This window comes from Brevibacillus laterosporus (assembly GCA_007833815.1).
Taxonomy (GTDB): Bacteria; Bacillota; Bacilli; order Brevibacillales; family Brevibacillaceae; genus Brevibacillus_B; species Brevibacillus_B laterosporus_D.
In genome coordinates this window covers 3,986,443-4,447,815 of sequence record CP033464.1, presented here as the reverse complement: position 1 = coordinate 4,447,815, position 461,373 = coordinate 3,986,443, and the positions used below count along the sequence as shown (strand labels likewise).

General features: G+C 39.1%; 438 protein-coding genes, 5 tRNA genes, 24 pseudogenes and 5 riboswitches (1 of these 472 only partly in view). Of the genes and pseudogenes, 378 read left to right on the top strand and 89 right to left on the bottom strand.

Translation table 11 applies throughout. The annotated features are described in order from the left end of the window. From EEL30_21775 to EEL30_21700, 16 genes are all read left to right on the top strand, one after another. Positions 1-190, top strand: partial view of a hypothetical protein gene (locus tag EEL30_21775; GenBank protein QDX94673.1) — the 3' end only. Its footprint begins 200 nt before the window's first position; only the last 190 of its 390 coding nucleotides appear in the window; its start codon lies beyond the left edge, outside the window; its stop codon occupies positions 188-190. A gap of 27 nt (positions 191-217) precedes the next feature. Further along, on the top strand, positions 218-784 hold the full coding sequence (locus EEL30_21770) for a hypothetical protein (protein QDX94672.1): 567 nt from the start codon (positions 218-220) through the stop codon (positions 782-784). A gap of 163 nt (positions 785-947) precedes the next feature. Next, positions 948-1,148: a hypothetical protein gene (locus EEL30_21765; GenBank protein ID QDX94671.1), complete on the top strand. Its 201-nt coding sequence runs from the start codon at positions 948-950 to the stop codon at positions 1,146-1,148. Between the two features lie 16 nt (positions 1,149-1,164). Continuing rightward, entirely contained in the window at positions 1,165-1,842 is a 678-nt protein-coding gene (locus tag EEL30_21760; GenBank protein QDX94670.1) for a hypothetical protein, read from the top strand. Positions 1,843-1,878: 36 nt separating this feature from the next. Next, positions 1,879-2,094, top strand: coding sequence for a hypothetical protein (locus EEL30_21755; protein ID QDX94669.1), 216 nt, complete (start codon positions 1,879-1,881; stop codon positions 2,092-2,094). Positions 2,095-2,153: 59 nt separating this feature from the next. Further along, positions 2,154-2,777, top strand: a complete 624-nt coding sequence (locus tag EEL30_21750; GenBank protein ID QDX94668.1) for a hypothetical protein — start codon at positions 2,154-2,156, stop codon at positions 2,775-2,777. Between the two features lie 94 nt (positions 2,778-2,871). Beyond that, entirely contained in the window at positions 2,872-3,780 is a 909-nt protein-coding gene (locus tag EEL30_21745; GenBank protein ID QDX94667.1) for a hypothetical protein, read from the top strand. Between the two features lie 15 nt (positions 3,781-3,795). Continuing rightward, positions 3,796-4,227: a hypothetical protein gene (locus EEL30_21740; protein QDX94666.1), complete on the top strand. Its 432-nt coding sequence runs from the start codon at positions 3,796-3,798 to the stop codon at positions 4,225-4,227. Then, the gene (locus tag EEL30_21735) at positions 4,227-4,580 is read left to right on the top strand and encodes a hypothetical protein (GenBank protein QDX94665.1); all 354 of its coding nucleotides are present in this window, start codon (positions 4,227-4,229) and stop codon (positions 4,578-4,580) included. The genes EEL30_21740 and EEL30_21735 overlap by 1 nt, the downstream gene beginning before the upstream one ends. A 37-nt stretch (positions 4,581-4,617) precedes the next feature. Then, the gene (locus EEL30_21730; protein ID QDX94664.1) at positions 4,618-5,556 is read left to right on the top strand and encodes a hypothetical protein; all 939 of its coding nucleotides are present in this window, start codon (positions 4,618-4,620) and stop codon (positions 5,554-5,556) included. 24 nt (positions 5,557-5,580) lie between these two features. Beyond that, positions 5,581-6,255 carry a DUF1273 family protein gene (locus EEL30_21725; protein QDX94663.1) on the top strand — a complete coding sequence of 225 codons (675 nt, stop codon included), beginning with the start codon at positions 5,581-5,583 and terminating at the stop codon, positions 6,253-6,255. Positions 6,256-6,282: 27 nt separating this feature from the next. Next, the gene (locus EEL30_21720) at positions 6,283-6,681 is read left to right on the top strand and encodes a hypothetical protein (protein QDX94662.1); all 399 of its coding nucleotides are present in this window, start codon (positions 6,283-6,285) and stop codon (positions 6,679-6,681) included. Between the two features lie 506 nt (positions 6,682-7,187). Continuing rightward, a complete protein-coding gene (locus EEL30_21715; GenBank protein ID QDX94661.1) occupies positions 7,188-7,442 on the top strand; it encodes a hypothetical protein in 255 nt (84 codons plus the stop codon). Then, on the top strand, positions 7,435-7,881 hold the full coding sequence (locus EEL30_21710; GenBank protein QDX94660.1) for a hypothetical protein: 447 nt from the start codon (positions 7,435-7,437) through the stop codon (positions 7,879-7,881). Before EEL30_21715 ends, EEL30_21710 begins: the two co-directional genes overlap by 8 nt. A gap of 30 nt (positions 7,882-7,911) precedes the next feature. Then, positions 7,912-8,094, top strand: coding sequence for a hypothetical protein (locus tag EEL30_21705; GenBank protein QDX94659.1), 183 nt, complete (start codon positions 7,912-7,914; stop codon positions 8,092-8,094). Positions 8,095-8,125: 31 nt separating this feature from the next. Then, positions 8,126-8,362: a hypothetical protein gene (locus tag EEL30_21700; protein ID QDX94658.1), complete on the top strand. Its 237-nt coding sequence runs from the start codon at positions 8,126-8,128 to the stop codon at positions 8,360-8,362. A gap of 226 nt (positions 8,363-8,588) precedes the next feature. Here the strand turns inward: EEL30_21700 and EEL30_21695 are convergent, their stop codons facing one another. Next, complete coding sequence (locus tag EEL30_21695) at positions 8,589-9,269, bottom strand: hypothetical protein (GenBank protein ID QDX94657.1); 681 nt, start codon at positions 9,267-9,269, stop codon at positions 8,589-8,591. 368 nt (positions 9,270-9,637) lie between these two features. On the opposite strand from EEL30_21695, the gene EEL30_21690 reads away from it, so the two are divergent. The 14 genes from EEL30_21690 to EEL30_21625 all read left to right on the top strand — a co-directional run bounded on the left by EEL30_21690 (position 9,638) and on the right by EEL30_21625 (position 22,184). Then, complete coding sequence (locus EEL30_21690; GenBank protein ID QDX95855.1) at positions 9,638-10,066, top strand: hypothetical protein; 429 nt, start codon at positions 9,638-9,640, stop codon at positions 10,064-10,066. An 80-nt stretch (positions 10,067-10,146) separates the two neighbouring features. After that, entirely contained in the window at positions 10,147-10,440 is a 294-nt protein-coding gene (locus EEL30_21685; GenBank protein QDX95854.1) for a hypothetical protein, read from the top strand. Beyond that, complete coding sequence (locus EEL30_21680; GenBank protein ID QDX94656.1) at positions 10,427-10,825, top strand: hypothetical protein; 399 nt, start codon at positions 10,427-10,429, stop codon at positions 10,823-10,825. Before EEL30_21685 ends, EEL30_21680 begins: the two co-directional genes overlap by 14 nt. A gap of 116 nt (positions 10,826-10,941) precedes the next feature. Beyond that, on the top strand, positions 10,942-11,202 hold the full coding sequence (locus EEL30_21675) for a hypothetical protein (protein QDX94655.1): 261 nt from the start codon (positions 10,942-10,944) through the stop codon (positions 11,200-11,202). Positions 11,203-11,232: 30 nt separating this feature from the next. Further along, positions 11,233-11,958 (top strand): hypothetical protein, encoded by a 726-nt coding sequence (locus EEL30_21670; GenBank protein ID QDX94654.1) that lies wholly within the window; start codon positions 11,233-11,235, stop codon positions 11,956-11,958. 19 nt (positions 11,959-11,977) lie between these two features. Next, complete coding sequence (locus EEL30_21665; GenBank protein QDX94653.1) at positions 11,978-12,217, top strand: hypothetical protein; 240 nt, start codon at positions 11,978-11,980, stop codon at positions 12,215-12,217. Next, a complete protein-coding gene (locus EEL30_21660) occupies positions 12,214-12,474 on the top strand; it encodes a hypothetical protein (protein ID QDX94652.1) in 261 nt (86 codons plus the stop codon). The genes EEL30_21665 and EEL30_21660 overlap by 4 nt, the downstream gene beginning before the upstream one ends. Positions 12,475-12,647: 173 nt before the next feature. Then, positions 12,648-13,745: a hypothetical protein gene (locus EEL30_21655; GenBank protein QDX94651.1), complete on the top strand. Its 1,098-nt coding sequence runs from the start codon at positions 12,648-12,650 to the stop codon at positions 13,743-13,745. Positions 13,746-13,754: 9 nt separating this feature from the next. After that, entirely contained in the window at positions 13,755-14,765 is a 1,011-nt protein-coding gene (locus EEL30_21650) for a hypothetical protein (GenBank protein QDX94650.1), read from the top strand. A gap of 62 nt (positions 14,766-14,827) precedes the next feature. Beyond that, a complete protein-coding gene (locus EEL30_21645) occupies positions 14,828-15,433 on the top strand; it encodes a hypothetical protein (GenBank protein ID QDX94649.1) in 606 nt (201 codons plus the stop codon). A gap of 13 nt (positions 15,434-15,446) precedes the next feature. After that, positions 15,447-16,913: a helicase gene (locus tag EEL30_21640; protein QDX94648.1), complete on the top strand. Its 1,467-nt coding sequence runs from the start codon at positions 15,447-15,449 to the stop codon at positions 16,911-16,913. After that, positions 16,903-17,943: a DNA primase gene (locus EEL30_21635; GenBank protein ID QDX94647.1), complete on the top strand. Its 1,041-nt coding sequence runs from the start codon at positions 16,903-16,905 to the stop codon at positions 17,941-17,943. The genes EEL30_21640 and EEL30_21635 overlap by 11 nt, the downstream gene beginning before the upstream one ends. 13 nt (positions 17,944-17,956) lie before the next feature. Further along, positions 17,957-19,060 carry a hypothetical protein gene (locus EEL30_21630; GenBank protein ID QDX94646.1) on the top strand — a complete coding sequence of 368 codons (1,104 nt, stop codon included), beginning with the start codon at positions 17,957-17,959 and terminating at the stop codon, positions 19,058-19,060. A gap of 4 nt (positions 19,061-19,064) precedes the next feature. After that, complete coding sequence (locus EEL30_21625) at positions 19,065-22,184, top strand: DNA polymerase III subunit alpha (protein ID QDX94645.1); 3,120 nt, start codon at positions 19,065-19,067, stop codon at positions 22,182-22,184. Between the two features lie 338 nt (positions 22,185-22,522). Here EEL30_21625 and EEL30_21620 read toward each other — a convergent pair whose 3' ends face one another. Further along, a complete protein-coding gene (locus EEL30_21620) occupies positions 22,523-22,735 on the bottom strand; it encodes a hypothetical protein (protein QDX94644.1) in 213 nt (70 codons plus the stop codon). A 65-nt stretch (positions 22,736-22,800) separates the two neighbouring features. Between EEL30_21620 and EEL30_21615 the strand changes: the two genes are divergently transcribed. From EEL30_21615 to EEL30_21575, 9 genes are all read left to right on the top strand, one after another. Continuing rightward, positions 22,801-23,196 carry a hypothetical protein gene (locus EEL30_21615; protein ID QDX94643.1) on the top strand — a complete coding sequence of 132 codons (396 nt, stop codon included), beginning with the start codon at positions 22,801-22,803 and terminating at the stop codon, positions 23,194-23,196. Positions 23,197-23,254: 58 nt separating this feature from the next. After that, positions 23,255-23,506: a hypothetical protein gene (locus EEL30_21610; GenBank protein ID QDX94642.1), complete on the top strand. Its 252-nt coding sequence runs from the start codon at positions 23,255-23,257 to the stop codon at positions 23,504-23,506. 40 nt (positions 23,507-23,546) lie between these two features. Beyond that, the gene (locus EEL30_21605) at positions 23,547-23,795 is read left to right on the top strand and encodes a hypothetical protein (GenBank protein QDX94641.1); all 249 of its coding nucleotides are present in this window, start codon (positions 23,547-23,549) and stop codon (positions 23,793-23,795) included. 38 nt (positions 23,796-23,833) lie between these two features. After that, positions 23,834-24,100: a hypothetical protein gene (locus tag EEL30_21600; GenBank protein ID QDX94640.1), complete on the top strand. Its 267-nt coding sequence runs from the start codon at positions 23,834-23,836 to the stop codon at positions 24,098-24,100. 366 nt (positions 24,101-24,466) lie between these two features. After that, a complete protein-coding gene (locus tag EEL30_21595; protein ID QDX94639.1) occupies positions 24,467-24,835 on the top strand; it encodes a hypothetical protein in 369 nt (122 codons plus the stop codon). A 125-nt stretch (positions 24,836-24,960) separates the two neighbouring features. Continuing rightward, complete coding sequence (locus EEL30_21590) at positions 24,961-25,371, top strand: hypothetical protein (GenBank protein ID QDX94638.1); 411 nt, start codon at positions 24,961-24,963, stop codon at positions 25,369-25,371. Further along, a complete protein-coding gene (locus EEL30_21585) occupies positions 25,372-25,656 on the top strand; it encodes a hypothetical protein (GenBank protein QDX94637.1) in 285 nt (94 codons plus the stop codon). It abuts the gene before it with no gap. Further along, positions 25,646-25,897: a hypothetical protein gene (locus tag EEL30_21580; protein ID QDX94636.1), complete on the top strand. Its 252-nt coding sequence runs from the start codon at positions 25,646-25,648 to the stop codon at positions 25,895-25,897. The genes EEL30_21585 and EEL30_21580 overlap by 11 nt, the downstream gene beginning before the upstream one ends. Before the next feature lie 6 nt (positions 25,898-25,903). Next, complete coding sequence (locus EEL30_21575; protein ID QDX94635.1) at positions 25,904-26,107, top strand: ATPase; 204 nt, start codon at positions 25,904-25,906, stop codon at positions 26,105-26,107. A gap of 118 nt (positions 26,108-26,225) precedes the next feature. On the opposite strand, the gene EEL30_21570 is transcribed toward EEL30_21575, so the two are convergent. Continuing rightward, positions 26,226-27,068, bottom strand: coding sequence for a DNA polymerase LigD (locus EEL30_21570; GenBank protein ID QDX94634.1), 843 nt, complete (start codon positions 27,066-27,068; stop codon positions 26,226-26,228). A 284-nt stretch (positions 27,069-27,352) separates the two neighbouring features. On the opposite strand from EEL30_21570, the gene EEL30_21565 reads away from it, so the two are divergent. The 7 genes from EEL30_21565 to EEL30_21535 all read left to right on the top strand — a co-directional run bounded on the left by EEL30_21565 (position 27,353) and on the right by EEL30_21535 (position 29,795). Beyond that, positions 27,353-27,580, top strand: coding sequence for a hypothetical protein (locus tag EEL30_21565; GenBank protein ID QDX94633.1), 228 nt, complete (start codon positions 27,353-27,355; stop codon positions 27,578-27,580). A 24-nt stretch (positions 27,581-27,604) separates the two neighbouring features. Continuing rightward, positions 27,605-27,817, top strand: a complete 213-nt coding sequence (locus EEL30_21560; GenBank protein ID QDX94632.1) for a hypothetical protein — start codon at positions 27,605-27,607, stop codon at positions 27,815-27,817. After that, the gene (locus EEL30_21555) at positions 27,814-28,053 is read left to right on the top strand and encodes a hypothetical protein (protein QDX94631.1); all 240 of its coding nucleotides are present in this window, start codon (positions 27,814-27,816) and stop codon (positions 28,051-28,053) included. Before EEL30_21560 ends, EEL30_21555 begins: the two co-directional genes overlap by 4 nt. A gap of 14 nt (positions 28,054-28,067) precedes the next feature. Next, on the top strand, positions 28,068-28,421 hold the full coding sequence (locus EEL30_21550; protein QDX94630.1) for a hypothetical protein: 354 nt from the start codon (positions 28,068-28,070) through the stop codon (positions 28,419-28,421). Positions 28,422-28,580: 159 nt separating this feature from the next. Beyond that, positions 28,581-28,874: a hypothetical protein gene (locus tag EEL30_21545; GenBank protein ID QDX94629.1), complete on the top strand. Its 294-nt coding sequence runs from the start codon at positions 28,581-28,583 to the stop codon at positions 28,872-28,874. Between the two features lie 20 nt (positions 28,875-28,894). After that, positions 28,895-29,497 carry a hypothetical protein gene (locus tag EEL30_21540; protein ID QDX94628.1) on the top strand — a complete coding sequence of 201 codons (603 nt, stop codon included), beginning with the start codon at positions 28,895-28,897 and terminating at the stop codon, positions 29,495-29,497. Further along, positions 29,487-29,795: a hypothetical protein gene (locus tag EEL30_21535; protein ID QDX94627.1), complete on the top strand. Its 309-nt coding sequence runs from the start codon at positions 29,487-29,489 to the stop codon at positions 29,793-29,795. Before EEL30_21540 ends, EEL30_21535 begins: the two co-directional genes overlap by 11 nt. 6 nt (positions 29,796-29,801) lie before the next feature. On the opposite strand, the gene EEL30_21530 is transcribed toward EEL30_21535, so the two are convergent. Then, entirely contained in the window at positions 29,802-30,074 is a 273-nt protein-coding gene (locus tag EEL30_21530) for a hypothetical protein (GenBank protein ID QDX94626.1), read from the bottom strand. Between the two features lie 124 nt (positions 30,075-30,198). On the opposite strand from EEL30_21530, the gene EEL30_21525 reads away from it, so the two are divergent. The 9 genes from EEL30_21525 to EEL30_21485 all read left to right on the top strand — a co-directional run bounded on the left by EEL30_21525 (position 30,199) and on the right by EEL30_21485 (position 35,456). Beyond that, positions 30,199-30,705 (top strand): hypothetical protein, encoded by a 507-nt coding sequence (locus EEL30_21525; protein QDX94625.1) that lies wholly within the window; start codon positions 30,199-30,201, stop codon positions 30,703-30,705. A gap of 58 nt (positions 30,706-30,763) precedes the next feature. Then, positions 30,764-31,114 (top strand): hypothetical protein, encoded by a 351-nt coding sequence (locus EEL30_21520; protein QDX94624.1) that lies wholly within the window; start codon positions 30,764-30,766, stop codon positions 31,112-31,114. An 8-nt stretch (positions 31,115-31,122) separates the two neighbouring features. After that, positions 31,123-31,431 (top strand): hypothetical protein, encoded by a 309-nt coding sequence (locus EEL30_21515; protein ID QDX94623.1) that lies wholly within the window; start codon positions 31,123-31,125, stop codon positions 31,429-31,431. A 212-nt stretch (positions 31,432-31,643) separates the two neighbouring features. Continuing rightward, positions 31,644-31,886, top strand: a complete 243-nt coding sequence (locus EEL30_21510; GenBank protein QDX94622.1) for a hypothetical protein — start codon at positions 31,644-31,646, stop codon at positions 31,884-31,886. A 46-nt stretch (positions 31,887-31,932) separates the two neighbouring features. Further along, positions 31,933-32,679, top strand: coding sequence for a hypothetical protein (locus EEL30_21505; protein QDX94621.1), 747 nt, complete (start codon positions 31,933-31,935; stop codon positions 32,677-32,679). Between the two features lie 43 nt (positions 32,680-32,722). After that, positions 32,723-33,199, top strand: coding sequence for a hypothetical protein (locus EEL30_21500; protein QDX94620.1), 477 nt, complete (start codon positions 32,723-32,725; stop codon positions 33,197-33,199). 77 nt (positions 33,200-33,276) lie between these two features. Next, positions 33,277-33,474: a hypothetical protein gene (locus tag EEL30_21495; protein QDX94619.1), complete on the top strand. Its 198-nt coding sequence runs from the start codon at positions 33,277-33,279 to the stop codon at positions 33,472-33,474. Between the two features lie 193 nt (positions 33,475-33,667). After that, positions 33,668-34,018: a hypothetical protein gene (locus EEL30_21490; protein QDX94618.1), complete on the top strand. Its 351-nt coding sequence runs from the start codon at positions 33,668-33,670 to the stop codon at positions 34,016-34,018. A gap of 679 nt (positions 34,019-34,697) precedes the next feature. Beyond that, positions 34,698-35,456, top strand: coding sequence for a site-specific DNA-methyltransferase (locus tag EEL30_21485; protein ID QDX95853.1), 759 nt, complete (start codon positions 34,698-34,700; stop codon positions 35,454-35,456). Positions 35,457-35,543: 87 nt separating this feature from the next. On the opposite strand, the gene EEL30_21480 is transcribed toward EEL30_21485, so the two are convergent. Both EEL30_21480 and EEL30_21475 read right to left on the bottom strand, forming a co-directional pair. Further along, complete coding sequence (locus EEL30_21480) at positions 35,544-35,768, bottom strand: hypothetical protein (GenBank protein ID QDX95852.1); 225 nt, start codon at positions 35,766-35,768, stop codon at positions 35,544-35,546. A 160-nt stretch (positions 35,769-35,928) separates the two neighbouring features. Then, the gene (locus EEL30_21475) at positions 35,929-36,546 is read right to left on the bottom strand and encodes a hypothetical protein (protein QDX95851.1); all 618 of its coding nucleotides are present in this window, start codon (positions 36,544-36,546) and stop codon (positions 35,929-35,931) included. A gap of 847 nt (positions 36,547-37,393) precedes the next feature. On the opposite strand from EEL30_21475, the gene EEL30_21470 reads away from it, so the two are divergent. From EEL30_21470 to EEL30_21335, 28 genes are all read left to right on the top strand, one after another. Beyond that, a complete protein-coding gene (locus tag EEL30_21470) occupies positions 37,394-38,413 on the top strand; it encodes a hypothetical protein (protein ID QDX94617.1) in 1,020 nt (339 codons plus the stop codon). 496 nt (positions 38,414-38,909) lie between these two features. Next, the gene (locus EEL30_21465; protein QDX94616.1) at positions 38,910-39,098 is read left to right on the top strand and encodes a hypothetical protein; all 189 of its coding nucleotides are present in this window, start codon (positions 38,910-38,912) and stop codon (positions 39,096-39,098) included. A gap of 26 nt (positions 39,099-39,124) precedes the next feature. After that, positions 39,125-39,331 carry a hypothetical protein gene (locus EEL30_21460; GenBank protein ID QDX94615.1) on the top strand — a complete coding sequence of 69 codons (207 nt, stop codon included), beginning with the start codon at positions 39,125-39,127 and terminating at the stop codon, positions 39,329-39,331. Then, positions 39,331-39,525: a hypothetical protein gene (locus tag EEL30_21455; GenBank protein ID QDX94614.1), complete on the top strand. Its 195-nt coding sequence runs from the start codon at positions 39,331-39,333 to the stop codon at positions 39,523-39,525. Before EEL30_21460 ends, EEL30_21455 begins: the two co-directional genes overlap by 1 nt. Before the next feature lie 17 nt (positions 39,526-39,542). After that, positions 39,543-39,800 carry a hypothetical protein gene (locus EEL30_21450; GenBank protein QDX94613.1) on the top strand — a complete coding sequence of 86 codons (258 nt, stop codon included), beginning with the start codon at positions 39,543-39,545 and terminating at the stop codon, positions 39,798-39,800. Positions 39,801-39,817: 17 nt separating this feature from the next. Then, complete coding sequence (gene nrdI, locus EEL30_21445) at positions 39,818-40,204, top strand: class Ib ribonucleoside-diphosphate reductase assembly flavoprotein NrdI (protein QDX95850.1); 387 nt, start codon at positions 39,818-39,820, stop codon at positions 40,202-40,204. Continuing rightward, a complete protein-coding gene (nrdE, locus tag EEL30_21440; GenBank protein ID QDX94612.1) occupies positions 40,164-42,263 on the top strand; it encodes a class 1b ribonucleoside-diphosphate reductase subunit alpha in 2,100 nt (699 codons plus the stop codon). The genes nrdI and nrdE overlap by 41 nt, the downstream gene beginning before the upstream one ends. A 13-nt stretch (positions 42,264-42,276) precedes the next feature. Continuing rightward, a complete protein-coding gene (nrdF, locus tag EEL30_21435; protein QDX94611.1) occupies positions 42,277-43,248 on the top strand; it encodes a class 1b ribonucleoside-diphosphate reductase subunit beta in 972 nt (323 codons plus the stop codon). Positions 43,249-43,260: 12 nt separating this feature from the next. After that, the gene (locus EEL30_21430) at positions 43,261-43,875 is read left to right on the top strand and encodes a hypothetical protein (GenBank protein QDX94610.1); all 615 of its coding nucleotides are present in this window, start codon (positions 43,261-43,263) and stop codon (positions 43,873-43,875) included. A gap of 252 nt (positions 43,876-44,127) precedes the next feature. Beyond that, the gene (locus EEL30_21425; protein ID QDX94609.1) at positions 44,128-44,430 is read left to right on the top strand and encodes a hypothetical protein; all 303 of its coding nucleotides are present in this window, start codon (positions 44,128-44,130) and stop codon (positions 44,428-44,430) included. 42 nt (positions 44,431-44,472) lie between these two features. Beyond that, complete coding sequence (locus EEL30_21420) at positions 44,473-45,798, top strand: hypothetical protein (GenBank protein ID QDX94608.1); 1,326 nt, start codon at positions 44,473-44,475, stop codon at positions 45,796-45,798. 18 nt (positions 45,799-45,816) lie between these two features. Further along, positions 45,817-46,215, top strand: coding sequence for a hypothetical protein (locus EEL30_21415; GenBank protein ID QDX94607.1), 399 nt, complete (start codon positions 45,817-45,819; stop codon positions 46,213-46,215). Between the two features lie 35 nt (positions 46,216-46,250). Beyond that, complete coding sequence (locus EEL30_21410) at positions 46,251-46,547, top strand: hypothetical protein (GenBank protein QDX94606.1); 297 nt, start codon at positions 46,251-46,253, stop codon at positions 46,545-46,547. Positions 46,548-46,568: 21 nt separating this feature from the next. Next, entirely contained in the window at positions 46,569-47,075 is a 507-nt protein-coding gene (locus EEL30_21405; protein QDX94605.1) for a hypothetical protein, read from the top strand. A gap of 82 nt (positions 47,076-47,157) precedes the next feature. Next, complete coding sequence (locus EEL30_21400) at positions 47,158-47,940, top strand: thymidylate synthase (GenBank protein QDX94604.1); 783 nt, start codon at positions 47,158-47,160, stop codon at positions 47,938-47,940. A gap of 95 nt (positions 47,941-48,035) precedes the next feature. Further along, a complete protein-coding gene (locus tag EEL30_21395) occupies positions 48,036-48,323 on the top strand; it encodes a hypothetical protein (GenBank protein QDX94603.1) in 288 nt (95 codons plus the stop codon). 275 nt (positions 48,324-48,598) lie between these two features. Then, complete coding sequence (locus tag EEL30_21390; GenBank protein QDX94602.1) at positions 48,599-48,964, top strand: hypothetical protein; 366 nt, start codon at positions 48,599-48,601, stop codon at positions 48,962-48,964. Between the two features lie 13 nt (positions 48,965-48,977). Then, positions 48,978-49,241 carry a hypothetical protein gene (locus tag EEL30_21385; protein QDX94601.1) on the top strand — a complete coding sequence of 88 codons (264 nt, stop codon included), beginning with the start codon at positions 48,978-48,980 and terminating at the stop codon, positions 49,239-49,241. 41 nt (positions 49,242-49,282) lie between these two features. Further along, complete coding sequence (locus tag EEL30_21380; GenBank protein ID QDX94600.1) at positions 49,283-49,555, top strand: hypothetical protein; 273 nt, start codon at positions 49,283-49,285, stop codon at positions 49,553-49,555. A gap of 90 nt (positions 49,556-49,645) precedes the next feature. Next, entirely contained in the window at positions 49,646-50,056 is a 411-nt protein-coding gene (locus tag EEL30_21375) for a hypothetical protein (protein QDX94599.1), read from the top strand. Next, positions 50,046-50,462 carry a hypothetical protein gene (locus EEL30_21370; GenBank protein ID QDX94598.1) on the top strand — a complete coding sequence of 139 codons (417 nt, stop codon included), beginning with the start codon at positions 50,046-50,048 and terminating at the stop codon, positions 50,460-50,462. The genes EEL30_21375 and EEL30_21370 overlap by 11 nt, the downstream gene beginning before the upstream one ends. 22 nt (positions 50,463-50,484) lie before the next feature. Continuing rightward, a complete protein-coding gene (locus tag EEL30_21365) occupies positions 50,485-50,685 on the top strand; it encodes a hypothetical protein (protein QDX94597.1) in 201 nt (66 codons plus the stop codon). A gap of 57 nt (positions 50,686-50,742) precedes the next feature. Beyond that, the gene (locus EEL30_21360) at positions 50,743-51,030 is read left to right on the top strand and encodes a hypothetical protein (protein QDX94596.1); all 288 of its coding nucleotides are present in this window, start codon (positions 50,743-50,745) and stop codon (positions 51,028-51,030) included. 268 nt (positions 51,031-51,298) lie between these two features. Then, positions 51,299-51,862, top strand: coding sequence for a thymidine kinase (locus tag EEL30_21355; GenBank protein ID QDX94595.1), 564 nt, complete (start codon positions 51,299-51,301; stop codon positions 51,860-51,862). Positions 51,863-52,128: 266 nt separating this feature from the next. Next, the gene (locus tag EEL30_21350; GenBank protein QDX94594.1) at positions 52,129-52,350 is read left to right on the top strand and encodes a hypothetical protein; all 222 of its coding nucleotides are present in this window, start codon (positions 52,129-52,131) and stop codon (positions 52,348-52,350) included. Next, positions 52,337-52,603, top strand: a complete 267-nt coding sequence (locus tag EEL30_21345) for a hypothetical protein (GenBank protein QDX94593.1) — start codon at positions 52,337-52,339, stop codon at positions 52,601-52,603. The genes EEL30_21350 and EEL30_21345 overlap by 14 nt, the downstream gene beginning before the upstream one ends. 22 nt (positions 52,604-52,625) lie before the next feature. Next, positions 52,626-53,222 carry a RusA family crossover junction endodeoxyribonuclease gene (locus EEL30_21340; protein ID QDX94592.1) on the top strand — a complete coding sequence of 199 codons (597 nt, stop codon included), beginning with the start codon at positions 52,626-52,628 and terminating at the stop codon, positions 53,220-53,222. Between the two features lie 267 nt (positions 53,223-53,489). Next, positions 53,490-55,100 carry a recombinase family protein gene (locus tag EEL30_21335; GenBank protein QDX94591.1) on the top strand — a complete coding sequence of 537 codons (1,611 nt, stop codon included), beginning with the start codon at positions 53,490-53,492 and terminating at the stop codon, positions 55,098-55,100. A gap of 38 nt (positions 55,101-55,138) precedes the next feature. Here the strand turns inward: EEL30_21335 and EEL30_21330 are convergent. Beyond that, positions 55,139-55,525: pseudogene (locus EEL30_21330) on the bottom strand (peptidylprolyl isomerase). A gap of 57 nt (positions 55,526-55,582) precedes the next feature. On the opposite strand from EEL30_21330, the gene EEL30_21325 reads away from it, so the two are divergent. After that, positions 55,583-55,840 carry a hypothetical protein gene (locus EEL30_21325; GenBank protein ID QDX94590.1) on the top strand — a complete coding sequence of 86 codons (258 nt, stop codon included), beginning with the start codon at positions 55,583-55,585 and terminating at the stop codon, positions 55,838-55,840. Between the two features lie 66 nt (positions 55,841-55,906). Here the strand turns inward: EEL30_21325 and EEL30_21320 are convergent, their stop codons facing one another. The 8 genes and pseudogenes from EEL30_21320 to EEL30_21285 form a co-directional block, all read right to left on the bottom strand. Then, positions 55,907-56,059 (bottom strand): hypothetical protein, encoded by a 153-nt coding sequence (locus EEL30_21320; GenBank protein ID QDX94589.1) that lies wholly within the window; start codon positions 56,057-56,059, stop codon positions 55,907-55,909. Beyond that, a pseudogene (locus EEL30_21315) lies at positions 56,056-56,447 on the bottom strand (hypothetical protein). The gene EEL30_21320 and the pseudogene EEL30_21315 overlap by 4 nt, the downstream one beginning before the upstream one ends. 168 nt (positions 56,448-56,615) lie before the next feature. Next, positions 56,616-57,305, bottom strand: a complete 690-nt coding sequence (locus EEL30_21310) for a Crp/Fnr family transcriptional regulator (GenBank protein QDX94588.1) — start codon at positions 57,303-57,305, stop codon at positions 56,616-56,618. 457 nt (positions 57,306-57,762) lie between these two features. After that, positions 57,763-58,470 carry an iron-sulfur cluster repair di-iron protein gene (gene ric, locus EEL30_21305; GenBank protein QDX94587.1) on the bottom strand — a complete coding sequence of 236 codons (708 nt, stop codon included), beginning with the start codon at positions 58,468-58,470 and terminating at the stop codon, positions 57,763-57,765. Positions 58,471-58,850: 380 nt separating this feature from the next. Beyond that, positions 58,851-59,042 (bottom strand): annotated as a pseudogene (locus EEL30_21300) (peptide ABC transporter substrate-binding protein). A 429-nt stretch (positions 59,043-59,471) separates the two neighbouring features. Then, positions 59,472-59,909: a M23 family metallopeptidase gene (locus EEL30_21295; GenBank protein ID QDX94586.1), complete on the bottom strand. Its 438-nt coding sequence runs from the start codon at positions 59,907-59,909 to the stop codon at positions 59,472-59,474. Continuing rightward, the gene (locus EEL30_21290; protein ID QDX94585.1) at positions 59,909-60,160 is read right to left on the bottom strand and encodes a hypothetical protein; all 252 of its coding nucleotides are present in this window, start codon (positions 60,158-60,160) and stop codon (positions 59,909-59,911) included. Before EEL30_21290 ends, EEL30_21295 begins: the two co-directional genes overlap by 1 nt. Before the next feature lie 21 nt (positions 60,161-60,181). After that, complete coding sequence (locus EEL30_21285) at positions 60,182-60,568, bottom strand: hypothetical protein (protein QDX94584.1); 387 nt, start codon at positions 60,566-60,568, stop codon at positions 60,182-60,184. Between the two features lie 231 nt (positions 60,569-60,799). Between EEL30_21285 and EEL30_21280 the strand changes: the two genes are divergently transcribed. From EEL30_21280 to EEL30_21270, 3 genes are all read left to right on the top strand, one after another. Next, entirely contained in the window at positions 60,800-62,083 is a 1,284-nt protein-coding gene (locus tag EEL30_21280) for an XRE family transcriptional regulator (protein QDX94583.1), read from the top strand. A gap of 434 nt (positions 62,084-62,517) precedes the next feature. Continuing rightward, the gene (locus tag EEL30_21275; GenBank protein ID QDX94582.1) at positions 62,518-62,703 is read left to right on the top strand and encodes an aspartyl-phosphate phosphatase Spo0E family protein; all 186 of its coding nucleotides are present in this window, start codon (positions 62,518-62,520) and stop codon (positions 62,701-62,703) included. A 101-nt stretch (positions 62,704-62,804) separates the two neighbouring features. After that, positions 62,805-63,698 (top strand): hypothetical protein, encoded by an 894-nt coding sequence (locus EEL30_21270; GenBank protein QDX94581.1) that lies wholly within the window; start codon positions 62,805-62,807, stop codon positions 63,696-63,698. A gap of 321 nt (positions 63,699-64,019) precedes the next feature. On the opposite strand, the gene EEL30_21265 is transcribed toward EEL30_21270, so the two are convergent. Then, positions 64,020-64,229 carry a hypothetical protein gene (locus EEL30_21265; GenBank protein ID QDX95849.1) on the bottom strand — a complete coding sequence of 70 codons (210 nt, stop codon included), beginning with the start codon at positions 64,227-64,229 and terminating at the stop codon, positions 64,020-64,022. Positions 64,230-65,069: 840 nt separating this feature from the next. Between EEL30_21265 and EEL30_21260 the strand changes: the two are divergent. Continuing rightward, a pseudogene (locus tag EEL30_21260) lies at positions 65,070-65,631 on the top strand (Crp/Fnr family transcriptional regulator). Between the two features lie 7 nt (positions 65,632-65,638). On the opposite strand, the gene EEL30_21255 reads toward EEL30_21260, so the two are convergent. The 3 genes from EEL30_21255 to EEL30_21245 form a co-directional block, all read right to left on the bottom strand. Then, positions 65,639-66,043, bottom strand: coding sequence for a DUF4386 domain-containing protein (locus EEL30_21255; GenBank protein ID QDX94580.1), 405 nt, complete (start codon positions 66,041-66,043; stop codon positions 65,639-65,641). Positions 66,044-66,064: 21 nt separating this feature from the next. Next, positions 66,065-66,358 carry a DUF4386 domain-containing protein gene (locus EEL30_21250; GenBank protein ID QDX94579.1) on the bottom strand — a complete coding sequence of 98 codons (294 nt, stop codon included), beginning with the start codon at positions 66,356-66,358 and terminating at the stop codon, positions 66,065-66,067. Between the two features lie 1,176 nt (positions 66,359-67,534). Continuing rightward, positions 67,535-67,933 (bottom strand): hypothetical protein, encoded by a 399-nt coding sequence (locus EEL30_21245; protein QDX94578.1) that lies wholly within the window; start codon positions 67,931-67,933, stop codon positions 67,535-67,537. A gap of 430 nt (positions 67,934-68,363) precedes the next feature. Between EEL30_21245 and EEL30_21240 the strand changes: the two genes are divergently transcribed. Further along, the gene (locus EEL30_21240; protein ID QDX94577.1) at positions 68,364-68,588 is read left to right on the top strand and encodes a hypothetical protein; all 225 of its coding nucleotides are present in this window, start codon (positions 68,364-68,366) and stop codon (positions 68,586-68,588) included. Positions 68,589-68,711: 123 nt separating this feature from the next. Here EEL30_21240 and EEL30_21235 read toward each other — a convergent pair whose 3' ends face one another. Further along, the gene (locus EEL30_21235) at positions 68,712-68,972 is read right to left on the bottom strand and encodes a hypothetical protein (protein ID QDX94576.1); all 261 of its coding nucleotides are present in this window, start codon (positions 68,970-68,972) and stop codon (positions 68,712-68,714) included. A gap of 47 nt (positions 68,973-69,019) precedes the next feature. Here EEL30_21235 and EEL30_21230 point away from each other — a divergent pair, with 47 nt between their 5' ends. After that, positions 69,020-69,301 carry a hypothetical protein gene (locus EEL30_21230; protein QDX94575.1) on the top strand — a complete coding sequence of 94 codons (282 nt, stop codon included), beginning with the start codon at positions 69,020-69,022 and terminating at the stop codon, positions 69,299-69,301. A 332-nt stretch (positions 69,302-69,633) separates the two neighbouring features. Next, positions 69,634-69,897: pseudogene (locus EEL30_21225) on the top strand (hypothetical protein). A gap of 129 nt (positions 69,898-70,026) precedes the next feature. Here EEL30_21225 and EEL30_21220 read toward each other — a convergent pair. Further along, entirely contained in the window at positions 70,027-70,350 is a 324-nt protein-coding gene (locus EEL30_21220) for a hypothetical protein (GenBank protein ID QDX94574.1), read from the bottom strand. An 18-nt stretch (positions 70,351-70,368) separates the two neighbouring features. Continuing rightward, positions 70,369-71,166 carry a hypothetical protein gene (locus tag EEL30_21215; GenBank protein QDX94573.1) on the bottom strand — a complete coding sequence of 266 codons (798 nt, stop codon included), beginning with the start codon at positions 71,164-71,166 and terminating at the stop codon, positions 70,369-70,371. 151 nt (positions 71,167-71,317) lie between these two features. On the opposite strand from EEL30_21215, the pseudogene EEL30_21210 reads away from it, so the two are divergent. From EEL30_21210 to EEL30_21200, 3 genes and pseudogenes are all read left to right on the top strand, one after another. Then, positions 71,318-71,641 (top strand): annotated as a pseudogene (locus tag EEL30_21210) (YolD-like family protein). Between the two features lie 161 nt (positions 71,642-71,802). Then, a pseudogene (locus EEL30_21205) lies at positions 71,803-72,232 on the top strand (N-acetylmuramoyl-L-alanine amidase). A 37-nt stretch (positions 72,233-72,269) separates the two neighbouring features. Then, positions 72,270-72,764, top strand: a complete 495-nt coding sequence (locus EEL30_21200; protein ID QDX94572.1) for a hypothetical protein — start codon at positions 72,270-72,272, stop codon at positions 72,762-72,764. An 87-nt stretch (positions 72,765-72,851) separates the two neighbouring features. On the opposite strand, the gene EEL30_21195 is transcribed toward EEL30_21200, so the two are convergent. Both EEL30_21195 and EEL30_21190 read right to left on the bottom strand, forming a co-directional pair. Then, a complete protein-coding gene (locus EEL30_21195; protein QDX94571.1) occupies positions 72,852-73,061 on the bottom strand; it encodes a hypothetical protein in 210 nt (69 codons plus the stop codon). Positions 73,062-73,530: 469 nt separating this feature from the next. Continuing rightward, positions 73,531-74,190 (bottom strand): DJ-1/PfpI family protein, encoded by a 660-nt coding sequence (locus EEL30_21190; protein QDX94570.1) that lies wholly within the window; start codon positions 74,188-74,190, stop codon positions 73,531-73,533. 149 nt (positions 74,191-74,339) lie between these two features. On the opposite strand from EEL30_21190, the gene EEL30_21185 reads away from it, so the two are divergent. The 13 genes from EEL30_21185 (at position 74,340) to EEL30_21125 (ending at position 85,739) form a co-directional block, all read left to right on the top strand. Further along, positions 74,340-75,227: a LysR family transcriptional regulator gene (locus tag EEL30_21185; protein QDX94569.1), complete on the top strand. Its 888-nt coding sequence runs from the start codon at positions 74,340-74,342 to the stop codon at positions 75,225-75,227. Positions 75,228-75,450: 223 nt separating this feature from the next. Next, complete coding sequence (locus EEL30_21180; protein ID QDX94568.1) at positions 75,451-75,945, top strand: MarR family transcriptional regulator; 495 nt, start codon at positions 75,451-75,453, stop codon at positions 75,943-75,945. Between the two features lie 104 nt (positions 75,946-76,049). Continuing rightward, positions 76,050-76,436, top strand: a complete 387-nt coding sequence (locus tag EEL30_21175; GenBank protein ID QDX94567.1) for a DoxX family protein — start codon at positions 76,050-76,052, stop codon at positions 76,434-76,436. 241 nt (positions 76,437-76,677) lie between these two features. Continuing rightward, a complete protein-coding gene (locus tag EEL30_21170) occupies positions 76,678-77,301 on the top strand; it encodes a nitroreductase family protein (protein ID QDX94566.1) in 624 nt (207 codons plus the stop codon). A 333-nt stretch (positions 77,302-77,634) separates the two neighbouring features. Continuing rightward, complete coding sequence (locus EEL30_21165) at positions 77,635-78,420, top strand: thymidylate synthase (GenBank protein ID QDX94565.1); 786 nt, start codon at positions 77,635-77,637, stop codon at positions 78,418-78,420. After that, entirely contained in the window at positions 78,420-78,938 is a 519-nt protein-coding gene (locus EEL30_21160; GenBank protein QDX94564.1) for a dihydrofolate reductase, read from the top strand. The genes EEL30_21165 and EEL30_21160 overlap by 1 nt, the downstream gene beginning before the upstream one ends. Before the next feature lie 192 nt (positions 78,939-79,130). Continuing rightward, complete coding sequence (locus EEL30_21155; GenBank protein ID QDX94563.1) at positions 79,131-79,706, top strand: sigma-70 family RNA polymerase sigma factor; 576 nt, start codon at positions 79,131-79,133, stop codon at positions 79,704-79,706. Continuing rightward, positions 79,696-80,796 (top strand): hypothetical protein, encoded by a 1,101-nt coding sequence (locus tag EEL30_21150; GenBank protein ID QDX94562.1) that lies wholly within the window; start codon positions 79,696-79,698, stop codon positions 80,794-80,796. The genes EEL30_21155 and EEL30_21150 overlap by 11 nt, the downstream gene beginning before the upstream one ends. A gap of 14 nt (positions 80,797-80,810) precedes the next feature. Further along, positions 80,811-83,117 (top strand): hypothetical protein, encoded by a 2,307-nt coding sequence (locus EEL30_21145; protein QDX94561.1) that lies wholly within the window; start codon positions 80,811-80,813, stop codon positions 83,115-83,117. Next, positions 83,117-84,043 (top strand): ABC transporter ATP-binding protein, encoded by a 927-nt coding sequence (locus EEL30_21140; protein ID QDX94560.1) that lies wholly within the window; start codon positions 83,117-83,119, stop codon positions 84,041-84,043. Before EEL30_21145 ends, EEL30_21140 begins: the two co-directional genes overlap by 1 nt. Continuing rightward, entirely contained in the window at positions 84,043-84,918 is an 876-nt protein-coding gene (locus EEL30_21135) for an ABC transporter permease (protein QDX94559.1), read from the top strand. Before EEL30_21140 ends, EEL30_21135 begins: the two co-directional genes overlap by 1 nt. A gap of 66 nt (positions 84,919-84,984) precedes the next feature. Beyond that, positions 84,985-85,179, top strand: coding sequence for a hypothetical protein (locus EEL30_21130; GenBank protein ID QDX94558.1), 195 nt, complete (start codon positions 84,985-84,987; stop codon positions 85,177-85,179). A 260-nt stretch (positions 85,180-85,439) separates the two neighbouring features. After that, positions 85,440-85,739, top strand: coding sequence for a DUF1292 domain-containing protein (locus EEL30_21125; GenBank protein ID QDX94557.1), 300 nt, complete (start codon positions 85,440-85,442; stop codon positions 85,737-85,739). A 79-nt stretch (positions 85,740-85,818) separates the two neighbouring features. On the opposite strand, the gene EEL30_21120 is transcribed toward EEL30_21125, so the two are convergent. Further along, positions 85,819-86,208: a Heat induced stress protein YflT gene (locus EEL30_21120; protein QDX94556.1), complete on the bottom strand. Its 390-nt coding sequence runs from the start codon at positions 86,206-86,208 to the stop codon at positions 85,819-85,821. 180 nt (positions 86,209-86,388) lie between these two features. On the opposite strand from EEL30_21120, the gene EEL30_21115 reads away from it, so the two are divergent. The 7 genes from EEL30_21115 (at position 86,389) to EEL30_21085 (ending at position 95,541) form a co-directional block, all read left to right on the top strand. After that, positions 86,389-87,135, top strand: coding sequence for a YebC/PmpR family DNA-binding transcriptional regulator (locus EEL30_21115; protein QDX94555.1), 747 nt, complete (start codon positions 86,389-86,391; stop codon positions 87,133-87,135). A gap of 113 nt (positions 87,136-87,248) precedes the next feature. After that, complete coding sequence (locus EEL30_21110) at positions 87,249-87,440, top strand: hypothetical protein (protein ID QDX94554.1); 192 nt, start codon at positions 87,249-87,251, stop codon at positions 87,438-87,440. Between the two features lie 107 nt (positions 87,441-87,547). Further along, on the top strand, positions 87,548-89,515 hold the full coding sequence (locus EEL30_21105) for a DNA gyrase subunit B (protein QDX94553.1): 1,968 nt from the start codon (positions 87,548-87,550) through the stop codon (positions 89,513-89,515). Between the two features lies 1 nt (position 89,516). Beyond that, positions 89,517-91,988, top strand: a complete 2,472-nt coding sequence (gene parC / locus EEL30_21100) for a DNA topoisomerase IV subunit A (GenBank protein ID QDX94552.1) — start codon at positions 89,517-89,519, stop codon at positions 91,986-91,988. Positions 91,989-92,085: 97 nt separating this feature from the next. Beyond that, complete coding sequence (locus tag EEL30_21095) at positions 92,086-92,415, top strand: hypothetical protein (protein ID QDX94551.1); 330 nt, start codon at positions 92,086-92,088, stop codon at positions 92,413-92,415. 210 nt (positions 92,416-92,625) lie between these two features. Then, positions 92,626-92,829, top strand: coding sequence for a hypothetical protein (locus EEL30_21090; GenBank protein QDX94550.1), 204 nt, complete (start codon positions 92,626-92,628; stop codon positions 92,827-92,829). 264 nt (positions 92,830-93,093) lie between these two features. Beyond that, positions 93,094-95,541, top strand: a complete 2,448-nt coding sequence (locus tag EEL30_21085; GenBank protein ID QDX94549.1) for an AAA family ATPase — start codon at positions 93,094-93,096, stop codon at positions 95,539-95,541. Between the two features lie 135 nt (positions 95,542-95,676). On the opposite strand, the gene brnQ is transcribed toward EEL30_21085, so the two are convergent. Next, the gene (gene brnQ / locus EEL30_21080) at positions 95,677-97,023 is read right to left on the bottom strand and encodes a branched-chain amino acid transport system II carrier protein (GenBank protein QDX94548.1); all 1,347 of its coding nucleotides are present in this window, start codon (positions 97,021-97,023) and stop codon (positions 95,677-95,679) included. 262 nt (positions 97,024-97,285) lie between these two features. Here brnQ and EEL30_21075 point away from each other — a divergent pair, with 262 nt between their 5' ends. Both EEL30_21075 and EEL30_21070 read left to right on the top strand, forming a co-directional pair. Further along, a complete protein-coding gene (locus tag EEL30_21075) occupies positions 97,286-98,341 on the top strand; it encodes a type III polyketide synthase (protein QDX94547.1) in 1,056 nt (351 codons plus the stop codon). Continuing rightward, on the top strand, positions 98,335-98,907 hold the full coding sequence (locus EEL30_21070) for an isoprenylcysteine carboxyl methyltransferase (protein QDX94546.1): 573 nt from the start codon (positions 98,335-98,337) through the stop codon (positions 98,905-98,907). Before EEL30_21075 ends, EEL30_21070 begins: the two co-directional genes overlap by 7 nt. 68 nt (positions 98,908-98,975) lie before the next feature. Here the strand turns inward: EEL30_21070 and EEL30_21065 are convergent, their stop codons facing one another. From EEL30_21065 to EEL30_21050, 4 genes are all read right to left on the bottom strand, one after another. Continuing rightward, a complete protein-coding gene (locus tag EEL30_21065) occupies positions 98,976-99,806 on the bottom strand; it encodes an ABC transporter ATP-binding protein (protein ID QDX95848.1) in 831 nt (276 codons plus the stop codon). A gap of 98 nt (positions 99,807-99,904) precedes the next feature. Continuing rightward, positions 99,905-100,669: an ABC transporter permease gene (locus EEL30_21060; protein ID QDX94545.1), complete on the bottom strand. Its 765-nt coding sequence runs from the start codon at positions 100,667-100,669 to the stop codon at positions 99,905-99,907. Then, positions 100,666-100,962 (bottom strand): MTH1187 family thiamine-binding protein, encoded by a 297-nt coding sequence (locus EEL30_21055; GenBank protein ID QDX94544.1) that lies wholly within the window; start codon positions 100,960-100,962, stop codon positions 100,666-100,668. Before EEL30_21055 ends, EEL30_21060 begins: the two co-directional genes overlap by 4 nt. 33 nt (positions 100,963-100,995) lie before the next feature. Beyond that, positions 100,996-102,024 (bottom strand): ABC transporter substrate-binding protein, encoded by a 1,029-nt coding sequence (locus EEL30_21050; protein QDX94543.1) that lies wholly within the window; start codon positions 102,022-102,024, stop codon positions 100,996-100,998. 72 nt (positions 102,025-102,096) lie between these two features. After that, positions 102,097-102,207, bottom strand: a riboswitch (TPP riboswitch). Between the two features lie 198 nt (positions 102,208-102,405). On the opposite strand from EEL30_21050, the gene EEL30_21045 reads away from it, so the two are divergent. From EEL30_21045 to EEL30_20995, 11 genes and pseudogenes are all read left to right on the top strand, one after another. After that, entirely contained in the window at positions 102,406-103,713 is a 1,308-nt protein-coding gene (locus EEL30_21045; GenBank protein QDX94542.1) for a sodium:proton antiporter, read from the top strand. A gap of 287 nt (positions 103,714-104,000) precedes the next feature. Continuing rightward, a complete protein-coding gene (locus EEL30_21040) occupies positions 104,001-104,564 on the top strand; it encodes an ESX-1 secretion-associated protein (protein QDX94541.1) in 564 nt (187 codons plus the stop codon). 126 nt (positions 104,565-104,690) lie between these two features. Continuing rightward, positions 104,691-105,443, top strand: a complete 753-nt coding sequence (locus tag EEL30_21035; protein QDX94540.1) for a VWA domain-containing protein — start codon at positions 104,691-104,693, stop codon at positions 105,441-105,443. Between the two features lie 16 nt (positions 105,444-105,459). Next, positions 105,460-106,343, top strand: a pseudogene (locus EEL30_21030) (hypothetical protein). A 27-nt stretch (positions 106,344-106,370) separates the two neighbouring features. Further along, entirely contained in the window at positions 106,371-107,186 is an 816-nt protein-coding gene (locus EEL30_21025; GenBank protein ID QDX94539.1) for a hypothetical protein, read from the top strand. Positions 107,187-107,207: 21 nt separating this feature from the next. Beyond that, a complete protein-coding gene (locus EEL30_21020) occupies positions 107,208-107,627 on the top strand; it encodes a hypothetical protein (GenBank protein QDX94538.1) in 420 nt (139 codons plus the stop codon). A gap of 24 nt (positions 107,628-107,651) precedes the next feature. Beyond that, on the top strand, positions 107,652-111,854 hold the full coding sequence (gene essC, locus EEL30_21015; GenBank protein ID QDX94537.1) for a type VII secretion protein EssC: 4,203 nt from the start codon (positions 107,652-107,654) through the stop codon (positions 111,852-111,854). 168 nt (positions 111,855-112,022) lie between these two features. Next, on the top strand, positions 112,023-112,289 hold the full coding sequence (locus tag EEL30_21010) for a WXG100 family type VII secretion target (GenBank protein QDX94536.1): 267 nt from the start codon (positions 112,023-112,025) through the stop codon (positions 112,287-112,289). Positions 112,290-112,423: 134 nt separating this feature from the next. Next, positions 112,424-114,538 carry a hypothetical protein gene (locus EEL30_21005; GenBank protein QDX94535.1) on the top strand — a complete coding sequence of 705 codons (2,115 nt, stop codon included), beginning with the start codon at positions 112,424-112,426 and terminating at the stop codon, positions 114,536-114,538. 132 nt (positions 114,539-114,670) lie between these two features. Continuing rightward, positions 114,671-115,577: pseudogene (locus EEL30_21000) on the top strand (LysR family transcriptional regulator). A gap of 53 nt (positions 115,578-115,630) precedes the next feature. Further along, complete coding sequence (locus EEL30_20995) at positions 115,631-116,632, top strand: lipoate--protein ligase (GenBank protein QDX94534.1); 1,002 nt, start codon at positions 115,631-115,633, stop codon at positions 116,630-116,632. A 76-nt stretch (positions 116,633-116,708) separates the two neighbouring features. Here the strand turns inward: EEL30_20995 and EEL30_20990 are convergent, their stop codons facing one another. The 3 genes from EEL30_20990 to EEL30_20980 form a co-directional block, all read right to left on the bottom strand. Further along, positions 116,709-117,536, bottom strand: a complete 828-nt coding sequence (locus EEL30_20990; GenBank protein QDX95847.1) for an ammonia-dependent NAD(+) synthetase — start codon at positions 117,534-117,536, stop codon at positions 116,709-116,711. A gap of 126 nt (positions 117,537-117,662) precedes the next feature. Continuing rightward, positions 117,663-119,426: a UbiD family decarboxylase gene (locus EEL30_20985; protein QDX94533.1), complete on the bottom strand. Its 1,764-nt coding sequence runs from the start codon at positions 119,424-119,426 to the stop codon at positions 117,663-117,665. A 151-nt stretch (positions 119,427-119,577) separates the two neighbouring features. Continuing rightward, on the bottom strand, positions 119,578-120,159 hold the full coding sequence (locus EEL30_20980) for an N-acetyltransferase (protein QDX94532.1): 582 nt from the start codon (positions 120,157-120,159) through the stop codon (positions 119,578-119,580). A gap of 543 nt (positions 120,160-120,702) precedes the next feature. On the opposite strand from EEL30_20980, the gene EEL30_20975 reads away from it, so the two are divergent. The 9 genes from EEL30_20975 to EEL30_20935 all read left to right on the top strand — a co-directional run bounded on the left by EEL30_20975 (position 120,703) and on the right by EEL30_20935 (position 127,626). Continuing rightward, positions 120,703-121,059: a hypothetical protein gene (locus tag EEL30_20975; GenBank protein QDX94531.1), complete on the top strand. Its 357-nt coding sequence runs from the start codon at positions 120,703-120,705 to the stop codon at positions 121,057-121,059. 115 nt (positions 121,060-121,174) lie between these two features. Further along, a riboswitch (TPP riboswitch) is annotated at positions 121,175-121,284 on the top strand. 307 nt (positions 121,285-121,591) lie between these two features. After that, entirely contained in the window at positions 121,592-122,314 is a 723-nt protein-coding gene (locus tag EEL30_20970) for a thiamine phosphate synthase (protein ID QDX94530.1), read from the top strand. A gap of 21 nt (positions 122,315-122,335) precedes the next feature. After that, positions 122,336-122,536, top strand: coding sequence for a sulfur carrier protein ThiS (thiS, locus tag EEL30_20965; GenBank protein ID QDX95846.1), 201 nt, complete (start codon positions 122,336-122,338; stop codon positions 122,534-122,536). Between the two features lie 4 nt (positions 122,537-122,540). Beyond that, a complete protein-coding gene (locus tag EEL30_20960; protein ID QDX94529.1) occupies positions 122,541-123,317 on the top strand; it encodes a thiazole synthase in 777 nt (258 codons plus the stop codon). After that, on the top strand, positions 123,314-123,994 hold the full coding sequence (locus EEL30_20955; GenBank protein QDX94528.1) for a thiamine phosphate synthase: 681 nt from the start codon (positions 123,314-123,316) through the stop codon (positions 123,992-123,994). The genes EEL30_20960 and EEL30_20955 overlap by 4 nt, the downstream gene beginning before the upstream one ends. 31 nt (positions 123,995-124,025) lie before the next feature. After that, positions 124,026-124,715 carry a thiaminase II gene (gene tenA / locus EEL30_20950; GenBank protein ID QDX94527.1) on the top strand — a complete coding sequence of 230 codons (690 nt, stop codon included), beginning with the start codon at positions 124,026-124,028 and terminating at the stop codon, positions 124,713-124,715. Continuing rightward, positions 124,706-125,521 (top strand): ABC transporter permease, encoded by an 816-nt coding sequence (locus tag EEL30_20945; GenBank protein QDX95845.1) that lies wholly within the window; start codon positions 124,706-124,708, stop codon positions 125,519-125,521. Before tenA ends, EEL30_20945 begins: the two co-directional genes overlap by 10 nt. 111 nt (positions 125,522-125,632) lie before the next feature. Continuing rightward, positions 125,633-126,610 carry an ABC transporter substrate-binding protein gene (locus EEL30_20940; protein ID QDX95844.1) on the top strand — a complete coding sequence of 326 codons (978 nt, stop codon included), beginning with the start codon at positions 125,633-125,635 and terminating at the stop codon, positions 126,608-126,610. Between the two features lie 107 nt (positions 126,611-126,717). After that, a complete protein-coding gene (locus EEL30_20935) occupies positions 126,718-127,626 on the top strand; it encodes a hypothetical protein (GenBank protein QDX95843.1) in 909 nt (302 codons plus the stop codon). A 95-nt stretch (positions 127,627-127,721) separates the two neighbouring features. On the opposite strand, the gene EEL30_20930 is transcribed toward EEL30_20935, so the two are convergent. Further along, positions 127,722-127,844 (bottom strand): hypothetical protein, encoded by a 123-nt coding sequence (locus tag EEL30_20930; protein ID QDX94526.1) that lies wholly within the window; start codon positions 127,842-127,844, stop codon positions 127,722-127,724. 319 nt (positions 127,845-128,163) lie between these two features. Between EEL30_20930 and EEL30_20925 the strand changes: the two genes are divergently transcribed. From EEL30_20925 to EEL30_20910, 4 genes and pseudogenes are all read left to right on the top strand, one after another. Next, positions 128,164-129,924 (top strand): aromatic amino acid hydroxylase, encoded by a 1,761-nt coding sequence (locus EEL30_20925; protein QDX94525.1) that lies wholly within the window; start codon positions 128,164-128,166, stop codon positions 129,922-129,924. A gap of 220 nt (positions 129,925-130,144) precedes the next feature. Next, a complete protein-coding gene (locus tag EEL30_20920) occupies positions 130,145-130,852 on the top strand; it encodes a cytochrome c biogenesis protein CcdA (protein QDX94524.1) in 708 nt (235 codons plus the stop codon). A gap of 14 nt (positions 130,853-130,866) precedes the next feature. Further along, on the top strand, positions 130,867-131,514 hold the full coding sequence (locus EEL30_20915) for a TlpA family protein disulfide reductase (protein ID QDX94523.1): 648 nt from the start codon (positions 130,867-130,869) through the stop codon (positions 131,512-131,514). Positions 131,515-131,523: 9 nt separating this feature from the next. Further along, positions 131,524-131,622, top strand: a pseudogene (locus EEL30_20910) (DUF962 domain-containing protein). A 20-nt stretch (positions 131,623-131,642) separates the two neighbouring features. Here EEL30_20910 and EEL30_20905 read toward each other — a convergent pair. Further along, a complete protein-coding gene (locus EEL30_20905) occupies positions 131,643-132,737 on the bottom strand; it encodes a spore coat protein (protein QDX94522.1) in 1,095 nt (364 codons plus the stop codon). 148 nt (positions 132,738-132,885) lie between these two features. Between EEL30_20905 and EEL30_20900 the strand changes: the two genes are divergently transcribed. The 23 genes and pseudogenes from EEL30_20900 to EEL30_20790 all read left to right on the top strand — a co-directional run bounded on the left by EEL30_20900 (position 132,886) and on the right by EEL30_20790 (position 153,705). Next, complete coding sequence (locus EEL30_20900) at positions 132,886-133,980, top strand: glycosyltransferase (protein QDX94521.1); 1,095 nt, start codon at positions 132,886-132,888, stop codon at positions 133,978-133,980. A gap of 98 nt (positions 133,981-134,078) precedes the next feature. Continuing rightward, positions 134,079-135,035 carry a gfo/Idh/MocA family oxidoreductase gene (locus EEL30_20895; protein ID QDX94520.1) on the top strand — a complete coding sequence of 319 codons (957 nt, stop codon included), beginning with the start codon at positions 134,079-134,081 and terminating at the stop codon, positions 135,033-135,035. A 157-nt stretch (positions 135,036-135,192) separates the two neighbouring features. Beyond that, positions 135,193-135,765, top strand: a complete 573-nt coding sequence (locus EEL30_20890; protein ID QDX94519.1) for a thioredoxin family protein — start codon at positions 135,193-135,195, stop codon at positions 135,763-135,765. A gap of 55 nt (positions 135,766-135,820) precedes the next feature. Continuing rightward, positions 135,821-135,994: a YycC family protein gene (locus EEL30_20885; GenBank protein QDX94518.1), complete on the top strand. Its 174-nt coding sequence runs from the start codon at positions 135,821-135,823 to the stop codon at positions 135,992-135,994. A gap of 154 nt (positions 135,995-136,148) precedes the next feature. Further along, positions 136,149-136,463: a sterol carrier protein gene (locus EEL30_20880; GenBank protein QDX94517.1), complete on the top strand. Its 315-nt coding sequence runs from the start codon at positions 136,149-136,151 to the stop codon at positions 136,461-136,463. A 204-nt stretch (positions 136,464-136,667) separates the two neighbouring features. Continuing rightward, positions 136,668-136,750 (top strand) — tRNA-Leu (locus EEL30_20875). Between the two features lie 42 nt (positions 136,751-136,792). Then, a tRNA-Thr gene (locus EEL30_20870) sits at positions 136,793-136,868 on the top strand. A gap of 6 nt (positions 136,869-136,874) precedes the next feature. Further along, positions 136,875-136,959: transfer RNA gene (locus EEL30_20865), tRNA-Tyr, on the top strand. Between the two features lie 4 nt (positions 136,960-136,963). Beyond that, positions 136,964-137,038, top strand: a tRNA-Gln gene (locus tag EEL30_20860). An 11-nt stretch (positions 137,039-137,049) separates the two neighbouring features. After that, a tRNA-Leu gene (locus tag EEL30_20855) sits at positions 137,050-137,132 on the top strand. Between the two features lie 651 nt (positions 137,133-137,783). Next, a complete protein-coding gene (gene lsa, locus EEL30_20850; GenBank protein ID QDX94516.1) occupies positions 137,784-139,262 on the top strand; it encodes an Lsa family ABC-F type ribosomal protection protein in 1,479 nt (492 codons plus the stop codon). Positions 139,263-140,024: 762 nt separating this feature from the next. Then, a complete protein-coding gene (locus EEL30_20845) occupies positions 140,025-140,186 on the top strand; it encodes a cytochrome c oxidase subunit 2A (GenBank protein ID QDX94515.1) in 162 nt (53 codons plus the stop codon). Positions 140,187-140,221: 35 nt separating this feature from the next. Further along, positions 140,222-140,689, top strand: a complete 468-nt coding sequence (locus EEL30_20840) for a cytochrome C oxidase subunit II (protein ID QDX94514.1) — start codon at positions 140,222-140,224, stop codon at positions 140,687-140,689. 25 nt (positions 140,690-140,714) lie between these two features. Further along, on the top strand, positions 140,715-142,394 hold the full coding sequence (locus tag EEL30_20835; protein ID QDX94513.1) for a b(o/a)3-type cytochrome-c oxidase subunit 1: 1,680 nt from the start codon (positions 140,715-140,717) through the stop codon (positions 142,392-142,394). A gap of 265 nt (positions 142,395-142,659) precedes the next feature. Then, entirely contained in the window at positions 142,660-144,279 is a 1,620-nt protein-coding gene (locus tag EEL30_20830; protein QDX94512.1) for an ATP-binding cassette domain-containing protein, read from the top strand. 63 nt (positions 144,280-144,342) lie between these two features. Next, positions 144,343-147,432, top strand: coding sequence for a DEAD/DEAH box helicase (locus EEL30_20825; GenBank protein QDX94511.1), 3,090 nt, complete (start codon positions 144,343-144,345; stop codon positions 147,430-147,432). Then, on the top strand, positions 147,429-148,304 hold the full coding sequence (locus EEL30_20820) for a hypothetical protein (protein ID QDX94510.1): 876 nt from the start codon (positions 147,429-147,431) through the stop codon (positions 148,302-148,304). Before EEL30_20825 ends, EEL30_20820 begins: the two co-directional genes overlap by 4 nt. Next, positions 148,301-149,005 (top strand): 4'-phosphopantetheinyl transferase superfamily protein, encoded by a 705-nt coding sequence (locus tag EEL30_20815; GenBank protein ID QDX94509.1) that lies wholly within the window; start codon positions 148,301-148,303, stop codon positions 149,003-149,005. Before EEL30_20820 ends, EEL30_20815 begins: the two co-directional genes overlap by 4 nt. A gap of 167 nt (positions 149,006-149,172) precedes the next feature. Beyond that, positions 149,173-150,693: an aldehyde dehydrogenase family protein gene (locus tag EEL30_20810; GenBank protein QDX94508.1), complete on the top strand. Its 1,521-nt coding sequence runs from the start codon at positions 149,173-149,175 to the stop codon at positions 150,691-150,693. A 49-nt stretch (positions 150,694-150,742) separates the two neighbouring features. Continuing rightward, positions 150,743-151,084: a DUF779 domain-containing protein gene (locus EEL30_20805; protein QDX94507.1), complete on the top strand. Its 342-nt coding sequence runs from the start codon at positions 150,743-150,745 to the stop codon at positions 151,082-151,084. A 163-nt stretch (positions 151,085-151,247) separates the two neighbouring features. Then, a pseudogene (locus tag EEL30_20800) lies at positions 151,248-151,581 on the top strand (hypothetical protein). Positions 151,582-151,696: 115 nt separating this feature from the next. Continuing rightward, positions 151,697-152,392, top strand: a complete 696-nt coding sequence (locus EEL30_20795) for a histidine kinase (protein ID QDX94506.1) — start codon at positions 151,697-151,699, stop codon at positions 152,390-152,392. 17 nt (positions 152,393-152,409) lie between these two features. Next, complete coding sequence (locus tag EEL30_20790; GenBank protein QDX94505.1) at positions 152,410-153,705, top strand: serine dehydratase subunit alpha family protein; 1,296 nt, start codon at positions 152,410-152,412, stop codon at positions 153,703-153,705. 206 nt (positions 153,706-153,911) lie between these two features. Here the strand turns inward: EEL30_20790 and EEL30_20785 are convergent, their stop codons facing one another. Beyond that, positions 153,912-154,778 (bottom strand): alpha/beta hydrolase, encoded by an 867-nt coding sequence (locus tag EEL30_20785; GenBank protein ID QDX94504.1) that lies wholly within the window; start codon positions 154,776-154,778, stop codon positions 153,912-153,914. Positions 154,779-155,001: 223 nt separating this feature from the next. Between EEL30_20785 and EEL30_20780 the strand changes: the two genes are divergently transcribed. From EEL30_20780 to tag, 13 genes and pseudogenes are all read left to right on the top strand, one after another. Continuing rightward, on the top strand, positions 155,002-156,648 hold the full coding sequence (locus tag EEL30_20780) for a PucR family transcriptional regulator (protein QDX95842.1): 1,647 nt from the start codon (positions 155,002-155,004) through the stop codon (positions 156,646-156,648). A 183-nt stretch (positions 156,649-156,831) separates the two neighbouring features. Beyond that, on the top strand, positions 156,832-158,064 hold the full coding sequence (locus EEL30_20775) for an allantoate amidohydrolase (GenBank protein ID QDX94503.1): 1,233 nt from the start codon (positions 156,832-156,834) through the stop codon (positions 158,062-158,064). A gap of 55 nt (positions 158,065-158,119) precedes the next feature. Next, positions 158,120-159,361, top strand: coding sequence for an MFS transporter (locus EEL30_20770; protein ID QDX94502.1), 1,242 nt, complete (start codon positions 158,120-158,122; stop codon positions 159,359-159,361). A 112-nt stretch (positions 159,362-159,473) separates the two neighbouring features. Then, on the top strand, positions 159,474-160,238 hold the full coding sequence (locus tag EEL30_20765) for a (S)-ureidoglycine aminohydrolase (protein QDX95841.1): 765 nt from the start codon (positions 159,474-159,476) through the stop codon (positions 160,236-160,238). A gap of 122 nt (positions 160,239-160,360) precedes the next feature. After that, positions 160,361-161,410, top strand: a complete 1,050-nt coding sequence (locus EEL30_20760; GenBank protein QDX94501.1) for an ureidoglycolate dehydrogenase — start codon at positions 160,361-160,363, stop codon at positions 161,408-161,410. Between the two features lie 37 nt (positions 161,411-161,447). Then, positions 161,448-162,497, top strand: a complete 1,050-nt coding sequence (locus tag EEL30_20755) for an ureidoglycolate dehydrogenase (protein ID QDX94500.1) — start codon at positions 161,448-161,450, stop codon at positions 162,495-162,497. 122 nt (positions 162,498-162,619) lie between these two features. Continuing rightward, a complete protein-coding gene (gene fdrA / locus EEL30_20750; protein ID QDX94499.1) occupies positions 162,620-164,362 on the top strand; it encodes an acyl-CoA synthetase FdrA in 1,743 nt (580 codons plus the stop codon). 82 nt (positions 164,363-164,444) lie between these two features. Beyond that, a complete protein-coding gene (locus EEL30_20745) occupies positions 164,445-165,710 on the top strand; it encodes a DUF1116 domain-containing protein (protein ID QDX94498.1) in 1,266 nt (421 codons plus the stop codon). Positions 165,711-165,736: 26 nt separating this feature from the next. After that, positions 165,737-166,651 carry a DUF2877 domain-containing protein gene (locus tag EEL30_20740; protein QDX94497.1) on the top strand — a complete coding sequence of 305 codons (915 nt, stop codon included), beginning with the start codon at positions 165,737-165,739 and terminating at the stop codon, positions 166,649-166,651. Then, a complete protein-coding gene (gene arcC / locus EEL30_20735) occupies positions 166,633-167,592 on the top strand; it encodes a carbamate kinase (GenBank protein ID QDX94496.1) in 960 nt (319 codons plus the stop codon). Before EEL30_20740 ends, arcC begins: the two co-directional genes overlap by 19 nt. A 95-nt stretch (positions 167,593-167,687) precedes the next feature. Continuing rightward, positions 167,688-168,157 (top strand): annotated as a pseudogene (locus EEL30_20730) (hypothetical protein). A 33-nt stretch (positions 168,158-168,190) separates the two neighbouring features. Then, complete coding sequence (locus EEL30_20725) at positions 168,191-168,571, top strand: RidA family protein (GenBank protein ID QDX94495.1); 381 nt, start codon at positions 168,191-168,193, stop codon at positions 168,569-168,571. A gap of 159 nt (positions 168,572-168,730) precedes the next feature. Further along, positions 168,731-169,303: a DNA-3-methyladenine glycosylase I gene (gene tag / locus EEL30_20720; GenBank protein ID QDX94494.1), complete on the top strand. Its 573-nt coding sequence runs from the start codon at positions 168,731-168,733 to the stop codon at positions 169,301-169,303. A 431-nt stretch (positions 169,304-169,734) separates the two neighbouring features. On the opposite strand, the gene EEL30_20715 is transcribed toward tag, so the two are convergent. Next, a complete protein-coding gene (locus tag EEL30_20715; protein ID QDX94493.1) occupies positions 169,735-170,898 on the bottom strand; it encodes an MFS transporter in 1,164 nt (387 codons plus the stop codon). Positions 170,899-171,062: 164 nt separating this feature from the next. Between EEL30_20715 and EEL30_20710 the strand changes: the two genes are divergently transcribed. From EEL30_20710 to EEL30_20685, 6 genes are all read left to right on the top strand, one after another. Then, on the top strand, positions 171,063-172,001 hold the full coding sequence (locus EEL30_20710; protein QDX94492.1) for a 3-hydroxyacyl-CoA dehydrogenase family protein: 939 nt from the start codon (positions 171,063-171,065) through the stop codon (positions 171,999-172,001). A gap of 87 nt (positions 172,002-172,088) precedes the next feature. Then, on the top strand, positions 172,089-173,246 hold the full coding sequence (locus EEL30_20705; GenBank protein QDX95840.1) for a hypothetical protein: 1,158 nt from the start codon (positions 172,089-172,091) through the stop codon (positions 173,244-173,246). A gap of 298 nt (positions 173,247-173,544) precedes the next feature. After that, positions 173,545-173,757 (top strand): small acid-soluble spore protein Tlp, encoded by a 213-nt coding sequence (tlp, locus tag EEL30_20700; GenBank protein ID QDX94491.1) that lies wholly within the window; start codon positions 173,545-173,547, stop codon positions 173,755-173,757. A 200-nt stretch (positions 173,758-173,957) separates the two neighbouring features. Then, the gene (gene mnmA / locus EEL30_20695) at positions 173,958-175,088 is read left to right on the top strand and encodes a tRNA 2-thiouridine(34) synthase MnmA (GenBank protein ID QDX94490.1); all 1,131 of its coding nucleotides are present in this window, start codon (positions 173,958-173,960) and stop codon (positions 175,086-175,088) included. Positions 175,089-175,105: 17 nt separating this feature from the next. Continuing rightward, positions 175,106-175,441, top strand: a complete 336-nt coding sequence (locus EEL30_20690) for a hypothetical protein (GenBank protein QDX94489.1) — start codon at positions 175,106-175,108, stop codon at positions 175,439-175,441. A 229-nt stretch (positions 175,442-175,670) separates the two neighbouring features. Beyond that, a complete protein-coding gene (locus EEL30_20685; GenBank protein ID QDX94488.1) occupies positions 175,671-177,281 on the top strand; it encodes an acyl--CoA ligase in 1,611 nt (536 codons plus the stop codon). Between the two features lie 213 nt (positions 177,282-177,494). Here EEL30_20685 and EEL30_20680 read toward each other — a convergent pair whose 3' ends face one another. Further along, a complete protein-coding gene (locus EEL30_20680; GenBank protein QDX94487.1) occupies positions 177,495-177,605 on the bottom strand; it encodes a YjcZ family sporulation protein in 111 nt (36 codons plus the stop codon). 154 nt (positions 177,606-177,759) lie between these two features. Between EEL30_20680 and EEL30_20675 the strand changes: the two genes are divergently transcribed. The 11 genes from EEL30_20675 to EEL30_20625 all read left to right on the top strand — a co-directional run bounded on the left by EEL30_20675 (position 177,760) and on the right by EEL30_20625 (position 189,068). Continuing rightward, complete coding sequence (locus EEL30_20675; GenBank protein QDX94486.1) at positions 177,760-177,993, top strand: group-specific protein; 234 nt, start codon at positions 177,760-177,762, stop codon at positions 177,991-177,993. A 400-nt stretch (positions 177,994-178,393) separates the two neighbouring features. Further along, positions 178,394-178,717 carry a thioredoxin gene (locus EEL30_20670; GenBank protein ID QDX94485.1) on the top strand — a complete coding sequence of 108 codons (324 nt, stop codon included), beginning with the start codon at positions 178,394-178,396 and terminating at the stop codon, positions 178,715-178,717. Between the two features lie 113 nt (positions 178,718-178,830). Next, positions 178,831-179,877, top strand: a complete 1,047-nt coding sequence (locus EEL30_20665) for an ABC transporter substrate-binding protein (GenBank protein ID QDX94484.1) — start codon at positions 178,831-178,833, stop codon at positions 179,875-179,877. Between the two features lie 32 nt (positions 179,878-179,909). Then, a complete protein-coding gene (locus EEL30_20660) occupies positions 179,910-180,821 on the top strand; it encodes an ABC transporter permease (protein ID QDX94483.1) in 912 nt (303 codons plus the stop codon). 5 nt (positions 180,822-180,826) lie between these two features. Continuing rightward, a complete protein-coding gene (locus EEL30_20655) occupies positions 180,827-181,624 on the top strand; it encodes an ABC transporter ATP-binding protein (GenBank protein ID QDX94482.1) in 798 nt (265 codons plus the stop codon). Positions 181,625-181,691: 67 nt separating this feature from the next. Further along, positions 181,692-182,915 carry a branched-chain amino acid ABC transporter substrate-binding protein gene (locus tag EEL30_20650; protein ID QDX94481.1) on the top strand — a complete coding sequence of 408 codons (1,224 nt, stop codon included), beginning with the start codon at positions 181,692-181,694 and terminating at the stop codon, positions 182,913-182,915. A 70-nt stretch (positions 182,916-182,985) separates the two neighbouring features. Then, positions 182,986-183,096: riboswitch (SAM riboswitch) on the top strand. A 144-nt stretch (positions 183,097-183,240) separates the two neighbouring features. Next, the gene (locus tag EEL30_20645; protein ID QDX94480.1) at positions 183,241-184,320 is read left to right on the top strand and encodes a LacI family transcriptional regulator; all 1,080 of its coding nucleotides are present in this window, start codon (positions 183,241-183,243) and stop codon (positions 184,318-184,320) included. A gap of 79 nt (positions 184,321-184,399) precedes the next feature. Continuing rightward, positions 184,400-185,893: a sugar ABC transporter ATP-binding protein gene (locus EEL30_20640; GenBank protein ID QDX95839.1), complete on the top strand. Its 1,494-nt coding sequence runs from the start codon at positions 184,400-184,402 to the stop codon at positions 185,891-185,893. Positions 185,894-185,895: 2 nt separating this feature from the next. Beyond that, positions 185,896-186,897 (top strand): ABC transporter permease, encoded by a 1,002-nt coding sequence (locus EEL30_20635; GenBank protein ID QDX94479.1) that lies wholly within the window; start codon positions 185,896-185,898, stop codon positions 186,895-186,897. Between the two features lie 102 nt (positions 186,898-186,999). Continuing rightward, positions 187,000-188,091, top strand: coding sequence for a dipeptide epimerase (locus EEL30_20630; GenBank protein ID QDX94478.1), 1,092 nt, complete (start codon positions 187,000-187,002; stop codon positions 188,089-188,091). Next, complete coding sequence (locus EEL30_20625; GenBank protein ID QDX94477.1) at positions 188,088-189,068, top strand: peptidoglycan endopeptidase; 981 nt, start codon at positions 188,088-188,090, stop codon at positions 189,066-189,068. Before EEL30_20630 ends, EEL30_20625 begins: the two co-directional genes overlap by 4 nt. A 614-nt stretch (positions 189,069-189,682) precedes the next feature. Here EEL30_20625 and EEL30_20620 read toward each other — a convergent pair. After that, entirely contained in the window at positions 189,683-191,197 is a 1,515-nt protein-coding gene (locus tag EEL30_20620; GenBank protein ID QDX94476.1) for a long-chain fatty acid--CoA ligase, read from the bottom strand. A 379-nt stretch (positions 191,198-191,576) separates the two neighbouring features. Here EEL30_20620 and EEL30_20615 point away from each other — a divergent pair, with 379 nt between their 5' ends. The 9 genes from EEL30_20615 to dacB all read left to right on the top strand — a co-directional run bounded on the left by EEL30_20615 (position 191,577) and on the right by dacB (position 203,663). After that, complete coding sequence (locus EEL30_20615) at positions 191,577-192,800, top strand: alanyl-tRNA editing protein AlaX (GenBank protein ID QDX94475.1); 1,224 nt, start codon at positions 191,577-191,579, stop codon at positions 192,798-192,800. Between the two features lie 67 nt (positions 192,801-192,867). Beyond that, positions 192,868-193,050 (top strand): hypothetical protein, encoded by a 183-nt coding sequence (locus EEL30_20610; GenBank protein QDX94474.1) that lies wholly within the window; start codon positions 192,868-192,870, stop codon positions 193,048-193,050. A gap of 274 nt (positions 193,051-193,324) precedes the next feature. Next, positions 193,325-194,299 carry a carbohydrate kinase family protein gene (locus EEL30_20605; protein QDX94473.1) on the top strand — a complete coding sequence of 325 codons (975 nt, stop codon included), beginning with the start codon at positions 193,325-193,327 and terminating at the stop codon, positions 194,297-194,299. Between the two features lie 189 nt (positions 194,300-194,488). Then, positions 194,489-194,683, top strand: a complete 195-nt coding sequence (locus tag EEL30_20600) for a hypothetical protein (protein QDX94472.1) — start codon at positions 194,489-194,491, stop codon at positions 194,681-194,683. A gap of 395 nt (positions 194,684-195,078) precedes the next feature. After that, positions 195,079-196,896, top strand: a complete 1,818-nt coding sequence (locus tag EEL30_20595) for a SpoIID/LytB domain-containing protein (protein ID QDX94471.1) — start codon at positions 195,079-195,081, stop codon at positions 196,894-196,896. Positions 196,897-197,141: 245 nt separating this feature from the next. After that, positions 197,142-198,986, top strand: coding sequence for an LTA synthase family protein (locus tag EEL30_20590; protein ID QDX94470.1), 1,845 nt, complete (start codon positions 197,142-197,144; stop codon positions 198,984-198,986). Between the two features lie 142 nt (positions 198,987-199,128). Continuing rightward, positions 199,129-199,818: a metal-dependent hydrolase gene (locus tag EEL30_20585; GenBank protein QDX94469.1), complete on the top strand. Its 690-nt coding sequence runs from the start codon at positions 199,129-199,131 to the stop codon at positions 199,816-199,818. Continuing rightward, positions 199,818-200,456 (top strand): CoA pyrophosphatase, encoded by a 639-nt coding sequence (locus tag EEL30_20580; protein QDX94468.1) that lies wholly within the window; start codon positions 199,818-199,820, stop codon positions 200,454-200,456. The genes EEL30_20585 and EEL30_20580 overlap by 1 nt, the downstream gene beginning before the upstream one ends. A 318-nt stretch (positions 200,457-200,774) precedes the next feature. Further along, positions 200,775-203,663 carry a D-alanyl-D-alanine carboxypeptidase/D-alanyl-D-alanine-endopeptidase gene (dacB, locus tag EEL30_20575; protein ID QDX94467.1) on the top strand — a complete coding sequence of 963 codons (2,889 nt, stop codon included), beginning with the start codon at positions 200,775-200,777 and terminating at the stop codon, positions 203,661-203,663. A 23-nt stretch (positions 203,664-203,686) separates the two neighbouring features. On the opposite strand, the gene EEL30_20570 is transcribed toward dacB, so the two are convergent. Beyond that, entirely contained in the window at positions 203,687-204,676 is a 990-nt protein-coding gene (locus EEL30_20570) for a spore coat protein (protein QDX94466.1), read from the bottom strand. Positions 204,677-204,846: 170 nt separating this feature from the next. Between EEL30_20570 and EEL30_20565 the strand changes: the two genes are divergently transcribed. The 3 genes from EEL30_20565 (at position 204,847) to EEL30_20555 (ending at position 207,788) form a co-directional block, all read left to right on the top strand. Beyond that, positions 204,847-205,632: an alpha/beta hydrolase gene (locus EEL30_20565; GenBank protein ID QDX94465.1), complete on the top strand. Its 786-nt coding sequence runs from the start codon at positions 204,847-204,849 to the stop codon at positions 205,630-205,632. A 150-nt stretch (positions 205,633-205,782) separates the two neighbouring features. Beyond that, positions 205,783-206,331, top strand: coding sequence for a cysteine hydrolase (locus EEL30_20560; protein ID QDX94464.1), 549 nt, complete (start codon positions 205,783-205,785; stop codon positions 206,329-206,331). Positions 206,332-206,345: 14 nt separating this feature from the next. Continuing rightward, entirely contained in the window at positions 206,346-207,788 is a 1,443-nt protein-coding gene (locus EEL30_20555; GenBank protein QDX94463.1) for a nicotinate phosphoribosyltransferase, read from the top strand. Between the two features lie 75 nt (positions 207,789-207,863). Here the strand turns inward: EEL30_20555 and EEL30_20550 are convergent, their stop codons facing one another. After that, entirely contained in the window at positions 207,864-209,714 is a 1,851-nt protein-coding gene (locus tag EEL30_20550) for a HAMP domain-containing protein (GenBank protein ID QDX94462.1), read from the bottom strand. Between the two features lie 22 nt (positions 209,715-209,736). Next, entirely contained in the window at positions 209,737-210,735 is a 999-nt protein-coding gene (locus EEL30_20545; protein ID QDX94461.1) for a BMP family ABC transporter substrate-binding protein, read from the bottom strand. A 334-nt stretch (positions 210,736-211,069) separates the two neighbouring features. Here EEL30_20545 and EEL30_20540 point away from each other — a divergent pair, with 334 nt between their 5' ends. Continuing rightward, complete coding sequence (locus EEL30_20540) at positions 211,070-212,767, top strand: M3 family oligoendopeptidase (GenBank protein QDX94460.1); 1,698 nt, start codon at positions 211,070-211,072, stop codon at positions 212,765-212,767. Between the two features lie 132 nt (positions 212,768-212,899). Here the strand turns inward: EEL30_20540 and EEL30_20535 are convergent, their stop codons facing one another. Beyond that, positions 212,900-213,208, bottom strand: coding sequence for a hypothetical protein (locus tag EEL30_20535; GenBank protein QDX94459.1), 309 nt, complete (start codon positions 213,206-213,208; stop codon positions 212,900-212,902). Between the two features lie 18 nt (positions 213,209-213,226). After that, positions 213,227-213,931, bottom strand: coding sequence for a sprT domain-containing protein (locus tag EEL30_20530; GenBank protein QDX95838.1), 705 nt, complete (start codon positions 213,929-213,931; stop codon positions 213,227-213,229). A 190-nt stretch (positions 213,932-214,121) separates the two neighbouring features. Between EEL30_20530 and EEL30_20525 the strand changes: the two genes are divergently transcribed. From EEL30_20525 to EEL30_20495, 7 genes are all read left to right on the top strand, one after another. After that, positions 214,122-214,526, top strand: coding sequence for a DUF2203 family protein (locus EEL30_20525; protein ID QDX94458.1), 405 nt, complete (start codon positions 214,122-214,124; stop codon positions 214,524-214,526). Positions 214,527-214,785: 259 nt separating this feature from the next. Next, positions 214,786-215,853, top strand: coding sequence for a PAS domain S-box protein (locus tag EEL30_20520; GenBank protein ID QDX94457.1), 1,068 nt, complete (start codon positions 214,786-214,788; stop codon positions 215,851-215,853). Positions 215,854-215,971: 118 nt separating this feature from the next. After that, positions 215,972-216,910, top strand: coding sequence for an LD-carboxypeptidase (locus tag EEL30_20515; protein QDX94456.1), 939 nt, complete (start codon positions 215,972-215,974; stop codon positions 216,908-216,910). 107 nt (positions 216,911-217,017) lie between these two features. Next, entirely contained in the window at positions 217,018-217,728 is a 711-nt protein-coding gene (gene deoD / locus EEL30_20510; protein ID QDX94455.1) for a purine-nucleoside phosphorylase, read from the top strand. Between the two features lie 124 nt (positions 217,729-217,852). Continuing rightward, positions 217,853-218,035 (top strand): hypothetical protein, encoded by a 183-nt coding sequence (locus EEL30_20505; protein ID QDX94454.1) that lies wholly within the window; start codon positions 217,853-217,855, stop codon positions 218,033-218,035. A 148-nt stretch (positions 218,036-218,183) separates the two neighbouring features. After that, positions 218,184-218,696 (top strand): hypothetical protein, encoded by a 513-nt coding sequence (locus EEL30_20500; GenBank protein QDX94453.1) that lies wholly within the window; start codon positions 218,184-218,186, stop codon positions 218,694-218,696. 290 nt (positions 218,697-218,986) lie between these two features. After that, positions 218,987-219,097 (top strand): NAD-dependent epimerase/dehydratase family protein, encoded by a 111-nt coding sequence (locus EEL30_20495; GenBank protein QDX94452.1) that lies wholly within the window; start codon positions 218,987-218,989, stop codon positions 219,095-219,097. A gap of 201 nt (positions 219,098-219,298) precedes the next feature. Here the strand turns inward: EEL30_20495 and EEL30_20490 are convergent, their stop codons facing one another. From EEL30_20490 to EEL30_20480, 3 genes are all read right to left on the bottom strand, one after another. Continuing rightward, a complete protein-coding gene (locus tag EEL30_20490; GenBank protein QDX94451.1) occupies positions 219,299-219,757 on the bottom strand; it encodes a hypothetical protein in 459 nt (152 codons plus the stop codon). 86 nt (positions 219,758-219,843) lie between these two features. Continuing rightward, the gene (locus EEL30_20485) at positions 219,844-220,740 is read right to left on the bottom strand and encodes a hypothetical protein (GenBank protein ID QDX94450.1); all 897 of its coding nucleotides are present in this window, start codon (positions 220,738-220,740) and stop codon (positions 219,844-219,846) included. A 14-nt stretch (positions 220,741-220,754) separates the two neighbouring features. Next, the gene (locus EEL30_20480; GenBank protein QDX94449.1) at positions 220,755-221,501 is read right to left on the bottom strand and encodes a MerR family transcriptional regulator; all 747 of its coding nucleotides are present in this window, start codon (positions 221,499-221,501) and stop codon (positions 220,755-220,757) included. A gap of 187 nt (positions 221,502-221,688) precedes the next feature. Here EEL30_20480 and EEL30_20475 point away from each other — a divergent pair, with 187 nt between their 5' ends. The 5 genes and pseudogenes from EEL30_20475 to ypdA all read left to right on the top strand — a co-directional run bounded on the left by EEL30_20475 (position 221,689) and on the right by ypdA (position 225,353). After that, positions 221,689-222,132 carry an NAD-dependent epimerase/dehydratase family protein gene (locus tag EEL30_20475; GenBank protein ID QDX94448.1) on the top strand — a complete coding sequence of 148 codons (444 nt, stop codon included), beginning with the start codon at positions 221,689-221,691 and terminating at the stop codon, positions 222,130-222,132. A 71-nt stretch (positions 222,133-222,203) separates the two neighbouring features. Then, positions 222,204-222,302, top strand: a pseudogene (locus tag EEL30_20470) (histidine phosphatase family protein). 197 nt (positions 222,303-222,499) lie between these two features. Next, positions 222,500-222,889 (top strand): VOC family protein, encoded by a 390-nt coding sequence (locus EEL30_20465; GenBank protein ID QDX94447.1) that lies wholly within the window; start codon positions 222,500-222,502, stop codon positions 222,887-222,889. A gap of 514 nt (positions 222,890-223,403) precedes the next feature. Beyond that, positions 223,404-224,177 carry a hypothetical protein gene (locus EEL30_20460; GenBank protein ID QDX94446.1) on the top strand — a complete coding sequence of 258 codons (774 nt, stop codon included), beginning with the start codon at positions 223,404-223,406 and terminating at the stop codon, positions 224,175-224,177. Positions 224,178-224,375: 198 nt separating this feature from the next. Continuing rightward, a complete protein-coding gene (ypdA, locus tag EEL30_20455) occupies positions 224,376-225,353 on the top strand; it encodes a YpdA family putative bacillithiol disulfide reductase (protein QDX94445.1) in 978 nt (325 codons plus the stop codon). A gap of 87 nt (positions 225,354-225,440) precedes the next feature. Here the strand turns inward: ypdA and EEL30_20450 are convergent, their stop codons facing one another. Next, the gene (locus tag EEL30_20450; GenBank protein ID QDX94444.1) at positions 225,441-226,313 is read right to left on the bottom strand and encodes an MFS transporter; all 873 of its coding nucleotides are present in this window, start codon (positions 226,311-226,313) and stop codon (positions 225,441-225,443) included. A gap of 88 nt (positions 226,314-226,401) precedes the next feature. Between EEL30_20450 and EEL30_20445 the strand changes: the two genes are divergently transcribed. The 5 genes and pseudogenes from EEL30_20445 to yidC all read left to right on the top strand — a co-directional run bounded on the left by EEL30_20445 (position 226,402) and on the right by yidC (position 233,200). Continuing rightward, positions 226,402-228,828: a DUF1343 domain-containing protein gene (locus tag EEL30_20445; protein ID QDX95837.1), complete on the top strand. Its 2,427-nt coding sequence runs from the start codon at positions 226,402-226,404 to the stop codon at positions 228,826-228,828. Between the two features lie 26 nt (positions 228,829-228,854). After that, the gene (locus EEL30_20440; protein ID QDX94443.1) at positions 228,855-230,957 is read left to right on the top strand and encodes a glycoside hydrolase family 3 protein; all 2,103 of its coding nucleotides are present in this window, start codon (positions 228,855-228,857) and stop codon (positions 230,955-230,957) included. An 11-nt stretch (positions 230,958-230,968) separates the two neighbouring features. Then, positions 230,969-231,835 (top strand): annotated as a pseudogene (locus EEL30_20435) (divergent polysaccharide deacetylase family protein). A 274-nt stretch (positions 231,836-232,109) separates the two neighbouring features. Beyond that, positions 232,110-232,400 (top strand): hypothetical protein, encoded by a 291-nt coding sequence (locus EEL30_20430; GenBank protein ID QDX94442.1) that lies wholly within the window; start codon positions 232,110-232,112, stop codon positions 232,398-232,400. A 20-nt stretch (positions 232,401-232,420) separates the two neighbouring features. Next, complete coding sequence (gene yidC, locus EEL30_20425) at positions 232,421-233,200, top strand: membrane protein insertase YidC (GenBank protein QDX94441.1); 780 nt, start codon at positions 232,421-232,423, stop codon at positions 233,198-233,200. Positions 233,201-233,354: 154 nt separating this feature from the next. On the opposite strand, the gene EEL30_20420 is transcribed toward yidC, so the two are convergent. From EEL30_20420 to EEL30_20405, 4 genes are all read right to left on the bottom strand, one after another. Next, a complete protein-coding gene (locus EEL30_20420) occupies positions 233,355-233,546 on the bottom strand; it encodes a hypothetical protein (GenBank protein ID QDX94440.1) in 192 nt (63 codons plus the stop codon). A gap of 288 nt (positions 233,547-233,834) precedes the next feature. After that, the gene (locus tag EEL30_20415) at positions 233,835-234,617 is read right to left on the bottom strand and encodes a hypothetical protein (protein ID QDX94439.1); all 783 of its coding nucleotides are present in this window, start codon (positions 234,615-234,617) and stop codon (positions 233,835-233,837) included. Between the two features lie 68 nt (positions 234,618-234,685). Next, positions 234,686-236,050, bottom strand: coding sequence for a sensor histidine kinase (locus tag EEL30_20410; protein QDX94438.1), 1,365 nt, complete (start codon positions 236,048-236,050; stop codon positions 234,686-234,688). Further along, positions 236,051-236,743, bottom strand: coding sequence for a DNA-binding response regulator (locus tag EEL30_20405; protein QDX94437.1), 693 nt, complete (start codon positions 236,741-236,743; stop codon positions 236,051-236,053). Between the two features lie 547 nt (positions 236,744-237,290). On the opposite strand from EEL30_20405, the gene EEL30_20400 reads away from it, so the two are divergent. Continuing rightward, positions 237,291-237,815, top strand: a complete 525-nt coding sequence (locus EEL30_20400; protein QDX95836.1) for a peptidoglycan endopeptidase — start codon at positions 237,291-237,293, stop codon at positions 237,813-237,815. A 524-nt stretch (positions 237,816-238,339) separates the two neighbouring features. On the opposite strand, the gene EEL30_20395 is transcribed toward EEL30_20400, so the two are convergent. The 3 genes from EEL30_20395 to EEL30_20385 all read right to left on the bottom strand — a co-directional run bounded on the left by EEL30_20395 (position 238,340) and on the right by EEL30_20385 (position 241,586). Further along, on the bottom strand, positions 238,340-238,690 hold the full coding sequence (locus EEL30_20395) for a hypothetical protein (protein QDX94436.1): 351 nt from the start codon (positions 238,688-238,690) through the stop codon (positions 238,340-238,342). 100 nt (positions 238,691-238,790) lie between these two features. Next, on the bottom strand, positions 238,791-240,068 hold the full coding sequence (locus tag EEL30_20390) for a LysM peptidoglycan-binding domain-containing protein (protein QDX94435.1): 1,278 nt from the start codon (positions 240,066-240,068) through the stop codon (positions 238,791-238,793). A gap of 342 nt (positions 240,069-240,410) precedes the next feature. Beyond that, positions 240,411-241,586 carry a radical SAM protein gene (locus EEL30_20385; protein ID QDX94434.1) on the bottom strand — a complete coding sequence of 392 codons (1,176 nt, stop codon included), beginning with the start codon at positions 241,584-241,586 and terminating at the stop codon, positions 240,411-240,413. A gap of 134 nt (positions 241,587-241,720) precedes the next feature. Here EEL30_20385 and EEL30_20380 point away from each other — a divergent pair, with 134 nt between their 5' ends. The 3 genes from EEL30_20380 (at position 241,721) to EEL30_20370 (ending at position 244,925) form a co-directional block, all read left to right on the top strand. Next, positions 241,721-242,239, top strand: a complete 519-nt coding sequence (locus tag EEL30_20380; GenBank protein ID QDX94433.1) for a cation-binding protein — start codon at positions 241,721-241,723, stop codon at positions 242,237-242,239. Between the two features lie 28 nt (positions 242,240-242,267). Continuing rightward, positions 242,268-243,365: a TIGR04053 family radical SAM/SPASM domain-containing protein gene (locus EEL30_20375; GenBank protein QDX94432.1), complete on the top strand. Its 1,098-nt coding sequence runs from the start codon at positions 242,268-242,270 to the stop codon at positions 243,363-243,365. 267 nt (positions 243,366-243,632) lie between these two features. Then, the gene (locus tag EEL30_20370; GenBank protein ID QDX94431.1) at positions 243,633-244,925 is read left to right on the top strand and encodes a NarK family nitrate/nitrite MFS transporter; all 1,293 of its coding nucleotides are present in this window, start codon (positions 243,633-243,635) and stop codon (positions 244,923-244,925) included. Between the two features lie 60 nt (positions 244,926-244,985). On the opposite strand, the gene EEL30_20365 is transcribed toward EEL30_20370, so the two are convergent. Next, complete coding sequence (locus EEL30_20365) at positions 244,986-245,711, bottom strand: Crp/Fnr family transcriptional regulator (protein ID QDX94430.1); 726 nt, start codon at positions 245,709-245,711, stop codon at positions 244,986-244,988. A gap of 204 nt (positions 245,712-245,915) precedes the next feature. On the opposite strand from EEL30_20365, the gene EEL30_20360 reads away from it, so the two are divergent. The 6 genes from EEL30_20360 to EEL30_20335 are packed head-to-tail and all read left to right on the top strand — an operon-like array spanning position 245,916 to position 250,837. After that, entirely contained in the window at positions 245,916-246,956 is a 1,041-nt protein-coding gene (locus tag EEL30_20360) for a hypothetical protein (protein ID QDX94429.1), read from the top strand. Then, positions 246,943-249,117, top strand: a complete 2,175-nt coding sequence (locus tag EEL30_20355) for a nitrite reductase (protein QDX94428.1) — start codon at positions 246,943-246,945, stop codon at positions 249,115-249,117. Before EEL30_20360 ends, EEL30_20355 begins: the two co-directional genes overlap by 14 nt. 19 nt (positions 249,118-249,136) lie before the next feature. Further along, positions 249,137-249,676: a 4Fe-4S dicluster domain-containing protein gene (locus tag EEL30_20350; protein QDX95835.1), complete on the top strand. Its 540-nt coding sequence runs from the start codon at positions 249,137-249,139 to the stop codon at positions 249,674-249,676. Positions 249,677-249,693: 17 nt separating this feature from the next. Continuing rightward, positions 249,694-250,224: a 2Fe-2S ferredoxin gene (locus EEL30_20345; GenBank protein QDX94427.1), complete on the top strand. Its 531-nt coding sequence runs from the start codon at positions 249,694-249,696 to the stop codon at positions 250,222-250,224. Further along, complete coding sequence (locus EEL30_20340) at positions 250,214-250,399, top strand: hypothetical protein (protein ID QDX94426.1); 186 nt, start codon at positions 250,214-250,216, stop codon at positions 250,397-250,399. Before EEL30_20345 ends, EEL30_20340 begins: the two co-directional genes overlap by 11 nt. A gap of 30 nt (positions 250,400-250,429) precedes the next feature. After that, positions 250,430-250,837, top strand: coding sequence for a hypothetical protein (locus EEL30_20335; protein QDX94425.1), 408 nt, complete (start codon positions 250,430-250,432; stop codon positions 250,835-250,837). A gap of 103 nt (positions 250,838-250,940) precedes the next feature. Here EEL30_20335 and EEL30_20330 read toward each other — a convergent pair whose 3' ends face one another. Continuing rightward, the gene (locus tag EEL30_20330; GenBank protein ID QDX94424.1) at positions 250,941-253,292 is read right to left on the bottom strand and encodes a helicase; all 2,352 of its coding nucleotides are present in this window, start codon (positions 253,290-253,292) and stop codon (positions 250,941-250,943) included. A gap of 570 nt (positions 253,293-253,862) precedes the next feature. Here EEL30_20330 and EEL30_20325 point away from each other — a divergent pair. Then, positions 253,863-254,315, top strand: a complete 453-nt coding sequence (locus EEL30_20325; protein ID QDX94423.1) for a hypothetical protein — start codon at positions 253,863-253,865, stop codon at positions 254,313-254,315. Between the two features lie 95 nt (positions 254,316-254,410). Here the strand turns inward: EEL30_20325 and EEL30_20320 are convergent, their stop codons facing one another. Then, entirely contained in the window at positions 254,411-256,393 is a 1,983-nt protein-coding gene (locus EEL30_20320) for a chitinase (protein ID QDX94422.1), read from the bottom strand. A gap of 346 nt (positions 256,394-256,739) precedes the next feature. On the opposite strand from EEL30_20320, the gene EEL30_20315 reads away from it, so the two are divergent. From EEL30_20315 to EEL30_20275, 9 genes are all read left to right on the top strand, one after another. After that, the gene (locus EEL30_20315) at positions 256,740-258,761 is read left to right on the top strand and encodes a PRD domain-containing protein (protein QDX94421.1); all 2,022 of its coding nucleotides are present in this window, start codon (positions 256,740-256,742) and stop codon (positions 258,759-258,761) included. An 8-nt stretch (positions 258,762-258,769) separates the two neighbouring features. Then, positions 258,770-259,903, top strand: a complete 1,134-nt coding sequence (locus EEL30_20310; GenBank protein ID QDX94420.1) for an amidohydrolase/deacetylase family metallohydrolase — start codon at positions 258,770-258,772, stop codon at positions 259,901-259,903. After that, complete coding sequence (locus EEL30_20305) at positions 259,894-260,271, top strand: PRD domain-containing protein (protein ID QDX94419.1); 378 nt, start codon at positions 259,894-259,896, stop codon at positions 260,269-260,271. The genes EEL30_20310 and EEL30_20305 overlap by 10 nt, the downstream gene beginning before the upstream one ends. A 12-nt stretch (positions 260,272-260,283) precedes the next feature. Further along, a complete protein-coding gene (locus EEL30_20300) occupies positions 260,284-260,643 on the top strand; it encodes a hypothetical protein (protein QDX94418.1) in 360 nt (119 codons plus the stop codon). A gap of 13 nt (positions 260,644-260,656) precedes the next feature. Beyond that, complete coding sequence (locus EEL30_20295; protein QDX94417.1) at positions 260,657-261,007, top strand: DUF4312 family protein; 351 nt, start codon at positions 260,657-260,659, stop codon at positions 261,005-261,007. Between the two features lie 23 nt (positions 261,008-261,030). Continuing rightward, on the top strand, positions 261,031-261,819 hold the full coding sequence (locus EEL30_20290; protein QDX94416.1) for a DUF4311 domain-containing protein: 789 nt from the start codon (positions 261,031-261,033) through the stop codon (positions 261,817-261,819). Between the two features lies 1 nt (position 261,820). Then, positions 261,821-262,471, top strand: coding sequence for a DUF4310 family protein (locus EEL30_20285; GenBank protein ID QDX94415.1), 651 nt, complete (start codon positions 261,821-261,823; stop codon positions 262,469-262,471). A 93-nt stretch (positions 262,472-262,564) separates the two neighbouring features. Continuing rightward, a complete protein-coding gene (locus tag EEL30_20280) occupies positions 262,565-263,665 on the top strand; it encodes a DgaE family pyridoxal phosphate-dependent ammonia lyase (protein ID QDX95834.1) in 1,101 nt (366 codons plus the stop codon). A 10-nt stretch (positions 263,666-263,675) separates the two neighbouring features. Then, positions 263,676-264,398, top strand: coding sequence for an oxo-acid lyase (locus tag EEL30_20275; GenBank protein ID QDX94414.1), 723 nt, complete (start codon positions 263,676-263,678; stop codon positions 264,396-264,398). Between the two features lie 161 nt (positions 264,399-264,559). Here the strand turns inward: EEL30_20275 and EEL30_20270 are convergent, their stop codons facing one another. The 3 genes and pseudogenes from EEL30_20270 to EEL30_20260 all read right to left on the bottom strand — a co-directional run bounded on the left by EEL30_20270 (position 264,560) and on the right by EEL30_20260 (position 266,835). Then, positions 264,560-265,321, bottom strand: a complete 762-nt coding sequence (locus EEL30_20270) for a class I SAM-dependent methyltransferase (protein ID QDX94413.1) — start codon at positions 265,319-265,321, stop codon at positions 264,560-264,562. A gap of 181 nt (positions 265,322-265,502) precedes the next feature. Beyond that, on the bottom strand, positions 265,503-266,189 hold the full coding sequence (locus tag EEL30_20265; protein QDX94412.1) for a VUT family protein: 687 nt from the start codon (positions 266,187-266,189) through the stop codon (positions 265,503-265,505). A 391-nt stretch (positions 266,190-266,580) separates the two neighbouring features. Further along, a pseudogene (locus EEL30_20260) lies at positions 266,581-266,835 on the bottom strand (molybdenum ABC transporter ATP-binding protein). Between the two features lie 158 nt (positions 266,836-266,993). Between EEL30_20260 and EEL30_20255 the strand changes: the two are divergent. The 27 genes from EEL30_20255 to sucD all read left to right on the top strand — a co-directional run bounded on the left by EEL30_20255 (position 266,994) and on the right by sucD (position 294,065). After that, positions 266,994-268,424, top strand: coding sequence for an NAD(P)/FAD-dependent oxidoreductase (locus EEL30_20255; protein QDX94411.1), 1,431 nt, complete (start codon positions 266,994-266,996; stop codon positions 268,422-268,424). A gap of 91 nt (positions 268,425-268,515) precedes the next feature. Continuing rightward, positions 268,516-268,633: riboswitch (cobalamin riboswitch) on the top strand. A gap of 92 nt (positions 268,634-268,725) precedes the next feature. Then, complete coding sequence (locus EEL30_20250) at positions 268,726-269,121, top strand: DUF4430 domain-containing protein (GenBank protein QDX94410.1); 396 nt, start codon at positions 268,726-268,728, stop codon at positions 269,119-269,121. Continuing rightward, a complete protein-coding gene (locus tag EEL30_20245) occupies positions 269,111-269,662 on the top strand; it encodes an ECF transporter S component (protein ID QDX94409.1) in 552 nt (183 codons plus the stop codon). Before EEL30_20250 ends, EEL30_20245 begins: the two co-directional genes overlap by 11 nt. A gap of 268 nt (positions 269,663-269,930) precedes the next feature. After that, positions 269,931-271,070, top strand: coding sequence for an iron-containing alcohol dehydrogenase (locus tag EEL30_20240; protein QDX94408.1), 1,140 nt, complete (start codon positions 269,931-269,933; stop codon positions 271,068-271,070). Between the two features lie 190 nt (positions 271,071-271,260). Continuing rightward, positions 271,261-271,614: a BMC domain-containing protein gene (locus EEL30_20235; protein QDX95833.1), complete on the top strand. Its 354-nt coding sequence runs from the start codon at positions 271,261-271,263 to the stop codon at positions 271,612-271,614. Positions 271,615-271,616: 2 nt separating this feature from the next. Continuing rightward, positions 271,617-272,054 carry a EutP/PduV family microcompartment system protein gene (eutP, locus tag EEL30_20230; GenBank protein QDX94407.1) on the top strand — a complete coding sequence of 146 codons (438 nt, stop codon included), beginning with the start codon at positions 271,617-271,619 and terminating at the stop codon, positions 272,052-272,054. Positions 272,055-272,100: 46 nt separating this feature from the next. Beyond that, the gene (locus tag EEL30_20225) at positions 272,101-272,673 is read left to right on the top strand and encodes an ANTAR domain-containing response regulator (protein ID QDX94406.1); all 573 of its coding nucleotides are present in this window, start codon (positions 272,101-272,103) and stop codon (positions 272,671-272,673) included. Continuing rightward, positions 272,666-274,090, top strand: a complete 1,425-nt coding sequence (locus EEL30_20220; GenBank protein QDX94405.1) for an ethanolamine utilization protein — start codon at positions 272,666-272,668, stop codon at positions 274,088-274,090. Before EEL30_20225 ends, EEL30_20220 begins: the two co-directional genes overlap by 8 nt. Before the next feature lie 131 nt (positions 274,091-274,221). Next, positions 274,222-275,652, top strand: coding sequence for an ethanolamine ammonia-lyase reactivating factor EutA (gene eutA / locus EEL30_20215; protein QDX94404.1), 1,431 nt, complete (start codon positions 274,222-274,224; stop codon positions 275,650-275,652). A gap of 29 nt (positions 275,653-275,681) precedes the next feature. Continuing rightward, on the top strand, positions 275,682-277,046 hold the full coding sequence (eutB, locus tag EEL30_20210) for an ethanolamine ammonia-lyase subunit EutB (protein QDX94403.1): 1,365 nt from the start codon (positions 275,682-275,684) through the stop codon (positions 277,044-277,046). An 18-nt stretch (positions 277,047-277,064) separates the two neighbouring features. Continuing rightward, complete coding sequence (gene eutC, locus EEL30_20205; protein ID QDX94402.1) at positions 277,065-277,976, top strand: ethanolamine ammonia-lyase subunit EutC; 912 nt, start codon at positions 277,065-277,067, stop codon at positions 277,974-277,976. A 17-nt stretch (positions 277,977-277,993) separates the two neighbouring features. Further along, on the top strand, positions 277,994-278,647 hold the full coding sequence (gene eutL / locus EEL30_20200) for an ethanolamine utilization microcompartment protein EutL (protein QDX94401.1): 654 nt from the start codon (positions 277,994-277,996) through the stop codon (positions 278,645-278,647). 11 nt (positions 278,648-278,658) lie between these two features. Next, complete coding sequence (locus EEL30_20195) at positions 278,659-279,321, top strand: BMC domain-containing protein (protein QDX94400.1); 663 nt, start codon at positions 278,659-278,661, stop codon at positions 279,319-279,321. Positions 279,322-279,323: 2 nt separating this feature from the next. After that, entirely contained in the window at positions 279,324-280,790 is a 1,467-nt protein-coding gene (locus EEL30_20190; protein ID QDX94399.1) for an acetaldehyde dehydrogenase (acetylating), read from the top strand. Positions 280,791-280,910: 120 nt separating this feature from the next. After that, the gene (locus EEL30_20185) at positions 280,911-281,192 is read left to right on the top strand and encodes a BMC domain-containing protein (GenBank protein QDX94398.1); all 282 of its coding nucleotides are present in this window, start codon (positions 280,911-280,913) and stop codon (positions 281,190-281,192) included. Positions 281,193-281,314: 122 nt separating this feature from the next. Further along, positions 281,315-282,082, top strand: a complete 768-nt coding sequence (locus EEL30_20180) for a cobalamin adenosyltransferase (protein QDX94397.1) — start codon at positions 281,315-281,317, stop codon at positions 282,080-282,082. 10 nt (positions 282,083-282,092) lie between these two features. Further along, the gene (gene pduL / locus EEL30_20175) at positions 282,093-282,728 is read left to right on the top strand and encodes a phosphate propanoyltransferase (protein ID QDX94396.1); all 636 of its coding nucleotides are present in this window, start codon (positions 282,093-282,095) and stop codon (positions 282,726-282,728) included. A gap of 12 nt (positions 282,729-282,740) precedes the next feature. Continuing rightward, complete coding sequence (locus EEL30_20170; GenBank protein ID QDX94395.1) at positions 282,741-283,421, top strand: ethanolamine utilization protein; 681 nt, start codon at positions 282,741-282,743, stop codon at positions 283,419-283,421. 12 nt (positions 283,422-283,433) lie between these two features. Further along, positions 283,434-283,706, top strand: a complete 273-nt coding sequence (locus EEL30_20165; GenBank protein ID QDX94394.1) for an ethanolamine utilization protein EutN — start codon at positions 283,434-283,436, stop codon at positions 283,704-283,706. Continuing rightward, positions 283,699-284,244, top strand: coding sequence for a BMC domain-containing protein (locus EEL30_20160; protein QDX94393.1), 546 nt, complete (start codon positions 283,699-283,701; stop codon positions 284,242-284,244). Before EEL30_20165 ends, EEL30_20160 begins: the two co-directional genes overlap by 8 nt. Positions 284,245-284,262: 18 nt before the next feature. Further along, positions 284,263-285,378 (top strand): ethanolamine utilization protein EutH, encoded by a 1,116-nt coding sequence (eutH, locus tag EEL30_20155; GenBank protein ID QDX94392.1) that lies wholly within the window; start codon positions 284,263-284,265, stop codon positions 285,376-285,378. Between the two features lies 1 nt (position 285,379). Then, positions 285,380-285,853 carry a DUF861 domain-containing protein gene (locus EEL30_20150; protein QDX94391.1) on the top strand — a complete coding sequence of 158 codons (474 nt, stop codon included), beginning with the start codon at positions 285,380-285,382 and terminating at the stop codon, positions 285,851-285,853. Positions 285,854-286,135: 282 nt separating this feature from the next. Beyond that, positions 286,136-287,596 carry a DASS family sodium-coupled anion symporter gene (locus tag EEL30_20145; protein ID QDX94390.1) on the top strand — a complete coding sequence of 487 codons (1,461 nt, stop codon included), beginning with the start codon at positions 286,136-286,138 and terminating at the stop codon, positions 287,594-287,596. Positions 287,597-287,760: 164 nt separating this feature from the next. Then, positions 287,761-290,601 carry a 2-oxoglutarate dehydrogenase E1 component gene (locus EEL30_20140; GenBank protein QDX94389.1) on the top strand — a complete coding sequence of 947 codons (2,841 nt, stop codon included), beginning with the start codon at positions 287,761-287,763 and terminating at the stop codon, positions 290,599-290,601. 5 nt (positions 290,602-290,606) lie between these two features. Continuing rightward, positions 290,607-291,845, top strand: coding sequence for a 2-oxoglutarate dehydrogenase complex dihydrolipoyllysine-residue succinyltransferase (gene odhB, locus EEL30_20135; GenBank protein QDX94388.1), 1,239 nt, complete (start codon positions 290,607-290,609; stop codon positions 291,843-291,845). 138 nt (positions 291,846-291,983) lie between these two features. Then, the gene (locus EEL30_20130) at positions 291,984-293,144 is read left to right on the top strand and encodes an ADP-forming succinate--CoA ligase subunit beta (protein QDX94387.1); all 1,161 of its coding nucleotides are present in this window, start codon (positions 291,984-291,986) and stop codon (positions 293,142-293,144) included. Positions 293,145-293,162: 18 nt separating this feature from the next. Then, positions 293,163-294,065, top strand: coding sequence for a succinate--CoA ligase subunit alpha (gene sucD, locus EEL30_20125; GenBank protein ID QDX94386.1), 903 nt, complete (start codon positions 293,163-293,165; stop codon positions 294,063-294,065). A gap of 96 nt (positions 294,066-294,161) precedes the next feature. On the opposite strand, the pseudogene EEL30_20120 reads toward sucD, so the two are convergent. From EEL30_20120 to EEL30_20110, 3 genes and pseudogenes are all read right to left on the bottom strand, one after another. Then, positions 294,162-294,263, bottom strand: a pseudogene (locus EEL30_20120) (GNAT family N-acetyltransferase). A gap of 186 nt (positions 294,264-294,449) precedes the next feature. Further along, positions 294,450-294,641, bottom strand: a complete 192-nt coding sequence (locus EEL30_20115; protein ID QDX94385.1) for a hypothetical protein — start codon at positions 294,639-294,641, stop codon at positions 294,450-294,452. Positions 294,642-294,981: 340 nt separating this feature from the next. Next, positions 294,982-296,349 carry an MFS transporter gene (locus EEL30_20110; GenBank protein QDX95832.1) on the bottom strand — a complete coding sequence of 456 codons (1,368 nt, stop codon included), beginning with the start codon at positions 296,347-296,349 and terminating at the stop codon, positions 294,982-294,984. 485 nt (positions 296,350-296,834) lie between these two features. Between EEL30_20110 and phnD the strand changes: the two genes are divergently transcribed. From phnD to EEL30_20070, 8 genes are all read left to right on the top strand, one after another. Further along, entirely contained in the window at positions 296,835-297,755 is a 921-nt protein-coding gene (gene phnD, locus EEL30_20105) for a phosphate/phosphite/phosphonate ABC transporter substrate-binding protein (GenBank protein QDX94384.1), read from the top strand. Next, the gene (locus EEL30_20100) at positions 297,752-299,212 is read left to right on the top strand and encodes a sensor histidine kinase (protein QDX94383.1); all 1,461 of its coding nucleotides are present in this window, start codon (positions 297,752-297,754) and stop codon (positions 299,210-299,212) included. The genes phnD and EEL30_20100 overlap by 4 nt, the downstream gene beginning before the upstream one ends. Next, positions 299,181-299,849 carry a DNA-binding response regulator gene (locus EEL30_20095; GenBank protein ID QDX94382.1) on the top strand — a complete coding sequence of 223 codons (669 nt, stop codon included), beginning with the start codon at positions 299,181-299,183 and terminating at the stop codon, positions 299,847-299,849. The genes EEL30_20100 and EEL30_20095 overlap by 32 nt, the downstream gene beginning before the upstream one ends. 484 nt (positions 299,850-300,333) lie before the next feature. Then, positions 300,334-300,495: a hypothetical protein gene (locus EEL30_20090; protein QDX94381.1), complete on the top strand. Its 162-nt coding sequence runs from the start codon at positions 300,334-300,336 to the stop codon at positions 300,493-300,495. Continuing rightward, the gene (locus EEL30_20085) at positions 300,477-300,602 is read left to right on the top strand and encodes an aspartyl-phosphate phosphatase Spo0E family protein (protein ID QDX95831.1); all 126 of its coding nucleotides are present in this window, start codon (positions 300,477-300,479) and stop codon (positions 300,600-300,602) included. Before EEL30_20090 ends, EEL30_20085 begins: the two co-directional genes overlap by 19 nt. A 111-nt stretch (positions 300,603-300,713) precedes the next feature. Beyond that, positions 300,714-301,277: a hypothetical protein gene (locus EEL30_20080; protein ID QDX94380.1), complete on the top strand. Its 564-nt coding sequence runs from the start codon at positions 300,714-300,716 to the stop codon at positions 301,275-301,277. Between the two features lie 3 nt (positions 301,278-301,280). Then, positions 301,281-301,859, top strand: coding sequence for a hypothetical protein (locus tag EEL30_20075; GenBank protein ID QDX94379.1), 579 nt, complete (start codon positions 301,281-301,283; stop codon positions 301,857-301,859). A 153-nt stretch (positions 301,860-302,012) separates the two neighbouring features. After that, positions 302,013-303,056, top strand: coding sequence for a site-specific integrase (locus EEL30_20070; protein ID QDX94378.1), 1,044 nt, complete (start codon positions 302,013-302,015; stop codon positions 303,054-303,056). Between the two features lie 245 nt (positions 303,057-303,301). Here EEL30_20070 and EEL30_20065 read toward each other — a convergent pair whose 3' ends face one another. The 4 genes from EEL30_20065 to EEL30_20050 form a co-directional block, all read right to left on the bottom strand. Beyond that, positions 303,302-303,649: a hypothetical protein gene (locus EEL30_20065; GenBank protein ID QDX94377.1), complete on the bottom strand. Its 348-nt coding sequence runs from the start codon at positions 303,647-303,649 to the stop codon at positions 303,302-303,304. A gap of 76 nt (positions 303,650-303,725) precedes the next feature. Next, a complete protein-coding gene (locus tag EEL30_20060) occupies positions 303,726-304,229 on the bottom strand; it encodes a hypothetical protein (protein QDX94376.1) in 504 nt (167 codons plus the stop codon). A 211-nt stretch (positions 304,230-304,440) separates the two neighbouring features. Continuing rightward, positions 304,441-304,995: a hypothetical protein gene (locus EEL30_20055; GenBank protein QDX94375.1), complete on the bottom strand. Its 555-nt coding sequence runs from the start codon at positions 304,993-304,995 to the stop codon at positions 304,441-304,443. Between the two features lie 12 nt (positions 304,996-305,007). Continuing rightward, the gene (locus tag EEL30_20050; GenBank protein ID QDX94374.1) at positions 305,008-308,844 is read right to left on the bottom strand and encodes a hypothetical protein; all 3,837 of its coding nucleotides are present in this window, start codon (positions 308,842-308,844) and stop codon (positions 305,008-305,010) included. Positions 308,845-309,000: 156 nt separating this feature from the next. Here EEL30_20050 and EEL30_20045 point away from each other — a divergent pair, with 156 nt between their 5' ends. The 4 genes from EEL30_20045 (at position 309,001) to EEL30_20030 (ending at position 310,704) form a co-directional block, all read left to right on the top strand. Then, positions 309,001-309,432, top strand: a complete 432-nt coding sequence (locus EEL30_20045; GenBank protein ID QDX94373.1) for a hypothetical protein — start codon at positions 309,001-309,003, stop codon at positions 309,430-309,432. An 82-nt stretch (positions 309,433-309,514) separates the two neighbouring features. Next, entirely contained in the window at positions 309,515-309,802 is a 288-nt protein-coding gene (locus EEL30_20040) for a hypothetical protein (protein QDX94372.1), read from the top strand. After that, a complete protein-coding gene (locus EEL30_20035; GenBank protein QDX94371.1) occupies positions 309,799-310,083 on the top strand; it encodes a hypothetical protein in 285 nt (94 codons plus the stop codon). The genes EEL30_20040 and EEL30_20035 overlap by 4 nt, the downstream gene beginning before the upstream one ends. Before the next feature lie 108 nt (positions 310,084-310,191). Beyond that, entirely contained in the window at positions 310,192-310,704 is a 513-nt protein-coding gene (locus EEL30_20030; protein QDX94370.1) for an SOS response-associated peptidase, read from the top strand. Positions 310,705-310,931: 227 nt separating this feature from the next. On the opposite strand, the gene EEL30_20025 is transcribed toward EEL30_20030, so the two are convergent. Continuing rightward, positions 310,932-311,711: an alpha/beta hydrolase gene (locus EEL30_20025; protein QDX94369.1), complete on the bottom strand. Its 780-nt coding sequence runs from the start codon at positions 311,709-311,711 to the stop codon at positions 310,932-310,934. Between the two features lie 267 nt (positions 311,712-311,978). Here EEL30_20025 and EEL30_20020 point away from each other — a divergent pair, with 267 nt between their 5' ends. After that, a complete protein-coding gene (locus tag EEL30_20020) occupies positions 311,979-312,374 on the top strand; it encodes a hypothetical protein (protein QDX94368.1) in 396 nt (131 codons plus the stop codon). 685 nt (positions 312,375-313,059) lie between these two features. On the opposite strand, the gene EEL30_20015 is transcribed toward EEL30_20020, so the two are convergent. The 3 genes from EEL30_20015 to EEL30_20005 are packed head-to-tail and all read right to left on the bottom strand — an operon-like array spanning position 313,060 to position 316,682. Next, positions 313,060-313,440 carry a transposase gene (locus EEL30_20015; protein QDX94367.1) on the bottom strand — a complete coding sequence of 127 codons (381 nt, stop codon included), beginning with the start codon at positions 313,438-313,440 and terminating at the stop codon, positions 313,060-313,062. Further along, positions 313,433-315,517, bottom strand: coding sequence for a transposase (locus EEL30_20010; GenBank protein ID QDX95830.1), 2,085 nt, complete (start codon positions 315,515-315,517; stop codon positions 313,433-313,435). Before EEL30_20010 ends, EEL30_20015 begins: the two co-directional genes overlap by 8 nt. Positions 315,518-315,542: 25 nt before the next feature. Continuing rightward, positions 315,543-316,682 carry a transposase gene (locus EEL30_20005; protein QDX94366.1) on the bottom strand — a complete coding sequence of 380 codons (1,140 nt, stop codon included), beginning with the start codon at positions 316,680-316,682 and terminating at the stop codon, positions 315,543-315,545. 443 nt (positions 316,683-317,125) lie between these two features. Here EEL30_20005 and EEL30_20000 point away from each other — a divergent pair, with 443 nt between their 5' ends. The 19 genes and pseudogenes from EEL30_20000 (at position 317,126) to EEL30_19910 (ending at position 330,592) form a co-directional block, all read left to right on the top strand. Further along, entirely contained in the window at positions 317,126-318,469 is a 1,344-nt protein-coding gene (locus EEL30_20000) for a transposase (protein ID QDX94365.1), read from the top strand. Positions 318,470-318,546: 77 nt separating this feature from the next. Then, positions 318,547-318,789 (top strand): hypothetical protein, encoded by a 243-nt coding sequence (locus EEL30_19995; protein ID QDX94364.1) that lies wholly within the window; start codon positions 318,547-318,549, stop codon positions 318,787-318,789. 47 nt (positions 318,790-318,836) lie between these two features. Continuing rightward, on the top strand, positions 318,837-319,151 hold the full coding sequence (locus tag EEL30_19990) for a hypothetical protein (protein ID QDX94363.1): 315 nt from the start codon (positions 318,837-318,839) through the stop codon (positions 319,149-319,151). Between the two features lie 35 nt (positions 319,152-319,186). Next, positions 319,187-319,417, top strand: a complete 231-nt coding sequence (locus EEL30_19985) for a hypothetical protein (protein ID QDX94362.1) — start codon at positions 319,187-319,189, stop codon at positions 319,415-319,417. A 186-nt stretch (positions 319,418-319,603) separates the two neighbouring features. Beyond that, complete coding sequence (locus EEL30_19980) at positions 319,604-320,122, top strand: hypothetical protein (protein ID QDX94361.1); 519 nt, start codon at positions 319,604-319,606, stop codon at positions 320,120-320,122. A 360-nt stretch (positions 320,123-320,482) separates the two neighbouring features. After that, positions 320,483-321,421 (top strand): hypothetical protein, encoded by a 939-nt coding sequence (locus EEL30_19975; GenBank protein ID QDX94360.1) that lies wholly within the window; start codon positions 320,483-320,485, stop codon positions 321,419-321,421. Positions 321,422-321,753: 332 nt separating this feature from the next. Further along, the gene (locus EEL30_19970; protein QDX94359.1) at positions 321,754-322,047 is read left to right on the top strand and encodes an XRE family transcriptional regulator; all 294 of its coding nucleotides are present in this window, start codon (positions 321,754-321,756) and stop codon (positions 322,045-322,047) included. A 30-nt stretch (positions 322,048-322,077) separates the two neighbouring features. Next, on the top strand, positions 322,078-322,362 hold the full coding sequence (locus tag EEL30_19965; protein QDX94358.1) for a hypothetical protein: 285 nt from the start codon (positions 322,078-322,080) through the stop codon (positions 322,360-322,362). Between the two features lie 91 nt (positions 322,363-322,453). Beyond that, positions 322,454-323,059 carry a hypothetical protein gene (locus EEL30_19960; protein ID QDX94357.1) on the top strand — a complete coding sequence of 202 codons (606 nt, stop codon included), beginning with the start codon at positions 322,454-322,456 and terminating at the stop codon, positions 323,057-323,059. 148 nt (positions 323,060-323,207) lie between these two features. Beyond that, complete coding sequence (locus EEL30_19955; protein ID QDX94356.1) at positions 323,208-324,536, top strand: hypothetical protein; 1,329 nt, start codon at positions 323,208-323,210, stop codon at positions 324,534-324,536. Between the two features lie 522 nt (positions 324,537-325,058). Beyond that, on the top strand, positions 325,059-325,334 hold the full coding sequence (locus tag EEL30_19950; GenBank protein QDX94355.1) for a hypothetical protein: 276 nt from the start codon (positions 325,059-325,061) through the stop codon (positions 325,332-325,334). 66 nt (positions 325,335-325,400) lie between these two features. Next, positions 325,401-326,801 (top strand): hypothetical protein, encoded by a 1,401-nt coding sequence (locus EEL30_19945; protein QDX94354.1) that lies wholly within the window; start codon positions 325,401-325,403, stop codon positions 326,799-326,801. Further along, positions 326,794-327,804 carry a hypothetical protein gene (locus EEL30_19940; GenBank protein QDX94353.1) on the top strand — a complete coding sequence of 337 codons (1,011 nt, stop codon included), beginning with the start codon at positions 326,794-326,796 and terminating at the stop codon, positions 327,802-327,804. The genes EEL30_19945 and EEL30_19940 overlap by 8 nt, the downstream gene beginning before the upstream one ends. Positions 327,805-327,984: 180 nt before the next feature. Then, positions 327,985-328,167 carry a hypothetical protein gene (locus EEL30_19935; GenBank protein QDX94352.1) on the top strand — a complete coding sequence of 61 codons (183 nt, stop codon included), beginning with the start codon at positions 327,985-327,987 and terminating at the stop codon, positions 328,165-328,167. A gap of 37 nt (positions 328,168-328,204) precedes the next feature. After that, the gene (locus EEL30_19930; GenBank protein QDX94351.1) at positions 328,205-328,420 is read left to right on the top strand and encodes a hypothetical protein; all 216 of its coding nucleotides are present in this window, start codon (positions 328,205-328,207) and stop codon (positions 328,418-328,420) included. Positions 328,421-328,489: 69 nt separating this feature from the next. Continuing rightward, positions 328,490-328,903: a hypothetical protein gene (locus EEL30_19925; protein ID QDX94350.1), complete on the top strand. Its 414-nt coding sequence runs from the start codon at positions 328,490-328,492 to the stop codon at positions 328,901-328,903. Positions 328,904-328,906: 3 nt separating this feature from the next. Beyond that, positions 328,907-329,533, top strand: coding sequence for a hypothetical protein (locus EEL30_19920; protein QDX94349.1), 627 nt, complete (start codon positions 328,907-328,909; stop codon positions 329,531-329,533). A 37-nt stretch (positions 329,534-329,570) separates the two neighbouring features. Next, complete coding sequence (locus tag EEL30_19915; protein QDX94348.1) at positions 329,571-329,903, top strand: hypothetical protein; 333 nt, start codon at positions 329,571-329,573, stop codon at positions 329,901-329,903. A 254-nt stretch (positions 329,904-330,157) separates the two neighbouring features. Next, positions 330,158-330,592, top strand: a pseudogene (locus EEL30_19910) (hypothetical protein). A 134-nt stretch (positions 330,593-330,726) separates the two neighbouring features. On the opposite strand, the gene EEL30_19905 reads toward EEL30_19910, so the two are convergent. Continuing rightward, positions 330,727-331,134, bottom strand: a complete 408-nt coding sequence (locus tag EEL30_19905; protein QDX94347.1) for a hypothetical protein — start codon at positions 331,132-331,134, stop codon at positions 330,727-330,729. A gap of 512 nt (positions 331,135-331,646) precedes the next feature. Here EEL30_19905 and EEL30_19900 point away from each other — a divergent pair. The 18 genes and pseudogenes from EEL30_19900 (at position 331,647) to EEL30_19815 (ending at position 343,691) form a co-directional block, all read left to right on the top strand. After that, entirely contained in the window at positions 331,647-331,901 is a 255-nt protein-coding gene (locus tag EEL30_19900) for a hypothetical protein (GenBank protein ID QDX94346.1), read from the top strand. Continuing rightward, a complete protein-coding gene (locus EEL30_19895) occupies positions 331,894-332,313 on the top strand; it encodes a hypothetical protein (protein ID QDX94345.1) in 420 nt (139 codons plus the stop codon). The genes EEL30_19900 and EEL30_19895 overlap by 8 nt, the downstream gene beginning before the upstream one ends. A 61-nt stretch (positions 332,314-332,374) precedes the next feature. Continuing rightward, on the top strand, positions 332,375-332,602 hold the full coding sequence (locus tag EEL30_19890) for a hypothetical protein (GenBank protein ID QDX94344.1): 228 nt from the start codon (positions 332,375-332,377) through the stop codon (positions 332,600-332,602). A 27-nt stretch (positions 332,603-332,629) separates the two neighbouring features. Continuing rightward, on the top strand, positions 332,630-332,998 hold the full coding sequence (locus EEL30_19885) for a hypothetical protein (GenBank protein QDX94343.1): 369 nt from the start codon (positions 332,630-332,632) through the stop codon (positions 332,996-332,998). Further along, a complete protein-coding gene (locus EEL30_19880; protein QDX94342.1) occupies positions 332,995-333,321 on the top strand; it encodes a hypothetical protein in 327 nt (108 codons plus the stop codon). The genes EEL30_19885 and EEL30_19880 overlap by 4 nt, the downstream gene beginning before the upstream one ends. Before the next feature lie 69 nt (positions 333,322-333,390). Then, positions 333,391-333,741 (top strand): hypothetical protein, encoded by a 351-nt coding sequence (locus EEL30_19875; GenBank protein QDX94341.1) that lies wholly within the window; start codon positions 333,391-333,393, stop codon positions 333,739-333,741. Position 333,742: 1 nt separating this feature from the next. Then, entirely contained in the window at positions 333,743-333,943 is a 201-nt protein-coding gene (locus tag EEL30_19870) for a hypothetical protein (protein ID QDX94340.1), read from the top strand. 1,270 nt (positions 333,944-335,213) lie between these two features. Next, positions 335,214-335,492, top strand: a complete 279-nt coding sequence (locus tag EEL30_19865) for a hypothetical protein (GenBank protein ID QDX94339.1) — start codon at positions 335,214-335,216, stop codon at positions 335,490-335,492. 206 nt (positions 335,493-335,698) lie between these two features. Beyond that, positions 335,699-335,965 (top strand): hypothetical protein, encoded by a 267-nt coding sequence (locus tag EEL30_19860; GenBank protein QDX94338.1) that lies wholly within the window; start codon positions 335,699-335,701, stop codon positions 335,963-335,965. Positions 335,966-336,416: 451 nt separating this feature from the next. After that, on the top strand, positions 336,417-336,722 hold the full coding sequence (locus tag EEL30_19855; protein ID QDX94337.1) for a hypothetical protein: 306 nt from the start codon (positions 336,417-336,419) through the stop codon (positions 336,720-336,722). Positions 336,723-336,768: 46 nt separating this feature from the next. Beyond that, complete coding sequence (locus tag EEL30_19850) at positions 336,769-337,197, top strand: hypothetical protein (protein QDX94336.1); 429 nt, start codon at positions 336,769-336,771, stop codon at positions 337,195-337,197. A gap of 257 nt (positions 337,198-337,454) precedes the next feature. Then, a complete protein-coding gene (locus EEL30_19845; GenBank protein ID QDX94335.1) occupies positions 337,455-338,552 on the top strand; it encodes a hypothetical protein in 1,098 nt (365 codons plus the stop codon). A gap of 9 nt (positions 338,553-338,561) precedes the next feature. Beyond that, on the top strand, positions 338,562-339,572 hold the full coding sequence (locus EEL30_19840) for a hypothetical protein (protein ID QDX94334.1): 1,011 nt from the start codon (positions 338,562-338,564) through the stop codon (positions 339,570-339,572). Between the two features lie 62 nt (positions 339,573-339,634). Then, a complete protein-coding gene (locus tag EEL30_19835) occupies positions 339,635-340,213 on the top strand; it encodes a hypothetical protein (GenBank protein QDX94333.1) in 579 nt (192 codons plus the stop codon). Between the two features lie 78 nt (positions 340,214-340,291). Further along, positions 340,292-341,591: pseudogene (locus EEL30_19830) on the top strand (transposase). Between the two features lie 363 nt (positions 341,592-341,954). Continuing rightward, on the top strand, positions 341,955-342,329 hold the full coding sequence (locus EEL30_19825) for a hypothetical protein (GenBank protein ID QDX94332.1): 375 nt from the start codon (positions 341,955-341,957) through the stop codon (positions 342,327-342,329). A gap of 460 nt (positions 342,330-342,789) precedes the next feature. Continuing rightward, a complete protein-coding gene (locus EEL30_19820; GenBank protein ID QDX94331.1) occupies positions 342,790-343,254 on the top strand; it encodes a hypothetical protein in 465 nt (154 codons plus the stop codon). 128 nt (positions 343,255-343,382) lie between these two features. Further along, positions 343,383-343,691 carry a hypothetical protein gene (locus EEL30_19815; GenBank protein ID QDX94330.1) on the top strand — a complete coding sequence of 103 codons (309 nt, stop codon included), beginning with the start codon at positions 343,383-343,385 and terminating at the stop codon, positions 343,689-343,691. Between the two features lie 6 nt (positions 343,692-343,697). On the opposite strand, the gene EEL30_19810 is transcribed toward EEL30_19815, so the two are convergent. Beyond that, a complete protein-coding gene (locus EEL30_19810) occupies positions 343,698-343,973 on the bottom strand; it encodes a hypothetical protein (protein QDX94329.1) in 276 nt (91 codons plus the stop codon). Positions 343,974-344,806: 833 nt separating this feature from the next. On the opposite strand from EEL30_19810, the gene EEL30_19805 reads away from it, so the two are divergent. The 3 genes from EEL30_19805 (at position 344,807) to EEL30_19795 (ending at position 345,727) form a co-directional block, all read left to right on the top strand. Further along, positions 344,807-345,007 (top strand): hypothetical protein, encoded by a 201-nt coding sequence (locus EEL30_19805; GenBank protein ID QDX94328.1) that lies wholly within the window; start codon positions 344,807-344,809, stop codon positions 345,005-345,007. 179 nt (positions 345,008-345,186) lie between these two features. Next, positions 345,187-345,435 (top strand): hypothetical protein, encoded by a 249-nt coding sequence (locus tag EEL30_19800; protein ID QDX94327.1) that lies wholly within the window; start codon positions 345,187-345,189, stop codon positions 345,433-345,435. A 19-nt stretch (positions 345,436-345,454) separates the two neighbouring features. Next, positions 345,455-345,727 (top strand): hypothetical protein, encoded by a 273-nt coding sequence (locus EEL30_19795; GenBank protein QDX94326.1) that lies wholly within the window; start codon positions 345,455-345,457, stop codon positions 345,725-345,727. An 80-nt stretch (positions 345,728-345,807) separates the two neighbouring features. Here EEL30_19795 and EEL30_19790 read toward each other — a convergent pair whose 3' ends face one another. Further along, the gene (locus tag EEL30_19790; GenBank protein ID QDX94325.1) at positions 345,808-346,086 is read right to left on the bottom strand and encodes a hypothetical protein; all 279 of its coding nucleotides are present in this window, start codon (positions 346,084-346,086) and stop codon (positions 345,808-345,810) included. A gap of 489 nt (positions 346,087-346,575) precedes the next feature. Continuing rightward, the gene (locus tag EEL30_19785) at positions 346,576-347,067 is read right to left on the bottom strand and encodes a hypothetical protein (protein ID QDX94324.1); all 492 of its coding nucleotides are present in this window, start codon (positions 347,065-347,067) and stop codon (positions 346,576-346,578) included. A gap of 351 nt (positions 347,068-347,418) precedes the next feature. On the opposite strand from EEL30_19785, the gene EEL30_19780 reads away from it, so the two are divergent. From EEL30_19780 to EEL30_19670, 23 genes and pseudogenes are all read left to right on the top strand, one after another. Next, positions 347,419-348,510 carry a recombinase family protein gene (locus EEL30_19780; GenBank protein ID QDX94323.1) on the top strand — a complete coding sequence of 364 codons (1,092 nt, stop codon included), beginning with the start codon at positions 347,419-347,421 and terminating at the stop codon, positions 348,508-348,510. Positions 348,511-348,527: 17 nt separating this feature from the next. Beyond that, complete coding sequence (locus tag EEL30_19775; protein QDX94322.1) at positions 348,528-348,761, top strand: hypothetical protein; 234 nt, start codon at positions 348,528-348,530, stop codon at positions 348,759-348,761. Positions 348,762-348,941: 180 nt separating this feature from the next. Beyond that, positions 348,942-349,188: pseudogene (locus tag EEL30_19770) on the top strand (SDR family oxidoreductase). A gap of 429 nt (positions 349,189-349,617) precedes the next feature. After that, the gene (gene sbnA / locus EEL30_19765) at positions 349,618-350,562 is read left to right on the top strand and encodes a 2,3-diaminopropionate biosynthesis protein SbnA (GenBank protein ID QDX94321.1); all 945 of its coding nucleotides are present in this window, start codon (positions 349,618-349,620) and stop codon (positions 350,560-350,562) included. A gap of 44 nt (positions 350,563-350,606) precedes the next feature. Continuing rightward, entirely contained in the window at positions 350,607-351,860 is a 1,254-nt protein-coding gene (gene fabD / locus EEL30_19760) for a [acyl-carrier-protein] S-malonyltransferase (GenBank protein QDX94320.1), read from the top strand. A gap of 62 nt (positions 351,861-351,922) precedes the next feature. Next, complete coding sequence (locus tag EEL30_19755; protein ID QDX94319.1) at positions 351,923-355,660, top strand: amino acid adenylation domain-containing protein; 3,738 nt, start codon at positions 351,923-351,925, stop codon at positions 355,658-355,660. A gap of 24 nt (positions 355,661-355,684) precedes the next feature. Continuing rightward, entirely contained in the window at positions 355,685-361,756 is a 6,072-nt protein-coding gene (locus EEL30_19750) for an SDR family oxidoreductase (protein QDX94318.1), read from the top strand. A 29-nt stretch (positions 361,757-361,785) separates the two neighbouring features. After that, complete coding sequence (gene ectB / locus EEL30_19745) at positions 361,786-363,066, top strand: diaminobutyrate--2-oxoglutarate transaminase (GenBank protein ID QDX94317.1); 1,281 nt, start codon at positions 361,786-361,788, stop codon at positions 363,064-363,066. A 37-nt stretch (positions 363,067-363,103) separates the two neighbouring features. Further along, positions 363,104-364,072 carry a 2,3-diaminopropionate biosynthesis protein SbnB gene (locus EEL30_19740; GenBank protein ID QDX94316.1) on the top strand — a complete coding sequence of 323 codons (969 nt, stop codon included), beginning with the start codon at positions 363,104-363,106 and terminating at the stop codon, positions 364,070-364,072. 32 nt (positions 364,073-364,104) lie between these two features. Continuing rightward, positions 364,105-371,868: an amino acid adenylation domain-containing protein gene (locus EEL30_19735; GenBank protein ID QDX94315.1), complete on the top strand. Its 7,764-nt coding sequence runs from the start codon at positions 364,105-364,107 to the stop codon at positions 371,866-371,868. Positions 371,869-372,134: 266 nt separating this feature from the next. After that, a complete protein-coding gene (locus tag EEL30_19730) occupies positions 372,135-379,901 on the top strand; it encodes an amino acid adenylation domain-containing protein (protein QDX94314.1) in 7,767 nt (2,588 codons plus the stop codon). A gap of 108 nt (positions 379,902-380,009) precedes the next feature. Next, complete coding sequence (locus tag EEL30_19725) at positions 380,010-392,918, top strand: amino acid adenylation domain-containing protein (protein QDX94313.1); 12,909 nt, start codon at positions 380,010-380,012, stop codon at positions 392,916-392,918. 247 nt (positions 392,919-393,165) lie between these two features. Beyond that, a complete protein-coding gene (locus tag EEL30_19720; protein ID QDX94312.1) occupies positions 393,166-397,176 on the top strand; it encodes an amino acid adenylation domain-containing protein in 4,011 nt (1,336 codons plus the stop codon). Positions 397,177-397,203: 27 nt separating this feature from the next. Beyond that, entirely contained in the window at positions 397,204-402,894 is a 5,691-nt protein-coding gene (locus EEL30_19715) for an LLM class flavin-dependent oxidoreductase (GenBank protein QDX94311.1), read from the top strand. Between the two features lie 21 nt (positions 402,895-402,915). Further along, positions 402,916-404,520, top strand: coding sequence for a serine hydrolase (locus EEL30_19710; protein ID QDX94310.1), 1,605 nt, complete (start codon positions 402,916-402,918; stop codon positions 404,518-404,520). A 42-nt stretch (positions 404,521-404,562) separates the two neighbouring features. Beyond that, positions 404,563-408,519, top strand: a complete 3,957-nt coding sequence (locus tag EEL30_19705) for an amino acid adenylation domain-containing protein (GenBank protein ID QDX94309.1) — start codon at positions 404,563-404,565, stop codon at positions 408,517-408,519. Positions 408,520-409,036: 517 nt separating this feature from the next. Next, positions 409,037-409,612, top strand: a complete 576-nt coding sequence (locus EEL30_19700) for a hypothetical protein (GenBank protein QDX94308.1) — start codon at positions 409,037-409,039, stop codon at positions 409,610-409,612. Positions 409,613-409,809: 197 nt separating this feature from the next. Then, positions 409,810-410,319 (top strand): hemerythrin, encoded by a 510-nt coding sequence (locus tag EEL30_19695; protein QDX94307.1) that lies wholly within the window; start codon positions 409,810-409,812, stop codon positions 410,317-410,319. 153 nt (positions 410,320-410,472) lie between these two features. Continuing rightward, positions 410,473-412,056 carry a long-chain-fatty-acid--CoA ligase gene (locus tag EEL30_19690; GenBank protein QDX94306.1) on the top strand — a complete coding sequence of 528 codons (1,584 nt, stop codon included), beginning with the start codon at positions 410,473-410,475 and terminating at the stop codon, positions 412,054-412,056. Positions 412,057-412,345: 289 nt separating this feature from the next. Then, positions 412,346-412,459, top strand: a pseudogene (locus tag EEL30_19685) (hypothetical protein). 1 nt (position 412,460) lies between these two features. Continuing rightward, positions 412,461-412,681 (top strand): annotated as a pseudogene (locus tag EEL30_19680) (tagatose 1,6-diphosphate aldolase). 279 nt (positions 412,682-412,960) lie between these two features. Then, the gene (locus EEL30_19675) at positions 412,961-414,502 is read left to right on the top strand and encodes a PTS glucose transporter subunit IIB (GenBank protein QDX94305.1); all 1,542 of its coding nucleotides are present in this window, start codon (positions 412,961-412,963) and stop codon (positions 414,500-414,502) included. A 5-nt stretch (positions 414,503-414,507) separates the two neighbouring features. Then, complete coding sequence (locus EEL30_19670; GenBank protein ID QDX94304.1) at positions 414,508-415,212, top strand: N-acetylmannosamine-6-phosphate 2-epimerase; 705 nt, start codon at positions 414,508-414,510, stop codon at positions 415,210-415,212. A gap of 110 nt (positions 415,213-415,322) precedes the next feature. On the opposite strand, the gene EEL30_19665 is transcribed toward EEL30_19670, so the two are convergent. Continuing rightward, positions 415,323-416,135: a MurR/RpiR family transcriptional regulator gene (locus tag EEL30_19665; GenBank protein ID QDX94303.1), complete on the bottom strand. Its 813-nt coding sequence runs from the start codon at positions 416,133-416,135 to the stop codon at positions 415,323-415,325. Positions 416,136-416,503: 368 nt separating this feature from the next. Here EEL30_19665 and EEL30_19660 point away from each other — a divergent pair, with 368 nt between their 5' ends. The 6 genes from EEL30_19660 (at position 416,504) to EEL30_19635 (ending at position 425,052) form a co-directional block, all read left to right on the top strand. After that, positions 416,504-419,785 carry a helicase SNF gene (locus EEL30_19660; GenBank protein ID QDX94302.1) on the top strand — a complete coding sequence of 1,094 codons (3,282 nt, stop codon included), beginning with the start codon at positions 416,504-416,506 and terminating at the stop codon, positions 419,783-419,785. A gap of 280 nt (positions 419,786-420,065) precedes the next feature. Further along, complete coding sequence (locus EEL30_19655) at positions 420,066-420,377, top strand: hypothetical protein (protein QDX94301.1); 312 nt, start codon at positions 420,066-420,068, stop codon at positions 420,375-420,377. Positions 420,378-420,914: 537 nt separating this feature from the next. Then, positions 420,915-421,115: riboswitch (cobalamin riboswitch) on the top strand. A gap of 261 nt (positions 421,116-421,376) precedes the next feature. After that, the gene (locus EEL30_19650) at positions 421,377-422,474 is read left to right on the top strand and encodes an iron ABC transporter permease (protein QDX94300.1); all 1,098 of its coding nucleotides are present in this window, start codon (positions 421,377-421,379) and stop codon (positions 422,472-422,474) included. A 1-nt stretch (position 422,475) separates the two neighbouring features. Further along, positions 422,476-423,276 (top strand): ABC transporter ATP-binding protein, encoded by an 801-nt coding sequence (locus EEL30_19645; protein ID QDX94299.1) that lies wholly within the window; start codon positions 422,476-422,478, stop codon positions 423,274-423,276. Between the two features lie 34 nt (positions 423,277-423,310). Then, positions 423,311-424,342, top strand: coding sequence for an ABC transporter substrate-binding protein (locus EEL30_19640; GenBank protein ID QDX94298.1), 1,032 nt, complete (start codon positions 423,311-423,313; stop codon positions 424,340-424,342). Positions 424,343-424,710: 368 nt separating this feature from the next. Continuing rightward, positions 424,711-425,052 carry a hypothetical protein gene (locus tag EEL30_19635; protein ID QDX94297.1) on the top strand — a complete coding sequence of 114 codons (342 nt, stop codon included), beginning with the start codon at positions 424,711-424,713 and terminating at the stop codon, positions 425,050-425,052. A gap of 206 nt (positions 425,053-425,258) precedes the next feature. Here the strand turns inward: EEL30_19635 and EEL30_19630 are convergent, their stop codons facing one another. Beyond that, a complete protein-coding gene (locus EEL30_19630) occupies positions 425,259-426,119 on the bottom strand; it encodes a polysaccharide deacetylase family protein (GenBank protein QDX94296.1) in 861 nt (286 codons plus the stop codon). 222 nt (positions 426,120-426,341) lie between these two features. Here EEL30_19630 and EEL30_19625 point away from each other — a divergent pair. After that, a protein-coding gene (locus tag EEL30_19625; protein QDX94295.1) for an IS3 family transposase occupies positions 426,342-427,531 on the top strand; the annotation gives its coding sequence in 2 pieces (ribosomal slippage) (positions 426,342-426,642 and positions 426,642-427,531; 1,191 coding nt in all). A 57-nt stretch (positions 427,532-427,588) separates the two neighbouring features. Here the strand turns inward: EEL30_19625 and EEL30_19620 are convergent. After that, positions 427,589-428,980 carry a hypothetical protein gene (locus EEL30_19620; GenBank protein ID QDX94294.1) on the bottom strand — a complete coding sequence of 464 codons (1,392 nt, stop codon included), beginning with the start codon at positions 428,978-428,980 and terminating at the stop codon, positions 427,589-427,591. A gap of 396 nt (positions 428,981-429,376) precedes the next feature. Here EEL30_19620 and EEL30_19615 point away from each other — a divergent pair, with 396 nt between their 5' ends. Both EEL30_19615 and EEL30_19610 read left to right on the top strand, forming a co-directional pair. Next, a complete protein-coding gene (locus tag EEL30_19615; protein ID QDX94293.1) occupies positions 429,377-430,195 on the top strand; it encodes a purine-nucleoside phosphorylase in 819 nt (272 codons plus the stop codon). A 53-nt stretch (positions 430,196-430,248) separates the two neighbouring features. Further along, positions 430,249-431,457 carry a NupC/NupG family nucleoside CNT transporter gene (locus EEL30_19610; GenBank protein QDX94292.1) on the top strand — a complete coding sequence of 403 codons (1,209 nt, stop codon included), beginning with the start codon at positions 430,249-430,251 and terminating at the stop codon, positions 431,455-431,457. A 115-nt stretch (positions 431,458-431,572) separates the two neighbouring features. Here EEL30_19610 and EEL30_19605 read toward each other — a convergent pair whose 3' ends face one another. Then, positions 431,573-432,373: a DeoR/GlpR transcriptional regulator gene (locus EEL30_19605; GenBank protein ID QDX94291.1), complete on the bottom strand. Its 801-nt coding sequence runs from the start codon at positions 432,371-432,373 to the stop codon at positions 431,573-431,575. 384 nt (positions 432,374-432,757) lie between these two features. Between EEL30_19605 and mtnA the strand changes: the two genes are divergently transcribed. From mtnA to EEL30_19590, 3 genes are all read left to right on the top strand, one after another. Continuing rightward, positions 432,758-433,819 (top strand): S-methyl-5-thioribose-1-phosphate isomerase, encoded by a 1,062-nt coding sequence (mtnA, locus tag EEL30_19600; protein ID QDX94290.1) that lies wholly within the window; start codon positions 432,758-432,760, stop codon positions 433,817-433,819. Between the two features lie 34 nt (positions 433,820-433,853). Next, positions 433,854-434,696 (top strand): class II aldolase/adducin family protein, encoded by an 843-nt coding sequence (locus EEL30_19595; protein ID QDX94289.1) that lies wholly within the window; start codon positions 433,854-433,856, stop codon positions 434,694-434,696. A 165-nt stretch (positions 434,697-434,861) separates the two neighbouring features. Continuing rightward, positions 434,862-436,121 (top strand): MFS transporter, encoded by a 1,260-nt coding sequence (locus EEL30_19590; protein ID QDX94288.1) that lies wholly within the window; start codon positions 434,862-434,864, stop codon positions 436,119-436,121. Positions 436,122-436,223: 102 nt separating this feature from the next. Here the strand turns inward: EEL30_19590 and EEL30_19585 are convergent, their stop codons facing one another. Next, positions 436,224-436,562: a histidine triad nucleotide-binding protein gene (locus EEL30_19585; GenBank protein ID QDX94287.1), complete on the bottom strand. Its 339-nt coding sequence runs from the start codon at positions 436,560-436,562 to the stop codon at positions 436,224-436,226. A 308-nt stretch (positions 436,563-436,870) separates the two neighbouring features. On the opposite strand from EEL30_19585, the gene EEL30_19580 reads away from it, so the two are divergent. The 5 genes and pseudogenes from EEL30_19580 to EEL30_19560 all read left to right on the top strand — a co-directional run bounded on the left by EEL30_19580 (position 436,871) and on the right by EEL30_19560 (position 441,022). Then, positions 436,871-438,136 carry a Glu/Leu/Phe/Val dehydrogenase gene (locus tag EEL30_19580; protein QDX94286.1) on the top strand — a complete coding sequence of 422 codons (1,266 nt, stop codon included), beginning with the start codon at positions 436,871-436,873 and terminating at the stop codon, positions 438,134-438,136. 300 nt (positions 438,137-438,436) lie between these two features. Next, the gene (locus tag EEL30_19575; GenBank protein ID QDX95829.1) at positions 438,437-439,303 is read left to right on the top strand and encodes a D-alanyl-D-alanine carboxypeptidase family protein; all 867 of its coding nucleotides are present in this window, start codon (positions 438,437-438,439) and stop codon (positions 439,301-439,303) included. A 99-nt stretch (positions 439,304-439,402) separates the two neighbouring features. Continuing rightward, positions 439,403-439,621, top strand: coding sequence for a hypothetical protein (locus EEL30_19570; protein ID QDX94285.1), 219 nt, complete (start codon positions 439,403-439,405; stop codon positions 439,619-439,621). A gap of 148 nt (positions 439,622-439,769) precedes the next feature. Then, a pseudogene (locus EEL30_19565) lies at positions 439,770-440,162 on the top strand (amino acid permease). A 17-nt stretch (positions 440,163-440,179) separates the two neighbouring features. Then, positions 440,180-441,022, top strand: a complete 843-nt coding sequence (locus EEL30_19560; protein QDX94284.1) for a GNAT family N-acetyltransferase — start codon at positions 440,180-440,182, stop codon at positions 441,020-441,022. Between the two features lie 121 nt (positions 441,023-441,143). Here the strand turns inward: EEL30_19560 and EEL30_19555 are convergent, their stop codons facing one another. Continuing rightward, positions 441,144-442,025, bottom strand: a complete 882-nt coding sequence (locus tag EEL30_19555) for a YitT family protein (GenBank protein ID QDX94283.1) — start codon at positions 442,023-442,025, stop codon at positions 441,144-441,146. 288 nt (positions 442,026-442,313) lie between these two features. Here EEL30_19555 and EEL30_19550 point away from each other — a divergent pair, with 288 nt between their 5' ends. From EEL30_19550 to EEL30_19515, 8 genes are all read left to right on the top strand, one after another. Continuing rightward, on the top strand, positions 442,314-442,739 hold the full coding sequence (locus tag EEL30_19550; protein ID QDX94282.1) for a MerR family transcriptional regulator: 426 nt from the start codon (positions 442,314-442,316) through the stop codon (positions 442,737-442,739). Positions 442,740-442,798: 59 nt separating this feature from the next. Next, positions 442,799-444,127 (top strand): HlyC/CorC family transporter, encoded by a 1,329-nt coding sequence (locus EEL30_19545; protein QDX94281.1) that lies wholly within the window; start codon positions 442,799-442,801, stop codon positions 444,125-444,127. A 392-nt stretch (positions 444,128-444,519) separates the two neighbouring features. After that, on the top strand, positions 444,520-445,902 hold the full coding sequence (locus EEL30_19540) for a glycine--tRNA ligase (protein ID QDX94280.1): 1,383 nt from the start codon (positions 444,520-444,522) through the stop codon (positions 445,900-445,902). A gap of 308 nt (positions 445,903-446,210) precedes the next feature. After that, positions 446,211-446,510, top strand: a complete 300-nt coding sequence (locus EEL30_19535) for a hypothetical protein (protein ID QDX94279.1) — start codon at positions 446,211-446,213, stop codon at positions 446,508-446,510. A gap of 79 nt (positions 446,511-446,589) precedes the next feature. Next, the gene (locus tag EEL30_19530) at positions 446,590-446,910 is read left to right on the top strand and encodes an ABC transporter ATP-binding protein (GenBank protein QDX94278.1); all 321 of its coding nucleotides are present in this window, start codon (positions 446,590-446,592) and stop codon (positions 446,908-446,910) included. 182 nt (positions 446,911-447,092) lie between these two features. Further along, complete coding sequence (locus EEL30_19525) at positions 447,093-447,422, top strand: antibiotic biosynthesis monooxygenase (GenBank protein QDX94277.1); 330 nt, start codon at positions 447,093-447,095, stop codon at positions 447,420-447,422. A gap of 236 nt (positions 447,423-447,658) precedes the next feature. Next, positions 447,659-448,714, top strand: coding sequence for a sporulation integral membrane protein YtvI (ytvI, locus tag EEL30_19520; GenBank protein ID QDX94276.1), 1,056 nt, complete (start codon positions 447,659-447,661; stop codon positions 448,712-448,714). A gap of 236 nt (positions 448,715-448,950) precedes the next feature. Next, positions 448,951-449,184, top strand: coding sequence for a hypothetical protein (locus EEL30_19515; GenBank protein QDX94275.1), 234 nt, complete (start codon positions 448,951-448,953; stop codon positions 449,182-449,184). 178 nt (positions 449,185-449,362) lie between these two features. Here the strand turns inward: EEL30_19515 and EEL30_19510 are convergent, their stop codons facing one another. After that, on the bottom strand, positions 449,363-449,992 hold the full coding sequence (locus EEL30_19510; protein ID QDX94274.1) for a pyridoxamine 5'-phosphate oxidase family protein: 630 nt from the start codon (positions 449,990-449,992) through the stop codon (positions 449,363-449,365). A gap of 316 nt (positions 449,993-450,308) precedes the next feature. Here EEL30_19510 and EEL30_19505 point away from each other — a divergent pair. From EEL30_19505 to EEL30_19495, 3 genes and pseudogenes are all read left to right on the top strand, one after another. Then, a pseudogene (locus tag EEL30_19505) lies at positions 450,309-451,650 on the top strand (methyl-accepting chemotaxis protein). A gap of 50 nt (positions 451,651-451,700) precedes the next feature. Next, entirely contained in the window at positions 451,701-451,889 is a 189-nt protein-coding gene (locus tag EEL30_19500; protein QDX94273.1) for a hypothetical protein, read from the top strand. Next, positions 451,829-452,245 (top strand): hypothetical protein, encoded by a 417-nt coding sequence (locus EEL30_19495; protein ID QDX94272.1) that lies wholly within the window; start codon positions 451,829-451,831, stop codon positions 452,243-452,245. Before EEL30_19500 ends, EEL30_19495 begins: the two co-directional genes overlap by 61 nt. A gap of 78 nt (positions 452,246-452,323) precedes the next feature. On the opposite strand, the gene EEL30_19490 is transcribed toward EEL30_19495, so the two are convergent. The 3 genes from EEL30_19490 to EEL30_19480 all read right to left on the bottom strand — a co-directional run bounded on the left by EEL30_19490 (position 452,324) and on the right by EEL30_19480 (position 453,666). After that, positions 452,324-452,533 carry a DUF2905 domain-containing protein gene (locus EEL30_19490; GenBank protein QDX94271.1) on the bottom strand — a complete coding sequence of 70 codons (210 nt, stop codon included), beginning with the start codon at positions 452,531-452,533 and terminating at the stop codon, positions 452,324-452,326. Between the two features lie 40 nt (positions 452,534-452,573). Continuing rightward, the gene (def, locus tag EEL30_19485) at positions 452,574-453,095 is read right to left on the bottom strand and encodes a peptide deformylase (GenBank protein ID QDX94270.1); all 522 of its coding nucleotides are present in this window, start codon (positions 453,093-453,095) and stop codon (positions 452,574-452,576) included. A gap of 166 nt (positions 453,096-453,261) precedes the next feature. Continuing rightward, positions 453,262-453,666, bottom strand: coding sequence for a VOC family protein (locus tag EEL30_19480; protein ID QDX94269.1), 405 nt, complete (start codon positions 453,664-453,666; stop codon positions 453,262-453,264). A gap of 393 nt (positions 453,667-454,059) precedes the next feature. Between EEL30_19480 and EEL30_19475 the strand changes: the two are divergent. The 4 genes and pseudogenes from EEL30_19475 (at position 454,060) to EEL30_19460 (ending at position 457,601) form a co-directional block, all read left to right on the top strand. Then, positions 454,060-454,167 (top strand): annotated as a pseudogene (locus tag EEL30_19475) (short-chain dehydrogenase). 152 nt (positions 454,168-454,319) lie between these two features. Further along, on the top strand, positions 454,320-455,093 hold the full coding sequence (locus tag EEL30_19470; GenBank protein ID QDX95828.1) for an ABC transporter substrate-binding protein: 774 nt from the start codon (positions 454,320-454,322) through the stop codon (positions 455,091-455,093). Positions 455,094-455,185: 92 nt separating this feature from the next. Next, positions 455,186-455,887 (top strand): amino acid ABC transporter permease, encoded by a 702-nt coding sequence (locus EEL30_19465; protein QDX94268.1) that lies wholly within the window; start codon positions 455,186-455,188, stop codon positions 455,885-455,887. Between the two features lie 64 nt (positions 455,888-455,951). Continuing rightward, entirely contained in the window at positions 455,952-457,601 is a 1,650-nt protein-coding gene (locus EEL30_19460; GenBank protein QDX94267.1) for a M20/M25/M40 family metallo-hydrolase, read from the top strand. 121 nt (positions 457,602-457,722) lie between these two features. On the opposite strand, the gene EEL30_19455 is transcribed toward EEL30_19460, so the two are convergent. The 3 genes from EEL30_19455 to EEL30_19445 form a co-directional block, all read right to left on the bottom strand. Beyond that, the gene (locus EEL30_19455; protein ID QDX94266.1) at positions 457,723-459,297 is read right to left on the bottom strand and encodes an FAD-dependent oxidoreductase; all 1,575 of its coding nucleotides are present in this window, start codon (positions 459,295-459,297) and stop codon (positions 457,723-457,725) included. A gap of 115 nt (positions 459,298-459,412) precedes the next feature. After that, positions 459,413-460,351 carry a TIGR03943 family protein gene (locus EEL30_19450; protein QDX94265.1) on the bottom strand — a complete coding sequence of 313 codons (939 nt, stop codon included), beginning with the start codon at positions 460,349-460,351 and terminating at the stop codon, positions 459,413-459,415. A gap of 15 nt (positions 460,352-460,366) precedes the next feature. Then, positions 460,367-461,368 carry a permease gene (locus EEL30_19445; protein QDX94264.1) on the bottom strand — a complete coding sequence of 334 codons (1,002 nt, stop codon included), beginning with the start codon at positions 461,366-461,368 and terminating at the stop codon, positions 460,367-460,369. Positions 461,369-461,373 lie beyond the last annotated feature (5 nt).

Below are 461,373 nucleotides of genomic sequence, written 5' to 3'. Positions count from 1 at the left end.
AGAAAGAGCAGACCAGATGTTTGAAAAGGTAGCAAATCAAGCAAGAAAAAACGGGAGTGTAAGTATTAGTTGGGTTCAAAACGTTTTTCGATTAGATTATTACACATCAGCTACTATTGTTGATCGAATGGAAGATGAAAAAATTTGTGAGAGATACAAAGGGGAAAGTCATCGAAAGATTATCGGTTAGAGACATAATTTTAAAGGAAGGTAGCTAATGAAAGTTGAGATAGAACTAACAAATGATGAAGTATATTTTTTGAGACGAATTCAAAACGACTATCAGATTCAGCAAGAAAATGAGCTGGTTCCTACTCCGAATCTTTATGTGTTGGTTGACTACAAAGAAGTTATTGTAGATCGGGATTTTGAAAGTGACTATGAGACTACATATAATGATTCAGAAAATGGAGAGTATGGCATTAGGATTTCTGAATTAAAAAAATACTTAACTGAAAATCATAAAGAAGAAATCGATGAGTTTATAAATAATGATGAATACATAGACAGTGTAACTGGTGAAAGTTTATTTGACTGGGAAGATGAAGATCATATTGACGAATTGATTGAGTATCTTCACATGGATATGTACAAAGCTGATACTACATTGAAAAAAGAGGACGTTCAAACTTTCCTTACACATGAAGCTGCTCAAAAACATTTAGAGTCCAATTACTACAATTATCATAGAAATGCGTTTATTGATAGACGCAAGCCTTGGAGAAGCTTTGAGATGGAAACATTGATAAAGTTACTATATAGAATCTCTGTAGAAAAGGAGTGATAAATTGAATCTAACTAACTTAGAAAAATTGAAAATTATTCAATGGTTTAACTACATACGTTCAACAAATCCAATTCATCTAAACGAAAGTGATTTTAAAGTTGTAAAGAAAATTCGAAAGTCAATGTTAGACAAATAAACATTGGTTGTTTGAGGAGGAATTATGTTTTCAATATTTAGAAAAAAACCAAAATGCAAACATAGTTGGATATTGAATGACATTCATGTCCAATATATTAATTCGTATATTGAAGTGTCGGGTGACGATAGATTTGTTCTTTACTGTACTGAATGCAAACGTGAGAAAACTGTACGTGAACATGAATTAATGCAAATGGAGAGTTATGGCTTAGTAAACAAATGAAATATGGGGGTTAGAAATGAAATTTACAAGTAATCACATTGCAGGAGTTCTAGAGCATAAGCGTCAAGTTGGAAATGAGTTGAATAAATTTTCATCAGAGCTATTCAAGAGAGGAGTCAGTCATGATTATTCAAAGTTTAGCGATGAAGAAATGCTTATTTTTGAACAAGTTACACCAAATTTAAAAAAGCTTACATATGGATCAGAAGAATACAAAGCTCAACTGAAGGCAATTGAGCCAGCGTTGAATCATCACTATGCAAATAATAGTCATCACCCAGAATATCATCAGAATGGTATTCAAGATATGAATCTAATGGATATCGTTGAAATGTTATGTGATTGGATGGCGGCAGTTAAGCGACATGAAAATGGTAATATTTTTAAAAGTATAAATATTAATCAAGAACGATTCGGCTATTCTAATGAACTAAAATCTATTCTTCTTAATACTGTTAGATCATTACATAAATATTGTATTGAATGGAGCTGTTGCGATGGTAGAAAAGGGGGATATGTAGCGGATAATATTACAGATTTACATGAACAGATTGATAACGATGTAACTATTGAAGAAGACCTGAAAAATGATTTGAAATATGGTTTTTTTAGGGAATTTCAAAATCAAGACTATATAACCAAAAGCGCATGCTGGGATAACGATTTTTCTATTCAGTGGACTATTAATAGTTAGAAATGGAAATTTAATAGAGAGGTGTAAAGTGAACTTTTGAATAGAGTAATCAGAAATGTTCGCCAAGAATCCGCAGCAGGGTGGTATATAGGTGGTTTAGAGTTTTTAGAGGACAATGTAGTGTGTTGGGATAAAGAAACTGGTTATTTTCCATCAGAGGATATTCTAAAAAATCATTATCCCTATTCTATCAGTACGGAAGAAGCATGTATAAAAGCGAAGCAGTATAAATGGATAGATTGGGAAATCTAATAGGATGAAATAGTGATTTTAATTGGTACATATAAAATAAAAAATGAAGAGGGATGAAAATGAGCAGTAGTAGTATTTATTTGCTAGATCAGAGTTTTAACGGTGTTGTAGATGAAGAATACAAAAATTCTTGGTTGTTTAGTCCAATTATTTGGGATGTGTTACTGGAAAAATATATGTATGATGAAATTCAAACACCATATGGCTATAAGAAAGGCATTATCGGATTCGGGGGAGATCAATTGCAACGGCAGTTAAACGAAATTATTAATAATTGTGATAGTGTCTCTGATCGTATTTGTTGGGAACTTTCAATGCAACAAATTTTCTTTTCGAAAGACAAGGAAATAGTAGCACAGGGAATTAAAGATTTCCTTGTAAACAACAATAAGTTTCATCTAACTGATGAAGGTGTTTCATATTTAGCACTTGAACATATCGCAGAAAGATTTAATCAAATTGCTGATGACATATTTAATAATGATGAAAAGGAGTATCCGTACTTTGTATTTAAAAATACGAGCGTTGATGATGGTGTTGAATACTGGTTCGAGCAGTATGACGAAGAGACTGATGAATATAAAGATAAATCTTTAAGGGATTGGGATACTGTTATCACCGAATTTGTAAAAATTGACGATGGGAAAATCAGCTTTATCAATAATATTGATTATTTCAAATAAATGATTGGATTAATTGGATAACATTTATTCACGATTTAAGTTTATGATTTTGAATTAAATAAAAAATAAAAATTAAGAAAGTAGGTATTTTTGAATGGAACGTAAAAAGTATATGGATATAATTCGTTATGGTCATAAAACTACAGTTGGAGTTTTAAATGAAGGTGATCAGATTGTTATACAGGAAAAAATAGATGGAGCTAATGCCTCTTTTATGTTTGATGAGAACAGTGGAAAAATTCGTGCCTTCTCACGTAATACTGAACTAGATGAAGAAAATACATTGGGCGGCTTTTATCAATGGACTCAGCAGCTTAACCCAAATGAATTATGTATTGGCGGTATTTACTTTGGTGAATGGCTGAATCCACATAAGGTAAAGTATACAAAATATGAAAAACAATTTTTCTTATTTGATATTTATAATACATACACAAATGAATATGTAGATTTCTCGATGGTTATAGAAGAAGCTGAACGGCTAGATTTAAATCCTGTTCCTGTATTTTATCAAGGAGAGTATAAGGGATATGAACATCTTAAGTCATTTGTTGGCAAAACATTGCTTGGCGGTAAGCTTGGTGATTTAGAAACCGGAGAAGGGATTGTCGTAAAGAATATTGACTATAAAGACAGATTTGGAAAGCAATTATTTGTGAAATTGGTGACTGACAGTTTTCGAGAAGTACAAAAACAAAAAGCACCTAAAGACCCAAATCAATTAAAGACTCCAGAGATGTTATTTGTTGAGCATTATGTAACACAGGCAAGAGTTGAAAAGTTCTTGTATAAGCTAGTTGACGAAGGAATTCTAGATGAAAATTTCGGTATTGAGGACATGGGTGTAATTTTAAAGAATCTAAACGTTAGGATTTACGAGGATTTATTAAAAGAGGAAAGTGATTACTTACCAAAAGAATACGAAGAAAAAATTATGCGTAAAAGCTTGAGTAGATTGTTGCCAGACCTAGTAAAAACTATTTTTTTAAGCCATGCTGCCTAATCAAGAGGAGTGGTAATGATGAACACAGGAAAGCAAATAGTAGAGTGCTTAAAGCATGGTATATCAATCTATTCAGATAAGATCTATACATATGGGCTATCACATACATATGACATTGAGAAAAGAACACTATACGTTCAATCAAGAATTAATCCTATACACATGGATGCATTAATTGCTTTCATTCAATTTGAGATGAGTGAAAAGGTTGATGAGTGTTACAGTATGAATCAAGAAGATGTGATCAGTGTGCTACACAAGTTTTTTGGGGTAATAAAGTTAGATAATAAACAAAAATATAGTAAATCATTTGAGATCGACTTATATTGCAACTGGGAAAGCTGGTGCGGTAGCAGAGTTTGGGAAGTTGAACAATTTAAAATAGAGGGCATGATTGAGGAGCTTCAGAAGATTTATGATACCAATAAAGAGAGTAGGCTGAGTTGATGTTTTTAGCTTGGGATGATAATAGACAAAAATGGATTACAAAAGATGTGATTATAACTAACGATGGAATTTACAAAGATTTTAGAGATTATTTAGATGGTATTGCTACCAAAGAGGTTGCTATTTTAAAAAATGTTGGCATTCCTGATAAAAATAACAAACAGGTCTATGAGGAGTACATAGTACATCATGAATTTTATGGGCAACTTATCGTTAAATGGCTTACTGAGCAAGCTTACTTTTATTTGCACGATCCACATTATAGTGATCCATATGAAGAGGGAGAACATCATACGGCTGAATTAATTCGTGAGTGTGAGGTAATTGGCAATACATTTGAAGATATCTATTAAAAGACGTGTTTTATCAGATAAAAAGGGGGCTTATTTTTTGAAAGTTAAACTATTTACACATACAGATTTAGACGGTGTTGGCTGTGCTATTGTAGCAAAATGTGCATTTCAAGATGTAGATGTTGAATATTGTAATTACGATGAGATTAACTTGAAAATAGAAAAATTTACTGCTACTGAGCAATATAGGCACTACGATAAGGTGTTTATTACAGACATATCAGTTAATGAAAAAGTAGCAAATTTAATCGACTTTTCAATATCAAGGGATCTTAGAGCAAAAGATAAATACAAGTTGATTGACCACCATGTAACCGCAAAGTGGCTTAATAAATTTGACTGGGCAGAAGTAAATGATTTGGAAATAAGCATCTATCCTCCCGAAGAGTACATGAAATCTAGTGGAACAAGTCTCTTTTACCATTACATATGGGAGAATTATGAAATTAATATTTCAGATCTTTTACGGTTTGTTGAGCTAGTTAGACGATTTGACACATGGGAATGGAATACAAAATTTAAAGATAAACATGCAAAACAGTTGAATGATTTGCTTACTATTATAGGTAGAGACAAATTTATTGAGCGATTCGAATTAGTACAAATTGTAGACTTCAGTCGATCAGAGAAAATGCTACTAGATATTGAGGAAAAGAGAATTAAGGAATACATAGAACAAAAAGAAAAAGAGCTAATAGTAAAGAACGATTCCAATGGTGTCGCTGGTATAGTTTTTGCGGAACGATATCATTCAGAGCTAGGTAATGAACTTGCTAAGAATCACCCAGAGGTTGATTTTATTGTAATGGTCAATATGGGTGATAAGAAAATTAGTTATCGGGGAATTAAAGATGATTTCCATCTAGGAGATATAGCAAAACGGAAATACGGTGGCGGAGGTCACGCTAAAGCTGCTGGTTGTCAATTAAATGAAAAAGTAATTAGTGATGTATTAGAGGGGATTTTGCAAATATAAATCACAAATTAAGAGGTGAAGTGTTTGGTAGATTTCAGGAAGATTCTTGAACAAAGAAACTCAGAGGAGTATAAGCTTGAGCAAGCCGCTAAAGTAGAACGTAAGCGACTAAAAGAAGAACTACGTAAGAAGACAGCTTGTTTTACTGGGCATAGACCGGACAAACTTGGTGGCTATGATATGAAGAATCCTACAATGATGAAGTTAAAAGAGAAATTAATAGAGACGATAGAAGCTGTAATTAAACAAGAAGGTATAACTCGTTTCATTTCGGGTGGAGCTTTAGGGACTGATACATTAGCATTTTATTGTGTTCATCGCCTGAAGAGTAAATATCCACATATCCAAAACATACTGTCAGTACCCTTTGAAAATCAAGATAAGGTATGGAGTGTCGAGCAAAAGAAATGGTATAGAAAAATGTTTGATCTAGCAGATGAGGCAATATACGTAGATACCTTAAACGAATACATAGTCAAAGACACTGTTACTGGTGACTATCATCCTACTAAATTGCAAAAGAGAAATGAGCATATGATTGATCGTAGTAGTGTTGTAATTGCTGTATACGATGGAAATAAAGGTGGTACAGCAAATTGTCTCTGGTATGCCAGAAAGAGCGTTGATAGCCGAGTAGTCTATCGATTACATCCAAACTATGATTTTGAACTAGATATAAGTTATATGGGATATTGCTAATGATCATATGAAATGGAGAGATTAGGATTGATTTCATTTTGGAGCAAGAGACGTGTCAGAGAGTTAGAATATGAGAATGAAAAATTACGAAAGAGAAATGAAGAACTAGGCGATAAGCTTCGAGAGGTAACTAAATGGAGAGAAAAACCTGATTGGAGAAAGAGCATTACAGTTTCACCTTATATTTTTGAAAAATACATACGTAAAGAATCACAGAATCGCATAGTGCACTATTCTTGGAAGGGATACGATGTAAAAATAGATAAGAACATGTCAGATGGATATGTAAGGTATGAAGAAGCAATAGAATTTCCTCATGATAATTGTAAGAATTGCGGAATTAATTTTAAACTTATTTTTGGATATCCAAGTGGAACAGGAGATTTTTGCTCAGTGAAATGTTACAGAGAAAAATTGATGAAATGAATATTTTATCAAAAATTTGAAGGGGAATTAATGAGTTCAGAAACGACAAAAAGGTTGTGTGAATTGAAAACATTGCTCAACAACCTTTTGCCAAATGAATTATTCATAAGAGTTTTAGAGGGAGAGGTAATACTCCCAATAAAAACGATTTTGGAAAAACAGGAAGTGACTGTAGTGAAGCTATGAGGCTCTATCTGGAAGGTCAAAAAATTGTTATTGATGTGCCAAATGTGGGAAGTCAAGTATTTTGCAAAGAATATGGAAAACAAAAATTTGTAGACTTTACTATAGAAGAAATTGCAAATGCGAAATGGGCTTTAATTATTAAATAAGGCAAATTTAATGAAAAATGGCTTAATTTGTCAATGGACTGATTGGTTAAAATATGAGAGTAATTCGAAACAAAGTAAAGAGTTCGGTTATCTTGATTATGAATATCGAATGATTATCAACAGAGGCTTATTTTGATATGAATAAAAAAAAAATCTATTCAATGGAGGTAAATCATGAGAGATACGAGTATTGAAGTTGAATTGAAATTTGAGGACGAAAGTAGCTTTGAGTATCAAGCAAATGTAATACCAAGAGTAGGTGAAATTATAGACATTAACGTAGATGATATGATAGGTAATTTTGAAGTTTTGAAGGTCAAACATTGCGTATTTAAAAATAAAAGACCATATGGCATGCCATCTCAGATTTTATCTTATGTGACTGTTTATATAAAAAATAAAAATAGTGGAGATATAGAAAATGATTAAAATAAAGAAAACTAATATTAGTGAAGTGGTCGTCATACCTGAAAAACCTTGGTTGAGCGAAAGAAGTGAGGAAGAGGAGTATAAAAAGGCTGAAGAGTTAAAAGCCAGTATTGAACGACATGTTGATGATATTGGAGAAATTTATATAAACACCAAATGTATGTATGGAAATGAAAGAGGAGGTGAATTTAATACACTTTATGATGTTCTTGCGAACCAGTACTATTACATTGATGAATGTTATGAATATCAGTATGTTCTTCCTAATGCTGACTTAGGGATAAGAGAATGCGCTTTTAGTTTTAGAGAGTTAATTGAAACGGCATATAGACATCCATGGCAATTTGAACTAAAAGAGTCGAGCGTAGAATTAACACAAGAGAAAAAAATGTTCTTACAAAAAGTAATCGAAGTTGGCTTAAAGGATACAAGCAAATAAAAGTATATTTTACGGAAAAGAGATGCGCTAATGGATCAGGAAACAAAAGATATAACAGTAATGTTTCTCTTCATAATTCTAATTTTTGCATTAGGTGGACTGGCTGTACAAGGTGTTTGCCTGATATTTGGGATACCTCAGTTTAGTTACTTACAAAGTGTTGGAATATTTACAGCAATAATATTTTTTCTGACTTCAGCAGCAACAACATGATAAAAGAAGGATTTCATTAGGGGGATAGGTGGTGGTACTGGTGGTAGACATTGTATTGAAAGATGGTACAACAATAAAGGAATGTTCCATCTACAACGAAGGAGTAATTGGAGAAATGTCTATACAAAATGTAGAAAAGCTGATAAGTAAATTTCAAGTGCAGTCATGGGAAAATGAACGGAAAGTAATACCTTTTCAAACAAGAATGATGAAAGGCTACATACCAGTTCCTAATGTAGAGTCTTATATGATTAGAACTGTTGACTAAATATATGATTAAGGAGGCACTAGAATGTGAGAAATAAAGTTTTGAGGTTTGGGATCATGTCGTCAAAGTGAGGTCGTACAGAAAACCGAACAATTTGACGACATGATTGGATTCCGGTTTTCCCATTATCCGTAAACATGCAATACACCAAACAAAAAATCGCTGACTATAAAGTTAAACTATATAGAAACAAATGATAGGTAGTATTTAAATCGTTTTAAAATCCCTATTTATATAATCCAAAGTTGACTTTATATGAAACGGATAGCTCTTGCCCTGCATACATATATACTAATGTTGCTTCCTTTGAAAAATCAATTTGATCTAATGGGAAAGAAGCTACGATAATTGCTCTATATGAAGGTGTTTTAGGATAGTATTCTGTATATGATGGCATTTCATCTTTACCATCAATAGATAAAGGTTGAATGACCTTATTGCCTTGTTTGAGGACTGCGCTAGATGAATCTAAGTAATTTACATCGTTGCCATATGTAGTTATGGAAAAAGGTATGTAGCCCTTAAAACTAGCTGCCGTTTGTTTAGCCTGAGCTAGTGTATAAGGTTTCATTTGTTGATTATAGTAGTAAGACTCTGAGAATACTAGATTATAGGGGGTAACAACTTCTGCCGTTGGATTAAAAAGCTTGATCTTGTTTTCTATTACAGGAAGGTCGTATGATTTCATAAATAAGTTATATTGTTCTGAAGTTTTCTTGCCGTCTTTTATCGCTCCATTCAAAGTAGGGTCTGATAATTTGAATATCTTATCTCTCACAATTTGGCTTTGATTAGTCTGAACTGTTGCCTTTTTTACAGGTAGTTGAGCTGCAAAGCTAGTCCCTGCATTGGCACTAATGATAGATAAGATAGAGAGAGAGATTGCGAGGTGTTTTTGTATTTTCATAATTTCCTCCTTAGTATTATAGAAAATAATGTTATATCTTTTATTATCAACTAATAAATACCAATATTCAAGAAAAGGTTGATATGTTTTGTATAAGCATAAAAAGGAATAATCTAATGATAATGTCCCTGACGAAGTATACGATCAGATACGTATAAAACGTGAGTCACTACAGGAGATAGATGCAATGGACAAGGCGCAAGTAAATCTTATTTCTTGGATGTATGACTTTATTGTTGTTCAAATGAAGCTTAACCCTGAGAAATGCAATAATAGGGACATTGAGTTACTTCAGCAAGCCATCAAAAGGAGATTCCCGAAGTACTATCACGCAATTGTCAATGAGCTTTGTAAAGGTGAGTGAAGAAATGCTATATCATGAGATAAATGAGCAGCTAAAAGCTGGAGATATTGTATACATATGTGATTATCGTTTTAACAACATAGATCAGCAACCGATTCGTCATGTGGAACCACAAAAGGTAATGGTATTTAGTAATAGTGACTTACCAAGGAATAAAAATGTATATTATTCTGAACATCATTTTAGACCCTTGAATAAAAAAGGTAAGTCGTCGAGTAGAATTATTGCACCATATGACAACACAGGATATCGGCATTATACGGGAGTTTCATTAAACATCTTCTTTAGTGAAGAGGAATGCATTAAACATTATTGGCGACAATGTAAGCAAATTCTTAAGAGATTTGAACAAGCTAAAATCGACAAAGTAAATTACTATGAAAGCAAAATAAATGAAATTAACGAGGAGATGCTTCACCAAGTGCAAGGATAAACATAGAAGTAATTGATGTATAAATGAATACTGCAATTAGAGTAAGAGTCTAAATGAAAGCAAATGGAGGGGGATTTGATATTTCGTATACAGCATATGAACGTGAGACAGTATTGACATGTGATGATGAGACTAAAATGTGGACAATTTACACGTTACAGCCGCCAATTATCACAAGGTTAAGAAAAGCTGGAATAGAGCCGTTTCAGATTGATAAGGATGGGGGACATCATTACAAAGAAGTAGCTTTTAGGCAGGTGTCTTTCAGATCCAAAAGCAAAGGACGGGAGATGACAGATGAGCAAAGAAGAGAAGCTGCTGAACGATTTAAGAGAGCTAGAGAGGAGAAAGAGGTGGAGGGTGATATTAAGTAAAGAGAAGTGTCAGGTTCTTTGGAAAATTGAGGATGAAATCAAGGAATTAGCAAAACAAAATCATAAATACATATCCTCAACTTATTTAGCCAAATCAATCAATGAAAGTGAATCAGATGTGCTGGAATGTTTAATGCACCTTCAGCAACAAAAGAAACCAAATAAGGGAGGTCTGATGTTTAAAGTCATTTGCCCAGCACATGACAAAGTAATTGAAGAGATAAGAGATGTATGGTTGAACGGATTGACTGTGGAGTTAAAAGATAGATATTGGTGTGGGTGTTGTATTGAATATAGACCAATGAATCTTGATGAGATAAGAGTTTCATTTGAAATCAGCGACCAGTATCTTGGCTACATTAGGGACTATCAGTTAAAAGGATGATTATATGCAGATTAATACATATGCTGAGAACGTGTGCTTCAAAATTTTCGAGGCATTAGGAATAGTAACTCGCAATAAAATGATGTTTTTATCAGACAACCAAAGGAGGAATGGTCATGGCTAAATATCGTAAAAAACCTGTAGTTATTGAAGCAGTACAGTGGTTCGAAGGAATGGATGTTGAAGGTGTATTTGACCTAGCAAGCGTGTCTGAAGCTTGGTTTAATAAAACAGATGCGGATGGAAGATATTTTATCCAGACACTAGAAGGACAGATGTCTGTTAGAAATGGTGATTACATTATCACAGGCATTAAAGGTGAAAAATATCCATGTAAACCAGACATTTTCGAAGCTACATATGAATTAGTTAAATAAGAAAGGACTCATCATCGAATTTTGGAAAAGATGATCAATCAATGTAAGGAGGAAGAAATTATTAAGAGTGCAATTCAATTTCATAATGGCTCAAAAATTATCCTTAAGAAAGAGTATGCTGCGATAAGAGGAAAACAGAGCTTAAAATTTTATGAGTTTAATGGAAAATGGCAAAGGAGAGGTTGCATGAAAGAAGAATTGATGAATAATCTTGAAGATATAGAGTTAGTCCGCCAATTAGTTAATGAATTGCAAATCAGAGATTCTAGTAAGAACATTATTAAGTTAGCAATTAGTGATGCATTTAGAACTGTAAATAAGAAATTGTACATTATCGAAAGTAGAGAAAAAACAAAACTTGAAACTAAAATGATTGATAATCATAAAGTTACAATTCCTAAAGGGCTATACAGTAATAAAAATGCTGTTTATTACTATGGAAATGGCGTCATTTATCAAATCAGCAAACCAAGATTTGACCAAGATAAAAGCTTTCACATGATAAATTGCGTTTGGATTGATGAAGTTAATAGGCAAACAAAACTAATAGTTCGTACTCTAGGTGGAGATAACTACGGAGATAGATATTCTTTGGAAGCAAGTTACTTTAAGGATATAAGGGATGAATATCCGCATTTGACTAAGGCGATTAGACGTAGTAATTATAAATATAAAGAATATGTAGAAAAGGTTTTGGCATACATAAGAGAGTTTAATGGATTTGAGAATTTCCATGTAAAAGGGAAAACAAAATAAAATGGAAAGAGAAAGACACATGAACTCTACAAATAGTCTTAGTGAGGCTACACACTGGAAAGCTACTTTTGATTCTAATTGGGAATGTAAAGAAACGTTATCATGCGTGACATTAGGAAAGGTATATGAATTAAAAAGAGGACAAAAAGAAGAGTTATATGTTATTGATGATAAAGGTGATTTGAGTACAATATTTCTTTGTCACAATGGAGAATTAGTTAAGATAAAAAATTTATATGGAAGTGAGTCAGGTGCATGACTGAGTATTATGTCAAAAAGCATCCAGAATTGAAAGAGGTGGTTGATAAACACAATCTTAAGTTTGACTTGGACAGTTGGGGTATGGGAGTAATAGTTTTTTATGAGGGGGAAGAAATCGGATATTGGTTTCAGAGTTTAAATGGGATAAGTATGCAGTACGCAATAGGATTTGGACTTCATAATGATTTTCATGAAAATTTTACACTATTGAGCGAAGGTATTGATTACAGAATTAATACGTACTTAACCAAATGAAAAATTCATTTCATTAGGGTGAAATATAAAATAAAAATATGTATTTACATAAGATATGTCGGTGTGATATTATTAATTTTATAAGAGAGGTGATTGAGTGGGATAGAGTTGAACAAGAGTCCTCCTGAAGTTTATAAAAAAATAAAAAATTAAAAAACAGAAGGGGATATATAATGGCTAATCAAAACCAAACGTTTGGTAATTTCGAAGTTAAGGGCTTCATAACTATAACGCCAGACACGTTCCAAATTGATCTGAAAGGTAAAAATACACCTACATGGAATTACTCTAGGATCAATATGAAAATGGAAGATGGTAATGGAAAGAGTTTTTATTTAAATGCTCAGGATGGATTTGATTCAATAAATGGAAAAACAATCTTTGCACAAATCAAAGACAGCAAAGAGCAGCTTCAAATTGCTTTTGCCGACCGAAATAATTCTGAAATTCTTTCGTATGTAGACGAATCATCTTATATTCGTGTGGCACTACGAAAAGTAGAAAAGTCAGAAGGCAAGAAGGAATGGGAGTACAACAACTTTTTAACTCTTTACGATGCAATTAATTTCCTTAAGCCACGACTTGAAACGGGAATGAAGTTGTCTGTATGGGGTAGAACAAAATATAGTCCGTATAACGATTCTCTAAACAAGGAGTTCCAAATTCAATCAATTTATTTATTGCCAGAAGACGATACGACAACACTTGGATTTAAATTTTATCAAAATGTACTATTGACAACCGAATCGTTAATTGATGATAAGTGGGAAGAAGAAGGCATAGCTACGCTGAAAGCAAAAGTAATTCAAAAAGTTAAGAAGAAGTTGACAGTTCTGCATATCCCACTAGTGATACGTAGCACACCAGAAAACAAAGAGAAGGTTCGGAGTGTTATTGAGAAATTTTATAAAGTTGATGGAGATAACGTTAGACGCATTCGTTTAGAAGGAAAGTACAGTGTTGGCTATGTATCTGGTCAAGTTAAAGAAGAGGATTTTCCACTTGAAGTAATTGAGTTAATCAATGATGGTATTTATACCAAAGAAGAAGTTCTCAAGATGTATGTAAATCGTGACTATGTAGATGAAATGACAGTAATTCGACCAGTAGTTAATAAAGATAGAGATACTAATAAAATAAAAGCCGACTATAGCGATACTGAGTACACGTTGGATGATCTGAATAATTTAGATAAAGAACCAGAACCAGTAGTTATTGCATCTAATCAATTGAAAGATGACGATTTCTCCTTTTTAGATGAATTAGAATAAGGTTTATACATATTAAATAAAAATAACATTAAATTGGAGTGTAAAAATTTGACTTTAAAATTTCGTAAACCAGAAGAACGTAAGCAAGGCTTGAAGATCCTATTCTATGGAGAAAATGGTTCAGGGAAATCGTGGACGGCACTTACATTTCCTAAAAATGCAGTTGTTGATTCTGAGTCTAAAATTGGAGTGAACGAATCAAACCCACGTTTTAAAGATAATATTGTTGGTATTGCTGATACCTCAAATTATTATGATGTAGTAGAACTAATGGAGCAGGTATTAAAAGACCCAAAAATTTGTAAGACATTTACTGTTGATTCTTACACTAAAGTCTATAATTCTGTTCAAGTTAGTGCAATGGAAGTTGAAGAGGAACGTGCTCGTAAAAAAGGCGGTAACGTTGATGATCAAACCATTTCTATGCGTGGTCATGGGAAAGTCAAACTAAATGTAGTACGACTAGATGATTTCATTGCTCAAGCTTCTGCAAAAGGTATCAATGTAATTGCAGTTGCACATAAAGAGGACGTAAAACAAAAATCAGGAGATAACTGGATTAAAATTGGAGAAAAGCCTGACTTACGCAAGAACGCTGAACATACATTCGATGTCGTGTTTCGTTTCTATAAAGAAAAAGATATTGTGACAGGAGAATATAAATATTGCGCTGATGTTGAAAAGGATACTACAAATACATATAAACTCGGTACAAAAATTGAAAATGTGACTTATGAAAACTTTAAAGAATATATTGAGCGAAATTCGAAAGCAAAGATAATTGATTCCAATTATGATAAAACTATTCAAACTAATATGGAAGGTATGAAAAAAGAACAAGAAGATTTTGAAACAATTGTGAAAGAGTTTAAAGATTTATATAAGAGACTAGGGGATACCGATCCAGAAAACAAATCAAAGATTGGTAAGCTAATGAAGGAAAAAGGTGTTGAGAAATACAATGATCCATTAATGGCATCTCAACTCAAAGAAGTTATTGAAAAGATGAAGAAGATGTAACTATTGTTTTATATGGGTGAGGGGATAAATCTCTCACCCATATTTCTAAAAGAGGTGAGTTTGTGAAATCTACGGTTAAATGTTATCAGTGTAAGGAAGATGTTCAAAAAGTTGATGCCATTATAGAAAGATATAAAACTTTAAAAAACGAGTATAATAGATATTTTCATTCGGATAATTGTCACCGAGTATACATCCAAATGATGGAAGAAGAGAGGAGATGGAAATCACTTTATCAATATATAAAAGTAGAAATCTTTAGATATGACACGATGCAATCTCTTAGTAAACACTGTGTAAGTAGACTTAAAGGGTTACGAAGTGGAAATTATGGGGTGAGGAAGAATACAAAGGTTTCGTTGAGTGAACATGGATATCCTTATGAAATTATACATATGACTTTTAAAGTAAAAAAGGTAGATATCTTAAATTCATTTGCAGATAAATCTAAGTTTTCTTCTGAAGAACATCAAGTCGATTATATGATGGCTATTATACAAAACTATATTAATGATGTTTATCAAAGAGTCAAAGAACGTGAGGAAAACGATAAAAAATTAAAGAGATTTATAGTACCACAATTTGATACAGAAATAAGTGCTGAATTCGTTAATAAGACAAAAATTGATAAAAATAAAGTAGCAAATAAATTAAAACATTTGTTTTAGTTGAGGTGGATAGGTGAGCATCAAGGAGAAAATTAAAGATATCTTAAAACCAATAGAAGCTAATGTTGTTGGGGTGTTTTGGAAGAGTCCTGAGCTTTATTTTGATTACCACGATTTATCTAAAGAACTGTTCAAGAATCCAATATGGCTATTTTTTTATACACTGGGTCAGAAAGTAGCACGTAAGGGCATAAAAATACTTGATGAAGTATCTGTAGAGGTATTCTTACAGGATAAAAGTAAATCGCATGAAAAGTATAAAGAATATGGTGGATACGATGTCATTGAAAACCTTAATTTCTATTCGACCATAGAAAATGCCGACTCATACATAAGTGAATTAAAGAAATGGGCTGCTCTATATGAAATAGCAGATAAATTAATCATCAATGAGAATACAATAAGTAATTTATCAGATCTAAATGTTAATGAGCTTTATGATTATTTTAATGCTCAACTGAATAACATCTTTATAAATGCTGACGATGGAATTGAGACACATAATCTTGAAGACGATCTTCTTGAAATTATCGATGAGGCTGATAGCGGATTAAACGTTGGGATGGAAATACCAAGTAAGATTTTAAATAGCGAAATTGGCGGAGTAATGGATGGGCAAATCTATCTTTTGGGAGGTTTAAGTGGAACTGGGAAAACAACTGCAACTATCCAATTAATATTATCTGCTGTTTTTGAAAATGAAGAAGCGTGTGTAGTAATGCTAAATGAGCAAGACCACGTTAAATGGAAACAAGAATTATTGACTTGGATTATAAATAATAAAATTGATCGAAATGAGATGCCTTTCTTCAATAAGAAAAGGTGGAGGCAAGGAAAGTTCACTAAAGATGAAAGAGTGCTGCTTGCCAACGCTAAGGATTACCTTGAACAAAAGATGATCAATAACAAAATCATTCTTTGCCACTTTAAATCATACTCTCGAAAGCAATCCGAAAAGATAATAAAAAAGTACGCTTCGTTGGGCGTTAAGAAGTTCGTATTAGATACTTTTAAGATTTCTTCAGATAGAGATAATAACGAATCATTCTGGCTATCAATGCAAGAAGATATGAGAAAGTTTGATGATCTTATAAAAGCTTCAAACTTAAATGTCCACTTATGGATTACATTACAGTTACAAAAAGGTAGTGTACTGAAGAGATATTTGACCGGTGATAGTATTGGTATGGCAAAAAATGTAATAGACGTTGCCACTGTAGGAATGTTAATGCGTAGGGTTAGAAATGATGAATATGCAGGTGGAAAATGGGAACTTAAAGTAATCGAACCAATTGGTACTAATTCGTCTATAACAACAGGTAGAGAAGTTGTTCTTAATCCAAATAAAAAATATGTAATTATATTTATTGAGAAAAATAGGAACGGAGAAAGTCAAGCATATCAAATTGTTGCTGAACAAGATTTAGGAAATATTATTTACAAGGAGGTTGGGATTTGCGATATTCCGTTTGACTCCTAAGTTAGAGGTGATTATCTCTGTGGATTATAAAGAATTGAAGAAATACATAATAAAAAATGATTTGCTTGAAGATTTACTTCATAAAATCGGATGTCATACGTTGAGTGTGTATTCAAAAGAAATAAGATGTGCATTGCCACAAGATGATGACAACAGTAAAGTATCTATATTTTTAAATGAAGAATTAAACGTAAGGATATTTACTAAAGGTAAAACAGTTTATGGAACAATATATGACTTAATAATGTTTATTTTTGATATCGGATTCAAGGATGCATATCAAAAATGTGCTATTTTACTAGGAGTCAGTGACATAAGTTGTCAAATGAAAAAGAAAATAAATCCATTGGATTGCTTTAAAGGCATAAAGAAAATCAAAACAGATATTATTGAACAAGAACAATATTACGATATATCTATACTATATCAATACTCAAAAACACCACATATCGACCTAATTAGAGAAGGAATATTACAAAGTGTTATTGAGAAATACTCCATTTGTTTTGATGAAAGAACTGATAGAATCGTTTTCCCACATTTTAAATATGACGATAAGGGTAAAATAGCAGGGTTGATTGGACGAACAGTAATTAAGGCTTATAAAGAACTCCATATACCTAAGTATTTCTCAATGGAAGGCATTAAGTATGAGAAAAGCAAAAACTTGTATGGTTTATGTCATAACATTGACGAAATAAAAAAAAGAGGAGTTATTCTGGTTTTTGAATCTGAAAAAAGTGTACTGAAAGCAGATATCTATCGACATCCAATTGGTATTGCAATTGGATGTCATGACTTGTCAGTATTTCAGAAGAGGCTGTTATTATCTTTAAATGTTGAGATTGTGATCGCTTTTGATAAGGATGTGGATGAGAATCATATTTTAACCTTATGTAAAGAGTTGAGCCTTTATCGTAAAGTCTCATATATAAAAGATAAATGGGGGCTATTAAAAGAGAAAGATTCACCTACCGATCGTGGGTATAAAAGATTTGAATATTTACTTAGAAATCGAGTAGTAGTATAGAAAGGAGCGAAATGTGGGTAAAAGAAAACAAGTTGTCGTACCTAAAAGATTTATCGATAGATTTGGTGAGAACCCGAATTTGTGGAGTTTTAGTAAGATCAATACGTTCGAAAATTGTTCGTTTGAGTATTACCTTGCAAGAATCAAAAAAGTTGAAAGTAAGGACAACATATACACAGTAGCAGGGTCGTGTTCTCATGATATACTTGAAGATTTCTATAATGGGAAAATCAAATATGAAAATATGATAAATAGATTTGAAGATGGATTTTTGGACATAGAGATTTCTGATTTTAGGTTTAGCAACGATGAAGAGAAGAATATTAAGATGAGAAAAAAGTACAAGGAGAGTATAGTTCATTTTTTTAATAACCATAAACCAGTAAATACAAAAGTCATTTCTGAGCAAACCGTATGGATTGATGTTAACGGAAATCTTTTTCTTGGGTATATTGATTCCATACATAAAGAAGATGAGTGTTACATTATCACTGATTATAAAAGCAGCAGTATCTATAAAGGTAAGAAAATTCAGGATCAGGCAAAGCAATTAAGGCTATATGCTTTAGGCTTGCATCAATACGGAGTTGAATTGGAAAAAATTAAGGTAAGATGGAATTTTATAAAATACACTAATGTTACTTACAAGTTAAAGAATGGAAAATTCAAGACAACAAGTGCTGAAAGAAACGGTTGGGTTAAAGCAATTGAAACTCCTTTAAAAAAGGATATTAAAAGTGTATACAATATAGAAAATTGGGAAGTTGATTTAAAATTTGAGGAATGTGTAAAAAATAATTCACTTTCACAATTACATGACGAAATAAAAAACAAATATGAAGTTGGAGATTGTTATGTCTATCCAGAGATAAACCAGAAAATTCTCGATGAACTTGTAGTTGAATTTGAGAATAGCATCAATATAATTAACAGTCGGACGGATCTAGAAGATGACTGGGAAAGAGAAGAAATTGGTCAAAAGGATTCCTTTTATTGCTCAGTATTATGTGGAGTTAAGAGTCATTGTAAGTACTATAAGAAACATTTGAATAACAACGGATGTAAAGCGAAGAACGAAGAGAATACTTTAAATGATTTAGACTTACCTTGGGAGTGATAAAGTGAATAATTATGTTACATACCATCTTCATTCTGATCTCAGTAATCCTACGGTTTCAACAGGGGCTGATAGTACCACAAAATACAAACAGTATCTTGATAAAGCTGTTGAATTAGGTATGACATCAATCGCTTTTTCAGAGCATGGGAATATCTTTAACTGGGTACAAAAGAAGCAGGAGACTGAAAAACGAGGGTTAAAATATATTCATGCAAATGAAATTTATCTAACTGAGCATATTGACAAAGAGAAAGGGTTAATTCGTGATAACTACCATTTTATGCTTATTGCGAGGAATCTAAATGGAGTCAAAGAATTGAATGCTTTGACCTCCAAATCGTTTAATCGTGAAGATGGTCATTTCTACTATAATCCTAGACTTTCATTTAATGAGTTATTTTCCACAAGCGATAATTTACTAATGACGAGTGCCTGTCTAGCGTCCCCACTATGGAGAGCAATAAAAAGAGAGAATAAACAAGTACTGCAATCACTACAAGATTTTTTTGAAAAGAATAAACACAGAATGTTTCTTGAAATTCAATATCATTTACACCCTGAACAAGTTGAATTCAATAAATGGCTATATCAGTTTTCAAAAGAAGCTCAAATTCCTCTTATTGCAGGAACAGATACTCACTCACTAAATAAAGAGCATCAGGCAGCGAGAAAGATTCTTATGATGGCAAAGGGTGCAACGTATGGCGATGAAGATTTATTTGATCTTACTTTTAAATCCTATAATGAACTTGTGCAAATGTTTAAATCGCAAAATGCAATTCCAGAAGATGCGTACCTAGAAGCAATATATAACACTAATATTATGGCTAATATGGTTGAACAGTTTTCATTAGATAGTAAGCCAAAATACCCAAAACTGTACGATAATCCTATTAAAGTATTCAAAGAAAAAATTGAATCAGGAATTAAGAGTCGAAATGTAAATTGTCTGTCAAAAGAAGTTAGACCAAAGTACATTGAACGTATCAAAGACGAGTTCGCTGTATACAAAAAAACCGATACTATAGATTATATGTTACTTCAGACTAATATTATTGATTGGTGTAAGAATAAAGGCATCTATCAAGGATATGGAAGAGGATCGGTTAATGGTAGCCTTATTGCCTATTTACTTGGTATTACCGAGATGGACTCAATAAAGCATAACCTAAACTTTTTCCGTTTTCTTAACCCAGAGCGTGTAACACTAGCAGATATCGATATTGACTTTCCACCGAGTAGACGACAAGAAGTTATTGACTATGTTGCCAACTTAAGAAAAATTCATTTTAGTGAGATTATAACGTATAATACAATTGCTCTAAAGGGAGCGATTCGTGAAGTTGGAAGGGCTTTAAAAATTCCATTGTTTGAAGTAGACGAAATAGCAAAATCAGTTTATAAAGATGATGAAAAAGGCGATGTTGTTAACCAAAAATATAGAGACAAATATGCAGAACTTTTTAGTTATGTGGATTTATTAAATGGAGTAGTTATAAGTATAGGATCTCATCCTTCTGGATTCTTGGTTTCACCTATAACATTAGATGATAATATTGGGCTTTGTTATACAAAGGAAAGTAAGTATGCAGTTAGTCAGATTAATATGAAAGAGCTTGAAAGTCTCAATTTTGTTAAATTAGATATTCTGGGATTAGCAAACATCGAGATTATTAATGACACATGTGAACTTGCAGGAATTGAAAGATTAACTCCCGATAATATCAATGAAAATGACATCGACGTTTGGAGCGCTCTTACTGATAGTACATTAGGGATATTTCAATGGGAGTCAGAGACAGCTTATAATTATATTAAAAAATTATTAGATAAGGAAACTATAAAAAAAATTAAAGTAAAATTACCAAACTATAAATTGATTGATTTACTCTCAGTTGGTAATGGAGCAATTCGTCCTTCTGGAGCCTCATATCGTGATAATCTTGCTCAGGGTATATTTAAAGACAATGGTCATGAGGGGCTTAATGAGTTGTTGTATGATACTTTAGGATATCTTGTTTATCAAGAGCAAATCATGCGCTTTCTAACTCAGTTTTGTAACTTTTCTGACGCGCAATCTGATAGTGTTAGACGTGGTTTAGCAAAGAAGGTTGGAACCGAGCAATACTTAGGAGACATTCAAAATGGATTTTTTAATTTTATGAAATCTAAGTATGAAATTGATCAGGATAGAGCTTCAGAGTTGCTTTCTTCTTTCCTTGATGTTATTAGAGATGCTTCTGATTATGGATTTTCGGTAAATCATTCGCAACCATATTCCTACACAGGATATATATGTGGGTATCTTCGTTATCACTATCCTTTAGAGTTCTTAACTGTAATGTTGAATATTAATAATGACGACAAAGAAAAGACAGCAAAGATTTTTGAGTATGCAAAGCAAAAGGGTATACAAGTTAAAAGTATCCGATTCGGTAGATCGAGAGCAAATTATTCTGTAAATCAAGAGGAAAAGGTAATCTATAAGGGTGTCGGATCAATTTCTTTTCTTAGTAGCATTGTTGCAGAAGAACTGTTTAAAATTAGCACGGAAAACTATAATTCATTTGCAGATTTACTATTCCACATTCACTTAAATACGAGTGCTAATTTTAAACAAGTACGCATCCTAACCTCTTTGGGTTACTTTGATATGTTTGGTAAGAACAAAAAATTATTGGCAATTGTCGATGAGTATGAGAATAGATTAAAAAATAAAAATCTCAAAGAAGAAACGAAACAGAAAAGGCTTCAATTAATAAGAGAGTTTGAATCATCGGAAGAAGATATATCTCTTGGGGTAAAAGAGCAAATTAAAGCTGAAATTGATTATTATGGATATGAAGTAACTACATTCGAAAAATCTCCTTTGAGTGTCTTCATTATCACTGAAATAAACACTAAATACGCTCCAAAGATACGGTTATATAATTTGAAAAGTGGAGAAGTGTTGGTTCTCAAATGTAATAAGAATGATATGAAGAAAAACTTGTTTGGTGAGCTATCAATTATTCAAGTTAAGATGATCTTGGAGAGAGCTAAGAGAAGAAAAGTGAATAATGAATGGATTGATACGGGGGAGAAAGAAAAGTATTTGTCAGATTGGACAGTTCTAAGATAGTAAATAAAAATATGTATACAAAATAAAACTGATGTGTTAATGTATAAATATAGAAATTGAAAGGAGGAATCATATGAAGGTATTACCTACACAACATATTGCAGACCGAAAAGCACATACATATATAATGAATCGTAAGAACACTAAAAAAGAAGGACAAGGTTTTCAAGAACAATTTATAAAGGCTCTTGAAAATAAATCAAAGCTGAATCGAATGTATATCTGATGAAATACATATTTCATTATATTAATTAAAATAATGAATTGATACATAATTTAAGAAGAGGTAATTTTGAAAAAATGGGTTTGACGTTGCGAGAATGGGCAGAGAGAAAGAATTACTCTCCAGACAAGGGATAAGCTTCACCAACCCTTCCAAACACCAAATGCACGACATGATACTGCCGTACAGGTAAATCAGGAAACACAAACCGGACGTTATCGCTGTTTCGGATAGCTTCAATGTCAAAAGGGATACCGTGTCGTCGAAACTTTCTCACTAACCTAGCAGATCGGCTACACGGCACTAGATAATAAAACGATTTTTGCATGATATATCACTCCTTTTGATAGAGCATATCTCTATCATTTGGGACAAAAAAAGGAGGGCAACTTCATGAAGATAAAGGCGATTTTAGAAGTAGAAATTGATATTGATGAATCTACGTATAACAGCCTTGATGTGAATGTAATAGATGCGGTGGGGGATGCGGAGGCTTATAAAGAAATTGAAGACAGGGCTAGATCAATCACTACACAATGCATAAGTGCAGAGATAATCGAGGAAGAAGTTGGTCTATACGCGCTATTTAAACGAACTTTTGGCTTTGAGCCATGCCAGCATACCATTGATGCAATTAAGGAAGATGTTAGTTATGCAGTAATTGATGAAGGGGCTTCTCTTAAAAGAGTGTTTCAACTCGCTAAAGATTTTTACGACGAACATAAGTCACATCAGGACGACATAGCTTATTGCTTTGAGATAGCGCTCGCTGATGAAGTGCTGATTTAATAAGCCATATGCAACGCTGCTATGAAAGTGGTTGCTTAATAAACGGTAATTTAGATAAATGGAGGTGATCGTTATTGAAAGGATAAAACATTTTTTTCGAAAAATGGAATGTCACATTGACGGACATTACTTCAAAGGAAAAATGCACCACAATTCAGAGGACAATATCTATCAACATGAATATCGAGAAAAGTGTGAACGCTGTGGCGGAATAAGAGTGCAGGAAATATGCTTACGCAAGATTTGGATTGGAGATGTAGGCTATTGGTCGTACTGGTACATCAAAGAAACAGGTAAAAGAATTTGGTGATTTAACAAAACAAACAACCTGATAAATGGAGGTATTGATTATGAGAAAAAGACCTGCAATGTGGGCAATTGGTTTCAAGCATCAGGAAGCTGCATTTTACAATTTCATGAAAGGTGAAGAAGATACCAACCTAACTTTTAATCATCTAGTCCCAACAAAAGATATGGCTGAGGATTTTCTTGAGGATTACTTGGCAATTTCATATGTGCCAATTCCTGTAACGATTATCAGTTATTCCGAGGATGGAACTTTTGCCTATGCCTATGATCCACTTCATGAATGGGAGTAATCGTAGAAACCATTGCTTGTGATAAGGGAGGATGCGGAATGAACGAATACAAACTATTTAAGGTTAACGAAGAATATCCAGAGTACATCGTTGCTCAAACAGCAGAAGAGGCTCTAAATGATCATAACGAACGTGGCGGTAAAGAAGGTGCTGTGGTAACAATTGACGAGGTTAAAGAAATATCGCTCGATACAGTTGGTAATTTCGAGCAAGAGGACAGCAGCCGTAAACTGATGAGCTTTCGAGATTTTCTTGGACAAGATTTTGCTTATAAAGAGCCAACATGCATTTGCTGGAACGACTAGGAGGATAAAAGATGATTAGTGCTTGGTGGTTGGTATTAATAGTCCCGTTGTCCGCATCTTTTGGGACTCTCCGAACTTGCAGCTATTTGAAGGAGGATGAGGAATGATCGGTAGGTTATCGCAACACCTGTTCAAGCATGCGACAAACACAAAAGAAAGTCGGGATTCTTTGAGCAGATAGGAGATGTAAATACATAGCGAGGTGAAGTGTAAATTGAATTGGATGTTCCAAGGTATGAAATGGTATCAAGTATTATTATTCATTGTTAAATTGCCATATTTCATAGCTGTAGAAAAAGGATGGCTACCAAAAAAATTTGATCATAGAAAGTAATATTAAGTCAAAAATTTTAGGGGCGCTGATACATGATAAAGGAAGAGATTAATAAGAAATTATTTGAGATTCTGGGTCTAGTAGAAAAGGATAATGGGTTTTGGTGTTACGTTGAACGAATTTTGGACAATGAAATAGTTGCTGAAGGTTATGAGGGACATTTCTCTTTTCTTACAGGTGATGGCATGTTGCTATTGATTGAAGAGGCAAGAAAAGAGAATATTCGTTTTGAAATAACTACGCACGTTGAATTGAATTTAGTACTATGCGGAATTGATGTAGTTGAACATAATTCTTTTACACATGTTGCAAGTCACATCCATTTACCTACAGCAGTAGCCCTAGCCTATCTAAAAGCTAAAGGCGTGGACATTACGCCGAATGTGGAGGGAGTGGCATGAATGGATCAATGCCCACATTGTAAAGGATGGTTTGTGCAGTGCCCATGCTGTGGTGAAAGTTTTTGTGAGGATTGTAGGCTACTAGAACGGGATGCAGTAGATACTGAAGAGGGAGTTCATGATTAATGAGCAGAGAGATTGACGCTAAAGTGGCGGAGTGCTTGGGTTGGACAGAAATTAATCCACATCAAGAGCTGATAGCAGGTGGGCATGGAATAGGCGTTAGAAAGGGAGAGGTTAACACAAATTTAAAAGGGTCTTTACTAAGAACCCCTATCCCCTACTATTCATCATCTGGCGAAGATATGTTATGGCTAATTGCTGATGCAAGAGAAGATGGATATCTATTTGAAATGAGCGAATCGCCTATAGATTCTGCTTGTAAAGTATCGAAATGGAATGAGACAGAAAAAACATTCGAACTACTATCGGTCTTTCACCTAGAAGAGATCAATTATTTGCCAGCAGTTGTAGCACTTGCATATTTAGAAGCTAAGGGTGTGGATATCACGCCTTATCTAAAGGAGGAAAAATAAATGACCAATAAAGAAAAAATTGATCTATTAAACTCTTTACATGACAAGGTTGTCGACTGGGAATGTAGTGGAAACGAGTGCTACTATATCATGATTCATTTAGATGATGAGGCAAAGGCAGTATTAAGTAAACTAGGTGTCGATCAACAATACATACTAGAAAATCAAGTTATGTGTAGTGACGGTGAGATTGCTTTAGATATTGTATATATAGGTTTTAATGATTGTGGAGCAGTCTATTGGAACTGTGAAACTGGCTTTAAAGAAAAGGTGAATGAAAATTAAAAAAATATTTGAAGAAATTCTTTATTTCACGTTTGCCTTTTCTCTAGTACTTGGACTGTCGGCATGTATGTACGGAATCGGTTGTATTGTTGGAAGTTTTATAGGTGAAACAGAAACATTCTCAATAGTTGGCTCTTTTGTAATTGTAATGTTGCTGTGGATACTAGCAGAAATTATAGAGATAAATAACAGCCATTTAATTAATGAAGAATATTTGAATATTGGTAGAGAAAGGAGATAAATATATATGTCATACTTCCGTATTGATGATCAAGTTGAGATTATTTCGACTAGCTATGATACAGAAAAGCGTAAATTTTATGGATCAGTAGCTAGAGTGATTGATATCAAGAAGTCAAACAATGGTGGATGGACTGACACTGATCTACGACTAGTATTTAATGATGGTTATGAAACATGGCTGGCGGCAGAGGATTGTGTAAACCATTAAGAAATCTCTGAAAGATTATACCAAGCTTTAAACTCATTCTATGCCTTTGAAGTTATGACAGCTTTAGGAGGGGGAGTAGTAAATCAATTTAAAAAGCAAAAAGCCCCCATGTAGGGAGCTAAGATACAAAACGAACAAAACTAGGGGATCGCAAAAGTCTTGACTTGGTGTAGCACTGAAACTTAATTTCACATTTTATCAGTGGTTGTACGTATTTCCATTTGTCAGTATCTTTTGTAACTATTTGATCTGAAATTTGATAGAATTGCTTCCTTGCATCAGGCGGAACGAATTCCATGACTCCAAGATAATTACCATCCTTAGACAAAGACCATCCAAACTCATTTTTCCTAATTCCAGTGATAGTCACTGTTTCATATAGATAAGCTTTTGTTTTGAGCCAAAAATGACTACGTGTATCTAGTAGGTAGGGACTATCCAAGTCTTTTGAGACAATGCCTTCAAGTCCAAGTTCTTTTGTTTTATTGAACAATCCTACGCCATCATTTGAAGATGGGCATATAGAAATCTCATTTGAGGGAGATATCACTGAATTTAAAATATCAAGTCTCTCATACAGAGGTAGTTTAGTTAAATCTTTATCATTCAAATAGAGTATGTCAAAGGCTACAAAGTGGCTAGGCAATGTATGAGATAAACGTTCAATTTGTTGGTCGTTTTTAGTCATCAAACGCTTCATGACAGATTCAAAACAAGGTTTTATTCCTTCCATTACAACCATTTCGCCATCAAAAATAGCATTCTTTATGGGGAAGGATGGTCTAATCTCAGGAAAAGGTAATGTGCATTCGTTCTGATGTCGAGTGAAGAGTCTGGTATTTCCATTATCGTATGACATGATGCAGCGAAAACCATCAAATTTGAGTTGGTGTGTGAGATTGCCATGAGGTGGTAAATCAGACTTATGCAACAACATAGGCTTTATAGGCTTATTTATCATAGCAGCATTCCTCCAAGATTAGAGTAACACTTTGAGGGATGATAATTTATATAAAAATATTGGAAGTGATATACAGTGATTAAGAACAAGTTTGAAATAATCTGTAATAATTGCGGACAGGCTACAGTTTTTACACAAGATCAAGATAATAGAGATAAGGTAATCACCAGCAACGATTTCATTACAATATGGTGTTGTTACGGAGAATGGATGGTTAGTTGCGAGTGCGGAGTAGACATTAATAATAGATATGAAAATTAAGACGCATAACTAGGGGGATAACTATGAAGATTTATCTTGTTTACAGTATTGACTGCTCTGATGATTATCCGCAATTAATTAGCGGTCATAAAAGTGAACAAAATGCCAAGAAAAAAGTTGAATCCTTAACGAGAGCTGAATTGGAAAGAGTGGCAAATTGTAGCGACTGGGTTAGTACGGGGATTGGATCAATGCCCGAACTTCCATATGAATGTACTTATACACATGTAGCTATAGACCTTGAAGATTAAAAAAATATATGTGGAGGTGTTCTATTGAAGAGCTATCATCCAAGCTATCCTCAAGAGAGCTTCGTTTGTGGAAGTATATTAACTTTCAGCAAGAGGGAAGAAAAAGAAATATCACTGATAACTGGTACGGTGCTTAGTAATAGCAAATGGACGCAAGATGGCGAACCATATATTGAAGTAGGATTTAACCAAAAGATTTGTAAATACATTACAAATTGGGATATGATGAAAGATTGATTTTATCACTAAAAAAAGAAGGACGTGTTCAAATGAGTATTGAAATTTACTTCAAAGTAGACAAACTATATGAGTATCTGTGCGATGTTCCCGAAGATTCAACAAAAGATAAACTTAACGAAGCAATTGATAAAGCTATCAGCATTGTTGAAGAAATTAAAGATGATGTATATGAGTTACGAGGAGAACTTGAGGGAGTAAGTATTACAATTCAAAATATTGTTCGAAATATCTAAAGGAGAAGATACAAATGGGAAAAGTTAAATTACCTAAAGAAGTTGCAGAAGCAGTTGAGTGGCTTATAAAAAATGGTTATTCAAAAGAATGGATTGCAAGAGAACATTTAAAAAATCCAAGAGATTGGTGCAACGGGGCTGTAGAGTTGAGAGGATTAGAACTTGATATATTATTAAAAGCATTATTTATAGGTTATGAAGTTGAAATGACACCAGAGGAAAAATTGTATCAACTATACAAAGAATATGAAGACAAATACCTGACAAGCTCAAAAGACGAGCTGTCACAGAAGTACAACCTTATTTGTCAAGGAATAGAGATTGCTGTGGACAAGCTAGGATATAAAATTGGAGGCATCAATGCCTGATGAAATTGTAGTTTTATTAGAAAGGGAGATGACGTAAGATGAAGATCATTACCAGTAAGAATATTAATTTCGTAGTCGGAATGGCTGGGAAAGCAGGAGAAATTAACGAATACCTAAAATTAAATAAAAATAAAAAATAAAAGGAGAATATTGTAATAAATGATGATTGTAAAGCCTTACGTAATTACATGGGAGAGTCTAAAGGAAAGAAGTTTAATTGAATGTATTGATATCCCAATGTATGCAGAAATTCTTTCATTTGAAGTAAATAACCGTGAATTGATAATGAATGTACTTCAAGATAATGAGCAGAAAGAAAAACACTCTGTAAAAATTGCATTAATTCAAAGCGGAATTGATGTCACCGATATGATTGAAAAGAATCTCATCTTCTATCAAACTATCCGTTTCAACAACAAATCTTACCATGTCTTTTGTAATGAATTTATTTAAGTATCAATAAAGGAGGCGCAATGCTAACACAGCTATTTACCTTATCATTGTTTCTTCAATTAAATGCTATTGGAGTTGACGAAGCACTAGTGGCATTAAACGAGAAACAAGTTGATAAACAAGAAGTGCGTGCAGCGACTGAAGAGATAAATACATATAAGCAATACGACATTCCATTGTCAAAGGACTTGCAGCAATATATACATAAACAAGCGGAAAAGTATAATTTAAGTTACGAATTGATGTTAGCTTTAGCTCATACAGAGTCAACCTTCAGAACTGATATTGTATCGTATGATGGATCAAGCGTTGGACTATTCCAAATCAACACAAGAAATACGATTGATTGGCTCGGTGACAATGTAGGACTAAGTAAGCCCAATGCAAAGAGTCCATATCACTCAGCTCAGATGGCGAGTTGGTATGTGAATTACTTAAAGGAAAAGTATTTTAATGAAGGATACAGCGAAGAGACAGTTATTAAAAGAGTATTGATTGGCTATAGATATGGAATTAGTAAAAGCGCAAAATATGTAAGACAAAATGGATTACACCATAAATACATAGACAAAGTATTGGCATATAAGAACAAGCTTGAAAGTGGGGAACTGGATGCAAAATAAAAAATTTGAGGAACTTGGCAAAGAAATTGGGGCATTTACAGGCTTAAAACAAGAAGCATATGGGAATAGCGTAGATAAGTCATTTGAACTGATGAAAATTTTCCTTAAAGAATATAAAAATAATGATGATACATATACAATACCAGAAGTTCTTTTAAAACACTTGTTGCTACAGGTTCGGATGATCGACAAACAGAATCGGATTTTTTCAAATCCAAAAGGAGATTTAATGGGAGAGTCACCTTATAAAGATTTAACTGGCTATAGCTTAATTGGGGTAGAAATGGATAACTTTTAAAGCTATTTAGTAGGAGTTAAAATTTTCTTTGGTGTATCTTTTCCAAGGGATTTGTGAAGGGTGAATAGCACGCAAGAGATTAACAACATCTCTTCTCCCTTTATAATGGAGCATTCCAATGGTATCTTGAGTGGCTAATATAACATCGTATGAATTAAAGTAACGAGCGTAATATCTCATTGCTTTATCTGAGGCAAACTTACTGTTAAATTCACTCTTAGGTATCAGCACGATTGGAAAAGATACACCACAATGTGTAATAACAGTTGCTTTAAACATCATATTCTTCACCTCATGAGATGATTTATTTAAAGTTTCCTCCTAACCCTTATTTTATTGTTCAAGAAGAAGAAATATTCAGGATAAAAAATGGTGGAAGCTACATTTAGGAGGGATACTTATTTTGAATTTCTTCAATGTGTTTAAAAGAAAGTCTAAACCTGAAATTAACTTAGAACAAATGTGTCAATTGGTGCGTAACCATAGTGAGATTGTAAAGGAGTATAGATACACTAAAATTTTTCATTATGACATTCTATATAAAACTAAAATTGACGACCTTTGTTTTGAGCTGTTCGAATATCGTTTAGATAAGAAGTTCTATTTAAAAATTTATCTAGAAGATGACTTTGGTAAATTACTTATATTTAATTCTGAATTGATTACGTATGAAGAATCGCCATATCGCTTTAGTGGAAGATGGAAGAATATGATTTTACTATATTTCAAAATAATGGAGGAAGAAATCGATATAATGAATGATCTTCTTGCAGAAGAAGAGATAATAAGAGCAAGAAAGAAAAAAGAGGAAGAAATAACGAAAGCTAGAGAGATAAAAGAGGAAGAGGAAATTTTACATGTGCACTTTGAAAACGAATATGAGTCTATTTTAACTCAATTAGAGAACTAGAATTCTACATACCTAAATTTGTTTTCTTTATCTGATTATTAATTTAAGGAGGTTTTTTGTGGAAAAGATTCAGCTTCACGAACTTAAGGATATCTACAGGCTTGATCACGGCATTATTCTAGAAGTGAATAAATACAAACCATTAGGCAACTTTCTTAGCTCAGAATATAAGAAGAAATCGAAGAAGGTTAAAGGTCTTACACAGGGATATGAACTGAAAGAAGAATATAAGGGTTATCCAAAAGGAACTATTATTTTATATGACCATCCAGTAGAAGCTAAAAGTGACATAAAAAACTTCACGTTTGAATTGAAATTAAGTGGTGGATCATTTCTTGGGGATTATTTGAAGCATAGAAACATATATCAACAGATTGAAAAAATCATTGCTTCATATGAAGCGGAATAGAGGGAGACATGAAACGATTTAAGGTTACTGTACAAAGAGAAGATGTATACATAATTGAATTGAATGAGCTGCTATTTAGTGAAGATTGGATGAAACAGTTTAGAGAAGAATTCTATGATTTCCATACCTTAGAACAACACGCTGAACACATCGCTCAATTAAGAGCAAGATTTGGAGGGGGGCGTTTGGAAGGATACGGAGTACCGTTGATAAATGGCAAGACACAAAACTTTTATGATCATCCTGAAGCGGGAATCAATATTAACATAGTAAGTGAAGATGAAGAATGTGATGCATATACAGAAGAATTAAAATAAAACAATTTAGTGAGGGAGATAAACAAAGTATACGAAGAGGGGATTATGGTGTGCTGGTATTATAAATGCAATCTATTCGATGTGGAATTTCCCAATTTAGAGCCACGTCTTATCGAAAAAAATTAGCAGATAGACTACTGAATGACTTTTTGAACTCCGTAGACTACATGCCTATGCTCAATAAATTAAATAATAGCGTAAGGAGATAGTCTATGAGAATTTTATCAGAAATAATTGATGATGTGATTGATGGAAAAATGCCTGCTCATGAAGAATGTTATTACGCTTTGAAGGTGTATAGAGCCATGTTAAATATCGACCACCGACAACTTAGGGAAGAATTGTTGAGCGAAAAGCGTTCGCCTGAGTTTATCAGAAAAATGAAAGCAGAAACCTCATTTGATATGTACAAAGGTGCATTGTCAAAGACTCCTAAAGAATGGCTACGAGAGTAAACTTTTAAGCAAAATAAAAATTCACTAAAAATCTGGGGGAAAGTGTATGACAATTGAGCAAAGCATTAAAGATGTAATTTCTAAGAAACTGGAAGATGGTACTGTTGAAAAGTTAATTGAAGAACAACTAGAGAAAGGCATTAACAATGCCTTAAATAGCCTGTTCGGTTCATATGGAGATGTCACTAAAGTTATCGAAAAGAAGGTTAAGTCGGTTATGATTCCTTATCTAGAATCGTATGACTACTCGGAATACATTGTAAAGCTAGACAGTGTTCTTACCGATGTCTTGAAGCATTCTGCTCTGGAAAATAAAAAGCTGCTGACAAATTTCAAATCGCTGATAGAGCCTAGTGAACATGAAAAGTCGCTTAAGGTAACTGACTTGTATGAGAGATGGATGGATTACGTAGCAAAGAATGTCAATACAGATGATCTGAAAATTGATTATGATGATGGTGTTAGTTATGAATATATTGATGTAAGGTTTGAGGTTGATTACAACGAGAATCGAAATTGGGATATTTATGAGTATGCAGTACTATCTTTTGAATGTGAACAAGATAAGGAAATGAATTTCTCTATTAGGTTATCTCGATGGAAAGAGGGATCAGATAAGGGATGGAATATGAATTTTGACTCTGTTCACGAACTAAGCTCATTAAGACACTTAAAAGAGTTTGAAATCCAGTTGATGAAGTTGGCTCAGAACCATACCAAAATCATACTTGATAAAGATTATGATCAAGATGTAATTCAGCCAGAAGCTGAACCTGAAGCTACGTATAGTTAAAATATGGTTTTCAAGTCCATTAGAAGAGATAAGGGGAGTTTAAATGAAGTCTATCATTAAAGGAGAAAAAGTAAAAAAAGAATATTATTTGGGTTGTTACCAAGGAAGCAGTTGCTTTGGCTACGAGCCTGTTTATTACAAAATAGATGTAAACTATCCTAGTGAAAAAAATGGGGAAATTTCATCAAGCGAAGAATTTCTTGAATATATCACAGTGAAAGAGACTGAAAATATAAATAGAATTCTAAGAGAAAAAGATACAATTTTAGTTGACGAACAACACCTTAAAATTTATAAAGTTGTTCATGACACTGAAGGAAATGTCATTTACTTTACTGACTATAAAGAAGTAGTAGAGGACTTAGACTCTAAAACTGAAGCTGAGAAAAATTTTGAATTAAGGAAGTTATTTCTTGAGGAAAGAAAAAAAGAAAAATCTCAAGTCAATCAAGAAACACAACTAAATAATAATAACTTGCCAAAAAATAGTCGTAAGCGTTGGTGGGAATTTAGTGAATAAAAAATTATAGCAGTTGACGACTGCAAACTACTCGGAAGGATAATAGCAATAGCTTACTGTGAGAGGAGTAAAATCTAATGTTGAGTCGAGGGGATTTAATTGAACTGGGAAATTTAGTTGAGGATAAGATTAAGATTTGCAGAGAGACAAGCGGAAGGTTTAATAGTTCCATATTGGGTAAGCAGCTAGATGAAAGTAGAAAAAAAGAAATTTTAAAATATGAAAGATTAAAAGTGAAAATCCATGATCAGATGGGTGATTTTGATGAGCAATAAAAGTTGTGAAGACTGTGTGCATCATAGAGTATATACATGTAAAAATGATATAGCTGGTTGGTATTCATATTGTACTGGAGTCATATTACAAAATGGTCAGAGCAAAAAGAGTGAATGGATTAATAGTTTATCTGAAGCCCAAGAATGTGATTTTTATGATGAAGACTCATGGATGAAATGAGGGGGATGACAATTGGAGATTCTATTAAAAGCATTTGCACAAATGATAGGATTCACAACAGGTATCTTGTTTATTGTTTGGTTTATGAATAGAAAAAGCTCAAAAGAAGTTTATTATCATTATGACTATATGGATTACATACTTTTCAAGGAAATTGTAGAAGTCTACAAAATTATTGGTGGGGATTATGGAAGAGTAGCATTGGAAACTGAAAAAATATTGAAAGAATACAAAAAAGATTGGAGTAGTAAGACTTTGAAAGAGGCACATGATGTAATAAATTCAATAAAAATCCCTGATGATGATGTGTGGCAAGAGGCTTGTCTCAAATGGGCTGAAGTTAAGTATAAAAAGGAGATATAAAATGAAAAAGGCATTGGGTATTGTGATGTTTATTAGTGGACTGTTATTAGGGCTTTATGTGGGTGGTTGAATATGTTTTATAGGTGGCATAACAGAATTAGTTGATATTGTATCCAATGCGATGAATGGGAATGAGATAAATGGATTATCAGCAGCATTAAACATTGGAAAGCACGATGCGATTAGAAATGCAATTGATAAGCTTGAAGTAATTAGAGACATAAAATAAGAAGTTAAAGGAGGATTCATTGTGTATCAATGCCCAGAATGCAAGGAAAAACTTGTATGGCTCTCAGATCAAGACAACGGAGGCATTATAAGTAATGAGTACTGCTGCAATACATGCAACATTGAAGTTATCAAGTATAGAAATCCAAAATCAACAACTGAAGAGTAATGGAATCAAGAATTTATTATGCACCAAGGGAGGGAGTTTAGTCTAATGAGCCTTAAAGGTAAAGGAATCAAAGAAATTAAAAATGTTTCATTGTTTGATTCAAATAGAGAAGTTATTTATGTATGGAAGTCAATTTTTAAATCCAATCTATCAAACGATATAATTTATTCAAATGAAGAGGAATAGAAAGAGCTGATATTTAAATAGAAGGAATGATAGTGGGGGAGTGAATATTTGGAGAAAGAACAATTAGGAAGCTTAGAAATTAACCGTATTTATCATATGGATTGTTTAGAAGGAATGAAACTAATACCAGATAAAAGTATAGATATGATACTGTGTGACTTGCCATATGGTCAAACCGCAAGAAACAAATGGGATACTGTTATTCCTTTTAAGCCTTTATGGGAACAGTATGAAAGAATTATTAAAAGTAATGGAGCTATTGTGTTATTCGCCAATGGAATGTTTACCGCAGATTTGATGGCAAGTAATAAAAAAATGTGGAGATATAACCTAGTGTGGGACAAGGTATTACCAAGTGGATTTTTAAACGCAAAAAAGATGCCATTGAGAAGTCACGAAGATTTATGTGTTTTTTACAAGAAACTTCCTTTGTACAATCCCCAAATGGTTGAAGGAGACGAATGTCACAGTAGAGGTAAAGCAGTAGGGAAATCTCAAGAAGATTTTTCAAGAAACACAAATTATGGACAATTCCAAGCAGTAAATACTAAAGGTAATCTAAAATATCCTAAGTCAATCTTAACATTTAAGAAACCACATCCATCAACTACACAGCATCCAACACAAAAATCAGTAGAATGTATAGAGTGGCTGATTCGTACTTACACCAATGAAGGGGACATTGTACTCGATAATTGTATTGGATCAGGCACTACAGCAGAAGCAGCAATAAATACCAAAAGAAGTTTTTTAGGATTTGAAACTGAATATAAATACATAGAAATTGCAAATCAACGAATTGAAAGTACATATTACGAAATTGCTGATCAAAAATTACTTAATATTACTCAATGAAAAGTGAGTTTTATTATATACATTACGTTGATTCTAACTAAAAAAATACCTCCCTCAGAAACTGTTCTTGAAGGAGGTATTTTTACCTTAATCCATTGTTCTTTTATCAAACGTATCTTTTCTAACATCAAGCGATCTGCCATTTATTCTTATATGAGTGTCATCCGTCCATTCAACATCAATATTTGATTCTTTCCAACTCCAATAAATAAGCTTGTCACCAAAAAAACCGACATTTACATCTACTCTCAGCCCACCTTCATCCCCAAAGCGATAAACTTTTGCAGTGTATGTATTATTAGGAGAGTTCACTACTTGAACTAAATTGCCCTGTTGTAGAAACAGTGTAGAATAGAATGCTAAATATACGACTAGAGATAGAAACACTATTAAAGAGATTAATATTATCAGTAGTCTTTTGAATAGTGTCTTCATAGCGCTTCGCTCCGTTTTTTAGGTTAAAGTTTTTTATTTATTCAAAACTATCGTTCAAGTACCAATTAATTCCTCTACGAATAGCTTTTTGATCAGTTGGATCATCAAAGTATGTATCAAACCAACTTAACCTTGCTGTACCAGACAAGATTTGAACCATCCCTGCTGCACTGAGGAGAGTTTTAGTGCCAAAGTGATATCTACCTACATAGCCAAAGTGAATATTTCCAATGTCTTCCCCAGTGAGATAATATGTTTCTCCGTCAATTCTTACAGTTCTTGTTTTATCCCATCCGATTTCTCTTTTTAAGTCCCAAGCTCCTCCTGATCTTACTTGTACGGCAAAATAAGAAGCTGTTGCTAACCAAGGATCAATACTAGGGTTAAAGCGAGCTGCTTGTTCATAAGCTTTTTCTTTGCCCTTTAAATCGTCAAGGTTTGCATATGCTTTGCTTGCAAGTGGATACTTTGCAGGTTCGTCAGGAATGGCTCTGGCAGTTATCTCGTCATCATTTGGCTTAGACTCTTCAACATGGGACAATGCCTTTAATTCTTCCACAGTTGCAACTGATAATTCAAAATCTGAGTTATACTTTAGAATACCTTCCTCAACACCTTCATTTACAGAGCTTACAACTTCTTTGTAGGAATCCACAAGTTCTTTGTTTAAATTTCCAAAGTCAATTTCAGAAATATTTAGGGTTCCATCCTTGTTCAAGTTAATGTCTTCCTTAAGATTGTTTGTAATGTACTCATGAAGGTCAGTTACATTCTTAATGTTCGGAAAAGTTTCCTCCTGTGCATTTACTTGTGAATAACCAGTAAATAACATCAAAACAGCTAACGTAGCACTTAGTATCTTTTTCATAAAATTCCTCCTATTGATTTAATTGGATAACTTTTCTAATTTTACTATTATCTTAATGTTAATGCAATTATAAAGACAGACCCAATAAACTTGCTAGACAGATTATGAGCGGAATAGTACGGCAGGCAGATGGAACCGTCAAGCCAAGTCGTGCAAACAGTAAAGCCGTAGCGGAGTTCGGGTCTAGGTCAAACGTATGGGGATACTCAACAGGAGAAGGTAAGTCTTCGAGAGATGATATAGCTTTCAGGCATCCAGCTATCTTCCCCGAAGCCTTTGTGCGAGATCATATCTTATCGTGGTCTAATGAAGATGGAACCGATCTACATCGACGGCGATGAACCTCAACTTATCACTTGTGGAACGGATATCACCACACTTTCTGAACTTTTTGAGAGGGGCGAATTTTAGTGGCTAATCCCACTATTTTCACCTCGAAAGTTAAATACCCAGAAAACGAAAATATGAGACAATAGACTATTATGTCCTTTATAAATAAATTATTATTATAGCTTTTCTATAAGTATTTACCTCCAAATATTTTATTGTTTGGGGGTTTTGTGTGTTATTCTATCTATTTACATATATTACAAATAATGGTATATTAAATTGGTAAAAATTGAGAGGAGCGATTATGTTGAAACGAAAATTTCTTCCTGTTGCAACTTTGGCACTTGCTTCTGTACTTATGATCCAGAATAATCATAACGTTTTAGCAGAGCGTAACAACGAATTGAATAATGATATTGAAGCTGATGAGCATTCTTTAGGTGCAGATGAAAAAGAAATATTAGCAGAAAAGGCACAGAAATATCAAGATGAGGAAAACGAAATTATTGAGGATGAACGAAATAGGTTTAATGAAGAAGTGGAAAAGTACATAGAAAAGCAAGAGGAAAAACAAAGCTTGGATATGTCTTTATCCTCAGATGATGGATTGGATCACATAAAAAAAGAAAGTGCTGCCAGACTCAAAAAGAAATTAGACAGCTTATCGAGGAAGCAGGGATGGGTAGACTTAAGCCCTGAAGAGACAAAAGGAATTGTTCCATATTCGGAAGAAGGAAGTCTAAACCTCACTGACTACAAAATACAATATATAAAAGAAGACAAAATGTACAAATTCAGTGCTGAATGGGAGTTTGAAGATCCTGACGATTGGGACATTTATGGTGACGGAAAAGACTTTGCAGCCCTGAGAAGCACAGAGCCATTAAACTTCATTAGATCATTTTGCAGATCGCAACAATATGTAGTTGAGAAAAGGTCAGGTAGAGTTTTGCAGAAGATAAACAGTGGTTATGATGAAGATGGCAAATCAGAAGGAAACACCATTACAAAGAAATACGAAAATCTTCATGGTGTTATTTGGAATGTACGAGATTACGTATATGAGACGGATGATATACACCATCCAACCCATATTGTGAATGATACAGCATGGGGAAGAGCCTCTACTTTCTTTCAACTAAGGAAATCTTCTGAAAGACCAAAACTTTTCATGGATTACGAACATAACTGGTTAAATTATAAATGGTCTACTTCATTTAGCATTTCAGGGGTAAATTTAACTGGTAGTGGTATGAGCATTAGCTATGATGAAAAGCCTAATCGAATGTTTAAAACAAGCAAAGGAAGAGCTTTATCTCTATAATTCATTACTCTTTGATTATTGTGTCATTAAAATTTTTGGAGTATAGTTGTAAAGCGCTCTAATTTCTAGGAGGAGTGAGTCTTCTGTGAAATTTCTATACTATCTTTGCGGAATTGTCGTTGCCACTTTTGTACTGCTTAATGTTATTGGACTATTTGATTTTAGCAGTTCGGACAAAGAGACAGTGTTGCTTACTTCTCTTATCGCAACTAATTTAATCATAATTTTTATTTTGACCAACAAAGAGTAGAATGTGGCTTTTAGACTATGCATAACCGTAAAACAGAGTGGCTTAAAAGACTAACTCTATAGAAGATGGCTACATGTGAATGAATATCACAAAGTCATCTTCTTTTATTCTTTTCTATAGAAAAAAAGAAACAAAACAATATATTAATTAAAAATTTTTGAAAAGGTATTGAAAATAAAAATATGTATTGTATAATACTAATTAAGGAGGTGATCAACATTCAAAACATCACATTGAGAACGATGAGTGGAGATAGAGGCATCTTTACAGATAAAAGAAGGAGATATTTTAATTCAGAAAATACCTGAAAATTATCCACTAGAAGAAGCTCAAAAGGTGCACGATTTTCTAATGAACACCCTTGAAAAAAGCTCTAAGGTAATTACAATAGGACAGGGTATTGAGTTACAAGTTTTAAGTGTCAATAATAAATAACATAAAAATAATGAAGGGTGATAATTTTGTATATTAACTGGTCAAAAATTTCTAATAAAGAGTCTAAATTTGCTGAAGTGAAACACAACGGTATTAATTATTACGGGATTGGTTCTAAAGGAAAGGTGATTGACTACTTTGGTAAAACTCGCTCTGAAGCTAAAGCATTTATTGAGACTGAACTGGCTTTATATGGACAAGAGCTAGGTTTCTTAGGAGCTTATCAATCTTAATGACAAAAGACGTGCCTTCTATAGAAGATGCTAGAGAATACATAGAAACACTAAAGAAGAAATGCAAGATAGATATTGATAGGGCTTATGAATTATCAAAAGGTGATTTTACATACGGATATGAGGGAAAAGAACAAAAGAGAGCTTTGAAGAACTTAGAGAAGGCTTACTGGGAGTTAACTCAAAACACATAGAAAATTGAGGTGTGCAAATGGAAAGGTATGTTGCCCAACTTAGGTATGTCAATGCTATTCAAATGACAAGAGATTTTTCATTTCAAAACGATAATAGACTTTTTAAAGGAGAAATTGGAGATTATATCGTAACAGAAAACGGTTATCAATATGCATTGCCTAGGAACGTGTTTGAAAATCTTTTCAAGAAATCTACAATACCTGAAAGTCTACATCAAGTTGATTTTGAACAAGCCTACAAAGAAACATACGATTTATTTGAAAAGGTATATTAAACAAAAATATGAATAATATATTTATTGTTTACGATTCTTTAACAGGTAACGTAGCTAGATTTGTATCACGATTAGATTTTAAGAAAGAAAAAGTGTCCCCTAAATTAGAAGTAAGTCAACCATACTTTCTAGTAACTTACACTACTGGGTTTGGCGAAGTGCCAGAAAGTACTCAGGAATTCTTACATCGCAATCACAGTAATTTACTTGGAGTAGCTTCGAGTGGCAACAGGAACTGGGGACAGCTATTTGGGAAAAGTGCTGATATTATATCATTGCAATACAATGTCCCAATATTGTGTAAATTTGAGTTGTCTGGCACATACAACGATACAGAGCGTTTTACTCAGGAGGTAAATAAGATTGTCCAATTTCATTCCAAAGTGGATAGAGTTAAACAATGAATTAGTCATTAAGAAGAATGATCAGTTTCAATTCAATAAAGATAAGGAAGCAACTAAGAGCTATTTCATTGATTACATTAATCAAAACACCGTGTTCTTTCATGATTTAAAGGAAAAGCTAGATTACCTAATAGAAAATGATTATTACGAGACAGAGTTTCTAGCTAAATATGCATATCAAGAGATTAAAGAAGTGTTTGATTTAGCTTACGAGAAGAAATTCCGTTTTCCTTCGTTTATGAGTGCGTTCAAGTTTTATAATGGCTATGCTTTAAAAACTAACGATAAGCAAAAAATTCTTGAGCGTTATGAAGATCGGAATGCAATTGTTGCATTATTTCTAGCAGACGGTGACTTTAAAAAAGCGATACAATTTATTAAGTTGCTTATTAATCAAGAGTATCAACCTGCAACTCCAACGTTTCTTAATGCAGGACGCAAAAGACGTGGCGAGTTAGTAAGTTGCTTTCTATTAGAAGTTAATGACTCCCTAAATGACATTTCAAAAGCAATTGAAACAGCGATGCAACTTAGTAAAGTGGGCGGGGGTGTTTCCCTAAATTTAAGTAAATTAAGAGCAAAAGGTGAGTCGATCAAAGGGGTAGAGAATGCAACAAAAGGTGTTGTAGGAGTTATGAAGTTATTAGATCATGCTTTTAGATATGCTGATCAAATGGGGCAACGTCAAGGAAGCGGAGCAGTATATTTAAATATCTTTCATGTAGACATCAATGACTTTTTGGATACGAAAAAGATTAACGCTGATGAAGATGTTCGAGTAAAAACCCTATCAATTGGTGTTGTCATTCCAGATAAGTTTATTGAGCTTGCACGAGAGGATAAAGCTATGTATGTTTTCTATCCTCATACGGTTTATAAAGCTTACGGAGTACACTTAGATGAAATGAATTTGAATGAAATGTATCAACAGTTAGTTGATAATCCAAGTGTCCGCAAAGTAAAAATAAACCCACGCAAACTGTTAGAGAAAATAGCGATTATACGCTATGAGTCAGGGTATCCATACATAATGTTTGAAGGTAATACGAATAAGGATAATGTGTTGAACGAAATTTCTAGAGTTAAATTTAGTAATCTGTGTTCAGAAATTCTTCAACCTTCATTAGTTTCTACATATAGAGACTATGGGGAACAAGATGAAATCGGGCTGGATATCTCTTGTAACTTAGGATCACTTAACATTGTAAATATAATGGAAAACAAATCAATCAAGAAGTCAGTTAAGTTAGCTATTGATGCCCTAACTACAGTATCTGAAAAAACTTCAATTACTAATGCTCCAGCAGTTCAAAGAGCGAATGAATTAATGAGATCAATCGGATTAGGAGCATTAAATCTGCATGGATATCTTGCTAAGAATAAGATTCGATATGAAAGTGAAGAAGCGAGGGATTTTGCCAATACGTTCTTTATGATGGTGAATTATTATTCTCTTGAAAGATCGATGGAGATTGCAGGAGATACTGGCATAAAATTCTATGGCTTTGATAAGTCAACATATGCAACAGGTGAGTATTTCGATATGTACATCCAAGAAGAATTTGCTCCAATAACAGACAAAGCTAAGGGGCTATTTGAGGGAATTTACATTCCAACTAAAGAGGATTGGATTCATTTAAAACAACAAGTTATGAAAAATGGGATCGCCCATAGCTATAGACTAGCAATTGCTCCTACAGGCTCAATTTCTTATGTTCAATCAGCTACAGCTTCAGTAATGCCAATTATGGAACGTATTGAAGAACGTACATATGGGGACTCCAAAACATATTATCCAATGCCATATTTATCTCCTGAGAATTGGTTCTATTATACAGAAGCATATGACATGGATATGTTCAAAGTAGTAGATATGATTGCAACGATTCAAAAACACGTTGATCAAGGTATATCATTTACAATCTTCTTAAAAGACACTATGACAACAAGAGATTTAACTAAGATTGATTTATATGCCCATCATAAGGGTGTAAAGACACTCTACTATGCACGAACAAAAGATACTACTAGAGAAAACTGCTTATCATGTCAGGTTTAAAGGAGTTGTATATTTGAGTAAAGTTTACGATGCTGCTAACTGGTCAGTACATGAGGATAACTACACGCAATTATTTTATGAACAAAATGTTCGTCAATTTTGGCTCCCAGAAGAAATTAGTTTAAATGGGGATTTGCTTACTTGGAAAACTCTTAGTAAAGAAGAGCAGGACACTTACAAAAAAGTATTAGGTGGGTTAACTTTACTTGATACAGAGCAAGGAAATGTGGGTATGCCATTGATTGCTCAACATGTAAAAGGACATCAAAGAAAAGCTGTGCTAAATTTTATGGCTATGATGGAGAATGCTGTTCATGCTAAGTCTTATTCTAATATCTTTTTAACATTAGCCTCTATAGAAGAAATTAATGATGTCTTTGAATGGGTTAAAGGAAATAAATATTTGCAACACAAAGCGGATATCATTGTTACCTATTATAAAAATATCGAACCTGATGACATTATAAGTCTTTACAAAGCAATGGTCGCTTCTGTGTACTTAGAAAGCTTCTTGTTTTATAGTGGTTTTTACTATCCATTATACTTCTATGGTCAAGGTAAGTTGATGCAAAGTGGAGAAATTATCTCTCTTATTATTAGAGACGAAAGTATTCACGGAATTTACGTTGGTATATTATCACAAGAATTGTTTAAAAGGTTAAAAGAAGATACTCAAGAAGAGTTAAAACAATTTTCCTATGATTTGCTAAACAAACTTTATCTCAACGAATTGCTGTATACTGAAGACCTCTATAATCAAGTTGGTCTTGCCCATGATGTAAAGAAATTCTTACGTTACAACGCTAACAAGGCTTTGATGAATCTAGGTTTTGATCCTTATTTTGAGGAAGAAGAGATTAATCCAATTGTCTTGAATGGATTAAACACAAAAACCAAGTCTCATGACTTCTTCTCAATGAAAGGGAATGGATACGTTAAAGCAAAAGTAGAACCAATTCGAGATGAGGATTTTTATTTTGACTAAGGGAGATTATCAATGAGTAAAATGGATGAGCAGATTTTAGTAGTAAAACGAACGGAACTATTTGATAACGAGAGACTAGTGTTTCAAGGTATTGAAAAGGAACCTGACAGAATCACGAAGTTAATGAGTAATATCTCAAATCATTACTGTGTAATGAGACGTGGAGATGCAGAGGAAAATCCAAGTTTTAAGCAACAAATTCCTTATGTTGTTATCCGCAAGGGAAATGAGCTGTTCATGTATAAACGCCTTTCAGGTGGAGGAGAAACACGTCTACATGACAAGCTATCGTTAGGTACTGGTGGTCATATGAATCAAGAAGATACTAACAGTTTTGAAGAAGTTCTAGAGGCGAATCTACTCAGAGAGCTTGAAGAAGAATTAGACATTCAAGCAACAGATAGAGAATTTAACACGATTGGCTTTATCAATGACGATCTAGAAGAAGTGGGTAAAGTACATATTGGGTTGCTTGTAACACTTGATCTAGATGGAAGTGCAACAGTAGATGTTAGAGAAACAGAGCAGCTAGAGGGCGAATGGACAACCATTGATGAGCTGTTGAAGCCTAATACATATGAAAGATTAGAAAGCTGGTCTAAGTTTGTAGTAGATGTATTAAAGTAGAACTGATGGGGGATTTATTTCCCCCACATTTATCAAGGTTTAATTATAAACTAACGATAGGGGGCTGAAATGGTTCGAGAGTATTTATATAGTTTCTGTAAAAGACATATATGCTTTGGTATCGCTTGTCTTCTAAGTTTATTTATTGAACAAGGCTTAAATCTAGGAACTATTATCTTGTTTGTTTTTGCAATAATCAGTGATGAAATACATAAGTAAAACAGTTTTTTATCAGAAAGGATGAGGTTATAAATGAAAAAGATATTGGTGAAGTCGGATTTTAGTTATAGTGATTATGCCCTTGGGCTAGTCGCTTACGAAATTATTACTGAAGATCAATGGCAAGTTATTCAAAAGGCTATGAAAGATGGGCTACCAATTTATTTAGGCGAATATGCTGGGAAACATTCAGAAGTAAGATTCTGCCTTGAGGAGAATGATGTAGAGCTTGTTACGGATGACCAAAGTAAAATTCAATTCTTTGAAGAGATGTTTGATTCAAGCTTCATCGGCAATTATAGTTTGGTGGATAAAATATTTGAAGAGTCAGAATAAAACAATGATTTCATTGGGAAAAGAGGAGGGTCTTACAAAAATATGCTGTCTTATAAAGACAAGATAGAAAACTTTAAACAAGAAATACGCAGCTCAGGTTGTCAAACATACAAATCTGCTAATAAGACTGGTAAATTACTAGGTACAATGTATATAAAAAATAAAATGGATTATGGATTTCATTTGTATTATATTCATGAACCAAGTAAAACTGATCCATTGGCAGGTAAAAACGGAACAGTATCTGAAATGTACTATGATTTAAGAAATAAGAATTTCTGGATTAAAAGAAATCTCAAAGAAGTTAGATTTAGTATCAGAAACGTAGATAGTATATTCCCAAAAGACTACGATCAGAGAAATGAAATATTTAACATACTCTCTACTCCTGCAAATCAAGGCTTGTATAACTCAGCATTTCATTTCTTAGGGGCAATGGGGAAAGAGCAAACTGAAATGTTTGGAAGGTTCTTTCATAGGTTAATTACAGAATTTAGCTATTACGAACTGTTACATAAGGCAGGAGTTAGAATCGATTCTTATACCCACATAGCAAATCCAAATGGAAAATCGCCCATGGAGATTTTAGGACTAAGTAAAACCCAATGGAAGATGATTACTAAATACAACATATCAATCAAAAATTTCAAGGAAATAAAAAACGATAGCGCAGATAATAAAATGATTAACTTTTTGTCTTATATTAAGACGTTAGAGGATGAATTTGGAATCAATAGAACAGTTGATTTTTTTAATAACGAATTTGGTCATGTCTATGAAGATCGCGTTTATAGGTCAGCATTGCAGATTGCAGAGCAATATAATTTACCAATTAAAAAGTTTATTAAATACATATATTTTGAGTGTGATGTTTCTCAAGGATTAAATGCCACATCTGCGATAATTGAATATGCAGATTATATTAGAATGACTACAGAAATGGGTTATGAAAGGTTTGATCGATACCCTAGATTTTTGAGAACAGTGCATGATATTGCAAGCAGAAATTATAAGGTTAAATTAAATGAAAAAGAAATGAAAGAATGGGAAGCATCTTATGAAAACAATAAACATTTTGAATATGCATATCAGGGTTTCAAAATCTTCTCTCCTAAAGAACCATCAGATTTAATAAGAGAAGGAAACGTTTTAGGTCATTGTGTTGGTTCATATGTTGACAAGGTTAGAAAAGGAATTTCAACTATTTTATTCCTTAGAGAGCGAGATGATATTGGAACTCCATTGGTAACTATTGAAGTTAAAGAAAATCGAATTGTTCAGGCTAAAGGAAAAATGAATTATCCACCAAGTAAAGATCAAAATGAAATTATTAAAAAGTTTGCTGAAAAGTACAAGCTTGCTATCTAATTTGAGGAGGAATAACTTATGAAAATTGAAGTGGGGATGAAATGTAAGCAAGTTGTAGTTATCGAGGAGTTCGACTTCGATTATGTTGATCAAGAATTTGAGATCACTAAAGTCACAGATACAGTTATTATGGGCAAGAGGCTGGAAAGTGGAGTTGGCTTTGGAATTGAACCTAATAAATTTGAAGAGTATTTTGAATTGCTTCATGAAATTAAAACTGAAAATACATATATCAAAGATAATATTAAAGTAATTCAAAATGACAGAGTTACAATCGTTATTCTTCCCGATGGCAGCAAGGGTGTTTCAAAATGTTTACCACAAGATACATATGATGCAACAAAAGGATACGATATTGCCTACATTAAAGCAAAAATCAAGAGTCTTAAAAAGCAGTTAAAACAACTAAGTAAGTAATTAAAGAAGATCATATCATACTAGGAGGATAGCAAATGAAAATAGAAATTGGATTGAAAGATGGAACTACCATATATACTAACACCTTTCAGGAAGGGATGGGTTTTCTTAAGCCTATGGATGAAAAAGATTGGCTTGTAACTAAGGGAGCCGTAGTTCCATATAAAAATATTGAATATATAAAACGACTTAAAGAGAAAAACGAAGCAACAAACTGTGAAAAAATAACATATAACATCAGTAATATCCAATCTGATAAAGAAATTTCTATAAACAACTTGGCAGAGAACATAGTGGGAAAAATTCAAAAGAGAAATAACAATCAAATTTAATACATAGGAGGATAATCTATAGTGCGACATAGCAAATATGGTAGACGAGAAGTAATCGACTTATCCATTTATGATGAGAATGGGAGGTTTATAACAAAACTAGACTCTCTCAAAAATAGCTATATTGGCTCAAAGGGAACTAAGGGATTGGTGAAAGTACAAGACGCTTTGGTTGATCAATTTTTAATTGCCTTTATAGGAGAATACGAAAAAAGTAGTCTCAGTGACTTTCAAAAAGATATCCATAATGGATTAAAAAAACATACATATATTATCAACTTAAAATCAAGAAAGAAATGTAAGTTAGTTGCAACTACTTTATGGCGTAATGAAGATAGCGAGGAAAAAAAAGTAATTTTTGAGATTCCTAATGCCATAACAGTTAATAATACAAAATTTTATAATGATGGTATTATTCCATCGCCACTTGATGTAATTTTTGAGTTTTATCCATATAACGATAAAGGACACATTTATAAGATTCATATTGAATCCGATCCAAGTGACTCAGAAGATAGATTCGTTTAATTCCTATCAGATTTAGCAGAAGGAAAATAATTAGGAGGATACATGAATACAATTATTATTAGTAGGTTAAGGAGAGATTACGATTCAAGTAGATAAGCAATATTTAGAATTGGTGGAAGATATTTTAGAAAACGGATATTATGATAACAATCGGACAGGCATAGCCACGAAAAAGCTGTTTGGTAAGCTACTAAGCTATGATTTACAGAAAGAATTTCCGATCTTAACAACTAAATTTGTTGCGTTTAAGACAGCAGTCAAAGAATTGTTATGGATTTATAAGCATCAAAGTAATGATGTGAAGCTGTTGCAGGAAATGGGTGTACGGGTATGGGATGAATGGGCTTGGGAAGATGGAACGATTGGAAAAGCATACGGTTATCAAATCGCAAAGCACAAGCAGATAGATAAGTTGATCGATGGGCTGAAAAATAATCCACAAGGGCGCAGACATATTATTAGCTTATGGGACATGAATGATTTAGAAGAAATGGCTTTGCAACCTTGCGCTTTTCAGACAATATGGGATGTATCAGACGGCTATTTAAACTGTACACTTGTACAACGCAGCGGTGATATAGGCTTAGGCATTCCATTTAATACTACTCAATATGCCGTACTTATTTATATGATTGCTCAAGTCACAGGTTTAAAAGTAGGAAAATTTAATCATTACATTAACAATGCACATATCTACGAAAATCATTTTGAAGGCTTACGTACCCAATTAACTAGAGAGGCGTACCCTGCTCCAAGCTTCTGGATTAATCCTGAGATCACTGATTTTTATGATTTTACACCTGATGATGTGAAAGTAATTGATTATAAACATCATCCAAAAATTGATATGGAAGTAGCGGTATAAATATTATGAATCAACAATTGTAAAAACAACCCATTATATGGTATTTTTTGTACAAGGAGTGCACATCCTAATATATTAGTTTTGGGGGTATTGTAATGAGGAAAAAACTTTTACTGTCTATGGCATCTGCTTTGTCAATCTTAGCTATTTCTTCTGCTGTTAGTGCAAGTGAGGTAGAACGCATTAACACAAAACAAAGTGTAGTTGTTAAATCTTGCCGTACTGTTATTTACAACGAGAGATATGATTTAGATGAAGATGTTAAGATATACATTACTAGAACGATTGAAGGACAGGAAGTTAAATTTAAACTAAAAGAGTTTGGAACTAGAAAAGGTGAGAACTTCCAGTGGGCTAAATACGAAGGTACTTTGTGTAACTAATTAGTTTTAATAATTTGAATAGTCGACTCAGTTAAAGGTCGGCTATTCAAAGCTTAAATAAAATAAAAAATAAAAACAGTTTATACTTGCAAACTATTTTGAGGTGAAAAGTGAACGACCATTGTACAGTCATTAATCAATTTGCAGAACTCCCTGATAGCCCAGTAGTTGGTGATATATACTTTGTCTGTGAAGCAGAGCATCTATTTGATACAACAGTTATCTTTGTCTGGTGCGGAGATGGATGGGAGATATTAAACTATGGAGGGATTTAGATGACAAAAACTATTGTTCTTACAAATACACTTATTAACACTTTGAATGAATTAGAGCAGCTTGAAAAGTCAACAAATCAAAAACTAAGCGATTTAGATAAAAGGTTATCTGACGCTCATCAAGACTTAGAGAATGTAAATTTAAATGCATGCCAAGGTTATAAGGTGGCAAAGCTTATCCAAGAAATTCTTCAAGAAAGAAGACTAGTAAAGAATGAACACCACTGCATTCAGAGCGCTATGGCATCACTTGATATAACTAAAATGAAAAATAAGGCTATTTCAATGAAACAAAGGGTAGATTCTATCTACAATAGAGAGTTAAGCAAAACAAAGTTACATGGTGCTTTTAAAGATATTATTTAACTGGAGGACTTAAATGACTCTTACAGAGATACATAGTGAATACAAAAAATTAAATAAGCTAATTGATACATATAGAGGTAAAAAGTTTTTGCTTGATGGCTCAGTAATCGGATTGCATGGAGAAATCCAATGTAAAGTTGAATGCATTGATATGGCAGAGGATTCTGTTGGACTGGTGTTTTATTCTCCTGAAGAGGGATACGATGAGAAAGATCAATGGGCTGTAGAGTGGATTACTATATCTACATTAGAAAGGCATGCGAAATGGCTTGAGTAATGAAATGTCCATTTTATCAAACATAGAAGGAGTGAAATTGTTTGCTTAAACAGATATTTGGATTTGACCAAGATACATTAAAGAAAGGGCAGGCTGTAAGGATAGAGGATAAAAAAAGAGTTTACCCAAGTAGAAGTTATCGTGATCCTAATGACACTGAATATGAATATGAAAATTTAGCTGGCAATTACTTAGTTTATGATGTGGAAGTCCTTCTTTTAAAATTAACCACCAGTGCAGGTGGGACAATAAATGTTCCAATTAAACATTTTACAGGTGAGAATCCACGAATGACTATTAAAATACTGGGGTAAAAATTATGCATAAAAATTGGAATGAGCTATCAGCAGAAGAAAAGAAGTGGTTGTTTGAATGGAATATAAGAAATGTCAGAAAGGAGGATGATGGGCATAAAAAGAGTATTGGATCGAATTAAATTTCAGTATCTTTACTGCATTGAGTCTAAACCGAAGTTTTTTCTTCAATTAATAATATTATTGTTTGTCTCGAATTCAGTTGTATGGCTTTTGACTATTAATAATCATTTTCCTGATTGGCGCATGGGATTAATGTGGTCGATATTAGCTAGTATCGGAGCATTATTTGGAACATTCGATTCTCACGTAATGAAAGGCTATCGCAAAATTGCATTAAACAGACTAAATAAGTTCAAACAAAAAGCACTATTAAATGAAACGCAATACACAATCACAGAGCTATTTGAAGGAATTGAAAATGATATTTTGAAAGATAATTTTATTGAAGCTTTGTATCACTCTAATTTAGGAAAGGAGTTTAGAATAGGTGATCGTTAATAAAAGTGCAGAAAAATTTATGGGGTATATTGAGTATTCTTATAGACCTGATCCAAATGTTTGTTTTACATATGGATTCACTGAAGAAGATGAGGAAATTCCATTTGAGAGCGACATCTTTTATTCTTTAGAGGAATTATTAAATAAAGTTTCTCAGACAAGGCTAGATGAATTCAAAAAAGAATATGATGCAGATAAAGTTTGGATTTCCTGCATTTCATTTAAAGCTAAAAGTGAGGATGAAGAAACTGCCGCAGACATTTCATTGTTTGAATGTAGAAAGTCAATGGGGGTTATAAGCACAAAAATCAGCAACGAAGATATAACTAATCGTGCATTAACAAATATCAAAAAATTAAAGGAAATTATTGATAATACATTAGAGCAATATCCAGTTAAATATTAGCAATACAAGGGAGGATGTTTCAATGAGAAAATTTAAGATCGTATATGACTATGAGTTTGGTGAAGATGGCTGTGTAACAACTTTATACGATGAAAACAATTCAATAATATTAAGTGGAGACTGGTATCATCATAAGATAACCCATCAAGTTGAAGGATTTTTCCATTGCTTAGATTATCTGGAAATTCAATATGAGAATATTTCAGAAGATATAAATAATTAGAGCAATCAATTAGCTAGTAAAATGTATTTTAATCAGACACCAATGGGAGATGAATGCATGAAATCAGTTCCTGACGATTCAACTAAAAGAAATGTATATTATTGCGAATATAAAGGAAAAAACAACTTGTTTCACTCGACCGTAACTGATGATTATGAATATGCTTTATCGCTTGATTCTAAAGCTCAATTAGCTACATTAGACCAACTTAAATTTTATGCGAACGCAGGAGAAGTATTCTATGGTTTATTAAATACATATGATGGAACTGTTGAATGGAAAGAGTATACATATACTGATAAATTCGGTGAAGAAGAAATATTTGAAGACTATATCCTAATTTAAAGATGAACTCAAATTTACAAGTCTTGTTTTTACATATTATAAGGATGAAAATGTATTGTGATTACTTATCGAGGAGTGGACATCATGACAAACAATACAGAAGACTATCAAGAGTTTAAATTAAACTTTGCTAAGGTTGTAAGTAAAATGTCTACATATGAACAGAAAAAGCTATTTAAACTGATCAGAAGGGAATCAAAAAGATATCCTGTAACCAAAAGGCTACAGCCTTAAATGGTTACAGGATATCAAGAAGGAGGTAGAAGGCATAGCAAAACTTATATTTAAGTATGGACAAATGAACAGTTCTAAAACCATGAATTTGTTATCAACAGCTCATAATTTTGAAGAAGGTGGTAAAACAGTATTAATTTTAACTTCATCAATTGATAATCGGTACGGTGTAGGGAAAGTCACCTCACGAATAGGTATCCAGAGAGATACTATTTCAGTTGATGAATCTGTTAGGGTGTATAAATTAATTGAAGAAATTTACCCTGACTATGTTTTAGTGGACGAAGTTTCTTTCTTGAAAAAGGTAACAATCATGGAACTCATAAAAGTGGTGGATGAATTAACAATTGATGTCATTTGTTATGGGTTACTAAAGGACTTTAGGGGTGAATTATTTGAAGGCAGCTATCATTTATTGGCTCATGCGGACAAGATTGAAGAGATAAAAACAACATGTCATTTTTGCAAAAAGAAAGCAACACATATTTTAAAATTTATAGAAGGCAAGCCCACTTACACTGGAGAGCAAATAGAAGTAGGCGGTAATGATACATATAAGTCGGTTTGTAGACAGCATTATTTCGAAGGTGGGAATTAAATAAAAATATGTAAGCGGTGATTCGTTGGATAGATTTAATTTTAAAGATGAAAGTGGATTAGTGGGGCGATGCTTACTTTCTAGTTGCAATGAAGAATGCTATGAAGGAAACAGTGTATATTTCACTGATGAAGGCATCATTTGTTCCGATTACTGTTTAATTAGATACGCAACTAATCGATTGAATATTGCTTTAGGTACTCTTGATAAAAACGGGCAACTGAAAATGGAATTTCCAATATGACAAAGGAGAAAAAATACAACATTTGAAAACAGAAAAGAAAAGATATTACTACCCAACAGCGTGTGATAACGAAATTGTATACATAGTTACGAAATGCACTCTTGAAGAAGCAAAAGAAAAAGGATATTTAGACAGACATCCAAGCAAGAAATGCTCACATAAAAGTTATGTAGGTTTAAGCAGCACAGCTTCTCTATATAACCTGCACAGAGATTTAAAGGGAAGATATCATGGATATGAATGACATAATAATACGGGGGAATAAGATGGATATAAATAACGAAAGTGTCTCTAAGTATTACAATTATTTAATGACAAAATATTGCAACAGAAATTTAAGCGAACAAGATCGAATAATAGCCAAAAGTAAAATGGATGTCATTCAGGATTTAGTTGGTATTTATGAACATGGATATGAAGAGGATTTGTTTTGGAATGAAATGGGAAGACCAGCACTTCCAGAAGAAATAAAAGCTGCAATAAGAAAGCTTAATTAATACATATAAAATAAAAAGTAGGATGGTCTTATTGAATAAAAAGAAATTTAGACTTACATCGCCAATGCCACCATCAGTAAATCACTATCTGGGATATAGAGCAGTCCCCAAAAAGAAGAAAGGTAGAACAGTATATATTGTAGTCCCATATCTCACAAAAGAAGCAAGAGATTACAAAGAAATGTTTTCAAAATATGCCATAAAACAGGTGAAAGAACAAGGATGGGATATCGAGGGGACGAGAAATAGACATTACTATATGGACTGTGTTTATTACTTCCCACGTATCGATATGGACGAACAGAATTACTTTAAATGCATGTGCGATGCCCTTAACGGAATTGCATACATAGATGATAATTTTATCCTTACTAGGACAAGTCGGATATATTACGACACTAAAAACCCAAGAGTTGAAATTGAAATAAGTGAAGTTGATTACATAGGAATTTTTGATAGTGAGAAAGAGTTAATGGAGTTTGAAAATAAATGCAAGACATGCAAAAGGTATAAGCGAAATTGTTCAATTTTAAAAGAGTCAAAGGAAGGTCGGATTCGAGAAGAAATTGATGGGGAAAAGAAGTGTGTTAAATTTTCAAGAATTAAAAAGGGGAGATAATTACGGAAAGTATCAATGTAAAAGGAGATAAATATATAATCACACATAATCCTGATGGTACAGCGCAGGCTGAATGCAAGAAAAATAAAAGAGGACTTCATATAATGCTTACTTTTACTAATTGCAAAAGTAAAAATAAGATTGCTACGGACTCACTAAGGAGATTCTTAATTAATACATAATGATTAAGCCTTGAACTAATAATTCAAGGCTTTTTAATTTTTTATTTTACATTTATAATTAGTTTTATAAGGAGGGTTATTTAAAATGAAAAAAAGAGTATGGGCATTGTACAGAGTATCAACTGATCGTCAAGTTACCGAAGAAGATATTCCCATGCAAAGAAAGGCAGTACATCAGTTTATGCAAAGTAAGTCGAACTGGGTACTTGAAAAAGAACTCAGTGAATTAGGGGTTTCTGGGTACAAAAAAAGCGTATCAGAACGTGACAAGATTCAATTAATAAAAAAAGGAGCTGAGAATAAAGAGTATGATATTTTATTAGTCTGGAAAGACGATAGGTTAGGTAGGAATAAATTTGAAATTCCTTTTATGTTGGAATATTTAAAGAAAAATGGAATCGAAGTTTGGTCAGTTGTAGATGGAGTGCTAAATAAAGATGAGAGACATGAAGATAGCTTAGTGAGCTTTCTTAGATTTTGGGTTGCCGAAGGTGAGAGTAAGAAAACATCAACAAGGGTTACAGAGGCAATTAAGCAAATGAATGAGGAAGGGAAGTGGACAGGAGCAAGAGTTCCTTATGGTTATGAGGTTTATGATACCAATCAAAAACATCCCAAACATGAAAAAACGATGAAAAATATCAGAATAAATGAAGAGCAATCTAGAATAGTTAAGCTTATGTTTCTCCTTGTGTTAGAAAAAGGGTATGGAGCGGATAGAATTACGAATTATTTAAACGAATGCGGTATACCTTCTCAAAGCGGTGTCAAATGGAGAAACAATGTTGTTAGACGGATTTTGCGTAATCCTATTTACAAGGGCGAGCAACGATACGGAACCACGTATAGCAATAATAAGCTAAAGCCTGTTGAAAAGATTAAGCTAAAACCTAAGAGAGATGATTTAGTAATTATTTCTGATGAGATTTTTGATGAAGTGCAAAATATTATTGATTCTAGAAAAATTCAAAAAGATGAATCTGAATATAAAGTTGTTGCACCTAGCAAGTATTTGCTTTTAAATGGTTTAGCAAAGTGTGGGTATTGTGGTTCAAGGCTATTTGTGGATTCTTCAACAAAGACAAAAATAAAGAAGAATGGAGAAAAAAGCAGCTATACTTATTGGAGATATATTTGCCGAGAAGGAACTAATCATAGAGAGACACATCCAAAATGTTACTTCGGGGCAAAAAAATATGACTACGAAACTGAGGAAGTAATTATAGAAACAATGAAATTAATTGAACTCAATGGATTAGAAGAAGCAGTCAATGAATCAAAAAAGTTGAAAATAGAAAATGAATTGATAGTTAGAAAAAACATCATCAAAGAGATAGATGAAACAAAAAAGCAGCTAGAGGCTTTGAAAAAATTAATAATAAAAATTGCTATGGGTGAAAGTAAATTATCAGAAGAATATGTTGAGGAACAGATCAACAATAAAGAGGAGGAGTTAAAAGAGTATCAGAGAAGACTAGATGAATGTAATGAAAAAATTGCAGACCTAGAGAATGAAAATAAAAAGACTATTAAAATTAAATCTGAGCTTTGTAATTGGGAAGAAAAATATAGAAATGCTGATTGGGATTCTAAGAAGACAATGTTATCTAAAGTATTGGATAGTGTGGAGTATGGTGATGTCATAAAAATTAATTTTAATATCATAATAAATGAGCTTTTAAAGCAATCAATGTAGCCCCATCATGATAATAGTAGGCGTATTTACATAACGATGCCATCGCCTTTCGGATCACCGGTTTGGATCATGAAGCTCTGGATGATTCGGTGAAAGACGACACCATCGTAGAAATGATCATTCGCTAGGAAGACAAAGTTGTTTACGGTTTTAGGAGCATCCTTGGCAAACAACTGGATGGTAAATGATCCTTTGTTTGTTTCTACAACAGCCTCATAATTTTTGTTAGGATCAATTTTCATGTCAGGAGCCTTGTCATATTGTTTGCTAGGCTTCTTGGCGGTTTCATCTTTTTTGTCTGTAGGGCTGGTTTGACCAGAAGTAGCGTTATTTTGTTGCTGATCAGTAGCTGGAGCTGTTTTTGTCCCACACCCTGTTACGACGAGAGTGAAGCCCAATAATAGTGCGAGTGGTAGACGTTTCATGAAGAACCTCCTTATTTTTTCTTTATTGTACCAGACAATCTATGCAGAGGTGAAATGATGGTAGCTAAATCTCAATATACACAAAACGAAGTTAATAGCTGGCTTGAAAGTTATCAATGTAAGCTGTTAAGCCCCTATGTGAATCAAAAAAGTGAATTAGTATACTCATGCAAATGTGGAAAAGAAATACGCAGTACATTTCAGCGTCTAAAGAAATACTGTAAAGACCCATATTGTATCAATTGTCGTAGAGAGGAAAATCGTAAAAAGATTTATGAGGAAGTCATTGAGGTTATAATGAAGTACAATTTATAGGGTATGAGTTTTCCACATAAACAAAAAAATCCCCTTCCAGCATATAGCCAGAAGGGGATAACTATTTTACTTCATTTGTTTGTTCAATTCATCTTTCCATTCACGAAGAGTAGATTCAATCAATGCTTTAACTTCTTCATCGGTTACTTTAATTTTATTACGACTCATACTTGCAACAAAGTACTTAACAGCTTCATTGTATTTTTCTGTACCTTTCATATTAACAAAGGCTTGTTCTGCGTATTGCACAGCACAGATTTGAAGTCTTCCAAGAGTTTTTCAACGTGATGAACGCTTTTCGGAGGATGGCAGTTTTGGACCGTTCTGCCAATTACTGCTTTTGTGCGGGCATAAATTCGCTCTTTTCCATGGGAGTAGTAGCATACAACATCATCCTTGTCAATGAACGTAATATCCACATGCAAGAGATTCATCGTCAGCTCTAATTATAAGGAAAAAGAAGATTCTCTTTACGGCTGTAATGTTTATCGATATCCAATAACAGATGTAAGTCTCCCATTAGTTTATAGACGTTTTCTTCACTATCTTCTTTTTCGAATTGTTCATAGTGAAGCTGAAGCTTGAAGTTAACAAGAATATCTATTTTTTATTTTAAAAGAAGAGATATAATTATTAGCGATTGACAGGCTTACGATAATTCTTTCGAAAGCCTGTTTTTTCTCTTTAGTTATTGCACGTACTATTCTTTCTTTATCTATCTAATATTGAACTATTAAGGTGTTTTTATTTAATTGATGAAGTGATTGGCATTCGATTAGATGATTTCTTCTTCTAATTTCCCTGGAATAATAATGAAACAGCCGTTTTCATCAATATCAATTAATTTCTTTCTTTTTAACTGACTAATTGTGCGACTAATCGTTTCCCTTGATGTTCCAATCATATTGGCGAGTTCTCGATTTGTAAATTGGGTCGTTAATTTATATTTGTCATTTATCTGTATACCATTTGATTTACATAAGCGAAGTAATAACATAATAATTTGTTCATACGTATCATGAAGAATTTGTTCTTCTAATCTATTCTGGAGATCCACAATTTTTTCTTCAAGAACTTTAAACAATTTAATACATAGTTGAGGATACTGAATCAAAATATTCTCAAAATCAGCGATGGGAAAAACGATTAATTGTGCAATCTCAAGTATCTCAGCATGTGCTGGGAAAGTACCTTTTCGGAAGAAACCGGCGTGGGGAAACATTTCTCCAGCTTGAAGGACAGAAACAATTTGTTCCCTTCCAGTTACATCCGTTTTTTGAATTTTCACCTTACCTGAGTGGATAAAAAAAACGCGATCAAGTGTGTCACCCTGCATAAATACAAAAGATCTTGCTTTATAAATTCGTATTTGAGAAATATCCACAATGGACTGAAGTTCTTCTTCTGAAAGTTCTTTAAAAAGGGGAACTTCCCGTAAATGTTTTTTGATCATTCCTTCTTTCATATATAGCAACTCCTTAATAATTCTAGGCATATTCTTTCCATAATAAAAATATATCAAACGGCTAAATGAAACAGTGAAATGAATCAATTAAGGGAGGGAGGATCTCATTCCAGAGCTTATGCCATGACTGGAGATTACATGGGAAAGTGAACCTTTCTGTATATACATTCAAATAGTATTATGAAATTTGAAAAAATATATAAAAATGGGACATGAGCACTTTTTACTCTTGTCCCATTTTTTATGGATAAGTAGCTATCTAGAGTTTTTGTTTATTCATTATTAAAATCTATGAGTTCAATGAAAGATTGTTTTTATGCAAAATAAGAATGTCAATCAAAGTCATTGATATTGCGAAAATTATTTCGCAAGGGTAACTTAAAAGAGGGTGCTATTCCTTTTTTTAGTTACCCCCACAACCATCAAGTTAAAGATTCATCCGCTTCTTTTTTCTTACTTAAGCTTGTGCAATTGCACGTGGAAACAAAACATTATTTTCTAAATGAATATGCTGGAACAGATCAGATTCAAGGGCTTCAAGTCGTTGATAGACAAGACGATAAGTACCGCAAGCTCCTTTTGGAGGAGTAAAGTCATTCGTAATTGTACGAAGTTCTTTAATAATATCGCCAGCATGGCTATGCTCACTCTCCAATGCTTCCACCACTTTGCGTAATTTCGTATAAATTTCATCAGTTGAATTTTGCTCAAATGCTAAAATCAACGGGAAATCCTCTGTTTCTTCTTTAATTAAATGTTGCTCTAACTCTGTTTTTAATTCATGAAATAACTTGTGAATTTTAGCTAAATGTGGTTGTTCTGATCCATGAACGCGTAACACTTTTGTTACGTATGGACTTAACTGCGGCAACTCTTCATTTAAATAGCGATGGTGCTTATTTATAATATAGTCAATTAATTCACTATAAGAGGCGGTCTTCCAATCAATTTCAGATTCATTTAAAAGTTTTGTTTCATGATAAAGAGTATTTAAGTTTGTGATAACCTCTTCTGTTGATAAATTTCTCTCATTAATCGCGTCGATAAGGGGTCTATTACCGCCGCAGCAAAAATCTATTCTATATAATTTGAAAAGGTCGCTTGCCTTCGGAAATTTCGTAACAATATCACCAATAATAGAAGTCTCAGTAAATGTATGTTCCATATGAATGCCTCCATAAAGTTTAAATTTTGTATCTAGATTAAGAATATGAATAATTTTGAGTTAACGTCGTGATATCAATCACTTATAATGTGTTAATTTCATCACCATTTATTATTACTGATAAAAATAGGTAAAAAAAACTCTAATAATTTTAGAGCTTTCAGACTGTGGAGAAATCCATTTATCTTTTAACTCACGACTGATCCTAGTTTCCAAGATCATACGTATACATTGACTGCTATCAAAAAATAGACGTTCTACATAAGTTGAAATCAAAAAGGACTTTGAAAAAACAAAAGGTTTATTTGGTGTGGACAACTGTTAGGAAAAACCTTTTGTTTTTATACTCTCGGACAGCACCATTCGTTGACTAACAGGTATTAAACCAAATGACACGCCACATAATGATGGGGACCAACTTCCAGATACCTTGGAGCTTGGTTGGAGCACAAAGGAATTACATATGGACATCTTGTATGAAATTTGCACCCAGAGGGGGGATTTGCCGGACTGGGGATTTCACCTTGCAAAACGATTCGCTCTCGTCTAACTGTAGGATTGGGAACAGGAACGGTTGGTGAAAGAAGCCTCGGCTATCCAGACGCGGGAGCCTTTGCATTGGGTGTCATCTTCACGGAGTTAGCTCAAGTCATAGAATGAACCGATTATAGCTGATTGTTATATTCAAATGATAATACTAAGGGCTGTCCCAAAAATCATGAAATATGACTGAAGGTAGCCACGTAAACCTTCGAATGGAAGATTTTTCTTCTTTAAAGGGGAATAGCGAATGTATACATATTTATCCTGGAACTTCATCCAGAAATCCTCACAATCTTTGTTACGTAAGAGCATATTCCTTTTTAATTTTACCTTTGAGAAACGTAACCAAATAAAAAATAGCCCATGTTCCTACTGCTAACAGTAGAAGATGAGCTACATCTAATACAATTTTACCTAATAAAATACTCATTTTATCATACTCCTTTTTATTTTTACTTTTATTCTCTGTGATCTGAAATTCGATCAAGCAACAGTAGGGTCATCCAAGGAAGTTCTTGATAAATCTCACCATTCTCTACACGTTTCTCCCAGTCGCTAGGACTGTTTAAGTAACCTTTCTTAGATAAACTGTTGATTGCTTCTTTTGCATAAGATTTACCTTGTTCTGACATAATGAATTTCATGAATTCTTCCTCCTTATTTTTAATTGGTGTGACTGGTGAAGCAATAGGTTGTTCTTTTTTATAGTGCTTATCTAGATATTCAATAGGGTTAATGTCGTTGCCAAATCCACCACTTGGTGAACACTTGGCTCTAACTTCAAAGTGTAAATGCTTACCTGTTGAACGACCTGTGCTACCTTGTAAGCCAATGACTTGATTTGCTTTTACCTTGTCCCCAACTTTAACAAACGACTTAGATAGGTGAGCGTACATTAAATTATGGTTATTATTATCTTTAATGGCGACTGCAAGCCGGAGCCTCCATAGCCTGTACCTCTAATGTTATCAGGTATTTCTTTAGAGAAAATTACAACTCCATCTGTAAAAGATTCTATGGGTGCATTCTTACCACCTGATCTTTTTACCAAGTCAATTCCAGTATGATGAACCTTATTACCATTGAAAGGATCAGATCGTCTCCCATAGGGGGAAGTTACTCTGTATGGGGTTAAAAAATCACTCATATGTATTTCTCTCCTACGAATTTATTTAAAAATATCAACCACTTGAGTACTAATTCCAAGAGAAGCCAAAGCTCCCAACAGAATCATACTGAATAAAAGTAAAAGCTGCTTAGTTGTACTTTGAAGAAATTTCTTATCATCATTTCCCTGTGATGCTTTAGCCTCTCGAATCAATCTGATTTCTTCACGTTGTTGATCAGCAATTGTCGTTAATCTTGTAATATTTTCTGTCATAGTGACAATCGCCTTATTAAACAACTTCTCATTTCCCTTAATGCTGCTACTGCTATTGATTTCCTTGATGTCTTCTTTTGTCTCTTCCTTAAGCTCATATAGTTCTCTGTGTAGATTCTCAATTTTCACTTCTAAAACTTGATTATTTGACATTGTAATAGTTCCTTTCAACATGGTGTCGTGTGTAACATGAGCAATATTTGATTAACCTCCTTTCCAACGTATAGGAATTGATTTATGAGATTTTGGATTCAGAATTTATGAAGACCACCTTTCAAGTTGCTATATGTAAAAAAAATTATTTAATCCAATAATTTTTATTGTTATTTACAAAATTATACAATAAAGTTAGAATTGAGTTAAGATTAATAAAGGAACTACTGATAAATTGGGAAGGGGATTGACATGGTTGACAGTCTAACTTTCACAACATTGGGGGAACTGATAAAAGGGAAAAGAACAGAGATGGGTATTAGTCTATCGGAACTGGGGAGAGTGTCAGGAGTTAGTAAGGGGGTCTTATCGAAGATTGAATCTGGGGAAACGAAACGTCCAGAGCTTCGGACATTAAAACCGATTGCAGATGTTTTAGGAATCCCCTATGAAGAGATCATTGAACGCTATATTGAAATAGAACACCGGATTGAAGTCTTGGATGATATATTACAGTTGTGCATTGAAGTCTCAAGCTCTTCTTTGATGACTAAAGTGGCAATGAAATTCCTTGAGAATTCTAAAGAAGAAACATATGTATTATTAGAGCATGTATTTTGTCTTGCTAATAATACTGCAAACAATGAAGTTAGACTGTCGCTTTATAATACAATTATTAAATACTCAAGAGTACACGGAATACCACCATATATAGCCAAACCATCCTTGCAAAAATATCTAATTGAAAGACAAGATTTAAAAAATATGGAGGAATCATTTAAAATTGGTGAAGAGGTTGTTCACTATGCAGATTTTTTATCTGAAGAGGAACAGATAATTTTATATTTTAGAATGGCACTTCAAGCATATGCTATAAAAAAATACGAAACATGTATTGAACTATGCCAAGCTGGAATAGTTCTAGAAAAAAATGATACTGAGCTGAAGGCTAGAGCATATTTAGCTATGATTAATTCATATTCTGACTTACATAATTATGACTCTGTTGAAGATTTGTTGGATATTTTCGAAAGATTCGAATATAAATTCGTTCAGGAATCATCCATGATTACACGAGCTATCACCAAAGCAAAGAAGAAAGAGTATGAGATAGCGATTCCAATGTTAAAAAAATCTATGGATGAATTAAGCAAGGAAAATAAAATACATGTAATAAATGAATTGCTTGGGATATATGTTCATTTCAATATTGCAGAATCAATACATGAAATAATAAACAAGGAAAGGGAATTATTACCCGATAATGCACATACACCTTATAAATTAACATCTCTTGCAAGGTACTACCGTCAAAAAGGCGCTTTCCAAATAAACAAAGGACTTCTTGCGGAAGGCATGGAAAGCTACATTAACAGCATAACAACGTACGGGAAAATAGGTGATCACATCGAAAGTACAGAATGCTTACAAGAAATTTTCAAATATTTCTCAAAAAATTCAAGACCAATTGATTTGCAATATGTAAAAAAGTTAGAAGAGGCGTATAATGAAATAAATGGGAAAAAGAGTAAGTGAAAGGGGGATTCCAATGAGAAAAAAAATTGTTCTAATGTTATTATCTTTAGGTTTAATTACAAATATTGGTTTTGCTTCAGTTAAAATAGAAGAAGCAAATAATCTGGAGCTTTTCAGTATGCGTGCAAATAATGCTGATCCAGGCTATTGATACTTTTGTTATTTCCGAACGCTATCCAATGGCGTTCTTTTTTTATGTTTTTTCGCCGATATTTTGTCGTAATTTGTAAAACGTTTCAATTTGATGATTTTTTAAGGGAAATTTAGAACGGGATGGTAAAATAATACACAGGAGGAAGAAAGGAGGTGTCGCTTTCAATCTATATGATTTGTTAACTAAAAGGGGCGTTCCCGTTAGTTTGCACACCATCGGAACGCCCCCAGCTTGAGGAACAAAAAATGTTTCTCAAGTTTATTTTACCACTCACTGATAAGTGAAGAAAGCAGGAAATTTAAAATTAGAAAACGATTTACAGAAGCTTATAGAAGTCCTCCGTAAAGAGTTAGAGCATCGGTATTTCAAAAAAGGTTCATTTTTACATCCAGAAGTATTGCAGATGAGCCAACAACTAGATGAGTACATTGTTGTCTTTCAAAAGCTTTGCTTACAAAATGACTGAAGTAGATGTCAGATGAAAATAGGTTGTACGAAAGTCTTTTAGAATAAACTACAAGAATCTACTTCAACATATAAAAAACAAAAATATCAGGAGGAATTTATATGAAAAAATTAGCAGGTTTGGCTCTGTCTACTATGTTAGCTTTAAGTGCTTTCTCCATAGTTCCTGAAGCATACGCAAAAGAGCTTAATAAGGAAAAGGAAGACACAATTTCAGTTGTTAAAGACTACATGGATAAACACGTTCCTGAACTTATACATGATTTGGAAAAATTGAAATCAAAGAAGATAGAAAACTCGGAAGAAATTGAAAAAGTTATTGAGGAACACTACAAAAAATTCCCAGCACCACAAGAGATGAATGATTCATCTCTAAGTGTTGAAGATGTTTTCCCAGAAAAGTCAAAAGCACTAAAGCTTTATAATGCTAAGAATAAAAATAAATTTTCTGTAGGAAATTTTATGGAAAAACATAATAGTCCGGCTGGTTATGGTCAATTTATTGATTTTAATAAGAAAGATGGTGAATTAGTCGTATATGTAGGAGACGCAGGTGAGGTAATTATTCAATCTCTTAGCACAATTGAAGAGCCATCGTTAAACGCTAAAGAAGTCAAAGCAAGCGCTACAGCTAAAAAAACAGAAAGGAAAGAGTCTAGATACGAATTTTATAATGGATGGGGGTTAAAAGCTTTAGAAGTGTGGGCAAAGGGTCAATTTGAATATGACGGGAAAAAAGTAAAAGCAGTTTATAATGATGGAGATTGGAAAAAATATGTTGGTGGCACGATACTAACTGTTGATGAAAGAGCTTTGGGGAAAGTAAGAAACTTCTCTGAAGAAAAAGAGGAGTATTGCGAAGTATACACAAGACTAAGAGCAGAGGGTATCATAGGGTGGAAGTACTTTGGGATCACCCTAAATACCGAAATATTTGAGGTTTATGTAGGGTCTACAGTTAAGGGAAGTACTTATGGTGGAATAAACGAACTGTAATTAATAAAAAAAGGCTAGGTTATATTATCTAGCCTTTTTCCCCTTATAATAAAATGAATATGCAATTAGCATTAATAAAATTATTGTCATAATAATTTGAGTGAAAATAGCTCCTTTTGGAAATAACAAGCCGACAAGTACTATTACTGCAAATAAGGCTATAATTATAATGGTTAGCTTTTGCATCAGTCGTAAATACACCTAAACCCCTCCTTCCACACTTTACAATATAATAACATATTTTTCTTGTTTTTAAAATAATAACCTCCAGCAGTCTAAGCTAAAGGGAGGTCATGAGTTGTTTTAGAGCCTCAGCATCTCCTACAAAATAAACACATAGCCAGCATCTGCATCATATTGAAGATTCCTCACTGTAATCCTCGCATGTATGTCACTAATTCTTCTTACTCGCACCGTAATACTAGTTGGAAGTGTAGTATCACGGTATCCTCTAACTTTAATCTCTGCATTTAAGAATCCTGAATTAACTTGAATACTACATGGGAAATCTCTAACATGTCGAACAGACATTTGACTAGGGAGCAACTTCCTTGACGGAATAACAATTGAACTACCTAGTTTTTCGTTACCTTTTTGTCTAACAGTCAATAAACATGTGAGTTCACGATTTCTTTCCTTCTTCTCAATACTGAAAGTAGAAAGCAAACTCTTCACATAGGCAACTTTAATATTGGCACGAAGCTCTTTTAATCGCTCTTTCTTTTCAATAGTCAAGTTGGAAAATAGTTCTTGATGTCTTGCCACACGTACAGTCAATGAAGCGTCTAACTGGTTCATACGTGGCTTCTTCTCAATACTTATTGAACTTAATAAGGATGAAGCTTCTAACCTTCTTACTGTAAGTTCAGCAGGAACTACAGTTTCTCTGAGCTTCTTCTCAATGGTTAAAGAAGCTGACATTGAACTATTCCGTTTACCTACCACATCCATAGAACAACTCAATTCAGTACCAACTGATTTTCTTAGAATGGATAACTGAGCTGGTAAACCTTCAATTTTGTATTTACTGTTTACATCAATAGAAGCAGCAAGAGTATTCTCATCCTTAGCACGCACAGATAAAGTTGCAGGTAACTTACCCAAAGCTAGACTTGAAATAATCTTATAAAAGCCAACTTCTAAGATAGGAGGCGTTGAGGATTCTTTAGTTTGTAACTGAATAGTTGATTGCTCATTCTGTTCTTCTGCAAATAAAGGGTCCAGGGTTTGTTCCTTGCAAGATGGCTTCAGATCAATAGTACATCAAGACAGAGGACTGATGGTGAGTATATAATGATTAATGTATTGACAGTAAGCAGTAATCTACGAGATGAAAGGAGAGCAAAATGAAAAGAATATTGTTCAAAGTATTTGACTAGATTTACATCACTTAACGAAGAAGAACAACAGGCTATTGCTGAAGATATACTTATTGAGGAATATAAAAAAGGAACAGTTCTCCTTAGACAAGGAGATGTTCCCACTAAATGTTATTTCGTGTTGAAGGGATGCGTAAGGCAGTATTCGATTGATGAAACGGGAAAAGAGATCACATCCAATTTCTACACAGAAGAGCAAGCAAGTTCGATTTTCAATCATCATAAACTAGATAAGTCATCCGAGTACACCATTACGTGTCATGAAGACTCCGTATTGGTCGTTGGTGACCTAGATACCGAAAAAGACATGTATAACAAATACACTCAATTGGAATCAATGACACGCAAGATGATAGAGGAAAACTTTGGTCAGGTGCAAGATGAATTCGCTGCATTTATCGCTTCTACACCTGAAGAACGCTTCAAAGCACTATTACTGAAACGAACCTCATTTAATCGATCGTGTACCCCAACATCAATTGGCGAGTTATCTCGGTATTACCCCAGAGTCATTAAGCAGAATCAAGAAGCGGGTCCATAAAGATAATAATTAGGCAGATGTCACGCCTTTATAGAGACTTTTCCTCCTCTTAACAGCAACCATAATCCAAAGCCTAATTCTCCTACAATCATTGGCACAGTAAATACAAGTTTAAGTATCGTAATGATCCCATCGTATTGTGGAAGAAACGTATTACAGAGGTGAATGACAATATAGCCTATTGAAGCAATCAACAATAAGATGCTAATGACTTTAGGTATGTTGACTGATTTGAAAGCCAAACAGCCCACAATCAATAGATGCCCGCCAAAAATTAGTAAACCAATAGACCAGATCGAATCAAATGCTTCCAAATACAGCATCACATGTGCTTGAAGTTGATCGGTTTTAAATAATAATAAATAGTCTGTACTGTTTGAGAGAAGCAACACAAATATTAAATTCAGTATGGCAATTCCCAATATAGTCGCATAGGTAAGACGGAGCTATGCACCGAGCAATGAAAGACTTTTATTAATTGGCTTCAGGAAAATATAGAAAGCCCAGGCGACCACTATGTCACAGATCAGGATGATGACCCAACCAAAGATTTCAGCTTTGAAAAGCATATTTGATGACATGATGTTATGAAATGTGGTGCTGGCATCCTCTTGCACCACAAGGCTTCCATGGACAAAGCCACACGAAAAAAATGCAGCAAGTGTCATAATGATAAGCGATGTCCCAGCAGTTAGAGCAGTTTTTCGCTGATCTGTTAGTTCTTTTCCTGAGGTAACCATCAAATAACCCCCTATTTTTCTGAATTAATTTCATTGTAATACGCGGGTTATGACGGTTCATTGACTTAAATCAAGGGTGCGTATCATTTGGGGTTCATCATTATTTACAGACTGCGCGGTGAACCGTACCATAAGTAGATAAATCCCATTATTCCCCAAATTATAAAGTTTCAGGAGTAGAATTAACAGAAGAGCAGGTGACATTTTTTGAAAAAGGAATTAAAGCTGGTTTAAAGGATACAAGCAAATAAAAATTTCGAAAGGGGGGGCCAATGGATACATGCTGATAAGTATGAAAAAGCATTTAATCTATGGATTGAATATCTCTACTTTACCGAGTTTTACGATCAGGGAGTCTGTTCTTCTCGTTCTGAACGTGATGGGTCTGCCTTACCAGGCAATTCATTGGAGTATGGCATGATCAATCAACATGCACGATGGCTCTATAAGAAATTACAGGAAAAGCAAAAGAGTTAAAAATTGATGATGATACGTGGAGACAAGCAAAAATTGCGGCAAGCAGGTACAGCCAAGTAGAAGTTGAACGAATATATAAAAATAATAAGATGGAATGATGTTTTTATCAGATCATTTAAAGGAGCAATCAGTGATAGCAGAAAATAAGCATGCGTCCCATACGTCTATGGAAGCCTTTGAAGCAGAAGTAAAGTTTTATTGCTACCTCTATTTTTTATAGCGTAATTTTATCTATTAATGCAAATGGGGATTGAACCAATATTATGTAGGAGGAGTAACAGTGGCTCCCAGAGAAAATATGATAAAGTTTTTAAAACTGTGTATAAGAAGTTGGATACTATCGAAAGAAGAGAAGAAGCAATATATTTTGTAGATAGAATTTTAGCTTACGTTAAATATATTGCAAGTCACGCTGTAGAAAAAGAAGAGGTTGAATTTATTCTTTGACTCTGTTATACAACAATGTTGATAATTCATCAAAAAGAAAAAGGACCCGTTTTGAGGTCCTGTTCAATAAAATAAATAGGTGCTTTCACTCAGGTTTCTATGGTTTTGTTGGTTGAGCGGAAAGACCAATTATATCTGTGGAACCAAATAATAGCAATGCAATTAAAATAATTATTAATATTAATTCCGAGAAACCCTCTCCATCAAAATTATTCATTATGAGTTCACCCTTTTCCTTTCTTAAAAAACTCATCAATTATCCATTTTCTTTTTAAGTGCCTGAATAATCTCATCTACGGTCATATTTCCATTATCGTTAAGAAATTTCATCATGTTATCTACATTTTTATTGTTCAAATCGCCTAATGTAATGTACTTTCCCGTTAAGCTGACAATCATCGTAGCTTGTCTAAACAATTGAACAGCATCTACTCTTAACTTACCAGTTAAAAGAAGAACAGCCACAATGAGTTCTAAATTATTGCCATTCAGGCAGTGTAAAATTGATGAATTATTGGTTGACTGTTTCTTTTTTTTATTGGTTGACTGTTTCTTTTTTGCATTACTTGATGAATTATTGGTTGACCGTTTCTTTTTTACATTACTTGATGAATTTTGTGTTAACATATTATTTTTTTGAAAGGAATCCATTTATTCTTCCTCCCACCAAACATAGTTATTGCTCATACATATCGGTGTGAGGTGAGACTGTAAACTACAATTTCGCAAGTTTCACCCTTTAGTACAAAACAAATCCAGCAAGTGTACACACTGACTTTTTCATATAACAATCATATTCAAAGAACCGATTTATTGTGCTTGGTAAAAATTTTTTATTGCGTTAAACTGCCCGTTAGCTGAATAACAATTCAACAACATTCTTTAACAGAGCCTATTTTTTAGGAAATGGGAACGGGCAGACCCTTTTAATTCTTGATAATTATGTACATAACAAATTTGCATTCACACTATTTGCGTACAGTTATTTTTATGGTGATACACAAATATATTAGATCGAGACATTATAAACTCCGAATGGACTATCTACAATAAGAAGCTATCTAAGGAAGAAAAATGTCTATTGGAAGTTATAAAAAAACTAGATGATAAATCAGTTAGTATTCTTGAAAGTGTAGTTATTGCAATGCATCATTCACAAAATTCTGAGTGTACAGATCAATTAATATTTGTGTTTGTCCAAGTTTCGGAAACTAGCGGTTACTTTTCATCTATTGGTTTTGAAAAAGTTAGTCTTTTAAAGGGAATAGAGGTAGAAGTATGGTCTAAACGCTTTCCTTTCTGGTGAAGCCAATTACTATCATACCTCTTCCTAAATAGAAGACTTCATAATAAAAAGTTGATTTTATCAGATTAAATTTAATGAAGGTTTTTTAAAAGAACAGGAAAAGAGGTACTTCTGACTTCAGAACTATTTCAAACTGTCAATTGCAGTGGTAAGTTCTTTTTCGTTTATTGAAGGTAGTGACTCTGTTTCAAAAACATTTTTATACTCATTGTTCGAAGAGTCATGAGCATCTAAGCTGTTTTGTTCATTCAGCTTAAATAGCTGATTTGGCGTGTTGGGGATTAAAATGTTCTTTTTAAGTTCCTCATCATACTCACCATTTAAGAATAGTAGATAGTTGCCCTGTTCAATTTCTTGATTTTTCTCATCTACAATATTTGCCATAGCATTACCAGTGTCGAAACCGAAAATTAAGGAGAAGACTGGAGAACATGAAGTATTTAATCACTTTTATTTATATCGTTGTGGGAAAAATTCTCTTGTTTACATGTTTCGATCCCAAATTTTTTGGCTATACAATCCAGTACTATTTCAGCATCAGCATTTTTTATCTAATCCTTTTGGGAATTATAGTCATTTCAATAAAACGCATTTTGAACAAAAAAGTAGACAACGATCGTACTAATGTTTTTTTGTCATTAGCTATTTTCGTAAGTTATTGTTTCTTGACTTTGTGTGTAGGTAAATATATTGAACGCCACAATGCGAGCTAGCCACCCGTATTGTGGTCTTTTTTGCTCATGGCTCTGTCGTGGCGGCTGATGAATAGACCCCACCCAGTGCCGAATGAACCTATCATTCCACCAATAACATACTTAACCCATGTAATACAGCTACAAAGAATTTTCCAATTTATTTGTACTCACAAGAAAAGCTTAAATATTATACCCTAAATAACGCTTTAGCGTTACGTTGAACAGGTCGATTATGGTCAGATATCACCATGATTAACCTGTTTTTTGTTATTTTCGCTTTCTCTTACGGTTTTTTCAAATTCATTCGTAACTGTAGAATACCCTATAACGATATAGAGAGTGTGAGGGGCGTGAAGCGCAACTTTCAAGATGGACAGCACGACAACTATAGCGGGGGCGGTCAAAAGCCAATCATTGAAGAGGACGAGCTAGCCGAGTTTTGTTACAGGATACCTGACTCACGTCAGTATGACTATGCAATAACAATTAGTTGGTGGAAAGAGACAAAAGAAGGTCGAGGAGTAATTGAATCTGCATGGGGATGGGTAGAGAAGTTTGATTCAACGTTTAAACAGATCAAGTTAAAGAATGATGAGGATTTCTGGTGGATACCTGGTAACAAGGATACAGAAAACCCGTCAGTGCTACCGCTGACGGGAATTTTTTTATACTATATTATTTTCACACTATTTTTTTGGTGTCCACTTACTGGTAGCTTAACCCGATTAGTTTACTTTACATTGCTAATTATCGTCACTTATTTTAGAAAAAATCATATCAAACCAATTGCTCTCTATTAGGTGATTTACAACCTTTTCAATAGTTTCTCTCTTTGTATTATCGATAAGGACCATATCGCTAGACCAATAAAAAGTCCCATGCAATTTTTCTCCAGTTTCCTGATTTTGTTTTCTTAGTGATTCAATGTTTTGATAAGTAAAAAAAGAGGCAATCCATCGTGTGTTATCTGAAAACGTGATGATCACATCTGTGTTATCATCAAATACATCGGGAGGAGTTGCAAATTCTTCTCTCTCTATCCAAATCTTCTTAATTGATTTTTTCATAAGTAGTCCTCCTTTCAACTAATCATATAGTTTTCTTAAGCGTTTTAAAACTGTATCTTGATTATCCTTATTTGATTTACCTAATATTTCAAATGTATCGTTTTTAATTCTATAATACACTCTTGCTCCTGAATCTCCCCGAAGCTCCCAAACATCCCCGAATAAATGTCTGCTACCTTTTCCTGATTTCCCCCCTGCCAAAAACCTTTTTACTAAATTATTTGCATCGTCTTGTACTCGTTTATCTTTCATTGCTCTTTCTGTCTCCCGTAAGATGAGAGAATCTTCATCGATCCTAGATTTTACAAAATATTTACCAATCTTCTGTCGTCCTTTGAGGACATCATTTGCAAGATCGACTACATCATCACCGTATTTCTTCAGTAGGTCATACGTTTTTTTTCCGGCTTTCGCTCCTTTTCCAGCAGGGAATAGAGAGAGAATTGCGAATCCTTTCTCTACATCACTAGCTTTTGGATCAAAAATTGTTTTTACATCATCTAGAATTAAGAAATCCAGTCCTGCTTTGGCAGCGTCTAATAAAAAATTACCAGCATCAACTAACCATCTCTTACTAGAATCAATCCAATCAGAAGCCGTATCCTTTAAATCATCCCACCATGAATTAGAACTAGCTGAAGCGCTAGCTAGATATAACTGTTTACCTTCTTTTGATATTTGTACACTATCATTTTGAATATTACCTTGTAGATGATCATTGTTACGTTGCTCCTGTTGATTTTTTACAGCCATTACTTCTCTTGCGCTGTTCATATTTTGTCTGTAAGAATTTGAAGCACTAGAAACTGATAACATGTTAATCCTCCTAATATTTTTTTGAATAATAGTGAATATACAAATATATCCAAATAGTATATCGGAAGATTTGATGGGAATATTTAGTATAAAATAAAAAAATATATTTTTTAGTAAAAAAATGCATATATATAAATATATCGGAAAAATGATAGCTTCCTAAATTCTTGATCCACTTTTGCCAAAGCATGCTGAGATGTTGCGTCAACTTCACGAGGATAAAAAGCTGATTGAAAAGCCAATCATTGAAGAAGATGGGCTAGCCGAGTTCTGTTATCGGATATCTGAATCACGTCAGTTTGACTACGCTCTTACAATCAACTGGTGGAAAGCTACAAAAGGGGATAGAGGAGTAATCGAAACAGCGTGGGGATGGGTAGAGAAGTTTGATTCAACGTTCAAGCAGATCAAGCTAAAGAATGATGAGGATTTCTGGTGGATACCTGTTGAGGATGTAGTGAGCGTTGTTATTTAATGAGGAAAGTCGTCTCCTTTAATTAAGGAAACGACTTTTTCTTTTGAAAACATTGCAAACCATTTTGCAAACCAACTTCAAGGAACGCAAAGGAACACAACGGTATCAAAAATATGTAAGAAGTGACGTTTATGCTGACATGAAGGAGCGGAATGAAACAAAAAGATATTGCTCATCTAGTCATTCATGTAATGGAAGGTACATATGCTGGTTCCATTAGTTCGGCGCAAAAAGACCATGGTAGTAAAGGTGCTTCTTCTGCGCATTACTATGTAAGTGATGACGGAGATATCACTCAAATGGTTGATGATAGGAATATAGCAAGAAGTGCAAATCCATATACAATTGGTATTGAAAATGAAGGGTATGTTGATGATCCAAAATGGTTTACAAATATCATGTATAGAGAATCTGCAAAACTAGCAGCAATGTTAGCTTATACTTATGATATCCCTATAGTCAGAAAACACATTAAAGGGCACAGTGAATATCCGAATCAAACACACACTGATCCGGAAACATTGGCACTGGGATTACTACATGAAAAAGGTAAAGGTAACTTATGATAAATTTGTAGATGATGGTAGATAGTGAATTATAACTGCTATCAAATAAGGAGGATCGCAAATTGAAGAATCTGTTTTATTTGTTGGCAACATTTATTTTTCTTACAGGCTGTGGACAGGAAACGTCAACATCTCAACAAGAGCAAGAGTACAGGTTTCAATTCAATGGAATATCGTTAGGGGACTCTTACAATAAAATTGTAGGGTTATACGGAAAGCCGGAATCAGAAGATGAAAAGGGTGATATTAAATTAATCGCTTATAGAAGTAAAAAGGGGCTGTCAAATACTATTACTCTACAAAAAGATAAGGTAATAAAAAGTACCTCATACATGGAGTATCTTGAAGAAGAGAAATTGCCAAGAACAAAAGAAGATGTATTCAAAACGTATGGCACAGAATATAAAATGAAATTAAAGGATTGCTATGAATCAACTAAGTGTGAAAATTATGTTTACACATTTGAGAATGAGATTTTAGAATTTTTAACGTATTGGGATAACCAAAAGATCGATGTGGTAACGTTAAAAACGAAAGAATTTGATACTGCTCAGTAAAGAAGAACTCAAGTAATTCCACGTATCCTTTTGGTTTATGAATTCGTGGGTATTTTCAATAAGCTGAGAAACTGAATTCCAACATCCTTACATGAAAAATACATAGCTAGCATCTGCATCATATTGCGTATTCCTCACCGTAATCCTAGCATGTAAATCACTAATTCTTCTTACTCGTACTGTAATACTCTCTAGAATGGTAGTATCACGGAATCCTCTGACTTTAATTTCTGCATTCAGGAAACCAGAATTAACTTGAATACGACATGGAAAATCTCTAACATGTCGAACAGACATTTAACTAGAGAGAAACTTCCTTGATGGAATAACAATTGAGCTACCTAGTTGATCACTGCCTTTTTGCCGAACAGTCAATGAACATGCAAGATCACGATCTCTTTCCTTCTTCTCAATACTCAAACTGGAAAGTAGACTCTTCATAAGAACAACATTTATAAAGCTCCTTTAATCTCTCTTTCTGTCCTTTTTCTAGGGTGATCCTGAACGATTGCAGAATCGAATGGAGTGGGATTAATGGCTATAACTTTCGTTCTGTTAATTGGATAATCACTTTCAAGTCTTACAACACCAGAACAAGAAGAACAACGACGAAAAGATTGAGCATACATTTTAAAAAATTGAAAATCTATGAAAAAACGCGATCTTATCCCGTATGTTACGGAAAGAATCGCGTTTTTTATTCTTGAGACAACATGTTGTCTTAGCTTGATAGGCGTGATGTTAGAACATACATCCACTCAATAGGTTAGGCTTTAAAATATTCAATGTCATTTTTGTAATTGTCGTATGCAGCTTTATACTCCATAACGCGAGCTACTTCAGAAATAAAGGTTTCATCATAACCAGCTCTTCTCAACAAATGAAAGCCCATTTCCATGCCAGAAGCGATACCACCTGCAGTTACGATTCTGCCAGTATCGACTATGCGAGCACGACTGATTTTGCAGGCTGGTGCGATTTCCGCTAATCGATCGATTGGCACCTTGCCCATGTTTGTCGCTTCCAAATGATCTGGCTCTTTACGGTTTGTTGCAGGAATACCGTCCAAGAGTCCCATCCTACCGTAAATCCATGAACCAGTACATACACTTGTAAGTAGAGTTGTTTCGGGAAGAGATTGGATGTATTGGTGTAGTCGCTTATTATTCGTTTCTTGACGTGTGCCAAAGCCGCCAGGAATTAAAAATGCATCCAAATCGGGCATATCATTGAAGCTGTAGTTAGGGTGTACAGTAAGACCGGCTTGTGTCTGAATTGGTTTCATAGCGTCTGCAACAAGAAAAGCATCCAATTCTGGATCAAATCTTCTTGCCACCGAAAATACACCGTATGGGGCTGCGTAATCAATAACTTCTGCGTCCTTAAAAACGTACACACCTAATCTAAATCCTTGTTTTTTGTTCATTGTTTGTTTCTCCTTTTGCATTCTTATATTTTTGGGAGCAGTCTTTCATCTGCACGAAAATTAATATATCATTGAATTAACAATTTCACTTATGAATATATACAATAAAAGCTATTTTGTTTTTCGATATCAAGGAGGTTGTTTATACGATGATTGAATTATTGGAAGGGAAGTTTTTTAAGACATTTATTGCAGTGATTGAAGAAAATAGTTTTAGTCGAGCCGCAGATAAATTAGGGTATGTTCAATCTACTGTAACCACTCATATTCAGTTATTGGAACAAGCCTGTAAACAAAAATTGTTTCATCGATTATCCAGGGGTGTAAAACCTACAGAAGCTGGTTTGAGGCTTGCTACATTTGCGTACCAATTTATTCATTTAGGCATGTCTTTACAGGAGGCAATGAACGAACTGGATCAACCACAAGGAATTGTACATATTCGTATGCAAGAATCTTTCTTCTTAACGCGTATGTCTTCCCTTATTCAAGAATTTTTAGGTCAATATCCAAAGATAAAAGTAAGACTGGAAGCAGGATTTCAGCCAGATATTCTGAATCACGTTTTAAAACACGCTGTAGATTTTGGTATTGTTCCTCAAAATCCGCATCGTAATGATATTGTTTTCTATCCTTTAATAGAGGAAAAGCTAGTTTTTATCGCCTCTGATGCACTGGTACAAAGAGTTGAATCTAAAGGTCTAGATGCTCTAAATGATGAAATAGTAATAAGCTTCGGGACAAACTGTTTATACCATACTCAAGCTAGCAAGATTTTGCAGGAAGCTGGAATTGAGGGGAACACTGCACTGGAGTTTCCAAGTATTGAAATGATAAAACAATCTGTGAAAAGTGGAATTGGTTTTGCATTAATTCCGGAAATAGGTGTAAGAAAAGAACTTGAAGAAGGGCAATTCAAAACCTTGCCCTTATGTCCGCCAATTTTCTCGACACACGGACTTATTGTCCATAAAGATAGGGAGTTAAGCTTTCCTGCAAAATTATTCAAGTCGAAAATAATCAATCATTTTTCCTAGGAGACGAATACGTAACCGACACTGTGTAAATTTTTTATTTAGAAGAGTGAAAGCCTAATGTGGCTTAGTATAAACAATGAGTAAGTAGCAATAAAATGTTGACAACGGATGGAAAAGATAGTATTCTTCAGATATCTCAAATTTAAGATATCAAAAAATGAGACATATAGATTTGATAGTTGCAAAAGGTAAGATTAACTGTAAAAAGAAAGGAGAAAACAAAATGTTGAACAAGCAGGCAAAACAAATTGACTTGGAAACAGTCGATTCAAATAGAAATCAAGAGCAATCCCTCCATTTGTTCGTCGTGCTATCCCGTGCTTTTAACTGGGCGTCTGCTCACGTTCAGAAAGATATTCGACAATATGACTTAAATCCCACTGAGTTTGGCGTCTTAGAATTGTTATTTCATAGAGGCAGACAACCTCTTCAGCAGATTGGTGACAAGATTTTGATCTCCAGTGGTAACATTACCTATGTGGTAGATAAGTTAGAGAAAAAAGGATATTTGCTTCGTAAGCCTTGCCCAAATGATCGACGCGTTATCTATGCGGAATTAACGCAAGATGGAGAGCAGTTCTTACAAGATATTTTTCCGAAACATCAAGAGAAGCTGGCAGAAGCGCTCAATGGTCTTTCTTCAGAAGAAAAAGAGATTGCGATCGTTTTATTGAAAAAATTAGGGAAGTCAGCCCAAATGAATTTTGCTGATAAGTAGTGATGACGGTTGAGATAATAAAAAGAAGCATATTATCCATCTTTCGTATATATCTTTAATTAAAGATACTCAAAATAAAACATATTCCTAAGGAGGAAAAGAAAATGGATGCAGGACTTTTACTTATTCGATTAGTTGTAGGTCTCTTGTTTATTGGTCATGGTACACAGAAATTGTTTGGATGGTTTGGTGGGCACGGTTTAAAAGGTACGGCAGGCTGGTTAGAATCAATCGGTGTGAAACCTGGCTTGTTGATGGCATTCATGGCGGGAGCTAGTGAAGTGGTGGGTGGGCTATTATTTGCATCCGGTGTGTTTACTTGGGTAGGAGGAGCACTAATCGCTGTGACCATGTTGATCGCCATTTTCACTGTACATGGAAAAAATGGATTGTGGGTTACTCAAAACGGAATGGAATACAATCTGGTTTTGTTAGCGGTGGCTATAGGTGTCGCATTGATTGGACCAGGCGCTTATGCTTTATTCGCATAAGGTTGATCAGAAAATAGAGTAGTATCTACATTCACTCTCCATTATTGTATAGTAAAGAGGTAAATGACCACGTTTGCCAAGGTAAGTCCTGTAGGAAAAGGGCAATTGATGAAGCAAGAACGAAGTAGGTAGGAAGTGGCAGGAGAGAGTGAGGTAATTGTGGAGAGAACTTACTGTCCTCTCGCTTTCCTCCTCTTCCTGTAACTAATCGTTATACATAAAATGAGAAGAGGTAGTATACATGAATGATTTTACAAACATAGTTAAAAGTCGACGTTCCGCTAATAATTTCATAGAAGGGGTGGAAATCCCACAATCTGATCTTGAAGAGATTTTTGGTTTAGTTAAATATTCTCCTTCTGCCTTTAATCTTCAGCATACACATTACTTGGTAGTGACAGATCCTATCTTAAAAGAAAAGATTTATGAATCGTGCAAGCAGTATAAAGTACATACGTCTTCAGCGGTTATTCTGGTATTGGGGAATCGGAACGCTTATCAAGGAGTGGCTAAAATTAATGAAGGCATGCACAATCTCGGAATTCTGAGCAAACAAGAGCTAGATCGTACAATTGAAATTGTGACAGGGATGTATGAAGGTAGAGGCGAAACATTTATGAAAGAAGACGCGATTCGTAATGCAAGCCTATCTGCTATGTTGTTTATACTATCCGCAAAAGAAAAAGGTTGGGATACGTGCCCGATGATTGGGTTTGATCCAAGTGCTATTAAAGAAATTTTACAAATTCCTGATGAGTATGAAACCGTGATGATGATTACCATGGGAAAAGAAAAGATTTCGAGTCAACGTCCACGTGGCTATCGCAAGCCAAATGGAGAGTTTGTAAGCTACAACGGTATGTGAGTCGTAAAAACATTGCTAAAGCTGTCAAATCCGACATGCTTCAGCAATGTTTTTTATATAAGAGAATAAAAATCTAACAAATGACATCCCTACCTGTCTTCTGTCTTTTACTCCTTTTAACTATTTCGTTATATTTTTACTATCAACCAGCTGTGGTAATGAAATAATGTTATTTATCTGAATGAGATGGGAGTGTTAGCATCATGATTTTGGCGAAATTCCTGTTTTTCCAACAGAGTTTGATCAACAAAGCACATTTTGCGAAAAGCTTTTCAAGAACGCGATGTTTCGTTATACTGTCTTAGAGTTTGTAAGAAGGACGTGAACATAACGATGAGTCAAGCAGACATACAATACCTTGCTTTGGTGGAAGATATTTTAGAAAACGGATATTATGATAACAATCGGACAGGCATAGCTACGAAAAAACTATTTGGTAAGCTACTAAGCTATGATTTACAGAAAGAATTTCCGATCTTAACAACTAAATTTGTTGCGTTTAAGACAGCAGTCAAAGAATTGTTATGGATTTATAAGCATCAAAGTAATGATGTGAAGCTGTTGCAAGAGATGGGTGTACACGTATGGGATGAATGGGCTAAAGAGGATGGAACGATCGGAAAAGCATACGGCTATCAGATTGCAAAACACAAGCAAATTGACAAGCTAATCGATGGTCTGAAAAATGATCCTCAAGGACGCCGACATATTATTAGCTTATGGGATATGAACGATTTAGAAGAAATGGCGTTGCAACCATGTGCTTTCCAAACCATGTGGGATGTAGCGGATGGTTATGTAAACTGCACTCTTGTACAACGTAGCGGTGATATGGGCCTAGGTATTCCGTTTAATACTACCCAGTATGCTGTGCTCATTCATATGATCGCGCAAGTCACAGGTCTAAAGCCGGGAAAATTCCAACACTATATTAATAATGCACATATTTATGAAAATCACTTTGAAGGCTTACGCACACAACTAACTAGGGAGGCCTATCCAGCTCCTAGCTTCTGGATTAACCCCGAGATTACCGATTTTTATGATTTTACACCAGATGATGTGAAATTAATTGACTATAAACATCAGCCTAAAATTGCCATGGAGGTGGCTATTTAGTGCTATCAAGTATTTTTGCTATGGGAAAAAATCGAGTCATTGGTCAAGATAACCAACTACCTTGGCGGTTACCAGAAGATCTTAAGTATTTTCGCCGAATCACCACTGGGCATGCCGTTATCATGGGACGGAAAACGCATGAATCTATTGGGAAACCTTTACCTAATCGACGCAATATCGTGCTGACGACACAAACAAATTATCAGGCGGATGGCTGTGAAATCGCTCATTCGATTGAAGATGTTCTTGCACTGGTAGATAGCACAGAAGAAGCTTTTATTATTGGTGGGGCGGAAATCTACAAGCTGCTATTGCCGTACACGAATAAAATGTATATCACTCAGATTCAGCAGGAATTTAAGGGAGATGCTTTTTTTCCTACTTTTGATGAATCAGAATGGGTGCTAACAGAGAGGGCACCTGGTGTACAAAACGACGAGAATCCATATAAGTATGAATTTCAAATATATGTTCGTAGTGTATTGAATTGTAAAGAGTCTGAGAAATCAGGCCACTAGCAAGGGCAACAACTAAACATCTTTGCTCCCTTATTTTACTGGGAACAAGGATGTTTTTTTCTGTGCGTTTCTTTTTTTTTCCTTACGTATAAGAAAAAGTGCATATTTCACACTTTTTTTGATTCTGTCTGTGACCTTTTTTAGATATGATGCGTCAATTGGAGTAGAAACATACAGTGTGGAGGAAGAGGGATGGTAATGGCCGTTAAGCAGGACGGTAAGGAAAACCCGTCTGTTGCGATAGAGATTGATTACTATGAAGCGAGAGATTTCCCTGAGTTATATGATGAATATTTTGATCGAGTCAATCGATATTTACGATGTCGTGTACATAGTTCGTGGGATGCAGATGACTTGACCACCAGCGTATTTTTAAAAGCACTGGAGAAATTTGATCAATATAGCCGTAGAAGTCCATTTGCATCTTGGATTTTTCGTATCGCTCATAATACGTTTATCGATTTTGTCCGTAAGATTCGTGAATATCCTACAGAAGCAGAGGAATTATTGTTTATAGAAGCAGATGATGAGTATCAACCAGAACTGCGCGCTTTATCTAAAGAAGAAATGACTTTGTTGCGGACAAGGTTAAATATGTTATCACAGGATCAGCGTGATGTTTTGACGCTTCGTTTCTTTGCCGATCTAAAGATTTCACAAGTTGCGGAAGTGTTAGCTAAAAGTGAATCGTCCGTTAAGATGATCTCTCACCGCGGAATTAAAGTCTTGCAGAGTTTGTATGAGGAAGGTGATTGCCATGAAGGATGATCTACGTAATGCATCAGATCAGACAAATGAACATGAACAGACCGTGGTTGAACTCTTGTCGCATCTAAGTGATATGCGGAAGGCGGTTCCTGTTAACTATCGGTTAAAAGAAGATTTAAAGCGTAAATTAATGGAGCAAATGCATGGGCAAAAACAACCACAGCTTACGGTAGTTCGCCAGGAAGAAATGAAGCATAAAGATAAAAAGAGAATTAATCGTAAAAGAGGCTGGTATATGCTGGGGGGAGTAGGAACAGTTGCTTTGGCTGCTTTTTTGTATGTAAATGTGGCTCAAGCGGATGTTGATCTTGCCATATCTAAGTCATCTATCACTATTCCTAAGCTGTCTACTGATACGGCCGTGCTATCCTCAGACCTGCAAGTCGCTTATTTGCAAGCTGATAACAAATTACACATTATCAGTCAGTATGGTAGTGAAATAGATGCTCCTATTGAACTTCCACAACAAATTGGTACGTATGACTCCATAGCATGGAATTCTACAGGTAAGAAACTAGCTTTGACAGAGAACAGTAAAGATAAAAGTAAATTATGGATTGTGCAACTCAATCAGAGTAAAGAACAGAGTTATGCACCGCGACTTCTGTTAGAACAGGAGAATCGTCCATTGGTTGACCCTTCATTCGATCCTAAAGATGAATTTTTAGCCTATACAGTATTTATGCAAAATAATCCTGAGATTTGGGTGACCAATCTGCGTACTTTTGGCAAAGAAAAGGTAGCTGACGGTTCGAAGGCGACCTGGTCTCTCAATGGTCGTTACCTCTCTTTTGAACAGAATGGAGAAGTTAGTATTTTTGATCGGCAGACAGCGGAAATCAAGGAAAAAGTGAAAGGAAGCTCTCCGTCCTGGTTATCAGCTAAGCAACTTACGATTCTTTCACCAGAAGGAGTCCTGTTAATGGGTACGATGGATGAAACCATAAAAAACTGGAAAAAAGTAAAATTACCATCCAGTATTCATAAAGAATCAGTGAAGCGGGCTGAATGGACGAGCGATGGAAAGCACCTTTTAATTGTCACCACTGATCAACAAGATTTTATGTTTACGCCGCTTGATTTACAATAATAGGAGGAACATATATGTGGAAATGGATGGTAGCGATTGCGCTCGCTTTCATGGGATTTCAAGCTCCTGTTGCGTATGCGGCGGACAGAATTGAAATAAAGACAAAGGTCCCATTTGCTGAAGTAACGAGCCAAGATAATTTAATTCGCGTATATGCGGATATTACCAATAACGGAGATGCAGTTACTGGCGAACTACGATTTACGATTGAGGAGCTTTATGGAAGTAAAAGAAAGCTTCCTTATTTAAAAGAGATTACTATGCAAAAAGGGGAGACAAAGCACGTTTTCTTTGATTTACCCAGTGAAGATATACTAGATAATGGTAGTAGATTACGATTGGGGTTCTATCAAGGAGATCAATTGCTTGCCAAGGTAACACCCAGTTATCAGGTTAGAGAAAAACAGTCGGATCAAGTAAGCGTTGTTGTACTAGATCAACACGAAAATAGTATGCAATTTTTAAACCAAGTAAAACAAGAAAGTGACATAGACGACCAAAATAAAGAGTTTACGAAAGAATTGACCTGGAATAGTATGCTGGTCAGTAATATTATTCCAGAAGAGCTTCCTACCGAAACTCACGTCCTAAGTAATATCAATATGTTAGTGATTGGAGATATTTCAAAAAATAGTTTGTCATCTAAACAGATGGAAGGAATCAAAGAGTGGGTATATGCTGGAGGTAATCTATTGGTTTCAGCTGCTACCCCCTCTGAAATATTGGAATCTTTTAAAGAGTGGATGCCTGCTTTGATCAAGCAGCCTGGTGTCACAAAAGATCTATCTCCTTTTACAGAAATGGGTAAAAAGTCCGTTTTACCTGTTCAACAAATAGAGGTGTATAACAAGTCCTTGCCATTGTTCTCGACCCAAAAAGTGGGTTTAGGTACATTATTCTTTGCCAACTATGATGTGAATGCCCAGCCTTTGGCCTCTTGGGAATTTAATCGTCAGTTGTGGAGTAAACTGGTGTCTCAATATGAACTAAATAGCCAAGTCCGCTTTCCTTATTTAAATCGAAATCCTGCCTTCTATAATTTGGCTAATCATATTCCAGATGTTCATGTGCCTTCTGCCTCGTTGCTATTCTTAGTCTGGATCGGTTATGTATTACTAATTGGACCTATCCTGTATGTATTGTTAAAGCGTAGAGATCGTCGGGATTGGGCATGGGGCATTATCCCTGTCTCTGCCTTACTTGTTAGTGTTGGAGCACTTTCTTTTGGTAAGAATTTAATAGCGCCGAATGATAAGATCTACACAGTAAACCAGATTATTTCGATTAAACCTGATTTAGCGATTTTAAAATCTGATGCAACCGTGTTGAAACGTTCTGGGGGCGATATCAGATTAGATTCAAAAGATGGCTTGATTGTTCCAGGAAATCTTATGAAATACACACAAAAAAAAGATAGAGACAACCTAGCCTATACGATTCGTCAAAACGATCAAGGCCAATTTCAAACAACGATAAACCAAATTCCTTATATGACGCAAAAGCCGATTAATGGCGGAGGTTTGGTTAAAGATGTTGGCGAGATACAAGCTGATTTGTTATTTGAACAAGAGCATATCAAAGGCACGATCACAAACAAGAGTGTTTTTGATTACCAAGAGTTGTATCTTACGATGGGCGAGCGAAGAATGGAGCTAGGCTCTCTCGCAAAAGGGGAGACTAAGCAGATAAATGAAGAGGTAAAACCATTTTATAAACAAGATTTTTCCTTTGAAGAAAAGGCATATCCTACCCAAAATGAACGGCAAAAGGCTTTATTATACAATGATTCGTTGCAAGGGATGAGTAGTGTCAGCGGATTAAATCTGGTAGGCGTAAGTGAGAGCCCATATAAAGTGTTTACTACATCTGAACAAGGCTTTATACAAAACTATCTAACATTTGTTCAACAACCAATCCTGCTGAAACATGCTCAAACCAACCACATCACTTATCCATATGGGACGTTACGGGTTCGGATTCTTAGTACGGAAGGTAAAGTAGTAAGAGAAGATAATGAGACAGTCACTATGTTTAAGGGAAAAGTAACATATGGAGTACAAATTCCATCCAATGTAGAACTAACGAACGTGCTAGCTCCACTGGATAATCTTGCTTATCAATCTGTGAAGAAAGCTGTGTACCATGCGACTTCTCGAGAATGGAAAATACTTGATAGTAATAGCTCTTTGCAGTTAAAAACCAACCCACAAGAATATGTAAATAATGAAGGGTTTGTTTTGATTAGATTCATCTATGAAGGAGATTCACCTGTCTCCATTCCACAACCTGTCTTCCAGTTGGAAGGGAAGGAGAAACGATAATGATACAGACGCAGAATCTCTCCAAGCAATATGGGAAATTTGAAGCGCTAAAAAATGTGAATTTGTCCATCCAAAAAGGCAGGGTGTATGGATTTATTGGACCAAATGGTGCAGGAAAAAGTACGACAATGATGATTCTGGCTACCCTCCTGCCAGCCACCAGTGGGAAAGCTTATGTTGGTGGATATGATGTAGAGAAGGAGCCTAAAGAAGTTAAACAGTTACTAGGTTATATGCCTGATTTTTTTGGTGTTTATGATAACTTAAAAGCAACGGAATATCTTGACTTTTATGCACGTGCATACAATATTCCAGCGCGTAATCGTTCGAATTTAATAGCTGATCTGTTAGATTTGGTTAATCTCAGTAACAAAGCAGATGCCTATGTCGATCATTTGTCTCGCGGAATGAAACAGCGTCTTGGTTTAGCGCGTTGTTTGGTTCATAACCCAGAGGTTCTTATTTTGGACGAACCTGCTTCAGGTCTGGACCCACGGGCACGCATTGAGATGCGGGAGATCTTAAAGAAATTACAAGGAATGGGCAAAACGATTCTGATTAGCTCACATATCTTGCCAGAATTAGCAGAGCTCTGCGATGAAATTGGAGTTATTGAAAAAGGTCAGCTTATTGCAAATGGAGCCGTTAATGAGGTGAGCACGGAGACACGAGGTATCTCCATTATGCAACTAAAAACGTTGGGTAACCTAGAGCTTGCTGAACAAATTTTGCTTGCTTCTCCCTTTGTGAAACGCTTAGATAACAAAAATAGTCATTTCCGTTTTCATTTTACTGGTTCGCCGGAAGAAAAGGTTGTTCTATTGCAGCAGCTCATGCAGGCAAATGTTCCTGTAACACATTTTGCTGACTCACAAGAAAACCTGGAAGATGTGTTCCTAGCGATTACGGAAGGAGTTGGGAACTAATGGGTCATTTTTTTGGTAATCCGCTTATTTCGAAAGAATTGCGGGAGAGATTTCGCTCTAAAAAGACAATCTGGATTCTTTTCAGTTATTTAATGGTGTTTGGAGCTGTTTTGTTGGGGTATTTGACCATCATTGAGAAAACGGACACGGTCTTTTTAGGGCAAGGTGACAATCTATTTTTTGCAATGTCAGCTTTGCAATATGCCTTGATTTGTTTTATAGCCCCAGCGTTAGCAGCAGGGACTATTAGTGGGGAAAGGGAAAGGCAAACCCTTAATATTCTATTAACTACCCAGTTATCGCCTCGGCGGATTATTTTAAGCAAGCTGGTTACTTCATTGTCATTTATGTTTCTCTTGATTGTGGCTTCTCTACCACTTTACAGTTTTGTATTTTTGTATGGAGGAGTATCGCCATCTCAAATTTTTAGTATGATCCTATTTTTTGCTATCAACATTATGTTTTTTGGTTCGTTAGGTATCTTTTGTTCAACTTGGGTCAAACGAACAGGTGTAAGTACGATTACTGCCTATGGAATTGCCTTTTTCTTTGTGGTAGGTACAGCGTTTCTCTTGTACTTCTTGTTAGCGATTATTCGTTACTGGTATCCGGACACCGATTATGGAATAGAAAGCTTTTTTCTATTAAAGTGGCTATCCTATATTAATCCGTGTCTAGTCGGATCGCGCATTCTTGGCATCGATGTTTTTTCTTCCATTTCTATGAGTGAAGATTACTATTGGATCTATTTCGCCAGCTTTTATCTGGTGCTTAGCGTAGGGTTATTATGCTGGTCTGCTTACTTATTAAAACCAGTACGCCGACCATGGACAACACGTGAACAGGAAAGCAAGAGTGAAGGTGCTAGAGAATAGCCTGCGTGGTTGGTTTCATGCTATACTACCCAAAGAATGACAGAGAGAACACAGGGGGTAATAGCCATGGCACAACAACAAAAGAATCAACAAGATGTACAAGTGTTAGACTATGAAGAGATGTTGCAATTCGTAGAAAAAAAACTTGCTGAGGGTGGCATGAAAGTAGGACGCAAAGAGATTATTGCAATCTTGGAAGCGGAGGAAGCTTTTTTGATCGAAAAAGGTGTCATTGAGGAAATACCTTACGAAGCTAACTAGTTGGACTAGTAACCCCGCAAATACAGCAGTTGTGTTGATCTGACCGTCTTCTTCAAGGAGACGGTCTTTTGTGGTGAGGAACTTCTCATGGACTTTTCCTAAAAAGAAAGGTATGCTAATAATGATGTCGGGGAAAACTGGTTGGGACTGGTGTCAGAGCTAGTACCAGCCTGTTATGTAAACCCACACGTTCGTATGAGTGCTGTCTGAATGGACGACGATACATAACCCAAGCGAGTAAAAGCAGGAGGCATATACACATGGAAAACGAAAAAGATTTGGCTTTAGGCGATATCATCACTCTAGACGATGAAAACGGCGAAGATATGGGCGACTTTGAAGTAATCGCGATGTTTGAACTAAATAACAAACAATTTGTTGCGCTAACAGAAGCAACAGAAGAAGAAGAGATTGATGAAGAAGGCGAAATCGACATTTATGTGTTCGGCATTGAAGAAGGCGAATTGGTTCCGTTGCTAGAAGAAGAGGAAGAAGCTGCTCATGCTAAATTGCATGAAACAATGGAAGGCATTGAACTGATTGACCGTACGCACGACTAAGAAGCATTACGTTCAAAAAAGAGAAAGCAAAACCCGGAGTTGCTCATCGACTCCGGGTTTCTTGTTGGTTTTTGAGTATCTACTGGTTATATTGCGTGTTCATCTCAATAATATTATCTTTTAAATCATGTACAGCTAAAATGCAGGTTTTGTCCGTGTCTTCCAGTTCACGAACTAACGCCGATGCTTCATCTTTGGTTAATCCGATATGTTCGAGCTTGGAGCGTAACTCTTTTCCGCCATTGTCAAAAAAATGGGCTTTGGTGTCGATATGACCTTTTGCTTTTTCAAAGTGAGTACTGTATTTGTAAAAGTTGTCGCGTTGATTGGAATGGTTTTTGTCCGGATTCCACTTCAACACATAAATGTCATCTTTAGCATATCCAGATGAATTGAGTGCTTCAATGTCAGCTACCAAATGCTCATCGTACTTATGCAGCTTTACAAACGGCTTTGTTGCACTTAGCACAGGTTCATCCTCCTCGCAAATAGGTATGGTTACATTATCTAGCTTGCCCTGTAATTATGTCTTTACCCTGACGAACTTTGTGCCAATAAGATGACCTAGCCTTGTCTGAAGCGTTTCTTTTTGCTACAATAAGTTATTATTTCATACCCAAGCAGACATTTCTGGTGAGGAGAGTTTCACATGCCAAAGTTTAAGTTATTTGCAGGAAAAAAAGGTGCAGCCGATCAAAAACGAAACAATCAATATGTTAAGTTAGCTCGTCAAATTTATGTGGAAGCGAGAAACGGCGGACCTGACCCCAATGCAAACCTGAAACTAAAAGCAATTATTGCCAATGCGCGAGCTATTAATATGCCCAATGACAATATTGAGCGTGCGATTAAAAAAGCTACGGACAGTGGTCAAGGGGATAATTACGAAGAAATCCGTTATGAAGGATATGCGCCAGGTGGCGTTGCTGTCATCGTAGAGTGCTTGTCTGACAATCGAAATCGTACAGCAGCTGATGTTCGTTCGATTTTTGGTAAACGCGGTGGTAATATGGGTGAAACAGGCTCTGTAAGCTTCATGTTTGACCGTAAAGGTGCTATTGTTATTGATCGTGAACAATTTGAAGCTGATGAAGATACAATGCTGATGCAAGCATTAGAAGCTGGTGCAGAGGATTTAGTCGTGACAGAGGAAGAATATGAAATCATTACGCATCCTCATGAATTGGATCAAGTAAAGCATGCTTTGGAAGCAGAGGGATACAAATTCGCTAATGCAGAAGTACAATGGATTCCGCAAAACACAGTCAAAGTCACAGGTGAAGATGCTGAAAAAATCCTGAAGATGATGGAAGCATTTGAAGATAATGACGACGTGCAAAATGTGTATGCAAATTACGACATTGATAAAGAAGAGCTGGAACGTATTCAAGGCTAATTCTTTCAGCCATCTTGTCCATACGGCAGGATGGCTGTATTTATCTACAAAAAACGAACGAATGTTCTTGTTATTCCTCAGAAAGTAGGATATACATAAGAGAGACTCGTTTTATGAAAAGTTTGGATTTGCAAAAAAATACATATGGACAAGCAGGAAGAACGTTACCTTTGTTAGAAAGGGATAAAGATGGCTATTCTTCTACCAGACTAGGGAAAAGCAATAAAGAAGGTGAATTTTTCCTGTATGCAGGTTTGTTACTGTGGAACAACAAGCAAAATACATGTATAGTAGCAACTATGTAAGAGCTTTCATGTAAAAGAGTTTTTTCTTTTCATGAAATGAGATAAAATAGCGATTAGGTGTTCGCTTAAGGAACGTTGATTGCGAGTGTGTAAGAGGGGAGAACAGAATGGCTGATAATCGAGCACTATCATATACCGAAGACGACATTCAGGTCTTGGAAGGCTTGATCGCCGTCCGTAAACGACCTGGTATGTATATAGGCTCCACCGGATCACGCGGTCTGCACCACTTAGTGTGGGAGATCGTGGATAATGCTAAGGATGAAGCTTTGGCTGGCGTGAACGATCGCATTATTATCACTCTTTATCCGGATGGTAGCGTTAGCGTGGAGGACCATGGTCGCGGTATTCCAACAGGTATGCATAAATCTGGACGACCAGTGCCAGAAGTCATTTTTACTACGCTTCATGCAGGTGGTAAATTTGGCGGTGGCGGGTACAAAAAAAGCGGAGGCTTGCACGGAGTAGGCTCTAGTGTTGTTGTTGCTTTATCTCGCTGGTTAGAAGTAGAAATTCACCGAGAAGGAAACATCTATAAGCAACGCTTTGAATACCTAGTGGACAAGAATGGTCAAGAACTTGTAGGTAAAGCGGTAACCGGTCTTGAGATTGTAGGGAAGTCCAAACGTACAGGAACAACCGTAACGTTTAAACCTGATCCAGAGGTATTTACCACCACTAAATTTGATTACGAAACCTTGCGTGACCGCTTCCGTGAAACAGCTTTTCTGTTGAAAGGTTTACGCTTGGTGTTAATTGATAAACGTACACCAGAAATACGCAAAGAAGAATTTTATTATGAAGATGGCATCAAATCTTATGTAGAGTATTTAAACGAGGGTAAGAACGCGTTACATTCCGTTGTCTATTTTGACGGAGAAAAAGATAATGTGTATGTAGAGCTAGCCTTCCAATACAATGATGGCTATACAGAGACGTTGGCTTCTTATGTGAACTCGATCCCTACAAATGATGGTGGAACGCATGTCACTGGGTTTAAAAATGCCACAACTCGAATTTTCAATGATTTTGCCCGCAAGAAAGGGTATATCAAGGAAAAGGATCCTAATTTGACCGGTAACGATTTGCGTGAAGGTTTTTTAGGTGTGTTATCTTTGCAAATGTCCGATGTCCAGTTTGAATCGCAAACGAAGGATAAATTAGGTAATGAAGAGGCACGTACCATTGTTGAACAAATTATCTCCGAAAAGCTGGGCTTCTTCCTAGAAGAGAATCCAGAGATCGCCAAGCTGTTAATTGATAAAGCGTTAAAATCTATGCAGATTCGTGAGGAACTTCGCAAACAACGAGAAGCATTACGCGGAGATAAAAAGGGAAAGGGTGCTAAGAAACGCAGATCCATTTCTGAAAAATTTGCGCCACCTCAATATAAAAATCCTAGTATTAATGAACTGTTTCTAGTTGAGGGTGATTCAGCAGGTGGCTCGGCCAAGCAAGCACGCAACTCTGAATATCAAGCGATCTTTGGTTTAAAAGGAAAGCCGTTGAACACAGAGAAGGCCAAACTATCCGAGGTTTTATCTAACGAAGAGTTTCGGACGATTTTAGAAGTGTTGGAGACGGATATCGGTGAAGAATTTTCCATAGAAAATTGTGCGTTTGATAAAATTATTATCATGTCTGACGCCGACGTGGATGGTTCGCATATTCAAGCGCTTCTGTTAACCTTCTTCTTCCGTTATATGCAGCCGCTTATCGCCTCTAATAAGCTTTATATTGCTCAGCCTCCTCTCTATCAAGTAGCTAAAGATGGTGGGAAAGGCAAGAAGAGCGCAGAATCCTACTACTGTTGGGACGACCAAGAATTGGAAACAGCTCTGAAAAAGTTAGGTAAAGGGGCTAAAATCACTCGTTACAAAGGTTTAGGTGAGATGAACCCTAATCAATTGTGGGAGACGACAATGGATCCTGAGAATCGGAAGTTGATTCGAGTGTCTCTTGCAGATCGGGCTCACTGTGAAAAATTAATTACGGTTTTAATGGGCGATAAAGTCCCTCCTCGTCGTGAATGGATCGAGACCCATGTCACATTTGAAGTAGGAGAGGATGAGTAACATGTTTTCTAATCGTTTAATTGAACAAAGCTTTGCAGAGATTATGGGGAAACGCTTTGGGGATTATGCCAATCTGGTTATCCTCTCTCGCGCTATTCCTGATGCTCGTGATGGCTTAAAGCCGGTACAGCGCCGGATTTTATATTCGATGTACGAAGAGAATAACACCTTTGATAAACCATACCGTAAATCAGCAAAAACGGTTGGTTCTGTTATGGGTACCTATCATCCGCATGGGGATGCCTCTATCTATGAAACGATGGTACGAATGGCGCAATGGTGGAAGATGCGTCATGTGTTGATTCAGGGTCAAGGTAACTTTGGTAGCCTTGATGCGGATCCTCCTGCTGCTATGCGTTATACCGAAGCACGCTTATCTGCGCTTGCTAATGAGCTATTACGGGATATTGAAAAGGATACGGTACCATTTATCCCGAACTATGATAACTCCACAGAGCAGCCTGCTGTTTTGCCAGCACGGTTCCCTAACTTGTTAGTGAATGGAGCTTCTGGTATTGCTGTAGGTTTTGCCACGGATATCCCTACACATAATCTGGGAGAAGTAATTGACGCTACGATCGCAATGATGCGCAAACCATCCATCACGACTGATGAGCTGATGGAGTTCGTTAAAGGTCCGGACTTTTCCAATCGGGGGATTGTCCAAGGTATATCAGGTATTAAAAAGGCATTTGAAACTGGTAGAGGTCAGTTTATCATTCGTGGACGAGCAGACGTCGAAGAGGCAAAAGGAAACAAACACAAACGCATTGTAATTAGTGAGATTCCTTATGATGTTGTCAAATCCAAGCTGGTTGCTCAAATTGATGAGCTAGTTATGGAACGTAAAATTGAAGGTGCTATAGCTGTTCGAGATGAGACCGGACGTAAAGAAGCTGAGTTGAAGAAGGTTCGTGTCGTTATCGACCTGAAAAAAGAAGCTGACGCACAGGCTATTTTACATTATTTGTATAAAAATACTGATTTACAGATTTTCTACAACTACAACATGAATGCGATTTATGAGGGTACCATCAAGCAGATGGGGCTCAAGCATTTATTAGATGCGTATATTACGCATCAAAAAGAAATGGTGACACGTCGTTCTCAATTTGATTTAGATCGAAAAGAGAATCGTTCCCATATCGTCGAGGGCTTGATCCACGCTAAATCAATACTTAGACAAATTGTTGATACGATTATGGATTCGGAAGATCGTGCAGATGCGAAAAAGAATATTATGGAAAAATTTAGATTTACCGATCTGCAAGCTGACGCTATTTTGAGCATTCAACTAGCTTCTCTTACACGAATTGATATTGTGAAGCTTGAAAAAGAGTTACAGACGCTCGCAAAGGAAATCGAGGAGCTGAAGGCTATTCTTGGTAGTGAGAAAAAGCTTATCTCTGTTCTGGTTGCTGAACTAAGTGAAATTAAGAAGAAATATAGTGAGCCACGTATGACTGAGATTCAGGGTGAGATTGAGGAAATTAAGCTCGATCTATCCATGCAAATCCAGATAGAAGATTGTATTGTGACACTGACACATGAAGGGTATGTTAAGCGTGTTAGCCCACGTTCCTTTAAATCAATGGGTGGCTCTATTGAAACCTGTGGGGTGAAAGAAGGGGATAAGGTACGGACATTCTGTGAAACCAATACCTCCCATACAGCACTGTTCTTTACCCAAGACGGTAAATATTTCGCTATTCTGGTTAACGATCTTCCTGATGCGAAATGGAAAGATATCGGAACAGCGCTCGTGAATGTGCTCTCCTTGGAAAAGGGTCAAAGAATTGTTGCCGTACATATTGTCGATAGCTTTGACAAACCCCTGTATGTCTGCCATTCAACAAAAAGTGGTTTAGTTAAAAAGACAGCCTTAAAAGAGTATGGAACGAACCGCTCGGGTGCAATTGTTGCTATTAAATTAAAGAGCAATGAAGATGAAGTGAATCATGTCCATTTGATTAACGACGAGGGAGCATTTGTTGGTGTAACCCAGGAGGGAATGGTTATTCGCTTTTTACAAAATGAAGTATCGGCAACAGGTCGAGCTTCAAGTGGTGTCAAAGCGATTAATTTATCAAAAGATGACCAATTAATTGATCTGTTGGTGACTGGCATAGAGGATAACCGTGTATTGCGAGCGTTAACCACAGAAGGGGTAGTGAAACGTACTTCAATTGCTCAAATTCCTCTACAGGGTCGCGCTGGTAAAGGTTTACTTCTCATCCGTAAGAGAAAGATGAATCCGCACCAAATCAGAGCAATTTTGCTGGAGGACCCCAACTCTCCTAAATGGATACTTGTGACCAAACGTGGTGATATAATATCGGTTGAAGCAGATCAGGTACCTATAAATGAACAGGGTGGAATTGGTCGCTTAGTAGTTGAGGAAGCTTATGAACAAATTTTGTTAGAGGCTACAATTCCATCCCAAGATGGAAAAGAGTCGGATGACGAAAGATAAAGTTGAATCAATATTACAAAAGAGTACTTTTCATCCAGCTAAGAGAAACAGCCAAGAGAAACCTTATACGGGAACATCATTGAAGGGATGACGGAGAATGTTAAAACCATTTGAGCGGTTTACAAGTGAATTGAACTGGCAACAGTTATCGTTGTTGCTTGATACCGTAATGTATTTTGAAGATGCTTTAAAATATCTATCTATTCCGAGCCAGTCAGGGGAATCAATCTCTGTACCCTTGCATCCTGAGACGTTACGTCTGATGTTGGAAGAATTTGAGGAAGAGCAAGCGTTTGAGAAGAAAAGTGTTACGTTTGATTTTACCTGGACGAGTGAAGAAGAGAGCCATGGTCTTGTGCACGTTACATTGCCGTCTGGACGTGAACTAACCCAACGTACCAATATAAAAGAATTTTCTATGGTATAGAAGAAAAATCAAAGCAAATCAGTAAGGAAAGCCGTTGTCCCAACATGGACAACGGCTTTTGCATGAAACATTAATCGTATGCGGAGAAAAAGAACCATCTTATTTCCGGGGGAATGATATTTCCGTTCATTTCAGCAAATAAAACAAAGTCAGGGGAAATTCGTAATGCTTTTTTCATAGCTGGGACAAACTAAAGACGAGGTGATCATCGTGGAAAAAAGTCTGCACGTAAACGGAAGAGAATTTCATTTTGCAACAACCTACGATGGGGATTCTCAATATGATGTACAGGTGCGTAGTGGTGAAAAAATTGTCAGCTCATTTAAAATCTATGCTGAAACTGAGCGTGATGTTTTCCCGGTAGCATTAGCGCATATGGAATCTGATATCGAAATGGGAAATTTGCAAGTATAACCAGCAACAGTAACGGTGTCATTTGAACAGAACAAACAAGCAGGGCAGCAGTTGCTTGCTTCTACAGAGCGGTTATCTATGGTACATCAAAAGCCCGGAGTAAAGGATAACCCGGGTTTTTTGTTGTGAGGAAGCAATCTACTTTCTAATACAGTTGAGTAAAACGTGGTATAGCTGGCTGTCTCGCATGTTATCCTCTTTCTTTTTAGTTAAAAAAGTGATAAAACAAGGAGAAGGAGCAAGATAACGGAGGACAATAAAACGATGAATATAATAGAGGAACAAACATGGATAGATAAGATGAAAGAATGGCAACAAGCAGATAGTATTTCGCCACAGGTGACAGAAGTAGAGGCTATTCAAATCTTGCAATATATAGAAGAAAAACGGGAACAGTTGCTACATACGTACACAGATTCTGATGAACACCAGGATGAGCAAAAACAAATGGTAGGAGTAGATCAACCTGAATTGGATCAAGCTGAAGCTACAGTACTCACCATCCTAGCACAGATACGTTGGAAGAAGACACAACAAATCTCGTTGGTGGAGGAGTGGTTAAAGAAAGCGAGGAGATTGGATCCAAATAATCAACAAGCCGCTTCTTTACAAGCAGAAATATATCTTCATTCCTTATTGCAATCCTTAAAAGAAACAGCCCAATTTCCCCCTATACGTGAGACTGACAACGCAGCTACACGAAAAAAAGTAACAGCTCAATTCGTTACGCAGATTCAGGAGCGTCTGGATGATTTAGTTAATTGGGAGGATATGCTGCAAGCGGGTACGAAAGGGGCCCAACTCTCTTCCAATGCCATCCTTCAGCAGAAATACAAGTCATTGCGTGAAGGCACACTTGAGCTAGAGGAAACATTAATCTTGTTACATAAAGAGGCGCAGGGATATGCAAACTCGGTACAAGGACTATTTTACTCTTCAGAATTGTTGGCTCGACTCCAACACGCCAATAAAAAACTGCGAGAAATCGAGCAGTCGATACGTGAACAGCTAACGCCTACACAAACAGACGACGAATTACAAGATCATGTGCCAGCGATCGAGCAAATTGATCAATTGGTTGGCCTAACCGATATGAAAAAGCGAGTAAAGCAATTAGCCCAATTTTTACAGTATCAGCGCATTCGTACAGAAAAGGGCTGGGAGTTGGCCGATCCATTGGAATTGCACGCCGTTTTAATGGGGAATCCTGGTACGGGGAAAACGACATTGGCGCGCCTTTTAGCCACACTTTATCATGAATTGGGCTTATTAGAACGGGCAGAAGTGGTAGAAGTTGATCGTTCTCAGTTGGTGGGAGCTTATGTGGGACAATCGGAGCAAAGAACGATGGAAGTGATTAAAAAAGCGGTAGGCGGTGTTTTGTTTATTGATGAAGCCTATAGTTTAAAACGGGCGGAGTCAAGCGACAGTGATTACGGTCAGGTTGTCATTGATACGCTTGTCTCTGCAATGACAAGTGGGTATAGCGGTAAGTTCGTGCTGATTTTAGCAGGTTATCCTGAAGAAATGCGAAACTTCTTAAGGGCAAATCCCGGTTTGCGTAGTCGCTTCCCGGAAAGTAATCACTTTACATTACCCGACTTTACCACGGATGAATTATTACAGGTAGCTGAGCAAGTGGCCGAGCGTAATGATTTTATACTACGTTCTGATACCAAAATTTCTATTCAACAACGCCTAGAGCGAGAGCGGGTTGATGAAACCTTTGGGAATGCCCGTACTGCCAAAAATATTATTTTGGATGCCATCTTTGCTAAGGGAAGTCATGTGGAAGATACAGAATCGATCAAAATTCCCGATTTTACAATTCTTACGCCAGCGGATGTGGAAGCTAATTCGTCGTGTGGTGAAGTACAGGTTAACAATCTTTCCGCAAAACAACGATTGGATCAGATGATAGGACTTATGGAAATGAAAGCTGAATTAACCAAAGTGGCGGCTTTTGTGTCCATTCAACGTTCACGTCAAGAAAAAGGATTGCCAGCTGTTCCCGTTGAACTGCATGCTGTTTTTACAGGAAATCCAGGTACGGGAAAAACGACGGTAGCACAACTATATGCACAAATTTTACACGAAGTAGGCTATCTCAAACGAGGGCATCTCGTCACAGTGGGTCGCGCTGATCTCGTTGCTAATTATGTTGGGCAGACAGCTAGTAAAACCAAGCGAAAAATCAAGGAAGCATTAGGTGGTGTTTTATTTATTGATGAAGCGTATGCCCTGATGTCTTCTAGCGAAAATGATTATGGGCAAGAGGCTGTAAATACGCTGGTAGAAGAGATTAGCAAGCACGGAGAAAATCTGGTAGTAGTCCTAGCAGGCTATCCATACGATATGCAAAAATTTATAGATAGTAACCCAGGTCTTTCCTCGCGTTTTAAAAAGTATTTCCGGTTTCCAGATTATACAGCTCTCGAGCTATTATCTATTATTACGCAATTTATTCAGGGAAATAGCTATGAGTTAACGGATGAAACGCAAGAACTCTTAGCAGAAAAATTAGAAGTGTGGAGTGAACAAGGAAAGATCAGAGGCAATGGACGTTTCGCTAAAAATGTGGTTCAAGAAGCGATGCAAGAGCAAGCATTGCGCCTAGCGGCAGAAGAAAAGATGGACTGGACAAAAGAGGAATTAAGCTTACTCACGTGGGAAGATTTTAGTAAAGCGATTCAGCGTATCATACCAACGTAATCATATAAAAAGACAGGGATATGTGAGAGTATCCCTGTCTTTTTTTGAATCAATACGAGTAAGTTTTGTCTACGAGAAACTGGACAAAATCAAGTATTTTACTAGCTACTATGCTACTCGTCCAAGTCGTCTACATTATTCGGTTTGAGTGGAAGGATTCACAGTATCTTGAGATTTCAAAGAACCTAAAATATATCCGATGATCGCTCCTACAATCGCAGGAACAACCCAACCGATTCCTTTTGAATATAGAGGAAGGAATTGTAGCCACTCTGTAATTCTCCCTAAGGGAAAGCCAAAGGCATGCAGGCAATCCACTAGACTAATGATTCCAGCGAATAGGACGCTCCATACATATACTTGTTGATATCCTTTTATTTGTTTGTGAATCAGCGACAAAATAATCAGTACGATCGCGATTGGATATAATCCGGCCAAAACAGGCACAGAGAAAGAAATGATTTGATTTAATCCCAGGTTAGCAATCACTAAGCTAAATACACACAGAATGCTAATCACAACTTTATAGCGTAATGCAGGAATCAGGGTAGAGAAAAATTGACCGCACGCTGTAATGAGTCCAATGGAAGTTGTTAAGCATGCTAAGGTAATAGCTGTACCAAGTAACACGACGCCAGCTTGACCAAACAGATAAGATACAACTGCTGTTAAAATTTGACCACCATTTGTAGAGACACCTAGTATAGAGCTACCTGCTCCCAAATAAGCTAAAGTCATATATACGAGCGCCAAAGCAACGCCAGCAATGGAACCTGCTTTAACCGTAGCCATTCTAATGCTGTTTTTATCCGTAATTCCTCGACTTTGGATAGAAGAAATCACGACAATTCCGAAAACTAAGGCACCTAATGTATCCATGGTCAGATATCCTTCGAGGAATCCTTTGAAAAACGCACCGTCCATGTAGGCCTCCGAAGGTGTGGGAAAAGCACCTAACGGCTTAAAAATGCTCCGAACAAACAATATTGCGATAATTAGCAATAGTGTGGGTGTTAAGATTTTTCCGATGCGATCGATTAATTTAGTAGGGTTCAGACATAGCCAAAATGTGATTGACATATAGACGATCGAATAAAAAAACAAAGGTAAGCTGCTTTCTTTTACAGATGCGGACAGCAGAGGAGAAAGACCAATCTCATAGGCAACGCTTGCTGTTCGCGGAATTCCGAAAAATGGGCCAATAGCTAGATAAATTAAGGTGGGAAAAATAATGCCGAATAGCGGATGAACCCGGTTTGCTAAAACTTTTAAATCGCCTCCTGATGTTGCGGTAGCAGCGACGGCTAAAACAGGAAGACCTACGCCAGTTAATACAAAGCCGAGAATGGCTACCCAAACGCTTGTCCCAGCGGATTGCCCAAGTAAAGGTGGAAATATCATATTGCCTGCGCCGAAAAATAGAGCAAACAGCATCAATCCAATAGTCACTGTTTCTTTCATTGATAGTTGCTTTTGTTTCATAAGATAGATAGACTCCTTGCGATATATTTTGTTATTCAATTAATTTATCACACATTGAAAAAAGCATACGTGTTAAATTTTTTAATAATGTTACCATTTTGTGAATAAAATCTGTTTTTATTGATAATTCCTACTTTTTTGTTTGAAGGTTTATACTATTAAGAATTGTTTATGGTCATTTTTCCTGATGTTACCACTTTATTACATAAGGAAAAGTCTTTGGGAAAGAATAGAAGGAAAACAACGGAAAGTAGGAGAAATGATGCCGCGAATCGTATCAATCGGCACAGCAAATCCACAATATATTGTCGCGCAACATGAGAGCAAGGAATTTGCGCGTCGTTTCTTTCAAGATCATTTTCGTGATATCGACCGCCTATTACAAGTATTTGAATCGGCTGAGATTGAAAGTAGAAGTTTCGCCACTCCGTTAGAGTGGTTCGAACAGCCACGTGATTGGGCCGAAAAAAACCAGTTATACGTACAGCAAGCCCTAGAATTAAGTGTAAGTGCTATTGAGCAGTGTTTAGAAAATGCAGGTGTTTCAGCTGACGCTATAGATCATGTAGTCATGGTCAGCTCAACAGGAATAGCCACCCCTAGTTTGGATGCCCTCCTATATAATCGCTTGCCGTTTCGCTCAGATTTGAAGCGAACACCTGTATGGGGACTAGGGTGTGCTGGAGGAGTAGCAGGATTAGCTAAAGGATATGCTTTTGCGAAGGCTCATCCAGAGGAACGTATACTGGTCTGCTGCGTAGAATTGTGTGGGTTAACTTTTGTTCATGGGGATCGAAGTAAAAGTAACTTGATTGCCACTAGTTTGTTTGCCGATGGGGCGGCTGCAGTATTGTTGTATGGAGATGACCGAGAAGTCCATGAAAATGCACCTTCTATTCTGTCTACACAATCAACTATATGGCGGGACACGGTTGATGTTATGGGCTGGGATGTGAGAGAAGAAGGCTTGAGGGTAATCTTTTCGAAGGATATTCCGTCACTGGTAAAAGAGAAAATAAAGCCGGAAATGGAGAGCTTCTTAAGAAAGAAAGGAAAGACTACTTGTCGTATTGATCGTATGATTGCACATCCAGGGGGGAGTAAGGTGCTACAAGCCTATGAGCAGGCTCTACAACTTCCACCGGATAGATTGCGCCATGCAAGAGAGGTACTACGGGATCATGGAAATATGTCATCTTGTACCGTCTTATTTGTTTTGGAAAGAGAGATGAGAGAAGAGCATTTACCAGGAGAAACAGGATTGCTATTAGCTCTTGGTCCGGGATTTTCATGCGAGCAGGTGCTATTGGAATGGTAATCGTATTTATTATGGTGATAGCGATGGTAATTTGTCAGCGCTGTGCAGAGTTGTTGGTAGCGAAAAGAAATACGCGCTATATCAAGGACGCAGGAGGATATGAAGTAGCGGCCGAGCACTACAAATGGATTGTAAGCTTGCATGTTAGCTTTTTCCTGAGTTTGATTGGAGAGGTGTCGCTACGTGCGTCTACTGTTCCTATATCATTTTACTTTTGGCCGTTTTTAGTGTTTTGTCCAGCCCAGCTACTGAGAATCTGGAGCATGCGAAGTTTGGGGCGTTTTTGGAACACGAGGATTTTTGTCTTGGCGGGTAAACAGCCGATCGTATGTGGGCCTTATCGCTTTATCCGTCATCCGAACTACTTGGTGGTTTTGTTAGAAGTAGGAATGCTACCTCTTACATTTGGTGCTTGGAAAACGGCACTGTTCTTTACTGTAGCCAAGATAATGATACTTAAGGTTCGTATTGCAGCAGAGGAGCAAGCGTTACAAAAGGCATATCAGTATGAAGCATGGATGGGGGAAAAAGGGAGATTCGTTCCAGTAAGAAAACAGAGAGGCTAATCGGACATGATATACATAAAAAACTCGGCTATCGCATATGTAAGTAGCAATAGCCGAGTTTTGGTTGATTACGATTGCTGGGAATGACGTAACAACTGTAAGATTTTCTCTTTCACAAGCATAAACTCTGGAGATAACAACATTTTTTCCTGGCGTGGTCGCTCAAATGGCACTAAAATTGTGTCAGCTACCTGTGCTGGTTTGGCCGTAAGTACATAAATTTTATCAGATAAAAAGATGGCTTCGTCAATGCTATGTGTAATTAAAAGTACAGAACGTTTATGCTTTTCCCAAATGGTTAATAACCAATTTTGCATGTCAGTACGACTAAGTGCATCCAAGGCCCCAAAGGGTTCATCTAAGCAGATTAGCTCTTGTTTGCTTAACAAGGCGCGCAAGAAAGCGACTCTTTGTTGCATCCCACCAGATAACATGTGAGGATAAGCTTTTTCATAACCGTCTAATCCTACCTTTGGTAACCATTCACGTGCTAATTTCACCGTTTCTTTACGTGATACGCCTTCTACTTCTAGGGCTAATCCGACGTTTTCTTCTACAGTGCGCCAAGGAAGTAAGCTAGAGGATTGAGGCATATAGCTAATGTGCCCTGTTTCACCGGTAACCTGCTTACCTTCAATGGTAATGGTACCATGCGAGGGTGATAATAGACCTCCGATAATATGAAATAACGTACTTTTTCCGCTCCCAGATGGTCCGATCAAGGAGACAAATTCCCCCTTTTTTACTTCTAAGGAGATCTGATGAAGCACGTCAATGGTACTGTTGGACTCTGTAAAGGAGTGTGAGACTTGTTCAACGACAAGTGTGGAAGGGGTAACAGAGGCGTGAGTCACCGAAGCCATATGCAATTCAGATATTGTTGTAGATGTGGAAGCCATATCTCGTTCTGTAGTTAAGTTCGTACTGATAGAGGTTTGAATGTCATTACTCACGCTAGCTCACTCCTTTCTGTTTGACCTCAAATGCTCTAGCTGCCTTACTTGTCTGATTGCCAACGGATCGCCCAGCGTTCTATGAGACTAATCAGGCCAAATAACAGACAACTGACAATCACAATGAGAAACATCGTCACAAATACGCGGTCAGCGCGAAATGATGATTTTGCCATCAGCATGTAGACCCCAATGCCTTTTTGTGCCCCTAACCATTCGGAAATGACGGCACCCATTACGCTGTAGGTAGCGGATATTTTAAGACCAGAAAACATGGAAGCAAGGGAGTGAGGTAACTCTACCTTCCAGAAAATCTGTTGACGGGTAGCGCCAATCATAAGCATGTAACGTTTCATTTGAGGATCGGTTTGTGCAAGTCCAGTCATTGTGGATAAGGTGACTGGGAAGAAACAGACCAACGTAATCAAAATCATTTTAGGTAATAAACCAAAACCAAACCAAATCATCAAAAGAGGTGCTAGAATGATAGTTGGTATGTTTTGACTTAGGATTAGTAACGGATACAAAGCAGCTTTAATGGGTGGCGTCACATGTAATAAAAAGGCGAGAATTAGCCCAGCTGTGCTCCCTATTGTAAAACCTAACAGGGTGATTTGTAAGGTAGCCCACAAATGCTGTGTAAGCTGAGGCGCTTGTTGCCAACCTTCTTGGAAAATGGCAAGGGGACTTGGCAAAAACCATGCCTCAGGCTTCCAGATGAAGGTTGCGAGCTGCCAGATAAAGAGAAACAGGAAGACCGCGAGAACGGGCGGCCATCCTGTTGTAAATAAACGACGATTCTTAATCATGGACGATATTTCTCCGTCAAAACATCCATGGAAGCAAGTCCATCAGCGCGGTGATAGATTTTAATCTGTGAGATTACGGACGGGCAACCTGCTTCAACCATGACATCATTCATTTTTTTTACGACAGCAAGCAGTTCTTCCAAATCGCCTTCCATCGTGGTTTCTAACGGACTAACAAGATGCTTTACCCCTGATTGTTGAATGACTTCGATTGCTTTGTCTACAAAGGGAATGACCCCTTCACCTTGAGGTGTGGTAGGGATAATTTGAATGCTAACCAAGGCGTTTGCCATCTGTAATCGCTCCTCTATGTGATATGTCTATCTTTATGGTTTTGGTAAAAAGTCATTCGTGAAAGCTTTGTCTACATCAAGTGGTTTTTCCAATAACTGATGTTCAACCATCCAGTCTGAGTAGCCTTGCCATACATCACGTTTTTGTTCTCCCCAACGTGGTGCATCATCTTGATAGCGAGGACTTAACCATTTTTGACTTGCCTTTACCAATTTTTCGTCCAGATCTGGAACATGCTTTAGAAGAATGCTAGCTGCTTCTTCGGGATGTTTACTTGCATACTGATATCCCTGTGAAGTAGCTGCCATGAAAGCTTTCACTACCTCGGGTTTCTCTTGAATCATTTTTTCATTAGTAATGAGAACGGGGGTATAATAATCTAGTTTATCCGAATATTTATTAACGTATATCATGTTTATTGGTTCGTTGCGTAATTCTGCTTCAATGCCAGTCCATGCATAAAAAATCCAAGCGAAGTCAATATCGCGTTTTACGGCAGTAAAGTAATCCGCATCGCCTACATTAATGATATTTAGCTTGTTCACATCGGCTTTATCTAAGCTCATCAGAGATTGTAAAACAGCTTTTTCACTAGGGGCACCATAGCCTCCATAGGTTTTTCCTTCAAAATCTTTGGGAGACAAAATGTTCTTGCTCACAGGTGAGGCAAACCCAGATGTATTATGTTGTATGACGGCAGCAAGTGAAACAATGGGTACGTTTTGAGTTCGTGCTTGCGTGACGCCTTCTTGATAGCTTACTCCAAATGGAATTTCACCGGTGGCTACCATTGTATCGGCTCCGTTCATACCAGGCTGAACGATTTCCACATCCAGACCTTGTTCGGTAAAATAGCCTTTTTCTAGGGCGACATATAACCCGGTGTGATTGGTATTGGGTGTCCAGTCGAGAACCACCTTACTAGGAGTTTTGGCAGGGGGTGTTTCAGCTGTCGTTTTGTTATTTGATGCATCTGGGGAAGCAGATTGTCCGCAAGCTGTTAAAGCGAACAAAAGCAAGCCAGATAGTAAAGTAGCAGTATAGCGTTTACCATTTCTCATAAATCCCGTAACCTCCATGTTGTTTGGTAGACAACAAAAAAACGCAACCTGTTCTGGAAGCGTTCATGTAAGAAGATATCAGAAGCTTACTTCCCTACGCTGGCATTATCCAGATCAGGTTATGGGTCAGTATTAAAGGCAATACACTCTCAGCTGGCCAATTCCAGCTCCCCGAAGCGTTATGTAGTTGTTATCATTACTGCCATCATATACTCAATTGAATCGTTTGTCTAGAAAGCCATACAATTAAAGAATGAGTTTAGAATCGATATGTATTTGATTGCTGTATGCTCTGTACATCGAGCTACAAAGCTCTTGTCACAAATACTTTAGTATGGTATAACTTTAGTTAGCTAATATACTAAAGCGTAGGTGAACGTCATGCTATTATTAAATGGAGTTATACTCTCTGTGCTTGTGATCGTCATATTGTCGTTGTTGCGACTAAACGTCATCTTTGGATTGATCGCCGCTTCCATAACAGCTGGTTTGGTAGCTGGTGTTTCATTAACCGACACCATTCAAATGATGGTTCAGGGAATGAGTGGACAATTAGAAACAGCACTCAGCTATATTTTACTTGGGATGTTTGCTGTCATGATTGCCAAGTCTGATATTACCTCCTTATTGGTAAAAAAATTATTAGTGGTATTGCGTGGAAAACGTGGTATTCTGCTGATGTCAATTGCCACAGCGGCCTGCTTGTCACAAAATGCGGTACCAGTGCATATTGCCTTTATTCCGATTTTAATTCCACCTTTATTGACCTTGTTTACAAAAATGCAAATAGACCGCCGTGCTGTTGCTTGTGCTTTAACATTTGGCTTACAAGCACCTTATATCATGATTCCAGCAGGTTTTGGACTAATCTATCATCAGATCGTTGTTTCTGAAATGGGTAAGGCTGGAATGACAATCGCTGTAACCGATTTTCCAAAAGCGATGCTTATTCCTGGGATTGGTATGATTGTAGGATTATTGGTGGCACTATTCATAAGTTATCGAAAATCACGCATCTATCAAGAAACGTCAATGGAGGTTGAGAACCAGGAAGAGAAGCGTGTATTACGTTTTACCAAGCGTCATGCATTCACCCTAGTAGCCATTCTCATAGCATTGACAGTTCAATTATTGACCAAATCACTTATAATCGGCTCGCTTTCTGGAATTGTATGTTTATTTGCCTTTCGCGTGGTACCATGGAATTTTGGGGACGAGGTGGTGCAACGAGGTGTTGCTATGATGGGGTTTATCGCTTTTGTCATCTTGCTTGCTTCTGGATATGCTACTGTTTTAAAAGAGACGGGATCTGTTCAGCAATTGGTAGAGACTGGAGTGGCGTTTTTTGGTCAAAATCGTTTGTTAGCTAGCATAGTTATGCTATTGATCGGTTTACTCATTACAATGGGAATTGGTTCTTCATTTGGTACAGTCCCAATTATTGCAGCAATTTTCGTACCGCTCTGTGCTGGCTTGGGGTTTTCTGTACTGGCGACGGCTGCTTTAATTGGAACAGCGGGGGCTTTAGGGGATGCAGGATCTCCGGCCTCAGATAGTACCCTTGGGCCTACCTCAGGACTGAATGCAGATGGGCAACATCACCATATCTGGGACACATGTGTACCTACTTTTCTTCATTATAATATTCCCTTGTTTCTATTCGGATTACTAGCTTCCTTTCTCATATAAATAAGTACGTGTATATGTTATAATCAAGTGCGAAATAATGCAAAAAGTCTTTTTCATTGAAAAAGACTTTTTTTTGTATCTATCTACCTATACATGGAGAAAAAAACAGGTCTAATTACTCTAGTATGAAGTTACTGGTTCTGTGAATCTAAAAATATAGGAGAAATCTCTGATGTTCTTCCAAATATCTTGTCAAGTAAGCATCATGATTGATTTCCAAGGTCACGAGTAAATAAAATTTCGTATTACCTGTTAAAACGAGTATGAGTAATCAGGGGAGATAAGAGATGTCGCGAATACTAGTACACCCGCATCTGTTGCAAGAATTGGGGAACGAATACAAGCGAGCTGCACAGGAGTGGAGTGAAATAGAAGGACGTTTGCATCATGCGATGGAAAGTCTGGCCTGGGAAGTCAGGCAACAGTCACATTTGGAAGACAACTGGCGTGCGGCCCGTGTTTTAATGGGACAACTGCAAGAGCACTCCAGCGATATAGCTAAGCGTCTGATAGAGTCAGCAGAACGCTTCCAACAGGTGGATAGAGAAAGTGCGGAACGATTATCGCTAATGATGGAGCATGTTCGACATCAATTGAGAGAGCAGGAAACAGTGCTGACCGTAGCAGGCTCTCCTCGATTTTTTCCGCAACAGGATATTCAACGGCATTTAGCAACATTAGGTTCAAAGGAAGAGCTGCCAATTACAAGGGTTCAATTTGTACGTGAAAACTTACAATTTCTTGATGCTTCTATACACGATGGATATGGTAAGAATACAATTGCAGAAGAACAGGCTGATCCTTCTGTATCTGGATTGGTTAAGGTAAATGAAAAAATTCCACCATACTAATGGCTTACCTTACTTTAGGAAAACGAAGCAGATGAATGCTTCCAAATCCTTTGCGGTACTACGGAGGCTGTGTTCAAACAGCTTCTTCCCTGGTTTCTTACAACAGGTGCATAAGGAGAGTCGGTTATGAGTTATGATTTACAAGCGACACATCGAACTCCAGCTCTTATCATTTATCTCATTGATGTGAGTGGTTCCATGTGTCTACCTATGGGGGACAGACGCCGAATTGATGTGGTGATGGACGCTTTATCTGCTGCCATTCGACAGATGATTTTTCGCTCTACCAAAGGAACTCGTATGTCACCGCGTTACCGCATAGCTTTATTGGCTTACAGCGATGAAGTGTACGATTTGTTGGATGGGGTACGAGGAATAGATGAAGTAGCTCGGTTGGGCAAGTTGCCTGAAATAAGCCCCCGCAGATTGACAGACACGGCCAAAGCATTTAAACAGGTTGAAAAATTATTGTTAGAAGAGCTCCCTTTTCTACAGGATTCTCCTGCTCCCTTGATCTGTCATATGACGGATGGGGCGGCAACTGGAGAGGATCCAGAGCCTGTGGTCAAAAGAATTATGCAAATGGCTGTTCCCGATGGTCAGGTGCTTGTTGAAAATATTTTTATTTCCGAAGATGTATGTGATGAGCAGATTGGCGATGTAAAACGCTGGGATGGGATCATGCCTGATACGATAATGAGTGACGAACATGCGAATAAGCTCCGTGCGATGTCTTCTGTCCTACCAGAGAGCTATCGTGAAATGATGAGTGAATCTATGTATCAATTAAAAAAGGGGGCGTTGCTCATGTTCCCGGCTACCAGTCCTGAATTGGTGTCTTTAGGTTTTCAAATGTCGGCAGCAACCCCCGTTCGATAAAGACAGGTGATGTGTCATGAAACAAGCCTATCGATATGGAAAGGTACATCAACAAGCAGAGCTTATTGTAACGAGAGTAACGGAACAATTTGTCTGGAGATACGCTTACGCCCGGGCTTCGGAAACGCAAAATGTTCGGGAGAAGGGCCAGGATTACCTTACGTTTGCTAGAAACGAGGAATCTTTTTTATTTGCATTGTGTGATGGCGTGTCACTTTCTTACTGTGGGGAGCTTGCAGCTAAAATACTAGGAGATTCACTGCTGGATTGGCTTGCTTCAGATGTCATAGATCAAGAGGAGCAGAAAGAATTCCTTTTACAGCATTTGAACAGACATTTACAAGCATTAACCACTGTATCGAGTAAAATCGTTGTCACCCATCCACTACCCTCAAGTATTACAGGTATGCTAAAAGATGTATTAGAATCAAAGCGGATGCATGGTAGTGAAACGATGTATATTTGTGGACGCATTGATCTACCCTCGCTTTCCTTTCCAGAGGGAAGAATCCTATTCGCCTGGCAGGGGGATTTGCGTCTACGATTATTTAGTCAAGAACAGGAAATAACAGAATGTTTAAAAGGAACATTTCATACACAAGAGCGTTGGTCAACATTACATGGACCTGTGGGTGGAAAACCTCATTTATTTCAATCCAGTTTGGCTGGTCAGCATTGTGTTACACGAATGATAGCCTATACAGATGGCTTAGCCACATTAGATAAATGCTATCCCCTCCCGACAGACAACGAGTTACAGTCTATGATTCTCCAAGCTAGTGATAGTCCGCTCAGCGATGATATAGCGTTGCTGGATGTTTGCTGGAATCAGATAGACTCGTTTACCCCAAATAATAAGACGGGACACAGAGAGAGTGGTTCGCTTGGCTTGCGCGATAAAATCAATAGCATTGTAAGGAGGCTAGTATGAAAAGTCCGATTGAATCTATTTCAATCACGGATAAACAGCTATATTTTTTAGCATGCCTAACTGGTGCTGATCAAGTATTGGGTATAGCAGAGCCTTATGCTGGGTATCTGACAGAAGACTTGCAAGAAGAATGGGACTTAATAAAGACAGAGCTTTTGCAAAAAGGCTATATATTTGAGGATGAAACAGGTCTGTACATAAATGAGGTAGTAAATACGCTTGTGGCTCCTTGTGGACATGCTACAACGTGTTGTTACTTCCGTTACACCGATGAACAAAAAGAGACATACGAGGGATACTTCCATTTCGACCCTGAAGTCGTGGTTGAGAAGATAGCGGCATCCGGTGGGAAAAATGTATATGAGCTAAGAGCACTAGGCAAACCAGTACAAGCTAGTAAAACAATGTGCAGCCGTATCAAGAAAAATCCTGAGGAAAAAGTTATGGTTCCATCTATTGAATTACCAAATGCTATCTTTCAACAAATCAGAGGAATGGTAGACACGGCTTCTATAAATGAGATTTGCGCCACGTTATTGGATCATCATTGCCATATAGAGGCAGCGGAGGCTTTTGCTCAATCTTTAAAAAAACAATGGTGTGAAGGGCAACTGATTACGATGTCATGGCATCAAAACGAATGGAGTTTAAATGGCATGACGTTTCTTACAGCTAGTAATGCAAACTGGTTAATTCGTCTTTTTGTTAAGGAACGAGAGGATTGGGTATGTATCAATCCTAGTTCCGATCTGGAAGTGGATGAGATTTTGCAGGAAATCATCTTAGAAAAGTTAATCGTTCAGACGATCTAAATAAAAAACAATGGTGAGGAAATGAATAAAGTCATTGTAACGATTGTAACAAATTCTGATAAGAGTAAGTGGTTTGATTTTGAATTGCCTTCTGATATTCCCAGTCAATTGATTGCTGAGAAGATATCCCTCGTCTTAAAAGAAGGAGAGCCACATTTGTTGACTGACCTGACGTATCTACTGGAAGTGAAAGTGGGGAGAAGCGAATGGAAAACCCTTTCGACAAGAGCCACATTGTCACAGGCAGGTGTCAAGTCTGGAGCATATCTGAGAGTACAACGTAGCTTTTCTACAGGTAACGAAAACAAAAACCAACCAATTGAAGGATGGCGTTCTTTGTACCAACAACAAGTACCTGTCAGTGAGCACGTACACACTCAATATGAGAAAAAAGAAAAAGAATTGAACGAGCTAAAAGGGTATGTATGGAAGACTTTGTAATAATAAATGGAAGGGGGAGCAGGAATGGCCAATGACTATTTTCAACGATCACCACGCTTTAGGCGTACGTTACCCAAACAAACAGTAGAAATCCATCGTCCTCCTCTTGTTCCCCATCCTCCTGCTTTCTCTATCATTTCTATCTTATTTCCCATCGTTATAACGGGAATTTCGCTTTTTGCGTATTTATATCTCGGATCACGAATTAATGCGGGTAGCAAAAATTTTTTAGTGTTTCAGATGATTTCTATGAGTGCGATGATTATTTCGTATACGATTCCGCTGTTTACCTATTTATATAATAAGAGAAATTACCGAAGGCAGATAGAAACGCGAGCAAATAGTTATCAAGCACAGTTGGAGAAACATAGACAGGAATTAAAAGCGTTACAAGAGGCACAGCAAACCATTATGCACGAAATGAACCCGTCTGTGGAGCAGTGTATAAAGAGAGTAGAAGAGCGAAGCAGTTCTTTATGGGAGCGTTCCATGCGCGATGAAGATTTTTTGCGTCTGCGTATGGGAGTAGGAACCCTACCAGCTAGCTATCAGATTACTGTGCCAAAACAGGAAGGTTATGAGACAGATCCGTTAATTGAAGAGGCACAAGATGTAGCTCAAACATTTGGTGAGGTTGAATCGGTTCCTGTCCAACTACCCCTGTATCAATCTAAAGTCATAGGCGTGGTAGGCGAGCAGGAAGCCGTTTTGAATGCTATTAGAGTTATAGTACTGCAGATGGTTACACACCATTCTCCTGATGAAGTGAAGATCGCTGCCTTTTATCCAGAATGGGAAGAAGAACAATGGAAATGGCTACGCTGGCTACCGCATACTTGGGATGACGAACAGACAATGCGGTTTATTGCTCAGGAAAAAAGGAGCGCTCATCTATTACTCGACTTTTTGTATGGGCAACTAATCCGGAGAAAAATGGCGCGGGCAACTGATTTGAGTAAAGCGGTTGAAATACCTTGCTGGGTGTTTATACTGTCAGCCCCTCATCTCATTGAGGATGAGCCTATTTTGCCTTTACTATTAAAAGAGGCAGAAGCAATCGGTGCATGCACGATTTTACTTGCGGATAGTAAAAACTCACTTCCTATGCAGTGTCAGTTGATCGTAGAGTTGCAAGGAGATCACGGTTCATGTAAAGAAACGGTGACAGGTGATGCAACTGATATAGGGGATCTGGAAAGGGAATTTACAGTAGACAATCTTCCAGTAGATGCGGCGGAGCATGTTGCACGCATGATGGCAAGTCTGAAGGTAAAGCGCTCTACATCATCAGAAATACCTCAGGTATTGTCGTTGTTTGACCTATTGGATATTAAGAAGATAGAAGAATTAGATGTAGCTACTCTCTGGCGTAGAAATCGTTTTCCTGACTCATTACCAGTCCCAGTAGGGGTGAGGACTGGCGGTAAAAAAATTCTATTAAATCTGCATGACAAAATGGAGAGACGTGGACATGGTCCGCATGGTTTAGTGGCTGGTACGACAGGTTCTGGAAAAAGTGAGGTTATTCAATCAATCGTTGCGTCACTAGCTGTCCACTACCATCCATATGAGATGGCCTTTTTATTAATTGATTATAAAGGCGGGGGGATGTCTAATACTTTTAGCGATTTACCTCATTTGGTGGGCTCGATTACCAATCTAGATGATCGCATTCTAGAAAGAGCAAAGATTTCGTTACGAGCTGAGCTAATCCGTCGACAAAAAATCTTAAATGAAGCGGGAGATCTTCAGCACATTGATGAGTATTATGAAACGGCATGGCGAGCCACTCATCCTCTCCCTCATCTGATTATTATTATTGACGAGTTTGCGCAATTAAAAAAAGAGCAGCCTGAGTTTATGAATGAACTAATATCGATTGCAGCTATTGGAAGAACCTTAGGTGTCCATTTGATCCTAGCTACCCAAAAGCCTGGGGGTGTCGTGGATGATAAAATTTGGAGTAATGCCCGTTTTCGCATTTGTCTTAGAGTGCAGGATGATGCAGACAGCCGGGAGATGTTAAAGGTACCGGATGCTGCTTGGATTACAACGCCTGGGCGTGGCTATTTACAGGTGGGCAGTAATGAGGAATTTGATCTGGTCCAATTTGCCTGGAGTGGTGCTCCTTACCATGTAAACCAAAACAATCAGCAAAATTGTCTGGAGATATATGATGTTTCATTAAATGGTAGGCGTACGAAACGAGAGGCAAAAGGAACCCTAGCCAACAGAGAGTATACTAGAAAACAAAAGAAGCAACTTCAGATTCTGATGGAATACTTGGCAAAAACAGCAGATCTAGAAGGAATCGGGCGCTTGCCAAGCCCATGGCTTCCACCGTTACCTGAACAGCTTTTTTTAGAAGATATATCCGATCGCAGACATGGCTGGAATGGTAGGGAATGGATAGCAGGGGCATCGAGCCTTTCTGCTATTGTAGGCTTGGTAGACGATTTGGCGAATCAACGACAAGAACCGTTGATGATATCACTAGAGGAGGGGCATTTACCTATCTATGGTATGCCAGGAACAGGAAAGACTACTTTTTTGCAGACGTTACTACTATCGTTGGCGACTCGTCATTCACCTGAACACCTCCACTTTTATTTGTTGGATTTTGGACGAATGTTGCGAGATTTTGCGCACTTACCTCATGTTGGTTCCTTCATTTCAGATGATGAAAAGGATAAAATTAGGCGTTTATTTCGTTATCTGTTACAGGAATTAATAAGACGACGTGAGCTACTTGCAGCTAGCGGGGCGAAAACACTGCGAGCATATCAGATGTCAACTGGCATCATTGTGCCTAGGATTGTCGTTTGCATAGATGGTTATCTGAACTTCCGAAATCAGTACTCCCATGAGCATGATCAACTGGAGCAGTTAGTAAGAGAAGGAGCGAGCGTCGGTATTACCTTTGTAGTGACAGCTAACCGTGTTACTGATATTTTGGAGCGAGTGCGAAGTAGCTTTTCACTGGGAGTTACCCTTGAGCTATCTGATCCAAGTGACTATTATTTTGCGGTGGGGCGTCCAACAAAACCGCCTGTTCATTTACCAGAGGGACGTGGGTTAGTAAAAGGTCAGTTGCCGCCGCTAGTGTTTCAGACCGCTTTACCGATAACAGGGGAAGACGATATGCAACGCTCGATTCTTCTTCGTAACATCATGGAGCAGATGAGCAGTACTTGGGAAGGGGATCGTCCAAAAGAGATTGTGCCACTACCCGAGGTTGTTTTATTGGAAGAATTATTTGAGGTAGAATCAGTCTATAATAGTGCATCCTCTACTTCTACTACTTCTGATATTCCGATTGCCTCTTCTCACTCTTTAAAGGTTCCCGTCGGTATTTATGTGGATGATTTAACTACCTTTGAAGTAGATTTGAGAGAAGGACCATATTTTGTGGTAGGTAGTCCTATGGAAGGGGGAAAAACCTCCTTTTTGCTTACATGGGTGCTATCTCTATGTCATAGGGTTTCTCCGCAAGACTTGGAAATTTTCTTTATTGACTTTCGGCGCGGTCCCATAGCTTTGACCTCTTTAGGTGGTTTACCGCATGTAAAAGGTGTAGCGACTGTAGAGAGTCAGCTTGGGGATTTGCTTACTACCTTGAGTACTAAAATAAAAATGCGTCAGAAGCACGATGAGTATCTAAAAAATCAACAACCTACGGGAGAGCAACAGATTTCTGATCAGATGTGGAAAGAGAAACAATCCGAACAGGTTAAATCGTCACAAACTGCTGAGGAATTGGAACAGCCAATTGGTAAGGAGCCAGCTCTTTTGTTGGTTATTGATGATGCAGATTTGTTTTTTAAGCAGATAACAGATTATCAGGTAAAAGATCAATTAGCACAGCTGGTTCGAAAAGGACGCGACCGTGATCTATATGTAATCATCTCTGGGGTACCATCTGATTTTCCTTATAGCAGTAATGATTGGTTATCAGAGATTAAAAATATGCAAACGGGCTTTTTATTTGGCAGTATTGACGTAAATGATCTGTCCTTATTTAAGATTCCATCGACTGAATCGAGTCAATACCCACATGCTACCTTCAACAAAATGTTGCCATCGGGTCAAGGCTACTTTGCTAAAAGACGTTATCAACGTGTTAAAGCAGCCCTACCTTTTGGAGGGGAGCGATCTCTACAGAATTTGCTTCTATCTATCAATCAAAAATGGTTGCAGGAGCACACTTATGGGTATAACGATAGATGACAAAATCACTTACAGGTGATGTTTTGGACAAAAGTCCTGTGTGTTTACTAGTAAATCTAGGTGATTCTTTCTAGTTGTACATACTCAAAAAATGGGAATTGTTTGTAAAAATACTCTAGGCTACAATAAGACAAAAGAGAATGTGAACGACTTGGGGGGAATAAGAACATGTCACGCATTTTAATTTCACCTGATCAAGTAGATGAAGTAGCAAATCAATTTCAGCAAAGCAGAGAACAAAGTCAACAGGTTATTGATCGTCTCAACCAACAAATCCACCAGATGGAAGGGCAATGGGACGGGATGACTAAACAAAAATTCTTCCATGAATTTCAAGAAGCGAACAGGCAAATGACTAGTTTTGTGCTATTGCTTGAAAGTATTTCACATGAGTTACACGCAATCGCGACGAAGTTCCGTCAAGCGGACTCTTAATAAAGCTAGACAAGGAAAGAAGGACTAGGTGGGAAAGATAGCCTGGTCCTTTTCCCTATGAGAGTTTACATACGAAAAAATCAAGGTAGGTCTTTGGAAGAACATTTTATAGGTAAGAAAGAGAGGAAGCCCTCATGGTATTTCAGCCGAGAGTAGAAGAAGAACTTCATCTACACGGAATTACATATACAATCGGCGAGCATCCAGTTGCTCCTCATGTTCCCTATGGTCAGGAAGGACGTCAAGGTATTGTCTATCAATTGATTCCGCGAAAAGAAACAGCTTCTAGTTGGAAAGCATTAAAGGTGTTTCGTCATCAATATAAAGATCCTAAACAAGTTTACTTGTCCGAGCAGATCAGAGATTTTGCTACTCTACCAGGGCTTTCTGTCTGTGATCGAGTTATATTGACGCCTCAGCAACATGGAGAGCTGTTAAGTAAGCATCGTGACCTGATGTACGGTGTGGTCATGCCGTGGATAGAAGGTCCTACTTGGATGGATGTCATACTAGATAAACGGGCATTAACCCGAGCAGACAGCTTGACATTAGCACGTTCACTAGCTAAGGTGCTATCGACGATGGAACAACAGGGATTGGCCCACTGTGATTTATCTGGTCCTAATTTGATCTTGCCAAGGTTGGTTAAAGATAGCATAGAAGATGGCTTTTCCTATGTGGAGTTGGTGGACGTAGAGCAATTATATGGACCTAGATTGGAGCGCCCTGATGTTTTGTTTGCGGCTTCACCAGGCTACTCCCCTCCACAAGCCTCTCAATCTGGTTTGTGGAGTAAATATGCTGATCGTTTCTCAGGAGCTATTTTGCTAGCGGAGATGTTAGGCTGGTATGATGAAGCGGTTAGGGAGGCAGCCTGGGGAGAAAGTTATTTTAAGCCAGAAGAGATTTCCTACAGCAAGGAAAGATATCCGTTGTTGATAGGTTCTATTCGCAATCATTGGGGGGAAGAGATTGCTACCTTACTTGATCGTGCATGGCAGAGTAAGGAATTGAACCAATGCCCTACATTCGGTGAATGGTTACTTGCATTAATGGATATAGAAGAAATATCAGTATCAAAGAAACAAAAGCGAGCTAGCAAACCAATCATTCAGGCAGCTTTGCCGCATGTGATCATTTCTCCACCCGAATCAGAAGTAAATACGGAACAAGTGCTTGCTCCTTATGCTTTAAAGGAAGGTAAGAGCGAGCAAAGTCATGATGCGTACCTACCTTTTATATATAAGCAGATGGAACAAGCTAAGCAATGGGAAGAACATGGGGATTGGGAACGTGCGATAGAAATTTATCGAACTGTACAGAAGCAGGTCCAACCTCAACATGCCCTAGCCCAGGATTTGTGGATGATCATTGCTGAAGTGGAAACAAGATTACAGGAAAAACGGCTTCCTGAAGAGGAGACAGCTTCACAATCAGCACAACAAAAGTTATCAGCGCCCCAGAAGACATTTGGTAAAAAGCAACTTGTAATAGGTACGGCTATTGCCATTCTGCTGGTAGCTGGCAGTGGACTTATGTGGGCCAACGAAAAGGTTAAGACGCAAGCAGTAATCAATATGCAGATGGAACAGCATGCGATAAAGGAAAAAATAGAGAGGGAAGCTCGCGAACGTTTGGAAAAAGAAGCTTTGGAACACGTAGAAGCTATTGAAAAACAACAAGAGACAGTGTTGCAACAAGAGCGGCAAGCTAAGTTGAAAGCAGAACAAGATGCCAAAGCAAAGGCAGAACAATTGAAAAAAGAGCAGATGAATCAGCAACAAACAAAAAAAATAGAGCCCTTAGTACAAACAGAGAAGAATAAGAAGGATTCGTCAGTAAAGGAAGGAGCACAAAGTAAAGCGAGAGCAGAGCAAGAAGCACGTACTAAAGCAGAAGCTCATGTACAAGGAAAAGCTAAGGTAGAGGATAAAACAAAGATTAGCACACCAAAACAACGTACTCCTATTCCAAGAGAGAGAGCAGGAAAGTGGGGATTTGTCGAGTTAGATTCAGTTGCTTCTGGCTCTGTTAACATTGTTGTTGACTATCAGTATGACTATGCGCTTGCTTTTTCCGAGGGCTTAGCTGTGGTTAAAAAGAATGGTAAGTTTGGTTACGTTAATACTTCGGGCCAGGTGGTCATTCCGCTACGCTATGATTGGGCATCTAGCTTTCAGAATGGGAAGGCTACTGTGAAGAAGGATGGAGAAAATAGCATCATTACTCCACAGGGGAAAGAAGTATAATAGAATCTAGTCATTTTAGTGACCATAGATACATGAAAACACGAAACCTCTTCTACTAGCTGCTGGAAGGGGATTTAGTGTTGATAGGGAATAAGGAAGAGAACAGACAAGCCAGAGGAGGCCTTCTGAGCCATGAATTTCGATTCCCTACGTATTTTTGTAAAGGTAGTAGAAAAACAAAACTTCTCCCGAGCTGCCGAGGAGCTTAATCTGTCGCAACCCGCGGTCAGTTTACATATTCGTCACTTAGAAGAGGAATACGATACCAGCTTTATTATTCGTTCCCCCAAACATGTGAGGGTGACTAAAGCAGGTGAGTTTTTTTATCAGAAAGCAAAGCAAATCCTATATGCAGTAGATGAAACACGCTCGGAATTGCAAGCCCTCAAGCAGGAAGTAAGTGGCCCACTTACTCTAGGTGCGAGTTATACGGTTGGTGAATATTTTTTGCCTAAGCAATTGGTTATGTATACGAAGGAATATCCCAAAGTACAGGCGCAGGTTAAAATTAATAACACACGAGAAATTATTGAGGCATTGTTAGATGAGAAAATTGATGTGGGACTAATCGAAGGCTCGAGTAGTAGCCCAGACGTAGATGTGCAGGTTTTTATGGAAGATCAACTGGTGTTGCTTGTGCCAAACGATCACTCTTTGGCACGTAAAAAAGTAGCTACCCAAGTAGATTTAGAGAATCAAGTGTGGATTTTCCGTGAATCGGGGTCAGGGACACGTGAGCAAAGCGATGGTATTATTCAAGAGCTAGGTGTTCATGTAAAGCGTTATTATGAATTTAGTAGTAGCCAAGCGGTTAAGGAAGCAGTCATGGCAGGCTTAGGCATTTCAATTGTCTCTGGACTGATTGCTAAACGGGAAGTTTTTTTGAAAGAATGTAAAGCGTTAGCTATCAGCGCAAAGCCTCACAAACGTCTTTTCTCGCTCATTACCAAAAAAAATAGGCCAAAAAGCAGGGCCGCTCTCGTTTTCGAAGACATGATATTGCAATCTCCTGAGGCTTGAGCAACAGAGCAAGAGATGAGATAATAGATTGAAAATCATTCTTACTGAGAACTGGCACTGGAGGGCGTCTATATGAAATTCATTGACAATCAAGGCATCACAGACCCACGAATTAATTTAGCTATTGAGGAATATGCCTTAAAACACCTGCCGGCAGATGACGATTATCTGTTATTTTACATAAATGAACCATCCATTATTATCGGTAAAAATCAAAACACGATCGAAGAAATAAACGCAGATTATGTGGATGAACACCATATTCACATTGTCCGTCGCTTATCAGGTGGTGGGGCGGTCTATCACGATTTAGGCAACTTAAACTTTAGTTTTATTACTAATGACGATGGGAAGTCGTTTCACAACTTTAAAAAATTTACTCAGCCAGTCGTGTTAGCTTTGAAAGAAATGGGTGTAGAGGCTGAATTAAGCGGGCGAAACGATATTCAAGTAGGCGAACGTAAAATTTCTGGCAATGCTCAATACTCGACAAAAGGACGTATGTTTAGCCACGGTACACTCTTGTTTCATTCTGAAATGGAGAACGTTGTATCAGCACTGAAGGTGAATGCAGCCAAAATTGAATCAAAGGGTATTAAATCAATCCGTAGCAGGGTAGCTAATATCACAGAATTTTTACAAGAGCCAATGACGATCGGAGAGTTTAAACAACAGATCTTACGCTCCATTTTTGCTCAAGGTGAAGTGAGCGAATACGTGTTTACAGAAGAGGATTTGAAAAACATTCACGAGCTATCCAAGGAACGCTATCAGAATTGGGAGTGGAATTATGGAAAATCACCTAAGAGCAACTTCCAACAAACCAAACGTTTTCCGGTAGGAACGATTGAGCTACGCCTAGATGTGGAGAAGGGAAAAATCAAACAAGCTAAAATTTATGGCGATTTCTTTGGAGTAGGTGAAGTAGCAGATATCGAGCAGAAGCTGGCTGAAATTCCGATGGAAAAACAAGCAATCCGTGAAGTATTGGAGTCACTTCACTTGCCAACCTATTTCGGAGCCATTACGGTTGAGGAGTTATTGACGCTGTTTTTTGATCATGAACAGGAATAACTAGCAGTTGAGGAAGCAGTATTCGTGTAAATAAAAACAGGTTAGCTTTACAAACCTGCTAACCTGCTCGAATTCTTTATTTTTGTTCCTTCCACCATGAATCAAATGGGGTAACAGGTAGGTGACGCTTGTGAGCTGTACGTATGTATCGCTGGTCAATCTTTTCGGCAATATCGGCGGGGACGGATTTACCCTCCAAATAATCATCCAATTGCTCGTAGGACATGCCAAGCGCTGTTTCATCAGGCAAAAGTGGTTTATCGTCTTCAAGATCTGCTGTTGGTACCTTTACATATAGGGCTTCCTCTGCACCAAGAGCATGTAGCACTTGTTTACCCTGACGCTTGCTAAGGCCTGCGAGCGGTGTTACATCACAACCACCATCTCCGAACTTAGTGAAAAAGCCAGTAACAGCTTCAGCCGCATGATCTGTCCCGATAACCAATAATTGGTAATTGGCACCTAGATCATATTGAACTTTCATGCGTTCGCGTGCTTTAATGTTTCCTTTTAGGAAATGAGATAATGGTTCTCCAGTCGCTTCCTCAAAGGCTTGCACGGAAGCATCCACTGCTGGCTTTATATTAACTGTTACCGTACGATCAGGCTTAATAAAAGCTAGAGCACGCTGGGCATCATCTTCATCTTGTTGAACTCCATATGGCAAACGAACAGCGATAAAGCTATAATCCTTGCCGGTTTCTTGTCGGATCTCTTCCACAGCAAGTTGGGCGAGACGTCCTGCCAGCGAGGAATCTTGTCCGCCACTGATACCAAGTACATAGCCTTTTGTGTGAGTAGCAAGCAGATACTCTTTTAAAAATTCTACTCGTGATCGGATCTCTTGTTGCGGATCGATGGTCGGTTGCACACCAAGTTCCGCTTGGATTTGTTTTTGTCGCATGCTTATCCCTCCATTGCCCCGTCTCTCTTCTTTTATATTATATGGGTTTTCATTGCAAAGTAAATCTGACATCAGAAAACCTCCTCACCACTTTTGCAAGAGGTAGGAGGTTTTCTGATCATCATCTTATAGATGAGGGAAATATTCCTTCCAACGTCTGCTGACCAATTTGTCGATGTCAGGACGTGTTTCTACTTCTGCTGGATAGAATGGCTTCATACGGGCATCCACGATTAATGGCCCCTCATAACGAATTTTGTTCCGAACAATGTTTGACTTGGCATATAGGTCGTTCGCTGGATCGAATCGAGTAAAGACAGTCCATAGGAAGCTACTTTCTTTGCGAGAGATAGCTGCATCATCTACGATACAAATCATTGGCCAGTCAGCTAGATGTTCGTTTGCATAGGCAATCAAACTCTCGCCTAATTGCGGATCATCTTCAAATTTTGGCCCAGAAATCACGAGACAGCCTGGACAAAAGACTTCCACATGCGGAAAACGCGGGATGTCTGGTCCGTTGTATGTGTGCAAGAGATCACGAACAGGGTCACCAATGCCTAGCATTACGCCTTTGCTACCATGGTTAAATTTGCGACCAGTATAATCAAGTGTATCATTGGAGGTATCGTTGACGATTAATAGATCACGTTCAGGTTGGAAACGTGCTAGAACGATTTCTAAAAACTTACTGAACTGAGACAGATCGCAGTGTACATCCGTTACCATTAAAAACTTAGTTAATGTAAGCTGACCCTCGCCTAATATTCTAAAGGCATGGGCCATCGCTTCTTTGTAGTAGCTTTCTCGTACGATTGCACCTGCTAAGGCATGGAAGCCTGTTTCTCCATACGTCCAAAGAGCTTTAACCCCAGGCATAACGACAGGGAATAGTGGTGACAGCAGGCTTTGAAGATACTCACCAATAAAGAAATCTTCTTGACGGGGTTTACCAACCACGGTAGCTGGATAGATAGCATCTTCTCTACGCCACATCTGTTGTACATGAAAGACCGGGAAGTCGTGAGCTAAGGAATAATAGCCAAAATGGTCGCCAAAAGGACCCTCGGGACGACGGACGTGCGGAGGGACAATCCCACCAAACACGAACTCTGCTTCCGAAATAATTTTATGTGGATGATTAGCCACCTCGGTCATCCCAAGCTTGTCTCCCATTAATAGGGAGGAGAAAATGAGCTCCGGTACCATTTCCGGTAGAGGAGCGATAGCAGAGACAATCAGAGCAGGCGGTCCACCTACTGTCAGGGTAACAGGTAGGGCGCGATTACGTTTTTCTGCCTCGTAATAGTGGAAGCCCCCGCCTTTATGAATTTGCCAGTGAATACCGGTTGTATTTTCATCATAAAGCTGTATACGGTACATCCCTAGGTTGTGTTCCTTATTCACGGGATGCTCTGTGTAGACAAGTGGTAGTGTAACGAACGGGCCACCATCTTCATGCCAGCTAGTAATTGCAGGTAGTTCATTTAAATTCACTTCTGTCGTATGTACCTGACCGACAGGAGCATTTTTAAGAGATACGTTTTTCGTACCTGTTTTCATGACACTTAGCAAGGGGTCACGCAATCCCCAAAGAGAAGAGAGCTTAGGGGGCATTAGCTTGTCCATGTTGCTTACTAATTGTTGAATAATCTTTTCAGGTTTTGGCCCGAATGCCATATCGACGCGCTCACGGGTTCCAAATAGGTTGGTTACGATGGGAAAGTCTTTTCCTTTTACATTTGTAAACAATAGAGCTGGTCCTTGTTCGTCGATCACTCGACGGTGTATTTCAGCCAATTCCAAATAAGGATCAACAGGGGTGTCAATCTGCACCAGTTGTCCTTCATCACGCAGTTGCTGGATAAAAGTTCGTAAATTTGTATGCATGAAAAGAGGTCACCTCATTAATCAATCATCGCTTGTTGATATCTATTCTTAACTGTACACGAACTGGATGCATTGATCTAGCCTAAGATTGTACAAAATGAGCGAAATAGGGAGTTTTTTTGGTTTAGGGGATATTCCCTATGAACGAACGCTATAACATACGGGCTAGCTTTTCTTTTACTTGATCCCATTCGCTATCAATAATGGAAAACATGACGGTATCACGGACAAAACCATTTGCTAGACGCATATTCTTGCGTAATGTTCCTTCATACGTAGCTCCGATCCGGCGAATAGCTCGCTGTGAGTTCTCATTGCGTGAATCCGTTTTAATTTGAACACGCACACAACCAAGCTGTTCAAAGCAATAGCTCAGCAACAAAAATTTACATTCCGTATTAACCCCCGTTTTCCAAACGCGTGGAGTGAGCCAGGTTGAGCCAAGTTCTAAGTGATCATCCTTACTGGAGATGTTAATGAAGCGAGTTGAGCCAATAATTTCCCTAGAGGAGCACTCCCTAATGATAAAGGGAAATTCCAATCCTGCTTCCTTTGCATCATATGCTTTTTTAAAATAAGCCTGCCAATCCTCGTTGGTGACATTCGCTTTCGGTAAAAAGGTCCAAATTTCTGGGTAGCTTCCTACTTGTTGTAGTTCCGCTTCGTGCTCAGGTTGAAGTGGTTCAATCAGGACTAGTGTTCCTTCTAATTGGACGGGATCAATAACGAGCATGTAGTTTCCACCTATCTATGTGAATTCTGAATGTTGTTACTAAGATTAGGATAAAAGGTAATTACCCTAGGAGCAAATCATTTATAGAAATTTATACATTTACAAAGGTGACTATTTATGAGTGTACATGTACCATATGCGTAACTTCCGCAAACATCGGAGAAACTAAACCGATCGAGCGGGAGGTGAGAGAAGCTATGTCCAGTAAGAACAACAAATCTCAAAATAAGTCGAAAAACAGAGGCAAAACTCTAGATACCAATGATCAAAACAGTAACATTCGTGACAATGGAAACACACATAAAGAATAAAAGGAATGTAGCACAGAAGAAAAAGTCCCCTTTTTAAACAAAAGGGGACTTTTTCTTCTGTATAATAATTTCAATAATATAATATACTTTGTAATACTTAGATTATTGTTATTTATAATGAATGCAAGCTAACAGTAGGTAGAACTGGGCAAAATGCCACCTAGAGGAAACATTCATGGTATAATAACAGTAAATCTACGGCAGATAGATGGGAAGAGACGGAGGCATACTTGTGGAAGACTCAATGATGCATCTACATACAAACGAAGTGATACTTAGCACGCAGGCATTTTTAATCTTGTGCCGTTTGTATGATAGCTTTTACGATGAATTAAGACAGCATGAGCAATTAAATGAAGTGGCTGAAAAGACAGCGGCAGTTCTATTAGATGGCGTTGAAGCCTTAAAAGAACAGACGCAACCGCCTAAACAAGTGGTTATGGCTTTAGACTTCTCCAGTCTATTTTTAGTCAAAAAGCTGGTAGAACAAGCGTATCAAGAAGTAAGAGAAGTACCAGAGCAAGCCAAGGCCTTGGGATGGTTGGAAGAGTGTATGCAGGCAATGAATAAAGGAATGATCAAACACTAATGTGGATCGATGACACCATGTGGGCAAAGGGTGCTGATTTTTCGTAAAGAAGATCAACCTGTTTACAAATAAGTAGTGACGTGGTACTGTAAGAGCGAATTCAAAACTTTATAACTTTGTACCGAGCGGGGGCCGAGCTGTCGGCTGAGATTGTAACGATATGCGTTACTGACCGTTGAACCTGATCTGGTTAATACCAGCGGAGGAAGAGGGCGCAAGAACAGAGAAGAAAGTAGCTTTGTTCTATAGATGCATACGAAACCATCCGCTACGGGTGGTTTTTCTTTTTGTGAGAAAAACAAGCTGTAGCAGATTGTATAGCATGTATCGACAAAAGTAGTAAGCAGGTTCCTTTACTTGCTTTCTAAACAGCTAGTTAGCCTTAGCCTCCGCTGTCTATTCGGAACCATCCGAAAAGGAAGTGGAGGCTTTTTTGACGTCTAGACCTGTAAATTCCTAGGTAGGATGGGCAAATGAAAGCTTTGTTTTCTGAACAGAGGTACTTTTATTTATTGCGAGGGGAGTTGAACTTTTGCGAGCACGCTCGCTTCATCTCATTACTACAGGTCGTCAAACGTTGCGAGAAACGTTGTCCATTGTTCAGATGGCTGAGCAGGCAGGTGTTGATTATTTACACATTAGGGAAAAAGAGCGCTCAGCACGTGAAATAGAGGAATGGATCATCCACTTATCAGATGTGTTTCCAAGGGAGCGAATCATCGTGAATGATCGCGTGGATTTGGCAGTTGCGTACCATTGTGGAGGTGTACAGTTAGGACATCAGAGCATGCGGACCAGCTCTGCAAGTCGAATCTTGCCTGCCCACCAATTGCTTGGTTGTTCCGTTCATAACGAACAAGAATGTTTGGCTGTACAACCAGAAATGGTGCAAACCTCTCTCCATCAAGATTCTTTAGTAGGGAATGACTCCTTACAGAGCCGTTTTCCTACCTTTGTGCTGGTAGGACACATCTATCCAACAGAATGCAAGCCAGGTGTCGAAGCCCGTGGTCTTCCTTTTGTAACACGTATGCGAGCATTGCTACCTTCTTGCATATCATTAATCGGGATAGGCGGTATTAATCCTAATCATGTACAGGAAGTGATGGGGGCTGGAGCAGATGGCATCGCTGTTATGTCGGGCATCATGCAGACAACAGAGCCACAAAACATGATGAAAGCCTACCGTGAACAGCTAGATGATTCGTTTTTTTTAAAAGACAGTGAAAAACCAACACGAAACAAAGTGAGGTGACCACCTTTGCAAGTTAAAACAGTGCGGATTCAAATTAATGGAAAAATAACTAATTTAGAAGAAAACGTGACTGTGGAACAAATACTTACCCACTATGGGTTGGAGCAAAGAATCGTAGTGGTGGAACACAACGAGATAATCCTTGATCGTGCTAGCTACGCACATACACCAATCATGGATGGTGATCGTATTGAAATTGTTCATTTTGTTGGAGGAGGATAAAGCGATGAAAGACACGACTTTACGTATTGGACATTATGAGTTTACTTCACGTTTTCTAATTGGTACCGGTAAATGTAGTGATTTAGAAATCCAGCGAGCAGCTGTAACGATCTCAGAAGCACAAATTATCACTTTTGCGGTTCGTCGATTGAATTTGGAAAAAGTGAATGAGCCTACTTTATTAGAATCGCTAGATCTTTCCGCTTATACACTGCTTCCCAATACAGCGGGAGCAACGACAGCGGAGGAGGCAGTACGCATTGCCCGCTTAGCTAAAGCTAGTGGTTTATGTGACATGATTAAAGTAGAGGTAATTGCAGACCAGAAGACTTTGTTACCAGACCCGATAGAAACGTTGCGAGCATCTGCTTTGTTGGTAGAGGAAGGCTTCACAGTGCTAACCTACACGAATGATGACCCAATTCTTGCTCGAAAATTACAAGAAGTAGGTGTTCATGCCGTAATGCCTGGTGCATCACCGATCGGTTCTGGGCAAGGAATTCTTAATCCGCTACATCTCAGCATCATGATCGAAGAGGCGACGGTTCCCATCATTGTGGATGCTGGAATTGGTTCGCCGACAGATGCGGCGCAAGCGATGGAACTGGGAGCAGCTGGCGTGTTATTAAATACAGCAGTAGCGTTAGCAGACGACCCTGTATTAATGGCAGAAGCGATGAAGCTAGGGATTCAGGCTGGACGAAAAGGCTTTTTAGCAGGTCGCATTCCCCGTAGACGCTATGCTTCTGCCAGCAGTCCGAAAGAAGGCATGTTGACATGAAGTTAGCTCGTATAGCTACCTTATCTCAAAAATGGAGCATTTATTTGGTGATTGGTAGTCAGGATTGTGGGAACTCCGTTGAAAACATGTTCCGTATAGTGTCAGATGCTCTCCAAACAGGAGTCGGATGTGTACAGTGGCGTGAAAAGGGACTTGGTTCCATTAGTGATCCAATTCAAAGAAAGAAAATTGCAATCCGTATGAAAACGCTGTGTCATACATACGACGCCATTTTTCTAATTAATGACGATGTTACATTGGCCTGCCAGATTCGAGCGGATGGAGTGCATGTTGGGCACGAGGATATGCCGTTTGCTCAGGTAAAACAATTGGTTCCTCCTGAAATGATCATTGGTATCTCAGCCGGTAATCTAGAGGAGGCTCATATCGCTATCACGTATGGAGCCGATTATCTGGGTGTAGGTCCCATGTATGCGTCCAAAAGCAAAGCAGATGCTGGAGGCCCGATCGGACCAAGTGGACTTACAACGATTCGAAAATTCGTGGGTGGCTATCCGATTGTAGCTATTGGCGGAATTGGACCAGAACATGTCGGTTGCTTGCGAAAAAGTGGGGCAGATGCTGTCGCTGTCATTTCGGCCATTACGCAGGCACCTGATACGAAAAAAGCGGTACAGGAATTCATGTATCATTTTCATAAAAAGTCTCGTTTATAAATAAATCCGAATAATAGGAGGCTGTAAACAGATGAATACGCAAGCAATGGAAATATCTACTTTTACCGAGCTTTTATACGCAGAAGCAAAGCCGATTTGGGAAAAAACGCATGTTCATCCTTTCATTACTGGCATTGCTAATGGAAACCTACCAGTCTCTGCGTTTATCCACTACATGAAGCAGGACTATCTCTTTTTGCAGGAATACGCGAAACTGTTTGCCATCGCAAGCATCAAGGCGACTCGTTTGGACTGGAGCGGTAGATTTGCTCAGATAATGACCTCAACTTTACAGGAAGAAATGTCATTGCATCGCGAATATGCTCAACGTTTAGGGATTTCTCACAATGAATTAGAAACGGCTGAACCTTCATTTGTCATGCTTGCCTATACAAGTTATATGCTACAGGTAGCTCATCAAGGGAGTTTGGGAGAAGGAGTGAGCGCCTTGCTTCCGTGCATGTGGAGTTACCAAGAAATCGGAAAAAGATTGGTGCAAAAACCAGGGGTGACCAATCATCCGCAGTATGGAGAGTGGGTGCGGATGTATAGCTCGGATGAATTTGCTAGCTCGACGAATTGGGTCAAAGGTGTACTTGATGAGATTGCCCGTGACAGTAACGAACAGGAACGTGCCCGAATGAAACAACATTTTATAGCCACATGCAAAATGGAGTATCTGTTTTGGGACATGGCTTACTTGGAACAAGTATGGCCTTAATCAAAGAGCCAAGCAGTCAAAAATTACAAAAGGTGTGGCGCAAAAAAAGGGACGTAGGGTGGTTTTTAGTGTCAGCATGCAGTTTACTACTGATGTGGGAAGCTGGTTGTCGCTTACTTGAGGTACCTACATTTATTTTACCGCCACCCTCTGTTATTGCTATTGCTTTCTGGGACGTACGCAGTCAGTTGTTGACTACACATCTGTGGATTACGTTACAAGAAGCGTTATTGGGCTTAGCAATCTCTATGTTCGTAGGTACAGGACTTGCCATATGTATGCATCTTAACAGGACGATTAAAAAGATCATGTACCCTCATGTCATCATTTCGCAAACGATTCCCATTTTAGCACTCTCGCCCGTTTTCATGATGTGGTTTGGCTATGAGTTACCAGGGAAAGTGGCAATTGCTGTACTGTTCACTTTTTTCCCTATTGTAGTAAGTACTTATGATGGATTACTCGTTACAGACTCCGAACGGCTTACGTATTTTCGCATGATTGGGGCTAATCGTTGGCAAATCTTTTGTAAGTTGGAAGTGCCGAGCGCTTTGCCGTCCTTCTTTAGTGGAGTTAAGGTTGCAGCAACATTCAGCGTATCAGGGGCCACGGTAGGTGAGTGGCTTGGTGCAAGTGCAGGTCTCGGTTATTTTGGCAGACGGGCGTCAGGTAATTTTCAGGCGCCTGTTCTGTTTGCTTCCGTCTTTTTATTATGTTTGTTGGGTCTTGGATTGTTTTGGACCATGAATATGCTAGAGAAACGCTTTCTTATCTACAACCTTTATGGAAAAGAGCCGAGGCAGTAAGCGTTTGAGCATGAACCATCTAATAAGGGAGCAAATGAATTGAACAAATCAATTGTACATAAAAGAAAAGCTGTAAAAAATGTGATACTAATCTTCCTTGCTAGCATTAGTATGTTAGTTTCAGGGTGCGCCTCTAATGTTACCTCCGTAAAAGGAAAGGAACATACCTCCACATCTGGAGCTAAAACACCAGAGAAGCTCACAATCGCCTTAGATTGGTATCCTAATGCTGTTCACAGCTTCTTATATGCAGCAGAATCACAGGGATATTTTCGCGATGCCAACCTGCAAGTGGAGCTAAAAATGCCGTCGGATGCCAATGATCCGTTGAAGCTTGCAGCTACTGATCAAGTAGACTTGGCGATTAGCTACCAAACACAGGTAATTCAAGCGAAGGCGGAAGGTTTACCTATTAAATCGCTAGCTGCCATCGTTCGCGAACCGTTGAATGTAGTAATGGTGCGAGCAGATAGTCCTGTTCAATCCCCTAAGGATTTGACTGGTAAAAACGTAGGGTATCCTGCTCTTCCACTCGACATTGAAATTGTTAAACATATGGTCAAAACCGATGGAGGAGAGCCTTCAAGTATTCGTTTTATCGATATTGGTTTTCAACTAATACCAGTTCTTTCAACAAAGCAAATGGATGCTACCATTGGTGGATATATCAATCATGAGCAATTGATCTTAGAAAAAAATAATGTCCCTGTTCGTCTTTTTCGATTGACTGACTATGCCGTGCCCCGTTATTATGAGTTGGTGCTTGTTACAAGTGACCAGACTGTAGTACAAAAGCGAGAGGCATTGGATCGATTCCAGCAAGCTATGCAAAAAGGGCAGGCCTACGTTATTTCTCATCCAAAAGAAGCATTAGAAGGACTTTTACAACAGGAAGCCAAAGAATTTCCTTTAGATAAAGAGATCGAACAAAAAAGTCTTGACGTCCTACTCCCATTGATGGATGCAAAAGACAAACCATTTGGTAGCCAGGATAAAGCTCAATGGCAACAGGTTATTGATTGGATGGCAACTAAGAAGCTGATTCCCGAGGCTTTCCCAGCAGAGGAGATTCTTCCTGTTGCAAAATGATGTATAATAAAAAATGAAGGAGAAAGCGCCTGTCCATGGCGCTTTTTCTAGTCTGTTCAACATGGATTTTTTAAGGAACATAAGTAATTATGGAGGTGTACGTCATTTTGAAAAAAAGCATTTATCGCATCGGCTATGAGCTTGTTTCCAGACGCGAATTACTGGAGCGTTTAAACATAGAAGTTGGATTCATGTTGCAACATGATCGCCTCCATCCTGTACATACAGAGAAAGAAGAAGTGGCGCCAGAATGTGAGCAACATCAGATATTGGTTCGGTATCAGCATCGACCAAGCGAATGGATAACATTTAGCGGTACGTATCAAATCCAAGTAAGAGAACCAATACCATGGATTGATGCTCCCTTAGAATACCATTTATTTGGTGAGCAACTAATTCCAGGTAATTATCGCCGAGAAAAAGCACCACAAGCTCGAATTCCAGCTAGGACGAAGCTTCAAATCACAGCCATTCGTGATGGGATGGTATACGTCATGGTACCGAATCATCAGTCCAGACGATATGAAATGAAGCTGGAAGATGCTAGGTTTGCCCGTAATTTTCCGACAGAGTTAGAGATGAGATTGCAATACTACTCTTTTCCCCCTCATCCAGACATTTTGGTGGACTGGCTGTTGCAGGAGGGAAGGAAACGTGGCATGATGTCGCGTTTAAATGGTGAGCATACAGAGCGAACTGCTTTTGAGGTGTGGGATGATCTGCGTAAGGAATATCGTTTAAGTGTTAGCGCAGCGATTTTAGCCATTAAGCAGGCACTGGTCGTAATGGATAGGGCGGGGGTTGAGACTGATTTTCCTTACCCTGTTCGAAGTGCAGATATATCCAGTTACAGTGAAGAAGAACGGGATGCCTTTTTTTCTTATCAGACCGTGCGTGCGGCGCTCGCTGCTGTTTCAGCTTTATTGACGATCGACCCGATGGATCAATTACAGGATCATTTGTTGGTAGACGTCATGTTGGAGCAACAACAGAATCGGCGTTCATCCAAGGAATAATAATAGAGTAAAAAATCAAGAAGGTAGCTTACTGAAAGCCCATTAACAAGTAGACCCCAAATCCATTTTCTAAGGTTGGGGGTCTACTTGTTGTTTTACTTTTTACGGTAATGTAGCATGGCTATTTGGTTCATGCGCGTAATGTCTACCAACTCCAAATTCTGCTCTGGGAAGCCTTTGCCAAAAAGCGGGATGCCAGAACCAAGCAAGATGGGCATAATGGCAATCTCATATTCATCAACGAGATTGTTTTACGTAAAAATCAACAAGGTATTGTAGTATAGTTGACGTATGAACTAGTTGATTCTTAACATAAATAATCCCTTTTGCTAAATGTGGTTTACATTCCTAAAAGTGGAAAGAGCAATGCTTTTTTGTTACATGCATCAACGCGTTACAGTAAAATAATAATTGGGCTTTTGATAGGCAAACTTTTTTACACCATTTCCCTCAAAAAGATGATATAGTAAACCATATAATGATAGCGCTTACTTGTACCAAAAACATCGTTATTTTCTCTAGGGGAGGTACAGAGTTATGAGTCACATCGAGTCTAATTTTTCGTTGGTCAACATACCCATACATTTAAAGCAATTCGTTGTCGACCAAGACTATGACAAGTATACACCAGTGGATCAAGCAGTTTGGCGATACGTCATGCGTCAAAACTATAATTTTCTAGGAAAAAGAGCGCATACCGCTTACCTAGAAGGCTTAAAAGCATCTGGTATCAGCATTGAGAAAATACCGAATATTTTGGAAATGAATCGGTGCCTGTCGGAAATTGGATGGGGAGCAGTCAGCATTGACGGTTTTATACCAGGAGTTGCATTTTTTGACTTTCAAGCTCATAATATCCTCCCAATTGCTTGCGACATCCGCACTTACGATCACGTGGCTTATACACCTGCACCTGATATCATTCATGAAGCGGCGGGACATTCACCGATCATTAAAGACGAGAAATATCGTGAATATCTTAAAGTCTTTGGAGCAATTGGTTCCAAAGCCATCTCATCACGTGCAGATTATGAATTGTATGAAGCAATCCGCTATCTATCTATTGTAAAAGAGGATATCAATGCGACTGCTGAACAGGTACTGGCAGCGGAAGAAGAACTAGCTCAAAAAACAGCGGCTGTCACCGAAATATCGGAAGCCACTCAATTATCCCGTCTTTACTGGTGGACAGTCGAATATGGTTTGATTGGCGAGGTTCATAATCCGCAAATCTATGGAGCTGGATTATTGTCCTCTGTTGGGGAGAGCATGAGCTGCTTAACAGATGAGGTCAAAAAAATCCCGTTTTCACTTGATGCTTGCATTGAGACAGATTTTGATATCACCAAACCTCAGCCGCAACTCTTTGTTTGTCGTGATTTTGATCAGTTAATTGAAGCTGTTTTGGAAATGAAGGAGAGAATGGCCTTGCATATTGGAGGCACGGAAAGTTTGCATAAGGCGGTTAAAAGTGGTCAGACCACTACTAGCGTATACAGCTCCGGTCTACAGGTAAGCGGGACCTTGCACCATATCATTTCAGATGAGCAGGGTGAAGCGATTTACTTAGCAACAGAGGGACCAACTGCCCTTGCGCATCAGAATACCGAGCTTGTTGGGCATGATAAATCCTACCATAGCCATGGATTTTCTTCTCCTATTGGTAAAATAAAAGGGGTAGAGAAACCATTAGAAAATTGGACCGATGAAGAGCTCGAAGCATATGGTTTAGTGATAGGTAGTAAAACGGTGGTATGTTTTACTTCAGGAGTCGAAGTTGTAGGGCGTGTTTCATATATTGATCGTATAGAGAATAAAGTGGTGTTAATTGGATTTGATGAATGCACCGTGCGTTATCAGGAGCGTGTTTTGTTCCAAGCTGAATGGGGTATCTATGATATGGCAGTAGGAGCTGAGATTGTCTCTGTTTATGCAGGAGCAGCTGATCGCGAGAAATTTCAATCGGGTACTCATCAACCATCAGAAACACAAACTCGTCGTCCCATCTACACCGAGGAGCAAAAAAGACAACAACAATTGTATCAAATTGTTCGTAATTTACGGATAGAAGAAGGGGCGGAAGAGGAATTACCAGAGAGTTTGCAAGCTATCTTGCAAGAACTAGATGCTTCTTACCCGACCGATTGGCTGTTACGTTTAGAAATTCTGGAAATCATGTTGCAGCATCAATTCCCTGAAGTGGACTGTCAGCAACTACGCTCCCAATTAACAGCTATTGGGGAAGCTGACCATGAGTTGGCGGGCTTGATTGAAAATGGCCTTTCGTTGCTTGGATAACGTATCAAGCATTTTGATCAGTTTAACCAAAAGAAACGACCGCTCTTGAGCTTTCAAAAGTCAGGCGGTCGTTTTGTATGTATAATCATTGAAGGTAATAACAATAATCTTGTGAGCTTTGTCACACTTCGTTCACCTGATGCGCATATAGAAGCATGAATGAATGTCTATGAACTAGAATACATAACAGAAAGAGCAGTTTGGGAAATGGGGGCAGAGTATGGATACACAAATTACAGTATGGCTGGCGCTAGCAGCAGGATTTCTCTCGTTTATTTCACCTTGTTGTTTGCCGTTGTACCCATCTTTTTTATCCTATATCACAGGGGTTTCGGTTTCGGAAATGAAGCAAGGAAAAACCGTGTTTCAGCGTCAGGCTTTGTTACACACGTTGTTTTTTATTCTAGGATTTTCGCTTGTTTTTATCGCGCTAGGATTATCAACCTCATGGATTGGTAGTTTGTTTGCATCTAAAAAAGACTTGATTCGGCAACTGGGTGCTATTTTATTAATCTTTATGGGACTAGTTATCACAGGGGTCTTAAAGCTTGATTTCATGATGAAAACATGGAAGAAGGACATAAATCATAGACCGCTTGGGTATACTGGTTCTATCTTGGTGGGAATTACCTATGCTGCGGGATGGACCCCATGTGTAGGTCCGATTATGTCAGGGATTATTGCACTTGGAATGGCGAATCCAGAGAGTGCTCTTACCTATACACTTGCCTATACGTTAGGGTTTGCCCTGCCATTCTTCGTAATGACGTTCTTCATTAGTAAAATTGGATGGATCATGAAATACTCGGATAAGTTGATGAAAATCGGCGGAGGAATCATGGTTCTGTTCGGGATTTTGCTATATTTTGACAAGCTTACGGACATTTCCATCTACTTAATTAAAATTTTTGGAACGCCAAGTTTATAAAGGAGCTGGAATAAATGCGGCAGATGTTAATCATTCTTAGTTTGCTGGTTCTGGGTGGAGTAGCTACCTACCAAAGCGAGGTCAAAACCAAAGCGAAGCCTACTCCTGAGGCAACAATTGGACAGCCTGTAGAATCAATGCAAAAGGGAATGAAGCAAGACAAAGGGATGTCAGAAAATCCAGTAGCACAAGAGGTTTCTAGTCACATAGAACAACAACCTAGCCAAACGATTGTAATGGGAGCCAAGGCTCCTGCCTTCGAACTACCTGGTATGGATGGAACTACTTACAAGTTCTCGGGACCAAGACAGAAGCCACTGATTCTGAACTTCTGGGCAAGCTGGTGTGGTCCATGTAAAATGGAAGCCACAGATTTACAAAAGATTTACGAAAAGAATAAGGACAACGCAGATTTTTATGCTGTTAATCTGACGAAAAGCGATGATCTAGATTCTGTCAAAGCTTTTGTCGATACGTACAAGCTGACGATGCCTATCCTGTATGACCAAAATGAGACAGCAGCAAAGCTTTATCAGATCCTCGCTATTCCGACTACATTTATTATTGATCAAAACGGAGTCGTTACGTATAAGGTGATGGGTCCGATTCAGCCCGGAATGTTTCAGTCAGAAGTAGATAAAGTGGTTAAAGCTAAAAAATAACGTACTTTTGGGATTCCCATGATTGTGATTTCACTCCCCTTATTTTTCTGGAGTTGGAAATGGGCCTTATGGTTATCTGTGATAGGATGGATATTACAATTTATTGGTAGGCCGGTGTATTTCTTTTTTTAAAAGGTACCAAGTTGAACTTTTAAAAAGTGATTTCGGTCTTTAATAAAACGACAGATGTAATCAGGCTCGGCGTCAAAGACGCTGAGCTTTTCTTTTTTATACGGATCAAGCTGATAGTAGGGACGTAGCAAGTGATGCAGGTATTCTACACGAGGTCCCATATAATCGGGAGTGAACCATGAATGTAGCGTTTCAGCCATTCTTTCTTTATAGAGCTGTTTGTAAGTAGAGATGTCTAATAAACGAGCGCTCAAGGTATTATACCCGTCTATGTCAATAAAGTCGTAAGCCATTTCTTTTCCGTTACAATCACGTCCCCAGGTGGCGTCATAATCCCATGGGATCATCTCAAATAAACCTGTCTCACTATTTCGATATAAAGCGTAATTATGAATAAAACCGTCAAAATTTTGGGTACATACAGCTCCCACTAGCCAACTTACATATTTGTTGACGTTGAGATAACGTGCGATGATCTCTTCAAAATCAGCTCTGGGAGTTGTGTTAATTACGTAGATCAATTCACGTAACCAATTCATATCTTCTTCTCGACCGTATTTGAGCCGATATCCAGCATCAAGACTTGGTTTGACTTCTTCGCTTTTGGGACTTAACAAGGAAAAATTGGCGTTTCCGCTCACGGCGTAGTAAATCGGGCCAAGTGGAAGATGACGTTTTTGTAAAAAGGATTCATCAACGGATTCCAATTGGAGATAGAGGCCTTCACAAATCCCATTCCGACATAGCACCACATAGGTAGTAGCAGGAACTAACACATCGAGGCGTTCAAAAAAGGTAAAGGATAACACATTTCGCATCAGAGAGGGGTCTAGCATTTCTGCATTAAGATGAACCTCGCGTTGCCCATGAAAGCGTTCATCGTCAGGGAAGTAGATGGTATATGACTTTTTTGCCAATTCGCGTGTATGGGCTCCTCGATAGGAAACTTGGACGGGGTAGTCTTTCTGTTGAATGGAGAGGAAAGCATCTATGCGAACATCCGCCTTTATATGTTCATCCAAGTAGGAGATCCCTTCGTCGGTGACAGTCAGGTAATAGACTTGTGGTAAATCATGCGACTGAATTTCCATATAACCCCTTCCTTTCTTTTTCATCTTATGGGGAATACAAGCATTTGCACCACTTTTAAACGAGAATAAAGAAGGAAATCAGTTCACCTTTTTGTTTGAGAGAATATACATACAAAAGTGAGCAAAAATAGCGACATGAGGTGACACCATGATCACAATCAGTTTATGCATGATCGTGAAAAATGAGGAAGATAGTTTAGCAAGATGCTTGGATTCGGTAAAGGACTTGGTAGATGAAATTAATATTATTGATACGGGTTCTACGGATGGCACAGTAGAGCTTGCGAAAAGGTACACCGATCGAATCTTTCATTTTGAATGGATCGATGATTTTTCAGCAGCCCGCAACTTTGCTTTTACCAAAGCAACACAACAATATATTTTGCATCTTGATGCAGACGATTTTCTGCTGGAGATTGACCGTGAGCGTTTGCGAACACTAAAGGAAACATTAGATCCAGCCGTTGACTCTGTTACGATGAAATACCACATTGCATTTGATGAATATGATAATCCTATTATGTCTTTTCGACGGAATCGTATGGTGAAGCGAAGTAATAATTTTCAATGGTATGGCGCTGTACACGAGTATTTGTCGGTTTGGGGACATATTATCGACAGTGATATTGCGGTAACACACAAAAAGATTCATCAGGATGAGGGATATTCGAAGCGTAACTTGCTCATTTATGAAAAAAAACTGGAGCGCGGTGATGAGTTTACCATAAGGGACCTTTATTATTATGCAAATGAGCTACGCGATCACTCCTTTCATGAGAAAGCGATTGAATATTACATCAAAATGCTTGATTCTAAACAGGGCTGGATAGAGGATGAGATTAATGCGTGCTACAAAATCGCTGATTGTTATTATGCTTTAGGTGACAAAGAGAAGGAATTAGAGTATGCAATCAAAGCATTTGCGTACGACATCCCACGAGCGGAGGCTTGTTGCCGAATTGGCTATATCTTTTTCACCAGAAACGAATATCTTAAAGCAATTTTCTGGTATGACCTAGCTACAAAGCTGAAAAAACCGGATACGTGGGGATTTTTTACAGAAGCGTGCTGGACGTGGCTCCCGCATTTACAATTATGTGTCTGCTACAATCGGATTGGGCAAAACGAGAAAGCTCTTGAACACAACGAACAAGTAGGGAAGTATCGACCAGATGATCCAAAATATTTGTTCAATAAAGAGTTACTAGAACGTTTAATGAACAAAGAGGATTCAAATAGCTAATTTTATACTCACGAAAAGTGACCTTCTTTCCGTCCCCTTCATACAATGTGAAAGTTGGGTTTATCTGTAAGTTTTTGGACGGAAAGAAGGGATGTGGAGTGAAAGTAGGAGTGATTGGGACCGGCGTAATGGGCAAACATCATGTACGTGTCTACTCCTCACTCATTGACCAGTGCCAGTTGGTAGGCGTTTATGATGCAGATCAAAAGCGAGCGCAAGAGATCGCGCGGGAATATGATATTCTTTCGTTTGCTACTCTAGACGAACTGCTGGAGCGAGTAGACGCAGTGAGTATCGCTGTTCCGATACCTGCCCATTATGAGGTGGGGATGGCTTGTATTCGTCATGGGGTGCATATGTTAATGGAAAAGCCGATTACCGCGACTGTAGCGGAAGCAGGTAAACTGATCGATAGAGCTAAAGAAGCTCATCTTCAATTGCAAGTGGGGCACATCGAACTGTTCAATCCAGCAATTGCGGTGTTACGCTCCATTTTGGAAGGTGAAGAGATTATCGCCATTGATATGCATCGCATGAGTCCGATGGAACCACGTATACAAGGAATTGATGTGGTATTGGATTCTATGCTTCATGACATATATATTTTGCAGCATATACAGCCGGGGGCATTAGACAGATTGCATGCGGTCGGTCAATATTATCAAGGAGCGATCAAACATGCTGTGGCTTTGTTTCAATTTGAATCTGGAGTTATTGCTCAAATAACCGCGAGCCATTTAACGGAAGAAAAAGTACGAACCTTGCGGGTGGTTACCAGACGGGCGTTTGTCCAAGTCGATCTTCTCGATAAAAAGGTGGTCGTTTCCCGTGCCACCAATTTCTATTTAGAGAAACAAAGTGATGGTTATAGTCAACAAAACATTTTGGAAAAAGTGATTGTACCAGGAGTTGAGCCGCTACGGGCAGAATTATTAAATTTTTTACAAAGTATAACTGCGAAAAAGCCGGCTTTGATCACAGGCGAGTCAGGTCTACAAGCATTACGATTAGCAACAGAAATTACCCAACAAATCGAGCGAAATGTATCAGCTTGATCTGATACTAATAAGGAAACCTGTGTTATTTTTGCACAGGTTTTTTTGATGTTATTTGATATCGCCCAAAACACTTACATAAGGGAACCGAAAAGGGAGATGGCCGCGTCCTAGCGAATTGAGAACAGAAGAAATCAATACGCAAGGAGGATTTATCATGGCGATCAATTTGCAATTAAAAAAAGGGACAGGAATTAGCATGCGGCAATTCATGGACACGATGAATAAGAATAAAGAGACATTCCTAGACTGGTATCAAAGATTTTCGTGGGAAACAGAGGAGGAGCGCTCGCAAATAGAAGCGGCTGTTCAACAAGGAGGGTTTCAAGCATTTTTATTGAGCGCAGAATGGTGCGGGGATGTAGTTCGTAATGTACCGGTATTGTTTCGTGTGGCAGAAGCAGTCAAGTTACCCGTTGAAGTATTAGTCATGGAGGATCATCTCGATGTGATGGATCAATTTTTGACTATGGGTGGCCGGGCTATTCCTGTTTTCATCATTTGTAACAAGGCAGGAGATGTGCTTGGAACATGGGGGCCGCGACCAGCGCATGTTCAGAAGATTATGATTCAGTTTAAACAAGAGAATCCAGATCGGGAAGCTACTGATTATCAAGATAAAATCATGGTCGCTCGTAAAGAGATGCTTACTCAATACGGCGAAGATACAGGCTATCAACAGGTTATCGTGCACGAATTATCCGACTTATTCCGCCAGATACAATCATAAGTTGCTAGCATGGTATAATGTAAAAAAACGAAACAGAACAGCAAGAGGTGAGATGATGAGACCTTTACAAATTTCAGCGGAAACAGCTGTTAAGTTAGCAGAACAGCTTGGGGTACCTTTGGAAAGATTAATGCACATGCCTCAACATATATTGATGCAAAAGCTTATGGAGATTTCTCAACAGGAAGCGACAGAAAAGCAACAGGCAGAGACGGATGAGAAAGAATAACTGCTTCTCAAACTTACTACAGTATAGGTGCCCTTTGAGGCACCTTTTTTAAATGATCAAGAAATTTTAGCTAATCGGCATATGCTTTGATATTTCTGAATAGTATATTATGGTGAAAAAATCAGGTTTACATTGAAAAAGGGGGAGTTCCATCGTGTTGCAAGAACTGGAGACGCTTGCTGAACGAATAAATCAAAACCCTTCTGTCATTGAAGGGTGGTGGGCAGTTTATCAATTTGATGTGAGTGGAGAGCAGGGAGGTACCTATCAGGTTCAATTTAATAACAACCATGTTCAAGTAACAGAAGGGAAACCCAACCAATCACAATGTACTCTCCAACTATCCGATTCCAATTTTAAAAAACTCTTACAAAAGCAATTAAATCCTACGACTGCTTTGATGCTGGGTAAAATAAAGATAAAAGGAGATATAGCGTTAGCGTTACGATTGCAAAGTTTATTTGCATAAAACGAGTAGAACGATTGTTATACGGGTTATTAAACGTAGTGATAGGATGGTTACAATTGATCTTTTTTGATTAATTGTGGCTATCTATTTTTTCGTAAAAAAACCTTGATTTTTATTTTGATAGTATGCTATATTAAAAAAGCCAAAACGGTACTGAGAAAAACAACATGATTGAGAACAGGTTGTTAACCGTTTAGCTCACATGCGGGTGTGGCGGAATTGGCAGACGCACCAGATTTAGGTTCTGGCGGGCGACCGTGGGGGTTCAAGTCCCTCCACCCGCACCATTTTACATACATAACAGCAAGACAAGCTTTCTATATAAAAATGCCGGTGTAGCTCAATTGGTAGAGCACCTGACTTGTAATCAGGGGGTTGTGGGTTCAAGTCCTATCGCCGGCACCATTTTATGGGGAGATAGTGAAGTGGCTAAACACGGCAGACTGTAAATCTGCTCCCTCCGGGTTCGGCGGTTCGAATCCGTCTCTCCCCACCACTTTTGGGGTATAGCCAAGCGGTAAGGCAACGGACTTTGACTCCGTCACTCCTAGGTTCAAATCCTGGTACCCCAGCCAACTTTATATATGCCGGTATGGCGGAATTGGCAGACGCGCGCGACTCAAAATCGTGAGGGAAACCGTGGGGGTTCAAGTCCCTCTACCGGCACTACAATAAAAAAGCGGAATTTACGTTAGATGCGTAAATTTCGCTTTTTTCGTTATGTTCTTTGACTTGTCTTGTCATTTGCCATGAGGGGAGTAAATTTTTGATGCTCCTTTATCCTCCAACTTGTTACAAATCCATTGTAATTGAGTGTAAACCTATGGATAAAAACAAGAAACAGACTGCCGATTATACCTTCTTCCCAGTATCAAACATGCCCACAATTATTTTCAAAATGAATATCCAATTTTGTACAGTTTAAATCATGAAGGTAGAAAAAAATAGTACACTTTGTCGTTTAATCTATACTAATAGTAGCAACGATCACAATTACGGGAAGTTCCGCTTCAAACCGTATCAAACCTCGATTGTCCAGGATTTATTTGTTGAAATTAAAAAATGGGTATGATAAGATACGTTTAATTTAATGATTGGAGTTGAAAAGCATAATGTAATTTTTCTTGCTAATATAAAACAATAAAAGCGATATTTTTCGCATGTTTTATTCTTTATAGGCAAGAAAGTTACTAAATCTTTTCACTCAAACAATATATCCTTATCTAACTCCATAGTGGGTTGGATTTGCTGTATTTATTTGAGCTACAAGAAAGTAACTTTCTTGTAGCTTTTATATTTATCATACAGGAGGATAATTTCATGTCATTAATAAATGTTACAAACCTGACGTTTGCCTATGATGGCAGTTTCGATAACATATTTGAAAACGTAAGTTTCCAAATAGATACCGATTGGAAATTAGGATTTACGGGAAGAAACGGTAGAGGTAAGACAACATTTCTCAACTTGTTGCGTGGTAAATATGAATACAGCGGAAATATTTCTGCTAATGTCAGTTTCGAATATTTTCCTTTCCTTGTCGAAAACAAGGAAAATAATACCCTTGATGTAATCAACGACATTTTTCCAGACTATCTTCACTGGAAATTAATGCGTGAACTTTCATTGCTAAAGGTTTCTGAGGATGTTTTATATCGGCCCTTTGATTCATTGTCCAACGGAGAGCAAACGAAAGTGTTGTTGGCTACATTATTTCTTAAGGAAAATAGTTTTCTGTTAATTGATGAACCAACCAATCATCTTGACATGAATGCAAGAAAACTTGTCAGTGATTATCTCAATTCCAAAAGCGGATTTATTCTTGTGTCTCACGACAGATCATTTCTTGATAACTGCGTAGATCACATACTTTCAATCAATAAGACCAACGTAGAAATTCAAAAAGGTAATTTCTCCGATTGGTGGGAAAATAAAAAGAGACAAGATAACTTTGAGCTTGCAGAGAACGAAAAGCTAAGAAAAGACATTAAACGCTTGTCGGATTCTGCTAAACGAACGAGCAACTGGTCATACGAAGTGGAAAAAACGAAAAATGGTACAAGAAATTCCGGTTCCAAGGTAGATAAAGGGTATATTGGTCACAAGGCTGCTAAAATGATGAAACGCTCTAAAGTAATTGAGCAAAGACAACAATCTGCTATTGATGAAAGGTCTAAGCTCCTTAAAAATATTGAAAACCCTGACAGCTTAAAGATTTCACAACTTGCTTTTCATAAAAACCAACTTGCTGAGCTTGAAAATGTTTCGATTTATTACGGTGAGAAGATGGTTTGCACAGATATAAGTTTTACTATTGAGCAAGGTGAGCGAATTGCGCTTTTAGGGAAAAACGGTTCCGGAAAATCAAGTATTATCAAACTTATTTGCGGTGAGAATATCAACTATACTGGCCCTTTCAGAAAGGGAAGTCAGCTTAAAATATCCTATGTTTCACAGGACACCTCACATTTACAGGGCAATTTAACGGACTACGCTAGAAACAATGGGGTTGATGAAAGCCTTTTTAAATCTATTTTAAGAAAACTTGATTTTTCCAGAGTTCAATTTGAAAAGGATATTTCAGCTTTTAGCGGCGGCCAAAAGAAGAAAGTGCTGATTGCAAAAAGTCTTTGTGAGAAAGTTCATTTGCATATTTGGGATGAACCGCTTAATTTTATTGATATTATTTCTCGCATGCAAATTGAAGAGTTACTGCTTGAATACTCACCAACCATTCTTTTTGTGGAGCATGACAGTGAATTTTGCAAAAATATTGCTACAAAGATCATTGAACTCTAACGGAGATCGATAGCTTACTATAGGCAGCGGTAGTCTAGGACTTTATTTTCGCGTCCGAAGTTACCACTGCCTTTTTATTTGAGATCAGTCTAAGACTTTATTTTTCTTTGAACAACAAGTACTCCAGTCATCGAATTTCAAGTTCTGCGCGGTGCTACGGTTTTTAGTAGTAAAGAACTGGAACAAACTCGTTTGGTGCTACGTTACGTGTATAAGTCATGTTGATTTAACCGATGGAATCGGTACTGTTACGATAATCATATGCATTTCCTAGCAGTCACACTGTAAGAGCGGACGCTTCAATACTTTCCTTTGTTTTCTTCGTAATATCTTGCTAATGAAAGCATTGAATCAACAATAAAAGTACTGCTTGCTACTTTATACTTGATTATTGCTGATTTAAAGTATCTATCGTAAGCGGGTACATAGCCTAAAGTGAATTATATTTTGGGATATTCAGTTCTTTCACTATATCCTTGTGAACCTTATAGTCTTTCTGTAGTAAAAATGAGGACCCTTTGATAAAAATAAATAGTAATCATTTTTCTCACAAAAAGAGTCTTTTTTAACGATTGATTTTTATAATAAATAGAATTTTGTCAAAACGTTGACAATGAATAAAACCAGATAGCTCTAAAGGGCTAAAAGTGATAAATCTCACACCCTTTACAAATGTGAGAATGGTTTAATCAAATCGTAAACATTACAAATTCCTTTTTGCAAAAAATGGGTGGTAAGGAAAAAAAGAGAGGAGGTCATCGGATGAGCGGTCCCCAAACTCAACCTAATCAACAGGAAGAGAAAGAGAAGCATCAGGAAGGCGAACTAAATTTGAAGGGAACTTTAGCTTCGGTCTTTCTGGTAGGTCTGTTTATCGCAGTGACTTGGTTTGCTGTTTTTTGGATTTTCCTAAGCAGAGGGTAGCTGATATAGAGAGGGAATGAACGGGAGGGTATGTTATGCATTTACACCGCTTTGAAAAAATTTGGCTGATTGTTGGGGGAGCAACATTGGTGCTTTTTTTAATCGTCTTATCTGTCAATGCCTATGCAATGGGCATGATGCCGCCAAGCCATATGAAAATGATTGATCCCAAAAAAGTTGATGAAACAGCTCCATTTGATAATCTAGGACTGCATAAAACGGGTGATAACGAATACGATCTTGTCATGACATCATTTATTTTTACATTCCAACCTAATCAAATTGAAGTTCCAGTCGGTGCCAAAGTTAAATTTGTTGTAACTAGTAAAGACGTGGTACACGGCTTCGAAATACCAAAAACAAATGTGAACATCATGGTGTTACCTGGTCATATCAGCGAAGTCACTCACACATTCAACAAGCCAGGAACGTACTTGATTCTCTGTAACGAATATTGTGGAGCTGGTCACCAGTTGATGGCAGCTACAATCGTTGTGAAGTGATTCGGAAAGGTAGTGACGATAAAGTATGGTAGCGGAATTAAAGAATTTGAATAAAACGCAACCGGTGGTAAAAGTAGACGCCGCCGCTGCAAAACTTTCGTTGGTACATGTGTATGTAGCTTATATTGGATTTGCGATCGCTATTCTGTGTGGCTTACTTCAAGGTCTTGTTCGGGGTGGAATTATTACCTTACCATCTTGGCTAGGCTATTATCAGATTTTAACAGCGCATGGGGTTTTATTAGGTTTAGTTTTTACAACATTCTTTATTATTGGTTTTTTCATATCAGGCTGTGCTCGAACGTCAGAGGGAAAGTTGACTCCTCTTGCTTTAAAATTAGGCTGGATCGGTTGGATTCTAATGACGGTTGGTACAGCAATGGCGACAGTAGCCATTCTATCCAATGAGGCATCTGTCCTGTACACTTTCTATGCACCGATGAAAGCTTCGCCGCTGTTCTATATTGGGTCAGCTCTGCTAGTCGTAGGTAGCTGGTTTGGTGGATATTCAATTTTTGCTAATTATATTCATTGGAGAAAAACACATAAAGGAAAAACGTCCCCGCTCTTTCAATTTATGGCCGTTTCTACGATGATCTTGTGGCAGATTGCGACGCTAGGGGTAGCAGCAGAGGTCTTGTTACAGCTTATTCCATGGTCCTTGGGCTGGGTACCAGAAGTTAATGTATTGTTAAGCCGGACTTTATTTTGGTATTTCGGTCATCCACTTGTTTATTTTTGGTTAATGCCCGCTTATGTTTGTTGGTATGTTAATATTCCAAAAATCATTGGTGGGAAAGTATTTAGTGACTCGCTTGCGCGTTTATCATTTATCCTACTTATTCTGTTTTCTATTCCGGTAGGCTTTCATCACCAGCTAATGGAACCGGGAATCTCTGACAAATGGAAAATGTTGCATGTTATCTTAACTTTAACCGTAGTATTCCCATCGCTTATGACGGCATTCTCTTTATTTGCCGTATTTGAGACATCTGGACGTAAAAAAGGTGCGAAAGGCTTGTTTGGCTGGTTTTGGAAATTGCCTTGGAAGGATGCTCGTTTCTTTGCGCCTATGCTCGGTATGCTAGCTTTTATTCCAGCGGGTGCAGGCGGGATCATCAATGCTAGTAACCAAATGAATGCGGTTGTGCATAACACAATCTGGGTAACGGGACACTTCCACTTAACGGTAGGAACAAGTATTGCTCTCACGTTCTTTGGAATTACGTATTGGTTAATGCCCCATTTAACAGGCCGCAAGATGACTCCTGCTTTGCATCGATTGGGTATTTTACAAGCCGTCATGTGGATGGTTGGTATGCTACTTATGTCAGGTGCAATGCATTATCTCGGCTTGCAAGGTGTGCCGCGTCGTACAGATTACACTACCTATTTTAACAATGCGGAAGCTCTTAGCTGGATACCTCCACAGCAGCTCATGGGCTTTGGTGGTGCTATCCTGTTCTTTGCGGGAGCATTGATGGTAGGTATCTTGTTTTATCTGATCTTTAAGGCACCAAAAGGAGAAGAAGAGTATCCTATCGCTGAATCCCAAGAAGCAGTCGAGCATACTCCAAAAATTTTGGAGCGTTGGTCCTTATGGCTAGGGATTGCAGTATTCCTGATTCTTGTGGCATATGCGTATCCGATCTATCAATTGATTGACCATGCACCGCCTGGATCAAAACCGTTTATTACTTGGTAAAAAAGTAAAAAAGTCATCTGTTGCATGTACCTTTTACAAAAAGGAGTACATCGGCGGATGGCTTTTTATTGTGGGAACAAAAATGGTTACGTTCATATCCAGTGATAGAGAGGACTTGAGGCTATGTTGTTCTAAAAAAAGTGGGGGATTTACTTGCTATAATTGCCTTGTTAGATGTTAATAAATAGAAGGGGTTAATTTTTAGTAATAAATGTAGTAAAATATACGTTTGAAGAAGAAAATGTATGAATAAAGGATGAGATTAATGATAAGTACAAATGGTGTTACCCTGCGATATGGGAAACGCGCTTTGTTTGAAGAGGTAAATATCAAGTTCACACCCGGTAACTGCTATGGATTAATTGGGGCAAACGGAGCTGGTAAATCTACATTTCTGAAGATTTTATCCGGCGAAATCGAACCAAACCAAGGGGAGGTTATCTTAACTCCTGGTGAACGTCTTGCCGTTCTAAAGCAAGATCATTATGTGTTCGATGAATGCGAAGTCCTGAAAACGGTAATGATGGGTCATAGCAGATTGTATGACATCATGGAAGAGAAAAATGCTCTGTACATGAAGGAAGATTTCTCCGAAGCAGACGGAATTCGTGCATCTGAATTGGAAGGCGAATTCGAAGACTTGAATGGCTGGCAAGCTGAATCTGATGCTGCTGCGCTACTGATTGGTCTAGGTATTGCCGCTGACTTGCATGATAAGAAAATGGTAGAGTTAGATGGAAGCCTGAAAGTACGTGTGTTGTTGGCACAAGCTTTGTTTGGTAATCCAGATATCCTTCTACTAGATGAGCCAACCAACCACTTGGACATCGAATCCATTCGTTGGTTAGAAAACTTCTTGGCTAACTATGAAAATACTGTTATTGTCGTATCCCATGACCGTCACTTCCTAAACCAAGTATGTACGCACATTGCTGACATCGACTTTGGTAAGATTCAGATGTATGTGGGTAACTACGATTTCTGGTATGAGTCTAGTCAACTTGCTCTTAAATTAATGAGAGAGCAAAACAAGAAAAAAGAAGAGAAAATGAAAGAATTGGAAAGCTTTATTGCACGCTTTAGTGCCAATGCTTCCAAATCAAAACAAGCGACTTCCCGTAAGAAGATGTTGGATAAGATCTCACTGGATGATATCCGACCTTCTAGCCGTCGTTATCCATTTATTAACTTCAAGCCTGAGCGCGAAGCTGGTAAAAACATTTTGGAAATTGAAGGTTTAACCAAGACTATTGAAGGTGAAAAAGTATTTGACAATCTTCACCTGATTATTAATAAAGGTGATAAGGTTGCGCTAGTAGGTCCAAATGGTCACATCAAAACAGCGTTGTTCCAAATTTTGATGGGTGAAATGGAAGCTGACAGCGGAACTCATTCTTGGGGTGTGACAACTTCTCAAGCGTATTTCCCTAAAGATAACTCTGAGTACTTTGAGGGATGCGATTTAACGCTGGTAGACTGGTTGCGTCAATACTCCAAAAATCAAGATGAGACCTTCTTGCGCGGTTTCTTAGGCAGAATGTTGTTCTCTGGTGAGGAAGCATTGAAGAAAGCCAATGTTTTGTCTGGTGGAGAGAAAGTTCGTTGTATGCTATCCAAAATGATGATGGTGGGCGCAAACGTTATCATGTTAGATGAACCTACCAACCACTTGGATTTGGAATCGATTACAGCGCTAAATAATGGTCTAATTGAATATGATGGTACGATGTTGTTTGTTTCACATGACCATCAGTTCGTTCAAACCATCGCGAACCGCATTATTGAAATCACACCAAAAGGTATCATTGATAAGATGATGACATACGATGAATATCTGGAAAGCGAAGAGATCAAACAACTTCGCGAAAAATTGTACAGCGAGTAATGAAAAAGAAAAGAGGGTTAACCGGTTAAGGTTAACCCTTTTACTAAAAGCTGGAGGGCATCAATGACGACGTTGCACGGTATCTGGTTACCAGATGCTTTTTTTCTTTTCTGTTTGCGCGGCGGCGAGATTGTACCCGTCAGTAATTGGATGGAACAATTGTCGACCGAACAACAGATGAAATTGATGAAGTCTGGAAAAGTAGGCATTCGTACCTTTCAAGTACCGTATTGGTTTGATCAAGGGGAATACTATCCGTCCAATAAGCCAAAATTGATGGTACAACAGATTAGCGGCTTAAGTATTACCATGAAAGAAGCTTTACCATTCCTGTGGCAGACAGACGAAGCTATGTTGCAGCATAGTGGTTTTCAACTAGGTGATAGCCTACATTATTTCCGAAAAGTAGCGTACTTTGCTTTACAAATGCTATGGCATGCGAATATCCGTCCCGGAGTGCAGGTACGTAAAGGAAAGCGGTACGGCTATTCAGAGGCAGATGCTACTTGGGATTTAGACGTAACTAAGGAAGAAGTGCGCACATTTTCACATACGTTGGCACTTAGTATGCCAGCCATCTGTCGAGCGTATGACCCACAGAAGACGGGTGGAAGCGACATCATGACAGATCCGCATCACATACAATCGGATTTTTTACAACATGCAATTCAGATTACCGTGCATGATTGGCTGAATATGGAGGCCGAAGAGCTACGCCAACAGATCAGCAAAGGTAAGGGAGATTTCTCTTTGCAGTGGTTACGGGGATTACTAACTCGTGCTATGGAACCCATCGAGGGAACTACGAAGGAATTGCAAAGCTTTAAACAGCAAGTAGATATGTGGACAAAGGGAGAAGGACGGAATAAAAGGGATTGTGTGGGTCAGCATGCTATGCGGCTTTACATGCGGCTTGAACCACCTCAACAGATCGAATTAGAAGTGGAAGAGTTTCCTTTTATATTACATGTGTACCTACAACCCGTTACTGAACCATCTCGCCTTATTTCAGCTAAGGAAATTTGGTTAGGATCTGATGAGGCCGTCGCCTTTTTTGGTAAATGGCTAGGCAGAGCCCAAGAATTTTTGTTGGAACAATTGGGGCGTGCGTCTACACAATTTCCAGTACTACAAGCAGTGTTACGCCAAGGCTTAGTGGAACAAATTCAGTTACCTGTACATGAAGCCTTTCATTTTTTACAAGATACCGCTCCACGTCTGCAAGCAGAAGGAGTTGGTGTTCAATTACCTTCTTGGTGGTTAAAACGTGGTCGCAAACGAATAGGTTTAAAAATAAGAGTCATGCAGGATCACTCTCTTTATTCAGCGGATTCATCAGCCGCTATTCATCGTTTAGGTTTACATGAATTACTCCGTTTTGATGCAAAAGCTGCTTTGGGAGATCAAGATATAAGTTTGACTGAATTGGAGAAAATTGCGGATTCTAAACTTCCTTTTATACAATTACGTGGTGAATGGACAGAGGTAAATCAAGAATCAGTCAAGCGGATGTTGCAATATTTAAAACGAGCGGAGCAAGATGAGATCACGTTGCATGACATGCTCTACTTGATGGCTGAAATGGAAGCAAGCGATGAATGGCAGGATATTCCTGTTGTTGATTTCGAACTTCCAATAGCCCTTGACGATCTATTACATGGACGACTGGAACAGAATTTAGATCATATTGATACCCCACAAGGACTACAAGGGGTTTTGCGTCCCTATCAAAAACGGGGGTATGCATGGTTACAGCTCATGTCCAAATTAGGATTTGGCGTCTGTTTAGCAGATGATATGGGTCTGGGAAAAACGATACAGATGATCACAGTATTGACGGCGGAGAAGCTAACGGCACCGGCAATAATCGTATGTCCGACCTCATTGATGAATAATTGGAGTAAAGAAATTGAACGTTTTGCCCCAACACTACGGGTGTATACTCACCATGGACCAGAACGCTTGCATCAACAAGCCTTGCAAGAAAAAGTAGCTGAACATGATGTTGTGATTACTTCTTATTCCTTAGTGAATCGTGATTTGGCTGATTTAATTGAAATAGATTGGTCCTATTTAGTGTTAGACGAGGCTCAGAATATCAAAAACAGTAAAAGTAAGCAGGCGAGAAGCGCCATGAAAATACATGCCCAACATCGGATTGCGATGACGGGTACACCGATTGAAAACCGATTGAGTGAGCTTTGGTCAATCTTCCATTTTTTAAATCCTGGTTATTTAGGAACCTTAACGCAATTTCGTACGCAATTTACTCTACCCATCGAAAGGTATCGTGAACAGGATCGTATGGAGTCTCTGCGCAAATTGGTGAGGCCTTTTATATTGCGTCGCTTAAAGACAGATCCAAGCATTATTGTGGATTTACCAGAAAAAATCGAAAGCAAAACGTATTGCACACTGTCAGAGGAACAAGCAACCTTGTATCAAGCAGCCGTCAATCAGATGATGCAAAAAATCAATTCGGTAGAAGGAATGCAACGCCGTGGGTATGTCCTTGCCACTTTGACGCATCTCAAACAAATTTGTAATCATCCAGCTTTGTATTTACACCAGTCTGCCGATCATTTGGAGCGCCGTTCTGGTAAAGTACGTCGTGTGACAGAACTTGTTCACGATATTATGGAACAACAGGAAGCTGTGTTACTGTTTACGCAATATGTGGACATGGGAACAATGCTTGCAAATCATTTTCGTGATGTGTTTCAAGAGGACGTTCTCTTTTTGCATGGAGGTGTCAGTAAACAAGATCGTGATGATATGATTGATCGCTTTCAGTCTGGTATGGGACCGCGTATCTTTATTTTGTCATTAAAAGCTGGCGGTGTCGGTCTGAATTTAACCAGAGCAAATCACGTCATTCACTTTGATCGCTGGTGGAATCCTGCTGTGGAGAATCAGGCAACAGATCGGGCTTACCGAATTGGTCAGAAGAAAAATGTTCACGTCCATCGATTGATTTGTCAGGGAACACTGGAAGAGCGCATTGATCAGTTGATGGAATCGAAGCGCGAATTGGCGGAACAGGTCATTCACACCGGTGAACAGTGGATTACGGAGTTGTCTGCAAATGAACTACACTCCTTATTTGAGCTACGTGAGGATTTGATCTGCCAAGAGGAGGATGACTTGTTGTGAACCTGCAAAAATCAAACGTGCAGACAGAGTGGATCGGCCGCTTAAAAGAATTAATTCGAAAAGCAGGTGGATCACAACGTAACCAGCGTGGACGTACCAAAGCCAAAGAGGGCGGGGTATTAGAGTGGCAAGCTTTTGATACCGGTATGATAGCAAAGGTGACAGGGGCGAATCAGGCCCATTACACGGTTTCACTTAGTCCAAAGAAACCGATTAATTCGAGTCGTGATAAAGCTTTTACCATCATCAAACAATCTCCACTTCTTACAGCGCAGTTGTTAGGCGGGACGGTTCCTGAGGAATTGGCTACTAATCTAGTTGAGCAAGGAATCGAAGTCCTTCCAGATTCGTTGGAAGAATGGACTGCCCACTGTAGTTGCCCAGATTTGGCCGTACCATGCAAGCATGTGTACGCTTTGTATTATCAACTACTAGCGGAAGCGGAAGAGGACCCATTTGTATTTCTCGCGTTCCTTGGATTACAGCGTTCTGATATTGTAAGTGGATTTCGTGAGCAGTGGTTGCCACACAGCGTATCCTATGCTGGAGAAGATGTGAAACAACAAGAAAAACTGAGCCTAACAGAACCATCAACACAGCCTGAGCAACTGTATACAAGCATCGATGAGGAGGTGGGGGCTGTGTTTTTGCGTAGAGCGGTTGACCACGGCTCTTTTTTTCAGACAGCACCCCATTTTTCTGAGATGAGTATCTCTTTTGCACAAGAGAGTATTCTACCTGAGCAATTGCTTTTAATCTGGGGACCACCAGCGTTTGCCGTTCGCAAGGAAGCTGCAATGATTGGGGCCCTACAGGAAGTGTATCGGGTTGTAAGCAAGAAAGCTGGAGAGGAGATCGCTACGTTGCCATGAAAGTGTATGCGATAAAAGTTCTCGATACGTATGCCGAGGAGCTGTTTCAAGAGTTGCTTTCTCTGCTCCCGTTTGACCGTCAAGAAAAAGTGAATCGATACCTTAAAAATGAGGATAAATGGCGCTCTTTACTTGGGGAAGTGCTAGTGCGCATGAAATTGGCTCAACGGATGCAACTATTGCCAGAAGAGATTCGCTTTGAGACAAACGCTTATGGCAAGCCATTTGTTACGGGTGAGGGTGCGTGTGAGTTTAATGTGTCCCATTCAGCTAGCTGGGTAGCCATAGCTGTGAGTGCTGTCCCCATTGGCATTGATGTTCAACAAATGAAACCGATTAATTTACAAATTGCCGACCGATTTTTTTCTGAGCAAGAGCGCCAAGAATTGTTTCAGTTACCTGAAGCTGATCAACTAGAATGTTTTTTTAGTTACTGGGCATATAAAGAGAGCTATATTAAAGCAGTGGGAAAAGGACTTTCTTTACCGCTTGATTCCTTTACGATCCAGCACGAGTCCTTAGATTCAGCTTTCGTATATGCTGATGGAAGGCCTACAGGTTATCAATGTCGGGCATATCATGTGGATGAAATGTATAAAGTAGCTGTATGTACAAAAGAGGATCAGTTTTGTGAGCAGGTTACGATTGTGGAGATGGAAGAGTTGGCGAAAGAACTCTTACATAAATGGGTGGAAAAGTGAAAAGAAAGGGTTATTTCATTTTTATGTGATAACCCTTTCTTTATTGTTTATCACCAAACTCTCTTTTTTTGTTTACAAGGTTCTGAAAATTAAGATACTATTTATGGAAGAACGAGCATAAGGTAAAACTATCAACCCTATCTGTAGTATGTGAAGGAGGTTTTCCCATGATCTATGCAAATCCGAATCAACCAGGAGCGAAGGTAACATTTAAAACCAGATATGATAATTATATCGGAGGTAAGTGGGTAGCACCTATTAATGGTGAGTATTTTGATAATGTTACCCCGATTACAGGTAAAGCATTTTGTGAAATAGCCAGATCAAACGCTGACGATATCGAATTGGCACTTGATGCAGCTCATGAAGCTAAAGGCGCGTGGGGCAGAACTTCCCCAGCAGAACGAGCAACGATCTTAAACAAAATAGCCGATCGTATAGAGGCGAATCTCGAGATGCTGGCGGTGGCAGAGACATGGGAAAATGGAAAACCTGTCAGAGAGACACTAGCGGCGGATATTCCACTTGCTGTTGATCACTTCCGTTATTTTGCAGGTTGTTTACGCTCACAGGATAGCTCGGTCAGCCAGATTGATAGTGATACAGTCGCATATCATTTTCATGAGCCGCTTGGTGTTGTTGGGCAGATTATTCCATGGAACTTCCCATTGTTAATGGCTACGTGGAAGTTGGCACCGGCGCTTGCAGCAGGTAATTGTGTGGTGCTAAAGCCAGCGGAGCAAACACCAGTCTCCATCCTTGTGCTAATGGAATTAATCGGTGACTTACTACCTCCAGGGGTTGTAAATGTGGTCAATGGTTTTGGCTTAGAAGCAGGTAAACCACTTGCCTCCAGCAATCGGATTGCCAAGATTGCTTTTACAGGTGAAACCACTACAGGTCGACTTATCATGCAATATGCTTCACAAAATATCATTCCCGTGACATTGGAGTTAGGTGGTAAATCGCCAAATATCTTCTTTGAAAATGTGTGTGCGCAAAATGATGCTTTTTTAAACAAGGCGATTGAAGGATTTGTCTTGTTTGCCCTCAATCAAGGGGAAGTATGCACATGCCCATCTCGTGCGCTTATTCAGGAATCCATCTACGATCAATTTATGGAAAAAGCGTTGGCAAGGGTTGCTGCCATCAAGCAAGGCAATCCTTTGGATACAGAAACCATGATTGGTGCCCAAGCTTCGTCCGAACAAATTGAAAAAATCTTGTCCTATCTAGAAATTGGTAAAGCAGAAGGGGCAGAGTGCTTGATCGGTGGAGAACGAAATCTACTGGGAGGCGAATTAGAAGGCGGATATTATGTCAAACCAACTGTGTTTAAAGGACATAATCGAATGAGAATCTTCCAAGAAGAGATATTTGGACCTGTAGTGAGTGTCACGACGTTCGCTGATGCAGAAGAAGCCTTGTATATCGCAAACGACACTCTGTATGGACTTGGTGCAGGTGTCTGGACAAGGGATATCAATCAAGCCTACCGCTTTGGGCGTTCGATTGAAGCGGGGCGTGTGTGGACTAATTGCTATCACGCTTATCCTGCGCATGCTGCGTTTGGTGGTTTCAAAGGATCTGGAATTGGACGTGAAAACCATAAAATGATGCTGTCTCATTATCAACAGACGAAGAATATACTGGTAAGCTACAGTGATCAAGCATTAGGATTCTTTTAAAAAAGGTATTTTTTCTAACGTTAAACAACGATGAAAATGAGGGGATAACATGGGGATACAGCCAAAGGTGTTGGCAACAGATGCAGCGCTTGCCTTAATCAAAAAGCTTACAGTCAAATATGGTCCCCTCTTGTTTCATCAATCTGGGGGCTGTTGTGATGGAAGCTCCCCGATGTGTTATCCTGCTGGGGAATTGTTAATCGGTGATCATGATGTGCTACTGGGAGAGATCGGCAATACTCCTTTTTACATGAGCGAAGCACAATATGAATACTGGAAACACACGCAGCTCATTATTGATGTTGTTCCTGGGCGCGGAGGTATGTTTTCATTGGAGGGCCCAGAGGGTGTCAGGTTCTTGACGCGGTCGAGATTGTTCGCGAAAGAATAGAAATGATTTATGATTAGGTTGTAGATATAAAAAGGCTTGATCGTCCTGGACGATTGAGTCTTTTATCACGTTTGACGACATGTTATTATCATTTATTCATTCATTTTGTACAATAAACCCGGGAGCTATGGTAGGAGCTTGTTTCGCTGTTGCAGACGCTTTTGGCTTGTTTTGGATTAACGCTGGAGCTGGTTTTGCTCTGGCACTTTGCTTTGCCTTTTTTCCTGGATTGCCGTTTCGATTATAGGAGCGATTGCCTTATCACGTTCGATTACGATGCCCAGACTTGGTGAGGACATTGCAAAGGGACTTGGACAGTGAACCCTCTGGGTGAAGTTGTCGGTACTCTTCTCGTTTTAATTCTAGCAGGGGCAGCGGTTTCGATAGTCGGTGCAGTAGGCTTTGTTGGGCTAATCATATCCCACTTGACCCGTTTTTTGGTCGGTGTCGAAGTGGGTGGTGACGGTTATTGTCAGAGAATGGATAGAATTGTTTGACAGTATATTCAAACAGTTTGGTTGATTAAAAAATGTAGAAAAAATATTATTGTAATGATAAAATCTTATTACCTTTTTTATCTGCTAAAATGTATGGAAAACGGAGAAATACACCATGGATAATAAAGCAGTGTTACAGATGTATGTTCCTCTTGTAACCTTTATCGCCTCGATTGTCGGAAAACACTCAGAGGTTGTGTTACACGATTTATCGGAGCAAGAAACCTCTATTATCGCGATCGAGAATGGGCAAATTAGCGGTCGAACAATAGGGGACGCACCGACGAATCTGGTATTACAGGTTCTACAGGATAAGACCTATTTAAAAAAGGAATTTATTGCAAACTATAAGGCATACGGTAAAAATGGGAAAGTTTTTCGCTCATGGAGCTATTTTATTAAAAACCAGGTAAATGAGCTGATCGGAGTGCTTTGTATCAATTCCGATGTAGAGCATTTTGAAAAAGCGAAAGAATGGATTGATAGCTTTTTACATGTGGAAGAGAAAGAACAGGGGCAAGAGGTAGATCAAGCTGTGCGTAGAGAATTAGAACACCTACCAGAGCACCTGCATGGTCAGGTTGAGGATGTACTTGCGAGCATGATCCATCAAACGATGATGCACATACCTACACCACCTGAGCGTATGACGGTTCAAGAGAAAATGGATATCGTGAAACAGTTGTATCATCAGGGTGTCTTTCAGTTAAAAGGTGGGGTACATGCCATTTCCAAACAATTAAAATCCTCAGAACCCACTATCTATCGGTATTTGCAAAAAATCAAAGAAGAAGAGAAAGACTCATTTTAACGAAAAGGAAGACGGCTATGAAAGATATGAGCAAAAAAATTGTACAGCTATTAGAAAAAGAATTGGTTGTTGCTCTTGGTTGCACAGAGCCTGTAGCTATTGCATGGGCAGCCTCTGTCGCCAAAAGTTATCTAAAAGCCGCCATTACCTCTATTGATGTAACCATTAGTGCCAATGTGATGAAAAATGCAATGGCAGTTGGGATACCCGGTATGCAACAAACCGGCATAGATTTTGTGTCTGCCTTAGGTGCGATGGCAGGTGATCATGAGCGAAAGCTAGAGGTCTTAAAAAACGTACCATTAGAAGCCGAGCAACAGGCGCTCGCGTTCGTAGAAGCAGGCAAAGTTAAGATTGCGTTAGCAGAGACTCCAAAAAAGCTGTACATCGAGGTAACTGTTCACGCGGGCTCTGAATATGCCAAGGTTATCATAGAAGATATGCATACGGAGATTAGACGGATTGAAGTAAGTGGAACAAATGTATTTGAAAAGGAATGCGATTACTATCATGAGCAGGGCGAGCAAGAAAAAGATATTTGCGAGGCCCTGACGTTAGATAGCATCCATCAATTTGTGCAGGAAGTGCCTCTTGATGAGTTAACTTTAGTCAAACATAGTATTGATTTAAACCGGGCTATTTGTTTGGAAGGGCTAAAAAACAACTACGGCCTACAAGTAGGTAAAATTCTGAAGGATAATGTTGCAAAAGGATTATTGTCCGATGACTTGATTACGCATGCAATGTCGCTAACTGCTGCAGGTTCAGATGCACGGATGGCTGGAATCATGCTACCAGTCATGTCAAATTCGGGTAGCGGGAATCAGGGGATTTCAGTAACCATGCCGGTAGTTGCTGTTGCAGAAAAATTAGGATCGCCCGATGAAATTATGATTCGAGCAGTTACATGTAGCCACCTATTGGCCATTTGGATTAAATCAAAATTTGGTAGATTATCCGCATTGTGCGGGGTAACTGTTGCAGGAGCTAGTGCGGCTGCAGCGATTACGTATCTATTGGGCGGTAATCTGAATCAAATTTCTTTTGCCATTCAAAATACAATTGGAAATGTAACAGGTATGCTATGTGACGGAGCTAAAGCAGGGTGCGCTATGAAAGTGTCTACCTGTACAGGAGCAGCTGTACAATCCGCGTTGCTGGCTTCACAGGGTATGGGAGTATCTGGTACAAATGGAATCATTGATGAGGGACTAGAAAAGACCATCGACAACTTCTGTCGACTAGGTAATGAAGGCTCGGGGAAAATGGATGAGCTTATGCTTGAGATGATGGTGAACAAGCAGAAGAAATAACATGTAACAAAGTGTTAGCTGATGGCAAAGTTGAACTGAGAGCATAGAACAGAGCGGGACTAAGGAAGGGGACGTTCCATTTTCATCCGGTTAATTGAAGACTTTTTCTCCACATTTATACCCCCTAAATACAGAGAAAAGCCCTCTTTTTTTCAAAAGGGGGACTTTTCACATCAATCTGAAGACTGTCCTCCTGGACAGTCTTTTTAAGCTAAATGGCAATGTAGAAAGTCAAGAACTTGGGCAAATGCCTGCTGGACGTTTTCCTTGTCCATCTGCCGGTCAAACAAATGGTCCTCGCCGGGAAGGGTTAGGAGAGTGTGCTTGATTCCTGCGCTTTTCAACCGTTCGGCCATAAAAATAGATTCTTCGTAAGGCACGTCATGATCCGTTTCCCCATGTAGAAGCATAGTGGGAGGGAAAGAGTCATCCACGAATTCAACTGGACAAAGCATGTCCAGCTTCTCCTTCTCCCGAACAGGGTCCAGCCCCGTGACCTCCTGAATCCAGATACCTTGCTGACGGTAATATAAATAAAGGCCGAATCTTTGCTGAATGGAACTTTCAGTGAGTGTCTTTCCTGTGATCAACTGATCGACCAGCTGTTTGGGAACAATAGGTTTTTGCAGATAAAACGGACTTGGCCGCGAAGACCAGTCTTCCCGGATATCCCCGTAGCCATAAAAAGAGACGACTGCTTTCAAATCTGGCTCTCTGGACCCCGCAAGCAAAGCAAGATATCCTCCCGCGGAAGAGCCTGCTACAGCTATAGCGGATGGCTCAATGCCAAGTCTGGTCGGTGCTTGTTCACGAAGCCAGCGGAGGGAATCCCGAATGTCTTCGACTATGGTCGGGAGCTTGGTTTCGGGAGCCAGCCGGTAATCGATGGAGAAAACGTGGAAGCCAGCCCGGTTATACTGCTTCACCTGCTCTTTCTGAATCTCTTTTCTCGATCCAAAAATAAATCCGCCTCCATGGATATAGACAAGTACAGGGGAATTGGTTTGGCTGGCGCTGTAAAAATCTCCGAGCAGGTTGATTCCATCAATCGTTTTATAACAAATCGTTTTCACGTCATTTCTCCTTTTGGGTCCGGATCTTCTGTTACTATGTATCTTAACGAAGACTTCCAGTGTTAGTATTGGTATGCTTATAGTACTGTCTTCCGATGAAAGACTCAATAGTCAGTAAAGTTACAGATAAGAAAATGGCGCCCTTTCTCTGCATAAGAGTCGAGAATTATTTCTGATTAAAGGGGTTGAGGATATGGAGTTTAGAGTGGAACATGTACTGAAAATGGAGAGACTGCATGATGCGGAAGTGCTGGGGGGCAGGGAAGGCCTCTCCAATGTGATTGAAGGAATTACCATAATGGAAGCTCCCGACATCGCAGATTGGCTGAAAGGCGGGGAGATGCTGCTGACCAGCCTGTATCCGATCCGCAATTATACGGAGGAGGAACAGCGGGATTTCGTCTTCCGTCTGGCAGACAAGGGAGTCAGCGCCTTGATGATAAAAAATCACCGTTTCGTCAAAAAAATTCCTGATGCTATTGTGGAGGCAGGCGAGAAAACGGCTCTGCCGATTATCCAGATTCCCCAGGACATTCCTTATGTGGACGTGCTTTATCCGGTTATGGAGGAACTGTTTAATAATCAGGTAATGAAGCTCAAATATTTTATAGACGTGCATGACCGATTCACGGCGCTTTCCTTAACGGATGCCGGTCTGGAATCCATTATCACTACATTGGGGGAATTGATCGGAAACCCCGTTGCCCTCTATGACCGGAATTTTGTCTGTATGACGGCTACTTCCTCTTACACGATGCCCACAGTACAAATGGAGCGAAATGTGGAACGTGAGAAAATAGTTGAAACCAAATTCCCGTATTATTGGATGACGGCGAAAATTACGGAACCGGAGACGAAATCCGTTGAGCAGATAGTGGTACCCATTCGGACGGTAAACCGTATTAAGGTGCATCTGATCATCACCGAAGTCTATAAGCGGCTGGAAGAGTTGGATTTTATTGCGATTGAAAATGCCGCTACAGCTCTATCACTGGAACTGGTTAAGCAATTTGCCGTGGCGGAAGTGGAGCGGGAATTTAAAAATGACATTATTGACGACCTTCTTGCGGGGAAAGGCCAGATACTGGAGACGGTGTATCATCGGGCCAATCTGATTGGCTGGGATTTGGACCGTTCGTATGCTGTGCTTTTGTTTCATGTGAAAGAGGAGTTTACCTCTCTAAGCCAAAAAGAAATGAACAAGCCCAGAAGTTCTCGAAGATTGCAGACTAAAACCTTTACCTATTTACACGAAGCTATCCGTTCGCAATTTGGGGACGGTATACTGCGCAGCCGGAGCGATACCATTATTCTGCTTTTACCGGTTGACCAGCAGGAAGGGAAGGGGAAAAACTGGCTGGCTGCTGTAAAGGAGAAAGCCCGTGAGATACAGGGAAATATTCGTGCGAAAGCCAAAGATATTGTAGTGCAGGTTGGCATCGGCAATGTAGCGGAAACTGTAATGGATATTTCCGGAAGATATCAAGAGGCGCAGGATGCACTGGATTTAGGGGGTACGCTCTACGGCAGCGAATCGGTTACCGCCTTTGCTGAGCTTGGCCTTTTCCGGCTACTTTGCCAGTTTCCGGACCCTGCTGCACTAACCTCTTTTATTCCTCCTTCTTTAAGCAGACTTCTCGAAAGTAAGAATGCCATCAAAAATGATCTGCTGCATACGCTCGAGGTATTTTTGGAGCATAACCAAAATGCAGCGAAAGCAGCTCAGGACCTGTTTGTCCATTACAAAACGGTCATGTACAGACTGGAACGGATCAAAGAAATCACCGGTATGGATTTCGAGGATTCGGAAGAGATGCTAGGAGTTCGTGTTGGTATGAAGATTATAAATTTGGTAAAAAACAGAAAATAATACTATAAATCCTAAAAAGACGGGCCCTGTGCCCGTCTTTTTTACCCATGGTGGATAAAGAATCGGTTGGACTTTTATCCACTACTGTTAATGACTCTGCAATAGTAAGCGCTTACACTTGAGGGGAAAGAAGGATAAACGTCTTTTGAATCATTTTCATCATCATAGAAAGGAACAGTGAGTATGGGAGAATTAAGTAAAGATATCATGCAACAGTTAGAATGGCTGGGTCATTTTGGAAAAGACCCTGAAGGAGGCATTTCTCGATTTCTCTACTCCAAAGAATGGCTAGAAGCTCAGAAAGCTTTAGAAGATTGGATGAACAAAGAAGGCTTCGACGTTCATTTTGATGAAGTGGGAAACTTGTTCGGAGGTCTGCAAGGAACGAAGTATCAGGATGAAACCGTTTTGACCGGTTCTCACGTGGATACGGTAGGCAATGGCGGTTTGTACGATGGCCAGTACGGTATAGTCGCCGGTTTGCTTGCGGTTAAATACCTAAAAGAAACATACGGGGAGCCGCTGCGCAATCTACAGGTTGTATCCATGGCTGAAGAAGAAGGTAGCCGTTTTCCTTACGCATTCTGGGGGTCCAAAAATATCGTATGCACGGCAAAGCGTGAAGAAGTGGAAAGCATTGCAGACTTTGATGGCGTAGCCTTCGTGGATGCGATGAGAGAGTGCGGCTTTGATTTTCGCAAGGAATCTACAGAGCTTCGCAAAGACCTGAAAAAGTTTGTAGAAATCCATATCGAGCAAGGCAGTGTCCTAGAAAAGGAGAAAAAATCCGTAGGCGTAGTGCATAGCATTGTAGGCCAGCGTAGATTCACTGTAGAAGTGGCGGGAGAAGCCAACCATGCCGGTACGACCCCGATGGGTTACCGCCAGGATGCTGTTCATGCTGCTAGTACTATGATCTGTGACGTAATGAACCGGACGAAAAACCACGGAGATCCGTTAGTGGCTACGGTGGGCAAAATCGAAGTGAAGCCAAATGTGGTTAACGTGGTTCCGGGTTATGCCTTATTCACTATGGACATCCGCCATACGGAGAAAGAAGTGCTTGTTCAATTTACTGAAGAGGTTACGTCTTCCCTAAAGACCATTGCGGAAGAAATGGGAGTCGAACTGAAGATCGATATGTGGATGGATGCGGATCCGGTTCCTATGGATAAACGTGTGGTCGAAGTGATTGAACGTCAGTGCAAGGAAAAAGGCTTGAATTATAAGTTGATGCACAGCGGAGCGGGACATGATGCCCAGATACTGGCTCCTTTTGTTCCATCGGCAATGATTTTTGTACCGAGCAGAGCGGGGATTAGCCATAATCCGGCTGAGTATACCGAGCCTCATGATTTGGCCGAGGGAGTGAAAGCTTTGATCGGAACTCTTTATGAGCTGGCATATAAAGAATAAGTGACATCTTGGCGTATAGATTGCCCACAACCTCATCATAAGGAGCAGAAAAGAGATGAACGAACAAACCCCAACAGCTAAACAAGGTGGACTTGAGTATTGGAAAAAGGTCGTCATTCTGTTTTGTCTTGGGTGGACTGTCATCTGGATTTACAGAACTGTACTGAACCCGATTTTACCGGAAATTAAAGTACAGCTTGGAGTTGAATCTGATGCCAGCATGGGTCTGATATCCAGTATGTTTTTTCTGGCGTATACCTCTATGCAGATTCCATCCGGCTTTCTGGCTGATAAATTCGGAAGAAAAATAATGCTGATCCCGGGCTTCCTACTCTTTGCTTTCGGGGCCTTTACCGTCGGGATCGCACCATCCCTGATTTTCCTGCTTGTGGGCAGTTTCCTGGCAGGACTTGGACAAGGGACCTATTACGGACCGGCTTACTCGATCTCATCCTCCGCGATCCCGAATGAAAAACGGGGCTTCTCCACCGCTATTATCAACAGCGGTTCGGCTCTCGGAATGGCTCTCGGATATATCGGTTCCTCTTACCTGGTGAAAGGGCTCGGTTGGGACTGGAGGCCTTTGCTTTTTGTCACAACTGCCTTAATTGTTATTATGGTTATCGCATTTGCCAAAGTCATTAAGGAAAAACCGGCTGCAAATGCCGTTGCAGGAAGCAAGGAAAAAGATGCGGATGATAAAGCATCGATGAAAACGCTTTTTGGTGATATCCGGATGATTTCGGCTTATGTTATTTACTTTTCCGTATGTTACGGGTATTACATGATTGTGACCTGGCTGCCAAGTTACCTGCAAATGGAGAGAGGATTTCAGGGTGCCGCTATCGGTTTTGCGTCAGCTCTGGTTGCCTTTGCTTCTGTGCCGGGTGCCCTATTGTTCAGCCGGTTGTCCGACAAGTTCAAGAATAAAAAGATTATGGTTGTCATTATTTTACAAGTCATTGCCGCAGTTACCCTGTATTTGACAGTTGCGATTCAAAATAACGAACTACTGATTTTGTTCCTGATTATGTACGGATTCTTCGGTAAACTGGCCGTCGACCCGATCATGATCTCCTACGTAGCAGACATTGCACCTAAGAAAGGATACAGCACAACGTTCGGTGTGTTTAACTTTTTCGGGATGATGTCTTCTGTAGTCGCTCCATTCGTAACCGGATTGATTTCGGACGCTACAGGAAGCAAGATCTTAGGCTTCTACCTTGCTATCGGCATCATTATTGTATGTACGGTATTCCTGTTCTTCGCGAATATGAGGAAGCGCCCTGCGCATTAAAAGGAAACCGCTTGATAAGCAAGTGATCCAACTTGGAAAATAATTTCGAAGTATGTATACTGGTGGAATCCATTTTACACAAAAACATAAAGAAGAATTGGAGAGAAATACAATGGGATATCCAACTGACCTGCTGTCTAGCCGTTCTATCATAAAACATGGCAAATATGCGTTGATTGCTCCGGAAGGTCTGGTTAATAACGTAGTTCCGGGTTTTGACAACTGCTCCATGTCTATTCTGGCAACCCCGAAGCTTGGAGCAAGCTTTGTGGATTATGTGGTTACGATGCACAAGGGAGGCAAAAACACAGACGGCTTCGGCGGACAAGAACATATCGAAACCTTCGTTTATGTGCTGGAAGGTGAAGTAAAGGCATCAGCTGATGAGAAGACGTATACGCTAACAAGCGGCGGATACCTGTACTGCCCTCCAGGAACAAAGATGTATCTGGAAAACCTGATAGATAGTGACAGCAGACTGTTCTTGTATAAACAAAAGCATAAACCGTTAAAAGACTTGAAACCATGGATTGTTTCCGGCAACTCGAATGATATTCCGGAAGAAGACTATGATGGAATGACTGATATGCGGATTCAGGATCTGCTTCCGAAAGAACTTGCTTTTGATATGAATTTCCATATATTAACTTTTGATCCCGGAGCATGCCATCCATTTATCGAGACGCATGTGCAGGAGCACGGAGCTTACCTGCTTTCCGGTGAAGGGCTGTACAACCTCGATAACGAATGGATTCCGGTGAAAAAAGGTGACTATATCTTCATGGGTCCTTATGTACAGCAGGCTTGCTATGCGGTTGGCAGAGAGAAACTCGCTTATGTCTACTCTAAAGACTGCAATCGGGATGCGGATCTATAAGAATAGGGTCCACGGTAGATAAGGACGATGGTAAAAGGCGATCCGCTTTTTACCATTCTCCTTGTTAGCAGGGAGTGCGATTATAAAGGTGCTGAAATCGAATTTAACAGAGGTGTCGGAAATTGAGAGTATCCAGACAAAAGTTAAAAGAGCTGATTACGAAAAAACTGCACAAAGCTGGTTTAACGGAAGAACATGCCGATGATGTGGCGGAGGTTCTGGTTCATGCCGACATAAGAGGCATTCATTCTCATGGAGCTATGAGAGTGGAATACTACGCGGAACGGATCGCCAAAGGCGGTTTAAATACAGATCCGAAGTTTACGTTTGACAAAACCGGTCCAAGCACAGCGGTATTCGACGGGGATAATGGGGTAGGCCATGTGGCTTCCAAACTGGCTATGGATGAGGCTATCAAGATGGCCAAGGAAAACGGGATAGCGGTTGTCGGCGTCAGAAGAATTGGTCACAGCGGAGCCCTTTCTTATTTTGTACGGCAGGCGGCCAAATCCGGAATGATCGGCATTTCTGTGTGCCAATCAGATCCGATGGTCGTTCCTTTCGGCGGTTCAGAGCCTTATTACGGGACCAATCCGATTGCTTTTGCCGCTCCTAGCCATGATAACCGGATCATGACGCTGGACATGGCGACGACGGTACAGGCTTGGGGCAAAATTCTTCATGCCAGATCGAAGCAGGAGTCCATCCCGGATACATGGGCGGTGGATAGAGAGGGCCATCCGACAACAGATCCGTTCAAGGTGAATGCCCTGCTCCCAATTGCCGGTCCAAAAGGATATGGTTTGATGATGATGGTGGATGTGCTTTCAGGTATCCTGCTTGGTCTTCCATTCGGGGATAAAGTCTCTTCGATGTACCATGATCTGACCGAATACCGGAATCTTGGACAACTTCACCTTGTCATTAACCCTGCCTTCTTTACTGATCCGGACGTGTTTAAACAGCATATTTCGAACACCATGGACGATTTGAACCGAATCAAACCGGCGCCCGGCTTTAAGCAGGTGCTTTTCCCTGGACAAAATAATGATCTGATTCAGGAAGAATACGAGAACAATGGCATTGAAATTGTGGATGAGGTGTATGAATACCTGGTTTCTGACATCGTTCACCGGAATGCTTATGATCATAAAGACCCTTTTGCCAAATAAAAAAGCGCTTGTGGTGTAGAAAGGTAAGGTGGCACAAATGAGAGTAACCAAGCAAGAGCTGAAGGATTTAATCACCCGCAAACTCCATAAAGCAGGTTTGACCATGGAGCATGCGGAAGGAGTAGCTGACGTCCTAGTCCATGCCGATGCGAGAGGTGTTCATTCCCATGGTGCCATGCGTGTAGAATACTACGCCGAACGGATTGCCAAGGGTGGTACCAATGCGTATCCCACGTTTACATTTGAAAAAACGGGTCCTTGCACCGCTGTTTTTGACGGAGATAATGGGGCAGGGCATGTAGCGGCTAAAATAGCGATGGACGAAGCTATTGCAATGGCAAGAGATAACGGACTTGCGGTTGTCGGCGTTCGAAAAATCGGTCATAGCGGAGCCCTATCTTATTTTGTCCAGCAGGCAGCCAAAGAGAATATGATCGGCATCTCGGTCTGCCAGTCTGACCCGATGGTTGTACCATTTGGCGGTTCGGAGCCTTACTACGGTACGAATCCGATTGCCTTTGCTGCACCCGGTAGCGGGGACGACATGATTACATTCGATATGGCGACGACGGTCCAGGCTTGGGGGAAAATCCTGCACGCCAGATCAAAAAATGAAACAATCCCGGATACATGGGCGGTGGATAAAGAGGGTCACCCAACGGCAGATCCTTTCCAAGTGAACGCCCTGGTGCCGATAGCCGGACCTAAGGGGTACGGCCTGATGATGATGGTCGATGTTCTTTCTGGCATTTTGCTCGGACTTCCGTACGGGAATAAAGTATCCTCTATGTATCATGATCTGACGGAATACCGGAATCTGGGACAGCTTCATATCGTGATTAACCCCGCTTATTTTACAAGCCTGACCGGATTTTTACAAAATATTACGAACACAATGGAAGATTTGAACCACATTAAACCGGCCCCTGGAGTTAAAGAAGTCTCCTATCCGGGACAGCGTAGTAAAATTCGCGAAGAAGAGAGCGAGCTGAACGGGATCGAAATCGTGGATGACGTTTATGACTATCTGGTGGCGGACGTTGTTCATAGAAACCAATACGACAACAAAGATCCTTTTGCCAAGTAATGTAACTGCTTGTCTATAAGGAGGATTTATACCTTCCTACGCAGCACCTTATTTCTTTAATCAATTACCGCTTTGACGCTTCAATGAATATAACTTATCTGACGGAAGAGGTGCTTGTACGTATGCTATATTCCATCATTAAAGAAAATTCCTATCAGGATTCAGTTAACCTCATGCTCCTAACCAACAAGATTTCTGCGATGGACGGAGTAAAACAGGCCTCCATTATGATGGGGACGCCAGCGAATAAAGAGATTTTCCAAAATACCGGCATGTATACAGATGAACTCGAAAAAGCGGGTCCTAACGATATGTGTATAGTGATTCATACAGAAAGTGAAGAAAAAGTATCCCAGGTGCTGACAACCATTGAAGATGAATTGAAGAACCAAGCGGTGAGCAGTAGCAAGCAGGAATTCGAATCCGTGCGAACTTGGGATAAGGCGCTTCAGGCTTTGCCTAATGCTAATCTTGCCCTTATCTCTGTACCCGGCCAATATGCGGCGGAAGAAGCGGAAAAAGCACTTGATCGCGGGCTGCACGCCTTTATTTTTAGTGATAACGTTGACATCCAAGACGAACTACGCCTGAAACAAAAAGCGCATGAAAAAGGTTTGCTGGTCATGGGTCCAGACTGCGGAACCGGGATTCTTTCCGGTATCCCAGTAGCTTTCGCTAACGTGGTGAAGGACGGCAATATTGGAGTTGTGGGAGCTTCAGGAACTGGCATTCAGGAAGTCACCACCCTCATTGACCGTTTGGGCGGAGGAGTGAGCCATGCTATCGGAACAGGCGGACGCGACCTTTCTGAAACGATCGGGGCTATTACGATGTTGGATGCCATTCAGGGGCTTGAGAAACACAATGCCACAGAAGTGATCGTGGTCATTTCCAAACCGCCTGCAAAAGAAGTGCGGAATCAGGTGGTACGGCTTTTGCACTGCGTGTCGAAACCGGTAGTTGCTATTTTCGTAGGCGAAGAACCGGAAACGCATGAAGGCAGGGTATATTATGCCCATACGCTGGAAGAGACTGCTAAGATTGCCGTGGACCTGTCTAAAGGCAGGGAAGTCAAGGCGAACTACAACAAGCTAAACACGGAAGCACCGTCAGCTGAGCTGAAACCGGAGCAAACAGCAATTAAAGGTCTGTACTCAGGTGGTACACTCGCTTATGAAACCGCTGTCCTTATGTCGAAAGGTCTTGAACTGGGGCAGCTGATTCATGAAGACGGGTACATGCTGAAAGCCAAAGGGCATGAAGTAATCGACCTAGGGGATGACAAATATACGCAAGGTAAACCTCACCCGATGATTGATCCGGAAACGAGAATCCATTACATCGAGCAGGCAGCCTTGGACGAATCTACAGCGATTATTTTGCTGGATGTCGTTCTAGGCTACGGTTCTCATGAAGATATGGCTGGCGCTCTGCTACCTGTCATTGAGAAAACGCAAAGTGAAGCCAAAGCAAAAGGAAAAAACCTGTATTTCGTGGCAACAGTGTGCGGAACCGAAAAAGACCCGCAAGATTACCAAGAGCAAAAAGCTAAGCTTGAGCAAGCAGGCGTAATTGTTAAAGAAAGCAACAACCAGGCTGTACGGACCGCCCTGTCGATGATGGGCATCCAGCTTCAGGACAAGGATAAATCATTCACTCTTGCAGAGCAGTATGGACAAGGAGACATCATTGTTTCAGAATCCATCACCAAGCTACTGAGCGGAAAACCGGGAGTAGTGAATGTGGGACTCAAGAAATTTGTAAATGCAGTAACTAGCTACGGTGGAAGTGCCGTTCACTTTGACTGGCGCCCGGTAGCTGGAGGCAATGAAAGAATGCGTAAGATTCTGAGCTTGCTCAAGTAAGCTGTGGTGTCATTCTCAGCGATTCGTTCGACCAAACTTTTACGAAATTTCGAATATAAATATCCGATTAGGAGGATGTAGCATGTACGGATCTTACCAAACGATAGATGAAGCAAATCAGGCAGTTATTCAAAAAATTGTAGCCGGTGCCCCGTTTCTAGTGGACGTGGTTCCTGCTAAATCCGTAGTAGAAGAATTAAATGGTCAGGTGCTTCTGCACGCCGGTCCGCCGATTCAATTCGACGACATGACAGGCCCCATGCAAGGAGCTTGCGTCGGAGCGTCCTTATTCGAAGGCTGGGCGGCTAATGAAGAAGAAGCGATGAGCATGCTGAAACAAGGGAAAGTCACCTTCATTCCGTGCCATCATGTCAAAGCTGTCGGTCCTATGGGCGGCATCACTTCCGCCAACATGCCACTTCTGGTTGTAGAAAATCAGACAGACGGCAACCGCGCTTATTGCACGATGAATGAAGGAATCGGAAAAGTGCTACGATTTGGAGCCTATTCCGAGGAGGTCATCCAACGTCTGAGATGGATGAGAGATGTGTTGGGACCTACCCTCTCAAAAGCTTTAAATCAAACCGAGACCGGCCTAAATATCAATGTAATGATGGCAAAGGCAATCACTATGGGAGACGAATTCCATCAGCGGAATATCGCAGCTTCTCTCGTATTCTTGAAAGAAATAAGTCCGTATATCCTGCAAACAGACGTATCCGAAAAAGACAAATTCGACGTGGTGAAATTCCTGGCTGACACCGACCAATTTTTCCTGAATATAGCCATGGCAACCTCTAAAGCTGTTCTGGATGCTGCAAGAATGATTGAACACGGTACCGTGGTAACAGCTATGTCAAGAAACGGAAAAAACTTCGGCATCCGAATCAGTGGTATGGGAGACAAGTGGTTTACCGCTCCGGTTAATACACCCCAGGGTTTGTTCTTCACAGGCTACTCCCAAGAGATGGCAAATCCGGATATTGGTGATAGCGCCATTACGGAAGCATTCGGTGTTGGCGGTATGGCAATGGTGGCTGCTCCTGGGGTTACCCGCTTTGTGGGTGCGGGCGGATTTGAAGATGCGCTGGCAACCAGCAATGAGATGACGGAAATCTGCATTGACCAAAACCCAAATTTCACGATTCCAACTTGGAACTTTCAAGGAATCTGTCTCGGTATTGATGCAAGAAAAGTAGTTGAAACAGGCATCACACCGGTAATTAATACAGGGATTGCCCACAAAAAACCGGGAGTAGGACAAATCGGTGCGGGTACAGTTCGTGCACCCCTGGCTTGCTTTGAAAAAGCTCTTGAAGCTTATGCACAAAAACTGGGACTGATTTAACGAAACGAAGAACAGGGGAGAGCGGCATGAAAGATTCGATCCAGATAGACGGGGTGTACAGCCGATCTGTGCGCCCTCTCCTTCAGGCAGGTGAACCGGGCTATGTGCATAGTGTATTTCAAAATGGATGGAATATCCGGATGGGAGAGGGACTTATTTTTATAGGCAGCACGAAGAATGGGCAGCTTCCTTTCGGGATCCATCTGGAAGACAGGCAAGTGCCAGAGCTCATTTCTTTGATCAAGAAAGATGAAACGGTTCGCTATGACATCGGTAAGTCGTCTCTTCTCTTTTCTTCGTTCTGCATTAAATTGGATCATCAGGAAGCTTATCATTCCAGTATAGGAGCGAAAACGGATCGACCGGAGTCGCTGCTCCGTCTTTTGGATGCGTTTGCAGCCGAGCTACTGATTTATAGTCAGCCTACAGGAGTAGGTATTTCGGTGGAGCATTTTATCGAATGCTTCATGAAGGAATCTCATGTTTCCTGTTCGGATAGTGAACGGAGGGTTATGCATCTGATGGATGCGGCTCTGACTCGGAACTTATCACAGATCGATGAGATACTCAGGTACTGGATTGGACGGGGAGAGGGTCTGACACCTTCTGGAGATGACATGCTGGCGGGAATGCTCGCAGTGGATGCGGTAACGGGGATGTTCACGGATACTTTCCGCTTGCATTTATCTGAACTGGTGGAGAAAGAAGCCCTGACCACGGATATCAGCCGGGAATACCTGAAGTACGCGTTGAAGCGGGACTTCAGTTCGGTGGTGACAGGTGTTTTGAATGCTCTTCTGCAAAAGGATACAGACAACTTGAATGAGCGGACAAAAGAATTGCTGCGTGTAGGACACAGCTCGGGTCTGGATACAGCATTTGGCATACTGATCGGTATGCTGATTATAAGGAGGAACTCAAATTGGCACAAAAAGTTGTGATTGCGCTTGGTGGTAATGCTATTTTACAACCCAAACAGCAGGCAATCTATGAGAATCAACTAGAAAATGTCCGGAAAAGCTGTGAGGTGATCGCCCGCATTGTGGAGCAGGGCTATGAAGTAATTATCACACATGGAAACGGACCTCAGGTGGGAAATATATTGCGTCAGCAGGACGAAGCCAAGGAAGTGGTTCCGCCGTTCCCCCTTCATGTGTGTAGCGCAGAATCCCAAGGCTTTATCGGGTATATGATGGATCAATGCCTGAAAAATGAGCTTCAAAAGCTCGGACTAAACAATGCAGTTGTGAGCATGCTGACACAAACGGAAGTATCAAGGAAAGATCCAGCATTCCAAAATCCAGCTAAACCTATCGGTGTTTTCTACAGCGAAGAAGAAGCCAAACGTCTTGCGGAAGAAAAAAGCTGGATTGTCAAGGAAGATGCGGGCAGAGGCTGGCGCCGTGTAGTCCCGTCTCCTATGCCGAAATCCATCATCGGAGCGGATGTAATTCAATCTCTGACTGACCAGGGGACCATTGTAATTGCCGCAGGTGGGGGAGGTATTCCTGTATCCCGACAAGCGGACGGAACACTTGTGGGCGTGGAAGCTGTTATCGATAAGGACCGCAGCGGTTACCAGCTTGCCCAAGATGTGCAAGCGGATGTTTTTATGATTTTGACCGATGTTCAAAACGTGTATGTGAACTATGGAAAACCGGATCAAAAATCACTGGAGACAATATCGCTGGAAGAAGCCAAGCGGTATGCGGATGAGGGCCAGTTCAGCGCGGGAAGTATGGGGCCTAAGATGGAATCGGCCATAGGCTTTGCTGAAAAAGGCGGAACCGCTGTCATTTGTTCACTGGAACAGGCGGATCTGGCTCTGGAAGGAAAAGCGGGTACACGCATCATCCAAGATAATTTGGTTAACTGTAAATAATTGAAGAACCATTAAAAGAACCTATGCACTGAGAAGGTGACTCCAATATTCATTTGGGGTCATCTTTTTTTACGTCGACTGGTAGGGTGGTAGTTATTCAGGTACAGACAACAACCGAGCAGGAGTTCGATGATCAATATGACAAGGTTATGATTGCTACGGGAGCGTATGCCGTTGTCCCCCCGTTTGATAACAAAAACCTTGTGAACATTTTCACGATAAAAAGTTTGCAAGATGGGCTAGCCTTAAAAGAAATGGAAATGAGTTCTGATTACAAGCGAGTAGTGGTCATTGGTGGCGGGTTGTACAGGATAAAAATCAGACCAATTATTATCCAGGTCAGGTAGACATCCATGTGAAACTGATTTATGATGCAGAGACAAGGGTCATTCTTGATGGGCAAATTATTGGAAAACAAGGCTCTGTCTTGCGAGTTGATGTACTGGCAGCAGCTATTCACAACAAGATGACAACAGAAGAGTAAGGAATGCTTTATCTATGCTACTCTCCACCGTTTTTACGAACATGGTATGTGCTAAATATAGTGGGGAATGTAGCAAAATAATCGTAGAGTAGAGAACAAAGGGGAGGATCATTAATGAAAAGACAAGTAATTCATACCGAGAAAGCACCTCAAGCAATCGGACCATACTCACAAGCTATTAAAGTAAATGGCATGGTTTATACTTCAGGTCAATTAGGTTTTAAGCCAGGAACGGCAGAGCTATTTGAAACGGTGGAAGAACAGACTCATCAAGCGCTAAAAAATCTGCAAGCTATCTTAGAAGAGGCTGGAACAAGCCTAGAAAATGTAGTGAAAACAACTGTATTCGTTCAGGATTTGAACGACTTTGCTAAAGTGAATGAAGCCTACCATATATATTTTCAACAAGATGCTCCTGCACGTAGTTGCGTACAAGTAGCTGCCTTGCCCAAAGGTGCACTAGTAGAAATTGAAGCGATTGCAGTGATTGAGTAGAAAAACATTAGTAGGTTAGGCTATAAAAAGAGCACCTTTGCTTATCTTGAGCAAAGGTGCTTTTTTACCATTATCTCTTGCGTAACAGGTTAAGGTTCGATATGATAGATTTACTAAAAAAGGAACGTTTGTTCGTAAGTGGTTGAGGAGGATATCAAAATGAATAGATGCGGCTGGGTAAATCAAGATCCCTTATATATAGATTATCATGATAATGAATGGGGAGTACCAGTCTATGATGACCGGTTACTCTTTGAATATATTAATTTGGAAGGCGCTCAAGCAGGGCTTAGTTGGTACACAATCTTGAAAAAAAGAGAAAACTACCGCTTAGCCTTTGATCAGTTCGATCCATACAAAATTATAGCCTACGATGAAAAGAAAATAGCAGAGCTACTGAATAACGAAGGAATTGTGAGAAATAAGCTTAAAATTCACTCGGTTATTACCAATGCCAAAGCTTATCTTGCTGTTGTGGAGGAATTTGGATCGTTTAGCACATACGTATGGTCATTTGTAGATGGCGAGCCGATTCAAAATCATCCTTCAAGTCTACAAGACGTTCCTGTATCTACAGAAATTAGTGATAAGCTGAGTAAGGATATGAAGAAGCGTGGGTTTAAGTTTGTCGGTTCTACGATCTGTTATGCATTCATGCAAGCGGTTGGAATGGTAAATGATCATGTTGTAGATTGCCATTGCTATAATAAGCAGTCAGTAGAGAAAAAATAAAACCATCTTAACATCTTTATGTAAGCATTTTACAGGAATTATTTAGTACTAAATAGAAAAGGTGCGTATCCAAATCATTTTTGCTGAACTTGCTAAAGAGCCCAAGGTATTTATGAAAACAAGGAACAAATTCCGCCTGATGCTCTGAAGAAAATACGTGCCAGTCTGTTTTCTCCACGCATCAGAAAGACAAATGCGGAAGTACTTGCCCACCTGATAAACGTGCAGAAGCCTATCAATTGTTCCGGTGCATATTTTGGGGTGCCCAGGATAAAATGTATGGTTTGTCAAAAAAGATGGAGCAGCAGCTACTTGTAGCGAATATCGGGCTTACAATGCTTGAGCTGCCCCATCAATTTCCTATTTCTCATCCCAAAAAAGTTGGAGAAATTGTATCAGCGTTACGGATAGAAAGTGGTTTAGAATAGTACTCACATGCTTGTGATCTGTTCCCTTTTTCTATCGTGGGGTAACAAGAAGCACAGCAACGCTCCAATAGCAGGCATTACAACGACCACACACAAAATAGGAAATAGGCCAACTCGGTCAGCTAGGATTCCCAACAGCAACAAGCAGATGCCTGACAGACCACCTGTAAATCCAATGACGAGACTAGAAGCCATTCCGGCACGCTTAGGCATTAAATCTTGGGCAAATACAACAGCCACCGAGAAGGTAGACATTAACACTAGTCCGAGCATAAACAGCAGAAGCATTGCTGTAAAACCATTCAGCCAAGGGAGAAGCAAGGCAAGCGGTGCACTAAGGATTAGGGACAATTGGATGACTCGACGCATGCCAAAGCGATCACCTAGTGGCCCTCCAGCTAGCGTACCAATTGCACCGCCCAGTAAGAAAAGAAAGCTGTAGACCCACACATCTGCTTCTTTAATGCCATAAGTAGCAATTAGAAAAAGGGGAAAAAACATGACGATTCCCGCATTGGATAAGGTTCTGCAGGCGATCACTGTAATTAAAGCTATTAGTCCAGGTTTAATGGGTGGTTTTTCCGTAGCTTCTGGTTGTTTATTTTTCTTTTGTAAGGTTCCACTTTTCTTAGCAAACAGGAAAAAGACACAAGCAAACACCATTGCGATGCTATACAGCCAGACCGTTCCACCAAGACCTGTCAGGGATAGGAACCATAAGCTAAGCGGGGCCAAGGCCATTCCTGCATTCCCACCAATTTGAAAGACTGATTGAATGGTTCCACGTTGTAAGCCTGGTAGTTGATGAACGCATTTGTTGGCGTCAGGGTGGTAGGCAGCTGATCCGAGAGAAGCGACCATTACTGCGAATAATAACCAAAAAAAATTGCCATTCCATGAAATGGCGTAAATCCCAGTGCCCAGCATGAGGAATCCTAGAGGCATGAACCATGGTTTTTCTCGCCGGTCTGAGAATAATGCGAGAAACGGTTGAAAGAACCCGCCAAATAGATTATTGACTAGTACGAGCAGGCTCATTTGGGTGTAAGTAAGTCCATAATAAAGATGTAATAAAGGTAAAATGGCTACAAGAACACCATTAAAAAAGTCATTAGCAAAATGAGAGACGCTTAATAGTCCTAATCTGACTTTCATTTGTGCGTACAAAGTAATCCTCCTCTATCGCCATACATTTTTATAATTATCATTTCTGATATGGATAATCATATATCCACCTATTTACATATACAACCGTTTTGTGAAGATTCAAGCAAATCATTCCCTGATAAGAGATTCTTTTTTACAATGAAAGAAGAGAGGGGGACTTGCATATGGTGAAAAGAGTAGCAGTCATCGGAGCAGGCGTAATGGGGCACGGTATCGCCCAAGCATATGCCGGCGCTGGGATACAAGTTAACTTATATGATCCAGATGAACAAATGCTTCAAAAAGCGAAGAACATGCTGGAGACGAGCATGAGTCTTTTTATACAGGAGGGGGTTTGGGACGAGGAACACAAGGAGAATACTTGGGCGAACCTGCGAGTAACCACTAATTTATCTGAGGCACTTAACTCTGTGGAGCTAATTACGGAAGCGATTCCAGAAATTCTAGAGCTAAAATGGAAGTTATTTGCGGATATAGAAGCCATTGTTGATGAGGACATTATTATTGCTTCTAATACATCCACGATTCCGCTATCTCAATTAGCAGCCCGCGTTCAGCATCCAGAGCGCATGGTGATTACACATTTTTTTAATCCACCGCAGATTGTCCCGTTAGTGGAAATTGTCAAACATGAACGAACGACTGATCACGCAATTTCAACTGTAATGGAAGTAATGACACGTATCGGTAAAGAACCTATTCTGTTGCAAAAAGAAGTGCCCGGCTTTATTGCTAACCGGCTACAGGCTGCCCTGATACGTGAAGCCTTTCATCTGGTAGAAGAAGGAGTGGCGGACGCAAGAGCGATTGATACCGCTGTAACGGCTGGTCCAGGCTTTAGATGGTCCAAGATTGGACCCATGCAGACCGTCGACTTTGGCGGGTTAGATACTTGGATGCGAGTCATGCAGAATTTAGCTCCCGTTCTAAGTAAGGAGGAGAAAACTCCAGGCATAATCAGGCAACATGTCGAAGCGGGAGAACTTGGGGTTAAGACAGGAAAAGGATTATTCGACTATACAGATGAAGAAGTATTACGAGAAACACACAAGCGAGACGTGCATTTTCTGCGTTTGTTAGCATTACAACAAGAACAATTGTAATGATGTGAAGCCTTGCAAGTCAAAGCGTGAGAACATCAGCGAAATGGGGGTTGAAGTGTGGCTACTTCATTAGAAAAAGGGATGTTTATGTATGCATGGACGGTTCATGAAGTGGGGACAAAGCGCGTTCTATCTGATATGCAAAGAGTTGGGTGCAATACGGTGGTGATGAATAGCAGTTACCATCAGGGGCGATTTTTTCAACCGCAAGCAGAGCAGCTTCTTCAAGTACCACACGCAGGCATATTTTTCCGTCCTGATCCGACCCGCTATGGTCGAATACAGCCTGTCATACATCGGTCGATGGCTAAAGAGGAGTTATTTCCACGTATGAAGGAAGCGTGTCAGGAGCAGAACATGCATTTTCACACCTGGTGGGTAGGGGTGCATAATTCTGCAATAGGTAGTCAATTTCCTGAATTGTGCGTTCAGAATGTATGGAAGGATACGTTTACATATAATTTGTGTCCAGCCCAGCCCGACGTAAAGGAGTACATAAGGGCCTTATTTGAGGATACGTTATCTCATGTTCAACCGGAGCGGATTATTGTAGAAGCAGCTGCTTTTATGACGATGAAGCATGGCGGCCATCATGAGATTAATCTGTTGCATGTAGGTGAAGCAGCCCAATGGTTACTTTCGCTTTGTTTCTGCCCAGCATGTAAACAAATTGCAACAGAGCGAGGCATTGATGGAGACGACGTGCAGGAGCTGTCCAAACGCTTGCTTAAACCGATGCTAGTCCAAGATTATGGTCCACTCCCAGAGGAAGGTAGCCAAATTGCATATCTGATGCTTTCCTATCCTGAATTGTATGCATACCAACAATCCCGTGAACAAACCATTACAGACCTAGTTGGTAGCTTGCATGAAATCGCTGGACGTTATCAGGTAAAAGTGGATTATATTCCGTCTTCTACCCCGTTTTCTGTAAACCAGTCTTTCTGGGAGGGAGTGTCGTTACGTCACATTGCTCCTTTTGTGGATCGCTTTGTTCCATTGATGTATGGAGATCAGGCTGACTCCCTGAGATATGGAGTTCAAAATTTACGATTACATGATGCTCACCAAGAGATTGGTGCTGCACTCTCTTTGCATCATCAACGGGTTAAATCAAAAGGAGCCCTGGTAGAAAAGGTGAAGACTGCGGTAGAAGAGGGAGCGAGCTGTCTCTATTACTACAATTATAGTGTGGCCAATGAGAGACGCTTGTCTTGGGTTAAAGCTGCCAACGAATCTGTATAGTCATGAGGTACATAAAAATAATCCTCTTCCTAACGCCAATCTAGGCGAGGAAAGGGGCTTATCATGATTCGATTATACCCATCGCCAGCACAAAATAGGGTAGTAATGATAGAAGATGCTCCATTGTTCTCCCAGCTAGAGAGCCTACTAGCCAGAACAGAACGGTATCCATACATGATAGTAAGACATTCACGAAGTTGATGGGCATGGAAAGTTAGTAAATGTCAATGTGCATAAAATCTCCTTTTTGGAAAAAAATAAATAATATCACAGTAGCATAATTAGGAGGAAAACTAACATGGCAAAACCAGACGATCGTTCCGATAATGTCGCAAAACTAAAGAAAATGATTGAAAACACGCAGCAAAACATCAGCGAGACAAAAGATTACCTACAATCGCATGAGAACGAAATCTCCAACAATGATCGCACAAACCTAGAAAATAAAAATGCTCGTCGAGAAGAGAGCTTAGACGCATTTAGCTCGGAGGTTGAAGACGAACTGCAATAAGAATATCAATATTTCACGTTGATTGTCTGACCGTTAGTGCCGAGTGCACGACGGTCTTTTTGCATAGAGTAGCTTATTTTGCCTACCATTTCCCTTTCCCTTTGAACTTTAGTATAATGGACTTATTTTCAATCGTTCTAATTGTGAATATCAACTATGAATTGATTAGGAAGCTTGTTGGTGCAGAGAGGGGATTTAACATGAAAAAACCTGAAGATACACGTGTCGTTGTCGGGATGTCCGGTGGGGTCGATTCTTCCGTGACCGCTTTGCTTCTGAAGGAACAGGGCTACGACGTAATCGGCATCTTCATGAAAAACTGGGACGATACAGACGAATTTGGTCATTGTACGGCGGAAGAAGATTATCATGATGTGCGCCGCGTATGTGATCAGATCGGTATCCCTTACTATACAGTTAATTTTGAGAAGGAATATATGGACAAGGTATTCTCTTATTTCTTAGATGAATACAAAAGTGGACGTACTCCAAATCCAGATGTGATGTGCAACCGAGAGATTAAGTTCGGTGAATTCTTAAACAAAGTGATGGACTTGGGGGCGGACTACGTAGCAACTGGCCACTATGCGCGTGTGGAACTACGTGATGGTGAATATAAATTGCTAAGAGGCGTCGATGAAAACAAAGATCAGACCTACTTTTTAAATCAATTGGGTCAAAATCAACTAGCTAAAACCTTGTTTCCGATTGGACATTTACCAAAAAAGCAAGTGCGTGAGATTGCCGATCGAGCAGGTCTTGCTACAGCTAAGAAAAAGGATAGCACAGGTATCTGTTTTATTGGAGAACGTAATTTCCGTGAGTTTCTACAAAACTATCTGCCTGCTAAACCAGGTACGATTGAAACAACAGATGGTGAGGTTATCGGTAGCCATGATGGCTTAATGTACTACACGTTAGGACAACGACAAGGTCTTGGAATTGGTGGAGGAGCAGGAGAAGGATTACCATGGTTTGTGGTTGATAAAGATTTAGAAAGAAACGCTCTAATTGTGGGACAAGGCTCTAACCACCCTTGGCTCTACTCTTCTTATCTCATCGCAGAACAGGTGAAGTGGGTAAGCGACGAGTCAAAAGAAGATGTTTTTACCTGCATGGCTAAATTCCGCTATCGTCAGCCGGATCAACAGGTTACGGTTTGTCGTATAGAGGGTGATACGTACAAAGTCGATTTTAAAGAACCACAAAAAGCAGTAACTCCTGGGCAAGCGGTCGTATTTTACCAAGGAGAAGCATGTTTGGGTGGCGGCACCATTGATAAGGTATATATAGATGCGAAGGAAGCGGCAAAAGCTGGCACACAAGCTTAGTCGCAAGGAGGAGCCGGATGGACAGTACAAGGAAATCGAAACTGTTGATCATCGGATTTTTGGTTGTAAGCGTACTAGCGGTTGTTGCGGCTTTCTTCGGATTCAGACAAGCAAAAGATGCGAATCTAGAAACGATTAAGCAGGCTATTGCCCAGCAAGGTGGACAGTTTACTTCTGCTGCTGTGATACCGTTAGAAAAAAGCCCTTTTGACAAAAGTAATAAGGGTAACACGATTTATCAAGTAGAGTATCAAAAAGCGAATAAAAGCTATACTGCTTACTATCGAGCGTTTAATGAGCTGTCTATAATTCGCGAACCGGAAAAGTGGATTTATCCAGAAGAGAAGAAATAAAAGGACATCAAGAAGAAGCAAGTGGAAACGAGAATAACTAAACCCAGAAACCAGAAAAAGCAGGCAAGGAGCCAAAACTCCTGTCTGCTTTTTCTGACGTGACCATTATCATTTGGTAGTTTATGCAATCAAACGGGATATTTAAAAATTCGTCTTATAAAAAGGAATTTTCAGAAAATAAATAGAATTGCTTACTAATGAACAAATACATCTGAGGGAGGAGTTTATCATGTCAACAGATAAACTTAGAGAAAATGGGGAGCTTGAGATTCCACCACTGTATAACTTTGCAGCTGAAGTAGAGAGGTATGCTCTTTTGCATCCAGAAAAAGCTGCACTGGTGATAGTGTCAGAAGATGGTAAAGAAGAAATGCTCTCCTATGAACAATTACGCATTTACATGAATAAACTTGTGAACGCTTTCTTGCGCTGTGGGATTGCTCGCTATGATAAAGTGCTCGTATTGGTGCCACGTGGGATAGAAGCATATGGTATTTATTTAGCTCTGTTAAAAATGGGTGTTGTCGTGATGCCTGGCTCCGAAATGCTAAGAGGCAAGGATATTGCATATCGTGCCAATCATGCAGAAGCTAAGGCAATCATTGCTACTAAAGAACTGTTGTCGGAAATGGAGGGTATTCGAAGCGAGTGTGAGTCACTGGCTTATTTTATTTCCGTAGGGGAGCGGAGGCCAGGCTGGCAGGAGCTATCTGATATTCTTGAGGGAGTATCAGAAGAAGCTGAGACTGTGGATACTGGCTCGGATGAACTTGCCTTTTTATCCTATACGTCTGGAACGACTGGCGGTCCAAAAGGTGTCATGCATGTGCACGGTTGGCCGTTCGCTCATTTGGCTGTGGCGGCTACATACTGGCTTGATGTTCAGGAGAATGATATGGTTTGGGCAACAGCGGGTCCTGGATGGGCAAAATGGGTGTGGAGTCCGTTTGTATCCACTTTGGGTAAAGGGGCAACCGCTTTTGTCTACAAGGGGAAATTTGGACCTGATACCTACTTATCTTTATTACAAAAATACCCAATTTCGGTGATGTGCGCCACCCCGACGGAATATCGATTAATAGCTAAAATGCCAGATCTGGAAAGCTATAAACTCAAAGCTTTGCGCTCCGCTTGCTCAGCAGGTGAGCCGTTAAACCGTGAAGTAATCGATACGTTCCGCCGTACCTTTAACCTGACTGTACGGGATGGATACGGGCAAACAGAAAATACCTTGTTGGTTGGTACATTTGTTGGTGTAGAACCACGACCAGGTTCGATGGGACGACCTTCTCCTGTCGTGCGAATTGCAATTATCGATGAGGAAGGCAATGAAATGGAAACAGGGCAAGTGGGCGATATTGCAGTAGATCGGGACATGATTGCCTTATTTAAGGGCTATTTGAACGACCCAGAGCGGACACAGCGTGCTTTTCGCGGTGACTGGTACGTGACGGGGGATCAAGGGCGTCAGGATGAAGAAGGTTATATTTGGTTTGAGGGTCGTTCTGACGACATTATTATTTCGGCTGGCTATACCATTGGACCTTTTGAAGTAGAAGATGCTTTAGTAAAGCATCAGGCAGTGGCTGAATGTGCTGCGGTGGGTAGTCCAGATCCCGACCGAGGCCAAATTGTAAAAGCATTCGTTGTATTAAAACAAGGAGTGGAAGCTTCAGATGATCTAATTAAACAGTTGCAAGTGCATGTAAAAAGCTTGACCGCTCCTTATAAATATCCACGTAAAATTCAGTTTGTCAGTGAGTTGCCAAAAACTACTTCCGGAAAAATCAGGCGAATAGAGCTACGCCAGTTTGAAAAGGCTTCAGAGGGAATAGAATAGTCTTGTGGATATCATGCAAAAAGACGCCTGTGTATTTGGCGTCTTTTTACTCTGTTTGTGAATCAGATATAGAGATGTTGATCTAACTCACTTAGGAAACACCGTCATATGACCTACTAGTAGTAGCGCTTTATATAAGTCTGTCATGATTGCTGGTTATTATGGAATGTTGGTTAGGAATGTTGGCTATTTCCTACTCTAGTGTTTCATTGCCTAGCAGCGGGAGCCGCAGTCCAAGCAGCAACTGATAATCACTAAAAGAATGAACAACACGAGGATACAAGAGAAATCGCCACAACCATTACCACCAAAGATACTTGACATTCATATCACCCTCCTTTGTCTCTGCCCTATATTCATATGACACGAGTGGGTGGATGGTTATTGACGGAGATAAAGTTTTTGCGCCCAAAAAGATGGAAGCTTGGTCAAAAACAGGTTATGGTAAGAATAGAAACACCGAAAGGAGGTAGTGAAAATGGGGGAGTGCAAGCTGGATCACAGTCAGGCAGACGTCTTGCAAAAATGGGCGGATCAACAGGTCTATTTGCCACAATCATTAGCAGATCAGATTCAGTCCTTTTTGCAAAAGGAGCTGTCACAATCGACTTTGAACGAACTGTTCCATGCACTTAAAAAGTACGATTTGGCAGGAGAGAGCGAGCGTGCTGTTCGCAACCAAAAGCTACAGGAACTCATATCTCGAACGTAGATAAGAAAAAGCACTCACCAAAGAGTGCTTTTTTGCAGGGTGTCAATCTATAAGAGTCGTAACTATAAGAAGAGGGGAGACAGGATTTGTTAGCGAAGGCCTGGCAAAGCTACCTGCTCATGAAGTAAGATGTTATCTAGAATTGTTATGAGTCGTATTTTCCCCTGTTTTTGGTGGAGTGCTGCGTGATCCAGCAGAAGCAGTCGTTGGACGTTTAGTCGTATTGTTATGTTTGGACATGGTGCTACCTCCTTTCTACACAAAACTGATCTGACCCATAGTATGGCTTGTCTTGTCACAAACATTCGTTGTTCCTTGCCTATCCATCCTTCATCAGCCAAGCTATACCTATTAGTGTGTAGTTACGAACTACCTTTGTAAGGGAAGGGGGAGAAATTATATGCATGAGATAACAGATTACAAAAAAATAATTCAGGAAGACCTATTACAGGCAGAATACTCGGTATTCTATCTGTATACGCCGCTGTGTGGTACCTGTCAAATCGCTAGTCAAATGGTTACATTGTTAGAGCAACTCTTTTCGGAGGTAATGTTTTATCGAGCTAATATTAATATTCATAAAAAGCTAGCACAAGAATGGCAAATTACTAGTGTCCCATGTCTCATTATTTACCAGCGTGATAGAGAAGTAGCTCGAAAATATGCCTTCGAATCCGTACCTGACCTATATTCTTGGATACAATCATGTACTATATTTATCTAGTAATCGGGCTAATGTCCGATAAAATAATTTTCGTACTCTTCAAAAAACCATTGATTAATGGTAACATAGTTTTACTGTATAGATATTTTTAGAAAGTAGAAGGGGGATTCTGTGTGAAAGGTAAAACAAGGAAGGCAAAGTTCATTTTGGGTATACTAACAACACTAATGCTTCTGATTGCAACGGCATGTAGTCAGACAAGCACAGCACCAGCTAATAACCAAAGTGGTTCTGTTGCTACACCTCAAGAGACTGAAACAAAATTTTTAAAAGTCGGAATTGTCCAAATAATCGAACATCCTGCTTTGGATGCAGCGAAGGACGGTTTTATAGCCAAAATGAAAGCAAACGGTTTTGAAGAAGACAAAACTGTGAAGTATGATCTTCAATCTGCGCAAGGGAATATGGATACAGCGATTCAAATTGCCAAAAAATTCGCTGGTGACAAGGTTGACCTCATTCTTGCCATTGGCACCCCAGCTGTCCAAGCTGCGGCACAAACTACCACAGATATCCCTATCCTTTTTACAGCGGTGACAGATCCAGTATCCGCCGGATTAGTTAAATCAATGGATAAACCAGGTGGCAATGTATCAGGTACCACAGACATGAACCCCGTAGAAGAGCAATTATCTTTGATTAAAAAATTAAAAGCAGATGCGAAAAATGTAGGCGTAATTTATAACGCTGGGGAAGTTAATTCCAAAGTGCAAGTAGATAAAGCTAAAGAGGTAGCTGGAAAATTAGGTTTAACGATTACAGAAGCTGCCATAACAAACCCGACAGAGGTAAAACAAGCGGCGGAATCCATGATAGGTAAAGTAGATTCCTTCTATGTACCGACAGATAACATGGTAGTAGCTTCCATATCAGCTGTTGTAAGTGTAGCGGAAGCGCAAAAAATCCCTGTGGTTGCGGGGGAAGAGAATTCCGTAAAGAGTGGAGCGATTACAACTTTTGGTATTGACTACAGCTTGCTTGGTGCCCAAACCGGAGATATGGGTGCTAAAATTCTCAAGGGAGAGAGCAAGGTAGGTGAAATGCCTATCGAGTCTCAAAAAGAAATGAAGCTGGTCATCAATAAAAAGGCTGCGGAAAAAATGGGAATAACATTACCAAAAGATTTATTAGACCAAGCCGCACAAACGTTTGACCAGTAGGAAAATGACATAAGAACCAAGAGGAGGAACCAATGACCATTGCAATCATTGGCGCAATTGAACAAGGTCTGCTCTTCGCAGTCATGGTGCTGGGCGTCTTTTTAACCTTTCGAATTCTGAATTTTCCTGATTTGACGGTGGACGGAAGTTTTGCCATGGGAGGAGCTATCGCAGCTACATTTATCATAGACGGGATGAATCCGTTTCTGGCAACCCTGATTGCAATGGTGGGTGGCGCGATTGCAGGAGCATTTACTGGTATTCTGACGACAAAAGGAAAAATTAATGGGCTTCTGGCGGGAATTTTAACCATGATTGCCCTATATTCAATCAATCTCCGAATCATGGGCAAAAAGTCGAACCTACCACTTTTGCGTGAAGAGACACTTTACACGAAAGCCCAAGAGGTTTCGATTTTTGACTTTCAAATCTATGGTGTTTCACTGACGAGCACTATCGTTTTTCTAATCATGGTCATAATCCTAAAATTGATCATTGATTGGTTTTTGCATACGGATTTGGGGCTAGACATTCGAGCTACAGGTGATAATGATAGGATGATTCGGAGCTTTGGTGCTAATACAGATACGACTACCATTATAGGTCTGGCGTTATCAAATGCACTTGTAGCGGCGTCTGGGGCTTTGGTGGCACAATATCAAGGTTTTGCAGATGTAGGAATGGGGATCGGAATGATCGTCATTGGACTTGCTTCCGTCATTATTGGAGAGGTACTGTTTGGGACAAAGAGCATCATGCGACTTACGCTTGCAGTTATTCTGGGTTCGATTGTGTATCGATTGGTTATCGCTTTTGCCCTACGTGCAGGTTTCCTTGCATCCGATATGAAGCTAATAACAGCGATTATTGTAATCGTTGCCTTAATTCTGCCAAACATGATGAAGGGCGTCTGGAAAATTGGAAAAACGGTGAAAGGGGGATAACGACCATGTTAGAGATAACCAATGTAGGCAGAGTATTTAACCAAGGTACTGTGAATGAAAAAATTGCGCTTACCAACATTAACTTAAAGCTAGCACATGGTGATTTCGTGACAGTGATCGGTAGCAATGGTGCAGGAAAATCCACTCTGATGAATACGATTTCCGGCGGTATTATCCCCGACACCGGAAATATTTTCATTGATAATCAAGATGTAACAAAACAGGGCGAGCATAAGCGAGCAGCGCTGATTGGTCGTGTGTTTCAAGATCCAATGGCAGGCACGGCTCCCCATATGACGATTGAGGAAAATTTGGCTATTGCCTATTCCCGTGGTCATCGCCGAACGCTTTCCCTTGGTGTAAACAATAAAAAACGGGCCTTTTTTCAAGAAAAATTAACAGTATTAGATCAAGGATTGGAAAATCGTCTGAAAACGAAGGTTGGCTTTTTATCAGGTGGACAACGTCAGGCGCTTAGCTTGTTGATGGCTACGTTTACCAACCCAAAACTACTATTGTTGGATGAACATACGGCTGCCTTGGATCCAAAACGTGCTCAGTTAATTGTTGATCTGACTCGAAAAGTAGTCGAAGAAAACAATTTGACTACACTCATGGTTACTCATAACATGGAGCAGGCCCTACATATGGGGAATCGGTTATTAATGCTCCATGATGGGAAGATCATTCTGGACCTTCCTCAAGAGATAAAATCGCAGATGACAACGAAAGATTTGTTGGAAGCGTTTGAGGAAGCGAGAGGCGGAGAGGCCTTTACAGAAGATCGTTTTATTTTAGCGTAAATCTATTTTTAAAACATAAAAAATTCAGAACATTCAACCAAGATGAATGATGAAAGAGGGACAATTCATGAAAGTAAATAAAAAATCGCTTGCACTTGTATCTTCTATCTTATTGGCTGGAGCAGCTTTATCAGGTTGTGCAGGAGGAAATAATGCAAGCTCAGGTGGCACAAAACAACAAGGCGGAGGTGAAGGAGGAAGCACAGCGGCAGGTGGTGACAAAATTGTTATAGCTCTGGTTGGACCTCTGTCTGGATCTGCTTCTGACTATGGAGATTCTGCTAAAGCAGGGGCTGAATATGCACTGAAATTAAAGCAAAAAGATTTAAAAGACTTAGGCTTTAACGTTGAATTAAAACCGCTGGATGACCAAGCAGAACCAAAACAAGGGGTCGTGAATGCGCAAATGGCGATTAACGACAACAACGTCTTAGCGGTTGTGGGTCATGTGACAACTGGTTCATCTTTGTCTGCTGTAACGGCTTATGAAAAAGCTGGTTTGGTGATGGTATCTCCTTCTACAACAGGTCCAGACTTTACTGAGGGTGGTAAAAAAGTAGCTCACCGCATTTGTGCACGCGATGACCAACAAGGAAGTAAGGCAGCTATTTATGCGAAGAATACCTTGAATGTGAAAAATGCGATGCTGATTCATGATAAACAAGCCTATGGTCAAGGTCTAGCACAAGAAGTGAAAAAGCAATTTGAAACAGATGGTGTTTCTGTTGTTGGCTTTGAAGGATTGACTGCTGGAGAGAAAGACTACAGCGCAGTTGTGAACCAGGTGATGGCTAAAAAACCTGAAATGATCTACTTTGGTGGTTATTATGCAGAAGCAGGTATTCTGATCAAACAATTGCGTGATAAAGGGTTTACTGGTGTGTTTATGGGCGCAGATGGTCTTGATTCCGTTGAAATGTTTAAAATTGCTGGACCAGCAGCGGAGGGTGTCGTGTTTACTTCCACTGTTGGTGATGTAGCGGCTACAGAAGACGGCAAGAAATGGATTCAAGAATTTGAAAGCTCTACAGGCAAAAAGTTAGGAATCTTTACATCATTTGGCTATGATGCGATGGCGGTAGCAATCAACGGAATTGAGGAAGCTGCCAAAGCGAATGGCAACAAAAAGCCAACTCGCGCCCAAGTGTTAGAGGCAATTCACAAAACACAGGACTTTAAAGGTCAATTCGTAAACGTCTCTTTCGATGATAAAGGTGACAATAAAAACGCCCAAGTGTTTATTTATAAATACGCAGGCGGCTCTAAGAAATTTGAAGGTGAAGCAAAATAAGTTATTGACATCGTTTAGGCCACAGGTGTAATATCTGTCTTAAGAAAAACGTTACAAAATTTAAAATACTCTCTTATCAAGAGTTGGCTGAGGGACTGGCCCGATGACGCCCGGCAACCTAATGTCTGTATGACAAGACATCAAGGTGCTACCTCCTGCAGGGAAACCTGAGAGATAAGAGGCGTAGTGGGTCTTCATGTACACAAGCCTCTTTTCCTTAGGAAAAGGGGCTTTTTTGCATCGTGTAGTACACAGCTCAGTGATCCGCCGCATACTGTACATTTTTGCACACACAACAGAGAAATTGTAAAAAGGGGAGAGACATATGAGGGGTACAATCAACAAAACAGTTGTTTATTTATTCGCAATTTTCTTTTTATTAGGGAGCGTACTAAGTGGTTGTGGGACAGCATCCACAACAAAAGCAACGCCAACAGATAATGTGACAGCATCAGGTAGTGAAGCGAAAGGGAATCAACCTACAACGGAAAAGAAAAAGAGAATTGCGTTGGTGGTGCAATTTAATATCGGGTCATTCTCTTCTCAATATATTGCTGGCGTGAAAGAAGAAGTGGAGAAGCTAGGTGGAGAATTGACCGTGTTGAGTGGGGATAATGATCTTGCTAAAATGGCTTCACATTTGGACGCGGCAGTTACGCAACAATTTGATGGCATTCTACTAGACCATGGTCGAGCAGATAGCTTGACACCAGGTGTTCAAAAAGCATTGGTCCAAAAAACACCAATTGTTGCTTTTGATACAGGGTTAGATGTTCCAGGAGTAACGGTGGTAGAGCAAGATGATATCAAGTTGGCTGAACAAACATTAAACAAAATGTCAGAAGATGTAGGTGGTAAAGGAAATATTGTGAAGATTTGGGTAGCCGGTTTCACTCCAATGGAACGGCGCCAAATCGCTTATAAAGCATTTATGGACAAAAACCCGGGCTTGAAAGAAATTGCTGCATTTGGCTCGGCGTCTGCAAATACGGCTCTGGATACACAAGCACAAATGGAAGCAATCTTAAAGCAACATCCCAATAAGGGGGATATTACAGCCGTTTGGACTGCTTGGGATGAATTTGCAAAAGGGGCAACTCGTGCAATTCAACAAGCAGGCCGCAATGAAATTAAGGTATATGGCATCGATATGAGTGATGAAGATTTACAGATGATTCAAGATCAGACATCACCTTGGGTTGCAACGGCAGCCGTAGACCCTTCTGATATTGGACGGGTACAGGCACGTTACTTGTTTAAAAAGCTTAACGGTGAGCAAGTACCCGATAAAGTAAGCTTAAACCCTGTATTAGTCACACGTGAACAATTGCCTAAAGAGCCAGTGAAAATGGCTGATTTGAAAAAGTACGTGAAAGAGTGGGGCACTAGTACGCAAGGCCAATAGAAAGGGTTTAGTGTGAGGGGGTTTGGCAGATAAGATGCCAGACCTCTTGTACAATCCGCGCATGGAAGGGGAGAGCACGTTGACAGCATTAGAAATGAAGGGAATCAAAAAAGCATTTCGCTCTGTTCCGGCTTTACGCGGTGTAGATTTTGATGTAAAGCCTGGTGAAATTCATGCTTTGTTGGGGGCGAATGGAGCAGGAAAGAGTACATTAATGAAAATTATGACAGGTGCTTATGAGCTAGACGCAGGTCAGATTTTCGTAGATGGAAAGGAAGTTAATCTGACACAACCACAAGATGCCAAAGCTCATGGAATCCAGTGTGTGTATCAGGAAGTAGATACAGCTCTCATTGGATACGTAAGTGTTGCAGAGAACATTATGCTAGAAGGATTTGTTGGAGGGAGACGCTCTCCTTTTATCAACTGGCGAAGTTTAGCGGAGGAAGCAACAAAAGCACTGAAACGTTTGGGCCTTGACTTACCGATTCAAAAAAAGGTAGAGGAACTAACTCTATCGGAAAAGCAGTTGGTTCTATTGGCAAAGGCTTTGGCACAAAAAGCCAAAATAATTGTGCTAGATGAACCGACTGCACCCTTAAGTCAAGCAGAAACTGTGCAGTTGTTCCACATCATTAAGCAATTACGTGAGCAAGGGATCGGTATTGTATTTATCTCACACAGATTGCCAGAAGTGTTTGAAATTAGCGATCGAATTACGGTGCTACGAGATGGCGAACAGATTTTGAGCAAGCGAACAGAAGAAACGAACCCGCACGAAATCATTACAAGTATGCTGGGAAAAACACTGACCCATGAATACCCAAAAGAACAAGTCAAAATAGGGGATCAGCTGCTTGAAGTAAAAAATATACAGGCTGGCTCATATGTACGAAACCTTTCCTTTACAGTACATGAAGGAGAAATTGTAGGAATTGCAGGCTTAGTTGGTGCAGGGAAAACAGAATTAGCCCGAGTATTATTTGGTGCTGATCCACTGGCATCGGGAGAAGTGTACAAGAGGGGGCAAAAGGTGAAATGTACATCGCCAAAAGCAGCCGTTGATCAAGGAATTGTATTGGTTCCTGAAGAGCGTCGAAAAGAAGGTATTGTTATAGAAGAATCAGTAGCAGCTAATTTAACTTTGCCAACACTTCAAAATTATAGTCGACTCGGTTTCTTACGCCCTATGTTAGTAAATGAAGCTGTGGAAAAGCTAATTCAAAAATTACAGATCAAGGTGGCTAACCCTCAGATGTCCATCGGTTCGTTAAGTGGAGGAAATCAGCAAAAAGTAGTTATTGGAAAATGGGTAGCAACTGAATCTGACATCTTTCTGTTTGACGAACCCACGAAGGGTGTAGACATAGGAGCCAAATCGGAAATTTATAAAATTATTGGAGAGCTAGCTAAAAATGGGAAAGGGGTAGTGTACCTTTCTAGTGAGTTCGACGAGATAGTAGGGATTGCTGATCGTATTTTAGTTATGTACGACGGAGCCTTTGTTAAAGAACTTAGCCGAGCAGAAGCAACACAGGAAACCATCATGTACTACGCGAGCGGAGGACAGTAACAATGGCACAAGAAACAGGTAAAGAAAAACTCTTGCACATCCTTTTTCGATATGGAACGTTAGGATTTATTGCGTTCATTATCATTTTTTTTAGCATTGTAAATGAGTATTTTTTCACGTTCAACAATATCACAGGCATCTTACATTCTATATCTATCGTTACATTGGTAGCTATCGGGGTCACTTTTACTTTAATTGTAAATGGCTTTGATATGTCAGTAGGATCTATCGTATCATTAGCTTCCGTCGTGTCGGCATCCATTATGGTTTGGTTTGAACAAAGCATTTGGCTCGCTGTCTTGGTACCGATACTGGTTGGTGGTCTCATTGGATTGTTCAATGCATATCTTGTAGTAAAAGTTAGAATTCCTGACTTGTTAGCAACGTTAGCAGCTCTCTACATTGTGAAAGGAATTCATCTGGTCTATACGAAAGGTTACTCCATTACTTCTAAAATGGTGATGCCAGATCAGACGACAGCACCAGGCACGATTTCCCCGACCTTTTTAAAAATTGGACAAGGAACAATTGCTAACATTCCGATCGCCGTTATCATCATGATAGTAGCTGTGGTGTTGGTGTATATTTTTCTACATTACACGCGTTACGGACGATTGCTCTATGCGATTGGTGGCAACCGAGAAGCGGCTCGTCTGTCGGGGATTCCGGTTGATCGCTATCGAGTGTTAGCTTATCTGTTATCTGGACTCTTTTGTGGATTGGCCGGGGTTCTGATGACAGCGCGTATCGGTACAGGTCAAGTGGATGGAGGCGCTCCTCTATTAATGGATGCCGTCGCAGCAGCCTTTGTGGGATACTCCGTGTTAGGCGCAGGTAAACCAAATGTCGGGGGGACTTTTGTAGGTGCTGTATTGATTGGTGTACTCTTGAATGCTTTGACGATGCTGAATTTACCTTATTACGCACATGATATTGTAAAGGGTACAGTGTTAATTTTGGCATTGTCAGCTACCTACTATCAGTTGAGACATCGTTCTCAATAAGGTTTTGGATGGGCGAACCCAGGGAATTTTGGTATACTACGGATATTAATTAACGTGTAATTTACTGAAGTATTCCATAATTCTAACAACTGGAGGTTTCTCATGATTATTACTGACATAGAGATCAAACGGCAATTTGTGCCGCTGATTAAACCTTTTAAAACAGCCTTGAGAACGGTGATTACTTCAGAATCGATCATTGTAAAAGTGACGACTGATAATGGATGGCATGGCTTTGGTGAAGCTCCTGCAACTGTGGTCATCACTGGTGATAGTCTCGATAGCATTGAGGGCGCTATCTTGTGTATTATTCGTCCCCAATTAGTCGGAAAATCTTTGTCTAACTATGAAGATATCTTTCATACGTTGCATGGTTGCATTGTGGGTAACAACAGTGCCAAAGCCGCAGTAGATATGGCTATTTACGATTTAGTATCACAAAAAGCCCAAATGCCGTTGTATCAGTTTTTAGGAGGATATCGCAACAGTATGGAGACCGATTATACGGTCAGTGTAAACTCGCCTCAAGAGATGGGAGAAGACGCTGTTGCCTATTTGCAAGCGGGATTTGATACACTTAAAATTAAGGTAGGTAAAGATAAGATTGAAAATGATATCATTCGTATTCAGGAAATTCGCAACCGTGTCGGCAAACAAGTAAAAATTAGACTGGATGCTAATCAAGGTTGGGGAGCTAAGGAGGCGATCTACTCCATTCGCAAAATGGAAGAGATGGGATTGGGTATTGAATTAGTAGAACAGCCAGTTAAAGCGCATGATATTGAGGGTCTAAAGATGGTCACGGACCATGTGGATACACTAATCATGGCTGATGAAAGTGTGTTTGGTCCCTTGCAAGCTTACGAAGTACTAACAAAACGAGCCGCAGATTTGATCAATATCAAATTAATGAAAGCCGGCGGCATCTACAAAGCCCAACAGATTAATCAATTGGCTGAGTTATGCGGTGTGGAGTGCATGGTGGGTAGTATGATTGAAACCAGATTAGGAATTACTGCGGCAGCTCATTTTGCTGCAAGTAAGAAAAATATTACCCGTTTTGACTTTGATGCGCCATTGATGCTACAGCATGATACAGTTAAAGGTGGCGTCATTTATGAGGGGCGCTTGATGAAAGTAACCGATGCTCCTGGATTAGGCATTACAGATGTATTGGAGGTAGAACCAACATGAGTAAAAGCGAACAGCAGTATGTCGTAAGTGTAAATGTAGCAACTCTTTGGACATCTCCTGATTCACCACGTGAGTTGGATCAGCTTGCCTTGCAAAATCCTACTAAACTTCCTGAGTGGTTGAGTGTTCTTGGTTATAATGAGCGATTGGAATTATGTGACACAAACAAAACACAGACGCAGATATTGTTTGGAACGATTGTTCAAGTAGAAGAAGAGACCGAAGCTTGGATCAAAGTGCTCGTTAGTGATCAGCCTTCTCTAAAAAATGAGAATGGTTATCCTGGTTGGATGCCGCGTAATCAACTAGCCCTTGTTAATTGGCCTATACCTACACCAGATGAGTTAATTGCTATCGTACAAGTGAGCAAAGCGCATATGTATGTTGAAAAGACATGTACTAGCAAAGACGTTGGTGATAAAGCAATAGGGGTAGAATTAAGCTATTTAACTGCACTGCCTGTCGTCGAACAAGAAGATATGTGGGTACGAGTACTAACACCAATCGGAGATCGATGGCTGAAACAAGCAGATGTTGCCATCCGTAAACGTAATGAGAAAGTTGATGTGTCTGGAGAGCTCATTGTGCAAGCAGGTAAGCAATTTCTTGGTTTGCCCTATCTGTGGGCTGGAGCCTCTTCTTTTGGCTATGATTGTTCTGGATTTGCCTACTCGATGCACAAAGCATTTGGTAAAATTATTCCGCGCGATGCTTCCAATCAGGCTAGATTTGGCTTGGAGGTACCGCTTGACCAGGCACAGCCGGGAGATTTGCTGTTTTTTGCTTATGATCAAGGGAAGGGCGCTGTTCATCACGTAGCTATCTCCCTTGGAGGTACCCGTATGATTCATGCCCCCAAGACAGGCAGATGCGTGGAAGAACTAGAGATTAAGGGCCATCCTGAGTATGAGCCAGAATTATGTATTGCCAGCAGGTACTGGCATTTAGCAGAACCTGTTGTCATTCATGCCAACTAGCGAACATGCAACAAGCCTTCTCTGTTCTGTATAGATTGAATAAATCGAACATCCCGTCTTGTCACTAGAGAAGTGATTACGGGATGTTTTTATAAATCCATATCTAATAGAGGAAAAAACAAAAAACTGCTCTCTAAAGAGAAGCAGTTAGGAAGGAATTGCAGGAAATAAAAGGAAATCATGACATGGAATCACATAGTAGAGTTTAAGAGCTTCTTTTTGGGCCAAACAAAAAGAAAACGCCTCCAATGGCTAAAATAAAGATAGAAATCAGGAGTGTAAACATATGGGAACCTCCCTTTGAGAGTAAAAGTGATGAAAGAAAACAAGTGAAATCTTTGTGTCTTTCTTATAATAACACAATTTTAACACATTTTTGTAACAATGTATTCATTAGTTTGCCCTGTCCTTAAAAGAAAAACTTGATAACATAAGAGGAGACTCTTCAAGTTACCAAGTTTTTATAAGAAATCGTAAAGAAGAGAACGTCGGTGCAGTTCTCTGTGTGTCCATGAAAGCATATCGTTACAGAGGAACCAATCCTTTCATAAAAATTTCCCCATGGCATTTTTTCGCATAAGTAATCGAAAATTTCTGCACACGCCAACTGGCTTTTATTGCTTATTTTCCATGACAAGTGCTTGTTCTTTTAAGAATTTTTTTAACACTTTTCCTAAACTATTTTTCGGCAGAGCATTAGTAAATCTAATCTGTGGGATCTTATAACTGGCAAGTCTTTGCTTACAGTATTCGTGTATCTTATCTTCTAAAAGAATACTCCCCGCTTCCTTCACAAGATAGGCACGTGGAATTTCCCCCAAAACCTCGTCTGGAACAGCAATGACCGCTGCTTCTAGTACCTGCGGAATTTGCAAAATAACTTCTTCTACCTGATCGGGATATACATTTCTTCCACCAGATACAATGACATCCTTATATCGCCCTAAAATATATAAGAAACCATCCTCATCTAATTTGCCACTATCGCCGGTATGTAGCCATCCTTCTCTTAACACCTTTTTTGTGGCTTCAGGATTTTTCCAATAGCCTTTGAATACATAGGGGCTTTTTATAGCGATTTCCCCAATTTCTCCTACAGAAAGCTCTTCTCCTGTTTGGGGATGGACGATTTTACATTCAACATTTGGGATTATCATTCCAGCCGATTCGGCTTTTTCTAGACCCATTTCAGGAGAATAATGGCTAATTCCCAACCCTTCTGTGCAACCATATCCGGCTGTCATTGAAATTCCGAGTTCGTTATAATGATTGATTAAAATTGATGGTACTTTTGTACCCCCTGTGCTGGCTATTTTTAGTGATGTCTTTTTTCTCTGACTCCTTTTAAATTCTTGCAGCATGTAGGTATAAACATATGGAAAGGCAAACATCATGGTAATTTTCTCTTTATCAATCATATTCCAAATCTTTGCTGGGTTTAAATCAGATAAAAAGACCATCGTAGTTCCAGAGACGATACTGTATAGCATGTTATACACAGAACTTAAATGATAGAGATGATGTACGGCAAGGAACCGTTCATTTTTATAAGAAGTGGAATAGGAAAAAACCTCTTTAAGGGATTGGGAGAAAGCACGATGGATGAGCTCGCAAGCTTTTGGATTACCAGTGGTACCAGAAGTAAACATGTAAAAGGCCGTATCGCTTTCGCTGACGGTAACAGAAGGTTCCGTGGCAGGGTAGCGGCCCGTAAAGATTTCATCAAACGTTGTAGAGGTATCGATTCCCGCTCCTACCAGTATGAAGAAGGGGATTAGCTGCATATCAGGAAGGACTTCTCCAAATTCTTGGTCGTAGAAGAGGATCTTCGGCTGGGAACTTTTTACGATACCTTCTAATTCATAGAAGGAATAATGAAGATTTAATGGAACAACAATTGCCCCGATTTTTAATGCTGCCATCATGATGGTTGGATAAGGATGATTGTTTTTACACAAAATTGCAACCCGGTCCCCTTTTTTTAAGCCCAATTCCAGTAAATAGTGTGCCAATTGATTTACTCTTTCGTAATAGATTTGAAACGAATAGCGAATCGGACCACTAACGAGCGCTTCCAAATTAGGGGTTAGCTCAGCGCGAAGTTTGAGTATTTCTTGCAATGAATACATAAGAATAACCTCATTTCCTATTATTTTCACATGGAATGTAAGAGATCTTTTTAGTTGGATAGAGTAGTTCAATGGGCCATTTTGTTCAAACAAGATCATTTTGTTTATGGATAAAATTGTATTTATGATTTTTGGTAATTATGTATGATTTTTAATCTAATTTGAATGATTTTACGGAAATCATATACTTTTCCCTTAAACATCGTTCCTGCTAGGATTGCTGCAATGGTTGCTTTTGTCTTCGTGTTGGTAGATCCTTATGTCTTAGTTATAACTCAATTATTTGCAACCAAAAGCTACCAACTTTTTCTTTCAGGTTTCAGTACTTTTGCTCTTTTCACTCTGTTCCCTCTATAATAGAAGCGGAGGTGTGAGAAGCATGTTAATCTCAGCGACAGCAAAACTCTATTATCAAAATCCTTATTGGCGGGAATGTACAGCAACCGTCTTGCAGCAAATCACCGATGAATGTCAAAAAAACTGGGTTGTGTTTGACCAAACTATATTTTATCCAACAGGTGGAGGTCAGCCGCACGATACAGGATACATAGGAAAACAGAAGGTACTAGATGTGGAAGAGCGAGATGGAGTTATCTGGCATCAACTAGACACTCCGCTCACTTCTGATCAAAAACAGATGCAGATGAAGATTGATTGGGAGCGACGCTTCGATCATATGCAACAACATGCGGGGCAACATATTTTATCGGCAGCTTTTGCAGAGGAATGTAAGGCGACTACCATCAGCTTTCATTTAGGTCAAGAAACATGTACGATCGATCTAGATATCAAAGAATTGACCGATGAGATGGCTAAAGAAGCAGAAACCTGTGCTAATCAAATCGTGTTTGAGAATCGAGATATTACTGCCCGTTTTGTGAATGAAGAAGAGCTGGAGAAATATCCGCTTCGTAAAAAGTCGACCGTTGAGGAAGATATTCGCTTGGTTATTATACCTGATTTTGACTACAATCCTTGTGGAGGAACACATCCTAATCGCACAGGTGAAGTAGGTCCGATCCTTATTTTACAATGGGAAAAGCATAAGGGACATATCCGTTTAGAGTTTACAGTAGGCAAGCGAACGATGGATTTATTGCATCATAAACATGCTTTACTTCGACAAGTGAGTCGTGTTTTACAAACCAATGAAGCTGGTTTGCTTGAGGCTGTTTTACGAGTACAAGAGGAACAGAAACGATTAACCGAAGAGCTTTTACAAGTAAAAGAAGAGTTGTTGACATATGAAAGAGACCAGTTGCTCAGTTCAGCTGAGGAACTTCATGATCGGATATTAATTACGCAATTGTATGAAGAGCGTCCTTTGACAGAGTTACAAAAAGTAGCTCAGCTCATAACTGGACAAGCAACGAATGCGATTGTTCTCCTGATTACGGGTGGAGTGAAGCAACAATTTGTCTGTGCATGTGGCACAGGAGCACATGTTGAAATGAATACTTGGGTAAAACACATTCTACCACGTGTTGAAGGGAAAGGTGGAGGTAATGTGTTGATAGCTCAAGGGGGCGCGGCATCTCGTTACAGCCTAGAACAGATTCTTGAATATGCACGAGATGAATTGTATATGTTGTTAGAAAAATAGGATGTTGAACGCTTTCGTAAAAAGCTATACAATAGAAAGTAGTTTTAGATGAAGAAGGTGTAAATCTATGTCAGAAGAACAAGCTCCAAAAAAAGTTAGCCTAGCTGAAGCGATGAAGCAAAGATTAGCTCAAAAGAAGCAACAGGCACATGAAAAGGATTCTCAAAAAGGGAATCAAGCAACAAAGGTGCTAAAGACGCAAAACAACAAGAAGCCTAACAACCAACGCAGACGCACAGGTGGTTCATAGGATTTTAGACAAACAAAAGCTTGGAATGAGCGAATGGAGAAACGTAATCTGTTTCTTGTTCGCTCTTTTACTTTTGAACTAAAATTCACCGGATAACATGCTTTGTGTGTATACCATAGAACCATGTTTTTTCGTTCTATTAACAAGAAACGTCAGGCAGCTTTGCCATTTAACTATTGTTGAAAGCTGTCGAATAAGGTAATATTACAATAACGTAAATGGCATATGGATTGGTCATGAGATAAAACAATACAAAGACAGGGGTCTAGTGATTATGAGTCTTTTTCTCTCTGTTCTAGGAACAGTTTTTATGGATGTGAAGGGATTTCCGTTTCAAGCATATGAAGCCAAAAACCGGAATCTAGGTAATGTCCAGTTTGTTCATGGCGGAGTAGGACGTAACATCGCTGAAAATTTAGGAAGAGCGGGCTGTCCAACCGCTTTTGTATCGGTTCTTGAAACAACCGGTATGGGTCCAGATGTTGAAAATCGTTTGAAAGCAGCCAATGTAAGCACGGATTATTCTCATTATACCAAGCATGGTGGCATGGGAATGTGGATGGTTATTTTGGATGAGACTGGAGAACTGCAAGGCTCTATCTCTCAAATGCCAGATTTGAAACAAATGGAACAATTGATTAAGGACCGCGGAGAAGAAATCGTTCAAGCTTCCTCGCACATTATTACTGAATTAGACTTGAATCACGAAATTATTGCTCTAATCACGAGCCTGGCCAAAAAGCATAACAAACCAATCTATGGTTTACCAGCTAATATGGAGATTGTGCTTGAACATCCAGAGCTACTACATGATTTTGATTGTTTTGTTTGTAATAATTATGAAGCGGACAAAATCCTGGATGTTGATTTTACAAACATGGAGCTTACTGCTCAATTAGTGGCACTTACTTCTTACATGAATACATCCGGCTTACAACAAATGGTGATTACGTTGGGTGAAAAAGGCTCTGTATTTTATGATAAGAAGACTGGCGCACGGGGTCACCAGCCTGTATTCCCAGTGAACCTGGTAGACTGTAGTGGTGCAGGAGATGCCTACTTCTCTGGTATTGTAATGGGACTCTCTACTGGTTTATCCCTTCAAGAAGCGGTTGTATGTGGCACTAGAGTAGCAGGGTGGACTATTGAATCAACAGAGAGCATCTGTCCTGATTTAATGGAGAAAATTGAACAAAACCAAGAAATGCGTGACTTGCTTTTTCGACATGAATTAGTAGGACAAGCATAACGAATAGAGAACTGACCTTAGTGGTTGGTTCTTTTTTTGCCCAAAATGGAGTTTCAAATCATCGAGATTCCTTAAAGGAAATTTGAGATTGCAATGTTTCGTGTTTAGCGTATGTGCTCTCTAACCATTAGGCATACTGATTAGCAAAAAGGCAATGCCTTGTACAGCGTTAGGAGGCATGTAAAAGCTATGATTGGTTATCAAGTAACCTGGCAAGATGCAGGTCAAATAAAAAAAATACTTGATGATTTTTCCATTCCTTATCGCTTAAAAAACCAAGTAGGGCAACTGATTTTTCTGTTTCCTCAGGTACCCTTCGGCAAAGATGTGTTTATCCGCGAAGTTTTTTCGTTGTATGCTAGTACACTTTCTTCAAAAAATTGACGATTGTTAGGAATGCATTACAGTAGGGTTGTGTAATCAGAAGATCTATTAACTGATTACACAACCCTTTTTATATGGAGAAACACTTTTCAAAAAAGCAGTATCATGAATAATATTATTAGGAATATATTCCAAAAAAACAGCCAGATTGGATGATTGATATTTTTAGTGATACTAAACAAAATGTACTAACTTTTTGTCATATATATGCATTGAATATGGTTTTTAGCATATTTGTGCTGATTTTTTTCAAATTTAGTGAAACTATTTGCAAAGTCTAGAGTCTATAATAGGAGGGAAAGTTATCCAAAAAATATATCAAAGGGTAGCGAATGCTTGCCTGATAAGACCTTCTATGGGACAGGCCTTGTATAGGAACTGAAAGGAGTTACAACATGAAAAAAACAAGTTCGATCCTGTCATTGGTGGTGCTCATGTCTACGGCCATCACTCCGAGTGCTATGGCAAGCCAATTAAAAGCCCCTGTGCTTATGGCTAGTAACACGAATGCATACCGATCCATGGATCAAATTGATCTTCAAGGAACGTATCTCACAGAGAAAATTATGACGAAGGATACGGCAAAGAAAACGATTGAATTGGAACGATCGGGATTGCTTACCTTAGCAAATGAGGTACAAGTTTATCAATTATCTGGCGATTCGCTCGTTCCTAAATCTTTGGCAGATGTACGTGTGGGTGCCGAAAATGTCAGAGTATATGTAAATGGACAAGATCAGGTAAAACTGTTGATCCTGGAGGGAGAGACACGTGTAGATCGAATGCGCATTGGACTTTTTAATTCAGGCTTTGGTTCACTTGATCATGCTTCATTTCAAGCGAAATCAGCAGACGGCTTGTTACTTATTGATAAAAAAACCAACCAGCAATATGAAGTTGCCCCAGATCAATCTGTCAGCATCACTAACCAAGGCAATACCTTAACCGTTAGCGTTAACAACCAAACGCTTGTTTCTATGTCAGAACGTCTGTACGTGGTTCCTGCTGCTACTAATGGAATGACGGAAGTGTTGAGTCTCAATCGAGCGCAAGGAACGCCTAAATACCGAGGTATGCTAGAAATTAAACCATCCACGTCAAACGGTAAACTATCTGTTATCAATGAATTATTGTTGGAGCAATATTTGTATCAGGTAGTACCAAGTGAAATGCCAGCATCCTTTGGACAAGAGGCATTAAAAGCTCAGGCAATCGCAGCGCGTACATATGCTTTGAGCGACTACTACAGCAATCGTTATGCTGCAAAAGGATTCCATGTAGATGATAGCACAATGAGTCAGGTCTACAACAATACTCCAGAAAATGCGACAGTGACAAAAGCGATTGAGGAAACAACGGGTCTGGTAATGAAGTATCAGAATGAGTTGGTTGATGCACGTTACTATTCATCATCTTCAGGAGTGGGGGCAGGGCGTCACGAAATTTGGCCTGATACAGTTACACAGCAGTTTCCTGGAAGCAGTGTCCCTTATTTGATTCCACAGAGTTTTTTAATGGAATCTCAAAAGAAAGCAAAATTTATGCCAATAACAATCGCAAGTGAGGAAGATATGCTTTCTTTTGTGAAAAATTTATCGGTCATTAGTGTCGATTCTCAATCGCCGTTTTTCCGCTGGAAGGTTGAATTATCAAAAGGAGAGCTACAAAACACGATTAATAAAAATTTAGCTGCCCGTGCAGCCGCTGATCCGAATGGGGTATATATCAGCCAGGGTGATGGAGAGTTCGTCAAAGGAGCTATTCCCTCAAATGGTGTAGGTGAATTATATAACCTTCACGTTAGTAAACGCGGAGAAAATGGAAATATTCAGGAGTTAATTCTCGAAGGAAGCAATGGTACCTTTAAAGTGGTAAAAGATTATAATGTGCGTTACTTACTTCGTCCTACTAAGACCTATACAGGTGGTGGAGACGTTATTCTTCACCGGACTTCAGGTGATTCTTCTCAATATGATGCAAAGCAAGCAATGAAGAACTACAGCCTATTGCCATCCGGTTTTGTTGCCTTTGAAGTAAGCCAAGATGAGAAGGGGAATCTTCAGAGCGTCACCATTTATGGGGGTGGAAATGGACATGGTGTAGGGATGAGCCAGTATGGTGCTTCGACACTAGATAAACTAGGTTTACCTGTAGAGCAAATTCTCCAAACCTTCTATCCTAATCACCAATTGGTAAATTTGTATCAATCTTAAATTTGTAGAGTGTTGTTGAACTCTTACGTAAATTATGTCACTATACAAAGATGGCCGTTTGGTCATCTTTTGTTTTCAGCATTGCTTTATTGGAACAAACATAGAATTACCGCATTTTGGGATTTTTCAACTTTTTTCATCGAATAGGTGCCACTTTGACAGGTTTATGGTAAGATATTTTGGGCGGAAATACCTCATACTAGGTAAACAGGCCGATAAAAGATTAAAAGAGAGGCTTACAAAAAATGAATTGGAAACAGTATTCTCTGATAACGTCTCTGTTACTCTTAACTAAATTTTTTTGGTTTAGAATTTTTATTTACGATGACCGAAACCCTTTTCGTTTGCTATGGGCTGAAACAAGCTCTGTTCTGTTGATCGTCGTAATCTTTACCTTACTCTTTTATAAGCGTAAAACATTGATGTATACGATCGCTAACTTTTTGTTGTCTAGCTTTATGCTTGCTATCGTTGTGTACTTTTCCTACTATGGAAAAATTATGACCTATCAAGCCTTCATGCAGATTGGACAGGTAAAAGATGTATCTTCCAGTGTATTTTCCTTAATTAAACCACAATACTTTGTGCTATATCTGGATTTAGTTATTTTCTTACTCTGGTATCGCTCTGTCAAAAAGAAAAAACAAAATGAATCTCAAGCACATTTGGACATGACCTTGTTAAAACGATTGGTTTTAGCCGCCTGTTGTGTGGTAGTTTTGTTCTCTTTAGAAGGTGTAAAAGCAGAGCGGACTGCCAGTATCCAGAATGAAACTAAAAAAGCGCAACAACAAGGATTAATTACTTTCCAGCTCAATACCTTCTTGAAAGATCAAAAGGTCCCAGCATGGAATGAGGAGTATATAGCACGTATCAAGGAATTAAAGGCTGAACGTGAAACACAGCAACCCAAGCAATTATTTGGGGCCGCAAAAGGTAAAAATGTGATGGTTATTCAATTGGAGGCCTTCCAAAACTTTTTGCTTAACAAAAAAATAAACGGTGCTGAAATCACCCCACATCTAAATGCTTTGATCAAGGAAAGTTATTATTTCCCGCACTTTTTCCAACAAGTGGGTCAAGGAAACACATCAGATGCTGAATTTATCAGTAACACGTCGATTTATCCAGTAGGAACTTCACCGATGTCCGTTTCTTTTGGGGAAAGAGAAATTCCGAGCTTGCCTCGTATGTTAAAAGAAAAAGGCTACACTAGCATGACTTTCCATGTGAATAAGGCTGATTTCTGGAATCGAGATGTGATGTATCCAGGGCTAGGCTTTGACAAATATTTTGATACCGAATTCTTTGGATATGACGATATTGTTGGACTTGGTCCATCTGACGAGATTTTATTTGATAAAACCCTAGGGATTCTAGAAGAACAGCACAAACAGAACCGACCGTTTTACTCTCAAATCATCACTTTGTCAGGACACCATCCTTTTGTTATTCCCGAAGAAAAGGCCACCCTATCACTACCACCTTCTTGGGTAGGGACTAATGTAGGTAACTACATGCAAGCGCAACATTATGTGGATGAGCAGCTGGGAGCCCTCTTTGCGAAAATGAAACAAAACGGACTGTGGGATAATACGGTTATTGTTCTCTATGGAGATCATTATGGGATCACGCAAGACGAGCAGGACAAAGATGGAAAACCGATTATCGAAAGCTTGACGGGACATGCCTACGATAAAGTGGATGCATTCACCGTGCCATTGATTGTTAAAGTTCCAGGTTATGCAGAAGGGAAAACAATGGAGAATATGGGTGGGCAGATTGATATTATGCCAACCATCGCTAATGTAGTGGGACTTGATCTTTCAAATGCCACTTATTTCGGGCAAGATTTACTAAATACTACACACAATGTATTGGGAGAACGCTTCTACATGCCAAGCGGTTCCTTTATTAATGATGACATCCTATTTATTCCTGGTCAGGGTCTTGAAGATGGTTCTGCTATCAATATTAAGACGCACGAAGTTGTTGAGAATTTAGAGCCATATAGGAAAATGTATGAAGAAACCCTGGAGCTCTTGTCCATCTCTGATGCTTACGTGAATCAATTACCAGTGAGGGATTAATAAGAGAGCAAATGAAATTCAGGAGAGCCGTTTCTAAAGAGACGGCTCTTTTACTTTCGGATGGTAAACCTATCAAAAGGGGACAGGCATCCTTTTCTTCGTGTATAATAATGGTTATTACATAGATGAAAAGAGGGATATCATGTACATTCAATTTCATGGACACTCTTGTGTACAATTGACACATGACAATCAATCCATCATTATTGATCCATTCCTGACAGGCAATCCTATTGCCACATGTAAGCCGGAAGATATAAAAGTAGATTACATTCTGTTAACACATGGACATGGTGATCATATTGGCGATGCAGTCCAAATTGCTAAACAAAACGATGCAACGATTATTTGCATGGTGGAACTAGCCCATTATTTAGGCTGGCAAGGGGCTAAGACTATGGGGTTTAACATTGGTGGAAAGGTTCATCTACCATTTGGTTCGGTAAAAATGACACAAGCTTTTCATAGCACAGGCATTGTTTTTGATGAAGAACAACGTATTATCTATACAGGAATGCCAGCAGGACTCGTAGTCAACATGGGTGGTAAAACCTTCTATCATGCTGGAGATACTGGACTTTTCGGCGACATGAAATGGATTGGTGAGTTGCACCAGCCAGATATTGCTTTCTTACCAATAGGTGATCATTTTACAATGGGACCAGAAGATGCGCTACTTGCTGCGGAGTGGATAAAAGCAAAAACAGTTGTACCGATTCACTTTGATACTTTCCCTCCAATCAAGCAAGATGGACATGAATTTGTTAAAGCTTTGTCTACAAAAGGGCTACAAGGCAAAGTAATGCAGCCGGGAGAAGGCTGGGAAGTATAATGGATGATCGACAGATAGATCGAGTTGTTGAACAAATGGTAAACCGTCAGCGTGGCATCTTGGGTCAAGAAGAATCTCGCAGAACAGCGGTGCTTGTTCCATTGATTCGCAATGAACGTGGAGAATGGTCTGTGTTGTTTGAGAAGCGGGCTTCAACCCTAAGGAGTCAGGCGGGCGAAATCTGTTTTCCAGGTGGACATGTTGATCCCATTGATCATAATGAATGGGAAGCGGCTAGACGTGAAACATCAGAAGAGTTAGCCATTGATCCTAGCAAAATTATATATGCAGGGGATTTGGATATTCTGGTCTTATCTTCGAGTTTGTTGGTGTATCCATATGTTGGTTTTGTGCATACCGAAATTACTGATCTCACACCTAACCCAGATGAAGTGGAAGAAGTTTTTGTTGTATCGTTACAAACCCTACTTGATACCATTCCTGATCGTTTTGACATTGACCTACGTTTTGAACCAGGTGAAGATTTTCCTTATCATCTAATAGCAAATGGTCGAGATTATAAATGGAGACATGGAAAATTACCTGAATATTTTTATGAGGTAGATGGTCGAATTATCTGGGGATTAACTGCACGCATTCTTATGCATTTTTTACAATTTTTTCGCAAGCAATCATAAGGATAGGAATTGGTAGTAGATGATCGGATAAAAAGGAAGGCATGGTACAAAAGGGGCTTCAATCCCCAATCGTATCATGTCTATTTTGATTGGAGAAAATAAAAAATATTTGAATTTATTTTTTGAAAAATCTAAAAAATGAATAAAAATGGAATATTCAAGCAGGAAATGGATTGTATGTTACGAATTTATAGTTCTAGTCAAGCCAGTTTTTGCTTATCTAAGAATAAGGGAAACTTCAGCTTAGGTGTCGGTTTCTTAATAGCATGCATGGCTTGGCTTGGCTTTGTTTACTCTATTAGAAGAAGGAGGAAAGCAATGAAGGGGAAAAACAGTCTTACGCTACGCTGTCTTCTTATAGTGGTGCTTCTCATGCAGATGGTATTCGCACCTGTTACCGCATTGGCAAGCAAAATAGAAGTAAGCATGGTTGGCCGTCAGATCGATTCGTTGCTTGAAAAGCTTTCGCGAGACGAATTAAGTAAAGGGATGTATGCTGGTATCTCTATATACAATCTAAGTAAAGATGCCGTTTTATATCAGCATGAGGCAGATAAGAGTTTTATCCCGGCATCTAATATGAAGTTGTTCATTGTTGCAGCTACTTTAGAAGAATTAGGGGCTGATTATCAGTTTAAAACAGAAGTATATTCAGATGGAAAAGTGAGTCAAAATGGAGTACTTCAGGGTAATCTGGTTCTAAAAGGCTATGGTGATCCTACTTTGCAACCAAAAGACCTTCAAAAAATAGCTACTGAATTAAAACAAAAAGGAATTACGAGCATTCAGGGACAGGTGTATGTGGATGAAAGTTATTTCGATGACACTCGTCTGGGACCAGCTTGGATGTGGGACGATGAAGTTTATGCTTATAGCGCACAAATCAGCGGATTGTCCCTACATAAAAATAGCATGGAGGCAGTGATCACACCTGCAAAAGAAGTGGGTAAACCAGCTACTGTTACCATAACACCCATAAATGAGTACGTAAGGGTCATCTCCACTGTCAGTACGACTGATAGCAAGGAAAGTGAGATCACTGTTGAACGTACAATCGGGCATAATCAATTGGTTGTAAAGGGTACTATTGGTAAAGATGCTATTCCCTATGGAGAAGACGTTACTATGGAAGATCCTTCACTTTTCGCCGGGGATGTGTTCCAGTCTATCTTACAGTCAGAAGGGATTACGCTCGTAGAGAAAAAATCTGTTCAAAAAACAAGCTTGCTCAAAGGAACGCCTTTAGTGACTCATTATTCGCGTCCTTTATTGGAGATCATTCTGGAATTAAATAAAGATAGTGATAATTTTTATGCAGAGATGTTAACCAAGACTATGGGTGTTGTAAAAAAAGGAGAAGGTAGTTGGAATGCTGGGACACAGGCAATCACTGAGGTGTTACGAGAGGCTAAGTTTCCAGGTAAATATCAGCAGGTAGATGGCTCTGGATTGTCGCGTCTTGATTTGATTACACCAAATCAGATGATGGCTCTCCTCCGCTATGTGCAAAAGAAAGAGTATCGAGATGCATTTGAAGCTAGTTTGCCGATTGCAGGCGTGGATGGGACATTAAAAAGCCGTATGAAAGAGACAAAAGCGGCAAATAATCTGATGGCTAAAACAGGCTCCATGGGCGGTGTAAACAGCTTGTCAGGCTATGTAATAGCTACTAACGGTGATAAACTAGCTTTCTCCATCATGATTAACGGAATTTATAAGTCAAAGTTCGCTACTCAATTACAGGATGCTATTGGGACCGCACTTGCCAATTATCCTATGGTACCGGAAACACCTAGTCAAACACCTGCTCCTCCGATCTATGAATTAAGTGCGTTGCTTGACCCGTTGTGGGAAGATCCAGCTCTAGCCAATATGCACGGTAGTATGATTGTGACTTCTTTAGATCGAACAGGGATAGAAGCGACTTTGTATGCACATCAGGCTGATCGTTGGCTAACGCCAGGTACAATTATCAAGGAACTGACCAGCATTGGTGCGCTATTGACGCTAGGGGAGAATTATTCTTTTAAAACAGAAGTACTTTTTTCAAAACCTGCCAATGCTAGTGGCGTGGTGGAGGGAGATGTCATTTTAAAGGGATATGGAGATCCCACTCTACGTGCGGACCATCAAAATGATGACGAGGGGCAAGGCCCTACATTGGAACAATTAGTTGGTTTTCTAACAGATAAAGGGATCAAACAGGTGAACGGTAATATTCTCGTAGATCAGAGCTATTTTGACCATCAATTGGTAGGATTAGGCTGGACGTGGGATGCTGAGAAGCAGCTAGCTAAAGTTAGTGCACTCACAAGTGAAGCTGGAAAAGTAAAGCTTCATTATAAGCCCGGCCTGAAAAAAGGGGATCCCGTTATCTTTGATATGTGGCCAAAAACAAGTTATGTAGCAATATTTCAAGATGCAACTACAGTAAGTAAGGGAGCAGAGAATACTTTTCTCATGAAGAAGGATCGGGCTAAAAATGTTTTGCATATGGTTGGAGGGTTGCCAATAGGAATGAAAGAACAGCAGGAACTTATCTCGGTAGAGGAACCAGCTATTTATTCAGGGGTACTATTTTTGCAAAAAATGCAGGATATGGGCATAAGGCTGGCGCCTACTAGTAAAGTACTTTTAGGTGCAGTGCCAGTAGAATCGGTCAAGATTGGAGAAGTGCAATCCGTACCGCTTCAGGATATATTAGTCTGGCAAAATAAAAACGATGATCATTTGTTTGCAGAAATGATTAATAAAGCGATAGGGGCAAGGAAAACAAGTAAAGGCACTACCGAAGCCGGGATAGCGGCTACCCAGGATATTCTTAAAAGCTGGGGGGTGAATACGAACTATGATATGCTGGATGCGTCAGGGGTAACCCGATATAATCTTCTTTCAGCCCGACAACTAAACGATGCTTTAGTTAGATTAGCCGGGCAAGCTGAATATCCTGCGTTTTACAATTCTCTGTCCATTGCTGGTGTCGATGGAACACTAAAAGACAGGCTAAAACGCACAGATGCTCAAGGGAATTTGCGGGCTTTGAGCAGCCAATCACAAGGTGTGTCTAGTATCACTGGTTATGTTACCACTAAAGGGAACGAGCGTCTCGCTGTCACTTTGATCTTAAACGGCTATACGAACTCCCGAGAGGAAATTAGCCGCTGGGAGGATAAAGTGATGGAATTGTTGGCTTCTTATCAGGATTAAAATGATATGTCTGTAAGCCAAGCTCAGCAATAGAGCTTGGCTTTTCGGCACATGTAAAGTGTTTTTTTCCATTCATACGTAACAAATTGAGCGACTTCTTTGGTATTCATTTTATGATACAGTCGTTTACGTATAAATCGTTCAAATATGTGAGGGAAGGAGAGGTCAATATACAGAAGCCCAAGTTCTTGCTCCTGTAGTGGATTTTCCTGTTGATATGCTTGCAAAAAAGCTTTGAAGCGTGATTTACAAAACGACTTATGTTTACGCATGATCATAAAGTGCATACGAGAAATATCCTTGGAAACAAAATCATGGCAAACGTGTTCCCAGTCGATGAGATAATGTGTGGCTTTGTGCAACAAGGTGTTACGTGGGTGATAATCTCCATGACATAAATAATGTTGATTATCTGGATATGATTTCCATTGGTGGTAAAAGGGATAAGCTAGTAAGGTTTTATAAGCCCACTCTGCACGTGCTATAAATCGTTTGCAGTAACGCACAATCCATTTGATTTTAAGTGAGTGAGAGCGATGATGCCTTCTATACCACTGCTTGATGCGTTTTATATCCGCTTGATATTTGTTTTCCCAGTCCAAGGCTCCCATGGCTCGACAGCCAACTGGGGGAGAAAATTCTAAGGAGCGTTGGTGAAAACGACCGATGAGTGAGCCTAGTTTTAGAATATTTTGCTGAGAACGAGCAGTAGGACTCTTTCCTTTAATCCATTCTTGTAAAATGTAGCTTTTCTTTTCAAATACAAAATAAGGTTTTCCGCTTACTGTTGGATATTCGCGCGGTATTAGAACTTTTTTTTTGTGCAGATGCTGTTGAGTAGCTCGAATGTAATGCATTCGGCTTTTCTGCTCTTTTTTCCCCTTCAAAAGATAAATTCCTTGATCGGTTATGATTTTACTGACATGTACAGATGGGATACGACTCAAATTTTTACTGGAGCGAATAGTCAACCCATACTGCTCTTTCACTTTTTTTGCAAGGTACTTGTTCATGAGAATGTTCACATCCTCTAAATCGTTATCTTTCAGTTTATGATATACGAACAGTTGTGTACCTGTACTACTGGATTCCGTTAATCCAAGCCTCAAAAATCATCATTGTGTCAAATGCTTGCTAGTTTGGGTAAGAATAAACAGAATAACGGATAAGGAGGGGTGGCAACATGCAAAAACAGTTTGCTGACATTCATGGAAAAAGAATCGCCTATCATAAACAAGGAGAGGGACCTGTTGTTGTATTACTGCATGGTTTCTGTGGTAGCTTGCTTTATTGGGAGGCTGTAATGAACCAATTAGCGGAGCGATATACTGTTATTGCACCTGATCTTCGTGGACATGGGGATAGCTGGTCGCCAGTTGGAACCTACACCATGGAGAGCTTTGCTAATGATTTGCGCGATTTATTACATCATTTACATGTTGATCGTATTTCTTTGTTTGGCCATTCGTTAGGAGGTTACATTAGTCTAGCGTTTGCCAGTCGTTATCAGATTTGGTTAGATCATTTGGGCCTTATTCACTCGACATCTTTGCCTGATGACGAACAAGGGAAGCTAAATCGGGCTACTGGTATAAAGACGATTGAGGAGCAAGGGATTATACCATTTGTTGATCAATTAATTCCCAAACTATGTGCGCCTGGATTTTTGAGCCAGAACCCGAAATGGGAAGAGGAGATAAAACAAATGGGCTACGAAACAACCCCCGAGGGAGCTATACACTCCTTAGCAGGGATGAAGGATCGTCCTGATCGAACCTCTGTTATCGAGGAATTATCTTGTCCGATTCTGCTGATGGCAGGCAGTGAAGATAAAGTGATACCACTTCAAAAAACGTTTCTTGTACATAGGGAGAATGTAACAACCGTATTGCTTGAGGGAGCAGGTCATATGGGGATGATCGAAACTCCACAACAATGGTTGACAGCGGTAACCTCCTTTCTGGAATAATCGAAAAAATAGAGTAGCCAATTGATGCCCGTTCAAACGGGCTATTTTCTTGGTTTGACAACGGTATGTCCTCATCATACAATGTTGCATATGAATGCAAAGCGGCACACATTTACATGGAGAGCCGCCTTCGGGAAGGAGATGTGGCTGATGAACCGCGCACTACTTGTTATTGATTATACGGTTGATTTTGTCGCTGACGAGGGAGCACTAACATGTGGGGCTCCTGGACAAGCTATTGAGGATCGTATTGTTTCGCTATTAGAAGAGTTTCTGCAAACCGGGGATGAGATTATTATGGCTGTTGATCTTCATGAGGAGAACGACCCTGACCATCCTGAGACAAAATTATATCCTCCTCATAACATTCGGGGGACACATGGACGCGATCTTTATGGGAGCGTTCAGACGGTTTATGAACAAAATAATGAACGCATTATCTGGATGGATAAAACCAGATATAGTTCTTTTGCAGGAACCGATTTGGACATTCGTCTGCGGACAAAAGGTATTACGGAAATTCATCTGACTGGCGTATGTACAGATATTTGTGTACTTCATACGGCTGTTGATGCGTACAATCGTGGATTTCAAGTGGTTATTCATGAGGATGCCGTGCAAAGCTTCTCTGCTACAGGGCATGAATGGGCCTTGCAACACTTCAAGAATGCGATGGGTGCCACCGTCGTGTCAAAATAAAGGAGCTGCCAGCTGTGAACTATGAGAATTTGACGTTACATACGGACAAATATCAGATCAACATGATGTATGCTCATTGGAAAAATGGTACTCACAATCAAATTCGTGTCTTTGAGGCTTATTTCCGGAAGTTGCCTTTTGGAAATGGCTTTGCTGTGTTTGCCGGCTTACAAAGGGTCATTGAATATATTGACAGTCTACACTTTACAAAACAAGAGCTGGAGTACTTGGCGGAGCAGGAAGAAAATTATGAACCTGCCTTCTTAGAAGAATTAGCGGGATTGCGTTTTACGGGTCAACTTCGTTGTATGGCAGAAGGTACCATTATTTTTCCAAATGAACCATTGTTACAGGTAGAAGCTCGCGTCTTTGAAGCGCAATTAATTGAAACAGCAATCCTAAACTTTATAAACTATCAGATTCTGATCGCAACAAAAGCGGCACGCATTCGTCTGATTGCACCAAACGAGACATTGTTAGAGTTTGGTACCAGACGAGCACAGGAAGCAGATGCAGCTGTATGGGGAGCACGTGCAGCTTATTTAGCGGGATTTGATGCCACGTCTAACATGCGGGCTGGTATGCTGTTTAAAATCCCTACAAAGGGTACACACGCCCATTCTTGGGTACAGGACCATGCTACGGAAGAAGAAGCGTTTGAGAAATTTGCTAGGGCGCTTCCTGACAATGTGGTTTTACTTGTTGATACATATGATACGTTAAAAAGCGGAGTACCGAATGCCATCAAGGTGGGAGAGAAGCTACGCAAAGAAGGCAAGCGTTTAAAAGGCATTCGATTGGATAGTGGCGATATTGCTTATCTATCGAGGAAAGCTCGCAAAATGCTGGACGATGCTGGATTCCCGGAAGTTGGTATTATTGCATCCAACGATTTGGATGAGGGTGTGATTTTTAACTTGAAAATGCAGGGCGCGCAGATTGATACCTGGGGTGTTGGAACTAAGCTGATTACGGCGGAGGATAATCCGGCATTAGGCGGGGTTTACAAAGTGGTAGCAAAGAAAGAGGATAACCACTACATTCCTACGATTAAAATCTCGGGTAATCCGGAAAAAATTACCACACCAGGCAACAAGCGCGTTTATCGAGTAATCAACAAGGATACAGGCAAGGCAGAAGGGGATTATATTGCGATGGCTGAAGAGCAAGTGCATGGTCTGCCACGAATCATGTTATTTGATCCAGTTCACGTTTATCTCCATAAATTCGTGGAGAACTACGAGGCAATCGAGTTGCTACAAACGATCTATACGGATGGAGTTTTGGTGTATGAGTCACCGTCTCTGGAAGAAACAAAAGAATACCATAAGGGACAGTATCAAATGTTCTGGGATGAGTATCTACGCAAATTAAATCCAGAGAGATATCCAGTAGATTTAAGCCAATTGGTATGGGATACCAAAATGAATCTCATTTCGCAGTATAAGCAAAAGTAAAATAGAAAAACAAAAGGGGCATTCGACTATTCGAATACCCCTTTTATTTATTGTAAGGTGTTGTTTTATGTGTTTTTATGATCTGGTCTGATCCTTCAGCTTTTTTTGCTGGTTGGGGAGATCAATGGTAATGGTAGTACCTTTGCCTAATTCGCTCTCAATTTGCATTTCACCGCCATGATTGCTCACAAGACGCATCGTAATAGGTAGACCTAGACCTGTTCCCCCTTCTTTCTCAGAGAAGAAAGGATCCATTACACGAGATAGATACTCGGCAGGAATACCGTTTCCGGTATCAATAATGCGAATACGTACGCCTAATTTCGTTTCTGTACAAACGACTTTTAGTTGTCCACCTTGAGGCATTGCCTCCATGCTGTTTTTCATTAGATTTAACAGGATTTGCTTCATTTGCTCCTGATCAACATAAAGTGAGATGGTTGAGGGACAAATAAATTTCATCTCAATTCCATGCAGAAGAGCTTCCCCCTTTGTTAGGGTGAAGATTGAGTTCAATAGCTCCAAGGCAGGAATTTCACGATTAATAGGTGTCGAAGGTTTAGACAAAAGTAACATTTCTGTAACGATTTTGTTCACACGTTCAATCTCTTGTAGCACTAATGCTAGATGGTATTGTTTACGCTCTTCCTTAGTTAACTTTTGTTGTAAAAGTTGAATAAATCCATAGATTACCGTCAGAGGGTTACGAATTTCGTGGGCGGCGCCAGCAGCTAATTGTCCCACTAAGGCTAGTTTTTCCGATTGGTGAATATACTGTTGTACCTGTTCTTGTTCGGTAATATCTGACAAAACAACCATCCATCCCATATTTCCTTGATCATTATCGCGTAGGGGGACATAGGAAACTAACCCAAGAAAAGGGGAGTTATTTTTGTGTAATAGCTCCATTTTTTTATTTTCAAACCAAACCGAATCACAGTCAATGTCTGGATCATCTTTCGTCACCCAGACTTGTGGTGTCACTGTGCGAGGATAGGACTCTTCATCTAACTGCACCAATTCTAAGGCTTTGCGATTAATATAGACTTCACCAGTAACAAAATGACGGGTAATAATCCCTACAGGCAAGGAATCAAGAATTTGTTCCCGCACATATTTTTCTTGGGCCAACGTTTGATTTTGCCGCTCTCCTTGTTGAAAGAGAATAGAAATATTGCGAGACATTTTGTTACATTCCTGTGCTAATTCAAAAAATTCATCGCGTACACTGTAAGTAATTTGTTGCCCGAATGTTCCGTGTGAAACCTCCCGTACTTGTCTAAGTAGCGAGCGAATAGGACGCATCAGTTCTTTTCGGAAATAGAGTGTACAAAATAAGCCGAACAAGATGGATGCTACAGAAATTGTATATGTAATAATCAGTGAAAATTTTAGTCTCTTGCTACTGTTTAGCACTTCTTCTGATGTTTTCGCTTCAATCGTTCGTAAAGACAAACTGACAAATTTCTCTAAATAAGCGATCTTAGGGTCTACTTCTGTTGTCAAGACGAAGGTAACAGCATCTACGTTGTTTGCCTTGAGTAATGGATCTACCTTATTAAGAAAAATAAGATCTAACTCGTGAATAAGGTCGATAATTCGGAAAAATTCTTTGTTTTCTTCATTTCGTTTCAACATAGTAAACGTATCGCGTAACTCGAACACCGTATAGTATTTTTCTAGATAGTTCGGTTCCTGAGTGGATACATACATCTGTAGGGCAAACATCTTCGTGTACAATTGATTTTTCAGTTCTAGTAAAGCATTGGTTTGCGGAACAACCTTTTGCGTTAAATGAGATTCCTCAGAGGTTACCTTGGTAATTTGATAACTGTTCAGGATTGCAACGGAGCCAATGAGAAGCATCATCACAAAGTAACTTAACATCATTTTCATCTGAAATCCCATGTTGCGAAAAGGGGACACAAAAATCCCTCCTAAGCCATTATCAATGGGCATTGGCTCGTTTTAGTTTTTCAATGGTACGATTCATCTCCAGTTGGACAGAAATAGGGACCATTTTCCCATAAGGACCTAAACAGTTGACATTTTCATTAAGTCCATATAGCACAGTACCACTCTGAAGCCTTTCTTGGAGATATTGTTCAATGAGGGTCGTATAAATTTGTTGTACGTCCTGCACCAAACTAGAAATCACGTGATTAGGAGCTAAGAAACGCTGGTCACTAATATAACCGATAGCAAGTACATTTCGCTTTTGCACCTCATTAATTACTTGTAAATTAATACTATCTCCCGCAGAGTAAATCACATCAGCATTGTGCTCATTCATCAAGTTGCGAGCGGCTTTGACTGCGGCTTCTGTATCATTGTAATCTGGAATAAATGTGACTAAAGCTTTTACGGATGGATCTGTTTCCATAACGCCACGTTTCAATCCATTAGCAAGTGGCTTATCATTTGGCATATCCGCAACGATAAAACCGACCGTTTTTGTTTTGGACATCAAGGTAGCCAGTTTACCGATCATATAACCAGCTGGTTCCATATCAAATTGAATGGCCGTCTGATTTGGATAAGTGGCTGTTCCATTAAGTGTAACAAAACGTGTTTTTGGATAATTTACAGCTACTTCTGTAAAGGGATCTGAGAAAACAATTCCATGACCCAAAATTAAATCATAACCTGACTCCGCTAGATGGGTCGCCACTTTATTAATCTTATTTCTATCCACTTCTCGTACGATCTCTAGATCAAAATGGTATTTGTCTTGCAGCTTATACATGGTCTGCAATGCTGCACTATTCCAAGCTTGATCGTAAGTAGGACCTTCTAGAATCAAAGCAATTTGATGTTCCGCTACACTTTTTCGTGTGAACTCTTGGATTTGTTTCATATTTAGTAGAAATTGAAAGGTTAGGAGCAAAAGTAACCAGATTACCAAAGCTCCAATAATGTAGACGAAACCCTTGGATTGTTCGGTCACTTCTTTTCCTCCTATAGGTGACATATCCAAAATTGAACATTAGTTCTCATTGCAAGATTCGACAAATAATAACAATATCCTGCTTGGTTTAATCATACATATTAATAACATAAAAGATGTTTTTTTGAAATAAGTAAATTTAGTCCTTTTCAAGTATAAATTGTAAGAAAAAACGAGAGATAGGTCAAATGATATAAATATAGCAGGAAAATAGACATATTGAAAAGTTTTTCTTTAATGGTACTGGTTATCTTGAAGCCATTCTTAATAAAAAAGCAGGAGTTTTCTGTTCTAAAACGAATCTAAGAATAGAGAGAAGGGGGAGATAGCACGTATGTTAAAATTTAAGGATTTTCCGTATGAACGAATTAGTATGTCACAAATGAAAGGTGAATTTACTGAACAATTAAATAATTTCACAGAAACGAGTAGCTATGAACAAGAAGAAGCAGCCATAACCGCCATTCTTGCCCTGCAACGTAAGTTTCTTACAGCATGGAGCACTGCAAGCAACCGGTTTTCAATTAATACGGAAGATGAATTTTATCAGGCAGAACAGGAATTTTACGATGAGCAGGTTCCATACTTTGATGAGTGGAAGAACGAGTATTATCGTTCTATTTTACATTCGCGTCACAGAGAAAATCATGAGGAAAAGTGGGGAAAGGTTTATTTTGCATTGGCAGAAAAGCAAATGAGCACCTTCTCTCCAGATATTTTGCATGATCTACAGGAGGAGAACAAATATTGCAGTGAATATGTAAAATTAATAGCAAGTGCCAAGGTTGAATTTGACGGTCAGGAAATATCCTTGCCACAGCTAGGTCCTTATCAACAATCGACTGATCGAGATACCCGTAAAAAAGCCATGGAAACGAAATATCAATATTTAAAAGATCATGAAGAAGAACTAGATCAAATTTTCGACAAGCTTGTCCAGATTAGAACGACCATTGCCCACAAATTAGGGTTTCCTTCTTTTGTGGAGTTAGGTTATGCTCGTATGCAAAGAATTGATTATAACAAAGAGATGGTTAACGTATTTCGTGAACAAGTGAAAGAGCAGATTGTTCCGGCCGTGAATCGTCTCAAAGAACGCCAACGCCAACATATCGGTGTATCTACTCTTACTTATTATGATGATCCTTTGTTATTTCCTACTGGGAATCCAGTTCCAAAGGGTGATCCAGAGTGGATTTTAGAAAACGGAAAAAAGATGTATGAAGAGCTATCACCTGAGACGAACGAATTTTTCAAAATGATGCTAGATAGAGGTTTATTTGATGTATATAGTAGAAAAGGCAAAGTGACAGGTGGCTACTGCGATTATTTTCAGGAGCAACAAGTTCCATTTATCCTTGCCAACTTCAATGGTACTTCTCACGATGTTATAGTACTTACACATGAGGTTGGTCATGCCTTCCAAGCTTACACAAGCAGACATATTCCTATGCCAGAATGCATTTTCCCAACTAGTGAATCAGCTGAGATTCACTCCATGAGCATGGAATTTTTAACATGGCCATGGATGGCGCTCTTTTTTAAAGAAGACGCGGAGAAATTTAAATATGAGCATGTACATGATAGCCTCTCTTCTATTCTCTACATTTGTATGGTGGACGAATTTCAGCATTTTGTTTACGAGAATCACACAGCAAGTGTAGAGGAGCGTAAACAGGCGTGGCGGCAGTTGGAACGAAAGTACCGCCCTTATTATAACTTTGAAGAGAATGATTATTTAGAGCGAGGTAACTACTGGCATCAACAACGCCATATCTTCAGGTTCCCATTCTATTATATTGACTACGGTCTTGCTCAAATTTGTGCCTTCCAGTTTTGGCAATTAGCTAATAAAGACCGGGAACATGCATGGGAAAATTACTTGCGCATTTGTGAGGTAGGGGGTAGCAAAAGCTTTACAGAGATAGTGGAGCTGGCGGAGTTGCGCTCTCCGTTTAAGGAAGGTTGTCTGGATTCAGTGGTTAAGGACATCGTAGACTGGTTAGAACAAGCGGATTATGAAAATATGTAGGAATATCAATAGATAGATAGGGCGTACGCAACAAGGTATACGTACGCCCTACGATCTCTTATCTTTGAACGTTTAACTCCTACTTAATAAGTAACTCAATAGCTTTAGTTGACTCCTATACTGATCATTCTACTAGTTTTTTTGTTTGGGAATTCGTTCCATTTCCTGACTTACCACATAAGCGAGGTCGTCATTTTCATACATGGTTAATACAGCAATCAGGGTCTCATTATCAATGTCTCCAGCTTCTTCTTTGGAAACGGTTAGTTCCATTACCTGATTGAGCAATGGATTTTGACTCTGATGAGGATATGCCCTCTGATAGAGCTCATGTGGGTCGAGCTTGTGATTCACGCACCATTGTGCGAAGACAAGAATCATCATATGTTCATCTTGCTGGTATTGACGGATGATCTGTTCCTCTATTTCTTTACGACTCATTTTCTTACTCCTTTACGATTACACTTCTACTTGGACAATTCGTCCATCAGGCAAACGGATGATATACTCTTTAAATACGAGATCTGCTTTACAACATGGACTTTTATCCTTTTTTCGCGGTTTTTTCAAAACCTCAGCCTTAGCGCTACACACGGAACAGTATGTCTGATACCCTTCCAACATTTTAACCGCGAACAGCGGAGCACCTATTCGTCTACATTCTGCTACGAACTCTGGTGCCCCATCTGCAAAGGGCTTTTTTTGCAAGCATAGGTGGTAATGGGCGAGTTCATGCTTTAAAGTAGCTATGACATGCTGGGCACCAAATTGGGTGTATTGCCACAGGCTTTGTACAATTTTAATGGGCTTTTGGTGTGTTCGCTCAAATATAAATCGTCCTGCAGCATCCTTTACCGATTTATCCCATTCAATAGGAACTTTACATGGGCGACCAAAATACTGAAGGCTTAGTTTATTGCCAATCTGATACAATTCCTCTGAAGATGAGGTGTCAATACGCCAAATGACATGCTCTTGAAAGCTAGTAGAAGATGATAAAGACTGTTGTTTCTCTTTTGTGAACCGTTTGATTTGTTGAATCAACTCGTAGACGTCCTGATAGGAAAGTTTCTCTAGCATTAGTTCGCGTGTTGGATCCACAACAAATAAATGTGCGTACAAATATTTTAACATGAGGGCGGTTGGTTTTTGTTTACTATTCATATCTCTATTGTAGCGAGAGAAAAACAAAGATGGCAAGAAAAAATAGCTACCACAAGAAGCTAGGGAATTACAGTTTTCTGGATTACATTTGAAGACGTTTTCATGTAAAATATTAGAAGAAAAATGAATAATTTGATAAGTCTGTTGTTACTTATAATGTAGATTATAGCGTAGAAGGGAGAACGTCTGCATGAGTAAAAAATACTTTAGTCTAGAAGAAGCGAATGAATATGTCCCGTTTCTGGAAAAAGAGCTCCTTTTTTTACGAGATCAAAAGCGTGAAATTTCAGAGAAATATCATCGCCTACAAATTGTTAAAAGTCATGTTGACCATATTGGGTTTCATGAGTATGCCGATCATGAGGTTTTCGAATTAGAATGTCAGTTGGAATTTTTGCATATGGAGTATACAATGCATGCTAAAGCGATTGAAATGCATGGCATGCAAGTTAAAGAGGTAGAACTTGGGTTAGTAGATTTTCCAGCTATTTTAGACGGAGTAGAGGTATATCTCTGTTGGAAGTTGGGAGAGGGGAGTGTTTCTCATTATCATGGAATGGAAGAAGGATATCTAGGTAGAAGAAAAATTTCGTAATTTCTACATGGTTTTCTCTTCCCCTATGAAACAAAAAAATTCCAATAATATGTACAAGGGATGAGCTTGAGGAATATGCTTGTCCCTTTGTTTCCTATAGCTTTGGATCGCTGTTCTTTTTCAAATACACAGAGACTAGTAATCTTTTTTTGCAGTTTGATGAAGGCTGGTTGCAAGAAAATATGTAAGAAGGGTCGAATGTAAGAGGAAGATGTTTTTTGGTAGACAATAAAGGAACCGAAAGCTGGAGAGGGAAAACATGCAGACTGAGTTGGCCACGTTTTCATTTCTGATGAACCAAGTAAAAGACATTATCTTCTTGATAAAAGTAACAGCAGAACATCAATTAGTTGTATTGCAAGTAAATGAAGCCTTTTTGGAAGCTACTGGTTATGAGTACCATGAAGTTGTTGGGAAAAAAGTACACGCATTCCTCAAGGAAGAATCAATGCTGTTTTCTGTAGATAAATGTAAGGAAGCCATCCAACAACAATCCACAGTCGAATATGAAGAGAGCTTGAATGCTCCGCTGGGTACATATACGTACGAAGTTGCCCTACACCCCATTAAGCAAGCAAGCTCAACTCAGTTTGTGGTAGGGATTGTGCGTAACATCACAGAACGGAAATTGGTTGAAGAAAGACTGTGCAAGTCCGAGAAGCTATGGGTAGTAAGTCAACTTTCTGCTGCGATTGCTCACGAGTTACGTAATCCTTTAACTTCCTTAAAAGGTTTTCTTAAATTAATGCAAAAGCAAACTGAAAATAAGGATGAGAGGATAAAGAAATACTTACAGATCATGTCGGGAGAATTTGAGCGAATTGAACAGATTGTGGATGGGTTTATGCAGTTGTCTTTGCCTGAACCAATAAAAAGTGAATGTATGTCCCTTCCATGTCTTCTGGAGGAAGCCATTCAACTATTTTATGAAGAAAATCAAAGACTAATTTCAGATATTCAGATTGATTTTCATTTCTATGGAGAAATCCCTTTGGTTTGTTGCGATCGTGATTTGATGAAGCGGGTAGTAGTTCACTTGCTCATGAACGCTGCAGAGTCGATGCCTGATGGAGGAGATATTTTTCTGACGTTGTATGTAAACGAGTTAGAGGTATGCATAGCGGTGGTTGATGAAGGTATCGGAATTGAAGAGGAACGTTTACATCGGTTAGGAGAACCTTTTTATTCAACGAAAGAAAAAGGAACAGGCTTGGGACTCACTATGTGCTATCAAGTCGTTAAACAACATCAAGGAAGAATTATGATCCATAGTCAGGAAAACGAGGGAACAATTGTCACGATTGCCCTTCCTATCGGTCCATTTTAAATTTGACTTAAAAAAATCTAAGCTAGTTTTTTTAGGGATGAGAAGAATAGCTTGGTACAGCCGAGAAGCATATAAATGGTCTATGGGCAATGACATGACAACAAGGAGGAGACGTTACATGAATAAAGGACGCACATTGCGAGCTGGAGATTGTGTGGGGTTAACAGCTCCAGCAAGTCCGATAGAAGGGGGGCGCTTAGAGATAGCAATACAAGCGGTAGAAGCAATGGGCTTACGTGTAAAGGTAGGACCTAGTAGCTATCGATCCTTTGGTGGGTATCTGAGTGATACACCAGAAAATAGGGTGTGTGAACTGGAAGCAATGTTTTGCGATCCAGATGTGAATGCGATTTGGTGCCTGCGTGGAGGATATGGTACACCACAACTTTTAGATCTAATAGACTACTCCATTATCGTGAAGAACCCAAAGTTATTTATTGGCTATAGTGACATTACAGCACTGCATACAGCTTTTATGCAAGAAGCTTGCTTAGCGACACTACATGGACCGATGGCAGCCGTAGAACCAATTAATGGTTTTGATCCTCTATCAAAAGAGTATATGGAAAGAGTATTATTTCGTACAGAGCCATTGGGAGAGATCGTGAATCCATTGAATGAAGCAATTCATTGCCTCGTGCCTGGTGAAGCATCTGGTATTATTGTTGGAGGTAATCTAAGCTTGATTTGTACAACGTTAGGGACAGCATATGAGCTTGATACAACCGATAAAATTTTGTTTTTGGAAGATGTAGGCGAGGAGCCGTATCAAGTGGATCGTATGCTAACTCAGCTAGCTTTGGCAGGAAAATTCTCTGATGCAAATGCTATCGTATTAGGGTCATGGGAGGCTTGTTTACCAAAAGAGGGGAAAGAGAGCTTTACAGTGGAGGAAATCATAGAACGAATTATTGTTCCCTTTCAAAAACCTACTTTAGCCAATATACAAATTGGTCACGATCCCACCAATCTCCCCTTGCCATTAGGTGTCAGAGGAACGGTCATCGCTCATGCGGGAATACTGCGAGTGGAAGAAAGTCTTACGAAGGAATCATGATTGTGAAGAATTTAGCTATGATATGTTGAGAGGATGGGTTATAATACGGAAGGCGTCTCTTTTGATGCCCGTCCAACTATCTCTTACATAACTGGAGGGACACGAACATGAGTGTACATATCGAAGCTAAAGAAGGCCAAATCGCAGAATCAATCTTATTACCAGGAGACCCGTTGCGTGCCAAATACATTGCTGAAACATTCTTGGAAAACCCAGAGTGCTTTAATAATGTTCGCGGTATGCTAGGATTTACAGGTACTTATAAAGGAAAACGCGTTTCTGTTATGGGAACGGGAATGGGCGTACCATCCATTTCTATCTATGTTCACGAATTAATTAATTCGTATGGTGTGAAAAATTTGGTTCGTGTAGGTACATGCGGTGCGATCCAAAAAGACGTAAAAGTAAGAGATGTCATCATTGCGATGTCTTCTTCTTCTGACTCTGCCGTTAACAAAGTACGTTTTAACGATATCGATTATGCACCAACAGCTAATTTCGATTTGTTGAAAAAAGCGTATGATGTAGCGACAAAACGTAACATGCCAACAAGAGTAGGTAACGTATTTACAAGTGATTCGTTCTACAATGATGATGCGACTCGTATGCCGAAATTGGCAGAATATGGAGTGTTAGCAGTTGAAATGGAAACGACTGCGCTATACACGATCGCAGCTAAATTTGGAGCGCGTGCGTTGTCAGTTCTTACAGTAAGTGATCATATTTTGACAGGTGAAGAAACGACAGCTATGGAACGTCAAACCACCTTTAACCAAATGATTGAAGTTGCGTTGGAAGCAATTATTGCTGAAGCGTAATAAATGTTATAGTCGTCCTGCCTTTTTTATCGGGCAGGACTATTTTTTTACACTTCGATTTGTTTCAAATGAAATAAAATCGGTTAAATCCATTTTGTGGAGTTTAAAACATAGGAGATGGTCATTGTTGATAGCTCAACTAATCGAGCAAACCGAGCATGCAGAGAAACAATTAGAGCGTATTCGTCAAAGGCTTAAGGGCATTCATCAACGATTAAATAGTACCGAAAACCGTTTATCAAAGATTCGGAGCCAGCTAGTAACCATCGACCGACGTTTAACTAACATTCAAAGACATTGTAGCTAATTTATTAAAATTCCACATTGTTAAGCCTTATCTATAAAAAAGATAAGGCTTTCTTTTTTTAGTAGAAGAAGCTAGACAAAATTGGGTTTGAAAGTACAAAACAGTGATTATACTGTTTCATACATATGAGAATCAGGAGGAGATTCGTATGTATGTTCAGTCGCAAAAGGATGCTCAAGGCCAGCTGGAAATCGTAGTATTTGGCGAAAAGATACAGCTAAATAGCAATAATGTGGCACTTCTCACAGGGAGTTGGGCCGATGTCTTAAAGCCGGGTGATTTGCCGCAGGGCATCTCGTTTTGTTTAGAAGGAGAATTAACAACTGGACTTGGATTTTATCCAGAAGATCACGTCACCTTTTCTAAGGGAAAAAATGGGACGAGTCTCAATTTTAAAGTGAGTTCGATTTACCACTACCATGAATGGGACGGCATCTTTTCGTTAGATTATACCATTCAAAAACGTAAGCGCGTGTTACAACAATCCGATCAGTTTACGTTTGTCGCACATGTACAAAGAGAGGATTGCACTCATTTACGTTTTTTCTTTGAGCTACAACCGACAGAGGAACAGTCTTTGGTAGAAATACTGGAAATGGCCATGATTCGTTTGAGTGAATTAGAGGGATATGACTGCCAACATGAAGACCCAGAATTTTAGGGTCTTTTTTTGTTATAGAAAAAGGCATCATGATTGTATGCCTGTACGGTTCCAAAGAAATTACCTTTTCATATATTACTGGTGTATGGCAAGCTTTTATAAATATTTCTTTGCCATCACAATCAGGAATACTGCTCAGTTTAATTAACTCAGCAGGAATTAGCCAGCGCAGATCTTACGCTAATTCTTACTGATCATAGTTCGATTGACTGGAACAACTTGGTGATTCATGCCCGTTTAGTACTGGACACTCGAGGTATTATACCGCTTGGAGAGGAGAAGGTGATGCGATGAAAACAACAGGAAAACGATATGTAGTTACTGGCGGAGCAGGATTTATCGGCTCCCACTTATCAGAAGAATTAATGGGTAATCGGAAAATAGTGTGGAAGAAGGGTTAAAAAGAGCCCTCTTCCATAGCTTTAGTTAATGTGGAAAAATCAGCATCATATATTTCTTCATAAACCCATTCATAAGCAGTTTGCGAAAAACTTGGAAATTGATCAAACATCTTTCCAAAGGTGACTTCGACTTCCTTGAATTTCTTTTTCCTCTTAATTTTCCGATAACCTTGAGTGAATAGAATCTTTGCTCTAAGAGCTTCAAAAGAGTATCCACGCCCGACATGGTTCATTGTTTTTATTATTTGCTTCATAAATATCAAAAAATTGTTCTTTTAGCTCATAAGCCTGACAGAGTAAAGGGAAGTTTTGTGTCCATACTTGCAACTTTATTTGATCATCAAAGTCAGTAAGGTCTTTGCGTCTGGTAAGAAGGGAGAATGTAGCTTCACATTCCTTACATTTGTACCGTTGTCTTTTAACGAAGATGCCCACTCGTTTAGCGTGCATCGGCAAATCAAAAAATAACTGTTCCTTTTTACCATGCTTATATAGATTAGCAACCGTACCACATTTTGGGCAATAAAAAGGAGGTGGTAAAATAGTCTCTACTAAGAATCTATAATCATATTCACTCTCCTTCATATCAAGAATTTTAAAACTTGGCAGATTGAGCATATTAGTTGTCATTATTTCATTTTCCTTTGTTGTATTAATCATTTTACTAATAAAAACATATATGAATTGCAGTTAATAAGAGAAGCATTACTAAGCTCTGATAGTAATGCTTCATAGGTACAAGCAGGTTATTTAGAAAATAGTCCACAATTGCTTAGTATTTCATCTGTGCCAAGTAAGGTAGCTTCTCTTATCCCCACATTATTGGATTTCATAAAGGATTGTACTGCTTGGTATCCTACCGCATAACCCGCAAATGGCGATAAGCCAACAGGTTGATAACCCTGTTCCTTTGCTATGGTGTCACCAAACATGTAACTACTGACATCAGCAAATCCTTTAATATCTAATGAATCCTTTATTACCTCTGTTGAGTATTCCAAGTCCTCTTTATCAAAAGAAGTAACCCAAGGCCCTAAAAGATCTTCTCCATAAATTTCTTTTGCAAAAGACTCTGCTAACCCCTCTATAATTAAGTAATCACCAACGGTTACGTTCCCATGATCCCAATCAAAATATGAAAAACGGATATTATGATGAAATTCATGTGCAATTACAGCAGGAAGTCTTGGAATATTATAGGAATTAGGGTATATTGATACTTGAATAAATCCTGGAATTCCTCCAAATCCACAATAACCTTTTTGTAATTCGAGGTTTTTCGGATCAGCTATATACATTCCAAATCTCAATTCATCAGCATTTATCTTCATATTTTTTTCTTCAATAAAATCAACACAATGACTCAAAGTATTATGTGCAGTTTGAAGAGCTTGAATTTCTTTTAAATTCTCTAATGCCCTCTTTCCAATTTCGGTATCCGTTACACTAAGATACCCAAGCATATTTGTAGCCATTATTACATCATACCCACCAGGTTGCTTAGCTTTTAAAGGAACATTAATGGTGTTCCACATTTTTTCAAAAGGCTTCATCATTGAATATCGAAAGAAGTCTTCTCTTTCTTCTTCCATGGAATACAATTTTTCATATTGTTCGACCGTATCTTCAATTACAATTTTCATCGCTACCACCTTTGTTATTTTTGATTTACTGTAAAGACTTCCATCGCATCACTCATGAATTTCGCCAATCCTTCACTATACTGATCAATGTTTTTTGTAAAGCGTTCATCGTCAATATATAGTTGACCTAATCCATAAAAGGCATCAAGAGAATATTTACCAAAGTTTTTGTTTAAAAAGTCATACCATTCTTTGATTGTCGCTTGTACTTCTTGAGATTTGGGAGATTGACCACGAAGGAGTGCAAGTTTATTGAAAATCATATCCCACTTTTCAGATAAACCTTTTTGTTCATCTTTAGTCATGCCCTCTAATTTTGCATATGTCTCATCGACAGGTTGATTTCCCCAACGCTGACGAGCTTCTTGTTCATATTGGTTGTGCCTAAAGTTAATCCCCTCAAACCGCTCTTCGTTCGTCATTTGAATTTCTCCCATCATAAATTTGATCGTTTTATCAATGGTTTCAATCATTTTATCTACTCTATGCCGTTTCTCGATCAACATTTTCCGTTGTAAGATTAACGCTTCCTGTTGATTAAACGAAGGACTATTGATAATCTTTTTAATTTCTTTTAGGGAGAAACCAAGCTCCTTGAAAAATAAAATTTGTTGTAACTTTTCAAGATTTTCTTCCGAATAAAGCCGATAACCAGAATCGGTGGTTTCTTTTGGAGTCAATAATCCAATCTGATCATAATGATGTAGTGTACGGATACTAACACCAACCAATTCAGCTACTTCTTTCACTTTCATATCCATCTCTTTTTGCACCTCCTTCAATTGCTACTATAAAGTATTACGCAACGTAAGAGTCAATGGGGAAAAGGATATTAAATTTTCACTGCAATTTTCTAATAGATAATGTTTCATTTTGGACAGGTTTAAATGAAGGCTTCAAGTGGGAAGACTGTCAGAAGAAATTTCACACCATTATCCGATTTAAGGTATGGTAGTTGTTATCTTTTTATTTAGGGTATTCTACATGATAATCCGAATACCCGAATTAATAAGACGTGGACATCAGGTTACGTTATTAGACAATTTATATACGGGTTCCTTTTCCCATCATTCATCCCTGTTTGCATGTTGTAAAATCGTGGAAGACAGCGTTACGAATGCTGAAGTGGTAGATCAATTAATTTCTAATGCAGATGGTGTATTTCATCTTGCTGCCATTTTAGGTGTGAGAACAACAATGACACGTCCAGTAGAACTCATCGATACCAACCTTCAAGGGACTCGTAATGTTCTGAATTCAGCAGAAAAATACGGAGTCAAAGTGGTATTTGCTTCTACTTCTGAAGTGTATGGGAAAGGGCAACCACCGTTTACGGAGGAGTCGGATCGTTTATATGGTTTTACCAGATTATTGTCAAGACTGCGAGATTAATATGGGGGAACACTCGCCACTTGGTGGGTGTTTTTTCTTATGAGGAAGATTAGATCAGGGATTCATAAGAGGTTGTAACACGTGTCTCTAGTTGGCTTGAGAGCGTAGCAGAGCGACCAAAAGTGATTGCGGTCTCACATGGATTAACTGGTAGAATTTTACGTGGAGTCTAACGACAGAATACGCATTGTTCGGATTATTTTATAAATAAAAATATTTATAAAGTATAAAAACATTTTGACTTTACCGATATTTTTATTTACAATGTCTGTAAGCTTGCAAGCTGACTTTTTTTGTATAAAAACTAAGGGGGATTGAGTAAGAATTCGTCGGATCATAAGTTTACATTTCTAGAGGAGGGAATTACATGAAAAATTGGGTTCAGTTTAGAATAGCAAGGCCGACAGATAAATTTGAAGAGGTTATAGCGTTTTATGAAACAGGTTTAAGCTTAAAACGTGTAGGTAGTTTTGAAAATCATGAAGGATACGATGGAATCATGTTTGGGTTACCTGATGTAGAATATCATTTAGAATTTACGAAGCATGTTAACGGAAGCCCTTGCCCTGCTCCAACGAAAGATAATCTACTTGTGTTTTATATGCCTGATAAAAATGAAATTAACAACATTACTAATAGACTACATTCAATGGGCTATTACGAAGTTGAACCAGAGAATCCTTATTGGAAAGAAAAAGGCACTACCATAGAAGATCCTGATGGATGGAGAATTGTATTAATGAATGCAGCGGAGTAGGAAAAATGAAATGTAGATGAGAGACCATTTATTTTAGATTTGAACTAACGGATGTGTTTTTAACAAAATAAATTCGATACGGAAACGTAGAGCCTGTTTTGATTACATCTTGTGAAAGCAGGCTCTCTTTATGTGAAAAATAGTCTGATGTGTTAATTTACGATTTGTTGTCGATACCCTATGTTGCGCTTCATTTGGTAACACCTGCGGAACTCCCTTATGGAAGTGAGCAACCACCAAATGGATTGCGAAAATATGCAGATCAGGAGCATTACCTACAGAAAGCATGGAGTTTTCTGTAGGTTCTTTTCTGTATGAATAGAACAATTACCAAAAAGTTTTTTGTCATGTAACATTTCGTAAATCTCCCCGTCAAAGGTTATGAAACAATAAAAAAACGAACTTGCTACATGTAGGCTGATGGGCTTAGAGAGTAGTAGTAAGGATTGTTTTGTTTATCTATTAACAAAAATAACAATTATCGTTATTTGTATAACGTAGGAGGTTTTCTCATATGAAAAAGAAAATGATCGCAGTGGTTTTAGCAGGAGCAACACTTGTAGCAACAGGGGCATACGCACAAGAAAGTGTATATGATAAATATATAAAAACAAATGTACACAATGCAAATGGAGAGGTAATCGGGCAGACGAGAGTAGCTACTGGTTCTATGCCAGAGGTGAAAAATAGCAAAATGACGATGGATCAAGTATATGAAGAGTTATTGAAAAAAATGGAGATGGTTCCTCTTTATAAAGAAACGACAGTCAAACGTGATCAAGAAGGAAAGATAGTAACCTCTACAGCGAAGGAATGGTACAATCCTTTAGACAGAGGATATCGGATTGAGGAAAAAGATCATACGGGCGTTGTAACCTATAACGTATTTAATGGTAAGTCCTCTATAAACTATCGAGAGGGTGCTAAATCAGCAAGCGAAATCACGGCGGCACCTGATCAAAAAGTGGTAAACAACGATGTTTATTATCTTCGTGAATTAAAGAACAACCACGAGCTACAATTCTTAGGGGAAGAAACGATTAACAATCGTGCAACGTATCGTATCATGGCAATTCCTACCTTAAAAGATGATCTTCAAGTAGAAATGTGGATGGATAAAGAAACAGGAGTTGCCATGAAGTCAATCACAACGGTATTTGGCTTGCAAGGAGTCACAGAAGTAACTAAACTAGATTTTTACCCTGAGTTTGCGAAAGGATTCTTTGAACTTAAGTTGCCTTCTGATGTGAAAGTTTATAAAGATATGCAATTCGCACCACAAAAATAAGGAAACAGAAGTTCCAAAGCATCTGAAAATGTAAAAAAGATGAAGCGAATCCTGAAGCAACTCCTATGTTTTACGAGTTGCTTCAGGATTTTTCCTATGCAGAAATACACTTGTGAAACACATTCCGTCGTTCGCATGACTTATAATAAAAGTGATGTAATAAGAGATGCAGGTTATAACTGGAAGGAGAGCTCATCTATGGAGGAAATCATTATTATTGGAGCTGGCCCCTGTGGTTTGTCAGCGGCTGTAGCATTAAAAAAACGCGGAATCAATCCGCTCGTATTGGATAAAGGAAGCTTAGTACATTCTATCTATCGATATCCCACCTATATGATTTTTCATAGTACACCGGAGCTGTTAGAAATTGGGCAGGTTCCCTTTACCACCCCGAATGAAAAACCTACGCGCTTGGAGGCTTTGCATTACTATCGCATGGTAGCTAAGCGTCATGATATTCGTATTCAGACCTATGAAGAAGTGGGAAAGGTTGAAAAAGTCGACCAACATTTTGTTGTGTCTAGCACAGATCGCTTTGGGTCTGCCAAGCGTTATGAAACAAAGCGTGTCGTGATAGCAACAGGTTATTTTGACAATCCAAACCGTTTAGGCGTTCACGGAGAGGATTTGCCAAAGGTATGTTCCTTTTATACAGAAGCCCATCCCTATGCGGGAATGGAAGTAGCCATCGTAGGCGGAAATAACTCTGCTGTAGATGCAGCTATGGATTTAGAACGGGCAGGGGCTCAAGTGACGGTGATCTGTCGTAGTGAGCAGATTTCTTCTCGAGTGAAAGCATGGACTCGTCCATTGTTTGAAAGCTTGTGTGATAAAGGACGTATAAAGGTATACTATTCTTCTGAGATAAAAGAGATTACGGATAGAATGCTGACGGTAGAAAAACCAGAGGGGATTACCCAAATTTCTAACGATTTTGTGTTTAGTTTAATTGGGTACCGACCTGATCGTCACATGTTGCAAGCATTGGGAGTGGAGTTTCATCAGGAAACAGGAGCACCGGTGTTTGATCCATCGACTATGGAAACCAACGTTCCGGGTGTATTTGTTGCTGGGGTAATTGTCTCTGCTTTGCACGCTAATGAAATTTTCATTGAAAACGGCAGGTTCCATGGTGAGGTGCTCGCAGAGAGTTTGACTAAACAAATGGTGAAATAAGTACAACGGAAATTTTTTGTTCTTTGCAAATGAGCCGATATTCCTTATGTAAGGATTATCGGCTCATAAATCATACAGGGAACAGCTTTATTTTCGACTGTAAGTCAACGTGTAAATGGCCCCACCAACAATTGCCACTCCTATCCCTTCTGATAAAAAGCAGGCCAGATTAAGCATTCCCATTCCAGCACGGACCTCTTCTGATACGAGTGTTTCTGCAACACTAGAGGAAATCACGGTCTTAACAAATGAGAGACCACCAAAAGTCAGTATCAACATAATAGATGTTAGCCATGGTGTTTTATCTACAAACAGAGAAATCACAATAAAACTAAGCGTAATGAAAAAGACTCCGAGATATAATACAAACTTATTTCCTCTTTTATCCACCAGGTTTCCACCAAGAATTCCGAAAAAAATGACACTTAATGTACGGGGAAACAGGATTCCTCCGCCAATCATTCCTGTTGACAATTGATGCACATCCCTCATCATATACGGTACCATGGAAATAAAGCCTGCGACGGTATACAGGGAAAATATCAAAAACAGGACAAGGCTAATCAACATATAGAACCATTTATCTTCCGTGGTAGATAAGGTAAACAAGACAACCCCAATCGAAAGCAGCAATGCTCCGAGAACATCCACTTTGCCCTTATGTGCAGGTCCGATTCCTTCGCCCATAGCAACCATTGAGCCTACCATGCCAAAGGCTTTGCCTCGATTTTCCGCTTTGATAAACCTTGCAACAATCACCATGATAAGAGCGGGTACAGCAGATGCCCCAGCTCCCTGAATGACACGAGCAACAATGACAGCAGGAAAGGAAGCTTGGGTGAGTAAACCGAAGAGTGAACCCCCACTATAAATCGAAAGACCAATAATAAGTAGCTTCTTCACTCCATACATATCGGATATTTTCCCATATACGGCTGATCCGATAGCAAAAGCAATCATGAAGCTTGTATTTATCCAGTTGTTTCAGGGTAAAAGGAACATTTTTGTCATTTATTCCAGCCATGAGGGAAGACTACATGGCGAGGTGATGGACGTGAGAAGCATTCAGAGAAGAACCAGGCTTCTTCAAGCTAGAAGGACATGCTTGCTAGCTTGTTTGCTGTTGGGGACCAGTCTTTTTAGTTGGGGTTCCACTGTTTTAGCATATGAAGCAAAGGAGAAGCAGGCGAATCATGTTCTTGCTGGAATCGATGTTCTCTTGCTACATCCTGATCTGTTGACCGGTAAAAAAATTGGACTAATCACTAATCAGACAGGGGTAACAAAAGATTTGGTTAGTGATGTGGAAGCGTTACAACAAAGCGGTTTGAATGTAGTGGCGCTCTATGGCCCAGAGCATGGGATATGGGGTGGTAAGCAGGATGGTGTTCCAACTTCAATTTTATCTGTACCGACACTTTCAAAAAAACGTGGTATCCCCATTTTTGAGCTTTATCAAAAAAAACCAGAACAAATTGCCATGCTGTTTGCTTCCACAGATATTCTATTAATTGATTTACAAGACGTGGGGGTGCGTTATTACACCTACGCCTCCACACTTGCTTGTGTGCTGGAGGCAGCTAAATTGGCAGATAAACCAGTCATGGTACTAGATCGTCCCAATCCGTTAGGCGGGGCAAGAATAGAGGGCCCTATATTGGAACCGAAGTGGAACTCCTTTATAGGAATGATGCCAATTCCTTTGCGCCATGCAATGACGATGGGTGAGCTTGCTCTCTTTTATAATGAAGAAATCATGCCTAACAAGCTTGGAGGAAAGGCCGATTTACGTGTGATTCGAATGCAAGGCTGGAAACGAGAGATGACATGGGATCAAACCGGACTATTATGGGTAGCTCCTTCTCCTAATTTACCCACAGTAGATTCCGTTTGGTTATATGCGGCGACCGGGTTACTAGAAGGAACCAATCTATCAGAAGGAAGAGGAACGACACATCCATTTGAATGGATCGGTGCGCCTTTTATAGATGCACATCGTTTACGAGCAGACCTAGAAAAAGAAAATCTCCCAGGGGTAGCGATTAGGGAAGCGCATATGGAGCCTATGTTTGGCAAATATAAAGGACAAACCATACATGGTGTGCAAATCTATGTAACGGATCGAGCAGCTTATGATAGCACCTTAACTGGGGTAACCTTATTGCAAATAATCAGGAAGCATTATCCCCAGCAGTTTAGCTGGAGAGAGGACGGCTGGATTCATTATTTATCGGGTACTCGCTCCTTGCAAGAGGCTATTGACCGTCATGCCCTAACGCCAAGTTCACAAGATATACAGCAAATGATTCAGACGTGGAGAGCAGGGGTACAACCCTTTTTAAAAAAACGTCAAAAGTACCTCCTGTATCTTGAAAGCGGGCAAGAGAAAAGCGGTGAGAGCATTCGAGATGAAGTGGATCAGGCGATCAAACAGGCAATCCAAGAAAAGATTATGCCAGGTGCTGTAGTGGCAGTTGTAACGCGAGGAAAGAGAAAAATAGAGCGAGCATACGGACATGCCTATTTATACGAAGATAAAGAAGGAAAAGAAGTAGAGAACCCGGTAAAGATGACGGAAAAACATTTATTTGACATTGCTTCTCTAACGAAATTATTTACGGCCGTTTCGATTATGCAACTGGTGGAGAAACAAATCTTAGACGTAGATATGCCAGTGGCTACCTACATCCCCGATTTTTCCAGTAAAGGAAAACAGGATATTACCATTCGTCAACTACTGACACATACATCAGGGTTTGCCCCTAGTATGCGCCTGTATCGTGTACCGGGTGGACGTGAGCAACGGATGAAAGCGGTACTTAAGCATGGACTAAAAAATAAACCAGGTGAAAAAGTGGTATACAGTGACCTCAATTACATTGTGCTTGGGTACTTGATTGAAAAAGTAACAGGTAAACGTCTTGATCAATATATGCAAGATAATCTATTTAAACCATTGGGTATGAAGCATACGGGATTTTGTCCTCAAGTGGATAAGAAGAAAATTGCGGCGACAGAACAACAACCATGGACAAGTCGAGATATCATCTGGGGTAGTGTACATGATGAGAAGGCTTGGGCCTTAGAAGGTGTGGCAGGGCATGCTGGATTATTTAGCAATGCAGACGATTTATTACGATTTGCCGATATGATTCTTCACAATGGAAAGGGAAAGGGTAAGCGAATCCTTCGGGAAGTTAGCGTACGCGAGATGCTCTCTAATCAATTATCCGATGCTAGCTCAAAACAAATGGGGCTTGGATTCGAACGGGATCAAAGCTGGTACATGGGGCATGGTTTTGTCTCAACAAGCGTGGGACATACTGGATTTACGGGCACTTCTTTGGTAATAAATCAACAGCAACAGTCCATCGTGCTGTTATTAACCAACCGAGTGCATCCGACTAGAGAGAAACCCTCCCTCAACGCTTTGCGCCAAAAAATTGCTACCTTGGCTGCAATAGAAGGGGAGTAATCAACATGTGACGGAGGCCAATATTGATGAAACGAAAGCAGATTTTTGCATATACATCAGTTAGCTTGATTCTCTTTGCTTGTTTTTTCATTCCTCTTTTATCAAAAGACAGGGCTGATAGCATGCGAACGACAATCGCTTCTACTAATCACCCTGCGGACCTTCTTTTCGTTCAAAATCTTCCCGAAACGCCTAAGACATATACAACCTCACAGATTCAATTGCAGGCGTTGCATACCTATGTGGATGGACATATAAAGAAAGCGGAAGCGATGCTAAGCTGGAGCTCCAGTAATACCCATGTGGCAACGATATCAAGGGAAGGTCTCCTAACTCTACAAGATAAATTGGGTCAAACAGTTATTTTAGTGTCAGATGGTACCTTCCATGATCGCTTAGTTCTCGAAAGAACGGACGAGAAAAGTCTGAAAATCATTGCGGAGAAACATGCTCGTTATGATGTCATTTCGCGCATGCTCGCTAACATGAGCGTGGCTGAGAAAGTAGGACAGACATTAATGCCGAGCTTTAGTATGTATAAAGGTCAGCCTTTCCGTGAGGTGACACCCGAGATTGCGAATATGATAAAGAAACTTCATCTAGGTGGTGTCATTTTATTTAAAGATAGCTTAGATGAAACAAAACAAATTGTTCAAATAACGGATGCCCTTCAGAAAACGCAACATAAATATGGATTATTTATCGGCACTGATCAGGAAGGTGGTATTGTTTCACGCCTGAAACATGGGACAAATATGCCAGGTAATATGGCATTGGGTGCAACGCGTAATACTGAGTTAGCACGTCAGGCAGGACGAGTAATGGCAGAAGAGTTGCTCTCACTTGGAATCAATTTGGATTTTGCACCAACGATAGACGTCAATAATAATTCCAAGAATCCAGTTATTGGCGTGCGTTCTTATGGTGAAAATCCACAATTGGTGGCCGATATGGGTACTTCTTTTATTGCAGGAATGCAGGAAACAGGAGTCGTTGCTAGTGGAAAGCACTTTCCCGGACATGGTAATACATCAGTAGATTCGCATGTGGGCTTGCCAGTCATATCGTATGGTAAAAAACAGTTGGAGCAAGTAGAGTTCATTCCATTTCGTCAAGCGATCAAGCAGGGCGTGGATTCTGTGTTAGTTGCGCATATCGCTTTTCCGCAGATAGAGTCAACGACGGTGATGTCTTCTCAAAAAAACAAACCTGTATACTTGCCAGCAACCTTGTCACCTAAACTAATTCAAGGATTATTACGCGAGGAGTTAGGTTACGATGGCTTGGTTATTACGGATGCTATGGATATGGGAGGTATCACGCAACATTTTGAGACGGTGGATGCCAGTATTCGCGCTCTGAATGCTGGGGCGGATATTATTTTAATGCCCCCAGATGTAGAAAAGGTTAGTCAAGGAATGCAGAAAGCGATCATGTCGGGTGCTATTACGAAAGAGCGTTTAGATGAAGCTGTCAGACGGATATTGTCGGTAAAGATAAGAAGAGGAATTTTTCTGCGGGAACAGTTGCTGAGTGTTCCTACCTTGCAACAAATTGCCGAGAAATCCATTACTTCGCCTGCTCACAAACAGGTGGAACGAGCAATTGCCGAGCAGTCCATTACAGTTGTCAAAAATGATGGGGTGCTACCGCTTGCTCCCTCTCCTGAACAGAAAATAGCTGTGATTGGCTCGCGTTATACGAATGAAATGACCAAGGCAATCCAGAAATATCATCCAGATACAGTGTCGATTAACATTTCTTATCAGGTTACACCTGAGCAGCAAAAAGAAATAGATCGTGCGGATACCCTGTTGTTTTTCCCAGATGCAACTCCAGATGGTTTGGCAGGAGTCCTACATCCAGTTAATCACTTAGTAAAAAAAGAGATTCAACAAAAAAAGAAGCGAGTAATGGTGATCTCTACGCGTAATCCGTATGAACTGACTCATTTTCCAAAACTGCCTGTGTATGTGGCACAGTATGGATATGCAAATGCAAGTTTTCAAGCCACAGCGGATATTCTGTTTGGTAAATTGAAGGCGAAGGGGAAGCTGCCTATTACCATCTATGACACTTCTGGTAGGGTGCTGTATCCATACGGTCATGGGCTTAGCGTTTTGAAATAGGGTAAAAGTTGATGTTGTTGCACATACTACCGAAAAAGAAGTAAAGGTAGGTCCTATGTATGAGGATTGTTTCTAAGCTAGGGATAGTCTTGTTACTATGTGGAGGTCTTGTCTGTTCCTCGGTTACTGCTTCTGAACAAGTTATCCCAGTACCGGATAAAACGAGGAAGGTCGCCCTCATCATAGATGATTTTGGCAACAATATGAGAGGCACAGAAGAGATCCTTGATTTACCCATTCCACTTACGATTGCGGTCATGCCATTTTTGCCTAGCACCAAAAAAGATGCGGAAATGGCTCATCAAAAAAAGCATGACGTGATTGTCCACATGCCGATGGAACCAATGCAGGGCCCTAAAAGCTGGCTAGGACCAGGAGCACTTATGAATAACTTAAGTGACGACGAAATTCGTAAGCGGGTGAATGAAGCCATTGACAATGTCCCGCACGCAATCGGCATGAATAATCATATGGGATCTAAAGTTACACAAAATCCACGTATAATGAGGATTGTTTTACAGGTATGTAAAGAGCGAGGGCTTTTTTATATCGACAGTAAGACCTCTTATAAAAGCATAGTGGGGCAAGTAGCTCGCGATTTGCAGGTTCCTTATATAGAGAACATGATGTTTTTAGACGATGTGCATACAACCTCACACATCGCTAAACAACTGAAACTCATTAGTGAGAAAGTGAAACAGAATGAAACCTGCATTGCTATTGGTCATGTAGGTCCCGGTGGTCCAAAAGTAGCCAAGGCCATTCGCAGTTATTTACCTCAATTGCAAAAAGAAGCTACCATTATGCACGTATCTCAAATGGTAATTGGGAAGAAAGATGCGACTTCAAAGAATGAAAAGGGATCGAAAAGTAAATAAGAGGAACTAGTAAGGTACAGTAATGTAGCTAAGTTGTTCCAAAGAACGGTATTTAACTACACTTAGTATAAATACCGTTTTTTTTGTTTCTGTCACATTGAATTTCCAAATTATTAAAGGTTTACTTAGGCCACATGAGCCTTCGATCATTTTAAAGTGACCTTTCCTAATTGACAAAAGTAACTAGTCACACCATCTCCCACAACAGTTGGGCAATGTGTTACAATAGGTGCTGTACTAGTTATTTATGTACAGATGGGGAGGTGAGATGCACGTGGTGGATGAATTAATTGGCCTGTCGTTGCCATACATTTGGTTGCTCTTCTGGGTATCTGTGATTGTAGTTCCATGTTGTCAATTGCTATTTACCCACATCGTAGGCAAACGTCAATCTATGCAGTTTGAAGAACGTTTTGAATGGCGTCAACAGCTGGTGACAATGCCAATACGTCCGTCGTTTATTAACTTATATCGACGCGTACCTATGCGAAAAGAGAAGCGAGCAACCACGTCATCAGATGATACACTCCCAACCGTTCTCCTTGTTTGTTTACCGAGTTTTTAAACAATGAGGAGGATTTGTTCATGAAAGCTGTACGTAAATCATTACCTGTATTTTTACTTGTTGCCGTGGTGTTGTTGCTTAGTGGGTGTAGTAATACAGCTCCCATAACATCCAATAGTCCGGGCATTTGGGATCACTTTTTTGTTTATCCGTTCTCCTGGTTAATTCAGGGCGCTGCCAATTTCACTGATGGTAATTATGGTCTAGCGATTATCATCATGACACTGTTGATTCGTACAATTCTCTTGCCTTTAATGATGAAGCAGATGAAAAGTGGAGCTGCAATGCGAGGACTACAACCGCAGATCGATAAACTGAAAAAGAAATATAGTAATTCCAATCAGGACCCGAAGCAAGCGCAAAAAATGCAAATGGAAATGATGGAACTGTACAAAACAAGCGGCGTTAACCCGATGGCAGGTTGTCTGCCAGCTCTTGTTCAAATGCCAATCTTAATGGCGTTTTACTTCGCAATTCGTCGGATGCCAGAGATTGCGGATCATACATTTATGTGGTTTAACCTGGGTCATGCCGATCCGTTTTATATATTGCCGTTATTAGCAGCAGCGACGACCTTTTTTCAAACGATGTTGTCAACTAAAATGACTCCAGCAATGGGAGCCAATAATATGAAGATTTTCTATTACATGATGCCGATCATGATCTTTATGGCAGGAATGAATTTACCATCGGCACTTCCATTGTATTGGGTGGTGGGTGGAGTGTTTTCGCTCGTGCAAACCTATATTTTAAATAGGGTTTACCATGCCCCTTTGGCGTCTTCTGCTACAACAAAATAAACCAAAATGATAACGAAGAGGATAGTTGTTCATCTGAAGATGGATGTGGCTATCCTCTTTGACACTTATTTGAAAGAGGGGCGTATTTTATTGACTTCATGTACATTAGTCCCAAAAAAACGAGCTACGATGGCAGCTCATGTAAAAATTACTTTTATGAAGGTTCATCCATGAACCATAAGATGTACGAACATCTCTTGCAAATAAGAATAGTTGCCTCTTTATTAGCCCAATCCAATCCGAAAAAAGTGGCTCCCCTTGAATTTAATTGACGATAGTCTTTGTCAAACAATGAATGGTTACAACACGGGCAAGTAATGGGTGTGTCTCCTGCTTTATATTGCATACTTAGCAACTCCTTATTTTTTTACTTAAGAATACGATTTAAATGAAAAAAGGTTTCTTAACAACCAAGTTAAATTTGATACATTATCAACCATGCCTTGGCATCTTCAATTTCACTAGATGTACGAACTGCCGTTGTATTGCTTGTCCTAGCTGCTACAATCATTATTGACGGGAAATTTGTTTTCTGGGTAGGTTACTTATGGAGATGAGAGGAGGCTTTTAGCAATTCAAGCATAGTTAAAACCCTCCAGCGTAATCAAAGGAGGGTCTCGTATGTATTTTAAATTTAGCAGGACACTTCCGTAAAATTAGAATCTCCACTTGATGAACCCTTGGCTTTTACATTAAATGTGGTGATGACGCCAGGAGTACAGAAAACTGACACGGTCGTATCAAAAGATCCGTTATTATTGGCTTGTATGAAAAAACGAAGCGAGTTAGTTAACTGATTGTTGACCAAAATAGTAATAAATACGGTTACAGATTCAAATGCTTGAAATCCCCCACCGAAAACCCATAGATTCATCGTACTTCCAAAGGGGGGACATAGAAGTTTCGTGCCAATGTTAGGATGTGGACGAGGGCTGTTAGTTGAAGAACCACTGCCGGAAACCAAAAGTTTCGATACTTCTTCTTCGAGTCGAGAGATGTGTTGGAGTAAGTTTCGGAAATTGACACCTTGAACAATTAGATTTTCGGTTATCTCAACATTGCCTTTAAATAACCCCGCTAGTTCTGCACCATGAGCATACACCCCTATATTTTTACCGACCCCTGCGACACCGTAAAATCCTGTACCATAAACACCGTACCAGTCCTCGCTTTCCCCTTTGACACCAACACCACCCTTCGCGCTATTTTCTCCTAATACACCAGAATGTTTGGAAGATACAGATACTCCCCAAACACCATTTCCCTTTGGATTGGAACCATATACACCAGCACCAATTTCGGTATCTGCTTTACCTGCCACCGCGCTGTTAGTAGCAATGGAGACATAATCGGGAATTAAATGGTTAGTAGGATTATCAAATGGAGTTACAGGAAGATTAGGATCGAAGTGTGTCATAGTGATTTCTCCTTTAGTTGTGTTAGTCTGTTTAAGGTTTTTAATGGTGGAACGAGCATTGAATATTTTTAACAAGGAAGCCAAACCACAACCTCAGTTCCTCCCGTGGACGTTCTTCGCATCTCAATACGTCCATGGTGCAAATCAACAATTGATTTGGCGATAGATAGGCCAAGTCCGCTACCCCCTTTTTCACGTGTGCGAGATTTATCTACCCGATAAAAACGTTCGAATACATTTGCCCGTTCTGCATCAGGAATTCCTACACCAGAATCTCTAATATGAATCTCGACCCAGGCTTCCGTAGAGAAGACATGTACCTCTACGGAGCCTTCTTCTGTGTACTTCTTGGCATTGTCCAACAGGATATCGAATAGTTGACGGATTTTACCCGTGTTCATAGGGAGTCTCAAAGGAGCTTTCCATGAAAATCGAAGCGTAAGGTGTTTGGGAAAAACCGTTGTCCAAGCTGAACGAATCTCTTCTAATAAAGGAACCATATCTTGAATGGAAAAAATAGCTTCCCCAGAGGTACTATCCTGTAATTTAGCAAGCGATAACAGATCTTCAATCAAATCAAAAAGGCGAGAACACTCTTGGAGCATAGCAGAGAGTGCTTCATCCCGTACCTCTGGATTATGCTTTCCCCAACGCTGAAGTAAGCGTGCATAGCCTTCAATGATGGCGAGGGGTGTTTTAAATTCATGAGAGGCATCTGCGATAAACTGTTGTTGTTTGCTAAAGGAATCCTCTACACGATCTAATAGGGAGTTAAATGCTATGACTAAATCTTTGATCTCTACATCATTAGTGATCACTGGAAGACGTGTCCGTAAATCCTCAGCTTTTTTTGCCCGAATTTGTTCAATCAATTGAGTTAAGGGTTGTAATCCAATCTGGGTCAATTGATAGACACCTATGGCTGAGATGACAAAGGTAGCGATAGCAGACCAGCAAAGAATTTGAATAAGAATCCGAAAAATAGGACGAAGTTGTTTATTGTCCTGAATAATGGTTAGTAAGAGGACATCAGAAAACCCAGGTAGTTGAACCGTCTGCATGGAGCTAATAACATTCTCTTGATCACCTATTTCCTCTATTGTCCACCCCGTGCCAATCACAGAGGCCAGGGTTTTCTTATTCGAGGTTTCTAATAAAATGGCTTGGTGAACATCTGCATATTTTAATAATACTTCTTTCACAGCTTCTAGATTGGTAGTTTTATAGCCCAACGTCGCTTTCTGCAATTCATTTAAAATCGTGACAACCTTCTTTTGTAATTGTTTCTGTTCATATTCATAGACCAAATTACTGGTAGACATATAGACGAACAAATTCATGAATAACAAAAACAGGGTCATTGCCGTGGTTAAAATGACAGTTAAACGCCATGTGAGGGAAGTGGGCATGCGACTAGTTAGTCTCTTTAGCATTTATTCCACCCGCAAACTGTAGCCAACACCACGAATGGTATGGATTAATTTTTTTGATCTTTTTCGTTCAATCTTATTGCGCAGGTAGCGGATATACACATCGACTACATTGGTATTGCCCATAAAATCGAACCCCCAGACAGCCGTCAACAATTGTTCCCGCGTCAAGGCTTGTCCCTGATGATTGGCTAAATACAACAATAGATCAAACTCTCGTGGGGTCAACTGAATTTCCTTGGTATCACGGAATACGCGACGATTCTGTACTTGGATTTCAAGAGAATCGAGATGAATGATTTCTTGATTTTTGGCAAAAACAGGGCGAAGATTAGCACGTATTCGGGCAAATAATTCCTCGATAGCAAAAGGCTTAGTCAGATAATCGTTGGCACCGCTATCTAGTCCAGCAACAATATCAGGAACTTCATTGCGCGCAGTCAACATGACGATCGGTACTTCACTTCCAGTCTCCCGGATACGTCGACATACCTCAATACCGGAGAGTTGAGGTATCATAACATCCAACAGAATGAGATCATATTCATTTTGTAAGGCTTTATCAAGTCCGATTGCCCCGTCATGGCAGACATCTACTTCATAGCCCTCGTTCATTAATTCTAATTGTAAATAACGAGCAAAGTTTTTCTCATCTTCTACTAAGAGAAAGCTCCCTTTGTTGTCTGGCGAACTCATGTTACCTGTCACCTCACCTTGTATATCTATGATGACGTTCATCCAAAAACAGGTATAGCTGTAGTAGTGTAACCAGTTTGTCCCCCTTTTACCAATTCTCATCAAATTCTCATGAATTTCTACTGGAAGTCTCAGAGAATCCTTGTAAGATATTCATTGCAAGGGAATATTTCACATCACAGGGGGATAACACATGAGTAAGAAAATAACATGGAAAATGAGTTCAACTTTAGCGGTACTGATGGTAAGTTCTCTGTTAGCAGATGGACAAGCCTTTGCCAGCACCAAATATGATGTATCGCCAGCTTATGCATACAGCATGGATGGCTATGATTATTCATCTAAAGATAAGAAGGATTGCAAAAATGCCGAGAAGAAGCATAAAAAGGATAAGAAGGCTACAAAAGCAAAGCAAGATGCTGACGAGAACACTCCATTGGTAGATACTTCAGATGATACAAACGATACGGAAGACAATCAGACAGACATAAACAGTGATGATAGCATAGAGGAAGATAATGTAGCTATTGGAGAGGATTACGCCGATCTGTATGGCTCGGATGCTACCTACAATGATGTTGAGAATTTGGCTGATAAGGCTGGAGAATTAGATACCGACAAATCAAGTAAATCCAAATCGAGCAAGACGAGCCAAAAAGCTACAAGTGCTTCGACTGGTCAAAAGATTATTGCAGCGGGAGAAAAGTATTTAGGAGTCCCATACAAATACGCTTCTGGTCGTAAAGATAAGAGCACGATGGATTGCTCCGCATTCACGATGTGGGCTTATAAAGAAGGGGCTGGAATCAACTTGGGTACAGGTGGAGCACGTTCCCAATACAAACAAGGTACGCCTATTTCACGTAGTGAACTACAAGTGGGTGACTTAGTATTCTTCTCGACAAAGAAAACGATGAAATACTCTAAGAGCTCTGTTGAACGTATTGGTCACGTAGGAATCTACGCTGGAAATAACAAAGTTCTTCATACATATGGGAAAGGTGGCGTAACCTACAGCAACATGTCTAAAGGCTGGTGGAACGACCACTTTGAAAGAGCAGCACGCTTTTAATTCCTAAGATAGTGATCCATATAAAAAGGAAGCTCTCTCGTTATTGCTATAGCCGGCGAGAGAGCTTTTTTTGCGGAAAAAATGTATGATAAGCCTTATTGCAACTCGATGCAAATGCTCTTCAAGAGGCATGGTGAACGCAAGCTTCCGTTACTTTGAAAAGCCACCTTCTACAAGCCCGTGCAATAAGGGAGCGATGCTTTTTTCAATGCTATCGTAAAACTGACGAACAGCTGGAGCGTACACCAGGTGTTGCTGCTTGTCGTAGGTTCCAATCTTCATGCTTGTATTTTGTAATATGTGCAAATAATTTTGTAATAGGAGAGCAGTCACACTTTTAGGATAATCACGAATGATTTGACGATAGGAACTCTGCAAACTAGGTTGTAATAACAGTGTGTTTATTCATAAATAGGGTTTTTCGGCATTCCTTTCAAATAGCTGAGCAGATAGGAGTTGGATGGTTTGTCCCTTCCAAGTGAGTTTGTAGCCTTCTTGCATAGCCTGATGTTGAAGGTTTTTTATCAAGGGATCCTGTTGAATGAGCTTGTCAAAAAAGTGTGCTTTTTTCCGAGTATCTTTAATTTCCCTTGTATCAACGGCTGCTCATAAGTTGTTTTCCATATTTTTATATTCATGACATAATAATGCTCCAACCCAAGAACGAGTTGAATGGCTTCCTCTTTAGAAACGGTTGAGATATGTTGATCAACGAATGCCCTAGTAGATACAAGCTGTTGAAAGTTTGTAAGCACAGGTGATAGGGGAGTGATGATTGTAGCAGCATGCACGGAAGATGTTGACGTACATACAGGATAGGCTAACATGCTTGTTATTGTAAGGCTATTGATTAGAATGATAACTACTTTTTTCATGAAAAAACACTCCCATTGGTAAATCTCTTCTCATAACGAACGAAAGAAGACTGTCGAAAAACTCGACAGTCTAAGCTGAGTTTATCCATAATAGGATGCATCATGATTTTTTAATTTGAAAGGTCTGTTCAAGTAGTACCCAGTTTTGTTTAAATGGAATACCTAATTTCCAATAGCTGATTCCTCGTAAATCCAGTTCTTGTAACAAAGAAAATTTAGCTCGCATGGAGCGGGCATCTTCAAACCAGACTTGATGTTCACGCCCTCTTTCATCGTAATACCGAAAGTGAGGGGCCTGCGCAACTTGATCATATAAAATGGATTGTTGATAGCGACGGGCAAGATTAACCGCTTCTTTTGGACTCACTACTTTTGCATACTGACCCCCAGGGCGGTAAGGTAGCGTCCAGTCATAGCCATACAAATTTTGTCCCATCATAATTTTTTTGGAAGGAATCTCAGTTAGCGCATATTCCAGTACATGACGCACCGGTCCTATTGGTGAGACAGCCATAGGAGGTCCCCCACTATATCCCCATTCATAGGTCATGATAATCACAAAATCAACTATTTCACCATGGGTACGGTAGTCATGGGCTTCATACCATTGTCCTTGTTGGGTGGCACTTGTTTTAGGAGCAAGTGCCGTAGAGATGAGGTAACCATTTGCATGTAGGCGGTCCCTTGCTTTTCGTAAAAATTTATTGTAAGCTTCTCGATCTTTGGGATACAGGTGTTCAATATCAAAATGAATGTCGCTGAATCCGTATTCCTTCGCTTTCCGTGTAATTTCATCGAGCAAGCGATCTTGTTTCTGCTCGTCATTTAAAATTTCTCCGCCTAATTCCGCACTAAACTGATGATTTTCTAAATTAGTTATCACCATCATCAAGGTGGCCCCACTAGAAGCGGCGATAGTAGGTAAATCGTCCAATGCAAGTAAGCTAAGAGTACCATCCCGTTTGATTTGGTAGCTAAATGGAGCAATGTATGTTAGATAAGGTACTGCTTCACGAGCAATCTGTTCTGTAACAGCTAGGTCTTTACGAGGCTCTATGTAGGCATTTACTTCGATCATGGGCTTAGGTGCCAAAGGGATGATTAAGACCATACCAGGATAGAGAGGTTCTGAAGCAGAAAGTCCATTTGCAGCTACTAATTGTTGAATAGAAACATTAAAGCGTATTCCGATTTGATAAAGCGTATCACCAGGCTGAACCCTGTACTGCTTAGGAGTGACAATTACGAGCGATTGTCCTACTACCAGCATTTGTTGAGGATTAAGGTCATTATCGTTGGCGATTTGTTCTACAGAGGTATTATAGCGATTGGCGATTCGATACAGACTGTCACCAGGTCGAACAACATAAATGGTCACAAAGCCACCTCCTTGTTGTTTATCTACTTACTCATATTCAGAAGAAAGCTAATTTAGAGTAGGATTTTTCATGGATGTAATTGGATGTGATTAGGAGAAGCTTGTTTTCTATCATGGGCATAATCAAACGATTGTGGGAACAGCCCTGCCTAAAATTATTGCACCTGGTTGCTCGTTTTTGCTCTGTTTCTTACGTTTTTCCTGCGGGAAATTCACGTAGCGCAGGAGATAAATGACAGGATAAAAGGGAACTTAGCTTATAAACCAAAAAGAGAGTAGCTAATCTAATTATATCTGGTCGTACAAAAAAGAGCTTTGCACAAGGCAAAAGCTCTTTTTGCTTTAAACAGATGTAGCGAAGTGAATCTCATCCTCGGTTAAATAGCATTGTGGATCAGATGCCCAGAAATCTCCATAGAACCCTTGGGCACGAGGACGGAAGTTTCCGTTACAGACGGAGAAGTAGTCACAGGTCGCACAGCGTCCGTGAATCTTGGTTTTTCGATCACGCAATCCAAGGAGGATAGGATGTTCTCCCTGCCAAATCTCTGCGAAAGATTGTTCTCGTAGATTGCCAAGCGCGATGTCTTGACTAAATTGATCAGGATGTACAATTCCACGGTGATCAATATTGCAAAAAGCGATACCAGAACGATTGCCACCGTTGCGTTGTAGTTTTTCCCAGATCCGTTCAGCTAGCTCAGGATTGGTCTCCATCACTTTTAGATACAGATAGATTGCATCTGCATGATTATCCACGGTTAGAATTTCGCGAGGTTGTCCTGATTCTTGGAAATAATGAATTTTCTCGATAATAAAGTCCAAAGCCTCTCGCGTTTGTTGATGAGTAATATCATCCTCTACCCCTCCACGACCTGCGTAGACGAGATGGTAGAAACAGACGCGTGGAATGTTTTCTTCTTCAATCAGTTTAAAAATATCTGGCAAGGAATCAATATTGTGTTTATTCATAGTGAAGCGAAGCCCAACCTTTTGTCCTACAGCCATGCAGTTACGAATTCCGCGGATGGCTAGATCAAAGGCACCTTCTTTTTTACGGAAAAAATCGTGTGTCTCCTGCATACCATCCAAGCTTATGCCAACATAGCTAATACCTAAATCTTTTAAGCGTTGTGCCTTTTTCTCGTCGATTAGTGTGCCATTGGTTGAAAAGGTGACACGAATTCCTCTGGAAATAGCATGTTCTGCTAATTCAAAGATATCGGGTCGAATGAGTGGTTCGCCGCCAGAAAACAGGATAACAGGTACTTTCATATCTGCTAATTGATTAATTAAATCATGAGCTTCTTCTGTGCTTAGCTCTCCTTCATATTTCTTATTTTCGGAACTGGAATAACAATGTAAGCAGCGAAGATTACAAGTTTTTGTAATATTCCAAGCTACAACAGGTCCAGACCCCTGATGCGTCCCTGTTTTTTGGTTTCGAGAAGCTTCTGAATAACGCAATTTATCTCCAAAGGTCGTAGTTGTTTCAAGTAAACTGGAAAGTCCTATCATCATATCCTCCTCTAAGCCTTTGTACAAACTTTCAGGCATTATTCTAGCAAATAGCTGGAAATTATTTTGTGACGAATATCACTTCTTGGAAATGACAACTTCGTTACAATCAAAAGAAGCAAGGAGGGATTGGTATGCTGGAACACGAGAGCGATTTCACTATGAAAAAGAAACAAGAACACATTTTGCTTTCCTATTTGTATGATGACCATAACGAGCTAGATGGAAGACTAAAGCATATTCTGTCACTCATTCGTTATGGTACAAAATGGAATGAAGAATTACATGAGGATTTGCATCGTTTCCTTCAATTCCTTCAAACAGATTTCCGTCGGCACATCATGGTGGAGGATGATATTTTATTTTTTACATTAACGAATCGACTAGCAACATTGGAGGAGCCATTACTGCTCATTAAATCGGAACATCACCGTTTGTTAGAGATTTCAGATCTACTTGGGGTAGAATTTAATCAGTGTGTGTTACAAGAACAAAAAACATCTACTATGGTTTGTTTACTCAAGCAATTTGATGAGCTATTTGAAGAGCATACGATTAAGGAGAATAGAGTGTTGTACCCGATGGCCAATAAGCTTCTGACGTTAGCTGAAAAAGATAGCTTGTATCAGACAATCTCCAAACACTATAAATAGATACCATCATGCCAATGGAGTGAACCAAATGAATTACGACCAGAATCCTTTTATCGTGATTTGGGAAGTGACGCGTGCATGTGCTTTGCGTTGTTTGCACTGTCGCGCGATTGCACAGCCCAATCGTCATCCAGATGAACTGAGTACAGAAGAAGGTAAGGAAGTTTTGAATCAAATCAAAGCAATGGGCAATCCGCTTTTGGTTTTTACCGGCGGAGATCCATTAATGCGTGAAGATTTGTATGAATTAATCGACTATGCGGTGAAAATTGGATTGCGAGTCTCCATGTCTCCAAGCGCGACGCCACGTGTCACAGAAAAAGCAATCGTCAAAGCAAAGAAGGCTGGACTATCACGTTGGGCTTTTAGTTTAGATGGACCCACAGCAGATGTACACGATTACTTCCGTGGAACACCTGGTTCGTATGATATCACAGTAAAATCACTGGCGACTCTAAGAAAGCATGGCTTGCCGGTTCAGTTAAACACGACTATCTCTGTCTACAATGCCCATCTACTAGAAGAAATGTCCCAGATGGTGGAAGAGTGGGACGCAGTGCTGTGGAGTGTATTCTTCTTAATTCCGACGGGAAGAGGGCAAGCGAGTGATGCGGTATCGCCAATGGAGCAGGAGCGCATCTATCGTTGGTTGATTGAGAAGAGTCAAATAGCTAGCTATAGCATCAAAACTACAGCAGCACCCGCTTATCGTCGAGCGCTTTATTTTGCAACTCAAAAAAGCATGCAGACACAGCCAGTCCAGGTAACACGGATGGACAATTTAGGACGTTCAGCTGGGGGAGTTACGGACGGTAAAGGATTTGTGTTCATTTCTCATGTGGGTGATGTTCACCCGAGCGGTTTCTTACCGATTGATTGTGGAAATGTGCGCGATACTCCGTTGGCAGATATATACCGTAACCATACAGTGTTCCAAGCATTGCGCAATCCTGACGGTTACTCAGGCAAATGTGGCGTCTGCAACTTCAATCAAGTATGCGGAGGATCACGCGCCCGTGCTTATGCCATGACGCAAGATTATTTGGCGAGCGACCCGTCTTGTATGTATATACCTCCAAAATGGGTAGAGGGTTATGAACAGAATCAAACGGGGTATTTTCAATAGGATATCGGAAATAGGAAATAGACAAAGAAGCAAGGGATGTATAATGAGGACATGTCTTGCTTCTTTGTCTATTCATTTTTCAAAAATACTAAAGGAATAGATATTCTTGTACAAAATGTGAACACGCAAAATCATGTGATGAAAATCACAAAGTACCTAATAGCAGTTGGGTATGATTTGTGATGTAAACGTCGTTCTTATGAAAGAGTTCAATTTTATTAAAAAACATGGATTGAGCGTGTTTCAACATATTAGAGGAGGTAGCCTATGTCTACAAAAGGTTTGATGAAATGGGAACCAGAGAATCCTGAATTTTGGGAATCTACAGGTAAAAAAATTGCGAGCCGAAATCTTTGGATATCTATTCCAGCCCTATTACTTGCTTTTAGTATTTGGTCTATTTGGTCAGTTGTTGCGGTTAATCTTAATAAAGTTGGTTTTCAATATACACCAGATGAGTTATTTAGCTTAGCAGCTCTTCCAGGTCTTTCAGGAGCTACATTGCGCATTTTGTATGCATTCGTTGTTCCAATCTTCGGTGGACGCAATTGGACCGTATTTAGTACGGCTTCTCTATTAATTCCAGCAGTTTGGATTGGATTTGCTGTACAAGATCCTAATACATCTTATGAAACGATGGCGTTACTCGCGATTTTGTGTGGTTTCGGTGGTGGTAATTTTGCTTCTTCCATGGCAAATATCAGTTTCTTTTTTCCACAAGTGAGAAAAGGCTCTGCCTTGGGCTTAAATGCTGGTCTTGGAAACCTTGGTGTAAGTGTAGCGCAATTTTTAGTGCCAATAGTGATTGGTATGAGCGTATTTGGAGCTATTGGTGGTGGCCCACAATCGAATGGGACAACGCAATTATGGCTACAAAACGCTGGGTTCATCTGGGTAATTCCTATCTTGCTGACTACCATTGCAGCTATGTTTGGTATGAGCAACCTTCCCATGACCCAATCTATTAAAGATCAATTGGTTATTTTTAAACGTAAGCATATGTGGATTTGTTCATTCCTATATACGATGAGCTTTGGGTCTTTCATTGGTTTTGCAACAGCATTTCCCTTGTTAACACAGCATCAATTTCCTGAAGTAAATCCATTACAATATGCTTTTATTGGACCTTTATTAGGTGCGTTAGTTCGTCCAGTGGGTGGTATGCTGGCAGATAAGCTAGGTGGGGCAAAGGTAACCTTATACAATGTTATTCTGTTGATTGCTGCTACGGCTGGTGTTATTTACTTCATGAATATGAAAAGTTTCTGGGCATTCTTCGCCTGTTTCATCGTGATTTTCTTTACGACGGGGATTTGTAATGGTTCAGTTACACGTATGATGCCCACGATTTTCCCGCCAAAGGAAGCGGCGCCAGTCATCGGTTTTACATCAGCGATTGCGGCTTATGGGCAATTCTTTATTCCAAAATCATTTAGTATGTCGATTAAGTCAACAGGTGCTCCAGACGCTGCTTTATATGGTTTCTTGGTGTTCTATGCTGTAGCCCTGGCTTTGCTGTGGTACTTCTACGCACGTAAAAATGCAGAGGTGAAATGCTAGAAAACCAGCATGCCTGATTGTACAAAAAGAGTCTTGGTTGCTAGTAACCAAGACTCTCTTTTAAATCTGACATATTTCATTGGGACAATCATCACAACAGATGGCATCTTTTAAAAAGGAAAGATCTTTAATTAAAATATTGCCTTGCGCATTCTGCTCGATGACATCTTGTTTTTTCAACTCAGACAACATACGGTTTACGCTTTCCCTTGTTAGCCCAATAAATTGTGCTAAATCGCGATTGGTGAGAGCAAGCGTAATGTAAATGCCGTTATCGTGTTGTTCTCCGTAGCTGTTGCTCAATCGAATCAGAGTGGAGTAGAGCGCTCCAATTTTTCCATTCAACAACAAATCACGGAATTTAGATTGGATCCGGCGATTCATGATACCCATCCACCGTAAAAATTCAGCACAGAACATACCATTTTTTAAAAGAAGGCGCTCCAATGCTTGACGAGGGATAATGTTGATCTCACCAGGTTGCAACATACTGGCGGTAGTATTGAAGGTTAAATTCTCTTCAAACAATCCGGGGACACCAACGAGCTCTCCACTACTAAAAACTTGCAGGGTTAATTCTTTTCCGTCCGTCGTCGTCTTGGTAAGTTTCAATTGTCCGGATTCAATCAGGTATAAATGATCAGCTTTGTCCCCATCCATAAAAAGTACGGAGCCAGCAGAAAATTTTTTGGGAATAGATATCTTTTTTAGGTGCTGGGTAAAGTCGGGGGAGACTTGCTGAATGAATGTAATTCCTTGATTGCCCACAACGAGACCTCCATGCAAAATGACGTTTCCTTTGAATATTTATTATAGCGATGAATAACTAGAAATGAAAGGCACTATTTCAATGTGTTAAAAATTTGTACAGGTATAAGTGATACTCATCACACTGAGCAGTACATGAATTCGATACAATGACAACCGATCATCACCTGAAAAAGAGAAAACAGAACAATAAAACTAAAAATTGTTAGGAGGTAGCTGATCATGAACCGTGCTTTTGCATCCAAATTTGCCAAAAGAGCCTTTTGCATCGTCTTGGTGCTGTTCATCTTATCTTATGTAGGATCAAGATCGTTTACCCATATGGATTTAGCCTTATATGGTTATATGGTTGGAACGTTGGTATTCATTGGTGGTTTTTTATATCGGTTTGGCGCATGGGCGGAACGTCCACCTACAAAACTTATTATTAAAAAAGGCATAAAACTTCTTTTTCGTAAAAATAGTCCTAAAACAGCGACAGAGCAGTTGGTAACCTATCGCTTTATCTGGAATCGTCACTGGTATCGCTGGACCCAACATATTCTGATGGGATGGGGCTGTATGCTCGCTGCTTTCGTTACATTTCCTCTTGTATTTGGCTGGATGTACTTTACTATGCCAATAAATGGTATGTATACGGTGGTGTTTATGGGTATCGATATGATGACAATTAAAGCAGATGGATTCCTAGCTTATTGTTTTTTCAATGGTTTGAATATCAGCGCTTTTATGGTCATTTCTGGTGTTTCCATGGCCTTGTATCGTCGACATAAAGACATGCAAGCTCGTGCAGAACAAACCTTTGTATATGATTTTTTACCGCTATATTTATTGATGGCGATCAGTTTTACAGGACTTTTATTGACAGCATCTAACATCTTTTTGGCAGGCTTTGGACATCCAGTGTTAAAAATGATTCATCAATTCTTTGTGATTATTACCTTGATTTATATGCCATTTGGTAAGCTGGCGCATGTACCTTTCCGTCCGCTAAGTGTGTTTGCCCGTAATTATCGCCTTCATTACGGTGAACAATCAATGAAAACCTGTAAGTTATGCGATACGGAATTTGTCTCAATGGAGCAGTCCAACGATGTGATTGAGGTGTTACAGAAAAATCAAATCTCTTTTGAAATGCAGGAGGGCTTCCACCTAGCAGAGCTGTGCTTACCATGTCGCCGTAAATATCGCATGTCCCGCTTTACAGGAAAACCGACACATCACACTTTAAAGGAGGAGGGCAATCAGCATGCCAACGGATAAATTTCTTAAACAGATTCCAAACAAAATCCATCCAGGCGAAAAGCTTGTTGATACGCACTGTAGTTATTGTGGAATGCAATGTGGGATGAAATTACGTGTTGATACAACTTCCAACAAGATTATCGGGGTAGAACCTCGTTATGATTTTCCGATTAATCTCGGCAAACTTTGTCCAAAAGGAACCACCGCCTATCAACAAGTGAATCATCCTGATCGCATTAAACGACCGTTAATTCGAGATGATGCTGCTTTAAAAGGAACACCGGAAGGTTTCCGAGAAGCAAGCTGGGACGAAGCCTTAGACCTCATTGTTCGAAAGTATCAAGAACTGCAAGAAAAGCATGGAAAAGATACCTTGTCTGTTTATTCCGGAGTTTCCATGACCAATGAAAAATGTTACTTAACCGGTAAATTCGCTCGTATTGCTTTGCAAACTCGCTATATTGATTACAATGGTCGCTTTTGCATGTCATCTGCGGCGGCAGGTTTAAACCGTAGCTTAGGAATTGATCGAGGCTCCACTATACCTTGGACAGATATTCATCAGACCGATTGCTTGTTTATTACTGGGTCGAATGCAGCAGAGTGTCATCCGACTAGCATGTTTCGTATCTGGGAAGTGCAGAATCGTGGCGGATATCTAATTGTGGTTGATCCACGTGAAACACCTTTGGCCCGTCGAGCGGACATTCATTTAGATATTCGTCCGGGTACGGATTTGGCATTAGCGAACGGAATAGTACATCTCTTGATTGAAAAAGGTTATATCGACGAAGCATTCGTGAAAAACCACACAAATGGTTTTGAAGAAACAAAGGAAGTAGTGAAAGAGTTCACACCAGAGTATGTGAGCGAAATCACAGGTTGCGATGCAGAGAAAATAATTCGTGCAGCTGAGATTTATGGAAAAGCACCAGAAGCAATTGTCCTGTTCTGCCGTGGTGTGGAACAGCAATCAAAAGGAACAGATAACGTATCGGCGTACACGAATATGGCCTTAGTAACAGGTAAAATTGGACGTCCAAAATCAGGGGTAGCTACATTGACCGGACAAGGTAACGGACAAGGTGGACGCGAGCATGGACAGAAGGCGGATCAGTTGCCAGGCTATCGTAAAATGGACAATCCTGAAGATGTGAAATTGGTAGCAGAGCGTTGGGGAATACCAGTCTGTGAGATGCCGCAAAAAGGGGTCTCTGCCTACGAAATGTTCCAACTGATGCTGGATAAAACCATCCGTTCGCTTTACTTGTTATGTTCCAATCCAGCGGTTAGTGCACCAAACCAGCATCACGTACGGGCAGCGCTCAAGGAACTTGATTTTATGGTTTGCGTCGATTTTTATTTATCGGAATCAGCCGAATATGCAGATGTGATCTTACCAACTACAACCTGGGCAGAAGATGAAGGAACAACCACTAATCTTGAAGGACGCGTCATTCGCCATAATCAAGCGCAGGATTGGTATGCAGAATCTAAGCCTGACTGGTGGATTCAAATTGAAATAGCTAAGCGTATGGGACGGGGAGAATACTTTAGCCATTTACAATCTCCACGCGATATATTTACCGAGTTAACAGAACTGTCACGTGGCGCTATTGCAGATTACTCGGGGATTACGTACGAAAAAATTGAAAAAAACAATGGCGTTTTCTGGCCTTGTACTTCAGATGAAGATCAAGGGGAGCCTCATTTGTTCTTAGATAAAGAATTTTATCATCCAGATGGAAAGGCAAAGATTTGTGCCTTACCTTATCGTCCGCCGGCAGAAGAGCCTTGCAAGGACTATCCCTTGCGTTTAACAACAGGTCGTGTTGTTTTTCACTATTTATCTGGTAACCAGACACGCCGGATTCCGTTTTTGAAAGAAATGTATCCCGACCCATTGTTAGAGGTTCATCCCAAAACGGCAGAGGTATATGGTATCAGGCATGGTGAATTGGTTTTATTAAAAACGCGTCGTGGACAAGCAAAATATAAGGTCAAAGTAATTGAAGCGATTCGACCTGATACTGTTTTCGTACCTTACCATTGGGGGAAAGACGAATCCATTAACCTACTGACGAATCCAGCGCTTGATCCGTACAGTCGTATGCCAGAATTCAAGGCATGTTCAGCGGAAATCGTCAAACTAGACAAGGGAGGACAAGCCCGTGGCTAAGCATGTTTTGTATATCGAAATGGAAAATTGCATCGGGTGTCGTAGTTGTCTAGCCGCCTGTACGCAGTGTGGCGGCCATGACATGCGAAATCGTAATTATGTGCTGGAGACCGACCCGTTTGTTAGCCGACAGACTATTCCACTCATGTGTTTACATTGTGTTAATCCTGCTTGTGCCAGAAGTTGTCCAGCTCAAGCCATACAGATAGCTGATAACGGTGCGGTTTTATCCGCCTTAGTAGAAAAATGCATCGGGTGCCAGAACTGTACGATCGCTTGTCCGTACGGGATACCTAAATTTGACGAGGAACAGAATCTCATGTATAAATGCGATCTTTGTTACGATCGATCCAAGGATGGGATTCCCCCGATGTGTGCTTCTGTTTGTCCTACCAATACATTGCAGTGGTTAACAGATGAAGAGGTAGCCCAGAAAGCTTCTCAAGTAGAACTGGCTAACGGAAAATGGACAGCCAGTATGCTTGGACCATTAGAAGGGGAAACAAACGTCAAGATCAGTCTGCCTGGCATCTTACAAGGAAAACAGAAGCTATTCTAAGGAAGGGTGTCGTACGTATGGAAAAGAATAAAAAAATGAAAGTTCCAAAACAGGATGATAACTATACACATAATATCCATCGAGATAATGAACGCACATTGGATAGACGTGGATTTATGAAAACCATGGTGGGGGCTGCAGGAGTATTTGCAGTTGCGTCCTTACCATGGGGAACGCTAGCCGCACGTGAGCTGCTGGGGCTCGCACCTAAACAAGAAGAAAACATTGTCAAGATAGCTGATGTAGCTCAGGTTTCCATCGGAGAAGCAGTGGATTTTGCTTATCCAAGCAAGCATGATCCAGCATTGTTAGTGCGTGTAGGGGAAAACGAGTACCGAGCTTATCAGAATTCTTGTCCACATTTGAAATGTCCAGTGTTTTGGAATAAGGAGCAAAAAGAATTATTATGCCCATGCCATCATGGTAAATTTAGCGTTATGACAGGTGACCCGATCGCAGGTCCACCAAAACGCGCTTTACCGGAAATTATTCTAAAAATTCATGATGGAGCCATTTATGCGACAGGGGTGAGACCTTATGAAATCTAGCTATTGGAGAGTTATCTGCATGTGCTTGGTATTCTTAGGGAGCATAACATTCGTGCAGCTGTGCGTCGATATGTATTATGCGCAACGTTATGCTGAGGTGCTGTTATGTAGCGGCTTGGCTATCATTGCTGTACCAGTGGCTTCCTATATCTATTTACTTGATAAACGTAGCTAGTCCATGATCTAACTGAAAGGAGGAGTGACGATGAACATGGGTAAACAGGATGCTCATTTTTTGCAAGAAATATTACCTGATTTTGTGAATTGCGCTATGGAGATTCAGATCATTGATGTAGCTGAGGATGCGGAAAAAGAGGTGGCACCTCCGATTCATCGTCATTTGGCTAAATGGGAATTGATTGAAAACGATACGATGGTTCGTTTGTATTTTAATTCCTGTCAATTTATCGCTATTCCTGTGGTTGAAGATGGAGTCAGCTTGAATCAGTTAGAGGGACAGGTTAAACAGAGCAACCAAACAAAGCTGGAATGTAACCAGTATCAGGAGAATGATCAGAGGGATTATGAGCAACATACCATACTCCAGATGAACGATAGTGAGCGAAAATTGATCTATCAAATTGTCTTTAGTGGACCCTCTACAGGGTCTTGATACAACTCTAGACGAAGGATAAAATTCATCCCGTTTACCTAAAAGTGACATTACATTAACTTTTAGGTAAACGGGATTTTTGTGAAGAACGTAAAGAGCGATACTACTCCTGGTGCAGTTCATACGTATCAGGAGAAACAGCCGTAATAAACGGACTGATATCTTGCAGGCTGTATATGTGCAATTCGTGCATAGCGCGGGTACAAGCCGTATAAAGTAGCTTTCTGTCGCTTTCTTTTCCGTATTGTTTCGTTGAGGCATTGTAAATAATAACAGCATCAAACTCTACGCCTTTGGAAAGTGATGCAGGAACGACAAGTAGACCTGGATCAAAGCTAGCAGTGTCTTGCTCGACAAGACGTATCGGAAGCTCTGTTCGTAGAAGCTCATATGCTTCCTTGCTTTCTTGCATAGTTTTACAAATGACAGCAATCGTGCGATGTCCTGTTTGCTGTAACGATTGTAGACGTTTTGTAAGTAAGCAAGTAAGCTGAGTACTTCCTACTACGGTTAAGGTAGGACGTCTACCGTCTCGATTGAATGGAATAATGTCTAGGCCACCTTCAACAAGCTCGCGTGTAAACAAAACTATGGGACGGGTGGAACGATAGCTACGAGTTAGTTGGATGATTTCACTTTTCTCATGAGCAAAGGTGGATGCAAATGTCGTCCAATCATGAGTAGAGTTTGTATGGGCCAAAATCATTTGATTGTAATCTCCAAGCAAGGTCATCTTGCTAAAAGGAAACATTTTTTTTAAAAAGGCAAGCTGAAAGGGCGAATAGTCCTGTGCCTCATCCAGAAAGACATGCAAAACCTGTGTATTTGTCTCAAATCCCTTTATCAATCCTTGTAGATAGAGATAAGGGGTAGCATCTTCATAAAAGAGATCGCGATAAGTAAGCTTTTCTAGCGTCAGGGAACAAATGTCGTCCCAATGCTTTGGAAGGGTGATGGAGCTACCTTCTGTATTCAGAGTAGCTGTAAATAATGTTTGATAGATGGTAGACAAATCAAGAAACCCCAACCTTTTGATCCGTGTTCGCAATGGCTTTAGGTGCTTATTTACAATCATACTTGTTAGTAGCTTTTTCTCTTGCTCATGATCGTCAAAGGAATTTCCTTTAAGTCGATTTTGTTTTAGCAATGTTTCATAAGCTTGTTGAAAGTCATCCTTATCTAATAGTTCAAGTTCATCTTCCACCCAGGATTTCGTTCGTTCTTTACGTGCGATCAATTTTAATTGGGTAAGTAACCAGCTAGCTAGTTGTTTGATTCGCACAGGAATGGAGATGGAAGGATCGAAGGAATAGAATTTATCTGCTAGTTGCTCACGAGAGAATAACACATCTCCTTGAAACGTTATGTCGCGAAAGATAAGTCCTTGCTTACTCAACTGGTGGACATAATGTTCAATTAGTTCCATAAAATCAGAGGTAGCCTTGTAGCGAATTCCCTCCAATCTTGTTTCATAATCTGCCTCATCGTAAGCAGTCTGTACATACTCTAATTGGGAGAAAGGGTCTTCTAGCTTAAAGGTTTTCCCAAGGCGCTTCCTCAGATAATCCTGAAAGGTCGTTTGTTGCATGTTTTCTTCGCCAAGCTCTGGTAGTACGGTAGAGATGTAGCTATTAAACATCGCATTAGGTGAAAATAAAACAATTTGCTCCGCGCTTAGTCTATCGCGATATCGATAAAGTAAGTAAGCAATGCGTTGCAAGGCAGCGGAGGTTTTTCCGCTACCAGCTGCTCCCTGTACGATCAGCAGTTGGCTTTTTTCATTACGTATAATCCGATTTTGTTCTCGTTGAATGGTGGAGACGATTGTTTTCATCTGATTGGTTCCTTGTTTGCCAAGTACCTCCTGTAACAGCTCATCACCAATAGTCACCCCTGTATCAAATAATCCCTCGATTGTTCCATTTCTAATGATATATTGACGCTTTAATTCTAGCGTTCCCGTTACAATTCCATCAGGTGTGTCATACTGTGCCTCTCCAGGCGGATAATCATAGTATAAGCTGGCGATAGGAGCACGCCAGTCATAAATCAATAGCCCATCTTCTGTTTGATTAAGAAGAGAGGCGAGGCCAATATAGATGCGCTCTGGCTCTGTATCTTCTTTATGCAAAGCATGATCAGTAAAGTCAATTCGACCGAAGTAAGGGGAGTCCCGTAAACGTTTTAACGTACGTAATTGATTTTCGGTATGCATATGTGTGCGTTCCCGCTCTGACAATATTTCTGCTTGCTGCTTGACACTAGCATAGGTTTCAGCTGCCTCATGGGGATCGTCTAAATTTACGGTCACATCATCCCAAAAAGTTTTACGAATATCAATTACATCAGCCTTAAGAACACTTACGTCAGCCTCGTATTGATTCATGCGACGATCAATTTCTTGAATAACTTGATTTACCCGTATTTGCTCATTTTTCCAATTTTGATCTGTCATACGAGAGAATTCGCTCCTTTTGATGAATTATGTGTGTAGAAAAGGGTTGACAATGTTGTTTTTAAATGATAAAATCTAATTAGATATTTATTTGTATGAAATTAGCATTGGAGTATCTTCCATTTTAACATAGTAAATAGCTGGTTTCAATGGATATGACATAGTTTTTAATTTTGTTCCACATACATTTATTTTAAAAACGTATTTGCTATACAACATCCCGACTACTTTTATAGTGGTCGGGATGTTTTTTGTCCGTAGCTAAGTATTACACGTTTTTGCGGATAGAAAGCTTTTCTCGGCTTTTCCTTCGATAAACTTGAATATCTTGTCCATTATTCCTTATATAAGTCTCCATGATATGTAATACGAGTTTATACAGACATTTCTAATTCTGAATTAGACTTGTTTCTTAGAAGAGACCCATTGCATTTAAAACGTTGTAGTTCTTCTAGTTCTTCTTAGGCACCATATAATTTAATTAGACAAACTCCTTTTCTTATAGTAGGCATAATCTAGCATGTAGACTGGTGTCTATAGGACTTCTTATAAAAAGGAGGCTTGTCATATATGGATAAATGGCAAACGTGGTACTATCCTTCTAATAATTACGTATCATACGTCTACCCTTATCAACAAAATGTTGATTTACAACCGTTGGATATTGGGGGACTCTGGCTTACAGACGACAAGGGGGACTTACAATTTATTTATTATGATGATCAAGGAAATTTTAGCATTGCTCCTACTAACCATGTTAAAGGGTATTTTCGTCTCCCTTCGATGGAACAGGGGGAAATTGGCGAAATATCAGGAATTTTATCGCCAAGGAACCTTTTAATAGGAACATGGAAGCGATCTACTATTAACTCAGTTCGTAGCGGCAGAATTTATCTAGAATTTTATGATAATGGAACGAAGTTTATGGGGAAATGGGGATATGGCTCTGAAGACCCACAGCATCTCTGGACTGGACACCGTCCATCTTTAAGCGGACCCAGAAGCGAAAGGGAGGGAAGTTGAAATGAGGAGGTGACCAAAGGCCACCTTACTCATTTCAGTTTTTTTATGCTACAGCTAACATAAAACGTATCTGTATCTAAAACATGCCCTTCCTGCTACTGATGTGTATTAGTAGGACCTCCTGTGGACAATGATGCTCCCGTGATTGGTGAACCATTTATTTTGTAATTGGCAGGAATAGAGGCTTGACCTGAACCTGCTCCACTTAATTTGAATAATTTACCGGGTGCAATCTCTGGGGTCCAACTTGGAGGTTTAATTTGGTAGCTATTTTGACCAGGTGTGAGAGTTGCATCCCATACAGAAGTGAGCTGGCCAGCATAGTCAAATTGTAAGGTCCAATTTGAAACAGGAGTGTTTCCTGTGTTGGTAATTACGAGGTCAAAGTTGTAGCCGGTCTCCCATTGTGATGTTACCTTAAACTCTACCTTTGCTTGAACCTTGCTTGGATCAGGACCTGTAGGGCCTTTAGGCTCCTGTTTGTATTCAGCTGTTACGGAATGTGTTTGGCCTTTAGCCACTTGAACAGTACCTGGTTTAATGATTGGCGAGTATTTGTAGGTAGCATCTTCAAATGGTTTTGCTGTAACCGCATAGGTACCTGTTGGCACTTGATCAACTAGTTTGCTTTGTCCAAAAGGAATGTTGTAAGCGATTCCATTAAATGTAATTTCAGGAGTGAAGGAGTAAGGTTGATTTGCCACTTGTAAGGAAACCGTTCCATATTCTACAGGAGTTGTTCCCGATTTGAAGCCATTTGCAACCACACTAATCAATTCTTCTTTTGGATCACCTGTCACTTCCCAGACAATGATTCCACCATAGCCGTTTTGATTAACGAAATTTACTTTTTCTTGTATGGAAGTGGGGTCTTCATAGGTATACATCTGTTGTTTGCTTTCACTGTAGATATAAGGAGCTTTGGAAACGGGATCGTAATATTTTTTGAAAGCGGGGTCTTTTTCTAAAACATCTTTGATATGGTAGTACGGATTGTTGCCTGCATTGCGGCCGCCATCCCAAATTCCTTTTACGCTTTCAGGAACAGTAGAGGCAAACAAGCCAGGTAATTCAGGAATAGGTCCATCATTTTTCACTTGACCCCATCCACGCGAGTAGAGTGGAGATCCTACAATAAGCTTGTCTTTTGAAATTCCATATTTTTCAAAGTTTTTCATAGCTTGAGCTGTATTGTAGTTGATTTTGATTAATTCTTCATAAGGTTCTTTAGGATTTGAAAATAGAGGGGAGTGATGACCTGTTTTATTTTCCCACGCTCCGTGGATGTCATAGGTCATTATATTGATGAAGTCGAGGTATTGGGCATATTTATCAGGTTCGGTCTTGGCGATTTTGTCCAATCCGCAACCTACTGCTGCTGTCAGCTCGTAGTATTTTCCATCTTCTTGTCCAGCTTTGGTGAGTGCTTCCCTAAGATCTTTAAGAAGGAGAGTAAAGGTTTGTTTTTCGGTATCATTCGCTTTTGGCGTACCGAGATCATTCGGATTATCCACTTTGTCAGGGTCACGTTTAAAGCCGGGGTATTCCCAGTCGATATCTACTCCATCGAATTGCCATTGACGAATGAAATCGACAACACTATTGGAGAATTTTGCTCTTGCTTCAGGAGTTTTGGCCACATCATGGAACCCAGCAGAGCGAGACCATCCACCTACGGAAATCATAGTCTTCACATGAGGATACTGTTTCTTGTATTTGCGAATAGAACCTAGAGTACCTGCATCAGGAGAGCCCCATGTAGCACCATCCATCAAGGCTTCCGTAGCGGCGTATTTATCGAAATAATCAATCGTTCCTGTTGTCAAGTTAATGTCTGCAAAAGCGTAGTTGAGGTGAGTAATCTTACTCCAAGGAATTTTGCCAGGAGTATAATTGTTATGTCCTGAATAAATTCCCCATTCTGGGTAATACGCTACAATTCGCTTGTTATAGGGAGAAGCAGCCGTTCGAGAATCTGAGGATGAAGAGTCGGTGTCTGTTTGAGCAAAGGAAATGTTTGGTACGAGCATTGCTACCAAAACTAGAAGTGTGGATAACCATGAGAAAAACCTTTTCATTTGTGTGCCTCCTTTTTTAATATTTTTGTCTAATATATTCCTATTATTTCCTGTTTGCCTAATTTTTTCAATACTTTTTTTAATCTGATATTATAAAAATATTACCATTTCTTTGACCATATGTCGTGCGATAGGTGTAGCTACATAAACGGAGTATGTGTGTTCAGACCGTAAGAATGTTATTCACTTGCATGGTTTCTCCTTGTGTTTTTGTAAGTATCGAATTTTGCACCATCTCACAGGGAAAGGAATCGAACTTTAAGAAAGGATGAGACAGGCATATAATGAAACCAACAAGATAGTGGATGCGCTTACAACATAGATCAGACGGGGAGGAGAGAAAGGCATGCTGTCTTCGCGATCACGTGAAATTGTCAAAACGTTGGTGTTAGCACCAGAACCGCTCCGAATAAAGGAAATTGCACAAGACTTTCAAGTTAGCGAACGAACCGTCAAATATGATTTAGATCATGTCCGCGCTTGGCTCAAAGAACGTAATATCCCATTGTTTTCTCAACCAAATAAGGGAATCTGGCTGGAATGTCAGGAGCCGATCAAAAAACAAGTAATGGACTGGCTACAAACTCCTGGGTCAAACGAAATCTTTTTGCACCAAAACGAACGAGCCCGATATATCGCACTAGAGCTGTTATGTGAAGAGAATTTTTTGCGGATTAAAGATTTTACCGACCGTTTACTAGTAAGTCGCAACACCATCATTTCTGATCTTGAAGAAGTGGAACGGTTTTGTAGTTATTGGCAGTTACAATTTGAACGAAAATTACGTGTTGGCTTACGAATTGTTGGTAAAGAGCTTCAGCGTAGACTAGCACTAGAACAATTAATGTTGGATTTATTAGATGGCTATGAAATGTTTCAGCTTGTACAGAGTATTTCACAAGAACAAGATAGCATGGCTCTAGCTGCCCCCATTTATCAGAGATTGAAAATTGACGAAAAGGAAACGTCTCAGTTGAAAGAATCATTGAATCGTGTCGTACTTCGAGTAGGCAAGGAGCTACAAATTCATCTGTCAGACAGGGTGCTCATCAGTTTATTAATTCGTATGGGCATTGTCGTGCAACGTCTTCGTAGCGGGTTTAACAACCAACTGGATACGTTAGAGATTTCAGCTATTCATCAGTTCTCCATTTTTACCTATTTCCAAGAAGAGTTGCAGGTACTGTTTGATCAGTTATCCCTCCCGATTACTGATAAAGAAATCGCTTTTATTTGCATGCCCACCATCGGGATGATTGTGGACCCACACGCGTACGAGCATAGAGTAGATTCTCAAGAACAAGCAGAAATCTATGCGTTGACAGATGAACTAATTCAAGCTGTATCAGACAAATGTGGAATCATGTTTCGAGAAGATCCGGGTCTTATGGAACATTTATTTGCGCATCTGGCTGATCGCATTGTGAAATACAGAAATGGTGTTTTGGACCCTAACCCGTTGACAGACGATATTATACGAACGTATCCATCTCTGTTTACAGCACTGAAGCAAATTTGCTTAGAGAAGTTTAGCAAGTATCAAATTCTACTTTCCAATTCTGATATCGCTTACATCGTATTACATTTCCAAGCGGCGCAGGAACGTTTATTAGAACATAAACGAGTTCGTGCTTTAGTGGTTTGCGGGACCGGGAGAGGAGTAGCAAGATTTTTACAGACACATTTGGAAAAGGAAGTTAAAACGCTACATGTAGTGGGACTTTGCTCTAGTTTGGAAGTCGATAGCTTTTTGCAAAGCAGATCTGTTGACGTCATCGTTAGTGTTATCCCTCTACAGGCAAAGGTGCCTGTTGTGCAAATAAATGCTTTGCCAACTAAACAGGATCGGGAAAAGCTACAATCAGTATTGAACACGGTAAAAGCAAAACAAGTCAAAGAAGCCCCACAAGCAGGAGCATTATTAGCCACAAGAACTTTTACAGCTTCAACGATCCCAACACAAAGAGCAACTGAAATAACTACATCTGATTCATTTTCCAGAGGAGAACGAACAAAATTTGCTTTACTCGCTGAAAATATGTCACCTGCGATGCTTCAGGAAATGGAGAACGTAACACAGGACATTATCCTGCAAGGTTTTGAGATTGGGATGAAATTGACCAGCCGATTTGCTCATCTTTTGCCTGAAAAGAGGCAACAAGGATTGTTTTTACACGTCCTGCTAATGATGAATCGCTTGTCGCATGGCAGTTCTTACTTTAACTATGAGACGAGCGGATTACAGGAATCCCGTCAAATGCAAGCCTATCGGTATGAATTAGCCCAATTTTTTGAGCAGGAACAACTTGAATTGCCTCCCAGTGAGCTTACTGCCATCATGCGATATTTTACAGAAGAGAGGGGCTAAAATACAAAATGAACTACGACTTACTTATTCGCAATGGACATGTAATAGACCCAGCTAGTGGGCGAAATGGTCGGTTTCATATTGGTATTACCAACGGAATGATTCAGAAGGTTTGGGAAGGAAATGATGATCTCTCACTTCCAACAGCCACAAAAATCATTGATGCGAGAGAATACATCGTGACCCCCGGATTAATTGATCTACATGTGCATGTATTCACGGATAAAACACCGCTTGGAATAAAAACGGATCGGATCGGTGTGCAACAAGGTGTGACAACAGTCGTGGATGCAGGAAGCGCTGGTGTAGATACCTATCCTATCTTTTTAGAAGAAGCGGTTACTAACAGTGAAACAGAAGTGCTTGCTTGGATAAATATATCGCGGTTAGGTCTATGCGGTGGACTATCGGAATTAGCCGATATGACTCAATTGGCGTCAGAAGAAACAGCTCGCCTAATCAAGAGCGATTCAAGAATCTGTGGTATTAAAGCAAGAATGAGCGCCTCTGTTGTAAAAGAAAATGGGATAAAACCTTTGTATGTAGCCAAAAAGCTGGCTAATGAGCTGGCAGTACCAGTAATGGTTCACATCGGAAATGCACCTCCACCGCTTCATGAAGTATTGGAATTGCTAGAAGAAGGAGATGTTGTCACACATGCGTTTCATGGTAAAAAGGGGGGTATTTTTACAAAAGATGGCAGCCTACTTCCAGAAGCAGATCAAGCATTGAAACGCGGTGTAATTTTTGATGTAGGCCACGGTACATCAAGTTTTAGTTTCGCAACGATGAAACGTGCCTTGGAGCTGGGAATTAAGCCTTATACAATAAGTACAGATATTTATCGGCATAACGTAGATGGTCCTGTACACAGCTTGACAATAACGATGACCAAATTACTAGCGCTAGGTGTTCCTCTAGAAGAAGTAATAGAGATGAGCACATACAATCCAGCTAAGATTTTACAAAGAGAACAGGTAATCGGAAGCTTAAAAGAAGGGACACGTGCTGATATTAGCTTGCTACGACTAAAGAAAGAACCCCTTCATGTAACCGATTCTGAGGAAGCTACCATCCTTACATCGAGCTATTTGCAACCAGAGCTCACTATTAAATCAGGAAAGGTATTGAGATGTATATGATGACAAGCATTGTAGAGGAAGTAGCCACACTATCCCCTATGCAAGATACAGAAGCGAAAGAGCTGACCACATTGCTCGAAAAGGTACAAGAGCAGGCTTATCAACTCCCGCTGATGATTACTAAGGAACGCTGGATTGCTATGGGGGTTCATCTGCTCGCCTTTATGAGACGAGTACAAAACCAGGAAAAATTGCCTGCTGTTGATTCCTCTTTAATAGAGGAAGGAGATGTGCGTTTAAAGCAAATCTCTCAAAAAGTATTGGATGCTTACGGATTTCAATATGGTTTTCCGCTAGAATCCATTGAAATTTTTCTTTTGCAAGTGCATTTGGAAGCAGCTAAGGCTGTACAAGAAGAGACAAATTAGGAGGGAATTGTAATGGGAGAAATCAAGGTGGTCATTGGAGATCGTTTGGGTAAGGGACAAAATATCGCGAAAGGAATTGAAGCGGCAGGGGGGACACCAATCCTTATTCCAGGCGTAGGAGCTGATATGAAGGTAGGCGATTACATGAATAAAGAAAATGCCGATTTCGGATTATCGTTCTGCGGGAGCGGTGGGGCCGGTGCGGTGACAGCTAAGACGAAATATGGTTATGATATTGAGTTCGGTTTACGCTCCATTGATGCTGGAGTTACTGCTTTGCGCGCAGGTAAAAAGGTAATTGGCTTTGGTTTTATGGATATTGAAGAATTAGGAAGACGTATGACGGAAGAGTTTAAAAAAATGAAAGGGTAGGAGGAAGAGGAAAATGTACAAAGAGCTTGATTACACGTTGACGTTAAGTGGGAGCGGGGAATCTAAAGAAGCTGCTTTTCAACAAGTGTTTGGTCAGATTAAAAACAAGCTGGCACGCGAGATTCCCGAGCTTATTTTACGAATTGAACCAATGGATGTTGAGGTTTTGAAGGCAAGTCAATCTACCTATAAAGAGCGCTTCTTAGGAATTTTGTTTCCACGCAATAGGACGAAGTATACGATTGAAGTGCGCGTTCTGGTCCGTTTGCGTGTAATTGAGCTGTCAAAAATTGAATTTGCAGAAGAAGCGCAGCAATTATCCGGCAACAAGCTATTGAGACTCAAGAAAAATCCTAACACGTAAGCACGGAAAAGAGGGGGTTGCAGATGAGTATCACCTTGATCATTATTTTAAAATCAATCATTATTGGTGCACTTGTTGGGTTTGGGGTTGGAGCAGGGGCAGCTCGTATGTTCCACGCTCCCAATGTACAAGGGATGGGTGCTTTTCGTACCTTTGGAGAGTTAAATGCATGCGAAGGAGATCCGATATCTCACTTTTCATTTGGTCTGGGCTTTCTATTTAATGCTTGGGCGTCCGTTGTTGGTGCAGGTGCATTGACACAGGACGTTGATCATCGTATTATCCCCAACTGGGCAGCGGCGGGGCTATTGTGGAAAAATCGAAATGTTTCTGAAACTTTACATGATCCGAAGAAAATGGCATTTGCAGGCGCACTCGTTGGAGTTGTCGTGGTTGCCTTATTGAACTCTACAGCTTCCTCCATTCCTTCTTCTATGCAGTTAGTGGCAACCAAAGTACTGGTGCCAGCTGCTAACTGGTTGATTAACCCAATTATGCCAATCGTTTTCTGGATGGCGGCTATGGATGCTGGTAAACGTACCGGTTTATGGGGAACCGTACTAGGTGGTTTTGCTCACTTAATCATGGGGAATGCTGTCCCTGGTATCGTCCTTGGTATTTTAATCGGTAAAGGTGTGGACGATAGCGGTTGGAATCGTATTACGAAAACTCTGGTGGTTGCCGTTGTTCTATTGTACACACTAAGTGGATTTTTCCGTGGTTTTGATGTAGCGTTCCTGCACAGTATTCAAGTAGATATCCCTCAATGGCTCATTGATTTACACAAAATGTTTGGATCAGAGGTGAAATAACATGGATCAATCGTTAGAAAAGCAAGGTTTTTGGTTATCTGAGTGGGCTTTCCCTATTTTTGTTGCTTGCTTATGTTCTGGTATTTTCGCAGGTACGCATATGTATTATGTGCATCATGTAGGGGCGTTTAATGATATTGCTATCGTAGCTATGTTAGAGGCTGGTATTAAAGGCGGAAGCTATGGTGCAGCAGCGGCATTTGGAGCCAGCTTCTTGTTTGCCAGAGTCCTAGAAGGTCCATTAGTTGGTATTTTGGACATCGGTGGGGCTTTGCAAACGGGTATTGGTATTGGAGTGCCTGCTATGTTGCTTGGAGCGGGGATTGTAGCCCCTATAGAATCGTTCCCGTTGGCGTTGGTGGTAGGTGCAGGTCTTGGATTACTGATTGGGCTAATTATTATCTTGATTCGACGCTATACTGTAGCTGGTTCCACCTCAACATTTGGAGCAGATGTCATGATGGGAGCTGGTAACGCAGCAGGTCGTTATTTGGGTCCATTAATTGTTATTACAGCGATTATGGCATCTATTCCCGTTGGCATTGGTGCTACAATAGGTGCGGCTCTGTTCTATGCCTTTAAAAAACCGATTGCAGGTGGTGCAATTATTGGTGCCATGATTATGGGAGGGATTTTTCAAATTCCAACGTAATTGAGGTGAGTTCTGAATTGATTATGCGTTTACCCAGATGTTACTTTGGTTTTATTTTATAAATACGCTGGAAACAGAAAGGCTGAAGAAATTATGTCAATCTATCAACAGCTAGGACTTCGTGCGGTCATTAATGCGAGTGGGAAGATGACGGCACTAGGTGCAAGTGCTGTCCATCCCGAAGTGGCTCGTGCTATCTCAGAAGCGTCGATGGATTATGTGGATATGCGGGAGCTGTTACATGAGGTAGGGAAACGTATCGCGAAAGCAACGGGTGCAGAAGGAGGGTGCCCAACGCTTGGGGCCTCGGCAGGTATCGCAATCGCTACAGCGGCTATCATCGCAGGAAGCAATCTGGCTAAGCTAGAGAAAATTCCTTTTTTACTAGGCGTTCCAAATGAAGTAATTGTACAGAAAGGACATTCTGTTCATTTTGGAGGAGCTGTTCCACAGATGATGGCTCTTGGAGGAGCAAAAGTGATTGAGGTAGGTCATGCCAATTTGGTGGAAGCTGATCATATTGAAGGTGCCATTAATGAAAATACCGCTGCACTCTTTTACATTAAATCGCACCATGCCGTGCAAAAAGGTATGCAATCTCTACAGGCTATGCTGGAGATCGGGCATCGTCATCAGCTCCCTGTCGTCGTGGATGCTGCTGCTGAAGATGATTTGCACATGTATGTTCAAATGGGGGCGGATTTGGTTATCTATAGTGGTGGTAAAGCCATAGAGGGGCCAACTTCGGGTTTTATTTGTGGCAAACAGGCGTTAATTGATGCGTGCCATGCCCAGTACAAAGGTGTAGGACGTGCGATGAAGGTCGGCAAAGAAGCGTTGGTCGGTCTAGTAATGGCATTAGAACGCTACGCAAATAAGCCAGAAACGGGCAAGGAGCAGAAGGAACGTATGCAATCCTTTCTGGAACAAATAAAAGATTTGGCAGGAGTAACAGGTCGCATTGTTCAAGATGAAGCAGGGCGTGAAATTTACCGTGCCCAACTAACCATTGATCCAGCAGAGGCTGGTATGACGGCCACCGAGCTTTCCCAGAAATTGAAAGAAGGAAAGCCGGCCATTTATACAAGGGATCATTATGCGAATATAGGAATCATCAATATTGATCCCCGACCTTTGCTTCCTCAACAAGAAAAACAGATCGCTCAGCGTTTACACCAAATTTGGCAAGCATAGGAGGATAATGATGACAAATAACGTAAAAGTACGTGTGAATTTATTAGCAGGAGATACTGAGAATGCAAAAGACATTATGGAGATATTAAACGGCCAGGTATTGGTAGGTCTTATGGTCAAATCCTTTCCAAGTGTGGAATCGGCAGTGGAAAAGATAAAAGAGTTTCAGAGAGCAGGTATCCCAGTGTCAGTAGGCTTAGGGGCGGCTGATCCAGCCCAGTGGAAAAAGGTAGCTGACGTATCCAAGCTCACCATTCCACCGCACGTGAATCAAGTATTCCCAGCAGCCGGTTATACCATTGGACTGTTGGAGAGTGTAGGTGCTACAAATACAATCGTCAATGCAGTAATTACACCAAGTGGTACGGCGGGTAAGGTGTATGTGACGACAGGACCTGAGAGTCAGAAATATGAAGAAGCTATCTCGTGTGAAGCAGCAGCAGCATTATTAGCGGACATGGGGGTAACCTCTGTCAAATTTTATCCGTTAAATAACCGATTAGATGAACTGGCTGCTATGGTGAAGGCCGCTGTAGATGCAGGTATTACAATTTTTGAGCCGACAGGTGGAATCACCATCGAAAATATGGCTGAAACAGTGCGCGTTTGCATCGCAAATGGTGCTACAGAAGTGATCCCACACATCTACACGTCCATAGTGGATAAAACAACCGGATTGACAAGAGTGGAGGATGTCCAAGCCTTGCGCGTTGCATTGGCGGAGTGGATGTAGGTTTTATCTGGTTTACAATGAGATACAAAGGAAACGTAACAGGAACGAGCGTCCACCTTGATATTCCTCCTTGGAAGGAAAAAAGGTGGACGCTTGCCTTTATGAGCAGAGTGGATATATAGGTGTGTCTTTGTACATGTTTGCTCAAAAAAATTGCTCCATTATTTCTTGTTAGCAATCGCTTCAAAAGTAATGGTTTGCGTTTCTTTTGTTGGATATACACCAAACTGGTAATCAGCAGAAATAATAATTTGCTCGAAACCGATTTTTTCGAGAATCATTCTAAATTCTTCCACACCATACCAACGTAAGGGAAAACGCTCTAGCTCTGTTTCTAAAAGAGTACCGTTTCTCCATTTTTCATATCTACCATGAGAAATACTATATTGATTAATATAATCTACTTCAATTAAGGTATCTTCATATGTAATCACATCAGCATTATCACATGTCCATGTTCTAGTTGAGGTTGTACCAAATGAAAATTCGGTTTGCAAGAATAGATCTACGATTAATTTTCCACCGTGCTCTAGATTTTGATAGAAATTTTGCAAGGCTTGTAGAGATGTCTCCCTCTCATGAAGTAACAAAAATGTCCCGGTGGGTACGATAATTGTATGATATGGAATAGGTGATAAAAAGGTTTCCATTTTTGCTTCAAAAAGATTTGGAGTGAAACCTCTCTTTTCACAGTTAATCTGACAAATACGAAGCATATCTAGTGAGCTATCAAATCCATCAACATGCAAACCATTTTCTAATAGAGGAATTAATATCCGACCTGTACCTACTGCTGGCTCAAGGATTCTACCTTTACAGGAGAGCAATCTTTCTTTATAAAATTCTACGTCACCAAACGAATGACCAATGGGTTTATCTAAATCATATACCTCTGAAGATAAACGATTATAAAAATCTAGCATGCAAGTGCCTCCCTTTGATATCTGAATATTAAATAATAGTATAGCATGCAAGTGCCCCTTTGATATCTGAATATTAAATAATAGTATAGCATGTAGAGGTATGAATCAAAAAAGCCCGCTTGCGACATGGATTATCATGCACAAACGGACCTTTTACATAGAAAGCCTACTATAAGAATACTTACGATTCTTTTGTAAACGTGAAGTTACGCGCTATATATAAAATTGGTGTAGAAGCAGCCGAAACCACAAATTTAATCAGATACGTTGTGATCAAGATGTCAAACCACATGTCCATAGGCAAAACCCCAAGGAAAGCAATGGAGCAGAAGATTACTGTATCAACCAACTGGCTAATCATGGTACTTCCGTTATTTCGAATCCACAGTTGATTCCGTTTCGGACATACTTTCTTTAAAAACGTATATATACGAACATCCAAGAACTGACTGATAAAGTACGACGTCAAACTAGCGATCGCTAGACGTGGCATGAGGCCAAAGATCAAGGCTAAAGCCCCTTGTTGTTTAACGGCATCAGGATGAGGTACAAATTTCAAAGCCATCTGCATGATAATCGTTGTAGCGATTAGTGTAAAAAAGCCAAACCAGACTGCTTTTTTCGCTTGCTCTTGCCCGTATTTCTCATTGAGCAAGTCACTGCATAGATAGATGGTTGCGTACATCGTATTGCCAAGTGTCATAGCAAAACCAAACAGATCAACGACTTTCACTACTTGAATGTTGGCAAGAACGGTGGCAAATCCAATCCAAGCATACAAGCCTACTTTGCCAAAAAAACGATAACATAATAAGAATAACAAAAAATTGACCAGCACAAAGCCGATCCCAAACCATAAATTAAACATGTATCCTCCTAGTTTTGATAACGCGGGAGATCTCGAACCGCGAAGAGTCTATGAAGTTGTCACAAGGATTCATTGTAACAAGCTTCACCCAGTGGTTCAATGCTTCTTTTCACATCTATATGATTATTCTTTGATTTGAGAGTAAAGTTTAACCAGCTATCAAAAGTTTTTTTCGAGAAAAACAAACGGAACTAAAACAAGAACTTTTCCTACAAAAACAAAGAAGAGCAGCAAATTGCTGCCCCTATTATTTCTTAATAGAACCATCTCAAAAATTTCATCGATCTATGTATCAAGTTCAGTGAAGTCTTTAACGTAAGCATATGTATTCCATGTTTCTTTGTTTGGCTTTACGTCTTCAACACTTTTGGCTATAAGTCTTTTTCTATTTTTATTTGGAGTTTCCTTTAGGATGCGTGCCAATAGGTTCTTGGCAAAACAACCAATGTCGTCCCAGTACATGTTCAAGCTGAACCGGAACCCCGAAAAAACGAGATAAAAGCTCTGGAACAAGCATGTCACAAGTCTGACCAGAATCAAAAATGCTCCCATCCTTGAGCAAGAGCGTATGAGTGAAACAAGGTAAAATTTCTTCTATATGATGGGTAACGTAGATAATGGTAGGGGCATTAGGGTGTTTAGCAATTGCATCACTTCTTATACAGAAATGACAAGTAATTTATAATACGAACAAAAATATAGTATTTATAAAAAATGTTCGGATTTATGGTTGATTATTCATAAAGGGATGATATAATCAATAAGGTTTGAAAATTTCCTAACATTTTCAAGGGGGCAACATCTATGAATTATGATGTTATCATTGTCGGAGCTGGTCCAGCAGGAATTTTTACGGCGTATGAATTGATCCATAAAAAACCGGATTTACAGATCCTGTTGATTGAAAAAGGACACAATATTTACTCTCGTCGCTGTCCCATCCTTGAGAAAAAAATTAGTAAATGTCCGCCTCCAGCAGGTCGTAAAGATTTTAGTGGTTGTTTGCCTGCATGCTCTATTACCAATGGATTTGGAGGGGCAGGAGCTTATTCAGATGGAAAATTTAACATCACGACAGAATTCGGTGGCTGGATGACTGATTATTTAACGCCTTCTGAAGTGCTAGAATTGATAAAATATGTAGACGAAATTAATTTAAAACATGGTGCCACCCTCAATATTACCGATCCAACTACCGATGCAGTTCGTGACATTGAACGCAAGGGGCAGGCAGTTGGACTTAAACTATTACGTGCTAATGTCCGCCATTTAGGCACCGAGCAAAACCTAGAGATTCTCAAAAGCATCTATGAAGAGTTAGAACCGAAAATTACGATGGTCTTCAAGCAGGAAGTCGAAGATATCATTGTGGAGAAAACGGAAAAGGGTAAAGAAATTCACGGCATTACCTGTAAAAAGGGCCAGGAGTATCGAGCAAACAAAATGGTTATTGCTCCTGGCCGAGATGGTTCACAATGGTTCGGTGAGATAGTAAAGAAACAAGGGCTACGGCTGATTAACAACCAAGTAGATGTTGGAGTGCGTGTAGAAACAACCAACGTGGTGATGGAAGAAATCAACAAGCATCTATATGAAGGGAAATTTTTATTCAAGTCTTCTACGGATCAAATTGTCCGTAGTTTTTGCTCCAATCCGAGCGGTCATGTGGTTGTAGAAAATCACAGCGGGGTTATGGCGGCTAATGGTCACGCGTACAAAGATGAGAAGCTTGGCTCGCCCAATACGAACTTTGCCTTGCTGGTGTCGCATGTGTTTACAGAACCTTTTGATAAGCCAAACGAATACGCCAAAGAAGTATCTCGACGTGCCAATGATCTTTCTAACGGTTCTGTGATTGTACAACGCTTTGGGGATATCAAACGCGGTCGTCGTTCTACAGATAAACGATTAAAAGAAGGGTTTATCGAGCCAACGCTAAAAGAAGCTGTACCAGGTGATCTTGGCTTAGTTTTGCCTTACAATACGATGAAAAGTTTAATTGAAATGGTGGAGGCACTCGATCATGTGACGCCAGGTATCGCGAGCGAACACACGCTGTTTTATGGGGTAGAGGCAAAATTCTATTCTGCACGCCCTCATTTAAACCCTCACTTTGAAACCGAAATTACTGGCTTATATGCAGGTGGCGATGGAGCTGGTTTAACACGCGGGCTAGCTCAAGCAGGTGCTTGTGGAGTTCATATCGCTCGGGGGATTTTACGACATATGTCTTAAATATGGATGAATCAAACTACATTTTGTCACAACCGTATGATTGTCAAGCCCATTTCTTATGCTATAATGTTTTCAAATGGGTCACACCTCATTAACTTTATAACATATAGTTTTAGGTGATGGAAGTTTGGTGAAACTCCAACACGGTCCCGCCACTGTGATAGACTACTTGCTTAGTCTTAAGTCAGGTCTTTTACCTAAAAACTACTGAAGGCTAACCATTTCGAGGCGAAGATGGTTAGTCCATGTCTAGTGATGTTTCCCGCCTCGCTAGACTTTTTTAATGGAGAAAGGAGCGAATATGTTAAAAAAGGTTTGTCAAATCGCCTTACTTGTTGCACTTGCAATGGTAAGTGTAATGGGTTGTTCAAATAATGATGCAGCACAGAATTCAGCAACAGAAGAAAAAGTTGAGAACAAGATCGTTGTGGAAGTATCAACCGATCAGGGTAAAACCAAAATGGCTGAAAAAACGATTCAGTTCAAAGGGGAACAAACCTTGTATGAGGTGATGAAAAACAATTTTAAAGTGGAAGACGATAATGGGTTTATTACTTCGATTGAAGATGTAAAACAAAATCCAGCAGAAAAAAAGTATTGGCTATACGAAGTGAACGGAGCGCCCGCAGTTAAAGGAGCAAAAGATTTCAAAGTAAAAGATGGCGATGTCGTTAAGTGGGATTTACATGCTTCATAACCATGGATCAAGGAAAGCACCCATTTCAAGTGTAAAAAGCATCACATTACTAGCTATCTTATCAGCTTTGGCTGTTGCGGGACGGATTGCGCTTTCTTTTATAGCTAATGTACAGCCCGTAACAACATTTGTCATTCTTATGACACTTCTCATGGGGTTTCGATATGGTGTGTTGCTTGCGGGAATGGTGATGATTTTGTCAAATTTGATCCTAGGATTTGGGATTTGGACCTTGCCACAAATTATCGCTTACTGTGCAATTGTCGTGGTAACCAGTATTTTTATCCGCCCCGTTTTTTCAAAGCTTCCCTTGGTAGTGATGGCCTTATATGCCGGATTTACAGGATTGCTTTACGGCTTTATCAATTCCCTGGGTCAGATACCGCTTTATGGTGCTACTTACTTTCTGACTTATTACCTTGCTGGGATACCCTATGATATCATGCATGCAATCGGGAATTTCGTTTTTTACTTGGTACTAGCACCTCTTTTACTCCCTTTGTTACACAAATTGATAAATCAACATTTTGATAAGTCTTGACAAACTGAACAGGCACAATGTAGTGCTTGACGAATCTTATCAAACCTTTGATGCAAAAGGTTTTTATACACAAAGACGTGTATAGTGTTTTTAAAAATAACAATCAATACATAGTTGACTATATGATAAATATAGTAGTACAGTATTGATAGAAAACAGAATACAAGTTACACAAAGACGTGTTACTTATGTAGATAGCAAAGAGGCTTTTAAAGGGAATACTCCCTTCTAAAAAGCCTCTTTTTTTATTTCAAATGGAGGTGTCAGCATGGATAAGGTAAGTTTTAAAACAGACATTTACATGGGACAAGGTGCTTTGAATCGTCTGCAGGATCTGAAAGGGAAACGGATTTTTATTGTCACCGACCCTTTTATGGTTCAATCGGGAATGATTCAACAAGTCATTAACCAAATTGATGAAAGTAATAAGCACATGGTTTTTAGCGACATCGTTCCAGATCCACCAATCGAAGTTGTTGTGAGTGGGATGAAAGCACTCAGTGAGTTTGAGACTGATACGATTGTTGCACTTGGAGGAGGCTCTGCTATCGATGCCGCGAAAGCAATGAAATATTTTGCGAAACAAGTGTCCGCACAACAAGATCTTCCTTTCATTGCTATTCCGACAACAAGTGGAACAGGTTCAGAAGTAACCGCATTTTCAGTCATAAGTGATCAACAAAAAAATATTAAGTATCCACTTGTGTCGAATGATATGACTCCTGAAGAAGCTATTTTAGACCCAGAGCTAGTAAAAAGTGTCCCTGATTTTATTACAGCCGATACAGGAATGGACGTTCTAACACATGCTATCGAGGCATTTGTTTCTACAAAAGCAAATGATATTTCTGATGCTTTTGCTGAAAAGGCGATGAAGCTCGTTTTTGAATATTTAGTAAGAGCATACAAGGATGGTAATGATTTAGAGGCTCGTGAAAAAATGCACAATGCTTCATGCCTAGCAGGGATGGCCTTCACGATTACATCGTTAGGTCTTAATCATGGTATTGCGCATGTTGCTGGGGCAAAATTCCACATCCCCCATGGCCGGATGAATGCAATTTTGCTACCGCATGTTATCGAATTTAATGCGAATTGTGGTGCAGGATATAGTGATGTTGAAAATCAGGCGACAGCTAAGAGATACGCTTCTATCTCCAAGAACTTAGGTCTACCAGCATCCAATACAAGAAGTGGCGTACGCAGTCTAATTAATGCGATTAAGCAATTGCAAAAGCAATTGAAAATGCCAATAAACTTGCGAGATTGTGGCGTTGAATATAAGCAGCTAGAAGAAATGAGAGGCGCGATTGCAGAGGGTGCGCTTCAAGACGGATGTACCCTAACTAATCCACGCGTGCCTACGGAAAAAGATGTTATTGTAATTTTGAACAAAATGTTTCAGTAGCGAATATTTTGTCGAAATTCGTCTAATGAAGTATTGACATCGTTTACAAGTTCAAATATGATAAAATTAACACAACGTCGTGTTATGAATTTCAGTTGAGAGCGAAGAGGCTCCTTAAAAATTGCCATGTGTATTTTTAAGGAGCCTTTATGTGTTTTTAATGTTTTTTCATGCAGATGGGATGAGGATTATGAGCCAAAATAATGAAAAACAACGGGTTATTCAAGAGTATGTTCCAGGTAAACAAGTTACACTAGCTCATATCATAGCTAATCCGAATCCAGATATTTATAAAAAATTAGGATTAAGCAATGAGACGAAGGATGCAATTGGTATTTTAACCATTACCCCAAGTGAAGCATCTATCATCGCAGCTGATATTGCAACGAAAGCAGCTGGCGTACTTATTGGTTTTGTTGATCGTTTTAGTGGATCAGTGGTGGTTACAGGTGATGTATCCTCTGTGGAATCGGCACTAAATGAAGTGTTGCTTGGCTTACAAGATATATTAGGATTTAACGCTACGAAGATAACGAGAACGTAGTTATGAAAAAAATTATCTTAACAGGAAATACAGGCTGCGGTAAGACCACTTTGTGCCAGCGACTTCACGGACATGTGATCGCCTATAAGAAAACACAAGCCATTGAAACGTTTGATCAAGCCATTGATACACCTGGGGAATGTATAGAAAATAGAGGTTTATATAGAATGCTACTTGTGACAAGTGTCGATGCAGATGTCATCGGTCTTGTGCAGGATTGCACAAATGAGGATTGTTATTTCCCACCTTCTTTTGGCTGTGTATTTGCTAAACCAGTTATTGGTATCATTACAAAAGTAGACATTGCCAAAAATACGGAGGAAGTAAAAAAAGCTAGGGAATATTTACTAGCAGCTGGTGCTTCGCAAATTTTCGAGATTTCTTCTACAGAAAACATTGGCGTAGAAGAGTTAAAGAGCTTCTTACATGAAGACGAATAGGTAACAAGAGGTATTTATTTTGCTTAGACAATGAGGTGTGGTACCCATGAATGGAAAAATTGTAGTAGTCGATGACGAGCCTATTACAAGAATGGATATTCGTGAGATTTTAAAAGAAGCGAACTACAATGTGGTAGGGGAAGCTTCAGATGGTTTTGAGGCCATTGAGTTATGCAAAAAGCATTTGCCTGATCTAGTGATAATGGATATTCAAATGCCTATCCTAGATGGATTAAAAGCGGGAAAAAGAATCCTTTCAGAGCAATTAGCTGGTGGCGTTGTTTTATTAACAGCCTTTAGTGATAAAGAATGTATCGAAAAGGCTTCTAGCATTGGGGCTTTGGGTTATCTAGTAAAACCACTTGATGAAAAGTCTTTCATTCCAATGGTTGAGGTAACCATCGCCAAAGGTAAAGAATTTCGTAAGCTAGAAAAAAATTATACAAAAGTCTCTCAAAAGCTTGAAGAACGAATTGCTATTGAGAAGGCAAAAGGGATTTTGATGAAAGAAAATGGTTTTTCTGAAGAAGAGGCGTACCAAACCATTCGTAAATTGAGTATGGATAGACGATGCCCTATGATTGAAATCGCTACCACAATCGTGATCTCCTATGATTAAAGATACTATTACGCGGTTGTGTAAGAAACATACTCATTTAACTGATGCACAGATTCAGAAAATCATTGAAGTAGCCCATTCTAATGAATTATTTGATTTGCAGGAAGGAAGGGACCTTTTTATTGATGTCCTCTCTAAACTGACAAATGAAGCTATTGTTGTCTACCATCAAACTCATGGAATTGAACAATCTCTTTATCAGCGTCCTGTTGTTGGAGAGACAGCGTTACGAGAAAATGAGCCTGGTGTGCTTCGAACGTTAGAAACGGGAGTCATGTCAGTTGGGCTTGTTGCGAAAACCCAAGAGAATCAACTGGTTAGACAAACGGTATATCCTATTCATCTAGATGGCAAAGTTATTGCAGTACTCATCTATGAAAAAGATGTAAGTGAAAACATCAATGCCAGCTTCAAAGTAACAAAAGCAGATTCCCAATACGAAGATATAGCGTCTACTGTAACTGCTATGATCAGATTTAATGAATCCGTTATCAATCAACTAGATGATGCTATCTTAATCTTTGATAAGGATGGATTTTTAAAACTAAAGAATAGCAAAGCGGACCGACAATATCAAAATTTGGGATATCTAGAAGATATTCAGGGTCTGCATTACGATAACCTTTCTTTAGATCAAACCTTGTTTGTAGAGGTAATGAGAGAATATGACGAGAAAAACCTGTGTCAGTTTCAGGAAGATGTGCATGTTGCTCAGTATTTCTTAAAAGTAAAAAGATTATTGATTGATGAGCGTGACTTGCGTCTAGTCGTCATTTTGCATGATGTAACAGAAATTAAAGATAAAGAAGCTGAAATTATCTCGAAATCTGTGGCTATTCGTGAGATTCATCATCGAGTTAAAAATAATTTGCAAACCGTGGCTTCCTTGCTTCGTATTCAAGCAAGACAGTGTGAAAGTGAAGAAGCAAAGAAATGTTTGAATGAGAGTGTAAGCAGAGTATTAGCTATCGCTGCCACTCATGAATTGCTATCTACACAAATAGAAGCTAACGTGAATTTACTTGAAGTTATCGAGCTAATTGCGGCTAGCATTCAACGTTGCTTTGTCAATTGTAAGAACATTGATATACAAATAGAAGCAAATCAAAAAATTTGTATTGATAGTAATCGTACAGTAGCTATTGCGCTGATTATCAATGAATTATTGCAGAACTGCTACGAACATGCCTTCTCAGATTGTGAGGAGGGAGTAGTAAGGGTTTCCCTTTGTGTGGAAGGGAAGTATGCAACTCTTGAAGTGGTCGATAATGGAAAAGGATTTTGTGTAGATGAATGTTCACAAGAAAGCCTAGGTTTATCTATTGTCACAAGCTATGTTAAGGATAAACTAAAGGGGAGCATGAAAATTGCTTCTACGGAACAGGGAACATCCGTTACATTTACCTTTAAAATATAATAATGATACTACAAAGACGTAGTATGAATTAAGCAAAGAGGCTTAAGGTTATATATTCTCAATTCACGAGGATGTATGTAACTTTAAGCCTCTTTTCTTTTTTCTACTAGGATATGAGGGGGGTGACAAAAATGAAAGAGGAATTGCTAAGTGTAGGGATCGATATGGGAACATCTACGACCCAAATTGTGTTTTCTAAACTTTATATTCAAAACTTGGCCTCATCGTTTTCTGTTCCACGTATCGTCATCACCGATAAAGAAGTGGTATACCGAAGTGATATCTGCTTCACACCATTGCTCTCTGCTAACAGAATTGATGTTCAACAAATTAAGAAATTTGTGCAGGAGCAGTATGAAAAAGCTGGCATAAAAAAAGAAGAGATTCATACAGGCGCCGTTATTATTACCGGCGAGACGGCACGAAAAGAGAATGCGAACGAGGTATTACTCACCTTGAGTGGCTTTGCTGGTGATTTCGTTGTTGCAACAGCTGGTCCTGATTTAGAGAGCATCATTGCTGCTAAAGGAGCCGGAGCACATACGTATTCGAAGGAACATTCAACCTCGATTGTCAACATCGATATTGGTGGCGGTACTAGTAATTTAGCATTGTTTAGCCATGGGGAATCACAAGATACAGGCTGCTTAGATATTGGTGGACGATTGATCAAGGTAGATCCAGTGACTCATGAAATCATCTATATCGCGCCTAAAATTGACATGTTAATTCAAAAAAGAGGATACGACCTACAGCTAGGTCACATTGCTACAGCCGAGAAATTGCAACCGATCATTCAGGAAATGGTGTGGCTTCTGGAAGAAAGTGTGGGTCTAAAAGAGAAAAGTGATTATTACGAAACGATTCTCACTCACAAAGGATTAAAACTAGATAAACCGATTCCATGCATTTCATTCTCGGGAGGAGTTGCCGATTATATCTATCAGAATGAAGAGAAGGATGTGTTTCATTACGGAGATATCGGCATCTTGCTAGGAAGAGCTATTGCTTCCTCTCCACTCATGAAACAAATGACGGTGTTTCATTCCGTAGAGACAATTCGTGCAACAGTCGTTGGGGCTGGTTCTCATACCACTGAAATAAGTGGGAGTACGATCACTTATACAGAGGAAACGTTTCCGATTAAAAACGTTCCGATTTTGAAAGTAGCATTATCGGATGAATCGGGTGACGAAGAGAAATTAGCACAGGCCATTCGCGAAAAATTGCAGTGGTTTAAAGTAGACAATGATTTACAAAAAGTAGCCATTGCCATTGAAGGGAAAAAAAGTCCTAGCTTTCCCCAGGTTCAAATATATGCAAAGGGACTACAAAAGGGTATGGCTGAGCTACTTGAAAGAGAGTATCCATTCATAGTGATTGTTCATCATGATATGGCTAAGGTACTAGGACAAACCCTTTATGGACTACTTGATTACAAAAAAGATGTCGTGTGCATCGACAGTATTCAGGTAGACAATGGTGACTACATTGACATTGGAAAGCCAATTGCTAATGGAAAGGTCTTACCGGTAGTCATCAAAACACTCGTGTTTAACTAAGAGATGTAGAAATGAGAGGAGGAGCTTTTGTGATCTTAAAGACGAAATTATTTGGTCGGATGTACCAATTTGCATCCATTATCGAAGTTCTAGCAAAAGCGAATGAAGTAAAATCTGGGGATACATTAGCGGGTGTTGCTGCGACTTCAGCTGAAGAACGCGTTGCTGCAAAGGTTGTTCTAGCGCAACTAACATTAGCAGATTTACGCAATAACCCTGTTGTTCCTTATGAGAAGGATGAAGTGACTCGCATCATCCAAGATCAAGTGAACGAAAAAATTTATGGTGAAATTAAAAACTGGACAGTTGAAGAATTGCGTGAGTGGATTCTAAACGAAAATACGAAAGAGTCTGATATCAAACGTATTTCCCGCGGTTTAACTTCTGAGATGATCGCAGCAGTAGCCAAAATCATGTCCAATCTTGACTTGATTTACGGAGCAAAAAAGATTCGCATTACAGCTCATGCGAACACAACAATTGGTCGCGCTGGAACGTTATCTGCTCGTCTACAGCCTAACCATCCTACCGATGATCCAGACGGAATTACCGCTTCCTTGATGGAAGGCTTAACTTACGGAATTGGCGATGCGGTGCTTGGTTTGAATCCAGTAGATGATTCCGCAGAAAGTGTTGCACGTGTCTTAAGAAGATTTGAAGAGTTCAAGCAAAAATGGGAAATTCCTACTCAAACTTGTGTACTAGCTCACGTAACAACACAAATGGAAGCTATTCGACAAGGTGCTCCTACAGATTTGATTTTCCAATCTATTGCGGGTTCTGAAAAAGGAAACGAAGCATTCGGATTTAATGCGGCAACCATTGCCGAAGCACAAGCATTAGCTTTGCGTGAAGGTACTGCTGCTGGTCCAGACGTGATGTATTTTGAGACAGGTCAAGGTTCTGAATTATCTTCTGAAGCTCACCATGGGGTGGACCAAGTAACAATGGAAGCACGTTGCTATGGTTTTGCAAAGAAATTTAATCCATTCCTTGTAAATACGGTTGTTGGTTTCATCGGACCGGAATATCTCTACGATTCTAAGCAAGTTATTCGTGCAGGTCTTGAGGATCACTTCATGGGTAAATTAACAGGTATTCCAATGGGATGTGACGCTTGTTATACCAACCATATGAAAGCAGATCAAAATGATATTGAAAACTTGGCTGTACTATTGTCAGCTGCTGGATGTAACTTCTTTATGGGTATCCCGCATGGAGATGACGTTATGTTGAACTATCAAACAACAGGATACCACGATACAGCTACATTACGTGAGTTGTTAGGCTTGAGACCGATTAAAGAATTTGAACAATGGATGGAAAAAATGGGCTTTATTGAAAATGGAAAACTTACGAAAAAAGCGGGAGACGCTTCTGTGTTTTTGAAGTAAAGAAAGGAGGAAGCAACGGTGAACGAAAAAGACCTAAAATCCATGATTGAAAACATTCTTTCTCAAATGATGGACAGTCCAAAAGAAGCAGTAGCTACACAAGAAATCGTTACTCAAGCAATGGCAACAAGCGCGCAACAACTAAATGAGGAAACAGTCATTAGTGAGGAATTTATTGATGACATCACAGAAGTTGATCTTAAAGGGCAGCTTTTGATTCCAGACCCTGAAGATAGAGAAGGGTATCTGAAAATGAAGGAAAGAACACCAGCTCGCCTTGGGATTTGGAGAGCAGGCCCACGCTATAAAACATCTACTTCCTTACGTTTTCGTGCGGACCATGCAGCAGCTCAGGACGCTGTATTCTCCTACGTACCTGAAGAATTTGTAAAAGAATTGAATTTGGTAGCGATTGAAACGCTTTGCAAAGACAAAGATGAATATATCACTCGACCAGATTTAGGTCGTCAGCTATCACAGGAAACCATCCAATATGTGAAACAAAACACAACTCATGGTGCAAAAGTTCAGCTAGTTGTGGGTGATGGATTAAGCTCTGCGGCTATTGAAGCTAATTTGCGTGATATTTTACCATCCATTGCACAAGGTTTAAAAATGTATGGAATGGAAATTGGTAATATTTTATTCGTAAAACATTGCCGTGTTCCGTCCATGGATGTAATCGGTGATGTTACAGGAGCAGACGTTGTATGCCTACTAGTAGGAGAACGTCCTGGTCTAGTAACAGCAGAATCAATGAGTGCTTACGTTGCTTATAAGCCAACAGTTGGTATGCCAGAAGCAAAAAGAACGGTTATCTCCAATATTCACCAAGGTGGTACGCCTTCAGTAGAAGCAGGAGCTCATATCGCCGAATTAATCAAAACCATGATTGATAAAAAAGCTTCAGGTATCGATTTGAAACTGTAAGAAAGGGAGGAAATCTGATGAAAAACGAGCCTATCTATGCAAAAGTATTAGGAACCAAATTGATTTCCAATGTGAGTCCTGATATGGCTGAGAAGTTAGAACTAAAATCACATCATAAAAGCTTAGGAATCATTACGGTTGATATTGATGATGTGACGTATACCGCATTAGACGAAGCAACCAAAGCAGCAGAAGTAGATGTCGTTTATGCAAAGAGTATGTATGCAGGATCTGCTAATGCATCAACGAAGCTAGCTGGTGAGGTAATTGGGATCATTGCTGGTCCAAGTCCAGCAGAAGTCAAAAGTGGACTTAGTGCAGCCATCAGCTATATCGAGAATGGAGCACATTTTGTAGGCGCCAATGATGATAATTCCATTACGTATTTCGCTCATTGTGTTTCCCGTACAGGTAGCTATTTATCTGAAGTAGCAAATATAAAAGAGGGCGAAGCAATTGCCTATTTAATTGCACCTCCCCTTGAAGCAATGTACGCACTTGATGCAGCCCTAAAAGCAGCAGATGTGAGTATTGGAGCTTTCTTTGGACCACCGTCTGAAACGAACTTTGGTGGTGCTTTATTGACGGGTAGTCAATCTGCATGCAGAGCAGCATGTGATGCGTTTGCAGCAGCAGTCCAATTTGTAGCCGATAATCCTACCAGTTATTAAAGGGCTAACACATGAAAAATAAAGCATTGGGACTTGTTGAGACCAAAGGACTCTTGGGAGCAATGGAAGCTGCTGACGCTGCTCTCAAAGCCGCAAATGTTACATTTATTGGCTTTGAAAAACTTAAAAAAGATGGTTTGGTGACAGTCAAGGTAACAGGTGATGTTGGAGCGGTACAAGCTGCTGTGGAAGCAGGAAGTGCTGCTGCTAGGAAATTAAACTGTCTTTTCAATAGTCATGTCATTGCAAGGCTACACGAGGAAACAGCGAAAATCGTCACAATTGATTCGCCCCAGGAAACGCCAAATGAACAGCCTGTGGAAGACATCCAAATTATTCCTCTTCAACTAATTACAGAAGATAAAAAACCAAAGACGGTCATTCTTGCTGATCAAGTTCAAGATGTCTCTGCTCAACAAAATGTAAGTGCTCAAGAAGAGAAACAAGATAAAACAGATTTGGAAAGTCAGGGTCAGGATCAACTAGAAGAAGCTACCTCCCTTGTTTCTTCTGGTAAAAAAAAAGAAAAACCACTGGATGAAATGAAACTAGCGGAGTTAAGAAAAATAGCTTACAAGTTAAAATTAACAACCATTTCGAAAGTGCAAGTCAAGTATGCCAAAAAAGATCAGCTTATTAAAGCGATCGAACAACATGATGGAGAGAAGGAGTAAAGATGGAAGTTATAGACAAAGACTTAATGTCCATTCAAGAAGTACGTACTTTAATCAAAAAAGCAAAAGAAGCTCAAGCCAAACTAGCTTCCATGACACAAGCACAAATTGACTCCATTGTAAAAGCAATGGCGGATGCAGCTTATGAAAATCGTGAGAAGTTAGCTAAAATGGCACACGAAGACACAGGTTTTGGTCGTTGGCAAGATAAGATTGTCAAAAATGAATTTGCTTCTAAGCATGTTTTTGAAGCTATTAAAGACCTTAAAACCGTTGGAATCCTAAATGAGGATCAAGAGAAAAAGATAATGGAAATCGGTGTACCTGTAGGTGTTGTAGCTGGTCTAATTCCATCAACAAATCCTACTTCCACCGTTATCTATAAAGCAATCATCTCTCTTAAAGCGGGAAATAGTATTGTATTTTCCCCACATCCAAATGCACTACGTTGTATCTTGGAAACAGTAAAAATCATTAGTGAAGCTGCTAAAAAAGCAGGGTGCCCAGATGGTGCTATCGCTTGCATGACTGTACCAACTATCCAAGGTACAGATCAATTGATGAAGCATAAAGATACAGCTATGATTTTGGCTACTGGTGGTACAGCTATGGTTAAAGCAGCTTACTCCTCTGGTACACCAGCAATCGGTGTAGGACCAGGTAATGGTCCAGCATTTATTGAAAGAAGTGCTAGCATTCCTTTAGCAGTAAAACGTATCCTTGATTCAAAAACGTTTGATAACGGAACCATTTGCGCTTCTGAACAATCTGTTGTTGTAGAAAGAGACAACAAAGCTGCAATTGTTGAGGAGTTCAAAAAACAAGGCGCTTACTTCCTTTCCAAAGAAGAGAGCCAAAAACTAGGAAAATTCATTATGCGTGCAAACGGCACAATGAATCCTCAAATCGTAGGAAAAAGCGTTCAGCACATCGCGAAATTAGCTGACCTACAAGTTCCAGAATCAACACGAGTTCTAATCGCTGAAGAAACAGAAGTTGGAAGCAAGGTTCCATACTCTCGTGAAAAATTGGCTCCAATCCTCGCTTTCTACACAGAAGACAACTGGAGAACTGCATTAGATCGTTGCGTTGAGATTTTAAATAACGAAGGTGCTGGACACACAATGATGGTTCATACGAACAATGAAGCTATCGTTCGTGAATTCGCTTTGAAACAGCCTGTATCCCGTATCCTTGTTAATACACCAGGAACTTTAGGCGGTATTGGTGCAAGTACTGCTTTATTCCCAGCGTTAACATTGGGTTGTGGAGCGGTTGGAGGAAGCTCAACTTCCGATAATGTTGGTCCACTAAATCTACTTAACATTCGCCGTGTAGGCTATGGTGTGAAGGAATTAGAAGATTTAGTAGACAAAAAAGCTACTGAAGTGAAAGAACCTACTATTGAAACTACTGATAAAGAGCAATTGATCAGCTTGATTGTACAACGAATTTTAGCTGAAATGTAGGACATGGTTACGCTATAAACTTGGCTAGTTCAAGTTTACTCATATACATGATGCATAACGCATCAACATGAACTGATTTCATAATCATCAATCTAAAAACATTCTAGGAGGAATTTTATTATGGCAAACGCAAACGCATTGGGAATGGTAGAAACAAAAGGACTAGTTGGAGCAATTGAAGCAGCAGATGCAATGGTAAAAGCAGCAAACGTTACTTTGATTGGAAAAGAACAAATTGGAGCAGGTTTAGTAACAGTTATGGTACGTGGAGATGTAGGTGCAGTTAAAGCGGCAACAGACGCTGGTGCAGCAGCAGCAGAACGCGTTGGAGAATTACTATCTGTGCATGTAATTCCAAGACCACATTCCGAAGTAGATGCAATCTTACCAAAAACAGAATAAGAATAATTATAGTCGGATGGATGCAGAAATTTTTGCATCCATCTCCCTATCTACCATATTGGGTAAGGTAAGCTTCTTGGCTAGCAACGGTGAGAAGTTTTTCCGACGAGGGATGTGAACATATGGCTGTTATCACAGAAAGCGATTTGCGAAAACACTTTAAAAATCAAGAGGCAAAAGATAAGAAGATTTATGAAGTGAAAAAGGGTGTCATTCTCACTCCTTCTGCTAAAAGTTTTTTAACAGATCATCAGATAGAGCTACGCTATTTTGAGGAGAATGTAATCGAACATAAGAGTACTAGTGTGCCTAAAGCGGAAATTTCAAATAAACCAACGATTCGTTATGAAACGATCTACGGTGGGTATCTTGAACATAAACCAGAGCACATGACTCATTTATATGGAAATCTCCTTGTCTATAAAGACCATCCTCGCATAACTTTTCGTGGAAAACTAGATTCATTAGAAGCTAAGATTCTACAAGCACAAATCACTGGTGTAAAAGTAGGGGTGCCAAAGCTTGTAGCTGATTTGGAAGAAGTGCTTCTATTTGTACGAAATATTTTACGCTGTGAAGTTCTCGGTGAGAGGCTGACCAATATCCAGTTGCTAGATATGACACCTGAAGAAATAAGGGAACAATCTCATCATCCTAAGAAATATTTCGGATTAGATCATTTTAAACCGAGCTATGAAATGGGAGAGATGGTAATTGCCTTAAATTCATTACGTACTTTCACTAGAGAAACTGAATTGTTGGCTTATCAAGCATTTAAACAAGAGCATGGAAGTGTGGAACGTGAAGACATCATTCAAGCGTTGAATCGCCTTTCCTCCTTATTCTGGATATTGATGTTTCGCGTTCGTCTAGATAAATACAAAGCTTGAGGAGAGAACCATGAAAAACGATCTGATTGAAAGCATTGTAGATGAAGTAGTAAAACGTGTTAATGAAGAGATGTGTGTTCCTATTGAAGCATCAGGAAAACATGTTCATTTGAGCAGAGCTGACATTGACACTTTGTTTGGACCTGGCTATGAATTGTCAAAAATGAAAGATTTGTCTCAGCCTGGACAATATGCTTGCAAAGAACGTGTAACCTTAATTGGTCCTAAAGGCGCTATGCATTATGTAGTTGTACTTGGACCTGAGCGTAAAGAGACGCAAGTTGAGGTTTCCTTAACAGATGCTGTTGTACTAGGAGTAAAAGGCCTTGTTAAAGAGAGCGGACAGATCGAAGGAACGCCAGGAATTGTAATTGCCTCAGCTACAAATATGGTTCAATTGCAAAGAGGATTAATCGTCGCAAAACGCCATATTCATATGACTCCTGAAGATGCGGCAAAACATAATGTTGCCAACGGCGAAACGGTTCAAGTTAAGGTATTCAGCAGTCGACCGTTAATTTTCGACGATGTAATGATTCGTGTGAGTCCTTCCTATGCGACATTCATGCATATTGATTATGATGAAGCAAATGCGTGTGGATTTACAAAAGGTACTATGGGGAAAATTTTGAAGAAGAGTACCTAGGAGTGTGAAAAAATGAACATAGAAGCTTTAGTCGAAGCGGTTACCAATGAGGTATACAAAAAACTTCAAGAAATGAAGTTTTCGCAAGGAGAGCCTAAGAAGCGGCAAAAAGCAATTATTATGGCAAACCAATCGCACCCTGAAATAGAAGCACGTATAGAATCACACTACGATTTTCAATATCATGATGAGCAAACAAAAGACTGTGATCTCGTCATTATTCCTACCGTGTGCATTCAATTACTAGGGAATTTGGCAAATGGCATCAGTGCGGGAAGTCGTGAACGTTTTATTTTAACCATGCTTTTAAAAGGTAAGAAAGTAGTCGTTTTAGAGAATTCCATGGTTTATAAAAAATATAAACAAACGTCAAATCCGGTGTTGTATAAGCAATACGAAGAGTTTGAAGCAAGAATCAAGAGTTTTGGAATTCAAATGGTTCAGGAATCGGACTTACTCAACATTGATGACAAAGTAGACAATCAGGAAGTTGAGATTGCAAAACAAGACAGCGATATTGAGCAAGAAGAAGTTCGCAAGGAAGTTCTTAGTAAGAAGCTAATCACAGAATCTGATCTGAAGAAGTTTCATCTGCGCCATGTGAACGAAATTATAGTGAACAAAAACAGTATTATCACGCCACTTGCAATAGATTATATCAAAATGCAGCAGATAAAAGTACGGAGAAAATAACGGGGTGAACGTATGATTGTTGGAGAAGTTGTCGGCAGTCTTTGGGCTACGCGAAAAGATGAAAAGCTAAATGGTTTAACGTTTTTGGTAGTTAAACCGCATTCATATAATGAAAATACTTCAAAGGAATGCTTTGTTGCAGCGGATCATGCGGGAGCAGGAATTGGTGACACCGTTCTTGTGACCAAAGGAAGCGCAGCGAGAAGCTCTATGAAGGATCAGAACGTACCTATTGATGCAGTAATTGTGGGTATCGTAGATTCTCTGGAGATGAACGATGAGTAGTTCTATTGGCATTCTAGAATTGAGAAGTATTAGCAAAGGATATGAGACGGCTGACGTTATGCTAAAAAAATCCTCCGTGGATATCCATCATATGCGTTCAATTTGCCCAGGAAAATTTTTAATCATTGTAAGTGGTGATACTGCTAACGTACAAGAGTCTATGGAGACTGCAAAACATGCTTCAAAGGACTTTCTTGTAAGTGAGTTTATTTTAAATGGTGTTCATAACGACATCGTTAATGGTTTGAAAAAAAGCTACTCAACTGAGCCTATAAACGCCATTGGAATTTTCGAAACATCCAACGTCTCATCTGGTATATACGCAATAAACCTTGCCCTAAAAGGTGCCCATACCTTCTTGAAAAGAATGACCTTAGGTATGGGTATCGGTGGCAAGCTTGTCGCTGTCTTTACTGGAAGTGTAAGCGATGTTGAACAAGCGATGGACATAGCTATCAAATCCATCGATCAAAAGCGAATCGTTCATTACACCGTTATGCCATCACCAAGTGAAGAGATCAAAAATCAGTTTCGGTAAGAGCGGAGGAAGTCATGTATGGGAATAAATGAAATCATTATTTACCTAATGGTCATTTTTATGGTTTTGGGTGCGATTGATAAGTGTATGGGGAATAAGTTTGGCTTAGGTCAACAATTTGAAGAGGGTATTATGGCAATGGGTTCCTTAACGCTTGCTATGGTAGGTATTATCTCTTTGTCTCCTGTACTAGCCAAAGTGCTTAGTCCTATTGTTGTGCCTTTATTTGGCGCTCTAGGAGCAGATCCAGCTATGTTTGCTACTACGATTTTAGCAAATGATATGGGTGGCTTTGCACTAGCGCAAGAACTAGCGAAAGATCCAGAAGCAGGAATGTTTGCAGGGGTTATTTTAGGTGCTATGTTAGGACCAACCATTGTTTTTACTATTCCAGTTGCTCTAGGAATTATTCGTAAAGAAGATCACAAGTTTTTAGCTACAGGAGTTCTAGCAGGAATTATCACAATTCCACTAGGATGTATAGTTGGTGGATTAGTTGCTGGATTTTCAATTGGCATGATCTTATCCAACTTAGTGCCAATTATCATTTTTGCCGCTCTTATTGTACTAGGATTAGTGAAATTCCCGAATGGAATGATCAAAGGATTTACGATCTTTGGCCAATTCATCGTTATTGTGGCAACGCTTGCATTAGCAGCTGGCATCATTGAACAACTAGTGGGTCTGACTATTATTCCAGGACTAGCTCCTATCTCAGAAGGTATTGAGATTGTTGGAGACATTTCCATTGTCTTAGCAGGAGCGTTCTGTATGGTGTTTGTTATTACAAAGCTGTTTAAGAAGCCATTGATTAAATTGGGTAAAGTACTTGGAATGAACGAAATTGCTGCAGCAGGTATGGTTGCTACTCTTGCTAATAACATTCCGATGTTTGGAATGATGAAAGATATGGATGATAGAGGTAAAATTATTAACGTTGCCTTCGCTGTATCAGCAGGATTTGTTCTTGGTGACCATTTAGGATTCACAGCAGGTGTTGCAAAAGATATGATCTTCCCAATGATTGTTGGTAAATTAGTCGGTGGTATTACAGCAATCTTTGTAGCCATCTTCATTTCTAAAAAGATGATTGAGGGAAAAAAAGATAAAGATAATAAAACGGAGGTTGCGTAAAATGGAAAAATTAGACATTCAAGCCATTGAAGAAATTGTCCGTAAAATCATTACTGAAAAAGTAGGTGCTACCACAACACCAGCTCCTGAAGAATTCCCAAAACATCGGGATAGCAGCGGTGTGACATCTATACCCTTGCAAACTGTGCGGGTAGCAGAAACTGATCGTTTAGATACAGGCAAAAAAGAAGATATTGTTTACTGCAAAGACCTTTTTTCACTAGAAGAAAGCCCACGTTTAGGTTGCGGCATTATGGAAATGAAAGAAACGACATTTGATTGGACGCTCAATTACGATGAGGTTGATTATGTAATAGAAGGTTACCTGGAGATCATCATTGATGGTCGTAAAGTTAGTGCAAAAGCGGGAGAAATGATCTTAATTCCAAAAGGAACAAAAATCCAGTTCTCTGTACCAGATTTTGCTCGCTTTATGTATGTAACCTACCCAGCAGATTGGGCTACTCAATCATAAAAAGGATACATGCTAGCTACGTCATTCTATGGCATAAATAGAATGGAAGGAACGATGATGAAAAAGGTTGTCGAGAGAACTCGGCGGCCTTTTACTCATGCAAAAAAACTTGGGGAAAAGAGATTACTTCCAATGTAAGTTAATGTGATTTCATATATATATTGGTTTGGTAAATAATAAAACAATAAAGTAAATTATGAAACCATCCGGTCTATCCTCCCTTTCGTTATAATAAAAGCGAACAAGTTGGTTACACTATCAAAAGACAAGGGAGGTATCATAGTGAGCTTTAGTCGTAAGAATATCATCTCGTTAGGCATCGCACTAGCTGTACTTGTCATTATTCTGTTACTCCCAACACCAGAGAATTTACCACTTGCTGGTCAAAGAACCTTAGCTATTCTAGCATTTGCTGTTATTTTGTGGGTTACGGAAGCGGTTACATATCCAGTTAGCGCTGCCTTGATTGTTGGTCTTATTTCCGTTCTGATCGGATTCTCACCAACCGTTGAAGACCCAACTGTTTTGTACACTACTAAGAAAGCGCTTTCTATGGCGCTGGCAGGTTTTAGTAACTCAGCAGTAGCACTGGTTGCAGGGGCCCTGTTCCTTGCTGTAGCAATGGAAATCACAGGATTGCATAAGCGTATAGCTCTGTTGGTTCTGTCGAAAGTAGGTTCTAAATCTAACAGTATCGTACTTGGGACCATTCTTGTAAGTATCGTCCTTGCCTTGTTTGTACCGAGTGCAACAGCACGAGCAGGTGCCATTATTCCAATCTTAATGGGGATGGTTGCTGCATTTGGTCTAGAGAAGAATAGTCGTCTCTCCGCTTTGTTGATGATTACCACTGTACAATCGATTTCGATCTGGAACATTGGGATTAAAACAGCAGCAGCGCAGAACATGGTTGCCTTGGGCTTCATGGAAACGGCTTTTGATTACCATATTTCCTGGGGACAATGGTTTATCTATGCGGCACCATGGTCGATTATTATGTCTGTGATTCTGTACTTCGTTATGACGAAATTGATTAAACCAGAGCTTAGTGAAATTCCAAATGGCCGAGAATTAATCAAGAAACAATTGGATGAGCTAGGAAAGCTTACTTCAAAAGAATGGCGTTTGATGATTGTTTCCTTGCTGCTTTTGTTCCTTTGGTCTACAGAAGGTATCTTGCACAAATTAGATTCCACTACGATTACACTTGTGGCAGTTGCCATCCTTTTATGCCCCGGCATTGGGGTGTATACTTGGAAGCAAGTAGAACAAAAAGTAGGATGGGGTACGCTGATCGTATTTGCAGTCGGTATGTCGTTAGGTACTCTTTTATTACAAACAGAGGGGGCGCAGTGGATTTCCAAAGGATTGTTTGAATCAATGGGATTAACTGCCATGCCTTTGATTGTCGTCATTATCATTTTAACAGTATTTAACATTTTGATTCACTTAGGATTTGCTAGTGCAACTAGTTTGGCTTCTGCATTTATTCCGATTGTTATCGCATTGGTTGTTGCGATGGAACCTACTTTTAACAAGCCTGGTATGGTCTTAATTCAGCAATTTGTAATTAGTTTTGGATTCCTATTACCAGTAAGTGCTCCGCAAAACATGCTTGCTTATGGTACGGGCTCCTTTACGACCAGGGACTTTGTCAAGTCGGGTGTTCCTATTACAATAGCGGGCTTTATTCTCATAATTGTATTTAGTATGACTTATTGGCAGTGGATGGGTTTACTTTAGGACGCAAAAGGTTTAAATTGTTTAATGGGATTGATCTCCTTTTGTTTGAAACCGCTTAAATCTGGTATTTTCATCCAGATGAAAGTTTAATGAACATAAAGGAGATCAACAAGCCTCAATTTCGTGCAGGTCATGATCACAACAAGACTGTAGGAGGGTTATAAATGAGTATGAATAACAAACTGCCAGCTAGCCCTTGGGCAGAATTTTATGGACCGAATCTTGGTTATGTGTTTGAGCAGTATGAGATCTATATGGAAAATCCGGAAGAAGTACCTGCAGACCTACGAAAATTGTTTGATAATTGGGGATCGCCGGTCCTTCCAGAAGATGGTCATGATAATCAGGTAACCACACCTGAAAGCTCCGCACCAAGAACGTTACCATTTGCAAAAATGAAGAAATTCGTTGCTGCTCTTCAGTTGGCAGATACAATCCGTGGATTGGGACACTTAGAAGCTAATTTATATCCTCTGGAAGCTCCAAAAGCGGATATCATGCATCTGGATGAATACGGTTTGACCGAGGCTGATCTGCGGGACATTCCAGCTGAGTTCATTTGCAACCATCAGCCGGGCCGTTTCTCTAATGGGTGGGAAGCGATCCAGTACTTAAAAGAAACGTACACAAGTAATATTGCCTTTGAATTTCAACATGTAGATGAGGCAGAAGAAAAAGCTTGGATTCAAAGCATGATTGAATCTGGCGAAGTGACTGAGGAACTCTCGTTACAGAAAAAGACTGATCTTTTAAAAAGGTTGAACGAGGTAGAAGGTTTTGAAAAGTTTCTACACAAACAATTTGTAGGGGCTAAACGCTTCTCCGTAGAAGGTTTGGATGTACTGGTTCCGGTCATCGATGAGATCGTAGAGTCCTCCGTTCAAGCTGGGACAAATGATGTAACCATCTCCATGGCGCATCGCGGTCGTTTAAATGTACTAACTCATGTACTTGGCAAACCTTACGAAGATATTTTTAGCCAATTCCAGCATTCACCAAAAGAAAAGCTGGACAAGGCCCAAGAAGCTAATGTCGGCTGGACTGGTGATGTGAAGTATCACTTTGGGGCGGTTAAAGAGATTAAGAATGGTAACAAAACGACACGCATCACAATGGCACATAATCCAAGTCACTTGGAAGTATCAGGTTCTATTGTAGAAGGCTATACAAGAGCGGCCCAAGATGACCGTTCTCAAGCAGGCTACCCTAAGCAAGATGTTAAGAAAGCAATCTCTATACTTGTTCATGGTGATGCAGCGTTCCCTGGACAAGGTGTTGTTGCCGAAACACTAAACTACTCTGGCATTAAAGGCTATCAAACGGGGGGAACAGTACACATCATCGCCAATAACCGTGTTGGTTTCACCACGGAAAGCGAGGATTCAAGATCCACTCGTTATGCGAGCGATATTGCCAAAGGGTACGGTATTCCTATTATTCACGTGAATGCAGATGACCCTGAAGCATGCATAGCCGCAGCAAAATTAGCCTATCAATATCGTAACAAATTCTACAAAGATGTACTGATTGACCTAATCGGATACAGACGTCTTGGGCATAATGAAATGGATGAACCAATGTCGACAAACCCAATGACCTATATCGTGGTACGTAAACATCCAACGATTACACAAATTTATAAAGATCGTTTGATCGAAAGAAAAGAATTGTCCAAAGAGCAAGCTGAAGCGATTGAAGAAAATGTCAAACAGACATTTGTGAAAGCTTATGAGAAAGTAAACAAAGGACATGACGATTCTGGATTCATTCCTGATCTACCGGATGCGGTCAAGATTGGCTATCAAAACGTAAAAACTACTGTTGATTTAAAACAATTGGTTGAGATCAACGCTGATTTGTTGAAATGGCCTGAGGGTTTCAATGTCTTTGATAAGCTAGAAAAAATCTTATCCCGACGCCAACAAGTCTTCACGGATAACGGGAAGATTGATTGGGCCCATGCGGAGGTTCTGGCATTCTCCAGTATATTAGGAGATGGAACACCTATCCGTCTTAGCGGTCAAGATTCTGAGCGTGGTACGTTCTCTCACCGCAACATCGTATTACATGATTCTCAAACGGGTGAACAGTATTCTCCTTTGCATCTGTTGCCATCTGCAAAAGCATCTTTTGAAGTACGCAACAGTCCATTGTCTGAATACGCCGTACTAGGATTTGAATATGGCTACAACGTATTTGCCCCTGAAACGCTTGTCCTATGGGAAGCACAGTTCGGTGACTTTGCCAATACGGCTCAAGTATTATTTGACCAATATATTTCATCTGGTCGTGCAAAATGGGGTCAAAAATCAGGTCTTGTGATGCTGTTACCACATGGATATGAAGGTCAGGGACCAGAGCACTCCAGTGCGAGACTGGAACGTTTCTTACAGCTTTCTGCGGAAAATAACTGGACAGTAGCCAATCTTTCTTCTTCTGCTCAGTATTTCCATATCTTAAGAAGACAGGCTGCTATGTTAAACAAAGACGGAGTGAGACCGTTGGTGATCATGTCACCGAAGAGCTTGCTACGTAATCCATCAGCTGGATCTTCTATTGATGAATTTACTAAAGGGGAATTTAAATCCATTATTGAGCAACCAGGGTTGGGTCAAAAGCCTGAAGCAGTAGAGCGCCTAGTATTCTGCACAGGAAGAATGGCAGTTGATTTGTCTGATCAAGTAGCGGACGTCGGAAAATTTGATTGGTTGCAAATTGTTCGAGTAGAGGAACTATACCCGTTCCCTACGGAAAAAATCAACGAGCTTCTTGGTAAATACAAAAACCTACGTGAAATTATTTGGACACAGGAAGAACCACGAAACATGGGAGCATGGACTTTTGTAGAACCACGTTTAAAAGCACTAGCACCAAAAGGAGTAAGTGTTTCCTATAACGGACGTATGAGACGTTCTAGTCCGTCTGAAGGAGATCCAGTTGCTCACAAAAAAGAACAACAACGTATTCTTGCACAAAGTGTTACTAGAAACTTGGTAAGGGTGTGAAAGAGATGGCAGAGGTAAAAGTACCAGAATTAGCAGAATCCATTTCAGAGGGAACAGTAGGTAAATGGCTTAAACAACAAGGTGAAGCAGTAGCCATGGGGGACATCCTACTAGAATTGGAAACCGATAAAGTAAACGTAGAAATTATCGCTGAAAATGAAGGTGTGTTAACGCAAGTATTAAAAGAAGAGGGTGACACCGTTAAAGTGGGTGAAACCATCGCAGTTATTGATGAAGCTGGAGTAGCATCAGCACCAAAAGTGGAAAGCAAACCAGAGCCTACTCCACAAACTGCACCAGAAGTAAAAGCACAACCACTTATTTTTCAAGAGGAAGAGGCCAAACAATCTGTAGTTGCTTCTCCTGCGGCTAGAAAGCATGCTAGAGAGCGTGGAATTGACCTAAACGAAATCAACACAATGGATCCACTAGGTCGCGTTCGAAAACATGATGTGTCTTCTTTTGATCCAAACCAGCAAGTAGCTACACCAAAACAAGCTACTCCTAAAGCGGCGCCAAAAGCAGAAGAGGTTAATCCTGCTAAACCTGTTGAGCGTCAAAGAATGTCCCGTCGCCGTCAGACGATCGCAAAACGCTTGGTAGAAGTACAACAATCTGCTGCGATGCTAACTACTTTTAATGAAGTAGATATGACAGCGATCATGGCTCTACGCAACAAACGTAAAGATGCGTTTGAAAAGAAAAATAATGTAAAGCTGGGCTTCATGTCCTTCTTTACAAAAGCAGTTATTGGTGCGTTGAAGAAGTTCCCACTTCTAAATGCTGAAATCCAAGGCGATGAAATTGTATTGAAAAAGTTCTATGATATCGGTATCGCTGTGTCTGCACCAGAAGGACTTGTCGTTCCGGTTGTACGCGATGCAGATCGCATGAGCTTTGCTGAAATTGAAAAAGGAATCGGCGATCTAGCTGTGAAGGCAAGAGATAATAAACTAGCTCTGTCCGATTTGCAAGGTGGCACGTTCACTATTACTAACGGTGGCGTATTCGGTTCCCTGTTGTCTACACCAATTCTAAACGCTCCACAAGTAGGGATACTGGGTATGCATACAATCCAGACTCGTCCAGTAGCGATTGATCAAGAGCGTATGGAAAACAGACCGATGATGTACATCGCGCTTTCATACGACCACAGGATCGTTGACGGTAGAGAAGCAGTAGGGTTCCTAGTAACAGTGAAAAACCTATTGGAAGATCCAGAATCGCTATTGTTAGAAGGCTAATTTCCACGGGAGAATCTCGTCTGCCTCTTCTCTGCCTGAGCGCGGTGAAGCAAATAGGAAGAAGGGGCAGACTCTAATATAAACAAAGTAAGATAGTTGAATCACAATGGTTCCTACCAGGTAACAGGAGGATAATCGATGAACATTCATGAGTATCAAGGAAAAGAGGTTCTGCGACAATACGGAGTTGCTGTTCCAAACGGGAAAGTAGCTTTCACTGTTGAAGAGGCCGTAGAAGCAGCAAAAGAACTAGGTACGAAGGTATGCGTAGTAAAAGCTCAAATCCACGCTGGTGGACGCGGTAAAGCTGGTGGCGTAAAAGTAGCCAAGTCATTAGATGAAGTAAAAGCATACGCAAGCGAAATTCTGGGCAAAACGTTGGTTACTCATCAAACAGGTCCTGAAGGTAAAGAAGTGAAACGCCTTCTAATTGAAGAAGGTTGCGATATTAAAAAAGAATATTATTTGGGTCTAGTTCTAGATCGCGCTACATCCCAAGTGGTATTGATGGGATCAGAAGAAGGTGGCACCGAGATTGAAGAGGTGGCAGCTGAAACTCCTGAAAAAATCTTTAAGGAGTATATTGATCCGGTCGTTGGTCTAACTGCTTTCCAAGCAAGACGTCTAGCGTTTAACATCAATATTCCTACTGAACTTATCAATAAAGCAGCTTCATTTATGACAGCCCTATACACTGCTTATATTGAGAAAGATTGCTCGATTGCTGAAATCAATCCGTTGGTTGTAACAGGCGATGGTAACGTAATGGCATTAGATGCAAAATTGAATTTTGACTCCAATGCACTATATCGTCACAAAGATATTATGGGTTACAGAGATTTGGAAGAAGAAGATCCAAAAGAAATCGAAGCATCCAAATATGATTTGAGCTATATTTCCCTGGATGGTAACATCGGTTGCATGGTAAACGGTGCAGGTCTAGCAATGGCTACGATGGATATTATCAAACACTTTGGTGGGGACCCTGCTAACTTCCTAGATGTAGGGGGCGGTGCTACTGCTGAGAAAGTAACGGAAGCCTTTAAAATCATTTTGTCTGATCAAAATGTAAAAGGAATTTTCGTCAATATCTTTGGTGGTATCATGAAGTGCGACATTATTGCTACTGGTGTAGTAGAGGCAGCAAAACAATTAAGCCTGGAAGTGCCATTGGTTGTTCGTCTAGAAGGGACCAATGTAGATTTAGGCAAACAGATCCTAAAAGATTCTGGTTTAAACATCACATCTGCTGACTCTATGTCAGACGGTGCCCAAAAGATTGTATCACTCGTGGGTTAAGGTTAGGGGGAAAAATAAGTGAGCGTATTTATTAATAAAGATACAAAAGTAATTGTTCAAGGTATCACGGGTTCAACAGCTTTGTTCCATACGAAACAAATGTTGGAATATGGTACAAAAATCGTAGGTGGAGTAACTCCTGGTAAAGGTGGTACTGAGGTAGAAGGCGTGCCTGTATTCAACACCTTGTCAGAAGCAGTAGAAAGCACTGGTGCAACGGCTTCCGTTATTTATGTACCAGCTCGTTTTGCGGCAGATGCAATTCTAGAAGCGGTTGACGCTGAGCTAGATTTGGTTATTTGCATCACAGAGCATATCCCAGTTCTTGATATGGTAAAAGTAAAACGCTATATGGAAGGCAAGAAAACTCGCCTAGTAGGTCCGAACTGCCCAGGTGTCATTACACCAGATGAATGCAAAATCGGTATCATGCCTGGTTACATTCATAAAAAAGGCCATGTAGGAATTGTTTCCCGCTCTGGTACTTTAACGTATGAAGCGGTACATCAATTAACAGTTGAAGGTATCGGGCAATCAACAGCAGTTGGTATTGGTGGAGACCCTGTTAATGGAACCAACTTTATCGATGTGCTAAAAGCTTTTAATGAAGACCCTGAAACGTATGCGATCATTATGATCGGTGAAATCGGTGGTACGGCTGAAGAGGAAGCAGCCCTTTGGGTAAAAGAGCATGCAACCAAACCAGTAGTAGGCTTCATCGGTGGACGCACAGCGCCTCCAGGAAAACGCATGGGACATGCTGGTGCTATCATCTCTGGTGGTAAAGGTACAGCAGATGAAAAAATCCGTGTAATGAACGAATGCGGCATTAAAGTAGCAGAGACACCTGCTGTAATGGGTGAGCTATTAATCTCTGTATTAAAAGAAGAAGGTTTGTACGATAAGTGCAAAACCCACTAATCCTACGAATCTAGTAGGATAAATAATAGTCAAAGAATGGATAGAGCTTGCAGATATATAACTGCGCTCTATCCATTTTTTACGTTACGACCAAAAGAACTGCAACCACGAGTGGTCATTCAAAAGCTCAAGGATAAACGCCGAATCCTCAGTTGATATCCAACGAAGAATCAGTCGATCCGTTTCAAGAATTTTCAGGTAAAACCACCACTTTCTAAGATTTCATGTGTGGAGCAACGTGCCAGCTTTAGTAGATTTAATTGTCAGTGATGGGGTCAGTAACCAGTACATCATCTTCAATGCGAACTCCACCTATGCGCGGATTATAGATTCCTTTTCTATAAGTGATAGACATGACAGACGACAATTTATAGAAATAAATTGTCAGCTTTTAAAAATAATCGGAGTTAAAACCGACAAGATTTGAGTCTCTTCATTTTCAGAATGAAGAAAAACTCTTTCTGGTTCTATAAACATCATTAATTTTCGACTTACAACCTTGAAACTTGGCAATGCATCTGTCTTTTGGCGAGACACACCACGTGGGACTATTGATTGAATTGGAATGTTTGACAAAATCCACATCTCCTTATACAGGTAAATTAACCAACTAATCAATATTTCCATCTTGATAAACTAGCGCCCCAGCACATGTAAAAATGGCTGGGCAAGAAGCAATTGGAAAAAATCGCACAACCTATCCACCGCCACATTGTTATACTCACTAGCGTCGCGTGTAATTCAAGATAGAACAAGCATGTTACAATACGGGGCATGTTGAAATGTGTTGTTAGTGCGAGAGTAGTATTTCATACAATTCTTAGTCAGAAAATGTCCAAGTAGAATCTGTTTGGGCTTTGTTCGTATGGACGATAAGATAAGGCCCGAACCCCCTACTCAGAGTTCAGGCCGTTTTTTATAATTCTAAGGTTGCCTGTTTCTTGTTGCGTTCTAGCTCTTTTGCCCCCAAATGGGTTAGTATACAGAAAATAACGCACAAGACAACAGCGGACAATAATACATAGAAACCACCATTCCAGCCTACTTGGTCAACCATCACACCAAAGAGGGTAGTACCTAAAGATGCACCCAGGATGTAGCTCATAAAGCCCCGCAAACCAACCGCAGAACCAACGGCGAAAGGTGGTACTACCTCCAGAGTTTGCACGGAAGCCAGAAATTGCGGGATGTAAATCAGACATCCGATCATTGCGGCGAAGACAGTAGTCCCAAATAAAGTACCGCTCTGCCAATAGCCAATTATACAGAAAAAAATCAACACCATAGCAATGATAGCTGGTGGCATGCGGTATCCCTTGAAAAACTTGTCCGAAAGGTAACCAACCAAGAGAGTGGAAGGAATTGCTGCCCATTCGAAAAATAAAAAGGCAACGCTCATTTCTACTTTAGTGAAATGTTTTACATTCAACAGATAAATTGGCAACCAACTTATAATACCAAAACGAACCATGTACACAAAAACGTCTACAAAGGAAACAAACCATGCATTTTTATTGCACAATACATAATTTCTGAAGATTTGCCAGACAGTCATATCTTCTGGCGGTTTGGAATCAGCTCTTTGTTGCAAAGTCGGGTCCAGTTCATCCTTGATGATTTCGTTTAACGGAGGCAAGCCTTCGCTTACTGGAGAACCTTTTGTCAGGGCTAATATAACCATGGCAAAAACGATAGCAACTGCTGCCGGTACCTGGTAGCTTGCTGCTTGCCAGTGATTGGGGCCAAGCATAGCAAAGCCGACGCCAACGATAGGTGCTACGATACCGCCGCCCAAATTATGCGATATATTCCAGATGGCGCCGACAACTCCTCTCTCCTTACGCGGGAACCAGTTTGCGATGGTAATAAAGCTAGGCCCAACTCCCATTCCCTGAAAAATACCGTTCAGTACAACGAGAGCGGCAAACATCCAGAATGCCGTAGTGAATCCCATCATAATGTTCACCAGCCCGCACATGAGCAAACCAAGCGCCATATACCTTTTAGGATCGGCTTTATCCGCAAGACTGCTCATGAGGCCTTTGCTAATTCCATAAGCAATTAGCAGACAACTGCTTAATAGCCCAACTTCTGTAGCACTAAGGTGGAGTTGATCTTTCAGATAAGGAGTAGATAATGCAAAGTTATTGCGGACAATATAATAGGCCATATAACCGAAAAAAACACCTAATAAAGATTGCAATCGAAATAGCTTATAAGTTTTTTGAACATGTTCTGTCGTTATTTTTGTAGTAGTGATTTTAGGCTTTAAAAATGAAATCATACCATCAACCTCGATTCTTAGCTTTAATGAATAGGACATCAATAGATAACCATCGTTTTTGATTTTGGTGCTAGAACACGGAGACTTTTTTCAAGAAAACATTTGTCTAAACCTCTATAAGCTTTAACTGCTTCAAGTTAGATGTGATTTAAAACTTCAGCTGCTTGCCGGCTTAATGATAGTGCTTTCAAAAATGCTTCGTGTCATAATAACCTCCTCGTTTTTTATTATCGTGCAAGTTTAACTTGTAAAACTATCAGCAAAAATCTGATTTTTTGTAAGATATTTTAGGAGGTTTTGTCAGAAATATTCTTATACGAGATTTAGACATTATCTGAAAATACTGGAATATAGGTAGTCGTAGAGGATGCATCAATTTCATGCTATACTTGCGGTAACTAAATGCGATCCAGAGTGTCGCTAACCACGGCTTGGTTAGGCATTTTCATTTTTGTATTAAGTCCCCTGAAAGAATGGAGAAAAGCATGATAAGGATGCTGAGGATACTGCTTTTTATTTTGATTGCTTTACTTGCGTCAGGATGTCAGAACGGTAGTTCAAGTTATCAAATTGTTTTTTCTGAGTCTGAGGTTACGTCTGTTAATTCCCAAGATGACGAACCTTCTCCAGTGCGTGTGGCAATTTCAAGTGTGCTATCACCGAGTGATACGATTATGTACTACAGAAAAATTGCCGATTATCTAGGAGAGAAGCTCAATAGACCAGCTATTCTTATTCAGCGCAAGAGCTACAATGAATTAAGCATGTTAATGATGAACGGTGGTGCTGACATAGCCTTGCTTTCATCAGGTGCGTATCTAACCTACAAACAAGTCGAGGGGCTTGAAGCGATTGCGATGCAGGAGCGAATGGGAGTACCGTACTATTATGGTTATCTTGTTGTAAATCGTGACAGCAATATTACAGATATCAACGATTTAAGGGGAAAAAGTGTTGCCATTACCGATCCTACCAGTTACTCCAGCTATATTTTTGTGAGCGAAAGGTTAGCTGAATTTGGTGAAACTCCGGAGCATTTCTTTGGCAGCTATGTTTACACGTACAATCATGAAAACTCTCTCAAAGCCGTAATAAATAGGGTTGTCGACGCTGCAGCTGTGAATAGTTTGGTCTACGAACAAGCCAAGCTAAAAGATCCTGAATTAGCCGACTCTTTACAAATCATTTCCAAATCAGAGCCGACAGGTACCGGTCCGGTGGTAATCAGCAGCAGTTTATCAGATGAAGAAAAGAAAGTTATTAAAGAGATTTTTTTATCCATGCACGAGGAAGAAACCATAAAACCAGCATTGCAGGGTTTATGTATTGATCGATTTGTTCCTTTTGACCCGCAATTATATGATATCGCTTACAATGCAAGGTCTTATAAACGAGGCGGCCTATGAGATGGATGAGCAAATTTCAGATAAACCAGAAGATATTTGGAGCTATCATCGTTGCGTTACTCTTTCTTGCCTCAGTCTTAGGGTGGATCATTTGGGACTCGCTTACAAAAATGATGGGTGAAGAGCTTAAGAAACGCGGCGTCAATATTGCGAATAATATCGCGGCATTGTGTTCTGACTACATTCTTACTGATGATCAATTTTCTATTCATCTTCTCATTTCTCAGGCACAAAAAGCGAACGAAGACGTTCGTTATATCTTGATAATCAATAGTAATAACGGTCTTGTAGGGCACACGTTCTCCGATCAGATAGCGAAAGGGATATTAAATGCACACACTCCTAATGGCTTAAATAGTCAACAAGTTGCTACACTAACTTCAGATGAAGGAAATATCCATGATATACTTGTCCCAATCGAAGAGGGGGACGTAGGATTTGTTCGCGTTGGAATGGCGGAAAAACAGGCCAAAACCTATATTTTTATTAAAATTGGTGAATTGATTTTTGCGACATTATTGGTTTGCATAGGAACTGCTGGAATCACTTATTATGTTACCCGCTTTATCACTAAACCGATAAATAGTTTGGTTGCTGTTGCAACAGGCATATCAGCTGGAAATTTGTCTTTGCGGGCTAAAGTAACGAGTGACGATGAAGTAGGGAAACTAGCGCAGGCTTTTAATGAAATGGCTGACAACTTAATTAGCTCCAACACCGAAGTAGAAATGCTATTAAAGGAACTTCAAGAAAAAGACAGACTTCGAGACACGCTAATCTTGAAGCTGTTATCCGCTCAGGAAGATGAGAGAAAGAGAATTTCTCGTGAACTTCATGATGAAACAAGCCAAGCTCTTACTTCGCTGATGGTTACAATGCGTGTTTTGGCTAATGAAGCTAAAGATACCGAACAGCAGGAGTTGCTTAATGCCAGCCGAGAGATTGCAGCAAGTATTTTGCGAGAAATTAGAGATTTAGCGGTAGAATTAAGACCGCCTATTTTAGATGATATGGGTTTAATTCCGGCAATAAAGAAATATACTAGAAAGTTTGAAGGGAAATACGATATTGCTGTTATCCTATTCGTCCCTGAAGATGAGATTATCATCGATAGTCATGCTGCTGTAGCCTTGTACCGAATTCTTCAAGAAAGCTTGACTAATGTAGTCAAACATACAGTAGCGACCCAGATTGTGATTAAAATGGGAATCGTAGACCATTGTATACAATTGACTATCCATGATAACGGGCACGGTATTCAGCAGGAAGATTTTGAAAGGGCTTGCAAGCAAAATCGGATCGGAATATACGGTATGAAGGAAAGAGCCGAGTTGCTTGGCGGTTCTTTCTTTGTCAAAACTACGGGTATCGGCGGGACCGAACTTATGGTGTCTATCCCGCTAAAACTGGAAAAAGGGTGCAGTGATGGAACAGACAATTCAAATCATGCTAGCTGATGACCACTCTTTGCTGAGATCGGGCTTAAAACTGCTGCTGCAAAAGAAACCATTCTTAAAAGTTGTAGGTGAAGCTGCCGATGGAGTCGAAGCACTTCGGCTTTATGAAAATTTAAGGCCCCATATTTTGCTACTCGACATCAGTTTGCCACGCTTAGACGGAATTCAGGTTCTAAGAGAAATTAAATTGCGTCATGAACAAGCTAAAGTCATCGTGCTTACAATGCATGAAGATGAAGACTACATAACATCTATCATGCATGCGGGAGCTTCAGGCTACGTCCCTAAGGCGGCAGTAGATGAAGAATTATATACAGCTATTGATACCGTTATGAACGGATACGTATACCTTCGGCCAAAAGAAACTCAGACATTGATTTCATCAATGTTTAAAAGAACGTCAAAAGAAGCAGAGTCACGAAATCCTTATGTAATTTTAAGTCCCCGCGAGCGCGAGGTGTTACGGTTTATTGTTAGAGGATATTCTCTAGTTGAGACAGCTCAAGCATTAACGGTTAGTATCAAAACGGTTGATACCCATAAGACGAGAATTATGAATAAACTTAATGTTTCTAGAAAGAGCGAACTTGTTGAATACGCCATGAAGTATCAACTTATAAATGACGGACAAGCATAATGCGTCGATGAGATGTAACATTACCGGTCACACCAATGTTGAATTTCATGAGGAAAAACAAGAGAAGAAAGAACAGGAAGATGAACAAGGCGACGACAAGGATAAGAACGTAAAGATGATAAGAAATAATTTTCATTGATACATGAAAGCCTGGGGACAAAAAAGAACTTTGTCAGCCCAGGCTTTTGGTTGTTTAAAATAACATAGCTGTTTTCTCGAAGCCCTAAAAATAGAGTCAGAAAATAGTATACATAATAATTATAGTTGATAGTAATGTACCATAGTATTAATTTGGATAGGGTATTGGTGAATTATGGGCTGTGTCCTCAGTATTTATTTAAATCTTTTGGCAAGACAAATGGATAGGCTACACTTAGTTGGACAGATATTTTAAGGTCAAGTAGACTACAAATAACATATTTGAGGAGAATCTACCATGGCCAAAAGAGAACGCAGAACATTTACAAAATAATGTAAGGAACAAATGGTACAGCTTTATATGACTGGGAAGCCGAGGAAAGACATAATCCAGGATTACAGTTTAACGCCATCTTCTTTAGATAAGTGGATAACCCAGTATAAAACCTCCGGTTCTTTCAAGGAAGCTGATAATCGGACACCTGAAGAATCCCCCGTAAAGAGTTAGAGCATCGGTTTTTCAAGAAAGGATCATTTTTACATCCAGAAGTATTGCAGATGAGCCAACAACTAGATAAGTACATTGTTGCCTTTCAAAAGCTTACAAAACACTAAACTGGTTGTCGATGAGAATACGCTGTACGGAAACCTTTGTGGTATATAAATAGCCGTTTTTTCAGTTATTCGATGTCCGACATTCTCTTAAAATTAGGAGGAAATGCACTAATGAGAAAAAAATTAAAGATAGCAATTGTAACTACTTTATCGTGTGTATCCCTTTTTTCTGCTGTAGCATACGCTGATTATGGAAAGAAGAAGTATCTTTTCACAGGTGGTTTACGGGCTTCAGATGTTAAGAAAATCAAATACGTATTAGCTGGAGGAAGCTCTTCTTACCAAAAGAAAGTAATGAAAGCTGGAGTTGAGGCTTGGAACGATATTTCATCAAAGGTGAATGTGTCTGAGGGTAAATCTGGAGCAATAGTGAGCGTAATACTTACAAATTCTAATAAAAACAATTTATATGGAATTATGATGCCATTTGCTGATGGAGATCGAGATTATGAACTGGATGATATCTGGGATAATATAGACGTAATTGGATATGACAATACTCTATCGAGGATTGGAATTGACGAACAAAGAGGCGTGTTTACTCATGAAATGGGACATGCTCTAAGTTTGGCGCATAATGACTCAGATTCAGATTTGATCATGCATTCGGTTAATCTAAGTACAGATATTCAGGCAGATGATGAAAAGAATTTGAAATTGAAATGGGGGAAATAATTAATGAACATGAAGAAGCTGGCAGGAACTATTGTTTGTTCGGTTGCATTGGTAGCAGGTGGGTTTTATTTTCTGACACCATCAAAAGTAGTGAAGGTAGAAGCTAAAGTAGTAGGATATAAAAATGTGGAAGCATTAGAAAATGAAGCAGAATATATTGTAGTGGGACACCTTGAAAAGGATTTTTCAGAATATGAGCCAACTTTTAACTATTCTTCAGTAGGAAGAATTGGGGAATTCTACACGAAAACTGATGTCATTATTGACAAAACACTTAAAGGAGAAACTGATACAAAGGTTATTCCTGTTCTTCAAGATGCCGCCTATATAGATAGCCCTTCTAAACATCAAGATGACTTATTGACAATAGAAGGCTATGAACCTATGGAAAAAGGAAGAGAATATTTATTGTTTTTATCAAAAACTAATGACGGTGAAAGCTACAATTTGTTAGGGGTATATCAAGGTAAATTTGATATTAATGAGTCTGATAAGGTACAAGGGTTAGCATCAGAAAACAGCCATTATCAAAACCTGAGAGACGAAGTAGTGGAAAAATATAAAGAGATTTTCGAAAAGTAAGTATTTTTTAATGAATGCCTGAATTTTGTAGGTTAATATAGATAATCTCCTTTCACCTTTATTATACATCTGATTAAAATTATATTCAACACAAATTTTTATATTGTATTATTGAATCGGCTCTTATATAATTTGCTTAGGGGAGGAGATTGGATGAACGCACACAATACTCAAGACTATACAAAAGTAATAGGTATTCACACACCTACTGTACATAAAGCAATCTTATCATTCTTAGAAGAGAGAAGAGGAGCTAGTAATAATACTGCTATCAGCTATAAGCAACACATTGAACAATTTTTTGGTTACACAAGAGGAAAAAAACTAAATGAAGAAGATTTAACATTCACAAGACAAGAGGTTGTAGAGTATAGAAATTACTTAATTAACTTAATGGATAAAAATGGTGCAAAAAAAAGGTATTCAAATTCTTCTATTAATACAAAAATTTCAATAGTGAAATCACTTTTTGATTTTTTACCGAACTATGATTATCAAGTTAGCTCATTGGTATTCAAATTGATCCCTCTAAAAAACAGAGACTCTAAGCCAAATGGCTTCTTAACATGGGAAGAAATGCAACAAATTATAAATAAGGTAAAAGAACAATGGAATGGATGGGAAAAGTCGCTCATTTTAACCTTAGCAGCGCAAACAGCAATTAGAAAAGATGCTTTATTCAATTTAGAATGGACAGGAATACAGTTAATAGACGGTGTGCCTGTAATTAAAGCTTATGATAAGAGGGGGAAACTAGACATAAAACCAATTCCAGTAGCCATTTATAATGAACTAATGGATTTTATGGAAGAACATGGAGTAGGAGAAAGAGTATTCACTATTAGATCTCAAACTACCTTAAACAATGCTATTGCAAAAGTATGTGATGAATTACAATTTTCTAAGGATAGGAAGATAACGCTTCACTCATTTAAGAAAGGTAGTGTAGATACGACTCAAAAAGTATTTAAAGACGTGAAAATTACACAGCAGCATGCTAATCATTCGAACCCAAGCACGACTTTAAATATTTATACAGACTCTATCCATGATTTTAAAATGATGCCTTCTTTCTTGCTTGGACAAAAAATCGATCTATCTAAGTTAGAAGAGATGACAAAAGAGGAAATCATCAATGTCATACAGGGATTAGATTTAGGAATTAAAGCAAAAATAGCGAGAAAAATTAATAACTAGTAGGGAGATTGAATGAGTAATTTGAAGTTACACCAGTAAGAGAGCTAGGCTATTACGATAGAAGTAATTTTGGCATTTATGGTTGTGAAGCCAATGCTTGGGAGAGAGTAAAATCCAACAAAATTAGGAACTATTTACAAATCAATTATTGAAAAGGAGAATTACATTCTTTTGGTTCTATATTTAAAAATATCAAAAGGACAAAAAGAATATAAATTATCTTTTTGTCCTTTTTGATTTATTTTCTACAACTGGTAGGTGTGACTATTATATACAATAATCTGTGACTTAAAATCAATAATTAATGACTTATTAACTACTTTATCCAAATGCCACCACCATTCCTCAATAGACTCAGAGGAATTTTTGAAATTATATATTACTTCCATATGATTATAAATCTCAGATGCGCGGTTAAATAATAATTCATCATAGGTGATTAAAGTTCTCTTTTGTTCTTCTGTTAACAAGTTTTTTTCTTTATAAAGGTGGCTTCTTGCATGAAAGCCATGGTGAAACTCGAAGGGACTGATTAAAATGCTATCTGTGACTGTATCTATATACGTTTGAATATATTCTTCTAATTGTACCATTATTTAATCAACCCCTTAATTTTTCCAAATTTTTTATACCCCTTTTTTGGATCTAAATATTTTGTAGTACCGTCTTTTAGGGGAAAGCTGTTTCCATTAGACCATCTTCACCAATAATAGTTATTAATTCGTTATCAGAAAATACATAGTACTTTTGATTGAAATGTTCAAGGAAATATTCGTACACCTCATTATCTGGGTTATTCATAATTTGTTTAATCTTATTGTTTAAATCTTCGGCTGTTGATCCTTTAGGCAGATGTCCTTTTTTTATACGTTTAGAAACATGTTCTTCAAGATGTTGAATAGTTTTCCATACGGGACCCTTAACCTTAACTTTTCCAACTAAGTTTTTTACAAGTGTTTTTGTAATAGCATCAATTGGGTCATTAACTCTATTAAAAATCTGAATAACTTTTTTTACCAACTTACTTCCTTTTGATAAAATAACAATTGCTTCAGCAGCAACTCCAGAAGCTCCTTCTGTTAAAATAAGGGCGTCACCGATATACAATATGTCATAAATACTGCCGTATTTATCACGACCTAAACCAGCATCAATTCTAGCATAGTTTAGCAACCTATTATCTATTTGTCCAACTTCAGAAACCTTTTGTATATACTATACAGCTAATTGACGAGTCCATAACAGCAAAAAAAGATCGCTCTTCTCCTTACTAAGAGTAGTTAGTTAAGGTAGAGAACGATCTTTTTTTATTACACTTGTACAAAAAGAATGATCATGTACTACAAATCAGAAGCGACTATAAAGTAAAGCTCGTTTTTTAAACTTAAAAGTGTGCCAAGAGGTATGCTTCTTTAAGTCTTTGAAAGTTTACACTTGATTTTGCAAGATTGTTATTCAATCTTTCTATCTTTTGAATTAAATCGCCTGTTTTCGTTTTAATTTCAGAGAAAAATTGTGATTTATTTATAACCTCATTTTCCCATCCAACATGATAGATGCCACAAAGAGGAACAGCAGTTACAATTACATTGGGAATCATATCTGTTGCCAGTACGAAATCAATCAATACATTTTCATTACTATTTTTGAATACGATCCAGTTATCAGGTTCCTCTATGGTTTTAATAGCAGCATAACCCTTCTTTTTCAATAAAAAAACAGCATCATTTAACATTCGAAACCAAAGTATAATCCATTCTTCGAATAAGTTGAATTCATGGATCGTTGCATATTCTGAATAATATCCATATTCATGCTCATTAAATGAAAAGTGTATCAATCCTAAAAAGTCATCATTGTGTTCTTCTATAAACTCTTCATACGTAAGGGAGGCAATTTCTGATTCAGACAAAACAAGTTGATAATTTATAATAAACATAATAACTCCTTTCTAATAACCAAAATCTTTCAAAGAGTATCTTTGTGAACCATAAGCAGTATTAGGAACACCTTCACGGATATAAATAGTGATTTTTTCACCTAAATATTCGACATCATGTATACCATTAGTTTTCCCTTTTTTTAGAGCATCATCAAAAGCAAACTGAACTGCATCTTCGACCTGCTTGTTTGACCATTCTTTGTTGAAGTAACTTCTTGGTTTTTTGCTTGTCCCGGAAATAATTATTTCAACTTTTTCACGAGTCATTTTTCTTAACAGAAAAGGGATTTCATCTTTTACTTTATTAAAGACATGGCGTTTAGTTAAATGACTAAGAACTCCATTGCTTAGTTTTCCAGTTTTGGTTATTAATTCACCAGTTTTCTTAATAATCTTGCTACCGCTTTTTCCTATCAAGGTTCCAAAATACCCTAAGGGCAAAGATGGCTCCGCGAAAGATAGAATAATAGAATCACCTTCGAGCATTAGCTGAGTAAATTCACTATACTTACTATGCCCTAGAGAAGCATCTGTATAAGCGTAGCCTAGTAATCGGTCGTTTACTTCACCAGTTTCTGATAGATATCCCATATCATAGATATAAACATCTCTAGCAACATGCAATCCCCATTTATTGATAACATTTTCATAGGCCATTACAGATACTAAAAATTCATAATCATAATGACCAGTTATTTCACCTTCATAAAATTGAATACTCTTCAGATAGGTTTGCATACGTGAGATTTTTTCAGACGGTATTCTTTTATTATAAACATCAATAAGCGTATCCGCATCTAATTCCATATCTTTGTTATTTAAGACCATAACATCTGCTTCATATTTAAACATTTGTGCATCTGAAGCATAAATTGATACCACATATCGACCGTTTTGAGCATGGGTTCCAGAACCGGTTTGGTTTACATATCCATCCCAAAGAAAGAAATAGTCTTTATTAGCCTGAAATAAATCTGTCCGAACATCTTTATAAACTAATTTTCCCTTGGTCTTATTTCGTTTTTCATAGACTTCGAAAACAGTAGTTGTATGAGGAGAGAGATAACGCCATTTAAACTTAACTGGATCTTTTTTACCTGGAATCGAAGTAATTGTCTTAAACATAGGAATTGGAGTTAAATCTTTAACAGCAAATTTTCCTTTATCACTTCCAATGCTCCTCTTAGCTCGATACTGAGGTTCTTCAGGACTTAATTGTTGCTTTACAAAATAAACGCCGGGATTTTCGGGTATGAATACAGTATCATCACTGCCAGCTACTATGGTTTTTAAAATATCCCCATTTCCATTTTCAATAGTAGCGATTCCTTTTGGAAGAATAATGTTAAGTTGAGATGATTCAGTTAAAACATATCGATAATAATCAATGTCAAATACTGAACTGAGATCAAAATCATAAATAGCATTTAGCGTTGCTAATGTCGCATCTTGAGGCGTTGAATCAAAATCTTCTTCAAGAGTAATTCTACTACTGGTGCTAGCGCCTGTTATCTGAACATAGTAGGTTTGGTTTCCTCTAAATAGAGTCTCTGCTTTTTTGTAATGGGAATATCCAATCGTAATGTTTTCGGCACTTTCAGTAATTAATTTAGTTAGTTGAGGATCTTCGTATACCTTGATGTCAGTGTTATTAATTCCTATAGCGTCAGTAAATAGGCGATGTAAGCCTGACTTACTTGTAGTAAATTTATAATAAAGACTGTCACTATTTTCTTGAATTAATGGTTGAGATGAATTTAACTCAAGGGTATGGAAAGTAGGGATACTATTATCTGTTTCGCGAATATGTTCAGCAGGGCCATAGAATATAAATGGTTCTTCGCTCAAAAGGGTTATAGTTATTCGACTATGTGCTGGCAGATATGGTGATGAAATGAAGCCTGTATATTCCTTTACTGTTCCATCAGAATGGTAAAGTGTATAGCTGTATTTTGTATTTTCCTTTTCCCCAAAGGCTTTGATTCTAGATACGTAGTTAGTTGGATTATAGAAGGTAAAACTTTCCCCTTGTGAAAGTTTTTTATAGGTTAAAGCATCCTTGTTTTTAACATAGTTAACTGAGAAGTTGTCTTTATTATATATAATAGTAGCTGGATTTTGCGAGATTCCACTTAATACTAATTTCCCATTAGAAGAGATACTTTTTGAAGTTGCACTGGAACCCAGAGCAGAACCCCATAGATATTCAAAAGTATCAAAAGAGCCATCCGGCTTGTAATACACCATACTTGGAAGATTGTCATTTTTTTTGGACATGTCTGTCTGTATTTTTTGTGTTTTTTCGGATATATTTAGTAGTTCAATTGTTTCCCCATTACGCAACGGAATACGTTCAAGAGCTGGTTCAGAACTGTCTGTGGAAGATAAATATCTATAATGACTATAGATTGTAATTGGATTATTTGATACGTTGCTAATTAAGACTCTGTTATAAGGTGGTAATTTAGGTGCTACTGATGTATTCACAACTTCTTTAACAAAGTTACCATTTTCATCAAATAATTTATAGTCAAACTTATCAGATGTAGCAACTCTAATCTCCTTAAGATCTAATGGGAATTCACTCAAATTATCAAAGTAATAACTTTCACCCTTATGTAATATTTGCTCATAAAACGGAGGATCAGATTCATCCTCATTGAGAAAATTTAATGGATGGTATATGAATGATACAGGTTCACTTGTAGAAGGTGATACAACAATAGTTTCCCCAGCAGATACAGAAGCGTTAGTTGTGTATTTTAAGTTAATAAGACCTGCTGCTCCGTCACTTTTATATTTTGCGTACTGATAAGGGTTTTTAGTGGAGGCGTCAGTATGCAAATTAATGGATTTGTTATTCGCATTAGTTAAGGTTAATGATTCACCAAAAGATAACTCTTTTCTTATTAACGCAGGCTCATCGCTATAATCGCCTGATGTCATCTCAAAAGGGGCTGAAAATCTAATAGAGTCACCTGAAATAGTGGTTACAACTATTTTCTCGCCCGGTTTTATAGCAATCCCACCTGATTGAGAGCCTTGGGCGACTAAAGATTTAATTAGATTATCCTCAGAGTCATAGAGAGCAAAATCATATTTAGGGGAGGGGCTTTTTGTTCCTCCATTACTTTTTACAAAGAACTTGATATCTGAGGTATTTGTAAATGTATAACTCTCGTTTAATCCTAACTCAACAGTTCTCAATGCAGGGGAGCTAGAAAATGTCACTTTTACACCTAATGGATATTTAAAGGTTACAGGTTCATCAGAAATTACTGTGACTATCATTCTACCTTTTAATGATTTTCCACTAGAACTATTATCAAAAAACTCTACGAATACTCCTGCAGCATCATACTTAACATAATTGAAAAAGGTTTTTTTTGAGCTTGATGCATCACTAGATATTGATACGGTATCATCACTCTCAAATACTATCGTTTCTCCTTTATGTACAGTTGTTTCTTCTTTTACAGATGCGGCTGCACGTTTGATACGATTCTTAAAATCATCAACAGTAATTTCCTCTTCTTCTAAAACAGTTGTATCTTTACTTGTATCGATTTCCGGATCTTTCTCAATAGAATCAGTTGCATCTTTGGAGACTTGTTCTTTTGATTCTATATCCTCGCTGATTTCAGATTCAGTGGGGAGAACAGTGGTTGTGCAATCAGGGGGTGTACCTTCTTCAGAACTCTGATCTAAGCACGTAGATTCTTTTTCTGTTTCAGACATATGGATTGTAGGGAGTTCATCTGAAGTAGCAAAAGCTTGAAACGGTGTTAATGCAATCTGACTGATTAAACTGAGTAATAGAACAAAAGTAAGTAATTTAAATTTCAATTTCCAATAACCTCCTATATATTAAGTTTCCGTTATATTATAAGAGTGTTAAAAATTTTAGTAAAATAAAATAAATAAATTAATATAATCGTGAAAATACTGATTACAAGAGGGATTGTCCTCAAAAAAGATGAAACGGTTGAAAGTGCTACAAGTGTGCCAAATTTTACACCCCTTTTGGAAATGAAAAGTTGGTTTGAAAACTCAATGACTCATCAAATCAAAGAGATAACAGAAAACTTGCATCACAAAGAAGCAGAATGGATTTCTAGAAATCAGGAACTCATTTCTAAGTTGGATACTAAAACAGTTGAAATAGACTACTTAAAATCAAAAATTGCTCAATCAGAGCAACTTATTGAAATCTACCAAGAATCAATCAAAATGAAAGATGAGATGGTTGTACAAAAAGACAAGCGGATCAACAAACTCACTAAGGAGATGGCTGATATTAAGAAGCGAATTGAAGCTATTTCCCTACTAACAGAAAAAAGAACAAGTGCGAAAGAAACTAACGGAAGAGTTGATGTTAAACGTCCGAAGACAGCCTTTAAAATGGACAGAAACGGTAACTTAGATAAGATGTAATGAAATTCGTTTTTTATTGGATACATAGTGATATTCAAACATTGCTGTTGATCGAGGATGATCTTTAAGGAGGTGACATAGTATGAATGAGTATTATTCTGAAGTTATAAAATCATTAACATTTAATGACTTGCAGGTATTGAGTTTTTTGTCGGATGAAGATGCTATAGCCTCATTTAAAGCCAAAAAGAATAAAAAAATATGTGAACACACAAATTTAACTGAGGCAATGTTGAGAACATCAATCACGAGACTATTAGCTTGCCGATTGATTGACGTTGTATCTGGTTTTAAAGAGAAAGCGTATTATCTTAGTAAGTATGGCATTACTGCCATTGATATATCTTTCAAAGGAGTGGATAAAGAATGATAGCTGTTATTGGTTGTGGAGGAGCAGGAGGAAATATTGCAGATGAGGCATCAAGAGTGGGGTTTGCTACTGGAGCAATTAATTTCTCTCAGCAGGATTTAGATTCGCTAGAGCATGTACAACTCAAATTACGCATACCAGGAAGTGAGGGAGTAGGTCACAATCGAGATGAGGCAAAGCGTCTGCTTTCAAAACACTATCAAATGTGTATAGATTGGATTATTGAACACTTCTCAAATCCCTCGATTGAGGCAATTATTTTTGCAACATCATCGTCATAATATAAATACAAAAAACGAAATATATCAACTTACTAATTCTACTGTAATTAATCACCTGCAACATCTACATGGATATACTGAAAGAGCTTTGATAAAGGTAAAAATCGAATTGGACAGCTCAGATGGGGGCTGATTCCTTCTTGGTCAAAAGATGAAAAAATGGCTTATAAAATGATTAACGCTAAAGCGGAAACCATCAGGGAAAAACCATCCTTTAAGAATTTGTTCATTAGAAAACGTTGCATAATTCCTGCTGATGGTTTCTATGAGTGGATGAAGATCGGTAATGATAAACAGCCAATGCGAATTATGGTGAAGGATAAAGGGGTGTTTTCATTGGCAGGACTATATGATACTTGGAAAAGTCCAGATGGAGGAAGAATAAATACATGTACCATAATCACAACTAAACCTAACACTTTAATGGCAGACATACATGATCGCATGCCTGTAATAATTAAGAGAGAAGATGAATCATTATGGCTAAATAGGGATGTTCAAGATGGTGAGTTGTTGGAATCTCTACTATTGCCATTTGAAGAAGAACAAATGCAAGCATATCCTGTGTCTAAAATGGTAGGCAACGTTAGAAATGATTTTTATCAAGACCTAACTTTATAGAATCGATTAAAACAAGCTGCTTGACATATTGTACATGACTAATATGTTAAGTAGCTTGTTTTCTTAAATAGGAATATGTAAGTAGAATACATTCTTTTGCGTTTTACAGAATATTACATTTGACTTATAATCGTGTAATGAGAACAAAGAAGAGGGAGCTATATTAATTAGCTACGGAAATTGGTACCGGCATATCGGCTGAGCGATGGTGCGGCTAATCAGAGGCGTTATGCAAAAGAAGATAATAGTTGGTTGAATCTATCACGCTCCTCCAAAAAAGGGCAATGTCCGCTGTATTGGAATGGAACTAATCGCGAATTTTTAATCAGCTTATTTGTTTCCTGAGCTTGGGTAAACGGAACGACTTTATCATGAATTCCATGAATAATTAATGTGGGCACATCGATCTGTCCAAGATCGTTGTAAACATTCTCGTCTCTTAGCGTGGCCATAATGGCGGAAGTCGACCAATTCGCAGCTTGTAAACCCATTAGAAAGAACCATTCGGATTTCGGTTCAGAAATGTACTGAAAGAAAAAAATCCCTGTTTGGTTTTGCAGCATTTTCGGACGGTCATTGTTTGTTTCTTCGATGATTTTATTCGTAAATTCTTTTGGAACGCTTGATGGAGACGCAGCGTCGATCAGGACGAGTTTAGATACCTCGTACCCTTTGTAACGAGCCATATAACGAATCGAGATCGCGCCTCCGGTAGAGTGTCCTGCCAGTGTTATGTTTTTTAGCTGTAACGCTTCGATGACCATACGAAGATCATCTGCTAATCTGTCAAAACCGTAACCGTCGAATGGTTTATCCGAATTGCCGTATCCTCTCCAGTCCATTCCGATACAACGATATCCGAGCTTAGGAAGGAAATTGAACTGATATTCGAACTGGTTATGGTTTAGCGGCCATCCATGAATAAAAAGTATCGTTTTATTTCCCTTCGGATTGATGTCCTCTATAAATACTTTTACGCCCGGTTCCACAGTAACGAAGTATCCCAAGTGTATCACCTCAATTTTGAAAAATGTACTTCCCCATTAAGATATTCGCCCTAGGCAAGGTGAATGCCTAATTTCGGCGTCAAATTGGGTTTAGATAGTGCGTAGAGATTTCTGAGGAATAGCTTGAGTGAAACAATTTCTTCAGATCATTGAGCTAACGGGCAGGATAGTGAAATGCCTCGCTGCTCTCATTATGAACCTAATTAAGTGAACTACATATACTGAAATGAGTCATTTTACTATAAGATCAAAATGTGGAGGTTAACAATGGTTACAGGGCAACAGATGATGCCACATCCAATCCTTTTAGAAGTAAGACAAACTGCTCCAAATCAAATTTTAATGACGTATGATAAGCGGACTGATTTAGCCTCAGCAACAAATGTTTCAAATTACTGGATTAGAAGTAATATGGTTCCTGTTGGTATTGCGACCGTAGGGATGAAGGATGCACTAACAGCAGAGAACGCAATACGCCCCGATATGGCAATGATAACTCCTGCTGATAATTCCATGATGAGATACTTTGTGACATTTAGGGTTAATGCAATGTCTGGTATAATGTATACTGTTCTCCCTTGCTTTGTTAACTTAGAGGGAATGACCGGTTTTATGGGGGAAAACTGGGCTCCATTTAGCAGAAATATGTTTATTGGCATGTAATTCTAATGATGACTTTGAGTACTTAAAGCGGAGAAGGCGAAAACGTACCACAAGAATCGTTTCAGTTAACGGGTACGTTAGTTGAATAAAAAGAGGTATTCAGGAATGTATTTTTTTGATCCTGAATACCTTTTTTATTTTCCAATTTGATTTCTTTACGGAGTCTGACGGTTTGTGATTGAAAAAGCGGCGTGAACTAAACACATTCGGTCTAATACTTTATTTTCAATGTACAGCCGCGGCTTCGGATTAGATTTCTTAACTAGTTGTTTTCAACTTTGAGGCTATACCTGTTGGACTTTTACCAAACCAGCATTTAACGGTCTGAAAGCACACACAAATTAAAAAACAGTCCCAAAACACTAATATCGTGTTTTTGACTGTTTTTTGTTGTATAAGGTGTAAGAGTCAATTAATACTGATTATATCATTGAATACATGAATATAAAGAATTAGCACTAATTAATACGCTATTGTGAAAAAATAAGTCTTGATAACTACAACTTTATTTTCTTCGAACAACTGAAGCTACCTTTTTATTTCAGATCAGTCTAAAACTAATTGTTTAAAACTTGATCAGTTATCTCCTCTGAATTTCGCACTACGTAAGGGTTTCCAGTCTAGTACTTTATTTTCATCTAACACAGTACTTCTTATATTAACAATTCTACCAGTTAGTTGAAACTTATAGATTTCTATATACCTCTGCGTAGGCAATTTTTAACTGTTCACGCAGTTGTTTATTTTCATCTTCCATCTTTTTTAAGCGACGCTTTAGCGATGCAATCATAGCATCTTTATTATTTTCGTTCATTTCAAGTTTAAGTTGTTTCGGCGTTGGGATCTGTGCTTGCTGTAGTCGAAGAGACTCAATTCTCTGTCGGAGTTCTGGATTGTTATAGAGCGTTGCTTTACTAACACCGGACTCACTAGCTACACTATTAAAATTAATGCTCTTGTAAGCCTTTAGAAGCCGTTTAATGGCCTCATATACCTTTACCAAGGTTTTGGCTTTTCTCTGATCATGAAGAAGCTGTAACTGCCTTTTTCGGTTATAATTAGACATTTGACACCCCTTGCTTTCGCTTAACACGATCTAGCTGTCCGAAGATGATGTTGCCTTGTTTAATTGTGTTGTATATGCCTTGTAACCTATTTAAATTCTTTTTATTTTTATTTGCAATTTCTTCACGCCCATATTGTTGAGCAATTTCAATCATTTTAGATGTTGATTGAATATGAATTTCATATTTGGCTATATCCATATCAGAGAGACCTACGGCTAAGTCCTTACATGGTTTTCCACTGTTACATGTTAGACATGGTGGTTCTTCCGAATAAGGGCAATTCCCGTTTAGCCTAGCATGGCATGAGCCATAGGGGTTATCTATAGCGGTCAGTTTATGATCACGCCATAGAATATCTAATACATTTGTATCAGGATCACCATAAATGCCTATCTCAAGAATCTTACCTTCTATGTCAAAACTGAAAATCCCTTGTTTTACCGCGGTTTCAAATGCTTTTCGTTTTGTATCGTCTAATAAACGTGCGTATCTCATCGTCATTTCTGGAGAAGAATGTGCCAATAATTCTTGAACAGTTAAAATGTCAGCACCGCTGTTTAACATCTTAACTGCGAACGTATGTCGAAATTGGTGGGTCTTAAAGTGGAACCTCATTCCGCTTTCATCTGTGATGTTACACTGGAGCGCAAGTTCATTTAGTTTATCCCGAATCCAACTTTGGCCGTATGGTTGACCTTTACGAGACCCACGATAGCGAACAAATATGTATTTTTCAGGGTTGTTGTCATCGTTTGAACTCTCTATTGATGTCTTAATTAAGACTGCAATAATGTTTGCTAATTCCTCATCAATCGGAATGCTGTGTCCTTTACAATAGGTTTTTTCTATGTCAGTAACGATTTGATATTTTTCATTTAGCTTAACTAAGCAGTATTGTGTTAAACCTAAAACATCTGAGATTCGAAGCCCAGTCTTAAAAGCCACCCAAAATACAGGTTGAACCTGAGAGTGCAGTAAATTAATATTTTCAAAAACTTGTTGTAATACATAATCAGGAATATAGTCTATTTGGTCAAAAGATTTTTTGGGTTGATTAGGTTTATCCTTAGGAAAAATAAGAATCCTAGTATTCATTTCGGGTGCAATTGCGTACTCAAACCTTCGAAGGTCTTCTAAAAACCCTTGTACGAGATCCAGTGAATGTTTGATAAATCTTTCAGGATTTTTAATCCGTTTATATGGATTGCTATTCACATATTCATGGAGCCATTCAATGAATTTTTCTATATGTTTTCTAGAGAGGTGCTTTAAATCATTCCATGCAGGCTCAAGTACGAATATATAATTTAAAAACTTAACTAGATAGGATAATTTAGAGATTGCTGTACCCCAAGTAAAATTTCTTCTTCCCAATAGTCGTTGTTTAAAATACTTTTTGAGTTGCATTCTAACATATCTATTATTAATCCCTGAAAAATCCAAAAAGTATTGGTTAGTCGACGGATTAAATCCTAAATTGTACCTTTGATTTAGAATTCGGATATCCCACTTATCCTTTTCCCATTCTTCTCGCTGATCAGTAAGATTATTAAGAGCATTGTAAATAGTTCTAAGAAAGTAAACCTCTGGTGCATATGCGGGGTAAGTGCGACCATTTCGTCTATAAGTTTTGGATATTTCTGTTTTGATTCCGATACTTTTTAACCATAACACCCATTCACTTTGAGTTTTTTCAATATCCAAGTGGAGTAGACTGGAGAGAGACTTATATTTTTCATTCAGAAACTGTGTCAATCTTCTAAGGGATTGAGCTTGGCCAGAAAAAGTATTCTTCAGTTCCCACTTATCAGTAAACAGCATTTGATAGAAGACAAACTTCAGTTCTAGATTCACAGGAAAACTATTGACTAAAAAGGGAACATTTCTTTCCTTTCCTTTATAACTTTTAAATTGCACCTCAAAATTCGGGATCTTTCCAAGGTAATTTATATACCATTTGTTGTTCGTTAAAAAATAATCATCATAAACAGTATCAAATATGATTTTACCATCTTCTGTTACAGTTTTTCTTGAATATGAAGATAAGCTATCTATAACATGATCCAAATGATTCATTTGTTTATGATTCTGGGAAATAACTTCAACCAAGTTCTTCAACCTCCTCGATTTTTCTCCCAACTTGGAATGCTGACTGGGCTATCTCCCAATTTTCACGGATGTCTTCTTCGGATGGATGAACATACATGTTTAGTGTGGTTTGTATGTTTGAATGTCCTAGTCGTTCCTGTACTTGCTTAATGTCTTTGGTCTGTCTGTAATAAAAGGTAGCATGAGTATGTCGAAGAAGATGCGCATGGACATCGATACCTGTTTTTGCTTTTAACCGCTTCATCAAGGCACTAATATCTTGATACTCCAGAGCTTGTCCAATCCGTTTACCTTTTAACTTTACAAATACAAAATTAGTATCAACCTCAAGTTCGTCGAGTATTTCATACATATAATCATCAAAAATATTCATCAAATCTTGTGAAACAAAGATAGTACGTTCACCAGTTTTCAGTTCAGCACCATTAGGGAGTTCACCACGATCCATTAGTCGAATCCGATGCCCATTTTTGTGGTCATAAATGAAGTCTTCGATGAACAACGATAAAGCTTCGCCAATTCTTAATCCAGTTTCGAAAAGTAATCGTATTAGCAGCTTATCGCGTATATTATTTGTTGCTTGATATATTTTCTCAACTTCTTCTTTTGATAAAATCCGAACCTTTTTTCTATGTACTTTTACTTTCAATATGTTCTTATTGGATGGTTTATCTTTATTAACGTGGTACAGAAAATCTTTATATCTTGAACGATTGGTAGATACTTTTTTCATTAATTTATTCGCCAAGTCAGTATCGATTTGTTGATACCTATATAAATAATCATAAAAATTTGTAACAGCAGTAATGATAAGATTTACAGTAGTTTCACATCTTAAAGATCTAACCTTCTTAATAGGAGTAACTTTGCTACTTTCGTAAGGATTCCTTAACCAACCTACAAAATCTGAGAGGTCACTGACATTAATTTCTTTGAAATCTATTTTTACATCATTCAAAAATTCGAAGAAATGTTTCAAGGCATAGCAATATGTCTTCTGTGTATTCCGACTTTTATTGGATGAATCAAGGTATTTGAGGTATTTCAAAGCAGATAAAACCGGATTTCCATTGTCGTCTAATAACATATACCGCCTTTGATTGTTCTCTAATAATACTTCCTGAACTCTCATTTGATTCGCAACCTCCTATTGGCATGGATCTTGAAACGATCTAATTATCAAATACATGTTATACTAACAATACCTTTTTTGTTTTGTCTGATTAATGTTTCTATTATGTAATAAATAGAGAATAAATAGTATCATACTAAACTATCTATCCTCTATTTATTATAGTCTATTTAAATGATTTACCTGAGTGCATAGCTGAAATTTAAGAGGAGCAAACATAAGCTGCGGGCAATCTTGTAGAGTAGAATAAAAGATGGTTTTCATCACATTAAAAGGAGAGGATATAGATGGATTTGAATATTAAACAACTAAGGGAATTGAATCAATTTCATAAATCAGAGCCCTACGGGCCCAAGAGTTTTTGAGCATAGAAAAAGGAGTACCTCCCCAAATCTCTAATAAGTTAAGTGCGACCCAAACTTAAGAGGTGGTGGTGACTCCCAATGTCTATTATAAAACAAGGAAGCCTATTTGATATACAGGAATTATTCGACTTAGAACCTCCCAAACGTTTTGAGGCTATTTTCTCCACTCTTGACATTGAACCGCTTCTTTTCTCTATTTCCAAAAAGTCGATCTATGGTGCTCCTACCGAGTTGAATTATGCTGCCATGCTATATTCTCTGGTCGCTCGAATCGTAGAACGAATTCCCACTGTGAAAGATTTACGAAAACGACTAAAACATGACTTTATCTTTCGAATGGAATGCGGTTTTCTGTTTTCTGACAATCTTCCTTCCGAGGCATCGTACTCTCGTCTCGTTCAGAAGCTTTCTGAAACAGCACACCTCAATAAAGTCCAAGACAAGTTACTGTTGCAAGCGATACAGGAAGGGTTCATAGGCGATGAAGCAATTGCCATCGATGCAACCCATTTTGAATCCCGTGATCGAGGTGTGGCAAAAGAAAAAAAGACGAAACCAGAATTGAAAAAACGTGGACGTAAATCAAAAGCAGAAAAAGATATCTACGACAAGCAAAAGCAAGAAAAGGAAGCCCAGAAGTCCTTATATGAAAAAACCATTGCAGCTCAACTGGATGTGACGTTGGAGGACCTACGGTACCAAGTTCCTATCAAACCTGCTTGGGGAATAAAGAAAAATAGTGATGGAAAGAACATGTTTTGGTTTGGATACAAAGCTCATCTTGCAGTCAGTACGAAAAGTCAATATATTCTTTGCTCCCTCATGTCCTCTGGAAGTATGAACGATGGGAAAGCAGCGATTCCTTTGTTGAAAGGAATTCAAACTGTCCTTCCCAATCACATGCGATATGCAATCATGGATGCGGGATATGACTATGTCCCGATCTATCAACAAATCGGACGAATGAACGCACAAGCGATTATTGCTTACAACAAGCGGAATGAAGGAGAAATGGTTGGATTCGATTCACATTTTGCGCCAACTTGTGTCCGAGAATGCTCTTATCGTTACGACAGTTATGATAAGAAGTACAAAACGTTGAAATTTGTACGGCCAAAAGAATGTAAAGACTGTCCATTGAATCAGGATTCTCTCTGTCAAAAAGTCTATAAAATTAAGGCTGAAACCGATCTTCGAAAGTACACCGCGCCAGCCAGAGGAACAAAAACGTGGGAAGAACTATATGACCAGAGAACAGCCGTAGAGCGAGTACATGCTTATTTGAAGGAGTTCTTTCAGCTAAACAATGTCCGATATCGCACAGGAAAGAGGGCAAAAGTCCATTTTGACTTGGTTACTCTTGTTTATAATGCATCCAAGTTAGCAGTGGATCGAATTCGTAGGAACTGGCAAGTAGGATGAAAGTAGCAGCTTAATTTTTTCAAAAAAACAGCATTAATCCCGTAGGGATAGTCTAATTATTTTTGGAAAAAGCCTTTATGAAATTGATTCAATTAAGTGAAAATACCGTAGTTAGGGCTTATTATGCTGAAGATGGGGAACATTGTATGGCGACAGGTAGTTTAATCAGTTACACACCTGCTGGTAGCTTTTTGTTTGTTGCAAAGAGGAAAGGGAATAAGAAAGTTTTTGTTCGCAAAGATGGTGCAAGTAAATATGAATACTCTGCCCAAGAATTTATGGATAATTATGAAAATGGTGTGGCTTTAGAAGTAAACTGATATTTCTTGCGGTAAAATGGAGATTCAATGAGAAAGGTGGGTAAAACATGCAATTTTTATTTAATAGTAAAGGTCAGCACATCGCAAATTTTGTAAGGGGGCAACTACATTCTCCAAGTGGTAAAAACATTGGTCACTACCTTCAAAGATATGAGATTTTTATTGATATGCGTGGTCGATATTTAGGTGAAATCATCCATAAAAACAGATTAATGTACAAAACAACTTCCCCTCATCGTTCAGTAAACTATGGCTCTTATGGGAATTATGGAAATGTTGGTAATTACGGGAATCCTGGTAACTATGGCTCAATCGGGTCAGTTGGTGGATACAAAGACATTGATCCTGAAAAATTGAAATGAAACGGTGATTTCATCCAATGGGGGGTTGCTGAAAAATGGATTATTTAAACAATGAAGATCCGTTTAAAGTAATATTGAACCAAGAAGAAATAAATCGCATTCAATGTCCTCAACTTAGAGAAATCAGAATGAAGTATTGGAGATTAAGACACGAAGCATTTATTGATGAACGAAATATTTCTGACAGAGATTTAGAGAAAGTATTGGATGAATTGATACGTCAGGAACAAGAAGAATTGCAACGTTTTAAAAACACTAATATTTAGATTAGAAGGGATGACTGCTGTGCACACTTTCATTCAAGAGGTTAACGGATACAAAATCAAACATTGGACACTAGGTGATGTTTACTACATCCAAGTGGGTAGTGATTGGATTATTGAAGATAAAGACCTTTCAAAAGTAATCGAGTTTGTAATGAAAAGGTAATTTTAAGGGGGTAGAGATTAATCATGTTAGAATTAGTGTATGTTGAAACTTATTCCAATGATAAAAAGACAATCCTCGAAAAAGAATCTACTACTAAATCAGGTTTCAAAAGTGTACTTGATGTGGCTAAATATCTCTATTTGGAACGAGAATTTGATTTAACTAACTGTGTAGATGAGCATCTGGTTTCAGAAGATTGGTTTGATCATGGAGATAATTTTGTTAATGAAACTGGGTACAGATATTCTAAATCTTATTATTTCATTAACAATTTCCAAGAAATAAAGGGTATTAGTTTGAAAGCAGCAATGGAAATAGTCGATGCATTATACTTGATAGAAGAACACACTCACACAATAAGCAAAGAGGTTAATGAAATTGGAAAGAGATTTGCAAATGATGCGTATTTAGATAACATTAAGTATTCAATGGATATTATTAAAATTAAAAAGAATGTTCTTTTACGATATGGCTATTCTCAAGCTCAAATGATAGAAATGATAAGGGACTTATATCACAAAAATTATCATTTTGCGAGATAAGCAATGAAATTGGTATTTTATTATACATGGGTTAAAAAAATAAGAAGAGGATGAATTTTGTCAAGATATTATGAGCAACACATCACATTACTTTCAAGGAGGGTTCAGTATATGTCATCAATTTTTTTAAGACTAACTACCAATGAAAATGAGGTTTTTGATGGAGATACAGCAGTCGAGGTTGAATGTCCGGTAGACTTTTTTATTGCTCAGGATACTCTAAGTTTTTATTCTTAAGCCAAAGGTGAAAAAAAGAAATATGCATTTACTTTAACAAAAGAAGGCATGGAAAAATTAATTCAATTTTACGGACAGATGATCAAATAAAATATCGTTTTTATTATGAATTGGAGGCTCATTATGATACAAATAAACGTTATTACAGATATGTATACAAAAGAAGAGGAGCAGTCACTTAAAGAATTTTTATTGCAACAAATTACTGGGTTTACTGAACAGTTAAATTTAAGTAGTTTAAAGTCAATATTCATAGCTAAAGATTACGTAGAAGAATTAAAAAGCTTTCAAATGGAGCATAGTTTAGAAGCGATAGGAGCAACCAAAAGTGATACAGCAATCGGTGTAGCTAAAGTTGTTAAGTATAATGAAGCAGATGGAAGCTTGTCTCAAACAATTTTCTTTAAGGATCAATTACTTATGGGATTGTTTCAGGAAAAATTAGCGGCTTCTACATTTCATACTATACATCACGAATTTTGTCATGTGCATGATAATTTTGTTATGCAACATATTTATTCTCAAGTGGAAGACGTTCAATATAGAGATTTAATAAGTCTTTTGAGAACTCACTCCGATATAATTTGGCGTGAATATGTAGTAGAGCGTTTATCAATTAAAAGCTATAGAATAGATAACGTTCGAAGTGATGTTAAATATCTTTTTGAAATGATTGAAGAAACTAATCAGGGCGTTATGCTAAGTATTAGTGAGTATAAAAATTCACATAATACGGGGCTACTATTTAAGGAGTTACAAGAAAAAGCTAATTTATTATTGAAATATAGTTCCGCTTTTTGTGGAGCTATGCAAGGGTTACAGGAAATTTCTAGTGAGTGTGATTATATTGGTATAATTAGTGAACAACTCGGTGAATCATACTATCACGACACATGGCAAAGATTGAATACTGAACTTAATGAATTGTATGCGAAGTATCCAAAGTGGGAATCAATAAACGTTTTAGATGCTGTCGGAAAAGTGGTATTGAAGTTATGGAATGATTTAGGAGTAGAAGTTCATTCCCAAGGAAATAGAATTATTATTGGTGTTGTAGATTAAATAAATTTGGCATTTCATTAGGAAAGAGGATGTAAATATGAACTGTTTTTCACCTCTCACACCTTGGCTTGAACGAAAGAGATAACTTCCCGACTTTTCATTTTAAGAATACGGTACAGCTGATTTCAATTCTGGAGGTTTTTTAGCTTTAGATATTTGTTATCCAATTCACGAATCAACCCTGCATACCTCAAGAAGTCTCAAACAGACATGGACAGATGTTCGCCAGTATATTAATTCTGCTTTAAAGATGGTTGATCACATAGTTTTTCCTATAGAGCCAGAGATTATTGAGATTGGAAGCTGATTTAAAGCATAGGGGGAAACATATTATGGACTTTACATCAATTTCGGATATTGAAAAATATATTGGCTCAATTATGGCTGCATGCCGAAAAAGGGCGGGATTGAGCCAAGAGAAGTTAGCAGAATTGCTATTTATATCTAGAAGTAGTATCAGTAAACTTGAAAATAACAATGTAACTCCTAAAATGGATCTCCTTATGGAATGGAGCGAAGTTACAAATTCAAAAGATGCTGTAGTTGCAATGATTTGCGGAAAGAAAGGTGTAGAGTGGTTAATTGCCAAACTGAAAGAAGAAGGGTACTGGATAGAAAATAGCTGATGAAATACTGTTTTTATTGGAGGGGAACCTTTGATTAGATGTCCAAAATGTAATAGTGACGATACAAAGATTCATGTTGAAGCAATTTACGCAGATAGTATTTCTTTTGATTGGAAAATGAAAGGAAAAGGAATTAAACAAATTAAGTATAATATAAGAAACAGAGCATTACCCTATCCAGAAATTAGAGTATTTTTTGATTGTAATTCATGTAGTTATTCTTCAGACAATCTGAATGGTTTTGACACGCTTGAAGGTACTGATGAAGAAGTTCAGCTAATCTTACACCAGATTCATAAGTCTATTAATGGGTAAAGCCAAAAAATAGAATAATTATACAGCATGCTTTTCTTATTGCCTTGCACTATTATTTTACTTATAATCATCTGGGTGAGGTGATTATAAAATGTCATTAATAGTTAAAATTTCCATTAAAGATGATAAGGGTAAAGAAGCTGAATTAGAGTTACAAGAAACTGATAGTCTTTCAAAATTGGTTATCGTTCAAAATGTGTTTAACATATTTGGTATTGATAAAGATATTTTGAAAACAGTAAAAGAGTTTGAAAAAATAGGTAAGGCTTATAGTCATTTCTTTGACAATATGAAGCAAGAAGAAGAGCAGGTAGAAGAGAAGCAGCAAATTAACAATGAAGAAATTCGAGAGCAAATGATTGAAGGACTTCAAGAGATTCATAAATCTCCAGAGAATCAGGGGGATCGAGACACTCAAACGGACACTGTTCCTGATAATGTTGTACAGGTTTCAGATTATCAAACAACAGGAATTAAGGAAGATTCTAATGGAAAAAAAAGATATAAATTAAGATACGAATGTCCAATTTGTATGAATAAGGGAGTTCATTACATTTATAGCAATTCGACCGAAACGTGGTGTCATGCTTGTGGAAGTAAGATGCCAATTAAGTCAGCTCATAAAGAGGGATTTCCCAATAGAGATTCACATGGAAATTTTTATAGAGCAGGTGATTATTGCGACTACTCTTACTAATAGGGGTAGTCGGTTTTTGGATAGTGACTGTTCAATTTAATGGCATACATAGAAAAATATATCATTATATAAAATAAAAATTTGTATTAAATAACAAAGTGTGTTATAATGAAGGTGTGGGGAATTAATTGGCTGTGGAGGTAATTTTATGATTTATTCTGAATATCAGGAATTGCAAGTGCACCTTAGACAAGAGATTAATATTAAGCGAAAATCTCAAGGTTTAAAATTAAATAAATTAGCTGAACTGTTAGGAATAGATAATGTAACCACATTAACACGAATTCTAAAACCCAGTGATTCGGTAGATAGAAAGTTTAATGTAGAAATGATTGATTCCATTACCTCTATTCTAAAGCTGCCAGAAGGATACTTTTATCCTTGGTTTTTAGGTGAACTGAGAAGAAAAACAAAGAAAAATGAAAGTGGTACATTTATCGAAGGGAAAACGAAGGACTTTATTAAGAGATGTTTAGACATTTCGCTGTATAGTATTGTGTCAGAGTTAATTGAAGAAGTTATCAATGAGAAAAATACAAAAGTGATCTTTGATCTAGCTGAAGAAATTTTTTCTCACGCAGAAGTAAAGTATCCTTATGATCCAAGCACTGTAAACTACAATCAACCAGAATACACTCACGCACTTTATCTATACCAGCTTATTTCAGAAAAAGAAAAAAGCTTTTCTCCACAGTTAGCAGTTTGCTATCTGAGAATTTTTTACTTACTCAGATTTGATCCACAGCAAGTACATGAACGATTTGTCTTAATGAAAAACTTTATACGATTTATGCCAGAGGATGAGCAATTAGTTGCTTATGAACGAGCTTGTGCTTACTATAAGATGTATTATAACTGGGACAAGTTATATGAATCATCAGTTGCGCTAGAAAATTTGGCGAAAGGAAAAAACGAAGATAAATTTGGCTTTTCCTTAGTTTCAAAAGGGTTTGCCCTCAATGGGCTTCACAGGTTCAATAAAGCTTTAGAAGTTATTAATGAGTATAAAAATATTGATCTTTTTGAAGAACAAGCTAAAATAAACCAATTAATAACGCACATACATCTTGGAGATATGACCAAGGCTGATGAGCTTATTGAAATTGCATTGAAGAATCCTTCACCAACTAGAGAGTCCACACTCGCAATAGTGCTTGAAAAATACTCGGAAACAAGCCAATTAGATCCAGCATTAAAACTGATTGAAAAATGCAATCAGCATTTAAACTTAGATAAGGATGATAAAACTCATCTTGCTTTTAAGATTATGAAGTTTAAAAGGGCAGAGGGGTTAATACATATACAAAATGATATGTACGATAAAGGGATAAACAGGATATTAGAAGCGGCAGAGATAGCAATAAATCTCGATCTGACACCAGAGTTTGGTGAGTTGGTCGCTTTATTAAGTCAAAATATTGAATATGCAAATAAAGAACAGAAAAACAAGCTGTATGACTTATATAAGAAACGATGAAAGGAGGTGATTCTATGAAGAAGTTATTACTTTCAATGTTTGCAGTGTTATGCCTTGTATCAATGGCATCAGTGGCTAGTGCAGACGCAGGAGAACGCCCAGTAGCATTAATGGACGCAGGAGAACGACCTTAGAATTACATAAGTATCTTAAAACCTCTCAATGTCTTTGGGAGGTTTTTTTTGTTGTAGATATTGTCGAATATTGTCGCAACAATTCCATTTTACTTATATTTTATTTCTTTTGGAACTGTGTTTAAATGTAAATAGTAATAAAAAAATAATAACAACAGTAAACGTACCAAACAAAACAAAAAATTGAGAAGTGAAAAATCAGATTATAAAAATACAAAAGAACGAACTTTCATTCTCGACAATGGTAAACGAGAGGAGTATTTATTGAAATGTTAGTTTATCTAGAAAACTATACAAAAAAATAGTTTTTGCAAATGGTATTTTTTCATTTGAAATTGACAACTCTGATTTTGATGTTTGCGGTTCAATATTAAATCAGCAAATCCTAGTGGGTACAACCAGTGGCACAGATATTAAGTTAGATGTGACAAAGGTAACTTTCGAAGCAGAGGAAGAAATTGATGAAGTCATGCACTATGAGATACATATGAATGTTCGTATGGCGCTAGGAGATTCAGAAGAGATTGACGGGGAAAGTCCTGTCACCTGTGCATACTGGATGCTTTCAGATTTAAATATGGACTGTGAGTTTCTTGAATTAGAATTTAAAAAACAAACACATTGTTTTAAAGTTCTTTCATCAAATATCACTTGGATAAATTGACTCCTTTCTTGAGGGGTCAATTTTTGTTGTCAGATCACCCTATTAAACTGTATAATAGAAATAAAAATGTCTACAATTAATTATTATTATATTAATTTCCCGAAAGAGGCTGATCGGATGCAAGTTGGCGTAACTAGAGATATGGTTGAGGAAGTGTTGTCTCAAGCCTTAATTGAAATTAAGACCAGTAGGAAGACAGTAAACTCCTTCAAAAAACAGTTATCTGCACACGGAGTAGGGTTAGCAGATTCTCAACGCATTATTAATGGGAAAACACCTCTAAATAAAGTAGAAAATAGTGTATTATGTCTATTCCTTATTCACATCAGAGATTTCCTAGAAGGACAAGACTTAAAAAATAAGATAGCTGCTGAAAATTATTTTACACAACATGAGATTAATGAAATAAATTTAATGGAGCTTTCCACAGAGAATGAGGAGTTGCTACCATATACTTTTTCTGATGCGAAGCAGTTTGAGTTAGATGATTATGATACATCAATTGATGCAGAGCAGCTTCTCAAATTGAGTGAAGGAAATGTCATTCAATACAATTTTGACACTCAAAGGGAAGCTAAATTATTGAAAGTAGCAACCGGTATAATAAAAGCTCCTAAGTTAAATAGCAAAGCGGTAAAGGAAATCACTCAATTAATTCTTGAAGACAAATTGTTTAGAACAACAATCACATTTAATGCTAGATTAAACTCCTCTGATTCGGGACAAGAATTAATTTTTGACACGAAGAATAAAACATTAACCGTCACCGAAGGTACAAAGTTAGACTGTCTGGACGGTTTTCATAGGTTAACTGCTACAATCAATGCCATAAAAACAAACCCTGATATTAAGATGACGTTCGGATTAAGGATCGTTAATTACAGTCAGAAAAAAGCACAGAGCCTGTTCTCTCAAATTAATACATTCACCAGTCAAAGTGTGTCAAGGTTGGCAGAAATGCGTCAAAGCCATTCCTCATATGTTGTTAAACAACTTAGAGAAGAAAGCATGCTTGGAGACAAGATATCTTCAGGTGATCAGCTTTCAACTGATCAGTTAGTAACTTTCACTGTTTTAGATTCAATTATAGATGAAGTGTTCCATCCATCAAACATCATTGAAGCAAAAGAGGTTGTAGGTCTTCTAAAAGAAACTTTTGATTCAATTGCGATGCGATATCCTGAAGAATTTGTAACTAACATTGGTAAAACTAGAAAAGAAACGATCATTAACCACAATCAAATGTTCAATGCGTATGTGATTCTAGCTAAGGAATTGAAGAATGTGGAGTTGCCTCCAAGTCATATCACAACGCTCATAGACAAGATTGATTTTTCACGTAGCAATCCACTGTGGAAAGAAATAGGAGTATTGGACAATAACAGTTCGATGATGACCAAGCCTAAGAGTAAAATAATAAACTTTTTTAAAAAATTGGATGTTAAAGAGGAGATAAACAATGTCTAATTTACGATACGAGGATGGCTACTATAATGAAGCCTTAAAAAATGCTTTTTTGGATGAGCACTCAAGTAACCTTAGAACATATGACTCATATTCTAGGATTCTGAAAGCAAGCAAAGATATCGAGGAAGAAAAAGGAAAAGACTTAGGAAGTTTTAACGTTGGTGATTTGGAAGATTTATTCACCCACTTAAATCCTTCAAGTATATGGGCTAGTCAAACCAATATCAGCATTGTTCAGAGCTATGTAAACTGGTTTATAGAAAATGGGCATAGAGAAAATAATATTAACCCATTAGTGATGGTTAAAAGCATCGAGGGATATGCGAGACAATTTATTGATGAAAGTGCAAAACAGTATTTTTCTAAAAAAACAATTGAGGAAATTGTTCAATTTGCAGTAAATCGTCAAGATGCTGTTATTCCATTGGCTTTGTTTGAGGGTTTTGCAGGAAAAGAAAACTGTGAAATAAGAAATCTAAAATGGCACGAGGTAGACGTAAATAATAATAGTGTTTTGCTAACTGATATAGATGGCTCCAAAAGAGAATTGATTGTCTCTGATAAATTAATTGAGCTTTTAAAAGCTGCTCATCATGAAGCAGAATACCTTAAAAATAATGGGAATGAACTACCAGATACATCACGTAATATAAGAGAAGGTATCGATCTAGTGGAAACAGGCTATGTATTGAAGCCAGCTAAGACTAGAGTCGTCAATACTGATGCAGTAGGTAAGCATGTTGTTTCAAGACGTTTAACTGCATTGGGTGAGTATTTTGGAATCCATAACTTTACTGCTTTAAAAATAATGAGATCAGGTATGATCTATATGGGCTATGAGTTATACAAGAGAGATGGAGTTTTAGATAAAGAGCAATTCGGAGAAATATGCGTAAGATTTAATATACCCAAAGCTTATTATGCTAATATGTATGATTATAATTACAATCGGATTAAAGAGTATATAAATCTAGACAGGATTAAAGAACTATATGGTGAATAAGAGCGAAGCCCTCAGAATGTCTGGGGGTTTATTTATACCATAGACTGAGAAGTTGAAGTGAATATAAAAACAAAAATAATTTATTTAATTCCTAAAAGGGTATTTACAAGTCTGAAAAGAAGATGTAATATAAAATAAAAATATGTATTTAAATATCTTATTTATAAGAGGGGGCATTCAATGAGTAGTGTTTGGGATGAAGGAGAGCCAATGTCAACAAAAGATTTAGTTTCACTGTATGAGTGTGGCATTAGAAGACAGGAAGCAAAGTTAATTAAACTCAAAGAGTCGTACAGTGATTGCAGCATGCTTGAAGAAGAAATTCAAGATATAAAAGAAAAACTAAACAAAATAAAATCATAAAGTAAAAGACACTTTTTATTAAAAGGGAGAATAGAAAATGGAAAGTGAAATAGTAGCAAGTTTGCAATCATTATTTGATCAAGCAGAGAAAAAAGGATTGTGGTTCTATTCTAGTTATCATGACATTTGGCTTTCTCCAAGTAAGCTCAGACAAGAGCAAGAAAATGGAAAGTTTCTATGGGGGGCGGTTAACTGGCAACTTCGTGATCCTCTAGAGAGAGTAGTAGAACTTAAGTTTAGAAGAAATCAATGACAAATAAAATTTAATAATTAAAGCAAGAACCTAATAAAAGCTGGCTTTCATCAGATAGGAGGGATTCAAATGCTACCCGAAAATGTAAAACAAGAACTCGAAAGTGCTTTTGAGCATATAGAAGCTGCATATGATTTACTACATGGACAAGATGGTTACTACGATTCAAAACAATCACTTTCTGATTTCATATATTATTTCAATGAGAGCAATGACACTGTTAGAGGTAAGGTTAATGTTCTTTATCGAGCTTTGTTGGAATTAACCTCAGAATACAAACCAGATCCTGTGATGACAAGAGTTGGAGGGAAGAATATTGTGACTGATGAAGAAAAACAACGTGCAATTGAGTTAGGTAAGCAACTGGGATTAGAGGTTACATTCGGCAATGAAGAACCAGAAATCTACATTGGAGATTTAAAAATGAGCTTTAAGGAATTATTTAAGGGATGGCTTCCAGAGTTGAATGAATTGGAGGAATAGAGATTGTTTGCGAGAGTTAGTTTTGATAGTGAAAATCGAATTAAGATTAAAGAAAAAGAAGAGATTGAATTATTTATTGGTGATGCAATAGATTGTAAAGAATTAGTGTTGGAAAATGGTGAACTAAAAGAATTCTATAGTTGGTCGCATACATATAAAGAAGAGGAAGCCGCTTTATCCGAAGGGAAAATGAAATTTGTAACCACATCTGATTATGTAGAATTGAAACCAAGTAAAGAATATTTAATTGAGATAGAATCTTTTATTCAAAAATTTCCAACGATTATAATTAAAATTAGAGGCACAGTCCAAACATCAAATAGTGCTGTAGCTAATATGCTGAAGCAAATGCAAGAGGTACAAGATAAGTTTCAAAAAGCATTGCAATCATTTGATGAAAAAATTGAGTTTAATCAAAAGTGCGATGTACACATTGGGAACCTTGGGTTGTTGAATATTAATCAGATGGGCTATGCAGTTGATAAATGTACCGAAGAACTACAAGTAGTATTGAATCAAGGATGGAGAATTCTAGCTGTTTGCCCTCAATCAAACCAACGAAGACCAGATTATGTGTTAGGCAGATTCAATGGCGAAAATGATGCTAAAGTGACATGCATTAACTTTTAAAGTAGGATATGGATTTGATCAGAAAGGGGTGTGAAATATGAGTTTAAATGCAAGTCACATCAATACAATGATATTTTCAGATGAACAAGAGAAAGCTGAAGCAAAATTAAATGAGTTAATTACAGGAATAAATGAAGATATTGTTTTTAGAAGAAAAGACCTTGTTAAAACACAGACCAAAACGATTCAGGCACGTAAGTTTTCTCTTCAGTGTAGAAGTTACAGATACAGAGAGGTATATGTCGATTTAGCTTTAAGGTACCATGAAGATTTTAAATTGATATTTATGTATTTAGTTCCACCGCATTATTATAGGTCGGAAGAAAGAGATGACAATTATAATTGGCGTGACCATGTGCATTGGTTTTAAATTAAAACATGAATTTTATAAGGAAAGGAGAACAGCATTTGAGCAGAAAAATATTACTTCAAGAAACAATTGAATTAGACACAGGAATTTCATGGTGGGATACAAATAGGAAGAGACTCAATGAAGTGATTACATGCTTTAATGATTGGCAAACTGTACACAGATTTGATAATTTCGAACGTGAAGTTGTAATCGCACGTATTAGCTCTTGTCGAAAGTATGGAGCATATAATTCATTTTCAAAATGGCAGTGTGAATTACTTGATGAAATGGAGACAGGTGAAGGGATTGTAGTTAAGAATGTTGACTACAAGGATCGCTTTGGGAAGCAATTGTTTGTAAAACTGGTAACTGACAGTTTTCGTGAAGTCCAAAAACAAAAAGCACCGAAAGACCCAAATCAGTTGAAGACTCCAGAGATGTTATTTGTTGAGCAATATGTAACACAGGCAAGAGTGGAAAAATTCTTGTACAAGCTAGTTGATGAAGGAATTCTAGATGAAAAATTTGGTATTGAAGATATGGGGATAATTTTAAAGAATTTGAACGTTAGGATTTACGAGGATTTGTTAAAAGAAGAGAGAGACTACCTTCCGAAAGAGTATGAAGAAAAAGTACTGCGCAAAGGCTTGAGCAGATTATTGCCAAACCTAGTAAAAACTATTCTTTTAAGCCATGTTATTAATTAATACAGACAGTATAGGCACGTTTTCAGATTAATATTTTAATAGTTTATTTTGATATATTCTCATGAGCAAAAGAAGTGGTATTAAAAATGTTTAGCAGGTGAGTGGCGAAAATGCTTGTGCACTATGCAAATTGCTTAATTGTTACGCTTAACAGACGCAAATCCAATCAAGGCGAAGACTGTTGATAAAATTGCATAAATAACAGAACAGGTTAAAAATGTAAGGTTAAAAAATCTAATTCCATACAAAGGTGTTAAAAAGATTATTACCAACGGTATAGTTGCAGTGAAATCTACTTTCGTAATAATGTTAGCGAAAATAGTGGAAATAGAAGTCAATAATGTTATAGACCAAAATACACCAAAGTATATATTTAGCCTTTTCGCCTTACTTTTAGCTCCCAAAATCATAAGCCAAATCCATACGCTCAAATAAATAGCCGTAACAATAAAATTTACCAGAGTAGCCTGACTGCCCATTAGTGTTTCATTGAAATTTAGGATTATGGCAATAATTGTAGCTATAATTGAAAAGATAATCATATCATGTTTTCCATCCTTTCTGATTCCTCCAAAATATCAATGCTCCCTGCTAAACATCATCAAACAAAGCAACGTAGTAAAGAAAATTAACTGCAAGAAATTGTACCATTAAAAACGTCTAAATACCATAAATGAAATGAATATTTTATCAAAGATTAGGAGGGGAATTAATGAGTTCAGAAACGACAAAAGGGTTGTGTGAATTGAAAACATTACTCAACAACCTTTTGCCAAATGTGGGAAGTCAAGTATTTTGCAAGGAATATGGAAAACAAAAATTTGTAGACTTTACTATAGAAGAAATTGCAAAAGCGAAATGGGCTTTAATTATTAAATAAGGCAAATTTAATAAAAAATAGCTTAATTTGTCAATGGACTGATTGGTTAAAATATGAGAGTAATTCGAAACAAAGTAAAGAGTTCGGTTATCTTGATTATGGATATCGAATGATTATCAACAGAGGCTTATTTTGATATGAATAAAAAAGAAATCTATTCAATGGAGGTAAATCATGAGAGATACGAGTATTGAAGTTGAATTGAAATTTGAGGGCGAAAGTAGCTTTGAGTATCAAGCAAATGTAATACCAAGAGTAGGTGAAATTATAGACATTAACGTAGATGATATGATAGGTAATTTTGAAGTTTTGAAGGTCAAACATTGCGTATTTAAAAATAAAAGACCATATGGCATGCCATCTCAGATTTTATCTTATATGACTGTTTATATAAAAAATAAAAATAGTGGAGATATAGAAAATGATTAAAATAAAGAAAACTAATATTAGTGAAGTGGTCGTCATACCTGAAAAACCTTGGTTGAGCGAAAGAAGTGAGGAAGAGGAGTATAAAAAGGCTGAAGAGTTAAAAGCCAGTATTGAACGACATGTTGATGATATTGGAGAGATTTATGTAAATACAAAATATACATACAAAGATGAAGAAGGATATAGATTCAATACACTTTATGAGGCACTGGCGAGGCAGTACTCTTACATTGAGGAGTATTATGAATATCAGTATGTCCATCCTAATGCTAATGGTTTAGGGATAAGAGAATGTGCTTTTAGTTTTAGAGAATTAATTGAAACGGCATACAGACGCCCATGGCAATTTGAGCTAATAGAGTCAGGTAGAATTAACAAAAAGGCAAATGGAGTTTTTGCAAAAAGTGATTAATGCTGGCGTCAAGGATACGAGCAGATAAAAGTACGATTTAATTAGAAAGGAGAATCATTCAATGGAGATTATTCTTGATCCAAGTAAACGATGGGAGTTAGGTCTTGACCATCACCCAAAAAGTATCAAATTATATCGTCACATCGACAAAGTTGATTTTGAACATGGGGATTATTTCTATTGGAAGTCGGGTGGCGACGGAGATAATGGTGAACAGCTAATGTATTTGATGGATTCATTTTTTGAATTGGAAGACAAGAGAAAAGAACAAGAGGAACTATTTCAATAAAAGAAGGAATTCATTAGGCGGAAGTTAATGCGAGATATAAAGTTCAGGGCTTGGGATGATGTAAGTAAAGTAATGTCATTTAGTAATTTCGAACAGTTCGATGACATGATGGGGTTCCGATTTTCTCACTTTGAAACAGAGAAACCTATTTACATGCAGTGTACTGGTCTTAGCGATAAAAACGGAAAAGAGATTTACGAGGGAGATATTTTAGAGTACAAGAAGTTTTATTACTTCGATGAATCAGACAAAAAGGCAAGGGATTTTGTTGGGTACTCTACTGAATACGTGGAGTGGACACTTGGTAATTCGTTATTAAACAAAATTTATAGGAGATGTGAAGTCATCGGTAATATCTACAAAAATCCAGATTTGATACAGGGTGGTGGGGAATGATGACCGAGGAAGAAATGCAAGAGATTCGTGAACGTGCAAAGAAGGCAACAAAAGGATCATGGAAATGGCAAGAATACTATGATTGTTCACTATCAAATAGTGAAGGCAACGTGATAGTGACAGTAGTTGGTGATGATATGAGTTATGTCAAGGTTTTACGTAATGAAGATGCAGAGTTTATAGCCCATGCACGTGAAGATATTCCGAAGCTACTTGAGACAATAGAAAAGCTGGAAGCGTATAGAGATAGATATGAAGCTTATTATGATGGATACAAGCAAGGACAGTATGACATACAGATGGATAATCTCAATGGTAAATAGAAGCATTTCTTAATATTAGGTATATCAATACATAGGAATGACAGTAAAAAAGGAGACGGAGAGAATAGAATGATGGATGATATTCACATTTATCTGCCAAATGGAATGAGAGTTGTAATTCAGGAGCCAACTGACCGTTTTGAAAGAATGGAATTTGCATTTAAAGGCTGTTTGCAAGAACGAAAATGGCATGGCTGGCCTACAATTTCATCATGTGGTTTATCTGATATTAATATCACAAAATTAGATAAGTATATTAATAAGATGATTCGTGGACTCATAACCAGATACGAACATAAGTTAAAAGAAAAACAGGCGAATATTCAATTGCAGGCTAAGTATCATGGAAAAGTACTGACAGAGTTAGAGTTGCAGATGATACGTGAAAACAAGATTAATAGTAACGGAGAGAGAGGATAGAATGACCGAACAAGAAAGTTTAATGGCGTGGTTATATCGTAGGATACAACATGCTCCTGATCTTGGTACAATACGATTTTATTATTTGTACTTTAAAGATATGTGGCTCAAAGAGTTTAATACACTAACAAATATTCCTGCGGAAGTGTACGATCAGATACGTATGAAACGTGAATCACTAAGACGGAGGTTTAATGAATGATAACAGACAGATGTGTTTGCCATTACGAAAGTGAACCGCCTTGCCCGTACTGCGACCGTGACCTAGCAGCAGAGTTAAAGCGTGAGGTGGAGAGGTTTTCCAAGCTAATCCGTTTAATGGAGCCATGTGTAGATTATGATAAATTTCCGTAGGGTAACCTTTATATTATGCCGCAAAGGGTAATGGTATTCAGCAATAGTGATTTACCTAAAGGTAAAAATGTATATTATTCTGAACATCATTTTAGACCTTTAAATAAAAAAGATAGACCATTAAGTAGAATAATTGCTCCTTATGACAACACGGGATATCGGAGTTATAAGGGTGTATCATTAAATATCTTCTTCACTAAAGAAGAATGCTTTAAGCATTACCAACAACAGTGCTTTCTTAATCTTGTGATAACAGTTGGCTGTAACGTGTAAATTGTCCACATTTTAGTCTCATCATCACATGTCATTACTGTTTCACGTTCAAATGCTGTATAAGAAATATTAAATCCTCCTCTAATTACTTTATTCAACTCTTACCCTAATTGTAGTCCTAACATCTCTTCTTTAATTTCATTTATTTTACTTTCATAGTAATTCAATTTGCCAATTTTAGCCTTTTCAAATTCCTGCTGGAATAGAGCCTTTTCAGATTGATAAAGATGGGGGACATCATTATAAAGAAGTGACTTTTAAGCAAATATCCTTTAGGTCAAACAGTAAAGGACGGGAGATGACAGAGGAACAAAGAAGAGAAGCTGCTGAACGATTTAAGAGAGCTAGAGATTCAAGAGTAGTAGAGAATTGATTTAAGGATAAATTGGCTATTTTGTATGATTTTATTGATTTTATCTTAAAGAAAAAGACCTATCAAGATGGATGTGTATGCAATAAATATGGATACTTGGGTTATTTCAGATGAAGTGAACTTTATCTCCAAATTTTAGGGATTTTGAATGATAATAAAATTGTATAGCATAGTTAAAAATTGGAGGTAAGTACATGAGCAAGAAGGTTCATCAAACACAGGAGTAATTATATTAATTATTTTTATTGCACTAATTTTTGGGGTTGTTAAGGGATGTAATGCTTTGGTTCAGTATTTTAGTGAAGGAACAGCAGAGGAACAAGCGCAAATTGTTATAGAATTTGAAAAAAAAGTCTATTCAATCACATCAAAAGTTGAAGGAATAAATAATCAAGTTTCAGAAGAACTGTCAAAGTTTAAAAGTGGGTAAATACCAAATTTAGATTTAATTGGAAATGCAGATGACGAATACATGAGTGTATCAAAACAACTTGAACGTTTAGTAATTCCAAGCGGTCTAACAGAGGAGCGAGAAAAGAAATTAAAAAAAATTAAAGAAGATTTAAGATTACATTATTCACTTAAATCTATTGCAATGTGGAATATAAAAAATTATGCTATCAATCAGAATGAAAAAGATTTACAAGATTTTATGACAAGTTCTTCCTTGGCGCAAGACAGTATAACAAGAGTAAACATAGAATTACCTATGCTTGAAAAAGAGATGGGAATTGTAAAGGTTGATGAATAGGGCTGAGAATTTTCTCTGCTCTATAAATTAAATAAAAATATAAAATTAGTAGATTTATATTTAGACTCAGCAGATGAAAGGGGAATTCACATACATTGCAATGATGAAACATGGGAACGAGCAAAGAGCGCAGCAAGTAGTTTAAACAAATACTAATAATATAATAAAATGATGTTTTTATCAGATCAATTAAAGGAGGAATGATTATGGCTAAATATCGTAAAAAGCCAGTAATTATTGATGCTGAACAATTAACAGTTGAGATGTGCCAGAAGAACGCTGGACTCCCCAACCCTTTTAGAGTGGGTCACAGAACACGATATATCAATTACCATACTGACTGCGCAGTAATTGAAACGCTAGAGGGAAAGATGAGAGCTGAGATAGGAGACTGGATAATAACTGGGATAAAAGGTGAGAAGTATCCATGTAAACCTGACATTTTCGAAGCCACATATGAATTAGTTGAATAAGAAAGGACTCATTATCGAATTTTTGGAAAAGATGATCAATTAATGTAAGGAGGAAGAAATTATCAAGAGTGCAATTAAATTTCATAATGGCTCAAAAATTATCCTTCAGAAAGAGTATGCTGCGATAAGAGGAAAACAGAGCTTAAAATTTTATGGGTTCAAGAAAATGATAAAGGAGGGCTACTTTGAAAACAGAATTGATTAATAATCTTGAAGATTTAAAGTCGGTACGTCAATTAGTTAATGAATTGCAAATCAGAGATTCTAGTAAGAACATTATTAAGAGGTGTCCATGAAACTATACTAACTCCAATAGCTATATTTATTTAACTATTGTAAGAATTGACAATAATAACTAAACAAAGTAATATTTTATAAATAAAGCATTTTCTGTGGTCTTATAAAGTTAATTGATCTTGTTTTTAAAAGGAATAATACCGCGAAAAAAGTAGTGGCAACAAAGGAAAAAATCCCAACGAAATTATCTGGACATGCTATGGATGAAGCATTTATTGATGGTATTACTAGTAAAATGATTGATAAAATACTGTCTGGAAAGTCATCTGGGGCATTTAAATTACAAACATACAGAGATATTTCAGGGGCTCGTGTTATTGTTGATCCAAACAGTAAAATTGTTATAATCATGGATTCAAAGAAAAATAACATTATTACTGTGTATAAGGACTCTGGGAAATCAATTAAAAACAGGCCAGCGGACGGAAGATGGTCGCCAATTAATTGGTTTTTCGAATAATAGCAGTGTAGTGTAGAATACAAAATATTTCAAGAAGGTCGGTTATATGAAAATTGTCTTAAAAGATACAATGCATGACGGAAATTTTATTGAATTTTCAATTCTCTATCATATGAAAGAAGAAGATGAAGGTTCAAGGCTTGTGCTTAGAACATATACTGATAATCGATTGGAAAAGGAACTTGAGTTTGGATGGACAAATCTTGTCCTCAATCTCTTTATAAAAGCGCTCAAACAATTTCCTCTCGAAGAATATGATGGTTACTTCTCACATTTTGAGAAACACCTTGAGTTTTCTTGGGAATATGACCCTTCATCTGAAAAATTTAATCTAGTCTTTGATCTATTAACTGATGATGAGTATACGTTTTCAGTGAGGACAACTCAAAAATGTATCCAAGAATTTGGAGAAGTATTTGAAAACGGAATAAAGACGGCTCCTAGCACAGAAAATTATAATGCTAATAAGGAATAAGAAATGATTTTTCTCTTACAAGGTCGATATGTATTATGGTCGACCTTTGTAAGAGAAATAAGAAGAATGATAATAATCGCCCATAAAAGATTCATTTTATAGGGTAAAATATAAAATAAAAATATGTATTCACAAAGATGATATCGTGTGGTATTATTAGTTTTATAAGAGAGGTGATTGAGTGGGATAGAGTTGAACAAGAGTCCTCCTGAAGTTTATTAAAAAATAAAAAATTAAAAAACAGAAGGGAATATATAATGGCTAATCAAAACCAAACGTTTGGTAATTTCGAAGTTAAGGGCTTCATAACTATAACGCCAGACACGTTCCAAATTGATCTGAAAGGTAAAAATACTCCTACATGGAATTACGCTAGGATCAATATGAAAATGGAAGATGGTAATGGAAAGAGTTTTTATTTAAATGCTCAGGATGGATTTGATTCAATAAATGGAAAAACAATCTTTGCACAAATCAAAGACAGCAAAGAGCAGCTTCAAATTGCTTTTGCCGACCGAAATAATTCTGAAATTCTTTCGTATGTAGACGAATCATCTTATATTCGTGTGGCTCTACAAAAAGTGGAAAAGTCAGAAGGCAAGAAGGAATGGGAGTACAACAACTTTTTAACTCTTTACGATGCAATTAACTTCCTTAAGCCACGACTTGAAACGGGAATGAAGTTGTCTGTATGGGGTAGAACAAAATATAGTCCGTATAATGATTCTCTAAACAAGGAGTTCCAAATTCAATCAATTTATTTATTGCCAGAAGATGATACGACAACACTTGGATTTAAGTTTTATCAAAACGTACTATTGACAACCGAATCGTTAATTGATGATAAGTGGGAAGAGGAAGGCATAGCTACGCTGAAAGCAAAAGTAATTCAAAAAGTTAAGAAGAAGTTGACAGTTCTGCATATCCCACTAGTGATACGTAGCACACCAGAAAACAAAGAGAAAGTTCGGAGTGTTATTGAGAAATTTTATAAAGTTGATGGAGATAAAGTTAGACGCATTCGTTTAGAAGGAAAATACAGTGTTGGCTATGTATCTGGTCAAGTTAAAGAAGAGGATTCCCCACTTGAAGTGATTGAGTTAATCAATGATGGTATTTATACCAAAGAAGAAGTTCTCAAGATGTATGTAAATCGTGACTATGTAGATGAAATGACAGTAATTCGACCAGTAGTTAATAAAGATAGAGATACTAATAAAATAAAAGCCGACTATAGTGATACTGAGTACACGTTAGATGATATGAACAATTTAGATAAAGAACCAGAACCAGTAATTATTGCATCTAATCAATTCAAAGATGATGATTTCTCCTTTTTAGATGAATTAGAATAAGGTTTATACATATTAAATAAAAATAACATTAAATTGGAGTGTAAAAAGTTGACTTTAAAATTTCGTAAACCAGAAGAACGTAAGCAAGGCTTGAAAATCCTATTCTATGGAGAAAACGGTTCAGGGAAATCATGGACGGCACTTACATTTCCTAAAAATGCAGTTGTTGATTCTGAGTCTAAAATTGGAGTGAACGAATCAAACCCACGTTTTAAAGATAATATTGTTGGTATTGCTGATACCTCAAATTATTATGATGTAGTAGAACTAATGGAACAGGTACTAAAAGACCCAAAAATTTGTAAGACATTTACTGTTGATTCTTATACTAAAGTCTATAATTCTGTTCAAGTTAGCGCAATGGAAGTTGAAGAGGAGCGTGCTCGTAAAAAAGGTGGTAACGTTGATGATCAAACCATCTCTATGCGTGGTCATGGAAAAGTCAAACTAAATGTAGTACGACTAGATGATTTCATTGCTCAAGCTTCTGCAAAAGGTATCAATGTAATTGCAGTTGCACATAAAGAGGACGTAAAACAAAAATCAGGAGACAACTGGATTAAAATTGGAGAAAAGCCTGACTTACGCAAGAACGCTGAACATACATTCGATGTCGTGTTTCGTTTCTATAAAGAAAAAGATATTGTGACAGGAGAATATAAATATTGCGCTGATGTCGAAAAAGATACAACAAATACATATAAACTCGGTACAAAAATTGAAAATGTGACTTATGAAAACTTTAAAGAATATATTGAGCGAAATTCGAAAGCAAAGATAATCGATTCCAATTATGATAAAACTATTCAAACTAATATGGAAGGTATGAAAAAAGAGCAAGAAGATTTTGAAACAATTGTGAAAGAGTTTAAAGATTTATATAAGAGACTAGGGGATACCGATCCAGAAAACAAATCAAAGATTGGTAAGCTAATGAAGGAAAAATGTGTTGAGAAATACAATGATCCATTAATGGCATCTCAACTCAAAGAAGTTATTGAAAAGATGAAGAAGTTGTAACTATTGTTTTATATGGGTGAGGGGATAAATCTCTCACCCATATTTCTAAAAGAGGTGAGTTTGTGAAATCTACGGTTAAATGTTATCAGTGCAAGGGAGATGTTCAAAAAGTTGATGCCATTATAGAAAGATATAAAACTTTAAAAAACGAGTATAATAGATATTTTCATTCGGATAATTGTCACCGAGTATACATCCAAATGATGGAAGAAGAGAAGAAATGGAAATCACTTTATCAATATATAAAAGTAGAAATTTTTAGATATGACACGATGCAATCTCTTAGTAAACACTGTGTAAGTAGACTTAAAGGGTTGCGAAGTGGAAATTATGGGGTGAGGAAGAATACAAAAGTTTCGTTGAGTAAACATGGATATCCTTACGAAATTATACATATGACTTTTAAAGTAAAAAAGGTAGATATCTTAAATTCATTTGCAGATAAATCTAAGTTTTCTTCTGAAGAACATCAAGTCGATTATATGATGGCTATTATACAAAACTACATTAATGATGTTTACCAAAGAGTCAAAGAACGTGAGGAAAACGATAAAAAATTAAAGAGATTTATAGTGCCACAATTTGACACAGAAATGAATCAATTTCATAAATCAGAGCCCTACGGGCCCAAGAGTTTTTGAGCATAGAAAAAGGAGTACCTCCCCAAATCTCTAATAAGTTAAGTGCGACCCAAACTTAAGAGGTGGTGGTGACTCCCAATTTCTATTATAAAACAAGGAAGCCTATTTGATATACAGGAATTATTCGACTTAGAACCTCCCAAACGTTTTGAGGCTATTTTCTCCACTCTTGACATTAAACCGCTTCTTTTCTCTATTTCCAAAAAGTCGATCTATGGTGCTCCTACCGAGTTGAATTATGCTGCCATGCTATATTCTCTGGTCGCTCGAATCGTAGAACGAATTCCCACTGTGAAAGATTTACGAAAACGACTAAAACATGACTTTATCTTTCGAATGGAATGCGGTTTTCTGTTTTCTGACAATCTTCCTTCCGAGGCATCGTACTCTCGTCTCGTTCAGAAGCTTTCTGAAACAGCACACCTCGATAAAGTCCAAGACAAGTTACTGTTGCAAGCGATACAGGAAGGGTTCATAGGCGATGAAGCAATTGCCATCGATGCAACCCATTTTGAATCCCGTGATCGAGGTGTGGCAAAAGAAAAAAAAGACGAAACCAGAATTGAAAAAACGCGGACGTAAATCAAAAGCAGAAAAAGATATCTACGACAAGCAAAAGCAAGAAAAGGAAGCCCAGAAGTCCTTATATGAAAAAACCATTGCAGCTCAACTGGATGTGACGTTGGAGGACCTACGGTCCCAAGTTCCTATCAAACCTGCTTGGGGAATAAAGAAAAATAGTGATGGAAAGAACATGTTTTGGTTTGGATACAAAGCTCATCTTGCAGTCAGTACGAAAAGTCAATATATTCTTTGCTCCCTCATGTCCTCTGGAAGTATGAACGATGGGAAAGCAGCGATTCCTTTGTTGAAAGGAATTCAAACTGTCCTGCCCCGATCTATCAACAAATCGGACGAATGAACGCACAAACGATTATTGCTTACAACAAGCGGAATGAAGGAGAAATGGTTGGATTCGATTCACATTTTGCGCCAACTTGTGTCCGAGAATGCTCTTATTCGTTACGACAGTTATGATAAGAAGTACAAAACGTTGAAATTTGTACGGCCAAAAGAATGTAAAGACTGTCCATTGAATCAGGATTCTCTCTGTCAAAAAGTCTATAAAATTAAGGCTGAAACCGATCTTCGAAAGTACACCGCGCCAGCCAGAGGAACAAAAACGTGGGAAGAACTATATGACCAGAGAACAGCCGTAGAGCGAGTACATGCTTATTTGAAGGAGTTCTTTCAGCTAAACAATGTCCGATATCGCACAGGAAAGAGGGCAAAAGTCCATTTTGACTTGGTTACTCTTGTTTATAATGCATCCAAGTTAGCAGTGGATCGAATTCGTAGGAACTGGCAAGTAGGATGAAAGTAGCAGCTTAATTTTTTCAAAAAAACAGCATTAATCCCGTAGGGATAGTCTAATTATTTTTGGAAAAAGCCTTTATGAAATTGATTCCTTTTATATATTATTTAGTCATGACGCAGATTTTGAACGAATTGAACAATTAGCTGAGAAGATGGCAGAAAACATCATGGGTAGAGATTTCGCATTTAAATATTGGGTAAGGCAAGGTTACAGAAATAGAATTCTTAAAAACTGGATTTGTGAAACAAACGGAGAGAAAGATGCATCAAACAGAATTAGGATACTAAGTGAGTTTACGAATGTAGTCAAGTCATTTAATTGTTAATAGCACGTATATAGTACATTAGAAAAGGAGAAACACATATGGGAAAAGTTAAATTGCCTAAAGAGGTTGCGGAATCTGTTGAAAAAGTTTGGGACGATTACTCTAATCTTCCAGTCTATTTGAAACATTTCGTTTTAACTAATTGGAATTTACTTCAAGATGAATATTATGAAGAGCATGAAATTATTAATAGCTATGCTAAGGATAATCTGGTCAATTATGCTCAAGCTCTAGTGCATGGTTATGAAATTGAACCCACTCCAGAAGAAGAGTTGCTTTCTGTTTATCAAATGTATGAAAATGTAGGATCAGCGATGTGGATTCCAATGACTACGGAAGGAGAACTTGTTTGTAAAGGAATTAAGATTGCTGTATACAAACTGGGATATAAAATCGAAGGTATTAATGCCTAATGAAATTGTAGTTTTAATAGAAAGGGGGATAAGACATATGAAAATCATTACCAGTAAAAACACTCGTTTTATAGTTGGGATGACAGGCAAAGCTGGAGAAATTAATAATTACATTAAACAAATTAAAAATAAAAAAGGAGAATGATATAGTAAATAATGATTGTTAAACCACATCTTTTAGATATATTCGTTGCAAAAAATGTGATATGACTTATTATTGAATCGAATTGTTTGATTGAATATGAGCTTTGAATCGCATAAATCACTTAGCACATTTACAATTAAATCTTGTTCGCTTACTTCGAAAGATAGGATTTGTGAGTATTTTGGAATCTCAATATTTGTTTCTAAGCTTCTTTATACTTTCCCATGTAATAAAATTCCACTCTGAACCAGCTTAATTGGAACTGAATGTGACTCATTCTGTTCATTATCAATAAACATAAACAAAGGGGGCGCTATGCTAACACAGCTTTTAACTATGTCGTTGCTTTTGCAGTTATATGGAGGAGTAATTGATACGACATTAATTGCATATAGCGAGAAACAAGCTAAGAGCCAAGAGGTACATGCAGCGACTGAAAAAGAACATACATATAAGCGATACGATATTCCATTGTCAAATGACTTGCAGAAATACATATATAATCAAGCGGAAAAGTACGATCTAAGCTATGAGTTAATGCTTGCCATCGCACATACAGAATCAACATTTAGACCAGATATCGTCTCATATGATGGTTCTAGTGTGGGATTATTTCAAATCAACACAAGAAACACAATTAATTGGCTTGGAGAAAGTGTTGGTCTTGATAAGCCAAATGCCAAGAATCCATATCATTCAGCTAAAATGGCAAGCTGGTATGTGAATTACTTAAAGGAAAAGTATCTCAATGAAGGATATAAAAAAGAGGCTGCTTATTAAAAGAGTATTGATCGGCTATAGGTATGGAGTAGGAAAAAGTGCAAAATATGTAAGACAAAATGGCTTACACCATAAATACATAGACAAAGTATTGGCATATAAAAATAAACTTGAAAGTGGGGAACTGGATGCAAAATAAAAAATTTGAGGAAATCGGTACAGAGATTGGGGCATTCACAGATTTAAAACAGGAAGCATACGGGAATAGTGTAGACAAATCATTTGAGCTAATGAAAGTTTTCCTTAAAGAATATAAAAATAATTATGATACATATACAATCCCAGAAGTTCTTTTAAAACACTTATTGCTACAGGTTCGGATGATCGACAAACAAAATCGGATTTTCTCCAATCCAAAAGGGGATTTGTTGGGAGAGTCGCCTTATAAAGATATTGCTGGATATAGTCTAATTGGATTGGAAATGGATAACTTTTAAAGCAGCTTAGTAGGTATAAAAATTTTCTTTGGTGTATCTTTTCCAATGGATTTGTGAGGGATGTAAAGTGCGTAAAAAATCAACAATATCTCTTCTCCCTTTGTAATGAAACACTCCCATGATATCTTGAGTGGCTAATATGACATCGTTGGAATTGAAGTAGCGAGAGTAATATCTCATCGCCTTATCTGAAGCAAACTTATTGTTAAATTCACTCTTGGGAATCAGTACAATTGGAAATGATACACCACAATGTGTAATCTCAATAGCTTTAAATGTCATATGCTTCACCTCATGGGACGTTAAGTTTTATTTGTACTCAACTCTTACTTTATTCTGATATCGCAAAATAATTCATGAAATTACAAACGAATAATATTTCGTTAAGGGGAGTTTAAATGAGAAGTGTTTATTACCGTATCTATTACAGCGAGAGCAAGTTAACTGTGGTTTGTATGTAATGGTTTGACGAGTACGACTATCATGAAGATGTCTTTGTAGACGGAAAATTGGTAAGAGAAGAAAGTTTACAAGATATCCGTAAGAGAGTGTTGAGCAATCTTTAAAAATAAAAATATTGGGGCTTGAGATATAGCTCCATACTTACCCAATAAAAAATAACTTTCATTGGGCATGAAAAAAGCAACCTATAAAATAGGCTGCTAGATTTCTTACGTAAGATTATATCGAATCCACTTAACATTTTGAATCTTGTTAGGCAATATATCATCACTTGAATCTATATTGCCGTCTTTGGAGCAAGTTACTAAAATTAGTTTCATTTTAGCTATTTTTTCAATTAAGTTTTTAAAGCCCATTTTACTTTTTAAAGAAGAAAATGTATTAGGACGAACCCTAACTAGCATTACCAGTTTGCAATTAATTTCTTGAACACTACCTGTAAATCTTATTTTGTTTTTCCTCCCCTTGTTAAAAAATGTCTATGCCCTATTTTCTAATTTTGTAAAGGATTTGAATATACTAAAACGGTTCTAGCAAGTTCGACTCCAAATATGGGCATAGTTATATCATTAGATTGTCGTTATTCATAGTATTGACCAATAAGGCGAATTTAATAACATGTGCAACAATAATTTTTTGAAGAGAGGTGTTTGATGTTTAATCTACAAGATTTAGTTGAATTAGAGAGATTAGTCGAATGGGAGATTAAAACACGTAGGAAAAGGAGTATAAACTATAGTAACAACTCAATATTTGGGAAGCAACTAGAGGAAGATAGCAAGAAGGAAATATTAAAATATGAAAGGTTAAAAGTGAAAATCAACGATCTAATAAGTGAATTTAGTAAGGAATAAAAGGTTTAATGGATGGATGTGAGACTTGCAGATGAAGTGAGGAGAAGTAATGGACGATAACGAGTTAGAGTACAAAAAGCATAGGCTTTACGTGAATTTTTTGGTTGATATTTTGGTCATTGATTATTGGTGGATGTACAGCTACGACTATTTGGGGACGTTAAAAAGGGAGGCATAAAATGAAGAAGTTGTTGGGAATTGTGATGTTTATTGGTGGAGTAACATTAGGTGTTTATGTGGGTGGTTGGCTATGCTTCATAGGTGGTATTGCAGGGTTAGTTGATAATGTATCCGATGCAATAAATGGAAATGGGATTAATGGCTTATCAGTAGCTATTAATGTTGTGAAAATTGCTGTTGCTGGTTTTGCAGGATGGATTAGCGCAGTTGCATTGATATTTCCAAGTCTAATGATTTTAAGAAAATGATAGTAGGAGCTGAATAGAAATGTGGATGGTCTATGATCAAATGGAAGGTATCATTTGTGTAACTGATGATAAGCAAGAGGCACTTCGTGATTATGAAAAGCAGAAAGAAAGTTATAAGAAGTATGTTCAATGGGATGGTGAGTTTCAAGGAGATGAAAGAGTAATTTTAGCTCTGATTAAGAAAGACTTCTTTAGCGATGTTACAAAAAATCCAGAAATTATTTATGACGAAGACGACAATGAAGTACTAACAGGAGATACATATTGGGATTGGAAAGAGACTACATATTGATGAAATAGTTATTTTATCAATATAAAACAAATAAAATCCCCTGAAATAAACATCAGGGGAGAAGAAAAGGCAATTGTATTTTAGTATTGATAATACATCCAGCCAGAATATGTCCAATCACAACCTTCGGGAAGGCAATTAGTCCCAACGCCTCTCTTTAATTTACCTATATAACCACGTCCGTCATCATAAGAAATTTCATCAGGCGCTTCAAAAGCAGTATATTTTTTTGTGATACTTGCCCAATACTTATCAGAAGCTGTGGTGTTACTAAGCTGTGCTTCATTAGCAAATGCTACGGAAACGGAAAATGCCGAAACAACAACTAAAGCGAAAGCAATTATAGATTTTTTAAACATAAAAACACCTCCAAAAATGTATTATTTTGTAATAATTAAATAATAGAATATCATGTATTTAATATCAATTAATGGAAATGTAAGAGCAAAAATATATTATAGTGAAAGAAACAATAATTTCTAAACAGAAGTCAAGCAAATCAGAGGAAAAATGAAACTGAAACAACCAGTTGACCAGTCTTAATTTTTTGTCAATGTCAAAGGATCAACATGGTGCAATTAGAAATACAATTGATAAACTTGAAAGTATTAGAGTTATAAAATAAGAAGCTAAAGGAGATTCATAGTGTATCAATGCCCGGAATGCAAGGAAAAGCTTGTATGGCTCACAGATCAAGACAACGGAGGCATTATAAGTAATGAGTATTACTGTAATACATGCAATATTGAAGTTATTAAGTATAGAGAGATAAGAATCAAAGATTAAGGAACAGAGCAGTCATATAAAATTTGCATCATTTAAAAGATGCAGAGTATAATCTATGATATTTAGCGGGTTAAAATAACTGAATAAGGGCCGCCCTTCCCCTCTCCAATCCATTGATTATTGGAGAAAACCCATCTTTTATCATTATATTCAACTGTAAAAGAAGTTGGATACCATCCTGGTTTATTCCCTGTGCCGTCTGAGTATACCGTAATAGCTAAAATCTCACCAAGGTCTCTGTTTACAGTTATATAATATTTGTCTTTAGCGCCACGTTCAAAATCGTTATAATTCGGTATATCTAAAAGTGCTGGTTCTGACATTCCATTTTTGCCTGTTAATGTTACATAAATGTTCGAATCTGTTCCTGCATCCTTTACATCACCTGTTTGTACAGTGACAGCGTAAATATAGGAGGCAACCACATTGACTTGGGGATTTACACTAGCTTTGTGGTTGCTGTTGGAATTCTGAGCAATATCACTAGCATAAACACTTTGACCAGCAAATAAAAGAGCTACTGCCATCATTGTAGATAGAGCGAAACGTTTCATAAAAACCCTCTCCTTTATTAATGGTATTTTATGGATCAATTAAATTATACTTCCATTTTATGGATTTTGCAGTTATAAGGAATGTTTAAGCAATTTTTTAGGGTATTTGTATTTAACGACAAAGCAGTAATTTCAAAACTCATATAATAAAATCAAGAATTTATCAGTGATGATAAATTGGGGGCATTAAAGGAATTGACAAAAATAAACTAAGCAAGTTGGGTTGAAGTTCTTTTGAAGATGACATTATAATCGAAGGTGAAGCAACTCAAATGCCAACAGAAAAGTATAAGAAAATGAGAGACGCTTTGTTTTCTATATCGGTATTGGGTTTTGCAAAAACAGGAGATTATGAATTGGATGCTTGTTAATGAACTTAGTGAATTGGGGGTTTCTGGGTATAAGAAAAGTGTTTCAGAACGTGACAAAATACAGCTAATTAAAAAGGGAGCTGAAAATAAAGAATATGACATTTTACTAGTTTGGAAAGATGATAGATTAGGCAGAAATAAATATGAAATTCCTTTTATGCTGGAGTACTTAAAGAAAAATGGGATAGAAGTTTGGTCAGTAGTAGATGGAGTATTAAACAGGGACGAGAAACATGAAGACAGTTTAGTAAGTTTTCTTAGATTTTGGGTTGCTGAAGGCGAGAGTAAAAAAACATCAACTAGGGTTACAGAGGCAATTAAGCAAATGAATGAAGAAGGGAAGTGGACAGGAGCAAGAGTTCCTTATGGTTATGAGGTTTATGATACCAATCAAAAACATCCTAATTATGATAGAACAAGGAAAAATATCAGAATAAACGAAGAGAAATCTAGAATAGTAAAACTTATGTTTCTCCTTGTGTTAGAAAAAGGATATGGAACGGATAGAATTGCGAATTATTTAAACAAATGTGGCATACCTTCTCAGTACGGTGTCAAATGGAGTAGCGTTGTTGTTAGAAGGATTTTACGTAATCCTATTTACAAAGGCGAACAACGATACGGAACTACGTATAGTAATAATAAGCTAAAGCCTGTTGAGGAGGTTAAACTGAAACCTAAGAGAGAAGATTTAGTAATTATATCTGACGAGATTTTTGATGAGGTACAAAATATTATGGATTCTAGAAGAATTCAGAGAGACGCTTCTAATTATAAAGCTATTGCACCTAGTAAGCATTTGCTTTTAAACGGTTTAGTAAGGTGTGGATATTGTGGGTCAAGACTATTTGTGGGTTCTACAGCATGTACAAAAACAAAGAAGAATGGAGAAAAGAACAGATACATTTATTGGCGATATATTTGTCGAAAAGGAATTAGTCATAGAGAAACACATCCAAAAAGTTACTTTGGGGCAAAAAAATATGACTTTGAAGCTGAGGAAGTAATTATAGAAACAATGAAGTTAATACAACTAAATGGACTAGAAGAAGCAGTCAATTCAAAAAGATAAAAATTGAAAATGAAAAGATGGTTAGAAAAAATATCATTAAAGAAATAGATGAAACAAACCAGCAGCTAGAGGCTGTAAAAAAATTAATAATAAAAATTGCTATTGGAGAAAGCAAATTATCAGAAGAATATGTTGAGGAGCAAATAAAATATAAAGAGGAGGAACTGAAAGAATATCAAAGGAAGCTAAATGAGTCCAACGAAAAAATTGCGGAACTAGAGAATGAAAATAAAAAGACTATTAAAATTTAATCAGAACTTTGTAATTGGGAAGAAAAATATAGAAATGCCGATTGGGATTCTAAGAAGACAATGTTATCTAGAGTATTGGATAGTGTAGAGTATAGTGACGTAATAAAAATTAATTTTAATATCATAATAAATGAGCTTTTAAAACAATCAACGTAGTCTCTTTATGATAATAGTAGGAGTATTTACATAACATTACCCTGGGCGAAAGAACTGGGAAGAAAGGGTATAACTGTGAACGCAGTAGCACCTGGCTTCATTGAGACATCTATGGCGTTAAAGGTACCAGAAAAGGTATTAGCGGGTATGATCGCACAAATTCCGTTACAACGTCTGGGACAACCTTCCGACATTGCCAAAGCTTACCTATATTTAGCTTCAGAAGATGCGAAGTACGGTGTTAGAAGTAAATGGCGGACTGTCTATCTAAAATATCTATCTAGAAAAAACGCTGGTCTCGTGAAGATCAGCGTTTTTTCTTAACAAAAATTCCTAGTCCCTATTATTGGCAAAAAAATGCTGGATGCAAAATTTTATTCATAGAATTTTAGTATGGAATTTTTTACCTGATAATGAGAGAATTCAGTAAAGACTTTCCTTTTGCACTTTAGTAGAAGAATTATCATTGATTGAAAAAGTAAAGGTACTAAATTCAGATTTTTTAGCTTATAGACAATACTGGAAAGTTTAGGTATATTAAAAATATGGAAAAATAATTTCAATTATATTCTTCATTAGTAAACTTTATCCTAAATAGGAGCTTTCGCTCTGTCAACAGTTGATAACGTGATTTATTATTACTTTCTATTTAAATTTACTCATAATTTCATCTTTTCAATAATAAGGAGAGGTAATTTTTATGTTAGTAAAACTAGACACGATACGCCCATTTATTGGTGATACACCTCTTTTACAATTGAAAAACGATACAATCAATCTTTACACCAAGCTGGAGTTTCAAAATTATGGAGGAAGTGTTAAAGTTCGGCCGGCTTATTACATATTAAAATCCGCAATTGAGAGGGGCGAAATAACTCCTACTACCACGATCATTGAGTCTACTTCTGGAAATTTTGGTATAGCATTAGCTCTGTTATGCAAAAAGCTAGAAATTCCCTTCATCCCGATTATTGATAGCAATATTAACGAAATCTATGAAAAGATTTTACACGTAACTGCCACAAATGTGATCAAGGTAAATGAGCGAGATGAAACAGGTGGCTATTTATTGAATCGCATTAGAAAGGTAAATGAACTCCTTTCTACTATCGAAGATTCGTTTTGGACAAACCAATATGCCAATCGTGATAGCTTCCTCTCACATTATCACGGGCTAGGCAAGGAAATTGCAGATGCATTTGAGCAGCTGGATTATGTATTTATCGGTGTTAGCTCATGTGGAACAATTGCTGGCATATCCCGCAGACTGAAAGAGAAATTTCCGTCTGTTAAGGTCATCGCAGTGGATAGCGAGGGCTCGGTTATTTTTGGGAATAGTCCGAAAAAACGTTATATTCCAGGTATTGGTTCCAGTATGGTGCCAGAAATACTCAAAGAGGCTATTATCGATGAAGTTATTCATGTACCTGAGTACAGAGCTATCCAAGGGTGTTACGAAATGCTAGAAAAGCATGCTTTATTTGTCGGCGGCTCATCGGGAAGCTCTTATTATGCCATTGGGAACTATTTTGCGGACAAGGTATTCACTACTCCACCAAATGTGCTTTTTATCTGCCCCGATAGCGGTTTATCTTATGTAGATACGATATACAACAAAGAATGGGTGGAAAACTTTAGGCTTTAAAGATTCTGATTACAAAAATATGTCGTGAGCGAGTGATGAATAACATGAGAGATTTAGCATTTGTGTTTTCTGGACAAGGATCACAATATGTCAACATGGGAAAAGCACTTTGTGATCATTCCGCCATTGCTAGAAGAACTTTTGAAGAGGCTGGAGACATTTTAGGGTTCAATTTACTCAGACTATGTACAGAAGGTGACCTTGAGGAATTGACTCAAACGGCTAATGCTCAACCAGCTATTTTAACTACAAGCATTGCCCTTTGGCGTGTTTACATGCAGGAAATTGGTGTCAAGCCTCATTTCGTTTCCGGACATAGCTTAGGAGAGTACTCTGCACTTGTTTGTGCTGGAGCGTTGAAATTTTCACAAGCGGTACGTTTAGTCCGAAAACGTGGACTACTCATGCAGGAAGTAACAACGGAAGGAACTGGAGCGATGGCCTCCGTCTCTGGATTAGACAAGTCTGATATTGAGAATATTTGTCAAGAATATTCTGATGAGACAAACTTTGCGCACCTTTCTAACATTAATTCTTCGCGCCAGGTTGTCATTTCTGGTCATCGAAAGGCTATTGAACAGGTAGCGAAAAGATTGGAAGAGATGGGTGGCACAGTCATTTTCTTGCGTGTGAGTGCCCCTTTTCATAGTCCACTGATGCAATCAGTTGCCACTTCTTTACACACTGAGCTGCAGAATAATGTCTATCTACCTATGCGGTACTCAGTGATTGCTAATGTTAACGGACAACCGTATACGAGTAGTGAACAGATAGTGGGGAATTTAACCAAACAGGTGACAGCACCGGTACAATGGCTTGCCACCATGCAGTTTTTATATCAGCAAGGCATTCGAAAAGTAGTCGAGTTTGGTCCTAACAAGGTCTTGCGCAATCTAATGAAAAAAGAGTATCCAGATGTACTTGCTTATGCTTACGACGTACCACAAGATGTCGCTAGCGTGAAGGAAATAATGGGGATTCCAAAGGATCATAAGCCATTTGTACCTAGCGTAATTACGAAGTGCCTTGCTGTTGCTGTTGCGACTCCGAATCGTAACTTCGACAGTGAAGAGTACCAAAAAGGCATGATAGAGCCATATCGCCGGGTGCAAAAGATGCAATTTGAGTTAGAAGAGGCAGGTGCAGAGCCAACCGTAGAACAAATGCGTGAGGCACTTACTATGCTTCAATCTGTTTTTTTAACCAAGAAAATTTCAAGTGACGAACAGAAAAAACGTTTTGATGAGATTTTAGAAGAGACGGGGACAGGTTATCTGCTTCCAAATTTGCAGAAATAACGGTTTGAAAATTGATTTTACCGTCGTTTTTTACTATAGATGACGGAAAAGGAGCTTTTCACTTGGAGAAAAAACCAGAAGTAACCAAAATCTATCCGCTGACTCCCTTACAAGAAGGGATTTTATTTCACTCGATTGTGAATAACGATTCAGGTGCTTATTTCCAGAGCCTAACTTTTTCTGTTGAAGATTGTGTGGATACCGAGATTTTTTTGAAAAGCGTTAACATATTAATTGAACGTCATGAGATTCTTCGAACGGCTTTTGTTTATGAGAAGGTTAAAAAGCCTATGCAACTTGTACTGAAAAAACGCGAGATGGCTAGCATCCATTTTAAGGATATTTCTGGTGTGAGTGAGCAGGATGCTTATTTGCAAGATTATATGGAGCGAGATAAAACAAAAGGCTTTCATTTGGCAAAAGAAATCCTTATGCGTGTTGCCATTTTTCAAACATCCTCAGCGCAATACAAAGTAGTTTGGAGCTACCATCATTTGATTATGGATGGTTGGTCGCTTGGTATCATGTTTAATGAGTTTTTACAAATTTATGATTCCTTTGCTTTCAATAGGCAACGTAAGCTTGAACCGGTGCATTCCTATCAACAATTCATACACTGGCTGGAAAAGCAAGATAAAGAGCAAGCAAAGGATTACTGGAAGAGCTATTTAGAAGGATACGATCAGTTGGCTGTGGTGCCGAGCTTGATCAATAAGATGAATGTCAATGCTTATGATGCGAAAGAGGCAGAGTTTGAGATTGATATAGAAAAAACACAACAGCTCACTAGGATTGCTCGCCAGAACAATGCTACTTTGAGCACGGTTTGGGAAGCTCTATGGGGGTTGGTGCTACAACGATACAACAATGTAGACGACGTAGTGTTTGGGTCCGTTGTATCGGGTCGAAATGCTGAAGTTGCTGGCATTAACCAGATGATCGGATTATTTATTAATACGATTCCCGTGCGTATCAAGACAGATCAAGTAGAGACGTTTGCTGAACTTGTTCAAATGGCACAAGAAAGCTCCACCAAGGCAAAAATGTATGACTTTTTCCCACTTTATGAGATGCCTGTGGAAACGGAGATGCGTCAAGGGCTCATTGACCATGTTTCTATTTTTCAAAAATCGCCGATTGATATGAACGAGGCAAACAGTGATCAAATCAAAGGATTTGGTCAAGTTATTAATCATGTTGAGCTATTGGAACAAACCAACTATGACTTTGGCATTATGGTCATAACGGGAGAATCCCTGACAATTCGCATGAGCTACAATTCGAACATACATAGCTACCATTTTATTGAAAAAATCTTTGGTCATATTCAAGAGATGATAGAACAAATCATCATTAACCCGGAAATTCCGCTTAGCCACCTCAAGATTACAACTCCAGCGGAAGAAAAGGAACTGCTTTATCAATTTAATGACACAATGCTTCCATATGATCGTAGTAAAACCATTCATGAATTGTTTGCCACACAAGCAAAGAATAATCCAGATCAGGTAGCGTTAGTATGTGAGGGGGGGCAGTTAACATATCGTGAACTGGATGAACAAGCTAATAGACTCGCCTCCTTTTTAACGGAAAAAGGGGTGATTCCAAACACGATTGTCGGATTAATGACTGAACGTTCTTTGGAAATGATTATTGGCTTACTTGCTATTCTCAAAGCAGGAGGAGCGTATTTACCGATTGATCCGACATATCCTGAGGAGCGTGTGAATTACATGCTTACAGATAGTGGCGCCAAGTTGGTTCTTACCCAACGTCACTTGGTCTCAGGAAACCAAATGGGGTATGAAAGCATTCTGTTAGACGATCCACTAGTGTATGCAGTAGAACCTGTGCAGGTAGGTAATGCTGCTACGTCAGAAGATTTGGCGTACGTGATCTACACGTCCGGCTCAACGGGGCAACCAAAAGGTGTGATGATTCCTCATAGATCCGTACATAATTTTATACAAGGAATCACAGACAAACTTTCTTTTTCCGCAGGGAAAACGATTTTGGCACTTACTACCATTTCCTTTGACATTTTTGGATTAGAGACGTTAGTACCACTTACTCAAGGAATGCGAGTAGTCATTGCAACAGAAAACCAGCAACGTGACCCAAAATTGTTGAATGAGACGATCAAAGTTAATGGTATCGATTCTTTGCAAATCACACCGTCAAGGCTGCAATTACTTTTATACAGTGAAGCAGATTGTCTTGCCCAATTGGAACAAATCATGATTGGGGGAGAAGCCCTTCTACCTTCCTTACTAGCTCAGGTTCAAGAACGAACTCAAGCGCGCATATTTAACATGTATGGACCGACAGAGACAACCATTTGGTCATTGATACAGGATGTCACTCGTGCATCCACGATTACGATTGGAAAACCAATAGCTAATACACAAATTTATATTCTCAATCGTCACGATAGCTTACAACCAATAGGTATGACAGGAGAATTATGTATAGCAGGTGACGGCTTATCAAAGGGCTATATGAATCAGGAAAAACTGACTGCCGAGAGGTTTGTTCCTAATTCTTTTCAACCAGAGAGTGTAATGTATCGTACTGGAGATTTGGCAAGGTGGCTACCCGATGGAACAATAGAATTCAAAGGTAGGATAGATCATCAAATTAAATTAAGAGGCTTCCGAGTTGAACTGGGTGAAATTGAGAATCGTCTGTTAAAACATCCAGCAGTCAAAGAAGCAGTGGTCATGGTAGAGGATATTGGTGTGACACAAAATCTTTGCGCTTACTACGTGGGTCAACAAGACATCAGTGTGCAGGAGCTTCGTCATTTACTTAGCCGAGAGTTGCCTGAATACATGGTGCCAACTCACTTTATCTCTCTAAAGGAACTTCCTCTTACAGCTAACGGTAAAATAGACCGGAAGCAATTACCCAAACCGACGGAAAGCGAGCGTCTGGGTGTAGGGGGCGCTCAAGCTCCTAAAACGGAGGTTGAGCAAGAGTTGATGGAGATTTGGAAAAACGTGCTAAAGCGTGACCATATTGGGTTACATGATAACTTCTTCGATTTGGGCGGCAATTCTATTCTATTGGTACAAATGCATGCTCAAGTTGATAAAAAGTACGTTGGAAAAACAGATATTGGTGATGTCTTCTCCTATTCTACGATTGCTAAGTTGGCGAACTATATTGAGTCGGGGACAGAAGAAAGAATACCATTGATTGAGATTCCAGCTATGAATCTACCTCCAGAATACTTTGACGTTAGTGAATCACATAAAGCAAGTACCATCTTCTCCTTTGCATTTCAAGATGATATGGTTGCTGGTTTACATGTGGTAGCAGATATGTATGATGTGGAAATATCTGATATTTTACTAGCTATGAATCTATATTTGTACTCTGAAGTGGGCGAGTTAACTGATGTTACTATTCAGATGATGACAGCTGACAACAAGTCTATCTCTATTAATGTAAACATGGATGATGTAGAAGATTTTGGTGAATTATTTAGACATGTAAGAGCAGTGCGAATGCAACCAAATGCTCTTTCCATATATTCCTCACAAGTCCTGGAAAATAACCTATCAACAAAAAGAAGCGGGCAAGTATGGCCGCTATTTACTGAACGCTTTTTTCGCACCAATGAGGTTCATCGCCTGTTTGATATCATATTTGAACTGCACATTGAGTCAAAAAATATCTCCTTTGAATGTCGCTATGATCAAAAAAAATTAAATCAAGGAAAAGTAGAAGAACTGATTTATGGGTATATCAAGCTACTTTCCCTCATGCTAGAAAATGAAAGTAAGACAACTATCTAATCGGGATGGAAAAGAGGGGAGATCGTGAAGAAAAAATTGCTAGATTTATCAGGGATCAATTTGACGCAAAAAGACGATCATACGGTTGTCCAGATGAAGAACGTCAATAAAAATGATATCGCTATTATCGGAATTTCTGGAAGCTTCGGCGAAACGCAAAATTTGGATGAGTTTTGGGAGGTTTTGCGTAGCGGTCAGGACTGCATTCGAACGATTCCTGAATCACGACAAAAGGATGTTGAGCGTTTTCTTAACCATGTTCAACCGAAGACTCAAAATCGCTATCTAAATGCAGCTTATCTAGAAGAAATCGATAAGTTTGATTACGGATTATTTTCAATTTCACCTAAAGAAGCCAGTTTAATGGACCCTAATCAACGTCTATTTTTAGAAATGGCATGGTCGGCAATTGAAGATGCCGGATATGGCGGACAAAAGATTATGGGAACCCGAACAGGTGTATTTGTTGGCTATAGCGCTGATGCAGATACGGGGGAAGACTATAAGCAATATATCAAAAGTGTGGCCCCGTCTTTGTCTGGAGCATCGATTCCCGGAAACATAAAATCTATTATCGCTAGTAGAATTGCTTATACTCTTGATTTGCATGGACCAAGTATGATGATTGATACAGCATGCTCCTCTTCTCTGGTTGCCGTTCATTTGGCTTGTCAGGCGATCGGTAATGGAGATTGTGACATGGCTCTTGCTGGGGGCGTAAAAATCATCATGCTTCCACTCCTTGAAGATTCAGTTTCAGGGATCGGCATTTCGGCACTAGACGGGCGCGCCAAAACTTTTGATAATCGATCAGATGGTACTGGTTTTGGTGAAGGTGTTGGCGTTGTGATGTTAAAAGCTCTTGATCGGGCGATTCATGATAATGATCATATTTATGCTGTAGTTAAAGGAAGTGCCTTCAATCAAGATGGCCATTCTATTGGAATAACAGCTCCTAACTCACTTGCACAGGAAGATGTGATTGTGAGGGCTTGGCAAAATGCGGACATAGAACCAGAGACCATTCAATATATTGAGGCTCACGGGACTGGAACCTCCCTTGGTGATCCGATTGAAATCAAGGGTATTCAGCGTGCCTTTGAAAAGTATACCGATAAGAAACAATTTTGCGGCATCGGTTCCCTAAAAACGAATTTTGGACATCTCGATCATGCAGCCGGAATTGCAGGCCTAATGAAAAGCATATTGGCGCTAAAACATAAAGAAATTCCTCCTACAGTTAATTTTCAATATCCCAACCAAAAAATCCCATTCGACGATTCACCTGTCTACGTCAATGATTGTTTAAGAGAATGGGAGTCTAACGGTCATCCGCGCCGTTGCGGGATCAGTTCATTTGGATTGAGTGGTACGAACTGCCACATTATTTTGGAGGAGGCACCAGAAACTAAGTTACGTCTTCAGACACAAGAACCTGAATCAAAACCCTGCATTCTAACGTTGTCAGCAAAAACGGAAGATGGGTTACTTCAGTTAGTAAACAATTATGTTCATTTTATCGGTGAGAACGAGAATGTAAACGTAGCTGATATCGCATATACCTCCAATACAGGTAGAGGACACTATGGTTCAAGATTGGCACTGGTAGTACGTGACCATAAGGACTTGTTAGATAAGCTTACCTTGTGTAGGGAAGAACTATTTGGTACTACCGAGCTAGTTGGGTGTTATGCGAAAACATTTAAAGTAATAAACGAGCAAAAACAAACTCGGAGTGAAGGTGAGCTAACGGAAGCAGATATAAGTCATTTGAGCGATCAAGCGAATCGGTTGATTAGCCAGCTAGTCATGGCAGATGCCGCAGAGGTGCTTTCCCACCAATTGTGTCAATTATACGTCAGCGGTGCTGAAGTGGATTGGGAAAGACTGCTACAAAAAGAAAATGTTCAAAAAGTAAGCCTTCCCGTCTATCCATTCAATAGAAAACGTTGCTGGGTGGAGCCAGAAGCTGACGTTCTTTACTCATACGTAAAAAAATTACAAAAAGAACTTGATCTCCCCCTGCTTGATCGTTTAGAGGCAGATTCTATCGATACTGTCATTTATGCGACAGAATTTAATGTGGACAAACACTGGGTGTTACATGAACACATCGTCAATGACAAATATGTTGTACCAGGCACTACTTATATAGAAATGTTACTTGAGGCGTGCTATCAACAAACACCTTCTAGACAAGTACAAGTAGAGAATATTGTTTTCCTTGCCCCGTTAATTTGCGAACATGGTGAGTCTCATGAAGTACAGACCATATTAAAAGAAAATGACGAATCGTATGACTTTATCATTGCAAGCCGTTACAACGGGGAGTGGGTAAGGCACGCTCAAGGGAAAGTGATTTTTGGCATAGATCATGATGCCCCTGTGCTTAAAATTGAAGAAATAAAAGAAAGATGCAATGTGGAGCGCAAAGAATTCATTCAATATGAAGAGGATTTCTCTGGTTCTGGCGCCATTATTACGGGACCTCGCTGGAATAATGTTCAGCATGTTTATGCCGGTAACGGTGAAGTGCTTGCTTATTTTAATCTTCCAGAACGATTTGAAACAGATGAGGATTTGTATTATATCCATCCTTCTATGATGGATAATGCTGTTAACTTAGCGATTAACACGGTAAGTCAAGATTTTTATTTACCTTTTACATACCGTACATGCAAAGTTTATAGTGCCATGCCTAGTAGGTTTTACAGTCATCTGAGACTAAAACCAAATCAGTCTGAGAGCAAAGAAATTATCAATTTTGATGTGACTCTGGTAAATGATGAGGGGATCGTATTTGCAGAAGTCGAGGATTATGCGATCAAACGAGTACATCATATGGACCTGCAAGCAAATAAATCAGATAAATCTAACCTGATTTATGGAATAAATTGGGTTGACAAAGAGCTGAGCTCAGAAGAAAGTGCCGAGAAGATGGGGACTGTACTTATTTTTAAAGATGAAACCAGCATAGGCGACCAGATGATTCAAGCATTTGATTCTGTTGGTAGGCCGTGGATTCAGGTGGAAATGGGTGTAGGTTTTGAAGAGATTGATCAGCGGACCTACAAAATGAATGGTCTTCAAGCGGATTATCTAACTTTGATTGGAATGTTGAAGGAAAGAGGCATTTCTCAAATCGTGCATCTGATGTCTGTTACGCAAAATCAGGATATCAATGAACTCACGGATTTAGAAGGGACGCAAAAGAGAGGGTACGAAAGTCTAGTTCGCCTGACAAAAGCCCTTTTAGAACACAACATACATGAAGAAATAGACATTTTGCTTGTTGCTCCCTATGTATATGAAGTGAACGAACAGCAAGAATATGTTAATCCTCATCACGCTACTATGTTTGGATTGGGAAAAGTAGTAAGTCAAGAATACCCTCATTTATTGTGTCGGGCGATAGACATTGATAAATTCACCACAGGGGATATCATTCTTTCCGAGCTAAGTAGGAAAGAGAAGGATTATCTGGTGGTGTACCGTGAAAAACAAAGGTTGGTAGAGGAATTTTGTGAACGTGACCTAGATGAATTTGCTAACGATGAATCTATAGAAATCCGTGAAAATGGGGTTTATCTCATAACAGGTGGTCTAGGTGCTATTGGACTTGAAATGGCTAATTATCTTGCTTCACAAGCTTCTGTGAATCTTGTATTGATTAATCGCTCTACGATGCCAAGCCAAGAGCTTTGGGATCAAGTAGATGAACAGACTCAACCCAAATTATACCGACAAATTAAAGCAATACGTAATATAGAGTCATTGGGAAGTCACGTCACCGTACTTAGTGCGGATATTAGCGATCATAACGAGTTACAAGCAGTTCTTACCCAAGTTCGATCTCAATTTACTACAATCCACGGCATTATCCATAGTGCTGGTGTAGCTGGAGAAGGCTTTATCCTTCGCAAAGAGGAAGTGAGCAGTCATCCTGTTTTACATCCAAAAGTTTATGGTACTTGGTTGATACACCATCTGACTAAAGCTGATCAGCTTGACTTCATGGTACTATTTTCCTCGATTAACTCTCTTTACGGTGGAGTGGGTCAAGGGGACTACGCAGCAGCCAATGCTTATCTAGATGCATTTACTTTATTCCGTAACCGTTATTATGGAAAAACGTTGACAATCAATTGGGCAGCATGGAAAGAAGTAGGGATGGCTGTAGAATATGGAGCTAATCACGATTCAGGATTCTTCAAGTCCTTATCGACCAAAAATGCGATACAAGCTTTTCACCAGGTTCTGCATAAGCAGGTGAAAAGGGTAACGCTTGCGGAAGTCAATTATGATAATGACCACGGTAATATGGAAGGCGGCTTTACACTTAATCTGGCAAAACCGATTATGGACAGATTAAAGAAAGCCGGGAAACCAAAAGGTGCGAAACAAGGCACAGTGACGTCACAAACACTTCCAGAAATAACAGTGTTAGGGCGTATTGCCAATGAAACTTATTCTAAAAATGAGCGATTATTGGCGCAAGTATTTTGCTTAGAATTGGGTCTTGATGAAATAAATATCTACGATGATTTCTTTAGTCTCGGGGGCGATTCCATTATTGCCGTCAAGATCGTTAATTCGATTCAAAAATATCTGAACAAGAATGTTGGGATCAGTGAAATATTCCAGAACTTAACGATCTATGCACTTGCGTCGCATCTTAGTGCTCAAGAAGGAGGCAGTGAAGAAACCTCTGTCCCTGAGCAATCTACAGTAGCATCTATCGCGAGAACGAAGACGGAGGAAGGTTACGAACTTACTGGTATGCAGCGTCATATCTATTTCCTTCAGTCGTATAATCCGTCTATGACAGAACTTACCTTGCTTTATGAAAAAGAAATTCCTACGTCTGTTGACATAGAACTGCTCCAAAAGGCCGTTGACACAGTTGTCTATCAACATCAGGCTCTGCGTACCATTTTCCGCGAAGAGAATGGTCTACCAAAACAGGTGATTTTGCCATTTATGGAAGTACAAGTTGAATGTGAAGACCTAACCTTTGAATCAAATGCATGGCAACTAGCTAGAACGAAGTTAACAGAGGCCAGAGTTCGAGCGTGTGACCTCTCCAAGTCAACATGGCGTCCAATCGTGTACCGTTTGCCAGATAAGCAAACTCTCTTTGGTCTAGTTATTCATTCACTGATTGGAGACCAGTGGAGTTTGGAGCGTATTGCTGACGAAATAGTCCGAGTATATAACGCTTTGAAGGAAGAGCAGGAGATACCTCTTCTTCCACCAGCCCGTACCTATATTTCTTGGGTACAAAATCAGCTTAGTTGGGAAAAAAGTGACATGTATCAAACAGCTCAAGCTTACTGGCAACAAGAATTAAGGAATCCCCTTCCTGTCTTGAATCTGGCAACGGATTATCAACGCTCTAAGACGCCAAGTTATCAAGGAAGCCTTCTTTCTTTTCACATAGAGGAAGAGGTCTTATGGAAATCAATTCAGGAAACAATCAAACGTGTAGATATTACCTTAGAAACCTATCTGCTGTCAGCGTATTACCTTCTGCTGCACAAACTTACGCTTGATACTGATATCATCGTTGGAATGAATGCTCATCACCGAGATGATCCAGCTACCAATGAAATTGTAGGAGCATTGACGAACATTCTTTGCATGCGAGTGAAGGTAGAAGAAGCAAATACTGTTCAGGAGTTATTTACAATCGTTAAAGAGAAGAGAAGTACAGCAAGTGCACACAGTCGCTATCCATTTGATACTGTGGTCGCTCAGGTTAATGCTGGTCGTTCTCAACGTAGTCCGATTTTTTCCACAATGTTTGAATGGCACGAGTCAATGCCTTATGCAAACGATGGTGTAAGCTTGTACGATGTCAGCTTGTTAGCCGAAGCCAAAGAAGAACAATTAAATTTCCGATTCGAGTTTAATACGAATCTTTTCAAAGTAGAAACGATCAAAAAGCTGGCAGAGTATTACGTAAATATCTTGCATGAGATAAACAATAGTAGTTTGCGGATTCCAGATGTGCAGCTCTTGTCACAAGTCCAGATGCAGGAACTGAAAGCTTCACAAACATCAAGTGTCATGGGAGATTTTGAATTTAATTTCTAACTCTCAATTCTAACTAGAGGAGAATCTCAATGCTTACCCAAACCCCTTCCATATTTGAACAACTAGAGTCCAATGTCCGTTCTTATTGTAGAGCTTTCCCGGATGTATTTGTTAAAGGGAAAAATTCGGCTATGTATACCAAATCGGGGGAAAAATTCATCGATTTCTTTGCAGGAGCAGGAGCTCTAAACTATGGTCACAATAATGATTTCATCAAAAAGAAGCTTATGGCTTATCTAGAAACAGATGGACTTGCTCATGGTTTAGATATGCATACCTCTGCCAAAGAGGACTTTTTGCAGACGTTTCATGAATTAATTCTTCGCCCTAGAAATTTAGATTATAAAGTGATGTTTTGTGGCCCTACTGGGGCGAATGCAGTAGAAGCAGGACTAAAGATCGCTCGTAAGACAAAGCAACGCTCAGGCATTTTTGCTTTTACAGGTGGTTTTCACGGAATGTCGTTAGGTGCTTTGTCTGTCACAGCCAATAGCTACAATCGACAGGCGGCAGGAGTTGACATGCCTCAAGTCACGTTCATGCCGTATCCTACTGATTTTTCGTTCGATACGATTGAATATATGGATAAAATGATTAGCGACAGTCATTCTGGTATAGCCAAACCAGCTGCGATTATTTGTGAGACGATTCAGGCAGAAGGAGGTATTAACGTTGCCCCTACCGAATGGCTTCAGAGAGTGCGTCAATTGTGCGACAAGCATGATATTTTGTTAATTTGCGATGAAGTTCAGATCGGATGTGGTCGGGCAGGATCTTTCTTCTCATTTGAACGAGCTCATATTGTGCCAGATATCGTTGTGCTTTCAAAATCTATCAGTGGTTATGGGTTACCAATGTCGCTTTTGTTGTTTAAACGAGAATTAGATATTTGGCAACCTGCCGAGCACAATGGAACATTCCGAGGTAATCAACTAGCCTTCATCGCTGCTGAAGCGGCATTACATTACCGGGAACAATATCAACTAGAAGCAGAGGTTCTGCGTAAAGAACAATTTGTTAAACAATTTTTGGAAACACAAATTGCTACCTTGCACGATCAAATTGAAGTTCGTGGCATGGGTTTAATTTGGGGCGTGGATGTGGCTAACATTAGTAGTTCAGAAGTACATGTTGCGAAAAAGATTGCGAAGCGTTGCTATGAACGTGGATTAATCATCGAGTGTGTAGGTCGCAATGACACAGTGGTCAAACTTCTACCACCGTTAACCATTGAATTGGATGAATTACAAAAAGGGTGCAATATATTACACCAAGTGATTACGGAGTGTTTGAACGGTTTATATAAATGAAAGAAATCCAGAAGAAGCGAGAGGAGATAATCTAAAGATGAGATATCTACATGAAAAAGACTTGCTTACCATCGGAATGAACTGGGATGAAACGACCTCTGTTATTGAAGAAGCTGTGAAATGTTTACATCAGAATGACTTTGCACAACCGATAAAACCTTATCTACGTTATGGTCAAGAGCAAAACCGCATTATTGCTATGCCAGCTTTTGTGGGAGGAACGATCAATCAAGCAGGGATCAAATGGATTGCTAGCTTCCCGAATAATATTCAACAGGGTGTTCCGCGTGCCCACAGTGTCACAATTTTAAACAATGCAGACAACGGTGTACCAGAAGCTGTTGTTAACACGGCATTACTTAGCGTCATTCGAACAGCTTCAGTGAGCGGTATGATAATCAAACACTATGATCGAGTTCGCAACCTCAAAGATATCACAGTTGGTATTATTGGCTGGGGACCGATCGGCCAATATCACTTCAAAATGGTTACGGCGTTATTAGGTGATCGGATCAAAAACATTTACTTATTCGATCTCCGTCCAATTGATAGCCAGACAATTGACTCGTCCTTTAAAGACAAGGTCATCATTGCTAAATCATGGGAAGAAGCCTACAAAAATTCGGATATCTTCATGACATGCACTGTGTCCAAGGCCCCATACATTGATGTCAAACCAAAAACAGGGGCGCTATTACTCAACGTTTCGTTACGAGATTTCACTACAGATATCTATCCGCACGTAAAAGATTCCATCATTGTAGACAGCTGGGAAGAGGTATGTCGCGAAAACACGGATATAGAGTCTATGCATTTGCAATGTAGTTTGCAAAAAGAAAACACTCAGTCCATTATCAATGTGGTCTGCGACGATGCTATGAATAATTACCGCGAAGATCAAGCTATTATGTTTAACCCCATGGGTATGGCCGTTTTTGATATCTCGATGGGTCATTACTTTCTACGAAAAGCAGAAGAATTAAAGGTAGGGCAACTATTGGAATAATACATAACATGAAAAAGTAATGGGGGATTCCAATGAGTACGAATTTTTTGCATAATATTTTACTTGCGAGCGGACAATTTGAGCAAGAGCGTGCCTACTGGCTTCAACACTTGACAGGAAACACTGATGTTAGTGGTTTCCCTGTTGATACGCGTCCTCTTACCACCAAGGTAGAGGACATGACTTCGGTCAGTTATCCAATACCAGCTGAAATAGTAGCAATAATCAATAGAATGAGTAACAATTCCGACTACGGAATCTACATGTTCCTGCTTGCTGGGGTAAAGTACCTTTTATCTAAATACAAACAGCATTCTGATATTATTGTTGGGATGCCTGTTTTTCAACAAAAGGAGGATGGTAAGCAGGCTTTTTCCAATATCTTGCCGATCCGTTCCGATTTAGACAGTCAACTAACATGGAAACAGGTACTTCCTTCATTAAAACGTACAATAACAGAAGCAGTGAAGCATCAAAACTTGCCATACAAACTGATTGTTGACTTGATGGGTATGGGGATTTCAAGTGAAGAAAAAAGTAGACCTTCTATAGGAACTATCGTTCAGTTAGACACCATTCATGATCAAGCAAGCTTGGAATCGGTCACTGCCGACGTGGTGTTCACCTTTAAAAAACATGATGATGGCCTGACACTTCAAGTCGACTATCATCAAGACATGTATGGTGAAGAGAGGATCGGTCAGTTAGTTAATCGTTTATTCGTAGTATTGCACCTAATTACCAGCAAAACGGGTGAGACACTTCAAGGAATGGATCAATTCCTTTCTCATTGGAATGGTTCATTTACTGGTGTACCTAGATTACAGTTGCCCGTGGATCATTCATTATCAACCAAGATTGAAAGAAATTGGAAAAATACAGAAATTATTCTTTCGTTGGAAGAACAAAAACGACTAACAGAAGTAGCAGAAATAGCTGGCACTTCTCTCTCTATCACACTGTTAAGTGCTTGGCAGTTGCTTCTTCACCGTTATACAGGTGAAAATGACATTTTAAGCGGATGGGAGAGTCTGGGGAAGGATAGCGAAGCTTCGCCGCTTCCTATTTATAGTGATTTTTCAGGTAACCCTAGCTTCACCGAATTGATTCGACGTGTTCACCGTTCTATGGAAGCTGCCGTAACGGAAAAAGAGTTTTCCGTTTATCAGCCCACTGCCTTTCAGACTTTATTTTTAACGGGAGAAATAAATCATTCATCATGGAGTATGGAAGCAGAGCTTGTTCTTGCCGTTTCACATACAGAGACAGCTTTAGTGGGTACAATCTTTTTTGATGCAGAATGCTTCAAAGAGGAGACTATTGGTCGGTTAGCACAGCACCTTACGACTATGCTTCAGGATATTATGGTTGATCCAACTACCGCTATCGGGCATGTTTCCCTTTTGAATGATTCTGAGCGTAATTTGCTTGTTGATGAATGGAACGAGACCAACACTCCATTCCCTTCAGATTCACTTGTTCATGAGTTATTTGAAGAACAAATGAGACGATATCCAGACCAGATCGCAGTTATTGACGGAGATACCCAGCTTACTTATCGGCAATTACATGAGAAGTCTAATCAAATGGCTCATCGTCTCCAAAGATTAGGATTGCAACCAGACACACTAGTGGGGATTAGTTTGGAGCGCTCGTCAGAGATGATCGTAGGCATCCTAGCAATTTTGAAAGCGGGTGCTGCTTATCTCCCTATTGATCTTGCCTATCCTGAAGAGCGAATTTCTTTTATCATCAAGGATTCTCAAATACCTGTGTTGATCACAAAACAATCACATTATAACCAGTTTTCAGACTATGATGTAACGATAGTGATGATAGACAATGGTGACCTTGAACAAGAAAAGATATCACGACCTAGTAGTGAAGCTACTTCTACTAATCTGGCCTATGTTATCTATACGTCTGGTTCGACAGGTACTCCAAAAGGTACTAGTATCCTACATCGTGGCATTAATCGTCTAGTTAAAAACAATACATATATAGACTTGGAATCTACTGATCGTATAGGGCAGGTAAGTAATACGTCTTTTGATGCATTTACCTTTGAACTGTGGGGAGCCTTGCTTCATGGCTCTACACTCGTTATCATACAGCCTGATGTAGTTTTATCTCCTTTTGCTTTACAGAAAGAAATCAACAAATATGGGATAACCGTTCTATTAGTTACTACTGCCTTGTTCAATCAATACGCAGGGGAAAATCCCGAAATGTTTAAAGATAGGACGATCTTATTTGGGGGAGAGGCTGCTGATCCTAAATGGGTGAGGGTAGCCTTAGAAAAAGGTCGACCTAAGAAATTAATCAACGTCTATGGACCAGCAGAATGCACAGTCTTTACAACTACACATCATGTTACACAGATAGCTTCTGACGCACTATCAGTTCCAATTGGAAAACCAATTGCTAACACCCAGGTCTACATTTTAGATCAATATCTGCAAGTAGTACCTATCGGGGTTCCAGGTGAATTGTATGTGGGAGGGCCTGGGCTTGCCTCAGGATACTTACATCGTCCCGAATTGACCAAAGAACGCTTCATTAAAAATATCTTCTCTTCAAATGAAGAGGATCGTTTATATAAGACTGGAGACATTGTCCGTTATTTGCCAGATGGAACCTTAAGCTTTATCGGACGAAAAGATGATCAAGTCAAAATACGTGGATTTCGGATTGAATTAGGTGAAATTGAAGCTGTTCTGGGTCAAAATCCAGCAGTTCGTGATGCCGTGGTTATGATGAGAGTAGATCAAAACGATAACAAGCAACTGGTAGCCTATTTTACTACCTTCCAACCAGAGGCGGTTACCATAAGTGAACTACGCAGCTTTGTAGTGAATAAAATGCCAGCACATATGATTCCTACTTCGTTTGTCTATTTGAATAGTCTACCAGTTACTCCAAATGGAAAAGTAGACCGAAAGGCATTGCCAGCCCCTTCCATAGAGAGAGGAGTCAGCGATACACCATTTGTTGAACCGAAGACTGATATGGAGAAACAACTGTCCGAATTCTGGCGAGAAATTCTGGGAATTGATCGCATTAGTATAACGGATGACTTTTTTAATAGTGGTGGTCATTCTCTTCTTGCTACTCAGCTTTTATCACGGATATACCATACCTTTTCAATTGAAATTTCGTTACGAATGTTCTTTGAAAATCCGACGATCCAAGCACTGGGAAAACAGTTGGACGAAATCATATCTTCAGGTAAGCAGTCGGTTTCCGTGCCACTAGTATCCGTATCACGTGATAATGATCTTGTTCTCTCGTATACCCAACAGGGAATTTGGTTTATTGAGCAATTGGAACCGGGTAGCGCGACCTATAATGTCCCGGTTGCAAACACGCTTAAAGGAAAATTAAACATTGATGCTTTGGAGCGTGCAGTAAACGAGATCATTCGTCGACATGAAACCTTACGAACCAGTTTTATTTCTAAAGATGGGAAACCATATCAAGTCAGTCATCCATTTGAATCCATTCGTATTCCTTTGGTCGATGTGAGTGATGCTCCATCTACAGAACGTCATCAGCGCATCATCGAGATGGCCAATCAGGACGCAAATCAACCGTTTGATCTAACAAAGTGTCCGTTGGTGCGTTTCATATTGTTTAAGAAGGATGAAGAGAGCTACGTCTTCTATTACACAATGCATCACCTCATAATGGATGGATGGTCTCTACAAATATTCACGCACGAATTATCTGTTTTATATGAAGCTTTCAGTCAAGGAAAGCCATCTCCTTTGCCAGAGATGCAACTGCAATATGCTGATTTTGCCGCATGGCAACGCAATTGGCTCGATGGTAAAGTGATGAATCAGCAGCTTGCCTATTGGAAAAAGCAATTGGGTGGTAATTTACCTGTTCTACAACTACCGATAGACCGCCAACGTCCAAGTGTAGCCAGCGGTGCAGGCCAACGAGACACATTAGTCATGCCGACAGAGCTTGTGAATAAACTGCATGTTCTTTGCAAACGACAAGGCGTGACTCTTTACATGGCCTTACTTACAGCTTTCAAAGTATTGCTTAGTCGATATTCGGGAGAAACAGATATTTTAGTTGGTTCCCCGATTGCCAATCGTACGCGTTTAGAAACAGAGAGTATGATTGGATTCTTTGCTAATACAATCGTGTTACGTTCTCAATTAACAGATAACCCGACATTTACTGATCTTCTAAAACAAGTGCGTGAAGTCACGCTTGAAGCATTTTCAAATCAAGACGTTCCATTCGAAAAGCTAGTGGAAGTACTACAGCCTGAACGGACGAAAAACATTACTCCGATTTTCCAAGTGATGTTCACATTACAAAATACTCGTCGCACAGATTTCAAGCTCTCTGATGAGACATTGATTCATCCGGAAATCGATAGAGGGACGTCCATGTTCGATCTTTTATTTGATATAGCAGAGCACCCAGATGGTCTGTTATTGGTAGCAGAATATAACATGGATATATTTTTCTCAACTACTATTGGTCGCATGATGGAGCATTATCAGGAACTGCTTGAATCCATTGTGGCAATTCCAGAGCAGCCAATTTCTGATCTTAACATGTTGACAAAGCAAGAAAAACAGCAGATTTTCTACGAATTTAATGACACAAAATGCGATTTTCCAATGGACAAAACAGTGCATGAATTATTTGAAGAGCAGGTGGCACAGCGACCAAATGACATCGTTGCTATACATCGGGATCAACAGCTAACGTATAAAGCGTTGAATACCCGCGCAAATCAAATGGCACGCTTTATTCATAGAACTGGTATTAAAAAAGAAGAAATCATTGCTGTTCTGCTTGATCGCTCTATTACAATGATGGAAAGTATTCTTGGTATTTGGAAAGCAGGTGGGGCTTATATACCTATCGATCCTGAATATCCAATGCAGCGAATTACTGGTATTCTCGAAGATTCCAGTACGACTGTGCTTATTACTAAATCGCAATTTGTTACTCCAGAAATAACACAAGCCTACAACGGCATAATTATTTGTATTGATGAACAGATGGATGCCATCAATCAAGAAAATCAAGATAATCTCAGAGCCGTAGTTGATCCGAATCATCTTGCCTATATCATCTACACATCAGGTTCAACAGGTAAGCCAAAAGGCGCGATGGTCGAGCATATTGGGTTAAACAATCATATCCACATGATGATAAAGCAACTACAGTTGAGTGAAGACTCTCGCATTGCTCAGACTGCTTCTCACTGCTTTGACATTTCTGTTTGGCAGTTTTTTGCATCTATTACCTTGGGTGGGACTACTATCATCTATGATAATCAGATGACAATGGAACCTAACTTGTGCATAGAGCAGATTGTTCAAGATCGTATCAATATTTTCCAAGTTGTTCCCTCGGTATTGTCCGTTATGTTGGACCATGTGGAAGAAACCAAATTGTCTTTGGATTGTTTCCGCTATGTAAGTGTAACAGGAGAAGCCATTAAACGCAGTCTGGCAGCTAGATGGTTTAAGCTCTTCCCACATATCCCTTTAGCTAATGCCTATGGTCCTAGTGAGGCATCAGATGATGTTACGATTCATATCCTTGATGAATTGCCTCAAAGCGATATTGTACCTATTGGTAAACCTTTACACAATTTTAAGATTTACATCGTTGATGAAAAGATGAATCTTTGTCCGATTGGTATTAAAGGCGAAATTTGTGTGTCTGGTTTGGGGGTTGGACGAGGCTACTTGCAGGATTCAGAAAGAACCGCGAAAGCGTTTATGGAAGATCCATTTGCTGATCATAAAGGAGTACGTCTTTACAAAACAGGTGACATGGGGCGTTGGCTTCCTGATGGAACACTTGAGTTTTTTGGACGCAAAGATTATCAGGTAAAAATTCGGGGCTTCCGTATTGAACTGGAAGAGATCGAAAATCAGATTAACAACCATCCAAATATTTTAGAAACAGTTGTCATGGATATCGAGGATGCACGTGGTAATAAGAGCCTGTGCGCATATGTTGTATTGAAACAAGATGTACCTATTAACCATCTGAAAAGTCATCTAGCAAACACGCTACCTGACTATATGATTCCAGCCTTTTTTGTAAAGATGGAGAGACTTCCTCTAACGTCAAATGGGAAAGTAGATCGCAAGGCTTTGCCAAAACCAGACCGTAACGGAGTCGAAAGTAAATACGTGGCACCACGTACGATTATTGAGGAGAAAATAATTGCTATTTGGGAAAGTGTACTTGATACAAGCGGACTCGGTATTGAAGATCATTTCTTTGAAAATGGTGGTCATTCACTCAAGGCAACAACTGTTATATCTCGCATAAATAAAGAATTACAGGTGGACATCTCGCTACGCGAAATCTTTATTAGGCCGATCATCAAGGATCTAGCACAGCTGGTAGAACGTAGTGCGAAAAAAGATTACCCGACGATTCAACCTGTTCAAAAACAAGAGACTTATCAGCTTTCTTCTGCACAAAAACGCATGTTTATAGTAAATTTGCGAGACCCAGACAGTACTGCTTATAACATTCCGAACATGTTTATTATTGAAGGAAAACTTAACAAAAAACGTCTTCATCAGGCTTTACAAAAACTGGTTCAACGTCATGAAATTCTTCGCACTTCCTTTGGATGGGAAAAAGGAGAGCCTGTTCAATACGTGCATGACAATCTGAACATAGAAATGAATGAACGGACATCAACACACGAACAGCTCCACGATTTTGTGCATTCACTTATTGGTCCTTTTGACTTAAGCAAGGCACCACTACTACGTGTTTCAGTTGTCACAGTGGAGGAAGAATACCATGTGCTTGTCTTGGACATGCATCATATCATCATGGATGGCTCATCTATAGCAATCCTATTAGATGAATTTGTGCAATTCTATCAGGGAATGCAGATTCCTGAACAAAGGATTCAATACAAAGATTTTTCAGCTTGGCAGAACAAACTACTGACGTCAGAGGTAATGCAGCGCCAAGAAAAATATTGGTTAAGCCAGTTTACGGGTCAACTACCTGTTCTTGCTTTGCCAACTGATTATCCGCGTCCGTCAGTGAAAAGCTTTGAAGGAGACTACGTTCAGTTCTTCGCCAGCAAGGAACTGACGTTGGGATTGCGTAACTTAGCCAGTTCTACAGGTACAACACTTTACATGGTTCTACTAGCTGCGTACCACGTGATGCTATCTAAATATGCTCGTCAGCAAGATATTATTATTGGAACACCGATTGCTGGTAGGCATCATGCAGATCTTGAAAACGTAGTCGGCATGTTTGTTAATACATTAGCCATACGATTGCAATCGGAGAGCCAACAGACTTTTGGTGATTTCTTACTTGTAGTCAAGGAACATGTATTACAAGCTTTTGATAATCAGGACTATCAGTTTGACACGCTAGTGGAGCAGTTAGATGCAGCCCACGATGAAAGTAGAAATCCTCTATTTGACACGATGTTTATCCTGCAAAATATAGAGGATCCATACATCACTGATGGTAATGATGCTACTGATAAGCTATCTATATCTCGTTTTGAGTTTAAGTACCGCATATCTAAATTTGATCTGAGTGTAATTACCATAGAAGCAGAGGATGAATTACTATTCCAATTTGAATATGCCAATAAATTATTTACAGATAGCACCATACACATTTTAGGTGAATCCTTCCTCAAGCTACTTACTATAATCGTAAATGGGACGGATAAGAGATTATGTGATATTGAGATAGCAGAATCCTATGATCTGATTGAAATGGATATCTCTGATCAGTTACATTTTCATTTTTAATAAAAATTACATTTGAGTAAGACCTTGGGTTTATATCCATGGTCTTACCTCTCTTCCTTTTATAAATTATAGTAATAGTGAAAAATTTTTAAATGTATGATATTGTTAAGTCATGGAATTTTTTGGTGTAACGAAATATTTGATTTATTCATGAACTTCTTTATATTTGCTTATGCCTACAAGAAATAAGCATAACAAGCTGTCCAGATAAGTATGATTCCATATCTGAACAGAGGCCGCCCACAGTAAAAAAGGAGTGGATATACGTGGGGAAGACGATGAAGGTAGATAAAACAAACGTAGAAGAAATTTTGGCATTAACGCCTTCTCAAGAAGGAATATTATTTTACTATTTATATAATCTTGAAAGTAGAGAGTATTATGAACAATTGTGCTTGAATTTAGAAGGAATGGTTCAACCAGAACTAATTAAGAGAGCATGGGATTACACTGTTCTACATAATGAAATGCTACGAACGATTTTTCGCTGGGAGAATTTAAAAAAACCAGTGCAGATCATCTTAAAAGATAAACCTGTTTCTGTTCGACAGATTGACCTGTCGATGGTACCTATAGAGCAAAAAGCTGAAAGACTTGCAAATGTAAAACTACAAGATCACAAAGAGCCGTTGCATTTACATACAGAGCCGTTCCGTATTACCTTGTGTAAGTTGTCGGACAATCAGTATGAAATGATTATTACTAATCACCATATCTTATATGATGGCTGGAGCAATGGAGTGTTACTTAACGAATTTTTCCAAGCTTATCATAATCTCAAAGTAGGACAGGAAAGTACAGGAATAGAGAAAAGTACATTCAAAGATTTTGTCAAATGGAGTCAATCTCAGCGGAACAAGGAAGAGGTCACTCTGTTTTGGAAAAACCTTCTCGATGGATTTGATACAAAATCAGTTGTGCTTGCCCGTACAGAGTATAACCTCGAATCCTCGAAGCTTGGGAAAAGCTATACATATGGTTTCTCGCAAAGCTTGACTAATCGTATGAAAGCATTTGTACAAGAACAGAATATTACAATTGCTTCTTTTTTTTACACGGTGTGGGGTCTAGTGTTACAACGCTACAATAACAACCAGGATGTAGTGTTTGGTGTGACTAGTTCGGGACGTACGGCTCCCATTAAAGGGATTGAGCAAATGGTTGGTCTCTTTATTAACACTCTACCGTTCCGAGTAAAAAATCGTTCAGATGAGACGATTATTGATGTTTTGCAAATGATTCATCAGCAGGTGAAGGAACGAGAGGCATATGAATCGATTCCGCTTGTTGATGTAAAAGCATGGACTGATTTGGACAATCAAGAATCGATATTTGATTCTATCATGATCGTCCAGAATTATCCGATTGATTTTAGCTTGATGAACAAATTTTCCGAGTTGTCTGTTCTATCCTATGAGATGAACGAATTAACCAACTATCCGCTGTGTTTGGAAGTCGTCATGAAAGATGACGTGGAATTGCGAATTACTTATCATGAACATCGCTTTGATGAATCTACCATTGAGCGTATTACTGGGCACTTCCTACAAATGATCGAAGGGATTATGAACGCTCCACACGCAAAACTCTTCTCCATTGAGATGATGACGCCTCAGGAGAAGACATTGATTCTCGAAACGTTCAACGATACGACAGTGGATGATCTACAGGAGCAAACGATTCATCAGTTATTTGAGAGTCAGGTAGAGCGTACACCGGATCAAGTGGCTGTAGTCTATGAAGGTGAGCAACTGACGTACCGTGAAGTAAACGAGCGAGCCAATCAATTGGCACGAACTCTGCGAGCAGAAGGGATAGGGCCCGATCAACTCGTTGGCATTATGGTGGAGCGTTCTCTTGACATGATGGTTGGGCTGTTAGGAATCCTGAAAGCGGGGGGAGCTTACGTACCGATTGATCCAGCATATCCGGAAGAGCGCATTCGCTACATGCTAGAAGATACGGGAGCCAAGCTGGTAGTGGTGCACAACCATTTGCAGAAGCGTATTTCTTTTGCCGGAAAATGCCTCATTCTGGATGAGGAAGCTTCCTATCAGAAAGATGCGTACAACCCTGAGCCGATTAGTGGTCCAGCTGATTTAGCCTATGTCATGTACACATCAGGATCGACAGGTAAGCCTAAAGGAGTCATGATTACTCATCAGGCAGTTGTCAATCAGGTGCATGGTATAACAGATCGGATCGACTTTGCTCAAGGAAAGTCAATCCTTTCCGTTACCACAATTTCGTTTGATCCCTTCGTAGTAGAAACGTTCCTTTCGTTAAGTAAAGGGGTAAGGGTCGTCCTAGCTAGTGAGGATCAACAGGCCGATCCGAAAGCCTTGTGCAATGTCATTTGGGAACAGCAAATCGATATGATTCAAATGACGCCTCCTCGTATGCAGATGCTGTTGTCATCTATGCATGGTACAGAGCGGGTGAAATGTTTACAGGGAGTAAGAGAGATTATGCTCGGTGGAGAAGCTCCTCCTGCTTTTTTGCTCAATACGTTACGTGAGCACACTCAGGCACGTTTATACAATATGTACGGTCCGACTGAAACAACGGTTTGGTCATCGGTTGCGGAAGTAACGATAAGAGAGCCCATCACGGTCGGCAAGCCCCTTATGAACAAATATTTCTATATTTTAAGTGCTCAGAGCCAACTTCAACCGATTGGGGTAGCAGGTGAGCTATGTATCGCGGGGGAGGGACTAGCAAGAGGCTACTGGAACCGTCCAGAATTAACGGCGGAGAAATTTGTGGAAAACCCGTTTATGCCAGGAAGTAAAATGCATAAAACAGGAGATTTGGCAAAGTGGCTTCCCGATGGCACCATTGAGTGTCTGGGTCGAATCGATCATCAAGTTAAAATCCGGGGCTATCGTATTGAGCTTGGGGAAGTAGAAGCACAGCTAGTAAACATGGAAGCGGTGCAGGAAGCCGTGGTAATCGCACGGGAAGACCAAGCTGGGCTCAAACAATTATGCGCGTATATTGTGGCAGAAAAGCAATTGACCATGAGTGAACTAAAAAGTAGCTTGTCTCGTGAACTGCCTAGCTACATGATCCCGTCTTACTTCGTGCAGTTGGATAAAATGCCCCATTCACCAAACGGAAAGATCGATCGTAAGGCTTTGCCTGCCCCAGAGGGTAGCAGCATCCATACGGGAGTGGAATACGTAGCACCTCGTACAGAAATAGAAGCTAAAATGGAAAAAATCTGGTGTGAAATCTTAGGGATAGAAAAAGTGGGAATGAACGATAATTTTTTTGAATTGGGTGGTCATTCTCTCAAAGCATCTCAATTTATCTCTACATTAGGAAAAGTCTCTCACAAGCATCTTCCGCTACGAGCCGTATTTAACACACCTACAATTGCGGAGTTAGCGGCATTGATTGAGGATGAGACATTAATTGATTATATGAAAATTGAAAAGGCACCGTTACAAGATTACTATCCGATTTCTTCTGCACAGAAACGATTGTTTGTCCTGAATAAAATGGATGAGGGTTTAACGACTTATAACATGCCAGGGATGCTATCGCTGAAGGGCAACGTAGATCGTACTCGCATGGAAAAGGCACTTCACCAATTGTTGAATCGGCACGAGGCTTTACGAACCTCTTTTCATTTTGTAAATAGCGAAGTAGTGCAACGGATTCATCAGCATGTCGAGTTCTCCATTCAAGAAAACCGAATACTGGAGCGTATGGACGTAGGAATGGATCAATCAATCGTTATCTCCCAATTAATCGACGCTTTTGTGCAGCCGTTTGATTTGGAACAAGCTCCGCTATTAAGAGTTGAGCTAGTACATCTAGAGAATGAAGAATATCTTCTCTTGTTTGATATGCATCATATTATTTCTGATGGGTCAACGATAGAGCTGTTCATCAAAGAATTTATGAGTTTGTATGCAGGCGAAACATTGCCTGATCTGTCTATCCAGTATAAAGATTATACCGTCTGGCACAACGCCCGTCTTGCTTCAGATGAATGGGAAAAAAAGGAGCAATATTGGTTATCGCAATTTGCTGACGAAATTCCAATATTACATTTGCCTACTGACTTTACCCGTCCTCCATCTAAAAGCTTCGCTGGGGATCATGTGCTGATGGAATTGGATAAAGAAGAGACTACTGTCATCAATCGATTTGCATTGGAAAATAACGTAACTCCTTTTATGGTGCTTCTTGCGACATATCATGTTTTGTTGGCTAAATATTCAGGACAAGATGATCAAGTAATTGGTTCTCCTATTGCAGGGCGGACACATGCTGATTTACAAAATATAATGGGAATGTTTGTAAATACATTGCCGTTCCGTAATCGCGTGGAACAACAGGAGAGTTTCCGTTCTTTCCTTGCTAGAGTGAAACAAAACGTATTATTGGCTATTGAGCATCAGGAGTATCCATTTGAAGAATTGGTGCAAAAGCTGGATGTGGAGCGCAATGTAGAAAGAAATCCGCTGTTTGATACCATGCTTATCCTGCAAAATATGGAAAGTAAAGAACTAACTTTAGATGATGCAAGGATTAGCCAATCTGTATTTCCAACAAAAACATCAAAGTTCGATTTGACTCTCGAAGCAAAAGAAAAGGAAGGACGATATCATTTCCGTTTAGAATACTGCAAGGATTTATTCTACAAAAAGACGGGAGAACAGCTATTAAAACATTTCATTAATCTATTGAAAATCGTCACGAAGAACCCTGATTTGACCTTTGGCAGAGTGGATTTTCTATTGCCGGAAGAAAAAAATCAGCTTTTAGTGGAATTTAACCATACAGCAATGTCCTATGATCGGGATAAGACCATTCATCAATTATTTGCTGATCGTGTAAAGTTATCACCAAATCAAATCGCAGTGATTTGTGAGGAACGATCACTAACTTATCAAGAAGTAGATGCTCAGGCCAACCAAATTGCGCATTATTTACTCGAACATCATCAGGTAAAACCTAATCAATTAATTGGAATCCTTATTGAACGATCTGAATTAATGCTGATCGCTATGCTTGGAATTCTTAAGGCAGGGGCTGCCTATGTTCCAATTGATCCAGTGTTACCTGATGAACGGATAAAGGTAATCGTTAATGAAGCAAAAATAAGTGTTGTGCTATCAACGACCCGTTTTGTCCATCAGCTTAATGCGTTGCAATGGGAATGCCCGACTTTTACTACCTTTGTTTGCCTTGACAACGATGAGATCAATGCCATTGAATCTAGCCAAACGAACGAGTTGATTGACCAGAAATTGTGGAATCATATCGGTTCAGTTGGTAAAGATGAGATCGCTATTGGTGGATGGGTCAGCAGTTTTACTGGACAACCATTCTCTCAAGTAGAAATGAGCGAGTACAGCAAAAACGTACTGCATAAGCTAAAGCCTCATCTAAATTCCCGAACGAGGGTATTGGAGATTGGGTGTTCATCTGGCTTAACTATGTTCGAGTTGGCTCCATATGTTGGTTCTTATTATGGTACGGATTTATCTAGTGTCATCATCGAAAAAAATCGACAAAAAATGGAACGCGAAGGTGTTTCTAACATTAAACTTGCTACTTTGGCTGCTCATCAGATTAATCAATTGAAAGAGCGGGACTTTGATGTTGTGATTTTGAATAGTGTTATCCAATATTTCCCTAATTATAACTATTTACGCTTTGTGCTAGCGAGGGCATTAGAGATGTTAGGAAAAAATGGAATCCTGTTTATTGGTGACATTATGGATTTGACGTTGAAAGAAGAGATGATCCAGTCATTAACCGATTTTAAGAGAGCACAGGTCGATGAAAAATATCGTACCAAAACAGAGTTTACATCTGAACTGTTTATCTCTCGTTCATTCCTAGAAGATTGGCTAGAGGAGAATGCTGAGGTCACTCATGTTGCTTTTTCTAAAAAAGAACACAGCATCGAAAACGAGTTGACCCGGTACCGTTACGACGCCTTATTTAACGTTGATAAAGAGTGTTTTCGAGAGGATGCTTTGGCAAAACAAGATGTAGCTACTAGACACAAGAATCAACATGGTGTGTCCATCATAACTGGACACCCTACAGATGAAATTAATACACCAGTACCTGCTAATTCACTTAGCTACGTTTGCTTTACTTCTGGCTCAACGGGAAAACCGAAAGGCGTAATGATCGAGCATCGTGGTGTGCATAATTTTATTGAAGCTGCTGTAAAAGTCATTCCTTATCAAGAGGGAAAACGTCTTGTTTCTGTTACTAATATTAGCTTTGATGTTCTCGTGCTGGAAACCTTTGTACCTCTCGTTAAAGGAGTCACTGTGATTATCGCTACGGAAAGTGAACAGCGCGATCCGAGACGTTTGAGCGAGTTAATTATTAACAACGAGACGAGCATGATACAAGTCACTCCATCACGGCTTCAATTGCTGATGAACGACGAGGGATGTCATAACAGTTTAAGTCTGCTTGAAGTCATTATGATTGGTGGAGAAGCTTTTTCAACAGTTCAATTAAAAGGACTGCAATCCATCACGCATGCCAAGCTATTTAATTTGTATGGACCTACTGAGACGACTGTATACTCCACGATTGCAGATTTAACCGGAAAAGAAACAGTAACCATTGGTCAGCCAATCGGTAACACCAGTATCTACATTGTAGATAAAGAAAAAAATGTGGTACCTATTGGGGTACAAGGGGAACTGTGTATTGCAGGAGATGGAGTAGCAAGAGGGTATTTATATCGACCTGACCTGACTTTTGAAAAGTTTGTACCCGACCCGTTTGATGTAGAAGACAACTCGGCTCGAATGTATTGCACAGGTGATTTAGCAAGATGGCGTGAGGATGGTACCCTTGAATATTTGGGGCGATCTGATCATCAGGTGAAAATTAGGGGTTATCGCATTGAATTAGGAGAGATTGAGGAACGCTTGCAGAGCCACGAAGAGATCACTGAAGCGGTCGTTCTCATTAGCGAAGATACGTTTGGCAATAAAACATTGATTGCCTACATTGTCTCTCAAACCCAACTTTCGGCTGCACCTCTGCGTGATTTTGTTAAAGAAGCACTTCCAGAGTATATGGTGCCAGCGCATTTTGTACAAATAGATAAGATGCCACTTACTCCAAGTGGTAAGGCCGATCGTAAATCTCTTGAAAAGACAACGACGAAACTCGCTACAGGCACTGCATTTGTTGCGGCATCCAATGAGGTAGAAGAAGTGTTGCTTTCCATTTGGGAAGAATTACTTGGCGTTACAGGCTTTGGTATTCATGATAACTTCTTTGACCTTGGTGGAAATTCTTTGTTACTTGTACGAATGCACAGTCTTGTTGATGAAAAATATCCAAATCGTGTGACTGTGACTGATATGTTTACCTACCCATCAATTGGTAAAATATCCCATATTTTGCATGGTGATATAGAGCAATCGCAGGCACTTACTTTACCAAGCATTTCGCTGGACCGAGATTACTTTACCAGTAATCAGATTCAGTCGGGTTCCTTGTTTGAAGCAGAACTAAAAGCGGCTGCTGTGATTAAGTTACAGCAGATGGCGGAAGCAGAACATGTGACCATAGAAGATATCTTTGTCGCTGCTTATGTATTCTTACTTTCCCAAATTAGTGGAACTAAGCAGATGGCAATCCAGCTACTGATGCAAAACTCGAATCAATTTGTGTCACTAGACGCAGATGTAAGCTCGATGTCTAACTTCCCAGAGTTGTTCCGCTTTGTCCATCAAAAACAGAAAGCGATAGATGATACGAAGATATATAGGGTAGATGAGCTTTCTGGTTTAGTAATGTCCAAAGAACCATTTACCGTTACACCGTTACTTTATCGAAAAGGACTTGCAACAAAGCGCAGTGAGATGAATGACATTTTTGATATCCTGCTTGAAATTGACCGAGGTAGCCAAAATATATACCTCCGTCTCGATTATCAGCCTCAACGACTTCGAAGCGAAAAGATGAAAGAGCTGTTCAATGCGTATATGAAACTTCTGACGATGATAATAGAAAACTATCAAACTTCGTAAAGCTCCGTATACACAAAAAACGATTGTTGCCTGATGCCTTATCGATTTATTTCATGCTTTAGGGATCAGGCAGCAGTCTTTGTAACCTGAAAAAGGAGTGAGACACCGTTGCTCGATTTTCATTCATTCAAACTTGACGGTCTAATCAAAGAAAATATAAGTGAGATTAAAGATGTTGATAAGAAAGCTATTGCAATTATTGGTATGTCTGGTCAATTCCCAATGGCTGATCATATAGAAGATTTTTGGAATAACATCTGCAACGGGGAAGATTGTATCACCCCGTTTCCCGAAACTAGGAGGGGGGATACTGAAGCGTATTTACATGCGATCAATTCTTCTGCTGAAGCTACGTATTATGAGGGTGCCTTTCTGGAAGAAATCGACAAATTTGATGCTACTTTTTTTCGTCTTTCTCCTAAAGAAGCCTCATTCATGAATCCAAATCAGCGCTTGTTTCTAGAGACAGCATGGCATGCTCTTGAAGATGCGGGGTACGGCGGTGATACATGTAAAGGTACCAAAACTGGAGTATACGTGGGATTCAGTGGAGATGCTTTACATGACTACAAAGGTTTGATTACGGAAGTTGGACATGATTCGATCCCGTTGTTTATACCAGGAAATCTATCAGCGATTATCGCAAGTCGAATAGCGTATATATTGGATTTACATGGGCCATCCCTGACAATTGATACAACTTGCTCTTCATCAGCGGTGGCTATTCATACCGCTTGCCAAGCGATCCGTAATGGGGAGTGCAGCATGGCAATTGCGGGAAGTGTGGGTCTTCATTTTCTGCCGCTAGACAATGAGTTAAAACTAGGAATTGAATCGTCAACTCGGCGTACTCGCACATTCGATAGGAATTCGGATGGGACAGGGGTAGGTGAAGGTGTAGCCGCTCTCATTTTGAAACCATTGCATCAAGCTCTCCATGATCGTGACCATATCTATGCAGTGATTAAAGGGAGTGCGCTTAATCATGATGGTACGTCAAACGGTCTGACTGCGCCCAATGTGATGGCGCAAAAAGACGTAATCCTTGCCGCTTGGCAAGATGCTGGAATTGAACCCGAAACCATTTCCTATATAGAAGCGCATGGTACGGGGACGTCACTAGGTGATCCTATTGAAGTAGAGGCGATTAAAAAAGCATTCCGTACGTTCACGGATCGCCGCCAGTTTTGCGCAATCGGATCTGTTAAGTCAAATATTGGCCATCTTGGGACAGCGGCCGGAATTGCAGGAATTATCAAGGCGGTTCTAGCTTTAAAACACAAAAAACTGCCTCCAACTCTTCATTTTGAGATGCCTAATCGCCAAATTACATTTGAAGATTCTCCTGTATATGTAAATACGGCTTTGCGTACATGGGAAGCAGATGAAAGTCCTCTGAGATGCGGTGTCAGCTCATTTGGATTAAGTGGAACGAACTGCCACATGATCTTAGAAGAAGCCCCGATACAGGAGGATGAGGTAGCTGATTTTTCATTACAGCGGGTTGACGTTTTAGCGCTTTCTGCCAAAAATTCGGTCTCTCTTCAAGCGCTTGTACAGAGTTATGTAAGTTTTTTGTCTGATAAATCGGAGGAGACGCTATCCGATATTTGTTATACAGCTAATAGAGGGCGATCACACTATACCCATCGTCTTGCCATAACATTTTGCAACAAGCAAGAGCTAATCGAACAGCTAGAACAAGCGTCTATTGAACTAGCGACGGTTGATTCGAAAGAGTCGATGCTGAATTTGAGTACAAGCTCGTTTCATGGGACACATAAGATTGTGCCAGAAAAACAGAGAGACCTTCTTAGGGGAAACGTTAGCGAAAGTGACATCGAAGGATTCTCGAAGGAAGCAAAAGCAGTAGCCGAGATATACATAGAAACAGAACGAACAAATGCCGAAGCTTTATCCAATTTATGCCGCGCCTATGTAAGGGGAGCTTTTATCGAATGGGATGTCATCTATAGTAGAGAGAATCGAAAGCGTATCAGCGTACCCGTATATGCTTTTGACCGCAAGCGACATTGGATTGAATCCCGTACACCGGTTGTTAAAAAAAGGGAGGAAAGCATTGTGAACGCACAGACAAGCAACTCAGAAGAAAAAAGTAGTCATTCCGATGCGACACGATTGGAAAAAATCTTACAAACCTTGAAACGTATGGTATGCGTGCAAGCAGGAATAGATGAACAGGAATTTGATGTGCAAGCTAATTTTTATGATCTAGGATTTGACTCGATTCTATTTATTCAATTGAACAACCAAATCAAAGATACATATGGTGTTCAAATTTCGTTTAATATGTTTTTTGAAGAATTAAATAACACATACAATGTAGCAAATTATATAGCGCAAATGTTACCAGATGAATCTGTACTAACAAATATGGAGCAGGCGGCTTTGCCTGCAACGCCAATATACTCGCCTCAAGAGAATATGCAAGAAAACAGTATTGCATATACACAAATAATGCCTTCTGTTGACCAAAAACAAACTCTTTCCAGTACTGGAAATACCCTTTCTGCGGGGTTTGAACAACTGATGAGTCAACAATTAGAAATAATGGCGAAACAACTCGATGTCCTGCGGTTCCTACAACCAGAAGCTCAGATGGCGACCTTACCACAGTCTTACGTGAAAACGAATGAAAGCAATTCACAAACACCATCACCAGCACCTGTAGTTGTAAAAGAAACCTCCACCACTTCTAGACAGATAGAAAAAGTAGAAAATAAAAGAGACGTGTTCATTCCTTATCAAAAGGTTGCTATCGAGTCACCGAATAACGTAACAGTGCAAGAACAGAACTATGTAAATGATTTTATGAATAGATATTCTGACAGAACTCGTTCTTCTAAGTTGATGGCGCAAACGTATCGAAATGTACTTGCAAACAACCGAAATGTGGCGGGATTCCGTTCCACATGGAAAGAGATGATTTACCCTATAGTCAGCGATCGAGCTATGGGCTCTAGACTCTGGGATATAGATGGAAACGAATATATAGACATATGCATGGGATTTGGGGTTAACCTACTTGGACATAATCCTGATTTTATTACAGAAGCGATTAATGAAGAGTTGAAGCGTGGTTTCCCAGTTGGGCCTATGTCACGCTTGAGTGGGGAAGTGGCTCAATTAATTGCTGATGTTGCAGGAGTTGACAGGGTTGCTTTCTATAACTCAGGCACGGAAGCAGTTATGGTCGCTGTACGGGTAGCGCGTGCCTTTACTGGCCGTTCAAAAATTGCAATTTTTGCGGGTTCTTACCATGGCAGCTTTGACGGTATTTTAGCCCGCTCTAATACGACTAGAGGAGATGGAAGCTCCAATCCAATGGCTCCAGGAGTTCCTTCAAGCATGACCGAAGATGTGCTTGTTCTTGAATACGGTAGTGAGAAGTCATTGCAAATCATTCGGGAAAATGCTCATGATTTGGCGGCTGTATTGGTTGAGCCAGTTCAAAGTCGTGAGCCAGATTTACAACCAAAAGAGTTTTTACACGCTCTACGTTCGCTTACAACTGAGCTTGGCACTGCGCTTATCTTTGATGAAGTGATTACTGGATTCCGTATCCATCCAGGAGGTGCGCAAGCGTGGTTTGGTATTCAAGCGGACATAGTTACCTATGGAAAAATTGTTGGCGGTGGCATGCCGATCGGTGTTGTTGCGGGTAAAACTGCCTTCCTAGATTGTATTGATGGAGGATACTGGCAATATGGTGATCAGTCTTATCCGCCAAATGCGGAGAAACGTACTTTTGTTGCGGGAACCTTTTGTCATCATCCCCTTACCATGGTAGCCGCCAAAGTGACTTTGGAGCACTTAAAACAACATGGCAGTAGCTTACAAGAAGAGGTAAATCAACGAACAGCTCGGATGTGCCAGATCTTAAATGCTTACTTCAAGGAGCAGAATATTTCCATTCGAATGGTTCATTTCGGATCTTTGTTCCGTTTTGTATTGAAAGGTGCTCAGGAAATCTTATTCTATCATTTGCTACAACGTGGAATTTACACCTGGGAAGGAAGAAATTGCTTTTTGTCTACTGCTCATAGTGACCATGACGTCGAAAAAATTATTGATGCAGTTATAGGGAGCATTGAGGAGATGAAAGAAGCTGGTTTTTTTCCTAACACTCCCTTATTAGAGAGCAGAAGTAAGGGAGTAAAAGCGGAGCTACAGGCATCACTTTCAGAAGAGCAAAAGCAAATGTGGTTTTTTTGCCAACTGGGAGAGGAAGAGTCTCGTTCCTATAACGAATGCTTCACGCTTCAACTAACAGGTCAATTAAAAATAGATGAGATTCGTCAAGCACTGCAAAAACTTGTCGATAGGCATGAATCACTGCGAACAACTTTCAGTGTAGATGGAGAATTCCAGCGTATACAGCCAACGCTTGAGATTGATGTTCCGCTTGTTGATTTTCGGGAGTGGAAAGGAAATGAAGCAATAGAACAGGTGCAAATTTGGCTGGATAACGCAGGGAAACAAGTATTTGACCTTGAAAAAGGTCCCTTGTTTAAAGCCTATATCCTTCAACTGGAGAATGATGTCTACCAACTTGTTTTCATTATTCATCATATTATTGCGGATGGCTGGTCGATAGGTATTCTTGTGAAAGAACTGGAGTCCCTTTACGCGGCCGCATATAATGGGCAGGCTATTAATCTACCAGAACCTATGCAATACCGACAATTTATAACATGGCAAGAACAGCAACTCAGTCAACTTCCGGAAGCAATATCCTTTTGGACACAACAGAGTAGAAAGCCGTTCGAAGTGCTGGATTTTCCGATTTCAAAAATCAAGCCTGCTAAACGTAGCTACTTAGGGAATCGAACTTCTCTGATTCTAGATGCTGATTTATCCTACAATCTGAGAGAATTCAGTAAAAGACAGAGAAATAGCTTATTTATGACTCTTTTAGCCGCATTTCAGGTGTTTTTGCAAAAGGTGACGGGCCAAAATTCCATGTTCATTGGCATCCCTAGTGGAGGACAAGCCCTTTCGGGTTCCTCACATTTGGTTGGTCAATGCGTAAATATGTTACCCATCCATGGTCAGATAGACTCAGATATGACCTTTGCAGAGGTCAGTAGCTTGGTGAAAAAGAATACCCTAGAGGCTTATCAATATCAACATTGTTCAATGGCTCTGATTGGTAAACTGCTAGCTTCCCAACCGGATAGTCCTAAACTTCCAGGCATTACTGCAACGTTTAACATGGATCGTCCGATTGATAAGTTGCAATTTCCTGAGTGTGAAGTAGAGTTCGTCCCTTTTCCAAAAGTTTCAACCAAACAAGATATCGGACTTAATGTTATTGAAGTGGGAGTTGAATTACAGCTTGAGTTTGAATACAATGCTGATCTCTCAGAAAATGGTGTTATAGATGGATGGATAAATGGCTTTTCTAGCTTGTTAGAACATTTGGTGAGATCTCCTGAGCAGTCACTAACAACCATTTCATTGCCAACACAGCTGGTAGCACCACAAGACAGGGGAGAGCGAAGTATTCGAGCAAGTAAGGAGAAATCTCTTGTTCATGAGCAAGTGGAAAAATGGGCGTTGGAACATCCAGACAAGAATGCCGTTTTATGTGGTTATGGGAAAATGACATATCAGTCCCTAAATGAACAGGCTAACCAACTGGCACGCTGGTTAGAGAAAATAGAGATAGAGACAAATGAACCAGTGATCATCTGCTTGCCTCCATCTGCTGAAGCTATCATTAGTATTCTTGCTGTGATGAAAGTAGGTTACGCATATTCTTACTTACATGAAGAGATAGCTGACAAATTACAAGATGCAGTCGTCTTGACACGAGAGGCAACATCTCCTGTCTTCAGAGCAAATGCTAAGCAAATAATTGATCTTCAAGAACGAAAGGAAGAACTGGAAAAAATAGATAAATCAAACTTACACCGCGAGAACATCGAGAATAAATGTGTCCAAATAATTCCAGGTGTGGGCGGTTTTACTCATCAACAGCTTATGGATTACGCAGATACAATCAGTGAAAAATTCAAGATCACCAATACAGATTGTGTTCATGTTAGCGCAACAGAGGAAGTAGGCTTTTGGGAAAAGCTGTGGATACCGACTTTGGTCAGTGGGGCAACGTTGCGGATGTCTCATCAAGGAGAATGTCCTATCTACGATACTGATCAGACCCTCGACACGATTTTAATTCATAAAGGTAACAAAGCAGACGAAAGAACAAAACAGTTACTTGTGTCTTTACAGGAAGCTGATCATCTCAAGCTTGTAGTCCTCGACACGGGTTTATTGTTGCAACACCATCTGCCTTTATGGAGAGAGGTTTTATCGGGTGATTTCAGTTTGTTACGTACTTTCAGCATAAAACATTTTCCGATGCTTGTTACGGTTCATGATATATCAGATGTAGATACGACTGTCACACCACTGCATAAAGTGTCTTTGGGACAACCAATAGGTTTTCTTCATCCATACATCGTGGATGATCGAAGGTTACCAGTCGCAACGGGCGTAGTAGGCGAACTATGTCTTACATGGGAACATGGTGACAATCAGATTACATATCCTACCAAAGAGCTAGCTCGATTGTTACCTGACGGGGATTTGGGATATATAGGAAAAAAAGAGCGGTGGACAAAACGTAATAATTATCGCATACACCCACAAGAGATTGAAGCGGTGCTTGAGCTATATCCTGATGTGGATAGCTCATTGGTGATGATAGGGTGCAATTCACATTTGGATCAGAGTGAGGGTTTAAACAAAAATAGGGAGATTCTTTCTGCTTATATCTTTACTAGCGTGCCAAATCAATTTGATATCCAGAGGCTTCGCTCGTTCTTATTAACTAATCTCCCAGAATCAATGCGTCCTACCAATTTTGTGAGACAACAGGAAAAGCCTCTTCGGAGTGATGGAAGCATTGAGCTTTCTGCCTTACCTGATCCGTTCTCCAGCCAAGAACATTGGAACAGTGCTACTCCACCTGCCAACGATATGGAGAAGAAAATTTGGTCCATCTGGAGTGATGTTTTGGGAACAGAACAATTTGGTACGGAAGATAACTTTTTTGATCTAGGGGGTCAATCTCTACAAGCATCTACAATTGCGATGAGAGTGCAGAAAGAATTTGATTGTTTTATCCCTTTGCTTCATATGTTTCTATATCCAACCATAAGGGAGCTAGCGGTCAATATTGTAAATAAAGATGGTGGGAGTGTACCTGATTTCACAAAAGTGGAGAAACAAGACTATTATCCAGTTTCTTCTGTCCAGAAACGTTTGTATGTTCTAACAGAGCAGCAGGCTGATAATGGAACCAGCTACAACCTACCTGCTGGAGTTAGTATCGATGGAATACTGGACTATACAAAACTTCGTGAGCAGATCAAGCACGTCATTTCGCGCCACGAATCGTTGCGCACCTCTTTTCATCTTAGAGATGGTGAAATTGTTCAACGAATTCACGATGAAGTAGACATTCCATTGGTGTTTACAGAAGGAACAGAGGAGCAGCTAAGTAGCATCACAGAGGAATTTATCAGACCTTTTGTGCTTTCCCAAGCACCTCTTATACGTCTGCAAGTAGTAAAAATAACAGAGAAAAAACACATTTTGCTACTGGATATGCATCACATTATTTCAGATGGTCTCAGTATGAATATCCTGATAAAGGAACTGCTTCATCTATATCAAGGTGAACAGTTACCTGAGCTAAGTGTCACATACAAAGATTTTGCATCTTGGCAAAATAAATTCCTATCTACTGAAAATGTGCAGAAACAAGAAGAGTATTGGCGTAATGTGTTGGCCGAACCACTGCCAGATTTAAATCTTCCTGCTGATACAACAGCGTCTTCTGTTCAAAATGATCGGGGATATGTGCAAAGTTTCAAGATTGATGCAGAAACGACAGCAGCTCTCAAAAAGATAAGTGATCAGTGTAGGGCAACGTTATATCATACTCTCTTTGCCGTATATGAGATTTTTCTTGCCAAATGTTGTTATGCCGAAGATATCTTGGTAGTCACTGTGACCTCGGGTCGTACTCATCCATTAGTGGAAAATATGGTGGGTATGTTCGTTAACACATTACCTGTCCGGCTACAAGTGACAAGCAATAAAACGTGGCTAGGTTTGATTGAAGAGATGAAACAGCAAATTGTGGGAATGATTGAAAATCAGGATTACCCACTCGAATACATGGTAGAACGGCTTGAATTCCCCATGGAAAAGGTTCGTGCAGGCTTTACGTATCAAAGCGCAGATCAAGAATTGCCGGATACCTTGTCGGCAGGAGGTTTAACGCTGACACCATTTGAGGTTAAAAATTCAGCTTCTCGTACTGATTTGAGCTTGCTAATCCAAGAAACGAATGATGGCTTGTCCTGCCTTATGGAATGCAATGCTGAAATTTTTAACGAAACAAAGCTGGATGTGTTGAGTGATTGGTTCAACAAGCTGATTACTGAACTTCTTGAGCATCCACAAGTCGAAATTCGTAAGATACAAATGAGTAATGGCACGGAAAGCTCATTATTTAACCATTTAGCATTATCTAAAGCTGATTATGAGTGTGTCTATCCGCTCACTACTACTCAACGGGATATGTACTACGATATCCTACTTGACCAGAACAATGAGCAAGTCTATCTTTACGCCTTTTCAATAGATCTTCCAGCAAAGATCAACAAAGAGTTATGGAAACGAGCAACTGAGAATGTCTTTAATCAAACACCGCAGATTCATACGCATCTGATTAAGGATGGCGATACACTCTATCAAGCTGTGAGGAGAAATAGTCCGTTTTCCTATGATGAACACATAACAAGTGGAGTGGAATCAAGTAGCAGTTTTATAAACAAGCTGATAGATCAAGAGATAAATGCTTCTTGGAACTTGTTTGAGCCAATGCTGGTTAAATTTTTACTTGCTAGCGATCCAGACGGCAATCATACGTTTGGTATCTTGGTTCATAATCTCGTCATTGATGGTGCTTCAGTAAAAATTCTTCTTGAGCGTATTGCTGCAAGCTATGAAGCTTTGGAGACCGGTAAAGAATGTACGACAAAGGAAACAGAAAGCTTTTCCCGTTATGTGCCGTATAATCTGCAGTCGTTTGACACAGGTGTCATCCAGGATTATTGGAAAGAAAAGCTCTCTGCTGTAGAACAGCCTTCCACGCTTGGCGTAGAGAAGAGATCAGGCTTAGCAACTCAAAGGACTCAGATACCTGTTGAATTGTTCGAACAGATAAAGAGTTATTGCGAAAAAGAACAAGTGAGGTTGCCACAATTCTTTTGGGGACTGTATGGTCTGTTAGTTAAAATGTACAGCAACCAACAGGCAGATTTTGTGATACGCAACATTATTAATGGACGCTCACGTAAGCATGTACAGACCGTAGGGAACTTTTATCAAGTGACACCAATGTTGTTTTCACAACAAATTTTTAAATCAGGTATGGAGATTGGTGATTATTTCGCCCACTTGATGAAAATGAAAACAGATGATGCTAAACATCGAGATATTTCCATGCTGGCGCAAAAGGATATTCTTGGAGAAGAAGAAAACGCATTTTACTTCAACTATCTTAATTTTACGATGGTTTCGATACAGGGCGAGATGGTTCAGTTGAACGAGCATCTTAATTATTCTGACCGACAGGTGAATGTAATGGTCAAATCGTTGTCAAATTCGGTTGAGCTTGCCATACACTATAATCAAAAAGCGTTTCCAGGCGAATCGTTTTTAGATTGTTTTATTCACGTAGCTAAACAGATTATAAATGGAAAAAAAATCTTGTCAGAATTAGATTATCTCGGAAATCAGTCGGAGATGATCAATCAATACAACGCAACTGAACGCGATTTTGATACAGAACGTTCCATTCATCACTATGTGGAAGAGTACGCGTTGAAACAACCCGAGAAGGTAGCGCTACACTATCAAGATTGTCGGGTTACCTATCAAGAATTAAATGAATGGGCGAATCGCTTAGGGCATTTACTAGGTAAAACGGGACTGACAACAGAAGGACTGGTCGGTATCTACATGGAGCGATCACCACGTATGGTAGAAAGCATTCTCGCTGTGTGGAAAGCAGGAGCAGTTTATACACCGATTGATTCGGAATATCCACTAGATCGTGTCGTTGGGATTCTGCAAGAATCGAAAGCGCAGGTGTTACTGACTACTAGTGATTTGGTGAGCGACGCATTAAGAGAAGGTTTTGCAGGGAAAATAATCATTCTTGACCAGTTAACAGATGACCTTATGCAGGAAAGTATAGAAAATCTACACTTGTCAATTGATATGAACCAACTTTCTTACGTCATTTACACGTCAGGTTCCACAGGAAAACCAAAAGGTGCAATGGTGGAGCACATCGGCATGATGAACCATATTTTTGCTAAAGTCCATGGCGCAAAAATAACGAGAGAAAGTGTTGTGGCACAAAATTCTTCCCATTGTTTTGATATCTCAGTCTGGCAGTTTTTTGTTGCCCTTGTCTGCGGTGGAACTACAGTGATCTATCCAAACGATTTGATCGTTGATACGAAACACTTTATAGAAAAAGTAAACCATTACGGTGTGACTGTACTAGAAGTAGTGCCTTCCTATCTGTCAGTAATGCTTGATCTGCTTGAGAGAGAATTCCAAGCATTCAATTCACTGGAGTACCTACTTGTTACAGGAGAGACCCTTAAACAAAACGTAGTGGAGAAATGGTTCAGACTCTACCCTTCAATTCCTGTAATCAACGCATACGGTCCAACTGAGGCATCCGACGATATTACTCATTACCTTATGGATTCCATACCAGATATAGCGATTATCCCAATCGGACAACCTCTGCAAAACTTTAACATTTACATTGTCAACGAACATCTTCAACAGTGTCCGATTGGTGTAAAAGGTGAGATTATCGTCTCGGGAATTGGTGTAGGTCGAGGCTATTTGTATGATCCAGAGCGGACACAAGCCTCATTTATGGATGATCCGTTTACTGTGGAAAAAGGACGCCGTTTGTATAAAACAGGTGATTTGGGAAGATGGCTTCCAGGTGGTATCATCGAATTTTTTGGACGTAAGGACCATCAGGTGAAAATTCGTGGCTTCCGTATAGAATTGGGCGAAATTGAAAGCAAATTGGTTCAAATTCCGTCAATCAATGAAGCCATTGTAACGGATCATGTAGATGAATTTGGTAACAAGTATCTTTGCGGATATATGGTATGTAAAAGCCAGATAGACATTGCAGAAGTGAAAGCATCCTTAGCGGAAGTGTTGCCTGCTTATATGATTCCATCGTACCTTATCCAATTAGATCAGATGCCGGTCAATACCAATGGAAAGGTAGATCGTAAAGCGTTACCTGTACCTGTACTAGAATCGACCAGAGAGTTGATTGAGGCAGAAAACGTAACAGAAATAAAATTGGTTCAGATATGGGAAAGTGTACTTGGTATGAAGAGTGTCAGCGTGACCGATCATTTCTTTGAAAACGGTGGGCATTCATTAAAAGCAATTATGCTTCTCTCACGCATTCACAAGGTTTTTAATGTCGATATGAGTCTGCGGCAAATCTTTGAAATGCCGACGATCAGGGAACAGGCCACGTACCTTCGCAATGCGGAAAAAAGCATGCATCTATCCATTCAACCTGCACCAAAACAGGATTGCTATCCGCTATCCGATGGACAGAAGCGTCTCTTCCTGCAACATCAGCTAAACATTGAAAGCACGAGCTACAATATGCCGGGCGTAATGTTGATGGAAGGTGAGCTGGATAAAGTGCGACTTGAAAACGTGTTGCAAGAAATCGTAAATCGTCACGAAAGCCTTCGCACTTCGTTTGACTTAGTAGATGGAGAACCGATGCAGATCATTCAAGAAGCACCTCAGCTACCTTTTACTCATATGAAAGTGGCAGAGCAAGATATAGATGAACAAATTAGGCTTTTTGTCCGACCGTTCGATTTGAGTCAGTCTCCACTGCTTCGGGTTACCCTAGCAGAGCTGTCTGATAAGAGACATTTGTTATTGGTTGACTTGCATCACATCATTTCCGATGGGGTTTCTATGGGAGTTCTCATCCGAGATATCATGGATTTGTACCAGGGTAAAGAGCTTGCACCACTTCCTATCCAGTATAAGGACTTTAGTCATTGGCAGACACAAGCAGGGAAAAGAATTTTGGAGACCCAAGGAGAATATTGGAAAAATATTTTTGCTAATGAAGTACCCGTTCTTACTCTTCCAACAGATTTGGATCGCCCGGCTGTGAAGAGATATGAGGGTGAACGTATACGTTTCGGGATTGATCCAGTTATAAGTCAAGGAGTGCAGAAGATAAGTAAAGAGAGTGGCACAACCACATTTATGGTGCTAATGGCTACCTATCAAATCTTACTAGCTAAATATGCAAATCAAGAAGATGTCGTAACAGGTACAGCAGTCGCCGGACGTTCGCATTCCGATCTTGAAAATGTTATGGGTATGTTTATTAATATCTTACCAATACGAACTCAGCCGCATAGTGGTAAAACATTTGTTCAATTTCTCTATGAAGTGAAGCAACAGATACTTCAGGCATTTGAGTACCAACAATTTCCAATGGAACAATTGCCAGAAATGTTGAAGCTTTCACGTGATCTTAGCCGAAATCCGCTATTCGATACTATGTTCACTATGCAGAACATGGAAATCCCAGAATTGGCATTGGAAGGCATCCGATTTGCTCCATATCCATATGCTCCTAAAGTCGCTAAGTTTGACCTAACATTAGAGGCAAAAGAGCAGGAGAACCAACTATATTTTGAACTAGAATATGCAGTTAGCTTATTTAAACGGGAAACAGCAGAACGGATTATCCGGGATTATCAACACATTCTGCAAGCTGTAGTGTTAGATGATCAAGTAAAATTACGCGACATTATCTTGGAGAAACCTTTCCATAAGGTAAGGAAATCGATTCAAAAAGAAATTGATTTTAATTTCTAGAAACCTGAACCATAACTCTATCACCCTAGGACTAAGGATTTTAGTCGCGGGGTGATAGGGGATTGATTGAGAAAACGGGGAATTTATTCGGATATGAGCTTGATTGTCAGTATGGAAGAAGAATTCGATATAGAATTTGAGACAAATAGATTGTTAGCATGCTTACTTTTACAGTGATTACGATGAAGCTGGAAGAAAAGCTTGGTCAGGGTTAATCACGAAGGTAGGAGAGGAGGAAAAAATAGTTATGGATAGCATTACACAAAATCTGCTTCTCTCAAGTGGAGAATTAGAAGAGGAAAGACGTTACTGGCTGAAAAAGCTGGATGGAGCAGAGCAGATCACCATTTATCCGCCTGATTTTTCGAGGGGTGAGAATAAAGAGACCGGCACGATGAGTATACCCTTTACTTTTCCGGATGAAGTAGGGGAATGGATTGTACAATTGGTTAACGGATCAGAGTACGGCATCTATATGGTACTCTTAAGCGGAATCAATTGCTTACTCTATAAATATACAGGCTACGAGGATTTGATCATTGGAATGCCTGTGTTCCATAACGATGCCACAGCAGACCTGAGCCCACTACTTGCCATACGAACGCAGATGACATCAAGTGACACCTTTCGTACCATTTTGAATCAAGTGAAGCAATCAGTAATGGAAGCAGATCAGTATCAAAATATTCCTATGGTAAAAATTCTTGATGAGCTTGCTTTGCTAACGGAAGATAAGCGCATACCGCTTTTTCCAGTGTCAGTAAGTCTCAACAACATTCATAAAGATGTACATAACAATTCGGACCTTCTTTTCCGTTTTCACTATTCTGAAGAGCAACTAGCAGGGGAAGTTGTATACTCTAAAGCATTATTTAGCTCGGAGACAATGAGGCAATTTATCGGGCATCTCTGCAATGTGTTTGCCACTTTCATGAAGAGTTCTTCTATGCCAGTAGCTGAGCTACAAGTAATGAGCAAAGAGGAATGTAATCAAATCATCTGTGATTTTAATCGAACAGAGAGATCTTTCCCACGTGAAAAAACCATTTCGGAATGGTGGGAAGTACAAGTTAAAAAGACGCCTGACCGGATTGCTGTGGTGTATAAAGACCAGTCGCTTACCTACAAAGAGGTAGATGAAAGAGCTAATCAGCTTGCGCACCATTTGCGTCGTCATGACTTTGTTCAGGCAGATGATTGTGTTGGAGTAATGGTGGAGAGAACAGAGCAAGCGGTGATTAGTTTACTTGCCGTTCTGAAATCAGGAGCAGCTTATGTACCAATTGATCCTACATATCCAACTGAGCGTATAGCTTATATGATGGAAGATAGCAGGATGAAAGCGGTAGTTACACAATCCGCTTATTTGTACCATTTAGATCATGATAATGCTGATGACAGCCAAAATATTTCTCTTGTGCTTCTTGATCAGAGTCAAGCTTTGATTGCTCAGGAACCAACCACTGCATTGGAGTCAATCCATAGCGCTGACAACCTAGCTTATGTTATCTATACGTCAGGTTCAACAGGGAATCCTAAAGGTGTTATGGTGAATCATACTAATGTAGGTAATTTTTTTATGGGGATGGATGAAAGCCTACAACCTAAAGAGGGAGATACGTTTTTATCAGTGACGACCATATCATTTGATATTTCTGTATTGGAGCTATTATGGACGATAACAAGGGGAATTCGTCTAGTATTGGCAGAACAGCAGGAGGATTCTTTTGGTGGTTACGATCACTATTTTGATCTACCAAATGTTGGATCGATTACAATGATGCAATGCACACCGTCCCGACTTAAGCTGCTGCTGGACGCTCCTAGCTCACAACGCTTATTACAGTCTCTTCGGATTTTATTAGTGGGTGGCGAAGCATTTCCTGCCCAATATGTAACTGAACTACATACGAAAACCAATGCACGAATTTTTAACATGTATGGTCCTACAGAGACTACGATCTGGTCGGCCGTATATGAGTTGCCTAGACAAGCTACTAAACAGAGCGAAAACATAACGATAGGAAAGCCAATCGCAAATACTCAAATCTATATCCTTGATCAACATCAAAAGCTGGTCCCTATCGGAGTGCAGGGGGAGATTTGTATAGCGGGTGAGGGAGTAGCCAACGGATATCTGAATCGCTTGGAACTAACACAGGAAAAGTTTGTATCCAATCCCTATGGTGCAACTGAGAACGAAAAAATGTTTAAAACGGGAGACATAGGGAAATGGTTGCCTGATGGAAACATACAATTTCTTGGACGCGCCGATCATTTGGTAAAAATACGTGGGTACCGCATTGAATTAGGCGAGATCGAAAATACATTATGCCAACATCCTGATATCTCTAATGCTGTAGTGTTGGCTCAACCAGATCATCAAGGAGATATGCAACTCTCAGCATATCTAGTCTGGAATCAAGAAGCAGGGTCAGGGACGTCGTCGCATGAAATACGTGAATATCTCATGCAGCATTTGCCCGTGTATATGGTGCCTCATTTCTTTATCAAGATATCTACTCTTCCACTTAAACCTAATGGCAAAATTGATCGTCAAGCACTCGCCAAGCTGGCCAGAAACGATGTATCATCAACACTGTTTGAAGCGGCTCGGGATGAAGAGGAAGAGATTCTCACCACTGTATGGAAGCAGGTACTTGGAGAAGATACGATTAGCATTCATGAGCGTTTTATCGATTTGGGCGGTGATTCAATAAAAGCTATGAAGGTTGTATCTGAGCTTTATAAACTTGGGTACAAACTTCAAATTAAAGATTTGTTCGAGTATCCGACGATTATAGAATTGCGGCCACATGTACAACCCATCAACCATCGGGCCAATCAGGATGTTGTCCAGGGGCTTGTACCGTTGACGCCTATTCAACACTGGTTTTTTGCCCTATCGATGGAAGATAGACATCATTTTAATCAATCGTTGATGTTATCTAGTGAGTCTGCCATTGATTATGAAAGCTTGATTAAAGTTTTGGATGAGCTAACTATCCATCATGATGCTCTACGGATGGAATATCGTCAGGAAAATAGTGATGTTGTGCAGGCTATTCGGGATACGACACAATCTGTCTATGAATGTCGTGTTGTTGACTTATCAAGTGAATCAAAACCAGAAACAGATGTGAAGAATGTCATCCAAAGCGTTTGTCGAGAACTTCAAGCAAGCCTCGATCTGTGGAACGGCAAGCTGTTTAAAGCTGCTTTGTTTCACACTGCTTACGGTGACCATTTATTCCTTACATTCCATCATTTAATTGTCGACACGGTATCGTTACGAATTTTGTTGGAGGATTTAGAACTAGGTTACCAGTTGGCGGTAAAAAATCAGCCTATTACGTTCTCAGACAAAACGGACTCTTACTTGACATGGTCACAACAACTACAAGAATACGTGAAAACGTCTGAGCTACAAAATGAGCTTGCATACTGGGAGAAAATAAAGGGAAATTCCTTTGTGAGTAGCGGTGGTATAAAGGGAAAAATGGTCGAGAACGAACGTCTTATCGGAAGTCTTTCGGCATCTGATACTCAGTTATTGTTAAAAGAGGTTCACCGCACCTACAATACCCAAATTTATGACATCCTATTGACTGGACTTGGTATGTCTCTTCGCTCATGGATGCAAATGGACAAGATCCTCATTGATGTCGAGGGTCACGGACGTCACGAGTGGAGCGATCAATTGGATATAACCCGCACTGTCGGTTGGTTTACCACGATGTATCCAATTCTTTTGGACATGAGGCATCATGCAGACCTCTCGACGCAAATTAAAGAAATAAAAGAGCACGTAAAGAGAATTCCCAATCAAGGTATAGGTTATGGTCTGCTTAAATATCTGGGAACTGACATTAACAAACAAACATTGTCAGGTGATTCGCAATCGATTCTTTTATTCAACTATCTCGGGCAAATGGATACTGGTATAGAAGATGCTGTTTTTCAGCTTTCTTCCATTCAACCAGATAGAACAATCAGCACTGCCAACGAACGCACCCATAATCTCATCTTCACTGGTATGGTCCAGAATGGAGAACTGACATTTTGGGTGGAGTATGACAGAAACGAATTTTCGCGAGTTACAATGCAGCATTTATTGGAAACCTTTTTAGGACAACTGCAAGAACTTATCCGTCACTGTACGAGTAAAAAGACCCAAGAGTATACGCCAAGCGATTTTGGAGACAACAATCTTTCTATGTCAGACTTGGATGATATTCTGAGTCTGTTAGAAGAGTGATTTCTCACACACTAGCAGAGGTGAAATATGGAGACAAACAACGCACAAATTCAGAAAATATATTCACTCACTTCGACACAAGAAGGCATGCTGTTTCATTCTATAATCGACCGTACATCTGGAACCTACTATCAGCAAGCGGTGTTTACAGTAAATGGCTTGCTAGATCCAGAACTTTTAGAAAAAAGCTTTAATCTAGTGATCGAGCGGTACGAGATTTTTCGGACGATGTTTGTATATGAAAAAATTCAAACACCCAAACAAATCGTATTGAAGGAGCGACCACTTCAGGTTCGTGTCATCGATATAACACATCTCGATGATGAAAAGAAAAAGACTTATGTCGATGATTTTATTACATCAGATCGCTCAATAGGCTTTGATCTCACTCATGACAACTTATTTAGAGTAACAGTTATTCAAACAGGTATTGATAGTTGTCACATTGTCTGGGGATATCATCATATCCTTATGGACGGCTGGTCATCAGGCATTGTTCTAGACGAGCTATTCCGCATGTATGCTTGCCTACGGGCCGAAAAAACATGTGAACTTGAAGCTGTACAGCCTTTCAGCCAGTTCGTGAAATGGCTAGAGCAACAAAATCATGAGGAAGCAAAAGCATTTTGGAACCAATATCTTGATCAATATGAACAACCAAGGAGTCTACCAGCATTAGATAGAGGAAGTGCATCAGGGCAGTTTAAACACGGTGAAATTTTCTTTGAATTAGATGAGGAGATTACCGATAAGCTGAAAGAGATTTCTAAGCAACACCAAGTTACCATCAATACGGTATTCGAAGCATGCTTCGGTGTATTTTTGCAGAAGTACAGCAATCATACAGATGTCGTATTCGGGTCGGTTGTTTCGGGTCGTCCACCTACGTTACCAGGCATTGATAACATGGTCGGCTTGTTCATTAATACAGTTCCAAAACGAGTGAAATGTGAAGATAATCAAGTTTTTTCAAGCTTACTACAAAAAATACAACGAGCTTCACTTGAGGCTAAAGATTATGAGCACTATCCGCTCTATGAAATTCAGTCACAATCTCAGCTGAAGCAAGAGCTTATTTCACACCTGTTGATTTTTGATAATTATCCATTATCAAAAGGATTAGATCGTTTGCAAGATAAACAAAACATGGGCTTTTCTGTAACTAATATACAATTTACTGAGCATCCAAATTATGATTTGACCTTGCATATTCAGATTGAACAGGTGGTAAAGATCAAGCTTATTTACAATGAATTGGTTTACAAAAAAGAGCAAGCTGAACAATTCAAAACTCATTTTATGCATATCCTTCGTACAGTTACGTCTGTGTCGGATCCCTTGATTGCTGAACTAGAATTGTTGGATCAGGTGGAAAAAAATAACATAATTAGTGAGTTTAATAAAACTGAACAATGTTTATTTGATGAAAAAACAATTCAAGACTGGTTCCATGAACAAGTAAAGAAAACTCCTGACGAAGTGGCAGTCGTCTATCAAGAACGAACATTGACCTATCGTCAACTGGATGAGTTTTCTAATCAGCTTGCACATTATTTGCGGATACAATATCAAATTCAACCCAGCGACTTAATCGGTATAATGGCAGATCGTAGTGAACAGATGATTGTAACTTTGCTGGCTATTTTGAAATCCGGAGCAGCCTATGTGCCAATCGATCCTACGTATCCAGCCGATCGCATTCGTTATATTATCCAAGATAGTCACATGAAAGTGCTCTTGACAGAATCACGTTTCCAACAACGTTTAGTAGATACGTCTGAGACTGTTAGCCTATTCCTCGATCAGATACATGCTGAGCTGGTGAAGCAGTCGACCGCTACACCGCATGTGATAAATCAAGGATCAGATTTGGCTTATGTCATCTACACATCTGGCTCGACTGGTAATCCAAAAGGTGTAATGGTTACTCATGACAATGTAAGCAACTTTTTTACAGCGATGGATCAAACGCTGCAGCCAAATGCAACAGATGCCTTTTTATCGGTAACGACGATCTCCTTTGATATTTCTGTGCTAGAACTATTCTGGACACTTACGCGTGGAATTCAAGTTGTAATTAGCCCAGATGATACGTATGAAAACTACGACAGCTTCTTGACGAATAAGGAACAGCCACAGATGGATTTCAGCGTATTCTTTTTCTCAAGCTACGATCACCAACAGGTGGACGATAAATATTCGTTGCTTTTGGAGACAACGAAGTTCGCAGATGAGCATGGCTTCAATGCTGTATGGACTCCAGAACGCCATTTTCACGAGTTCGGTGGGCTATACCCTAATCCGTCCGTAATCAGCTCAGCGCTCGCTATGATTACTCAAAACTTGCAATTGCGCTCTGGTAGCATCGTTTCTCCTTTACATGACTCACTGCGCATTGCTGAAGAGTGGTCGGTCGTGGATAATCTTTCAAAAGGACGCGTAGGCCTATCGTTTGCACCAGGATGGCATGTGGACGACTTCGTTTTACGTCCAGAAAACTATGAAGAGCGTTATGCTCATATGTTTAGACAAATGGAAGAAGTCCGCCAATTATGGCGTGGTGAGAAACTAACTCGTTCTAATGGCAAAGGATACTCCATAGAAGTTCAATCTTTTCCAAAACCAATCCAATCCGAGGTTCCAGTTTGGGTGACGACAACGGGAACTGCTGAATCTTTTATTCAAGCGGGAAAAATGGGGACTAACATCTTAACCCATTTTCTTGGGCAAGACATTCACAATTTAGCGAAAAACATTCGCCTGTATCATGAAACGCTACTTGATAACGGGTACGATCCTAAGCACTTCAAAGTGTCAATCATGTTGCATACTTTTATTGATGACGACATTGAATACGTACAAGATAAGGTAAAAAAACCGTTTTGCGATTATCTGCGATCAAGTGTCAGTTTAATTCGCAATTTAGCACAAAACCTTAACATCGGCACAGATGAGTTCGACATTAATAACGTATCAGAGGAGGATATTGAGCAAATTCTCGAAGTAGCGTTCCAACGCTATTGGAATACGGCAACATTGCTTGGTACACCAGAGAGTTGCAACAGACTGGTCGAGCAGCTCTATCATATTGGTGTTAATGAGATCGCCTGCTTACTTGACTTTGGTATCGATCATGCTTCTGTTGTCCGTGGCTTGCATCATCTTGCTCAATTCAAAGATAGATACGCCAAAAAAAGTGAGCTCGAAGCTATAACTAGAGAAACTACGACATACATTCGTCCGATCACTATGCTGCAAACTACACCGTCAAGGCTCAAGATGATTGCGGCTGATCCTAACTCACAACAATTTTTACAATCACTTGATACCTTGTTAGTAGGTGGTGAAGCGTTTCCGCCTTCACTCATGCAACAGATGCGGAGCAAAACAACTGCAAATATCTATAATATGTATGGCCCAACGGAAACGACAATTTGGTCGGCAATGCATGAGGTAGTCGACACAGATCAAATTGCCTACATTGGGAAACCGATTGCTAATACCCAGATTTATATACTTGATGAACACCACCATGTTCTACCGATTGGTGTTATCGGTGAAATATATATCGGTGGAAGGGGTGTAGTGAAGGGATACTGGAGTCGGGATAGCTTGACTTTTGAAAAATTTATTCCGAATCCATTTTCTTCTGACCCACTTTCACGATTGTACCAAACAGGTGATTTGGGACGATATCGAGCGGATGGCACGCTGGAATTTATTGAGCGGAAAGACTTCCAGGTTAAAATCCGTGGCTATCGAATGGAACTAGGAGAGATTGAAACAGCGATCCTTAGGCATTCCGATGTTGCAGAAGTAGCGATTACTACTCAAGCGGATGAGCACGGTGATAAGCAACTCATTGCCTACATGGTTTGGAAACCTAATACAGACAAAAGAAGTAAAAACGTGGCTCAACTTCGCAGCTTCCTTGCAGAGAGTTTGCCAGGTTACATGATTCCTGCTTATTTTGCTACTTTGGAACAATTGCCTCTAACACCAAATGGTAAAATAGATCGACGCGCTTTGCCTGTAGATTGGACTTTGATAGACACTGGAGTTGAGTATGTCGAGGCATCCAATGATAAAGAGGATATACTAGTTAGTGTTTGGCAAAAAGTCCTTGGTATCAACAAAGTAAGCGTCCATGACAATTTTTTCTCCCTAGGTGGAGATTCCATAAGAGCGATACAAGTGTCTTCTTTAATTCAAAAATATCAATACAAAATCCAAATTAATGATTTATTCAAATACCCAACAATCAGAGAACTGTCGCAGTATGTTAAACCAATTAAAACAAAACGAACAACCAACCAATTGGTTGAGGGGGGCGTACGTTTAACACCGATTCAACATTGGTTCTTTCAGCAAAATCTAACGGATACCCATCATTACAATCATGCAGTCATGATACATCATGAACAAGGCTGGGACGAGTTATTGCTCCGAAAAGTATTTACACGACTTGTTGAACACCATGATGCACTGCGTATGACTTTTATGATAGAAGGGGAGCGAGTCATACAGCAGATCCGTGGACTTACCGATAGGCTGTTTGACTACACATTGGTGGATTTTAGGGGCGAACATGTGACACCAGCTATTATCGAAGCCGAAGCCTCTAATATTCAAGCTGGTTTTGATCTTAGCACAGGTCCATTGATGGCGATTGGACATTTCAAAACAGATCATGGTGACCATCTGTTGATTGTCATTCATCATCTTGTAGTGGATGGAATTTCTTGGCGAATTCTGCTTGATGATCTTGCAAGTGGCTACGTGCAGGCGCTAAATGGAGAGGCGATTCACTTCCAAGATAAGACCGACTCTTTTAAAGAATGGTCTACAGAACTACATGTCTATGCCAATAGTCAAACCTTACGAAAGGAATCTTCTTATTGGGAACAGCTGGCTAAAGTGCCGGTGGTATCGTTACCTCAAGATCAGACTGTGACCGACAATAGAATGCAGGACAGTAGGACATTGACCATGCACCTAAATTCGGAAGAGACCAACCATTTATTAAAAGATGTTAACCATGCTTACAATACCGAGATAAATGACATTCTACTGACGGCTCTTGCTCTTGCAATGAGGGAGTGGACTGGCCAAAATCATACACTCATACATTTAGAGGGACATGGGCGGGAACCAATCAGTGAAAATGTTGACATTTCGCGGACGGTTGGCTGGTTTACTTCCCTTTATCCCGTAATGCTTGAAAGTAAAGAGGAAGAAGACGTAGCCTATCAAATTAAATACACAAAAGAGTGTTTGCGCAAAGTACCAAATAAGGGAATTGGCTACGGTATTCTACGTTATCTAACCTCAGTTGAAACAGAGGAAGCGAGTTGTCTCATTATGAAGCCCCAGATTATGTTCAATTACTTGGGGCAATTTGACCAAGATATCTCAACTGACACATTTCAAATCTCACCATTCAATACAGGTCCAACTCTCAGTCACAAAGTGGAGAGACAGTATCATTTTGAAATTGTCGGTATTATTCAAGATAGTACGTTACGTCTACATTTTGAATATAACGAAAAAATGTACAATTCCAGCACAGTGCAAAATATTATTACCTTATACAAAAAACATTTGCTTGCAATTATCAACCATTGTCTCAATAAGAAAGAAAATGAAATTACTCCAAGTGATGTGGGGAATGATACGCTTTCAATTGAAGAGTTGGCTGATTATCTAGAGCATTTATAGAAATGAAAAGGAGAGATTTGCATGCTACGTATTGAAGAGCTCGAGCATCAAATCATGATGGAAATGGAACAGGCCCGGGTACCGGGTCTGGCCATCGCTATTATTCATGAAAAGGAATTGATCTATGCGAATGGATTTGGTGTTACTAGTGTCCAAGACTCAGGGGTAGCTATAACTCCACAGACTTTATTTCGTATAGGTTCGATTTCTAAGTTGTTTACTGCTACGTTGATAATGCGACTGGTGGAGGAAAGTATTCTTGACTTGGATACTCCAATCACGAATTACATTCCTTGGTTTACACTTCAAAATTCTGCGTATAATCGCTTGTTAACACTCCGCACTTTATTGAGCCATTCCGCAGGTTTCAGCAACGGTGGCGATTATCTAGGGAGTCGTGAACCAGATGGTTTACGTCGTCATGTATGTGAAGAGCTTTCAAAAATTGAATTGATGGCACCACCAGGAAAACTTCATACGTATAGTAACTTCCATTACAATCTAGCTGGCTGTGTAGCGGAAGAGGTTACCGGTAAATCTTTTGCTACTTTGATTCAAGAGCTAGTCTTTTCTCCTCTAAAAATGCACAGTAGCACGTACGACCCGCTGTTTGCGATGACTCACTCGTTGGCCTTGCCGCATTATCTAAATGATGATCATATTTGTGTACTGCACCGCTTTTTGGAAAACACTGCTTATCATCCGTCTTTTTTTGCGATGTCGACGGTGACAGATTTGGCTCAGTTTGCCCTCTTACATATGAACGAGGGACGCTATTCAGAAAAACAATTACTTCAAAATAAATCGATAAAACAAATGCATGACTATAACACACCACTGTTTAACACTTATCAGAGTGGCTTTGGCTTAGGATTTTTCCTGCAAGAAACAGATGCTGGACTGCGTATCTCTCGTCATTTTGGTGATATTAGCAGCTATAGTGGTGACTTTGTTATGCATACAGAAGCAGGGAGTGCTGTGATTATTCTCAATAATCGACCATTCTCACATGACAAAATTACTCGTCTCGTTTTCGAACAATTACATCTGCCACTTGCTAAAGCAAATACCTCAAAAGGGGTAGCTAAAGTCATCAACAACAAAGAGAATTGGCAATCAATTACAGGAACCTTCTTTGGCACAAACGTAGGGTTTGTAGAAATTACGATTGAAGATCAGTTGCAGTTGACCCTAAATCAGCAACTTATACAGCTTCATTCTCAGACGGACGATTTCTTACTTGGCTATGACGAACAGGGCAATCATGTGGTAAATGTAGGAGTCGTAAGGGAAGTGGATGGCTGCGTGCAATATCTTATGATCAACAACAATCGTTGCCATCGCTACACACCGTCATCCGACATGTCTTCATCATCAACAGCGTCACTAGAAGCATGTTGTGGAACCTATTCACATCACGGATTTCCAGACTGGGTCTACCATGTTACATATCAAGACAATAAACTCTTCATGGAAGAGGATGGAGTAACAGAGGCTCTAATTCCTATTGGAGATGGTTTATTCGTGAGTGATAATTTTAAATCCGTACAATTCCACTTAGACGAACAAGGTCAAGTTCCCTATTTTCGCTTACATTGCTCTTGGAAAATGGAACGCATAGATTAATTAAATAAAAGGCTATTTTTCGCATCTAGGAGGCTGTAATCCATGACGACCAGCAAAATATCAGAAAATCTCTTACTCTCAAGCAAAAAGGTAGAAAAAGAAGAAGTATACTGGCTGGACCAAATGAAGGGAATCAGTGTGCTCTCTACGTTTCCCATCGAATATTCGCGAACATCCTTAGATTCCTACGAAAAGGGAGTCATCACTCATTCGTTCACGTTAGAGACCACAGAAAAAATTCGAACCATTGGAAATCAGTCTCCATACGCGATATTCATTATCCTTGCGACCGCTCTCGCAGACTTGCTTTCACGTTATACGGAAGCAGATGACATTGTATTTAGCATGCCTGTGTTTAATCAAAAGAAAGAAATGAAGATGGTAAATACATTACTACCACTGCGCGTTCAGGTTCAACGCAGAGAAATGACTTTTAAACATTTACTAATGCAAATGAGCAAAAACGTCAATGAAGCAAGTCAAAATTCTAACTATCCGTTCCACCTATTGATGAAAAATCTTGGTTTACAGGTTGAAGATGGTATATATCCACTGTGCAATACAAGCGTTATGCTAGAAGGCATCCATGCGAAAGATAGCGTAGATCATATAAAAGCTGACTCGCTGTTCGTCTTTTCTACTCATAAGGATAACCTGCATCTCACCCTGGAATATAATGCTAGTCTGTATAGTGAAACTCGGATGCAAATGATTGTTCATCATCTGGATAACTATCTTACCGAAGTGACTAAAGAGCCTGACAAAAGTCTAATGGACGTTTCATTCTTACGTGAAGCTGAGAAACAACAATTACTGTCTGATTTTAATCTGAGTAGCTTTGATTATCCACGTCATAAATCGGTCTCCCAGCTTTTCGAAGAGCAGGCAGAGCGTACGCCTGATAGGATTGCAGTTGTATTCGAAGGACAACAATTGACCTATCGTGAATTAAACGAGCGTGCGAACCATGTAGCATGGTTCTTACGTGGACAAGCGGTGGGGGAAGGTACCATTGTTGGTTTTATGGTGGAACGTTCCCTTGAATTACTTATTGGTATCCTTGGTATTATCAAATCGGGAGCTACATATCTACAGGTGGACCCGGATTATCCAGCGGAACGAATCAACTATCTACTTACACATTCTCAAACGACTGTGATTCTAACTCAACAAAAACATTTGGATAGCACTAATCTGAAGCAGGCTCATAGGTTTGTCATCGAAGATATTTTAGCGCAAACAGGTTATCGTACCGATAATTTGAGCCTTCCTTATAATCCTGAAAATCTCTTGTATGTACTCTATACATCAGGTTCTACAGGGAATCCTAAAGGAGCCATGATTAAACACCATTCGTTTGTCAACCTGTTGTATTGGCACATCCATGCGTTGTCGTTTACAGAAAATGAACGGGCCCTGTTAATTGCACCTAGCAGTTTTGATTTAGCACAGAAGAATCTGTTTAGTGTACTGCTATTAGGGGGAAGCCTGATTGTCTATTCACCAGGCCCATATGATTATCGCCATATGTCTGAAGTGATCGACAGAGAACAGATAACTATGATTAACTGCGCTCCGAGCGCATTTTATCCGTTGGTTCATGGGAACGTGGACGATGATTTCATTAAACTGAGAAGCCTCCGACACGTTAGTCTTGGAGGTGAACCAATCAACATGATCAAACTAAAACCTTGGATCAAATCTGTTCATTTCAAAACAGAACTCTCCAACACATATGGTCCAACAGAGTGCACAGATATTTCTAGTTACCATATTTTAGGGAATGAAGAATTAGATCAGATTACCCCCATTCCTGTCGGTAAACCAGTTCATAATGCTAAGCTCTATATTTTAGACAAGCATATGCAATTGCTTCCGCCCGGCATTCCAGGTGAATTATGTATTGGTGGAGAAGGAGTGGGAAATGGTTACTTCAACGCGTTGGAGCTAACACACGAGCATTTTGTCGACACCCCCCATCTAAACGTACCACGTGTATACAGAACAGGTGATCTGATGCGCTGGCTCGAAACTGGTGACCTCGAATTCATAGGAAGGATCGATCATCAGGTCAAAATTCGAGGATTCCGTATCGAGCTGGGGGAGATCGAAGCCAAGCTGTTGCAATACCCTGGTATGAAAGAAGTGATCGTTCTTGACAAAATAGACGACTATGGAATGAAATATTTGTTCGCCTATTTTGTTGCAGAGAATGAAGTGTCTCTTGATCACATTTCCAATTTTGTTCAAAATCATTTGCCAGATTATATGGTGCCGTCTCAATTTATGCAATTGCCTGAATTTCCGCTTACCCCAAATGGCAAGATCAATCGGTTGGCATTGACTGAGCTAAATGGTAGCCTTGCTTCATCTAGTCCGTATGAAGCTGCTAAGACTCCACTACAAGCACAATTGCAAAGAATATGGCAAAGTCTTTTGAACATAGAGAGAGTCGGAATAAACGATAACTTTTTCCGAATAGGTGGCCACTCCCTTAAAGCTATGATGTTCTTAACGATCCTTCATAAAGAACTCAATGTGAACCTTTCGATTAAACAAATCTTTGATAATCCAACCATTGAATTGTTGGCACAGGTGATTGAAGTATCTGGTGACTCCGCCTATACTCAAATTCCATTGATACCCGTGGAAGAGCAGTTGTACTATCCAATTTCCGCTGCGCAAAAGCGGATGCTGATCGTCGACGAACTAAACCAAGGGGATACAAGTTATAACATTCCATCTTGCGTAGTCATTGAAGGACCAGTCGACCCAGAACGTTTGGAAAAAGCTCTTACTCGTCTCATCGAGCGTCATGAAGCATTACGCACCTCATTTGAATGGCAAGGGGAAGAGCAGGTTCAACGCGTACATAAAAATGTAGGATTTATCATGAGTCAACACAAGTTGCAAGAAGACCAGATTGCCGATTTGATCCGAGGGTTTGTAAAACCGTTCGATTTGTCACAGGCTCCACTGTTTCGCGTTGGGTTATATCAGCTTGAAGCAGAGCGTTACTTCTTAATTATGGATATGCACCATATCATTTCTGATGGTGTATCTATGGCTATCTTGCTCGAAGATCTTATTCAATTCTATAAAGGCCAAGAATTATTGCCGTTGCCTATACAATATAAAGACTTCACACACTGGCAGAATCTATGTTTTACCTCTGAGCAAATAAAAAAACAAGAGCAATTTTGGCTTGACACGTTTGCTGGTGATCTTCCTGTTCTGCGATTGCTGACCGACTATCCACGTCCTCGTGTACGTACCAACGTAGGGGACCACATTTCGTTTGTGCTGTCTAAGGCAGAGAGTGATGAACTCAACAGCATGGCTCAAGATAGTGGATCTACCTTGTACATGGTTTTGCTGGCGGCGTACAACGTATTACTGTTCAAGTGTACGGGACAGGAAGATATCATTGTCGGTACTCCAGTCGCGGGGAGACAGCATGCTGACTTGGAGAGAGTCGTAGGAATGTTCATTAACACACTAGCTATGCGTAACTATCCGCAAGCATCCAAGACTTTTCGGGAATTTTTTGCAGAAGTAAAATTGCGTACACTGCAAGCGTTCGATCATCAAGATTATCCTTTTGATTCTCTAGTGGAAATGCTTCAAATATCGAGAGATTTGAGTCGAACTCCGCTACTTGAAACCATGTTTACCCTGCAAAATATGAATCAAGCAAAAATTGAATCAGAAGAATTAACTTATATACCCTATGAATTTTCTGATAATACCTCCAAAATGGATCTTTCAATCATTGCTATTGAGACTCCTGATGGTCTACTATTTGATCTGTACTATTCTAGTAATTTGTTCAAACGAGAGACGGCTCAAGCCTTAGGAGAAGCGTATTTACAGATAGTAAAGCAAATTCCATCTAAGATAGACGAGTCGATCGCTAGCTTTGAGCTTGGGTTACCTACAGGAGAAGAAAGTATTTCTAATGAACCGGATGCTTTCGAAAACGAAGATTTTGATTTTTAAGATTAAAGGGATTTAGGTGGGGATTGATTTACATGTTAATAGTGGTGCACGAGGATATTCAAGTTTAGGTAAGTAGTGTGTACCCATTGGAAGAAATGTAGCGGCAAGAATGTGATCTCCTTGCCGCTACATTATTTTTATCTACTCAGGACAAAGCATATAGGAGCAGAACCTGTAAGCGGTCAGTAACAACAGACTGGAGCTGCACAATATTCTGTTCCGAATTTCTTGGTTTTACTCTAGCAACTGCATCTAACAGGACCTCCGATATAATCCCATTCAATTACCCAGTGACACCCAGGTTTACAAACCTCCCACTGCGGTATATAAGGATTGGAAAAGGGTGGAGAATGATTGGGGGAATGCACTTGCAGCCTCACAGATTGCTGCTGAACCTGAAATTAAAGTAAATTTAAATGGCTTAGTTCAAGAATAACAGAGCAACAGTTGCGCTATACAAAATATGAAAAAACGAGTAGAATAACTGTATTATAACAGAGTGAGGGGAGAAATTGTTATGGTGTCATGGGAACAAGTTGAACATATGCCAATTGAACAAGTTGTAGATGAAGTGATCGAACGCCACACTAGCATTCATGCAAGCTGGAGCATTCCTCCCCGATCAGAAAAGTTGTCTGTTGCTCATTTAGTAACGGTGGATACCTTATTGTGTCAAATTAGTTTATCGAAAAGTCTCCGTCGTTGGATTGATATGCAGAGCACAGAACCTGGGGATTTATTACTAGCTTGGACCAATATTGGACTATTAGTGGAAGGTACGATGAAGTGGTTTCTAAGCATTTTTCATGAGGAGTTCCAACAAGAATGGGATCACCAGGTAGAAAAGTTTGAAGACCATTATTCACAAGAATCCTTTTTGTATATTATGAGGCAATTTTTTCATCAACGCATTTGGTTTGGAAATGGGGATTTTGACAGATGGGTGATGCATGTTAACGAGTGCCGATTCAATGGTCTTGGTGAGCAGCAACAATTGCAGAGTCGTATGGAGCGATTTGAGGAAGCTGTTCGTGTTTATTTACACTTTTTACGTTTTCATCATGAACTAGCTGAGCAGGAATTGGGGCACTAGGCAGGAGAGAGTAAGGCGTTGAGACTAAATAGGGGTAGGTATCCATAAACGAAAGAAAAACGATAGGCATCTCTATCAAAGCTGCAAAGGAGATGCCTTTTTTATTTTGGTAAAAACGTTACAACATATACACCGTGTACACCATTTCTAGTAAAAACAAGTATACTAGAAGCATATAAAAAAAGGAGGAAAGAGCCATGCATAAAGATTTATCCCCCGCTTTTGCGCAATTAAAGAACGAGCATGAGCCGCTCCGTGAATTAATGGAAGAGTTTTATGAACAAGCCATTACAATGGGGAAAACAGGGGACGAGAGAAGCTATGTCGAAAGCTTGCGATCATTAGAAGAGAAAGTAGACAGCTTTTTGGTATTGCTAGAAGAACATTCTAAGCAAGAAGAAGCTATTTTTTTCCCCATGATGTATACGCTAACGGGTGGAGAAAACGGACCTATTGCCGTCATGGAAGAGGAACACAAGGAAGCTAAAAACCACTTTGCGCGGTTCAAAGAAAAAATGAGCACGGTAGGTTTGACCATCAATAAAAATACAGCTATTATTATCGCTGACCAGGTAGCAAAGGCGTACGTAGTTTTATCAGATCATTTTATGAAAGAAGAGATGGTTCTTTTCCCAATGGCCAACCAGCTGCTCTTAGAAGAACAGAAGGACGAACTAAATAGACGTTTAATAGAAAGAAAAGGATAGAAATGACAGATAAAGGAGACTGTTCACATGTCTGAGCAGTCTCTGTGTTGGTTATGCGTTTCATGGAAAAAAAGAATGTTTTTTTATGACAAAACATTCTGGAAATAAAACAAACCCATATATAATAAGGAGAAACAGTGGGGAGGTATGGAAATGAGAGAAATTCAACGAACTCGCCGCAATACACTAGGGGACATTGTACGGAGAAGCAGTCGCCGTTTTCCGAATAAAATGGCACTTCGCTTTGAAACCGAGGAGGTTACCTACCAACAACTGGATTCATTGATCAACCAAACGGCTCAATACATTTACTCTCAAGGTTTGCAAAAAGGAGATCGGGCCGCCGTTCTCTCCCGTAACTCACTTGATTTTGCAATCGTGACGTTTGCCTTAGCAAAAGCGGGGGTTATTATGGTCCCGATTAACTACATGCTGAATGAAGACGATATCGCATATATTATGGGGCATGCAGAAGTGAATGCTTGCTTCGTTTCACCGGAATTCCTGTCTGTCGCCAACAAGGCTATTAAGTCGGCTGAATGTAATCCACGACTTCTCTCTATTATTTCTCGCCTAGCCGATCCTATAGGGGAATGGATGCCACTACGTACAATGCTTGCTCATCGGTCAACAGAGGAACCTGATGTGGACGTGGAAGATGATGATGTCGTTCAAATTATGTATACAAGCGGTACAGAGTCTAAACCCAAAGGGGTCATGCTCACTCATAAAAATTTGTTAGCAGAATACGTGAGTACAATCATAGATGGTGATATGACGGAGCAGGATATCTCGATCCATGCATTGCCGTTGTTCCATTGTGCCCAACTTCATTGTTTTTTAGGTCCCTATTTATTTCTAGGGGGTAGTGGAATTATTTTGGAACAAACTACGCCTGCTCTGATATTAGAGACGGTAGAACAGTACAGAGCAACGCAGCTTTTTTGTCCACCTACTGTCTGGATTGCTTTATTGCGATCTGAGGATTTTGAAATACGAAATTTGTCTACCTTACAAAAGTGCTATTACGGAGCTGCCATAATGCCCGTGGAAATTGTTAAAGAACTTAGTAAGCGCTTACCTCAAAGTCGGTTATATAATTTTTATGGGCAAACGGAAGTAGCACCGCTAGCAACTGTTTTAAAGCCACATGACCAACTACGTAAAACAGGCTCGGCAGGAAAGCCTGCCCTACAAGTAGAAACAAAGATTGTCGATGAGATCGGGAATGAAGTGCCTGTGGGCAGTATCGGTGAAATTGTGCATCGGACCAGCCACGCCATGCTTGGCTATTATAAGGATGAGGAGAAGACCAGAAGTGCTTTTCAAGGGGGCTGGTTTCATAGTGGTGATCTTGGTGTGATGGATGAAGAAGGGTATGTAACGGTGGTAGATCGCAAGAAGGATATGATTAAAACAGGGGGAGAGAATGTAGCTAGTAGGGAAATAGAAGAATGGATTTACCAGCATCCTAAAGTGTCTGAAGTAGCAGTAATCGGTGTTCCGCATCCGTATTGGATTGAAGCGGTTACAGCTATTGTGGTACCAAAGGCAGGAGAAGACTTGCTAGAAGAAGAAATATTGCAATTTTGCAAAAATAAACTTTCCTCTTTTAAAGCACCTAAGTTCGTTGTGCTAGCCGAGCAATTACCACGTAATCCTAGTGGGAAAATTTTAAAAAGAGAGCTACGTGTACGCTACGCAACATTGGGTGAGCAGGATGCTGGATTGCAATGAGGAGAGGCGTCTAACAAGTCATTTTTGTTAAGGAGCGAGCAGAGAGCCTTCCCAAAAAGTCTAAGAAGGCTCTTTTTTTGCGCAGAAAAAAGAGGCAGCGAGGATCGTAATCTACGGTTGAGTGGGAAATTGTTACATGCTGTTGCGTGTTTCTTACAGTAAGCTTATAAGTATTGATGTGCCATTCTCTATAGTAGAGCATGCACATTTTTTTGCACCTAGTTGTAAATGATATGGTTACAACTAGGTGATGAACGAACGATAAAAAGAAAGATGAGGTAATGTAAACATGACTATAAAAATTAAAGCTTATTCTGATTTTATATGTCCATTTTGTTTTTTAGGAAAAGGTCCTTTAGACGAGATAGTAAAGGAAAAAGGTGTAGAAGTAGAATGGATGCCCTGAAATTAACGAAAAGAAACATGCATTTCTAGAACGAATTGGTGCAGAATGTATAGCGGTAGATATCCCCTGTTTGTGGAACCAATTGTTTATGATCAAAACTTGGAAGACACTAAAAGCTTAGAGTTCGCCAAAATCAAACCTGCTAAAGTGAAAGCATCCATTCAAGAGTTTTCTAAGCCGCGATATGGCATTGATGTGTTAAAAGTAGGGGTTCCCGTTACGGAAATGGTTACAAACCAAAGGAAAATACAATATTGATCATTTAAATGAATTGCTAGATAAAGCCTCACCGAAATTATAGACTAACCCCTTTTGAGATAGGTTTGTATAAAATATAAAAGAAAAATCAGTGTATTTCTGTATCTACAGGAGTGCACTGGTTTTATTTTTAGGATTGAAAATCATGAGAGCGATTACAAAAACACCTTGACGAAAATGAATACCGTAATTTAAAATAAAAACGAAAATAATTTTCATAATAGAATTGGGGAGAAGAAAATGAGCGTATTCTTTGAACAAGCACAACGCTTTGGGAAATCATTCATGTTGCCCATCGCTGTTCTTCCTGCGGCGGGTTTATTACTTGGTATCGGGGGGGCTTTGTCTAATCCCAATACCTTGGTAGCGTATCCATTTTTAGATGTGCCGTGGTTACAAGCCATTTTCACCATTATGAGCTCAGCAGGTTCCATTGTGTTTGCTAACCTAGCTATTATCTTTGCGGTTGGGATCGCAGTAGGTCTGGCACGTTCCGATAAAGGAACTGCTGGTCTCGCAGCTGTACTGGGCTACTTGGTCATGAATGCTACGATCAACGCGATGCTCATAATTACAAGTAAGCTGGCAACAGATAATTTGGCAGCCGTTGGTCAGGGAATGACGCTGGGAATTCAAACATTAGAAACTGGGGTTTTCGGCGGTGCTGTCGTCGGTGTCTTAACATCTCTGTTGCATAACCGTTACAACAAGGTAGAGCTACCTCAATTTTTAGGATTCTTTGGCGGCTCACGCTTTATTCCCATTATCACTTCTTTTGCTTCCATTCTCTTGGGGGTAGCTATGTTTCTTATATGGCCACCAATTCAGGCAGGGATCTTTAAGCTAGGTGGCTTGGTTGAATCAACAGGGTATATTGGAACGTTCTTATACGGATTTATTCTTCGTCTATTGGGGCCTTTTGGATTACATCATATTTTCTATATGCCGTTCTGGACGACGGGCCTTGGTGGTTCGTTAGTCGTTAATGGAACTTTGGTAGAAGGAACACAGAAAATTTTCTTTGCACAATTGGCTGATCCAAACACAACACAATTTTATATCGGAACAGCACGTTTTATGTCCGGTCGTTTTATAACAATGATGTTTGGATTGTTAGGTGCAGTACTCGCCATATATCAATGTGTGAAGCCGGAAAATCGCAAAAAAGTAGCCGGTCTTTTGCTTTCAGCAGGTCTAACATGCTTTTTGACAGGGATTACGGAACCCATTGAATTTTCGTTCCTATTTATTGCTCCTGTTCTGTATGTTGTACATGCATTTTTTGACGGTTTAGCGTTTATGGTGGCTCATATTTTCCAAATTACCATTGGTCAAACCTTCTCAGGTGGATTTATTGACTTTGTCTTGTTTGGTATTCTACAAGGTACTGCGAAAACCAACTGGATTTATGTGCCGATGATTGGGGCTTTTTGGTTCTTCCTGTATTACTTCACATTCCGTTTCGCGATTATGAAGTGGAATATTAAAACTCCTGGACGTGAAGATGATCAGACATCATACGAGAATGGAATAGATGTAACACAAACGAATCGTGCAGCTATTATAATTGAAGCCTTAGGTGGCAGCCAAAATATTAAAGATGTGGACTGTTGCGCTACTCGCTTACGCATGACTGTTTTTGACGGACAAAAAGTTTCAGAAGAAGATCTTAAGAAAACGGGAGCAAAAGGTGTCATTATGAAAGGAAATGGAGTTCAAGTAATTTATGGACCGCACGTAACTATCATCAAGAATGAAATTGAAGAGACATTAGGAGTGTAGGTACCGTGAATGAAATGACAAACGAAGCAATAAAAGCACAAATCAAACGTGGCTTGGTGGTATCATGTCAAGCATTGTCGGATGAACCTTTGCACAGCTCCTTTATCATGGGCAGAATGGCACGGGCAGCTAAAGATGGTGGAGCTGTTGGCATTCGCGCCAATACGAAAGAAGATATTGCAGAAATTAAAAAGCAGGTCAATCTACCCATCATGGGAATCGTGAAACGCGATTACGAAGATTCGGAAATCTATATTACCACCACCATGAAAGAAATCGATGAGCTGGTAGAGACAGGTTGCGAGATTATTGCGCTGGATGCGACTGATCGAATTCGCCCTACAGGTAAAACACTGGAACAATTTGTTCAGGAAATAAAGGTGAAATATCCTCACCAATTGCTAATGGCGGACATTGCCACCTTGGCAGAAGCGAAAAAAGCGGAGGAGCTTGGCTTCGATTTTATTTCTACCACGCTCATTGGTTACACTCCTCAGAGTAAAGGTCAAAAGCTGTACGATAACGATTTTGCCATTCTAAAGGACATGCTTACACATATTTCTGTTCCAATGATTGCGGAGGGAAATATTTTGACTCCTGATATGGCAAAGCGCTGCTTGGAATTAGGAGTGTATGCCGTTGTTGTAGGAGGAGCGATAACTCGACCGCAACAAATTACTAAACGTTTTGTCGATCAAATCTCGAAGTAAAGAGATATGTTTCTTCTCATCGATTCTTTCAAGCGGAAAGTGTGAAAGAGAAGGGATATCAGAAAGAAGGCTTTGCCGATTGTTTGGCGTAGCCTTCTTTTTTGCACAAATTATCCTTGCTTGTGCTGATAGAGTACTCGCAGGGTTTCTCTTCTTTTAGCCAATAAAAGAGTATCCTCAGCTAACAACATGGAAATGACATCTATGATGAAATAGAAGGCAAGTTGGCTTTGCACTAACTGTAGCTCATCACTTCTTCGCAAGTTCGATGTGAACAGGACCACATCGGAAGTATCAGTGAGGGGCGTATGATTATAATTCGTGATGCTGACGACGGTCGCCTCATGTGACTTAGCCTCTCTTGCTGCATCAATGACTTCACGGGTCATACCCGTGTTTGATAAGCAAATGACCAAATCGTTGTTGGTTAACAGCGCAGCATCCATAAGCATCATATGTGGATCAATAATAGCATCCACAATTAAACCGAACCGAACTAATCTGTTTTTCATCTCCAAGGCGGTTAATCCTGAACTGCCGATACCATAGATATGGATAACGCGCGAATTCATAATCAATTGAACAATCTGCTTGATGATAGTAGGGTCAATCATTTCAATAGTAGATTGGATGATCTGTAAGTAGGTATTTCCTACTTGCGCAAACGTATTTTCACTCGTTTCGACAGGAGCAACATCGCGACTTAGCATAATTTTAAACTCCACAAAATTATTACAGCCGATCTTCTTGCAGAAACGGGTAATGGTTGAAGTGGATGTTTCCACTTTTTGAGCCAATTCCTTAATATTAATATTTAGAATCAGGTCTTTATGCTTACGGATGTATTCTGCGATTTCTTTTTCTTTGGAAGATAGCAGGTGAAAATTAATTTGGATGCGTTCTAAAACTCCTGCTGTAGACAAAAGATAGGCACCTACCTCTCATGGATGAATTACCTATATTATACTGTTTGAATTACATTTGGACAAAACCTGTTCTCTCTTAAGTCTGACAATCCCACCATTATATCGCAATCCCAACAAAGTATTGATGGGGGGGCAGATTTTTTGGCTTGAATAACTGTAACTAGTGACACTTGTTTCTCAATAAGTGAGGATTGTGCCAAGGAAGCAAAAGGTTATAACCCCGTAGACTACGAGGGAAAGATTACATACCTGTATTTTTACCCTCTAGCGCCGAACCTTTTCTTATTTTTGCTTGATTCTGCTATCATAAGAAGATAGTAAATCTCGGAATATCAAATTTCCATGCAAAAGGAAGGATTAACACTATGAGCTTTCTGCTGACTCGAAGGATCATTAAAACCTTGTGCGGCCAGATATCTTACGATAGAGGTGAGGTATATTACCGAGCTGGAAAAGTGACTTTTAAGAATTATGAACCCGATAATCATAGCTATGAAGCAACGGTAAAAGGCAATAGTAGCTATCAGATTACCGTTACATTAGATCGAAGAGGGAATGTGAATGCGAAGTGTACATGCCCCACGCTTTCTTCATACGACAAATTTTGTCAGCATATTGCGGCTGTTTTGCTGGGCATACGAGATAGGAAACAGGACGACAAGCATTCCATTCGTTCAGCTGATTCCAAGGTGCAGTCTAACGACGTGGTATCAGGGAGAGACGGTTTTTCAGATGGAGACATTCAACTGACAAATAGCATGTTGAAGGTATTCGGCCACAAACCGTTGCGTCCAAGCAGTACCCGAGCTTTATTCGAAACAAGGGAAGTACTTGATGTGGAGTTCAATTGTAGCCCCTTCCATTACGGTTATGGAAAGTACATGTTTGGAATTGAGCTTAAAGTAGGATCAAAGCGACTATATATTGTTAAAAATATAAGAGAATTTCTCGACCGAATCGATCGGGGAGAAGGATTTGTATTCTCCAAACACTTTGCTTATGATCCAGAGCTTCACAGCTTTCAAAAAGAAAATGATGAAGTACTCCGGCAACTAATCCAAATCTACCATAATGAAAAGATGTATCGCGATACTTGGAATAATTCCGTTTATGCCAACAGTAAGAGCGGTGATCGGATGCTCCTGATTCCTCCCTTCACATGGGAACCACTTCTATCCTTGCTTACCAAGGCACCAGTAGTTAAGCATGAGCAGGGGGATCGTACATTCAATGGCGTCCATATATCCGATGAACCACTACCGCTACACTTTGAGTTCGACCAAGCGCAATCTGAAGGATATCAATTGGACATCCAAGGCTTGGAGAAGATTACAGTTATGGAATCATATGAGGTTGTTCTTTCAGAAGGAAAACTTTTAAAGCTACAACAAGAACACTGCAAACGTCTGATAGAGCTAAAGAAAATGCTAGAAACCTCACACAAGAATCAAGTCCAGATTCCAACGGAGCAAATGGAACCCTTTATGGAAAAGGTTATACCCGGTCTAATAAAACTGGGAAGTGTGCATATGGCTCAATCTGTTTCCGAGCGAATTGTACAAACACCATTAAGGGCGAGGCTGTATTTGGACCGTGTAAGGGATCGACTACTTGCAGGTCTTGAGTTTCAATACGGTGATATTGTCATAAATCCGTTGGAAGGCGTTGGCCATAAGCGAGACACTGACCCTATTCTCATGAGGGATGGAGATCAGGAGCGACGAATCTTAGAACTTATGGAGCAAAGTTCCTTTGTCATGACGGAAGCTGGGTATTTTATGGATGACGAAGAGGCGGAATACGAATTTTTGTACCACGTCGTTCCGCAATTAGAAAAGCTATTAAAAGTATATGCAACCACCGCCGTAAAAGTAAGACTTCACACCGGACATACTCCTCCTAAGGTAACGGTGAATGTAGATGACCGAATGCAGTGGCTGGAGTTTAATTTTGATATGGCTGGGATTCCTGATTCAGAAATCCGTAATTTGCTAAAGTCCCTTGAAGAAAAGCGTAAATACTACCGACTACCTAACGGAGCATTAGTACCGCTGGAGAGTGAGGCGTTTCAGGAAATTACCAGCTTCATGAGCGAAATAGGTGTACGTAGAGAGGATCTGAAAGGAACGGAAATTCGCCTCCCGATAGTCCACGGACTCCACTTGATGGATTCACATGATAGGGGAAGAAACGTCAGATTGGGTAAATCGTTCAGACGGCTCTTGGAAAATGTGCGAAATCCTGACAACCTGGACTTCACAGTACCAGATCACTTAGCACCTGTGCTTCGGGATTACCAGGTGTATGGATTTCAATGGATGAAGACGCTTGCCCACTACCATTTCGGCGGTATTCTTGCAGATGATATGGGACTTGGCAAGACGTTGCAAAGTATCGCATTTATCGTCTCCGTGTTACCAGAAATCAGAAAACAGGGTATGCCAGCGTTAATCGTCTCCCCTGCTTCTTTGGTTTATAACTGGCGAAATGAGCTGAAAAAATTCGCACCTGAAATTCGGACGGTCATCGCTGACGGTAGCAGAGTGGAGAGAAGCAGTATCGTGCGGGATGTATCTAAGGTAGATGTTATCATCACTTCTTACCCACTGTTGCGTAGGGATATTGATATGTATGTTGTTCCAGCTTTCTATACTCTTATTCTAGACGAGGCGCAAGTCTTTAAGAACCACGCAACGCAGACAGCAAAGGCAGTCAAGGAAATTGAAGCCCGATATCGGTTTGCTCTTACCGGGACTCCTGTGGAGAACAAGCTGGAGGAATTATGGTCTATCTTCGACGCGGTATTCCCAGCACTGTTTCAGAGTAGGAAGGCGTTCAATAATATAACACAAGAAATGGTGGCCAAGAGGATTCGTCCCTTTTTGCTACGTCGGTTGAAAATAGACGTATTGAAGGAGCTACCCGAAAAGATAGAATCGCTACAAGCATCCAAGCTTTTACCGGATCAGAAGAAGTTGTATGTGGCTTATCTCGCAAAATTGCGACAGGAGACATTGAAACATCTGGACGAGGACGGATTTCAGAAAAACAGGATTAAAATTCTGGCTGGCCTAACCCGACTTCGTCAGCTATGCTGCCATCCAGCTTTGTTTGTCGAAAAATATTCAGGAAGCTCAGCCAAGTTCGAGCAACTGCTAGAGATTGTTCAGGAATGCCGAAGCTCGGGAAAGCGCGTACTGGTATTCTCACAATTTACCCAGATGCTGGGAATGATTGGGCTGGAGCTAGGTTACCTGGGAGTTCCGTATTTTTATTTGGATGGGAATACGCCTACTTCTGAGCGTGTCGAGCTGTGTAGCAGGTTTAACGAAGGCGAGCGAGACTTGTTCCTACTCTCATTAAAAGCCGGGGGTACCGGACTGAACCTGACCGGAGCAGACACCGTTATTCTTTATGACCTGTGGTGGAACCCAGCTGTAGAACAGCAAGCAGCCGATCGTGCCCATCGCATCGGGCAAAAGAACGTAGTACAAGTCATTCGCCTCGTCACCCAAGGAACAGTAGAAGAGAAGATGTACGAGCTTCAACAGAAAAAGAAAAATCTCATTGAGGAAGTGATCCAGCCAGGTCAAGAAACTTTGTCCACTCTAACCGAGCAGGAAATCCGGGAGATTCTAATGATCTGATGCTGTAACTAAGCCAAGTTGCGTTTTGACAAATATCAATGATACGGACCATGAGCAACACTCCGTATCATTGATAATGAGTAGGGAAAAAGACGAACGAGTGGAGAACATATGTAGCACTTTTGTAGAAGTCTATTTTACAAATCAGCAGTAGTGCTATAAGATGATATAAATTCCAAATGTTGTATACACATACTGATAAGCTAATAAAATAAGCGAACAACGAAGAATAGTGAGAGTTATTTGAAGGATAATACAGGAAAAGAAATTCAAAATCCTAATGAAATCATGGAGGAATCAAATGCCGAATAAGAAAGCATACGTAAACGTTGAACTATTGAAACCAACGCAAATAATCCCATCAAACATAACATGTATTCAATGTGATGAAGATGCCTCTTACATCCAGTGTGCGATTCCTAATCGAGAAAGTAAAGCAATTCAGGTAATAGTTAGATCAACGTACTGTAAAGAGCATGTACAATTGATAGCTTCAAAGAGAGACATTCCCGTAGCGATCACTGATGAAGAACTCAAGAACCTGAGAACAAAAGGTGACTATGATGAGCTGTGGAAGAAACTATTAAGCTAAACTGGGCTTGCCTAGATGAATTTGATATGAACATAGTCAATTCTAGAGAATGAAAGAGATCATGTAAATTTGACAAAAGGATGAAAAGCAGGCACAACAGAGACCTTGGCTAACCAAAGATGAGCTTAGAAGAATTATTAAATCTTATTTCTAATAAGAAACTTGAACATAAGGAATTGTTTAATAAAATATTAACATTTATTCCGTAGACAACCCATGAAATTATCCGTTTTTTATACTTCCAATAACGATTACAGGAGAGTAATACAGATTCTTTTATTTCAATTCTCAAGACCATTTTCCAAACTTGATTTTGCACTAAATGCCGTTAAGATAAAACCATTCTAGTAATCACTAAAAAATACGCTCCAAAAAACTAACATAATTAACATTACGTAAACTTAAATACATCTGATCACAACCAAGCTACAAACATTCCGTAAAAATTTTACAAAATTCTTACAAACATATCACAATTTCACCATTGTCTTGCCATGTTCCACCAACTCGTGTTACACTCCAGACAATTGCTACATACTTATATCATCATGTTACGGTGTTTGATTCAAGGATCAGACTTAAAAGGGAAGTTCGGTGAAAATCCGATGCGGTCCCGCCACTGTAAATGAGGAGCAACATCTAAGCATACCACTGTTCGCTTGGGCTAGGAATGGGAAGGTAGGATGATTGCGCGATGACTCATGAGCCAGGAGACCTGCCGTAAAATGTAACACTCCCACGAGGATGGGCAGGTGTTTGGGCAGGTCGTGTTGTGTTATTGTACATAGGCCTATAAGGAATTGTTTTGTCCAAAAAACCCCAAGCATCTGTCTCCTCTGGAGCGGATGCTTTTTTGTTTGATCTGAAAGAATAAAATGTTATTGGGGATCATATTGGTCCAACTACGACGCTATCGGCACCTAAAGCTTGGCAATCGCCAAGTTTTCTTACTGTAAACATGTTTTTGCTTATTTTGATTTACACAGGGGGGGAAGAAGTATGCAACAATCCGCCACGACAGCCCCAACGTCAATTAACAGTATAGGTAAGCATTCTTCAAAAACCTGGATAGCAAAATTGATAGGAAGCGGCGTGGTTTTGTTTTTATCAATGACAGTTGCAGTCATACTGGGACCAGTGCAAATTGACCCAGTCACTGTATGGAAAGTGATAGGTTCTCATCTTCCCATTGTCCAACAGTGGATAACAACTGATGTGCCCAAAGCTCAGATGCATATTATTTGGGACATTCGTATGCCTCGTGTCCTATTGTCTGCTGTTGTGGGAGCGGGCTTGTCCATCGTAGGGATAGCCATTCAAGCCTTAATACGTAATCCTTTAGCCGATCCGTATATCTTGGGCGTTTCATCGGGGGCATCGGTGGGGGCGACAGCGGTATTGTTATTTGGTAGTTTAGGAGTATTTGGTTCGTATGCGCTTTCTTTTGCTGCTTTTTTAGGCGCTTTAGCTTCCATTGTATTAGTGTTTCTTTTGTCTCTGGTAGGGGGAAGAGTACAGTTAATTCGCCTTTTGCTAGCTGGGATAGCTGTTTCTATCATGTTGTCAGCACTAACTAGTTTCTTTATTATGCTGGCTCCGCGAGCAGAAAGTCTTTCTAGTGTTTTGTACTGGATGATGGGAAGCTTTACCCGGGCCAAATGGGACTCACTTGTATTGCCAACCATTGCGGTAGTTTCTTTTTTTCTATTTCTGTGGATGAACGCACGAAATTTAAATTTGTTGATTTTAGGGGAAGAAACATCTACGCTGTTGGGTTTACAACCAGAAAATATGCGTAAGATTCTTCTGATTACTATTTCCCTTGTGACGGGGTTGTTGGTTGCTGTAAGCGGTAGCATTGGGTTTGTCGGTTTAATGCTACCGCATATCTTTCGGCTGTGGGTGGGTTCCGATCATAGGAGACTTATTCCCCTATGTGCCTGTGGTGGAGCCATTTTTATGATCTGGGCAGATGTGCTGGCAAGATTGATCATCGCACCTGAGGAATTGCCGATAGGAATAGTCACAGCGCTATGCGGCGGTCCATTTTTTATCTGGTTACTTCGTCGTAAAGCGTACACGTTTGGAGGAAGCTAATGTGACCGCAAAAATGGGAGTAGACAAACATGTCGAGTTAAGGCAAGTGGGGTATGAGATCCAGGGAATAGGTATATTGCATAACATAGATTTGCATGTGCAAAAAGGAGAATTCGTTGGGCTACTTGGCCCTAATGGTAGTGGTAAATCCACTCTCTTAAAGCAAGTATATCGGACTCTCTCTCCCACTGCAGGCAGTATCCTGCTACTTGAAAAAGAACTTGGACGCTATCACCAGAAACAATTGGCAAAAGAGTTGAGTGCGGTAGTGCAGGAGACACAGATTCAATTTGATTTTAATGTATACGAGCTTGTAATGATGGGACGTTCTCCACACAAAAGTATGTGGGAGAGTGAGAATAAGCATGACGTAGCTTTAGTAGATCGTGCACTAGCCCAAGTAGGCTTGCAGGACAAGGCAGACCGCAGTTATTTAAGTTTGTCCGGTGGGGAAAAACAACGTGTTTTACTGGCAAGGGCCATTGTACAAGAGACCGATCTTTTATTGCTAGATGAACCAACAAATCATTTAGACATACATCATCAGCTGGGGATGCTACATTTGCTGAAACAACAGCAAAAAAGCGTACTGGCTGCCTTACATGATCTGAACTTGGCTGCTATGTTCTGTGATCGTCTCTATGTTTTAGAAAAAGGGGTTGTGGTTTGCTCAGGAACCCCTCAGGAAGTGCTTAGACCTGATATTTTAGAGCAAGTCTATAAGATTCAAACAGAAGTAACCATTCATCCAAGTACGGGCAGAGTTAACATAAGTTATATGACACCAGACCAATGCTCATAGTTGAAAAAATGATATGAAAAGGTAGGAAAACGAGATGAACAAACGTAACATTCGAAATGCCACAACGAAGAAACAGGGCCTCATGAATAGAGGTCAGCGGATGATGATTGCTATGTTTGCAGGTCTTACGCTACTTGTGAGTGGCTGTGGAAACGAAGCAACTCCTCAAGCAACATCCAATGTCCAACCAACGTCTGAGAAAATGCAAATTACGAATGGGGAACATACGCTAACGTTTGAACAGGCACCTAAGCGAGTAGTCAGTATGAATCAGCATATTACTGAAATGTTGCTAGCGCTAGGTGTGCAAGATGTAATGGTTGGTACTGCTTATCCTGACGATGAAGTATTGCCTGAATACAAGGGAAAATATGATTTGATCAAACTCTTGTCTAAACAGTACCCTTCTTTAGAAGTTTTTCTAAGTGTGGAGCCTGATTTCGTTGTTGGCAGAAGCTCTGCATTTACGGCTAAAGGCATTGGCAGTGTTGCTGAGCTAGAAAAAATCGGTATCCCAGCTTACACCATTACAGGAACGTTATCAAAACATCCGACTATCGACGAAGTGTATGAGGATATGTTACAACTGGGGAAGATTCTGCACGTGGAAGATCGAGCTAATCAAATTGTGACACAGATGAAAACAGATATTCAAGCCATCCAGCAAAAGATAGGGAAGATAGAACAGCCAGTCAAAGCATTGGTCTTTGACAGTGTAAATTCAGGTCTTTATACAACAGGAAATTCACTCGAAACACGTTTGATAGAGATGGCTGGTGGACAAAACGTTTTTGGTGATTTAGAAAAATCATGGAGTGAAGTAAGCTGGGAAGAAGCTATTAAGCGTGCTCCTGATGTCATTGTAATCAATGATTATGACCAACCAAGTGCAGAGGAAAAGATTAAATACCTATTAGAAAATAAAGCACTTGCCGATATACCTGCTATTAAGAATAAGCGATTTGTGAGCTTGCCGCTCTCCGATGCTTTTGAAGGTGTTCGAAATGTGAGAGCAGTAGAAATACTGGCAAAAGGTTTTTATCCAGAGAAATTTAAAACAAAATAACCATCAGTAAAAGCAAAGCATATGCTGGGACATGGCTTACAGTGTGTCCCAACATATGCTTTTTTGATTGAGTACTAGAAGAATCATCTACCCTTGGTCTATATAAATAGACAGTTGTTCCTGCAACCTTTTTGTAACTAAATCGGTCAGAGAGTATGCATAGGTACCATCTTAGCGAATGTTACCATTTGCACCAGGATTTGTGTGGGAGAATACAGTTCAACAGTACCTATGAAAGAAGCTCAAATAGGAATACTACACAGTACCATTTTTCCACAGGTTTTCCTTTTGTTTTTCCTTTTTTTACCTAAATATGCGACTATACTGACGTTGTCTCAAATAAGAGATTACGAAAAGAGGGATTACGAATGGGAAACGTAAAAAAAACTTTGACAACCACTGTTTTGGCCGCTTCACTTCTGATACCTGGAGCAGCTTTTGCTCAGGAAAAACCAGCAGGAACGACAACACCGGTCACCAAAGCTACTCATGCAACCCAGGTGAAAACAACGGGTGTAGTAAAGGCTAAGGCAAGCAAAGTTACTCATTCAAAAGGTAGTAAAAATGTAAGCATCAAAAAGGGCCATTCACCTCAGAAAAACAGTAAAAAAGCTAAGGTAGTTGGTGTTCAAAAGAAACAGAGTACGATCATCACAAACAAAGCAGCTACCAAAGCAACAACTAAAGTAACTACATCTAAGACACATTGATAAAAACAAGATAACAAACCATTTCACAGCAACAAGCGAAAAGTTGTTTTATAATGTCAAAGAACGATGCGCTGATTTCCAAAAGCAAGGCCAACTAATACCATTTTGAAGCATCATTTGTTAAACTGAATCCTCCCACACACTTGAACCGCCATGCTGCCACCACAGCTATGGCGGTTTTTTCTGTGCTGACAGGTGAATAACCTTTATTTATTCATTTTCGTTGGGAGAAGAGAAGGTAAATTTGCCTTAACCGGATACTGATTCCGTATGCCAATTAACTCTGATACCGTGACCATTTCAAAGCCGCGTTTTTTAAGCTCCGGCAAAATTAATTTCAGAGCATCTACGGTTTGTTGACGATCCCCACCGTGATCATGGAATAGAATGATATCGCCATTCCGTACATTTGTCAGGACTTTATTGACGATTTTTTGTACACCAGGGTTTGTCCAATCTTTTGTATCTTGGTGCCAGGACCACATGACAACCAAATATCCCATATCTTTTGCGGTTCCTACAATCTTTTCGTTATAACTACCACCAGGTGGACGAAACAGAGTAGGAGCTACCCCTGTCGTTGTGTGAATAATGGATTGAGCGGTTTCCAATTCTTTTTTTATCCGCTGTTTAGAAAGACGTCTCATATCTGGGTGAGTGAGTGTGTGGTTTGCTAGTTCGTGATGCTGCTGTACCATTTGTTGTGCCAACTTGGGATTTTTTTGAACACGAGTACCGACCGTAAAAAAGGTGGACCTAACTCCGTATTTCTTTAATAATTCTAAGATTTGTGGGGTGTAGGACTCATTGGGTCCATCATCAAAGGTAAGAGCAATTGCTTTCTTTTCTGTGGGCAGATCCCAAATGGCTTCCCCACGTTTTTCATAATAATCCCGATTTTTTTGCCGAATGGTAACCTCATGGGAGGAGAAATGATCCATGATTGGTTTTTTATCAACAAAAAGCAGTTGTGTCTCTTCTGCATGAAGAGTATCAGTCCAAGCCTGCGGAACCAAGATGCCTAAGACAAGCAGAAGGGACAATACATAGCTGATTTTCCGTAGCATGAAGGACTCCTTTCTGATCTGACTTTTTCTTTACCTGTTCGGGAAATGCGTGCTCAAATGCTAGTATGCACTGTTTTTACGAAAGCATGAGATAGGAGGGGGAAATAACAAAAAAGCCCTGCTAGTAAGCAGAGCTTGGTATTATCCCCTTTGAGTAGACAGTGTAAAAAGCCCACTCACCTAGCGGTGGGTGCTACACTATCCTCGGAGGGGATTTTTCGTATGGCTAAAAAAGGACAAACATTTCAACGATATACGATGGAATTTAAACAGAAGGCTATTGCTCTTTACGAACAAAAAGGGATCAGCTATGAAGCGATTGCCAAAGAATTGGGAGTGCCTAGTCCTACTCAGATCAAGAATTGGGTCAGGAAATACCGAGACGGAGATGGTTTAGAGGATCAACGAGGTAAAACATCTAAAAGAGATAATCCTTTTATAGGGCGTCCACGTACAAAATTCACTAACGTGGAAGAGGAAAGAGATTATTTAAAAGCGCAGGTAGAATACTTAAAAAAGCGTTATCCAAATCTACACGGGGAGGGTGGGTTTCAAAAGTAGCTCGGTTTGCGGTTATTGATCAGTTGGTAAGGAAGTACCCTGTTACTTGGTTAGTGGAGATAGCCAAAGTTTCCCGCGCTGGTTACTACAAGTGGAAACATACGCAAGAAGAACGTGCAAAAAGGCAACAACATAATAAACTCATAAAGGAACATATGATGGCGATTCATCGTGTACATCCATACTTCGGTTATCCAAGAATGCGAATTGCATTGAGAAAGAAAGGATTTATTGTGAATCACAAGAGGGTATATCGGTTGATGAAGGAGATGAACGTTCAGTCCATCATTCGTAAGAAACGGCGCTTTTTTGGTAAAACTGCATCCATTGTTAACCCTAACTTACTTAATCGAAAGTTCACAGCCGAAAAACCAAATCAATTGTATGTAACAGATATTACATTTGTAGCACTGAACGATCGATTTTATTACCTATCGGTAATCCAAGATCTCTTTAACAACGAAGTTGTTGCCTGGAAGGTTTCTCATCGGAATGATTTAAAACTTGTTTTAGATACTCTGGAGCAGTTAGCAAAACAAAGAGACGTGCAGGAAGCCATCCTGCATTCTGATCAGGGCTTCCAATACACGTCTAAGCAGTACAATAAGAGACTGAGGGAGTTTGGCGTGAGAGGAAGCCACTCTCGCAAAGGAAACTGCCTCGATAACGCCTGCATAGAATCCTTCTTTTCTCATCTCAAAACAGAGACATTGTACTTTTCTGAGTGTAAAACAGATGAAGAGCTCTTTCAAGCCATTGAAAAGTACATATGGTTTTATAACCATGAACGATTTCAGAAAAAACTAAACCAGTGTGCCCCGGTCGAATACCGGAACACACTGGCTGCTTAGGCTTTTTTAATGCTGTCTACTTGACAGGGGTAAGTCCAGCTTTTGGAAAATATCTTCTTATTTATAATCACCTGTTAGATAGTTGTAGAATGGAGTATCTACATAAAATGGATAGGAAGTAACTTTTACCTTGGAATCAATCTTCTTAAAACCAGCAACCACTTGAGCTGATTTATCATTTAGTGAGAAAGACTGAGCAATATAATTGCCTTGTTCCATGAAATTATTGGTAATTTGCCTGTAGCCTTTCATTTCATTCATGGAGAAGTAGAGAGGCTGCCACCAAGAGGAAATAATCAAGCCTGACTGATTTTCTTTATCTTTTTTTGCATAAGAGTGAACTACTTTGTCAAAGGCTTCTTTATCAGCAACAGAAGCGAATTCAAAACTGATATCGTACTCTTTGGAATAGGCAATGTATTTTCCGTTATCTATTTTTACTACTTGATAGTCGGGTGTGATAACGGGCTGGCCCCATTCAGCCAGATAGATAAATGCAGAGGTTTTGGGCTCAAGCTGTACTTTTGCTATCAAGCCTTCACTTTTTAACAGACCGATTAGTTGAATGGCATGCTCAATGTCGCTATGGCCATATGTGAGTGAGAGAGTCGGGTCAAAATGTGGTGCGAATCTCTTATCCTTGAGGTTATACCCTGTCACGATGTCTTGTTTCAGTGCCTCGTCGACAACTTTTTGTAATTCTTCCGCCTTGATTAAATTGGTGGTTTTCCAAGATTGATAGATCTTACCATATATATCCTCATCGCTTGTTAACCCAAGGAAGTGCTTATATTCACCTTTACATTCAAGAACCTTTCCGACCAATATCGTCGCTACTTGAGGAGAAACAGCTTGATTTTTGTCAACTGCATCAGCAATTGATACTGGCAGGAGCTTTGTATCTATTGCTACGGCAATCTCTTGTGCCACTTTTATGGGAAGCTGACCAGTTTTGTAAGAGAGGGATGCAGAAGTAAAGGCTTTTTTTACTTTGGCTTCCGGGTACGTATAGGCTAACTCTTTTAGACCAGCCGCACGAACCGCATAAGAGATGGCATCTTGAGTTGTTAAAGATTCGTTTGGTTTAATTGTTGTGGTATTGACAATCCCTTGTTCATGTAGTGCAGTAACAGCTTTAGCAAGAGTAGAGTCTTCTTTTACATCTGTAAATGAGGTTTTGCTCTCTTTTGAGGGTTCCAAAGCAAGTATAATCGTCAGTGCTTGTAGGTATTGACCTCGTGTTACCTGCTTTTCAAAGGAGAGCTGATATTTTGTTTGTAAGAATGTAGCATACTCAGTAGAAAGAACAGCACTCGATGAAGAAGCTACTACTTGAGATGCAAGCGGTAACGTTCCCTGTGCATAAACAGCAGGAGTAGTTGCAAAAACACTTAAAGCTAAGACAAAAGCTAGTCCAGACTTTTTCATTGGTTGCATGTTTCGTTTCATGTTTGTTTGACCTCCAAATATAAATGAGTTTCAACTGAACTAAACTTTTTGAAGCAAAAAGGATGTTTAGTTTTGTATCTACTATTAAAATCCACAAAATACCAATATAAAGTCTCTTTTCATACTCATATTATAGAGTAAAAGGAGATGGCTTTAAAAGGATTATTTTTCGGAAAACAAGTAAAATACATAAAAAACTTTGCTGAAAAAGTATAAAAACCTTGTTAACAAGCCAAAAGACGTACAATTATTTATTTTAACTTGATTAAATTCGGATATTGAACTAAAATATAAATGTTACAAATTGTTGGTTTATCTTTGTTAATGTGGTATTTTGACGTTATCATAGAGATAAAAAATAATAAGATAAAAAGAAGAACAATAGGGAGGTTCCTTATGCATAAGTGGGAAGCTATAGATGAAGCTAACAGGTATATTAAAGAAAGAATAGATCAAACCCCAACAATCGGTTTAATTCTAGGATCTGGTCTAGGCGAATTAGCCAATGAGTTAGCTGATGCCATTGTTATTCCCTATCAAGACATTCCTCATTTTGTGATGTCGACAGTTGATTATCATGCAGGGAAGCTAGTTATTGGCAAGCTAGAAGGCAAAACTGTTGTAGCTATGCAAGGTCGCTTTCATTATTATGAAGGCCACAGTGTCGAAGCAGTAACATTCCCAATTCGTGTAATGAGGATGCTGGGAGTAGAGCAAATCATATTGACAAACGCAAGTGGTGGGTTGTATATAGACCAACAACCAGGTGATTTAATGCTGGTAACGGATCACATTAATCTGATGGGAATAAATCCGTTGATTGGCGCTAATGATGATCGATTAGGGGATCGCTTCCCAGATATGAGCACCACATATTGTAAATCCTTAGCTCAGATTGCGAGACAGGTAGCAAAGGAGACAAATGTTCCTTTAAAAGAGGGTGTCTATGTTGCTTTTACAGGTCCTTCCTTTGAAACTCCAGCTGAAGTTAAAATGGCTCGTTTGATAGGTGGAGATGCAGTAGGAATGTCGACCGTACCAGAGGTAATTGTAGCAAATCATGCAGGTATCAAGGTTTTGACCATTTCGTGTATTTGCAATCTAGCAGCAGGTATTTTACCACAACCTATTACAGCGGAAGAGGTATATGAGGCAGCAGGTCAAGCAAAAGAAAACTTTTCCAAGCTATTACGAGGGATCGTTAAAAATATGTAAGATAGTAGGTAAAGAAGAGCATGTAAAAATAAAAAACAGAGGTGTAAGACATCATGGATTTTCTACGTGGCCTCCTTGGGGTAATGGCTGTTCTATTTATTGCGTTCCTGTTTTGTAACAATAAGAAAGGCATCAAATGGCGTCCAATCGTTGGTGGGTTAGCTATTCAGTTTCTTTTTGCCTTCATTGTATTAAAGTGGGAAGCAGGTCGAGCTGCGTTAAGTAAGTTCACTGATGTAATGAACCACATTATTGGGTATGCAAATGAAGGAATCACCTTCCTTTTTGGCGGACTGTACACTCCTGATTCTAAAATTTCGTTTGTCGTAGCATTTAATGTAGTACCGATGGTTATTTTCTTTGCAGCATTAATTTCTATTTTGTACTATTTAGGCATTATGCAACTTTTTATTAAATACATTGGTGGCGGTATTTCTAAAATTTTAGGTACAAGTAAGGCTGAATCTATGTCAGCAGCAGCAAATATTTTTGTGGGACAAACGGAAGCACCGTTGGTTATTCGTCCCTTCTTAGCTCAATTGACTCGTTCAGAGCTGTTTGCTGTACTAACCGGTGGACTTGCCTCTATCGCAGGTACGATGCTTGCAGCTTACTCCTTGTTAGGCATCCCGATGGAATATTTGTTAGCAGCGAGTTTTATGGCAGCACCTGCTGGATTGGTTATTGCCAAGCTATTCTTCCCAGAAACCGAGAATATGAAAGATCGGGATGTAAAGCTGGAAAAAAATGAAGCAACTAACATATTTGATGCAGCAGCACGTGGAGCTGGAGATGGTCTGCATTTGGCACTTAATGTAGGAGCGATGCTGTTGGCGTTTGTAGCATTGGTTGCTTTGGCGAATGGCTTGCTTGGCTATGTTGGGGGATTGTTTGGTTTTGAATTAACCCTGCAAAAGATTTTTGGTTACCTCTTTTCACCGCTGGCTTTTGCAGTAGGGGTACCATGGTCTGAGGCTGTTCAAGCGGGTTCTTATATTGGGCAAAAAATTGTATTGAATGAGTTCGTAGCCTATATTGATATGGCTAAAAACATGGCAAATTTAGCGCCAAAAACAGTAGCGATCTTAAGCTTTGCACTTTGTGGATTTGCTAACTTTGGTTCTATGGCAATGCTAATTGGTGGATTAGGTTCACTTGTACCCGAACGACGTAGTGAAATTGCACAAGTTGGTATGAAGGTTATCATTGCTGGAACCTTGGCCTCCCTGCTAAATGCCGCGATTGCTGGGATTTTCTTGTAAGGGTGTTATAAAAAACGAAAAAACGTAGTTCCGTACCTTCGTGGAGCAGGAGCTACGTTTTTTCATACTTAGCCTAGGGGTTTGCCGTTTTTATTCTATTTCTTTGAAATCCTTATTAAGAAGTAGGATTTACTTCAGAGGGAGTAGTGCCTATATCCTCGTCGTCGATCTCAATGCTATGTCTATTCAACAGCTGACGCCATTCTACAGATAACGCTTGGTCTGTAATCACCTTAGTGATGCCATGAAAGTCTGTAATTAAAGTAAAACCTGCTTTATCAATTTTAGTATGATCTAACACTAAGATTTTTTGCTCAGAATTTTTTAACATAAGCTTTCTGATTTCTGCTTCAAATTCGTTGGAGTCCGTAGCGCCTCGTTGCAGATGAAGACCTGAACAGGAGACGAAGGAAGCATCGGCAAAATAATGGGAAAGAGTACGTGTTGCTGAGTGGCTAACATAGGAAAGGGAGCGACGTTGTAAGGTTCCGCCTGTAGATATCAGTTTTACATGCTCAGTGTCAGACAACTCTAACTCGACCTTAAATGAATTGGTGATAACGGTAAGATTCTGTTTGGTTTTTATTTTTTTGGCAATATACAATGAAGTGGTGCTGGAGTCGAGCATGATTGTATCGCCGCTTTTAATGAGCTGGGCACATTTTTCTCCCAGTTTTTCCTTTACATCGACATAGTAGCTTTCGCGTACCCAGAGTGGAAAGTCGGAACGTAGGCCATCTTCTAAAATAGCGCCTCCATAAGTACGGATCAAAATACCTTCCTTCTCTAATTTGTCCAAATCACGACGGATGGTCTCTTCAGAAACGGTGAATTGTTTACTAAGCTCGGTTACCATGACATTTCCTTGTTCAAATAGTGTATTCATAATTTTTTTGCGACGTTCGATTGCTAACATAATACCTCCCAAAACAATGATCTGTCCCCATCCACCTTAAGGTAATGATCTGTCCTCTTGCCAAAAAGGATACCAAAAATAACGTTGTAAAAAAAGATGGAAGGAAAAGAAATTTGAATCGTTGTGTCTATAGGAAGAGAAGTAGAATGGAAAAACAGAAATAAAGTTTTGAGAAAGGGATGGAAAGTGGTTGAAAGTAAGGGATTAGATTAGTAAAATCAAGTCATCGGTCATTAAAAGTGTTTGATTATGTGGTTTTGTGTGTTATTTGATTAGTAGCAGAAAACTTTCTGTTTTTTTGCTATAAATAGATAGAAGACAAACAGTCAATTCCACGTCATTCGAATCGGATTTGGCCGTTTGCAAGAAGGGGGAGACTAAAGCATGGCAGCGTTTATTCAATCGGTTCGCTTTGAAAACAACACATTATTTATTTTGGATCAAACGAAATTACCAACTTTGAAAGAATTTTTAGAAATAGACAATATAAAAGATGCTTGGGTTGCCATTAAGGAGTTAAAGGTAAGAGGGGCACCTGCGATTGGGATTGCTGCCGCTTATGGCTTATTACTAGGAATTCTTGACGCACGAGAAGACTCCTTCGAGGCATTCTACAATACATTCATACAACAAAAAGAGTATTTGGCATCTTCAAGACCTACAGCTGTCAACCTGTTTTGGGCATTAAACCGCATGGAGCAACGAGCCTTGACAGATCAGAACCTACCTGTTGCAGAAATTAAGCAGCGTCTAGTAACTGAAGCACATGCAATCCGTGACGAGGACGAAGAAACATGCCGCATGATTGGTGAGTATGCATTAACATTGTTTGAAGATGGCATGGGTGTGTTGACTCATTGTAATGCTGGTGGAATTGCTACAGCGCGTTATGGTACAGCGCTCGCTCCCATTTATTTAGCAAAAGAAAAAGGATGGAACATCAAGGTATTTGCCGATGAGACGCGTCCTTTGCTTCAAGGGGCACGTTTAACTGCGTGGGAACTGCATGAAGCGGGCATTGATGTTACGTTGATTACGGATAACATGGCCGCAATGGTTATGTCTAAAGGATGGGTACAAGCAGTTATAGTGGGGTGCGATCGTGTAGCTGCGAACGGTGATGTGGCTAACAAAATCGGCACTTATGGAGTAGCATTACTTGCCAAGGCTCATGGAATTCCGTTCTATGTGGCAGCTCCAATGTCTACGATCGATCTAGAGACAGCTACGGGAGCCGAAATTCCGATTGAGGAGCGAGAAGCTAGCGAGATTATAGAAGGGTTTGGAAAGCAAACGGCCCCACTTGATGTCAAAGTCTTTAACCCTGCCTTTGATGTTACTCCGCACGAATTGATAACAGCGATTATTACGGAGAAAGGGATTTTACGGGCTCCTTACGAAAAAGCTTTGGCTGAGCTGTTCCAAGAATCTACAGAAAGCAACTAGACTGATCTACAGGAAACAAGGAGGAAAGCTGATCATGAACGAACCAACGAACGAACAGATGAAGAATGAAGCTAAAGTGAAACAGGATATCTGTGAGATTGGACGTAAAGTATACGAAAAGGGCTTTGGTGCGGCTAACGATGGAAATATTTCGGTTCGTCTCTCTTCAAACGAGATTTGGATCACACCAACTGGTGTAAGTAAAGGAGCTTTGCAACCAGATATGTTGGTAAAAGTGAATTTACTGGGGGAGGTCTTAGAAGGTGAGCTACGCCCTACTTCCGAGATGAAAATGCACTTAAAAGTATACGAAATGCGTCCAGATATTGGTGGGATCGTTCATGTTCATCCTCCGTATGCCACTGCTTTTGCTATAGCAGGTCTACCATTAGATGCGGCAACTTTGCCAGAATCGGTAGTGTTACTCGGTACGATACCGGTAGCGAAGTATGCGACGCCCTCCACGCAAGCTCTTCCTGAGTCCATTGCCCCACATGTCATGAACCATCAGGGAGTTTTACTAGAAAATCACGGGGCACTTACGTGGGGAAAAGATATTCAATCTGCCTACTACTTAATGGAGTCGCTTGAATTTACCGCGAAAATTAACTGGATTGCAAGACAAATGAACGGGACACGACAATTGTCAATAGAACGAGTAAAAGAGCTGGTAGCTTTGCGAGAGAAAATGGGATTGCAGGGGGAAACGCCAACAGGTGTAATCTGTCCACCAGGTATGGATGTATGCTTTCCATCTGAACATGCTACAACCCCAGCCCAACCGCTGACTGTCAAAATAGATGAACAACAAATGGAAGAGATCATTACTCGGGTAACCAAGGCGGTAATATCCCAGTTACAACCACCAGCAAAATAAAATAGAAGGTACGTCATAAGGAACAAAAGTGCGAAGCCTGTATATGGGCTTCGCATTTTTGTTCCTGGATGAAAGTTACGAAAAAAATCATGTATTCAACAAAACAGATGTGTTAGGATATAGAGATGCTTCTGTTAAGAAGTATCTCTAAAAGGGGGGAATCAGGTGGAAACCGTAAAAAAACCGCATATTTTATCTAATCCATTTATACGCGTTATTCTTTTATCGGGAGTATTTTTACAGCTCGGCACGTGGGTGCGAAATTTTGCTATTCTCTTGTATGTTATGGAAGTTACCAATAATGATCCTTATGCGGTCTCCATGATTTCTGTAGCAGAATTTGCCCCTATCTTTATTTTCTCATTTATAGGTGGGACGTTTGCTGACCGTTGGAGACCAAAAAGAACGATGGTGTGGTGTGATATTTTAAGTGCCGTTTCTGTTTTTTGTGTTCTGCTTACTCTCATGTTTGGGTCTTGGAAAGCGATATTCTTTGTCACGCTGTTTTCTGCTATTTTGTCTCAATTTTCTCAACCATCGGCAATGAAACTGTTTAAACAGCATGTTCCAGCAGAGCAATTGCAAGCAGGGATGGCCATGTTTCAAACATTGATGGGTATCTTCATGATTGTTGGACCGGCTATTGGTACCATGGTATTTCAGAGCTTTGGCATTGACGTTTCGATTGCTCTGACGGGGCTTGCCTTCTTGTTATCAGCCGCTGTGTTGTATAAATTACCAGTCGATCAGATGCCCAAAAAGAACGATGCTACTACAAGCATTTTAAAAGAGATGGGCGATGGGTTTCGTTATGTATGGTCAAAATATGTATTGAGAACTCTGAGTATCTGTTTCATTGTGGCAGGCTTGGCCGTGGGGTTATTGCAACCATTGGGTGTATTTGTGGTAGTAGAGCAGTTAGGATTACCTAAAGAGAACTTACAATGGTTTTTGATGACCAATGGAGTAGCCATGCTATTAGGTGGGGCAATAGTGATGACGATCTCTAAAAAAGTTTCCGCTCAGAAGCTGTTAGCGATTGGTATGATTAGTAGCGCTATCTCCGTAATTGGGATTAGCTTTTCACAAAGCTTTGCCATAGCACTTGCCTTTCAATTTATAAATGGGTTATTCTTCCCCTGTATTCATATTGGGGTCAATACCTTGATCCTAGTTTCAGCAGAAGAAGAGTTTGTTGGCAGGGTAAATGGGGTGCTCAGCCCTCTATTTTCAGGTATGATGGTTGTGATGATGAGCGTATCGGGCGTTGTAAAAGAAACATTTACGTTGCAAGGAAGCTATCAAATAGCAGGATTACTTTTTGTAGTAGGTGTCTTTGCTGTGGTTCCGCTGTTTAAACTCAAGTTACAAAAGCCTGGACAAACAGAGCAACCGACCTTAGCAGCTTCCCAGCCGGAACAATAGTCATAAAACAGATGTTGTACCTATATATGAAGAAAACACACAAAGCAGCTTGTTCTTGCTGGTTTGTGTGTTTTTTTATTTGTTTTGTGTGAAAAGATTATCCTACATGTTCCATTCTAATTGTCTGCCACCAACAATGTGGTAATGCAAGTGGAAGACAGTTTGTTGTCCGTGTTTTCCCGTATTTGTCACGACACGGAATCCATTTTCTTCCAAACCAGCTTCTTTAGCTACTTTTTGAATGGCTAAGTGAAGGTTACCAATTCGTTCTTTATCTGATTCATCCAATCCCATAACAGATGGTATATGTTTTTTGGGGATTACGAGGATATGTACTGGTGCAATGGGATTAATATCGTGAAACGCGTAGACATCATCATCCTCGTACACTTTTTTAGAAGGGATATCTCCCTGAATAATTTTACAAAATAAGCAATCCATGTCGAAAAACTCCTCTCATTTTTTGATATTCTTCCTCTTATTGTAGTAAACTTCCAGTCAATTTACTAGATTACTTGGGAAATCCTTTCTTTATTTTCTGGGAAAGCGCAAAAAGAGACAAAAAACCCCTCGTATGTATACAGATAGCAAAATCCTACATACTAAGAGATGAAGAGAAATGTTACAAGAGTGCGAAAATTATCAGTAAAATCAAAAAATAATAGGTGTTTTATGTTCCTTTTTTTGCATTATTCCTTTACAATGTAAGAATTCCTTTATCATAGTAGAGAAAGAGAGTGGGAGAAACCATGGCACAACAGACGACAGAAATGACTGAAAACTTAAATCCGTACGAAATCGTTCAGAAGCAAATTGAGAATGCTGCCAAATTACTTAATCTTCCTCGTGCAGCGGTAGAGATTTTAAAAAAGCCTAAACGTGTAGTCAGTGTTTCTTTTCCAGTGAAAATGGATGATGGATCTGTTCGTGTATTCGATGGATATCGCTCGCAACATAATGATGCCATTGGGCCAACTAAGGGAGGAATTCGCTTTCATCCACAAGTAACGCTCGATGAGGTCAAAGCTCTTTCTATGTGGATGTCGTTTAAATGCGGTGTGGTGCAATTACCGTATGGTGGTGGTAAAGGTGGGGTCATTTGTGATCCGCGAACTATGAGTCAGGGAGAATTGGAGCGTGTCAGTAGAGGATTTATGGAGTCAATTCACGATGTAGTTGGACCCGAAAAAGATATTCCAGCTCCTGATGTCTACACAAATGCACAAGTAATGGGATGGATGATGGATACTTATAGTCGCCTAAAAGGGGCGATCACACCGGGGGTTATTACCGGGAAACCACTTATTCTTGGTGGGTCAAAAGGTAGAAATGAGGCTACAGCGCGTGGATGTGTGTATACCATCTTAGAAGCTTTACATGAAAAAGGCATGTCTCCAACAGATGCAACTGTAGCAATTCAAGGCTTCGGCAATGCTGGGCAAATCGCTGCAAGTCTGCTGCACGAATTGGGGGCCAAAGTAGTGGCTGTGAGTGATTCTAAGACAGCTATCTACGCAGAGGCAGGATTGCATATTCCTGATGTTATTGCAGCCAAAGAAGCAGGGTCTTTAGGGAGTGTGGCTGGCGCTAGTCTTATTGAGCACGATGCATTGTTGGAAGTAGAAGTGGATATCTTGATTCCCGCCGCTTTAGAAAATGTAATTACAGCAGCCAATGTAGATCGAATTAAGGCTAAAATTATTGCAGAAGCTGCAAACGGACCTACGACGCCAGCAGCAGATGAGGTTCTGCAACAAAAGGGCATTCTAGTCATTCCTGATATTTTAGCCAATGCAGGTGGAGTAACGGTTTCCTACTTTGAATGGGTGCAAAACCTCATGAACTTTTACTGGTCGGAATCGGAAGTAAATGAAAAATTGAAAGATGTTATGGTGCGCTCTTATCAGGAAGTAAGTCAAATCGCTAAACAATATCAAACAGACAGAAGAACAGCCGCTTTTATGATCTCTTTACTCCGTATTACAGAAGGAATGAAAGCGAGAGGATGGATTTAATTCCTTGCTAACATGAGCGCTTTTTCTTATGATAAACGGTATGACATGTTTATTCCCCGCCGGCATTAGTCCCGGCGGGTTTTGCTGTTCCCCCACGTTCCTGTAGGTGCTTTTATTGTATGTTGATCAGGTTGGTCAGAGTGTTCAATTTACATCGCCTTTTTTATTTTTAGGGGGTTGTTTTTTAAAAATAAGGAAACCCTTTTCTTAATTAAATCGTCACTTACTTTGTACAACGATTTTCCACATGAAGCAGTTGAGCAGGCATTGTGTTTGGAAAGAGGAGGAAAAAAGGAAACTATGAAAAGCATACGCACCATATCAGCTACAGCCATACTCATAGCGTTATCTGCTTCACTGGTTGTTGGTTGTGAGGAAACATCGACTAAGACACCATCTAAGGGTACTGAGAGTGCGCAAACCACTGAAACCCAGGGAACAAAGCCTAGTCAGCAAACAGAGCAGTCGATAGACAGTAAGGGAAGTACCGAAAAAGAGAAAACGGGAGCTTCAGGAAATACAACAACACCGTCTACTTCTACTGAGGGTACAACAGACAAGGCGGGAAGTATATTACAAGTGACGACTCCAGATAGTGTCGAGGTGCTAGTTAACAAACAGTACAAGCTACCAGATAGCTACAAACCTCAAGATCTTGTTTATCCAGATGTTCCTTTTTTATTTAATGAAAAAATAGAGAAGCGTATGATGCGAAAAGAAGCCGCAGATGGTCTGCAACAATTATTTGCTGGAGCTAAGCAGGAAGGTATAATGCTGGCAGGGGTATCCGCTTATCGTTCGCATTCTACACAAACTACTCTATTTACTCGATATGTGAAAAAAGATGGAGAGGAAGCTGCCAAAAAATACAGCGCAGTACCAGGTCATAGCGAACATGAAACCGGGCTTGCTATTGATGTTTCTGGAAGCACAGGAAAATGTGCGGCGGAAGATTGTTTTGATGGCACTCCTGAAGCTGTCTGGTTAGCTGATCATGCTCACGAATACGGATTTATTATTCGCTATCCAAAAGGGAAAGAAGCCATTACGGGATATCAATATGAGCCGTGGCATCTTCGGTATGTTGGTAAGGAAGCCGCAGGCGAGATTCACGAAAAAGGCATAACACTTGAAGAGTATTCAAATGTTTCGACAGCCCTTAAGTGAATGATCTTTCTAATGGTTATTGGTAAAAATGTGACCCTTTTGGAGTTTAAAACGTCTTAATAGATAGGGGATTGATCCCTTACGTAAGGAGTGGGTTACATGAGTCTAAAATTACAATCGCTCACAGCTAGCTTTTTAACAGTGGGCATGTTGTCAATTAGCCCGGTTTGGGCAGAAGAGATGACTAGCAGTATGCAAACAAAAAGCAAAGAAGTTGTTACCATACAAGCACCTGAGAAAACACAAACAAAAATACAAAAGAAGACGAAACCCCGAAAGAATGCTGCAATGAAAAAATCTATTCATGGAGACATCTAATCTATGAAAAGATGATCGTAGCATAGGAACACCAAAAAGGCGTGTGTGCAAGATAAGGCACACGCCTTTTTGGTCTAGGGAGTAGGAACGTTGGTTCCTTGTTGTTTTGTTCGAAAGAATAGTAACAATTATAAATCGTTCTCCAGCAAATGCGGCAGGGAGGATCGCCTTTTCGCTAGCTAAAGCTAAAAGTGCTCCAGCATGGATGGCTAAATTACACCCACAAACACAGGCCCCTTTGGGAGGACTTCTGTTTCTTAGTGGTGGTTTTGTGCTAGCTTTACTGTTACTTGCAAGTGGTGCTATCTCACTAGAAAAGCTGATTCAAGTACCAAATGCTACTTTTATGGCTACATATTTAGGCGGGTGTCTTGCAGGGGTCAAGCTTCTGCGTGGAAACAAATGGGGGCATGTCTCTGCTTGGATATCACTTGTGGTTACGCTGTGCTTATATCCTTTTCTCGGTTGGGGTGGGTTGTATCCCCTTTGTATTTTCCTGCTAGTTCTTTTTTTTGAGAAAAAGAAACACATACATACGTAAGAATAGGGGTGTTGAAGTTGTTGCAGATAGCAAAGCATTTATACCATAAAGTATATCCCCTTTTGCAAACTAACAAAGGAAATTGTCCCTCCTTCGCTTATTCAGTGGTCGACAACTATATTGACGGCATGGTATTTGTCGATCAGGTAGAAGAACCCAAGACTCTTATGATTGGTACGGACTCAGGTATTTATTACATCATGGGGGATAAAAATAATCAGGAATTTCAAGACTTTTTCGAGAGTCATTATACAAAGATCAAAGAGGACAAGCATGCTACCTTCGTCATATTTTCTCCAACAGAAGAATGGGATACTGTCCTTGCTCACATGTTTGGAGACGACTGTAACCAGATGGGAAGGCTGTCCTATGCATTCCGTTCATTTAATTCCGAGGTGTACAATTCCACTGATCTTTATGCTGAACTACCGGAAGGCTATCAGGTTCAACGAATAAGCAAGGAAACTATTTCAAAAAGTCCCTTTTTTCATGCAAAGTATTATACTCGCTTTTGGGGATCGACAGAGCAATACTTGAAGTACGGCTTTGGGTATAGTGTATTTTTTGAAGGGCAGATCGTTTGTGAAGGAACATCTATTTTTAGTAGTAGGCATGTTGCTGAAATTGATATTGAAACACATGAAAATCATAGGGGACTAGGTTTAGCACAGCTTGTAGCCCATTTATTTATAAAACATTGCCTCTTACATCAACTGACCCCTTTCTGGGATTGTGACGCTGAAAATATAGGGAGCAAAAAATTGGCCAAAAAAACAGGTTTTGATGATCCGACACCATATTCAATTTTTGTAAAAAGGAAGGATAGTACGGTGGAAATGGGTTGCCAAAACGATTCATAATGAAATAGACAGGCAATGTTGGAACCTGAAAACAAAGGCTATAACAAAAAGACCCACGGATCTCACTGTTTCGTGGGTCTTGCTATAGTATGTAACTATAGATCGTATTCGAGAAAGGCGGTTACCAGGTCTCTTTAAAGTTACCTACGATACGTTTAATAGGTGCCACTGTAATAAAAGCTTCTGGATCAGTAGCAAGCACAATTTTCTTTGTTTCCGACCATTGGTGTTTTACAATAACGCACATTAGTACCTGTTTGTCTTGATGTGTATAGGCACCGCTTGCATTCCAAATGGTCACACCGCGTCGAACAACTGATTTTGTGATCGCTTCGGCTACATCTTCCCCTTTTTTGGAGATAATGGTTACAGTAATGCGATCGATATGATTCAAGACCAAATCAACCGTCCGTGCTCCAATGTACATAGAGATGATCGTATACATCCCTAGCTCTGGATTACCAAAATAGGATGAAGCTACCACGATCAAGGCATTTATACATAGTCCAAAAACGCCCATCGGAATTTGAAAATACTTTACAGCAATTCTGCCTAAAATGTCTGTTCCTCCGGTAGAGCCACCTACGCGTAGTACAAAACCTGTTCCCATACTAGCAATGAACCCACCAAAAACAGCACCGAGTAAGATGTTATGTGTCCATAATTGTTCTTGTGGAATTACATTTAGGAAGATAGAGATACAAACAACTGCGTAAATGGTATAGCAAATAAATTTCTTGCCGATTTGTAGATAACCAAGAATCAATAGAGGAATGTTTAGTACAAAATATAAGGTACCAACACTCACACCCGTGAGCCGATAAAGAAGGGTACAGATTCCGGTTAAACCACCGGGTAACAGCTGGTGTGCGGCAATCAAAGTATTAGCTCCGAAGGCAAACACTGCGCAACCAATTAGAATGCCTAGTAAATCTCGACAAACACAACAAACTGGATGGTAAAAAAAGCGTTTTGTTTTCTCAGGAATGTCAGCAGTACTCATGTCGTTTCGTCTCGTTCTCCATGTTTCTAGTATATTTTAATACTCGTATGATTTTACCCAAAGCCGTGCCAATATTCAATAACGTTTGAGAGTTTTAATAAGGCAATGATTTGAATTTTTCCAAGAAAGCTAGCGTGATAGAGAGTAACAAGGTCTGTCAGGTTGGTAAAGTTGGTAAATAGTCTAAAAATGCTCCTTTTTCTCCAAAATGAACAACCATCACGTTTGACTGTACGCTTTTGATGTGACATCATTATTTAGAAGAGAGGGGGGAAAAGTGATGGGGCAGTGTATCGTATAGGGGAATTGGCTGTTTTGGCAAACATTTCAAAGCGAACCGTGGATTATTACACCAATTTGGGGCTCTTGCAACCGAAGCGGTCTACTTCCAATTACCGTTATTATAACGAGTGTGATTTGGAAATCTTGCAGATGATTGAACAATGCAAGTTATTACATATGCCGCTCTGTGCGATTAAGGAATTGGTGGAAACTAAACGGGAAGCACCGAATGCAGATCAATTGTTGGTATTAACTAAAGATGTGAACCAGCGTATGCAACAGCTCGAACAAGAGATGAGTTTGCTGGCTAGCCAGATCAATTCTTTGTCGGAAGAGGATCAAAAGGAAATCCGGCAAAAACTGTCGGTACAAGGAACCACGCTTTTACACTCTTTATTACTTCTTTTGCCTTACATGCAAGAAAAAATTTAGAGAGAGAAAGACTCAATGGAGGTGAACACCTTAATTCAGTGATGGATTAAGGTAACTGGTTGGAGATATTTAATTTAGTCATGGTTTTCATTTTGATTGCCTTTACTGGTTTTTTCGTGGCGGCAGAATTTGCGATTGTCAAGATTCGTACTAGTCGCATTGATCAATTGGTCGCAGCAAAGAAGCCAGGTGCATTAGCAGCAAAAAAGGTAATTACCAACTTGGATGAATATTTGTCCGCGTGTCAGTTGGGGATAACGATTACAGCAATGGGTTTGGGATGGCTAGGTGAACCTACTGTGCATCATATGTTACAACCTCTTTTCGAAAGAATGAACATTTCGGTAGGAGTAGCCAACACCCTTTCTTTTATTATTGCTTTTGGAACCATGACATATTTGCATGTGGTTGTTGGAGAATTAGCTCCTAAAACCTTTGCTATTCAAAAGGCAGAGAGAGTTACTCTGTTGTTTTCAAAACCATTAATTTATTTTTATAAAGTAATGTACCCGTTCATCTGGGTCCTGAATGGTTCTGCTCGCTTACTTACCGGAGTGTTCGGTCTAAAACCTGCATCTGAGCATGAAGTGGCTCATACAGAAGAAGAGCTACGACTGATTTTATCGGAAAGTTACCATAGCGGTGAAATTAATCAAACCGAATTTAAATATGTGAATAACATCTTTGAATTTGATAACCGTCTCGCAAAGGAGATTATGGTACCGCGGACAGAAATGGTAGGTCTATATCTTGAAGACCCCATTAAAGAACATATTAAAACCTTAAAATCTGAACAATATACGCGCTACCCAGTTTTTGGCGAAGATAAGGATGATGTAGTCGGTATTGTCAACGTAAAAGACTTTTTCATTCATAGCTTGGGTGAGAGCGAGTTGCAGATTACCAGTTTGAAAGAGTTTACACGTCCTGTCTTAAAAGTGATAGAGACCATGGCAATCCACGACCTTTTGCTACAAATGCAAAAGAAACGTATTCAAATGGCTATCTTGTATGATGAATATGGTGGTACAGCTGGATTGGTCACCTTGGAAGACATTATTGAAGAAATAATCGGCGAAGTCCGTGATGAATATGACGAAGATGAACGCCCTCGCATTCAAGAGGTGGGCTGGAACCATAAAATTGTTGATGGCAAAGTGCTGATTAGCGAAGTAAACGAGATGTTTGATCTGTGTATGGATGATGAAGATGTAGATACCATTGCAGGCTGGATGCTAATGCAAAATCCAGATTTACGCAAAAATGTGCCAATCGTGTTTGAGGGTTATGAATTGCGCATTCTGGAAAAGGATGTTAATCACATTAAGCGCGTAGAGATTAAACCAGTCGTTCTGCCAGAAGCGGATGAATCAATGATTAAAGAGTAATCTACTTGTAATCGAAACGAATTGAATCATAAGAGACACAGGAAGGCATTTCTGGATAAGCGTATTCGGAAATGCCTTTCTAATCGTTACTCAAATCAAAACGTCGTAAAGATTATCGGGGATTCTGTTAACTGTCAATTGAATTTTGGGCGTAAACAATGTAACATGTAATACATGGTTTACAATACCTAAGAGAGTTTATGTAGGCTAAAATTACTGGTGTCTTGTCTCTTTGGGATAAGCGCAAAGCTAGGAAGTCATACATATGTACTGGTAAACGGCATGATTATTATGTTGTTGACTGTTAAGCGAAGCATAGGCTCTCATCCCGTATATTTTGGAAGGGACGAGAGCTTTTCAATACTTATTTGGATAAAAAGGAGTTTTAGAGAATGAGTGTAACCATGGACAAAATCGTCGCTCTTGCCAAACACAGAGGATTTGTATTCCCAGGATCCGAAATTTATGGGGGTCTTGCTAATACGTGGGATTACGGTCCGCTTGGTATTGAGCTAAAGAACAACATTAAAAAGGCTTGGTGGAAAAAATTCATTCAAGAGTCCCCGTACAATGTTGGTATTGACGCGGCGATCTTGATGAATCCAAAAACATGGGTTGCATCTGGTCATGTTGGTAACTTTAACGACCCTATGATCGATTGTAAAAAATGTAAGGCACGTCATCGCGCTGACAAACTGATTGAAGATAAACTTGCAGAAAACAACATTGAGTTAGTTGTAGATGGCCTACCCTTTGAAAAAATGCAGGAACTTATTTCGGAACATAGCATTGTTTGCCCAGATTGTGGTAGTCAAGATTTTACGGACATTCGTCAGTTCAACTTGATGTTTAAAACGTTCCAAGGTGTAACAGAATCTAGTACGAATGAAATCTTCCTGCGTCCAGAAACGGCACAGGGTATCTTTGTAAACTTTAAAAATGTACAACGCACTATGCGTAAGAAAATGCCATTTGGTATCGGACAGATCGGTAAAAGCTTCCGTAATGAAATCACACCAGGTAACTTTACGTTCCGTACACGTGAATTTGAACAAATGGAGCTTGAATTCTTCTGCCAACCAGGCGAGGACATGAAATGGTTTGAGTTCTGGCGTAACTATTGTTTCCAATGGTTGTTGACGTTGGGAGTAAAAGAACAGAATGTTCGTCTTCGTGATCATAACGACGATGAATTGTCCCATTATAGCAAAGGCACTAGCGATATTGAATACAAATTCCCGTTTGGTTGGGGCGAGCTATGGGGAATTGCAAACCGTACGGACTTCGATCTCAAGCAACATATGGAGCATTCTGGAGAGGACTTCTCTTACCTTGACCCTGAAACAAACGAACGCTATGTACCTTATTGCATCGAGCCATCTCTTGGTGCAGACCGTGTAACGTTGTCATTCCTAATTGATGCGTATGAGGAGCAAGAACTGGAAGGTGGAGACAGTCGTACCGTTCTACGTTTCCATCCAGCATTAGCACCTTACAAGGCTGCCATTTTCCCTTTGTCCAAAAAATTGTCTGAACCTGCTATGAAAGTTTTTGCTGACTTATCCAAGCATTTTGTAGTAGATTATGATGAATCTGGTTCCATTGGTAAACGTTATCGCCGTCATGATGAGATTGGTACACCGCTTTGCATTACGTATGACTTTGAGTCCGAGCAAGATGGTATGGTAACTGTACGTGACCGTGATACGATGGAACAAACACGCGTAGCAATTGCAGATTTGAAAGCCTTTGTTGAAAATAAGATTTCTTTTTAATTGAGTACCATATGCTACAAACAAAGTAAGATAAACTGCCTCAATGGTTTGATTCTGTTATATAGTAAAACGGAACCGTCCTCTTTCCAGCTAGCTTGGAGAGGACGGTTTTTTTGTTGTAAGGAACGTTCCTGAAAACATTCAGTCGAATAGGATCAAACAAAAAGACACCATTCTTAATTTTTTAAATTAAGAAAGTTTCGGACAACTAACAGAAGGACGAAATCTTCGTTTGTTACAGGCTTCTGTCGGATGGCTAATGAAGCTGGTATGGCAGAGAATTATAATGACAAAACAGGAGTAGGTTTGTGCGATCAAGGATAAAGCATCAAGAGTACCTGTCTAAAGTGAGTCAGCTAGAAACCGCTCTCCAAAAGAGATCACAAATAGCGAATAACCTTCGAAAAGCACCGTCTAAACGGATGAGTACCTCAGAAACAAGAAACTGGAAAATGCACAAAGCAAGTCAACAAAAATCGATCCATCGCACAATGAAGTCGGTGCAAACGCGAATGAAGAAGCTAGAAAAAGTAGAGAAGCCCACAGAGATGGCAACAGTAAAATGGATCAGGCAAGAGTACTTTATTAAAAAAGATAGTCGGACGTGACTCAGATATTCAACTTACTGGTGGTTCTAGAATAGGCTATTTAGCCAAAATTTAGACGTCCTTTACTCTAGACAAAACAATTCTAGAAAATGTGAAGGAAACTTCTAGACAAACGGAGCAAACAGTACGAGATGTGCTGGCTCGGCTACTTTTCAAACAAGATGCCATTTACAAGACGGTACGAGTGTTAAGCGGTGGGGAAAAGGTAAAGGTAGCTTTAGCAAAAATCATGGTAAGCGACATTGATATGATGATTTTAGATGAACCAACAACCTATCTAGATACCCCCACCATTCAAGCACTCGAAGTTCTTCTCACTTCTTATATTCAGGAACAGGAGCGTCACTATCAAGCTTTACTAGAGCAACGGACTAGGCTAAAAAAATTGATAGGCAAATGATAGCTTACTTTACGTGTAGCATATATGGTTCGGTTGATTTTCGACCATATATGCTTGTTTTACAATTTACATGATTCAATAATTGACTATGATAATCTTTATCAACTAAAATAAAGAAAGAATGATGATCTATAGGAATTTATGGATGTTACTAACGATACATATAAAGGGAGTGTAATCTTATGTTTATCGAAACAAAAACGATTGTTGTAAAAGAAGGTACTTCAGACATAGTCGTAAAGCATTTTACTGGCGAAGGCGATATTGAAAAAATTGAGGGTTTTATCGATTTGAGCGTTTTAGTGAAAAGAACACGAAAAGGTCATGATGAAGAAGTCATTGTGTTAATTCGCTGGGAATCAGAAGAAGCCTGGAAGAGATGGGAAACAAGTGAAGCACATTTGGAGGGTCACCGTCAAAGCCGTGGCAAGCCAAAACCAGACCACATCGTTAGTTCAACTCATGGCGTTTATGATGTGAAATCTAGTAAATCAGCTTTTATACAGTCATAACAGAGGCAATGTTATAAAAAATGGCGCTAGTTTAGCGTCTTTTTTTATGTTATTTTTTTTTCAAAACAGAGCATGAAGATCATATTTAAGGAAGATTTAAGCATAGATTAAGTATGTCTTTAGCTACAAAACTATTATCTAGTAGGTAAGTATGCTACTATACAAATAGATAAAAGGATGTAAAGCCTACTGTTTAGATAGGGGATAGAGATAAGAGAGGAGCCTTCGATACTCCGATGAACTTCAAAAATAAAAAGAAAATGATTAAATGGGTGACCATCTTACTTATTGTTCTCTTACTTATTGTCATTATTCCGGTGTCCATTCCATTGCTACTTGCTTTACTGACGGCAATCATGTTGGATCCTCTGGTGCGTATTCTGAAAGAGCGCTTTAAGATGAGTCGTAATTTTTCAGTGTTGATTGTATTTTTTATTTTTGTTCTAGTTATGGCTGTAAGTGGATATTTTATTGTAACAAAAGCGACCACACAACTACTTTATGTAATAGAACATATTCCGTATTATGTAAGTGTATTTTCTAGACTATGGCAAGAGATGTTGGACAAAATCTACGCTTTTTCAGTTGATTTACCCAATGAGTTAGTTGAAGAGGGCACCAAGCAGATTAGTGCGTTGCTAGAAACATTTAAAACAGGACTGTTAACCTATTTAAATATAGATACGATTAAGCAAGTGTTTACAAAAATACCTGCGTTCCTAGTTAATTTCCTTGTTTACTTGATTGCTTTATTCTTCATCATGGCTGATTTAGAAAGGCTTAAAGCTGCGTTTTATGCAAAATTAACTGAACAAACCGAGCAAAAGGTCAAATTTATTTTCAACAAAATAGCCTCTTTTTTTACAGGGTTTTTTAAAGCGCAAATTTTGGTCAGCTTAGTTATTTTTGCTGTTACATTAATTGGCTTGTTACTTATTAACCCAAAAATTGCGCTGGTTATGTCTTTAATCATTTGGATTATTGACCTAATACCGATTATAGGTTCCATTGTCATTATGGCGCCATGGTCGATTTTCTATTATGTTTCAGGAGATCCCGTCATGGGAACCAAGCTGTTACTTTTAGGGGTAGTTCTCCTAATTATCCGACGAACAGTCGAGCCTAAGGTTATGGGGAAACATATGGGCTTGTCTCCTGTAGCTACCTTAGCCTCGCTATTTATCGGTATTCAGATATTTGGTGGAGTGGGTTTACTTTTAGGTCCTTTACTAGTGATCATTTATAAGGCAATGAGAGAGTCTGGCATGATTAAACTGGATGTTAAGCTTTAATTTAGGTCATAAGACGACAAAAAGGGCAGAATTACCTGAGTTATCTGCTCTTTTTTCGGGTAAGGAAGAATAAGCTTTTTAATAGGTAAAAGGCACAGAACCTTCTAGGCTATAGCAGAATATGATGTCATTGTGATGATTTTTCTATTAGTTTTCCATATTATTTCTTTATTTTTCTAGTAAAATAAGAAACAGCGAGGTAGAGATCACAAAACCAAGGAAGGAGAGAAAAGAACATGTCTTATGAAATATCATATTTTACTGGACCTGTTTTATTATCGATGGCGATGATCGGCTTCTGGTTCTCTACGGTTTTGGTACGGAAAGATCTTCGCACACAAACCGTTGAAGCAGGTATCCAGGATGTAACTGAGCATCATAAATTGCTAAAAAAGATGGATGATGCCACTTATGAAGATGTTACGCAAAAAATGCAAATGAAATCTAAGAAAAAACAGAAGAAACAATAGAGGTAACTTGTGAAGGAACATGGAAGAATAGAGTAAGTGCTTGTGAATTGGACAATGTAACATAGATAAGTGAAGAATTGGGTCTCCTGTAGGGCTGTCGGATGCAAATCCGGCAGCCTTATTAATGTTTTGGAGGAGTTCATAAATGGACAGGTGTGTTTCTTACCAGATCATAATCTTAATACATCCGTTTGGTGTAGCTGTCATGTAATAAGTCTGCGACATCTTCTGCGGACACATTGGGTAACTTGGCGTGCTCGGCTAACATTACCGCTGGCTTAGGAAGGCTATCCTTTGGCAACCAAGTAGTTGGTTCCCAGAGGCCGGAACGTTTAAACGATTTAGCGCAATGAATAAAGCATTCTTCCACTTCTACTGCAATTCCAAGTTGAGGGATTCGCCCTTGTACTTGCATTGGTTCGAGAAGTTCTTGATCTTGAATAACCCATGCTTTTCCGTTGATACGTAATGTTTCTTCAAGACCTGGAATCATGAAGAGCAAGCCTACATAAGGATTGGCAATAATATTTCGTAGAGAGTCTACTCGACGATTACCTGGACGTTCTGGTATGAGAAGATGGTGCTCATCCAATACATGAACGAATCCAGGATGATCTCCACGCGGAGAAGCATCGCAGAGCCCTTTGTTGCTGCTTGTAGATAGGAGTAAAAAAGGAGATTTTGCTAAAAAGGAACGACAATGAATATCTAGGAAGGGGATGACCTTGTTACTAGCTAATGGGCCTGGTGTACCAGTAAGGTTACGCAGTTCTTCCTCTGTTAGGATCGCTTTTCGGAATGGCTTCATTTGGATTCAGACACCTTTCATGGGATAATATGATATATAATTGAAATGTCCCGCGTATAGAGGTCTCTATAATCTTATCATATTTTGAATATTTCGTTCATGGTTACCTAACATGATGCTTCTATAGGAAACTATAGGAGTTTTTTCATTTGGAAAACAACCGAAATTTTCTTTCAAAATAATTCACAAGCTTTTAACGAATAGTATCCGTACAATGATTTACAATGCTATATAAGGCTTGTTATAATTGTTAATGTCTGTGATTATACGACTGATTTATCTGAAAATACAAAACTAACAAAGGTGATAACAGCATATGGGGAAAAGCTTTTTATTTACGAATTGGTTCAGCACAAAGGCAGAAGAATCTACGCAAACAAAAATCTTTAAAGAACAGATGGTAACTAGCCAAGTCACCATGAATATAAAGCATGCAGATATTGTAACCCAGATGAACATGATTCGATTAAGTCCAGAGGATTTTAAAAATCGCGAAAGCATTACAGCCGATCATTGCGACTCATATTCATGATATTGCCAAGACTTTTTACAAAACAATTCTCAGTGTCCCTCATCTAAAACAAATTTTGACAAAGCATAGCACTGTGGAGCGACTTGCGAAAAGTCTAGAGATACATTTGCTGGATATGTTTGATGGGCATATTAACGATGAGTTTTTGCACAAACGTTTTAAAGTAGCCGAAGTGCATGTGCGCATTGGATTAGAACCAAAATGGTACATCGCTGCGTTTCAAAATGTTCAGGAGCATGTATTGCAAATTATCTTTGATCAATTGACAGATACGAAGCTATTATTACAAGCAAGCATTGTTGTTTCTAAGATGTTTAACTTCGAACAACAGGTCGTGCTTGAATCATATGAGAAAGAAAACATGCGGCGAGAGCAAGAATACCGAGGTCGTGAACAAATTCAAACGAAAATGGCGGATATCAGCCTTATGCTGGCATCTCTAAGCCAACAAACCACTTCATCCGTAAAACAGTTAATATCCAGTGGTCAAGACATGAATATTGCTGTTCAGCATAGCGCAGACAAATCTAGAGAGACCCTCCAATTAGCGAGTGAAGGACAGCAGCGGATGAAAGAACTTGAGTCGCGTATTCGAGATATCAACGGTGGAATGAATGACATGGAAGAGCTGATTGAAAAGCTGAATCACTCTTCAAATGAGATTCAAAAAATTGTAAATCTTGTGCAACAAATCGCAGAACAGACCAATTTACTTGCTTTGAATTCCGCCATTGAAGCGGCTAGAGCAGGAGAGCATGGACGGGGATTTTCCGTCGTTTCTCAAGAAGTACGTATGCTTTCCGAACAAACTAGACAATCCGTTCAAGATGTTTCTTCGCTTATTGCCCAATCTAGTCAATTTATGCAAGACGTAGTCTCCTCCATCCGTCATATCCAGCTTCTAGTGAATAAGGGACAAAAAGAATCTGATCAAACAGAAGTAGCACTTAACCAAATTGTAATTTCCATGCAAACAAGCATAAGCGAAATTGACATTGCCACTATCAAAATGGCTCAATTTATTGAAGATGTCGAAATGATTGGGAATTCTACTCATAAGGTTTCTGAATCTGCTCAGTCATTAAATCAATTGCAGGAAGAATTAGAACAACAAGGTAACAGGTAAATGCACCAAGAGTCGATTAATCAGAAACGCTAATAAGAAGGGGAATACATATGGAGAGTATTTTTCCTGATAAATTACAAATGGGGGATATGATTCGGGTCATATCTCCTTCTCGTAGTTTAGGGATTATTGCGAAGGAGTTACGTGAACAGGCGCTACACGTGTTAAGTAAGCAGGGATTACGTGTTACGTTTTCAAGACATGCAGAAGAGATGCAGGGGGAAATTTATGTACGTTGAATTTATTGCAGGGAACCCCATATATGCCAGATTTAAACGATGCCATTCTGTTTATAGAGGATGACTATCTTAGTTTTGCAGAAGAATTTGATCGTAATTTACAATCGTTGTTACACAGCGTTCATTACCAAGGGCAAGTCAAAGGAATCTGCTTCGGACGTTTTCAAAAGCAATCAAACATTCTGCCCGATGTGCTAAAAGAGATTATTCTGACGAAACGCGAACTACAAAATCTTCCTGTGATTGCCGGTTTGGACTTCGGGCATACCACACCTTGTTTTCCTTTTCCAATAGGGGGGATGGCGGAGTTTGTAGCAAACGATCAAGGAACCAAGCTTCGCATTCTGAGACATTAAGTATTTTTTGAAGAAACGAAAATGGCAAGTTACACGATCGGGAAATTCAACGGTAACTTGCCTGAGCTTTCCTATTATTTATTTGAAGAAACGTATAACATACATGATTAGAGATAGCACCACGCTAATAATAATACAGGTAACCACCGGAAAATAAAAACGAAAGTTTTCCTTTTCCACTACAATGTCACCTGGTAAACGCCCAAAATGAAAGAAACGACCACCTACTTGCCAGAGTAAACCTACTACAATCAAGATGACGCCTATAATGACTAAGGTTTTTCCCATATGTACTCCTCTACTGACAATCTATCGACCATTGACCGCTTTACAAAGCATTTTGTTTTGAGAGTTGAATGATTTGATACACATCTAATGGCTTTTTCGTTGGTTCTTGAAAAAGATGCCCATTTTTCACATGATCAATGTACAATATTCCATCCAAGTGATCCATTTCATGCTGAATACAGCGTGCTTTATGCCCGGAAGCTTCAATATGTACTTCTTCCCCTTGACGATTTAATGTCTTTATCACGATGGACTCAGCTCGTTTCACAGCTCCGTACATACCTGGTAAGGAGAGACAAGCCTCATACTCAAGAGTTTCCCCTGATTGAGAGATAATCTCTGGATTGATTAATTCTACTAATCCATCACCACAATCAAGAACGGCCATCCGTTTTAAAAAGCCTACCTGTGGCGCTGCCAAACCTGCTCGACCAGCATCGGCATATAGAGTGTCAGTCAAATTTTGTAACAATTTTTGTTCGCGATCTGTGATTTGGGTAATAGGTTTGCATACTTTGCGTAGCACAGGATCACCAAGTTGTCGAATCATCAATTCAGCCATGTTGAAGTCAATCCTTTCTTTCTATTCCTATATTTTTTCATTCAGTGTTGTACAGTACTTGTTGAGATAGGGGCTCGGTTTGTTAGATTATGTATCTGTTTTATTATTTCACCTGTCTACTTAAAGGGGAGCATATCAATCATAAGACAGCCTCTTGTTTATTTTCTTAGACGCCTCGATTATCTCTAAGTTCGATAACAGTTCCTTCAGGAGCTAGCAATTTTAGCAACCGCCCATTTTCGACTGTATAGATTTCTTTTCCATCCTTCATTTTAAAGCGATAACCTAATTTCTTCACTCTTTGAAATTCTTCATCCAAGTTTTCCACCCATAAACAGAAATGAACAAGTCCTAGGGTATTTTGACTAGAAGCATCAAGTATTTCTCCTGCTTTCCCTGTTTGGAGTTCGATATAAAAAGAATTCAGCTTTAACCAGGTATTAAAATCGCGTTGATGAAAATTAGGTGTTTCTTGGACTAGTTCAAACCCTAGAGCTTCTTGATAAAACTGTAACGACTCCTTATACGTATTCGTTTGTATACAAATATGATGAACATACCTTTGAGTCATATAATCACTTCCTAAACAAGTTACTTTCTACATGATAATAAATTGGGAGATACATATAGAGTCAATATGTGTTTTTACTACCATTGTCTCCCTCCATACATGCGTTTTTATCCGAGATTGACCAGTTAACTAGTCTGGTGATGATAACTGGGCATCTATACGTTGATATGTATTAAGATTGATTATACTTGATTTTATGCTAGTGAAAAAGAGTTCAAATCTTTGAACGGGTGATTGATCCTGTCTATCCTGTGAGTGAAGCGGCGATCTGCTTGAGAAGAGTTACTTTTAACGAGGCAAAGATTTTTTCAAAGATGGAGTTCTGTTTTTTAATGTAATTTACTAAGTTGGAATGAGACTTACTTATAGGAAGAGGGTAGATCGACTAGGTCCGATACAGATATGCCGTTACTACGTGAAGAGGCACGTCACCTGAATGAAGAGGAGGGAGCATTTTTGGTCTCGTCTGCGTGTGGTCGACCATTAGAGCGATTAGGCACATATTGATGAAGCAAGCTTTGATGATCTAGATCAATGGGCGATCAGTTGGAGAGCTTATTTGAAGAAAACGGTACAAAACGAAAAAGGGGGAGGTTTCTGTGTCTAAGAAGCAGTTCTCTTCTGTGGTTTTTACGCTTGTCGCCTGTTTATTTATGGTAGGTGGGTGCGGACAATCGGATCAATCTTCTAACAAAGAAAGCTCACAACCAACCGAATCCTCAACGAAAGCTACCCTAAAGCTTACAAAAGAGGGAGCATTTACTTTTGCGATGAGTGGCTTATTCAAGCCGCTCAATTATAAAGACAAGGGAGAACTGACCGGCTTTGATGTGGAGATCGGCAAAGAGATTGCCAGCAGAATAGGGCTACAACCAAATCCAGTGAGCAATCCGTGGGAGACTATTATACAAGGAATGAAAGGCAAAAAGTATGATGCCATTATCGGCAGTATGACAGCTACCGAAGAACGTAGTAAGCAGGTGGATTTTACTGAGCCCTACTATTTATCGGGAGCCCAGATTTTCGTAGCAGAGACTAATGAATCTATAAAATCCGCAGCTGATTTGAAAGATAAAGTCATTGGAGTGGTTCAAGCCAGTACGTACAAGACAGTTGCGGAAGTCTACACAGATAAAGTAAGGGGCTATCCGAGTGATGTTTACGCTTTGCAGGATGTAACCTCTGGTCGAGTGGATGCTGTTATTACCGATAAGATTGTCGGTGTATCAGCAATCCAAGTGGAAGGTCTGAAGCTAAAGCTGATCGACGAGATTTTGCTAAAGGAGAAAATTGCAATTGCAGTAAATAAGGATAATTCCGAGTTAACCAAGCAAATCAATGAAGCTCTAGCTGCGATGGTGAAAGATGGAACATACGCCACGATCAGTAAGAAGTGGTTTGGTGTTGATCTAATGGAGAAAAAGTAAGGGAAACAAAGGATTGTGGAAAAATGACAACGAATAACAAATCTCTTTCACTCGCTTAGCGATTTGCCACTTTTCTGGGGAGGTGTCAGTATATGAGCTTCTTTTTTAATATCCTATCCATTTTTGAAACACACGGAATAGCCTTTCTTAAAGCAACATGGACAACGATCAGTCTTACCCTGGTTTCACTCATAATTGCGTCCCTGATTGGTCTGGTGTTTGCTTTCTTCAGGGTTTCACATAACCGATTTTTACGAAAAATAGCTGATATCTATATCTTTTTAGTACGGGGCATGCCACTAATTGTTCAAATCATGTTCTTGTATTATGGAATTTCTAGTATCTTTGTGTTAAGTGATTTTGCCGCTGGTTCTATAGCTTTGGCTATCCATACAGGAGCGTATATTGCCGAAATTTTTCGGGGAGCGATTCAGTCCATCGACCGTGGACAAACAGAAGCTGCTCGTTCTCTTGGCATGACCTATAAAAAATCTATGTGGCATATTATTTTGCCTCAAGCATTTCGACGTGCGATCCCTCCCCTTGGGAATCAATGTATTATTACATTAAAGGATTCTTCATTGGTTGCTTATATTGCTGTTTCCGAGTTATTTAACAATGCGCTGTCCGCGCAGGCTGAAAATTATTTACCATTTGAAACCTATTTTGTAGTTGGCATGTACTATCTTGTGCTTGTATTGTTGGTTACGCTTTTTTTACATTACGTAGAAAAGCGAATGGATACAGGACGTACAGCCAAAACATCGGGATCGGGGCATACAATAGCCTCTTAATCAGTGTAAATAATAAAAAAGGTTATGAAATAACAGGAAATTCAGTGATATAAAGGGTGATGAAATGTTAAATAGTCGACAGAAAGTGTTGCAAGTAACAGATGAATTGGTCAGGGTGGCAAGTGTCGTAAATACCTCCGGAGAAATCAATGTTGCCCGCTATATTTATCAGCTATTACAAAAATGGACGTATTTTCAAAAGCATCCTGAAGATGTCATCCTGTCACAAACAGAGCGAGATGAGATAGAGCGCTATAATGTGCTGGCATGTGTAAGGGGAACGAAGGAACCTAGTAATCGTACAGTCATCCTAATGGGACATATTGATACGGTGGGGGTGGAAGACTTTGCTCATTTAAAGGAGATGGCTTGCGATCCCGAAGCGCTTATGAATGCTTTACAGCAGGAGCAGTTACCTGAATTGGTAAAAGAGCACTTGGATTCACGTGAATGGCATTTTGGACGTGGTGTGCTAGATATGAAAAGTGGAGTTGCTAGTCATCTGTTCTTACTGGAGCATTACGCCAACCATCCAGAAGAATTGGCCGGAAATCTGGTACTATTGGCAGAATGCGATGAGGAGGATAGCTCCCATGGGGTTCTGTCCGCTCTGCAGGATTTAAAAAAATGGAGAGAGATCCATGGATTTGAATATGTAGCACTTATTAATTCAGATTTCGTAGCCCCTAGATATGCGGGTGACCCTAATCGATACATTTACAAAGGAACAATTGGAAAGCTGTTACCCTCGTTCTTCATCACGGGAGCAGAAACACATGTAGGCTCTGCTTTTGAAGGACTTGACCCCAATTATTTGGCTGCTGAATTAACCAAGCAGATTAGTTATAATCCTGTTTTGTGTGATGAGGCATTAGGGGAATTGCCTGCGCCTCCAGTCTCATTAAAGCAAATGGATTTAAAGTCTTCGTACACTGTGCAAACAGCATTAGCTGCCTATGTTTACTTTAATTTTTTTATCCAATCTTGGTCTCCTAAGCAAGTATTAGACAAATTAAGTGAGCAGGCAGAAATGGCTTTTCAACAAGCGTTAGATATGTTACAAAACCGATATAATACGTATCGTGAACGCTTGGGAGAAGAGGCTCAAGCATTGCCGTGGAAAACACGTGTGATGACCTATGAGCAAATGAAACAGCAATTAGATCGGGAGTACGGTGAAATACTAGAAGCCCATATGATTTTGTTTAAACAACAGCTTTTACAAGATAAGAGCCTTGATACCAGAATGTTTGCCTGTCGAGTTGTGGAAGAAGAGTGGAGGTGGATGAGTGATAAAAGTCCAGCCATTATTCTATTCTACTCCTCGCTATACTCTCCACGTGTTGAAGTTACTGGAAAGACATGGGATGAAATCCGTTTGTTACAAGCGTTGGACGAGGCGATCCAAAGTACTCAGCCCGAATATGACTATCCGATTGTAACCCGTAATTTTTTCCCATACATCTGCGACATGAGCTGTGTGGCCATGAGTGATGATGAGAGTGGAATACAAGCTGTACGTGAGAATAATCCGAGTTGGGGCAGTAAGCATGTTGTCTGTTATCAGGATATACGCGACCTAAATGTTCCAGCTATAAATATAGGGCCGTATGGGTATGATGCCCATAACAAATATGAACGAATGGAAGTGACATATTCCACTGAGGTGGTGCCCACGATTACAAATGAAGTGATTAAGCGGTTATTAAGCTAGATTAGAAACTCGGCTACTACAGTAACAAACCCCTAGTTTATGAGAAGGGGCTTGTTACTGTAGTAGCCGAGTATTTTTTTGAAGAATTGATGCAAAGGTAAATTGATATGGGTAATAGATATTATACGGATGTCAGTTTAGGCCAGAACAATTCTACACCTTGCTGGGTTAATAATTGTTGATAATCTTTAAGCTTAGCTGTATTTTCCCACACTTCTCTAGGGTGATATCCTTTTTCGACGCAAAAAGCAGCTAACATCCCTGCTGATTCACCAATATTCCATTCTACGGGATGTAACCGATAACAACCGTTTGTTATGTGGGTCGTTCCAATATTTTTACAAGCAGGCAAAAGATTTTGGACACGTATTGGAATGAGGGCGCCTAATGGAATTTGGAATGGCAAGGATGCTACATCAACGTACGTAGTACCTTCCGTGGTTGGATGTAGATCAATGCGATAACTTCCAATACCAATCGTATCAAGGAAAGGTTCGGCACCCTCATCACCTCTCCATTCCGCGCTCACATGCTGTTCTAGAACAGTGAATGCTGCTTTAATACGGCGAGATTCTCGAATGTATGGATATTTAGCTAATCCGTCTATGGTTCCCATCACATCTGGTCGTAATCGTAACCCTGGATACCCCTCCTTACCATCTGGTCGAGGTGCCTCTGTCTGCATCCAGTACAATAGCGACAAGCTTAATTGTTTCGCCTGATACAAATGCTTTGTGACCTCTTCAGGTGGAAGATCATAAATGGGAGCAAGCCAATAATCGTTTTGTGGCCAGTTTACCAAGGTAATATCTGTCGAAAAGGTTCCAGGAACAAAATGTAATTGATCAATAACTCGTCGATACGTATATAAGGAAAATTTATCAGTACCAGGAAAGAGGGCATATTCTATCGGCTGTAATGTTCTAGGGTCTGCTGCTGTAAAACTTAGCTGGCAAGCTGGCCAAAAATCAGGTTTGTAATTTCGCCAAAAATCGTAGTCTGCTGGTTTATCAATGATGTGGTTTTCCCCTTCCACATAGTCCATAGCAAATACATAGGTTGCGGCTTGAATGTCAAAAGGTTTTGCATCCCCGTCTATCGCATGAGGCTCACCTGTATCGGATTGCGATTCCGCACCAGTGACATACTCGACATTAGCCATTGGCAATAGATCTCCACATTCTGTAGCATCTAGGAAATAGGGGGCCCGCACTGTAAAATAGATACCGTTGTCGAGCTGAGAAAGCGTGACGGAGCAGATGGTATCTCCGTTTGTTTCAACAGAAATCGCTTTTAAACGGGTTAAAACCGTGACGAGTCCGCTATGTACGTAGGGTGCCAACATTTCTTCCATGACGGATAAATAGACACGTGGATCAGCACATAGCCTACTAACACTGCCGTTACCAGGATCTAGATTGTATGTTAATCGTGCTTCTGTCGTTAGTGGGAAATGTTGACGGTAGTATTCACGTACTTGATTACGAAATTGGCGATATGTCTGAGTACAACCGAACTGTTCAATCCAACGATGTTCATCGGGTGGAACAGCTTGACTGGTAAATTGACCTCCAATCCAGTCTGTTTCTTCTGTAAGTACGACTTTCTTTCCAAGCCGTGCTGCGCCTAATGCTGCTGCAACTCCACCCACACCGCCACCGATGATGGCAACCTCTGTTTCTAACTCCTTATGCATCTAAACAACCTCCTTTAGTGTATATGAAAAAACAGGGTACACATAGGTTTTAACACTAAAGGAGGTATTTGAATCCTTATATGGTAAAAAAACAAAACATTTTTAGAAATACTTGCTAGGGTAGAGCTGAATAATAGACATACGGGTCTTTTGGTGCATCAACCTGAGAGATTTGTTTAGCCTGTAGGACCAGTAATTCATTGCCTTCAAACGATGTCAAACCTAAGGTTCCGCTAACCTTAACCCAGCTATCTGTCTTAAATTCTTTGGCATTGGCTGATTGGACGAGAACTCCCGAGACCTGTGCGTCTGCTGTACAACATGATACGGAGAAACGAGCAACCACAAATTCATTTTCTTGCATATCGGGCTGACGGTAGACAAATCCACTCATTTCTAGTGGGTGTCCATCAAATTCATGATTGAATACAGATAGTACCGTTAAACCATCTAAAAAGTTTTGGTCGGTTAGTTTCATGACGGGCTCCTTGTACAATGAAGTAGCGAAATCCTGATAAAAATCGCCAAACCCCTCAAACATCTTGCGCACCTCTTGTGTAGAGAGAGCAGTAGAGACATCCGTAGTTGCAGTCGAAGTCGAATCTAACTCCACACGATCATTTGTAGCATTTACTGTGATCTTTTCAGGTTCCTTTGAAAGTAATTTTTTAGCATCTCCTTGCAATAGATTAACCCCTTTTTGCTTGGCAATCGCACTATCTAGTACTTTATCAGGCATAAAAAGTCCCATTAAAACGGGAAGAAGGAAAAGCCCATATACAAACGTACTTTTCCAGCGGGTTGATGGTAATCCATGTGAGCCACCACAGTCGCATATTTCATCTGTCTGATCATTAGTTCGCCACGTTTGCCAAAAACTAGTTCCAGTTAATAGAAGCAAAATAGCAAAGGTTACATGACATAACATATGTAAACGTGGTGCTAGATATAAATTGATCGAGCCTGTCCAGATCAGATTAGCTAGGACCAGAGAAAAACCTAACAATAAAAAACTACGTAAATAGTAATGATGTTTTTTCGTTTGGGGACGCACTATCGAGACCTCCTATCATAATGGATAAAATAGAGTTAGCAACAAAACCAATAACGTCACTAAACTAATCAATTTCGCAACAAACCCGATACGGAAGACACTTGCTAACAGTAACGTATTTTTCAAGTCGATCATCGGGCCAAACACCATGAAAGCGAGTAAAGAGCCTTTGCTAAATGTGCCAGAAAACGATGCTGCAATAAAAGCATCTGCTTCTGAACAGAGAGAAAAAATAAACCCGAGCCCCATCATTGTTAGGTTGGCATGTAAGGGAGTTTCTGAGAAAGAGGTCAGAACATCCCGAGAGACATACACTTGAATAATCGCACTAATCAACGCCCCGAAAATGAGGAATTTCCCCATATCAAAGAACTCATCGACCGCGTGAGTAAACGTACTACTTAGCTTTTTTCCCTGCATGTTGAGATGCTGTTCCTCATGTTTTATTTCATATTCACTACCTATTTTCAAAGGGCTGGTTTTTTGTGTAAAAAAAAGAATGAGCCCCACAGCAGCAGCAACAATAAAAGCAAACAGAGTGCGATACAAAACCATCTGTGGCTGATTAGGAAAGGCAGTATAAGTAGCTGCCATTACAACTGGGTTAACGATTGGTCCTGCTAACAGAAAGATCATCCCCACATAAACAGGCATACCTTTATGAATCAGGCGACGTACAATCGGCACGATAGCACATTCACAGACGGGAAATAGAAACCCAAGCATGGTAGCAAACGGAATAGCTAGGATCGGATTCCTAGGTGTCCATTTTCGGACAGTTTCGTCACTAACGAAGGTTTGTAATAATGCAGAAAAGAACACACCAATCAACACAAATGGAATAGCCTCAAGCAAAATACTAAGAAATAGAGTTTTTACATCTAATAGCTGGGTAGAGTAATGTAGATTTGAAAGAATTGATGGGAGCTGACCTCCTGACAGAAATAGGTATAACAAAGCCCCCATGATCAGAGCAAAGCCCATTTCTAGAGAAATCGTACGAAGTTTTGCGAGCATATAAA

Bases quoted from the DNA above. Each gene is read 5' to 3' on its own strand.
- EEL30_21770 (QDX94672.1), top strand. From the start codon at position 218: ATGAAAGTTGAGATAGAACTAACAAATGATGAAGTATATTTTTTGAGA.
- EEL30_21765 (QDX94671.1), top strand. From the start codon at position 948: ATGTTTTCAATATTTAGAAAAAAACCAAAATGCAAACATAGTTGGATA.
- EEL30_21760 (QDX94670.1), top strand. From the start codon at position 1,165: ATGAAATTTACAAGTAATCACATTGCAGGAGTTCTAGAGCATAAGCGT.
- EEL30_21750 (QDX94668.1), top strand. From the start codon at position 2,154: ATGAGCAGTAGTAGTATTTATTTGCTAGATCAGAGTTTTAACGGTGTT.
- EEL30_21745 (QDX94667.1), top strand. From the start codon at position 2,872: ATGGAACGTAAAAAGTATATGGATATAATTCGTTATGGTCATAAAACT.
- EEL30_21740 (QDX94666.1), top strand. From the start codon at position 3,796: ATGATGAACACAGGAAAGCAAATAGTAGAGTGCTTAAAGCATGGTATA.
- EEL30_21735 (QDX94665.1), top strand. From the start codon at position 4,227: ATGTTTTTAGCTTGGGATGATAATAGACAAAAATGGATTACAAAAGAT.
- EEL30_21715 (QDX94661.1), top strand. From the start codon at position 7,188: ATGAGAGATACGAGTATTGAAGTTGAATTGAAATTTGAGGACGAAAGT.
- EEL30_21710 (QDX94660.1), top strand. From the start codon at position 7,435: ATGATTAAAATAAAGAAAACTAATATTAGTGAAGTGGTCGTCATACCT.
- EEL30_21705 (QDX94659.1), top strand. From the start codon at position 7,912: ATGGATCAGGAAACAAAAGATATAACAGTAATGTTTCTCTTCATAATT.
- EEL30_21695 (QDX94657.1), bottom strand. From the start codon at position 9,269: ATGAAAATACAAAAACACCTCGCAATCTCTCTCTCTATCTTATCTATC.
- EEL30_21690 (QDX95855.1), top strand. From the start codon at position 9,638: ATGCTATATCATGAGATAAATGAGCAGCTAAAAGCTGGAGATATTGTA.
- EEL30_21675 (QDX94655.1), top strand. From the start codon at position 10,942: ATGGCTAAATATCGTAAAAAACCTGTAGTTATTGAAGCAGTACAGTGG.
- EEL30_21670 (QDX94654.1), top strand. From the start codon at position 11,233: ATGATCAATCAATGTAAGGAGGAAGAAATTATTAAGAGTGCAATTCAA.
- EEL30_21665 (QDX94653.1), top strand. From the start codon at position 11,978: ATGAACTCTACAAATAGTCTTAGTGAGGCTACACACTGGAAAGCTACT.
- EEL30_21660 (QDX94652.1), top strand. From the start codon at position 12,214: ATGACTGAGTATTATGTCAAAAAGCATCCAGAATTGAAAGAGGTGGTT.
- EEL30_21655 (QDX94651.1), top strand. From the start codon at position 12,648: ATGGCTAATCAAAACCAAACGTTTGGTAATTTCGAAGTTAAGGGCTTC.
- EEL30_21620 (QDX94644.1), bottom strand. From the start codon at position 22,735: ATGCAAAAATCGTTTTATTATCTAGTGCCGTGTAGCCGATCTGCTAGG.
- EEL30_21615 (QDX94643.1), top strand. From the start codon at position 22,801: ATGAAGATAAAGGCGATTTTAGAAGTAGAAATTGATATTGATGAATCT.
- EEL30_21610 (QDX94642.1), top strand. From the start codon at position 23,255: ATGGAGGTGATCGTTATTGAAAGGATAAAACATTTTTTTCGAAAAATG.
- EEL30_21605 (QDX94641.1), top strand. From the start codon at position 23,547: ATGAGAAAAAGACCTGCAATGTGGGCAATTGGTTTCAAGCATCAGGAA.
- EEL30_21600 (QDX94640.1), top strand. From the start codon at position 23,834: ATGAACGAATACAAACTATTTAAGGTTAACGAAGAATATCCAGAGTAC.
- EEL30_21595 (QDX94639.1), top strand. From the start codon at position 24,467: ATGATAAAGGAAGAGATTAATAAGAAATTATTTGAGATTCTGGGTCTA.
- EEL30_21590 (QDX94638.1), top strand. From the start codon at position 24,961: ATGAGCAGAGAGATTGACGCTAAAGTGGCGGAGTGCTTGGGTTGGACA.
- EEL30_21585 (QDX94637.1), top strand. From the start codon at position 25,372: ATGACCAATAAAGAAAAAATTGATCTATTAAACTCTTTACATGACAAG.
- EEL30_21580 (QDX94636.1), top strand. From the start codon at position 25,646: ATGAAAATTAAAAAAATATTTGAAGAAATTCTTTATTTCACGTTTGCC.
- EEL30_21575 (QDX94635.1), top strand. From the start codon at position 25,904: ATGTCATACTTCCGTATTGATGATCAAGTTGAGATTATTTCGACTAGC.
- EEL30_21570 (QDX94634.1), bottom strand. From the start codon at position 27,068: ATGATAAATAAGCCTATAAAGCCTATGTTGTTGCATAAGTCTGATTTA.
- EEL30_21565 (QDX94633.1), top strand. From the start codon at position 27,353: ATGAAGATTTATCTTGTTTACAGTATTGACTGCTCTGATGATTATCCG.
- EEL30_21550 (QDX94630.1), top strand. From the start codon at position 28,068: ATGGGAAAAGTTAAATTACCTAAAGAAGTTGCAGAAGCAGTTGAGTGG.
- EEL30_21545 (QDX94629.1), top strand. From the start codon at position 28,581: ATGATGATTGTAAAGCCTTACGTAATTACATGGGAGAGTCTAAAGGAA.
- EEL30_21540 (QDX94628.1), top strand. From the start codon at position 28,895: ATGCTAACACAGCTATTTACCTTATCATTGTTTCTTCAATTAAATGCT.
- EEL30_21535 (QDX94627.1), top strand. From the start codon at position 29,487: ATGCAAAATAAAAAATTTGAGGAACTTGGCAAAGAAATTGGGGCATTT.
- EEL30_21530 (QDX94626.1), bottom strand. From the start codon at position 30,074: ATGTTTAAAGCAACTGTTATTACACATTGTGGTGTATCTTTTCCAATC.
- EEL30_21515 (QDX94623.1), top strand. From the start codon at position 31,123: ATGAAACGATTTAAGGTTACTGTACAAAGAGAAGATGTATACATAATT.
- EEL30_21510 (QDX94622.1), top strand. From the start codon at position 31,644: ATGAGAATTTTATCAGAAATAATTGATGATGTGATTGATGGAAAAATG.
- EEL30_21505 (QDX94621.1), top strand. From the start codon at position 31,933: ATGACAATTGAGCAAAGCATTAAAGATGTAATTTCTAAGAAACTGGAA.
- EEL30_21500 (QDX94620.1), top strand. From the start codon at position 32,723: ATGAAGTCTATCATTAAAGGAGAAAAAGTAAAAAAAGAATATTATTTG.
- EEL30_21495 (QDX94619.1), top strand. From the start codon at position 33,277: ATGTTGAGTCGAGGGGATTTAATTGAACTGGGAAATTTAGTTGAGGAT.
- EEL30_21485 (QDX95853.1), top strand. From the start codon at position 34,698: ATGGATTGTTTAGAAGGAATGAAACTAATACCAGATAAAAGTATAGAT.
- EEL30_21470 (QDX94617.1), top strand. From the start codon at position 37,394: ATGTTGAAACGAAAATTTCTTCCTGTTGCAACTTTGGCACTTGCTTCT.
- EEL30_21455 (QDX94614.1), top strand. From the start codon at position 39,331: ATGACAAAAGACGTGCCTTCTATAGAAGATGCTAGAGAATACATAGAA.
- EEL30_21450 (QDX94613.1), top strand. From the start codon at position 39,543: ATGGAAAGGTATGTTGCCCAACTTAGGTATGTCAATGCTATTCAAATG.
- EEL30_21430 (QDX94610.1), top strand. From the start codon at position 43,261: ATGAGTAAAATGGATGAGCAGATTTTAGTAGTAAAACGAACGGAACTA.
- EEL30_21425 (QDX94609.1), top strand. From the start codon at position 44,128: ATGAAAAAGATATTGGTGAAGTCGGATTTTAGTTATAGTGATTATGCC.
- EEL30_21420 (QDX94608.1), top strand. From the start codon at position 44,473: ATGCTGTCTTATAAAGACAAGATAGAAAACTTTAAACAAGAAATACGC.
- EEL30_21415 (QDX94607.1), top strand. From the start codon at position 45,817: ATGAAAATTGAAGTGGGGATGAAATGTAAGCAAGTTGTAGTTATCGAG.
- EEL30_21410 (QDX94606.1), top strand. From the start codon at position 46,251: ATGAAAATAGAAATTGGATTGAAAGATGGAACTACCATATATACTAAC.
- EEL30_21395 (QDX94603.1), top strand. From the start codon at position 48,036: ATGAGGAAAAAACTTTTACTGTCTATGGCATCTGCTTTGTCAATCTTA.
- EEL30_21390 (QDX94602.1), top strand. From the start codon at position 48,599: ATGACAAAAACTATTGTTCTTACAAATACACTTATTAACACTTTGAAT.
- EEL30_21385 (QDX94601.1), top strand. From the start codon at position 48,978: ATGACTCTTACAGAGATACATAGTGAATACAAAAAATTAAATAAGCTA.
- EEL30_21375 (QDX94599.1), top strand. From the start codon at position 49,646: ATGGGCATAAAAAGAGTATTGGATCGAATTAAATTTCAGTATCTTTAC.
- EEL30_21365 (QDX94597.1), top strand. From the start codon at position 50,485: ATGAGAAAATTTAAGATCGTATATGACTATGAGTTTGGTGAAGATGGC.
- EEL30_21360 (QDX94596.1), top strand. From the start codon at position 50,743: ATGAAATCAGTTCCTGACGATTCAACTAAAAGAAATGTATATTATTGC.
- EEL30_21345 (QDX94593.1), top strand. From the start codon at position 52,337: ATGGATATGAATGACATAATAATACGGGGGAATAAGATGGATATAAAT.
- EEL30_21340 (QDX94592.1), top strand. From the start codon at position 52,626: ATGGTCTTATTGAATAAAAAGAAATTTAGACTTACATCGCCAATGCCA.
- EEL30_21335 (QDX94591.1), top strand. From the start codon at position 53,490: ATGAAAAAAAGAGTATGGGCATTGTACAGAGTATCAACTGATCGTCAA.
- EEL30_21325 (QDX94590.1), top strand. From the start codon at position 55,583: ATGGTAGCTAAATCTCAATATACACAAAACGAAGTTAATAGCTGGCTT.
- EEL30_21320 (QDX94589.1), bottom strand. From the start codon at position 56,059: ATGAAAGGTACAGAAAAATACAATGAAGCTGTTAAGTACTTTGTTGCA.
- EEL30_21310 (QDX94588.1), bottom strand. From the start codon at position 57,305: ATGAAAGAAGGAATGATCAAAAAACATTTACGGGAAGTTCCCCTTTTT.
- ric (QDX94587.1), bottom strand. From the start codon at position 58,470: ATGGAACATACATTTACTGAGACTTCTATTATTGGTGATATTGTTACG.
- EEL30_21295 (QDX94586.1), bottom strand. From the start codon at position 59,909: ATGTACGCTCACCTATCTAAGTCGTTTGTTAAAGTTGGGGACAAGGTA.
- EEL30_21290 (QDX94585.1), bottom strand. From the start codon at position 60,160: ATGAGTGATTTTTTAACCCCATACAGAGTAACTTCCCCCTATGGGAGA.
- EEL30_21285 (QDX94584.1), bottom strand. From the start codon at position 60,568: ATGTTGAAAGGAACTATTACAATGTCAAATAATCAAGTTTTAGAAGTG.
- EEL30_21280 (QDX94583.1), top strand. From the start codon at position 60,800: ATGGTTGACAGTCTAACTTTCACAACATTGGGGGAACTGATAAAAGGG.
- EEL30_21270 (QDX94581.1), top strand. From the start codon at position 62,805: ATGAAAAAATTAGCAGGTTTGGCTCTGTCTACTATGTTAGCTTTAAGT.
- EEL30_21265 (QDX95849.1), bottom strand. From the start codon at position 64,229: ATGTCTGTTCGACATGTTAGAGATTTCCCATGTAGTATTCAAGTTAAT.
- EEL30_21250 (QDX94579.1), bottom strand. From the start codon at position 66,358: ATGGTTACCTCAGGAAAAGAACTAACAGATCAGCGAAAAACTGCTCTA.
- EEL30_21245 (QDX94578.1), bottom strand. From the start codon at position 67,933: ATGGATTCCTTTCAAAAAAATAATATGTTAACACAAAATTCATCAAGT.
- EEL30_21235 (QDX94576.1), bottom strand. From the start codon at position 68,972: ATGGCAAATATTGTAGATGAGAAAAATCAAGAAATTGAACAGGGCAAC.
- EEL30_21230 (QDX94575.1), top strand. From the start codon at position 69,020: ATGAAGTATTTAATCACTTTTATTTATATCGTTGTGGGAAAAATTCTC.
- EEL30_21220 (QDX94574.1), bottom strand. From the start codon at position 70,350: ATGAAAAAATCAATTAAGAAGATTTGGATAGAGAGAGAAGAATTTGCA.
- EEL30_21215 (QDX94573.1), bottom strand. From the start codon at position 71,166: ATGTTATCAGTTTCTAGTGCTTCAAATTCTTACAGACAAAATATGAAC.
- EEL30_21195 (QDX94571.1), bottom strand. From the start codon at position 73,061: ATGTCTGTTCGACATGTTAGAGATTTTCCATGTCGTATTCAAGTTAAT.
- EEL30_21190 (QDX94570.1), bottom strand. From the start codon at position 74,190: ATGAACAAAAAACAAGGATTTAGATTAGGTGTGTACGTTTTTAAGGAC.
- EEL30_21185 (QDX94569.1), top strand. From the start codon at position 74,340: ATGATTGAATTATTGGAAGGGAAGTTTTTTAAGACATTTATTGCAGTG.
- EEL30_21180 (QDX94568.1), top strand. From the start codon at position 75,451: ATGTTGAACAAGCAGGCAAAACAAATTGACTTGGAAACAGTCGATTCA.
- EEL30_21175 (QDX94567.1), top strand. From the start codon at position 76,050: ATGGATGCAGGACTTTTACTTATTCGATTAGTTGTAGGTCTCTTGTTT.
- EEL30_21170 (QDX94566.1), top strand. From the start codon at position 76,678: ATGAATGATTTTACAAACATAGTTAAAAGTCGACGTTCCGCTAATAAT.
- EEL30_21165 (QDX94565.1), top strand. From the start codon at position 77,635: ATGAGTCAAGCAGACATACAATACCTTGCTTTGGTGGAAGATATTTTA.
- EEL30_21155 (QDX94563.1), top strand. From the start codon at position 79,131: ATGGTAATGGCCGTTAAGCAGGACGGTAAGGAAAACCCGTCTGTTGCG.
- EEL30_21150 (QDX94562.1), top strand. From the start codon at position 79,696: ATGAAGGATGATCTACGTAATGCATCAGATCAGACAAATGAACATGAA.
- EEL30_21145 (QDX94561.1), top strand. From the start codon at position 80,811: ATGTGGAAATGGATGGTAGCGATTGCGCTCGCTTTCATGGGATTTCAA.
- EEL30_21140 (QDX94560.1), top strand. From the start codon at position 83,117: ATGATACAGACGCAGAATCTCTCCAAGCAATATGGGAAATTTGAAGCG.
- EEL30_21135 (QDX94559.1), top strand. From the start codon at position 84,043: ATGGGTCATTTTTTTGGTAATCCGCTTATTTCGAAAGAATTGCGGGAG.
- EEL30_21130 (QDX94558.1), top strand. From the start codon at position 84,985: ATGGCACAACAACAAAAGAATCAACAAGATGTACAAGTGTTAGACTAT.
- EEL30_21125 (QDX94557.1), top strand. From the start codon at position 85,440: ATGGAAAACGAAAAAGATTTGGCTTTAGGCGATATCATCACTCTAGAC.
- EEL30_21115 (QDX94555.1), top strand. From the start codon at position 86,389: ATGCCAAAGTTTAAGTTATTTGCAGGAAAAAAAGGTGCAGCCGATCAA.
- EEL30_21110 (QDX94554.1), top strand. From the start codon at position 87,249: ATGAAAAGTTTGGATTTGCAAAAAAATACATATGGACAAGCAGGAAGA.
- EEL30_21105 (QDX94553.1), top strand. From the start codon at position 87,548: ATGGCTGATAATCGAGCACTATCATATACCGAAGACGACATTCAGGTC.
- parC (QDX94552.1), top strand. From the start codon at position 89,517: ATGTTTTCTAATCGTTTAATTGAACAAAGCTTTGCAGAGATTATGGGG.
- EEL30_21095 (QDX94551.1), top strand. From the start codon at position 92,086: ATGTTAAAACCATTTGAGCGGTTTACAAGTGAATTGAACTGGCAACAG.
- EEL30_21085 (QDX94549.1), top strand. From the start codon at position 93,094: ATGAATATAATAGAGGAACAAACATGGATAGATAAGATGAAAGAATGG.
- brnQ (QDX94548.1), bottom strand. From the start codon at position 97,023: ATGAAACAAAAGCAACTATCAATGAAAGAAACAGTGACTATTGGATTG.
- EEL30_21075 (QDX94547.1), top strand. From the start codon at position 97,286: ATGCCGCGAATCGTATCAATCGGCACAGCAAATCCACAATATATTGTC.
- EEL30_21070 (QDX94546.1), top strand. From the start codon at position 98,335: ATGGTAATCGTATTTATTATGGTGATAGCGATGGTAATTTGTCAGCGC.
- EEL30_21065 (QDX95848.1), bottom strand. From the start codon at position 99,806: ATGGCTTCCACATCTACAACAATATCTGAATTGCATATGGCTTCGGTG.
- EEL30_21060 (QDX94545.1), bottom strand. From the start codon at position 100,669: ATGATTAAGAATCGTCGTTTATTTACAACAGGATGGCCGCCCGTTCTC.
- EEL30_21055 (QDX94544.1), bottom strand. From the start codon at position 100,962: ATGGCAAACGCCTTGGTTAGCATTCAAATTATCCCTACCACACCTCAA.
- EEL30_21050 (QDX94543.1), bottom strand. From the start codon at position 102,024: ATGAGAAATGGTAAACGCTATACTGCTACTTTACTATCTGGCTTGCTT.
- EEL30_21045 (QDX94542.1), top strand. From the start codon at position 102,406: ATGCTATTATTAAATGGAGTTATACTCTCTGTGCTTGTGATCGTCATA.
- EEL30_21040 (QDX94541.1), top strand. From the start codon at position 104,001: ATGTCGCGAATACTAGTACACCCGCATCTGTTGCAAGAATTGGGGAAC.
- EEL30_21035 (QDX94540.1), top strand. From the start codon at position 104,691: ATGAGTTATGATTTACAAGCGACACATCGAACTCCAGCTCTTATCATT.
- EEL30_21025 (QDX94539.1), top strand. From the start codon at position 106,371: ATGAAAAGTCCGATTGAATCTATTTCAATCACGGATAAACAGCTATAT.
- EEL30_21020 (QDX94538.1), top strand. From the start codon at position 107,208: ATGAATAAAGTCATTGTAACGATTGTAACAAATTCTGATAAGAGTAAG.
- essC (QDX94537.1), top strand. From the start codon at position 107,652: ATGGCCAATGACTATTTTCAACGATCACCACGCTTTAGGCGTACGTTA.
- EEL30_21010 (QDX94536.1), top strand. From the start codon at position 112,023: ATGTCACGCATTTTAATTTCACCTGATCAAGTAGATGAAGTAGCAAAT.
- EEL30_21005 (QDX94535.1), top strand. From the start codon at position 112,424: ATGGTATTTCAGCCGAGAGTAGAAGAAGAACTTCATCTACACGGAATT.
- EEL30_20995 (QDX94534.1), top strand. From the start codon at position 115,631: ATGAAATTCATTGACAATCAAGGCATCACAGACCCACGAATTAATTTA.
- EEL30_20990 (QDX95847.1), bottom strand. From the start codon at position 117,536: ATGCGACAAAAACAAATCCAAGCGGAACTTGGTGTGCAACCGACCATC.
- EEL30_20985 (QDX94533.1), bottom strand. From the start codon at position 119,426: ATGCATACAAATTTACGAACTTTTATCCAGCAACTGCGTGATGAAGGA.
- EEL30_20980 (QDX94532.1), bottom strand. From the start codon at position 120,159: ATGCTCGTTATTGATCCCGTCCAATTAGAAGGAACACTAGTCCTGATT.
- EEL30_20960 (QDX94529.1), top strand. From the start codon at position 122,541: ATGAAAGACACGACTTTACGTATTGGACATTATGAGTTTACTTCACGT.
- EEL30_20955 (QDX94528.1), top strand. From the start codon at position 123,314: ATGAAGTTAGCTCGTATAGCTACCTTATCTCAAAAATGGAGCATTTAT.
- tenA (QDX94527.1), top strand. From the start codon at position 124,026: ATGAATACGCAAGCAATGGAAATATCTACTTTTACCGAGCTTTTATAC.
- EEL30_20945 (QDX95845.1), top strand. From the start codon at position 124,706: ATGGCCTTAATCAAAGAGCCAAGCAGTCAAAAATTACAAAAGGTGTGG.
- EEL30_20940 (QDX95844.1), top strand. From the start codon at position 125,633: ATGTTAGTTTCAGGGTGCGCCTCTAATGTTACCTCCGTAAAAGGAAAG.
- EEL30_20930 (QDX94526.1), bottom strand. From the start codon at position 127,844: ATGCCCATCTTGCTTGGTTCTGGCATCCCGCTTTTTGGCAAAGGCTTC.
- EEL30_20925 (QDX94525.1), top strand. From the start codon at position 128,164: ATGAGTCACATCGAGTCTAATTTTTCGTTGGTCAACATACCCATACAT.
- EEL30_20920 (QDX94524.1), top strand. From the start codon at position 130,145: ATGGATACACAAATTACAGTATGGCTGGCGCTAGCAGCAGGATTTCTC.
- EEL30_20915 (QDX94523.1), top strand. From the start codon at position 130,867: ATGCGGCAGATGTTAATCATTCTTAGTTTGCTGGTTCTGGGTGGAGTA.
- EEL30_20905 (QDX94522.1), bottom strand. From the start codon at position 132,737: ATGGAAATTCAGTCGCATGATTTACCACAAGTCTATTACCTGACTGTC.
- EEL30_20900 (QDX94521.1), top strand. From the start codon at position 132,886: ATGATCACAATCAGTTTATGCATGATCGTGAAAAATGAGGAAGATAGT.
- EEL30_20890 (QDX94519.1), top strand. From the start codon at position 135,193: ATGGCGATCAATTTGCAATTAAAAAAAGGGACAGGAATTAGCATGCGG.
- EEL30_20885 (QDX94518.1), top strand. From the start codon at position 135,821: ATGAGACCTTTACAAATTTCAGCGGAAACAGCTGTTAAGTTAGCAGAA.
- lsa (QDX94516.1), top strand. From the start codon at position 137,784: ATGTCATTAATAAATGTTACAAACCTGACGTTTGCCTATGATGGCAGT.
- EEL30_20845 (QDX94515.1), top strand. From the start codon at position 140,025: ATGAGCGGTCCCCAAACTCAACCTAATCAACAGGAAGAGAAAGAGAAG.
- EEL30_20840 (QDX94514.1), top strand. From the start codon at position 140,222: ATGCATTTACACCGCTTTGAAAAAATTTGGCTGATTGTTGGGGGAGCA.
- EEL30_20835 (QDX94513.1), top strand. From the start codon at position 140,715: ATGGTAGCGGAATTAAAGAATTTGAATAAAACGCAACCGGTGGTAAAA.
- EEL30_20830 (QDX94512.1), top strand. From the start codon at position 142,660: ATGATAAGTACAAATGGTGTTACCCTGCGATATGGGAAACGCGCTTTG.
- EEL30_20825 (QDX94511.1), top strand. From the start codon at position 144,343: ATGACGACGTTGCACGGTATCTGGTTACCAGATGCTTTTTTTCTTTTC.
- EEL30_20815 (QDX94509.1), top strand. From the start codon at position 148,301: ATGAAAGTGTATGCGATAAAAGTTCTCGATACGTATGCCGAGGAGCTG.
- EEL30_20810 (QDX94508.1), top strand. From the start codon at position 149,173: ATGATCTATGCAAATCCGAATCAACCAGGAGCGAAGGTAACATTTAAA.
- EEL30_20805 (QDX94507.1), top strand. From the start codon at position 150,743: ATGGGGATACAGCCAAAGGTGTTGGCAACAGATGCAGCGCTTGCCTTA.
- EEL30_20795 (QDX94506.1), top strand. From the start codon at position 151,697: ATGGATAATAAAGCAGTGTTACAGATGTATGTTCCTCTTGTAACCTTT.
- EEL30_20790 (QDX94505.1), top strand. From the start codon at position 152,410: ATGAAAGATATGAGCAAAAAAATTGTACAGCTATTAGAAAAAGAATTG.
- EEL30_20780 (QDX95842.1), top strand. From the start codon at position 155,002: ATGGAGAGACTGCATGATGCGGAAGTGCTGGGGGGCAGGGAAGGCCTC.
- EEL30_20775 (QDX94503.1), top strand. From the start codon at position 156,832: ATGGGAGAATTAAGTAAAGATATCATGCAACAGTTAGAATGGCTGGGT.
- EEL30_20770 (QDX94502.1), top strand. From the start codon at position 158,120: ATGAACGAACAAACCCCAACAGCTAAACAAGGTGGACTTGAGTATTGG.
- EEL30_20765 (QDX95841.1), top strand. From the start codon at position 159,474: ATGGGATATCCAACTGACCTGCTGTCTAGCCGTTCTATCATAAAACAT.
- EEL30_20755 (QDX94500.1), top strand. From the start codon at position 161,448: ATGAGAGTAACCAAGCAAGAGCTGAAGGATTTAATCACCCGCAAACTC.
- fdrA (QDX94499.1), top strand. From the start codon at position 162,620: ATGCTATATTCCATCATTAAAGAAAATTCCTATCAGGATTCAGTTAAC.
- EEL30_20745 (QDX94498.1), top strand. From the start codon at position 164,445: ATGTACGGATCTTACCAAACGATAGATGAAGCAAATCAGGCAGTTATT.
- EEL30_20740 (QDX94497.1), top strand. From the start codon at position 165,737: ATGAAAGATTCGATCCAGATAGACGGGGTGTACAGCCGATCTGTGCGC.
- EEL30_20725 (QDX94495.1), top strand. From the start codon at position 168,191: ATGAAAAGACAAGTAATTCATACCGAGAAAGCACCTCAAGCAATCGGA.
- tag (QDX94494.1), top strand. From the start codon at position 168,731: ATGAATAGATGCGGCTGGGTAAATCAAGATCCCTTATATATAGATTAT.
- EEL30_20710 (QDX94492.1), top strand. From the start codon at position 171,063: ATGGTGAAAAGAGTAGCAGTCATCGGAGCAGGCGTAATGGGGCACGGT.
- EEL30_20705 (QDX95840.1), top strand. From the start codon at position 172,089: ATGTATGCATGGACGGTTCATGAAGTGGGGACAAAGCGCGTTCTATCT.
- tlp (QDX94491.1), top strand. From the start codon at position 173,545: ATGGCAAAACCAGACGATCGTTCCGATAATGTCGCAAAACTAAAGAAA.
- mnmA (QDX94490.1), top strand. From the start codon at position 173,958: ATGAAAAAACCTGAAGATACACGTGTCGTTGTCGGGATGTCCGGTGGG.
- EEL30_20690 (QDX94489.1), top strand. From the start codon at position 175,106: ATGGACAGTACAAGGAAATCGAAACTGTTGATCATCGGATTTTTGGTT.
- EEL30_20685 (QDX94488.1), top strand. From the start codon at position 175,671: ATGTCAACAGATAAACTTAGAGAAAATGGGGAGCTTGAGATTCCACCA.
- EEL30_20680 (QDX94487.1), bottom strand. From the start codon at position 177,605: ATGTCAAGTATCTTTGGTGGTAATGGTTGTGGCGATTTCTCTTGTATC.
- EEL30_20675 (QDX94486.1), top strand. From the start codon at position 177,760: ATGGGGGAGTGCAAGCTGGATCACAGTCAGGCAGACGTCTTGCAAAAA.
- EEL30_20670 (QDX94485.1), top strand. From the start codon at position 178,394: ATGCATGAGATAACAGATTACAAAAAAATAATTCAGGAAGACCTATTA.
- EEL30_20660 (QDX94483.1), top strand. From the start codon at position 179,910: ATGACCATTGCAATCATTGGCGCAATTGAACAAGGTCTGCTCTTCGCA.
- EEL30_20655 (QDX94482.1), top strand. From the start codon at position 180,827: ATGTTAGAGATAACCAATGTAGGCAGAGTATTTAACCAAGGTACTGTG.
- EEL30_20650 (QDX94481.1), top strand. From the start codon at position 181,692: ATGAAAGTAAATAAAAAATCGCTTGCACTTGTATCTTCTATCTTATTG.
- EEL30_20645 (QDX94480.1), top strand. From the start codon at position 183,241: ATGAGGGGTACAATCAACAAAACAGTTGTTTATTTATTCGCAATTTTC.
- EEL30_20635 (QDX94479.1), top strand. From the start codon at position 185,896: ATGGCACAAGAAACAGGTAAAGAAAAACTCTTGCACATCCTTTTTCGA.
- EEL30_20630 (QDX94478.1), top strand. From the start codon at position 187,000: ATGATTATTACTGACATAGAGATCAAACGGCAATTTGTGCCGCTGATT.
- EEL30_20625 (QDX94477.1), top strand. From the start codon at position 188,088: ATGAGTAAAAGCGAACAGCAGTATGTCGTAAGTGTAAATGTAGCAACT.
- EEL30_20620 (QDX94476.1), bottom strand. From the start codon at position 191,197: ATGTATTCATTGCAAGAAATACTCAAACTTCGCGCTGAGCTAACCCCT.
- EEL30_20615 (QDX94475.1), top strand. From the start codon at position 191,577: ATGTTAATCTCAGCGACAGCAAAACTCTATTATCAAAATCCTTATTGG.
- EEL30_20610 (QDX94474.1), top strand. From the start codon at position 192,868: ATGTCAGAAGAACAAGCTCCAAAAAAAGTTAGCCTAGCTGAAGCGATG.
- EEL30_20605 (QDX94473.1), top strand. From the start codon at position 193,325: ATGAGTCTTTTTCTCTCTGTTCTAGGAACAGTTTTTATGGATGTGAAG.
- EEL30_20600 (QDX94472.1), top strand. From the start codon at position 194,489: ATGATTGGTTATCAAGTAACCTGGCAAGATGCAGGTCAAATAAAAAAA.
- EEL30_20595 (QDX94471.1), top strand. From the start codon at position 195,079: ATGAAAAAAACAAGTTCGATCCTGTCATTGGTGGTGCTCATGTCTACG.
- EEL30_20590 (QDX94470.1), top strand. From the start codon at position 197,142: ATGAATTGGAAACAGTATTCTCTGATAACGTCTCTGTTACTCTTAACT.
- EEL30_20585 (QDX94469.1), top strand. From the start codon at position 199,129: ATGTACATTCAATTTCATGGACACTCTTGTGTACAATTGACACATGAC.
- EEL30_20580 (QDX94468.1), top strand. From the start codon at position 199,818: ATGGATGATCGACAGATAGATCGAGTTGTTGAACAAATGGTAAACCGT.
- dacB (QDX94467.1), top strand. From the start codon at position 200,775: ATGAAGGGGAAAAACAGTCTTACGCTACGCTGTCTTCTTATAGTGGTG.
- EEL30_20570 (QDX94466.1), bottom strand. From the start codon at position 204,676: ATGAACAAGTACCTTGCAAAAAAAGTGAAAGAGCAGTATGGGTTGACT.
- EEL30_20565 (QDX94465.1), top strand. From the start codon at position 204,847: ATGCAAAAACAGTTTGCTGACATTCATGGAAAAAGAATCGCCTATCAT.
- EEL30_20560 (QDX94464.1), top strand. From the start codon at position 205,783: ATGAACCGCGCACTACTTGTTATTGATTATACGGTTGATTTTGTCGCT.
- EEL30_20540 (QDX94460.1), top strand. From the start codon at position 211,070: ATGTTAAAATTTAAGGATTTTCCGTATGAACGAATTAGTATGTCACAA.
- EEL30_20535 (QDX94459.1), bottom strand. From the start codon at position 213,208: ATGAGTCGTAAAGAAATAGAGGAACAGATCATCCGTCAATACCAGCAA.
- EEL30_20530 (QDX95838.1), bottom strand. From the start codon at position 213,931: ATGAATAGTAAACAAAAACCAACCGCCCTCATGTTAAAATATTTGTAC.
- EEL30_20525 (QDX94458.1), top strand. From the start codon at position 214,122: ATGAGTAAAAAATACTTTAGTCTAGAAGAAGCGAATGAATATGTCCCG.
- EEL30_20520 (QDX94457.1), top strand. From the start codon at position 214,786: ATGCAGACTGAGTTGGCCACGTTTTCATTTCTGATGAACCAAGTAAAA.
- EEL30_20515 (QDX94456.1), top strand. From the start codon at position 215,972: ATGAATAAAGGACGCACATTGCGAGCTGGAGATTGTGTGGGGTTAACA.
- deoD (QDX94455.1), top strand. From the start codon at position 217,018: ATGAGTGTACATATCGAAGCTAAAGAAGGCCAAATCGCAGAATCAATC.
- EEL30_20500 (QDX94453.1), top strand. From the start codon at position 218,184: ATGTATGTTCAGTCGCAAAAGGATGCTCAAGGCCAGCTGGAAATCGTA.
- EEL30_20495 (QDX94452.1), top strand. From the start codon at position 218,987: ATGAAAACAACAGGAAAACGATATGTAGTTACTGGCGGAGCAGGATTT.
- EEL30_20490 (QDX94451.1), bottom strand. From the start codon at position 219,757: ATGATTAATACAACAAAGGAAAATGAAATAATGACAACTAATATGCTC.
- EEL30_20485 (QDX94450.1), bottom strand. From the start codon at position 220,740: ATGAAAATTGTAATTGAAGATACGGTCGAACAATATGAAAAATTGTAT.
- EEL30_20480 (QDX94449.1), bottom strand. From the start codon at position 221,501: ATGGATATGAAAGTGAAAGAAGTAGCTGAATTGGTTGGTGTTAGTATC.
- EEL30_20475 (QDX94448.1), top strand. From the start codon at position 221,689: ATGGTAGTTGTTATCTTTTTATTTAGGGTATTCTACATGATAATCCGA.
- EEL30_20465 (QDX94447.1), top strand. From the start codon at position 222,500: ATGAAAAATTGGGTTCAGTTTAGAATAGCAAGGCCGACAGATAAATTT.
- EEL30_20460 (QDX94446.1), top strand. From the start codon at position 223,404: ATGAAAAAGAAAATGATCGCAGTGGTTTTAGCAGGAGCAACACTTGTA.
- ypdA (QDX94445.1), top strand. From the start codon at position 224,376: ATGGAGGAAATCATTATTATTGGAGCTGGCCCCTGTGGTTTGTCAGCG.
- EEL30_20450 (QDX94444.1), bottom strand. From the start codon at position 226,313: ATGATTGCTTTTGCTATCGGATCAGCCGTATATGGGAAAATATCCGAT.
- EEL30_20445 (QDX95837.1), top strand. From the start codon at position 226,402: ATGGACGTGAGAAGCATTCAGAGAAGAACCAGGCTTCTTCAAGCTAGA.
- EEL30_20440 (QDX94443.1), top strand. From the start codon at position 228,855: ATGAAACGAAAGCAGATTTTTGCATATACATCAGTTAGCTTGATTCTC.
- yidC (QDX94441.1), top strand. From the start codon at position 232,421: ATGAAAGCTGTACGTAAATCATTACCTGTATTTTTACTTGTTGCCGTG.
- EEL30_20420 (QDX94440.1), bottom strand. From the start codon at position 233,546: ATGCAATATAAAGCAGGAGACACACCCATTACTTGCCCGTGTTGTAAC.
- EEL30_20415 (QDX94439.1), bottom strand. From the start codon at position 234,617: ATGACACACTTCGATCCTAATCTTCCTGTAACTCCATTTGATAATCCT.
- EEL30_20410 (QDX94438.1), bottom strand. From the start codon at position 236,050: ATGCTAAAGAGACTAACTAGTCGCATGCCCACTTCCCTCACATGGCGT.
- EEL30_20405 (QDX94437.1), bottom strand. From the start codon at position 236,743: ATGAGTTCGCCAGACAACAAAGGGAGCTTTCTCTTAGTAGAAGATGAG.
- EEL30_20395 (QDX94436.1), bottom strand. From the start codon at position 238,690: ATGAAAAAAGTAGTTATCATTCTAATCAATAGCCTTACAATAACAAGC.
- EEL30_20385 (QDX94434.1), bottom strand. From the start codon at position 241,586: ATGATAGGACTTTCCAGTTTACTTGAAACAACTACGACCTTTGGAGAT.
- EEL30_20380 (QDX94433.1), top strand. From the start codon at position 241,721: ATGCTGGAACACGAGAGCGATTTCACTATGAAAAAGAAACAAGAACAC.
- EEL30_20375 (QDX94432.1), top strand. From the start codon at position 242,268: ATGAATTACGACCAGAATCCTTTTATCGTGATTTGGGAAGTGACGCGT.
- EEL30_20370 (QDX94431.1), top strand. From the start codon at position 243,633: ATGTCTACAAAAGGTTTGATGAAATGGGAACCAGAGAATCCTGAATTT.
- EEL30_20360 (QDX94429.1), top strand. From the start codon at position 245,916: ATGAACCGTGCTTTTGCATCCAAATTTGCCAAAAGAGCCTTTTGCATC.
- EEL30_20355 (QDX94428.1), top strand. From the start codon at position 246,943: ATGCCAACGGATAAATTTCTTAAACAGATTCCAAACAAAATCCATCCA.
- EEL30_20350 (QDX95835.1), top strand. From the start codon at position 249,137: ATGGAAAATTGCATCGGGTGTCGTAGTTGTCTAGCCGCCTGTACGCAG.
- EEL30_20345 (QDX94427.1), top strand. From the start codon at position 249,694: ATGGAAAAGAATAAAAAAATGAAAGTTCCAAAACAGGATGATAACTAT.
- EEL30_20340 (QDX94426.1), top strand. From the start codon at position 250,214: ATGAAATCTAGCTATTGGAGAGTTATCTGCATGTGCTTGGTATTCTTA.
- EEL30_20335 (QDX94425.1), top strand. From the start codon at position 250,430: ATGAACATGGGTAAACAGGATGCTCATTTTTTGCAAGAAATATTACCT.
- EEL30_20330 (QDX94424.1), bottom strand. From the start codon at position 253,292: ATGACAGATCAAAATTGGAAAAATGAGCAAATACGGGTAAATCAAGTT.
- EEL30_20325 (QDX94423.1), top strand. From the start codon at position 253,863: ATGGATAAATGGCAAACGTGGTACTATCCTTCTAATAATTACGTATCA.
- EEL30_20320 (QDX94422.1), bottom strand. From the start codon at position 256,393: ATGAAAAGGTTTTTCTCATGGTTATCCACACTTCTAGTTTTGGTAGCA.
- EEL30_20315 (QDX94421.1), top strand. From the start codon at position 256,740: ATGCTGTCTTCGCGATCACGTGAAATTGTCAAAACGTTGGTGTTAGCA.
- EEL30_20310 (QDX94420.1), top strand. From the start codon at position 258,770: ATGAACTACGACTTACTTATTCGCAATGGACATGTAATAGACCCAGCT.
- EEL30_20305 (QDX94419.1), top strand. From the start codon at position 259,894: ATGTATATGATGACAAGCATTGTAGAGGAAGTAGCCACACTATCCCCT.
- EEL30_20300 (QDX94418.1), top strand. From the start codon at position 260,284: ATGGGAGAAATCAAGGTGGTCATTGGAGATCGTTTGGGTAAGGGACAA.
- EEL30_20295 (QDX94417.1), top strand. From the start codon at position 260,657: ATGTACAAAGAGCTTGATTACACGTTGACGTTAAGTGGGAGCGGGGAA.
- EEL30_20290 (QDX94416.1), top strand. From the start codon at position 261,031: ATGAGTATCACCTTGATCATTATTTTAAAATCAATCATTATTGGTGCA.
- EEL30_20285 (QDX94415.1), top strand. From the start codon at position 261,821: ATGGATCAATCGTTAGAAAAGCAAGGTTTTTGGTTATCTGAGTGGGCT.
- EEL30_20280 (QDX95834.1), top strand. From the start codon at position 262,565: ATGTCAATCTATCAACAGCTAGGACTTCGTGCGGTCATTAATGCGAGT.
- EEL30_20275 (QDX94414.1), top strand. From the start codon at position 263,676: ATGACAAATAACGTAAAAGTACGTGTGAATTTATTAGCAGGAGATACT.
- EEL30_20270 (QDX94413.1), bottom strand. From the start codon at position 265,321: ATGCTAGATTTTTATAATCGTTTATCTTCAGAGGTATATGATTTAGAT.
- EEL30_20265 (QDX94412.1), bottom strand. From the start codon at position 266,189: ATGTTTAATTTATGGTTTGGGATCGGCTTTGTGCTGGTCAATTTTTTG.
- EEL30_20255 (QDX94411.1), top strand. From the start codon at position 266,994: ATGAATTATGATGTTATCATTGTCGGAGCTGGTCCAGCAGGAATTTTT.
- EEL30_20250 (QDX94410.1), top strand. From the start codon at position 268,726: ATGTTAAAAAAGGTTTGTCAAATCGCCTTACTTGTTGCACTTGCAATG.
- EEL30_20245 (QDX94409.1), top strand. From the start codon at position 269,111: ATGCTTCATAACCATGGATCAAGGAAAGCACCCATTTCAAGTGTAAAA.
- EEL30_20240 (QDX94408.1), top strand. From the start codon at position 269,931: ATGGATAAGGTAAGTTTTAAAACAGACATTTACATGGGACAAGGTGCT.
- EEL30_20235 (QDX95833.1), top strand. From the start codon at position 271,261: ATGAGCCAAAATAATGAAAAACAACGGGTTATTCAAGAGTATGTTCCA.
- eutP (QDX94407.1), top strand. From the start codon at position 271,617: ATGAAAAAAATTATCTTAACAGGAAATACAGGCTGCGGTAAGACCACT.
- EEL30_20225 (QDX94406.1), top strand. From the start codon at position 272,101: ATGAATGGAAAAATTGTAGTAGTCGATGACGAGCCTATTACAAGAATG.
- EEL30_20220 (QDX94405.1), top strand. From the start codon at position 272,666: ATGATTAAAGATACTATTACGCGGTTGTGTAAGAAACATACTCATTTA.
- eutA (QDX94404.1), top strand. From the start codon at position 274,222: ATGAAAGAGGAATTGCTAAGTGTAGGGATCGATATGGGAACATCTACG.
- eutL (QDX94401.1), top strand. From the start codon at position 277,994: ATGAAAAACGAGCCTATCTATGCAAAAGTATTAGGAACCAAATTGATT.
- EEL30_20195 (QDX94400.1), top strand. From the start codon at position 278,659: ATGAAAAATAAAGCATTGGGACTTGTTGAGACCAAAGGACTCTTGGGA.
- EEL30_20190 (QDX94399.1), top strand. From the start codon at position 279,324: ATGGAAGTTATAGACAAAGACTTAATGTCCATTCAAGAAGTACGTACT.
- EEL30_20185 (QDX94398.1), top strand. From the start codon at position 280,911: ATGGCAAACGCAAACGCATTGGGAATGGTAGAAACAAAAGGACTAGTT.
- EEL30_20180 (QDX94397.1), top strand. From the start codon at position 281,315: ATGGCTGTTATCACAGAAAGCGATTTGCGAAAACACTTTAAAAATCAA.
- pduL (QDX94396.1), top strand. From the start codon at position 282,093: ATGAAAAACGATCTGATTGAAAGCATTGTAGATGAAGTAGTAAAACGT.
- EEL30_20170 (QDX94395.1), top strand. From the start codon at position 282,741: ATGAACATAGAAGCTTTAGTCGAAGCGGTTACCAATGAGGTATACAAA.
- EEL30_20165 (QDX94394.1), top strand. From the start codon at position 283,434: ATGATTGTTGGAGAAGTTGTCGGCAGTCTTTGGGCTACGCGAAAAGAT.
- EEL30_20160 (QDX94393.1), top strand. From the start codon at position 283,699: ATGAGTAGTTCTATTGGCATTCTAGAATTGAGAAGTATTAGCAAAGGA.
- eutH (QDX94392.1), top strand. From the start codon at position 284,263: ATGGGAATAAATGAAATCATTATTTACCTAATGGTCATTTTTATGGTT.
- EEL30_20150 (QDX94391.1), top strand. From the start codon at position 285,380: ATGGAAAAATTAGACATTCAAGCCATTGAAGAAATTGTCCGTAAAATC.
- EEL30_20140 (QDX94389.1), top strand. From the start codon at position 287,761: ATGAGTATGAATAACAAACTGCCAGCTAGCCCTTGGGCAGAATTTTAT.
- odhB (QDX94388.1), top strand. From the start codon at position 290,607: ATGGCAGAGGTAAAAGTACCAGAATTAGCAGAATCCATTTCAGAGGGA.
- EEL30_20130 (QDX94387.1), top strand. From the start codon at position 291,984: ATGAACATTCATGAGTATCAAGGAAAAGAGGTTCTGCGACAATACGGA.
- EEL30_20110 (QDX95832.1), bottom strand. From the start codon at position 296,349: ATGATTTCATTTTTAAAGCCTAAAATCACTACTACAAAAATAACGACA.
- phnD (QDX94384.1), top strand. From the start codon at position 296,835: ATGATAAGGATGCTGAGGATACTGCTTTTTATTTTGATTGCTTTACTT.
- EEL30_20100 (QDX94383.1), top strand. From the start codon at position 297,752: ATGAGATGGATGAGCAAATTTCAGATAAACCAGAAGATATTTGGAGCT.
- EEL30_20095 (QDX94382.1), top strand. From the start codon at position 299,181: ATGGAACAGACAATTCAAATCATGCTAGCTGATGACCACTCTTTGCTG.
- EEL30_20090 (QDX94381.1), top strand. From the start codon at position 300,334: ATGGTACAGCTTTATATGACTGGGAAGCCGAGGAAAGACATAATCCAG.
- EEL30_20080 (QDX94380.1), top strand. From the start codon at position 300,714: ATGAGAAAAAAATTAAAGATAGCAATTGTAACTACTTTATCGTGTGTA.
- EEL30_20075 (QDX94379.1), top strand. From the start codon at position 301,281: ATGAACATGAAGAAGCTGGCAGGAACTATTGTTTGTTCGGTTGCATTG.
- EEL30_20070 (QDX94378.1), top strand. From the start codon at position 302,013: ATGAACGCACACAATACTCAAGACTATACAAAAGTAATAGGTATTCAC.
- EEL30_20065 (QDX94377.1), bottom strand. From the start codon at position 303,649: ATGGTACAATTAGAAGAATATATTCAAACGTATATAGATACAGTCACA.
- EEL30_20055 (QDX94375.1), bottom strand. From the start codon at position 304,995: ATGTTTATTATAAATTATCAACTTGTTTTGTCTGAATCAGAAATTGCC.
- EEL30_20040 (QDX94372.1), top strand. From the start codon at position 309,515: ATGAATGAGTATTATTCTGAAGTTATAAAATCATTAACATTTAATGAC.
- EEL30_20035 (QDX94371.1), top strand. From the start codon at position 309,799: ATGATAGCTGTTATTGGTTGTGGAGGAGCAGGAGGAAATATTGCAGAT.
- EEL30_20020 (QDX94368.1), top strand. From the start codon at position 311,979: ATGGTTACAGGGCAACAGATGATGCCACATCCAATCCTTTTAGAAGTA.
- EEL30_20015 (QDX94367.1), bottom strand. From the start codon at position 313,440: ATGTCTAATTATAACCGAAAAAGGCAGTTACAGCTTCTTCATGATCAG.
- EEL30_20010 (QDX95830.1), bottom strand. From the start codon at position 315,517: ATGAATCATTTGGATCATGTTATAGATAGCTTATCTTCATATTCAAGA.
- EEL30_20005 (QDX94366.1), bottom strand. From the start codon at position 316,682: ATGAGAGTTCAGGAAGTATTATTAGAGAACAATCAAAGGCGGTATATG.
- EEL30_20000 (QDX94365.1), top strand. From the start codon at position 317,126: ATGTCTATTATAAAACAAGGAAGCCTATTTGATATACAGGAATTATTC.
- EEL30_19995 (QDX94364.1), top strand. From the start codon at position 318,547: ATGAAATTGATTCAATTAAGTGAAAATACCGTAGTTAGGGCTTATTAT.
- EEL30_19990 (QDX94363.1), top strand. From the start codon at position 318,837: ATGCAATTTTTATTTAATAGTAAAGGTCAGCACATCGCAAATTTTGTA.
- EEL30_19985 (QDX94362.1), top strand. From the start codon at position 319,187: ATGGATTATTTAAACAATGAAGATCCGTTTAAAGTAATATTGAACCAA.
- EEL30_19980 (QDX94361.1), top strand. From the start codon at position 319,604: ATGTTAGAATTAGTGTATGTTGAAACTTATTCCAATGATAAAAAGACA.
- EEL30_19975 (QDX94360.1), top strand. From the start codon at position 320,483: ATGATACAAATAAACGTTATTACAGATATGTATACAAAAGAAGAGGAG.
- EEL30_19970 (QDX94359.1), top strand. From the start codon at position 321,754: ATGGACTTTACATCAATTTCGGATATTGAAAAATATATTGGCTCAATT.
- EEL30_19960 (QDX94357.1), top strand. From the start codon at position 322,454: ATGTCATTAATAGTTAAAATTTCCATTAAAGATGATAAGGGTAAAGAA.
- EEL30_19955 (QDX94356.1), top strand. From the start codon at position 323,208: ATGATTTATTCTGAATATCAGGAATTGCAAGTGCACCTTAGACAAGAG.
- EEL30_19945 (QDX94354.1), top strand. From the start codon at position 325,401: ATGTCTACAATTAATTATTATTATATTAATTTCCCGAAAGAGGCTGAT.
- EEL30_19940 (QDX94353.1), top strand. From the start codon at position 326,794: ATGTCTAATTTACGATACGAGGATGGCTACTATAATGAAGCCTTAAAA.
- EEL30_19935 (QDX94352.1), top strand. From the start codon at position 327,985: ATGAGTAGTGTTTGGGATGAAGGAGAGCCAATGTCAACAAAAGATTTA.
- EEL30_19930 (QDX94351.1), top strand. From the start codon at position 328,205: ATGGAAAGTGAAATAGTAGCAAGTTTGCAATCATTATTTGATCAAGCA.
- EEL30_19925 (QDX94350.1), top strand. From the start codon at position 328,490: ATGCTACCCGAAAATGTAAAACAAGAACTCGAAAGTGCTTTTGAGCAT.
- EEL30_19915 (QDX94348.1), top strand. From the start codon at position 329,571: ATGAGTTTAAATGCAAGTCACATCAATACAATGATATTTTCAGATGAA.
- EEL30_19905 (QDX94347.1), bottom strand. From the start codon at position 331,134: ATGATTATCTTTTCAATTATAGCTACAATTATTGCCATAATCCTAAAT.
- EEL30_19900 (QDX94346.1), top strand. From the start codon at position 331,647: ATGAGAGATACGAGTATTGAAGTTGAATTGAAATTTGAGGGCGAAAGT.
- EEL30_19895 (QDX94345.1), top strand. From the start codon at position 331,894: ATGATTAAAATAAAGAAAACTAATATTAGTGAAGTGGTCGTCATACCT.
- EEL30_19890 (QDX94344.1), top strand. From the start codon at position 332,375: ATGGAGATTATTCTTGATCCAAGTAAACGATGGGAGTTAGGTCTTGAC.
- EEL30_19885 (QDX94343.1), top strand. From the start codon at position 332,630: ATGCGAGATATAAAGTTCAGGGCTTGGGATGATGTAAGTAAAGTAATG.
- EEL30_19880 (QDX94342.1), top strand. From the start codon at position 332,995: ATGATGACCGAGGAAGAAATGCAAGAGATTCGTGAACGTGCAAAGAAG.
- EEL30_19875 (QDX94341.1), top strand. From the start codon at position 333,391: ATGATGGATGATATTCACATTTATCTGCCAAATGGAATGAGAGTTGTA.
- EEL30_19870 (QDX94340.1), top strand. From the start codon at position 333,743: ATGACCGAACAAGAAAGTTTAATGGCGTGGTTATATCGTAGGATACAA.
- EEL30_19865 (QDX94339.1), top strand. From the start codon at position 335,214: ATGAGTGTATCAAAACAACTTGAACGTTTAGTAATTCCAAGCGGTCTA.
- EEL30_19860 (QDX94338.1), top strand. From the start codon at position 335,699: ATGGCTAAATATCGTAAAAAGCCAGTAATTATTGATGCTGAACAATTA.
- EEL30_19850 (QDX94336.1), top strand. From the start codon at position 336,769: ATGAAAATTGTCTTAAAAGATACAATGCATGACGGAAATTTTATTGAA.
- EEL30_19845 (QDX94335.1), top strand. From the start codon at position 337,455: ATGGCTAATCAAAACCAAACGTTTGGTAATTTCGAAGTTAAGGGCTTC.
- EEL30_19825 (QDX94332.1), top strand. From the start codon at position 341,955: ATGGGAAAAGTTAAATTGCCTAAAGAGGTTGCGGAATCTGTTGAAAAA.
- EEL30_19820 (QDX94331.1), top strand. From the start codon at position 342,790: ATGCTAACACAGCTTTTAACTATGTCGTTGCTTTTGCAGTTATATGGA.
- EEL30_19815 (QDX94330.1), top strand. From the start codon at position 343,383: ATGCAAAATAAAAAATTTGAGGAAATCGGTACAGAGATTGGGGCATTC.
- EEL30_19810 (QDX94329.1), bottom strand. From the start codon at position 343,973: ATGACATTTAAAGCTATTGAGATTACACATTGTGGTGTATCATTTCCA.
- EEL30_19805 (QDX94328.1), top strand. From the start codon at position 344,807: ATGTTTAATCTACAAGATTTAGTTGAATTAGAGAGATTAGTCGAATGG.
- EEL30_19800 (QDX94327.1), top strand. From the start codon at position 345,187: ATGAAGAAGTTGTTGGGAATTGTGATGTTTATTGGTGGAGTAACATTA.
- EEL30_19795 (QDX94326.1), top strand. From the start codon at position 345,455: ATGTGGATGGTCTATGATCAAATGGAAGGTATCATTTGTGTAACTGAT.
- EEL30_19790 (QDX94325.1), bottom strand. From the start codon at position 346,086: ATGTTTAAAAAATCTATAATTGCTTTCGCTTTAGTTGTTGTTTCGGCA.
- EEL30_19785 (QDX94324.1), bottom strand. From the start codon at position 347,067: ATGAAACGTTTCGCTCTATCTACAATGATGGCAGTAGCTCTTTTATTT.
- EEL30_19780 (QDX94323.1), top strand. From the start codon at position 347,419: ATGAATTGGATGCTTGTTAATGAACTTAGTGAATTGGGGGTTTCTGGG.
- EEL30_19775 (QDX94322.1), top strand. From the start codon at position 348,528: ATGGTTAGAAAAAATATCATTAAAGAAATAGATGAAACAAACCAGCAG.
- sbnA (QDX94321.1), top strand. From the start codon at position 349,618: ATGTTAGTAAAACTAGACACGATACGCCCATTTATTGGTGATACACCT.
- fabD (QDX94320.1), top strand. From the start codon at position 350,607: ATGAGAGATTTAGCATTTGTGTTTTCTGGACAAGGATCACAATATGTC.
- ectB (QDX94317.1), top strand. From the start codon at position 361,786: ATGCTTACCCAAACCCCTTCCATATTTGAACAACTAGAGTCCAATGTC.
- EEL30_19740 (QDX94316.1), top strand. From the start codon at position 363,104: ATGAGATATCTACATGAAAAAGACTTGCTTACCATCGGAATGAACTGG.
- EEL30_19735 (QDX94315.1), top strand. From the start codon at position 364,105: ATGAGTACGAATTTTTTGCATAATATTTTACTTGCGAGCGGACAATTT.
- EEL30_19720 (QDX94312.1), top strand. From the start codon at position 393,166: ATGGATAGCATTACACAAAATCTGCTTCTCTCAAGTGGAGAATTAGAA.
- EEL30_19715 (QDX94311.1), top strand. From the start codon at position 397,204: ATGGAGACAAACAACGCACAAATTCAGAAAATATATTCACTCACTTCG.
- EEL30_19710 (QDX94310.1), top strand. From the start codon at position 402,916: ATGCTACGTATTGAAGAGCTCGAGCATCAAATCATGATGGAAATGGAA.
- EEL30_19705 (QDX94309.1), top strand. From the start codon at position 404,563: ATGACGACCAGCAAAATATCAGAAAATCTCTTACTCTCAAGCAAAAAG.
- EEL30_19700 (QDX94308.1), top strand. From the start codon at position 409,037: ATGGTGTCATGGGAACAAGTTGAACATATGCCAATTGAACAAGTTGTA.
- EEL30_19695 (QDX94307.1), top strand. From the start codon at position 409,810: ATGCATAAAGATTTATCCCCCGCTTTTGCGCAATTAAAGAACGAGCAT.
- EEL30_19690 (QDX94306.1), top strand. From the start codon at position 410,473: ATGAGAGAAATTCAACGAACTCGCCGCAATACACTAGGGGACATTGTA.
- EEL30_19675 (QDX94305.1), top strand. From the start codon at position 412,961: ATGAGCGTATTCTTTGAACAAGCACAACGCTTTGGGAAATCATTCATG.
- EEL30_19660 (QDX94302.1), top strand. From the start codon at position 416,504: ATGAGCTTTCTGCTGACTCGAAGGATCATTAAAACCTTGTGCGGCCAG.
- EEL30_19655 (QDX94301.1), top strand. From the start codon at position 420,066: ATGAAATCATGGAGGAATCAAATGCCGAATAAGAAAGCATACGTAAAC.
- EEL30_19650 (QDX94300.1), top strand. From the start codon at position 421,377: ATGCAACAATCCGCCACGACAGCCCCAACGTCAATTAACAGTATAGGT.
- EEL30_19640 (QDX94298.1), top strand. From the start codon at position 423,311: ATGAACAAACGTAACATTCGAAATGCCACAACGAAGAAACAGGGCCTC.
- EEL30_19635 (QDX94297.1), top strand. From the start codon at position 424,711: ATGGGAAACGTAAAAAAAACTTTGACAACCACTGTTTTGGCCGCTTCA.
- EEL30_19630 (QDX94296.1), bottom strand. From the start codon at position 426,119: ATGCTACGGAAAATCAGCTATGTATTGTCCCTTCTGCTTGTCTTAGGC.
- EEL30_19620 (QDX94294.1), bottom strand. From the start codon at position 428,980: ATGAAACGAAACATGCAACCAATGAAAAAGTCTGGACTAGCTTTTGTC.
- EEL30_19615 (QDX94293.1), top strand. From the start codon at position 429,377: ATGCATAAGTGGGAAGCTATAGATGAAGCTAACAGGTATATTAAAGAA.
- EEL30_19610 (QDX94292.1), top strand. From the start codon at position 430,249: ATGGATTTTCTACGTGGCCTCCTTGGGGTAATGGCTGTTCTATTTATT.
- EEL30_19605 (QDX94291.1), bottom strand. From the start codon at position 432,373: ATGTTAGCAATCGAACGTCGCAAAAAAATTATGAATACACTATTTGAA.
- mtnA (QDX94290.1), top strand. From the start codon at position 432,758: ATGGCAGCGTTTATTCAATCGGTTCGCTTTGAAAACAACACATTATTT.
- EEL30_19595 (QDX94289.1), top strand. From the start codon at position 433,854: ATGAACGAACCAACGAACGAACAGATGAAGAATGAAGCTAAAGTGAAA.
- EEL30_19585 (QDX94287.1), bottom strand. From the start codon at position 436,562: ATGGATTGCTTATTTTGTAAAATTATTCAGGGAGATATCCCTTCTAAA.
- EEL30_19580 (QDX94286.1), top strand. From the start codon at position 436,871: ATGGCACAACAGACGACAGAAATGACTGAAAACTTAAATCCGTACGAA.
- EEL30_19575 (QDX95829.1), top strand. From the start codon at position 438,437: ATGAAAAGCATACGCACCATATCAGCTACAGCCATACTCATAGCGTTA.
- EEL30_19570 (QDX94285.1), top strand. From the start codon at position 439,403: ATGAGTCTAAAATTACAATCGCTCACAGCTAGCTTTTTAACAGTGGGC.
- EEL30_19555 (QDX94283.1), bottom strand. From the start codon at position 442,025: ATGAGTACTGCTGACATTCCTGAGAAAACAAAACGCTTTTTTTACCAT.
- EEL30_19540 (QDX94280.1), top strand. From the start codon at position 444,520: ATGAGTGTAACCATGGACAAAATCGTCGCTCTTGCCAAACACAGAGGA.
- EEL30_19525 (QDX94277.1), top strand. From the start codon at position 447,093: ATGTTTATCGAAACAAAAACGATTGTTGTAAAAGAAGGTACTTCAGAC.
- ytvI (QDX94276.1), top strand. From the start codon at position 447,659: ATGAACTTCAAAAATAAAAAGAAAATGATTAAATGGGTGACCATCTTA.
- EEL30_19515 (QDX94275.1), top strand. From the start codon at position 448,951: ATGTCTTATGAAATATCATATTTTACTGGACCTGTTTTATTATCGATG.
- EEL30_19510 (QDX94274.1), bottom strand. From the start codon at position 449,992: ATGAAGCCATTCCGAAAAGCGATCCTAACAGAGGAAGAACTGCGTAAC.
- EEL30_19500 (QDX94273.1), top strand. From the start codon at position 451,701: ATGGAGAGTATTTTTCCTGATAAATTACAAATGGGGGATATGATTCGG.
- EEL30_19490 (QDX94271.1), bottom strand. From the start codon at position 452,533: ATGGGAAAAACCTTAGTCATTATAGGCGTCATCTTGATTGTAGTAGGT.
- def (QDX94270.1), bottom strand. From the start codon at position 453,095: ATGGCTGAATTGATGATTCGACAACTTGGTGATCCTGTGCTACGCAAA.
- EEL30_19480 (QDX94269.1), bottom strand. From the start codon at position 453,666: ATGACTCAAAGGTATGTTCATCATATTTGTATACAAACGAATACGTAT.
- EEL30_19470 (QDX95828.1), top strand. From the start codon at position 454,320: ATGGTAGGTGGGTGCGGACAATCGGATCAATCTTCTAACAAAGAAAGC.
- EEL30_19465 (QDX94268.1), top strand. From the start codon at position 455,186: ATGAGCTTCTTTTTTAATATCCTATCCATTTTTGAAACACACGGAATA.
- EEL30_19460 (QDX94267.1), top strand. From the start codon at position 455,952: ATGTTAAATAGTCGACAGAAAGTGTTGCAAGTAACAGATGAATTGGTC.
- EEL30_19455 (QDX94266.1), bottom strand. From the start codon at position 459,297: ATGCATAAGGAGTTAGAAACAGAGGTTGCCATCATCGGTGGCGGTGTG.
- EEL30_19445 (QDX94264.1), bottom strand. From the start codon at position 461,368: ATGCTCGCAAAACTTCGTACGATTTCTCTAGAAATGGGCTTTGCTCTG.